We start from the raw sequence: 340,513 nt of genomic DNA, 5'->3' as shown, positions 1-340,513 counted from the left end.
CATTCCAGAGCACCGGCGCGAACACCAAGCCCACCCACGAACACGAAGCCCACTCGCGAGCACCGATGCACGCACGATCACCAGCACACGCCCCCAGCCCGGGGGCTTTTTCCATGTGTCCCATGGGGAGCCTCTCTGAGTCCTTACTCCTTCCGTTCCGGGAATGGGCATTCAACGAATGATTCCCGTTGTCGCCACATCGCATCCCGGTGACGCCTTGCGTGACGCCGCTCACCGCGGATGCAACGATGGGGCCATGAACACTTCATCGAATGACGGCCTGAGAACGCCACTGTGGACCCCCTCGGAGGACTCCATTCGTGGCTCGCGGATGTTCGACTTCGCCCGGTGGGCAGAACGCCGGCACGGGATCGAGCTCCCGGACTATCCCTCACTGCACGCGTGGTCGGTGGAGCAGATGAACGAGTTCTGGCAGGGCCTCTGGGACTACTTCGACGTCGTGGCTTCCCGGCCGGGGGAACAGGCACTGAGTACCTCCGAGAGCTCGGAGGCGCATACGGGGATGCCCGGCGCTCAGTGGTTCCCCGGTGCACGCCTCAACTACGCTGAGAACTCGCTACGGGCGGCCCGCACCCGGCCGGACGACGTCGCCATCATCGGGGAGCACGAATCACGTGCACCGGACACCTGGACCTGGGGTGAGTTAAAAGCCCGAGTGGCCTCCGTGGCGCAACAATTGCGTGATCTCGGGATCGTCCCGGGGGACCGGGTGGCCGCTGTACTTCCCAACCTTCCGGAAACTGCGATCGCCATGCTGGCCACCGCGTCTGTGGGTGCCGTGTGGTCGGTGGTGAACACCGACTTCGGGCCGTCCGGGGTCGCGGACCGCTTCGCGCAGATCGAACCGCGGGTGCTGTTCGTGGTGGACGGCTACGAGTTCGGCGGGTCGCTGCGGGATATGACGGGAAGCTACGCCGGTTTGCTCGAGGTCCTGCCCACTGTGGAGCAACTGATCGTGGTTGACCAACAACCGCGGGACAAGGTGGGCGCCCTGCCGGAGGGGTCGCTGCGCTTTTCCGAGATCAGCGGGCGCGACGTGACGCCGCGGTACGAGCAGCTCCCTTTCGACCATCCCCTGTGGATCCTCTATTCCTCGGGAACCACGGGTAAACCGAAGGGGATTGTGCATTCCCACGGCGGGGTGGTCCTGGAGTTCCTGAAGGCCTTGGGGCTGCACGCCAATCTCGGACCGGAGGACATCGCGTACTACGCCGTGGCCACCACGTGGATGGTCTGGGACATGCTCGTGGGCATCCTGCTCCCGCATCATCACCTACGACGGTTCACCCGTGTACGGGGGACCGGAGAAGTCCCTCGAGCTGGCGGCGCGAAACGGGGCCACGTTCTTCGGGACGGGAGCGGGCGTACTGGCCATGATGCAGCGCGCCGGCGTGGTCCCCAATGTGAGCATGGACCTCTCCGCGCTGAAATCGATCCTCGTGACCGGCTCACCGCTGCCCGATGCAACGTGGGACTGGGTGTACGAATCCGTGTCCGACACGGTGCGTCTCGGATCCGATTCGGGCGGCACGGACGTCACGAGCGCGTTCATCGGCACGAACCCATATCAACCCGTGTACAAGGGCGAGCTCATGGGCCCGTACCTGGGAGTGGACGCCCAGTCGTGGGACCGCGAGGGACGGCGGGTGTACGACCAGGTGGGGGAACTCGTGATCACCCGACCCATGCCGAGCATGCCCGTGTTCTTCTGGGACGATCCGGACGGCTCCCGGTATCACGCGGCCTACTTCGACATGTTCCCCGGCGTGTGGCGGCAAGGGGACTGGGTCACCCAGCTCTCGGAGGGCCCGTTCGTGGTGCACGGGCGATCCGACGCCACGATCAACCGCGGGGGGATCCGGATGGGCTCGGCCGATCTGACCCATGTGGTGGACCAGGTGGACGGCGTGGCGGCGTCCATGGTGATCGGGGCGGAGCTCGCGGACGGGGACTACTACATGCCCCTGTTCGTGGTCCCGCAACCGGGCACGCGGCTCACGCAGGAGCTTGAGGAACGCGTCGTGCGGGCCATCCGCGAGAAGATCTCCCCGCGGTACGTCCCGGACGAGATCATCGAGGCCCCGGCCGTTCCCCGCACCCGGACGGGCAAGCTGCTGGAGATCCCCGTCAAAAGGCTCTTCCAGGGCGCGGACCCGAGCAGCGTCAACCGCGCGACCGCGGAGGACGCCGAGGTCCTGGACTGGTACGCCGAAGCGGCCCGAAAGTACACCTCGGGGGCCTGACGGCGCAGGCCCCGTCCCCGGTGAACCGGGAGCGGGGCCTGCGGCATGGGTGGGTCGGATCAGGACACGATCTTGCCCGGGTTGAAGTTCGTTCCCGGATCCGCCGCATGGAACAGCCCCTTCATGAGGGCCACACCCTCGGGGGAGACGTCCTGCTCCATCCACGGCTGGTGCTCCACGCCCACGCCGTGATGGTGGGACAGGGTGGCACCCGAGTCCACGAAGGACTGCTGGATCGCGGACTTGACGATCTCGTACTCCTCGTACGGTTTCTCGTCGTCGAACACGTAGGCGAACGTGAAGTACAGGCACGCCCCCGAGTGGTACGAGTGCGACATGTGGGACATGATCCAGCCGGTCTTGCCGATCCGCTCGTAGGCGCGCTGAGCGGCGTCGTACGCGGCCTTGTGGACCGTGGTCAGGCGCGACCACGGCGCGGCGGTTTCGGAGACGTCCCCCACCGTGTTCTGCTCGAGCAGGAAGTCGCGCAGGTGCGGGGTGTCGAACTTCTTCTGGTCGTAGAGCGCGCCCGGCCCCGGCCCCAGGACGACGGCGCCCTGGGCCTTGGCGATCTTCGCGACGGCCTTCTTGCGCTCGGCGACGTCCTTGGGGGTGCCCTCGAAGCACACGTACGAAATGCACATGGCGTCCGTGTCCCACCCGCGCTTGCGCATCACGGCCCACAGGGCGTCCTGGCCCTTGGCGGCGAGCTTGCCCTTGACGGAGGTCGCGGCCTTCTGCGTGGCCAAGGAGAACGCGGTCTCGTGGGCGTCCGACACGCGGGCGAACGTGAGGGGGATCTCCGCCTCGGTATATTGGCGCACCGCGGTCAGGGCCTGTTGCCACGTGGGGAACATGTAGGCGATGACCTCGTGCTCCTGGGGCAACCGGTGCACCTGGACGGTGAGCTCGGTGATGATCCCGAGCCGGCCCTCAGAGCCGATGATCATCTCGCGCAGGCTGGGCCCGGTGGAGGTCGAGGGCAGGGAGCGCAGCACGACCGTGCCGGACGGGCGGACCATGCGCAGGCCGCGCACGATGTCCGCGATGTCCCCGTACTTGTCCGACTGCATGCCGGAGGAGCGGGTGGCTGCCCAGCCGCCGAGCGTAGAGTGGGCGAACGAGTCCGGGAAGTGGCCCAGGGTCCACCCGCGGGCGTTGAGCTGTTCCTCCATGTCCGGGCCCAGCACGCCGGCCTGGATGGTCGCGAGCCCGGAGGTCTCGTCGATCTCGAGCACCTTGTTCAACCGGCCCATGTCCACGGACACGATGCAGCGGGTCTCGTCCGCCTCGGCCTGGAGGCTGCGCGAGATGCTCGAGCCACCCCCGAAGGGGATCACCACGAGGTCGTGCTCCACGGCGGCGGTGAGGATCGCGGTGACCTCGTCCTCGGAGCCGGGGTAGACCACCGCGTCCGGGACGCGCGCGAAATCATTGCGCAGTGTCTGCATCAGTTCCAGCACGGACTTGCCGGCCCAGTGCACGATGCGCAGTTCGTCGTCCACGGACACGTGCTCCGCGCCGCTGATCCCGCGCAGGACGGTCAGCACGTCCTCGGACGCGGTGGACGCCGGGACCCGCGCCGTGGGGAAGTCCACGGTGTCCCGTTCGCGCGGCCGCAGGGACACCCCGATCGCGTTCTTGACGAACGGCGCGAAGGCCGGCTTGTTCTGGTAGTCGAAGAACACGCCTTCCTCGCCCCAGCCCCACCACTTCTGATGCTTTACGTGTGCCACTGAGGGACAACCTCTTTCCTGGGTCCGACTAGTCCTGGATTCTGTGCCGGTTCGCAGCGTACAGCGCACGCACCGCGGCCTCGATGCGCTCGTTGAAGCTGTAGGCGTTCTCGTTGCCCCGCGCTCGCAGGGGTGCACCCACGGCAACGACCACCGGCGGGCGGCCCCGGCGGGGCCAGCTCGTACCGCGCGGCATGGCCTCGTGCGCCCCGATCAGGGCCACGGGCACGACCGGCACCTGCACCGCCAGCGCCAATGACGCCGCTCCCACCTTGAACGGGGCCATCTTCCCGGTCTTCGAGCGGGTCCCCTCCGGGAAGATCAGCAGCGGGACACCCGCGGCCAGCAGCTTCTTGGACAGGCCCTTGTTCGCGCCCTCACCGCGACGATCCACGGGGAACGCGTTGAAGATCAGCTGCGTGAACAGTTTCTTGTGCCACGCGGTGAAGAAGTAGTCCGCGGCCACCCCGGTCGCGAGATCGCGGGAGATGTAGTGCGGCACGCCGCTCATCACGAGCGGGGCGTCCAGGTGGCTCGAGTGGTTCGCGACGACCACGCACGTACCCTTGACCCCGTAGGCCGCGGGATCCACCACGTTGGTGCGGGTGATCGTGCGGTTGACGATCCCCCGGAAGAAGACGGTCTGGGTGATCCGGCGCAGTATCCGGCGCACGGGCTGGGTGTAGTGGGTCGCCGTGAGATCCGCCGACTCCGCCGGGGGAGCGGGCGGATCGGGTTCCTGCCGACCGGTGTGGCCCTCGAGGGAGTCCAACACGCGAGGGTGGGGCTCCGGGGTCGACCGAGGCGTGGAGCCGGGGCGCTGGCGGGACGCGGCGCGCGGACGCCGGGCGGGAGTGCCGTCGTGCTGCGGGGAGGAATCCTGGGGTGCCATGGAATCAGGCCTGGAGCTCGCGGCGTCGGACGCTCGAGATCTGACGGGAGACCCACCGGACGGTGGGGCGCGGGAGGTGGCGCAGCGCGGTGACCATGACCTTGTAGCGCAGCGTGGGCACCGAGATCACCTTGCCGCGGGCCACGTCCGCGAGGGCCTCCTCCACGATCCGGTCCGCGTCGAGCCACATAAAGTCGGGGATCGAGGAGCCGGTGATGCCCGCGCGGCTGTGGAACTCGGTGCGGACCCACCCGGGCAGCAGGGCGGTCACGTGGACCCCCGTGCCGTGCAGCTCCACGGCGAGCGACTCGGTCATGGCGGTCGCGTAGGCCTTGATCGCGGAGTAGTCGCCCATGGTCACGCAGCCCGAGGTGGAGGTGACGTTGACGATCCACCCCGAGTGGCGGGCGGTCATGGCACGGGCCGCGGCCCCCGAGAGTCGCGCGACGGCCGCGCACATGACCTGGAAACCGGCCTCGTGCTGGGAGAAGTCCTGGGCGGTGTAGGGCACCTTGACCGAGAAGCCCGCGTTGTTCACGAGCATGTCCACGGGACGATCGGGGTCCTCGAGCCGCTCGGCCACGTGCAGCAGGTCCTCGGTCTCGGCCAGATCGGCGGTCAGTGTCTCCACGTGGATCCCGTGTGCGGCGCCGAGCTCCCGGGCGGTGCTCTCGAGCCGTTGCGTGTCCCTGGCCACCAGGACCAGGTTGAAGCCTCTGCGGGCGAGGGAACGTGCGAACGCGGCACCGATGCCTGACGTCCCACCGGTCACGAGAGCGGTAAGCATGCCACTAAGATACACTACGGTAGGCGTAGCGCAGCGTCCCCCGGCCCCGCGTGAGCGCCCCTCGGCGAGCCATGACGGAGTATCGAAGGAGCGTCCCGTGAGCCAGCAGTCCTACCTCGCCCGGCATCGCCAGGGCAGACTCTACGGGCCCGTGGAACAGCCGATCGTGCTGCGCTCGGGCTTCGACGTCAAGGACTTCACGTACCGCGCGCAGGGCAGCCTCCGACCCCAGCTGGACCTCGCCGCCTTCGACCGCGCACCCCTGGACCCGGCCGTGCTCGAGGACCTGCGCTACCTGCGGGACATGGAACGCTCCACCATGGGCCAGGTGCGTTCCGTGGTGGTCAGCTACACCAACAAGGAGTCGCGGGTCGCCGCGTTCCTGACCACGTGGGCGTACGAGCGGCACTGGATCGCGGACGCCTATCAAGCCGTCCTGGACGCCCACGGACCGCACGCCGGGGCTCCCCAGCCGCCCGAGCGCTCGTGGGTCGAGCGGGTCGAGACCGCCCTGGACAACCTCTCGCCCATGGTGGACTCCGTGTGGACCAACTTCTCCGGGGAGGCCGTGGTCGCGGGACAGACCGCGCGCGGCTGGTCCCAGGAAGCGAGCACCCGCGCGGTCCTGCGGATGCTCGTACGCCGCGCCGGGCACCCGGAACTGTCCTCGCTGCTGCGACGCGTGGCCGAGGTGAAGGCCACCCACGAACGCTTCTTCGCCGAGGAGACCACCGCGCGGGTCCGTACCGACCCGCGCGCCCAGCGCTTCGCCCGCGCCTACCTGACCTTCGCATTCCACCCGCTGCGGCCCGTGGGCCTGTCCCACGCCCACGCGCGCCGGTTCCTGCGGGACCTGGCGCCCACGGTCGCGCAGCGACGCGAGCTGTTCGCGCTCGCGGACGAGCCCTTGCAGGCCACGCCGGGCACCGCGGGCAGCGAACCCCTGCGCCGGGCCGTGGAACGCGAGTGGCGACTGAGTCGATACGCTCCCCACCAGACCCTTCCACCCGCGTCGCGGTCGGCGCGGGTGGCCACCGCGCCCACGGCGCACCCGTTCCCAAGCACCGGAGGATCCCGTTGACCCAGACCACCACGACTCGCGTCCTGCTCACGGGGGCCACGGGCTTCCTGGGCCAGGCCGTCCTCGAGCGCCTGCTCTCCGGCTCGGACGACATCCACGTGACGGCGGTGGTCCGACCCAAGGGCACGCAGTCCGGTGAGGCGCGCCTGAAGCAGCTGTTGCGCAAGCCGTCCTTCAAGACCTGGCGGGACGCCGTGGGCCCGGAACGCGCTCAGGAGATCTTCGACGCCCGCACGAGCGTGCTCGAGGGCGACCTCACGGGGCTGCGGGAGATCGCGGAACCCTTCGACGTGGTGGTGCACTCCGCGTCCACGGTCTCGTTCGACCCGCCCATCGACGAGGCGTTCCGCACGAACGTGGGTGGCGCCGTGGGGCTCTACGACGCGCTGCGCAGCACGGGTCAGGACCCTCACGTGATCCACGTGTCCACGTGCTACGTGGGCGGGATCGCCAAGGGGTTGCGCCCGGAGGCCTCGGTGGATCACGACGTGGACTGGCAGGTGGAGTACGACGCCGCCGTCCGCGCCGCGGACACCGCCCAGGTGGAGTCCCGCTCACCCGAGCGTCTCGAGTCCTTCATCCGGCGCGCCACGAGCACGCGCGGCAAGGAGGGGCCCAAGTCCGTGGCCCGCGCCGCCGAGGAAGCACGCCTGGAGTGGGTGCGCTCCCGGCTCGTGGACCACGGCCGCACGCGCGCGCAGTCCCTGGGGTGGACGGACATCTACACGTTCACCAAGGCCCTGGGCGAGCGCGTGGCGGAGCAGAAGTGGGCCGGGGCCGGGCACCGGTTGTCGATCGTGCGCCCGTCCATCATCGAGTCCGCCCTGCGTCACCCCTTCCCGGGGTGGATCGACGGCTACAAGGTCGCGGACCCGCTCATCATGGCGTACGCGAAGGGCGCGCTGCCCGAGTTCCCGGGCCTGCCGGACTCGGTGCTGGACGTGATCCCTGTGGACTTCGTGGTCAACGCGATCGTGGCCCTCGTGAGTGAGGGGCACCGGGAAGCCAATGGGGCACCCACGCTGCGGGACGCCCAGGATCCGGCAGCGCGGTACTACCAGGTGTGCTCGGGGGCCTCGAACCCCCTGCCGTTCCACCAGATGTACGAGAGCGTGCGCTCGTACTTCCGCGAGCGCCCGCTCGAGGACTCCCATGGCAATCCCATCGCGGTGCCCGAGTGGAAGTTCCCCGCGAACAACTCGATGGAACGCGGGCTCGCGGTCAAGGAGAAACTGGCCGCCGCGGGGAGCCGATTGAGCTCGGTGCTGCCGGCCACGGCGCGCACACGCGAGTGGACCAATTCCCTGCACCGGATGCAGACCGGGCTGGGCTCGCTGCGCACCTACGTGGACCTGTACCAGAACTACACGCGCACGGAGATGATCTTCGACGACACCCACACGCGGCAACTGGACCGCTCCCTGCCGCAGGGCACGCCCGAGGACCAGCACTTCGACGTGCGGGCCATCGACTGGCGGGACTACTGGCAGAGAGTGCACCTGCCCGCACTGACCGAGATGACCAGTGCGTACACCCGGGCCAAGGCGGCGTCGCGCAAGCGGGCAGTGCGCAGTCGGGGACTGAACGAGGGCACGGACGTCGTGGCCGTGTTCGACCTCGAGGGCACCGTGGCCTCGGGCAACATCATCACCCAGTACGCGCAACTGCGCCGCCGGGAGCTGAGCCCGCTGCAGTGGCCCGCGGAACTCACCGAACTGTTCGGCAACGCCCCCACCTACATCAAGGCGGAACGGCGCGATCGGGGCGAGTTCATCCGGGCGTTCCTGCGCCGCTACGCGGGCGTGCCCGTGGCGCGGGTCGAGGAACTGATGAACGGGTCGCTCGGCCGGGTCGTGGAGAACAGCATCCGCCCGGGAGCACTCGAACGGATCGAGGAACACCGGCGTGCGGGGCACCGCACGGTGCTCGTGACCGGGTCCCTGGACCTGCTCGTGAGCCCCGTCGCTGAACTGTTCGACGACGTCGTGGCCGGGCGGATGGACCAGGTGGACGGCGTGCTGACCGGGTACCTGGCGGCCCCGCCGCTCGTGGATGAGGCCCGGGCGCAGTGGCTCAAGCGCTACGCGCAGGACCACGGCCTGGACCTGAGCCGCTCGTACGGGTACGGGGACTCCGTGGCGGACGTGAGCTGGTTGTCCCTCGTGGGCCACCCGTACGCGGTGAACCCCGACCTGCCCCTGTACCGGCGTGCCAAGAAGGCGCATTGGCCCGTGGAGGACTGGAGGAAGGTCTGATTCATGGCTTTCAACATCGACAAGTTCGCGGAGACCTCGGCGCGGGTCAAGTGGTCGGACCTGGACATGGACGAGTTCCTGACCAACCCGCTGTCCGAGGACTCGCTGCGCTGCCTGCGCTACATGTGCGACGTCGAATACCACACCGTGTGCTACATGCGGGACATGCTCGTCACGCCGTCCCACCAGGACCAGGACGTCTCCACCTTCATGACCATGTGGAACCGCGAGGAGTACTGGCACGGTGAGGCACTCGCGGAGGTGCTCGGGATGCACGGGATCGTGGTGGACTACGACGAGATCAAGGCCAAGCGCATGAAGCTCGGCTGGTCCGAGTCGCTCAAGCCCCTCAAGCAGTCGCTGCTGTCCAACATGGTGGGCGTGGACTTCATCGCCACGCACATGGCGTGGGGCGCGGCCAACGAGTGGTCCGCCGTGGCGGCCTACCGGCGCATGGCGTCCCTCGAGAAGCACCCGGTGCTCGCGGTGCTGCTGCAGCGGATCGCCCACCAGGAGTCCCGCCACGTGGCCTTCTATGCGACCCAGGCTCGACGCCGCCTGGAAGCGTCCCGCAAGGCCCAGCGCCTCACGCGCTTCGCCCTGCGCAAGTTCTGGGCCCCCGTGGGCTCCGGGGTCATGGACGACCGCGAGGTGGGCCACGTGATGCGCCACCTCTTCGGTGGCGGGGGCGGGGCCCACGAGATCGACCGGTTGGACGCGAACATCGCCAGACTGCCCGGCATGGCGGGACTGCAGATCTTCCGCAGGGCCACGGCGCCGGCCCGCGAGGCGCCCGTCCGGGACACCGTCCCCGCCTGATCATGAACGCGCACCCCGCTGGCCCGCGATCCGCGTCCGCGCCCGAACGCGCCGACGCCGCTTCCGTGGACCCCCGCACAGCCCGCACCGATCGCAAGATCGTGGCGGGGGCGTTGCGCCTGCTCCGGGAGGGCGGGCCCCGGCGGGTCACGATCGAGGCGGTGTCCGCCCGCACCGGCGTGGCCAAGACCTCGATCTACCGCCGCTACGCCAACAGCACGCAACTGTTGGAGGCCGCGCTCGAGCACACGGTCACCGCGACCGCACCGCTGGCGCCGGACGCCACGTGGGAGCAGGCGCTCACCGCGGCCGTGGACATCCTCCTGCGGGACATGGGACTCGGCGTGGCCATCACCCTGCTGCAGGAACCACATTCGGCCACTGCGCAGGTGCTGCGGGCCACCGTGGTGCGCCCACGCTTGGATGCGCTGCGCAAACTGTTGCAACGGGACAAGGACCGGGGACTGATCCGGGACACCGTGGACCTGGACATGGTCGTGGATTTCATCCTGGGGGCGGCGTACGCGCACGTGGCGCGCTACGGCTCGCTGGACGAGAACTGGACCGCGCGGGTGCACCGCGCCGTCACGGACCTGATTACCACGCGACCCGCGGCGGACTAGAACACGTCCTTCTCGTCCGGGCGTTCGGTCAGGTAGGACTGCACGTAGTCCTGGACGGCGTCCTGCGTGGGGACGTCCTTGCCGGCCTTCTCCGACATGAACCAGCGGTGCTCGAGCACCTCGTGGATCATCTGCGCCGGTTCCCGTTTGCGCCGCAACCCGGCGGGAACGGCCTCCATGATGGGCACGAAGATCTCGCGCATCCACAACTGGGCGGTGAGGTCCTCGGGCAGACCGGGGTAGAGCGCGTGCCCGAACTGGTCGATGTCCGTGAGGATGCGCCGGGCCTGGTTCTCCTGGGTGTTCAACCCCGTGAGGTGCAACAACCTGCGCGCGTGGTGGCCCGGTTCCACGACCCGCGGGCGCAGGTAAACCTGACCAGACTCGTCCGCGTCCATGGAGGCCTCCTCCACGTCGAAGCCCAGGTCGTTGAGCCGTTGCACGCGCGCCTGGACCCGCCACCGGTCACCCACGGGGAAGATCTCGGTCGCTGTTAGCTCGTCCCACAGCCCGGTGTAGGTGTCCACGAGCCGTTCCGAGACCGCGAACGGGTCCACCGAGGCCGGATCCACCCCGGCCTGGGCCAGGCGCTGCTGCATGTGCTCCCCGGCCAGCAGATCCATGACCTCACCGGCCACGTTGGTCCTGGCGAGCTCGATGTCGTACTCGCGCTGACCCCGCGTGAGCTGCGGGTGCAGTTCGCCGGTCTCGGCGTCCACGAGGTAGGCGGCGAACTCCCCGGCGTCGCGTCGGAACAGCGTGTTGGACAGGGACACGTCCCCCCAGTAGAAACCGGACAGGTGCAGTTGCACGATCAGGGACGCGAGGGCGTCCACCAACCGGTCGATGGTCCCCGGTGAGGGGACCTGCTCGAAGATCGTGCGGTAGGGCAACGAGAAACTCAGGTGTTCCGTGACGAGCGCGGCGGGCAGCAACTCGCCGTCGGGGGAGTAGCGGTCCGTGACCACCGAGTCCGGGACCACGGAGGGCGTGGTCATGCGTTGGAGCTTGCGCAGCAGCCCGTACTCGCGCCGGGCATAGTACTGAGTGGTCTCCTTGACCGCCACGACCTTCTCCCCGACCCGCGCGAAGCGCACCACGTGGCGCGAGATCCCGCGCGGGTACGCCGCGAGCACCTGCTCGGGCCAGTCCTCGAGGGGTGTGTCCCACGGGAGTTCCAGCAAGCCCGGCTCCGGGAAGGCCGTGCTGATGGAGACACCGCGGTGAGCGGGCGGGGGGCTCGGCGCCGCGGGCTCGGGGGACGGGGAGGCGGTCATGTCAGTTCATGCTAGTCACCGCACGGGCCCGCTGTCGGGCGAATTCCGTGAGCAGCCGGGTCAGTTCGTCCGGATCCGCCACGCGCCACGGGGCCGCGGAGTCCTTGGTGCCCACCTTGATCCCCACGTCGTGGGGTCCCAGGATCGCCATGGCGTCCTCGTCGGTGTCGTCGTCACCGGCGAAGACCGTGACCTGCGGGTGCACGGCCCCGCGGATGGCCGTGAGACCGTCCCCCTTGGTCGCGCTGAGCACCGAGCACTCGATGACCTGCTGACCCGGGGTCAATCGCAGGCCGGGCATCGCGGCATAGGCCTCGGTCATCTCGTCCAGTGCTCGCCGGGCGGTGTCCGGGTCCTCCATGGGACGCGTGTGGAAGGCCACACCCGCGGGTTTGAGTTCCGCCCGCGAGCCCGGATAGCGCTGCACGAACCCGTACGTCGCATCGATCGCCCGGTCCAGCAACGCCAACTGGTCCTCGGTCAGTTCGATCTCGGTGCCCGCACCGAAGCCGGGCGCGGCGCCGAGGTCCAGCTCCGCGCCGTGCGAACCGGAGAGCACCATGCGGCGCCGCGGGTCCACTACGGAGCGCAGGAACTCGAGGGGCCGCCCCGAGATGATCGCGACCGTGGTGCGGGGCAGTCCGGCGAGCGCGTCGAGCGCGTCCCGCGCGGCGGGCAGCGGCCGGGAATCCGCGGGGTCCTCGGTGAACGGTGCCAGGGTGCCGTCGAAGTCCAGGGCCAGCAACATGGTGTCGGCCGTGGCCGCGGTGGCGAGGGCGTCCGCGAGCGAGTCAGTCACGATCCGCTCCGGGCGTCGTGTCGGCCGCGGCGCCGTCGTCGTGCGCGGAATCCCGCCCGGGCGCGGCGCCCTGCTCGAGCTCCGGGGCGTGCGCGGCGAGGTCGTCGAGGAAACGGTGGGACCAGTCGACGACGTCGTGCGTGAGCACCTGCCGGCGCATCGAGGACATGCGCTTGCGGGCCTCGGCGTCGGACATGTCCCGCGCGTGCAGCATGGCGGACTTGAGCCCGTCGATGTCGTGCGGGTTGACAAGCACCGCTTGCTTGAGCTGCTCGGCGGCGCCGGTGAACTCCGAGAGCACGAGTCGACCCGAGCGGTCCTGCCGGGCCGCGACGTACTCCTTGGCCACGAGGTTCATCCCGTCCCGCAGGGCCGTGACGAGCATGACGTCCGCGGCGAGATACAGGGCCACCATCTCCTCGAACGGGTAGCCGTGGTGCAGGTAGCGGACGGCGGTGTGGGAAATGGTGTCGAACTGGCCGTTGATCCGCCCCACCATGCCCTCCACGAGTTCGCGCAGTTGCCGGTAGGAGTCCACGCGCTCGCGCGACGGGCTCGCGACCTGGACGAGTACCGAGTTCTCCACGGAGATCTCCCCGTCCTCGAGCAGCTCGCCGTAGGCCTTGATGCGATGCCGGATGCCCTTGGTGTAGTCCAGGCGGTCCACTCCCAGGAACACGGTGTCCGGGTTGCCCAGCTCCTCGCGGATCTCCCGCGCCCGGGCCTGGACCTGCGGGTCCGACGCGAGTTCCTTGATGGATTCCACGTCGATCGAGATGGGGTACGAGCCCGCGTTGACGGCCCACTCGGTGCTCTCGCCGTCCGCCGTGTCCTCGGAGAACCGGGCGCTGCCCTTGGTGAACTGCACCCCCAGGTACTTGCGCACGCAGCGCTGGAAGTTCTGGGCGTCCCCGGGGCGCTGGAAGCCGATCAGGTCCGCACCCGTGAGACCCTCCAGCACGGCCTTGCGCCACGGCAACTGGGAGTAGATCTCGGTGGGCGGGAACGGGATGTGGTTGAAGAACCCAATGGTCACGTCCGGGCGCAACCGACGCAGCATGCGCGGCACCAACTGCAACTGGTAGTCCTGGACCCACACGGTCGCACCCTGGGAGGCCGTCTCCGCGGCCCGGCGCGCGAAGCGCTCGTTGACGCGACGGTAGGCGTACCACCACGTGCGGTGGAACTCGGGCGGCGCGATGACATCGTGGTACAGCGGCCACAGCGTGGCGTTCGAGAAGCCCTCGTAGTAGCGCTTGACCTCGAGCTCGGACAGGCTCACCGGCACGAGATGGAAGACGTCGTGGTCGAACGGCTCCAGCGTCTCGTCCGGGGCGCCGTGCCACCCCACCCACGCGCCGCCGCGCTGGGCCATCACGGGTGCCAGGGCGCTCACCAACCCGCCGGGGGAGCGGCGCCACGTGCTGTTGCCGTCCTCGTCCACGTCCCGGTCCACGGGAAGACGGTTGGACACCACCACGAAGTCGTAGCCGTCCTGCGGGACGGGCACCTTCTCAAGAGACTGGTCTGCGGACACGATCGCTTCCTTCCCCGGGGCGGCTGTTCACCCCCATCCTAAGTGTGCGTACCACCGGCACCGGGGGAGAAGTCGCCGCCGGGACGGGAGCACGACGTCGCGCCGGTGCGGGGCGGCCGCGACGGGGCCCGAGCGGCATCGTCCCCGGCAGCTGGGAACGGGCTGAATCGGGGCCCCGCCGGGCCCGGGTAATCTGGGGACCAAGACCGACACCCGTGTAGCACATCGGAAGGAAACCCGGGCCCCCATGGCTTCCAAGAACAACACCGCCGGTTCCTCGTCCTCGGACCAGGCCCGGGAGCGGGCACGCCAGATCGCAGACCGGCAGTCCCGCCGCTCCAACGGTAAACCCGTGGGGCTGATCGCCGCCGTCATCGCGCTGCTCGTGATCATCGCGCTGATCATCGGGGTGGTCGTGTGGCAGAACAACAGGGCCAGGATCCCCGACGCCGGCCCCGTGCCCGCGAGCGCCAACCAGTACGGAGGCATCACGGTCACGAAGGACGGGATCGTGCAGAACAGCTCGGACGTCCAGGAACGGGACCTCTCCCAGGAGCCCGAGCCCGCTGCCACCGCGGACACCTCCAAGACGCCCCCGGGGGTCGTGGACCAGGACCAGGCCGCGAGCAACGGCAAGCCCGTGCAGGTCGTGATCTTCCAGGACTTCGAGTGCGTGCACTGCGCCGACTTCGAGAAGCAGAACGCGGACGCGATCAAGCGGGCCGTGGACGCCGGTGACGTGCAGGTGGAGTACCGCAACCTCAACTTCCTGGACCGGGCCACCCGCGATCAGTACTCGTCCCGCGCCGCCAACGCGGCCTACGTGGTCGCCGAGCAGGTCGACAGCGACCAGTACATGGAGTTCGCCCAGGAGCTGTTCAGCCACCAGGGCACCGGCGGCCTGAGCAACCAGCAGATCGCGGACATCGCCAACAAGCACGGCGCGAACGTGACGGCGGGCCAGCTCGGTGAGAACACCTACCGCCCCATGGTCAACGTGATGTCCCGCGAGTCCATCAACAACGGTGTGGCCGGGACGCCCACCATCTTCATCGACGGCAAGCGCTACGAGGGAGGCAACTTCCAGGACGCACTGAAGAAGGCGGTCGACGAGAAGAAGTGACGCGGGCGATGCCCCCCGACGCGATGAGAGCCCCGGTCATCCCGACCGGGGCTCTCATCGTCTGTCACGCGGGGACGACGGCGCCGTGCCCGGGTTCGGAGCCCCCTGCCGGATTCGAACCGGCGACCCTCTGTTTACAAGACAGATGCTCTGGCCATCTGAGCTAAGGAGGCACTGCTGCCCAGTGCGATCACGGGACCGCTCCATGGTACTGGACGACGCGCCAAGGGCGGGCACCCGGCGCGCGGGAACCGGTCGGGGCGGCGGGACCCGTCATGCGGTGGCGTGCTACCTACCCATGCCGGAGAAAAACTGCTTCGATGGGGTCATGGACATCAAGGGAAGAATGGCAGAAGCGTTCAACGACCAGATCACCATGGAGCTGCAGGCGACCGTGGTCTACCGCCAGTTGTCCATTGAGATGGACGTGGCGAGTCTGCCCGGTTTCTCGCAGTGGTTCCGCGCCCAGGCGGCCGAGGAGATCACGCACGCCGAGAAGTTCATCGACCACATCGTGGACCGCGGCGGTGGTCCGCAGATCGGGGATATGGCCGGTCCGAACATCGCCGACAAATCCGTCCTGGGGTGCTTCGAGGCCGCGCTCGCGCACGAGCGCAAGGTATCCGAATCGATCCGCAACCTGTACCGGCTGGCGCAGGAAGAAGGCGACATCGATGCCATGCCCCTGCTGCACTGGTTCATCAGCGAGCAGATTGAGGAGGAGGCCACCGTGGAGGAGATCTGCGACCAGGTGCGCCTGGTCCACAACGACGGGCCCGGCCTGTTGCGCCTGGACTCCGAACTGGGTTCCCGGCCAGTCCGGGCCGACTGAGCGCACCTTGCCCGGTCCGGGCGACCCGGAAAACGCCCGAACACGGAAGAACACGGAAGAACCGGCCCCGCTTGAGCGGGGCCGGTTCTTCCTGCATGGCGGGTACTACTCCTGGGTGCTCTCCACGTCCGCCTGCTCCTCGCGGCCAAAGGCCCACAAGAGCAGCTCGGACGGTTCACCGCGCACGAGTTCCACGCGCCGGGCGGACTTCTTGCCGCCGCGCACCGCACCGAAACCGCCCGCGAGTAGCACCACGGACTCGGACTTCTTGCGCAGCAGTGCCGGGCCCATGAGCTTGAGCACGTTCCACAGGTCTTTCTGCTCGTCGTTGAGCAACTGCCGGGCGTGCCATTGAGGCTGCGCGCGGCGGACGTCCTCGTGGTGGATGAAGAACTCCCCGGTGTTCATCCGCTTGTCGATCGGGGACCAGCGACCCGGGGAGAAGAGCGGGGGGCGCTCCACGAGGTCCACGAGCTTCTCCCACGGCATCTCCCGGTAGTCGGCGTCCACCGACTTGGCGTGGCGCCCGAGCACGGGCAGCTTGGGGGAGAGCATCCCGGCGACCGCGTCCGGACGGGAATCACGGATGACCAGGTGGATCGCGAGGTCCCGGGCGTCCCAGCCTTCGCACAGGGTGGGGGCGTCCGGCCCCACACGGCGCAGCAGCGCGGCAAGATGACGACGTTCGACATTGGCGAAGTTGGTCACGTGAACATCCATTCTGTGGGGTGGACCGTCACGTCCACGGTAGACGGGCGCCGCGGTGATTGCCACCGCCGTGCGCGCTCACGAGGCGGGGTCCGCCGCGTTGAACTGCGCCCTGTAGAGGTTGGCGTAGGCCCCGTCCGCCTCGATCAGCTCGTCGTGGGAACCCTGCTCCACGATCCGCCCCGACTCCATGACGATGATCGTGTCCGCGTCCCGGATGGTGGAGAGCCGGTGGGCGATCACGAAGGACGTGCGGCGCTCCCGCAGCGCGGCCATGGCCTTCTGCACGAGCAGCTCCGTGCGGGTGTCCACCGCGGAGGTCGCCTCGTCCAGGATGAGCAGGGACGGTTGCGCCAGGAACGCCCGGGCGATCGTGATCAGCTGCTTCTCACCGGCCGAGACCGAGGAGCCGTCCTCGGAGATCACGGTGTCGTACCCGTCCGGCAGGGCGCGCGCGAAACGGTCCACGTACGTGGCGCGCGCAGCGGCCAGTACCTCCTCGTCCGTGGCGTCCTGACGGCCGTAGCGGATGTTCTCCCGGATGGTGCCGCTGAACAACCACGCGTCCTGGAGCACCATGCCCACCTGTGAACGCAGTTCGTGGCGGGAGAGGTCCCGGATGTCGATCCCGTCCAAGCTGATCCGGCCCGCGTCGATCTCGTAGAAGCGCAGGATGAGGTTCACGAGCGTGGTCTTCCCGGCGCCCGTGGGTCCGACGATCGCCACGGTGCGCCCCGGAGCCACGTGCAGGCACATGTCCTCGATCAGGGGCTCGGCACCCCGGGCCAGGGCGGCCTTGTCGTAGGAGAAGTTCACGTGGTCGAAGCGCACCTCACCGCGCAGCGTGCCCGGCAGGTGGGCGGTGGGCGTCTCCGGTTCCTGTTCGGGGGCGTCGAGCAGTTCGAAGGTGCGTTCCGCGGAGGCGATGCCGGACTGCAACTGGGTGGCCATGCCCGCGACCTGGGACAGCGGCTGGGTGAATTCCCGGGAGTACTGGATGAACGCGGTGGCGTCCCCCAGGGTCAGCTGGCCCGTGGCCACGCGCAGCCCGCCCAGCACGGCGATGCCTACGTAGGACAGGTACGAGATGAACTGCATGACCGGCATGATCGTCCCGGACATGAACTGCGCCCCGAACGCCGCCCGGTACAGTTCCTCGTTGCGCTCGTCGAACTGCTGCTGCATCTGACGCTGTCGGCCGTACGCGTGCACGAGCTCGTGACCCGAGAAGGATTCCTCGATGTGCCCGTTGAGCTGACCCGTGGCGTGCCACTGCTGTTTGAACAACCGCTGGGAGCGGGTGCCGATGATCCCCGCCGCCACGGCGGACAACGGCAAAGCCACGAGCGCGACGAGCGCCAACTGCCACGAGACGATGAACATCATGACCATGATGCCGAGCACGGTCAGCACGTTCTGCACGAGCTGCGCGAAGGTCTGTTGCAGCGCCGTCTGGATGTTGTCCACGTCGTTGGTCACGCGGGACATCACGTCCCCGCGCTGGCGCGCGTCGAAGTAGCTCAGGGGCAGGGCGTTGACCTTGCGCTCGATCTCCTCGCGCAGGTCGTACACGACCCGCATGACCACGCGGTTAAGCACGTAGCCCTGCAACCACATGAGCACCGAGGCCACGGTGTACATGCCGAGCACCACGAGGATGAGGGTGCCTAGTCGGGTGAAGTCCACGCCCTGTCCCGGGACGAGCGTCATGGCGGACATCATGTCCGCGAGCGTGTCCTGGCCCTGCGCACGCAGCCCGGCCTCGACCTGTTGCTGGCTCGCGCCCGCTGGCAGGGATCTGCCGACGACGCCGGCGAAGATCACGTCCATGGCGCGTCCCAGCACGCGCGGGGCCCACACCGTGAGCACCACGGACAGCACGACGGCCCCGACGACGACGGCGAGCGCCGCCTTGTGCGGGGCCATGAGCTTCACGAGCCGCCCGGCCGAGGCCCAGAAGCGCTGCGGCTTCCGAGCCGGTTCCTGTGTCTCGCTCACCGTTCGCCTCCCGTGGTCTGTTCGGCCGAGAGCTGTGACGTGACGATCTCCCTGTAGGTGTCGCTCGCGGCCACGAGCTCCTCGTGGGTGCCGCGCGCGATGATCCGGCCGTGCTCGAGGACCAGGATGAGGTCCGCGTCCGTGATGGTGGAGACGCGCTGGGCCACCGTGATGACGGTGGCGTGCCGGGTCACGGGGCGCAGGGCGGCGCGCAACCGGGCGTCCGTGGCGACGTCGAGTGCCGAGAACGAGTCGTCGAAGACGTAGACCCGGGGGCGGGCCACGAGGGCGCGGGCGATGCTGAGCCGCTGGCGCTGACCCCCGGACACGTTGGTCCCACCCTGGGACACGGGGGCGTCCAGACCCTCGGGCATCTCGCGGACGAAGTCGTCCGCCTGGGCCACGCGCAGGGCCTCCCACAACTCGTCGTCGGTGGCGTCCGCGCGGCCGAAGCGCAGGTTGGACGCCACGGTCCCGGAGAACAGGAACGGCCGCTGCGGGACCAGGCCCACCCGGCCCGCGAGGTCGTCCGGGGCGTAGTCGCGCAGATCCACCCCGTCCAGCAGCACACGGCCGGTCACGGGATCGAGCAAGCGGGGGATCAGGCTAATAAGTGTGCTCTTCCCGGAACCCGTGGCCCCGACCACGGCCACGGTGCGTCCCGGTCCCGCCGCGAAGTCGATCCCGGACAGCACGGGGTCCTCCGCGCCGGGGTACTGGAACGTGACGTCCTCGAACCGAACGTGGCCCACCGGCCGCGGTGCTTCGGCCGGTCGCTGCGGCGGGTGCATGGTGGGGCGGGTGTCGAGCACCTCCCCGATCCGCTCGGCGCACACGACCGCGCGCGGGACCATCATGAACATGAACGTGGCCAGCATCACGGCCATGAGGATCTGCAGCATGTACTGCAGGAAGGCGGTCAGCGCCCCGACCTGGATCTGGCCCTGGTCCACGCGGTGGCCGCCGAACCACAGCACGGCCGCGGTGGCCAGGTGCATGACCATGTTGATCACGGGGAACATCAGCACGAACAGCGCCCCGATGCGCAGGGAGATGTCCGTGAGGTCCTGGTTCGCGCTGCGAAAACGCGCGGTCTCGAACGGCTCCTTGACGAAGGCGCGGATCACCCGGATCCCGGTGATCTGTTCGCGCAGCACCCCGTTGATCCCGTCGATGCGTTCCTGCATGATCCGGAACCACGGCATCAACCGGGAGACCACGAGGCCCAGCAGCACCCCCATTACAGGGATGGACACCCACACGAGCCACGACAGCCCCGGGTCCTCCCGCAGGGCCATGACGATCCCGCCCACGCACATGATGGGCGCCATGACCATGAAGTTCAGGCCCATGAGGGTGAGCATCTGGATCTGCTGGACGTCGTTGGTGGTGCGCGTGATCAGCGACGGCGCCCCGAACTTCCCGACCTCGCGCGTGCTGAACTGCCCGACCCGGCGGTAGACGTCCCGGCGCAGGTCCCGGCCCACACCGATCGCCGTGCGGGCACCGCACCACACGGCCACGACGGCAGCGATCACCTGGGCGAACGCCACGGCGAGCATCACGGCGCCGGCGCGCCAGATGTAGTCGGTGTCCCCGCGGGCCACGCCGTTGTCGATGATCCGGGCATTGAGGCTCGGGAGGTAGAGCGTAGCGATCGTGGCCGCCAGTTGGAACACGAGAACGCCCACGATCCACGGGACGTAGGGGCGCGTGAAAGTGCGTAACAAACTCAGCAGCATGACGGTCGATCCTGACGTCGAGCACGGAGGGAGCCGAATACGCGCCCAATATACGCGCGGGCCGGGACACGCTGAACGGACCGGGGCACCCCGGGTGATCCGGGTGTCACGCGCTAAAGTTTCGGTGCGCCGAAACTTGCCGTTCCACGCGGTGCGCGGGACGGTGGACCTGAGCAGGAGGCCACCATGACGTCGGGCAATCCAGCGCCGCAGGACGCGACCGGTGCAGGGGGTACGACGGCGCGGGCGTCGTCGCACGGGACCATCGCCGCACTCGGGCCGGCGTTCGTGGCCGCGATCGCTTACGTGGACCCCGGCAACGTGGCCGCGAACGTGAGCGCGGGTGCGGGGCATGGCTACCTGCTCGTATGGGTGCTCGTGCTCGCCAACCTCATGGCCATGGTCATCCAGTACCTCTCCGCCAAGCTCGGGATCGTGACGGGGCTGTCCCTGCCGCAGGTGCTAGGCGGTTCGCTGCCGCCCGGTACCCGGGTGCTCTACTGGGCCCAGGCCCAGCTCATGGCGATCGCCACGGACGTCGCCGAGGTGATCGGCGGGGCGCTCGCATTGTGGTTGCTGTTCGGCATCCCGTTGCCCCTGGGCGGGGTGATCGTGGCCGCGCTGTCCATGCTCGTGCTCGCGCTCCAGAACCACCGCGGTCAGCGCGTGTTCGAGACCGTGATCCTGGGGATGCTCGGGATCATCACGGTGGGGTTTCTCGGGGGACTCGTGGTGGGCCCGCCCGATCCGCGGGGTGTGCTCGACGGTCTGGTACCGCGGCTGGAGGGCTTCGAGTCCCTGGTGATCGCGGCGGGGATGCTGGGTGCCACCGTGATGCCCCACGCGATCTACATCCACTCCGCACTGAGTCGGGACCGTCACGGCATGGGCCACGCCCCAGAGCGCGTCTCCCAACTCCTGCGCGCGACCCGCGTGGACGTGGTGCTGGCACTCGTGGTGGCCGGTGCGGTGAACATAGGGATGCTCCTGCTCGCGGCCAGGAACCTCTACGGCGTGGAGGGCACGGACACGATCGAGGGTGCGCAGCACGCGATCTCCGACGCGCTCGGGCCCGCCGTGGGGGTCGTCTTCTCCCTGGGGTTGCTGGCCTCCGGGCTCGCCTCCACCGCGGTGGGTGCGTACGCGGGGGACGTGGTCACGGCGGGTCTGTTGCGGTGGCGCATCCCGCTGCTCGCGCGGCGGCTGATCACGGTGATCCCCGCCGTCGTGATCCTGGCGCTCGGCGCGGAACCCACTGCAGCCTTGGTCGGGAGTCAAGTGGTGCTGAGCTTCGGGATCGCGTTCGCGCTCATCCCCTTGGTGGGCGCCACGGGCAGGGCCTCCCTCATGGGCCGCTTCCGCAATGGCCCGGTGCTCGCGGCCATCGGGTGGGTGAGCGCTGCGATCGTGGTGGTGCTGAACGTGGTCCTGCTCGTCTTGGGCGTGGGAAATGTGGGTTAGGGGCTAGCAAAACCACATAAACAGACATAAGCTCACATCACACAGGGGTTTCACCGCCGACACCCCGGTCCGTGAGGTGAAGATGTTCGCTGCAGAACGCCACGAGGAGATCACACGCACCGTGAGCCACGAGCGCCGTGTCAACGGTGCGGGACTGGCGAAGCGGTTCGGTGTGACCATGGAGACGATCCGCCGGGATCTCGCCGTGCTCGAGTCCCAGGGGAAACTGCGCCGTGTGCACGGCGGTGCCGTGTCCGTGGACCAGTCCACGAGCGGCGAACAGGGGATGGACTCCCGATCGCGCCTCGCGGCCGATGAGAAACGGGCCATCGCCCGCAAAGCCCTCGAGGTACTCGAACATGCCGAGGCCGGTGCCGTGGTCCTGGATGCCGGCACCACGGTCGAGGCGCTCGCGGACCTGTTGCTGGCCCGGGACAACCACCTGCCCGGCGGGCAGGAACAGCTGATCATCACCCACGCCCTGCACATCGCGGCGAAACTCGCGGACGCCGAGGGTGTGGGGCTCGAGCTCGTGGGTGGGCGGATCCGCAAACTCACGTGGGCGGCCACCGGCTCGCGGGCCGCCCAGCACTACGACCAGTTGCGCCCGGACCTCGCGTTCGTGGGCTGCAACGGCGCCCACGCCTCCTTCGGGCTGTCCACCCCGGACCCCATCGAGGCCGTGGTCAAGGCGACGATCGTGCAGGCCGCGCGCCGCGTCGTCGTCCTGTGCGACGCGAGCAAGCAGGACCAGGAGACCCTCACGCGCTTCTGCTCGCTCGAACAGATCGACACCTTCATCACCGACCGCGCTCCCGTGGGGGAGCTGGCCCAAGCCCTCGAAGACGCCGACGTGGAAGTGGTTCTCGCATGATCATCACCGTGACCCTCAACCCCTCCGTGGACCGCACCGTGGACCTGCCCGGCCCGCTGGCCCGCGGTCGCGTGCAGCGCGCGAGCGACACCCGCCAGGACCCCGGGGGCAAGGGTGTGAACATCTCGCGCGCGCTGGCCGCGAGCGGTGTGGACACTGTGGCCGTGGTCCCGGGGGACGGCACCGATCCGCTGTTCACCGCGCTCGACGCCGCGGGGGTGCGCTACGACAGCGTGTCCATCGGTGCGCCCGTGCGATCCAACATCACCGTGACCGAACCGGACGGGACCACGACCAAGATCAACGAGCCCGGCCCCCCGCTGGACGAGCACACCGTGGACCGGATCGTGGAACGGATCGTCTCCCGCGGCGCGGGTGCGCAGTGGCTCGTGTTCGCGGGGTCCGTGCCGCCCGGGCCCGCCCCGGACGTCTACGCCGTGCTGGCCGCCCGCGTGAGCGGGGCGCTCGGTGCGGCCGCGCCGTCGTTCGCGCTGGACACCTCCGGGGACGTGCTGCGCGCGGCTCTCGCCCCGGGTGTCGCCGTACTGCCGGACGTGATCAAACCCAACGGCCACGAACTCGCGGAGCTGCTGGGCCGCACCGACGGCGATGCGCTCGAGGCCGATCCGCGCGCCGCAGCGGACGCCGGGCGGGAGCTCGTGGCCCGCGGCGTGGGGGCCGTGCTGTGCACTCTGGGCGGCAACGGTGCCGTGCTCGTGACGCCCGAGGGCGCGTGGCACGCCGTGCACGAGCCCGTCACGGTGCGCTCGACCGTGGGCGCAGGCGACAGCGCCCTGACCGGGTACCTCGTGGCCACCCAGCGCGGGGAGGCCCCGGCCGAACGCCTGCGCCGGGCCGTGGCCCACGGCTCCGCCGCCGCCGCCCTGCCCGGGACGCAGATGCCCACGGTCGCGCAGACCACGCCTGACGCCGTGCGGGTCACGCAGCTGACGTCCGCACGGCAAAGCGCCGCGACACCGGACGTCCCGACGCCGAACCCGCCGACCCCGGCCGCGCCCCGCGAGACGCAGCCCCGGACCTGATCCACCCACCGCCCCGTAGCCAAGGAGCACCGACATGTCAGATCTGATCAATCCCGGCCTGGTCCTGTTGGACCGGGACCTGGGCGAGTCCACGGAGAGTGTGATCCGTGCACTCGCGGCCACCGTCCACCGGGAGGGCCGCGCGAGCACCGCGGATTCCCTCGCCGCGGACGCACTGGCCCGGGAGGCCAAGAACGCCACCGGGATCCCGGGCGGGATCGGCATCCCGCACTGTCGCTCCGAGGCCGTCACGCAGGCCACCCTGGTCATGGCGCGGCTCGCCCCCGCCGTGGACTTCGGGGCCAAGGACGGACCGGCGGACATCGTCTTCTTCATCGCTGCACCGGCAGGCGCGGACCAGGAGCACCTCAAGCTGCTGTCCAAGCTCGCACGTTCCCTCATGAAGAAGCCCTTCGTGGCGTCCCTGCGCGCAGCGCAGTCGCCGGAGGAGGTCGTGGACATCGTGGACACCGCCCTCGGTCTCGCTCCGCAGCCGGACGACGCCGCTGCGGCACTCACCGCGGCGACCGGGACCGCGGCCGCGGGATCCTCCGCCGCGACCGGTGCCGACGGGTCCGCTGCCGCGGGAACCGGCGGTGCCGCTGCCGGCGCAGCCGTAGCTGGTGCGAGCGGTGCGACCGCGGCGTCGAACGCCGGGACGCAGACACCCACCGGAACGCACGCGCCGCTGACTGAATCCGCGACGTCGACGGCGCCCGATGACGCGGGCGCCCGGGGTCCGCGCAGGCTCGTGGCCGTCACGGCGTGCCCCACCGGCATCGCCCACACCTACATGGCCGCGGACGCCCTGGCCAACACCGCCCAGGAAATGGGAGTGGACCTGCAGGTCGAGACCCAGGGCTCCTCGGGCGCCACGCGTCTGGACCCGGCGGTGATCGGTCAGGCGGAGGCCGTGATCTTCGCGACCGACGTGGACGTGCGGGAGCGCTCGCGGTTCGCGGGTCTGCCGTACATCGCGTCCGCGGTCAAGCGCGGGATCGACGAACCCCGCGAGATGATCCAGGAGGCCCTCGAGGCCGCGGACGATCCCCAGGCGCCCAAGGTCACGGGCGACGGCGGTGAGGTCTCCGCCGCCGTGACCGGCAGCGAGGGGTGGGGCACGCGGATCCGTAAGGCCGTGATGACGGGTGTCAGCTACATGATCCCGTTCGTGGCCGCGGGCGGTCTGCTCATGGCGATCGCGTTCATGCTGACCCAAGATCCGGTGGGCGTCGCCGAGAACGCCGACGACATTCTGACCACCGCCACCCTGGGCAACCTGGGGGACGTGTCCCTGGCCATGTACCTGGGCGCCGTGCTGTTCAAGACCGGCAACCTGGCGATCAGCCTGTTGGTCCCCGCCCTCGCGGGCTACATCGCCTACGGGCTCGCGGACCGTCCGGGCATCGCCCCCGGCTTCGCGGCCGGTCTCGTGGCCAACTTCATGGGCGCCGGGTTCATCGGCGGCATCGTGGGCGGTCTGCTGGCTGGCATCTGCGCGTACTGGCTGACGCTGCCCCGGCTGCCCCGCTGGCTCGGATCACTCATGCCCGTGGTCATCATCCCGCTGCTCGCCACGCTGTTCGCCGGCGGGTTGCTGTTCCTGCTGATCGGCGGGCCCATCGCCGCGTTCATGACGTGGCTCACGAGCCTGCTCGCCGGGATGAGTGGTGCCTCGGCCGTGGCCCTGGGTGCCGTGCTTGGTCTGATGATGTGCTCGGACCTGGGCGGTCCCATCAACAAGGTGGCCTATTCCTTCGCCGTGGCCGGACTGGGTGCCGCGACCGTGACCAACACGGCGCCGCAGGAGATCATGGCCACCGTGATCGCCGCGGGCATGGTGCCCCCGCTCGGGATGGCGCTCGCCTCCACCGTGCTGGGCCGCAAGTACTTCAGCGCCGCGGAGCGTGAGAACGGCAAGACCTCGTGGCTGCTCGGCGCGTCCTTCATCTCCGAGGGTGCCATCCCGTTCGCCGCGGCCGATCCGCTGCGCGTGATCCCCGCCTCGATGGCCGGTGGCGTCATCACCGGTGCCCTGACGATGGCGTGGGGCGTGACCTCGGCTGCCCCGCACGGTGGGATCTGGATCCTGCCGGTCGTGGACGGACGCTGGGGCTTCGTGGCCGCCATCCTGGCGGGCACCGTGGTCACCGCCGTGCTGGTCACCCTGTTCAAGCGCATCGGCAACGTGAAGAAGCACGTGGGCGAGGTCCCCGGGGTTCCGCAGACACAACAAACCGTGGAAGTGTGAGACATCATGACTGACAACGACGTGACCGGTGCCGCACAACAGCGCGTGGAACTGCGCGGTGTGGGGGTCAGCCCCGGGCGTGTGATCGCCCCCGTGGTGCACATGGCACCCGCCGTGAGCGAGCCGCCCGAGGGCGAGCCGCTCACCGGGGACGCCGAGGCCGCGATCGACCGCCTCAAGGCAGCTGCGCTCGAGGTCAAGGCCGAGCTCAAGGAAAGGGCCGCTCGGGCGCGCTCGGAATCCGCGGCGGAGGTACTCAAGGCCACGTCCCTCATGGCGGGGGACAAGGCCCTGATCAAGAACGCGGGCAAGCTCGTGACCGATCAGCAGCTCAGCCCCGAGCGGGCGCTGTGGCAGGCTGCCACCGCGTACGCGGACCAGATGCGGGCCATGGGCGGCTACATGGCCGAACGTGCCGCGGACATCGAGGACGTCCGCGCGCGCATCGTCGCCCGACTGCGCGGGGAAGACGCCCCGGGCGTGCCCCAGCGCAAGGAGCCGTTCGTGCTCGCGGCCGAGGACCTCGCACCGGCGGACACCGCGGTGCTGGATCCGGACGTCGTCGTGGCGCTGGTGACCGCCTCCGGCGGACCCCAGTCCCACACGGCGATCCTCGCGCGCAACCTCGGGCTGCCGGCCGCCGTGGCCGTCGAGGGGATCCTCGAGGTCCCCGCGGGGACGCCCGTGTTCGTGGACGGTGCCGAGGGCGCCGTCGTCGCGGCACCGGCAGAGCACGAACGCGAGGCAGTGACCGCGTGGCAGCGCGCGGCCGCGCAACTCGCGTCCTTCGACGGCCGGGGCGCGCTCGCGGACGGCACCGAGGTCCCGCTGCTCGCCAACGTGGGCACCGGCGACGACGCCCGCGCGGCCGCCGAGGCCGGCGCCGAGGGCGTGGGATTGTTGCGCACCGAGTTCTGCTTCCTGGGCCGGGACAGCGAACCCACCGTGGCCGAACAGACCCAGGCGTACGCCGAGATCTTCGCGGCGTTCGAGGGCAAGAAGGTGGTCGTGCGTACGCTCGACGCCGGGGCGGACAAGCCCCTGCCTTTCCTCACGGACACCACCGAGCCCAATCCCGCGCTCGGTGTGCGCGGCTACCGCACCGACTGGACCACCCCGGGCGTGTTGCAGCGCCAGCTCGAGGCGATCGCGGCGGCGGCCCGGGAGACCGGTGCGCACGTGTGGGTCATGGCACCCATGATCGCCACCGCGGAGGAGGCCGCCCGGTTCCACAAACTCGCGAGCGTCGAGGGGCTGCAGGTCACCGGCGTCATGGTCGAGACACCCGCCGCGGCCATCACCGCCGAGCAGATCCTCGAGCGCGTGGACTTCGTGTCGCTCGGGACCAACGACCTCACGCAGTACACGATGGCCGCGGACCGCATGCTGGGTGCACTCGCCGAGTTGAACTCCCCGTGGCAACCGGCCGTGCTGCGCATGATCGAGCGCACCGCGGCGGGTGCGCGAGCGGCGTCTGACGCGTCCGGTGAACACAAGAACGTGGGCGTGTGCGGCGAGGCCGCCGCGGACCCCGCGCTCGCCGTGGTGCTCGTGGGGCTCGGGGTGGACACCCTGTCCATGAGTGCGCGCTCGCTCTCCGCCGTCGCCGCCGTGCTCGCCCGCGTGGACACCGCCCAGGCCGAGCGGCTGGCCGCACTCGCCGTGTCCGCCACGAGCGCGCGCGAGGCCAAGGAAGCCGTGCGGGCACAGTTGCCCGTGCTGCACGAACTGGGGCTGTGACCCCGCCCGAACCAGCGTCACCCGAACCGACCCAGCAAGGAGCTGACATGTCAGAACGCATTGCCACCGTGGCCTCCCGTGTGGGGCTGCACGCCCGGCCCGCCGCGATCTTCGCGGAGGCCGCCGGCGAGTACGAGAACCTGGAGATCACCATCCGCGCCGAGGGCGAGGACGCCGAGGAGGGCATGGACGCGTCCTCGGTGCTGTCCCTGATGTCCCTGGGCGCGGCCCACGGGGACAAGGTGGTCCTCGCGGCCGACGGCGACGGCGCCGAGGAAGCCCTCGAGCACCTCGCCTCGATCATCGAGACGGACCTCGACGCCGAGTGATCCTCACCACCGCCGACGCCGGGCGCCCCTGTGTGGGCACCCGGCGTCGGCGCTTTCCCGGGGGGTGATCGTCGCATTCCGGTGACCGGGGTCGGGGCCCAGGGCGAGGAGTACGGTGAATCGCATGGTGCGGTTTCTCATTCTGACAGGTCTGGTCGTGGCCACGATTGCCACGGTTCTCGCAGCGGTCTTCGGTCCCTGGGGATGGTGGATCCTCGCAGTCATCTTCTTCCTGCTGTTGCTCGTGGGCATCCGCGATGCGACGCAGCGCAGGCATTCGATCCTGCGCAACTTCCCCGTGCTCGGGCACGCGCGGTTCTTCATGGAGAAGATCCGCCCCGAGATCCAGCAGTACTTCATCGAGCGCAACTACGACGGCAAGCCGTTCAACCGTGACCAGCGCTCGCTCGTGTACTCGCGGGCCAAGGGCTTCAAGGGCGACAAGGCGTTCGGCACCGAGCTCAACGTGAACGAACCGGGCTACGAGTACTTCGTCCAGTCCGTGGCGCCCAAGGCGACCCCGGAGAGCGAGCACCGCGTGCGCCTGGGCGGGCCCGACTGCAAGCAGCCGTACGACGCATCGCTGCTGAACATCTCCTCCATGAGCTTCGGCTCCCTGTCCAAGAACGCCGTGCTCGCCATGAACAAGGGCGCGGCCATGGGCGGGTTCGCGCAGGAGACCGGTGAGGGCGGGCTGACCAAGTACCACCTCGCCCACGACGCCGACATCATTTGGGAGTTCGGTTCCGGGTACTTCGGCACGCGTGACGAGAACGGCAACTTCGACCCGGAGGCCTTCCGCAAGAAGTCCAACCTGCCACAGGTCAAGGCCATCAACATCAAGCTCTCCCAGGGCGCCAAGCCGGGCCTGGGCGGCGTGCTGCCGGGCTCCAAGGTGACCGAGGAGATCGCGGAGGCGCGCATGGTCCCCGTGGGCCAGACCTGCATCTCCCCGGCCAGCCACTCGGCGTTCACCACGCCGCGCGGTCTGATCCAGTTCGTGGCCCACCTGCGGGAACTGTCCAACGGCAAGCCGATCGGCTTCAAGCTGTGCGTGGGCTCGCGCGTGGAGTTCCTGGCCATCTGCAAGGCCATGATCGAGGAGAAGGTCACCCCGGACTTCATCATCGTGGACGGTTCCGAGGGCGGCACCGGTGCCGCACCGCTCGAGTACCAGGACCACGTGGGCACCCCGCTCGTGGAGGGTCTGATCCTGGTGCACAACGCGCTCGTGGGTGCGGGACTGCGGGACCGGATCAAGATTGGCGCCGCCGGGAAGATCACCTCGGGCCACGACATCGTGCGCCACATCATCCAGGGTGCTGACTTCTGCATGAGCGCGCGCGCCATGATGATGGCCGTGGGCTGCATCCAGGCCCAGGCGTGCCACACCAACAAGTGCCCCGTGGGCGTGACCACGCAGAACCCCAAGCTCTACAAGGCCCTGGACATCGAGGACAAGGGTGACCGCGTGGAGCGTTACCACCGCCTGACCGTGGAGGAAGCGGGCCAGATCATCTCCACCATGGGCTGCGAGCACCCCGAGGAGCTCACGCGTCAGATGCTGCGCCGCAAGGTCACGGCCACCCAGAGCATCTCGTACGAGACCCTCTACCGCTGGCTCACGCCGGGCAAGCTGTTCGAGGGCGTCGAAGGCGGTTGGGGTGAGGACTGGGATTACGCCGATCCGGACAAGTTCACCCCGGGTCACCCGGGCAAGTACGTGTTCAAGGGCCGCAGCCCGCTGGAACCCGGCGACGTCATGCCGGCGGACGATCGCGAGCCGGCGCTGTCCGGTGCCCGCGGCGGCGAGCGCGGTACCGAGTCCGCCACGCCGCGCACGAGCGGGCCGTCCGCGGGGCAGGCCTCCGAGGCGAACCCCGGGCAGTCCACCGCGGGCACGAGCCGACGTCCCGAGGGGCAGCCTGGCAACGCGGCCGGTGCCCAGCACACGACGAGCGACCCGTCCCCGGACTCCGATCACGTGGACCCCTCCGACGACTCACGCACCCGCAACCCCGGGCTCGCCTGAGCCCGAGGGATACCATGTGAGGCGGTGCCGCGACAGCGCGGCACCGCCTCACGTCGTCAGTGCCCCCCTGTACAGGATTGAGAGAGCCTTGCGAGAATTCACGGCACGTTTTGCCACCGATCAGGAAATCGCCGAGTGGGACTCCCACGTCACGGCCAACCCCTCGGGCGGCAACCTGTTGCAGTCGGAGGCGTTCGCGCTGGTCAAGAAGGACCACGGGTGGAAGCCGCAGTACGTGGTGTACGAACCCACGGACGGTTCGCAGCCCAGTTACAACCTGGTGCTCGAGAAGTCCGTGCCCGCCCTGGGCAGGCTGTGGTACATGATCAAGGGCCCGGACGTGGCGAGCGTGGACGACATCCCCGGCATCGTGGCGGCCAACGAGCGCTTCGTGGCGGGTCCCGCGCGCGGCGTGTTCGCGATCAAGTACGAACCCGAGATCGTGGCCTCCGACTACGCCGCGGGCGTGATGGCGCGCAGCGGACTCGTGAAGTCCTTCGAGATTCAGCCCAACGACTCCACCGCCGTGCTGGACACGGACATGGACGAGAAGGCCCTGCTCAAGTCCCTGCACTCGCGGGGTCGCAACGCGGTGCGCCGTGCGACCCGCGAGGGCTGCGAGGTGGACCAGGTCCCGCTCACGGAGGAGAACATGCGCGCGATGTACGCGCTCATGGATTCCGTGGGTCAGGGTCACGCCAAGGTGACCCTGCGTTCCTACGAGTACTACCGGGCGTTCTGGAACAATTTCGCCGATCGCGGTCAGGGCCGGCTCTACTTCACCTACGAGGACGGCAAGCCCTCGGTGGGTGCCTACGTGATCTCCTACGGGCGCAAGGGCACCTACAAGGACGGCGGCTCCAAGCCGCGGCGCAAGCAGTACGGGGACTCGCACCTCGTGCAGTGGAGCGCCATCACGGACCTGAAGCAGGACCACGAGATCACCCAGTACGACTTCTGCGGGACCCCGCCCTCCGACCAGCTCAAGAACAAGGAGCACCCCTACTACGGTCTGGGGTTGTTCAAGACGAGCTTCACCAAGACTGTCGTGGATTACGTGGGCGTTTGGGATCAGCCACTCAGCCGCGCGAAATACGCTGTGTGGAACAACGTGGCGGAGAAGGTACAGCGCCAGTTGTGGGTGCGCCGCACGGGTCAGCCCTTCTACTGACAGGCGGCCGCGGCCCCTCCACCCGGCCCCCGCTCGCCCGCAGGCGAGGACGTGGGCGAGCACGGGCGCGCGAGCGGATGCGTGTGGGCCGCACCCCAGCACACAGGAGTCGAACAGTGCCTGCGGCGGCAGAGAAGGGTGATCCCACGTGAGCGTGAGCGAGCAATTGACGCGTCTGGCGCACCAGGGCTACCCGTCCTCGGGTGAGAGCACGGGCCCGCACGCGGTGGACGATGAACCGTTCGGTCCCGCCGGGGACACCGCGCTGCGCGACGCCGTGCAGCACACGAGTCCGCGGCGTCGTACGCGTTACGCACCGCGCCCCACCGAGGAACAGGCCGCCCGGGCGGAACTGCGTAGCGCGCCCGTGCACACCGACACCCGGACGACGTCGCAGCTGCGGGTCCCTGGCGTCCGTCCCCGCAGCGCCGGGCACGGTCCCGCGACCGGCACCGGAACGCCGCAGGTCTCCTCCCTGCCCGTCCTCACACCGAGCCAGATCGCCGCCGACCGCGCAGGCCAGGGGCACCGGGCGGCGGTTCCCGCGGCATTGACCGAACCCATCAGCAGCCCGTCCCGGCGTGGCACCGCCCCCGCGAGCTCACCCGTGGAGCGCCCGGAAACCGTGGCGCACGAGCCGGCGCCCGCGACCACCGCGATCTCGCGGGGCGTGTACCCGGCCACCCGGGTCAAACCGTCGCGAGCACCCAAGGCACTGTTGCGCTCCCTCGTGCAGGGGGACGCCGCGCCCACCGCGCCCATGCGTGTGGTGGACCGGCTCACCGCCACACCGTTCCAGCACCTGCGCAAGTTCGGGGACAGCACGGACCGCCAGGCCCGGCGCACCCTGAACTTCGCGCTGCGCCTGGCCGAGACCATGTTCCACTACGGCGCGGACGCGCTGGACGTGGAGAACGCGATCATCGCGGTGTGCGCCACGTACGGGGTGGAGAACCTGGACGTGGACATCACCAACCAGTCGGTGACCATCAACTACGTCGCGGAGACCACGGCCACGGGCAAACTCACCGCCGCCGGCGAGGCCCTGCGGCGGGTCACCGAGGACACCGGCTCCTCCGCCCACCCCGCGACCGCCCTGGCGGGCACACCCGGGACCACGGGGGAGCAGCGCGGGAGCTCCGCGCCGCGCACCGGCCAGGACCCGTGGGGCGATTCTTCGACCTCGAGCCACACCGTGATGCGCGTGGTGCGTTCGTGGACCGACAACTACTCGGGTCTCGCGGACTCCCATCAGCTCGTGACCCGGATCATCGAGGGCAACACGCCCCTGCGGGACGCCGAACGGGAGCTCGCCCGGATCAACGCCCGGCCCAAGCCCTACCCCAAGTGGGTCGTGTGGCTCGCCACGGTGATCGCGGCGGGGACCATCACGCTGGCGATCGGCGGCAGCCCGGCCGGTGCGCTCGTGGCCGTGGTCTCCTCCGTGGTGGTGCAGTCCGTCACGGCGAAACTGGGGGCGTGGCGGATCCCGGAGTTCTTCTCCCTCGCGGCCAACGCCCTGGTGGTCACGCTCGGTGCCCTGTTGATCTCGGCGGTGGGGGTCGAGGTGTCCCCGCCCAAGGTCATCGCCGGTGGGATCATCATGCTGTTGCCCACCACCCGCATGGTCTCCACGATGCAGGACGCGATCAACGGTTTCCCCGTGACCGCGGCCGGACGACTACTGTCCACCGCCATGGCGTTCCTGGGGATCGTGGCCGGGATCGCCCTGGGGATCACCTTGTCCGCGCACCTGGGGGTCCCACGGATTGACGTTTCCCAGTCCGGGTTCACACCCGCGGCAGCCGTGACCAACACGGTGTTCATGCTGATCTCCACCGCTCTGATCGCGATCACCATGCAGGCGAAGCCGCGTCACCTGCTGCCCGCCGTGACCGCGGCCCTCGTGGGCCTCGGTTTTTACCACGGCATCGGTAGCTTCGATCCCAGCACACGATTGGCCACGGGCGTGGGGGCTGTGGCGAGCGGTTGCGTGGCCGCGCTGCTCGCGGCGAGGGCCAAGATCCCGCAGGCGATCCTCGCGATCCCCGCGATGACCTACCTGCTGCCCGGGTTGAGCCTGTTCCGCGGAATGTACGCGATCACCGTGGAGATCGAGACCACGGGGGACGGCATCACGGGACTCGTCAACGCCATGGTGTCCATCGTGCTCCTCGCGGCGGGCGTGGTGCTCGCCAAGTACCTCATGCGCCCGTTCATCGAGCGGATGCAGTACCTCTCCCAGCGGCGCAACCGCCGCCGCTGACCGGTCAGAGAATCTTGCCCACGGGCAGCTTCTTCTCCGCCTGGAACGTCTCCTCGGCCCGCCCGGCCGCCCAGTACCCGGACAGGGATACCTGCGAACGCTCGAGCCCGCGGACGTCGAGCAGTTCCTTCCGGGCAGCCTTCATGGCCTCGCGCTCGCCGTGCACGAACGCCTGCACCCCCGCGGTGTCCTCGGGCCACGCGGCGTTCGCGAGTCCCGTCACGAGGGCGCGCTCACCGTCCTGCTGAGCGGCGCGGTGCACCCAGCGCACCCGGACGCCCTCGGGGATCGCGAGGTCGGTGAGGTCGAGTTCGTGGGAGGCGTCCTCGACCTCCAGGACGGCTTCTCCGCGCGCCGAGGCGGGCAGCGCCTCGAGGTTCGCGAGCACGGCGGGGACGGCGGCGTCGTCGCCAGCGAAGACGCTCCACGCGGCGGCCGGATCCGGGAGCCACTTGCCGCCCGGGCCGAGCGCCACGATCCGGTCGCCGGGGGACGCGGCATCCGCCCACGGCCCCGCATAGCCTTCGGTGCCGTGCAGGGCGACGTCGATCCACACGGTCTCGGTGTCGGGTTCCGTGTGGCGCAGGGTCATGTGCCGCGTGACGGGCTGGTCCTGGGGTGCGGCGTTTTCGCGCGCGGCCCAGTAGTCGGGGAACGCGCCGGGCGCGGTCGCCGCGAGCGTGGCTGCGGAGAAGAAGACGAGCTTGACGTACTTCTCCGGCGCCTCCATGTCTTGGAACTGCTCGGCGTTCTCGATCCTGCACACCACGCGCACCATGCCCGGGGAGAGCTGAATCCGGTCCGTAACCGTGAGGTTGAGCTGGGGTTTGCGGGGTCGCGCCGGAGTTTGTGTCATGCGTCCAGCGTAGGTGCTGCTACGCGGGCAGTTCCCACGAGACGGGCTGGGCGCCCTGTTGTTGCAGCAGCTCATTGGCGCGGGAGAACGGGCGGGAACCGAAGAACCCCCGGGACGCGGACAACGGGGACGGGTGCACCGATTCCACGGTGGGCGCCCCACCCAGCCAGTCCTTGGTGCCGCGGGCGTCGCGACCCCACAGGATGCCGACGAGGGGTTGCTCGCGCGCCCCGAGCGCGCGGATAGCGCACTCCGTGACCGCTTCCCAGCCCTTGCCCCGGTGGGACGCGGGGAAGCCCGCGCGCACCGTGAGGACCCTGTTGAGCAGCATGACGCCCTGCTCGGCCCACGAGGACAGGTCCCCGTGCGCGGGCGGCGTGATCCCCAGATCGGAGTGCAGTTCCTTGTAGATGTTCTGCAGGGACCGCGGGATCGGGCGCACGTCCGGGGCTACCGAGAACGAGAGGCCCATCGCATGGCCCGGGGTGGGGTAGGGGTCCTGGCCCACGATCAGCACCTTGACCGCGGACATCGGCTCGCGAAGCGCGCGGAAGATGTGGTCCCCAGCGGGCAGGGTGTGGTGGCCCTCGGCGTGTTCGGCGCGCAGGAACTCGCCCACGGCCCGGATCTGCGGCTCCACGGACTGCAAGGCACGGGCCCACTCCTCGTTCATGATCTCGTGCAACGGGGGCGGGGTGTTCACGGTGCGACCTCCAGGGCGTGCGGCCTCCGGGTACCGCCCGGAGCGTTAGGGTTGAGCCCATGTCTACCACGGGCGACGGCCTCGACGAGCTCGACCGGGCCATCCTGGACCTGGAGTCCGAGCACTGGAAGTACCGCGGCGCCAAGGAGTCCGCGATCCGCTCCCGCCTGGGGTTGAGCCCCGTGCACTACTACCAGCGGCTCAACGCCCTGATCTCCTCAGAGGCCGCCGCGCGCCACGCCCCCATGCTGATCTCCCGGTTGCGCCGCGCGCGCAATCGCTGAGCGGGTCCCCGGGTGCGCGTGGGATAGTGGGCAGCGCACCGCGGACCCCTGACCGCCGCGGGTCCGGCAGGCGGGGCGCACGCCGTCCCACGGTCCCGGCACCCGCGGGTCGGCGCCCCTGGTCCCACCGTTCGTTGAGGAGAGCCACAGCATGAGCGAGTACCCCCGTGACGAGTTCGACGACGTCCCCGAGGACGGCGCCCGGCAGGGTGCCCACCGGGGCCATAACCCGAATGCCCGAGCGGGGTCCCGGGGCAAGTTCCTGGCGATCCTCGTGGCCGGTGTGCTCGCCCTCGTCCTGGGGGCGGTGGCCTTCGTGAACGCCCCGCGCACGGCCCAGGAAGCGCTCGCCCTCTCCGCCGCAGCCGTTGCGGTGTCCCCTGACGACGACGCCGCGGCCGGTGCCTCCGGGGTCGGTGCCTCTGTGGCCGGTGCCTCCGCGGTGGGTGCCGTGGCGCTCCGGACGGCCGCGAGCGACGTCGTGCCCGGAGCCCCCGCGGCCGCCTGAGCCGCCCGTTCAGCCGGGGACGAAACCTGAGTCCACTGGACGCAGGGCGTTTGCGGTTCCGGCATGACGAGTGCCACTATGGGATTAGCACTCAGTCGCGTGGACTGCTAACCGGGTCCGGTGGTGGTCGCGCGGCGGACGAGTGACATCACGGTGAGGTGGTTGCGGCGCGGTGAGGATCGCGGCGCGGCACCGTCCGTCGCGGGCATCGTGATGACAAGTCTTGTTTGTCAACCGTCCAGGAGGGACGAAACACATGGCAAAGATGATCGCATTCGACGAAGAAGCCCGCCGCGGCCTCGAGCGGGGCCTGAACACCCTCGCCGACGCCGTCAAGGTCACCCTCGGCCCGCGCGGACGCAACGTGGTCCTCGAGAAGTCCTGGGGTGCCCCCACGATCACCAACGACGGCGTGTCCATCGCCAAGGAGATCGAGCTCGAGGAGCCGTACGAGAAGATCGGCGCCGAGCTCGTCAAGGAAGTCGCCAAGAAGACCGACGACGTCGCCGGTGACGGCACCACCACGGCCACCGTGCTGGCCCAGGCCCTCGTGAAGGAAGGCCTGCGCAACGTGGCCGCCGGTGCGGACCCGCTGTCCCTCAAGCGCGGCATCGAGAAGGCCGTGGCCGCGGTGACCGAGCAGCTGCTGTCCTCCGCCAAGGAGATCGAGACCGAGGAGGAGATCGCCGCGACCGCGTCCATCTCCGCCGCGGACCCGGAAATCGGCAAGCTCATCGCCGAGGCCATGGAGAAGGTCGGCAAGGAAGGCGTCATCACCGTCGAGGAGTCCAACACCTTCGGGCTGGACCTCGAGCTGACCGAGGGCATGCGCTTCGACAAGGGCTACCTCTCCGGTTACTTCGTGACCGACGCCGACCGTCAGGAAGCCGTCCTCGAGGACCCCTACATCCTGATCGTCAACTCCAAGATCTCCGCCGTGAAGGACCTGGTCCCCGTGCTCGAGAAGATCATGCAGGCCGGCAAGCCGCTGCTGATCATCGCCGAGGACGTGGACGGCGAAGCGCTCGCCATGCTCGTGCTGAACAAGATGCGCGGGGCCGTGAAGTCCGTGGCCGTCAAGGCCCCCGGCTTCGGTGACCGCCGCAAGGCGCAGCTCGCGGACATCGCGATCCTCACCGGCGGCCAGGTCATCACCGAAGAGGTGGGCCTGTCCCTCGAGTCCGCCACGATCGACCTGTTGGGCCAGGCCCGCAAGGTCGTGGTGACCAAGGACGAGACCACCATCGTGGACGGTGCCGGTACGCAGGAGGAGATCGAGGGCCGCGTGGCCCAGATCCGCGCGGAGATCAACAACTCCGACTCCGACTACGACCGCGAGAAGCTGCAGGAGCGCCTGGCCAAGCTGGCCGGCGGCGTGGCCGTCCTCAAGGCGGGTGCCGCCACCGAGGTCGAGCTCAAGGAGCGCAAGCACCGCATCGAGGATGCCGTGCGCAACGCCAAGGCCGCCGTGGAGGAGGGCATCGTCGCCGGTGGTGGCGTGGCCCTGATCCAGGCCGGTGCCAAGGTCTTCGAGTCCCTCGGCCTGTCCGGGGACGAGGCGACCGGTGCCAACATCGTCAAGGTCGCGATCGACGCACCGCTCAAGCAGATCGCGCTCAACGCCGGGCTCGAGCCGGGCGTCGTCGTGGACAAGGTGCGCGGGCTCGAGACCGGGTGGGGCCTCAACGCCGCGACCGGCGAGTACGAGGACCTCATGGCCGCGGGCATCAACGACCCCGTCAAGGTGACCCGTTCCGCCCTGCAGAACGCGGCGTCCATCGCCGGGCTGTTCCTGACCACCGAAGCCGTGGTCGCGGACAAGCCCGAGCCCGAGGCCGCCGGTGCGGGCGCGGGTGCCGATCCCATGGGTGGCATGGGCGGCATGATGTGATCTCGCTCTTCTGAGTGAGTTCCGCCCGGCCCACGGGTGGACATCCCGGGAACCCCGGGGACACCTGCTGTCCCCGGGGTTCTCGCATCTCCGGGAGTGCTCGCGCACCCGGGTGCTCTTCGCGCGCCCGGGTGGTGCCCCCGGGGCGGTCCGCTGAACCGCGGACCAATGCGAGACCGGGTGATCGCCTACCAGCGGCGGTGGTTCAACGTGTCGGGAGGTTTTGCGAGGATGAGCGCATGACGATCATCGCTTCCGCGGACGGCTCCGCACTCGGCAACCCCGGACCCGCGGGGTGGGCCTGGTACATCGATCCCACCTCGTGGCGCGCGGGGGGTTGGGCCCACGGGACCAACAACATGGGCGAGCTCACCGCGGTGCTCGATCTGCTCCGCTCCACCCGGCACCGCGCGGACGAACCGCTGCGGGTGCTGTGCGACAGCCAGTACGTGATCAACTCGGTCACCAAGTGGATGCCGGGCTGGAAGAAGAAGGGCTGGAAGAAGCGCGACGGCAAACCCGTGCTCAACGTGGAGATCATGAAGGCGCTGGACCGCGAGCTCTCCGGTCGGGACGTCAGCTTCGAGTGGGTCAAGGGGCACGCGGGTCACGAGCTCAACGAGGCCGCGGACGAGCGCGCCCGCGCCATGGCCACGGCCTACCAGTCCGGCACCGCGCCGGAGGACATGCCCGCGGGGCCGGGCTTCCGGGACGACGCGGGCCGCGGAATCGAGGCGGGAGACGTGGAACCGGATCTTTTCTCCGCGTGGGCCTCCCCGGAGGACCTCCCGGCGGGTCACGCTGGGTCCACGGAATCCACGGAATCCACGGACTCCAACGGCACCCCCGAGCATCTCATCTCGGACGCGGCCTCGCGTGAGGCCACGGTCCTCGGCCGCGGGAATGCTCCCGGTGGACCGGGGGAGTCCCTGCACCCCGACCTGGTGTGCGTGGACCGGCGAGGTGCCACGACAGCCCCCGAGTCCGTGCTGAGCATCGTCGAAGCGGCAGGGTGTGAGCCCCGGGAGCTGCGGGTCACGGCCCTGGGCGCGCACGCCTACCACGTGAGCTACCGGCTCGAGGAGACATCCGTCGTGACCCGGCGCAGTTCCGTGTGGGTCCGCGAGGATCAGCACCACGACATGGGCCCATGGCTACTGCGGTACCACCAGGTCACGGCGGAGGTCTGAGCCCGGGCTCACCCGGCGAACATCCGCGCGTTCGCGGCCTCGGTCTCGGCGTACTGGGTGCCCGCGGTCGCGAGCGCCTGGTTGATCTGGGCCACGGCCTGTTCCATCTGGGCCTGCGCGGAGCGCCAGGAGTGGAAGGCCTCCTGGAAGCTGGCCGAGGCGGTGCCGGTCCACGAAGCCTGGAGATCGGCGAGCGTGGCGCTCATGCCGTTGACCTCGGAGCTGAGCCGTTCGATGTGCCCGTGGGCCTGCTGGGACTTGGCGGCAATGGTGTCACTGTCCACGACGAAGTGGGCCATGGTGGTTCCTCCCTGGAGCGGATGCGGTGGCCCGGTGGATTGCCGGGCCCGATCCACGCTAAGCAGCACGTGCCGCGCAACGCCCCGGAGAGGGAGGGGATGGGGACTCAGGCGTCCTCGGAGTCCTCGTCCACAGGTTTCGTGTGGGGGATCCGCACGGTGAAGGTCGCCCCACCGCCGTCGGTCTCCTCGAGTTTCACCGCGCCGTCGTGCTGGGCGATGATCGCGGCCACGATGGACAGGCCCAGCCCCGTGCCGCCGGTTTCGCGGGTGCGGGAGGAATCCGCGCGGTAGAAGCGTTCGAAGACGCGCTCGGCGTCCTCCCGGTCGATACCGGGCCCGTGGTCGCGCACCTGCAGCACGGAGGTGAACCCGCCGTCCACGGCACTCTCCAGACCCACCGCAAGTTCGAGCGGCGATCCCGCGGGGGTGTAGCGCAGGGCGTTGGTGATCAGATTGGCCACGACTTGGCGCAGCTTGGACTCGTCCCCGTGCACCCACGCGGCCTCGGGCTGGGAGTCGTGCAGCCCCACGACCCGCACCGTGCGGTCCGGTGCCGTGGCGTGGGCGTCGGACGCGGCGTCGTACGCCAGGTGCAAGAGGTCCACTGGTCGCGTGGTGGCGACCCTGCGTTCGTCCAACCGGGCCAGGGTCAGCAGGTCCTCCACGAGCTGGGTCATCCGCTTGGACTCGGACTCGATGCGTTCCATGGCCTTGGCCACGTCCTCGGGCGTTTGCAGCGCGCCGTGGCGGTACAGCTCCGAGTACCCGCGGATCGACACCAGGGGGGTGCGCAGCTCGTGGGAGGCGTCCGCCACGAACCGCCGCAGTTTGATCTCGGAGCGGGTGCGGGCGTCGAACGCGTCCTCGATGTGGCCGAGCATTGCGTTGAGCGAGCCCGAGAGCTGTCCGATCTCGGTCTGGGGGTTGTAACCCTCCATGCGCTGAGAGAGGTCCCCCTCCGCGATCCGGGCGGCCGTGGCCTCGACCTGCCGCAACGGTTGGAACGCCCGGGTGACCATGACCCAGCCCACGGTCATGGCCGCGAGCAGGGTGGCCAGGCCGAAGCTGAACGTCAGCAACCCCACGCCGGAGATGATCGCGTTGGTGCGGTCCAGGGGTTCGGCCACGACCACGGACATGTCGAACGCCGTGAGCTTGGTGGGCACCACCCGCCACTTGCGCTCGGGAGCGCCCACGGATCCCACGGTCTCCGCCTGGCCGTCGTGGGCCATGACGTAGTCCAGGGTCATCCCGCTCAGATCTGGACTCGAGCTGCCCGGGGACGTGCCGGTACCGCTGCGAGCGCTCGCCACCACGTTGCCGTTCTGATCCAGCAGGTACCCCGAATTGGGCACCGGTGTGGTCACGTCACCCTGCAGCGCTCCCGTGAGCACCGGGGCCACGGTGTTCACGGACCCGCGCAGTTCCTGGTCCATGCTGGTCACGAGCGAGTCGCGCAGCACGGACACGGCCACGAGCGTGGTCACCGAGATGCTGATGGCCAGCAACAGCCCCGTGAGGGCCATCAGCTGGGAACGCAGGGATGCGGAGCGGAACCGGCGGGTGAGGACGTTCAATGGTTCAGTGGCGCTTGTCCGCCGAGCGCAAGAGGTAACCCACGCCGCGCTTGGTGTGGATCAGGGACGGCTGCTCGGGGTCGTTGTCGATCTTGCGGCGCAGATAGGAGATGTAGGACTCCACGATGGAGGCGTCCCCGTTGAAGTCGTACTCCCACACGTGGTCCAGGATCTGGGCCTTGGACAGCACCCGGTTGGGGTTGAGCATGAGGTAGCGCAGCAGCTTGAACTCGGTGGGGGACAGGTCGATCTCGCGCCCGCCGCGGAAGACCTCGTGGGCGTCGTCGTCCAGGACCAGGTCGTCCACGCGCAGCCGGGAGTCCTCCTCCTCGAGCGGCTGGGTGCGGCGCAACACGGCGCGGATGCGGGCGACGACCTCGTCCAGACTGAACGGCTTTGTCACGTAGTCGTCACCGCCCACGGTCAGGCCGGCGACCTTGTCGTCGGTGTCGTCCTTGGCGGTGAGGAACAGGATGGGGAAGTGGCGTCCGGCGGCGCGCAGCTTGCGGGTCACGGAGAATCCGTCGATGTCCGGGAGCATGACGTCCAGCACGGCGAGGTCAGGGTCCTCGGCCTCGGCCTTGAGCAGGGCGTCCCGGCCGTTCGCCGCGGTGACCACTTCGAAGCCCGCGAATCGCAGGGAGGTGGCCAGCAGTTCCAGGATGTTGGGTTCGTCGTCGACGACGAGCAGTTTCGCTTCGGGTGTTTTCGTGTTCACGCCCGTCAGTATCTCCGAGTTTCCTGAATGGATTCTGTTCTCCGGCCGTCCGTTATCTGGAAGGACGGCGACGCCGCTGCGCGCGCCTCAGCGGGCCGAGCGCCGCCGCGCGCCCCGCAACAGTTCCACGCACATCAGCAGGAAGGCCACGGGGAGGAAGATCGCGGGGAAGACCGTGAACCCGCCCCAGATCACGTGCCCGCCGGCGGCCGCCACGAGCACCGCCACCAGCGACAGCACGCACACGAACGCGAGGACCAGTGTGACGACGAGCAGGGGGGACATGCCCCGGCGAGGGCTCGGGGAGGTGCGGCCGGATGCGGTGGGAACGGTGGGTTCGGACATGGTCCTCACGGTAGCAAGGACCGGTTACGCGGTGGGTTGAATCCGGACCCGGGGCGATCATGAGGGGGCTAAACTATTGACTTCGCGAGCAGCCGGCGTTCCCTCCGGTGGCCGCGCAGACACGGCGACGAGAGACTGAGGTGATCCGCGTGCCCACGGGCAAGGTCAAGTGGTTCGACGCAGACAAGGGTTTCGGCTTCCTGGCCACCGACGACGGCCAGGAAGTGTTCCTGCATTCGTCCGCCCTGCCCAAGGGGGTCACCACGGTCAAGCCCGGGACCCGCATGGATTTCGGGATCGCGGACGGCAAGCGCGGTGCGCAGGCCCTGTCCGCGACCTTACTGAGCAAGCCGCAGTCCGTGGCTCGCAACACGCGCAAGCCCCCCGAGGAGATGGCCGTGCTCACCGAGGACCTCATCCGGTTGTTGGACGGGATGTCCAACGGACTGCGCCGGGGGCGCTACCCGGACCACTCGCACGGCAAGAAGATCGCGACCATCCTGCGCACCGTGGCGGATGAGATCGATGTCTGAGACCACCGCGGAGACCGCTCCGCAGCGACCCGCGGGGCGTACACGCACACCCAAGCAGGACCCGGTGCTTACGGGCGCGGTGGATCTCGCGCGGGAGGCTGTGCTGGCCCCCGTGACGGACGCGTCCTCGGTGGGGGAACACCTCGGTGTCACCGTGCACGAGGACCGGCTGCTGACCCACCTCTTCGACTGTCGCCTGGCTGGCTACCCCGGCTGGGCGTGGTACGCGACCGTGGCCCGGGCCCCGCGCAGCAAGCACGTGACCGTGTGCGAGACCGGCCTCGTGGCGGGTCCTGATTCCCTCCTGGCCCCGGATTGGGTGCCGTGGGAGGAGCGGATGCAGGCGCTCCAGGAGCAGGAGGCGCAGGACGAGCACGACTCCCCGGCGGAGGGGGACGAGCACCCGGACGACGGGCAGGACTCCGCCGACGCCGAGCACGCCGGTGACGGTGACACCGCACCCGCCGAGGAGACCTCCACCGATGGGGAGACCTCCCGCACCGAGGACGAGTACGCTGCATCGGAAGACGCCGAGGACGGCGCAGCATCGTAGGCAGCGGACCGGCCGCCGCCCCCGGGACCCCGCCGCCGGCGGTCCCGGAGTCGGGGATGTTTCGGTCCCTGCGCATCCGTAACTACCGTCTGTGGTTCACGGGTGCGCTCGTGTCCAACGTGGGTACGTGGATGCAGCGCACCGCCCAGTCATGGCTCGTGTTCGATGAACTGACCGATCACGACGCCACGGCCATGGGCGTGGTGATGGCCCTGCAGTTCGTTCCGCAATTGCTGCTCGCCCCCTACGCGGGGGTGCTCGCGGACCGCTACGACCGGCGCCGGATCCTTGTGATCACGCAGGGTGTCATGGCGCTGCTGGCCCTGGGGTTGGGCATCCTGTTGCTCCTGGACGTCGCGCAGTTGCCCACCGTGTACGCGTTCGCGCTGGGCCTGGGGATCGTCGCGACGTTCGATGCCCCCGTCCGGCAGACGTTCGTCTCGGAGATGGTCCCGGACACCCACGTGTCCAACGCAGTGGCCCTGAATTCCACATCGTTCAACTCGGCGCGGTTGATCGGTCCCGCGGTCGCCGGTGTGCTGGTCGCCGCCGTGGGCACGGGGTGGGTCTTCATGATCAACACCCTCACGTTCGCCGCGATGATCTGCGCGATCGTGCTGATCGACGCCGCCAAGTTGCGTCCCGCTCCACGCGCGCGGCGGGCACGCGGGCAGATCCGGGAGGGCATCGGCTATGTGCTCCACCGCCCGGACCTCGTGGCGGTCATGAGCACGATCTTCATGATCGGCACGTTCGGGATGAACTTCGCCGTGTTCCTCGCGGCCATGGGTGGTTCCGTGTTCGGGCGCGGCTCCGAGGAGTTCGGCGTCCTCAACTCGATCCTGGCAGTAGGCACCCTGACCGGGGCGTTGCTCTCCGCCCGCCGCGCGCGGGCGCGGTTGCGCTACATCTTCTTAGGCTGCGTGGCCTTCGCGATCACGTGCCTGGGTGCGGCCACCGCCCCCACGCTGTGGGTTTTCGCGCTGTGGCTGATCCCGTGCGGCATCGCGTCGCTCACGATCATGACCACCGCCAACGCCTATGTCCAGACGACCACCGCACCCGCGATGCGCGGGCGCGTGATGAGTCTCTACATGGCCATCTTCATGGGCGGTACGCCGATCGGCGCACCCACCGTGGGGTGGCTGACCGACACGCTCGGGGCGCGGTGGGGCATGGGTGCGGCGGTGCTCGCCGGGGTCGTGGGCGCGCTGATCGGCGCGTGCTTCGCGTGGCGACTGCGCCGGGAACGGCAGCTCGCGACGTCGTCCACGGCGGCTCCGGGGACGACGTCGCGCGGCTGAGTCCGCTCAGTCCAGGCCGTTCGCCACGGCCCAGTCGATGCACTCCAACAGGGCGCGGACGTCCTCCGACGGTACGGAGACGAACGTGGCGATCCGCAACTGGTTGCGCCCGAGCTTGCGGTACGGCTCCACGTCCACCACGCCGTTCGCGCGCAGGACGGCCGCGATCCGGGCGGCGTCCACCGCGTCGTCGAAGTCCACCGTGCACACCACGGGGGAGCGGTGCTCGGCCAGCGTGACGAACGGGGCGGCGACGTCGCTGCGTTGCGCCCAGTCGTAGACGAGCCCCGAGGTCTCCGCCGTGCGGCGGGATGCCCAGTCCAGACCGCCCTGGGCGTTGAGCCAGCCCGCCTGCTCGTTGAGCATCACGAGCCCCGCGAGTGCGGGGGTGTTGTAGGTCTGGTGCTTGCGGGAGTTCTCCACGGCCGTGGCAAGGGACAGCACGTCCGGGATCCAGCGACCGGACGCGGCGATGCGCTCGACCCGCTCGAGCGCGGCGGGGGAGAAGGCGGCGAACCAGATCCCGCCGTCACTGCCGAAGTTCTTCTGCGGGGAGAAGTAGTAGACATCGGTCTGAGAGAGGTCGACCGCCATCCCACCCGCGGCGGACGTCGCGTCGATGACCGTCAGAGCGCCGTCGTCCGCGTGAACGCGCTGTACGGGCATGGCGACGCCGGTGGAGGTCTCGTTCTGGGGCCACGCGTAGACGTCCACCCCGGGCGCCACGCGAGGCCCCTCGGGGCGCGAACCGGCCGGGGCCTCGATGACCACGGAGGGTTCGAGAAACGGTGCGCGATCCGTCACGTGCGCGAACTTGGCGCCGAACTCCCCGAAGCTGAGGTGCTCGGCGCGCCGGGACACGAGGCTGAAGGCCGCGCTGTCCCAGAAGGTGCTGGACCCACCGAGACCCAGCACGATCTCGTACCCCTCGGGCAGTGCGAAGAACTCGGCGAGGCGCTCCTGCACCTGCGCTACCAGGTTCTTGACCGGGGCCTGGCGGTGGGACGTACCCAGCAGTGTGCTGCCACCGCGTTCGAGCGCGGCCACCTGCTCGGCCCGCACCCGGGACGGGCCCGCGCCGAAACGGCCATCCGCGGGCAACAGGGACGGGGGGATCACGGGCATGCTGGTCACGAAGGCTCCTCTGGCGGGCGGTCGGGTGTGTCCCCCATTGTGCCCGCCCGGGGAGTCGATGGCGCGTTCGAGACGCCTGCCATCAGGACACCCACTGGCTATAATTATCCTGAATCATTCAGACTAGGCTGAACGGCAGCCCCCATCGGGGGTCGTTGACCCGCGCGCTGTGGTGCGCAGAAATCTGAGGACGAACCATGAGCGGCGATCTGATCGACACCACCGAAATGTACTTGCGCACGGTGCTGGAGCTGGAGGAAGAGGGGATCACCCCCATGCGAGCCCGCATCGTGGAACGCCTGCACCACTCCGGCCCCACCGTGTCTCAGACCGTCTCCCGCATGGAGCGCGACGGCCTGCTCTCGGTCGCGCCGGACCGCTCCCTGCAACTCACCGAGGCCGGGCGCACCACCGCTGTGTCCGTGATGCGCAAGCACCGGCTCGCCGAACGACTCCTCGCGGACGTGGTGGGCCTGGACATGGCGCACGTCCACGAGGAGGCCTGCCGCTGGGAACACGTGATGAGTGAGCGCGTGGAACAGCGGCTCGTGAACCTCCTGGGGGATCCCGAGAACTCCCCGTACGGCACGCCCATCCCGGGGCGGGGCGAGCACCACGGCACCGGTGCCGCGGCTGAGGTCTTCGACGGCCTCACCCTGCTCGAGGTCGCCGGAGCCCAGGACTCCACGGAGTACGTGGTCCGGCTGCTGCCGGAAGTGGTGCAGGCGGATCAGGAACTCATCGAGATGCTCAGCTCCGCGGGCATCCTCACGGGCTCCAGGGTCACGGCCGAGATCAACCCCGGGGATGAGAACCGGGTCGTGGTGACCCGGGTCGATTCGGGAGTGTCCCTGGACCTGGACTCCGCCACCGCGCGCGCCATTCGGGTGGCCGCCGCCGAAGCCTGATCGCCGCTGCGTCTCTCCGCGGTTGCTTCCGGTGACGTCGGAACGCGACGCGCCGTGATCTTCGAGAAGTTGACCGTGATCTCCCGACGGTGTGGACAATCACGGGTGATCGGCGCGGTTTCGACCTTCGCTCACTGGGTGAGCCCCGTATCACCGCAGGTCAGGGGGCTTTTCCGTGGTGTGGGCTTTCGAGCGGGCGGCGTGCTGAGGCGGCCGATTGATATCGACGGTCGTGGTAATCCACGGTGATTCATAGCGACCGATGCCCGATGCGTGACCGGCTGTAATCAAAACGTGACATTTTCGTTATCCATCCTGTACAGTCATGCCCGTGCCGATCACTGGTCGGATCGCCACTCCCGAGCGTTCGCCGAGTTCTGCCATGCGCTCCGGGACCCGTACACAGAACATCCGCATGGCAGAAGCGGGGGAACCACTTCCGGGCTCGTTGCAATCCCACGGGTCCTTGGGGTCAAGCCAGCACGGCACCTAGGTGCGTGCGGCCGGATGTCTCCCATCCGAACCCGACAGCTCACCTCGTAGGCGCAGGGAGGAACACACATGTCTTTCATGAAGCAGAACTCTGCCCGGCACCGCGCCGAGACGAAGTCGCACCTCGTGCGTAACACCACTATCGGTACGGTCGTCGCTGGTGCCGCCGTGGTCGGCCTCGCGGCCCCCGCGCAGGCCTCGAGCGGCCTCGTCGATCTGGGCTCCACGGCTTCCTACGGCTACCAGGCGTCCACCTCCTCGGTGCAGGCCTACAACGCGTCGTACACCATGCAGACCACCAACACCGGGGGCTCCGCCGCCAGCGTGAGCACCCAGTCGAACCACTCCACGGGTGGTCTGGTGGGCACCGCCTACCAGGGCATCGGCGGCGCGTACGTCTGGGGCGGCGTTGGCTTCAAGGCCTGGGACTGCTCCGGCTTCACCCAGTGGGTCTACGCCCAGAACGGCATCAACCTGCCCCGCACCACCTGGGCCCAGTTCGCCGCTGGCACCCCCACCTCCAACCCGCAGCCCGGCGATCTGGTCTCCCAGAACGGCGGCTCCCACGTGGGGATCTACATCGGCAACGGCCAGATGATCTCCGCTCTCAATCCCTTGCAGGGCACTCAGGTTCACTCCGTGAATGCCATGCAGCTGGATGGTTACTACACCTTCCGGTGACCCGGTGACACCGCGCCCGAGCATGATGCGCGGTCCACACCGAGCCACATTGCGGCCGGGTGTACTGGCCGGGTCCCCGGACCTCGGTCGGCACACCGCGCCGGAACCACCTGAAAACCGAACGTAATCTCCCGCCCAAATCCGTGCACCGCTGCTGCGTCCTGACGGATGTGCCGGTCACCGCACACCTCCGTGCCCTGGGTGGACACGAACGTGTTAGGAAACCACACGAATGTCGAACGAAACCGCTCCTCACGCCGCCAAGGGCCTCTTCGCGGGTAAGGCCCGCACCGTCGCCGCCGTCGCGGCCTTCTCAGGTCTGGCCCTCGCGACCACCGTGTCCGTGCAGGCCACGCAGAATGCCTCCGAGCAGGCCCCCGCCGCCGCTGTGTCCGAGGCTCCCGCCTCCGACAACACGGTCTCGGCGGAGCCCGCCGCCAAGGCCGACAAGGCCCAGGAGAACGCCGCCAAGGAGCAGAAGGCCGCGAAGACCGAGAAGGCGCAGCCCGCCGCTCAGCCCTCCGTGGTCCAGGCCGCTCCCGTGGCCGACGTGACCCCGCTGCAGGCTCCCGCCGTTCCGGCTGCAGCCCCCACCGTCGTGACCGCTTCCGAGAACGTCACCTCGGTCGCCGAGCAGGCTCCGGTGGCCCAGGGCCGCCATGCCGCTCCCGCCACCGCTCAGACCGTTGCCAAGGAGGCCGCCGCCGAGCAGCGCGCCGCTGTGGCTTCCCCGGTGATCCCGAACTACGCCCCCGCCCAGGGTGCCGCTGCCGCCCAGCCCGCGTCCTACAAGGCTCCGCAGGCCCCGGCCGCTCCGAAGGCGCAGGCTGCCCCCACGGCTCAGGCCGCCACCCAGGTGACCACACAGTCCAACACCCAGGCAAAGGCCGAGGCTGCTCCCGCCGCCACCCAGGTGACCACGCAGTCCAACACCCAGGCGAAGGCTCAGGCTGCTCCCGCCGCCAAGGCCTCCTCCGTGTCCGGCTCCGCGAAGGGCCAGGCCATCCTGGGCGCCGCCGAGGCTCAGCTCGGTGTGGCCCAGGACTGCACCATGCTGGTGACCAACTCCCTCAAGGCCGTGGGCATCAACCACCACGGCTGGCCGGCCAGCTACAAGTCGCTGGGCACCCAGGTCTCCGCGGACCAGGCCCGCGCCGGTGACATCGCCTACTACGCCAACGGCGGTTCCGGCATGGCTCACGTGGCCATCTACGCCGGTAACGGCCAGGCCATCCACGGCGGTTGGAACGGTAACCAGACCGTGAAGACCAGCGCCTACGTGGGCTCCGGCCCCGAGTTCATCCGCGTCGGCTGAACCGGATCGAGTTCGGCACAGCGCTGATCCGCGCGGCGCCACACCTCGTGTCGAGTCGGGACCGGTTGTGTACCCGATCCCGATGAGAACGATGGAGAACGTACGGACCCTGTTGACCGCAGGGTCCGTACGTTTTTTCGTGCCCGGAACCCGGAACCCGGACGTGGACCGGCAGCGGTGATCACTCGGCCCTCCTAACACCCGACCCCCGTCGTGCAGGCGTCGATCGCGGATCGGCCCCAGCGATCGCGCAGCCGCGGCCCGTAGAATGGACGCCATGCCCTCCGATCTCTCCACCGCCGCACGCACCCCGCAGGACCAGGAATTCACCTACTACGCCGTGGGCATGGTTGCCGGTGCCATCCCGGGGATCGTCGTGGGGTTCATAGTGGCCGCGTTCGTGGGTCACGCCGCCATGTGGTTGTCGGTTTGCGGTGGCGTGGGGATCATCATCGGCCTCGTGGTCGCCACGGTCGTCTTCCGGCGACGCCGCGCGGCCGCCCGGGCAGCCCAGCCCACCTCGCCCGTAGCGCCGGGCGACGACGTCGCCGATCACCGCAGCTGAGCCCGTCCCCCCCCCGGGGACCCGGCACGCCGCTGTCGGCCCTCGTCGCAGACCCACCCACCGGAGAGCCGGGTCGACGTCGCTGGGTATTCGTACGGGTCCGCGTGGCCGTCCAGCCCGGCCCCGAGCTCCACGCGGCGGTGAGTTCTCTCCGTCCCCCGTTACTTCCAATCGACCTCGAAGGTCGGCTCAGGCCGCGATCAGCTGCGTGATCTCCCGTTCCAGGTTCTCCCGGGCGCGGGCCTCCCACAACGTCACCGCACGAGGATCGTGGAACAACGTGTCTTTTTCCAAGAGTCCGCGCAGGATCTCGGCGCGGCCCGCCCTGAACTGCTCTTCCGGGACGTGGGCGTACTCGCGGCGCACCGTGGTCCGATACCGCTCGTACTCGTTCTCGCTGCCGCCCAGCACGGACAGGTCCGCGTCCACGAGTCGACAGGCGTCCACGTCGCTCGGATCCGGGCGGTGGTCCACGGTCACGAGCACGAGCTCCGCCACGCGGCGCCCGATGGCCGCGGGCCACTCCGGGCCTGAGAGTCGTTGCCGGGCCAGCTCGGCGGAGTCCCGTTCGTCCTGACCTGCTTGCCCGTCATGCACGGCATCGTGGAACCACGCGGCGAGCACGAGCTCCGCGCTCGGGGCGCCGTGGGTGAGCCGGTCAATGCCTTCCAGCACGTTCAGCAGATGCGAAGGACCGTGGTAGACGCGGTGCGGTTCGCTCCAGCGGGTCAGCAGCTTGGCACCCAGGTCGGGATGCTCAGGGAAGTGGTGCGCCCAGCGGCGCGTGAGGGTCACCGCGAGCTTGGCCGGGCGGCGTCGTGCGGGGACCCGCAGGCCACTGTGGATCAGGACACGGACGAGTTTCTTGCCGTCTACAGCGAGGGCACCCGCGGCCACAGCGTCAGCGTGGCGGTGCGCGGGGACGTCGTAGTGGTCGCGGTCGAAGGCACGTTCCGAGACCCCCAGGGCGCGGGCGAACTCGTGCAGCTCGGCTAGGGAGGTGTCGGAGATCAGGTGCGAGAACACCGTGCCGTGCGCGGGCCATCGGGGTGGATCGATGTAGACGGTCATGGCTCCATTGTGCGCTGTTCCAATGTGCTCTCAACTCGCGGGGGGAACGCGCCGCCGATACAGTGGTGCAGTGTTGCCCCCGTAGCTCAGGGGATAGAGCACGGCTCTCCTAAAGCCGGTGTCGTTGGTTCGAATCCAATCGGGGGCACCGAGGACGTCCCGCCCGATATCGGGCGGGACGTCGTCATTTCCGCAGCGCATTCCCACAACCGGCCGACCCGCCCAGCGAAACCCGCCCGCCCGGTGAGAATGGCCGACCCCGCACATCAACGGGGATGTATGAGTGGAGTACAAGCAGCCCGTGGCCCTGTGACCTACGTCAGCTCAGTTGAATCGCGGCGTGGGGAAGCGCGAGGGTGTATCCCCGAGCTCAGGCGCGCGGGCGCTGGCCCGGCAGCTTGCCCTCGGAGAAGTCGTCGAGTTTGCGGCGCGTCACGGATACCGCCACGATCACGGCGATCAGCACGAGCAGAGCGAACAACACCCACCGCGCGATCACGAGCCCCGAGGCGAGTGCCACGGCGGACGCGTCCGCGGGGTCGGCCACGGCGGCGTCGAGCACGGTGTTGCCCACCAGGAAGACCACCGCGTAGACCAGGATGACCGCCCAGTACACCCATTTGCGGGCGCGCTGCGGGGTGTTGAGCCCGGTGAACAGCAGCCAGCCCAGGCACATGAGAAGGGGAGTGAAGAGCCCCGTGGTCGCGTGCACGCCCTCGTACTCGGTGCGGCCGTCCGCGCCCAGGCCGCGGGCGAAGTCCGCGAGGTGGCCCTGGGAGAAACCGCCGGCCATGAGTTCGGGTGCGGTGACGCCGCCGGCAAGGTGTCCGGAGACGCCCTGCAGCACGAGCAGGTGGTAGTAGAGCCACAGCGCGGCACCCACGAAGAACGCGACGCCCACCAGGATCCCGGCCGACGACGCCTTGGTGGGTTCCGCGGCGAGCTCACCGGGGCGCATCTCGTGGACGCTCGCGGGGCGCACTCGGGGTGCACGAGCGGGCGAGGACCCCGCCTTCGCGGAGCCCGCGTTCTCCCCGTACTTCCTGGCCTTCTGCGCTCTGGTCATACCCATGGCCCCATTATCCCCCGGGTTGTACTGTGAATGACTACGGGTACCACGCTCGATGACGAGGTGGTGAACAGGTGCCCCGCGGGCACTGCGGAAGGGTGGTGATGGTCATGGAACTCTCCATCGGCCTGCCGGACGGACTGCTCATGAGCGCGGGTGACGGCACGGAACTCACCCTGTACGAGGCCGATCACACCACGGTCCGGCGCAGGATCAACTGCTCCGTCCTGGAGGGCGCGCGGATCGCGGACATCGTGTGGTCCCACAAGCTCTCCGCCGTGATCGCCGCCGTTCCGGACAAGAACCAGTTGTTCCGCTGGGACCCGTACACCGACGCCCTCCAGGAGTACGGCGGCACAGGTGAGCCCGGCCGCCGGGACGGGAAGATCGCTCAGGCCAAGTTCGCGGCCACGGTCTCGATCACCGAGGCCGGTGACGGCAAGTTGTGGCTCGTGGACAAGGATTCCTCCGCGCTGCGCTACATTGCGATCGATACGGACCGGCCCGACGGCGATCCCCACGTGGTCACGGTCATCGGCCGCCACGGTGCCGGGTACCAGGACGGCCCCGCGGCGGACGCCAAGCTCGCCCGCCCCGAGGACCTGCAGATCCTCTACGACGGTTCCGTGGTGGTCGCGGACACCGGCAACGACGCCATCCGCCATTTGGACCCCTCCGCGGGGGAGGTCTTCACCATTTACGGCGGGCCCGACCAGGACGGGGACGACCTCGACGAAGACGTCGTGCTGCAGGCCCCGGCGCGGGTCACCGTCGCGGATTCGCACCTCTGGGTCGAGGACGCCAACGGGCGCCACCTGTTGGAACCGCGCTACGTGTGATCCGGGGTTGTCCACGGGCCGGTGAGGGCGTCCCCACCGCTGGCTAAACTGGTGCCACCATGGACTTCCTCTCTGACAATCCCCTCCTGTCCGCGGCCTCGGCGCGCTCGGCGAACGCGCCCGACTCGGACGAGTTCTCCCAGCCCACCCCGGCATCCGGGGCTCAGCTCGTGGAGGGACTGAACGACCCCCAACGCGCCGCCGTGGAGCATGCGGGTTCCCCGCTGCTCATCGTGGCCGGTGCCGGTTCCGGCAAGACCAGGGTCCTCACGCACCGGATCGCCTACTTGCTGGCCACGGGCCGCGCCCGCCGGGGGGAGATCCTCGCGATCACGTTCACGAACAAGGCCGCCGCGGAGATGCGGGAGCGGATCGTGGATCTCGTGGGGGAGTCCGCGCGCTCCATGTGGATCTCCACGTTCCACTCGCTGTGCGTGCGGGTCCTACGCCGCGAGGCCAAGACCCTGGGGCTGTCCACCAACTTCTCCATCTACGACTCCGCGGACTCCCTGCGGTTGATCACCCAGGTGGCCAAGCAGCATGAGTTGGACCCCAAGCGGTTCGCGCCCAAGGCCATCCAGCACAAGATCTCCGCCCTCAAGAACGAGCTCGTGGACGACGAGACCTACCTGGCCCGCGCGAGTTCCTCGGACCCGTTCGAGTCCGCCGTGGCCCGGGTCTACCGGGGCTACACCCAGCGGTTGCGCGCGGCCAACGCCATGGACTTCGACGACCTCATCGGCGAGACCGTGCACATGTTCCGCGCGTTCCCTCAGGTGCTCGAGTACTACCGACGCCGCTTCCGGCACGTGCTCGTGGACGAGTACCAGGACACCAACCACGCCCAGTACGCGCTCGTGCGGGAACTCGTGGGAGGCGGTTCCGAGAACCACCCGGATGACTCCGGGATCCCGCCGGCCGAACTCACGGTGGTGGGGGACTCGGACCAGTCCATCTACGCGTTCCGCGGCGCGGACATCCGCAACATCACGGATTTCGAGCGGGACTTTCCCTCCGCGCGCACCATCCTGCTGGAACAGAACTACCGCTCCACGCAGAACATCCTCTCCGCGGCCAACTCCGTGATCTCCCAGAACGCGGACCGCCGGGACAAGAAACTGTGGACCGCGGAAGGCGATGGCGCCCCCATCATCGGGTACGCCGCTGAGAACGAACACGAAGAGGCCCGCTTCATCGCGGAGGAGATCGACACGCTGCAGGACGAACACGGGATCCGCCCCGGCGACGTCGCCGTGTTCTACCGCACCAACGCACAATCGCGCTCCCTCGAGGAGATCCTGATGCGCGTGGGACTGCCCTACAAGGTGGTGGGCGGGACCCGCTTCTACGAGCGCAAGGAGATCAAGGACGCCATATCCTACCTGCGCGCGATCGCGAACCCCGCGGACGACATCACCGTGCGGCGCATCATCAACGAGCCCAAGCGAGGGATCGGGGACCGCGCCCAGGGCTCGATCGCGGCGCTCGCCGACCGCGAGGACATCTCCTTCTCCGAGGCCATGCACCGCTTGGACGAGGCACCCGCCCTGGCCACTCGCTCGGCGAACGCCATCAAGAAGTTCTCCCAGCTCATGGACGATCTCGCGGAACTCGCTCAGGGCACCTCGGTGACCGCGGTTCTCGAGGCTGTACTCGAACAGTCCGGGTACCTCGAGGCCCTGCGCACGTCCACCGACCCGCAGGACGAGTCCCGTGTGGAGAACCTCGCGGAACTCGTGGCCGTGGTGCGCGAGTTCGAGAAGGACCACCCGGACGCGGGCCTCGGGGAGTTCCTGGAACACGTGGCCCTCGTGGCGGACGCGGACCAGATCCCCACCCAGCCCGAACCCGAGGGCGGCGCGAGTGCCCAGCAGATCGCGGAGCAGGTCGCGCAAGCGCGTTCCCAGGGGGTCGTGACGCTCATGACCCTGCACACCGCCAAGGGGCTCGAGTTCCCGGTCGTGTTCCTCACGGGCATGGAGCACGGGATCTTCCCGCACCAGCGCAGCTTCGCCGACGCCTCGAGCATGGAGGAGGAACGCCGCCTCGCGTACGTGGGGATCACCCGGGCGCGCAAACGGCTGTACCTCACACGCGCCGAGTCCCGCTCCATGTGGGGGCAGTCCCAATTCAATCCCGCGAGCCCGTTCCTGGACGAGATCCCTTCGCGGTTGATCGAGTGGAAGCGCGAGGGTGCCAGTGCCGCGGGCGGATGGGGTTCGCCCGTGCACGACGGATTCCAGGCCCGCGATCCGTTGCGCGGTTCCTCGTGGGGTGCGGGCGCCGGATCCGGGGCAAGTTTCCGCAGGCTCTCACCGGCCTCCGCCGGGCGCGTGCAGCCCCAGCGGGAGATTCCTTCCCTCAGCGTGGGAGACACGGTGGAGCACAAGGCGTTCGGCCGCGGTTCCGTGGTCGCCATGGAGGGCTCCGGGGACAAGACGGTCGCCAAGGTGCGCTTCGGTGCGGAGGAGAAGCGGCTCCTGTTGCGTTACGCGCCCATGACCAAGGTCTCGTAAGGGGTACGACGCCGCGGCCCCGCCGCGCGCGGTGTCGTCCGGTGTGCCGAAACGCACCGGGCGGCTCGAACCTGCCTGGCGAACCCATCTGGCGGCCCGGCGCAGCCCGGTGTGCTGAGACGCACCCGGATGCTCGAACCGTTCGGGTGGCCCGGCGGGATCGGAGCGCAACCGATCAGGGTTGCTCCTGGCATGGAGACAGTAGAGGCGGTGGATCGCTCAGACGAAGATCAACACGAGCACGGTGAACAGCGTGGTCACGCGCAGGGACTCGCCGGAGCGGACGTGGATCACGCCCAGCAGCACGCAGCTCAACAGGGCGGTCACGCCGGCCGCCTGGCCGCCGGCGAGGAAGGCCACGGCCCCCATCGTGAGGCCCGCCACGAGACCGCCCCACGGGACCCACCGGGACCCCCGGAACGTGAGGACCTCCCGGATGGCACGGTGCGAGTACGCCAGCAGGCCCGCGACCAGGAAACTGCGGCCCACCAGGTAGCAGACCCACGCGACCATCGCGAGCCACCCGAGGGGCCCGTACACGTGGAACAGTTGCAGGTAGCGGTCCAGCGGGGCCAGACCCCACGGCGCCCCGATCAGTGCGGGCAGCACGATCGCGAGCACCACGGCCAGGACGAAGCACAACAGAATCTCCCGCCAGCGGCGGTGGTCCACCCCGCCGTCGACGCCGACTCGGCCCGCGGCGGCGTCGTCGCGCCCCGCGCCCGCTTCCTCGCTCGGCAACGGATCGACCCCGCGGCGCCGGGACCAGGCCACCAGGGCGCGCGCGAGCAGCACCCACAGTGCCCCGAGACCCACCCATTCCACGACCTGCCAGCCCAGGGGATAGAAGGTGGATACCGAACCCGTGAGGGTCAGGATCGTCCCGCTGACCACCAACTCCAGCCCGAGTGCCACGAACGAGAAGGTGGCCAACGAGGCCATGAACCCCGGGTCCGCCTCGCGGGCGTCCCAGATCTCCGGCAGTCCGATGCGTCGCATGCCCCCAGTCAACCAGCCGCTGCCGTGCGGGCGGGAATCCCGGGCCCGGTCCCGCGGTGTCCGCGGGGGCCGGGTGTGACGCGAATCAAGGGCCCATGGCCTAAAATGCTCGTGAGGGCTCTGTGAGCGCAGTGCTGCGCTGCATCCCCCCACATCAGGTCGCTCCAACCGGGGGTTCCCGGTGCGGAACGACACACCTCGACGCAGAAGGACACTTATCCGTGGACCTGTTTGAGTACCAGGCACGCGACCTGTTCGAGAAGCACGGCGTTCCCGTGCTGGCCGGCATCGTCGCCACTACCCCAGAAGAAGCCAAGGCAGCAGCAGAGAAGATCGGCGGGGTCACCGTCGTCAAGGCACAGGTCAAGGTGGGCGGCCGCGGCAAGGCCGGCGGTGTGAAGGTCGCGAAGTCCGCCGATGAGGCCTACGAGTACGCCCAGCAGATTCTGGGAATGGACATCAAGGGCCACACCGTGCACCGCGTGATGATCGCGCAGGGCGCGGACATCGCCGAGGAATACTACTTCTCCGTCCTGTTGGACCGCGCCAACCGCTCCTACCTGGCCATGTGCTCGGTCGAGGGGGGCATGGAGATCGAGCAGCTCGCCGTGGAGCGCCCGGACGCCCTGGCCCGCGTGGACGTCAACCCCGCGGAGGGCATCACCGAGGCCAAGGCCCGCGAGATCGTGGAGCAGGCCAAGTTCGACGCCGAGACCGCCGAGAAGGTCGTCCCCGTGCTCGTCAAGCTCGGTGAGGTCTACACCAAGGAGGACGCCACCCTGGTGGAGGTCAACCCGCTGGTCAAGACCAGCGACGGCGAGATCCTCGCCCTGGACGGCAAGGTCTCCCTGGACGACAACGCCGAGTTCCGCCACGAGGACCACGCGGCGCTCGCGGACAAGTCCTCCGCGGACCCCCTCGAGGAGAAGGCCAAGGAGAACGACCTCAACTACGTCAAACTCGACGGCGAGGTGGGCATCATCGGCAACGGTGCCGGTCTCGTGATGTCCACCCTGGACGTCGTGGCCTACGCCGGTGAGAAGCACGGCAACGTGAAGCCCGCCAACTTCCTGGACATCGGAGGCGGCGCGTCCGCCGAGGTCATGGCCGCCGGTCTGGACGTGATCCTCAATGACCCGCAGGTCAAGTCCGTGTTCGTCAACGTCTTCGGTGGCATCACCGCGTGCGACGCCGTTGCCAACGGCATCGTGAAGGCGCTGGACATCCTCGGTGACTCCGCCACCAAGCCCATCGTGGTGCGTCTGGACGGCAACAACGTCGAGGAGGGCCGCCAGATCCTGCGCGAGGCCAACCACCCGCTGGTCACCTCCGCGGACACCATGGACTCCGGCGCCGACAAGGCGGCCGAGCTGGCCCACTCCGCCAAGTAATCGCCCACGCGAACAGCTATCAGGAAGAAGACATGTCGATCTTTTTGAACAAGGACTCCAAGGTCATCGTTCAGGGCATCACCGGCGGCGAGGGCACCAAGCACACCGCGCGCATGCTCGCTGCCGGCACGAACGTGCTCGGCGGTGTCAACGCCCGTAAGGCGGGCACCACGGTGAACCACCAGGACAAGGACGGCAACGCCGTCGAACTGCCCGTGTTCGGCAGCGTGAGCGAGGCCGTGCAGGAGACCGGGGCGAACGCGTCGATCGTGTTCGTACCGCCGGCCTTCTGTAAGGACGCCGTGATCGAGGCCATCGACGCCGAGATCCCGCTCGTGGTGGTCATCACAGAGGGCATCCCCGTGCAGGACTCCGCCGAGTTCTGGGCGCACGCCAAGGCGAACACCGGCGCGGACGGCAAGCCAAAGACCCGGATCATCGGCCCCAATTGCCCGGGCATCATCTCCCCCGAGGAGTCGCTGCTGGGGATCACCCCCGCGAACATCACGGGCAAGGGCAAGCTGGGCCTGGTCTCCAAGTCCGGCACGCTGACCTACCAGATGATGTACGAACTGCGGGACCTGGGCTTCACCACGGCCATCGGCATTGGCGGTGACCCGGTCATCGGCACCACGCACATCGACGCCCTCGAGGCCTTCGAGGCGGACCCCGAGACCGAGGCCATCGTGATGATCGGTGAGATCGGCGGCGACGCCGAGGAGCGCGCCGCGGAGTTCATCAAGGCGAACGTGACCAAGCCCGTGGTGGGCTACGTCGCGGGCTTCACCGCTCCCGAGGGCAAGACCATGGGCCACGCCGGCGCCATCGTCTCTGGTTCCTCGGGCACGGCCCAAGCCAAGAAGGAGGCCCTCGAGGCCGCCGGTGTGAAGGTGGGCAAGACCCCGTCGGAGACCGCGCAGCTCATGCGGGAGATCTTCGAGGGCAAGTAAGCCCCTCCCGGCGCTTCGCCGCCGGTGCATCCACGACGACGCCGCTCGCCCACCTCGGTGGAGGAGCGGCGTCGTTCGTCGTGGTGCCGTTCGGACGCGAGCGTCAGCCGGTGAGGGACAGCGGCGCGGTTCGTCGTGGTGCGAGTCGAGCGCCGGCCGGACGGGATGCGGGCGCGCGATGAGGACCGTGACTCGGGCCGGGACTCAGGCCAGGACGATGGTCCGATTGCCGGAGATCACCACTCGACCCTCCGCGTGCCACTTCACGGCGCGGGACAGGGCCTGGGTCTCCGCCTCGGAACCCACCGCCACGAGGTCCTCCGGGGTGTGCGCGTGATCCACCGGGATCACGCGCTGCGCGATGATCGGACCCTCGTCCAGGTCCGGGGTGACATAGTGGGCGGTGGCCCCGACCATCTTGACCCCGTGCTCGTAGGCCTGGTGGTACGGCTTGGCGCCCTTGAAGGAGGGCAGGAACGAGTGGTGGATGTTGATGCACCGACCCGCGAGCTGTTGCGTGAGCTCGTCCGAGAGGATCTGCATGTAGCGGGCCAGCACCACGAGTTCGGTGTCGTAGGACGCGGCGATCTCGAGCAGTTGCGCCTCGGCCTGCGGCTTGGTGTGCCGGGTGACGGGCACGTGGTGGAACGGCACACCGTAGAAGTCCACGAGGGGTTGCAGGTCCGTGTGATTGGACACCACACCCACGATCTCGATGGGCAGCGAGCCCACGCGCGCTCGGTGGAGCAGGTTCACGAGGCAGTGCGAGATTTTGGAGACCATGACGAGCACACGGGTCTTGTGCCGGGCGTCCACCAGACGGAAGCGCATGTCGTGCTTCTCGGCCACCGGGCGGAACCCCTCGATCAGGGACTCAGTGGTCACGGTGCCCGGTTCGCTCATGGTGTGGCAGCGGATGAAGAATTCGTCGTTGTGCCGGTCCGAGAAATGCTTGACGTCGAAGATGTCGCAACCCTGCTCCGTGAGGTTCGACGCCACGGCGCTCACGAGACCGTAGGCCTCGGGGCAGTGGACGGTCAGGACGTGTTCATCGGACGTGGGCTGCTGGGCCGACATGAGGGGATACTCCTGGGATCGCGGAACGGGGAACGGAGCGGCCCCGGAGCGCGGGATGTCATCCGTCCGGGGACCGCAGACGATCTTATCGCCCCGGGCTACACAGCGCGCGGGACGGTCCGGATCTCGGAAGGGGCGTTAACGACCGGTGGCCGCGGGAGCGGACGGTAGGAGCCCGTCCGGCGCGGGGAGAGGTGCGCCTCTGCGAGAGAACCCGCAGCCACCGGCAGGCGATAACGCCTCAACGGGATCAAGCCGTGGGCTGAGCGGCTACCGACGCACAGCATCAGCCACAGAGCACCCCCCAGTGCATGTGTGGCGATTTCCCTGTGCGAAGTCTCCCGTTGCGGTGGTTCGTAGAACCACGCCCCCAGAATATCGGAATTTCTCAGATGACTCGGAGCCGGTGAAGTTTCATGGAGTGTGGTTAGTGCCAATCGGCCCACTGATTTATGCGTATAAATCAGCCGGAAATTGATCCCTTAAAGCCGCCCTGACCTGCAATAACAGGGTTTTTCGCCTAGTGAGCGAAGGTTAACAAATGCTAATGAGCAAGTATCTCAACAATGCTCACTGCACTTGTGGGCGATAGAGGGGACAAGAAATGCCTCCTGATTGGGGACACGCACCACTTTTATGTCGTACAAATTACACTTCTGCCTACGGAGAACAGTCGCCGTTCGGTACTCACGAGACCGTCGTGTTGAATGCGAGCCCCAGAAGGTAGGTGGCGATCGCGGCCCCGTACCCGATCCCGAGCTGCCGCAGTCCCCGCCTGACCGGGGAGGCGCCGGAGAGCAGGCCCACGAAACCGCCCGTGATCAACAACGCGATGCCCACGAGCGTCATTCCCACGGCCATGGCCACTCCGCCGCCCAGGCCGAAGAGGTAGGGCAGGATCGGGATGATCGCCCCGGACGCGAAGAAGCAGAAGCTCGACGCCGCCGCCCCCAGATCGGTGCCCAGGGCCTGGTTGTCGTCCGCGGCGGGAAGCTCCTCGTCCGGTTCCGTGTTGAGCACACGACGCGCCTTCTCGTCTTGGAACGACAGCGATGGATCGCAGTCGCAGTCGAAGTGTCCGAGTCGCTCGGCCGCCCGGTGTTCTGCAGCCTTCTCACTCATGCCCCGGGCCCGGTAGATCAGTGTGAGCTCGTTGGCGTTCAGGTCCAACGCTGGCGCCACGCGCAGGGTCACCTGGGTGGGTTGGGAGGCGTCCAGCAGTTCCCGCTGGGATCGCACGGAGACGTATTCGCCCGCTCCCATGGACAGGGCACCCGCGAGCAGTCCGGCGATGCCCGAGAACAGCACCAGGGAGCTGGACGTGCCCGTGGCGCCCACGCCCATCACCAGGGCCAGGTTGGACACCAGGCCGTCGTTGGCGCCGAACACGGCGGCCCTGAAGTTGCCGGACAACCGCGTGCGGCCATCGGTTGCGAGCGCGCGGATGATCTCCTCGTGGACGGCCTCGTCCGCCGCCATGGCGTCCGTGGCATCCGGGTCCTCGCGGTACGGGGAGCGGGACTCGGCGCGCTGAAGCAGCGCCAGGACGAAAACGGATCCCACGTGCTTGGCCAAGAACATGAGCAGTTGCGCTTGCAAGGCGGGTCTCGCCGGACGATCGGCGTGGGGTCCGAGCAGACGACGCCAGTGTTCGGCGTGGCGGCCCTCCGCCTCGGCCACGCTCTGCAAGATCTCGGCATGGCGGCCCGAGCTGTGGCGGGCCAGGTGTTCGTACGTGGCGGCCTCGGCGAGTTCGTCCGCGAGGTAGTGACGCCACCTGCGGATCTGGGCGGCAGTGGGTTCCGGTGACTCGGGAAGGGTGGAGGAAGCGCTGTGGTGTTCGGGCATGTACCCGTATTTTACGCGCGGGTCACCGGCGGTGGTTTCGGGGCTCCGAAGCACCCCGCGCGCCGTCTGCCGTGGATCCCGCCTCGCGCCTGGCTCGCACCTGAACCCGCGCCGAACGCTGTTTGCGCCGCAATACGCTCTGCGCGCCATCGACCGCGGAGCCAGCCAGCCCGCGGAGCCATCCAGCCCGTGGGCCGCTCAGCGTGCCGGGACGCTAGGCGACGGCCGGAGCCACCCGCATCGCGAACGGCAACAGGACCCCCGTGAGCACCCCCGCGGTGATGGGTTGGGGTACGGCGGCCAGGAGTTTGCCGAACAGCCCGGTCGCGCCCAGCACGAGACTCACGAGGGCGGCGACCACGTAGGCGCCCACGGCGTCGGAGAACTCGTAGTTGCCGAGGGTAGCGCGAGCAGGCGGCTCGCGGTGATCTCCGGGGCGGGGAGCGACCCCACGCCCCAGTGGAACTCGTACGGGTCCCTGCAGGCCCGGTGACTGCGCATGCCGGCGAGGACGCTGCGCGCGGCCGCCCGCGGCAGGCACGGTCCGCACGTCCACGGCCGTCCGGGGGCGGTGGGATCGTCCCATCCCCACGACCTCAGCCGCTCCGCGGGACACCACGGCCCGGTGAACTCGGCGGGTCCGTGGGTGGCGGCCGCGGAACGGCCCGCAACGCGCTGCAGGGCGCACTGCACCCCGCGGGGTCCCGTGCGCACCCACGCGGCGGGAACGTCCGGGGTGCCCTCCGGTGGGTCGTACTCGACCATGAGGAAGTCGTTCCAGGGCATCCCGGCGATGGCCCCGGTGAGGACGGACTCCAGACGGGACCATGGACAGACCGGCGGATCGGGGACGGCGGAGTCGACCCGGACCAGCACCACACCGATCCCGGCGCGCCGCAGTGCCACCTCGGTACTCGGACCGTGGCCGTGCGGCGTCCTGCTGTGTGACATGCTCGAGTGCCTCCCAACACCTGATCACGCAACACCCATGGATCGGGTCAGGGGTCCGCGCACGCGGTGCGGGTGCGCCGGGGCCGGCGTGATCTGTGCTCACGCTAACCCGCTGACCGTGCCGGGTCGACAGGTCGGGGGGAGTGTGACTTCCACGGAAAGGCCCCCGCGCGGTGTTCCCGCGTGCGCCCGAGCTCGACCGTCGGCGTGATCGGGACCGTGCAGGGCACTCGACGGACCCCGGGGTTCGCTCAGACACCAACCAGCGCGCGGATGTCCTCGGCGTCGAGCGTGGCGGAGAAGAACCGTTCATCGTCGAGCACGGCCCCGAACAGGTCCGCCTTGCGGGCCTTGAGGTCCATGACCTTCTCCTCGATCGTGCCCTGCGCGACCATGCGGTAGACCATGACCTTCTTGGTCTGCCCGATCCGGTGGGTTCGGTCCACGGCCTGGTTCTCCGCCGCGGGATTCCACCACGGGTCCAGGAGGTAGCAGTAGTCGGCCTCGGTGAGGTTGATGCCGAAACCGCCGGCCTTGAGGCTCACCAGGAACACGGGAGCGCGGCCGCTGCGGAACTTCTCGAGCGCCCCCGCGCGGTCCCGCGTGCTGCCGTCGAGGTAGCTGTAGGCGATCCCGGCGTCGTCGAGGCGCTGGGCCACGATCTTGAGGAAACTCGTGAACTGGCTGAACACGAGCGGGCGGTGACCCTCCTGGACGAGCTGGGGCAGCTGGTCGAAGAGGACGTCCAACTTTGAGGATGGCGCCTTGGACTCCGGGTCCACCAGGACGGGGTCCAGCGCCAACATCCGCAGGGTGGTCAGCGACTGGAAGATGGTGAACCGGTTCTTGTCGAAGTTGCGCAGCAGGCCCAGGATCTTGGCGCGCTCACGCTGCAGCCGGCGGTCGTACGCACTGCGGTGTTCGGGGTTCAACCCCACGGGCAGGACGTGCTCGAGCTTGGGTGGCAGCTGCAGGTCCACGTCCGCCTTGGTGCGGCGCAGCATGAACGGGCGCATCCGGGCCCGCAGCCGGGCCAGGGCGTCCGAGTCCATGGCGCGTTCGATGGGACGCTGGTAGTGCTCGGTGAAACGTTTCTTGGACGGAAACAGCCCGGGGGCGGTGAGCGAGAGCAACGACCATAGTTCGGAAAGACTGTTCTCCATGGGGGTGCCGGTGATCGCGAGACACGTGCGTGCCCGCAGGTTCTTCACGGCGCGGTAGGCCTTGGTCCGGGGGTTCTTGACGAACTGGGCCTCGTCCATGATCACCCCGGTCCACTCGACCGAACGGTAGGCCTCCGCGTCCAGACGCAGCAGGGCATAGGACGTGAGCACCACATGGGAATGCGCGGCGGCGTCGGCCACGGAGTCCTTGGTGTGGGTGAGCACGGTGATGTCCAAGGAGGGCGCGAAGCGGCGCAGCTCGGCGGACCAGTTGGCCACCACGGAGGTGGGTGCGATCACCAGGTGGGGTGGCAGCTGCGGGTCCCGGTCCGTGGCACGCAGGATCGCGGCAATGGTCTGCACGGTCTTGCCCAGGCCCATGTCGTCCGCGAGGATCCCGCCCAGTCCGTGGTCCCACAGGAAGCTCAGCCACCGGAAGCCCTCGTACTGGTAGGGGCGCAGGTTGGCCTGTAGGGCCTCGGGGACCGGGGGAGAGGGGATCTCGTGCAGGTGGGTCAGTGCGCGCACGCCCTCGCGCCACTGCTCGGCCTGGCGGGTGTCCGTGGCGAGGTCCTCAAACTGCTCCCACAGGCTCGCCTGGTAGCGGTTCAACGCGAGCGGCGCGTCCTTGTCCTCCTGCAGGGTGCGGGCCTCGGCGATGAGCGTGCGCAGCCGCGTGAACTCGGGGCGGTCCAGGGAGAAGTAGGAACCGTCCGGCAGCAGCATCACGTCCTGGCCGCGGTCGAGCGCTTGAAAGATCTGGGAGAACGGGAGGTAGTGCTCACCGACCCTGATGGTGACACCCAGACCGAACCAGTCGTGGTGTTCGGTGGGCGCGGTGGACACCGTGATCTCGGTGGGTTCGGTGACCTCGCGGTAGGCGGGACTCCCGCCGGTCTCCACGATGCGCAGGTCGGGGATCTTGCGCAGCAGCGGCAACCACACCCGCAACAGGGTCAGGGCGTCCTGCGCCGCGTACGAACTGCGTTTGAAGTCCAACTCGGGGATCCGGCGGTGCACGGCCTGGACCATGGAGGACTCCCACCGGGACTCGCGGGCCACGGGCTCATCCTCGAGAGGGTCCAGGGGGCGGAAGGGCAGCCGGATCCGCTCGCGACCCTTCTGGTACTCCCACTCCCACTCCACGCGCTCGGTGAGGTCGTCGTGGTGGATGGTGAGCACGAACTGCGGATCCGCGACCTGGGGCAGCACCAGGGAGTCCTCGCCCGCGATCACGTGCATGCTCTGGTGCAACCGGGGGAAGTAGGTGTCGAAGAACTCCTCCACACCGTCCTGCGGGACCGTGAGGGATTCGGCGCGGTCCAGGAACGAGCGCTGCTGCTGATTGAGGCGGGTGCCCAGGGCGACCAGGTGCAACGGGAACTGGTTGAGGTCCTCCGCGGTGTCCAGGGCCGCGGGGGTCGCGTCCGGGTAGAACAGGCCGTGACCTGGCTGGCCGATGATCCGGGTCCAGCGCAGGGGGATCTCGTTCTCGCCCACGATGAGCTGGGGGTGCAGGGCGAGCTCGCCGTGCTCGCCGGGATCCACGCGCACCTCGAACCGGCCGTCGCGATCCACGATCACGGGTGCTCCCGTGCCCTCGGAGACGAGCGGGATCCCGAGCCCCCGGGCGCGCCCCAGGATGGGCCACAACAGGGGAGAGGTGTAGCGCTCCATGTGCAGCTGGTGCCGGTCCGCAGCGTAACTGCCGCGGTGCGACTCGGAGAGCGCTCGCAGCTCCTCGAACCAGTCCAGTTGCTCCGCGCTCAGGTGCCCGGAGCGGGCGTGGGAGGCCAGGTTGCCCCAGTCGATGCCGGTGTGCACCCACCCGTGGCGCTGTCCGCGCAGCACCGGACGGGCCGTGAGACTCAGCGGGGTCTCCCGGGGTGATTCCTGCCACGCTTTCGGGGTGCGGTTCTGCACCCGGGCCAGGTCCAGTTCGAGGGCCACGGTGGGTCCGGATTCCGGGTCCGCCACGACCCTGTCGGGACTCGTGCCGGGCACGATCCGGGAGAGTTCGCTGCGCCAGTCCGGGGCGGCACCCGGACCGCGGGCGTCCGTGAACTGCGCAGCACCATCCATGGCCCCTACCGTACCGCCCGGTGCGGACACGGCCGGGCGCCGGTGGGCGAGGGCCCGGGCAGCGGCGTCGTCGTGGTGCAAACCGGGGGCGCGGTGGGATCGGGCAGTGAACCGCCGACGGGCGGGAACTTATAATCGACAGGGATTGTCGTGTTTCGAGCGCGCCGCACGGCGCAGACGGAGGATTTGTGGCTGACGCTGCCGGTTTCCACACGGGGGACCACGCAATGGCATCCGGACCCCGGGAAGTCGATTACCTGCGCTGGAACGACGCCGTGGCGCGGGCATTCTTCGGCCCCAGGAGGGCTGGGGAACTGGTCCACCTGGACCTGGACGAGAAGATGCTCGAACAGATCGGCTCGGAATTCGGCCTGGACGGCCCGGCCACGCTGCGTGCGCTCGCCGACTCCGTGACGCCGCTGCTCGTGACGGACGGCTCCCGCCGGTCCGTGTTCGACGCGTTCAACAAGCTCACCGAGGCGTGGTACCGGACGTCCCGGCGCCAGCTCGAGGACCTCACCAGGATCGGCCCGCCGCCCATCGTGGCGCTGTTGGCCCTGTTCGCCCTGGCCGGGCGGCACATGTCCGCGCTCGCGGCGCGCACGGGCAAGAAGTCCGTGTCCACGTTCTACCTGCCGCTCGCGGTGTTGCTGCAAGCGGGCCAGGACAACGTCAAGGCGCTCGAGACCTCGGTGCGCAAGGACTCCGAGACCTACTGGGACGCGCTGCGCTATTGGCTCGAGGCCTTCGACGGTCAACTCGGGTTGCCGTCCGCGTACGCCGTGAACCACCGTCCCGTGGGCCTCGCTCTGTCCCAGACCCTGTTCGGCCCGTCCGAGCTGCGGCAACTGCACCAGATGTTCGAGGACCTCGAACTGACCACGGCGCAGGGGATGAGCGCGGCGGAGCTCGGGATCTACATCGACTTCTGGCTCGACATCGCGGACACCGATGTGTCCAAGAGCCTGCGCAGCATCTGGACCAACCCCCTCACGCGCGATCCCGCGTTGCAGGTCGCGCTCGCCCAGTTGGACGCGTGGGAGTCCGCCCCGGACGACGCCGCCGCTGCCGCCGCCCGCGGCACGCGGCACCTGGGCTCGCGCAGCCCCGGGTTGTCTCTCACGGACGGCACGGACTACGTGGGCAACCCCATCTACGAACTCGGTTTCGTGGTGCCCAAGCGGCTGGTGCCCGGTCGTGAGGTGGATCTCGCGACCACGGTCGGCCCGCGCACCATGTTCCTGTCCTACATCGGGGACGCGTTCCTGGGGATCTCCGCGTACAACGCCCGCATGACGAGTGACACGCTGCTGTCCGGGCAGCTGCAGATCACCGCGGGGGAGCTCACCCTCACGCGTAATCCGCGGCCCGTGGTGGTCTTCGCCAAGGACGCGTACTCGGACACGTTCATCTCCGTGGACCACGTCCCCGCGGCGTGGCCGTGCCGGATCATGGTGCGCAATCAACCTGAATGGGTGGATCAGATCCGCGCGATCCTGGACGACTCGGCCTCTCCCGACTACCGCGTGGTGGGCCCGGGGGAGAACGGAGTCTGCGAGGGCTGGGTGCTGTTCGACGACGTCCAGGTGCTGCGTGCCGGTGACCCCGCGCTGACCGTCAACGACAACTTCTCGGCCCTGGTACCCCGCCTGGTCCCCGCAATCACCCTGTCCGGCGGGCTGCGGATCCCCGGGGACGTGGACCGGTTCTCGGCCCTGCGGCCCCCGCAGTTGACCGTCACGTCCGACAGCGACGACCCCCTGTCCGTGGAGTGCGAGTGGCGCAACCCGCACTCGTTCAAGCTCATGAGCACCAAGCTCACCGCACCCCGGGTACCACCGTTCCAGGTGAGCCTGGGCGGTACGGAACTGGCCCGCGAGGACGGCCACCTCAAGCCCAACGACTACACGCTGGTGCTGCGTTCCGGGCGCACCGTGAAGCAGCGCCTCGAGTTCCGCGTGCGGGACAGTTCCTACTACATCACTCAACGTTCCCTGGGCTACGACGGTGAGATGGTCCACGTCGCGGAGGAACCGTTGTGGCCCGTCACCGCGGTAACGCGGGACGAGATCCCGGATGAGTACGTCCAGGGCTCGTTCGACAACATGGACCCCCACGAGGCCGCCGTGGACGAGGTCCCCGTGCCCGAGGTCGCCGGGTGGGAGTCCGCCGAGGGGCAGATGTTCCCCGAGCGCAGCAACGAGCTGCCCGAGGCCCCGGACGTGTCCTGCATGGTCACGGGCAAGCACAAAGTGATCCTGCCCCCCATGGATCCCAAGGCCAAGGCGCCGTGGGTGTTCGGGCGCTGCAAGTTCTGCGGGCTCACCAAGCGCTACCCCGGCCGGCTCACCAAGCTCTCGGCGGTGGGTCAGACGGGTTCGGTCGAGGCACTGCAGTTCATCGGCCCGGACGAGGGCGAGTACCCGGGGTCCTGGGCGCCGTTCAAGGACATCCTCACGTTCTTGGGTGGCAGCAAGCGGTCGAGCCTGTCCATCGTGGCGCGCCAGCTCGAGGACTCCGAGCGCTTCGAGGAATGGTTCGTGGGTCACCTGCAGGCCCTCGGTTTCCTGGAGGTGATCCGGGACGAGAACTGGACGGTGCGCCGCTGGCAGGTGTGCTCCCCGGCCCTGACCCAGCTCGTGGACGGCTCCATCCTGCTCACGGGCGGGTGGAAGACCGACCAAGAGGACGCCGTGACGCAGGCGGTCGGGGCCCAGGGTGGTGAGGTCGTGGTGCTGTCCCCGGAGGACCACGCGACCACCATGCTCCAGGATGTGGACCTCGACGCGCTGAGCAAGCTGCTGCCCGAGGGGCTGTGCGACGTGGTCTACGACGCCGGGCCCGTCATGCTCGACACCCTGCCCCCGTTGTCCTCGGTCGTCGCCGGGCTGCCCCTGAAGGAGATGCAGTACAACGGGGTCGCGGAACGCTTCGTGCCCGCGGACGCCACGTGGGAGGCCACGGACGACCGCAACCAGGCGGGGCTGTACCGGATCAACCACCACCACAAGACGCGCTACGCCTACCGCACCGCGGAGGACGTGGTCTCGGGTCACGCCCGTCCCGTGTCCTCGGGGCTCGGCAAGCACCTCGCGGCGCGGGACACCGGCACGGCGTTGGTCAGCTACGATCCCGAGCTGCGGTTGCTCTCCGTGCCCATCGGTGCCGCCCTGCCGGGGCTCTACGCGCGCGCCACGGTGCTGTGCTCGGGGCTGCTGCCCACGCTCGTGGACGAGGACTTCTCCCTGAACTACGGGGACGTCTCCGAGGAGTTCGCGAGCGCCCTCGTGGCCAAGCTGCTGGGCTGACAGTGCCGCCCCGGGCGAACGGGGGGGGGGTGTACTCGTGGGGCCGCGCGGCTGCATTCGGCCGCTGCGCGGCCCTCCCCTAAAGTGAGGTGGCGTGCCATGACTAACGGCTGGTAGTAAGGCGCCTCAACCCCGGGTCGTCCGACGTCCGACCCGCATCCCCGACGTGACCACACACGATTCCTCGTCCATCCGTCACCCACGCCCGGGCTCGTCGCCCGTCGCGGATCCGCCAGCCCTGTCCGGGCCCCTCGCTCTGCGCCACCCCGGTTGCCCGTCAACTGGCGGGTCTTCGTGGCCGCGGCAACCCTGCTTGTCTCGCTGTCCGCCTGGGCCACGGAGGCACCCGAGCACGCCGACGCCGTGATCGGCGGCGTGGTCGCGTGGGTCGCCTCCCGGCTGGGGTGGTTCTACATCCTCACGGCCGCTCTCGTGATCGTGTTCGTGATCCTGGTCGCGGACAGCAGGCACGGCACGATCAAGATGGGCCCGGACCACGCGAAACCCCAGTTCAACCTGTTCACGGGGTGGGCCATGTACGCCCTGATGGGCATGGCATTCGGCTACTTCGCCTACCGCTTCGGCATGCCGCTGAGCATCCGCTCCGCTCTCTACCCCTGATCGGGTGCCGGATCCACGGTGCCGCCGGCGACGCCGTGGACACCGCGGCGCTGCTGGGGACCCTCTTGGGCGTGGACAAGGGCACCCGGCGGCTTTCCGAGCTGAGCATCATCCTGGCGATCGGGCTCATGCTGTACGTGCTCATCACCGGGCGCACGGCGTTCCTGCTGGATGCGATCGTCAAGGGCGTGAGCGGATTGCGCGTGGCAGACGCCTCGGTGATGTCCGAGCTCGTGACGGTGAACCCGAAGATCACGGTCTTCATGATCGGTGAACGCGCCGCCGAGCTGATCGCCCAGGACCGGGACGCGACCGCCCGGTGAGCACGGCCGTCAAGAACCGAGCAGGCTGAGAACATGGGTGTGGCCCGGGTCCGTCCGGACCCGGGCCACACCCGATCGTGGAGTTCGCGGTCGCGGGGACCGTGCTCGCGAGGACTACGCGGGCAAGGGCTCCAGCTTGTAGAAGGACACCCCGCCGGTCACCCGGGACGCCCCGGGGACCAGGAGTCTGCTGTACTTGGCGCACCACTGGCCGCGCCCCCGTGTGTGCTGTGCGGCGAGTGCGACCTCACGGGCGTCGTCCGCGAAGTACTCGTGCTCGTGACCGTCCGATCCCGTGATGGACACCACGTGCCGGGCGGGGTCCGCCTGAACGGTGACGTCCACCCATTGTTCGCGGGTGTCGGGGTGGGATTTCTGGGTTGTCGTGTTCATGATGTCGGGCCTCTGAATTTTCCGGTCGCTTGCCGGAACCACACGTGTGGCCCCGGCCGCTTCGTCATCCAATCCACCCCTGAACCGAGGGTTGGCGTACGCCGAGTTGGAGCTCTGGGCGCGCGGTGACGTCCTTGTCGTTGCGCGGGCGCATCTCGTGAAGCTGCTTCGAGCCTATCCGTGGATTCCGGGGACCAGCCAGGCGCGGACCGAGAATGTCATCAAAACTTAATCAAGCTTCTGTTGAGTAACATCTGGCACCCGGCGGCGGTTCTCATGGGGTGCGCAGGCCGCTGCGGCGCGTGCCGCGCATCCGGGAGGTGACCGTGCGAGCGCGCTCGTAGTGGCCCAGCAACTGCTCGCACACGGCACCCCACGTGCGCTCCTGCACGCACTGGTGGGCGGTGCGCGCGAAGGCGAGGCGTTTGGCGTCGTCGCCCGCGAGGTCCCGAACGCGCTCGCGCAACCCGGCCAGGTCACCCGGGGCGTAGAGCCACCCGTTACGCGAGGAGTCCACGAGGTCCAGGGGGCCGCCGCGGCCCACGGCCACCACTGGAACCCCGGAGGCCATGGCTTCCTGGATGGTCTGGCAGAACGTCTCGTGCTCACCGGGGTGCACGAACACGTCCAGCGACGCCATGGCCGTGGCGAGTTCGGTGCCCGTGAGGAAGCCCTCGAAGTGCGCGTTGGGCAATACCGAGCGCAGCGACTCCTTCCCGGGGCCGGAACCGATGATCACGAGCCGGGTGTCCGGCAGAGCGTCGATCGCGGCGAGGTCCGCGACCTGCTTCTCGGGGGCCAACCGCCCCACGTATCCCACGAGTCGCTTGCCGCCGCCCACGCGCTCGCGCCACGCGTGATCGCGCAGCGCGGGACGGAACCGGCTCGTGTCCACTCCGCGGCGCCACATGTGCACCCGCTGGACGCCGTGCTCGTGGAGCTGGCTGATCGACGCCGTCGAGGGAGCGAGCGTGAGGGTCGAGCTGTTGTGCATCGCACGCACGTGGGACCACATGGCGGTCTCCAGCACGGACGCCCCGTAGCGTGCGGCGTAACCGGGCACGTCCGTCTGGTACACGGCCACGCACGGCAGACCCAAACCCTTGGCGGCCTGGATGGCCTGCCACCCGAGCACGAACGGGGACGCCACGTGCACCACGTCCGGCGCGAAACGGGCCAGGATGCGCTGCATGCGACTCACGGTGCAGCTCGCCACGCGGACCTCGGGATAGCCCGCGAGCGGCAGGGACGGGATGCGTTCAATCCGCACGCCGTCCACGTGGTCCACAGAGCCCAGGAACAGGGTCTTCTCATAGGAGGGGGCGATCACCATGGCCTCGTGCCCGTGATCCCGCAGGTGTTCCAGGACGCGGATCACCGAATGCGTGACACCGTTGACGTGGGGGAGGAACTGTTCGGCCACCAATGCGATTCTCACGGTTCCCACTGTGGGCCCCGCGCCTCACGGGGGAGTCACCCGGGGGTGGCCCGCAGATGAAGTCCGCGCTAACTTCGCTGCCCGTGGTGCGCGGGTGAACGTGAAAAGATGTCCGGTGATGAAACTTCCCTCACTGCCCGGCGTGGTCTCGGGCGTACGCGACCGCTTCACGTCGCACGGTTCGTCCCCCGCGCGCGCCGCCGACGTGCCCCGCCCCGAACCGGACGACTCCCCGGGACTGCCCATGCCGCTCGCGCTGCAGGGCGTGATCGAGCTGCTCGCGGTGGCCGTGGTGGGCCTGTTGCTGGGCACCGTGCTCCTGGGCGCGGTATGGGCTGCGGGGGGCTTCGCGACCCTGGGCGCGGGCGGGAGCCTGCAGCTCGCCGGACAGGTCTGGTTGCTCGCGCACTGCGTGCCCCTCACGATCCAAGCCATCCAGGGCCTGTCGCTGGACGGTGGCGGGACGGTCACGCTCGTGCCTCTAGGGCTCACGCTGATCCCGTTCGGCCTCGCGGTGATCGCGGGCCGCCGGATCGCCCGGGCGTGCTGGCGCGGTCAGTTCCTGATCCCGTTCTTCGCCGGGATGCTCGCGTACGCGCTCTTCGGGGCCCTCGTGGGCTGGTTCAGCCGCACCGAACAAGTCTCGGTGGACCTCGTGGCGGCCGCCCTGTTGCCCCTGGTCCCGGCCGGGTTGGGCACCCTCGTGGGCGGGTGGAGCGCTTCGCGCTCGCTCGCCGCGGTGCTCGGGGCCGACGTCGCGTCCTGGTTGCAGCGCACGAGCCAGCACTCACGCTGGGCCGGTTCCTACGTGTGGGCTGTGATCCGCGCCGGTTTCCTCGCCGCGGTCACCGCTGTGGCGGCCGGTGCCCTGTTGTTCGTGGTGGCGCTCGCGTGGAACTGGGACCGCGTGATCACGGTCTACCAGGACCTCGGTACCGGCGCTGCGGGGGACACCGCCCTGACGGCACTGCAGTTCGGGTACCTGCCCAACATGGTCGTGTGGGCGCTCACGTGGGCCACCGGTGCCGGCTTCTCGCTGGGCACCGGGACCCTGGTGTCGCCGTTCCAGAACACGCTGGGACCGCTGCCGCAGTTCCCGGCGTTCGCCGCGCTGCCCACCGGTGACCCGTGGCTGTACGCCCCTGCGGTCCTGGGGTTGCCCGTGCTCGCGGGTCTGCTCGCGGGGTGGTGGTTCTGCCGCGAGGGTGAGAATCACCTGGACGACTGGATGGCCATCCGCCTGCCCCTGCGCTGGATCACGTTCGTGCTCTCCACCGTGCTCACGGCGGTGTTCATGGCCGTGGTGGGGGCGGGCCTCGTGACCGCGCTCGCGTGGCTCTCCAGCGGTTCGCTGGGCATCGGCAGGCTCACGGACATCGGCCCGCACGCGTGGCACGTGTTCCTGTGGCTCGGTGCCGAACTCGCGGTGGGCGCCACCGTGGGGTGCCTGGCCGGGCCCTGGCTCGAACGCGAGGGCTACCGTTCCCGCTCCCGCGCCGAGGCGGACGAGCTCACCGAGTCGGATTCCCCGGCCCCGGAGGACGACGCCGCTGTGGCCCACCACGACGCCCTGCCCGCCGCTGGCGCCGCGCACGGTTCCCGCTGGGCTTCCGGCCCCGGCGCCGGGCAGGATGCTCGCACGGCACCCGGTGGCCGTCCTGGATCCGGGGCGGCCGTCCCGGGCGGCGAGGTCACGGCTCGGGGTGTCCGGGGTCTGTTCCGGGGCCGCGCGTCGCGCGCTGCCGCCGAGCCCGAGCGGGAGTCCCAGCCCCGCGGCGGGTCCACGGCCGTGGGACGATCGGCAGACGAACCGGGACTGTCCCGCCGTGAGGAGGCCAAGCGTCGTCGTGCGCAGCGCAGGTCCGAGAAGCGCAAGGCCGCGCGGCTGGCCGCCCTCGACGACGAGCGGGACTGAGATGACGATGAACCGCTCCTGGCGCCGACGGGCTCGGGCGTCCCAGGACGTGGGACTGGGCCGATGACGAACCGCTCCCGATAGCAATGGACTCGCTGGGAACGGGCGTCTCAGGACCCGGGACCGGCGGAGGTCGGCGAGGTCGCTCCCGGTGTAGCACTCCCCGAAGGGGCAGGGTTCGAGGCGCTCGGCGTGGGCGTGACAAGGGAGGCCTCAGGCGTGGCGGTGGCTGTCGGATCGTCCTGCGGCACACCCGTCTCGAGGGGCGCACCGGAGAAGTGCTTCCACACGTTGTCGTTGAGCTGTTGCTCGCACCGGCTGGTCGAGGACAGCGTGAGGGCCCGATCGATGCATTCCTGGTAGACCTGGGTGGCCGGCCACACGAGCAATCGGGTGCCACCGCCCAGCGCATTGATCACACCCCACACGATGGCCAACACCGCGAGCACCGTGATCGGGACCCGTGAGGACGAACCGCGGGAGCGCGCGAGCGCGATGATGCCCAGCACGATCCCGGCGATGGCGAGTACGAGCCCCGCCACGGTGGACCACACGTCACCCACCACGAGTGCGGAGGCGAGCACCGCGAGGGCCGCGGCCACCGTGGCGAACCGGAGCCGAGCGCCGTCGCCGTCGGAGGGGTCCCCGGACTGGGGGCCGCGAGGTGAGGGCTTCTCACCGCGCAGGTCGCCGGCGTGCGGGCCTCCCTGCTGCGGGCCGCCGGAGTGCGGTCCCCCTGAGTGGGAACCCCCGGAAGGGGTGCCGCCGGAGGTCGAACCCATCGAGTGCGTGGCGTGGGGCGGCGTGCTCCGGTGGCGGGAATCGTGCATACCCACCACTGTAGGCGAGCGGACGGACCGAGCAGCGTCGCGGGCGCAGCACCGCCGCGGCGCCATCGAGGCAGCCTCGCTGGATAGAGTGGGCCCATGCGTTTAGTGGTTCTGGTCTCGGGCTCCGGTACGAATTTGCAGGCGATGATCGACGCCCTGCACCAGGGGGACGTGGAGGTGGATATCGCCGCCGTGGGTGCAGACCTGGAGTGCGCCGGTCTGGACCGGGCGCGCGCCGCGGGCATCGACACCTTCGTGGTGCCGCTGTCCGAGTACCCGGACCGGGAGCAGTGGAACCGTGCGCTGCAACGACGCGTGGCGTCCTACCACCCCGACCGCGTGGTGTTCGCCGGGTTCATGCGGATCGTGGACGCGGAGTTCGTGTCCGTGTTCCCGAGCCGGATCATCAACACGCACCCGTCCTTGTTGCCGTCCTTCCCCGGTGCCCATGCCGTGCGGGACGCCCTGGCCTACGGCGTGAAGGTCACGGGCGCCACGGTGCACGAGGTCGTCGCGGACGTGGACGCCGGACCCATCCTGGCCCAGGTCGCGGTCCCCGTGGCCGAGGACGATACCGAGGCCGTGCTGCACGAGCGGATCAAATCCGCCGAGCGCACCCTGCTCGTCAACGCGCTGGCGAAACTGAGCTGGGACGTCACGAGCACCGACCCCGATCTGCCCCGGTCGTAGACTGAACCGGGCTCCGGCCCGCCTACCGTCCGTACCCTCGTCCCCACTGGAGAGCTCGTGAACACTGCCGACCTGAACCGTGTGCCGCTCAAGCGCGCACTGATCTCCGTGTACGACAAGACCGGTCTGGAGGAGCTCGCGCGAGGGCTCCACGACGCCGGCGTGAGCATCGTCTCGACCGGTTCCACCGCCGGGACCATCCGCGACGCGGGGGTCCCCGTGACCGAGGTCTCCGAGGTCACCGGGTTCCAGGAGTGCCTGGACGGGCGGGTCAAGACCCTGCACCCGCGCGTGCACTCGGGAATCCTCGCGGACCGGCGCAAGCAGGAACACATGGATCAGCTCACCGAGCTCGAGATCGAGCCGTTCGACCTGGTGATCGTGAACCTCTACCCGTTCCAGGACACCGTGCGCTCGGGTGCGGAGCAGGACGCCGTGGTGGAGCAGATCGACATCGGTGGTCCGTCCATGGTGCGCGCGGCCGCCAAGAACCACGCCGCGGTCTCCGTGGTCGTGGATCCCGCCGGTTACCCGGACGTGGTGCGCGCGGCCCAGGAGGGCGGTTACGACCTCGCGGCCCGGCAGAAGCTCGCGGCGGCGGCGTTCGCCCACACCGCGGCCTACGACACCGCCGTGGCCACGTGGACCGCCCAGCAGTTCGACCACGACCCCGAGGCGAACTTCTGGCCCCCGTACGCGGGTCTCGCGCTGCAGCGCGCGGAGTCCCTGCGCTACGGCGAGAACCCGCACCAGAAGGCCGCGCTCTACACGAACGACGCCGCGGCGCCCGGGATCGCGCAGGCCGAGCAGTTACACGGCAAGGCGATGTCCTACAACAACTACGTGGACGCGGACGCCGCCGTCCGCGCCGCATTCGACTACGACGAGCCCGCCGTGGCCGTGGTCAAGCACAACAACCCGTGCGGCGTGGCCGTGGCCACCCCCGGCGCGCAGGACCCCATTGCGGACGCCCACCTCAAGGCCCACGCGTGCGACCCGCTCTCCGCGTACGGCGGTGTCGTGGCGGCCAACCGCACGGTCACGGCGGACATGGCCCGCAACCTCAAGCCCATCTTCACCGAGGTGGTCGTGGCCCCCGAGTTCGAGCCGGAGGCGCTCGAGATCCTCGGGGCCAAGAAGAACATCCGCCTGCTCGCGCTGCCCGAGGGCTTCGGCCTCGATCCCCTGGAGTACCGCGGGGTCTCCGGCGGCGCACTGTTCCAGCAGGCCGACCGCCTCGACGCCGAGGGCGACGACCCTGCCGACTGGACCCTGGTCTCGGGTGACGCCGCGGACGAGAAGACCCTGGCGGACCTCGAGTTCGCGTGGCGTTCCCTGCGAGCCGTGAAGTCCAACGCGATCCTGCTCGCGAACGACGGCGCCTCCGTGGGCATCGGCATGGGCCAGGTCAACCGCGTGGACTCGTGCCGGCTGTCCGTGGAGCGGGCGAACACGCTCGCCGAGGATCACGCCGAACGTGCCCGCGGCGCGGTCGCGGCGTCGGACGCGTTCTTCCCGTTCGCGGACGGGTTGCAGGTGCTCCTGGACGCGGGCGTGCGCGCCGTGGTGCAGCCGGGCGGTTCCATCCGTGACGAGGAGGTCATCGAGGCGGCCCAGGCCGCGGGAGTGACCATGTACCTCACGGGGGCGCGGCACTTCTTCCACTGAGCGGCATCCACCGAGCCGCATCCACTGGGCGACACTCACCGAGCCGCTCCCGCCGGGCTACCGCGGTTTCACCCGGCGTACGACGACGCGCGGTCCCGGGCTTCCGGGGCCGCGCGTCGTCGTGTGTTGCGGTTGTCCAGGCGGGCTCAGGAGAACATGGCGCGGTGTTCCCGGGAGAGCTCGATGTAGTTCTGGGCGTTGCGACTCACGGCATGCTGCTCGTCCACGGACAGCTCCCGCCGGACCTTGCCCGGGACCCCGGCCACGAGGGAACCGGGCGGGATGCGCTCGCCCTCGAGTACCACGGTCCCGGCGGCGATCAGGCTCCCGCGGCCCACCACGGCGCCGTTGAGCACGGTGGCGTTCATCCCCACCAGGACGTCGTCCTCCAGGACGCACCCGTGGATGACCGCGTTGTGGCCCACGCTCACGCGCTCGCCGATGGTCGTGGGGTGGTCCGGGTCCGAGTGCACCGTGACGTTGTCCTGCAGGTTGGAGTTCGTCCCGATCCGCAGGGGGGAGCGGTCACCGCGCACCACGGCGCCGTAGAAGATGCCCGCCCCGGCACCCACCATCACGTCACCCACGATCGTGGCGTTGGGTGCCACGAAAGCGGAGCGAGCCACGGAGGGCCGGTGCTGACCGTAGGGCAGGATCAGGGGTTCGCGGGCGGCGTCGGCGCCCGCGGGCTCGGAGAACTGTGTCATGAGCCATAGCATAGTGCGCGCTCGCGCTCGTCACGACGCCGCCGGTAGCCGCCACGCGCCCGCCACGCGCCCGCCGCGTGGCCGGGGCTCGGCCCGGTGTGCGCCCGGTGAGCAGGCGCGCCCGAGCCGCGCAGCGTTGTCGTACGGCCACGGTTCGGGGCGGGGCTCAGCCTTCGCCGGCGTCGGAGATGAACCGGCGCCGCAGGGCGGCCATGGCCTTCTCGGGACGCCGGGACTCGCGGTGGCGCAGTGACACCGAGATCTTCTGCCCGCCCTTGAGCACGTACTCGGCGCCGTTGACGTGCACCGTGACCGGATCCGCCTTGGCCGAGCTCGCCTCGAGCTCCAGGATGTCGTGGTCCAGCGAGACCTCGATGACCTGACCGCAGTACAGGACCGTGAAGTCCACGGCGTCCAACTCGCGGGGCAGGGCGGGCTGGAACTCGAGCCACTGGCCCCGCACGCGCAGCCCGGCGTACGCGCGGGTGATCACGTCCACCGAACCGGCCATGGCACCCAGGTGGATGCCCTCACCCGTTGTGCCGCCCTGGGTGTCGTCCATGTCGATCATGAGCGCGTCCTGGAACGAACCCCACGAGCGGTCCGGGTCGAGCCACGCGAGCACCGCGGCATTGACCACGCGGGACAGGGACGAACCGTTGGAGGAGCGCGCGATGTAGTGGTCCACGGTGCGCTGGATGGCGTCCAGGTCCGTGGTGTAGCCCATGCGCGCGAGTTCCTCGATCAAACCCTCGGGACCCAGCAGGTACACGAGCATGATCGTGTCCGCCTGCTTGGACAGCTTGTAGTTGTTGGTCAGGTCGCCCTCGTTCTCGAGCAGCAGGTCCAGGCGGCCGATGTTGCGGTACTTGGTGCGGTAGAAGTCCCAGTCCAGTTCGGCGAGTTCGTCGTAGCCCTCGAACTGCGCGATCGTGCCGTCCGCGTTGAACGGGACGTACATGTTCTCGGCCATCTTGAGCCACTTCTGGACCTCCTGCGGGGAGATCTCGAAGCGGGACTCCAGGTCCTCACGCTGGTGCTCGACCATGTCGTGGAAGATGTGGGCCGAGTGACGGAACAGCCAGGACGTGAGTACGTTGGTATAGGCGTTGTCCTTGAGCCCGCCACCGTGCTGGCCCGCGGGGCCGTCGTGGTACTCGTCGGGGCCCATGACACCGCAGATGTGGTACTTGCCGTCGTGCGAGTCGTACTCCGCGAGGGACGCGAACAGGCGGGTGATTCCCACGATCAGCTCGGTCCCGTGGCCGGAGAGCCAGTCGATGTCCCCGGTGGACTCGTAGTACACCCACGCGTTGTACGCGATCGCCAGGCCCACGTGGAACTGGCGCCACGAGTTGTCCGGCAGCCAGCGCCGGGAGTGGTGGTTGTACAGCTCGGGCGGGGTCTCTTCGCGCCCGTCGGAACCGGACTGCCACGGGAAGGCCGCGCCGTAGAGACCGAAGTCCCGGGCGTGCTGTTGGGCCATAGCCAGGCGCCGCCACCGGTAGGAGAGCAGGGACCGGGTCACGTGCGGCTGACGCATGTTGATCACGGGCAGGATGAACAGCTCGTCCCAGAAGATGTGGCCGCGGTAACCCTCACCGTGCAGACCGCGGGCGGGGATGCCTGCGTCCCGCAGGGACAGGTGGGGGGCCAGGGTCTGGGCCGCGTGGAACAGGTGGGTGCGCACCGCAAGCTGGGTGGCCACGTGCTCGGGGGTGTCCTCCGCGGCCTCCAGGGTGACCTCGTAGCGGTCCCACAACCGGGCCCACTCGATCTCGTGAGAGGCCAGCAGCTTACGTACCCCGAACGGCGTGCGGTTCAGCTCGGCGAGCGCTCCCTCGCGGGGGGAACCGATCGCGGCGTCGCGGCTCGTGACCACCGCGGTCGTGCTGTCCACGAGCACGGGGTTGTGCGGGTCGATCTGCACCGTGTAGCGGCGGAACTCGATCCCGCCGGGGCGCACCTCGCGGCGCTCGCGCACGGGGGTTTCGGACTCGATGCGCGTGCGCTGGGCCATCGCGATCTCGATTTTGGACTGGGAGGTGCGCACGAGGGACAGCAGGGTCTCGTGCTCGTCCGGCAGGGTCGTGGACTCGAGTAGCGCGAGGTGGTGGGCGTTGAGTTCCCGGTACTCGGCCACGCCGCTGTTGGTCACGGCGGGGTCCACACCGGTGCGCACGTGCAACCGCCCGCTGAATCCACGCGAGACGATCCGGGTCTCCTGGGCGCCCAGGTGGCGGTAGCGCAGGGACACCAGGCGGCGCTGGGTGATCTCCAGGCTGCGCGGGGGTTGGTCCGCGCCGGGGTCCTCGTCCACTTCCGTGAGCACGAGCGTGCGGGTCAGCAGACCGCGGCGCAGGTCCAGTTCCACGCGTTCGTCGGAGGGCTTCATCCCGCCCTCGGACCACCACTGGCCCTCCGCGAAACGCAGGTCCAGGTGCAGCCAGTTGGGCACGTTGACCATGGACTCGTGTTCCACGTCCCGGCCGTTGATGTGGCTGAGCACCCGGTTGAACACGCCAGCCAGGTAGGTTCCGGGGTAGTGGACGGTGTTCGCGGCGAACTCACAGGCCGCGCCGCGCACGCCCATGTAGCCGTTGGCCAGGGTCAGCAGGGCCTCGCGGCGGGGCTCGGTGGCGGGGTCGAAACCGTCGAACACGAGCGCCCACGGGTCGTCCCGGCGCGCGCCCAGGTCCAGCTCGGCGACGTCGTTGAGCACCACGTGGGCGCCCGCGCGGTAGAGCCGTTCCCGGGCACCGTCCCGGTTGATCCCCACGACCAGGCCGAAGTCGCCGGCGGCACCGGCCTGGACGCCGGCCACGGCGTCCTCCACGACGACGCTCTCGCCGGGGGCCACGCCCAGCAGGCGTGCGCACTCGAGGAAGGTGTCCGGGGCGGGCTTGCCCGGCAGGTCGTGCGAGGCGGCCCAGTTGCCGTCCACGATGCGGTCGAACGAGTGCTGCAACCCGGCGGCCTCGAGGACCACGGCGCTGTTGCGGCTCGCGGTCACCAGCCCCACGGGCACACCGCCCTCGCGCAGCCGCTCGATCAGGGCCACGGTGCCCGTGAACACGCGCACACCGTGCTCGCGCAGCTCCTCGTGGAAGAAGCCGTCCTTCGCGGCGGCCTGGCCCTGCACGGTCCAGTCACCCGGCTGCGGGTCCTCGTGGCTCTGGGCCTCGGGGAGCATGGTCCCGCGGGCGGCGAGCAACGCGCGGACGCCGTCCTCGCGACGTCGTCCGTCCACGTACGTACGGTAGTCACCGCCCATGTCGAACGGGCGCCGGTCCACCTCGGTGGCCGGGGCTACGGGCTCGAGGCGGGGATCGGTCAGCAACCGGTCGAAGAGCTTCTGCCACGCGCGGGCGTGCACCCCGGCGGTGTCGGTCACCACACCGTCCATGTCGAAGATCACGGCGGCGTACGGGGTGCGCACCATGTCCACGGGTTCCGGCGGCGACTGGCCGTCGGTGATGCGCGGCATGGAAGCGGTGAACGGGGCGGTGGGAAGAACGTTCACGGCGCGAGAACTCCTAACACGAAGGATCAGGACGTGGGGCGGGACGATGCGAATGCTCGCGCTCGCTGAGCGAGAGCGGCAGCCCGGCTGCGCTGTGACGGCTGCCGCGCGCAGGGGGTACGCACGCGGTACGGGTACACATGCTACCCGCATTCGCTCCCCTGGCGGGAGCCGCCCGCCGAGGGCCCGGACGATCCGGAAACTCTACGAGCATCGCCGCGCTCGTGCCCCCGCCGTGCTGAGGCGCAACACCGCGGCGCGCGGATATGCTGGAGCGGACCCTCCCGCGCACAAAGAAGGTGGAGCATGACGGAATCCCTGGGACACCCTGTGACCAATCAACCGCTGTCGGAGGTGGACCCGGACGTCGCACGGGCCATCGAGGACGAACTGGGGCGCCAGCGCTCCACGCTCGAGATGATCGCGTCGGAGAACTTCGCGCCGCGCGCCGTGCTCGAGGCGCAGGGCTCGGTGCTCACGAACAAGTACGCGGAGGGCTACCCTGGCCGTCGCTACTACGGCGGTTGCGAGTACGTGGACGTCGTGGAGAACCTCGCTCGCGACCGCGCGTGCGAACTGTTCGGGGCGGATCACGCGAACGTGCAGCCGCACTCGGGCGCCCAGGCGAACACCGCCGTGATGGCCGCGCTCATGCAGCCCGGTGACACCCTCATGGGGCTGTCCCTGGCCCACGGTGGGCACCTGACCCATGGCATGAAGATCAATGTCTCGGGCAAGCTCTACAACATCGCCGCGTACGAGGTGGACCCGGACACCTACCGCATCGACATGGACAAGATGCGCGAGCAGGCACTGCAGGCCCGGCCGAACGTGATCGTGGCCGGCTGGTCCGCCTACTCGCGCCAGCTGGACTTCGAGGCGTTCCGCTCGATCGCGGACGAGGTGGGTGCCAAGCTGTGGGTGGACATGGCCCACTTCGCGGGTCTCGTGGCCGCGGGGCTGCACCCCAACCCCGTGCCCCACGCGCACGTGACCACCTCCACGGTGCACAAGACCCTCGCGGGCCCGCGCTCCGGTGTGATCCTCGCGGAAGCGGACCTCAAGAAGAAGGTCGATTCCGCGGTGTTCCCCGGCCAGCAGGGCGGGCCCCTCATGCACGCGATCGCGGCCAAGGCCGTGGCGTTCAAGATCGCCGCCACCGAGGAGTTCCGCGAGCGCCAGCAGCGCACGATCGAGGGCGCGCAGATCCTCTCCGAGCGGTTGAACTCCCCGGATCTCGCGGAGCACGGTGTGTCCGTGCTGACCGGCGGCACGGACGTGCACCTGGTCCTCGTGGACCTGCGCAACTCCGAGCTGGACGGCAAGCAGGCCGAGGACCTGCTGCACCAGGCGGGGATCACGGTCAACCGCAACGCGGTACCGTGGGACCCCCGCCCGCCCATGACCACGTCCGGGTTGCGTATCGGGACCCCGGCGCTCGCGACCCGCGGTTTCGGCGCGGGCGAGTTCGAGGAGGTCGCGGACGTGATCGCCGAGGCCCTCAAGCCCGGTGCGGACGTCTCCGCCCTGCGCTCGCGCGTGGACGCCCTGACCGAGCAGTTCCCGCTGTACCCCGGCCTCGAGGAGTGGTGAGATGACGGCCCAGGTCCTCGACGGCAAGGCGACCGCGGCCCGGATCAAGGAAGAACTGACCGAGCGCGTGACCGCACTGCGCGAGCGGGACGTGGTGCCCGGTCTCGGGACCGTGATCGTGGGCGACGATCCCGCCTCGCACTCGTACGTGGCGGGCAAGCACCGCGACTGCGAGCAGGTGGGGATCGCCTCGATCCGTAAGGAACTGCCCGCGGACGCGTCCCAGGAGGAGCTCGAGCGCGTCATCGACGAGCTCAACGACGATCCCCGGTGCACGGGGTACATCGTGCAGTTGCCCCTGCCGCCGCACATGGACACCAACGCCGTGCTCGAGCGCATCGATCCCGCGAAGGACGCCGACGGGTTGCACCCCACGAACCTGGGGCGGCTGGTGCTCAACGTCAACGAGCCCATCACGTCCCCGCTGCCGTGCACGCCGCACGGGATCGTGGAGCTGCTCACACGTCACGGGGTGGACCTCGCGGGGCGCCACGTGCTGGTGATCGGCCGCGGTGTGACCGTGGGTCGGCCCATCGGTCTGTTGCTGACCCGCCGGGAGATCAACGCGACCGTGACCCTGGCCCACACGGGCACCCGCAACCTGCCCGAGCTGCTCGCGCAAGCGGACGTCGTGGTGGCCGCGGCGGGGCGCCCGCACATGATCGGGGCGGACCAGATCAAGCAGGGTGCCGTCCTGCTCGACGTGGGTGTCTCCCGGGTCGAGGACACGGAGACCGGCAAGAAGAAGCTCACGGGGGACATCGACCCGGCCGCCGCCGAGCGCGCCTCGTGGCTGTCGCCCAACCCCGGGGGCGTGGGTCCCATGACCCGGGCCATGTTGCTCGTCAACGTGGTGGCGTCCTGCGAACGGGCCGTCGAGTCGGCCTGATCCCGTAGCCTTCCGGTCACGACGCCGCGCGGCCGTCTCGTTCGTTCGAGCCGGCCGCGCGGCGTCGTCGTCCCCGGGGTCGTGCGGCACGCGGGCGGCCGTCAAGCCCGGGAGTCCGCGGTCCGAACACGTGCCGGGAACGAGGTGCGCGGGGCTCAGCCCCGGGATGGCTCCTCGGGGGTGCGTCGGCGCATGTCCGCGATCCCGATCCCCATGGCGATCAGCACGATCACAGTGATCACCGCGAAGCTCGCCGTGAACGCGGCATCCCAGTCGGCGCGGGCGAGCACACCGAAGGCCACCGCCGTGATCAGGGCGGTGCCGATCGCGGTGCCCATACGCTGGCCGGTCTGCAGGACACCGCCGGCGGCACCCGCGAAGCGCAGGGGCACGTCCGCGAAACTCAACGTCTGGTTGGGTGCCATGACCGCGCCCTGACCCGCGCCGATGAATGCGAGCGATACGTAGAACAGGGCGATGTGCCAACCCCAGTGGGACATCCCGTACGCCACGAGCACGGACAGCACGATCCCGAGCAGTGCGAGGCTCATGCCCGCGAGCACCACGCTGCGACCCCAGCGCAGCACCGCACGCCCGGACAGCGGCGCGATCAGGGCGGAGAGGATGGAGGCTGGCAGTCCGAGCGTCCCCGCCTCGAGGGCGGTGCGGCCCAGGCCCTGCTGGGCGTAGAGGGCCACCACGATCCAGATGCTCGTGACCCCCAGGAAGTAGACCGAGATCAGCAGCGCGCCGTAACTGAAGCTCGCGGTGCGGAACAGCTCGAGGTCCACCATGGGTGCCCTCCCGGCGCGCTTGTACCGCTTCTCCCAGCGCACCCAGCCGTAGACCAGCAGCACGCCCGCGGGCAGGGAGAGCCAGATCCACGGGCCCCACTGGGATTCGACGAACGGCAACAGCAGCGCGAGCACAGTGATCCCGAACACCACCACACCCAGGGGATCCATGTCCACCTTCCCGGGCCGTCTGCTGCGGCGGGGGAGCCACATGAACGCCAGGACGATCGCAAGCGCGGCGATCGGCACGTTGAGCAGGAACGTGGAGCGCCACCCGGCGTCCGGACCCAGGACCTGGATGAGCAGACCGCCCAGGGTGGGCCCGATCGCCACGGCCACCCCCACCACGGAACCGAACAGCCCGAACGCCTTGGCGCGCTCCCGACCCTGGAAGTACTCCTGGATCATGCCCACCGTCTGGGGGTTGAGTATCCCGGATCCGAGGCCCTGGATCACCCGGTCGATGTTGAGCACCGTGGTGTTGGGCGCGAGACCGCACACCAGAGAGGCCCCGCGAAGACCGCGATCCCCGCGATGAACAGCTTCCGGCGGCCGAACACGTCCCCCGCGCGGCCGCTGGCCCCGAGCAGCACCCCGAACGCGAGCGCGTACCCGGTGAGCACCCACTGGAGTGCCGAGGAACTCGCCCCCAGCTCCTGCTGGATGGAACTCAGGGCCACGTTCACGATCGAGACGCTGATCAGGGACATGAACAGGGGAGCGAGCAGGACACACAGGATGCGGCGTCGTTCGGCGGGGTCCAGGGCGGGGGAGTCGTCCCCGGGGGAGCGCGGAGAGCCCGCGGAAGATGTGCTCACCCTCTCTTGATACCCCCTCGGGGCCCGGTTGTGCCAAGGGGCTCGGGCGACGCCGGCGGGTCGGGTCCCCGGGGACCCGCCCGATTCGGTGCGCCCCGCGCGGTTTGAGACAATGGGCTCATGCAGCCGATCGGATCAGCACACACCCGCGCCACCGACTCCCCGGACGCTCCCCGCACCGGACGCACCGCCCTGTGGGGGACGGTGATCGGGCTGGCCGTCCTGGCCGTGATCTTCGCGGTGGCCCTGATCCAGGCCGCCAACTCCAACTCCCTGCTCGGCTGGATCCTCGCGGGGATCGCCCTGGGCTGGCTCATGCTCGCGGTGTGGGCGCTGAGCATGGTACGCAAGGCCGCGGCGTACGGCCGTGAGCAGGTGCGCCAGGCGCAGGAGCAGTTCCAGGCCCAGCACGGCCGCGCTCCCGCCGCCTCGGCGTCCGCCGGCGCGGGTCAGTCCCTGCGGGACGAGAAGCTCGCCCACGGCATGCAGGTGATCCTGGTGCAGTCCAAGGTCGTGAAGGAACAGCTCTCCGGCGCCGAGCCCGATCCTGAGCAGATCCAGCGGGCCCTGGAGACCATCGACATGACCGCGGCCAACGGGCTGCGCAGCCTCAAGGACTCCTCGAAGCCCGTGAGCGGTACGGTGGTGGACTGAGAACCACCCCGTAACGAGCGAGGAGACACAGGCACATGGCGGATTCCCAGCAGACGGTGCGCATTGCCACGGTGAACGTGAACGGCATCCGAGCGGCGTACCGGCGCGGGATGGCGGACTGGCTCGCCCCGCGCGGCGTCGACCTGTTGTGCCTGCAGGAGGTGCGCGCGCCGGACAAGATCACGCGCGAGCTGCTCGACGAGGACGTGTGGGACGTGCGGCACACCGAGGCCGCCGCCAAGGGCCGCGCGGGCGTCGCGATTGCTACGCGCCGCGATGCGTTCGACGGCGCCCTGCTCCCCACCGAGTCCCGCGTGGGCATCGGGGACGAGTACTTCGACGACTCCGGGCGCTGGATCGAGAACGACGTCCGCCTGCCGGACGGCACCACACTGACCCTGGTTTCCGCGTACGTCCACTCCGGCGAGGTGGACACACCCCGCCAGGACGACAAGTACCGCTTCCTGGACGCGATGCTCACCCGCATGCCGCAACTGGCCGAGCGCGGCGATCATGCCCTCGTGGTGGGTGACCTCAACGTGGGTCACACCGAGCGGGACATCAAGAACTGGAAGGGCAACGTCAAGAACGCGGGCTTCCTGCCGCAGGAACGGGCGTACTTCGACAAGTTCTTCGGGGACGTGGGCTACGTGGACGTGGCCCGCAGCCTCGCCGGGGACGTCCCCGGGCCTTACACGTGGTGGTCCTACCGCGGCAAGGCGTTCGACACGGACGCCGGGTGGCGCATCGACTACCACATGGCCACCCCCGGGCTCGCCGCGGCCGCCCGGAGTGCCGTCGTGGACCGGGCCGCCGCGTACGACACGCGCTTCTCCGACCACGCTCCGCTCGTGGTGGACTACCGCCTCTCGTGAGGTCCCGTGCGCCGGCGGACGACGACGCCGCTGCCCGCACCGCACCTCCCCGCCTCCCATGACCGAGAACCGAAAGAAGATGTCGACCGTGACCGAACAGAACACCGCCCCGAACCCCACACCCCGCGTGGTGTCGGGCGTGCAGCCCTCCGCGGACTCCCTGCACCTGGGCAACTACGTGGGAGCGCTGCGCAACTGGGTGGACATGCAGGACGACAACGACTGCGTGTTCTTCGTGGCGGACCTGCACTCGATCACCGCGGGCCAGGACCCGGCCACGATGTCCGAGCGCACCCGGGTCACGGCCGCGCAGTACATCGCCGCGGGCATCGACCCCGAGCGCTCCACGCTGCTCATCCAGTCCCAGGTGCCGGAGCACACGCAGTTGTCATGGGTGCTCAACTGCATCACCGGTTACGGGGAGGCCGCGCGGATGACCCAGTTCAAGGACAAGTCCCTCAAGCAGGGGGCGGAGAACACCACGGTGGGGTTGTTCACCTACCCCGTGCTGATGGCCGCGGACATCCTGGTGTACCAGGCGAACCAGGTCCCGGTGGGGGAGGACCAGCGCCAGCACCTCGAGCTGACCCGCAACCTCGCGCAGCGGTTCAACTCCCGGTTCGGTGAGACGTTCGTGGTCCCGGACGCCAAGATTCTCGAGAACTCCGCGAAGGTCTACGACCTCGCGAACCCCACGGCCAAGATGTCCAAGTCCGCGCCGTCGGATGCCGGGCTCATCCGCCTCCTGGATCCCGCGAAATCCAACGCCAAGAAGATCAAGTCCGCTGTGACGGACGACGGCACCGAAGTGCGCTTCGACCGCCAGGCCAAGCCGGGGATCTCGAACCTGCTGACCATCTACTCGTCCCTCACGGGCACCCCGGTGGACACCCTCGTGGCCGAGTACGAGGGCAAGATGTACGGCCACCTCAAGGTGGACCTGGCCGAGGTGGTCACCCAGACCCTGGACCCCATCCAGAAGCGCGCCCAGGAACTGCTCGACGATCCCGCCGAGCTGGACCGGCTGCTGGCCCGGGGCGCGCACAAGGCCCGGGAGATCGCGGCCCGCACGGTCACGGACGTCTACGAGCGGATGGGCTTCCTCCCCGGCGCGTGAGCCGCCGGGCGGGGCCCCGTGCGGCACGCCGTGTGGCGCCAGGCGCCGTGGGATAGTCTGGACGGGGCCGACCTGAGGAGGATCGTGTGAGCGAGGGACATCCTTCCCCCACCGTGCGCCCGGGCCGGGTGTACGCGGGTGTGGTCATCCGGTTGCCCGAACCCATGGGCCAGGAGTTGCAGGACTGGCGTTCGTCCTTCGGGGACGCGCAAGCGGGCACGGTCCCCGCGCACATCACACTCATGATCGCCGAGCGCGTGGAGGACTGGGCGGACCTCGTGTCCCACATCCGGGAGGTTGCCGATCGCTGGCAACCGTTCCACGTGGAGATCCGCGGCACGGGGACGTTCCGACCCGTGACCCCGGTGGTCTATCTGCGCATCGAGGGCGGTCACGACCAATGCGTGCAGTTGCACTGCGATCTGAGCGAGAACCACCTGGAGTCCGCGTCCCCCTTCGACTTCCACCCCCACGTGACGCTGGCCCACGGCACCACGGAGGAGGGGCTGGACCGCGCCCAGGACGTGCTGCGCACGTACCACGCGTCCTTCCTGGTGGACCACATCGACCTCTACGAGGGGGACGAACACGGTGCGTGGCACGTGAGGGACCGCATCCCCTTCGGCGGGGCCGGCACGGACGACCGTGACGCACACTGACCCGCCCCCGGTGGTCCCCGCCCTCACGGACCGCACTGGACTGCTCGCGGAACACCGGCGCCTGCGCGAAGTACGCCGACAGCTCGCCGCCGAGGGGGCACCCCTGGGCAGGCGGGCCGGCGCCCTGGGTGCGTGGTTCTTCGCGCGGTTCATGTCGGTGTTCCCCGTGCGCGTGGTAGCGCACTACATGTTCCACGGCGGGCCGCTCATGTCCGCCGGGCTCGCGTACCAATTGCTCTTCGCGTCCTCGTCCCTGCTGGTGATCTGCTTCGCAGCACTCGCCACGTTCCTGGGAACCGACTCGCCGCTGCAGCAGACGCTCGTGGCGGGCCTGGTGCAGAACATCCCCGGACTCCTGGACGTGGGGGACGGTAACGGGGGAGTCATCCCGCTGAGCCTGCTCGAGAACACGGGGCCCTTCACCGTGGCCTCCACCGTGGCGCTCGCGGTGCTGTTGTTCACCGCGTGGCGCTGGGTGGCCGGGATCCGGCTGGCCACGCGGCGGATGTTCGAACTGCCGCCCGCCCCCGGGGTGCCCGTGGCGGCCGTACCGCGCGATCTCGCGTGGCTCGTGGTGATCGGGATCCTGCTGCTCGCCTCCGCGACCGTGAGCGTCTTCGCGTCCGGCGCCGTGGACGGGATGCTGGGGTGGCTCGGTCAGCTCGGTCTCACGCGCCTGCAGCCGTGGTTGGACGGCGGGGCCAAGTCCGCGGTCACGCTCGGCGTGGGTCTGCTCGTGGACATCCTGATGAGTCTGGCTCTGGTGAGCGGGGTCGCCCAGCTCAAACTGCATCGCAAGGCCCTGCTGGCCACCATCGTCACGGGTGCCCTGGGCTCGCAGGTGCTGCGCTACGGCGGCAGCGAAATCATCGCCCGCAGCGCGGACAACCCCTATCTGCTCTCGTTCGCGGTGCTCGTGGGTGTACTGCTGTGGTTCAACCTCTACGGGCAGGTTCTGTTGCTCGCGGCCGCCGTGGGCGCGCTCGTGCAGGCGGACATCCGAGGGGCCCGCGCCCAGCCGGAGCGCGAGGACCGGGCCGTCACGGTCGTGGCGGCGACCTCCCTGCCCGATGCCGCTCGGGGCCTCGGACACGCAACTCCCGTCCGCTTCGACAGGCCGGCGGCGGGCAGCAGCCCCGCGGCAGGTAGTGGCCCCGCGGCGTCGTCGTCGGAGAGCTGAAAGCCCGGGAAAGACCGCGGCCCCGGGATCCACGAGGGATCCCGGGGCCGCGCCGCGGTTGTGCCACGAGGGGTCACAAGGCGGAGGCGAAGACCGCCTTCTTGACCTCGGCGATGGCCTTGGTCACCTGGATGCCGCGGGGGCACGCCTCGGTGCAGTTGAAGGTGGTGCGGCAGCGCCACACGCCTTCCTTATCGTTGAGGATCTCCAGGCGCATGTCACCGGCCTGGTCACGCGAGTCGAAGATGAACCGGTGCGCGTTCACGATCGCGGCCGGGCCGAAGTACTGCCCGTCCGTCCAAAACACCGGGCACGAGGACGTGCACGCGGCGCAGAGGATGCACTTGGTGGTGTCGTCGAAGCGCGCGCGGTCCTCCTGGGACTGGAAGCGTTCTCCGGTGGGGGTGTGGTCCTCGTTCACCAGGAACGGCATGATCTCGCGGTAGGACTGGAAGAACGGTTCCATGTCCACGATCAGGTCCTTCTCGCACGGGAGGCCCTTGATGGGCTCCACGAGGATGGGCTTGGACAGGTCCAGGTCCTTGAGAAGGGTCTTGCACGCGAGCCGGTTGCGGCCGTTGATGCGCATGGCGTCCGAGCCGCACACGCCGTGCGCGCACGAGCGGCGGAAGGACAGGGAACCGTCCAGCTCCCACTTGACCTTGTGCAGGGCGTCCAGCACGCGGTCGGTGCCGTACATGGTTAGGTTCCACTCGTCCCAGTGCGCCTCGGAGCTGAACTCGGGATCATAGCGGCGGACCTTGAGCACCACGTCGTACGTGGGGATCGACTCCTCGCCCTTGTCGCCGGGCTTCTGAGCGTCCTGGGTCTGGTTCTCGGTGGCTGCAGTGGACATCAGTACTTACGCTCCATCGGCTCGTAGCGGGTCATGATCACCGGCTTGGTCTCCTGCCGGATTCCCGCGGTGGGGGACGACGGGTCCTCGTACACCATGGAGTGGACCATGAAGTTCTCATCGTCTCGGTTGGGGAAGTCCTCGCGGAAGTGACCACCGCGGGACTCCTCGCGGTGCAGGGCGGCCACGGACATCACCTTGGCCAGCTGCAGCAGGAAACCCAGCTCCACGGCCTCCAGCAGGTCCAGGTTGAACCGCTTGCCCTGGTCCTGGATGGAGATGTGGGAGTAGCGCTCCTCCAGAGCGGCGATGTCGTCCAGGGCCGTCTGGATGGTCTCGGCCGTGCGGAACACCTGCATGTTGGCGTCCATGGTGTCCTGCAGGTCCTTGCGGATGGCCGCGACCTTCTCGTCACCGTGCGGGCTGCGCGCGTTGTTGAGCAGCGCCTCGGTGCGCTCGGTGGCGTTGTCGGGGATCGGCAGGAACTCGGCGTCCCGCGCGTATTCCGCGGCGTAGATTCCGGAGCGCTTGCCGAACACGTTGATGTCGAGCAGCGAGTTGGTGCCCAGACGGTTGGAGCCGTGCACGGACACGCACGCGACCTCACCGGCGGCGTAGAGACCGGGAACCGTGTTCTCGGAGTCCTGGAAGACCTCGCCCTTGATGTCGGTGGGGATGCCACCCATGCAGTAGTGCGCGGTGGGGAACACGGGCACCGGCTCAGTGTAGGGCTCCACACCCAGGTAGGTGCGGGCGAACTCGGTGATGTCCGGGAGCTTGGCGTCGATGTGCGCCGGCTCCAGGTGGGTCAGGTCCAGCAGGACGTAGTCCTTGTTGGGGCCGCAACCGCGGCCCTCACGGACCTCGTTGGCCATGGAACGGGCCACGATGTCACGGGGGGCCAGGTCCTTGATGGTGGGGGCGTAGCGCTCCATGAAACGCTCACCCTCGGAGTTACGCAGGATGCCACCCTCACCACGGGCGGCCTCCGAGACCAGGATGCCCAGGCCCGCCAGGCCCGTGGGGTGGAACTGCACGAACTCCATGTCCTCGAGGGGCAGGCCGTTGCGGAACGCGATCGCCATGCCGTCGCCCGTGAGGGTGTGGGCATTGGACGTGGTCTTGAAGACCTTGCCCGCGCCACCGGAGGCGAAGATCACGGACTTGCACTGGAACACGTGCAGCTCGCCGGTCGCGAGATCGTAGGAGACCACACCGGCGGGGCGGCGGCCCTCCGGGGTGTCCACCATGATCAGGTCCAGGACGTAGTACTCGTTGTAGAACTCCACGTTGTGCTTGATGCACGTCTGGTAGAGGGTCTGCAGGATCATGTGACCGGTACGGTCCGCGGCATAGCATGCGCGGCGGACGGGGTTCTTACCGTGGTCGCGGGTGTGCCCACCGAAGCGACGCTGGTCGATCTTGCCCTCGGGGGTGCGGTTGAAGGGCAGTCCCATGTGCTCCAGGTCCAGTACCGCGTCGATGGCCTCCTTGGCCATGACCTCCGCGGCGTCCTGGTCCACCAGGTAGTCGCCACCCTTGACGGTGTCGAACGTGTGCCACTCCCAGTTGTCCTCCTCGACGTTGGCGAGGGCGGCGCACATGCCGCCCTGGGCCGCACCGGTGTGGGAACGCGTGGGGTAGAGCTTGGTCAGTACGGCAGTGCGGGCGCGCTGGCCGGATTCAATGGCGGCACGCATGCCGGCGCCGCCGGCGCCGACGATTACCACATCGTACTTGTGAACCTGCATACCAGATGTTCTTTCTATGTGGGTGAGTGGGAGAAGTATCGGGTCCCGGCCGCTCGGGCCGGGACGACGCACGACGGCGGAGCCGGGGGCTCCGCCGTGGCCGCGATCACGCTCCGGGGCAGAAGGACGCCAGCAGCGCGGGGTCCGCACCGGCGGGGCACGGCTCGAAGGTGAAGATCACCATGGTGCCCAGCAGGATCACGAAGCCCGAGGCCACGAAGAGCAGCACCTTGAGCCAGAAGCGGGTGGTGTTGCGATCGGCGTAGTCGTCGATGATGGTGCGGATACCGTTGGTGCCGTGGAGCATGGCCAGCCACAGCATGACCAGGTCCCAGACCTGCCAGAACGGGTTGGCCCACTTGCCGCCCACGAATCCGAAGTCGATCGCGTGCACGCCGTCTCCCACCATGAGGTTGACGTAGAGGTGACCGAACACGAGCACGAGCAGCACCACGCCCGACATGCGCATGAACAGCCATGCGATCATCTCGAAGCTGCTGCGGGACGAACCGGCGCGGTTGTACTTCACGCCGTCTACCTGAAGGTCCCGGCTGCGGGGGACGCTGATCTTGGTCTTGAGAGGAGTGCTCACGGAATTAACCCCCGAAAACGACTGAGAGGTGACGGATGAGGAACGGGATCATCACGATGACCCAGAGGGCGATGACGCCCCAGAGCAGACCCTTCTGGTTCTTGGTCCCGCCCTTCCAGAAGTCGATCAGGATGATGCGCAGGCCGTTGAAGGCGTGGTAGACGATCGCGGCCACGAGGCCGGCCTCGCCGAGACCCATCACGGGGTTCTTGTAGGTCGCCATCACTGCGTTATACGCCTCGGGGGATACACGCACGAGAGCGGTGTCGAGGACGTGGACCAGCAAGAAGAAGAAGATGGCCACGCCGGTAATACGGTGGGCGACCCAAGACCACATGCCGTACTGGCCGCGGTAAAGGGTGCCCCTGGTTGAGTTCGCCACGGAATGTCCTCCCTGTGTCGCTCGTCGTCGTGCGCACCGAAGAATGGTCGAAGAAGAAGGCAGCGTTCTCGCGCGAGTGCACGGCGATGGCGGAGCCCTGGCTGGCTCTGTCATGGATGATGCGGTAGTTCTCGTCAAAGATACCAGCCCCCCGCACATTTCCTGACAACGTGTCTGCAAGTGTGCCCCCCGGAATAGCGCGGAATTAGCGCATTGTTCTGTGTCTGAATCGGCTCCGGCCGTGCGCCGTCCGAACGCCCCGCGAGCGGCCGTCAAGCGGCCCCCAAGCGGCCCGTGATACGCGCCCGAGCGGCCCCACGACCTCCGTGCGTAGGGTCCGCCGGCGACGTCTCACGGGGCCTTCGAGGGACCCTCTCGCCCGGGTGCGGGGTCGGGCCCGCGAAGGCTCACGGGAAGTCCCCGTGGGCCGGCCGGCCGCGTCGTGCGTGGGCACACCCGGCCCGTGTGCGGCCCGTACCCCGGGATGTCACGGGTGACGCATCCAGGGCCGCCGGGGGAGGGGGCCGTACACTGACCGTCGTGACTCCGCCATTGCAACGTTTCCATCCGTTCATCCCCGCGGGCGGGGTGGGTTCACGGCTGTGGCCGCTGTCCCGTGCGGATGCCCCCAAGTTCCTGCTGGACCTCACGGGCTCCGGCTCGTCCCTGCTGCGGGCCACCTTCGACCGACTCGCGGGCCTGTCCGCCGGCCCGGTCATGGTCGTGACCGGACGCTCCCACGCCGGGGCGGTGCAGGAACAGCTGCCCGAGCTCACGGCGGACGACCTCGTGCTCGAGCCGTCCCCCAAGGACTCCGCGGCGGCGATCGGCCTCGCGTGCACGCTCATCGAGCGCCGCGACCCCACCGCGATCATCGGTTCGTTCGCGGCGGACCACGTGGTGGAGCCCGCCTCGGCGTTCCAGGAGGTCGTCAAGGAAGCGGTGCGGGCGGCGGACACCGGACGCATCGTCACGATCGGGATCACGCCGTCGTCGCCCGCCACGGGCTTCGGCTACATCAAGGCGGGGCAGTCCCTGGGACTCGATCAGGCACCCCACGCGCTCGCCGTGGAGCAGTTCGTGGAGAAGCCGGACGAGGAGACCGCGCGCGCTTACGTGGCCAGCGGGAAGTACACGTGGAACGCGGGCATGTTCGTGGCGCCCGTGGGTCTCATGCTCTCCTACCTGCGCCGCAGCGAACCCGAGCTCGCGCGGGGCCTGGACCGAATCGCGGACGCGTGGGAGACCCCCGAGCGGAACGCCGTCGTGGACGAGGTGTGGCCCACCCTGACCAAGACCGCGATCGACTACGCTGTGGCCGAACCCGCCGCCGCGGCCGGGGACGTGGCCATGGTCCCCGGGGACTTCACGTGGGAGGACGTGGGGGACTTCGCGGCGATCAACCGGCTCAACAAGGTGGACCCGCGCACGGACGCGCCAGTGTCCATCCTGGGCCAGAACAACCGTGTGCTCACGGACGAGTCCTCCGGGATCGTCGTGTCCGACACGGGGCGGTTGATCGCGCTAATCGGCGTGGCGGACATCGTGGTCGTGGACACCCCGGATGCCTTGCTGGTCACCACGGCCGAGCACGCGCAACGGGTCAAGAACGCGGTGGACTCCCTCAAGCGCAACGGCGACACGGACGTCCTGTGAGCCCCGCCGCCGCCCGCGCTGAATCACCGCGCGGGGTCACGGCGGTACTGTGACACACATGTTGGATCTGCCTCTGCCGTCCGCCGACGACATCGGACTGCCCCCGGCCATCGGCCCCCTGCTCTCGCACTACCTCCCGGACCTCGTGCGCTTCCGCCGGGACATCCACAAGCACCCGGAACTGTCCTACGAGGAGTACCGCACCACGGACCGGATCGTGCACGCCCTCGAGGCCGCCGGGTTGCACCCCGTGCGCTTCGAACGCACCGGGTGCTACGTGGACGTGGGTCGCGGACCCGTGATGGTGGGCCTGCGCGCGGACATCGACGCCCTGCCCATCCTCGAGGACACGGGCCTGGACTACGCGTCCGTCAACGAGGGCGTGATGCATGCGTGCGGTCACGACATCCACACCACGGTCATGCTCGGGGTGGCCCGCGTGCTCGCCGACGTGCACCGTTCGTCCCCGTTCGCGGGCACCGTGCGCGTGGTCTTCCAGCCGGCCGAGGAGAAACTGCCCGGCGGCGCCCTGACCATCATCAAGGAGGACGTGCTGGCCGGCGTGCCGCGGATGTTCGCCCTGCACTGCGAACCCAAGGTGGACGTGGGCCAGGTAGGCACGCGCATCGGGGCGATCACCTCGGCGTCGGACACCATCCGGATCGAGCTGTCCGGACGCGGCGGGCACACGTCCCGCCCGCACCTGACCGAGGACCTGGTCTACGCGATGAGCCAGATCGCGATCAACGTGCCCGCGGTGCTCTCCCGCCGCGTGGACGTGCGCTCCGGGGTGGCTGTGGTGTGGGGTCAGATCCACGCAGGTGTGGCACCCAACGCGATCCCCATGTCCGGTTTCATGTCCGGGACCATGCGCTGCCTGGACGCGGACGCGTGGTCGCGCGCCGGGGACATGCTGGACGAGGTCGTGGAGCAGGTGGCCGCACCGTACGGCGTGAACGTGGACCTCGAGCACATCCGGGGTGTGCCGCCGGTGGTCAACGGCGAGACCGAGACCACCCTGCTGGAGATCGCCGCGCGAGCGGAGCTGGGGGAGGAGAGCATCCTGCTGGTGGAGCAGTCCATGGGCGGGGAGGACTTCGCATGGTTCCTGCAGCACGTCCCCGGCGCCATGATGCGCCTGGGGACCCGGGCTCCCGGCGGCCGAACCTACGACCTGCACCAGTCCGACTACGCCCCTCAGGAGGAGGCGATCGGCTGCGGCGTGCAGGTCATGGCCTCCACGGCGTTGCGCGCCATCCGCTTGCGCGTGCGCGAGCTCGCGGGCGCCACGACGACGCCGCACGCCCCGCAGCCCTGACACGCCCGCGGTGAGCGTACTGCTGGGTACTTCCGGGGCTACACTGAGCTGACCTATGACCCGTCTCACTGCACGGGTCACCGCCCGGGGGCACGGGCCGGTGACCCGTGCACTGTGTTCCCGGGTCACGACCCACATCTGATCCCAGCCCGACCGGAGGACCTCATGACCACTCGACGCTTGCGCACCCTGGGGACGCTTGGCCTGGCCGGGGTCACCGGCCTGGTCCTGGCGGGTTGCGGTGCCGCCCCGGACAACGCCGGCGACAGCAGCGCCCAGGCCTCCGACTTCAAGGGCTGCATCGTCTCCGACGACGGCGGTTTCCAGGACCGTTCCTTCAACCAGAGCTCCTATGAGGGCCTCAAGGCCGCCGAGGAGCACAAGGGCATCCAGATCAGCCAGGCCGAGTCCCAGTCCGAGACGGAGTTCGAGCCCAACCTGACCTCCATGGCGCAGCAGGGCTGCAACCTCACGGTCTCCGTGGGCTTCCTGCTCGCGGACACCACCAAGAAGGTGGCCGCGGCCAACCCGGAGAAGCACTTCGCGATCGTGGACGACAACTCGATCAAGGCGGACAACGTCAAGCCCATCGTCTACAACACCGCCCAGGCGGCGTTCCTGGCCGGGTACCTCGCGGCGGGCACGTCCGAGACGGGCAAGGTCGCCACGTACGGCGGCATGGACATCCCCACCGTGACCGTGTTCATGGACGGTTTCGCGGACGGGGTGAAGTACTACAACGAGAAGAACAAGGCGGACGTGCAGGTCCTCGGGTGGAACAAGGACTCCCAGAACGGCACGTTCCTGAGCTCGTTCCAGGACTCTTCCAAGGCCAAGACCGTCACGCAGAACCTCATCGGCGAGGGTGCGGACGTGGTCCTGCCCGTCGCCGGCCAGGCGGCCCAGGGCACCGTGGACGCCGTGACCGAGGCCAACCGCAGCGGCAAGAACGTCCGGCTGATCTGGCCGGACACCGACGGCTACGAGACCCTGGACGCCGGCAAGGAGTTCCTGCTCACGTCCGTCCTCAAGGAGATGTCCACCTCGGTCGAGGACGTCGTGACGCAGGCCGCGGACGGCAACTTCGACAACACCCAGTACGTGGGCACGCTCGAGAACGGTGGTGTGGGCCTGGCCCCCTACCACGACCAGCAGGACGAGGTCAGCGAGGACCTCGACAAGCAGGTCCAGCAGCTCAAGCAGGACATCATCGACGGCAAGGTCACGGTGCAGTCCAAGAACGCCCCCACCGCCTGAGCGGGCGGGCCCGGCAGGAGCAGAACAGTGCAGTTGAAACTGACGGACGTCACCAAGAAGTTCGGTGACTTCACCGCCAACAACCGTGTGAACCTCACGGTGGAACCACATCAGATCCACTGTTTGCTCGGTGAGAACGGCGCGGGCAAGTCCACGCTCATGAACGTGCTGTACGGGCTGTACGAGCCCACGTCCGGCACGATCGAGATCGACGGCGCGCCCGTCAGTTTCTCCGGCCCCGGCGATGCCATGGCGGCCGGGATCGGCATGGTGCACCAGCACTTCATGCTGATCCCGGTCTTCACGGTCGCCGAGAACGTGGCCCTGGGTCACGAGAACACGCGCGGGATGTCCCTGGACCTGGAGACCACCCGGGCCCGGATCCGGGAGATCTCCGAACGCTACGGCTTCGCGGTGGACCCGGACGCCGTGGTCGAGGACCTGCCCGTGGGCGTCCAGCAGCGGGTCGAGATCATCAAAGCCCTCGTGCGGGACGCCAAGGTGTTGATCCTGGACGAGCCCACGGCCGTGCTGACCCCCCGGGAGACGGACGAGCTGCTCGAGATCATGCGGCAACTGCGGGACAACGGCACGTCCATCGTGTTCATCTCCCACAAGCTGCGCGAGGTCCGGGCGGTGTCGGACGTGATCACCGTGATCCGCCGCGGGGAAGTGGTCGGACAGGTGGGCCCTGAGACGTCCACGGATGAGCTCGCGGCGCTCATGGTGGGCCGTGACGTCTCCCTGACCGTGGCCAAGGACACCGCCCACACCACCGGTACCTCGCTCGAGGTGCGCGGGCTCACCGTGGTGGGGGACAACGGCGTCGTGCTGCTGGACAATGTTGACTTCGACGTCGCGCCCGGCGAGATCCTGGCCGTGGCCGGTGTGCAGGGCAACGGACAGACCGAGCTCACCCAGGCCCTCGTGGGACTCGAGGAGCAGGTGAGCGGTTCCGCGCGCCTGGACGGACAGGAACTCGTGGGGCTGCGCACCCGGGAGATCCTGGCCAGCGGTGTGGGTTTCGTGCCCGAGGACCGTTCCACGGACGGGCTCGTGGGCACCTTCACCGTGGCCGAGAACCTCGTGCTGGACCGCTACCGGGAACGGGAGTTCGCGGCGGGACCGTCCCTGCGCCTCGGTGCGATCAGTGGGCACGCCGGCTCTGAGGTGAACGAGTACGACATCCGCACCGGATCCGTGGACTCTCCGGTGGCCACGCTGTCCGGCGGCAATCAGCAGAAGGTCGTGATCGCCCGCGAGCTCGGGCGGCCCCTCAAACTGTTCGTGGCGTCCCAGCCCACGCGCGGTGTGGACGTGGGATCCATCGAGTTCATCCACAAGCGCATCGTGGCCGAGCGGGACAAGGGCACCGCGGTGCTCATCGTGTCCACCGAACTGGACGAGATCTACGCACTCGCGGACCGCATCGCGGTGTTCTTCCACGGTCGCCTCATGGGTATCGTGGGCCCGGACACCCCGCGCGAGGCCCTTGGGCGCATGATGGCCGGTGAGCCCGCGGACAGCGTGCTGCCGCCCGCGCCGTGGGATCACTCGCACGACGACGGCGGGTCCGCCGCGGCAGCCACCGACCGGTCCCCGGCGGGTGCCCCCGCGGGCGGCTCGACGGCCGCACCCGCGACCGCTCCCGCTCACGCGGGCGACGCCGCTGCCGTCACCCTGGATGGTGACGGCCTCGATCCCGGCGCCCACCCCACCGACCGAACCACCGACCGACCCGAGGGGAACCGCACGGCATGAGCGCGTCCACCGCACCGGCCACCTCCGATCAGGTCTCGGCCCCGCCACCCACCGAACTCTCCGCCGAGGACCCGCGCCGCACCCTGCTGGGCTCCACCCTGCAGTCGGTGCTCGCGGTCGTCGTGGCGCTGATCCTGGGCGGGCTGCTGATCGCAGTCACGGACGAGCGCGTCCGCCAGGCCGCCGGGTACTTCTTCGCCCGCCCCGGCGACACGTTCTCCGCGATGTGGCGAGCGGCCTCGAGCGCGTACATCGCCATGTTCTACGGCGCGGTGTACAACCCCAACGGCAGCACGCTCGCGGACCGGTTGTACCCGCTGACCGAGACCCTGACCGTGGCGACCCCCCTGATCCTCGCGGGTCTGGGCGTGGCCCTCGCGTTCCGGGCCGGGCTGTTCAACATCGGCGCCCAGGGACAGATCCTGATCGGTGCCACGCTCGCGGCGTGGGTCGGTTTCGCGTGGCAGTTGCCCGTGGGACTGCACCTGCTCGCCGTCGTCGTCGCCGGCGCCGCGGGCGGTGCCGTGTGGGGCGGGATCGTGGGACTGATCAAGGCGCGCACGGGCGCGCACGAGGTCATCCTCACGATCATGCTCAACTACGTGGCCCTGAACCTCGTGGCGTGGTTGCTCACGCTGCCGGGGTTTCAGCGCGAGGGCTCGTCCAACCCCATCAGCCCGCCCGTCGCAGACACCGCGATGTTCCCCAAGCTGCTGGGTGACCACTTCCGGTTGCACTGGGGCTTCGTGGTGGCCGTGCTGGCCACCGTGGCCGTAACGTGGCTGCTCAACCGTTCCACCGTGGGCTTCGAGCTGCGCGCCGTGGGAGCGAACCCCCGCGCCGCGCGTACCGCGGGCATCTCCGTGACCCGCGGGTTCGTCGTCGTCATGCTCCTCGCCGGCCTGTTGGCCGGGCTCGCGGGTACCGCGCAAATCGCCGGTACGGAACACTCGCTGACCTCGGGCGTGGCCGCGTCCTTCGGCTTCGACGCGATCACCGTGGCCCTGCTCGGCCGCTCGCGCCCGTGGGGGACGTTCTTCGCGGGCATCCTCTACGGGGCCTTCCGCGCCGGTGGCGTGACCATGCAGTCCATGACGGGGACCAACATCGACATCGTGCTGGTCGTGCAGTCCCTGATCGTGCTGTTCGTGGCGCTGCCCCCGCTGTTCAAGTTCGCCACCCGTCGCTCGCAGGAGGCCGCCGCGTGAGTACCGCTATCACTTCGCAGCCCTCCGGTCCTACGTCCGGATCCCCGGAGCCCGCGCCCGAAGCCTCTCTGGCCACCTCCGCCGCGAACCGCGCCGTGGGTGTGCGGACCCTGCGGCCCGCAATCGGCCTGGGTGTCCTGGCGCTCGTGTCCCTGATCGTCTTCGCGCTGAACGCCTCCGGGCAGAGCGTGGACTTCCGGTTCTCGAACGACGGCGATGCCATCCGCCTGCCCGACGTCTCCGTGCCCTCCGCCCCCTACGGTTGGGTGGTCACGATCGTGCTCGCCGCCCTCGCGGTGTACGCGGCCGTGCAGGCGCGCAAGCTGCCGCGCTGGGCGGTGATCGTGGCCGGTTTCTTCTTCGTGACCGGGTTCCTGGTGTGGATCGTGGGCACCGCCCAGACGCCCAGCATCTCCATCACGGCGTTGCTCGCCGGGTCCGTAGCACTCGCCACGCCGCTCGTGTTCGGTTCCCTGGGCGGTCTACTGTGTGAGCGCTCGGGCGTGGTGAACATCGCGATCGAGGCCCAGCTGCTCTTCGGTGCGTTCTCCGCCGCGGTCGCCGGGACCGTGGCCGGCAACCCCTGGGTGGGTCTGCTCGCGGCGATGCTGGGAGCGGTGCTGGTCTCCGCCGTGCTCGCGCTGTTCGCGATCCGCTACCGCGTGAACCAGGTGATCGTGGGCGTGGTGCTCAACGTGCTCGTCTCCGGCCTGACCGGGTTCCTCTTCGCAACCGTGCTCGAGCCCAACGCCGCGTCCTTCAACGCACCGGACCGCTTGCCGCACGTGCGCATCCCGGTCCTCGCCGAAATCCCCGTGGTGGGTCCCGTGCTGTTCGACCAGTCGGTGATCGGCTACATCATGTACCTCGCGGTGATCGTGGTGTGGTTTGCGCTGTACCGGACCCGATGGGGTCTGCGTACCCGCGCGGTGGGGGAGCACCCCAAGGCCGCGGACACCCTGGGTGTCTCGGTGAATGCGCTGCGCGTGCGCAACGTGCTGCTGGGCGGTGCGGTGGCCGGTCTGGGCGGGGCGTTCTACACGCTCGTCTCGGTGTCCGCCTTCACACGGGACATGACCGCGGGCGCCGGGTACATCGCCCTGGCCGCGCTGATCTTCGGTCGCTGGAACCCCGTGGGTGCGCTGCTCGCGTCCCTGCTGTTCGGTTTCGCGTCCAACCTGGAATCCATCCTGTCCTTCCTGGGCACCCCGGTGCCCAGCCAGTTCCTGGCCATGCTGCCGTACGTGGTCACGATCCTCGCGGTGGCGGGTCTCGTGGGCCGTTCCCGCGGCCCGGCCGCCTCGGGCGAGCCGTACACCAAGGAATGACGCGCACCGCGGTACGACGACGCCGCCGCGTGCGCCGCTCGCATGGCCACGCGGCGTCGTCGACCGGTGGTGCAAACGCGAGACCGAGCAGTTCCGGAACCGAGCAATCCTGACGTTCGAGCGACGAGGAGAGGCAACGATCATGAGTGGCACCCGCAACCCGGTGGACGAGGCCACGTGGCGCGAGCTGCAGCGTGCCGCCACGGACGCCCTGGCCCACTCCTACTCGCCGTACTCCCGATACCCGGTGGGGGCGGCCGCACTCGTGGACGACGGCCGCGTGGTCACGGGCGCGAACATCGAGAACGCGTCCTACGGGGTGACCCTGTGCGCCGAGTGCTCCATGGTGAGCGCGCTGTTCATGTCCGGCGGGGGCAAGCTCGTGGCGTTCGTGTGCGTGGACGGCCACGGGGAGGTGCTCATGCCGTGCGGGCGCTGCCGGCAGCTGCTCTACGAACACCGGGCCCCGGGGATGGAACTGCTCACGGTCAGTGGGGTGCGCAGCATGGACCAGGTGCTCCCGGACGCCTTCGGGCCGGAGAACCTGTAACCGGGGCGGAGCGACGTCGAGCCCGTCACGGACCGGCGCACGGGCCCGGTTCCCGGTATCCGTGGAGCCCACGCCACCTATACTTTGCAGGAAACCAAGCCCGGCTCTGGAAGGGAAACGAACACGTGGGTCTGAGAGATCTGTTCCGCAGCAAGAAGAACGACACCCCGACACCCCAGCCGGCTCCCGGCGCTCGCCCCGTCGACCCCGCGGCCGCTCCCCAGAGCGCGCAGGGCGCTCCCGAGGCACCGCAGCAGGCGCTGGAGAACGCGCCGCGTCGTCATGATCCGGACGCAGTCGCCCTGCCGGAGTCCGGTGCGCTGCGCAACCTCGTGGAGCTGTTGCTGTCCCGCGGCGCGGACCGTGCGCGGCTGACCCTCGTGCAGTCGGGCAACATCATGACGCACCAGACCCGCCAGGCCGTCGGGGACGCCCAGGACGAGGTCGAGAACGGCACCGTGGACCAGGGCTCGCCGCTGTTCGACGACGTCGCGGATCTCTACACCCAGGCCATGAACACCCCCGTGGGGCCGTGGCGTCAGCTGGACCTGATCGCCGCCACCCCGCACGACGGGCAGCGCGAGATCACCGTGACCTACGACTTCCCCAACGGAGAGTCCCGCACGGAGCAGTACGTGCACGGCGCCCCGGCGGAGGCGTCGCAGCATGCCCCGGTGGCCGGGGCCCCCGTCGTCGACGGCGCGCTCGCCGAGGACTCCCGGCCCGCCGCCGGGACAGTCCCGGCCGACACCACCCAGGGCGACGACGACGCCGTGCGGGTGGTGCCCGAGCACGGGCCGAGCGAACCCGTCGAGGACGGCGAGGTGCTCACGGCCAGTGACGCGGCCCCGGTCGTGCAGGACGAGTCCCTCGAGACGCCCGCGGTGGCCGATCGGGATGCCGCCGAGCTCACGGCGCAGCAGGAAGAGGCCGAGCAGCTCCAGCGGTCGGAGCCGCTCGACGAGCGGGGACAGTTCGAGCAGCGGGAGTCGGCCCTCCACGCCGAGCCCGTCGCGCAGAGCACCGAGGATCGTCCCGAGGTGATCGACGCGACCGAGGAACGGGCCACCGAGAACGAGGAGTCCAGCCCCGAGGACCTCCCGGCCCACGTGGACGAGTCCGAGTTCGGCACGGAACCCGCCGAGAACCTCGTGTCTGCCGCCTCTGTGCAGGATGCTGAGGACGACCCCGCGAGCGCACCGCAGGTCGCGCTCGCCACGGACGTGGCGCCGTCGTACCGCGGGGCCGAGCCGGAGCAGGGACTCGACCCGGACGCGTTGGCCCCGGGCAACCTCGCGCTGACCACGGGTGACGTGGTCTCCCGCTTGGCGGACGCGCAGCGGCACCTGTTCGACTCCGAGGGCACCGCGCGGGACGTCTCCACCGTGTTGATCCGCGTGCGCGCTCTGGGCACGTACTACGACGCGCTGACCCACGTGCGCCTCAACGGGTTCTGGGATCAGCGTCCGACCTTCGAGCTGGTCCCGGAGGAACTGCTCAAGGTCCAGGAGCTCAAGGACGACTCCTACGTGGAAGGCTCCGGCGCACCGCTGGCCATGATGTTCCGCTTCCGCCCGGGCGTCCCGCCCGAGGTCACGTTCGACTACTCGGACGAGGAGGCCTTCGTGCGCTATGAGCAGCGCCTGCCGGGGCAGAACTACCTCGAGGAACTGCGGATGTACCCGCGCACCGGCTCCAACATCCCCGAGCACGTCAACGACGCCCTGCAGGACTGGAACTACTGATCCATGACGTCCCGCACCATTCCCGAGGCCCCCGCCCGCACCACGGACGGGGGCTTCGGGCCACACCGCCGGATCTGTCTGCACGATCACCTGGACGGCGCGCTGCGTCCGGCCACGATCATCGACCTCGCCGCCGGGATCGGTCATGAGCTGCCCGCCACGGACCCCGCCGCACTCGGTCGCTGGTTCCGGGAGAGCGCCAACTCGGGCAGCCTGGAGCGCTACCTGGAGACCTTCGCGCACACCGTGGCCGTGACCCAGACCGCGGACGCGCTGCGCCGGGTGGCCCGCGAGTACGTCGCGGACTGCGCGGCGGACGGGATCGTGCACGCGGAAGTGCGCTGGGCCCCGGAACAGCACGTGGCCGGTGGCCTCACGCTCGACGCCGCCGTGGATGCCGTGCAGGCCGGGCTCGCCGAGGGCGTGGCCGAGGTCAAGGCCGCGGGCGGTCACCTCTCAGTCGTGCAGATCCTGTGCGCCATGCGCCACTTGGACCGCTCTCTCGAGATCGCCGAGCTCGTGGTGCGCCGCGTACGCGCCGCGGCATCCGATCACGCGGCGTCGGACACCACGACGTCGCACGGGGGCGTCCCCGGCGAACCCGCACCCGGGTCCGTGGTCGCGTTCGACCTCGCCGGACCCGAGCGTGGTTTCCCGGCGTCGGATCACCGCGCGGCCCTGGACCTGCTCGCGGAGAACTTCATCCCCGTGACACTGCATGCGGGTGAAGCGGACGGTGCGGAGTCCATGGCGGATGCGCTCACCGCCGGGCGCGCCCTGCGCCTGGGTCACGGCGTGCGGTTGCTCAACGAGGACCCCGATGCGCGGTCGCCGCTGTCCCGGTGGATCCGCGACCGCAGGATCGCGCTGGAGGTCTGCCCGTGCTCCAACCTGCAGACCGGTGCGAGCGCGGTGTGGGGGGACGGCATCGCCCATCACCCGGCCACCCGGTTTCTGCGGCACGGCTTCGCGGTCACGATCTCCCCGGATAACCGGCTCATGAGCGACACCTCCGTGGGCAACGAGCTCGAGCTGTTGCGTGAGCAGGCGGGGTGGGACGAGGCCGATCTGGTCGCGGTGCAGCGCAACGCGGCCCGCGCGGCGTTCGTGCCGCGGGCCTATCAGGAATGGCTCGAACGCCACGTGACGGGTGAGGACGCATGACGGCGCCCGAGGAACCGACACGAGAGGCGCCCGCGGGGTCTGTGACCCCGCACGATGAGTCGGCGCAGAAAGCCAGGACGGGGAACATGACCGCCCATGACCCGGCGGCGCCGGACGGAGGCTCCGCACCGGGCGCGGAGTTCGAGCGGCTGCTCGCCGTCATGGACCGCTTGCGTTCGCCGGGCGGGTGCCCGTGGGATGCCGCCCAGACCCACGAGTCGCTGCTGCGCTACCTCGTGGAGGAGAGTTACGAGGTCGTGGAGGCGGTCGAGGCGCTCGAGCCGTCCGAGCGGCGTCGTACCGAGCTCGTGGAGGAACTCGGGGACGTGCTGCTGCAGGTCGTCTTCCACTCGCGCATCGGCCAGGAACACCCCGACGGGCAGCGCTTCGACATCTCGGACGTGCTGGCCGCGGTCACGGACAAGCTCGTGCGGCGCCACCCCGCGGTGTTCCCACCGGGCGACGACGCCGCGGCGCGCCAGGCCGCGGGGACGACCGCTGCGACTGCGGGCGCCGTGAAGGCGAGCGCTGCGGACAGCACCGTTGTCGAGGGCACCACCCTGGACAGTGCCAGCCCAGGCGGCACTGGCTCGGATGTGACGGGCGCGGGCAGCGTCGTCGTCGGAAACGCGACACCGAGCGATGCGGAACTCGCCGCGCGCTGGGACGCCGTGAAACGCCGCGAGAAACCCCAGCGCACGCGGATCTTCGACGGCATCCCGCCGGCGCTGCCCGCGCTCGCGTACGCCGAGAAGGCCCTGTCCAAGGCGCGCCGGCACGGCGTGGCCGGGCTCCCGGAACCGCGCCCCGAGTCGGACGAGCAGGACCGGCAGGCGGAGGAGGATGCGCTGGGGGAGGAGTTGTTCCGCCGCGTGCAGGACAGCTCCGCGCGCGGCCTCGACGCCGAGCGCGCATTGCGGACGGTGGTGCGACGGTTCGTGCGTGACCACGACGCACCTTTATCGCCCGCACCCAGCGACGCTCGGTAGGCTAAAGACCGGGGGACCGCCCCACGGGTCGACGACCGACAAGGAGATTTTCATGGCAATGATCATTGCGCTGCAAGCCCGCCAGATTCTGGACTCCCGTGGCAACCCCACGGTCGAGGTTGAGGCACTGCTCGAGGACGGCAGCTTCGGGCGCGCGGCCGTGCCCTCCGGCGCGTCCACCGGTGAGTTCGAGGCCGTGGAGCGCCGCGACGGCGACAAGAAGGTCTTCCTGGGCAAGGGCGTGCTGGACGCCGTCCACGCCGTGGACGAGGAGATCGAGCAGGCCGTGGTGGGCCTGGACGCCTCCGACCAGCGCGCCGTGGATCAGGCCATGTTGCAACTGGACGGTACCGACAACAAGGCCAAGCTGGGCGCCAACGCGATCCTGGGCGCCTCCATGGCGATCGCCCGTGCGGCTGCGAGCTCCGCGGACCTGGAACTGTACAAGTACCTGGGCGGGCCCAACGCGCACGTGCTGCCGGTGCCCATGATGAACATCCTCAACGGCGGTTCCCACGCGGACTCCAACGTGGACATCCAGGAGTTCATGATCGCCCCGATCGGTGCTCCCACGTTCTCCGAGGCCCTGCGCTGGGGTGTGGAGGTCTACCACAGCCTCAAGTCCGTGCTCAAGGACCGCGGGCTGTCCACCGGTCTGGGTGACGAGGGCGGCTTCGCCCCGAACCTGGAGTCCAACGCCGCCGCGCTGGACCTGATCCTCGAGGCCATCGAGAAGGCCGGGTACAAGCCCGGTCAGGAGATCGCGCTGGCCCTGGACGTGGCCTCCTCCGAGTTCCACGAGAAGGGTTCCTACACCTTCGAGGGCCAGAAGCGTTCGGCCGAAGACATGTCCCGGTACTACGCCGAGCTGGTCGAGAAGTACCCGCTCGTGTCCATCGAGGACCCCCTGGACGAGAACGACTGGGAGGGCTGGGCCACGCTCACCGAGCACATCGGGGACAAGGTGCAGCTCGTGGGTGACGACCTCTTCGTGACCAACCCGGAGCGCCTGGGCCGCGGCATCGACGAGCACGTGGCCAACGCCCTGCTCGTGAAGGTCAACCAGATCGGCTCCCTCACCGAGACCTTCGACGCGATCGAGCTCGCCCAGCGCAACGGCTACCGCTGCATGATCTCCCACCGTTCCGGCGAGACCGAGGACACCACGATTGCAGACATCTCCGTGGCCGTGAACGCGGGTCAGATCAAGACCGGCGCCCCGGCGCGTTCCGAGCGCGTGGCCAAGTACAACCAGCTGCTGCGCATCGAGGAGGAGCTCGGCGATTCCGCAACGTACGCCGGCGCCTCCGCGTTCCCCCGCTTCACCGGCAAGTGAGCTGTGCGGCGGCCCCGTGCCGCCGTGGGTTCTCTGACGACGACGCCGCTCGCCCCCGTTCCCGGGGCCGGGCGGTGTCGTGCTGCGGGTAGACTGACCGAGCACGAACCACCCACGTCACCCGGGAGGCACCCATGGTCGGACCCCGCCCACGGATCCCCCGTACGGGCCCCGAACCCGCTGACGACACCCCGCGCGAACCGCGCGGCGGGCGCTCGCGGGACGCTCGGCGCAACCCTCCGCGGGACACGCAACGGTCGGCGAAACGGGACTCGCTGAGGGACACCTCCTCCCAGGACGGCGCTGGAGGCTCGTCGACGCTCGCGGCCCCCACACCCGCCCACTCGTTCAACGGGCGCCTCGTGGCCCTGATCGTGGTGGCCACGCTCATCGTGTTCCTGGCCGCGCCCACCACCAAGATCTTCTTTGACCAGCGCGCGCAGATCTCCGCGCTGCAGCAGAGCATCGCCCACGAACAAGAGCGACAACAGCAGCTCAAGCACGAGGAACAACTGTGGGGGGACGACTCCTACGTGGAGCAACAAGCGCGTGAGCGGATGTCCTACGTGATGCCGGGGGAGAACGCCTACCTGGTGCTCGGCGCGCAACCGGGCGTGCGCCAGAGCGTCGAATCCTCCGCCGAGCAGGTCGAGGCCGGCAAGCCGGCGTGGGCGGACGGGCTGTGGCAGTCCGTGGTGGACTCCGCGTACCCGCCCGAACAGATCACCCTTGAACCGCAGACCCGAGGAAGTGGCAATCAGTGACCGCAGCGGCCCATGAACACCGCCCGTCCGTGACCGATCAGGACCGCACCGTGGTGGGACACCAGCTGGGCCGGCCCCCGCGGGACGTCGTGGAGATTGCGGCGCGCTGCGTGTGCGGGAACCCGCTGGTCGTGGCCACGGCCCCCCGGTTGAGCAACGGCTCCCCGTTCCCCACGGTCTTCTACCTCACGCACCCCGTGATCACGTCCGCGGTGTCCCGGCTCGAGGCCGAGGGCACCATGTACGGCATGTCCGACCGGATCACCGAGGACCCGGAACTCGCCGAGCGGTACCGGGCCGCACACGAGCACTACCTGGAGCAGCGGCGCCGGATCGGGGAGGAAGCGGGGATCGGCGAGGTTCCCGAGATCGAGGGGATCTCCGCGGGCGGCATGCCCACGCGTGTGAAGTGCCTGCACGTGCTCGTGGGGCACAGCCTCGCGGCCGGTCCGGGGGTGAACCCCCTGGGGGACGAGACCCTCGAGCTGATCTCCGACACCTGGTCCCGGGACCACTGCGCATGCGATCCCGCGTGGCGCAGCGCGGACTGACCCTCGCACGGCGTTCGCCCCGGTGGGGTGACGTTCCCGAGGGGCGGTCCGATCATGACTGCCCCGATCACTCATGCGCGATCATGCGTGTGCCGTGACCACCGCGGGCATGGGCGGTGGCGCGTTCGCTGGTCAGAGCCCCGGGTGGGGGTCCACGGCGTGACGGGTGCGGTGCTGCAGTTCCCGCCACTGTTCGGTCGGCCCCAGTAACAGGGACAGGGTGTGCAGTTCCACGTGCGTGGGTGAGTGATCGGGCTCGTGGGCGGGTTCCCCGTCCTCGGCGATCATCCGCTGGATCATGGAGCCCGGCATGAGGATCAGGGCCACCTATCGCGCGGCTCCCGGCGGGAGTTCCAGGGGTGCGACGACCACCTGGGGATCGGCGTCCACCGTGGGTTTCACGGCGCGCAGCGCCACGTCCACACCGCCGCGCGCGGGGTCCAGCGCTCGCCCACGAGCCACGGCGCCACGATGCCCGCCGCGGCCACGAGCAACCACGAGACCAATTCGCCGTCGGGCCTGCGGCGCGGATCGCGCTCCGCCGTCCATACCAGCGATGTGAACCGCATGAGCAGCAGGGTGGAACCGGTGGCCACGAGCGGCAGGATCGAGTCCAGGCCCACTCCCAGTACGGAGATGGGTGATACGGCTTCTTTGGACACGTACGTGTCGAACGCGTCCGGGGCCAGCGGGGCGCCAGCGACGGCGGCCAGGTACGTGCCGATGTTGCCCACGAAGGACAAGAGCATGAAGGCGGTGAGCGCACCCTGGTGCCGTTCGGTGTGGCGCAGTTTGAGCTACGTCGGGGCCAGCAGGGACCCGCCGTACAGCAGCGCGGCGATCAACAACAGGGGCCGGGCCACGGCGTCCACCGAGAAGCGGGTGCCGAACAACAACCACGGGACGTCCACGGACTCGCGGTCACCGAACACCGCCAGCAGCCCGGCCGGCACCGCGGCCAGTGCGGCACATAGGGCGGCGCCGCGGCGCACGGGGGCCGCGCGCTGTGCCGGGAGCACTCCCGCGAGCACCACGACGGCGAGCACCGCGATCGGGACCAGGAACGTGAGGGCGAAGAGCATCAGCCGAGCACCCCCTCTGCGACCTGGCGGGCGATCTGCAGCGGAGCGAACTCGAGCGATGCCGCGAGACCCACGAACACGGACGCGGCCGCGGTGATCGCGGTGGGCACCAGCAGGCTGGCCGGTTCCCGCATCACGACGGTCGCGCCGGGCTGCGCGGCCGTGCTGCCGCCGGACGTCGCGGTGCTGCTGTCCGACGCCACCGGGGTGCCGTCCTCGGACGGTGTCGCCGAACTGTCCTCGGGCCCCGCGGTGCTGGTTTCGGACCCCGCAGCCGAGCCGTCCCCGGCCGTCGCAGGGGAAGCATCCTGGTCCGCCGACCCAGACCGTGCATCTGCGAGAGCTTGGTGATGCCCAGGGCCTCGGCGAACAGTCCCGCGCAGAAGAACAGGGCGATCTTCATGAGTCCCTGGTGCACCACACCGCGCGTGGTCCCCGCGAGCGTGACCAGGGAGATCCCGACCATCACGTAGCTGACGTGCGAGACCGTGGAGTACGCGAGCCGCTTCTTGAGGTCCTCCTGGCGCAGGGCCTGGTAGGAGCCGTACAGGATGGTTAAGCACGCAACGATCAGCAACGGGGTGAGCACGCCCAGTTCCGAGGCCACGTGGATCCCGTACACGTCGTCCACCACGCGCACGATCCCGGCGGTCAGCGCGATCTCCACGGTGAGCATGGCCGCGAAGGACCATTCCGGGGACCACCCCAGCCGCGCGTTACCGAGCGAGACAATCAGCGTCCCGGTCAGGATGAAACCGATCATGCCCACGATCAGCAGGGGCCGTAGCCACCGGCCGGTCAGCCGGTCCAGGGGCACCCCGGCGCTGCGCAGCAGGATGAGCGCGCCCGCCAGCACAGCCCCGGACTGGAACGCACCGCCGGAGTCCGAGCTGCCCAGCCGCAGCCACACGAGGATCATGAGCACCCTCAGACCCAGGAAGGACATGGCCTGCACGCTGCGGCGCGGGGGAGCACGGTGGCCGCGGTGGTCGCGAGTACGGCGACGCCGAGGGCCACGTCGAGGGCGGTGAGTTCGGTCACGGGGCGGGCTGCCTCGGGTCCGCGGTGCCCGGCGCGCTGGGCTCATCTGCCGTGCGGGCAGCGACGGACTCGCTCACCGTGCGAGCGGAACCCCATTTCGCCCACCGCGGGGGAGGCGCCGGGGCCGGTGATCATGCGCCGGCACCGCCTCCAAGCGGCGCGGGGCTCGTCCTCGAGCCCCGAGCGGCACCGGGGGTGCGCGCCGCGGTCAGTCGGACGACGGCCGTGAGCGAGGCCAGCCCGATCAGCACCACGGCCACGTCCGGGAATCGCGACGCCGCCGCGGGGCCCAGCAGCACGGTCAGCAGCGCCACGAGCGCGGCGCCGGTGGTACCGCTCAGCAGCAGCGACAACAGCCAACGGTCGGTGACGGGGCGGCGGGCCGTGACCACGAACGCAACCACGACATCGACCAGGAGCACCACGAAGACCGTGGTGAGCAGGATTTCGGACACATCGGCTCCTCGGATCGCGGGTCACGGGCTGCGCAGGTGATTTACGGGGGAGGGGGCGGAAGTGCCCCGCGACGCGGGTAAATTGGTGCCGGGCCGGTCAACCGGCACGCTCCCACCGAACCGAGGATCCATCACCCATGCGCGTTGCGGCCATCGACTGCGGTACGAACTCCATCCGTCTGCTCATCGCGGACGTGAAGGACAAGGACGGTCACCTCGAGCTCAAGGACAGGGTGCGCGAGATGCGCATCGTGCGCCTGGGCCAGGGTGTGGACGCCACCGGCTGGCTCGCCGAGGCCGCCCTGGAGCGGACCTTCGCCGCCGCCGAGGAGTACGCCCGACTCATCACGAAGCACAAGGTGGACGCCGTCCGGTTCGTGGCCACGTCCGCCACGCGCGACGCCGGCAACCGGCAGGTCTTCGTGGACGGGATCAGGTCCCGCCTGGGGGTGACCCCGGAGGTCGTGAGCGGTGACGAGGAAGCGGCGTTGTCATTCCGCGGCGCGCTCAATGCGGCCGCGGGTCTGACCCCGGAGGACCGCGTGCTCGTGGTGGACCTGGGCGGTGGTTCCACCGAGTGCGTCCTGGGTTCCCCGGATCACGTGATCGCCGCCCGCAGCGTGGACGTGGGGTGCGTGCGCATGACCGAACGCCACCTGGGGTCCAACCCGCCCACCGAAGAACAGCAACGTCTCGTGCTGCGGGACGTGGACGAGGCCATGGACACCGTGGCCCGCACCGTACCGCTCGAACTGACCACCCGGCTCGTTGGTGTCGCCGGGACGGTCACCACGGTCAGTGCCATGGCCATGGGTCTGAGCCGCTACGACGAGGACCGGATCAACGGCAGCGTCCTGGGCAGCGACGTCGTTATCCGGGCGTGCCGGGACCTGACCGGGATGACGCGGGAGGAACGCGCCGAGCTCGGGTTCATGCACGAGGGCCGCGTGGACGTCATCGGGGCGGGTGCGCTCGTGTGGCGCCGGATCATCGAACGTGTCTCGGACGCGACCAACGGGCGCGTCAGCACCGTCACCGCGAGCGAACACGATATTTTGGACGGAATCGCCCTGTCCCTCGCGGCCTGAGATCACGGGCCGGTCGCCGTCGCACCCCGGCACACCACCTGCGGGCGCGCGGGGGAGCGAACGCCCGCGCCGGCACCCGGTGTGGACGGGCCCGGAGCGGAAGCGAGCCGGAGTGGACGGGTCAGCGGGCGACGTCGTCGTGACGCCGGGCGGGGGCCCGGTACGTCGGCCGCCGGGAGCGGTCGAAGACGCGCGTGCAGCGCGGGAAAGCAGAGGGATCATGGGACGGCTGAGAACACGCGGCGCGCTGTCACTCGCCGCGGTGGGCCTGTTGCTCGGCGGGGCCGGTGTCGCCCCGGCGCTCGCGGTGGAACCCATGCCTGCGCCGTCGGTGCCCGTGGAGACCCCCGTGGCACCGCCCTCGAACGGCAAGATCCCCGTGGAGCCTGCGGACGTGCGCAAGGAGGAGTACTGGCTGGACGACTACGGCGTGCGGGACGCGTGGAAGTCCGCGACCGGCAAGGGCGTGAAGATCGCTGTGATCGACACCGGCGTAGACGGCTCCCACCAGGATCTACGGGGCGCGGTCGGTGAGGGAACGGACGCCTCGGGCGTGGGCCGCGCGAACGGTCAGGAGGGCCTGGGCGCGGAACCCGAACACGGGACCCTGGTGGCCTCGCTCGCCGCGGGACGCGGTCACGGACCCGAGAACCCGGACGGTCCGGGTGGCACGCGGGGCATCATCGGCGTGGCCCCGGAGGCGGAGATCCTGCCCGTGTCCCTGTGGGTGGGCAGCGAACACCCCGGCGCCCGAGACATCGACGAACAGATCCCCGACGCCGTGCGCTGGGCCGTGGACCACGGCGCGAACGTGATCAACATGTCCCTGGGCTCGAACGCCACGGGCTGGCCCCCCGCATGGGACTCGGCGTTCGCGTACGCGGAGGAGAAGGGCGTTCTCGTGGTCGCGGCGGCGGGCAACCGGGGATCGGGGCTCAACCAGGTGGGGGCGCCCGCCACGATTCCGGGGGTGCTGTCCGTGGGCGGCGTGGACCGGTCGCGCACGGCGAGTTGGGACTCGTCCTCCCAGGGCATCTCGATCGCGGTGGCCGGGCCCAGCGAGGAGATGGTGGGTGCGATCCCGGGGGACGGCTATGCCCGGTGGTCCGGGACCTCCGCCACCGTGCCCCTCGTGGCCGGGACCGCGGCGCTGATCAGGCAGAAGCACCCCGACCTCACGGCGGCTGGGATCGCCCAGCGGATCGTGGACACCGCGCACGACGCGGGAGCGCAGGGCAAGGACCCGCTCTACGGGTATGGGATCCTGGATGTGCGCGCGGCCGTAGAGGACGACGTCCGGATCTCCGACATCAATCCCCTGGGCAGCGTGCGGCAATGGATTGCGCAGAACCGCCCGCCCTCGCAGACACCCACCCCGAGCAGCTCCCCGACCCCGCCCGCGCCGGACACGCGGCAGGTGACCGGGGAGGCCACCCCACCCGTGGCGCAGGCACCCCTCAACGAGACCGGCGCGCTACCCGTGGTGATCCTCGTCAGCTTCGGGGTGATCGTCGCGGGCCTCACCGTAGCCGCGGTCCTGCACATCCGCAGGCTCTCGCGCTGATTTCACGATCAGCTCACCGGGCCGCTGACACCGCGTCGGCAAAACCGTGCCACGGTGAGTAAACTTTCGGGTATGGCTTTCAATCAACTTGCTAAGGACCGTCCGCGCCTTCTCATCGTGGGTGGCGGTTACGTCGGTTTCACACTGGCGCAGAAGCTGCAGACCCGCATTAAGGAGTCCGGCGGCGTGGTCACGGTGGTGGACCCCAACCCGTACATGACCTACCTCCCGTTCCTGCCCGAGGTCTCGGCCGGCAACATCGAGGCGCGCTCCGCCGTGATCCCGCACCGTCAGCACCTGGCCGACTGCGAGTTGATCACCGGCCGCGTGGAGAGCATCGACCACGCCAACCGTACGGTCACCGTCCACGGCATCGACGAGGGCCCCAAGTTCGAGCTCACGTACGACGAGATCGTGCTCGCCGGCGGTTCCAACACCCGCACGTTCCCCATCCCGGGGCTCGCGGACAAGGCCATCGGCATGAAGACCATCGAAGAGGCCGTGTCCGTGCGCAACTGGGTGCTCGAGCGCATCGAGGTGGCTTCCCTCACCAACGACGAGAACGAGAAGCGCAAGGCGCTCACCTTCATCGTGGTGGGCGGCGGCTACGCCGGTTCCGAGACCATCGCCGAGCTCGAGGACATGGCGCGTTCGGCCGTGCAGCGCAACGACCTCCTGAAGGTCTCGGACCTGCGCTTCGTGCTGGTCGAGGCAATGGGCCGGATCATGCCCGAGGTCTCCGAGGACCGTGCCGAGAAGGTCGTGGCCGAGATGCGCGCCCGCGGCATCGAGGTGCTGCTGAACACGTCCCTGTCCGAGGTGGACGGTGACCTGGTCAAGCTCATCAACATGCAGGACAAGTCCCCGGCCGGCGAGATGGCCACGGACACCCTGATCTGGACGGCCGGCGTGCAGGCTGCGTCCTTCGCCAAGAACAGCGACCTGCCCATCGACGACCGCGGACGCGTGCGCGTGGGCGCGGACCTGCGCGTGACCGGCGACGACGGGCCCTTCGAGGGTGCCTGGGCCGCCGGTGACATCGCCGCCGTCCCGGATCTCACGGGCGCCGGCCCCGGCGGGTTCTGCGTCCCCAACGCGCAGCACGCCGTGCGTCAGGCCGCGACCATGGCCAAGAACATCATGGCCGCGCACAAGGGCGAGCCGCTCGAGGACTACTACCACGAGAACCTCGGGTCCGTGGCGGGTCTGGGTCTGTACAAGGGTGCCGCCACCATCCGCGGCATCGACCTCGGCGGTCTGCCGGCGTGGGCCATGCACCGCCTCTACCACGGGTACGCGATCCCCACGGTGGAGCGCAAGGTGCGGGTGTTCACGGAGTGGGGCGTGAACCTACTCTTCGGCCGTGACACCACTCCGCTGCGTCACTTGCGGGACCCCCGCCGTGCCTTCCAGAAGGCCGCGGGCGCGGACGTCCCGGCCGAGAAGACGAGCCTGTAACACCCCATCGCACCGAGCCGGTGGGCCCGCGCACCCGCGCGGACTCACCGGCTCGGTCACGCCCCCATAGCCCAATCGGCAGAGGCAGCGGACTTAAAATCCGCTCAGTCTGGGTTCGAGTCCCAGTGGGGGCACCGATTCCGCACCCGCGTGGGCCCTGTTCGCTCAGCACAAACTCCCAGGTCCCTGTGACGCGTCAATGTTAGGCTGAACGAACAGCTCGCCCACGCCTCGAAAGGACGTCCCATGGCCGGCGGAAACCCACTGCTACGCGACTTCAACAAGAAGAACGGCACCGCGACCACCCCGGATATCTCCCGCGACCCCCGTTACTCACCCGAGAACCTGGAGAACCTCTACAACGCGCCCGCCGCGGGTCCGGACCGCACCGGACGCATGAGCTACGATGACGTCGTCATGCGCACCTCGCTCGTGCTCGGCTGCGTGATCGTCACGGCCGTGGTGGGTTGGGTCGCCCCGGTGCTCGCGCTGCCGGGCGCCATCGTGGGTCTCGTGCTGGGTCTGGTCAACGCGTTCAAGCGTGAGCCCAGCCCGCTGTTGATCACGCTCTACGCGCTCGCCGAGGGCCTGTTCCTGGGTGGCATCTCCCGCACGTTCGAGGGCGCCTACCCGGGCATCGTGGTCCAGGCGGTGATCGGCACCCTGGCGGTGTTCGTCTCCGTGCTGGTGCTCTACAAGGTGGGCGTGCTGCGCTCCTCCCCGCGCGTGACCAAGTTCTTCATGGTCGCACTGCTGGCCTACGCCCTGTTCGCCCTGGTGAACCTGGGCACGAGCCTGCTGGGCGGCTACAACATGCGCTACGACGCCACGATCTTCGGCATCCCGCTGGGACTGTTCGTGGGCGCGATCGCCATCCTGCTGGCCGTCTACAGCTTCGTGCTCGACTTCGAGAACATCAGCGACGGCGTCAAGCGCGGTATCCCCAAGAAGGCGGCATGGTCCGCGGCGTTCGGGCTGACCGTGACCCTGATCTGGGCCTACGTGGAGATCCTGCGCGTGCTCTCGATCATCCGCTCCATGAGCGACTGACTCCCAATCCCCGCGCGTCGCCCGGGGCCCTCAGGGCCCGGTGACGTACGCCGGAATGAGAAGCGGCGGCCCAGTGGGTCGCCGCTTCTCGCGTTGGATCGTTCACATGTAGCGGATCTCGAGCTCGCGCGGGGGCAGGTTGATCGTGCGGGCGGGGATGTTGTTGCTCGCGGCTCGTCCCACGAACAGCCAGCCCAGGATCTCCTCGTGCTCGTCCAGACCGTAGAACTCGCGCACCACGTCCCGGTCGTAGGGCTCACGATGGGACCAGGCGGTGGCCCATCCCTGCGCGTAGAACGCGGCTTCGAGGATCCCGCGGGCGGCGTACACGTCCCCGCGCTGGTCCTTCTTGGACTGCGGCAGTTCCGGGTGGTGACGGAAGATGATGGCCAGGGCCACCCCGCCCCGGGACGCCCACTGCAGGCTCCCGCGATACGCGGCCAGGACCCGGATCTTGCGACCCTTCAACCGGGGGACGGGGCCCGAGAGGGTGGGGACGGACGTGAGCCCCGCCATGGCCGCGGCCAGCAGCGACGCGGCCTGCCCGCTCGTCGCGACCACGCGCCAACCCGTGGGGCGCTCGTCGTACTTGGCGCCGGCGGCGGCCCGCAGGACGGCCTCGAGCTCCTCACGCCGCGGGGCCTCCTGTGTCAGGACGCTCGCGGGGCGGCGTTGGGACAGGACGCGCAGCAGTGTGGTGGACATGACGCCCATTTTGTCACCCTCGGCCCCGCACGCCGGTACCAGCACGCTGCGCGATGGTGTCATGATAAGGGCATGTCATCCAGTGTTACGACGTCCCACGCGGGCTCATCCCCGAACCCCGTGGTCAAACGTCCCCAGTCCGACACGTCCTCCGAACTCGTCACCCAGCACGACGGCGCGTCGCCCCCCTCCACGGGGCCCAACGCCCCTGACGCGCAGACCATGGTCACGACCCCGGTCCGGATCGCGGCCGCGTGGTCGTGGCGGATCTTGCTCATCATCGCCGGTGTGGGTGTGGTGGGGTGGCTGCTGAGCCACGTGTCCACCGTGTTCATCCCGGTGCTGTTAGCCGCGCTGCTCGCGGGGTTGCTCTCGCCGGCCGTCCGCTGGCTGCGCTCCAAGCACTTCCCGTCCGCGCTGGCCGCGATCACCGTGGAGCTCGGACTGATCGTGGGGGTCCTGGGCCTGTTGGTGCTCGCGGGTCAGCAGATGATCGTCGGTTTCGCACAACTCTCCGACAGCGCGGTGGCCGGTTTCCAGCAGTTGATCGGAATGCTGGAGGACAGCCCCCTCAACATCTCCACGGACAACATCAACCAGTGGCTCTCGGACATCGGGGCCACGCTGCAGCGCAACTCGGACGCCATCCTCTCCGGCGCGATGACCTTCGGCTCCACGGCGACCAACATCGTCACGGGCACGATCATCATGCTGTTCGTCCTGCTGTTCTTCCTCATGGACGGCGAGAACATCTGGCTGTTCCTGGTCAAACTGTTCCCCCGCCGCGCCCGCCCCGCCGTGAACGGTGCCGGGCGCAAGGGCTGGATCTCGCTCGCGCAGTACGTGCGCATCCAGGTGTTCGTGGCGTTCGTGGACGCCGTGGGTATCGGGCTTGGTGCGTTCCTGCTGGGTGTGCCGCTGGCGCTGCCGATCGGTGTGTTGGTGTTCCTGGCGTCCTTCATCCCCATCGTGGGTGCCGTGCTGACCGGTGCGGTGGCCGTCCTGGTGGCCCTCGTGGTGATCGGGCCCGGTATCGCGCTCGCCATGCTCGGTGTGGTGCTGCTCGTCCAGCAGGTCGAGTCCAACGTCCTGCAGCCGCTCGTGATGGGCAAGGCCGTGGCCCTGCACCCCGTGGCCGTGTTCCTGGCGGTGGCCGCCGGTAGCGTGCTCTTCGGGATCGCCGGTGCGCTGTTCGCCGTGCCCCTGATGGCCATGCTCAACACGATCATCCGCTACCTCGGCAGCCGCGCCTGGGAGCGGGACGAGGAGATCGCGTGGCAGCCCTTCATGTACCCGTGGGAGATCAAGAAGGCAGCCAAGAAGCAGGACCTCACGCGCGAACAGGTCATGGCCCAGCTGCAGCGTTTCCGCGGCAAGCGCCATCGTGAGCGCCAGAACGCGGAGAAGAAGCGCGAGGAGAAGCACAAGAAGGAGACCAAGCACGACGCCACGATCGAGCCCGACGAAGTGGGCTCGGGGGACTCCCGGAACGTCTAGTCCCGCGCGGCGTAATACCATGAAAGGCGGCGTCCTCACTCCGGACGCCGCCTTCCGTGTCTCCGTGCCAACCCCTGCGGTCGTGATCCACCCCGGGTTCGCGCATTTCGAACGAGCCGCAACGGCCGACTACCACGAAAGAAGTTCTCTGTGGGCCTCACTGATTTGCCCGTCTCGGTGGCCGACGTCCGCCACGCCGCGCAGCTGCTGGACGGGGTGATCGAGACGACGCCGCTCGCGCACTCCCGGGCGCTGTCCCGCATGCTCGGCTCCGAGGTCTACCTCAAGTGCGAGAACCTCCAGCGCGCCGGGTCGTTCAAGGTCCGCGGCGCGTACGTGCGCATGGCCCAGCTCTCCGACGAGGAGAAGCGACGAGGCGTCGTGGCGGCGTCGGCCGGCAACCACGCGCAGGGCGTGGCGCTCGCGGCGGCGAAACTCGGGATCGCGGCGCGGATCTACATGCCCCACGGAGCGGCCCTGCCCAAGATCGCGGCCACCCAGGACCACGGCGCCGCGGTCGTGCTGCACGGGTCCAACGTGGACCAGGCACTCGCGGAGGCCCAGCGCTACGCGGAAAAGACCGGCGCGGTCTTCGTCCACCCGTTCGACCACCCGGACATCATCGCCGGCCAGGGCACCCTGGGTCTCGAGATCCTCGACCAGCTGCCCACCGTGGACACCGTCATCGCCGGTGTGGGCGGGGGAGGGCTGCTCGCGGGAGTGTCCGTGGCGCTCAAGGCCAAGGCCGAGGAACAGGGCAAGGACATCCGGGTCATCGGGGTGCAGGCGGAGAACGCCGCGGCCTACCCGCCCTCACTCGCCGGGGACGCGATCGTCACGCTGTCCAAGGTCTCCACCATCGCGGACGGCATCGCCGTGGGCCGGCCCGGACAGTTGCCGTTCAACGTGATCCGTCACCTCGCGGACGACGTCGTCACGGTCTCCGAGGACTCGCTCGCCCAGGCGTTGATCTTCATGCTCGAGCGCAACAAGATGGTCGTGGAACCCGCGGGTGCCGTGGGTGTGGCGGCGATCCTCGAGGGCGCGCTCAAGCGTGAGTACCCGGATCTGAGGACCACTGTCGTGCTGCTCTCGGGCGGCAATATCGATCCCATGCTGATGCTCAAGGTGATCCAGCGGGGTCTCTCCGCGGCGGGGCGCTACATGACCATCAAGATGATGCTCACGGACCGCCCCGGTGAGCTCGCCCAGATCTCGCAGATCATCGCGGACATGGACGCCAATGTGACCGGGGTGAATCACACCCGGATCGGGGGCTCGTTGTCCATGGGGGACGTGTCCATCACGATTGACATGGAGACCAAGGGCCACGGGCACTGCGATCAGGTGATCGATGCCCTGGAGTCCCACGGCTACCGACCCGTGGTGGTGCACTGAGCGGGAGGTGACCCACGCGGTGCGCGTGCGTCAGCGGCGTCGTCCGCGCCGGGCCGTGAAGTACGTGACGAACGCGGCCACGAAGGTGGCGAACCACAGGATGTTGCGCAGGCCGCCGGTCGCGTTCAGTGCGGGGTCGTCCTGACCCAGGAAGTGCACGACGATCGCGGCGATCCCCAGCAGCGCGGTGAGGACGATCAGCGGGACCGTCCACGAGTTGGGGGTCCGGTTCCAGTGTGTGACCACGGGGGAAACTCCTAGCGGGGCTCGACGGGGCGTGCTTCGATCCTACGGGCCGCACCCGGGCGACTCCTGGACCGTGTCGAGCCGCGTACGACTCCTGGGCCGCATCGGGTCGCGCACGACGAAGGCCACCTCGCACGTGCGAGATGGCCTTCGTGATGAACCGGGGTCGATCAGCGGCTGAAGGGCTTGGCCTTCAGGATCTTCACCGTGATGTCCTTGCCGTTCGGGGCCTTGTAGCTCACGGTGTCACCGACCTTGTGGCCGTTGATCGCGGCACCCATGGGAGAGCGCTCGGAGAAGACCTCGAGGTCCGAACCGCCGGTGAGGTCCTCGGCGACCTCGCGGGAACCCATGAGGAAGGTCATCTCGTCGCCCGCGATCTCCGCGGTCACGACCATGCCGGCCTCGATCACGCCGTCGTCCGCGGGGGCCTCGCCCACCTGGGCGTTCTCGAGCAGCTGGGTCAACTGGGCGATCCGGCCCTCGTTCTTGCCCTGCTCCTCGCGTGCAGCGTGGTAGCCGCCGTTCTCCTTGAGGTCCCCCTCGGAACGCGCCTGTTCGATCCGGTCCACGATCTCCTGGCGGTACGGCCCGGAGATGTGGTCAAGCTCCTTCTTGAGCCGGTCGTAGGCTTCCTGGGTGAGCCAGGCTCCCTCATTAGTAGCCACGGTGCCTCCGTTCTCTGGTGTCCGTCGCCCTGACGGACACGTGTAGAAAAACCCCGCCCCGGGGCGAGCCGAGTGGCCCAGCGCGTCCGGGTCGGGGATGTGATCTCAGTCCAGTCTAGTGGAGTCCGCGCCCGCGGCCCAAAGCGCGTGCGGGGGTGCGGTGGGTCGTGCAATCCGACGTCATGGTTCCCGTCACGGATGTGGCCGGTCCGAAGCTGCGCGGATGGTCAGTCAGGAATTACCCGACCACCGCGGGAGGGTCAGCCAGCACTCTCCCAGCACGAGTCGACCCCCGCCGTGGTGGCCAGGTTCGTGGTGCGCAGGGGCACCCGGTGGGTGCTCGTGCGGCCGTTGAGTTGGTCGTCCGGCAATTGGCCGATCGTGACCTCGGTCCAACCCACCACGGCGTACTGCTCGTTGAGTGCCTCCACCGCGCACGTGACGGTCTGGTCGGGGTCCTTGGTGAGGTCGAAGTCCGCGTACACGTGCCCCGAGTCCGTGATCTGGAAGCTCACGTCCTTGAACACGGGCCGCTGGGAGTTGCCCCACACGATCCACACCACGAACAGCGCCGCCACCAGCGTGGCCGCGGCCGCGATCAGCATCCAGCCACGGGTGCTGGGCCCGCGGCGGGGGGAACGGGCGACGGCGCGGTGTCCGGTCCCGTAGCGCTGTGCGAGCGCCCGCTGGGTCGCGGAGGTGCCGGGGGCAGTGGCGCCCGTCTCCGGCCGGGAGGTAGGCCGGGGCGTCGCAGAACTCATGGCGACCACTGTACCCAGCGCGCGTGTGTGGTTTCTGGGAGGCCGGTCGCCGTGCGGTGCGCGGCAGCCGTGATGGGCACGACAGCTCCGGCAGCACGAGCGGCGTAAGATACCGGGGATTGCATTTTTCCCGCGATGACGTCTTGGAGGCATCCGTTCGGTGACGGATTATTCACAGCTTCGATTGTTGGCCATCCACGCCCACCCGGACGACGAGTCCAGCAAGGGTGCCGCGACTATGGCACATTACGCCCAGCTGGGCGCGCGCGTCATGGTGGCCACGTGCACCGGTGGCGAGCGCGGCTCGATCCTCAACGCCGAGATGGAGGGGGACGTCTGGGCCGAGCGTGACCTGCCCGGGCTGCGTCGTCACGAGATGGCCGCGGCCGCGAAGGCCCTGGGCGTGGAGCACCGGTGGATCGGGTTCACGGACTCCGGTCTGCCCGAGGGAGATCCGCTGCCTCCGCTGCCGTGGGGGTGCTTCGCCCTGCAACCGCTCGAACGCGCCGCGGCCCCCGTGGTGCAGCTGGTGCGTGAGTTCCGCCCGCACGTGATTCTGAGCTACGACGAGAACGGCGGTTACCCGCACCCGGACCACATCCAGACCCATAACGTGGCCATGGAGGCATACCAGCGCGCGGGGGACCCGCAGGCGTACCCCGAAACGGGTGAGCCGTGGACCCCGTCCAAGCTGTACTACGACCGCGCGTTCAACGTGGAGCGGTTCATCGCACTGCACGAGGCCCTCGAGGCCCGCGGACTGCAGTCCCCGTACGCCCAGCGCATCGCCGCGATCCAGGAGTCGGACCCGGAGGGCCACCGCCCGCCCATGCCGCGCCACGAGACCACCACCAAGATCGAGTGCGCGCACCAGTTCACCGTCCGGGACGCCGCCCTGAGCAGCCACCGGACCCAGGTGGACCCCAAGGGCCTGTTCTTCGCGGTCTCCGCCGAGACCCAGGCCGAAGTGTGGCCGTGGGAGGACTACACGCTCGCGGAGTCCCGCGTGGAGACCTCCCTGCCCGAGACGGATCTGTTCGCGGGCGTCACCGACGCCGCCTCGACCCCCCGGAAATGAGCCTTCCCGTGTCCACGCTGCTGACCGTCCTGACCGCCGCGACGCCGGCCCCGAGTCCGGAGAACACCCTGCGCCCGGGGTTGGACCCCAGCCAGGTCTCGCCGGGCCTCGTGGGCTTCCTCATGACGTTCCTGCTGGCCGCCGCCGTGGTCCTGCTCGTGATGGACTTCAACCGCCGTAACCGGCGACTGCGCTACCGCGCCCAGTACGCCGAGCAGCGCGCCGCGGAGGATCACGTGGGTGGCTACGCGGACGACGCCGCGGCGTCGCCGTCGCGCACGTCCCGCACCGGTGGGTCGAGCGAGGGCGATGTCGCCCGCCCGCCTCGCGCGGGTGACCGCCGGGACGGTCCGCCCCGCGACTGACTGCCACAGGCGCCCCGTCCTGCGCCTGAACCCGACGGGCGCCCCGCTCCGTGCCAGACTCCGACGGGCGCCCCGCTCCGTGCCAGACTCCGACGGGCGCCCCGCCCCTGGGAGCGACGCACCACCCGGTGGCGGGCAACCGCGACCAGAGCCGCGCCTCATGACCCTCGAGCCGTGAGCCCCCGGGCTGTCATCCCCGCTCCCGTGTGAGACCGTGGGGTATGTCCAATCGTCTGGCCCACTCCACGAGTCCCTACCTGCTGCAGCACGCGGAGAACCCCGTGGACTGGTGGGAGTTCTGCCCCGAGGCCTTCGAGGAGGCCCACGCGCGGGAGGTGCCCGTCCTGCTGTCCGTGGGCTATGCCGCGTGCCACTGGTGCCATGTGATGGCCCACGAGTCCTTCGAGGACCCGGAGGTGGGCCGCTACCTCAACGAACATTTCGTGGCGATCAAGGTGGACCGCGAGCAACGCCCGGACGTGGACTCGATCTACATGGCGGCCACCCAGCTGCTCACTGGTCAGGGCGGCTGGCCCATGACCGCGTTCCTGACCCCGCAGGGCAGGGTGTTCCATGCCGGGACCTACTACCCGCCGCGTCCCGTGCAGGGGCGGCCGTCCTTCATGCAGGTCCTGCGGGCCGTCGCCGAGGCCTGGACCGAGCGCCGTGACGAGGTGTTGCGCGGGGCCGAACAGGTCTACGATGCGCTGTCCCGCCACCCCGAACTCGTGGACCGGATGCTCGCCGACGCGGGTCCGTCGGTCGTGCGCGTGGAGGGTGGCGAGGCCGCCGAGGACGCCGCGGAACAACTCACGGGAGCCTGGCTCGACGGCCTCGAGGTCGCCCGGGACGCCGCCCACGAGGGCTTCGGAACCGGCGCCAAGTTCCCGCCCTCGCCCACCCTGGACGCCCTCACGCGCATTGCGAGCCCCGCGCACCGCGATGCCCTGGCTGGGGATCCCGCGTCGGCGAGCGCGCACGCTGCTTCCGGCCACGACGACGCCGCGGCGCAGCACGCGCGCACCGCACGTGATCTGTTGTGCGCCACGCTCGACGCGATGGTCACGGGGGCGCTGCAGGACCATGTGGGCGGCGGGTTCTTCCGGTACTCGGTGACCCCGGACTGGTCCCTGCCCCACTACGAGAAGATGCTCTACGACAACGCCCAGCTGCTCGGCGTGCTGGCGCGCACCGTGGCGCTGCTGGAACGCACCGGCACGGACGCCACTCGCGCGGCCCGTTACCGCCGGGCCGCAGAGCTGCTGGTCGAGTGGCTCGAACGGGAGATGATCACCCCCGAGGGCGCGTTCGCCGCATCCCTCGACGCGGACAGCGATCCCGCGTCCGACGAGCCGCATGCCGAACGTGAGGGCGCCTACTACACGTTCTCGGGTCACGCCGGAAGCCCCGCAGGGGGTCGCCCCGCGCCGGCCACGGCGGCCTGGGGTGAGGCGGGTGCGGTCACGGGGATCCTGGACGAGTCCGTACGGCAGGAGCTGTGGCAGCGGCGGATCACGCGCACGGCGCCCCACCTGGACGACAAGATCGTCACGGCCTGGAACGGCATGGCGCTCACGGGACTCGCGGACGCGGGTGTGCTGCTGGGGCACCCCGAGTGGGTCGAGCTGGCCGCCACGGCCGCCGGTTTCCTGTGGGAACGGCACCGGGACTCCGCCACCGGACGCATCACGCGCACGTCACGCGGCGGCGTCGTGGACCCCCACGAGGGCCAGCTCGAGGACTACGCGCGCTTCGGCGCCGGGCTGCTCGCGCTGTACCGGGCCACGGGCGAGACCGCGTGGTACGAGCGCAGCCGCGCGCTCGCCGAGGTCGCCGTGAAGCGTTTTGTGCGCGGGAGTACCGTGCTCGAGTCCGCTGAGGTGGACCCCACCCTCGCGGCGGCCGGGGCCACGGGCCGTGCGGAGCCGTTCGACGACGTCGCCGCGTCCAGTTCCGCGGTGCTCTCCCGGTGGCTCACGGAGCTGTCCCAACCGACGATCGGTGAGCGCCAGACCCGGGAGGTGGTCGACGCCGTGACCGCGCCCGCGACCGGGGTGGTCCTCAAGGCCCCCACGACGGCCGGGGGCATGGTGTCGGCCGTGCTGGCCGACGAGCACCCCCCGGCCCTGTTGCAGGTCGTGGACACGAGCGCCGAGCAGTGGCGCGAGACGCTCGACGCGGTCGGTGCGGCACGCGTGATGGATGTCCTGGTCCTGGACGGGAATGCGGCGCCGTACGGGGTTCCTGCGGCATCGGAACCCGGCTACACGGTGTGGTTGTGCCGGGACGGACGCTGCGAACTTCCCGTCCATTCCATGCCGGACGTGAGCGCACTCGTCACCCGGATCCGCGCGGAGCGGGGCTGAGCGCACCGGGGCGCTGCGTCGTCGTCGGCATCGCGTGGACGACGCAGACGTCACCGCGCCGAGCGGTCCCCGCACGCCGAGCGCCGTCGGATCTCTGACCGGGGCGTCGCAAATCGCTCACGCGGCGAACATCGCGAACATGATCGCGATGTAGTGGCAGACGAAGCCGCCGATCGTGCACGCGTGGAAGACTTCGTGGAAGCTGAACGTCGCCGGGAGCAACCGGGGGCGCCTGGTCGCATAACACACCGCGCCGGCGATGTAGAACACGCCGCCGCAGATCAGCAGGACGGTCGCGGGGACGTTCACCGCGAAGAACGCCGGGAGGTAGAGCAGGGCCAGGCACCCCATGATCACGTAGAGCGGGGTGTAGAGCCATCGCGGCGCGCTCATCCAGAACACACGGAAGATCACGAGCAGGGCACCGATCGTCCAGATCACGCCGAGCAGGATCGTGGCGCCCCGCACCGGGAGGAAACTCACGGCCAGGGGCGTGTACGTCCCGGCGATGATCAGGGCGATGTTCGAATGGTCCATCCGCCGCAGCACCGCGTTCATGCGCGCGCCCCAGTAGAAGCGGTGGTATACGGCCGAGGTACCGAACAGCATGATCGCCGTGATGGTGTAGACCAGACATGCGAGACGCAGCTCCACCGTGGGTGCCACGACGATGGCCACCACACCCAGCACCGCGGCCACCGGGCTGAAGCCCGCGTGGATCCACCCGCGCCAGGACGGTTTCTTCTCCACCGTGAGGGGACCGTTACGCGTGTGACGCACGATCGTCACCGGGCCGGGAACGGTGCGCTTCTCGGTGCGTTCGTCTGACATGGTGGACACCACTGCCTCTCATGGGTGCCCCGCGGACACGGAGCTCGGAGGTGCTACTGGATTGGGTCTGCCCTACAGGTAGTTTAGGGGTGTGAATCCGTGTGGACCGGGCCGACTCAGGGGAGGAATGACGCTGTGAAACTTCCCCGTGTCATGTATTCCTTCTACGAACACCGCTTGGCGCGCACCCTCACCGCGGACGAGTTGCCGCATCACGTGGGTGTGCTCGTGGACGGCAACCGCCGGTGGGCGCGCCAGTTCGGGGCCACCACGGAGGAGGGCCACCGGGCGGGCGCACGCAAGATCGTGGAGTTCCTGCGCTGGTGCCACGAGCTGAACATCCAGGTGGTCACCCTTTACATCCTCTCCACCGAGAACCTCAACCGTCCGCGCGAGGAACTCACGGCCCTGCTGGAGATCATTACCAACCTCATGTGCGAGCTGCAGGAGGAAGGGATCTGCCGGATCCAGCCCGTGGGTGCCCTGGGAACCCTCCCGGAGAAGCTCCAGGAGCAACTGCTGAACAGCGCACAGCGCACGGTGGACAATCCCGGCCCCCACCTGAACATCGCCGTGGGGTACGGGGGGCGGCAGGAGATCGTGGACGCGGTACGCGAGGTGCTCACCGACGCCGACGCCCGCGGTGCGTCGCTCGCGCAAATGGCGCAGGAGCTCAGCGTGGAGGACATCTCCGCACACCTCTACACGCGCGGGCAACCCGATCCCGACCTGCTGATCCGCACCTCCGGCGAACAACGCCTCTCGGGCTTCCTGATGTGGCAGTCCGCATACAGCGAGTTCTACTTCTGCGAAGCGCTGTGGCCGGACTTCCGCCGGGTCGACTTCCTGCGGGCCCTGCGCGATTACGCGCGCCGTCAGCGCCGATTCGGGGGCTGAGCCAGCCCTACCGGTCCCGCTCACGGGCCCGTGGCGGATGTTCACGCGCCGTTCACCGGTGGGGCGCGCCACCCTTGATCGACCTCCCTAGCGTGAGAGGTGCCGGACACACCGGCCAAGGACTCCGCAGTGAAAGGGCCCCATGAGCATCGACACCCCCGTAACCCCCGTCCGATCCGGCGCGCTCGAGGAGGACGGCTCCGCGGCCGGTGTGCGCACGTACGTGATCGACACGTCCGTGCTGCTCTCGGACCCGCGCGCCGTGTTCCGCTTCGCCGAGCACCGCGTGGTGCTGCCCGTGGTGGTGATCACCGAGCTCGAGGCCAAGCGCCACGACCCGGAACTGGGGTACTTCGCGCGCAAGGCGCTGCGGTTGCTGGACGACCTCCGCGTGACCCACGGCGGCCTGGACCGGCCCGTGGACCTTGCGGACGGCGGGTGCCTGCAGGTGGAACTCAACCACGTCGCGGACACGGTGCTGCCCCAGAGCTTCCGGCTGCGGGACAACGATTCACGCATCCTGAGCGTGGCCGCGAACCTCTCCGGCGAGGGCCACGACGTGTGTGTGGTGTCCAAGGACCTGCCCATGCGGCTCAAGGCCTCCGCCCTGGGACTCGCCGCGGAGGAGTACCGCGGTGAGTGGATCGGTGGTGACGACGCGTACACGGGCGTGGCCCACCTGGACGTCGCGGAAGACGTCGTCTCCGGCCTCTACGCCGAGGGCCGCACGGAAGTGCCGGGCGCCCGGGAGCTTCCCGTGAACACGGGTCTGGTCCTGCGCTCGTCCGCGGGCAGCGCTCTCGCCCGGACCGAACCGGACGGGCAGGCGCGCCTGGTCGCCGCGGACCGGGATGTGTTCGGGGTGCAGGGACGCTCGGCCGAACAGCGGTTGGCCATCGACCTGCTGACCGACCCCGCCGTGGGCATCGTCTCGCTGGGCGGTCGCGCGGGAACGGGCAAGTCCGCGCTCGCGCTGTGCGCCGGGCTCGACGCCGTTCTGGAACGCCGGGAGCACCGCCGGATCATGGTGTTCCGTCCGCTCTACGCGGTGGGTGGCCAGGACCTGGGCTACCTCCCCGGCACCGAGGAGGAGAAGATGAACCCGTGGGGTCAGGCGGTCTTCGACACGCTGTCCTCCGTGGTCTCACCCGCGGTCGTGGACGACATCGTGGCGCGCGGGATGCTCGAGGTGCTGCCCCTGACCCACATCCGCGGGCGGTCCCTGCACGACGCGTGGGTCATCGTGGACGAGGCGCAGTCGCTCGAACGCAACGTGTTGCTCACCGCCCTGTCCCGGATCGGGCAGAACTCCAAGGTGGTGCTCACCCACGACGTCGCCCAGCGGGACAACCTGCGGGTGGGACGTCACGACGGCATCATGGCCGTGGTCGAGGCGCTCAAGGGTCAGCGGTTGTTCGGGCACGTGAGCCTCACGCGCTCCGAGCGTTCACCCATCGCGGCCCTCGTGACCGACCTGCTCGAGCGCCAGGACGTGTGACCCGGCGACGCCGGGCCGGGAGGGCGGCGTCGTCCCCCGCCCGGCCTGGTCGTCCCGAGCCCGCGGCGTCGTCGTCAGGTCCGAACGGGCTGCGCGCCCTGGACACCCGAGAAGCGCGGCCCCTGGGGAATCCGCCCGGTGCGGATCACGGGCGGCGGCTCAGGCCGGGAGCACAGGCCATGGCACGTGACGGGAGACGTCCGTGAGGTTGAAGTCCTGTTGCGTGAACAGGTCGTCCAGTTGGTATTCGTCCACCGCCTCGATCACGAGTCGGTGGCCCTGACCCGCGTACGGTCCGCGCAGCACGTGGGAGTAGACGCAGACGCCGGTCGCGGTGTCCACCGCGATCCGCGTGGGACCCGGGGCGAGCGGGTGGTTCGCGGTCACGGGCCGGTAGCGCACGCTGGGCTCCACGGTCGCGCACCACACCCGGCGTTTGGCGAAGGCCCCGGCCACCACAGAGGACAACTGCGAGGGGCGCTGCTCCGGGAGGTAGGGCGGGGTGGGCGCGGGGCCCACGCATTCCACGGGGTCCAGGATCGCCTGCCAGCGCCCGCCCCCGAAGATCGGGTCCCCGTAGGCAGCCTCGGGGCGGCGGAGCACGAGGCCGTCGTCGTCGTAGACCGGTGAGACGAGCGCGGGAGGCAGCAACCAGGAGCGGGACGTGTCCGTGACGTAGAAGTCGTCCCGGGAGCGTTCGAGGGACGTACTCGCGTACAGCACGTCGCCCTGCAATGTCTCCACGCGCACATCGGAGGGCCGGCGCAGCCACACGCGCACGGGGTGGGCGGCGGTGTCCGGATCCTCGCTCACCCAGTACAGCGTGAACCGCACCGTGTCCCAACGCCACGGGGAGGACCGGCACAGCGCGGCGAAGGACTCCTCGGACACGGTTGATCGGGCGGGCCTGTTCTGCCAGGGAGCGATCATGGGCCCAGTCTACGAACCCGTGCTCCACATGGGCCGCCGTTCATGACCCGCACCACAGCGGGGTGCCTAGGATGAGTTCATGCTTCAGCCCGACACTGCGGGCATCGGCGGATTCGTGGGGGCGCACCTGCAGGAAGCCACGGTCGGCGCACAGCTGGCCGCGGTGGCCTGCGCCCTGGCCGTCATGGTGCTCGCATGCACAGGAGTGTGGCTCGCCGCCACCGACATCCGATACCACCGCCTGCCGGGGCGGGTGGTGCGCCCGCTGTATCCCGTGACCGTCCTCCTGTTGGGCGCCTCCGCCGTCCTCGCCCACGACACCGTGCGCCTGTGGTGGATGCTGTGGGGTCTGCTCATCATGAAGGGACTCTTCCTGGCCCTGCGGTTGATCAACCCCGCCGGCATGGGAATGGGGGACGTGCGGCTCGCGGGGGTCCTGGGGCTGCTCACAGGATTCTCGTCCGTGACCCATACGGTGCTCGCGCTCGCGGCCACGTTCGTGCTGGCCGGGCTGTTCTGCGCCGTACTGCTGATCCTGCGCCGCGCCCGGGCGAGCAGTCGCATCCCCCTGGGGCCGTTCATGATCGTGGGAAGCTTGGGTGTCGTGGCGTTCCTGTGAACGCCGCCCGCGCAGTCGTACCCACCCAGGAGGAGACACCCGTGCCCGTTCCCGAGTTCATCGCCCACCTGCGCCGCAAGATCGATCACGACCTGTTGTGGTTGCCCGGGTGCACCGCCGTGGTCCTGCACGAGGGCCGGGTGCTGCTGGGGCGGCGCGCGGACAACGGGAACTGGGGTCTGATCACCGGGATCGTGGAACCGGGGGAGGACCCCGGGGTCGCCGCCCGCCGCGAGTGCCTCGAGGAGACCGGCGTGGAGGTCACGGTGGACGACCTCGTGCGGGTCAAGGCCGGGGACGTCGTCGAATTCCCCAACGGGGACCGCTGCCAGTTCCTGGACCACACGTTCCTGTGCAGTTACGTCTCCGGCGAGGCGCGGGTGGCGGACGACGAGTCCCTCGCCGTGGGCTGGTACCCGGTGGATGAGCTGCCTCCCATGCCGGAGCACCAGGCCGACCGGCTACGGGCCGCACTGGAGTTCACGGGGCGCACGGGCTTCGAGTGCTGACGTCACGGCCGCGCCGAAAGAATCGGGCACGTGAGACGCCCCGGCGGTGCACCCGGGGCGAGGGGGGCGCGGAAGCAGATCACCCGCCCCTCCAGGGAGCCGTCGGGCACCGGTGGCTCAGGCCAGTTCGGCCTCCGTGGCCCGTCGTACCAGGCCGTAGCGGCGGCGGAACTCGCGCACACCGGCGTCGTCGGAGGGACGCAGCTCCCGGCTGGCGGAGCGTGACCACCGCGGGAACTCGCCCGCGGCCCACGCCTCCTGGCGGGCGGCGCCGAGCGCCACGTACTCGCCGGTCTCCAGCACCGCCACGGGCATGCCGAGGGTGTCCGGGAAGACGCTGCACAGCGCCTCGGACTTCGCCCCTCCGCCGATCAGCAGGACGTGCTGGACCACGTCCACGCCGCGCAGGATATCCAGGCAGTCCGCCAGGGAGTCCGCCACGGACAGCACCGCGGAGCGCGCTAGGTTCTCGCGGGTCATCGACGCGCGCGTCATCCCGCCCAGCCGCCCGGAGGCGCTGGAGCGGTCAGTGGTGAACTCTCCACACAGCATCAACGTCAGCCAGTCGTGGGGGAGCATGACACGCTCCACGCGGGCGGCGGCCTGCGGTTCGTTCTCCCGCAGCCACGCGAGCTTGGACAGCGTCATGGACGGGACCGGGGCCATGACCAGCTGATTCATCCATCACTGGATCCCGTGCTCTTCGATCATGCGGGTGGCCTGGGGGTCTCTGCGGATGTCGTTCCACAGTAGGGCGTCGTGGACGGGGTTCCCGTCCCCGTCCACCGCGACCATGCCGTGCTGCTGGCCCGCGACGGGGACGCCCACGACGTCGTCGTGCTCGGCCACGCCCGCCTCGCCCCACGCCCCACGCCGCACGCAGCGCGTCGCGCGGCGGGGTCCTCGTTCGTGCCGTCCGGGTGCGGCGCGCTGGCCGAGGTCACGGTCCGGCCGGTGGCCGTGTCCACGACCGGCACCTTGCAGGACTGGGGGAGTCGATGCCGACGACCGTGCTGGTCATGGTGTCCGCTCTGAGGGCGAGGAAACGGCCGGTGAACGATCGTGCCGATCGGGAGCGGACCGACAGCGGGAACGGCGGGTGCCGGTGGGAGCGCCCGGCGGTTCAGTCCTCGCGGGGCGGTGCACTGGCGCGCAGAAGCTGTTCCACCTCGTCACGCAGGGCCGTGTCGCACGCGAGGTGGCTCACCAGCCCCCCGCACCGCGGCGAGGACGGCGGGGGCCCGTTCCGCTCCCGAGGCGACCCCGATCCTGTGGTGGGCCGAGCGCACCTGCGCGACGCTTGCCGAGACGACCATCCCAGCGATTGGAGTGTCCAGCTCGTGGCCGGACTCGTCAAGGAGGAGGCTGGAGATCTCCGCCACCGCTCCAGCCCGCGCCGCCGCCCGGGCCAGGTCCTCGCTCACACGCGGCCACACGGTCGAGGTGTCCGGCGACCACCCGCCGATGGCGAGCACGGCGACGTCGAGCGAGTCCGCCCGTCTCAGCGCTACGTCGATCTCGGGAGACTTCTTCAGGGCCGCGGGCTGGTCGACCACGAGGGGCGCCCACAGGGGCCGCGCGGTGCGGCTGCGAAGCTCGGCGAACAGGCGCGGTGACTCTTTCTCCGTGGTGTCGTCCGTGCGCAGGGCACCGGCGAGCTGGACGATATCGTTGTGCGGCAGCTCGGGGAGGTGCTTCACCGCGTGCTGCAGGGCGCCGGACCAGGAGATTCCGAGGGTGTCCCCGTCCCGGGGCACCCGCGTGATCTCCCGGGGAACGGCCCGGCCCAGGGCGTCCCGGTCGGCGGGCCACCTGGAACCGGGAGAGCCCGGACCGCTTGCCCAGGGAGATTTTGGAGGCGCCCTCCACGGAGTAGCCGTGCGCCAGGTTGGCGAGCAGGTGCCGACGCCGCCCGGGGTCGGTGGGCGGCCAGGGGTCCTCGGCGGTCATGGGACACCGCCTCCAATCCTGACGGGAGCGAACAGGGTCACTGCTCCCGTGATCCTATATGGTCCGGGTCACACGCTTCCGGGGCCTCGCGGCACCCGGCAGCACCGGCGCGGTGTGGTCCGGCTACGGCAATGGGGGACCCGGTGGCAGCGTGCCATCGGGTCCCCCTCCGCGTGCGCCGTCGTGAGGACGACGGCCGCCGGTCAGCCGCGCGGGATGTTGCGCAGGTTGGAGCGGGCCATGGAGACGGCCTCACCGACGCCGCGGTTGAGCACGATGCGGGACATCGCTGTGGCGAAGCCGAAGACCTGGTCCTTCTTGATCTCCGGGGGGATGGACAGGGCGTTGGGGTCGGTGATGACCTCCACCACGGACGGGCCCTGGTGGGCGAGTGCGGTGGTGAACGCGGACTCGAGGTCCTTGGGCTTCTCCACCCGGATGCCCTGCATGCCCATGGCGGTTGCGATCTGCGCGTAGTTCGCCTGGGGCACGTCCACGCCGAAGTCCGGTAGCCCGTCCACGAGCATCTCCAGCTTGACCATGCCCAGCGTGGAGTTGTTGAACACCACCACGGTCACGGGCAGGTTGTAGGTCGCCAGCGTCAGCAGCTCGCCCATGAGCATGGAAAGCCCGCCGTCGCCCGACATCGAGATGACCTGGCGTCCCGGATGGGCCAGCTGTGCGCCGATCGCCTGCGGCAGGGCGTTGGCCATGGACCCGTGCAGGTAGGAGCCCAGGATGCGACGAGTGCCGAGCGGGTTGATGTAGCGGGCGCTCCACACGTTGCACATACCGGTGTCCGCGGTGAACACGGCGTCCTCGGCGGCCACCTGGTCCAGGATGGACGCGGCGTACTCGGGGTGGATAGGCGTGATCTTCTCGACCTTGCGGGTGTACGCACCCACGGCCTTGTTCATGAGCTTGTCGTGCTTGGCCAGGGTCTTGTCCAGGAACGAGCGGTCGGACTTGACCGTGAGCTCGGGCAGCAGCTTGAGGATCGTGGATTTCACGTCACCGTGCACGGGGATGTCCACGCCGGTCCGGCGCCCGATCACGGTGGGATCGGTGTCCACCTGGATGGTGGTGACGTCCGGGAGGAACTGGTCGTACGGGAAGTCCGTGCCGAGCATGACCATCACGTCCGCGTCGTGCAGCCCCTCCGCCGCGGCGCCGTAGCCCAGCAGCCCGGTCATGCCCACGTCGAACGGGTTGTCGTACTGGATCTGGTCCTTGCCGCGCAGCGAGTGGCCCACGGGCGCCTTCAAGGTGTCTGCGAGGGCAATCACCTCGTCGTGGGCGCCGGCCACGCCGATGCCCGCGAAGATCGCGACCTTCTTGGCCGAGTTCAGGGCCTGGGCCATGCGCTCGACCGTCTCGTCTGAGGGGACCACGGCGCTCGGTGCCGGCACGGCGAACGGGCGGGCTTCCACAGCGGCGTCCGAGTCCGCGAGATCGCCCGGCAGCGTGACCACGGAGACGCCCGGGCTGGTCACGGCGAACTGGATCGCGGAGCTCACCACGGCGGGGCACTGCTGCGGGGTGCTCACCAGCTCCGAGTACACGGAGCACTCGGTGAAGATCCGGTCCGGGTGGGTCTCCTGGAAGTACTCGGAGCCGATGTACTGCGAGGGGATGTGGGAGGCGATCGCCAGCACGGGCGCACCGGAGCGGTTGGCGTCGTAGAGCCCGTTGATCAGGTGCAGGTTGCCCGGCCCGCAGGAGCCCGCACACACGGCGAGCTTGCCAGTCAGCTGAGCCTCGGCGCTCGCTGCGAACGCACCGGCCTCCTCGTGGCGCACGTGCACCCAGTCGATCCCACCCTTGGCGGAGCCGCCGGTGCGGCGCACGGCGTCCACGATGGGGTTCAGACTGTCGCCCACCACGCCGTAGATCCGTTCCACACCTGCTTCCACTAGCTGCTGGACGATCTGCTCTGCAAGTTTCACACTGTCTCCTCGGGGGAACGGCCCGCCGCGGGAGCACCCGGGCTGGCATCACGAATGTCTCTGCCACCCAGGATAGTCCCGGATCCTTGCGGTCAAAGAGATCTGTGGGCAACGGAACACCGGTGCGTGCGGCGTCCCACGAGGGCCCCGCGGCCGCTCGGTCCCGCGCCGCCGCGCGATCGCCCCGCACATGACATGATGGAGCCCGTGAGCATTCGCACACTTACCCCGTCCGATCGTGAGCCCACCGTGTCCCATGCGGGGACCACGGCGCCGCAGTTCCACGTGCATCTGAGCGGCCGCGGGAACGCGGGAGCGCCTCGGGCTATGTCGCGCATCAGCGGGGCGGTGGGGGAACACCCGGGTGCGGGTGCTCGAACCGTGGCACGGGCGCAGCGTTCCTGCGCCGTGGCCGGCGCCACCGGGGTCTCCCGGTGCGCGGCCTCCTCACCCCGGAAGGCGTGACCTTCCGTAGGACCTCCCCGACCGCTCGGCGGTCAGGAGGTCCCCGCCGCGACGAAGAACTCGGCCACCCGGTGAACGGGTGGCCGAGTTCTGCCGTTGACGGGGTGCCGCGAGCACGCCCCTGTTTCCCGGGGCGCTCACCGGGGGCCGGTGAGCGCCCTACGGGACGAGCGGATCAGTGCTTGCCGGTCATCGTGGTGACGTCCAGGGCCTTGTCCAGCTGCTCCTCGGTGAGCTTCTCGCCGTCCACGTAGCCGAGCTCGATGGTGGCCTCGCGCACGGTGACCTTGTTGGCCACGGCGTGCTTGGCGATCTTCGCGGCGGCTTCGTAGCCGATGGCCTTGTTCAGCGGGGTCACGATCGAAGGGGAGGCCTCGGCCAGAAAGCGGCAGCGATCCTCGTTGGCCTGCAGCCCGTCCACCATCTTCTCCGCGGCCACGCGGGAGGAGTTGGCGAGCAGACGGATGGACTCGAGCAGGTTCGCGGCCATCACGGGGATGCCCACGTTCAGCTCGAACGCGCCGTTGGTGGAGGACAGCGCCACGGTGGTGTCGTTGCCGATCACCTGGGCGGCCACCTGGATGGTTGCTTCGCAGATCACGGGGTTGACCTTGCCCGGCATGATCGAGGATCCCGGCTGCAGGTCGGGGATGTGCAGCTCGCCCAGGCCCGTGTTCGGCCCGGAACCCATCCAGCGGATGTCGTTCATGATCTTCATGTACGAGTACGCGATGTTGCGCAACTGTCCTGAGGCCTCCACCAGCCCGTCGCGGTTGGCCTGCGCCTCGAAGTGGTTGCGGGCCTCCGTGAGGGGCAGACCGGTCTCCTCGGAGAGCAGCTCGATCACACGCGCGGAGAAGCCGTCCGGGGTGTTGATCCCGGTACCCACGGCCGTGCCGCCCAGCGGCACCTCGGCCACGCGCGGCAGGGACGCGTCGATGCGCTCGATGCCGTAGCGCACCTGGGCGGCCCAGCCGCCGAACTCCTGACCCAGGGTCACGGGGGTCGCGTCCATGAGGTGCGTGCGCCCGGACTTCACGACGTCCTTGAACTCCGAGGCCTTCTTCTCCAGGGAGATCGCGAGCACGTCCATGGCCGGCTTGAGGTCGTTGATCAGCGCGTTGGTCACGGCCACGTGCACCGAGGTGGGGAACACGTCGTTGGAGGACTGGGACGCGTTGACGTGGTCGTTGGGGTGGACCTCCACGCCCTCGGACTCGAGGGAGCGCGTGGCCAGGGTCGCGAGCACCTCGTTGGTGTTCATGTTGGAGGAGGTCCCCGAGCCGGTCTGGAAGACGTCGATCGGGAAGTGCTCGTCGTACTGGCCAGAGGCCACGGCGTCCGCGGCGTCGCGGATGGCCTGGGCGCGCTGGGCGTCGAGGACACCCAGTTCCTCGTTGGCCGTGGCGGCGGCCTTCTTCACCTGCGCGAGCGCCTTGATGTGCTCGCGTTCCAGGGTGGTGCCGGAGATCGGGAAGTTCTCCACGGCGCGCTGGGTCTGGGCTCGGTAGAGCGCGTTCTTGGGGACGCGGACCTCACCCATGGTGTCGTGTTCGATGCGGTACTCGGTGTTTTCTGCCATGGCCCACAGTTTAGGCCCACGGCCCCGTCGTCAGCCTTCGCGGTCGCCGTACTACCGCGATGCGGAGGACGACGACGCCGTGTGCCCGGGAGCGCGCGGCGTCGTCGTCATTCAGCAGGGCATGGGAGGTGAGATCCGGGAGGGGGACTCACGCGTCCCGGAACGCCGGGTCGTTGCTGTAGACGAGGTCCGCCTGGCCGTCCGAGAGGTGGTAGAACACGCCGACCACGGCGGCTTCGCCCCGGGAGACCGCGCCGGAGATCGCCGCGGACTGGTCGAGCATGCGCGCCGCGGTCTGCTTGGTGTGCTCCACGACCATGTCCTGTAGGTCCGTGTGGCCCTGCCTCCGGGCCTCGAGCACCGACGGCGTGATGCGCTCCACGAGGTCCCGCTGGAAACCGCGGGGCAGTTCCCCGGATTCCACGGAGGCCTTGGTCGCGGTCACGGCGCCGCACGAGTCGTGGCCGAGCACCATGATCAGCGGCGTGCCGAGGACCTCGATCGCGTACTCGAGCGTGCCCAGGACGGCGTTGTCGATCACCTGGCCCGCGGTGCGGATCACGAAGGCGTCGCCGAGCCCGAGATCGAAGATGATCTCCGCGGCCAGGCGGGAGTCGGAGCACCCGAAGATCACCGCGAACGGCTTCTGGGACTGCGCGAGGTCCTTGCGGCGCTGGGCGTCCTGGTGGGGGTGCAGGGTGTCACCTGAGATGAACCGGGCGTTGCCCTCCCGCAGTTTCCGCCAGGCCCCCAACGGGGTGCGGGGTGTGTTCTCCACGGCAGACGGCTGAGTGCTCACGCTGATCTCCAAATCTCGAAGGCACGACGGCTGGGCCGGGTCGGCTCGCTCGGGTCCTAGACTAGCCCCGGTTCCGGGACCTCGGTTCGACGACGTCGCTGCGCCCGGTCCCGCTGCCCGGCGTCACTGCCCGGACACGGCCCCCGCGACGTGCTCGAACTCGGCGCTCGGGGCCTGGCCGCTGAGCACCACCGTGGAGTCCTTGAGCTCACCGACCCACGCGGTGAACTCGTCCTGCTTGCCCGAGGCGTCACGGTGATGGATCCGCCATGTGATCCCATTGACCGTGCGCTCGTCCGTGGGCGGGATCAGCTGGGTGCGCTGCGCGAGCCACGTGGGATTGGACCGGGCGGTCTGCGCCATGTCCACCAGGTGGTAATCGGGGGAGAGGAAACCCACGTTCCACAGGGGGACGCCGTCCTGGGACTGCGCCTCCCAGCGCGCGTAGTTGGCGCTCCACCCGTCCCCCAACGCCGGGGCCGCGGGGGTGAACGGGGCCTGGTCACCCGCAAAGCGCGCCTCCTCGCTCACGTCCACGTGTGCTCGGTAGGGCTGGGCATCGGGCTTGGGCTGCAACCACAAAAACGGCAACAACAGGAGGATGAGCACGAGCATGGAGATGACCATGCCGCGGATGGGTGCGTTGATCCGCGAGGCCTGCTTGCGGGTGAGCTGCGGGACCGGCGCCTGATCCGCGTCCGGGGTGGCGGCGTCGTCGGCCGCGGCGGAGGCGGGCGCGGCGTGCGCGTCGCGGGGATCGGGGGAGGACCCGGCACCGGGACCGGAAGCGGAAGAACTCACGAACCCATTGTGCCGTGCTCCCGGGGACCGGCCCAATCCTGGGAACCCGAGGATATGCTGGACGTACGTGTCATGGTGGTGCCGCCGGGCCCGGCAGGCGGCCACCGGGGCGACCCGAAACTCGAATGTGAGGAACAACGTGGCAGAAGCGACCCAGCAGAGCAGAGCGGGCAATGTGGCGGACCGGAATTTGGCCTTGGAACTGGTGCGGGTCACGGAGGCCGCCGCGATCGCGGGTGGCCACTGGGTGGGCGCCGGTGACAAGAACAGCGCGGACGGCGCGGCCGTGGACGCCATGCGTTCGTTCCTCTCCACCGTGGACTTCAACGGCACCGTGGTGATCGGTGAGGGCGAGAAGGACGAGGCCCCCATGCTGTTCAACGGCGAACAGGTGGGCGACGGCAAGGGCCCGGCTTCGGACGTCGCCGTGGACCCCATCGACGGCACCCGGCTCACCGCTCTCGGCATGAACAACGCGCTAGCCGTGATCGCAGTGGCGGACGGCGGCTCCATGTTCGACCCCTCCGCGGTGTTCTACATGGACAAGCTCGTGGTGGGCCCCGAGGCCGCCGATCTCGTGGACCTGCGCCTGCCTGTCAAGCAGAACGTGCACCTCGTGGCCAAGGCCAAGGGTGTCAAGGCCAACCAGGTCACCGTGTGCGTCCTGGACCGCCCCCGCCACCAGGGCCTCGTGGACGAGATCCGCGCGACCGGTGCCCGCACCCGCATGATCCTCGACGGGGACGTCGCCGGGGCGATCGCCGCGTGCCGTGAGGGCACCGGCGTGGACATCATGATGGGCATCGGCGGCACGCCCGAGGGCATCGTGACCGCGTGCGCCGTCAAGGCCACCGGCGGTGTGATCCAGGGCCGGCTGGCCCCCACGGACGACGCCGAGCGGGAGAAGGCCGCCGCCGCAGGACTCGACGTGGATCGGATCCTCACCACGGACGAGCTCGTGACGTCCGACAACTGCTTCTTCGCCGCCACGGGCATCACCGACGGCGACCTGCTGCGCGGTGTGCGCTACCGCGGGCGCACCATCACCACCCAGTCCATCGTGATGCGTTCGCGTTCGGGCACGGTGCGCATGGTCGAGGCCGAGCACCTGGCCAAGAAGTGGGAGAAGTACGAGCGCAACCAGGGCTGATCCCCGACACTCTCTACACACCGCGCGCGTGTTCACCCCGGTCGGGGAGGGCACGCGCGCGGTGTGTGCCCGGCTATGCTGGAACGCGTTGTGGGCCTGAGGAGAGGAAACCCCGTGGCGCTGAGCGTGACCCCCTGCGGAAATCGGAAGACCTGGGACGCCCGGGTCCGTGTCACGGGCGGACACCCCGAATTGCTGTGGGGCATCGGTGACGCCGAGGCCCTGACCGCGCAGGACGCCAGGGTCGAACGCGTGGCCGTGGATCGGGGTCAGCAGACCGTGGGCTACAGCCAGTTGGTGATCCTGCGGGAGGACCTGCACACGGTCGTGGACGCCCGGTCCCTGCACGTCAATAATCCGCGCCACCTCACGGAGGTCCTGGCCGCGTTGCAGGACCACGCCCGCACGGCACACGAGGCCGCCGTGTTACGGGTGAGCCCGGACACCGACGCCACCCCCGAACTCACCGAGCTGCTCACCGGCGCGGGCTACCGCCGCGCGGACAAGCCCCGCAAGGGGGAGGCCGGACCGCGTCACCTCGTGGTGCGACTGGGCGAGACCGAGGGTGAGCTGTCCAAGCGGTTGTCGGACGACACGCTGCAGCGCTGCCGCGCCGGGCTGCGTGATTCCGGCGTGCGGGTGCGCCGGGTGCGCGCCTCGGACCGCGATCTGTCCAACGTGGGTCTGCGCAGTGAGTACATCCGTGAACTGTTACGCGCCGTGGGGGAGAACTCCGTGTTCCTCGTGGCCACCGAGCACCTCGAGGACGGGACGGAGACCGCCCTGGGGTACCTGTGGTTCGTGCACACCGGGGAATCCGCCATGATCTACCGGCTGGGTTTCACCGATCGTGCCCGCCAGCTGGGCGTGGACGACGCCCTCCTGCTCACGGGCCTGGTCCAACTGCAGCAGCGCCAGGTGCACAAGGTGCTCGCGGGGGACCCCGACCGGCCCTCGCAACCCATGGTGTTGCGCGAGCTCGCGACCGAGGAGCACGAGGCCCCCGGCACGTGGGAGTACCCGCTGCTCGGCGAGTTCCAGGTGGCCGGCCGTGTGGAGAAGACCCGGCGCCGGTTCCTGGGCAGACGCTCGAAGAACGCGGCCCCCGACGACCTGTTGCCGGAGCAGCCCGCGGTCCGCGACGACGCCGCACCCGAGCCGACGACGTCGGCCGCGGCCCCCCACAACGTGCCCCAGCCGGCACGCGCCGGGAACGCGACTGCCGGGTCCGCGGCTTTCGAGGACTCGCCCGTCGAGCCATCCGACAGTCTTACCGCAGCGCGTTCCCGTGAGGACGACGCCGCGCCGTCCTCCCGGACGAGCCCCGGGGTGGACGCCGATCCGGATCTGGTGCGCTCCGCGGATCAGCTCCCGGGCGGTACATCGAAGGACTCCGGGGCGACCCGTTCACCACGCTCGGCGCGGGGCGGCATGATCACGGGCATGCTTCCGGGCCCGCTGGCCCGCCGCAAGCGGACCGCGCAGTCCACCGGCACACCGGTCACCGGAACCCCGAGCACGGACGGGGACACGCAGAGCGCTTCGCGGCGTCAGAGCGCGGCCGCCGGACTGCTGCGTCGCGCCGTCGAGGAGGGCCGGGCGGCGGTCCGCGACGCCGCCCGCTGGTGAACGGGTCCTGACCTGCGGCGCACGCCGTGGACGGTGTGAACGACTCGCGCGAGCCGAGGCGCGCGGCGCGAAGAGGGCCGTGCCTGGCCGCACGGCGTGGCCGGGACGAGACTTGCCCGCCCGGGCGACGAGCCCCGCCCGCCCGGGACGAACTCTGCCGGCGCGGGGTGGGACTACTTGCGGCCCGAGACCACGTTCGCGGCGCGCGCGACCAGCGACCGCGGGAGCACGCCCGTGAGGGCATCCAGGACGTAGTACGCGCGCGGGAACACGAGCCGGGACCGCTTCTTGTCGAGTGCCGTGAGCGTCGCGGCCACGAGGTCGTCCGGATTCGCGGAACGGCCCAGCTCAATGGCCTGCGCATTGGCGACCGTGAAGAACTGGGTGTCCACGGGACCGGGGTTGACGCTCAACACGTGTACGCCGTGCTTGCGGGCCTCCACACCCACGGCGAGGCTGAAGCGGTCCACGAACGCCTTGGACGCGCTATACGTGGCCATGGACGGCAGGGGCTGGAAGCCCGCCACGGACGCGATGTTCACGATCGCGCCGTGCCCCGCGGCGGTCATGGCACCCAGGGCGGTGTGGGTCAGCGTCATGAGGGCCCGGACATTGACCGTGAGCTCCTCGATCTCGTGGTCCAGGTGCAGGTGGGCGAACTCGCCGTGACTGCCGAAGCCCGCGTTGTTGATCAGCAGGTCCACGGGGTTGCGTTCCAGCACGTCCACGATGGTGTCGATCCCCTCGGTGGTCCCGAGGTCCGCCACGACGATCTGCGCGGTGCCGCCCGTGACGGTCTGGGACAGTTCCGTGAGCTTCTCGGTGCTGCGGCCCGTGAGGATCAGACCGTAGCCGCGCTCGTGCAGGGCATGGGTGAAGGAACGTCCGATGCCACCGGTGGCACCCGTGATCAGGGCTGTGCGAGTCATGCGCCCACCCTACGCTCGCGCAGGGTGCGCAGTTTGCCCCGGGCCGCCCCGAGGGTCTCACGGCCCGCACGCACCGCACCGTAGGCGGTGTAGCCCGCGCGGGAGACCGGCAGGTCCCACGTCCCCGGGTAGGACACGGGCTCGCCGCCGAAGGACTTCTTGAAGGACGTGAAGCCGTACCACTCGTGTTCGGGCCCCGCGCCCTCGGGAGCGGTGCCGAAGAGGTCGAACCACGTGAGCCCCTTCTCCTTGGCGTCCATGATCATGGTCACCACGAGCGGGATCCCCGCCGAGAGCTTCCGGTGGGTCTGGTCCGTGGCCGCGTGCGCGTAGGTGCGGGTGTCCTCGGAGTCGTACACGAGCGAGGCCGCGATCGGCTCACCGTCCAGCTTGGCGAGGTAGAGGCTCGCGGCACCCGCGGGCATGAGCGATTCCGCGACGGCCTGCAGGTAGTCGTCATGCTGCCGATTGAAGTTGCGCCGCTTGGCGGTCGCGTCCAGGAAGGTCAGCAGGTACCGCACGTCCGCGGGATCCTCGGAGCGCTCGATGCTCACGCTCTTCTTGTGGATGTTGCGGTAGAGATTGCGGTTGGTGGACTTCATGTCCTTGAGCAGGTCCTTGGCGTCCTTGCGCAGGTCGATCAGCTGGGTGTGTCCCGGTTGCACCTGGCGCGGCGCGAGCTTCATGCCTCGCCGCTTGAGCGATGCCTCCGGGGTCTCCAGACCGTCCACCGGGTGACCGTTGATCGGCTCCACGCGCACGAACCAGCACCGGTGCGCCTCGGCCTGAGCGGTGAGGTCCGCCAGAGCGGCGTCGAACGTGTGCGGGGAGTCCGCTTCGGGGCCGTACGGGCAGTACAGGTACCGTCCGGTGCGCCCGCCCTCGACGGTCGCGAGGTACCGCCAGCCCGGCCCATTCGCCTGGATCACGCGGTGTCCGATGCTTTGCTGAAACCGTGCCCATTCGGGGGACTGCAGGATGTTCGCCACGCCCTCAACTGTACCGAGTGCGCGGGTCCGGGGTGCCGGGTCAGGGGACCGAGCACGTCCCGTTCGGCGACAACTGCTCCTGCGCCGGTACCTTGAGCGCGGCGGGCACGACCACGGCCGTCCCGACGCCCGCACCGCCGCCCAGCGCGGACACCCCGCCCGTTCGCGCCGCACCCTGGGAACCCACGGTGCCGGGCGTGTCGGCGGACGACACCGCTGCGTCGCCGCGCGCGCCCCTGGCGGCCTGGGCGTCGTCGCCGTTCGCGTTCGCCAGGACCCGGGAGACGTCGGACTGGAATTGCGCGTAGTCCGGATAGGTGGGGAAGGACTGGTCGTAGTAGGGAGGACCCGCCGCATACGCTTGCAGCTCGTGGTCCTTGGCCTTCGTGGCCACGGTGACCATGGAGCCGATCGAGGACTGCGGGATGTCCGTCTCGAGGATCTGCTGGCCAGAGCTCGCGAGCTCGTCGAACTTGGTGGCCACCGCGACCGGGTTCAGCTGCGCGAGCATCGCGGCCTGGACGCAGCGCTGCCGGGCCTGGCGGTCGTAGTCCGTGGCGCCCTCGCGGGAGCGGGCGTACCACAGGGCGTGGTAGCCGTCCATGTGCTGGGTCCCGGGCTCGATCCACCCCAGGATGGGGTTCTTCAGCCCCGTGTCCAGGTTGGTCCCGCCGCCGATCGGTACGCGGCCACCCACGTTGATGTCGATCCCGCCGAGCGCGTCCACGAGGGACGCGAAGCCGTCCATGTCGATCAGCGCGTACGCCTGGATCTTCAGGCCCGTGACGCCCTCGGCGGCCTCCTTGGTGGCCTGCGCCCCGGGATCGGCGACGTCCGGGTAGAGGTCCTTGTGGTTCTGCATCACGTCCGTGTAGACGGCGTTCATGATGCACTCGTCCCCGCAATCGAACCCCTCGGGGTAGACCGAGTTCATGGGGGAGTCCGCCGAGAACGGGACGTTCTGCAGGTTGCGGGGCAGGGAGATCGTGACCGTCTGCCCCGAGGAGGCGTCGATGCTGAGCACCGTCATGGAGTCCGGGCGGCGGCCCTCGCGGTCGTCACCGGCGTCACCGCCCATGAGCAGGATGTTATAGCGCCCGTCCTCCGGGGCGAACGGCATGCCCCCGCCGAAGATGTCCGAGACCGCGTTGCGGGCCACGGAGACCAGGTGCGCCGCGTAGCCGAGTCCCCCTCCGGTCACGAGCATCGCGAGCACGGTCACGAGCACCACGGCCCGGCGCGTCCCGTCCCCGAGCAACCCGGGTCTGATCAGGCGCAGCGTGTCGAACCACAACAGCACCCACCCGATCGCGAGCGCCACGAGGCCGTACATGAGCACCGCGGAGGTCACACTGTTGGTCAGCAACCAGATCAGCGCGCTGCGCCACACGACCCACAACAACAGGGCGGCGAGCACGAGCGCCCACACCACGGCGGTCACGCGCACGGCGATCCGCCCCAGGCCGCGTCGGCCCGCCACGAGTTGCGCGGAACCGGGCACGAGCAACGTGGTACCCAGCAGCCACCAGGCGCGCTTGGTGCGGGTGGCGGGTGCAGCGAACCGGGGACTCCTGAGGGGATCCCCCACGCGGGAACGCGATCGTCGCGGTCCGTCGCCCGGGTGGCGCTCGGCGGTGGCGCCCGCGGGCGGCTCGTCCGATGCGGTGTGGGAGCCCGACGCCACGCTCTCGTAGGCCTTGGTGGCCGTGGGATGGGGGGCGGCGTCGTCGGGCCGGTCGCTGGATCCGTTCACGTGCAACTCCGTGCTGAAGGGGAAGTCGGTGTTGCGACGGGCCATGGGTGCGGGCCCGCCGGGCCGGGATCCATCAGAGGAGAACGGATCCCGACCCGATCATTGTGCCTTGTCCGCCTGGGTCCGGGCCGACAATGCACCCCGAAGGGGGTGGCGCTCAGTCCTGGGAGGCGGTTCCGCGGCTCACGGCGTCACGCAGCGCGGAGCCCTTCCGGTGCGCCGCCTCCGAGAGCTCCTGTGCGAAGTCCCGCAGTCGTTCCCGCAGGTCCTGCCCGGACGCGTCCGACGCCGATCCCAGCACCCGGGCGGCGAGCAGACCGGCGTTGCGGGCGCCGTTGATCGACACCGCGGCCACGGGAACCCCCGCGGGCATCTGCACGATGGACAGCAGGGAATCCATGCCGTCCAGGGTCTTCAACGCCACGGGCACCCCGATCACGGGCAGCGGCGTGACGGACGCGAGCATGCCCGGCAGGTGGGCGGCACCGCCGGCCCCGGCGATGATGACCCGCAGGCCACGCTCGTGGGCGGTACGGCCGTACTCGAGCATCTCGGTGGGCATCCGGTGCGCGGAGACCACGTCCGCCTCGTACGGGACCCCGAGTTCCTCGAGGGCCTTGGCCGCGGCCCGCATGGTGGCCCAGTCCGAGTCCGAGCCCATCACGAGACCCACGCGCGGGGCCTCGTCCTGACCGGACGGGACCGCACCCCACGGTTGCCGCTCGGGAGCATCGCTCACGTCGGTGGGTCGCACCCCGCGGTCCTCGCCGTCGCGCAGGATGCTCGCCGCGTGGGTCGCGATCTCCCGCAGCCGCTGCACCTCGTGGGCGCCGCCCACCACGTTGACGTGGCCGATCTTGCGCCCCGGGCGCACGGACTTGCCGTAGTTGTGGATCTTGGCGCGGGGTTCCGCGCTCAGTGCCTGCGGATACGCGGCGAAGAGGTCCTGGTTGTCCCCGCCCAGGTAGTTCTTCATCACGGCCGCCCCGGCCACGACGTCCGTGGCGCCCAGGGGCCAGTCCAGCACGGCGCGCAGGTGCTGCTCGAACTGTCCCGTGACGGATCCGTCCATGCTCCAGTGACCCGAGTTGTGGGGGCGCATGGCGAGCTCGTTGACCGCGAAACCCGCGTCCGTCCCGGGGGTCTCAAACAGCTCCACGGCCATCACCCCGGTCACGCCCAGTTCCTCGGCCAGCCGGACCGCGGCGTCCTGTGCCGCGCGGGCCACCTGGGGATCCAGGCCGGGGGCGGGGGCAATGACCTCGTCGCACACCCCGGCCACCTGGATGGACTCCACCACGGGCCACGTCACGGTCTGCCCCGAGGGCCGGCGCGCGACCATCGCGGACAGTTCCCGCGAGAACGCGACCGCTTCCTCGGCGAGCAACCCGGCGCCGTCGTCCTGGCCGGTGGCGCGTTCGAACCACTCGGCGGCGGTGCCGGTGCCGGCGTCCTGCGGGCCGTCGACCTTGAGGACGCCCTTGCCGTCGTACCCGCCGCGCGGGGTTTTGAGGATCACGGGCCAACCCACGCGCTCGCCGAACGCCACGAGTTCCTGCGGGGAGTAGACTTCCTGCCACTGGGGATTGGGCAAGCCCAGCTCGGCGACGGCGCGGCGCATCACGAGCTTGTCCTGCGCATGCACCAGGGCGGACGGCCCCGGACGCACCGCCGCACCCTGCGCCTCGAGCGCGCGCAGATGCTCGGTGGGAACGTGTTCGTGGTCGAACGTGAGCACATCCACGTCCGCGGCGAAACGCTGCAGGGTCTCGAGATCCGTGTAGTCACCTGTGGGTGCCGTGCGCACCGCGGCCACGGCACTGACCTCCGGGCCCTCGGCCAACACGCGCAGTTCCACGCCGAGAGCGACGGCGGCGGGGGCCATCATGCGGGCCAACTGCCCGCCGCCCACCACACCAATGACAGGACCGGTAATGGGAGAATTCACGGTTTCAGGCTAGCGCCACAGCGGACGTTCAGCCATTTCGGAGTACGATGCACTCAATCTTCCTGCGGAGGCCACATCATCCGTGTCGTGGCGGGTCACGGGTGGGCGGCGGGCCACGCCGGTGCGGCCACCCATCCCTCTTCCCCGAGCGTCAGATTGGGATCGAATCTTGAACAAAATGTTTGATCGCGCACACGCGCTGTGGAATCTGTTCGTCAAAGAACTCGCGAAGTTCGGGGTCGTGGGTGCGGCTGCGTTCGCCATCAACGCGGGCCTGGTCTGGGTACTCATGCACACGCAGTACTTCGCGGAAAGCCACATCAAGGCCAAAGTGGTCGCCACGGTCGCGGCCATCATCTTCTCGTGGGTCGCCAACCGGTTGTGGACCTTCCGGGACAAGCGCCAAGAGGACAAACGCAAGGAACTCGTGCAGTTCCTGGTGGCCAACGGCATCGGCATGGGGATCGAACTCGGCTGCCTCGGGGTCAGCTACTACGTCCTGGGCCTGACCTCCGCGACCGCGTCCTTCATCTCCGGCACGATCATCGGCACCATCTTGGGCACGATCTTCCGCTACTTCGCCTACCGCTTCTGGGTGTTCAGCACCAAGCTGGACCAGGACCCGGACTTCGCGAGCAGCCCGGACCAGGAACTCGCGTTCATCACCGGGCAGATCCCCGTGATCCCGCAGCGCGAGGACACGACGCCCCGACACGACGACCCGGCATCCCACCACGGGAACCCGGCGCCGCGGCCCGAGGACACGGTGGCGAACACCCTTCCCGAGCAGGACGTGCGCCGCGCGTCCTGATCCGCGAGGACCGTCGAACAGGGCGCCTGCACCAGACAAACGCCGGCCGGACCACCGCCGGTCGCGCGGCCCGGTGCAGGCGCCACCGTGTTTCGGTGTCAACCGCGGGTTGCGCGCTCCTGGTCCAGGACAGCGGCCGTGGCGTCCTCGGGACGCGCGGTCAGCAACACCGCCCCACCGGCCGTGATGATCCCCAGGGTCCGCAGGGCCGCGTTCTCGCCCCAACCCTCGGTGAGCGGCAGGTACACGGTGCCCTCGTCGGTTCCGGCGAGCTCCAACGCTCGCGGCAGTACCTCCGCGTGGGTCACCCCGGACGGCAGGGCCACGCTGTCGGGTTCCGGGTTCTCGAGACCCCCGTACATGTCCGGTTGGGCCCGGACCTCGTCGCAGAAGTCCACCGCGCCCTTGGGCAGGGGCCCCGAGCACTCGAAGGCCAGCGCGGGTTCGGCGACCACCAGCAGGGTCTGGGCCGCGGCGTCGTCGTCAGGGTGAGACTCCGGGTACGCATGGACCACCGAATCCGGTTCGGGATGACGCGTGAAGTCCACGCGCGCACCCGCGCGTAACGCCGCGAACGTGAGCACCACGAGTCGCCAGTGCGGCGCGGGGGAAATCGTGAGGACGTCGGAGGCGCCGACGTCGAGCTCGTCCACGAGCAGCCCGGCGGCCTTCTCGACCCAGTTCACGAGGACCCGCCCGGACAGCTCGACCCGTTCGGCGCCGTCGCGCCAGATCAGAGCGGGGGTGGGGCGCTCGGCCACGGTCTGCAGGGCCTGGGTCAGGTCTGTCGGTGTGCGTCCCACGAGGAAACTCCTTAGGGTATGTGACGGAACCACGGGTTCCCGGACGGCGCGCCGGTGGACCCGGGAAGCCCAGGATACTCGGCTTGACTCAGTAGGACTTACACGCGTGTAATTAGGGGATCCACCGGGATATCGACGGTGTACGCCCCTACGTGGCGGACTCGTTTTCGGTCGGGGCAACCGGGCTGGTTGAGGACATTTGAACAGCGAACGCGTGGGACGGAAGGAGTGACATGGGAGAGGCCGCACGCCGCCAGATCGATGCTCGGGAGGACTACGAACCCGGGTCGACCGGGGGTGCAGCTCCCGTGGACTGGTTCGTGGATCCCGTGGATCAAGCCCGGGGGGACTCGGGTGTGACCACACTGGACGATCTCGCCACGGCCTTCCTGGCCGCACACCCCGAGGTCGCCGGGGACGTGCTCCTGCGTTCCGACCGCAAGAAGCCGCGTGAACCGCAACCCCCCGTGAGCACCCCCCAAGACCTGAGCACCACCGAGGTCCACGACGTCCAGAGCGTGGACGCATCCGTGTGGCAGGCCGTGGCCGGGCTGTACTCCGTGAGCGAGGGTGACGCCGAGGGCGAGCTCGCGTGGCAGACCGACGCCCTGTGTGCGCAGACCGATCCCGAGGCCTTCTTCCCCGAGAAGGGCGGATCCACCCGGGACGCCAAGCGCGTGTGCGAGGCGTGCCCCGTGAGCGGCAAGTGCCTGGACTACGCCATGGCCAACGACGAGAAGTTCGGGATCTGGGGCGGCCTGTCCGAGCGCGAGCGGCGCAGGCTGCGTCGCCGGGGACGCTGAACCCCGTGGCTGCTCCCGAGACTCCGAGGCGCACGTGCTCCAAGCAGATGTGCAACCGTGACGCGGTGTGCACCCTGACCTATGTCTATTCCGATTCCACCGCGGTGATCGGTGCCCTGTCCGCGCGGCGGGAACCGCACGCGTACGACCTGTGCCCCGTGCACGCGGACTCATTGACGGCACCCAAGGGCTGGCGCGTGGTGCGCCTGGAGTCACCGGACGGCTGGAACCACGACGACCTCGACGCCGTGGTGGAAGCCGTCCGACCGGACGAGGACCCCGCACCCCACCGCACGGCGCGCGGTACGTTCCTGGGTGCCGTGCGACCACCCGGGGCTGCGCGACCCTCGGGCCCGTCCCGGTCACGGGGTCCCGTGTTGCGCGACGTCTCCTACCAGGGCCGCGATGACGAATCCCGGGCCGACGCCGATTCCTCCGGCCCCGCGGGCGATTCCGGTTCCGCCGAAATGCCCCGTTCCGAGGGCTCCGCGGGCGCCAATGGCGCGCGCCCGGCGCGTCATGTTCCCATGGGCCGTTCCGGGGTGAATACCGGCTATTCTGTAGCGACGCGTACGATTGCGAACGCAAAGACGCAGGTGGGGCGGCGCATGGGCTCCGTCCCCCTCCCCGCAGCCCTGCGCACCCCGCACTGGCGGCGGCCGTAACCCGGTTGCCCCGTCCGGGTGGGCTGCGAGACCGTGATTCCCACGGCCGCCGTTCTCCCCCCCCCCCCCCCGATGTGAGGTGCCCATGAGACTCCCTTCCCACCACCACGATCCGCTGCCCGGGACACCGCGCGAGCCCGCGCGTCCCGCCGGGGCGAGCGCGCGGCGTCGTCGTCCGGGCATCGCGTGCCTCGCTCTCGCGGGGCTCCTGGGCCTGAGCGCGTGCGCCGGGGGGAACGACGCCGCCCCGGCGGCGCCGTCGTCCGCCGCCGCCGCTCCATCGAGCACCGCGCCCACGAAGAGTTTCGGGACCGTGCGGGTCGAGGTGAGCCCGGCCGCCGACACGAGCATGGTCAACCCCGTGGACCCCGTGGTCGTCACAGCGGACGGCGGGGAACTCACGGACGTGACCGTGAGCGCCGCGGGCTCGGGGGAGCGGGTCGAGGGCGAACTCGCGCAGGACGGCCACGAGTGGCGCTCGAAGGCGCCCCTTGCGTTCGACGAGACCTACACGGTGGACTACACCGCGCGCTCCGGGGACCGGGACAGCACGGGGCAGTCCGTGTTCAGCACGGTGGACGCCGCCCACGAGGCGGACGTGGCCCTCAACGTCAAGGACGGGCAGACCTACGGCGTGTGGCAGGTCGTGGAGTTCAACTTCTCCGAGCCCGTCATGAACAAGGACGAGGTCGAGAAGGCCGTGACCGTGGACGGGGCGCACCGCGACGGCGCGTTCCGGTGGTACTCGGACCGCAAACTGCGCTTCCGCCCGGAGCAACCGTGGGACCCGAACTCCAAGGTCACGGTCACCGTTAACATCCTGGGCAAGGATCTGGGCAACGGGATGATCGGCAACGGCAACGAGACGGTGTCGTTCAGCACCGGTGCCGAGCAGCGGGTGTTCGTGGACAACAACACCAAGACCCTCGTGGCCTACGTGAACGGCAAGGAGACCGGTCGCTGGCCCGTGACCCTGGGCAACCCGGACTGGCCGTCCACCACGGGCAAGAAGGTCATCATCGAGCAAGCGGCCTCCTACGAGTTCAAGGCGTCGTCGCTGAACCTCAAGCCCGGCGACCCCCACTACTACCCGCCGTTCGACGCGTCCAACGTGTCCCGGCTGACGTGGAGCGGCGAGTTCATCCACCAGGCGCTGCCGTCCGCGATGCCCGTGCTGGGCGTGGCCAACGTGTCCCACGGGTGCGTGGGGATGCCGCCGGAGGGTGCGGCCTACATTTTTGAGACCTTCCGCCCGGGTGACATGGTGGAGGTGGTCAACACTGACTACCCCCAGGCCGATCCCGACGATGGCTACGGGGACTGGAACATCCCGTTCGAGCACTACTCGGACGAGGACTGGCACGGAAACTGGTGATACAGCCCGGTGAGCTCCTCCATCCCACGCGGCCCCTGGCCCCGCCCCACCGCGGTGCAGCGCATCCTCCAGGGATTCCTGGCACTCACTCTGCCCGTCCTGCTCGTGGCGCTGGGGGTACGACTCGTGGCCACCCCGGTCTTCCTGTGGCTCGAGTACCACCGCCCCGGCTTCCCCGCTGACCACTGGGGGATGAGCACGCAGGAACGGATGACGTTCGGTTCCTACGGGATGGACTACATCATGAACCTGGCCCCGCCCGAGTACTTGGGCGGCCTGGTGAGCAGCGAGGGTGGCATGGCGTTCACCCCGGCGGAGGTCTCTCACATGCGGGACGTCCAGCACGTGATGTACTGGGGGCTGCTGATCGCGTTCGTCCTGCTCGTGCTGAGCGTCCTGGCGGCCTGGTACCTGCACCGGGCGACCCCGGGGACCGCCTCTTCCGCGTGGTTCGCGGGCTCGTGGCTCACCGTCATCCTGTTGCTGCTCACGGCCGTGTTCGCGGTGGCGGGGTGGCAGAGCTTCTTCGCGGCCTTCCACTCCTTGTTCTTCAGCTCCGGGACGTGGACCTTCAGCATCTCGGACACCCTGATCCGGCTCTATCCCACCCAGTTCTGGATCGACGCCGCGATCGCCGTGGCGCTCGTGGCGCTCATTGGGGCGTTCGTGGTCATGCTCGCCACGACCCGCCGGATGCGGGCGGCACGCTCTTTCAGATCCACGAGGTGAACCACATCCGCCAGCGCCAGTGCTCGTAGGGAATGGTCTGGGCGGTCCACACGGGCCAGAAGAACAGCGCGAGCACCACCACGAGCAGCAGGAACACCAGGCTCACCCTGCGCCAGCGTCGCGCCCACACCGGTGAAATCACCTGCTCGTGCACCGCGGCGGACGGCGTGCCCGCGGTGGCACCCAGGCGGGGGACCGCGAGCTTGCCTGTGAGCACCCCGATCGTCCCCGTGATCAGCAGGACCATGGCGGGGAAGTAGGACAGCGCGTAGAAGAAGAACATCGTGCGTTCCGGGTAGAGGAACCACGGGAGGTAACCGGTCGCGTACACGCCCACGAGGGCACCGAAGCGCCAGTCACGGAGCACCGCCCACAACCACAGTCCCAGCAGCACCGCCAGGATCCCCACCCACCACACGGCGGGGTTGCCCAGGTTGAGGATGGCCTGGCTGCACGAGTCCACCGTGCAGCCGTCCACGCCTCGTCCGGGGGATTCGTAGAAGTAGGACGTGGGGCGGGCCATGACCGGCCACGTGGCCGGGCCGGCCATGTACGTGTGGTGCGAGGACAGCCCCGCGTGGAACGAATAGGCCGCCACGTGGTACTCCCACAGGGAACGTAGGGCGGGCGGGAGCCACTGCGGGCCGTCGCCCGGGTTCAGCTCGGCCCAGTTGCGGTTGTAGCCCGTGCTCGTGGTGAGCCACCCGGTCCACGTGATCACGTACACCACCGCGCCCACGCCGATCATGCTCAGGAATCCCCACGGGCCGTCCTTGAGCACCGCACCGGCGAACCAGTTCTTGACCCCGGCGATCCGCCGCGCGTTCATGTCCCACAGCACCGCCAGGATCCCGAGCGCGGCGATGCTGAACAGCGCGTTCCACTTCACGGCCGCGGCTGCACCGCACGCCACGCCCGCGGCGATCCGCCACCACCGCACGCCCAACCACGGGCCCAGGACGCCGCCGGGGCCGCGGGCGAGCAGGCGGCGTCGAGCGTCGTCGCGGTCCAACAGGACGAAGACGAAAGCGAGCAACAGGAAGAACATGAGGAAGACGTCCAGCAGGGCCAGGCGGGACTCCACAAGGTGCAGCCCGTCCAGGGAGGTCAGCACACCGGCGATCGTGGCCAGGGTGACCGAGCGGAACAACAACCATCCCGCGCACCAGATCACGGCGATGGACGCCGTGCCGAACAGGGCCGCGGAGAAGCGCCACCCGAATGGGTCGTCCGCGCCGAACAACCACAGCCCGATCGCGATGAGCCACTTGCCCAGGGGCGGGTGCACCACGAAAGAGGGGTGACCCTGTGTGTCCGGGATGTTCCCGGAGACGAAACCCTCGTCCGCGCCCTCGGGCCATTGCTGCTCCGTACCGTGGAGCAGCAGCGAATAGGCGTCCTTGAGGTAGTACGTCTCGTCGAAGACCACGGCGTGCGGCCACGACAGGTGCACGAAGCGCAGCACCCCGCCCAGCAGGGTCACGAGCGCCAGGGGGACCCACCAGTACCGGGGCAACCGGGTGACCGCGGGGAGCAGGCGGTCGCGCACGGAGGGGGCCACGGGCGCGGTCGAGGCGGGAGAGAAGACAGTCGAGGGCACGGATCCCATCGTAGGGTGCACCCCTGGAGATTCAGCCCGGCCACGGTGGCGTCACCGCGTTCGACCGGCGGACCTTCGTAGAGTGGACGGGTGAGTTCACAGACATCGACGACCACCCCCGGCACCGAGGACCACCGCCCCGGTGCCGTGGTGGTCGTGGGCACCCCCATCGGCAACCTCTCGGACGCGTCCCAGCGGCTCAAGGACGTCCTGCACACCGCGGACGTGCTGGCCGTGGAGGACACCCGCACCCTGCACCGCCTGGCCTCCGGGCTCGGCGTGACCGTGACCGGGCGGGTGGTCACCCACCACGAACACAATGAGAACGCGCGCACCGGCGAACTGCTGGACGAGGTGCGCCGCGGTCGGACCGTGGCCGTGCTCTCCGACGCGGGCATGCCCACGGTCTCCGACCCCGGGTTCCCGCTCGTGCGCGCCGCGGCCGAGGCGGACCTGCCCGTGAGTGTGCTCCCCGGGCCCTCGGCGGTCCTCGCGGCGCTCGCGGTCTCCGGGCTGCCCACCGACCGGTTCACGTTCGAGGGCTTCCTGCCGCGTAAGACGGGCGAGCGCGCGGCCCACCTCGCGACCCTGCGGGACGAACCCCGCACCATGGTCTTCTACGAGTCCCCGCACCGTCTCGCGGAGATGCTCACCGCGCTGCGGGACGCCCTGGGCGCGGACCGGCGCGCGGCCGTGTGCCGAGAGCTGACCAAGCTGCATGAAGAGGTGCTGCGCGATGACCTCGCGGGTCTGGCCGAGTGGGCCGCGAACAACCAGGTGCGCGGGGAGATCGTGGTGGTCGTGCATGGTGCCCCACCGGCCGTGGCTCCCGAGCCCGAGGACCTCGTTCAGGAGGTCGAGCACCTCGTGGCCACGAGCGACGTCAAGCTCAAGGCCGCCGCGCGCGAAGTGGCCACCGAGCACGGGGTGAGCACACGCAAGCTCTACGACGCCGTGATCACCGCGCGCGGTCAGAACTGACCCGACCCGCGGTAACGGCGCGCAGATATGTAGGACGACCGTCTCGCCGACGAGTGCCCCTCGGGTCGGACTTGCCGGTCTCTGTGCAGTGATGACGGCGCGGCCCCGGCCTCCGCGCGGGCGGGATGGACCCGCCCGCGCGGCGTCGTGGTCACCCGCGCGGGCCGTTCCACAGCGACGCCGGCCACCAGTCGGCGCGCAGCCGCCCGCCGCGCGAGGCCCGCTTCCGGAACTCGTCCCGGACCAGCGTGAGGTCCTCCGGCGTGGTCCGCGGGGTCCAGCGGGAGTCCGGGACGCCGTAGCTCGCGGATTCCAGGTCCGCGACGAGGTGATCCACGGCGGTCTGCGCACCCGGTAGCCCCGCCGCGAGCCGGCGTGCCCGCACGCGAGGCGTGTCGGACGCGGGGGAGGTGACGCCGTGGTCCTCGGCGAGCGCGCGGAACTCGTCCCACGCGGCGTTGGCCCGGCGCTGCGGGGTCAGGGACGCGTCCTGCAGTGCCGCGAGTCGCGCCCGACGACGCCGCCCGCGCACCACCCGCGGCGCCGCCGCGAGGGCCAGCAGCGCGAGCAGACCGAGCACCCCGGTCACGAGCCACCACGGCACCGCAGCGGTGGTCGGCGCCGCCTCGTCCTGGGGTGATGGCTCCTGCGAGGGGTCGTCCCCCGGTTGCTCGCTGGGTTGTTCACTCGGCTGATCGGACGGCTGGTCGGAGGGTTCCTCGCTGGGCTGTTGCTCGGGCTCGTCGCTCGGCGCCGCGGTCTCCTCCGGGGTCTGCGAACCCTCCCCACCCTGGTCCTGGGCCGAATCCGGCGCGTAATCGGGGGTGCTGGGCACCCCGGGGGTGGGCTCGAAACGGACCCAGCCCACGCCCTCGAAGTACAGCTCGGGCCACGCGTGGGCATCGCCCGTGCTCACGGGGAAGGAACGGCCGCCGTCCGGGTCCTCGACTGGGGCGGTGGGCAGGTAACCCACAGCGACCCGCGCGGGGATACCCACTTCCCGGGCCATGAGGGCCATGGCCGGGGCGAAATGCCCCGAGTACCCCGTGCGGGTGCGCATGAACTCGTCGAGCGATCCCATCCCGCCGGCGTCGTAGCCCTGGGCGAGCGGCGCGGTCACGTCGTAGCGGAAGTCGTCGCGCAGGTGGTTCTGGATCGCGAGGGCGCGGTCGTAGTCCGTGTCCGCACCCTCGGTGAACGTGCGCGCGGCGTCCGCGACCGATTGCGGGCGGTTCGCGGGCAGCCGCAGGTAGTCGCCGAGCTGCGGGTCCGACGCTGCCGACGGTGCCGTCCGCAGTGCCTCCGGGGTGGCTCGTGACAGCACGGACGTGACCGTGTACTCGGCCCCGGACATTCCCGTGGACTCGCTGAAGATGGACAGGTCGCGGGGATTCCACGCCCACCCCTCGTCACCGAGTCCACTCACGGCCACCGGGGCGTAGGGTGCGGGCAGCCAGTGCTCGGAGAAGTCGTCGAACATGACCTTGGCCGAGACCTCGGTGCCGCGGGGGACCGGGTTGCGCGCGGCGTCGGCCAGACCCGACAGATCGCCGTCCAGGTTCTCGACGTCAGGGAACCACTCGTCCTGGTCGAAATCGGAAAGGGTGAGCAACCGCATGTATTGGGGCTGGTCGTCCGAGGTCGTGTAGGAGAACCGCCGGGTGTGCTCGTCCGAGCGCAGGTCCTGACCCACCGCGCGCAGCGGGCCCACCCCGGAGGCGCGCTCCGCGGTGAACGAGCTGCCCTGTGGGAAGGCCCCGTTGAAGAATCCGGGCATGACCGCGGGGATGAACAGCACCACCGCGAGTACACCGGCGATGACGAGCAGGGCGCGGGGGAGTCCTCCCGGGGTCGGGGCGATGCGCTGGGCGCGCGTGGCACCCCAGAACCGTGAACCGGCCAGCAGCGCCAGGGCGGCGAGCGCGGCCGCGGCCAGACCGAGGGCAGTGACGCTGCCCGGCAGGGTCAGCGCGGGGAGCACGAGCAGCGCCAGGACCCCCAGGCATGCGAGCCCGGCCATGCGTAGGCCCACGAGCACGGTTTCCATGAACACGGTCACCAGCCCCACCAGGGTGCACAGCACGAAGGCCAGCCCGGGGTTCGGGCCGTAGGGGGCGGCGTCGCGGGAGATGAAGTCGCCGGAGGAACGCCACAGCTCACCGGCCGCGGTGAAGGTCTCCCCGGTGGGGATGAAGCCCAGCAGGGCGTGGGAAGGCAGGTGCACCACGGTCAACGCGAGCAACAGGGCGGCCAGGCCCAGGACCGTGACGAGCGGTGAGGGCACGCGCAACCAGCGGGCCGCGCCCGTGACCACGAGCACCGTGAGCACGGTGGCCGCCACGGAGGGCAGCCACCACAGGCCGTTCAGCGCACCGGCCATGCCCACGCAGCCCAGGGCGATCGCGGTGAGCAGAAGCAGACTGAGTTCGATCACGCGGGGCCGGGGCGGACGCGCTCCCTGGAGGTGCTGACCGTGCGGAGTGCGGGAGAGGCCGGCGGAGCTCCGGCCGTCCGGAGCGGCCCGGAGGCCGGTGGCGGCGGGGGTCACCGAGCGGCCCTGAGCCGTGGGCGCCGCGCTGGCGGTCGCAGCCGCGGCGGGGGTCCCCGCGGAGGTGGCGTCGTGGTCCGCGTGGGGCGTGGGATCGGGGGCGCTCATGCGGTGGCCCTCCCTCGGGCGTGGCCCATCATCTCGTCCATGCGCAGCTGTCGGGTACCGGGGTCGGGCGGCGGCGGAGTCAGCAGGGTGGCCCCGCGGGTGGTCGCGAGCCATGCGGCGTCCACGTCCGTCCAGCGCGTCACCAACACCACGGACCACCCCGCGGACTCGAACACCGCGGCGCTGTCGGGGCGGTGCGCGGGGGCTTCGATCACCATGATGACCGAACACACCGTGCTCGCCGCCGCTGCCGTGACGTAGCGCCGCGCGGCCGCGGGGGAGAGTCGGCCCGTGAGCAGCAACAACGGGTGGGAGAGCCCTTCCCGTTCGAGGCGCTCGGTCAGGGGGTCGGTCGACGCCTCGGATTCGGGCCGGCTCACGAGGGCCGCTCGGGAGAGGCCGTGAACGACTTCCGTGGCGGTGTCGTCGGTGACGTCCGTATCCCGCAGGTCGGCCACCGGTGCCTCGCCGCGGGGCATTGCGCGGCCCTGGTCGTCGAGCGCGTGCACCACGGTCTCGCGGCGCGTGAGGTGCTCGATCACGGACGCCGCCGCGCGCACCGCCCACTCGAACTCCTCGGTGGATTCGAGCACACCGGCCCACACACGAGCGCCCGGCCAGTGTTCGGCCGCGGAGTCCAGGACCACGACGGCGCTGCGCGTGCTGCGCGGGTCCTCCTGGCGCACCATGAGCTGGCCGTGCTTGGCGGACGCCGCCCAGTGCACCCGGCGCATGGGGTCACCGTGGCGGTACTCGCGGGTCATCACGTTGTCGGGTCCCGGTTGCGGTTGGGCGCGCCGGGACGGGTCGTTGCCGGATTCACGCGCCATGGTGACCCCGTGCTCGGTGAGGTCCTCGGGTTCCGGGGCCACGTACAGCGACGTCCGCTCGGCCACGTCCAGCAGTTCGGTCACCACGCCGAACGGGTCGCCCACGCGCACCGTGGCCGGACCCAGTTCGTGGATCCCCCGACGCCGCGGGCGCACCGTGTACGTGACCGGCGCCCCGGACACCGGTACCGAGACGTCCTGGTCCCGGCCCAGCAGGGGGTCCACGGTCTCGTGCACGTCCACGGCGGCGACGGTGCTCGTGCGGCCCGAGCGGAGGGTATCCCTGCGGTCCGCGTCGGTGGTGTCCGGGCCTGCCCCGCGGCCGGGGTTCGCGGCATCCGCCGGGCCATCGCCCATGCCACCCGTCAGGCCGCCTCCCGCCGTGCCCATGTCGTGGACCGCGGGGTCCACCGGGTCGTGGGTGGAGCCTGCTCGACCGGCACCCGAGGTACGGTTGCGCGCGGAGAAGGCGGAGCGACGTCGTACGCGCAGGGCCACCTGGGCGGCGTCGCCGAGCGTGACGAGCGGCGGGTCCACCGAACGTTTGAGCAGGACGCGAGGTTTGACGAGCCACATGGCCAGGGAGGACAGCAGCGGCACCATGCCCAGGAACAGGGACAGCGCCAGGACGTCCTTGCGGCCGAGCCACGTGGCGGCGGCCAGGCACAGCACGGCTGCCGCCAGGAAACACCACCCGCGCACCGTGAACTTGGCGCGTGAATCCACCCGCGCCTCGGGAGCGGCGGCCTTCATCGGGTCTGGGGGGCGTCTTCGGTGGGGACGCGGACGTCGGAGAGGATCGTGCGCACGATGTCCTGGGCGCTGTCCGCGCCCGAGCGACGCTCGAGGAGCAGGCGGTGGGAGAGTACGGCCACCGCGACGTCCTTGACGTCGTCCGGCAGCACGTGGTCGCGTCCGGCCAGGGCGGCCTGCGCGCGGGCGGCCGCCTGCAACTGCAGGGCCGCGCGGGGGCTCGCGCCCAGGCGCAGGTGCGGGTGCGTGCGGGTGGCCTGGCACAGTGCCACCACGTAGCGGCGCACCGGGGTGGACACGTGCAGCGAGGCCACGTGGCGTACGAGGTCGCGGGCCTCCTCGATGTCCACGACCGGCCCGAGACCCGTCAACGGGGAGCCTGCGCCGTGATCGCGCAGCATGGCGACCTCGGCGTCCGCGTCCGGGTAGCCCATGGAGATCCGCGCCATGAACCGGTCTCGCTGGGCCTCCGGGAGGGGGAACGTGCCGTCCATCTCCACCGGGTTCTGGGTGGCCACGACCATGAACGGTTCGGCCAGCCGGTACGTGGTGCCGTCCGCCGTGACCTGGCCCTCCGCCATGGCCTCCAGCAGCGCGGACTGGGTCTTGGCCGAAGCGCGGTTGATCTCGTCCCCGATCACCACGTTCGCGAACACCGGGCCGGGTTTGAACTCGAACTGGTTGCGGGTCTGGTCGTACACCGACACACCCGTGATGTCCGTGGGGAGCAGGTCCGGGGTGAACTGGATCCGGTTGATCGTCCCACCCACCGCGCCGGCCAGGGTACGGGCCAGCATGGTCTTGCCCACGCCCGGGACGTCCTCGACCAACAGGTGGCCGCCGGCCAGCAGGGTCAGCAGGGCCGTGCGGGTCTCGGCGGGTTTGCCGTCGATGACCGAGTTCATGCGGTCAAGGATGGTCTTGGTGCGGGTGGCGAACTGCTCCATTATTTCCTCGTCTCACGGGCAGGGGGATCCGGGGGTGTTTGTCCCCATGTTCGCAGGTATTTGCCAGGTGCGGGTGCATTGCGAAGGGGGTCGGGGCCCTTCCTCACCGAGCGGCGCACGGATGCGGTTGCCCGGGGCCGGGCGGGAGCGCGTCATCTATCGTGGAGGGGTGATCGAGACACCCGTATCCGAATCCGTGTGGGACCACGCAGCCCGACCCGAGCCCGTGGCGGGACAGACGCCCGAGGCGTACACCGTGGAGCGGTACGCGGTCGCCGATTCCGGTGACGACGTGCCCAACGGTGAGGGCACGGAGCGTCGTGCGCACACGGATGCGCAAGGACGACGTCGCAATCTCACGTTCCCTGCGCTGCCGGAGCCGTTGCCGCACCCCGTGGTGGACAACCACACCCACCTGGACATGCAGGACGGGTTGGTACGGGTGTCCGTGGTGGATGCGATGGCCACGGCCAGGGACGCCTCCGTGTGCGGGGTGGTCCAGGCAGGGTGCGACGTGGAGTCGTCGCGATTCGCGGTGGCAGCGGCGCAGACGGTTCCGAGGGTGCTGGCAGCGGTGGCGCTGCACCCGAACGAGGCCCCCACCTTGGCCGGGTCGGGTGTCTCCGGAGACCTGGATGCACCGGCTCCGGCAGGTGACGGCTCGGCGAAGGGGTCCGGAGCGGGGCGCTTCGAGTCCGATGGGCCAGGGGGAGTTTCCGCGGCTGGGCGTTTCACGGGGGCACGCGACGCGGGCTCAACGGGCGGGCGCTCGCTGGACGAAGCGCTCGCGGTGATCGATGAATTGGCGGGGCAGCGTAGGGTGCGCTGCGTCGGCGAGACGGGAATGGATCGTGTACACACCCCGGAGTCGGGGTTGGCGGTGCAGGAGGAGTCGTTCCGGGCGCACATCGAGATCGCCAAGCGGCACGGGGTGGCCATGCAGATCCACGACCGTGAGGCCCACGAGGACGTGGTGCGCATCCTCCGTGATGCCGGGGCTCCCGAACGTACGGTGTTCCACTGCTTCTCGGGGGACGCGGAGCTCGCGCGGTTGTGCAACGAGAACGGGTGGTACATGTCGTTCGCGGGAACCGTGACGTTCAAGAACGCGGCACCGCTCAAGGCAGCGCTGCGGGAAGCGGATCCGGGGCTCGTGCTGTGCGAGACGGATGCGCCGTTCCTCACGCCGCACCCGTTCAGAGGCCGGCCCAATGCGCCGTACATGGTCAACTACACGGTGCGGGGGATGGCGGAGATCCTGGACACGGACCTCGAGGAGCTGTGCCGGCGGATCTGGGAGAACTCGGAGCGGGTGTACGGGCAGTTCTGAATTCGGAACGGGTGTGCGGGCAGTTCTGAGGGGCTCCCACCCCGCCCCGCGCCCCATCCACCATGCCCACCCACACCCTGCGCCCACTTGGCTTCTCATGCGTGCTCCCACAACCAGCCCACCCACCTCCCCACCGCGGCAACCGGGCTGCACCACACCTGTGCCCCGAAAAAGCAAGGAGCGAGGCGGATCCAGTGTCGTTTCGGGGCACAGATGTTTGCGAGATCGGGGGCGTGAGGTCATCCGCACTCCCCATCCAGTCCAGGCCCTCCGATTTTTAGGTCGTCCGTTCCTAGATTCCTGGCATGGACTCACGAATCACTGCCACTTACCGAGGCCCACGACCTCTCGTGGCCACTACCGGTGAACTGGGTCGGCGGAAACACCAGCTGACCCGTGATCCTTCGATGCATCAACTGGCCCACGGGCTGTGGTGCCGCGCCGCTTCGCCCCCGGATCACGTGCAACGGGCCATGTTGCTGCAACGTCATCTCAACAGCCCTGGATCGCCCGTCCGCATCACGGGGATCACCGCGCTACAAGTCCTTGGGATTCCGATCGGGTCCCACTATCGATGGGCGGATCGGGCGCTGTGTCATCCCGCGCCGCCGCGGGGTAACGACCTGGACGAACATCTTCACCGCGTTCTCCACCTCTCATGGCATGGTGAGCGGTGTAAAACTCGTGATCCCAGTGTTCTTATGACCAAGTCCTACGGCTTGGGGTCCTATGCCGGACCGTGGGGATCCACGCTGGTTCATCCGGTGGAGGCACTCGTCGTGGCCGCGCCCATGATGTCCCGCTGGGCACTCACCGCCGCACTGGATGCGTTGCTGGTGCATCGTGATCTGAGGCCGGTGGACTCGACACCCGCGTGGACGTCTCAATCCTGTGGGGAGCCGCTCTCGCTGGCGGACATCTACTCGGCATTGGAGACGCTGCCTCCCACATCCCGTGCGGTCATGGCGGTGCGCACGGCATTGAAGAGCACGCAATTTCCCACGCTTTCTCCCATGGAGACCTTGACGCGGTTGATGCTGTTGGCGTGTGGCCTGCCGTGTCCCGAAAAGGCATCCATATCCCGTGATCGGTGTCGTTCTGGGGCACACGTGTTGTGCAGTGGGATTGCCGCGGGGCCCAATGAGGGTGGGAGGGAAGGTTCGGGTATGGGGGAGTGAGCGGGGCGGGGGCGCGGGCATAGGTGCGGGTGCGGATCGCGCAGGCACGCCACGTAGGATTGACCGGTGACCGAGCCCAGTACCGACGGCCCTCTCCTAGGCCCCGCCGAGATTCGAGAACTCGCCGAGCAAGCGGGGATCCGCCCCACCAAGACGCTCGGTCAGAACTTCGTGATCGATCCCAACACCATCCGCCGGATCGTAGCCGCCGCCCACCTGGGGCAGGACGAACACGTCCTGGAGGTGGGGCCCGGCCTGGGGTCGTTGACGCTGGGGCTGTTGGCGGCGTCGTCGTCGGTCACGGCCGTGGAGATCGACCCGCCCCTCGCGCGGCAGCTGCCCCAGACCGTGGAACGGTTCTTCCCGAGCGCTGCGGACCGGTTGTCCGTGGTGGAGGCCGACGCCGCCCGCGTGCGTGAGCTGCCCGGCGAGCCGACCGCGCTCGTCGCGAACCTGCCCTACAACGTGGCCGTGCCGGTGCTGCTGCACATCCTGGAGACCTTCCCGACCGTGCGCCACGGGCTCGTGATGGTCCAGGACGAGGTCGCTGACCGATTGGCGGCCGGGCCCGGGTCGCGCGTGTACGGCGTGCCGTCCGTGAAGGCCAACTGGCACGCGCATGTGAGCAAGGCCGGGGTGATCGGCAAGAACGTGTTCTGGCCCGCCCCGAAGATCGCATCCGGGCTCGTGCGCTTCGAGCGCCGCGAGCCCCCGGTCGGCGAGTCGCTGCGCCGGGACACGTTCGCGGTGGTAGACGCCGCATTCGCCCAGCGTCGCAAGACCTTACGGGCGGCGCTGAGCGGCTGGGCGGGGTCCGGTGCCCGCGCCGAGGAGATCCTGCGCGCCGCCGGTGTGGACCCCGCCGCGCGCGGTGAGCGGCTCGACGTCGCCGACTTCGCCCGGATCGCGGCAGCCGCCGGGACCGTAAGTTCAGAGGGGACGGAGGAAGTGGCCGGAGCCGATAGCCGACCCGGAGAAGTTCCGGGGAACCTCACGACTACACGAACCGCGTCTGCCACTGGGACGGCGCCGGACGAGCACCCCGCGGAAGCCGTTGGGACCGCGCCCCGAGACGGGTCCGGAGCGAACGACGTACCTGCCACCGACCCGGGGGAGCACCCATGAGCCCCACACCGACCCGGGTCAGCGCGAGCGCCCCGGCCAAGACGAACCTCGTGCTGCACGTGGGCAGCCCCACCCCGGACGGTTACCACCCCCTGGAGACCCTCTTCGTGGCCGTGGACCTGCGGGAAACCGTGACGGCCTCCGTGAATCCCGCGCTCGCCCGTCGTGGGGTGGGGATCCGCATCACCGTGGAGGCCGAGCGCGGTAGCGAGTACGCCCGCATGGTGAGCGAGGGAACCGCCCGCCTCTCCGATGTCCCCCTGGACGGGACGAACCTGGCCGTGAAGGCCGCGCTCGCGGTGTGTGAGGCGCTGGACGTCCCCGTGCCCGGACTCGAGCTGCATGTCCGCAAGGCCGTGCCGGTCGCCGGCGGCATGGGCGGGGGATCCGCGGACGCCGCCGCCGCGCTCGTGGCGGTCAACGACCTTGTGGCCCGCCACGCGGGCGTCGCCTCAATGGATACGGACGAACTCCTCCGACTGGGCGCCGGCCTGGGCGCCGACGTGCCGTTCATGCTCCTGGGAGGCGCCGCGATCGGCCGCGGCACGGGAACCGAGGTGGAGTCGGTGGCCGCGGAGGAGCAATTGCATTTCGTGTTCGTCCCCCAGGACCAGGGCCTGTCCACACCGGCCGTGTACCGCCAGTGGGATGCCAATCACACGGTGACGAACGCGTCGACGAGGAGTGCCCCGCGCACCGGCATCGCCCCCGACCCCGTCCCCACCGCGGTGCTCACGGCCTTGGCCGACGCGGACCCCGATGCCCTCGCCGCCCGGATCCGCAACGACCTCCAGGGCCCCGCGATCCAGTTGCTACCCGAACTCGAGGGGCTGCTCAACCACGGCGTGGAACTGGGTGCGCTCGCCGGATGGGTCTCCGGGTCGGGCCCCACGGTATGTTTCCTGGTGCGATCGCGGGATGCCGCGCGCCGCCTCGTGCTCGACTTCGTGCGGGAACACCGCCACGCCCTCGCCGTGGCCGGCCCCGTGCCCGGCGCGCGGGTCGAATCGCGCGAATGAACCCGCCCGCCGGGGTGTCCCGGGGCAGAATCGGGTCAACGTAGGCGCGTCACCACGGTTTCGAGGTCTGGGCCGGCCCGGGCGGTGCACTCCCCGAGCCCCCGGGTGAGGAGTCAGTCTTGGCCATCCGTCCGCAGCAGGCCCATCCCGTTCCCGAGCCACTCGTGCGCGCACTCGAGGCCCTGCGTCACGAGCTCAACATCCCCGACGACTTCCCACCGGCCGTGCACGACGCCGCCGTGGCCGCTGCCGCCGCACCGCGCCTACCGTCTCTGGACCGCACGGACCTCGAGCTCGTCACGATCGACCCGGAGGGCTCCCGGGACCTGGACCAAGCGGTGCTCATCGACACCGCGGATACGGGTTTCACCGTGTGGTACGCGATCGCCGACGTCGCCGCGTTCGTGCACCCGGGCGATCCGATCGATGTCGAGGCCCACCGCCGCGGCCAGACCCTCTACGCCCCGCACCAGCGCACGCCGTTGCACCCTCCCGAACTCTCGGAGGACGCCGCGAGTCTGCTGCCGCACACCGTGCGCCCCGCCGTGCTGTGGGAACTGGGGCTGGACGAACAGGGCGCACTCCGCAGCACATCGGTGCGGCGGGCCCTCGTGCGTAGCCGCGCCCAGCTGACCTATCGAGAAGTACAGGATCGGCTGGACGCGGGGACCGCGGGCCCGTCCCTCACACTGTTGCGCACCGTGGGGCAATTACGGGAACGGATCGAACGGGAACGCGGCGGGGTGAGCCTGCGCATCCCCGAGCAGGAAGTGGTGATCGATCACGAGCAGTGGCGCGTGGTCCACCGCAGTGCGCTGCCCGTGGAGGGGTGGAACGCCCAGATCTCGCTGCTCACGGGCATCGCCGCCGCGCAGTTGATGCTCGACGCCGGCACGGGCCTGTTGCGCATCTTGCCCCGCGCGGCCGACTCCGCGATCCGCAAACTGCGGGCCACGGCGGCCGCCCTGCGCATCCCGTGGCCCGAGGACGTCAGCTACCCGGAATTCGTGCGCGCACTCGATCCGCAGCTCGGGACCCACGCGGCCATGCTGCACGCGTGCACCCTGTTGTTTCGGGGGGCCGGTTACGAGGCGTTCCACGGCGCGGCCCCGGAGCATCGCGAACACTCGGCCCTCGCGACGTCGTACGCGCACGTGACCGCGCCGCTGCGCCGACTCGTGGACCGCTACGGGAGCGAGGTGTGCCTCGCGATCAGCGCCGGGAACCCCGTTCCCGACTGGGTGCTCGAGGCGCTGCCGCAGCTGCCGGCCGAGATGGAGGCGTCCGCGCGCAAGGCCTCGGCGTACGAGCGCGGGATCGTGAACATGGTCGAGACGCTGGCGCTGTCCGCGCACGTGGGCGAGGAATTCACGGCCACCGTGGTGGAGGTCAAGGACGACGGCGCTCGCGGCACCATCGTCATCCGCGAACCTGCCGTTGAGGTCATCCTCAAGGCCCCCGATTTGCCGCTCGGCAAAGAGGTCCGGGTGCGTCTCGTGCGGGCCGACGTCGCGGAGGGCCGCGCCGAGTTCGAACTCGTGTCCGACGTCGCCGGGTGACGCCGCCTGGTCCGGTACCTCGTCGCAGTGACCGGTCAGGCGGTGTCGTTAGCCTGGGAGAGAAGTGATGACGAACGATAGGAGGCAGTCATGTCCGTGGTGAAGATCAATGCCATCGAGGTCCCCGAGGGTGCCGGCGCCGAGCTCGAGGCCCGGTTCGCGGCGCGCAAGCACGCGGTGGACGGTGAGCCCGGTTTCGAGGGGTTCCAGCTGTTGCGCCCGGTCGCGGGGGAGAACCGCTACTTCGTGGTGACCACGTGGGCCACCCAGGAGGACTTCGAGGCGTGGCGGGACGGTAATGCCAAGGCCGCCCACGCCGGGGGTCAGCGCAAACCGGTGGCCACGGGTGCGTCGCTGCTCGAGTTCGAGGTCGTGGACCTGTAAGGCTCCCGGACTGGATCGGTCGGGAAGCGGCCGCGGTAGTAGCTGGGCGTGACGCCGAAGTGCCGCACGAACGCGCGGCGCAGGGTTTCGTCCGTGCCGAAGCCGGACAGTCGCGCGGTGTCCATGACGCCGTGCCCGCGGTCCAGCAGAGACTTGGCGGTTTCGACCCTGACCTGTTCCACGAATTTCCCCGGCGATACGCCCAGCTCCGCGGTGAACAGCCGGCTCAGATGGCGCACGCTCATGTGCGCGCGCCGGGCCAGCTCCGCCACCGGGGGTGCGGCCGCGGGGTCGCTCACGATATCGGCGCACAGCTCGCGCAGGGGAGCGGACGACGGCGCGGGCCAGTCCAGCGCAGCCGAGAACTGGGACTGCCCTCCCGCGCGCTGCATGTAGACCACGAGTTCCCGGGCCACGCCGTGGGCCAAGTTCCGCCCGTAGTCCACGGCCACGAGTGACAGGGCGAGGTCGATCCCGGACGAGATGCCCGCGCTCGTGAACACGGCTCCGTCCCGCACGTACAGCTCGTCGGGGTGTACGGTCACTACCGGGTAGCGGCGGGCCAGCTCGGCGGCGTGACGCCAGTGGGTCGTGGCCCGGCGTCCGTCGAGCAGGCCCGCCTCGGCCAGCGCGAACGCCCCGGTGCACACGCTCGCCACGCGGTCGCTATGGTCGGCGACGGCGCGCACTGCCGTGACGACGCCGTCCGGCACCGGGCGCGTGGCGAGGGATTCTCCACCGGCCACCAGCAGCGTGCCGATCCGGGGTGCGCCCTCCAGATCCGCGAGTGATTCGGTCGCGATCCGCGCGCCCACCGACGTCTCGACGTCTCCGCCGGACGGCGAGACGAAGCGCACCGCGTAGTCGGCACCCGCGGAGTTGGCCGCGGCGAAAACCTCAGCGGGTCCGGAGACGTCCAGCAGGGTGACCCCGGGGAACAGCAGAACGACGACGTGACGGCGGGCTGTCATGTGTTCAGTATGTCCGAATCCGAGGGGTTCCTGTCACTGTGGACCTGGCGGACGGGTGTGCAGCGAGCCCACAATGGAGAGGTGGGGCAGCGCGGCTCCTCAGCTGCAGCGGCCCCTGCCCGCCCATGCACGGCCCGCCCAGAACAGGACTCAGCTCATGACCGACACCATTTCCGGCATCTCCGTCCCTGACAGCAAACTCGCCCGGGAGATCACCGAGTACATCCGGGACAACGAGGACGACCTGCTCTACCACCACTCCCGCCGCGTGTTCTTCTTCGGCGCGCTCGTGGGGCAGGCCCACGACCTGAGCGTGGACCACGAGCTGCTGTATGCGGCGGCCATGTTCCACGATCGCGGCCTCACGGATACTTACTCCGACTCCATGCTGCGTTTCGAGGTGGACGGCGCGAACGAGGTCCGCGAGTTCCTCCTGGAACGCGGTGCGTCGCAGGAGCGGGCGCACAACGCGTGGCTCGGGATCGCGCTGCACACGACCCCCGGGGTGCCCGAGTTCATGGCCCCGGAGATCGCGCTCGTGAGCGCGGGTGTGGAGACGGACGTGCTGGGCATGCACTTCGACGAGCTCACGGACGCCCAACGGCAGGCCGTGGTGGAGGTCCATCCCCGCCCGGACTTCAAGAAACGGATCCTCAAGGCGTTCAACGACGCCAACGTGCACCGCCCGCACTCCACGTTCGGGAACATGAACGCGGACGTGCTGGAGCACTTCGACCCGGAATTCAAGCGCGACAACTTCGTGGAGATCATCAAGGCGAATCCCTGGAGCGAGTGAGCTCCGGCTCGCTCGTCTACTCCAGCGCCTCGCCCAGCTCGAGCCATCGCAGCTCGAGTTCGTCCAGCTGCTCCTGCAGTTCGGACTTCTGCGCCGCCAGCTCGCCGAGCCCTTCGAAGTCCGAGGGGTCCGCGGCGGCCATGGTCCCGTCCAATGCCTCGATCTGCTCGCCGAGTTTCTGCATCTTGCGTTCGACGGCGCCCAGTTCCTTCTGCGCGGCCCGCGCCTGCGCGCCAGACAGCCGCGGCTCGGAGGGGGCGGCGCCGTCGGAGGCAGGGGCAGTGCCAGAGGAGGAAGAGGACGCCGCAAGCGGGTTGGACGCCCCGGAGGAACCGGCTGCGGTGCCGGACGCCGCGGTCGCCGAGAGGTTGAGGTACTCCTCGACCCCGCCGGGCAGGTGCCGGAACCGGCCGTTGATTACCGCGTACTGCTGATCGGTCACCCGCTCCAGGAGATAGCGGTCGTGGGAGACCACCAGCAGGGTCCCGGGCCACGTGTCCAGGAGATCCTCCATGGCGGCGAGCATGTCCGTGTCCAGGTCGTTGGAGGGCTCGTCCAGGATCAACACGTTGGGCTCGTCCAGCAGGATGAGCAGCAACTGCAGGCGCCGCTTCTGTCCACCCGAGAGGTCCTTGACCGGGGTCTTCAGCTGCGCGGAGGAGAACCCCAGCCGCTCCAGGAGCTGGGTGGGGGTCATCTCCTTGCCCTCGGTCACGTAGGAGGTCTTCTTCCGGGCGACGACGTCCGAGACCCGGTCGTTCGCGACGTCCTCGAGCTCGGCGAGCTGCTGGGTCAAGGTCGCGATCTTGACGGTCTTCCCGCGCTTGACCCGCCCCGTGGTGGGCTCCACGGCACCCGTGACGAGCCCCAGGAGCGTGGACTTGCCCGCGCCGTTGACGCCCAGGATGCCCGTGCGCTCCCCGGGGGCGATCAACCACGTGACGTCCTGCAGCACGCGTGTCCGCCCGGAGGCGCCAGGCGAAGAGGCGCCTGACGAAGCGGCAGTCGCGGCGCCGTCGTCGTCCGCGGAAGGACCGGACGGGCCGGACGAACCCGCGGAACCGGAAACGGCGGGGGAGGGGAACTCCACCGACACGTCCTCGATGTCCACCACGTCCTTGCCCAACCGGGACACCGCCATGCGGGACAGCGACACGGAATCGCGCGGCGGCGGGACGTCGGAGATCAACTGGTTGGCGGCGTCGATGCGGAACTTGGGTTTGGACGTGCGCGCGGGTGCCCCGCGGCGCAGCCATGCGAGCTCCTTGCGCATGAGGTTCTGCCGCTTCTGCTCCACCACGGCGGCCTGCCGGTCGCGCTCCACGCGCTGCAGCACGTACGCCGCGTACCCGCCCTCGAAGGGTTCCACGATCCGGTCGTGGACCTCCCACGTGTCGGTGCACACGGCGTCCAGGAACCAGCGGTCGTGGGTCACGACCACGAGCGCGCCGGCGTTCCTGGACCAGCGGTTGTTGAGGTGTTTCGCGAGCCACGTGATGCCGTCCACGTCCAGGTGGTTGGTGGGCTCGTCCAGGAAGATCACGTCCCAGTCGCCGGTCAGCAGGCTCGCGAGCGCGACCCGGCGGCGCTGCCCGCCCGAGAGCTGCCCCACGGGGGTGTCCCAGTCCACGTCCGAGACGAGCCCGGAGATCACGTCCCGCACCTTGGGATCCGCGGCCCACACGTAGTCGGGCACGTCCCCCACCACGGTGTGGCCCACTGTTTGGTCCGGGTCCAGCGTGTCGGCCTGGTCGAGCATGCCCACGGTCGTCCCGCTGCGCACGGTCACCCGCCCGGAGTCCGGTGCGATGCGCCCCGCGAGCAGTCGCATGAGAGTGGACTTGCCGTCCCCGTTGCGACCCACGATCCCGATCCGGTCGCCCTCGTCGATCCCCACGGTGACCGAGTCGAACACGGTCTTGGTGGGGTACTCGAGATGTAAGTTTTCTCCGCCGATCAGATGAGCCACCCGGCAAGGATACAAGCGCGCACCGACGGGCCGCGGCGTCGTCCCCCCGTCCCACGGGCGTGCGAGACTGTGTGCCATGCACGACGCAACAGGACGCGGGGAGACGCCCGCGGGAACCGTCCTGGACGACCCCCAGGGCCTCGCCGCGGCGGTGGCCCGGATCCGTGAGTTCCCGGGGCCGGTGGAGATCACGATCGGCGGGGGCCACCCCGTGGGGCCGCACATGGGTTCGCTCGTGCGCCGCCAGACCGCTCTACGCCTGCGCGAGGCCGGCGCGGAACCCCTATTGTTGCGCGCGCCCGTGGCCGTGGACGACGACATCCCCGACGAGGGCGTGCTCGCGGCCGTGGACGACGCCCTGGAGCTGTGCCGCGGTGTGGGCGCCGGGTGGCTCGTGCTCGCCCTGGGCGGGGTGGCGCACCGGGGGCGGCAGCGGCGGCGGCTGTACTCGATGCTCGCCGCGCTCGCGGAAGCAGCGTCCCACCGCCAGGTCAAGCTCATGGTGCAGAACAGCACGGTCGTGGAGGAAGTGGGCATGCTCATGGCCCTGCTGGACCGCGAGTACGACAACGGCACGCTGGACGTCACCGCCCCGGACGTCACCTCCATGGCGTGGGACGTCTCGCGTTCCCGGGCCGCCGGACAGGCCGACAACGCCGCGTGGGAGTACGTGCGCCGCGCCGCCGCACGCGCCCCCGTGCTCGTGCGCGGGATCACCGTGGAGGATGCCGAGACCCTGTCCCGGGGGCTCCCCGGATTCGAGGAGAACCGTGCAGCGGGGCGGGTTCTGCTCGTGCTGACGCGATGAACGCAGATGATAAAGTGACGTCTCGTGCGTCCTCCGGGCGCACGCACATGTTGGCGCCCGCGGGTGACAACGCTCCGCCATGGTGTAATTGGCAGCACACCGGCCTTTGGAGCCGTGAGTCTAGGTTCGAGTCCTAGTGGCGGAACGCACGACACATCGAGGCGTAGATGGCCCCCACCGCCTCACGAGCAACCAGAGGAGTCTGCTCCGTGAGCACCATTGACACCGCGAGCACCGGGCAGAACCCCGCCGCCGTCATCGTCCTGGCCGCGGGTAAGGGCACCCGCATGAAGTCCAAGACCCCCAAGATCCTGCATGAGATCGGGGGTCGTTCCATGCTCGGCCACGCCTTGAAGGTGGCCCGCGAGCTCGCGCCGCAGCGCATCGTGGCCGTGATCCGTCACCAGCGCGATCTCGTGGCCGAGCACATCGCGGCCGTGGATCCCGAGGTCCTGACCGCGGACCAGTCGGACGTCCCCGGTACCGGTTCCGCCGTGGACGCGGGCCTCGAGGTCCTCGACGCCGAGACCCCCGTGAGCGGCACTGTGCTGGTGACCTACGGGGACGTCCCCCTGCTCATGGTGGACACGCTGCGCGAGTTCGTGGCGCACCACGACTCCCACGGCAACGCCGTGACGGTGCTGACCGCCGATCACCCCGAGCCCGGCAAGTACGGCCGGATCCTGCGGGACGAGCGCGGCGAGTTCGCCGAGATCAAGGAGTTCAAGGACGCCACGGACGCCGAGCGTGCCGTGAGCGAGGTCAACTCCGGGATCTTCGCGTTCGACGCCGCGGTGCTGCGGGATGCGCTCTCCCGCGTGGACACCGACAACGCCCAGGCGGAGAAGTACCTCACGGACGTCCCGCGTCTCGCGCGCGAGGCCGGCCACCGCGTGGACGCACTCAAGATGACGGATTACATGGAGCTCGAGGGCGCCAACGACCGCGTCCAGCTCGCGGCACTGGGGCGCTACCTCAACCAGCGCACCCTGGAAATGCACATGCGCAACGGGGTGTCCATCGTGGACCCCGCGACCACGTGGATCGACGACACCGTGGAGCTCGAGGCGGACAGCACCGTGCTACCCGGGACCCAACTGCACGGGCGTACGCGGGTCGCGGAGGACGCCGTCGTGGGCCCCGACACCACCCTGACCGACGTGATCGTGGGCCGCGGAGCGCACGTCACGCGCACCCACGGCAGCGATTCCGAGCTGCGCGCGGGCGCCACGGTGGGCCCCTTCGCGTACCTGCGCCCCGGCACGGTCCTGGGCGAGGACGGCAAGATCGGCACGTTCGTGGAGACCAAGAAGGCCACGATCGGACGCGGCTCCAAGGTCCCGCACCTGTCCTACGTGGGGGACGCCACGATCGGGGAGAACTCCAACATCGGCGCGGCCTCGGTCTTCGTGAACTACGACGGCGTGGCCAAGCACCACACCACGATCGGCAACGACGTCCGCATGGGTTCGGACAACATGTACGTGGCCCCCGTGACCGTGGGCGACGGCGCCTACTCGGGTGCCGGGACCACCGTGCGCAAGGACGTCCCCGCCGGGGCCCTGGTGCTCACGGAGGGCAAGCAGGTCATCGTGGAAGGATGGGTGCAGGAGCACCGTCCCGGAACCGCGGCGGCACGCGCGGCCCAGGCCGCTCAAGACTCTGACCGCGACGACCACGCCTGAGTCCGGGCGCACGGCACGCGAGCAGTGATCCACAGGAATTCAAGGAAAGCGAGTTCACATGACCGGCATCACCAACACGGGTTCGAACCGCATGGTTCTGCTCTCGGGTCGGGCCCATCCCGAACTCGCCAACAACATCGCCCGTGAGCTGGGCACCGAACTGGTCCCCACGGACGCGTACGACTTCGCGAACGGCGAGACCTACGTGCGCTTCGGTGAGTCTGTGCGCGGCGCGGACGCGTTCCTGATTCAGTCCCACCCCGCTCCCATCAACCAGTGGTTGATGGAGCAGCTCATCATGCTGGACTCCCTCAAACGGGCGTCCGCCAAGTCCATCACCGTGGTCAGCCCGTTCTACCCGTACGCGCGCCAGGACAAGAAGCACCGCGGCCGCGAGCCCATCTCCGCTCGCTTGATCGCGGACCTCTACAAGACCGCGGGTGCGGACCGGCTGATGTCCGTGGACCTGCACACCGCGCAGATCCAGGGTTTCTTCGACGGACCCGTGGACCACCTCATGGCCATCCCGTTGCTGAGCGACTACGTGCGCTCCGTGGTGGATGTGGACAACGTGACCGTGGTGTCCCCGGACACCGGCCGTGTGCGCGTGGCCGAGCAGTGGGCCGAGCGCCTGGGCGGTGCCCCGCTCGCGTTCGTGCACAAGACCCGGGACATCACCGTGCCCAACCAGGCGGTGTCCAAGGAGGTCGTGGGCAACATCAAGGGCCGCACGTGCGTGCTGATCGACGACATGATCGACACCGGCGGAACGATCACCGGCGCCGTGAAGGTGCTCAAGGACCAGGGCGCGAAGAACGTGATCATCGCGGCCACGCACGCCGTGTTCTCCGGTCCCGCCGTGGGGCGGTTGTCCTCGTGCGGCGCGGACAAGGTGGCCGTGACCGACACCCTGCCCGTGCCCCCGGAGCACCAGTTCGAGAACCTCGAGGTGCTCTCGATCGCCCCGCTGATCGCCCGTGCCATCCAGGAGGTCTTCGAGGACGGATCGGTCACCAGCCTGTTCAACGGCCGCTCCTGACAACCGCCGGTGACCGCTACGACGCGGTTTCCGGTACGACGAAGGCCGGGGCGGCACACGCCACCCCGGCCTTCGTCGTACTCGGGAGTCGTGGTGTCCGGGGCGCATCACCCCGGACACCACGGCATCACAACCGGCTGATCCGGGTCCCGCCGTAGACGGTGTTGTACCCGATCACGTATCCGTTGGAGAACTGCTGACGGATCTCGTAGCCCGCGCGGTACTCGTCGGTCGTGGGATAGCCCAGGCCGCGCTCCATACCGGACTTCGCCCAGCGCTGACCGATCGCGCCGTACTCCTTGATCGCGCGCGAACCCGTGCGCGGCGACCACATGAGCTTGGTGGACTTACCGGACGGGGTACGGAAGACCTGGTAGGCCCCGCCCGCCAGCGAGCGCTCCTCGGTGATCGGGAAGCCGTAACCGCGTTCCCGTCCGGCGCCGATGAACTTCCCGCCGATGCTGCTCGTGTTGCGCACCATGTGCCCGCCCGTGGTGCGGTGCCAGTACGCGGTGGACTTCACGCCGTTGCGCACGAACTCTTGGTACCGGCCGCCGTTCGCGGCGTTGGCCTCGGGGCCCACCGGGGTGCCCCACTTCGCGGCGCCGCCCGTGGCGCGGTAGATCGCGCCGATGCCGCCGGTCACGGAGTAGCCGGTCGCGCGCCCGCCCAGCGGCTTGTAGTTCGACGACGACGCCAGGGCCTGCAGCTGCGCCCACGAACCGCCGTACACGTTCGAATCACCCGAGAAGGGCCCGCTGTCCGTGTACTGCCAGATGTCGTAGCGCGACCAGCCGTTGGGGTACCACTGGGGTGCCATGACGCCGTAGGACGCGAGGTGCAGGGGGTGGTCGTTGAACTGCGCCGTGTTGCCCGTGCAGGTCTGCCACCAGTCCGCGGTCGTGTAGATCGCGGGCAGTCGACCAGTGCGCTGCTTGTAGCGGTCCGAGAAGGACTTGATCCACGCGGTCATCTGCGGCTGGGACATGTTGTAGCACGTGCCACCCAGGGAGGCGTACGGGTTGTACTCGATGTCCAGCAGGCCGGGCAGGGTCTTGCCGTCCGAGGACCAGCCGCCGCCGTTGTTGATGAAGAAGTCCGCCTGGGCGGCACCCGAGGACTGTGAGGGCAGCGCGAAGTGGTACGCGCCGCGGAACATGCCCACCTCGTACGAGCCCATGTACTGGTCGTCGAAGGCCTCGGAGTGATAACCGGTCCCCTCGGTGGCCTTGACGTAGGCGAAGCGTGCGCCAGCGGCGTATTCCGCGCTCCAGTTCACGGCAGGCTGCCACCCGGAGACGTCCATGCCCTGGATCCCGGCCGGGATCCAGTTGTTCTCCCGGATCACAAGGGACATGGAACCGGCCGGGCCGATGCCCGTGGTGCCCGCGGCCTGCGCGGCGGCACTCGCGGTGGCCTTCGGGTTCGCGCTCGCGGACGGCGTGGCGGGGGTCTTGGGCGACGGCGCCGCGGTCGACGGCGCGGCGGAGGGTTTCGCCGCCTCGGGGCCCAGGACGTTCTCGGCCACCTTGTCGAGTTCCTTCTCGGACGCCTCCGAGAGGTTGGTCGTGGTCGCCATGGACTTCATCTTCTGGCCCATGGTCGCGCCGGGATTCTTGTCACCGGTCTTGGGCGGGGCCGTGGGCAGCTGGGGGTCCTTGACAACCGTCTCGAGTTCGTGGGTTTCCACGGAGACCACTTTCCCCTTCTCGGGATTGAGGTTCTCCGCGGGATCGTTGGCCGCCGTGGCGGGCATGAAGGTGGTCAGTACCAGGACCGCGGCGGTCACGGCAGCGGGCAGCACTGATTTTCGGGGGGAGATCATACGCGTAGCCTTTACTGCGTGTGGGGGGAGCCACTCGTTGGGGGGAAGGCGAGCGGCCAGGGGGACGCACTAGAAAGTGTAAGTGGTCACCCAGGAATTCGATGTATCTCACACGCAACGGGCATCACGATTGCATTTCGAGAAGAAATACTTCTGATTTCGACCTCAGTAGGCGCCTTCGGATGCGAAGACCGCACGCACGGTCCGCAGCATGATGATCAAGTCCTGCACCGGCGACCAGTTCTCCACGTAGTACAGGTCCAGGCGCACGGTCTGGTTCCAGTCGAGGTCCGAGCGACCGGAGACCTGCCACAGGCCAGTGATCCCGGGGCGCACACGCAAGCGGCGGTAGACGTGCTGCTCGTACTTGTCCACCTCGCTGGCCAGCGGCGGGCGGGGCCCCACGAGGGACATGCTGCCGTTGAGCACGTTGATGAACTGCGGCAGCTCGTCCAGGCTGAACCGGCGCATCCACTTGCCGGGTGCGGTCACGCGGGGATCATCCTTCATCTTGAAGAGCACGTCCCCCTGAGACTCATTGGCGGCCATCAGGGCGGCCTTGCGTTCCTCGGCGTCCGTGTACATGGAACGGAACTTGAGCATCCGGAACCGGGTGCCGTCAATCCCCACGCGCTCCTGCGCGAAGAACGCGGGACCGCCGTCGTGCGCCTTGATCAGGATGCCCAGCACGAGCATCACGGGGAAGAGGATGATCAGCGCGGCCAGAGAACCGGTGACGTCGATGATGCGCTTGACGATCTTCTTGGACCGGGTGAAACGCGGGGTGGCCACGTGGATCAGCGGCAGACCCACGAGCTGCTGGGTGTGGATCCGGGGGCCGGCCACGTCCGTGAGCCCGGTGTTCATGACCAGTCGGATCCGCTCGTCCGCGAGCGCCCAGCCCAGGTGGCGGATCTCAGTGGTGTTCAGGGGTACGGCGGCGGCCATCACGAGCGTCTCGATGTCGTGCTCGCGGCACGCCTGCATGATCCCCTGGACGCTCGGGCGTTCCTCCGGCGCGAGTGCGTTGACGGGTACCCGCACGGAGTGCAGGGACCGCGGCAGTTGGTGGTGCGAGGTGGGCATATAGACCGCCACGGGGTTGAACCCGGCGTCCGGGCGACTCTGCAGCTCTCCAACAAGTTCCACCGCCCCCGGGAAGCGACCCACCACCATGGTGCGGGACATGTTGAGCCCGTTCTTGCGCCGCTGCATGAGTTGACGCCGCGCCCACATGCGTCCTGCGAAAAGGGCCAGTGTGCCGAGAGGCAGCGCGATCAGGATGTACCCGCGCGCCGTGGGCACGTTGAAGGCGTAGGAGGCGATGGCGATCGCGGCGAACAACGTGAGCGAGGTCGTGACGAGCTGCTTTGCCTCCTCCGCGCCGTTACCGATCAGCCGCACACCGCGGGTGCCGCGCAGCTCGAGCCACAGCCACCACCCCACGGCCAGCAGCAGCCCCACGAGCCAGTAGGGCACGGGCAGCACGTCCACCTGCAGCAACCCCTGCAGCCAGCCGAACCGCAGGGCCTGGGCCGCGGCGAGCGCGAGCACCAGGGACAAAGCGTCGTAGATCCTCAGTTCCGTCTGGTAGCTCTCGCGCCACGACAGGTGCTTGTGCTTCTGGCTTGCATGTTGGAACACGGTCGACGAACCTTCCCCCAAAACCGTTCGACGGCGAGACGCCCCACGCGCTCGCTCCGATGCGTGGACCGTTCCCAACGAGTCCCCGCACCGCGGTGTTCATCTCCCCCGAGATTTACGCCCGCTAATCAGTCAACATACTCTCTCACCTGCTCGAATATCCCCTGAGTTCATGAATCGGTACAGAATTGTGGACATGTGACGTCCTTGACGGGGCCGCGTCGTCGCCCGCTTGGGGGTCAAACCCGGAGGCGGCGCCGGGGGTGGGGCACGTGCTATCGTGGGCCCGTTGCCAAGGCGAGGGGGCGGTCGTCCCGCCCCGTTATCGACGACGGCTTGTGGATCCTTACGATCCACCGCGACCGGTGAGTGCATCCCGAGCGGTGGGCGAGTGGGGTACCGCACCACGTCGGTCGTAACAACGTTCGGGACGCACGGTGCGAGCACCTCCACCGTGACTCGGACGGTCTGACGGTAACCAACCAGACCCACGATCGAAGGAGAACCGCCATGGTGGACGTCATCACCATTCCCGCGACCCTGCGCACCGAGTTCGGCAAGGGCTACTCCCGCCGCGTGCGCGCCAACGACCAGATCCCCGCCGTGATCTACGGCCACGGTGCCGAGCCGCTGCACGTGATCCTGCCGGGCCACGAAATGATGCTTGCGTCCCGTAACTCCAACGCCGTGCTCGAGATCGACGTGGACGGCGAGGGCCACCTCGCGATGATCAAGGACGTCCAGCGCCACCCCGTGCGCCCCGAGATCCTGCACATCGACCTGCTGACCGTGCGCCGCGGTGAGCGTGTCGAGGTCGAGATCCCCGTGACCGTCGAGGGCGAGGTCGCCGCGACCGCCGTGCACAACGTGGAGGAGAACGTCCTGCTCGTCGAGGCCGACGCGCTGAAGGTTCCTGAGAACGTCGTCGTGGACATCGAGGGCCGCGAGGCCGGCGAGCACGTCTACGCCGCGGACGTGACCCTGCCCTCCGGTGTCACGCTCGTGTCCGACCCCGAGCTGCTGGTCATCAACGTGTCCGAGCCCGTGGAGCAGGACCTGGGTGAGGAGCCGGAGACCGAGGACGCCGAGGTCGAGACCGCGCAGGAGTCGGCCGAGGAGTCCTCGGACGACGAGTGATCCGAGTGATCGCCCGTCCGTAACGGGTTGAGGCGATGTGATGAGCGGCGGCAAGCACCACGTGTGCCTGCCGCCGCCGTCGTCTCCGGGTCCGGACACGGGGACGGCAACGAACAATCCGACACTCGATACGGTGCGGGACGAACGAGCGGGGCCCCCGCCCGGAAGAAGGGACACGAGATGACGCAGCGGACGCTGGTCGTGGGACTGGGCAACCCGGGGGACCGCTACGCGGGGACCCGGCACAACATCGGTGCCATGGTCGTGGCCGAACTCGCGCAGCGCGCCGGCGTGAAACTCTCCGCCCACAAGGCGCGCGCCGCCGTGGCGGAGACCCGGATACGTCCGGGGGCGCCGCGACTCGTGGTGGCCCAGCCCTTGAGCTACATGAACGTCTCCGGGGGGCCTGTGAGCGCGCTGGCCAAGTACTACTCCCTGGGAGCGGACGAGCTCGTGGTGGTCCACGACGACGTTGACCTGCCCTTCGGTGCCGTCAAGCTCAAGCGCGGTGGTGGGGAGGGCGGTCACAACGGGCTGCGGGACATCACCAAGGCTCTGGGGACCAGGGATTACATCCGGGTTCGCGTGGGCGTGGGTCGACCCCCGGGACGCATGGATACCGCCGATTATGTGCTCAAGCGATTTTCCGGCGCGCAGGCCAAAGAACTGCCGCTGCTCGTCTCCGACGCCGCCGACGCCGTGGAAATGCTCAGCGAGCGGGGACTCACCGACACGCAACAGTACTTCCACGCCAGATTGTCCTGACACCGGGCCGGGTTCTCGCGTCCGGCCCGCGCCGGCCGGTGACACCGCGGACCCAGCCCATAGTGACGGTGGGCTCAACACTGCGTAATCACCATTCGTCACCGTGCTCGCACCGGACTACGGTCGAAATGCCCGCAGCGTTCGTCAAGGAGCGGAAGCTCGTAAGAAGGAGTCATGCCCACAACCCCCTTGGACAACGAGCAGGTCTTGAGGCTGAAGCAGGATTTCCCGCTGCTCACCGAATCGCAGGTGGCGGGTCATCCGCTGGTGTACCTAGACACCGGTGCCACCTCCCAGGTGCCCCTGGCGGTCGCTGACGCGGAACGCGACTTCACTCTGCATCATCGTGCAGCAGTCCACCGCGGCGCCCACACGCTGGCCGTCGAGGCCACGGATCTCTTCGAGGACGCACGGGCCACGATCGCGCACTTCGTGGGTGCGGACCCTTATTCACTGGTCTGGACCTCCAACGCCACCGAGGGGCTGAACCTGCTCAGTTACGCGATGTCCAACGCGACCGCAGGTTCCAATGGTTCCGAGAACGCGGAGCGGTTTCGAGTGGGGCCCGATGATGAGATCGTCACGACCCAGGCGGAGCACCACGCGAATTTGATCCCGTGGCAGGAACTGGCAGCCCGCACGGGTGCGAGCCTGCGCGTGGTTCCCGTGGACGCGCGCGGTCTGATCACGCCCCAGGCGGTTGCCGACACAGTCTCGGAGCGCACCAAGCTCGTCGCGTTCACTCACGTGTCCAACGTGACCGGTGCGATCACGGATGTGCAGGCCATCGTGGGGGAGGCCCAAAAGATCGGCGCGCTCACGGTTCTCGATGCGTGCCAATCCGTGCCGCACATGCCCATAGATTTTCCCGCGCTCGGCGTGGACTTCGCCGTGTTCTCCGCGCACAAAATGCTGGGTCCCACGGGCATCGGCGCGCTCTACGGTCGCCACGAGTTGCTCAATGCGCTGCCCACGTTCCTCACCGGCGGCTCCATGATCACCGAGGTCACCACCGAGCATGCTCGCTATCTGGACTCGCCCGTCCGCTTCGATGCCGGTACCCAGCGCATCAGCCAGGCCGTCGCCTGGGCTGAGGCCGTGCGATACCTGCAGGCGATCGGCATGGACCGGATTGAGGCGTGGGAGGCCGAACTCGGCCGCCAGTTGGCACGAGGTGTCACCGAGATCGACGGCGTTCGTCTCCTCGGTCCCGAACCCGGGATGGAGCGCGTGGGCCTGGTCAGCATTGACGTGGCCGGGGTGCACGCGCACGATGTGGGTCAGCTCTTGGATGCCGCGGGAATTGCCGTGCGCGTTGGTCACCACTGCGCCCAGCCGCTCCACCGCGAATTGGGCCTCACGGCCAGCACACGCGCAAGCACGTATTTGTACAACACCACCGACGACGTCGATCGCTTCCTCGACGAGCTTTCGCGTGTTCGCGGCTACTTCCGGGCGGAGGGCGCATGAGCGCTGAATTGGACCAGCTGTACCAGACCATCATTTTGGAGCACTCGCACAAGCGCAGTGGGGAGGCGGGCCAGGACGTTTCATCCGCTGGTGAGCGCAGCGGAGTGTCGCATCAGTACAACCCCACGTGCGGTGATGAAATCACCGTGCGGGTGACGGTGACAGGCGGGGAGACCCCCACGGTGGAGGCCGTGGAGTGGAACGGCGAGGGCTGCTCGATTTCCATGGCGGCGGCGTCGGTGTTAGCGGAAACGGCACCGGGAATGAGCCTGCCCGAGCTGGACACGTTGATGGAGCACTTCCGTGACATGCTGCGGTCGCGTGGCCAGGTGACTCCGGATGAAGAGATCCTGGGCGACGCCGCTGCTTTCGCGGGGGTGTCCAAGTTCGTGGCGCGCGTGAAGTGCGCGATGCTCAGCTGGGTGGCCGTCGAGGACGCCGTGAAGCACGCGGCGTCCAAGACCGTCTAAACGGTATCTAGTGACCCGTCTGTCGCGGAGGGGTTGCGGGCCGGGGCCTCCCTCACAGAGATTCCTGGGTTACCGGACATGCCCGGCCTGTCCAACAGTTGTGGGAGGCCCCGGTGTTTACAGAGCGTACGAGCGTAGGGCTGGATGTGCACGCCCGATCGGTAGGGGCAGCAGCCATCGACGGGGTGACCGATGAACTACTCCAGGCCCGGCTGACTTCAGATCACGATCACATTCGGTCCTGGATACGCCAGCTGCCCGGGCCGGTGGCGGTGACCTACGAGGCCGCCCCATCGGTTTCGGGTCATCTCGGGTGTTGAACGCAGACGGGATCCGGTGTGTGGTGGCGGCCCCTCGAAGCTGCAACGGACTTTTGGGGACCGGGCGAAAACTGATGCGAAGGACGCGGTGCACCTGGCCTGGTTGCTGCGTTTGGAGGAGGTCACTGGCGTGGTGGTGCCGTCGGTGGAACAAGAAGTCGCCCAGGATCTGGTACGGGCCCGGGAGGGCTGCCGTTCAGATCTGATGCGCGCCCGCCACCGGGTCTCGAAGCTGCTGCTACATCATGGGATCGTCCATGAAGGTGGGGCAGGCTTGGACCGGGGCCCATCACGCGTGGCTGGCCCGCCAGTACTTGGGATCCCCGGCCACGCGGATGGCTTTTGATGCCGAGCACGAGACGGTTCTGGCCACTGCGGGCCGCCGTGACCGACTGGATCAAGTGATTACCCAGATGGCCGCCGAGTCCCAATTCGCCGAGGTCGTCCACCGGCTGGGGTGCTTGCGCGGGATCTCCACACTGGCCGGCTTCGGACTGGCCGTGGAGATCGGGGACTGGCACCGCTTCACCGGTAACACCATCGGGGCCTTCGTCGGGCTGGTGCCCTGCGAGCACTCCTCCGGAGCCAGCAGAGCACGAGGACCGATCACCAAGACCGGTAACACCCATGCCTGGCGGCTGCTGGTCGACGCAGCCTGGCACCACCGCCGGGCATACTGCATCGGCAAGATCATGCGGGACCGCTGGGACCTGGCCCCGGCTGCAGCTCGGGCCCGCGGCGATGCCAGCAACCGCAGATTGCGCAACCGCTGGGTTCGGATGCTTGAACGGAAGAGGCGCTCCACGATCGCTAACGCGGCTATCGCACGGGAGCTGGCCGGGTGGTGCTGGTCCTTGGCCGTGATGGATGAGCAGATGGGCGGGGCCGCCACCGGATAGGTCTCCCGCCCCTACAAGCCGTCCCGCCGGTGGTCCCGGGAGGTAGCGCGTGGAGCGACCCGCGATACAACTATGAGCAGCAGCACGACGTTCCTGTTGCGGTGCCACGTCAGTTGTCGTAGACGCCCGGATCCACGCCGTGGGTCCGGATTTTCTTGTACGTGGCGTTGCGGGTCAGCAGCATGATGCCACCCATGACGGCGGCCAACATGGAGCCGAACAGAATTCCCGCCTTGGCGTGGTCTTTGTGGGGGCTGCCGGTGCCGAAGCTCAGCTCGGCCACGAGCAGGGACACCGTGAAGCCGATACCGGCCACGACCGACATGCCGAACATGTCGGTCCAGGTGTAGTCGTTGTCCTTGACCGCTGGGCTGAACCGGTCCATGAGCCATGGATGCGCCGAAGATCCCCACGGGTTTACCGATCAGCAGACCGGCCACGATACCCAGCGCCACGGGATCAGTGGCTGCGGACTTGATGCCCTCGATGCCGTCCACGGCGACGCCGGCGGATAAGAACGCGAAAATGGGGATGACCAGGCCGTTGGATAGCGGGCGGAAACGATGCTCGAGGGCCGGGGCCAGGCCCATCTCGGGGTCCTCGTGACGGATGACTCGGGGAGTGGTCTTCATGACGGGCACCATGAACCCCAGCAAAACACCGGCAATGGTGGGTAGGCAGGGCCGAGCCCACGACCACCAGGACGGCCACAGTGCCGAGTGATGAGCGGCGGCAAGCACCACGTGTGCCTGCCGCCGTCGTCGTCCCCGGGTCCGGACACGGGGGCGGCAACGAACAATCCGACACTCGATACGGTGCGGGACGAACGAGCGGGGCCCCCGCCCGGAAGAAGGGACACGAGATGACGCAGCGGACGCTGGTCGTGGGACTGGGCAACCCGGGGGACCGCTACGCGGGGACCCGGCACAACATCGGTGCCATGGTCGTGGCCGAACTCGCGCAGCGCGCCGGCGTGAAACTCTCCGCCCACAAGGCGCGCGCCGCCGTGGCGGAGACCCGGATACGTCCGGGGGCGCCGCGACTCGTGGTGGCCCAGCCCTTGAGCTACATGAACGTCTCCGGGGGGCCTGTGAGCGCGCTGGCCAAGTACTACTCCCTGGGAGCGGACGAGCTCGTGGTGGTCCACGACGACGTTGACCTGCCCTTCGGTGCCGTCAAGCTCAAGCGCGGTGGTGGGGAGGGCGGTCACAACGGGCTGCGGGACATCACCAAGGCTCTGGGGACCAGGGATTACATCCGGGTTCGCGTGGGCGTGGGTCGACCCCCGGGACGCATGGATACCGCCGATTATGTGCTCAAGCGATTTTCCGGCGCGCAGGCCAAAGAACTGCCGCTGCTCGTCTCCGACGCCGCCGACGCCGTGGAAATGCTCAGCGAGCGGGGACTCACCGACACGCAACAGCATTTCCATCCGAGCAACCCGGCCTGACCGCCCGTCACGAGTAACGCGCCCGCTCCCCGGATCGGGGGAGCGGGCGCGTCTCCTGTGCAGCGGTGTGTGGGCGTCAGTCCAGGGTGTCCGGGTCGTGGCCGGCCGCGCGCATCGCCTTGTACTTCTTGTTGCGCGTGGCCACGAGAGTGCCACCGATCAGCGCGGCGAGCAGGGAACCGCACAGGATGCCCACCTTGGCGTGGTCGCCGTGGGGGCTGCCCTCTCCGAAGCTCAGTTCGCCCACGAGCAGGGACACCGTGAACCCGATGCCCGCGACGATCGTCATGCCGAACATGTCGAACCACGTGTAGTCCCGGTCCTTCTCCGCGGACGTGAAACGGTCCATGAGCCACGCGGCACCGAAGATGCCGATGGGCTTGCCGAGCAGTAGACCGGCCACGATGCCCAGGGCCACCGGGTCCGTGGCGGCGGAGGTCACACCGTCCCAGCCGCCCACGGCCACACCCGCCGAGAAGAACGCGAAGACGGGGATCACGAAGCCGTTGGACAGCGGACGGAAGCGGTGTTCGAGCGCGGGCGCCAACCCCATCCGCGGGTCCTCCTGACGGATGATGCGCGGCTTCTGCTTGAGCACGGGGACCATGAAGCCCAGCAGCACGCCCGCGATCGTGGCGTGGATCCCGGACTCGTAGACCAGCCACCACGTCACCACACCGATGGGCAGCAGGATGACCCACGCGGCCCAGTGCCGGGCCATGAACCACCCCATGAACTTGTGGGTGAGGAACCAGTACAGTGCCAGCAGCACCGCGGCCCCACCCAGGAACGGGAAGTTCACGCTCTCGGTGTAGACGAACGCGATGATCGCGATCGCGATGAGGTCGTCCACGACCGCCAGGGTCAACAGGAACGTGCGCATGGCCACGGGAAGGGACGAACCCACGACCGCGAGCACCGACACCGCGAAGGCGATGTCCGTGGCGGTGGGGATCGCCCAGCCGTGCATCGCGGTGCGCTCCGAACCGGCGGCCAGGTTGACCCCCAGGAAGATCAACGCGGGAACGAGTACGCCGCCGCACGCGGCCACGACCGGCAGGATCGCCTTACGGATGTTGTGCAGTTCCCCGTCCACGAACTCGGCCTTCAACTCCAACCCCGTGAGGAAGAAGAAGATCGCGAGCAGCCCATCCGAGGCCCAGTGCCCCACGGTGTGCTGCAGCCCGGCCACACTCGGGCCCACCTCGGTGTCACGCAGCCCGAAGTAGACCTCCCCCCACGGGGAATTGGCGATCACGAGGGCCAACACCATGGCGATCAGAAGGAAGAGACCGCCGGTGGTGTCCCGGCGCAGGAAATTCGTGAAGGATCCACCGGAACCGGAGGACGTCTGCGTGTCTGTGCTCAAGACAAGGAACTCCCGTCACGTGGTTCACGGGTGAACCGCGGTTGTCGAATAGGACGAAGGATGGCCGGGCGGGCACCGATGGTGCCCGCCCGGCCATCCTAGACCCGCGAGGCGCTCAGTTCTTGATGATCCACGCCTCGGCCTGGCGGGCCTGCAGGGTCAGGGCCTTGCCGATGTAGGGCTCGGCGGCCGCGGCGATCTTCTTGCCCACGAGCGGGATGTTGGCCTGCACCTCACCGGTGACGTCCACCGAGGTCTCGTTCTCACCCAGGGGCTTGATGGTCTGGTGCGCGGTGGCTCCCACGGGCAGACCGGCCACTTTGATCTCGGTGCCCACGGTACGGGTACCGTCCGCGGCGGGGGCGCCGTACGTGTCCACCTGGGTGAGCTTCACCCCGCCCTTGACGAACTTCTGCGCCACGTCCGGCAGCTTGTCCGAGCCCATGCTGCGCACGGTGGTCGCCGTGAACGCCGTGGAGGTGTCCCCGTTGACCTCGAAGGACTCGAACTGCGTTCCGGCCAAGGCGCTCACGTGACGGACGAAGGCCTCGTCCACGAACGTGGCCAGGACGGTGTCCACGGGGGCCTTGATGGTGGTGGAAGCGTTGACGGACATGGTGCTCCTCAGGGTCGTCGCCGAATCGTCGGTTTCCGCGCGCCATGGGACACGGTGCGCGGGCTGCCCTCATCCTAGTCATCGGTCCCGCGACCGCGGCCTCCCGGATGCGCCGCGCAAGCCGGGAAACCGGCACAATGGACTGTGTGAACCCGCATCCCGCCTCCGCTCCCGTCCTGCTCGCGTGCGCCCACGGGACCCGCGACGAGCGGGGACAACGCGCCGTCGCCGCCCTGGTCGAGCAGGTGCGTGCGGCCCTTCCCGAGGTGGACGTGGTGGACACGTGGGTGGACGTCCAGGAACCCGACCTGGTGGCGCGCACCCGGGAACACGCCGAGCACCCCGCGGTGGTCGTGCCGCTGTTGCTCTCCGCCGGGTACCACGTGTTCGTGGACATGGCCCGGGCCGTCCAGTCCTCACCACAGCACGTCGTGGCCGCGGCACTGGGCCCCGACCGGCGCCTGGCGGGCGTGATGGCCCGGCGGCTCACCGAGGCGCTCGACGCCGCGGGCGCACCCGGTCTCGCACCGGCCGATCGCGTGCTCATGGTCGCGGCGGGATCCTCCGATCCCCGTTCGCGGGACGATTGCGAGCTCATGGCCCGATACCTCGGCGATGCACTGGGCACGCCCGTGACGGCCGCCTACCTCTCAGCGGCGCGGCCCTCGGTTCCCGATGCCGTGGCCGCCGCGCGCGCGGAGCTCGGTCAACACTCCGAACGGCCCGGCTCCCACGGTCGAGCATCGCGCCCGTACGCAGCGCAGAACTCGGAAACCACGTCAGCCGATGCCGGGCGCGTGCTGCTCGTCCCGTACCTCCTGGCGCCGGGCTTCTTCCACGGTCGCGTCCTCACGGCCGGCGGCGACGTCGTGGCCGAGCCGCTACTCGTCCACCCCGGATCGGTGCCCCCGGAACTCATGGAGCTCACTGTGGAGCACTACCGCGAGGCGGCCTCCCGCGCGTGATCGCACACGGCCTTGACCATGGCCCCCAGGCGGAACCGCTCGGGCACCACGGCGTTCGTGATGCCCGCTTCCTCGAGCGGTTGTACACACACCGGCCCGATCGCCACCGCGGTGCACCGGCCCTCGCGTAATGCGCCCACCAACTCGTCGTACGCGCCCACCGAGCGAGCGGCGTCGAACAGCGCGTCCACGGCGGGCGCGGCGGTGAACGTGACGTAGTCGATCTCCCCGGCCACGACGTCGCGCACGAGCCCGGCCAGTCGGGAACCCTCGTCCGCGGACTCCCACTGATAGGGCGCCACCACGCGCACCGCGATCCCACCCGCGCGCAACCGCTCGAGCTGCTCCTCGTCCGTGGTGCCGTGCACCTGCACGGTCACGGTCGCGGGGCGCTGCGCCGCGGGATCCCCCGCGAGCACGCGGCCCACGAGTTCCGCGGTGCGCCCGGACGCACCCGTGTACGCGCACGTCACGCCCTTGGCCTGCAACTGCCCCCGGGCCTTCGCTCCGCGTGCCATGACGACGACGCCGCGCAGCGTCTTCAGCAGCTCGTCACCCAGCCCTTCCTGCTCGGCCACGCGCAGCCACCGGTCGAAGCCGTAGCCCGTCGTGACGAGCACGGCGTCCGGGGGAGTCGCGATCGTCTCGCGCACGGTGGCCAACACGGCGTCGTCCTCGTCCACCGGGGCGAGCTTGAGCGCGGGCGCGTGGAGCACACGTGCCCCGTGGCGTTCGAACGCCCCGCCCTGCTCGGCGGCGCGGCGATGCGCGGTCACGGCCACGGTCAGTCCGGTCAGGGCGGGGTGCTCAGCTGTTGTCATATCTCCAGGGTACGAGCGGGCCGCCCGGTGCGAGTCCGGCCGTGGGAACGGGTGTCGGGTCCGCGCGCTCGCGTACGGGGCTGACCTCGCGTGAGTCCGGCCGACCCGGTGCACTTCTTGCGAGGGCATGTTCCGGACGGGGCGCTCGCGGGGGATCGTGTCCGACGTCCCGAGTAGGCTGTAGCGCGTTCCGTCGCGCCCGTCATGGGCGCGGGGCCACAGGTCCCGATCACCGCACCCACCAGGAGTCAGCCACCCATGTCCCTGACCGGTCTGCTCACCGCGCTCTCCGAGGACCGCAGCTTCGCGAACATCCGCGCGCAGGCCGCCCGGCCGCTCACGGAACGCTCCGCCGAGACGATCATCAGCGCGACCGACGGCTTGCGCGCGCCGGTGCTCGCGCAGATCGCGCGGGGGCTCGCGGACGGGGCCGGGGCAGCGTCGTCGTCCGACGGGGCCAAGGGCGGTTCCTCGGGGTCCACCCCGATCCTGCTTGCCGTGACCGCCACGGGACGTGAGGCCGAGGAACTGCAGTCGGGGCTCGAGTCCTACGTGCCCGCCGAGCAGATCGCGAATTTCCCGTCCTGGGAGACCCTGCCGCACGAACGACTCTCGCCGCGCTCGGACACCGTGGGTCAGCGATTGAGCGTGCTGCGGCGCCTGGACCATGTGCAGGACGGGGAACAGCCGCTGCGCGTGGTCGTGGCGCCGGTGCGTTCGGTGCTGCAGCCCGTGGTCGCCGGGCTGGGTGCCATGAAACCGGTGACGCTGCGCACGGGCCAGGAGTACGACTTCCAGCAGCTCGTGGCACGTCTTGCCGGGGCAGCGTATTCGCGCGTGGACATGGTGACCCGCCGTGGTGAGTTCGCGGTGCGCGGTGGGATCATCGACGTCTTCCCGCCCACCGAGGACCACCCGGTGCGCGCGGAGTTCTTCGGGGACGAGCTCGACGAGATGCGGTGGTTCGCGGTCGCGGACCAGCGCACGCTGACCGATGCCGAACACCCGTCCGTGATCGTGGCGCCGCCGTGCCGCGAACTGCTCATCACCCCGTCGGTGCAGTCGCGCGCCGCCAAGCTCAAGGAACAGCTGCCGGGCGGGCGCGAGATCCTGGAGCGTATTGCTGGCGGGCAGTACGTGGAGGGCATGGAATCGCTCGCGCCACTGCTCGCGGACGAGATGGTCCAGCTCATGTCCCTGCTGCCCGAAGGCTCCATGACCGTGGTGCTCGAACCCGAGAAGGTCCGGGCCCGCGCGCACGACCTCGTGGCCACCAACCAGGAGTTCCTCACGGCCGCGTGGGAGTCCGCCTCGGGCGGCAACGACGCCCCGCTGGACCTGCACGCCGCGCTCGACGCCGACGACGGCGCGTCCCGCACGCCCGCCGCCGGGTCCTTCCACACCGTGGGGGAGGTCCGGGAACTCGCGCTCGACCGGTCGGTGGGGTGGTGGTCCGTCACGGGGCTCAACGTCAACGCCGTGACGACCTCCCAGATCGACGCCGACACCGCGGACGAGGAGGTCCGGCTCGCGGACACCGACGCCGACACCCTGACCGTCACGGCGCGCGAACCCACCCGGTTCTCGGGGGACGTGGAGGCCATGCTGCGCTTCCTGGGGGAGCGCATGCACGACGACTGGCGGGTCGTGCTCGTCACGGACGGCCCCGGACCGCTGCAGCGGCTGAGCGAGCTGCTGCACGGGGCGGAGATCCCCGCCGCCCGGTGCGACAGCCTCACGGAGGTGCCCCGGGCCGGTCTCGTGGAACTGACCACGGCCCGCGCCGGACGCGGGTTCGTCATCGAGTCCACGCGCACCGCCCTGCTGACCGAGGCGGACGTGCTCGGGCGTTCCACCGCCTACGACAACCGGGCGCAGCGCAAACTGCCGCAGCGGCGCAAGCGCAACCAGGTGGACCCCCTGGCCCTGCAGAAGGGCGACTACGTGGTGCACGAGCAGCACGGGATCGGGCAGTTCATCGAACTCGTGCAGCGACCGATCGCCGGGGCCATGACCGCCCCGGGTCAACCCAAGCCCGTGCGCGAGTACCTCGTGCTCGAGTACGCGCCGTCCAAGCGCAACGGTCCCCGGGACCGGTTGTTCGTGCCCACGGAGCAGCTCGACCAGGTGAGCACGTACGTGGGCGGGGAAGCGCCGTCGTTGTCCAAGATGGGTGGCGCGGACTGGAACAAGACCAAGCGCAGCGCCAAGAAGGCCGTCAAGGAGATCGCCAACGAACTGATCCGGCTGTACTCGGCGCGCATGGCGTCCAAGGGCTACGCGTTCGGCCCGGACACCCCGTGGCAGCGCGAACTCGAACAGGCCTTCCCGTACGTGGAGACCCCGGATCAGCTCACCACGATCGACGAGGTCAAGGCGGACATGGAACGGCCCATCCCCATGGACCGGTTGATCTCCGGGGACGTGGGCTACGGCAAGACCGAGGTCGCGGTGCGCGCGGCGTTCAAGGCCGTGCAGGACGGCAAACAGGTGGCCGTGCTCGTGCCCACCACGTTGCTCGCCCAGCAGCACACCGAGACCTTCGCCGAACGCTTCTCGGGCTTCCCGGTGCGCCTGGCCACGCTGTCCCGGTTCCAGAGCGCCAAGGAGTCCAAGGCCACGCTCGAGGGACTGCGCTCCGGCGCGATCGACGTCGTCGTCGGGACCCACCGACTGCTCTCCAAGGAGACCCAGTTCAAGAACCTGGGCCTGGTGATCATCGACGAGGAACAGCGTTTCGGCGTGGAGCACAAGGAGAAGCTCAAGGCCATGCGCACGGACGTGGACGTCCTGGCCATGTCCGCGACCCCCATCCCGCGCACGCTGGAGATGTCCATGACGGGCATCCGTGAGACCTCCACGCTCGCGACCCCGCCCGAGGAACGCCACCCCGTGCTCACGTACGCGGGGCCCTACACGGACAAGCAGGTCTCCGCGGCCATCCGGCGTGAGCTCATGCGCGAGGGCCAGGTGTTTTTCATCCACAACCGTGTGTCCTCGATCGAGGCGCAGGCCAAAGCGCTCGCCGAACTCGTCCCCGAGGCGCGGATCGCGGTGGCCCACGGGCAGATGAGCGAGTCGCGCCTGGAGCAGATCATCGTGGACTTCTGGGAGAAGAAGTTCGACGTCCTGGTGTGCACCACCATCGTGGAAACGGGCCTGGACATCGCCAACGCCAACACGCTGATCGTGGACCATGCGGACCGCTACGGGCTGTCGCAGCTGCACCAGTTGCGCGGTCGCGTGGGCCGTGGGCGTGAACGTGCCTACGCCTATTTCCTGTACCCCACGGAGAAACCGCTCAGCGAGACGGCACTGGAACGGCTCAAGGCCGTGGCCGCCCACAACGAGCTCGGCTCGGGCTTGCAATTGGCCATGAAGGACCTCGAGATCCGCGGCGCGGGCAACCTGCTGGGCGGGGAACAGTCCGGACACATCGCGGGCGTGGGCTTCGACATGTACCTGCGGCTCGTGGGGGAGGCGGTGGCCGAGTACCGCGGCGACCAGGACACGGGTCCCGCCGAGATGAAGATCGAGCTGCCCGTCAACGCCCACCTCCCGCACGACTACGTGCCCGGTGAGCGCTTGCGGCTCGAGGCGTACCGCACGATCGCGAACGCCGCCACGGAAGAAGCCGTCGCGGAGGCCGGCGAGGAACTCAAGGACCGTTACGGCCCGCTACCCACCCCGGTGGAGAACCTGCTCGACGTCGCCCGGTTGCGGATCCGGGCGCGCGCCGCGGGTCTCACGGACGTGGCCACCCAGGGCACCATGATCCGGTTCTCGCCGGCCGAGCTCACCGAGTCCCGCGAGATGCGCCTGACTCGGATGTACCCGGGCGCGCAGGTGAAGTCCGTCCCGGGGGCGGACACCCGCATGGCGCTGATCCCCAAACCCAAGACCGCGCGGATCGGGGGCAAGGACCTCGTGGACGGGGAGATCCTCACATGGGCACGGGACGTGCTGGACGCGATCTTCCCTCCGGTACAGGCACCTACGGAGGAGGTCTCGCAGTAGGGATAGCGCGGCCCCGTCCGGGCGCCGCCTCGCTCGGGTACTGACTCACCCCGGGTACCTTGGCGCGGCGTCGTCGCAGGTCCCCACATGGAAACAGCCCCGCTCATCCGGGTGGACGAGTGGGGCTGTCGTGGATGTGATGCGTCAGTGGCTCACGTTGTCCTGGCGCTGACTCGCTCCAATGGGCTGGCGGGCCATCTCGGAGGCGTCGCGCGGGAGGTCCAGGGTGACTTCCTTGCCACCCGTGGAGTGCTTGGCGGTGCTGCCGTTGAGGATCGTGGTGGGGACCATGAGGGCCAGACCGTAGGCCAGGATTCCGAGCAGGAACAGCAACCAGCTGTCCGGGTAGGACGCGAAGAGGTAAAGGCTCACCAGGATGGTGATGAAACCGCCGCCGAAGAGGATGGCGTTCTTCACGACGTCATCCTGGCCAGAGTACTGCGGCTTGCGGCGGGACGCGGAATCGTGGTCGGAGCGGGCGGCCCGGTTGTCCTCGGTCACCGCGTGGCTGCCATCCTCCACCGTGCGCCCAGCGGAGTACTGATCGCTCGTGTGTGTTTCGGCTCTTCTGACCATGAGTTCACCCTTTCAGACCGCCGCGGCGGGCCCATTACGTTCCTGCGCCCAGTCTAGTGCCTGGGACCGGAACTTGCCGACATTCCGTCGATATCGAGCACCCGAACCGGCGCGCGTTCTCACAACTTCGCGACGACGTCCGCGAGCAGCCGGGAGATCCGGGGACCGGCGGCCTGGCCGGCCTCGAGCACTTCCTCGTGGGACAGGGGCTCGTCGCTGATCCCCGCCGCGAGATTGGTCACGAGAGACATCCCCAGCACCTCGAGGCCGGCGTGGCGCGCGGCAATGGCCTCGAGCGCCGTGGACATGCCCACGAGGTCCGCCCCGAGCACCTTGGCCATCCGAACCTCCGCCGGTGTCTCGTAGTGCGGTCCGGTGAACTGGGCGTAAACGCCCTCGTCGAGTCCGGGGTCCACCTGGTGGGCGATGTCCCGCATCCGCCGAGAATAAAGGTCGGTGAGGTCCACGAAGGTGGCGCCCTCGAGCGGGGAATGGGCGGTGAGGTTGATGTGATCGCGGATCAACACGGGGGTCCCGGGCGCCCATGCGGGGTTCAGTCCGCCGCATCCGTTCGTCAGGATCATGATCTCGGCTCCGGCCGCGGCGGCCGTGCGCACGCCGTGGGCCACGGCCCGCACACCCTTCCCCTCGTAGAAGTGGGTGCGCGCCCCGATCACCAGGGCGTGATCCCCGTTCGTGAGCCGGATGGAACGCAGGGTGCCGCCGTGGCCCTGCAGGGCGGGGGCGGAGAAGCCGGGGATCTCGGTCGCGGGGATCTCGTGTTCGGTCTCACCGATGAGGTCCGCGGCACCGCCCCACCCGGAGCCCAGGGTCAGGGCGATCCGGTGCCTCTGCACGCCGGTGCGCTCACGCAGGACGTCCGCGGCGCGGCGGGCGAGGTCGAAGGGATCCGTGCAAGCCGTTGCGTTCTCAGTCACGGGCACCACTCTAAGCCGCGATCCACCGCTCGGACGTGAAAGGCCCGGGCAAGGGTCCTGCCGGCAAGGGGTCGTCCTCAACGATCGGCGGGAGGTACACCCCGCATCACGTGGCTATTGAGCGGAGGGGCCGGATCGGACGCGCGCGGGCGCTGCCGGCGGACTGAGGCCGTGAGAACCACCCCGACGACCAGGACGACGACGGGGACGACGAAAAGGACGAAGCCCAGAACGACAACGAGAGCGACGGTGGACATGTCTCCTCCTACGACGTGTGTTCGCTGACTCGGCCACTCGTAACCGGCTCGCGGAAGACCCGGATCACCATCATGGGCGGTAGCACCCGTGGTAAATGCTGCAACAATAGGGACCGTGAGTGTGCAGACTGAATTTGCGAATCCGAAGCTCGTGATCATCGGCGGCGGCCCCGGTGGTTACGAGGCCGCACTGGTCGCCGCGTCCCTCGGTGCGGAGGTCACCGTGATCGAGGAGCAGGGCATGGGCGGTTCCGCCGTGCTCACGGACGTGGTCCCCTCCAAGACCCTGATCGCGTCCGCGGACACCATGAACCGGTTCGCGGACGCCAAGGACCTGGGCGTGCACGTGGGGGACGGTCAGGACGCGAGCGAGGAGTTGAACAACCTCCGCGTGGACCTGGACACCGTCAACGTGCGCCTGCTGCGCCTCGCCGCCACGCAATCCCGTGACATCAAGCGCGGCCTGGAGCGCGTGGGCGTGCGCGTGGTGCAGGGCCGCGGCCGTCTGGCCGATCAGCACACCGTGGTGGTCAGCCCCTCCGACGACGACGCCGAGTACGAACTCCACGCGAACGTCGTCCTGCTCGCCGTGGGCTCGCACCCCCGGGAGATGGACACCGCCAAGCCGGACGGCGAGCGGATCTTCAACTGGAAGCAGATCTACCAGCTCACCGAGATCCCCGAGAAGCTGATCGTGGTGGGTTCGGGTGTCACCGGCGCCGAGTTCGCCTCCGCGTACAACGGCCTGGGCTCGGAGGTCACCCTGATCTCGTCCCGCGAGCAGGTGCTGCCCGGTTCGGACACCGATGCCGCTCAGGTGCTCGAGAACGTCTTCGAGCGCCGCGGTCTGCGCGTGCTGTCCCGCTCCCGCGCCGACTCCGTGGAGAACACCGGGGACGGCGTGCGCGTGACGCTCTCTGACGGGCGCAAGGTGCGCGGTTCGCACTGCCTGCTGGCCGTGGGCTCAATCCCGAACACCGCGGACATGGGTCTTGAGGAGGCCGGGGTCGCCATGGACGAGCGCGGTCACATCAAGGTGGACTCGGTCTCCCGCACGTCGGTCAGCGGGATCTACGCCGCCGGTGACTGCACGGGCGTGCTGCCCCTGGCCTCCGTGGCCGCGATGCAGGGCCGGATCGCCGTGGCCCACATCCTGGGTGACACCGTGCATCCGCTGCACACGGACGAGGTCGCGTCCAACATCTTCACGTCCCCGGAGATCGCTTCCGTGGGCATTTCCCAGTCGGACGTCGAAGCGGATCCCGCGATGTTCACCGGCATGACCATGAAGCTGTCCACCAACCCGCGCGCCAAGATGATGGCCGTGGACGACGGTTTCGTGAAGATCTTCGCCCGCCGCGGCAGCGGGACGGTCATGGGCGGCGTGGTCGTGGGACCGCGCGCCTCCGAGCTGATCTTCCCGATCGCGCTCGCGGTGACCCACCGCCTGGGCGTGGACGACCTCTCCGACACGTTCGCGGTCTACCCGTCCCTGTCCGGCACGATCGCGGAGGCCGCGCGCCGCTTGCATGTCCACCGCTGACTGCCCCGCTCGGGCGAGCACCGCTCGTTCCGGCCGGGCACGGTTCGCACCCCGGGTACGACGACGCCGCGGTGACCTTCCGTACGGAAGGTCACCGCGGCGTCGTCGTCCGTGGAAGCGGAAGGCCTACTTGGCGGCCTTGGTGCGCACGGTGTACATGTTCACGTGCCGGGTCTCGGGGGAGAACCACAGCGCGATGAGCGTGATGACGGCGGCGAAGGACAGGTACAGGCCCACCGCGCCCACGCCGAAGCGCGCGTTGAGCAGCACCGCGATGTAGGGGGTGATCGCCGCACCCAGGATGGACGCGACGTTGTACGCAATGCCCGAACCGGTGTAGCGCACGTTCGTGGGGAACAGTTCGGGCAGGATCGCGGACATGGAACCGAACGTCAGGCCCATGAGGGTCATGCCGATCGTGAGGAAGACCAGCACGCGCAGCAGGGACGCATCCGCGCCCGTGCCCACGAGGTCGGGGTTCATGATCAGGGCGAAGCTCAGGCCGAACAGCAGGATGAGGCTCGTGATCACGAGCTGCGAGGAGCGGCGGCCGTAGCGGTCCGCGAGCCAGCCCGAGACGGGGACCATGGCGGCGAACAGCAGCACGGCGAGCAACTGCAGGATCAGGAACGTGCGGTACTCGATGCCCAGGCCACCGGTCTCCGGCTTGCCGATCCCGTAGGACAGCACCCACGCGGTCATCAGGTAGAACAGAACGTACGTGGCGAGCATGATGAACGTGCCCTGGATGATCTGCACCCACGACGTCTTGAAGACCTCGGCCACGGGGGCCTTGACCTTCTCACCCTGCTGTTCCGCGCGCTGGAACACCGGGGTCTCCTCGAGCTTGATCCGCACCCACAGGCCCAGCAGGACCATGACCACGGACGCGAGGAACGGGATCCGCCAGCCCCACACCAGGAACGGGTGGCCCGTGCCCAGGTGGTGACCCGCCGTGCCGAACTGCATGACCACGGTCAGCAGCAGGAAGAAGCCGTTGGCCAGGATGAACCCGAACGGCGCGCCGAGTTGCGGCCACATCGCGGCGCGGGCCCGTTTGCCCTCCTCCGCGTACTCGGTCGCGAGCAGGGAGGCACCGGACCATTCGCCGCCCAGTCCCAGGCCCTGACAGAAGCGCAGGATCGTGAGGATCAGGGGAGCCCAGATGCCGATCTGGTAGAACGTGGGCAGCAGGCCGATCAGGAATGTGGCGATACCCATGGTCAGCAGTGCGCCGATCAGGGTGGCCTTACGCCCGATCCGGTCCCCGTAATGACCGAAGATCACGGAGCCGATGGGCCGGCCGAAGAACGCGGCGGCGAACGTGGCCATGGAGGCCAGCAGCTTGGCGGTGTCGTTCTCGCCCGTGAAGAACAGGGCGGGGAACACGGCCACCGCAGCGGTCGCGTATACGTAAAAGTCGTAGAACTCGATCGTGGTTCCCGCGAGGGACGCCAGGATCACGCGGCTGCGGGGCACACGTGATTGCTCCGCGGGGGATCCCGGATCCACGGTGGACACGGTGGAAGACATGAAGAACCTCACAGGGACTCAGGGGCGAAATGCCTTCAAGATAAGACCGGCCATACCGCATGGTGAATTCTGGCGTCCACATTCCGAGATGGAACCTCGACGTCGCTCAGTTCGTGTGCTGGGCCGGTCTCGTCGTCGAGCGGGTGCGTAGCGGCCCCGGTCCTGTTCCGAACCGGGGCCGCTGCGACGGATTGGCGGGGGCTCCGGAGCGATGCCCCGGCCCCGTAAGGCGATGCGCCGGGACGTCAGCCCGTGATGGAGGCCAGCACGGTGCCGGCGGAGACGGTGTCCCCCTCGGACACGTCCAGGTCCTTGATCACACCGGACTTGTGGGCGGTGAGCGGCTGCTCCATCTTCATGGCTTCGAGCACCACGATCAGGTCCCCCTCGGAGACCTCGTCCCCGTTGGCCACGGCGATCTTCACGATCGTGCCCTGCATGGGTGAGGAGAGGGAATCCCCCGAGGCTCCGCGGGCCGCCGTGCCGCGTCCGCTGCGCTGCTTGCGTGCCTTGGGCTGGGCTGCGGCCGGGCGGGCCGCACCTCCCAGCTGCGGCATGGTCACCTCGAGGCGCTTACCGCCCACCTCCACGACGACACTCTGCCGTTCGGGTTCGTCCGCCGAGGGTTCGGGTGCCACGGTGAAGGGTTCGATCCGGTTGTCGAACTCCGTCTCGATCCACCGGGTGTGCACGGTGAAGGGGGTGTCGTCCGGGGTTGCGAACGCGGGATCGCTCACCACGGCCCGGTGAAACGGGACGACAGTGGGCATGCCCTCGATCGTCAGTTCCTGCAGGGCCCGGCGGGACCGTTCGAGGGCCTGCGTGCGGGTCGCACCGGTCACCACGAGCTTGGCGAGCATCGAGTCGAAGTTCCCGCCCACGGTCTCGCCGGCCTCCACGCCGGAGTCCACGCGCACGCCCGGCCCGGAGGGCACGGTGAACGTGGTGAGCGTGCCGGGGGAGGGCATGAAGTTGCGGCCGGCGTCCTCGCCGTTGATCCGGAACTCGAAGCTGTGTCCGCGGATCTCGGGGTCGTCGTAGCCGAGGGCCTCACCGCGGGCGATGCGGAACTGCTCCCGCACCAGGTCCAGTCCCGAGACCTCCTCCGACACGGGGTGCTCCACTTGTAGGCGCGTATTGACCTCCAGGAAGGAGATCGTCCCGTCCTGGCCCACGAGGAACTCGCACGTCCCCGCGCCCTGGTACTGGGCTTCCTTGAGGATGGCCTTGGAGGACTCGTAGAGCCGCTCGATCTGCTCGTCCGACAGGAACGGCGCGGGTGCCTCCTCCACGAGCTTCTGATTGCGCCGCTGCAGCGAGCAGTCGCGCGTGGACACCACGACGACGCTGCCGAACTGGTCCGCGAGGCACTGGGTCTCCACGTGGCGGGGTGCGTCCAGGAACCGTTCCACGAAGCACTCACCGCGGCCGAAGGCGGCGGTAGCCTCGCGCACGGCCGATTCGTAGAGCTCGGGGATCGCGTCGCGCTCACGCACCACCTTGATGCCGCGGCCGCCACCACCGAAGGCGGCCTTGATCGCGATCGGCAGGCCGTGTTCGTCCGCGAAGTCCAGGACCTCCTGGGCCGAGGACACCGGGTCGGCGGTGCCGGGGACCTGCGGCGCCTCGACCTTCTCCGCGATGTGGCGGGCCGCGACCTTGTCACCGAGCTGGGCTATCGCCGCCGGGGGAGGGCCGATCCATGTGAGTCCCGCCGCGATCACCGCGGAGGCGAATTCCGCGTTCTCGGACAGGAACCCGTAACCGGGGTGGACGGAGTCCGCACCGGCGCGTCGAGCGGCGTCGAGGATCTTGTCGATCCGCAGGTAGGAGTCCGCGGCGGTCGTCCCGCCCAGTGAGTACGCCTCGTCCGCCATGCGCACGTGCAGCGCATCCCGGTCCGGGTCCGCGTAGACGGCCACGGAGGCGATGCCCTCGTCGCGCGCGGCGCGGATCACGCGCACCGCGATCTCCCCTCGGTTGGCCACGAGGACCTTGGTGACGGGGCGGGTTGCGGTGGCGGCCTCTTGCTGCCGCGAGGTGGTTGTCACGTGATAGCTCCTTGTCGACTCTCTGCCGAAAGGTTAGTGCCCCGCGCCGGGGAACGCCTAAGCGCGGGGGCACCGCGGTGCGGTAACTGTGGAAGATCTACAAATCATTGCGCCCCGCCCTGTGCTGCGGCACCCCACCACGAGGACGCCCGGATCCCTACCCCGGCGAGCAGGGTGCGCAGGGTGGACAGGCTCAGCCCGATCACGGCGTTCGGATCCCCGTTCACCCGTTCGATGAACTGGGATCCCCGCCCGTCCAGGGTGAAGGAGCCTGCGACCTGGAGGGGCTCACCCGTGGCCACGTAGTCCTCGATCTCCGCGCGTGTCATGGTGGCGAAGTGCACGTCCGCGGAACAGACCAGGCCGTTGCCGGAAGCCTCGCCCGTGCGCGCATCCACGAGCCAGTGGCCCGTGTGCAGCGTGCCCGTGCGCCCGCTCATGGCGCTGATGCGCTCGATCGCGACGTCCGGCTCGTACGGCTTGCCGTAGGGGACGCCGTCGAGCTCGAACACGGAGTCGCAACCCAGCACGAGCCGCCCCTCCGCTTCCGGAAGCGCTGCGACGGCCTCCGCCTTGGCCCGTGCCAGTAGCAATGCGGTCTCTGCGGGGGTCTCGGGAGCTTCCGCGGCCACGAGGGCGTCCTCGTCCACGTGGGGGACGACGGCGCGGTACGGGATGTGCGCGCGCTCCAACAGGGATGCGCGCGCCGGTGATTGCGAGGCCAGGACGAGAGCGGGGTGCACGCCCCTCACTCTACGGCGGATCGGGTGAGGGGACGCCGGTCCGGTGAGGAGGGGTGTGCTCGCGGGAGGGCCGCGATCATACAAATAGGGACAACCTCAAGCATCTGGATGTACCCTGTTACGTCGGCCGCGCGCGGAGAGGGAGGTGGCCCGGATGGTCGAGATCGTGCGTCGTGGTGCGCGCATCCCACGGGACCTCCCCGGCGTCACCGGGTCCCGACCAGCGACAGCGTCCCAGGCCTCGAATGGGCCCGTGCTGTCCCTCGGGGCCGGGCTGGCGAACGGGCCGTCCATAGGAGCCGGGCTCCCGCACGGGCCGTGGCTCTCGGACGGCATCGGCCTTACGAACGCCACCGGGACACCACCGGCGCGGCCTTCGCGATGGCTGTCCCGCCCCCTGACGTCGATACTGCTGGACGCCCTGGCCGTGACCCTGGCCCTGATCCTTGCCAACCAGGTGGTGGCTCGAGGCGCGGTGATCGCCCTGCCGGGCGACGCCGGACTCACGTACCCGCAACTGTCTGTTCCACTGGGAACGGGGTGGCTCGCGGCGCTCGCCACATGCCGACGGGTCGTGCGGCTGCCCCGTGGTTATTGGCGCACCGAGTGCCGCTGCATCGCTCGTGCCGCGTTCATCGTGCTCGGTGCGGTGTGCATGGCGGCCGTGGTCCTACCGCTCGACATCGACCGCCCGTTCACGGCCGTGACGTTCGCCGCGGGGCTGCTCCTGCAGCTCGTGAGCCGGTGGCTCATCCGGCGCGCCGCCCTCCGCCGACGGGACGACCGCGCGCGAACGGCGGGTCCGCACCTGGGATCCGAGGCACGGAGCGCCGCCGTTCACGAGTGACGCGGGCCCGATGAAGGTGCTTCCTAGGTGTTGTGGGGGATGGGGTTGTTGGCACGGGTGTGGTGGTGAGATGAGGAGCGGGCTGCTCGTCGCGGGATGGAAGTTCCTACACCACCCACCCGTACGAGAGAGCCCGTTCATGACCCACGCTAATGCACCCCTGACCCCGACCGGCCCTCTGCGGATGGTGCACCGTCATCTTTACGATGGTGTGCCCCAGGCTCACGTGGCTGCAAAGTTCCGGGTTTCCCGGCCGGCCTACACCGAGGCCCTCGAGGATGAGAAAGCAGCCACCGGCAACGGTGCCAACTACGCAGGCGTTGAGCTTCACCCGCACCGTGGAAGTACTGGCCAGCAGGCACTGGCGGATCCGCCCCTACACGCCACGGCACAACTGTAAAGCCGAACGCTATAACCGGTTACTGGTCGATGAGGTGCTTTACGCCCGCCCCTACGCCAGCGGGCAGGCCCGCCGGGAGGCGATCGGGGTGGGGGTGAACCACTTCAACTACCATCGGCCCCACACCGCCTGCGCCAACCAGCCCCCGGCCTCACGCACCCCCGGATGCAGAATCACTAACTTTCATATCAGTACCTTACTGCGACGTGCGTACCCTCTTTTCGGAAGTAATCGAAAGGTGGGGCGGTTATACCTTCCGTCGAGGACCCCATGGAAGGACATCATGAGCATCGTTATCACCGGAGCTACCGGCCAGCTTGGCCGCCAGGTCGTGGAAACACTGCTGGAGCGCAACGTTCCGCCGCAGGAGATTGTGGCCGTAGGGCGTGCAGTTGACAAGATCGCGGATCTGGCACAGCGCGGTGTCCACGTGAGGAAGCTGGACTACACCGACGCGGCCTCCGTAGGAAAGGCCTTGAAGGGGGCCAGCAAAGTCCTCCTGATCTCAGGTTCCGAGGTGGGCCAGCGGGTGGAGCAGCACCGTACCGTGATCGAGGCCGCTCAGCGCGAGGGTATCCAGCTGGTCGCCTACACGAGCATCGCCAACGCAGACGGCAGTGAGATGAAGCTGGCCGTCGAGCACCAAGCCACCGAGACCCTCCTGGAGCAGTCCGGCGTTCCTTTCGTCCTGTTGCGCAACAGCTGGTATCTGGAGAACTACACCGACCAATTGCCGGGCGTGCTCGCTCAGGGTGCCCTCGTCGGCAGTGCCGGCAATGGTCGGGTGAGCGCCGCCTCCCGCGCAGACTATGCCCAGGCGGCCGCCGCGGTGCTGCTGGCCGACGACCAGGCCGGCAGGATCTATGAGCTCGGCGGTGACAAGCCGTTCACCATGGCCGAGCTTGCGGCAGAGATCAGCGCCGCGGCCGGCCAGCACATCTCCTACCAGGACCTGCCGCCGCGCGAATACGCCGCAATGCTCGTCAGGGTCGGAGTGCCCGAGGGGGGCGCGGAAATCCTCGCAGATTCTGATCTGGGAATAGCCCGCGGAGATCTCCTAGTGAACTCTGGAGACCTGAGCAGGCTTATCGGACGCCCGGCCACGTCCATGGCTGAGGCTGTTCGTTCGGCTGTCGCCGCAATCTAACCTCTCGGTAGAACCTGCCTGAGTGGGTAGTTCTGTTTGTCCACCCTTCCAACCGGACAACCAGAACTACCCGCCGACCCCGCCCCTGCCGGCAAACCCCACACTGACGTCCGATGGTGACGTCTGCCGAGGGGTGTCCAGATTCTTCTATGTCGGTCAAGAGCCATTCACCCTCGGGGTCGTAGCGTTGAGGGTTCGATAGACGTGACGGGCTAGGTAGTGCTTGATGCAGCGGCGGATCTCCCGGTCGTTCCTTCCTTCCGCTCGGCGCTTGGTGACGTATAGCCACGTCTGGGCGTCGTAGGTCATCTTGGTGGTCGAGACCGGGCGTGGGGAACGAGTAGGTGGTGACTGATCGTTAGCGTTGAGAGGCGCTGGCGGGGAGGATGTCATCATGCCCGGTCCTCATCCCAGAGAGTTCCGGGAGGACGTTATCTCGGTCGCTCGCCGTCGTGAGAGCGGAGTCACCATCACGTAGATTGCTACCGACTTCGGTATTAGCGAAGCGACCCTGCAGAACTGGCTCCGTCAGGTCGATTGTGATGAAGGAAATCGGCCTGGTCAGACTGCGTCGGACGCGGCGGATGCTCGGGAGCTGAAGAAGTGGATCCGCCTCCTGGAGCAGGACAACGAGGTGCTCAGCAGGGCTGCGGCGTATTTGTCGCAAGCGAATCTGCGCCTCGGCGGCTGCCCACACTGACATACCCGCTCGTTGCCGAGCTCGCCAGCGCGGGAAGGGGAAGACAACGGGCCCGCCGGTGTTCGAGGACCACCTCCAGCGGGTCTTCCGCGCCGATGAGCCGAACCGGCTCTGGCTGAGGGGTATCACGGGGGATTGGACGAGGGAGGGCACGCTCTACTGGTGCGCGATCAAAGACGTGTTCTCCAACCGCGTCGTCGGATACTCGATCTCGAAGCGGATGACCGCGAAACTCGCCGTTGACGCGGTCCGCAACGCACTCGCCCGCCGAGGCGACGTGGCCGGGTGCATCCTGCACGCCGACACAGGGAGCCAATTCCGTGGTCGCGCGATGGCCCGGCAGCTGCGCCTGGCCATCGTGGTCTGGATCGAGCGGAAGTATCACCGTCAACGAGCCCAGGACAGACTCGGCGGGTTGACGCCCATCGAGTTCGAAGCCAAACTAACCAAGCCGCTCACACTCGCGGCCTAAACCGAAACCGTCACCGGCTCGTTCCCCACTCCCAACGACACGCTCTCTTACACCTGGTACAAGAAGGCATCGAGTACCACCCGGCGCCACCCACGTGGCCAACGCCCGCAAACCACTGACACATCCGCTCCCAGGTCAAGGAGCCATCACGTGACCCGAACCCGTAACCCCATCCCACCGTTCACCGCCGAAACCGCCGCTCGCAAGGTACAGGCCGCCGAAGACGCCTGGAATACTCGCGACCCCGAGACGGTCGCCCAGGCCTACAGCGTCGATACCGTGTGGCGAAACCGTGACCAGACGATCACCGGCCGGGACCAGGTGATAGCCTTCCTCACCGCCAAGTGGGATCGGGAACTCGACTATCAACTCCGCAAGAACCTGTGGGCGTTCACCGACGATCAGATCGCCGTGCGATTCCAGTACGAGTGGCACGACCATGACGGCCGGTGGTGGCGCTCCTACGGCAATGAGCTGTGGCGTTTCGACGCACAGGGCTACATGACCCATCGCGAGGCCAGCATCAACGACCGTCCCATCGGTCAGGATGAGCGACGCGTCACCCCAGGTCACGGCGAACTTCCCACTTGGTGAGCCTGTCGCCCAGCGATTGAATGCCCCGCCGAGATCCACGACGACGACATTGCCCTCACCGCCACTGCCGTCCTCGTCCGGGCCGTCGAGTGGTTCAACCAGCGTGGTGTCACCGTCGAGAGGTGCTGTCCGACAACGGCGGCGCCTACCGCTCACACTTGTGGCGACACACCTGCATCGACCTCGGCATCCGGCACAAGCGCACGAGGCCGTATCGGCCACAGACCAACGGGAAGATCGAGCGGTTCCACCTCACCCTGGCCGACGGCTGGGGCTACGCCCGCTGCTATACGAGCGAGGCCGAGCGCCGCGGGAAACTCGAGGGCTGGCTGCACTACGACAACCACCACCGCCCCCACGCAGCCTGCGGGAACCAGCCACCCTTCTCACGATTGACCAACGTCTCCGATCAGTACACCTCGATCCCACACAGTTCGCTGCGAGTGAGGAAGCGCCGGCCCGTGGGGGCCTCGAGGGAGAAGCCCCCACCGCGGCCGGGAACGGCGTCGATTACTAACCGCGTGTGCCGCCAGTACTCGAACTGTTCGGCGGAGATCCAGAACTCCAGGCCCCCGAGATCCTCGCCGGTCGGGGACGGCAACCGGGCTGTCCCCAGCAGGACATCGGCCCCGCCCGTGCGGAACTCCCCGGCGGGGAAGCACATGGGCGAGGAACCGTCACAGCATCCCCCGGACTGGTGGAACATGAGGGGTCCATGTTGCTCCCACAGTTCCTGCAACAGGGCCACCGCGGGCCCGGTGAAACCGACCCGTGAGGTGGTCTCACCGGGTACCGCCGCGATGGTCTCGAGCACCACGGGGTGTTCGGGATCCGCGGTGCCCGTCGGGGGCGGTTCTGCCGGTGATGAAGGGGTGCTCATGACGGTTCCTCGCCTTCCGGTCACGGTCTAGAAGAAGCCCTGCGCGTTCTCGGTGTAGCTCACGAGCATGTTCTTGGTCTGCTGGTAGTGGTCGAGCATCATGAGGTGGTTCTCCCTGCCGATGCCCGAGGACTTGTAGCCGCCGAACGCGGAGTGCGCGGGGTAGCTGTGGTACTGGTTCACCCACACGCGGCCGGACTGGATGGCCCTGCCGGCGCGGTAGGCGGTGTTACCGCTACGAGCCCACACACCGGCGCCCAGACCATAGAGGGTGTCGTTGGCGATCGAGATAGCGTCGTCGTACGAGCCGAACTTCGCCACCGAGAGCACCGGACCGAAGATCTCCTCCTGGAAGATGCGCATGTCGTTGGTGCCCTCGAACACGGTGGGCTGCACGTAGTAGCCGCCAGCGAGGTCGCCCTCGAGCTCCGCGCGCTCGCCGCCGATGAGAACCTTCGCTCCCTCCTTCTTGCCGATGTCCAGGTAAGACAGGATCTTCTCGAGCTGGTCCGTGGAGGCCTGCGCGCCGATCATGGTGTCGGTGTCGAGCGGGTTGCCGGCGGTGATGCGAGAGACGCGGTCGACCCCGTCCGCGAGGAACTGGTCGTACATCGATTCCTGGATCAGCGCGCGCGACGGGCACGTGCAGATCTCACCCTGGTTCAGAGCGAAGAACGCGAAGCCTTCCAGGGCCTTGTCGTAGAAGCCGTCCTTCTGCTGGGCGACGTCCTCGAAGAAGATGTTGGGCGACTTGCCCCCGAGTTCCAGGGTCACCGGGATGATGTTCTCGGACGCGTACTGCATGATGAGTCGGCCCGTGGTGGTCTCACCGGTGAACGCGATCTTGCGAATGCGCTTGTTGGACGCGAGCGGCTTGCCGCACTCCACGCCGAAGCCGTTGACGATGTTGACCACGCCGTCCGGGATCAGGTCTTGGATCAGCTCCATGAGCACCAGGATGGACGCCGGGGTCTGCTCGGCGGGCTTGAGCACCACGCAGTTGCCGGCGGCGAGCGCCGGGGCGAGCTTCCACACGGCCATGAGGATGGGGAAGTTCCAGGGGATGATCTGGCCGACGACGCCGAGGGGCTCGTGGAAGTGGTACGCCACGGTGTCCTCGTCCAGCTGGGACAGCCGCCCTTCCTGCGCGCGGATCGCACCGGCGAAGTAGCGGAAGTGGTCGATGGCCAGGGGGATATCCGCGTTGAGCGTCTCGCGCACGGGCTTGCCGTTGTCCCAGGTTTCTGCGACCGCGATCACCTCGAGGTTCTCCTCCATGCGGTCCGCGATCCTGTTGAGCATGAGCGCTCGCTGCGCGGGCGTGGAGGCGTTCCACGACGGCGCTGCGGCCCACGCGGCGTCGAGTGCGGCCTCGATGTCTTCGGCCGTTCCCCGGCCGACCTCGGTGAACGCCTTGCCCGTGACGGGGGTGACGTCCTCGAAGTACTGCCCCTTGACCGGGGGCACCCACGCGCCGCCGATGAAGTGTTCGTAACGGGATTTGAAGCTGACGACGGATCCGTCCGTGCCGGGCTGCGTGTACACGCTCATGGCGACCATCCTGTTGTCCGAAAGTGAGGTGTACCACACTATAGCCAGGCCCCCGACATCACGACAGGCACTCGCATGCCCCCTTATGCGTACGCAATGTGCACACGCAACGGGGCGGCCCGGGAGAACCCGGACTGCCCCGTTCACAGAAAGCGTCGGTGGTCGGTGGCGCCTACTCGGTGCGTTGCCCGTCCGACGGCGCGGCGGGAGCGTACGCGTGCGAACCCTGCTCACCGGAGTGGGCGGGCTGCTCCGTGAGGGCGGCGTCGTCGTCCTTGAACGGCTCACCCGAACGCGGGGCGTCGTAGAGCCGGGTGTCCAGGATGCCTTCGCGCTTGGAGACGATCGTGGCCACGAGGGCCTGACCGGTGACGTTCAGGGCGGTGCGGCCCATGTCCAGGATCGGGTCCACGGCGAGCAGCAGGCCCACGCCGTCGAGCGGCAAGCCCAGCGTGGACAGCGTCAGGGTCAGCATGACCGTGGCACCGGTGGTGCCGGCGGTCGCGGCGGAACCCAGGACGGAGACCAGCGCGATCAGCACGAAGTGCATGGGGGTCAGGGGCACGCCGTAGAACTGCGCGACGAAGATGGCGGCGATCGCCGGGTAGACCGCGGCGCAACCGTCCATCTTGGTGGTCGCACCCAGCGGGATCGCGAAGGACGCGTAGTGCCCTGGGACACCCAGGTTGCGCTCGCTCACGCGCTGCGTCATGGGCATGGTGCCCAGGGACGAACGGGAGACGAAGCCCAGCTGCATGGCGGGCCACACGCCTGAGAAGAACTGCTTGACGGACAGCCCGTTGAGCTTGATCAACAGGGGGTAGACCACGAAGGCCACGAGCAGCAGGCCCACGTAAACCGTGATCACGAACTTCACGAGCGAACCCATGGAGGTCCAGCCGTACTCGAACACGGCGCGGCCGATGAGCCCCAGGGTGCCCAGGGGAGCCAGGCGGATGATCCACCACACGACCTTCTGCATGATGGCCAGCGCGGACTGCATGAAGGTCAGGAACGGCTCGGCGGCCTTGCCGACCTTCAGCGCCGCGATGCCGATCACGAGCGAGACCACCAGGATCTGCAGGATGTTGAAGTTCACGGCGGTGGTCACGGTCTCCGGATCCACGACCTTGGAGCTGGTCTCCAGACCCAGGAAGTTCACGGGGATCAGGCCCTTGAGGAACCCGAGCCACGAGCCCTCGCTGCCGGAATACGTGCCGGGCTGTTCCTGGCCGGTGCCCACACCGGGCTGCGCGATGACACCGAGCAGCATGCCGATCACCACCGCGATCAACGCGGTGATGGCGAACCACAACAGGGTCTTCCATGCGAGGCGCGCGGCGTTGGAGACGTCACGCAGGTTGGCGATGGAGGAGATCACGGCCGTGACCACGAGCGGGACCACGGCGGCCTTGAGGATGGTGACGTAGCTCGTGCCGATCGTGTCCAACGTGGTCATGAGCCAGTTGGGGTTCTCCTCGGGGTCGCCACCCATGGCAGCGGCCAGCGATCCGAGGAGAAGACCCAAAATCAGAGCGATCAGGATCTGCCACCCGAACGACGTCATCCACCGCGGGAGACGGCGAGTACTTTCTGCGGAATTCATGCGCCCAGGATAGGCCCGGGTATCTTAAACGACACGGGTCACATGACGAAATATGACAGCGCGACACGGGAATAAAATCCCGCACCCTGGAGAATCCCTGAGAATCCGCCGCCTAGAGGGCCAAGGCGTACGAGAGTGTGTCCAATCCCACGGAGCCCAGGCGCAGTGCGCGGGCATGAAACTGCTTGAGGTCGAAGTCCGCTCCCTCGCGCGCCATGGCCTGCTGCCGGGCGTCGAGCCACATCTGCTGGCCGATTCGGTAGGACGGCGCCTGACCCGGCCATCCCATGTAGCGCAACCATTCGAAGCGCAGCACGGAATCGGCCATCGCTACGTTGTGGCGCAGGAACGCCCAACCGTCGTCGGAGGTCCAGGTCTCACCCGCGCGCGCGCCGCCCAGCAGGTCCCCGAGCACCTCCGGGATCTCGAAGCCGCAGTGGAATCCCACGTCGAAGATCACGCGCACCGTCCGCAGGCGCTGCGAGTCGAGCATGCCCATCCGATCCCCGGGGTCGTCCAAGAAGCCCAGCTCGGCCATGAGTCGCTCGGCGTACAAAGCCCAGCCCTCGCCGTGACCGGAGACCCAGATGCCCATCCGGCGCCACCTGTTGAGCTCACCCGCGTTCGCCAGGGCTGTGGCGATCTGCAGGTGATGACCGGGGACACCCTCGTGGTAAACCGTGGTGGTCTCCTCCCACGTGGCGTGCTGGGAGACGTTCTCGGGGACGGACCACCACATGCGCCCGGGCCGGGTGAAATCACCGCTCGGGGGCGTGTAGTAGATGACGCCGTCGTGCGTGGGGGCGATCCGGCACTCGAGTTCGCGCATGGGCTCGGTGATCTCGAAGTGAGTGTCCGCGAGGGTGTCCAGTGCGGCGTCCGATAGCCGCTGCATCCAGGCCTGCAGCTCCTCGGGGGAGTGCAGTTGCCGTGCGGGGTCCGCGGTGAGGGCGGCCATGGCCTCGGGGATGCTCGCTCCCGGCTGGATCTGCTCCGCGATCCGGCGCTGTTCGGCATCCAGCTCGAGCAGTTGCTGCACCGCCCAGTCGTAGACCTCGCGCGGGTCCAGCCGGGCGCCCAGGAACGAGGCGAGGTGCAACCGGTAGTCGTCAATCCCGCACGCGTCCGATTCCCGCGCACCGGGGGCGAACTCCTCGCGCAGTGCCCGGGCGACGCCGCGGTACGCCTCGCGCGCAGCGTCCGCGGCGCGGCGCAGCTCCTCGCGAACGCCCTCCGGCGCGGCGGGGTCGTTCGTGAGCATCGCGAAGGAGCCCTCGTTCGACGCGTACTGCTCCGCCTGCTGGGAGGCCTCCACGATCTGCGGGGCGGACGGCGGGCGGTCCAGTTCCACGGCCTCGCGCAGGCCCTCGAGGTACTGCCCCAGGGCCGCGGGGATATTGGCCATCCGGCCGGCGATGTGCTTCCACTCCTGTTCCGTGTCCCGCGGCATGGCGTCCAGGATCTGCCGGATCTCCTGCACCGGGGACGCGATGTTGCTGACCACGGACACGTCCAGGTTCGCCTCGTGGCGGTCCAGCTGCAGGCGCAGCTCGTCGCGCAGCGCGTGCAGCGTCACGCGGTCCACGTCGTCCTGGGGCTCCGCCCGCTCGACGAGCTCGAGCGTGGTGCGGGCCAGTTCCGCGGCGGACGCGCGGCCCGCGGGCCCGTAGTCCGGGTAGTCGGTCTCGTGGCCGGGAATGCCGTTGAACGTGGCGGCGCTGGGATCCAGGGCCATGCAATGGTCGAAGTAGGTTTCTGCGAGGGTGTCCACGGCGGTCGCGGAGCGGTGCGTGGTGCCCAGGGGTGCCAGGGGTTCGCGGCTCTGCAGGGTGGAGTCGATGTGCGTCACAGAGTGTCACCCTAGTCACGCTCCGGCCGGCGGCAAGCACCCTGGCGAGTCCGACACGCCCGGGCGGTGTGCGCTCGCACGTCGGCGCTGTCGCAATTCGGCGCGGCGACGGCGCGGTTCCCTCGGCACCGGGGAGCGCGCCGGTGTACTCACCGGTGTGGCCGCCGCGAAGCACCGGGGCCGCGAGTTCAGCCCGCGAATCGTTCCTCGAGTTCCGCGAGCAGCTCGAGCACTGCGTCCGTACCCGCGACCGGGCCGCCGGCGAGCAGCCCATCCGCACCGAGCACGACGACCCACGGGGTACCGGGGTGCTCGAACATGGCGCTCACCTCGTGCTCGCGGTCCACCAAACACGCTGCACGCAGGCTAGGAGGGAGCAGATCTCGGTCCTCCTCGCGGGCCACCACGGCGTGCACCGCGACCGGCCCCAGGTGGTCGGGCATCCCCGCCGCACGGTCGATCGCGGGGGCGCATGCCCCGCACGAAGGACTCACGTGGACCAGTGCGCGCGCCACGGTGGCGGCCAGGCCACGCAGGGTCAACGGGTTACCGACGGCGTCCGTGAGCCCCGCGTAGGGAATGGGCAAACGCACGTAGACGTCGGGTTCTTCGGGGGCTTTGGAAGTGCCGGCCGGTCGATGGGCTGCGGAGCCTCCCGCGGGTCGAGGCGCGACGGCGCCGGGGACCGCACCCGCCGGTGGGCCCGCCTGCGCGGGGACCGGAGTACCCGCCGTGGGCGCGTAGGCGGGCACAGCGGCGTCGTCGTGCGAGGAACCCGGCAGCGGCGGAATCCCGGCGAGCGCGTGCGGGTCACCGGCGCGGGACGGACCCGGGCGTTCGCTCCACAGGCTCACGAGCATGAGTCCCACGGGGATCGCGACCGCCACGACGACCCACCACGGGACGTCCAGGACCGGCCCGTCGTAACCGCCCACGGTGACGAGCAGCAGGGCCAGGACGGCCACGATAGTGAAGGCGAGGTTGCGCACCACGGTCCGCCTGGACATCGGGGCACGGGACAGAGAGCCGAAGCACCCGCACGAGGCGGGATCCGACTGCCGGGTGCCGCGGAACACCGCGGCCGTGAACACCGAAAACAGCACCGTGGCGGCGGAGGCCGCGGCCCACAGCACCACCCCGGAGGCCAGCAGGAGCGCGATCGCCAGGACCAGTTCGAGCCACGGCAGGACACCCTGTAGCCAACGCGCCGTGAGGGGCGCGGGCAGGGACGTCAGCAGGGACGGGCCGGTGGAGGGGGAGACGAGCTTGGCCACCCCGCTGATCAGCAGCACGAGGGCGAGTGAACCCAGGGAGGACGAGGAGATGACAGCCACGGAAACATTATCCATTTCGATGCATCCTCCTCGTATGCGCTGACAAGCCGACAAGGGGGCGGCGGACTGGGCTCAGCGATCGGGCAGGGTGCGCCGCCACGCACCGCGCCCCGGTCGCAACCGCAGGCCCAGGCGCAGTCGCCGGGTCTGGGACCGCGGAGGCTTGGGTGCGCGGGAGGGCTGGGCGTCCTGCGCCGCGGCCTGCGCGGAGAACACCACAGTGAGCGCGGCCAGCTCCTCCGGGGTCGGGTTGCCGTGGGTGACCGTGAACAGGGGGTCCTGGCGACTCGTGGTCTCGGGCAGCGAAGCGACCGCCGCGGTCCCCGGATCATGGGCGGGACGGGACAGGTCACCGGCCGCCCGTGAGGCCGGTGAGTTGTTCTCGGCCGTGCTCACAGCGGGATGTTCCCATGCTTCTTGGCGGGGGTGGACGCGCGCTTGTCCGCGAGCCCGCGCAGGGCCCGGATAATCTGCTCGCGGGTCTCGGACGGGCAGATCACCGCGTCCACATACCCAAGTTCGGCGGCCTGGTAGGGGTTGAGCAGGTCCTCCTCGAACTTCTGCGCGAGTTCGGCGCGCAGCTGCTGGTCCTCACCGGTTTCCTGGGCGGCCTTGAGGTCCCGGCGGTAGAGGATCTCCACCGCACCCTGGGAGCCCATGACACCGATCTGGGCGGTGGGCCACGCGAGGTTGATGTCCGCGCCCAGCTTCTTGGACCCCATCACGATGTACGCGCCGCCGTAGGCCTTGCGGGTGATGAGCGTGACCAGGGGGACCGTGGCCTCCGCGTACGCGTAGAGCAGCTTGGCCCCGCGGCGGATGATCCCGTTGAACTCCTGGTCCGTGCCGGGCAGGAACCCGGGGACGTCCACGAATGTGAGGATCGGGATGTTAAACGCGTCGCAGTGACGCACGAACCGCGCGGCCTTCTCGGAGGCCGCGATGTCCAGGGTCCCGGCGAACTGCATGGGCTGGTTTGCCACGATCCCCACGGTGTGACCCTCAACGCGGGCGTAGCCCACCATCACGTTGGGGGCGTAGAGTTCCTGGATCTGCATGAAGTGCCCGTCGTCCACGACCGTCTCGATCACGGTGCGCATGTCGTACGGCTGGTTCGCGGAGTCCGGTATCAAGGTGTCCAGGGCGAGGTCCTCGTCCGTGACCTCTTCGACCTGGTCGTGGTCGAGCACCGGGCTGTCCTGCAAGTTGTTGCCGGGCAGGTACTCGAGCAGCTCGTGGACGAAGTCGAAGGCGTCCTGCTCGTCCGAGGCCAGGTACGCGGCGGTGCCCGTGCGCTCGTTGTGGGAGCGGGCCCCACCCAGGGTCTCCATGTCCACGGTCTCACCCGTGACGGTCTTGATGACGTCTGGGCCCGTGATGAACATGTGGGAGGTCTTGTCCACCATGACCACGAAGTCGGTCAGTGCGGGGGAGTAGGCGGCGCCACCGGCGCACGGGCCCATGATGAGCGAGATCTGCGGGACCACCCCGGAGGAGCGCACGTTCATGCGGAAGATGTCCGCGAACATCGCCAGGGAGGCCACGCCCTCCTGGATGCGCGCGCCGCCGCCGTCGTTGATCCCGATCACGGGGCAGCCGTTGCGCAGCGCGAACTTCTGGACCTTGACGATCTTCTCGCCGTTGACCTGGGACAGGGAACCCCCGAACACGCCGAAGTCCTGGGAGTAGACGGCCACGAGGCGCCCGTCCACGGTGCCGAAACCGCTCACCACGCCGTCACCCAGCGGCTTCTTCTTCTCCATGCCGAACATGGTGCTGTGGTGCACGGCCAGGGCGTCGAACTCCACGAACGAGTCGGGATCCAGCAACATCTCGATGCGTTCCCGGGCGGTGTTCTTCCCGCGCGCGTGCTGCTTGTCCACGGCCGCCTGTCCGGACGGTACGGCGGCCTCCTCGCGGCGCTGCCGGAAGTCGGCGATCTTGCCTGCTGTGGTGGACAGGTCGTGGCTCATAACACCTCGCGTCATCGTGATCGGTACTGGTTGGGCGTACCGCGAGCCCTGGGAACGCCCCCCAGTGTAGTTGCAGGGCCCGCACGCGCCTTTGTAGAAGTCCCACAACGCAGGCCGGTGCTCTTTCGACGGGCGCGAGCGTCCCGGGTCCCTCAGGCGGAGGTGTCGGACCCCACCGAGCCGATCGTCACGGTCCATTCCCGGATCGTGTGCTCCGTGACCACACCGTGGACCACCAGGGGGTCCTCGGCGATGATCCGTTCGATCTCCTCGGCGCTGTCCGCGCGCAGGACGATCAATGCGGCGTCACCTTCCAAGGGCCCCGAGACGATCACGACGCCGCGCTCGTGCAGTTCGCGCAGGAACGCGCGGTGGGCGGGGCGGTGCTCGGTCAGGATGTCCTGCGGGCCGCCGTAGACGTAGTTCAAGGCGTAGACGCTCATACCGGGTCCTCTCGTGGTGGCGCTGGCTGGTCCCAGCATATGCCCGGCTCACGACGCTAGACATAAACTTGCCGTACCGCCCCGTCGTCGACATGCGTCGTCGGCACAGTCATGTGAGGAGTACCCATGGAAGCCACCGAGGACCGGCCCGCCGCGGATTACCGCGCCGCGGAGCTGGACGGGGCGCTGCGCGGCCACGGGTGCCGCCTCACGATCCTGGACAGCGTCCCGTCCACCAACGAGTGGCTCGTCGAACAGCTCTCGCGGGACGCGGCGCACGACGCCGCCGGGGCACCGCTGCGAGCGGTCGTCGCGGGATTCCAGAGCCGCGGCAAGGGGCGCCTGGACCGCAGCTGGTTCACCCCCGCGGGCACCGCCGTGACGTTCTCGGTGGCCCTCACGCCGCGGGAGCGCTCGGGCCGCGCGTGGCCGCAGGACCTCCTGCCGTGGCTCACGCTGATGCTCGCGCACAGTGTCACGGCCACCGTGCGCGAGCTGACCGGCGTCCCCGCGGCGGTGAAGTGGCCCAACGACGTCCTGATCCGCGAACGCAAGGTCTGCGGCATCCTCGCGTCCCTCGTACCCTCGCCCCCCGGTGCCGCACACCAAGGACCCACCGTGGTGCTCGGCGCGGGCATCAACGTCCAGCAGTGCCACCTCCCGGTCCCCGGCGCCACGTCCCTGCGCCTCGAGACCGGGAACGACGCCGCTGTCCCCACGCGCAGCGCGGTGCTCACCGGGGTGCTCGCCCACTTCTCCCGCGCCCTCGACCGCGCGAGCGTGGACCCCGCCGCGCAACTCGGGCCGGGTGGGGAACTGCGACGGGAGCTCGAATCCGCTCTCGACACCCTGGGACGCCGCGTGCTCGTGCACCTGCCCGGGCGCAACGCACCATTGCCCGCCACCGCCGTGGGGCTGGGAGCGTCCGGTCAGCTGCGCGTGCGCGACGACGACGGCCGCGAGCACGAGTACGGCGCGGGCGACGTCGTCCACGTGCGACCCGGCCCCCGCGCCCCGGAGGACGCGGGACACGAGAACGAGAGGCCCCGATGACACGCTCGCGCCGCGCCCTGGACCTGGCACCGGGGGAGGACACGGTCGTGGCCACCCGCGCCCACCCCTTGAAACTCGTGGCCCCGGCGCTCGCCGCGTGGGCGATTGTGTTCGGTTATTCGGCCCTGCGCCGCGTCCTGGACCTCACGTGGCGGCCCACAGCCACCCCATGGACCACGCTGCACGCGTTCGTGGGGTGGCTGCTGCTCATCGCGGCATTGCTGCTCGCGTGGCGGTTCGTGCTCTCGCCCGCGTGGCGCTGGCTGCGCACGCGCTTCGTGCTGACCACCGCGCGGCTTGCCCTCGTGGGGCCCCCGGCACGGGACGGCGCGGTGTTCCTGCCCCTGAACGAACTGCGCTCGGTGCGCGTCACGCGCGGGGCCACCCGGCCCGGCGAGGCCCGCGAGCGCCTGGACCGCGGCACCGTGCTCGCGGACTTCGGGGGTCTGGGCGGGCTCAAACTCGCCAGCTGCCCGCAACCGGCCCGCTTCGCCGCGTTGGTCCGCGAGTCCGCGGCGGACGCGGGCAACTACAGTGGTGGAGGCAACACGGCCGGACCGGGGTATCCCGGAACCCATATCGCCCAGCAAGGAGGACCGCGTGGCTGACGACCCCTCGGAGCACACGGACGGATACGTCACCGGGCCGCAGACCGAACAGCTCAACCTGAACGTGCACAATCCGGTGCAGTCCAACCTGTACGGGTCGGAGGAGTCCAAGGCGGCGGCGCGCCACCTCGACTCCCTGTTGTTGGGTTCGCAGCGTCACCTGCGGCGCCGGGAGGCCGCGCGCGAAGCGGGGCTGTCCACGGCGTCCGCCCGGAAGATCTGGCGTGCCCTGGGCTTCCCGAACCTCAGCGACGACGACGTCTACTTCACGGGCGAGGACGTCCGGGCCCTGCGGGTGGTCTCCAACCTCGTGCAGGAGGAGAAGCTCAGCGAGGAGGCCGCGCTGTCCCTGGCCCGCTCCGTGGCGCAACTGACCGACCGCATGGTCGTGTGGCAGATCGAGGCGCTCGTCGAGGACATGGTGGCCCACCGGGACATGACGGACGCCCAGGCACGGCGCGAACTGCTGCGCATGCTCCCGGAGGTTCTCGAACCGCTCGAGAACCTGCTCGACTACGCGTGGCGCCGTCAGCTCTCCGCAGCCGTGCAACGACTGGCCATGCGCGGTGAACGCGCGGACGGGTCCACGGTGAGCCTCGGGATGGCGGACCCGGACGTGGGCTCCTCGTCCCTGCCGCTCGCGCGCGGCGTGGGGTTCGCGGACCTCGTCTCCTACACGTCCCTGTCCCGGCAGATGAACGAGCGCACCCTGGCCAACCTCGTGCAGCGCTTCGAGAAGCGGTGCGCGGAGGTGATCTCGATCGGCGGTGGCCGCGTGATCAAGACCATCGGCGACGAAGTGATGTTCCTGTCCGAGACCCCCGAGGGCGGGGCGCAGATCTCGCTCGCCCTCGCCCGCGTGATCAAGAACGACCCCCTGTTGCCGCAGGCCCGCGTCGCGTTCGTGTGGGGGCGCGTGCTACCGCGACTCGGTGATCTCTACGGGCCCACCGTGAACCTCGCGTCCCGGCTCGTGGCCCTCACGGAACCCGGGGGTGTCATGGTGGACGCCTCCACCGCCCGTGTGCTCGGCGGCGACGACCGGTTCGTGCTGACCCCGCAACCCACCCGCAACGTGCGCGGCTTCGGGGACGTGCGCCCCGTGTCGATCACCCAGGGCCACGGGCCCTTTCTGGAAGACGAGGTCGAATGACCGTTCCCCTGACCATCCGATCGGGCGGTGTCACCGATCGGGGACTGCGTCGTGAGACGAACGAGGACGCACTGATCGTCACGGACACCATGTGTGCCGTCGCGGACGGGATGGGCGGTCACGAGGCCGGTGAGGTGGCCAGCGCGCTGTGCGTGTCCACGCTGGGTGGCTCGGACCTGTTCTCGCTCGACGACTTCCGCGACTACGTGATCGTGGAGCCGGCACCCGGATCGGACGTCGCCCGGTTCCGCGCGACGATCGACCGCCAGCTCAAGCTCGACCCGGACGTGCCCAATGAGGCGCTGGAGGCCGTGCACCGGGTGCGCTCGGTGCTGTGGGAATCGGACCAGGCCATCCAGGCCCAGTGCGGCACGCGCGCCGGGACCACGGTCACGGGTGCGTGGCTCGTGGAGATCGCCGGTAGCTGGCTGTGGCTCGTGTTCAACGTGGGGGATTCGCGCACCTACCAGCTCGTGGGCCCGCCCGTGGGGGAGCCGCCCACGACCGAGACCGGACCCGTGGGCGTGACCCAGCTGACCGTGGACCACTCCGAGGTGCAGTACCTCGTCTCGATCGGCCAGCTCACCCCGGCCCAGGCGCTCGTGCACCCGCGGCGCAACGTCATCACGCGCGCCCTTGGCACGGGCCAGATCTGGGAACCGGACGTGATCGTGGTGCCCGCGGTGCCGGGGCAGCGGTTGCTCATGTGCTCCGACGGTCTCACGGGGGAACTCTCGCCCGCGCACATCGCCCGCGTCCTGCACTCGGTCCCGCACCCCAAGGAGGCCGCAGACGTCCTGGTCCAGGCCGCGCTGCGCACTGGTGGCCGAGACAATGTCACGCTCGTGGTCGCGGACGTGCTGCGCGCGGACGACCCCCGCGCCAACACCACGTCCATCCCCAGGATCCGCTGAGTTCACGTCCCGGGCATCGCGCGGCCGGTGCCTGGGCACGCTCGCGTGCGCGCCTCAACCCGAGCGTTTCGTTCGCAATGAAACGCTCGGGGCGCGGCTCACGCGGACGCGGAACCCCCGCGCGAGCCGGCCGGGTCAGGCGTGGTGGCCGCGGGTCTGGGCGCCCGGGTCCTTGGCGGGCTTGGGCTCCTTGACGGGGGCCTTGCCGCTCGCGCGCAACCGGCGGTAGTAGTCCGCGGCCTCCTCCTGGCGCTCGGCCTCCACCGTGCCACCGATCTCAGCGCGCAGCAGCTCGGGCGAGAGCCCGAACGCGTCCACCAGCTCCAGGGAGTAGGGGCGCAGGCGCTCAATGAGGCGGTTGATGTAGGACTCCAGAGCGCGGCCGCGGCGCATCGAGAGCCGACCGTAGGAGAGGTACCACGCGAGGTCCTGCTCGATCAGGTGCAGGCCGAAGAGGTCCCGCAGCCACGTGAGCACGCGCTTGGTGTCCGGGTCCTCGATCTTCTCGAGACCAGCGGTGAACGCCTCCCACTGCAGCAGCTGGGCGTGGGAGCGGGCAGCCTCGAGCAGCCGGTTCTGGTTGTCGTTGAACGCCTTTGCCTGCTCGGTGCGGGACTTGCGGGACACGGCCCGCAGCTCGTCCGCGATGTCGCCGATCATGGTCTGCACCCGGTCGGTGAGCAGCGCGCGCTGGGCCGCGGGATCGCGCAGGGCGTTGACGGACTTGCGGGAGTCCCCGGTGTCCGAGAACGCCTGGGTCAGCTTGCGCAACCCGGAACGGTTGAAGCCGGCCTCGGTGGCGCGGTCCGCCACGTAGCGGGCCATCACGCCCACGTCCGCGTTCTTGAACTCCGCCGAGTAATCGTTGAGCAGGCGCTTGGCCACGAGCTGCAGCAACACGGTGTTGTCGCCCTCGAACGTGACGTAGACGTCCAGGTCCGCGCGCAGTTCCACGAGCCGGTTCTTGGCCAAGAAGCCCGCGCCACCGCACGCCTCGCGGCACTCCTGCAGCGTGTCTAGGGCGCTCCACGTGGACATCGGCTTGAACGCCGCGGCCAGGGTCTCGAGCTCCTGGCGGTTGCCGTCGGACTCATCCTCGCCGGAGAACACCTCGTGGAACTTGTCGAGCAGCTGTTGGTGCGCGAAGGTCATCGCGTAGGTCTCGGCGATCCGCGGGATCAGCCGGCGCTGGTGGCGCTGGTAATCCAGCAGCGTCTGCTCCTGGATGTCCGAGTCCGTGGTGAACTGCCGACGCTGCTCGGCGTAGCGCACCGCGATGCTCAGCGCGGCCTGGTTCGCGACCGTCGCGGCGCCGTCGAGGGACACGCGGCCCTGCACCAGCGTGCCGATCATGGTGAAGAAGCGCCGGCCCGGGGACGGGATGGGGGAGGAGTAGACGCCGTTCTCGTCCACGTCCCCGTACTTGTTGAGCAGGTTGGTGCGGGGCACGCGCACGTGGTCGAAGTGCAGTCGGCCGTTGTCGATGCCGTTGAGCCCACCCTTGCGGCCGTCGTCCTCGCCGCCCACGCCCGGCAGGAACTCGCCGTTCTCGTCCCGCAGGGGCACGTAGAGGCAGTGCACACCGTGATTGGTACCGTTGACGATGAGCTGCGCGAACACGGTGGCCGCGCGGCCGTGCACCGCGGCGTTGCCGAGGTAGTCCTTCCACGCGGCCTTGAACGGCGTGTGGATCTCGAACTCGTCCGTCTCCGGGATGTACGTGGCGGTGGTGCCGATCGAGGCAACGTCAGAACCGTGGCCGATCTCCGTCATGGCGAACGCACCGGGCATGCTGAGGTCCAGGATGGAGGGCAGCCACTTCTTGTGGTGCTCCTCGGTGCCCAGGTTCAGCACGGCGGAACCGAACAGGCCCCACTGCACACCGGACTTGATCTGCAGGGACGGGTCCGCGAGCACGAGCTCCTCGAACGCGGAGAGGTTGGCGCCGGGGCTCATGGCCCCGCCCACGCTCTCGGGCATGCCCAGGTACTGGGGCCCGGCATCCGCGAGCAGCTTGAGCTGCTCGAACGTGACGTTGCGCTGGTCCGCGAAGGACTGGTCGTACTGGGACTGGAAGCGGGGATCCTTCGCTCGCTCGCGTGCCGCCTTGCGTGCTTCGGGCCAGCGGCCCAGCAGGATGGCGCCGAGCTCGGCGGTGTCGATCCCGGACGGGGTGGTGGCACCGTCCTCGGGCAGGTCTTCGATACGGTCGGTATTGGGAACTGTTCCGCTGACCGAGGTAATGGACATCATGACTCCTGACGGTTCTCTGGGACGGGTGGTTTACCCGTCGTCCTGATGGGGGAAGTTGGTGGTGCGGATTCACTGCCGGTCACGGGGCGCAGGCCCTCCACGGCCCACGTGGTGATGATCCGACTCATGGTGTGGCGATCCGGTTTCGCGGTATCGCCGCCGAGTTCGAGCCAGGCCTCACCCGCACCGCGGACCATGCCCACGGTGGAAGCGGCCCAGCACTTCAGGACCCCCTCGGGCGTGGCCCGGCTGCCGTGGTGGCGCATGTGCTGCTCCATGAGCAGGTCCCTTACGGAATCCACGAAGCGTTCGATCGAGGAACCCCGTTCCGTGGGTGCGGTCACCACGAAGCGGTAGACCTCACCGGAGGCCGCCACGGACTTGAGGTACTCGGAGACGAGGGCGTGGATCATGGCGGCGAACGTGTCCGCTTCGCTGGCCGCGGCCACCATGCGTCGACGCATCCGGGTCACGAAGTACTCACCCACCGCGGCCTGCACACCGGCCTTGTCCTTGAAGTAGCGGTAGAAGACGGATTTGGAGGTCCCGCACGCCGTGGCGATCTCCTCCATGGACAGCGCAGCACCGTTCGCGGCCACGGCGTCGCGCGCGGCCGTGATCAGTTCGATCCGCCGCACGGCGCGGTGCCGCTGCCAACGCGAGCTCCTGCCGTCCACGGGGTGCGTGACCTGTTTCACGATACCGAGAGTATCAGCTATTCTGGATCCCGAGTGATCCAGATCGCATAAATTCCCCGAAAGGAACTACGCATGAGCGAGAACACGCAGAACACGGCACCGTCCACCCCGGCCACCGGAACCGGTTCCGAACCCGCCAAGCGAGTTGCGGCCCCGGCCGCCTCCTCCGCGCCGCAGGGCGGAGCGACGGGAGCCCGCGCCGTCGTCGTGGCGGGCAACCGCATCCCCTTCTCCCGCGCGGGCGGGCCGTACGCGAACGCGTCCAACCAGGACATGCTGACCGCCGCGATCGACGGGCTCGTGGCCCGGACCGGGATCGCGGGCGAACGCCTGGGCGCCGTGGCGGCTGGTGCCGTGATCAAGCACTCCCGGGACTTCAACCTCACGCGCGAGTCCGTGCTGGGCTCCGCGCTGGACCCCGCGACCCCGGCCTACGACGTCCAGATGGCGTGCGCCACGGGCATGGAGACCGTGAGCTCGATCGCCAACAAGATCCGGCTGGGCCAGATCCAGGCCGGGATCGCCGGTGGTGTGGACTCGTCCTCGGACGCTCCCATCGCCGTGAGCGAGGGGCTGCGCCGCGCGCTGCTCAAGCTGCAGCGCGCCAAGACCACCGCTCAGAAGCTCAAGGCGTTCAAGGACCTGCGCCCGGGCGACCTCGCGCCGTCGGTGCCCTCGTCCGGTGAGCCGCGCACGGGCCTGAGCATGGGTGAGCACCAGGCGCTGACCACCCAGAAGTGGGGCATCACACGCGAGGCCCAGGACGAGCTGGCCGCGGCCTCCCACCAGCACCTGGCCGCCGCGTACGAGCGGGGCTTCTTCGACGACCTCGTGACCCCGTTCAAGGGTCTGACCAAGGACAACAACATGCGCCCGGACTCCACCGTGGAGAAGCTGGGCGGGCTGAACCCGGTGTTCGGCAAGAAGCTCTCCGGTGAGGCCACCATGACGGCCGGCAATTCCACGCCGCTCACGGACGGTGCCTCCACGGTGCTCATCTCGTCCGAGGAGTGGGCCGGTGAGCACCACCTGACCCCACTCGCCGAGGTCGTGGACAGCGAGGCCGCCGCGGTGGACTTCGTGACCGGCAACGAGGGCCTGCTCATGGCCCCGGCCTACGCCGTGCCGCGTCTGCTGGCCCGCCACGGCCTCACGCTGCAGGAGCTGGACCTCGTGGAGATCCACGAGGCGTTCGCCTCCACCGTGCTGTCGATCCTCGCCGCATGGGAGTCCCCGGAGTTCTGCAAGGACCGCCTGGGCCTGGACGCGCCCCTGGGTTCGGTGGACCGCGCCAAGCTCAACGTCAACGGGTCCTCACTCGCCACTGGGCACCCCTTCGCCGCCACGGGTGGTCGCATCGTTGCCTCCACCGCCAAGGAACTGGCCGCACGTGCCAAGGAGACGGGCAAGCCGCAGACAGCGCTGATCTCGGTGTGCGCCGCCGGTGGTCAGGGTGTGGCCATGCTGCTGCGCTCGGTCTAAGCGAGTTCACGGCCACGGCGAGACACCACGATTTCTGGGAGAGGACACAAGTGACGGACACATATCTGGACATGGTCAATTCGGGGCTGGGCAAGCAGCTCGCCGGCAAACTGGGCCTCCCGCGCCCGGTCACGCTGCGCCGGTTCACCGCGGACGGGGACTTCCCGAGCGGCTCCGTGCTCGTGCTCGGCCGGGGTGCGGCGGGCGACGCCGCGTCGTCGGCCCTGCTCGGCTGGGACCTGGACGTGCGCCGGCACGCTCAGGACGTGGACCGGGTGGGTGCGGTGGTGATCGACTACACGGAGGTCGACAGCCCCGCCGATCTCGCGGACGCCGCCCTCGAGCTGGCCTCGGCCGTGCGCAAGCTGCGCCCGGGCGGGCGGGTCATCACGCTGTCACGACCGGCGCCCGGGATCGGGACCGGAGCGGCGTCGGGCACGCTGCCCGGCGCGCGGCAGTTGACCCCGTCGCAGGCCGCGGCGCGCCAGGGTGTCGTGGGCATGCTGCGCTCGATCGCCCAGGAGATGCGCGGCGGCGTGACCGCCAACGGCATCCTGCTCGCGGACGGCGTCGCTGCGGACGCTCCCGGTGTCACGGGCGCCCTGCGCTTCTTCCTCTCGGGCCGCAGCGCGTACGTGGACGGGCAGTTCCTGACTGTGGGTGACGACCGCGGGGACGCGGACGTGGACTGGGTGCACCCCGTCGCGGGCAAGGTCGCAGTGGTCACGGGTGCCGCACGCGGGATCGGCGCGCAGGTCACGCGTACGCTCTCGGCCTCGGGTGCCACGGTCATCCCCGTGGACGTGCCCGCCGCCGGTGACGCGCTGAGCAAGCTCGCCAACGAACTGCGCGTGCCCGCGTTGCAGCTGGACGTCACGGACCCGCAGGCCGGACAGAAGATCCTGGACCTCGCGGTGTCCCGGTACGGCCGGCTGGACCTCGTGGTGCACAACGCGGGCATCACGCGGGACAAGATGCTCGCCAACATGGACCAGGCCAAGTGGGATTCCGTGATCGCGGTCAACATCGAATCGCAGTTGCGGATCACCGAGACCCTGCTCGCCTCCGATCAGCTGGGCCCGGCGCCGCGCATCGTGTGCCTCGCGTCCACGAGCGGCGTGGCGGGCAACCGCGGTCAGACCAACTACGCCGCCTCCAAGGCCGGGGTGATCGGTGCGGTGGCCGCCACGGCACCGCTGATCGCGGAGAAGGGCGGGACCATCAACGCCGTGGCTCCCGGGTTCATCGAGTCGGACATGACGGCCAAGATCCCGGCGGCCCGCCGCCAGATCTCCCGCCGATTGAACTCCCTGCAGCAGGGCGGCACGCCGGAGGACGTGGCACAGGCCATCACGTTCCTGCTCTCGGACGCCGCCGGTGGGATCAACGGTCAGACGTTGCGCGTGTGCGGCCAGAGCCTCGTGGGAGCATGATCGTATGAGCACTCCTGACCCGGTCCTGCCCACCGTTCCCTCCGACTACGAACTCGTCCAGCCGGCGGGTTCGGTGAAGCTGCCCGCGCTGTACGCGTCCGCGGGGGCGCGCGCGGCGTCGGCGGCGGCTTCCGACGCCGCCGCAGCGGCCACGCACAAGGTGCTCCCGGCCCTGCGCGACTCGCCCGTGGGGCGCGTGCTGCCCGGTGCGCTGCGTAAGCCCCGCACGGAACGCGTGGGGGCTGCCCTGCAGGTGCCGCGCGTGGCCCACGTCGTGGAGGACGTTAGCGCGGAACCCGAGTGGCATGAGAAGTTCTGCCGCGTGGTGCACGCAAGCACGCATCCCGTGGCCCCGGGGTCGCAGCACACCACGGTGTTCTCGGGTGCGCTGCACGCGCTCGCGTTCCCCGTGGCCATGTCGGTGCTCACGCGCAAGGACTTCCCCCTGCCCGTGCTGGGCATGGTGCACCTGAGCAACACCATCCGCCACGTCACGGACGTGGCCGTGGGGGAGCGGCTCACTGCCACGGCGTGGACCGAGAATTTGGGCACCCACCGGTCCGGGACCACGGTGGACGCCGTGGTGACACTGTCCCGCGAGGGCGGGTCCGTGGTCTGGGCCGGGCGCTCCACGTACCTGGCCAAGGGCGTGCACACCGCGATCGCGGACGACGGCGCGCGCGTTCCCGAGGAGTCCTCCCACGAGCGCGCACCGTTCGATCCGCCGCAGCAGACCGCGCAGTGGGTCCTGGGCGCCGGGACCGGGCGGGACTACGCGGCGGTCAGCGGCGACTACAACCCCATCCACCTCTCCGACCCGTCCGCCAAGGCGCTCGGGATGAAAGGGGCGATTGCGCACGGGATGTACACGGCCTCGCGCGCGCTGGCGCTGACCGGCGTGCCCGCGGAGGTCCCCTTTGCGTGGTCCGTGGACTTCGCCGTCCCGGTGCAGCTGCCAACTACGGTGGCGGTCTCGGTGAACGACGACGGTCGGGGCGCCCACTGGCGCGGTTCCCGCGTCCTCGTGTGGGACCCCAAGCGGCAACGTCCACACGCGGAGGTCACGGTCACGGCCCTGTGACCGCTCGCTGATCCGCCTGACGAACACCCCCGGGACCGAGGTTCCGGGGGTGTTCGTGTCTGTCGGTGGGGTGGGACACAATGGGGGCGTGAGCACAGACAACGCGCGGCGGGCCACGGACGCCACGGGCCAGAGCCTCAATCCGGACGAGCCCAGCGAGGCACTGCGGGAGGAGTACGCCGATCTCGCGGACCGCGTCCGCGAAGCACGCACGGCGTACTACGTCCACGACCAACCCGTCATGTCGGACGCCGAGTACGACCGGTTGTACCGCTCCCTCGAGGGGTTCGAGGCCCTGCATCCCGAACTCAAGGCGAACGATTCCCCCACGCAGGAGGTGGGCGGTGACGTCTCCGCGGCGTTCAGCCCCGTGAAGCACCTCGAGAAGATGTACTCGCTCGAGGACGTCTTCTCCACGGACGAGCTCGTCGCGTGGTTGACCCGCGCCCAGCAGCAGGTCGAGCAGTTGCCGGGTGCGCCCACCGTGGCGTGGCTGAGCGAGGTCAAGATCGACGGCCTGGCCGTGAACCTGCTGTACCGCAACGGCGTACTCGTGCGGGCCGCAACGCGTGGTGACGGCACCACGGGTGAGGACATCACCCACAACGTGGCCACCATCAAGACCATCCCGCAGCGACTGACCGGGGAGGACTTCCCGGAGGAGGTCGAGATCCGCGGCGAGGTGTTCATCTCCTCCAAGGATTTCCGCGCGCTCAACGAGGCCATCGTGGAGGAGGGGCGTGCGCCGTTCGCGAACCCCCGCAACGCCGCGGCGGGTTCGCTGCGTCAGAAGGACCCGCAGGTCACCGCACGGCGACCGCTGTCCATGTTCGTGCACGGCATCGGGTTCTCCCGCGGTTTCGAGCTGGAGACGCAGTCGCAGGCGTACGACATCCTGCGGGACTGGGGACTGCCCGTGAGTCCGTACTCCCGGGTCCTGGACTCGATGGAGAAGGTGCTCGAGTTCATCGCCGAATACGGCGAGAAGCGGCACAGCCTGCTGCACGAGATCGACGGCATCGTGATCAAGGTGGACGACCGCCGCACGCAGTTCCGGCTCGGCTACACCTCCCGCGTCCCCCGGTGGGCCGTGGCGTACAAGTACCCGCCGGAGGAGGTCAACACGAAACTCGTGGACATCCTGGTCAACGTGGGTCGTACCGGTCGCGTCACGCCCTTCGGGCTCATGGACCCGGTGCGCGTGGCGGGTTCCACCGTGGAGATGGCCACCCTGCACAACCAGGACGTGGTCAAGGCCAAGGGCGTGCTCATCGGGGACACCGTGGTGCTGCGCAAGGCCGGTGACGTCATCCCGGAGATCGTGGGGCCCGTCGTCGCACTGCGGGACGGCACGGAGCGGGAATTCGTGATGCCCACCGAGTGCCCGTCGTGCGGCACGCCCCTGCGTCCCGCCAAGGAGGGGGACGTGGACATCCGCTGCCCCAATGCGGAGACGTGCCCGTCCCAGCTCAAGGAACGCGTCAACCACGCGGCGGGTCGCGGGGCCTTCGACATCGAGGCCCTGGGCGAGGAAGCGGCCAAGGCCCTAACTCAACCCGTTCCCCAGGAGGCACCGGACGGCACCGAGTTCTCCGTGCCCCCGCTGCGCAACGAGGCCGGGTTGTTCGATCTCACGCCGGAGGACCTCAAGGAGGTAAAGGTGTGGCGGGACTCCCGGCGCACCGTCACGGACAAGGAGACGGGGGAGAAGACCCAGCGGGTCACCCCCGAACTCGTCCCGTACTTCTGGACCAAGCCCACCAAGAACAAGCCGAGCGTGCCCTCCAAGACCACGGAGATCATGTTCCAGCAGATGGAACAGGCCAAGGACACCGACCTGTGGCGGGTCCTCGTGGCGCTGTCCATCCGCCACGTGGGTCCCACGGCCGCGCGCTCGCTGGCCACGTCCCTGCGCAGCATGGACGCGATCCGCTCGGCGGACCTGGACACGCTCGCGGGCACGGACGGGGTGGGCCCCATCATCGCGCAGGCCGTCATCGAGTTCTTCGAGGAGCCGTGGCGGTGTGAGGTCGTGGACCGCTGGGCCGCCGCGGGTGTGCGCATGGAGGAAGAGGTGGACGAGTCCACCCCCCGCACACTTGAGGGAGTCACCGTGGTGGTCACGGGATCGCTCGAGGCTTACAGCCGGGACTCCGCGAAGGAGGCCATCCTGAAACGCGGCGGCAAGGCGTCCGGGTCGGTGTCCAGGAAGACGGCGTTCCTGGTGGCCGGCGAGAACGCGGGTTCCAAGCTCGACAAGGCGGAGTCCCTCGGGGTTCCCGTGCTGGACGAAGCCGGTTTCGAGCGCTTGCTCGCGCAGGGCCCGTCGGCGTTCGACGACGCCGCTGCATCCCACGACAACGCGGGGAAGTGAGACGCGAGATGGCGGATGCACTGGAAGGGCTGGGTCCGGGGTCGGACGAACTGCAGGAGCTGTTGGAGGTCGCGCTGCGCGCCGCACAGGCCGGGGCCGACGTCCTGAGCGGTCGTGACAGCGCCGAGTTCCACGCACAGACCAAGTCCTCGGACGGCGACTGGGTGACGTCTTTCGACGTCGCCGCGGAGGAGGCTGTGAGCGCCGTCCTGCGCCGTGAACGGCCCCGGGACGCCATCACGGGGGAGGAATCGGGAACGTACGTGCCCGAGCACCGCAGCCCCGTGCGGTGGTCGGTGGACCCGCTGGACGGGACCACCAACTTCATCCGGGACATCGTGTACTACGCCACCTCCGTGGCCGCGTGCGACGAGCACGGGAACTGGCTCGTGGGGGTCGTGAACGCCCCCGCTCTCGGGCGGATCTATTACGGCGTCGCAGGCTTGGGCGCGTGGGTCCGGCGTGACGGACGGGACACGAGGCTCACGGGTCCGGTCCCCGCCCGCCGGGGCGCGCTCTACGGCACGGGTTTCTCGTACGACCCCGCCGTGCGGCGTGAGCAATTCGGTTCTTTCCTGGACACTATGGAGAACTTCTCGGACATGCGGCGCCTGGGAGCGGCCTCCCTGGATCTCTGCATGGTGGCCGACGGCACCCTGGACGGTTACTCCGAACGTGGACTGCACGAGCACGACTGGGCGGCCGGCGCATTGATCGCCCACGAGGCCGGGGCGGTGGTGCAGCGCCCCGATCTGCCCGTTCCACCGGCGCTGAGTGGGCAAGAACACTCAGCGGACAGTGCGATCGCGAACACATACGAAAAGGCCCGCGTGACCAGCGTGATCGCGGCCTGGGCCCCGCGCTGAGTAGTGGTAATCACACCGTTATCGGTTGGCAATCACACCGTTATGCGAGTCGGGAACCCGGGTCGGGTTGACCCGTTCGTCGCGGGTGGCCTAGCGTGGCCGGAGTTGATCGGCCGTGGTGGCCGTGATACATGTCCGCGACTGGGGGTGTCCCCGGAAACGGGATAACGAAAAAGTAACTTTCTGCTTGGCAACGCCCGGAACGTTACGTTATCGTTATTATCAACTTCCTCAGCGGACTTTCGTGAACGGAAGTTCGCTTCCGGGCCCACTCGATCCGTGGCTCGGCTTGTGCTGGATGTTGCCGCAACACCGTACGTCGTCTGTATGGCAGCATTCCGTAGTTTCTACCCCTAACACCAACTGTCAAGGGTGGACGACGGCGCGAAGACACCCAGGGATGGGAACGAGCGTAGGTGGCCTTACGGAGCATAATGAAGACTTCAACCGCTATTCGCCGTGGTGCCGCTGCTGTCCTGATGGGCGGCGTGGCCGTGGGCGCCTTCGCCGTTCCCGCCAACGCCGTTCCCGTCTCCACGTGGGACGCCCTGGCTCAGTGCGAGTCCGGTGGCAACTGGGGCACCAACACCGGTAACGGTTTCTCCGGCGGTCTGCAGTTCACCCCGAGCACCTGGGCTGCCTTCGGCGGCACCGGTTCCGCTCAGGGTGCTTCCAAGGCGGAGCAGATCCGCGTGGCCGAGAACGTCCTGCAGGGTCAGGGCTGGGGCGCATGGCCCGCTTGCTCCGCCAAGCTCGGCCTGTCCGGCAACGGTGGGGGCGTCGCCTCCGCCGCCTCGGTGAGCACCCAGGCGTCCTCCGTGAAGCAGGCTGCCCCGGTGCAGCAGGCTGCTGCCGCTCCGGTGCAGCAGGCCGCGCCCGTGAAGCAGGCTGCCCCCGTGGCCCAGGCCGCTCCGGTGCAGCAGGCTGCCCCCGTGGCCCAGGCCCCGGCCGTGACCTACTCCGCTCCCGCGGCTCCCGTGCAGCAGGCCGTTCCCGCCGTCGGCACCTACACCGTGCAGGCCGGGGACACCCTGGGCGCCATCGCCAACAAGCTGGGCGTCAACGGTGGCTGGCAGGCCCTGTTCGCCGCCAACTCCGGCACCGTGGCGGACGCCAACCTGATCTTCCCGGGCCAGGTTCTGAACATCCCCGCCTGATCCAGGCACACATCGCTCGCGATGACCGGGTGATGCGGTGGACCGAGGTCCGCCGCTGACCCCTCGAAGCCCCGCCCCGCACCGATCCCGGTGTGGGGCGGGGCTTCGTCGTACCCGGAACCGGTCCGGATCCCATGGTGTGGGCTGTCACGCCACGACATCCTGCGGGGCCCCGATTGCCGAGCCGGAGGATTCCTCTCCGGCTTCCGGGATGCGACCTGTGGGGTGCCACAATGAGGTCATGACGACTGAGATCGCGATCATCGGAGCAGGCATCGCCGGATTGTCCGCGGCCTCGGAGCTGGCGGAACACCGGGGGACTGGTGAGGGAATCCTCGTGTTGGAGGCGGAACGGGACGCGGCAATGCATACGTCATCCCGGTCCGCGCAGCAACTGATCCCGAGCTACGGTCCGGAACCGGTGCTCGAGCTCACCCGCTGGAGCATTGCCCGGTTGCTCGAAGCTGGCAACTATCTGGCGGCTCCGCTCGCGTGGCCCAGCTCGTTCGTCGTCGCCGGCTCGCCCGAGGACGTGGCCGCCATGACCGTTCCCGGGCTGCGTACCCTTGAGGGCGCCGAACTGTTCGAGCTGTGCCCCGAACTGCGGGTAAACCCGCAGCGCTTCCGGACCGCAGCCGTGGACGAGTCCGCCGTGCGCACGGATGCCACCGCCCTCGTGGCATGGCATCGCGAGCGAGCGCTGGCGGCCGGCGTCGAGATCCGGACGAACAGCCGGGTGACCGATGCCAGGCGGGCCGGGGACCTGTGGGAGCTGACCCTCGACGCCGCCCCGCCGAAGACCGGGCGTGCCGCCACGGTCGTCAATGCCGCGGGTGCGTGGGCGGACGAGGTGGGAGCGCTGTTCGGCGCGGCGCCCCAGGGTTTACGGCCTCTGCGGCGCACGGCGGCCCTCGTGACCTTGGCCGAGCCCATGCCGCCGGAACACCCCATGGTCGACGATGCCGCCGAGGACTGGTACTACCGCCCCGACGCCGCGGGCGCCATGATCTCGCTCGGGGAGGCCGAACCCAGCGAACCGTGCGACGCCCAACCGCACGAGGGCGCCGTCGCCGGGCTGATCGCCACGATCGAGCGGGAGACCAGCCTGCGGATCACGGGCGTGGTCAAGGCGTGGACCGGACTGCGCACGGAGCGTCCGAGCGACGTCCCCGTGTGCGGCTGGGACCCGGTGGCACCGGGTATGTTCTGGCTCGCGGGGCAGGGCGGGTACGGGTTCCAGACGAGTTCGGCACTCGCCAGGGCCGCCGCGGAACTGGTGCTGCGCGGTGAGGTGGGGGACTGGCTCAGCCCCGCCACCCGCGATGCCCTGGCCCCGGACGGCTCCCCCGATCAGTCCGCGACCCCCAGGTAGCGGGCGAGCCACGCGTACTCCCAGGCGGTGTCCCTCCACTGCGAGTAGCGTCCGGACGCGCCACCGTGGCCGCCCGCCATCTCACAGCGCAGCACCACGGTCTCCGGGTGCCGGGCACGAGTGCGCAGGGCGGCGACCCACTTGGCCGGTTCCACGTACAGCACGCGGGTGTCGTTGAGGCTCGTGACCGCCAGGACGGGCGGGTAGTCCGCGTCCCGGAGGTTCTCGTAGGGGGAGTACGAACGCATGTATTCGTAGACCTCGGCCGAGTCCACGGGGTTGCCCCACTCCTCCCACTCGAGGGCGGTGAGCGGCAGCTCGGGCATGAGCATGGACGTCAGCGGGTCCACGAACGGGACCGCCGCGAGCGCCGCACAGTACAGCTCGGGCGCGAGGTTGAGCACGGCTCCCACGAGCAGGCCGCCGGCCGAGCCACCCATCACGGCGATCCGCTGGGCGTCCACGTCCGGGCGGGTGGCGAGGTGGCGGGTGACGGCCACGTAGTCGGTGAACGTATTGGTCTTGGTGTCCTTCTTACCGTTCTCGTACCACCCGCGGCCGAGTTCGCCACCGCCGCGCACGTGCGCGACCGCCCAGATCACGCCCCGGTCCAGCAGCGACAACCGGGACACGGAGAAGCCGGGGTCCGTGCTGATCTCGTAGGACCCGTAGGCGTACAGGAGCACGGGTGCGGGGCGGGTGGGGTCCAGGTCCGCGCGGCGCACGATGCTCACGGGGATCCGGGTCCCGTCCTCGGTCACGGCCCAGTCCCGTTCCACGGTGTAGTCCTGGCTGCGGTACCCGCCCAGCACGGTGGCCTCGCGCCGCAGGACGGGCTCGCCCACGCCGTACTCGTTCGTCCCGGACTCGCCGGGTTCGGCCGTGGGGATGTCGTAGACGCGCGGCGGCGTCACGAAGGACGTGTAGGACACCCGCACCACGGGGTTCTCGTACTCCGCGGAGAGCACGCCACTCGTGTAGAGCTCCTCGTCGAACGCGGCCTCGGCCCCGTCCAGCCGCGACGGCGACGCCGCACCGGCCGCCGCGCTCGACGCCGCGGCGTCGTCCGAGTCCGCAAGGCGGCCTGAGCCCGTGTCCGATGTCGAGGGCACGGCCTCGCGTGGGCCCGCAACGATCTCGTCCACCGCGCGGCGCGGGATCAGGCGGACCCGGGGCGTGGTGTCCGCGCGCAGGGCCACGACCAGGTGGGTGGCGGTGGGAACACAGGACTCGATCCGCACGTCCTCCGACGCCGGGATGACGTCCGTGAGCTCGAGGTCCGCGAGGGCACGGCCCGCGTGCCCGAGCGGCATGAGGCTCACCCGGCCGTTGGGGGCGTGCGCGTCGTGGGTCAGGAGCACGTAGTCCTGGCCGGCCACCGTGAGGGGTTCCACCTCGTAGAGCACCCGGTCCTCGCGTGAGATCATGACGCGCCAGGGCAGGGAAGCCGGCCCAGCGGCGTCGTCGGACGCATCGGCGACCGGCTCATCCGTGGGGGAGCCGGTCAGCTCGGTCAACGGCAGGATCCGGTACTCGCTGTACTCGGAGCAGGACGAGGACAGCATGAGCCACCGCTTGTCCGCGGAGAGCTCGGCCCCGAGCCACAGACCGGGGTCGTCCTCCTGGAACAGCAGCTCGTCGGAGGAGGCATCCCGGCCGATGACGTGCCGGTACACGCGCCACGGCCGCCAGGACTCGTCCACGACGATGTAGATCAGCTGGGAGGCGTCCGGTGTGAGGAACGCGCCGTACGAGGTCTGCCCGATCCGGTCCGCGAGCAGTTGTCCCGTGGCGAGATCCTTGACCTGGATCGTGAACCGTTCGTCACCTGCGGTGTCCTCGGACCAGGCCAACCTGGAGCCGTCCTCCGACACGCTGAAGGCGCCCAGCGCGTAGAAGTCGTGCTCCTGGGATGCGGCGTTAGCGTCCAGGAGGGTCTGTTCGCCGTCCAGTGCGGTGCCCGGTTCCACGGTGGGCGGTGTCCACTGCGCGGGGTCGGTGACCGGGACGCGGCAGAAGATCTGGTGGGCGCCGCCCTCGACCGTGCGCGTGAAGTACCACCAGTCCCCGCGACGCGACGGCACGGACAGGTCCGTCTCGAGCGTGCGGTCCTTGATCTCCCCGTAGATCCGCTCGCGCAGGGGCGCCAGATCCTCGGTCGTGGCCTCCGCGTAGGCGTTCTCGGCGGCCAGGTGCGAGCGCACCTCGGGGGAGTCCTTGTCCCGGAGCCACTCGTAGGGATCGGCGAAGGTGTGCCTGTGGAACGTGCGTTCCACCGGGCGGCTCGGGGCCACGGGATAGCACGGCTGCTCGGAAGTCATGCCCACAGTCTAGGGGCGGGTGGGGACGCGCAGACGTGGTCCCGCTCGCGAACGGCCACAATGGTCCCGTGCAGACTCCCACCCCTTCGCAGTGCGCTATGTCGCGCACCGACACGTGGCTTCAGATCGTCCTGGTGCTCGGCGTGTCCCTCGGGGCGTCCGCGGTTTACGCCGTGCTGGATCTGGCCGAGGTGCTCATGCGGTCCTCGCTGGCCGACACCACGACGACGCTCAACCGGCCCCTGAGCAGCGTCCCCCTGATCGACGCGTTGCGTCAGCTCACGGGCATCGGCTTCGCGCTCGTCCCCGTGCTGCTGGCCCTGTACCTCATGGCCGGGGTGGCGCGGGGGATCCCCGGCGTGCTGTGCAGGATCGGGGTGGATGGGCGCAGACCCGCGTGGGACACGCTGTGGGGAATGGGCCTGTTCGCGGTGATGGGCGGCGGCACCCTGGTGCTCTATCAGGTGGGCCGGTCCCTGGGGATCACCGCGCAGATCACCACATCCACCATGGAGCAGACCTGGTGGGCGGTTTCTTTGCTCGTGCTCTCCGCGCTGCGCCACTCGATCGTGGAAGAGATGATCGTGGTGGCGTTCCTGTGCGAGCGCTTGCGATCCCTCGGATGGTCGTGGTGGCTCGTGGCGGTGGCCTCCGCGGTGGTGCGGGCCAGCTATCACCTGTACCAGGGGTTCGGACCCACGCTCGGGAACCTGGTCATGGGACTCGTGTTCGTGTGGCTCTACCGCCGCGGCGGTCGACTCATGCCGCTGCTGATCGCCCACGCCCTCCTGGACACCGTGGGCTTCCTGGCCCCGCAACTGCTCGCGGGCTGATGCCGGAGACCGGGCGGAGCGGCGTCGTCGGCCGCACCGAAGGGAACCAGATCAAATGGTGACGGTGCCGTCCGGGGTGTCGAACGAGACGGCCATGACCCCGGGGGTGCCGTTGGGGGCGCACCAGGTGACGTCCAGCGAGCCCAGGACGTCCTCCACGGGACCGCCGAGCCACTCCGTGACGCGGTCGGGGGAGCCGGCGATCTCCATCCCGCTCAACCGGACGTCCGTGATCCGCGCCTGGGACGGGTGCATCTCGTCCTCGGAATCGAAGTGCACCATGAACGGCAACTGCGGGTCGGAGATCAAACCCTTCACGCCGATCTGATGCCATTCGAGCTGCCGACCGTCGGGGAACAACCGGCCACCGGGCACGGAGGGGCGGCCCAGCTTGGCCTCGAAGGGCGCGAGGTCGGGGACCTCTACGACCCAGCCGAGCCAGCCGCCGCCGGCGTCGGAACGGGCACGGACGGCCTGACCGAACGGCGCCTTCTCCGCGGCGGGGTGCTCGAGCACCGTGACGACCTCCACGTACTGGTGGTCGGTGAGCGGCAGGATCATGTTCCGGGTGCCGAAACGGGGGTGCACACCGCCCTTGACCGGTTCGATCCCCAACCGGTTCGCGATGCGTTCGGTGGTGGCCTCGAGGCCGTCGGGCTGAGCCGCGAAGGAAACGTGATCCAAGTTCATGACGCCATGGTGACACCGGCCACACGGGCCACCAAATCGAGCGCGAGCCCGGCGAGTGTGTGACCTGCGCCGCCCGCTCCGGTGGGCAGGGCTGGCTCTCCGCACCTCCCGAGACCTGGCATCGGGACGGCTGATTCGGGCGGGGACTGTGTGGGTCCAGGTCAACGAGACGCGCGTCTCAGAGGCTGGAGTTCGCAGCATCAGCCGGGGAGTCTCCGACCGAACCCTCGCTATATGACCTGAGACCGATATCGATCCCGATCACTACGAGGTGGTTCCCGTGTCCGCAAATGCCGTCGGTTTCACACTCCTGATCCTCCGAGTCGCCCTGTTCCTGGGGAAGTTCGTGCGCGTCAAGGTGGGTTGGGTCCAGAGCCTGTTCCGCAGCGACGAGTACTACCCCGCCGGCACCATGACCAGCCGCCCGTCCTCCGTGGAACCGTTCTCCCGGCACATGTCCATCGCGGCCGTGGTTGGCGGCGTTCACCATCCTGGCGGTGGTCGGCATCGCGTTCAACGTGGCCATTTTCCTGTGGTTGGCACCCCGCATCATCGGTCGCTATTGGTTCGGGCGCGGTATCGGTGACTTCCACCCGTCCATGGGTGTGACCGCCACCGGGCTGATCCTCATGCGCGTGGTGGACCCGGAGGCCAAGACCCGGTGTTCGAGGCGTTCGGTGACAAGCAGCTGGTGTTCGAACCGTTCTTCGGGGGCGGGTTGGTCACGGCGCTGGCCATCCCCGTCATCTACCTGACCGGCGTGAGGCCGTTGTTCTTCGTGATGCTCGCGGTGTTCGTGATCGCGGTGCTCACGGGTCTGTTCTACTTCCATCCACGTGAGACGAAGGACCGGGAACTGCACACCCGGGAGATGGAACAGCAGGAACGAGCGGCCACTGACCCCGAGCCCGCTCGCAGCGTCCCCGGCTTGACTCCCGCCCCGCCGGGTTCGGACAATGAGGTAATAGGTCACGAGAGTCAGCGCGAAGCCCCAGCTAGCTGACCGGCAACCCTCCCATCCGCGGTGGGGTGCCCTGGGTGAGGACCTGGCCGTGGCGTCGACCGACGTCATGCGGCAAGCGCGGGTCATTGGTGCCCGGTCACAGCACGGGCACCGTGCGGATCGCCACCGGACCCCTGATCCTTCCGAGAAGGAGTACGGCCATGAGCACCGCTCCCACCCCCGACAATCCCCAGGGCTGGTCGTTCGAAACCCGACAGATCCACGCGGGCCAGAACCCCGACCCTGTGACCGGGTCGCGCGCCCTGCCGATCCACCAGACCACGTCCTTCGTGTTCCCGGACGCCCGCACGGCGGCGGCCCGGTTCGCGCTCGAGGAGATGGGGCCCATCTACTCGCGCCTGACCAACCCCACCACGGAGGTCGTGGAGAACCGGGTCGCGTCCCTCGAGGGCGGCGTGGGGGCCCTGATGGTCTCCTCCGGGCAGGCCGCGGCCACGCTCGCGATCCTCAACCTGGGCGGCGCCGGGACCCACGTGGTGGCCAGCCCGTCCCTGTACGGCGGGTCGTACAACCTGCTCAAGCACACGCTGCCGCGCATGGGCGTGGAGACCACGTTCGTCTCGGACCCGGACAATCCCGCGCAGTGGCGGGACGCGGTGCGCGAGAACACCGTGGCGTTCTTCGGTGAATCCATCCCGAACCCCCGCAACGACGTGTTCGACATCGAGACGATCGCCGGGATCGCCCACGAGGCGGGTGTCCCGCTCATCGTGGACAACACGATCGCCACGCCCTACCTGGTGCGGCCCATCGAGTGGGGCGCGGACATCGTGCTGCACTCGGCCACCAAGTTCCTGGGCGGCCACGGCACGGCGATCGGCGGGTTCATCGTGGACACCGGAGCGTTCGACTACTCGCGGGACCCCGAGCGCTTCCCCGGTTTCAACCAACCGGACGAGACGTACAACGGACTCGTCTACGCCCGCGATCTCGGTGCGGACGGTGCCTTCGGCGTCAACCTCTCATACGTCCTCAAGGCGCGCGTGCAGTTGCTGCGCGATCTGGGGACCTCGATCTCTCCGTTCAACGCGTTCTTGATCGAGCAGGGCATCGAGACGCTGTCGTTGCGCATGGAACGTCACGTGGCCAACGCGCAGAAGGTCGCCGAGTGGCTCGAGGCCCGCCCCGAGGTGCGCTCGGTGTCCTACGCAGGTCTCGAGTCCTCGCGCTGGCACGACCGCGCCCTGAAGTACGCGCCCAACGGCGCCGGGTCGGTGCTCGGCTTCGTGCTCGACGGCGGCCGGGACGCCGGTGTCGCGTTCGTGGACGCCCTGAGCCTGCACTCCAACGTGGCGAACATCGGTGACGTGCGCTCGCTCGTGATCCACCCCGCCTCCACGACGCACGCCCAGCTCAAGGACGAGGAGCAGCTCGCCGCGGGCGTCGAGCCGGGCTTCGTGCGACTGTCCGTGGGACTCGAGGGCATCGACGACATCCTCGCGGACCTCGAGGCCGGATTCGCCGCGGTGGCCGCGGGCGGCGGTGCTGTCGGCGACGCGGCGTCGTCGCCGGAGGACACGGGGAACTGACCATGACGGTCGTGGGCAACGGGCCGCGCACGCGCTGCGACGGCGTCGTACGGAGGGCCGAGCTCGGTGAGCTCGTGCTCGAGTCCGGGTTCCGGCTGCCGCACGTGCACCTCGCGTACGAGACGTGGGGCGAGCTCGCGGCGGACGGTTCCAACGCGGTGCTGATCGAGCACGCGCTCACGGGTGACACGCACGCGGCGCGCGGTGGCGCGGGACACGTGGACGCCGCGAGCGCTCCCGAGGGCGCGGCCGCCGTTGCGGACGGTTGGTGGGACGGGCTCGTGGGCCCGGGCGCCGCGATCGACACGGACCGCTATTTCGTGGTGTGCGCCAACATCCTGGGCGGGTGCTACGGCAGCACGGGGCCCTCGAGTCCCGCACCGGACGGCACCCCGTGGGGCTCGCGCTTCCCGCGCGTGACGGTGCGGGACTCGGTGGCCGCGGAGGCGCTGCTCGCGCGGGCGCTCGGGATCTCCCGGTGGCGGCTCGTGATCGGCGGGTCCATGGGCGGGGCGCGGGCCCTCGAGTGGGCCGTGACCCACCCGTACCGGGTGGCCGCGTGCGCCGTGATCGCGGCTAACGCCCGGGTGGGTGCCGAGCAGCTCGCGTGGGGCCAGGCCCAGGCGCTCGCGATCCGCCAGGACCCGAACTTCCGGGGCGGGGACTACTACGCGGGCGAGTACCCGGAGGCCGGTCTGGGGCTCGCGCGGCGGATCGCGCACATCACGTACCGCAGTGCGCACGAGCTCGAGACGCGCTTCGGGCGCGAACCCCAGCCCCGCGAGGACCCGCATGCGACCCACGTTGCGGACCGCGGTCGGTACCAGGTGGAGAGCTACCTGGACCACCAGGCGTCCAAACTTGCGGGCCGCTTCGACGCGAACTCGTACCTGAGTGTCAACGAGACCTTGATGTCGCACGACGTCGCTCGTGGCCGCGGCGAGCTACGGGACGTCCTAGCCCGCACGCGGTGCGAGTGGCTCGTGGCCGCGGTGGACTCCGACCGGTTGTTCTTCCCCGCGGAATCCGCCGAACTCGTGGCCGCGCTGCCGGGGGAGCAGGAGCTGCACACGATCACGTCCCCGAGCGGGCACGACGGGTTCCTCATCGAGACCCCGCAGGTGGGCATGTTGTTGCGGGAGACCGTGCTGCGAGACTGAGCAGGGAGCCCTGATGGGCCGGCCTGGCCGGGGAGACCCAGTGGGCCCGGGCCGGCTCAGCCCTCCCGGTCCTCGCCGGGAATGCCCTCGCCCGCACCGGGGATCGTGGTGCGCCCGAACGAAGGGCGCTTGGCGGTGATGTTGTCCCCGGAGCTGCGACGCCGGATCCGGCGGCCGACCCACGGGACCAGGTACTTCCCGGCCCACACGAGGTCCTCGCGACGCGCCTCGCGCCACGTGCGCACGGGACGGTCCCCGAGCTCGCCGGGAACCAGGTCGTGCTCGACCCCCAGGGAGTCCAGGACCTCGCACGCGATGAGCTGGTGGCCCAGGGGCGAGAAGTGCAACCGGTCCGGTGCCCACATGGCAGGTTCCCCCAGTTGCTGCAGTCCCCAGAGGTCCACCATCACGGCGTCGTGCCGGGCGGCCACCACGCGCAGGTTCTCGTTGAAGATCGCCACGCGCCCGCGGATGCTGCGCAGCACGGGGGTGTTGCCGATGTCCGGGCCGTCGAACATCGTGACCGTGGCACCCGTGGCGGCGAGTTTCTCGATCACGGCGTCGAGCCGCACCGCGATGTCGTCCGGATCCGCACCGGGTCGCAGCATGTCGTTGCCGCCCGCGCTGATGGTCACGAGGTCTGGGCGCAGTTCGATGGCCGGTTCCAGCTGTTCGTCCACGATGCCCTGGAAGAGCCGACCGCGGATCGCGAGGTTGGCGTACGCGAAGTCGTCGGTGTGGCGCGCGAGCTCCTCGGCCACGCGATCGGCCCAACCGCGCACACCGCCGGGGACGGCGTCGTCGGGATCGCCGACGCCCTCCGTGAAAGAATCGCCGATCGAGACCATGCGGTGCCAAGGGTGCTTCGGGTCGGAGGGGGCTCGGGAGTGAGTGCTCTTATCCATACCCGGTTTCTAACACACCCGCCTGAACGACTCAGGCCCGCGGGCAGTGCCGGGTGGGCATGTCAGGATGGAACCATGCAGCAAGCTCCCCATGTGATCTGGAACAACGAACCGCAGGACCGCGCCGGAACACCCTTGGTGGTCATGTTCCACGGCTACGGTTCGTACGAGGAAGACCTCATGGCCCTGAGCTTCGCGCTACCGCAGGGCTACACGTACGCGTCCGTGCGCGCACCGCAGCGTGCGGGCATGGGGTTCCAGTGGTTCCCGCTGGCCGCAGATCTCGCGTTCACCACGGACGCCGTGGTCGCCGCAGCCGAGGCCGTGATCGAGTGGTTGCGCGAAGAGTCCCAGCAGCACACGCACGTCTTCCTACTGGGGTTCTCCCAGGGCATGGCCATGGCCACGACCGTGGCGCGTCACGTCCCCGAGCTCGTGGACGCCGTCGTGGGGATGTCCGGGTTCGTGATCCCCGTGGCGCCCGACGACGCCCAAGCTGATTTCTTCCGGGACGACCGGCTGCGCGCCGAGCCGCTGCGCATGTTCTGGGGCCGGGACCCGGAGGACCCCGTGATCACCTCGGTGCTCGTAGACGGCACCGCCGAGTGGGCCAACGATCACACCGAGCTGACCAAGATCCAGTACCGGGGCATCGGTCACGGGGTCTGCCCGGAGGAACTCGCGCACATTAAGGAGTATCTCCAGGCCGCCGTGGACGCGACCTCGTAGGGCGTCAGCCCGTCACGATGCGCACGGGCGGCAGCTCCGCCCCGACCACCGCGATCACGTCTCCGGCGTGCAGTTGCGCGCCGCGGCGCAGTTCCACCGCGCCGTTGACCGTGACCTGCCCCTCGGACACCAAGTGCTTGGCGTGTTGGCCGTCCTCCGCGAGGTTCGCGAGCTTGAGCGCTTGGCCCAATCGGATCATCTCGTCACGGATCGGGAGTTCTTCGTAGTCGTCGTGATGCATGGGTCCATCCTCGCAGGCTCGGGAGTAGTCTACATCGGTGACTTCTCCCACCCCCGTCCGCCGTCCCGCCCCCACTCCACACGCGCACGCCCGGAGCCCACTCGTCCTGCTCACGGGGGTCGTGCTGAGTATCCTGGCGGGCTCGTGCCTGGCCGTCCAGTCGCGGTTCAACGGCGCGCTGGGCCACGCCATGGGGGACCCGTACCTCGCCGCGCTCGTGAGCTTCGGGATCGGGTGCGCAGTGTTGCTCGTGGGCTCCGTCCTACTGCCTGCGGGCCGGCGCGGCGCGGCGCGGTTGCCGGGCGTGCTGCGTACGCGGCGGATCCGCTGGTGGTACTTCCTGGCCGGGGTCTTCGGCGCGTACCTCGTGATCGCGCAGACGCTCACGACGGCGCTGCTGGGCGTGTCCATGTTCATCCTGGGTCTCGTGGTGGGTCAGTCCCTGGGCGGGATGCTCGTGGACCGGTGGGGGATCGGCCCCGGCGGGATGCAACCGCTGAGCCGCTACAGGGTGCTCGGCACCGTCCTGATCCTGGCCGCCGTGGCCGTGGCCATGGCGCCGCGGTTCTCGGCGGGTTCCCTGCACATGTCCACCCCGGCGTTCGTGGGCGCGGTGGCGTTGCCGGTTCTGGCGGGTGTGCTCAACACGGTGCAGACGGCGTGGAACGCTCACATTGCCGCGGCCACCGGGACGCCCCTCACATCCACGCTCACGAACTTCGCGGCCGGGACCGTGGCACTCGTGGTCGTGGCCGGTGTGGCCCGCTGGCTCACGCACCCCGGCCCCGTGCAGTGGCCCCACGAGTGGTGGCTCTATACGGGCGGGATCCTGGGCATCGTGTTCGTGGCCGCCGGGGCGGTGCTGGCCCGGCACGTGGGTGTGCTGCAGACCAGCCTGGGGCTCGTGACGGGCATGCTGCTGGGGGCCCTCGTGCTCGACGTCGCCGTGCCCACCGCGGCCACCGTGGTCACCCCCGTCACGGTCGCGGGTACGCTGGCCACCCTCGTAGGCCTCGTGGTCGTCACACTCCCGTGGGGTTCACGCCGCCGTTCCTGAGGCGCGATTCTGCATGGTGTGGTCGGGAATCCGTCGCCCCACGATTGATTGCACGTGTAATGGTTTGTCGTTAGATTTTTCGTGAGACGCACGTCACAGTGGAGCGCCGCGAGGAGACGACCGTGACCCAGATCCCACATTTCATCGCAGGCACACGCGTCCCGGGGGAGTCCGGGCGATTCGGGGACGTCTACAACCCCGTGCAGGGCGCGGTCGCGGCGCAGGTGCCCCTGGCCACCGCGGACGAGGTCGAGCGCGCCGTCACCTCGGCCCAGGAGGCGTTCCCCGTATGGTCCGCGCTCAACCCCCAACGCCGGGGGCGGCTGTTGCTCAAATGGGTGGACCGGATTAACGAGAACGCGGACGAGTTGGCCGAGCTGCTGTCCAACGAACACGGCAAGACGCTGGAGGACGCGCGCGGGGACATTCAGCGCGGCGTCGAGGTCGTGGAATTCGCCGCCGGGGCACCCCACCTGCTCAAGGGGGAGTTCTCCGCGAACGCCGGCACGGGGATCGACGTCCACTCGGTCCGCCAGCCCCTCGGCGTGGTCGCGGGGATCACACCGTTCAACTTCCCGGCCATGATCCCGCTGTGGAAGACCGGCATCGCGCTCGCAGCGGGCAACACGTTCGTGCTCAAGCCCTCGGAACGCGACCCGTCCGTGCCCGTGCGGCTCGCGGAACTCGCCGTCGAGGCCGGGATGCCCGAGGGCGTGCTGAACGTGGTCCACGGGGACAAGACCGCCGTGGACGCGCTGATCGAGGACCCGCGCGTCCAGGCCGTGGGATTCGTGGGTTCGAGTCCGATCGCCCAGTCCATCTACGTGGCTGCCGCACAGCACAACAAGCGCGCCCAGTGCTTTGGGGGCGCCAAGAACCACATGGTCATCATGCCGGACGCGGACCTCGAGCAGGCCGCGGACGCCCTCATGGGCGCCGCCTACGGCTCCGCGGGGGAGCGCTGTATGGCGGTGTCTGTGGCGGTGCCCGTGGGGGAGGCCACCGCAGACCGGTTGGTCGACCTGCTGCGCGAGCGCATTGACCAACTCACCCTGGGCCCGTCCCTCGACCCGGCTTCGGACGTCGGCCCGGTCGTGGGCCCGGACGCCAAGGAACGCATCGAGCGCTACATCGGCATCGGTGAGCAGGAGGGCGCCACGCTGCTCGTAGACGGGCGCGGCGCGGAGGTCGCGGGTCACCCCGACGGCTTCTGGGTCGGGGCCACCCTGTTCGACCACGTCACACCGGACATGCAGATCTACAAGGACGAGATCTTCGGCCCCGTGCTGTGTGTTGTGCGTGCCGAGGACTACGAGGAGGCCCTGCGTCTGCCCTCCGAGCACGAGTACGGCAACGGCGTGGCCATCTTCACGCGCGACGGGGACACCGCGCGCGACTTCACGTCCCGGGTGGACGTGGGGATGGTGGGCGTGAACGTCCCGATCCCCGTGCCCATCGCATACTACACCTTCGGCGGGTGGAAGGCCTCCGGTTTCGGCGACCTCAACCAGCACGGCACGGACGGGTTGAAGTTCTACACGAAGACCAAGACCGTGACCACGCGCTGGCCCTCCGGGGCCAAGGAGGGCTCGAGCTTCGTGATGCCCGCCGGCAGCTGAGCGGGCCCGCGGGCGCCCGCGGGTTCCCTTCCACGGGGCCCGGCCCGTGGTCCCCGCCCCATAGGTCCCGCGCCTCGCGACCCGCACTTCGCGACCCGAGCCGAACGCCCGAACCGAACGTCCCGAACCCCCGGGTTCCGAACTGTCAGGGAGCACCATGAACACCTCCGGCACAACAGATCTCCGGGTGGCCTTCCTGGGCCTGGGCCATATGGGCGGGCCCATGGCCGCCAACTTGGTGGCCGCGGGCGTCCCGGTCCTGGGGTTCGACGTGGTCCCCGCCGCGATGGACGCCGCCCGCGCGGCCGGGGTCACGGTGGTGGACTCGCCCGCGGCCGCGGTCCGTGAGGCGCAGGTCGTCATCACCATGTTCCCCTCGGGTCGGCACGTCCGGCAGGCCTACACGGGCGACGACGCCGCGCCCGGTCTGCTCGCGGCGGCACCCGCCGGGACCACGTTCCTCGACTGCTCCACGATCGACATCTCCGACGCGCAGGACGCCGCCGAACTCGCCGTGGCGGCGGGCCACCGGGCGGCGGACGCACCGGTCTCGGGCGGCGTCGTCGGGGCGGAGGCGGGAACGCTCGCGTTCATGGTGGGCGCCCCGAAGGACGTATACCGGGAGGTGCTCCCGCTGCTCGAGATCATGGGCGGGCGGATCGTGCACTGCGGGGGCAACGGCATGGGGCAGGCCGCGAAGATCTGCAACAACATGATCCTGGGCGTGTCCATGATCGCGGTGAGCGAGGCGTTCGTGCTCGCCGAGAAACTGGGGCTCACGCACGACGCGATGTACGACGTCGTCTCGCAGGCCTCGGGACAGTGCTGGTCCCTGACCACGAACTGCCCGGTGCCCGGGCCCGTTCCCGCGAGTCCCGCCAACCGCGATTTCCGGCCGGGCTTCGCCGGAGCCCTGATGGCCAAGGACCTGAACCTGGCCGTCTCCGCACTGACCGATACCGGGGTCGCGGCCCACATGGGCCCGCTCGCCGCGCAGCTGTACCGCGAGTTCGCGGCCGGCGACGGCGCCCACCGGGACTTCTCGGGGATCATCGAGACCATCCGCGCCGAGAGCGAGCGCGGGGCCTGAGTGGCATGGCCTGACCAGCAAGGATTGAGCGGGGAGCGTGTGCGGCGGGGCTTAAATGGCGGGGCCTGGCGTCGCAGGGGCGTCAGCCCTCGATCGCGAAGTCCCCGGCGTGTGCGCGGAAGCGCCGCAGGATCGTGATGAGCGAGTCCACCTCGTCCGGCGCGAACCCCGTGTCGCGGAACAGGTCACGGTTGAGCGCCTCGGTGGCTTCGGCGGCTACGGCCGTCCCCCGATCCGTGAGCACGATGGTGATGGCCCGCCGGTCATTGGGCAGCGGTTCGCGGCGCACCAGGCCCGCGTCCTCGAGGCGGTCCACCGCGTTGGTCACGGAGGCCGGGTGGACCTGCAACAGGGCACTGGCCTTCTTCATGAGCATCTGGTGCTCGCGCGAGAAACTCAGCAGCGCGATCAGCTCGTAGCGCGCGAATGTGAGCCCGAACGGTTTGAGGACGGCCTCGGCCCGGGACAGCAGGATCTGTTGCACGCGCATGATGGCCGTGACCGCCGCCATGGGCGCAGCGGTGTCCTCCCACCCGTGCCGCATCCAGTTGCGTTGGGCCTCGGCAATGGGGTCCCTGGGGAGCCCGGGGGTGATCGACACAGGGAACCCGCCTTCCTCATCGGATGCCGTCGGTGCCCTCCCGCGGCCCGGTCAGGGTACCAAGGGCCTGTCATCGAACGTCCGTCACCGGACGGCCGGTACCGGGCGACCGTCCTCGGGCGACCGTCACGGGAGGGCCGTCACCGGGCGGCCATTACTGGTCCAGGGACAGATCCTCCTCGCGGTACTCCGTCCCGTGCCCCTCCGGCGCTCGGCCGGATTTGGAGCGACGCGTCTCCACCGAGCGCAGTTCCACGCGACGGATCTTGCCCGAGATGGTCTTAGGCAGTTCGAGGAACTCGATTTGACGGATCCGCTTGTAGGGTGCCACCTTGGTGCGGCAGTAGGCCAGGCTCCCCGTAGTAACCGCGCATGAGTCCCCCGGGCCGCGGGTCCAGACGTAGGCACAGTTCGCCCTCGCTTGACTCCTCGTCGGTCACGGGGTCCACGACGGCGACCTCGAACCCGGGCAGTGGTACGCCCATGGAACCGATCCGGATCCGGGGCCCGGGTGTGTTTGCGACCTGCAGCGTGGTTTCCGTCTGGCCGAAGCCGTCCTCCTCCAGGATGATCAACGCGTCCTGGTCCCGGCGCTCGGGAGATGCGGCGAGTTGGTCGAACCAGTCCAGGCCGAAGTTGACGTGATCGACGCGCGGCCACACGAACTCCTCCCGGGCCCGTTCCCACTCCAGCTGGAGTGACACCAGGTGGTAGCGTGCGGCGCGAAACTCGTCCGTGACGGTCATGACCGGCCCCCCTCGAATTCATGTGATCTGTGACACAGATATTTACTTGGACGGTCTATAGTTGAAAAGATCACCATTGGATTACCGAGCACCCGAGGGCCAGGATGACCACCACCATCACCTCCTCTCGTCCCCGTGCCGCGTCCGAGCTCCCCGGAGTGGACCTGCTGAAGATCCAGCAGCTGCTCTGCGATGACGAACGCACCCGTTTGGCGGGGATCGAGAAGCACCTGCAGGACAACGTCCGCCGTCAGTCGATCGACCCGTGGAACCGGGAGCACCTGCCCCTGGAGATGCTGCCCCCGCTCGCCGAGCTCGGCCTGGGCAACCTGTTCCGGGACGGCTCGTCCCGGTTGTTCCAGGGACTCGTGCATGCGCAGCTCGCCCGGGCGGACGTGTCACTGTCCGCGCTGATCGGGATCCACAACGAGTTGATCGTGGGGACCCTCGTGGAACTGGGGTCGCAGCAGCAACAGGACACGTGGCTCCCCGGACTCTCGGACCTCTCCACGATCGGGGCGTTCTGCCTCACTGAACCCGAGCACGGCTCGGACATCGCCGGCGGCCTGGCCACTACGGTCACCCGCGAGGGTGACGAGTGGGCCATCAACGGTCGAAAACGTTGGATCGGCGCCGGAACCGTGGCCCAACTGGCCCTCGTTTGGGCGCGGGACACGGCCGACGGTCAGGTCAAGTGTTTCGCCGTGCCCACCAGGACACCCGGGTACGCCGCGACCAAGATCGGCAACAAGATGGGTCTGCGCATCATGCAGAACGCGGACGTGACGTTCACGGACCTGCGTGTCCCCGCGGACGCCCTGCTCCCCGGGGCCGTGAGTTTCGACGCCGCCAACATGCTGCTCAAGGACTCGCGCGCATGGGTCGGGTGGCAAGCGGTGGGCGCCCAACAGGCCATCCTGGACGTCCTGCGCGAGTACACCCTGCGGCGGGAACAGTTCGGCAAGCCTCTCGCGAGCTTCCAGATGGTCCAGCAGGCCATGGCGGAGATCGCGGGCAACCTTGCGGCGAGCTCCGCGCTCATGGTGCAAGTCACCCGCCTGCAAACGTGCGACGAGATGGACATGATGCACGCGGCCCTCGCCAAGTCCACCGCGACCCGGCTCGGCCGGCGCTCGGCCTCACTGGCGCGTGACGCCCTGGGCGGCAACGGCCTGCTGAGCGACTACGAGATCGCCAAGGTCCTGGGGGACCTCGAGGCCATCTACACGTACGAGGGCAGCTACCACATCAACTCGCTCATCGTCTCCCGGGCGCTCACGGGGGTTTCCGCGTTCGTCTGAGTGGCCGGGAGCTGACGACCAGAAGTGGGAAGCCGTGCCCGCAGGACCGCGCCCGGGGTCGTGACCGACCGGGCGCGGTCCCTCATGAGCGAGGGCCGCGCGGTTAGGCGGGGATTCGGCATCCTCGTTACCCTGGTGACAGCGCCTTCGCGCGCCGTCGGGCGTTCTCGTCCCCACCGCACCCGCACCCTTCGGTGCCGGTCCCGCGTGGGCGGCCCAGCGGCGTCGTCGGCGCCGTGAACGACCCACCCAGTACTCCACGCGCGGCCGCAGCCAGCGGTCGGGCGAGAAACGGACGTGAGACCGCATGGCTGCCAAATCCACCCTGGACAATGTCATCTCCCTGGCCAAGCGCCGGGGCTTCGTGTTCCAGGCGGGTGAGATCTACGGCGGTTCGCGCTCCGCGTGGGACTACGGGCCCCTGGGTGCGGAACTGAAGGAGAACATCAAGCGCGAGTGGTGGCAGACCTTCGTGCGCGGCCGCGCGGACATGGTGGGCCTGGACTCCTCGATCATCCTGCCCTCCGCGGTGTGGGAGGCTTCGGGCCACGTGGAGACCTTCACGGACCCGCTCGTGGAGTCGCTGCACACCCACAAGCGCTACCGCGCGGACCACCTGCTCGAAGCGTACGAGGCCAAGCACGGGCACCCGCCGGTCAACGGGCTCGCGGACGTCAAGGACCCCGAGACGGGCCAGGACGGCAAGTGGACCGACCCCCAGCAGTTCTCGGGGCTCATGAAGACCTTCTTGGGTCCCGTGGACAACGAGGAGGGCAAGCACTACCTGCGCCCGGAGACCGCTCAGGGCATCTTCGTGAACTTCCTCAACGTGGTCACCGCGGCGCGCAAGAAGCCCCCGTTCGGGATCGGGCAGATCGGCAAGGCGTTCCGCAACGAGATCACCCCGGGCAACTTCATCTTCCGCACGCGGGAGTTCGAGCAGATGGAGATCGAGTATTTCATCCACCCGGACGAGGCCAAGCAGTACTTCGACGAGTGGGTCGAGGCGTGCTGGAACTGGTTCGTGGACCTGGGTGTGAACCCCGACAACATGCGCCGCTACGACGTCCCCGAGGGCGACCGCGCGCACTACTCGGACGGCACGATCGACATCGAGTACCGTTTCGGTTTCCAGGGCTCCGAGTGGGGCGAGCTGATGGGCGTGGCCAACCGCACGGACTTCGACCTGAGCAACCACACCGAACACTCAGGCACCAAGATGCAGTACTTCGACCAGGCCTCGGGAGAGCGTTATACCCCGTACGTGATCGAGCCGTCATTCGGGCTGACCCGTTCCATGATGGCGTTCCTCGTGGACGCGTACGTGGAGGATGAGGCCCCCAACACCAAGGGCGGCGTGGACAAGCGCACCGTGCTGCGCCTGGACCCGCGCCTCGCTCCGGTCAAGGCCGCCGTGCTGCCGCTGTCCAAGAAGGAGGACCTGCGCCCCGCCGCGCAGAACCTAAACGTCGAGCTGCGCAAGCGCTGGAACATCGACTACGACGACGCCGGGGCCATCGGCCGCCGCTACCGCCGCCAGGACGAGATCGGCACGCCGTTCTGCATCACCGTGGACTTCGACACCCTCGAGGACCAGGCCGTGACCGTGCGCTCACGCGACGAGATGACCCAGGAGCGCGTGGGTCTGGACCGCGTCCAGCAGTACCTCGCCGACCACCTCGAGAAGTAGGCACCGCATGAGCATCGAGTACCGTCCGTGGCGCGAGGACGACGACCTGCGTCTGCTCGAGGTCTGGCCGGACGCGCCGTCGGCACCCGCGCAGGCCTTCCGTGCGCGACTGGGTGCCGACGACGACGCCGCGTTCTCCCGCACGCTCGTGGCCACCGACGCCGGTGTGCCCGTCGCGGCCGGGGTGGTCTACGAGTCCCCGTGGCACCCGCGCCGGTTGTGGGCGTACGTGGAGGTGGCTCCGGACCGGCAGCACGAAGGCATCGGCCGGGAGCTCCTGGCACGCTTGCGGAAAGTGGCCGCGGACGCGCCGTCGAGCGTCACGGCGCTGCGCTCCCGCGTGACCCCCGGCTCCGCGGGGGAGAGCTTCGCGAAGGCGGAGGGCCTGACCCCGGCCATGCGCTCGCGCGTGGTGCGCGTGGCCGCGGGTGCCCTGCCCGAACCCGCGCTCGGACAGACCGCGGACGGCTCGTGGGTGCGCTCCGTGGAAGATCTCGCGACCGGTTCCGTGGAACTAACACGCGCCGTGTGGGAGTTCTACCGCTCGGTCCACGACTGGGACCCGGTCGCGGAGATCGGGATCGGTGCGGTGAACCGGCAGTTGCTCTCGGACACCGCCGGAGCGTTCGGAGCCCTGGTGCTGCGCGCGGGCGCTCCGGGGAGTGACGGTCCCGCACCGATCACCGCGTTCGCCGTGAGCTACCGCCCGTTCGATCCGCAGGATCCCGAGGACCGGGCCACCCGGTTCGAGGCCGCTGACGTGTTGCTGGGCTACGTGCCGGGCGCCTCTTCCGATGACGGTTCCGCGCGTGAGGCGGGTGCGGCCGTGGAGACGCTGCTGGCCCTGCTGGTCCGGGACTACCCCGTGGAGCTCGAGGTGGACGACTCCATGACCCCGCTCGTGGCCGTGGTGGACAACCTGTTGGAGGCCGGGGTCGCGCACGTGGTCACGGAAACGGTCACGCTGGTGGACGACCGAGTGTAAGGCCACCGGTACAGGCCGGTGCGGGGGGGGGGGGGTGCTTCTCTGGTTTTGGTCAAGCGGCCAGGGCCACCGTCGGTGGGGTGTGTGGCCAGGGCGATGCCGGCGTAGGAGGCCAGGTGGGCGGCGTCTTTGAAGCTCTTACCCACGAGACCGGTGAGGATCCGTGCTGCTGTCCTGACCCCTGCCCCGGGCATGGAGGTCAGGACCCGAGTGAGAGGGTGAGCATCGACCACCGTGAGGATCTCGGCCTCGATCTCCGCCCGTTGGGTACCGAGCTGGGCTAGCTGCTCGGCCAGGCGCCTGATGATCTTCTCCGCCGCAGTGGTGCCTGTAACGGTCACGGTCTGCTCGCCCAGGGCGGTGAAGATCTCCTCGGTGAGCCGCTCGGCCAACCGGGGTGCGGAACGCCGAACTGGTCCTGGGCTTGCTCGAACCCGTCACGGCACTCGCCGCGCAGCTCAGGCGGCGGGACGTGCCGCCGTACGCGGGCGCACCCCTGATGACGATCGCGTGCTGGCTCGTGGAATGGATCCGACGAGCGGATCCCGATCGCAGACGCGCGCTCGTCCGCCGGTTCTCGGCGGTGGATCTGATCCTCACGCTGAGCCGGAACCAGATCGACATCCTCGTGGATGCAGGGTTCCGGGCCGATCAGGTGGCCGCTTTCCCGTTCGGCTGCGCACCGGAACTGTTCACCGACGACGGGACGCAGCGGGCCGTCGACGTCTTCGCCGCCTGGCCGAGCGGGAGGCGCTCGCGGAGGCGGGCAGGGCCGTGGTCACCGAGCGGTTCACGTATGACAGGATGTGGCGCGCGTTGCGGGACGAGCTCCACGATCACGGGATCCGTTCGGGCCGCGGTGCGAACTGACCGCCGCCGTCCGGTCTCGGTCTACGAGGCCTCCGCGTGCTGCTCGTGCCGGGACAGCACGGCCGTCACGAACCACGCGGCCACGCTCGCGAGCGCCACGGCGGTGGAGCCCGCGGCCAGGATCGCGGGCACCGAGGACTGACCTGAAGACAGGACGTCGAGCGGGTCGGCGCCGAGCAGCCTCGCGGGCCCCGCAATGCGTCGTTCGTGGTAAGACGTTCACGGAGGAAAGGAGTCCCATGTTCGAGACCCAGGCGAGTCCGTCGCGCACGGAGCCACCGCGACGCCAGGAGATGAACGGCCGGTTGCGGCTGATCGCCACGGTGGCCACGTTCGGCGGATTGCTGTTCGGTTACGACACCGGGGTGATCAACGGAGCGCTGCCGTCCATCGTGGCGGATCTGCGGTTGACGCCGTTCCTGGAGGGTCTCGTGGCCTCGATCCTGCCGTTCGGCGGCGCGTGGGGCGCGGCGTTCGGCGGCAAGCTCGCCGACCGCTACGGCCGCCGCCGGGTGCTGATGATACTGGCTGTGGTCTTCGTGGTCGCCACGATCGGGTGTTCGATCGCACCCACCGTCGCGGTGCTCGTGACGTTCCGCTGTCTGCTGGGGCTGGCCGTGGGCGCGTGTTCCGTGATCGTGCCCGTGTTCCTCGCCGAACTCGCCCCCTCGCACCTGCGCGGTCGCGTGGTCGCTCAGAACGAGCTGATGATCGTGGGCGGCCAGGCGCTCGCCTTCGTGTTCAACGCGGTGTTGGCGACGGCGTTCGGGCACCTCCCGCACGTGTGGCGCGTCATGCTCGTGCTCGCGACCGCCCCCGCGCTCGTGCTGTGGATCGGGATGCTCGTGGTGCCGGAGTCCCCCCGCTGGCTGGCCCGCCATGGAGCGGTGGAGAAGATGTTCCAGGTGTTGCGCCGCATCCGCGAGGACTCCTACGACCGGCGCGAGGGTGAGACCGTCCTGGAACTCGCCCACGAGGACGAGCACCGCCCCGCGGCCCGGATCACGGATCTGGTCCGCGTCCCGTGGATCAGGCGAATCTTCGTGCTGGGCGCGTCCATGGCCGTGATCAATCAGATCTCGGGGATCAACGCGATCCAGTACTACGGCGTCACGGTGCTGCAGGACGTGGGCTTCGGGGGCAACGGGGCGTTCTACGCCAACATCATCCCCGGGATCATGGGGGTCGTGGCTGTGGCCCTGGCCATGTACCTGCTCAAGCACGTGGGCCGCCGGACACTGTTGCTGACCGGGTTGGTGGGGACGGCAACGTCGTTGACGGGCTTCGCGGTGTCCTACCTGACGATCCCCGAGGGCAGTCCGGCGCGCGCGTGGGTGATCCTCGCGTGCATCGTGGTGTTCGTGGGGTTCATGCAGTGCTGCATCGGCACCGTGACGTGGTTGTACATGTCCGAGATCTTCCCGCTCAACGTGCGCGGCGTGGGCATGGGTGCGTGCGCATGGATCCTGTGGATGATGACGTTCCTGGTGGGGCTCACGTTCCCCGTGCTCACGGACGCGCTGGGCGTGGGGTACACGATCATGATCTTCGTGGTGCTCCAGCTCGTAGCGATCGTGTGGGTGTACTGCGTGGCCCCGGAGACCAAGGACAAGTCCCTCGAGGAGCTGGAGCGCTACTTCCGCGCCGGGTAGGGGACAATGGTTCGTCAGTCGTCCTACGACGCCCCGTCCACACCATGTGAGGAACCGTCCGTGTCCTGTGAGCTCAGCGAAACCACCGCCCCGGAAGACTTCGCGCGCCCGCGCTGGGTCGCGCAACCGGACGTGCGTGAGCGGGCGCAGCGGTTGAGCACGAAGTTCGAGGAGGTCTACGCCCGCCCGCCCGCAGGGGTGTGGGCCGCGCCCGGCCGCGCGAATCTCATGGGCGAGTACATCGACTACTCGGGCGGGATGTGCCTGCCCTTCGCCCACCAGTACGTGACGTTGACCGCCGCAGCACCCCGCACGGACGGGCTGCTGCACGCGCAGTCCCTCCAGGACACGGACGCCTCCGTCGCGGACCGTGAACTGCGCGCGGCCCGGGTGAGTGACGTCCAACCCGGAGCCATCCATGGCTGGTTCGGCTACGCCGCGGGCGTGGCGTGGGGGATGAACCGCGTGGCCGCGGGGCACTCCGAGCACGAGGCCGTGCCCGGACTCGCGCTCGGTGCGGACTTCGGCGCGGACCTGCTCGTGGACTCGACCGTGCCCATCGGCGCGGGGCTCGCCTCCTCCGCGGCGCTCGAGTGCTCGGTCGCGCTCGCCCTGTTCTCGCTGCGCACGGGCGACGACCACCCGGACGACACCCTGCGCCGCGCCCTGGCCCGAGCCTGCATGGACGCGGAGAACTACATCGTGGGCGCCAACACCGGCGGCCTGGACCAGACGGCGTCCCTGCGCTCGCACGCCGGGCAGTTGCTCGCGCTGGACTGCCGCGATTTCGACGTCGCCCGTCTGCCCGCCGATCCCGCGCTCGCGGGTCTCACGTGGCTCGCCGTGGACACGTCCGCCCCGCACAAACTGGCCGACGGTCAGTACAGTTCCCGCCGCGCCGAGTGCGAGGCCGCTGCCGCGGTGCTCGGGGTCTCCCGCTTGCGCGACGCGCTGCCCGAGGATCCGGGGTTCGACGACGCCGCGGCGGTCCTCGAGCGCTTCGACCACCTGCTCGGGGCGGGCGCCCCGTTGACCGAGGACCCCCGAGGGACCCGGTTGCGCCTGCGTCATTCCGTGACCGAGATGGTGCGCTCGGAGAAGATCGCCCGACTCCTGCGCGAGGCGGACCCGGACTGGGCGGCCGTGGGTCAGCTGCTCGTGGCGGGCCACGAGTCCATGCGGGACGACTGCCAGGTCACGGTCCCGGAACTGGATACGGCGGTCGAGGGCTGCCTGGCCGCCGGGGCCTTGGGTGCCAAGGTCGTGGGCGGCGGTTTCGGGGGCTCGGTGATCGCCTTGGTTCCCGAGACCCACGTGGAGCGACTCGCGAGCGCGGTGCAGCACCGGTTCGCGGAGAACGGGTTCCTCGATCCGCTGTTCCTCACGCTCACCCCGTCCGACGCCGCCCGCAGGGTCCTCTGACCCCGCGCCCCTGCGGCATCGGTTGCACGGGGCAATGATCGGGGCTGGAAGAATCACGCGGTAGGAGCACAGGAGGAGGGCGCATGTTCGCACGGGCCAGGGTGGCGCGCAGGCTGCAACGGGGCCGGGCGGCGTCGTCGTCCGGGGACACCGCCACGGCACGCGATCACTTCGAGGCGGCCCTGCGCGCGGCGCGACTCGGGGAGGCGTGGCTGGAAGCGGGCCAGGCGGCGTCGTGGTTGGGGAATCTCGCGCGGGACGCCGGCGACTGGGCGGACGCGGAACACCACTACCGACTGGCCGCGACGCAGTACAAGCGCGCGCCACGGTCGGCGCGATCCCTGGGAGCGCGGGTGCAGTGCCTCGAGAACCTCGGGGATGTGTTGCTGCTGGCCGGGCGCCCGTGGGACGCATACCGCGAGTTCCAGGAGGGGGCCGCGGCGGCGGGGGTGGATCCGGCGCGACCCGCCGGGGACGGTGCCGGCTTCGTCACGCGGGAGGACCTGCGCTGGGTGTCCCACCTGGCCACCGCCGCGCAAGCGGCCGGGCGGCGCAAACTCGCGGCCGAGCACTACGAGACCGTGCTCGCGGGCTGCGAAGCGCGCGGGGACGTGGCCGGGCAGATCATGTGCTGGAAAGGGCTCGCGGCGCTCGCCGAGGGGATGATGGCCTGGAACGACGTTGCCCACGCCCTCCACACCGCAAGCAACCTCTACCCCGCGCTGCCCGAGCCGGAGGCCCACACCCGCGAGTGGGTGCAGTGCCTGCGGGACCTGGGCGCGGTGTACAAGACCCTGGGTCGCAGGGACAAGCAGGTGCGCGCGTTCAAGCTCGCGATGCGACTCGAGCAGGTGGACGCATCCGCGCGCACCGACCGCGACGCCGGGCAGCGGACGAATGAGACAATGGCCCACGATGAGCACCGAGACGACTGAGACCGCGGACCGTGAACCGGCCGTGTTGAACTTGAAACCCCTACAGCTGGGCCCGCTGACCGTGGACGTACCCGTGGTCCTGGCGCCGATGGCCGGGGTCACGAACAAGTCCTTCCGCACCCTGTGTCGGGAATACGGCGGGGGACTATACGTGACCGAGATGGTCACGGCGCGAGCACTCGTGGAACGCCGCCCCGAGTCCCTGCGGATCATCGACCACGACCCCCACGAGACCCCGAGATCCATCCAGATCTACGGTGTGGACGCCGTGAACGTGGGCAAGGCCGTGCGGATGGTCGCGCAGGAGGATCGCGCGGACCACATCGACCTCAACTTCGGGTGCCCCGTGCCCAAGGTCACCAAGCGCGGGGGTGGTTCCGCCCTGCCGTGGAAGACCGACCTGTTCCGCGCGATCATCCGCACGGCGGTGCGCGAGGCCGGGGAGATCCCCGTGACCGTCAAGATGCGCATCGGCATCGACGGCGAACACCAGACCTTCCTGGATGCCGGGCGCATGGCCCGCGATGAGGGGATCGCCGCGGTGGCCCTGCACGGGCGCACCCTCGAACAACACTATTCGGGCCACGCCGACTGGGATGCGATCGCGCGGCTGCGCGAGGCCCTCCCGGACATCCCCGTGCTGGGCAACGGGGACATCTTCTCCGCGGAGGACGCGGTGCGCATGGTCGAGCACACGGGCGTGGACGGCGTCGTCGTGGGTCGGGGCTGTCAGGGCCGGCCGTGGCTGTTCGGGGACCTGCAGGCAGCCTTCGAGGGCAGCCCGCGCCGCTACCGGCCGGGTGTGCGCAAGGTCGCGGAGACCGTGTACCGCCACGCCGAGCTGCTCACCCAGGAGTTCGGGGACGAACTCAAGGGCTGCCGCGAGATCCGCAAGCACGTGTCCTGGTACTTCAAGGGGTACCCGGTGGGCGGGCAGTTACGCGCCCGCATGGCGCAGGTGCCCACACTCGCCGCGCTGCGCGAACTGCTCGACGAACTCGACCTGGATTCCCCCTACCCGGGCGCGGACGTCGAAGGGCCTCGGGGCCGGGCGGGCTCGCCTAAGAAGCCCCACCTGCCGGACGGCTGGCTCGACTCCCGCATCCTGGGCGACGCCGAACGGCTGGGTCTCGCGGCCGCCGAGCTCGACGTCTCGGGAGGCTGATCCCACTGCACACCCCCGACCGTCTGGCCATCCTGCCCCCGGGCTACGAGCCCACCGACACCGAGCGGTTCGTCGCCGAGAACCACCACAACCGCCATCGCAGTCACTTCGAGCGGGACCGCGCGCGCGTGCTGCACAGTTCCGCGCTGCGAAGGCTCGCGGCCAAGACCCAGGTGGTCTCGCCGCAGTCGGACGACTTCGTGCGCAACCGGCTCACCCATTCGCTCGAGGTCGCCCAGATCGGGCGCGAGCTGGGCAAGGCGCTCGGGTGCGATCCGGACGTCGTGGACGCCGCGTGCCTGTCCCACGACCTCGGTCACCCGCCGTTCGGGCACAACGGTGAGACGGCGCTCGCGCAGCTGACCCGCGGGATCGGCGGCTTCGAGGGCAATGCCCAGACCCTGCGCCTGCTCGTGCGGCTCGAGCCCAAGATCATCGCGCCGTCGGGGGAGCCCGCGGGGTTGAACCTCACCCGCGCGACACTCGACGCCACGTGCAAGTACCCGTGGAGCGCGGCGGACGCCCCGCCCCGGCCGGACGGGCGCCCCAACCGCAAGTTCGGAGCCTACGAGGACGACCTGCCTGTGTTCGAGTGGTTCCGCGCGGGCGCGGTGCCCGGACGCAAGTGCATCGAGGCCCAGGTCATGGATCTCGCGGACGACATCTCCTACAGCGTCCACGACGTCGAGGACGCGGTCGCGGCCCACGCACTGCAGCTCGAGAACCTCACGCAACCCGCGCACCGCCACCGGGTCATCGAGTGCACCCGCGGCTGGTACCTGCCCGCGGCCACGGAGGACGAGCTCGACGCCGCGCTGTCCCGGCTCGAGTCCTCACCCGTGTGGATTCCCCGTCTGCACGGGACACGCGCGGATCTGGCACGACTGAAGAACATGACGAGCCAGTTGATCGGCCGGTTCGCGATGTCCGCGGTCGCGGCCACCCGGGACGTGGCCGGGGACGACCGGCTCACCCGGTACCGGGCGTCCCTCGTGGTCCCGCGCGAGACGGAGCTGGAGATCGGGGTGCTCAAGGGCATCGCGACCGCGTTCGTGATGACCGTGCGGGACGCCCTGCCCCTCTACGACAACCAGCACGAGATCCTCACGATCCTCGTGGACGCCCTGATGCAGACGGACGGGCGGTTCCTGGCCCCCGAGTTCGCCGCGGACTGGCGTGCCCTGGGGGACGGTCCCGGCAGTGAAGCCGCCCGGTTGCGGCTCGTGGTCGATCAGATCGCGTGCCTCACGGACCGCTCCGCGGTCGCGCTGCACGACCGGATCCGGGGCACCAACTGGCGCACGGGGGACAAGCCGCTCTGGTGAGGTCCGGCGGCATCGGTTCTGCGCCCCACATCTCGTCCCGTTGATCGGGAAAATCGGGTGCGTCACGTCCGTGTGAGACTAAGATCACCGTGTTCCCTCCCCACGACCGGAAGTGATCCCGTGAGTTCCGAAACTGCTGCCCCCTCGCGTGGTCTCGTCCTGAAATCCGCCACCTGGGTGGCCCCGCTGTGTTGGATCGCGGTGCTGCTGGACGGTTTCGACGCCGTGGTGCTCGGCGCCGTGATGCCCGCCCTGCTCGCGGACCAGGCGTGGGGGATGACCACCGGCGAGGCCACCGCGGTCGCGACCGCCGGCCTGTTCGGCATGATGGTCGGCGCCCTGGGCATGGGCTACCTCACGGACCGCTGGGGTCGGCGCAAGATGCTCATCGGCGCCGTGATCGTGTTCTCGGTGCTCACGTTCGCCGCCGCGTTCGCCCCGACCGTCCTGTGGTTCGGGATCCTGCGTTTCCTCGCGGGCCTGGGTCTGGGCGGTTGCCTGCCCACCGGCATCTCCATGGTCACGGAGTTCTCCCGCCCCGGCCGCGGCTCCCACGCCACCACGGTCATGATGACCGGCTACCACGTGGGTGCCGTGCTCACCGCCGCGCTCGCGATCTGGGTGCTGTCCCACTTCACGTGGCACACCATGTTCATCGCGGGCGCGCTGCCCGCCCTGATCCTCGTACCGCTCATGTTCGTGTTCCTGCCCGAGTCCCCGTCCTACCTCGCGTCCAAGGGCCGCCTCGAGGATGCCCGCCGGGTGGCCACGCACTACAACGTGCCCTTGGAGATCGGCGACGCCGCCCCCGCGGCCTCGGGCGCGCGCGGTGCCGCAGCGCCGTCGACCCAGGTGGTGGCCGAGAAGAAGGGCGCGGCCCTGTTGCTGAGCGGCACGTACGCGCGCAACTCCGTGGTGATCTGGATCGCGTCCTTCATGGGTCTGCTGCTCGTGTACGGGCTCAACACGTGGTTGCCGCAGATCATGCGCGCCGCGGACTACGACCTCGGCAACGCGCTGGGCTTCCTGCTCATCCTCAACGTGGGCGCCGTGGTGGGGCTGTGGATCGGTGGCCGCGTGGCGGACCGGATTACCCCCCGCATCGCGAGCATCATGTGGTTCGCGGCCTCGGCCGTGCTGCTCGCGGCCCTCGCGATCCGGCTGCCCGTGGCCGGGATCTACGTCATGGTGTTCCTGACCGGGTGCTTCGTGTTCTCTTCCCAGGTGCTCGTGTACGCGTTCACCGCGACCAACCACCCGCCGCGCGTGCGCGCGACCGCCCTGGGCATGTCCGCCGGGGTGGGGCGTCTCGGCGCGATCAGCGGTCCCATCGTGGGCGGCACGCTGCTGGGTGCCGGGCTCGCGTACCCGTGGGGCTTCTTCGCGTTCGCCGCGGTCGGTGCCCTGGGCAGCGTGGCCATGGTCGGGTCCAAGACCGTGGGTGCCCCGGACCGCCGCATGGTGGTCGGCGGGAACGACGACGCCCCGGCGGCTCGCTGACCCCGCGCCCTGTTCGTCGCGGGACCGTTCGGTGACGCCGTTGCCGGAGTCATCGCGTGTCCTCGCGGGCCCGTTAACCGGTCGTTCCGGTCCGCTGCACATCCGTGACGCGTGCGCGATCCGGTTTGACGGGGTGCCTAAACTGGCCGAGTGGCCGGACTGATCAAGCGTGAAGACATCGACGAGGTCCGTGCGCGCACGGACCTCCGCGAGGTCGTGGAACAGTACGTGACCCTCAAGCCCGCGGGCATCGGTTCGTACAAGGGACTCTGCCCCTTCCACGACGAACGCACGCCGTCCTTCCACGTGCGCCCCCAACTGGGCACGTACCACTGCTTCGGGTGCGACGAGTCCGGGGACGTCATCTCCTTCCTCATGGAAATGGACCACACGCCGTTCTCGGAGACCGTGGAACGGTTGGCCGCCCGGATTGGGTACGAGCTGCACTACGAGCAGGGTTCCGCACCCAACCGGGAGGAAGTAGGGCGTCGACAGCGGTTGCTCGACGCACACAAGGTGGCCGCGGAGTTCTTCCAACGCAACCTCTACACCCGGCAGGCCGCCGCGGCCCAGCGGTTCCTGGGGGAGCGCGGTTTCGATCACGACGCCGCTCGCACCTACGGGATCGGCTACGCACCGCAGGGGTGGTCCCACCTGTTGCAGCACCTGCGCAATCACGGGTTCACGGACCAGGAACTCAAGCTCACCGGCATGGTCTCGGAGGGCAACCGCGGGCTCTACGACCGGTTCCGGGGGCGGCTGATCTGGCCCATCCGCGCGGTCGCGGGGGAGGTCATCGGGTTCGGGGCACGCAAGCTCTACGACGACGATCCCGGCCCCAAGTACCTCAACACCCCCGAGACCCAGCTCTACAAGAAGTCCCAGGTGCTCTACGGCATTGACCTGGCCAAACGGCCGATCGCCAAGACCAAACAGGTCGTGGTCGTGGAGGGGTACACGGACGTCATGGCGTGCCACCTGGCCGGGATCACCACGGCGGTGGCCACGTGCGGCACCGCGTTCGGCGCTGACCACATCAAGATCGTGCGCCGGTTCCTCTCGGACGACTCCGCCGGGGGAGAGGTCGTGTTCACGTTCGACGGCGACGCCGCCGGACAGAAGGCCGCGCTGCGCGCCTTTCAGGAGGACCAGCGGTTCGTGGCCCAGACCTACGTGGCGGTCGAGCCCCACGGGATGGATCCGTGTGACCTGCGCCTGACCCGCGGGGACGTGGCCGTGCGTGATCTCGTGGAGTCCCGCACCCCGCTGTTCGAGTTCGCCTTGAAAGCCACGATCCGCGAGTACGACGTCAACAGCCTCGAGGGTCGGCTCCGCGCCATGCGGGCGTGCGCCCCGATCGTGGCCGGGATCCGTGACCCCGCCCTGCGCCCCGCGTACGCGCGGGAGCTGTCCGGGTGGCTGGGGATCGAGACGGACGAGGTGCTGCGCGCCGTCGACGCCGCCTCCCGCAGTGAGAACGGCCGGGGAGAACCGGGGCGGGGGCGCGGTCAGGGGTCGACCCCGGACCGTCCGGATGCTCGTGGCCACCGCGGTGACTCGGCCGGATCGAGGCATGGCTCGGGGCCTGTCTCCGGGCCTGGCTCGGCCCCCGGTGAGAACCACCGGCCCGAGGCACCCGAGCTGCCGGATCCGCGCGAACCCGTGTCCCGGATGGAACGGGAGGCGCTCGAAGTGGTGCTCCAGCTCCCGGACCTCGTGCCGGACGGCTACTGGGAGCATTTCGATTCCGCCGGCATGACGTACCGGGTGCACCAGGTCTTGCACGATGCCGTGGTGGCCGCCCGCGCGGACGAGGACTATCACGGTGAGGGCGGTCGCGCGTGGCTCGAACACGTGCGCGCCCACCTGCCCGAACCGCTGCACGGCTACCTCGCACAACTGTCCGTCACGCCGCTACCCGCGGCCACCGAGCAACAAATGCGCAACTACGCGGTGGGCGTGCTCACCTCGCTCGTGGAGATGCACATCAACCGGGCGAAGTCGGACAAGCTGGCCCACCTCAACCGGTTGAACGCGCAACGGGAACCCGAGCTGTACCAACAGCTCAACCGCGAACTGCTGGACCTCGAACTGCAGCGGCGCAGCCTCACCGGGGCGTGACCCCGACTCAGAGGGGTGTGGCGCTTGCGGGTGGTGGCGGGGATTCGATTTGAGGAAGCCGCGACGGGGCGGTAAAGTATCGTCTCGTTGCGCAGCAGTGCGTACATTCCCCCGTAGCTCAATTGGCAGAGCATTCGACTGTTAATCGAAGGGTTACTGGTTCGAGTCCAGTCGGGGGAGCCACCACGGAGGCCCTCTTCCAGTACGGAAGGGGGCCTCCGTCGTATCCAGGGCGGCACCCGCCTCCAGGAACCGCCGCGGCCTAGTAGACTCGGCGGCTGTTCCGTATGTGCGGCCCACGACTCAGGCGGGTGACCCGGTTCCGTGACTCTGGCTTCTCGCCGATTGTGCGCCGCAGCGGCGCTGTTGTACTCGGTGTGGGTCCTCTATCCGCTCGTGAACAGGGAACTGCACCCGTGGACGTCCTTCGTGTTCGAGTACGTCGTCGCGGACCCCCCCGGGGGCCACCGTACTGCGAACCGTGGACGCAGAGGTCGGGGTGGCGCTCGCCGGGGTGACGGCGTTCTCCTCTGCGCGGCTGCGGACCCTGTGGCGCGCTCTCCCGAACGGTACGCGAGGGACGGACGGGCCCGCGAAGTGATGTCCTCTCGCAATCGCGGTGTGGCTCATCGCCGCGGCCGGTGTGCCCGTCGCCCAGCGGTTGCGCTCACGGGAACTCGCAACGAAAAGGACAACGGTTCCGCGCCGTCGGGCATCGGGGATCATGTCAGCACCCGCGAAGTTATGGGCGGCCCCGTACGGATCCTCGATGCGGGCTCCGGGCCGGTCATCGTGTGCTGCTCCGGCGTGGCGTCGACCCTGTGGGACTGGCTTCCCGTGGTCGAACGGCTACGCCGGGACCACCGTGTGATCGTGTACGACCGCCCCGGATACGCCCAGGGAGACCGGGTGTCCAAACAACTCCCCGATCTCGATGAGGAGGCGCATCGGTTCGCCGCCGTGCTCACCGTGTGCGGCGTTCGGGAACCCGTCACGGCCGTGGGACATTCCTTCGGTGGCGCGGTGGTCGAAGTGGTGGCCCGGGTGCATCCGGGGCGGATCCGTCACCTCGTGTTGCTGGACGCGTCCGTGCCCTCGGCCGAGGGCGCGGACCCCGCCCACGACGAGGCCGCGACAACCCGCCGGTTCCGCCGGTTCACGCTGCCTCTGGCGCGGTCCCGCGTGGCGGGTGCCGTGTGGCGTGTGGTGGGCCCCGTCGTGGCCGGGCGACTCGTGCCCGGACGCGGACGCCTCATGCGTTCGTGGCCGCAGCTGCGCGTAGATCTGACATCCCCGAACTTCCTCATGGGGTCCCTGCGGGAACTCGCGGGCTACGTGGCGTGCATGAACCGGTTGCAGGAACTGGCCGCCCATACGCCCCTGGACCCGGAGCTGGACGTCCTGGTGGTGGCCGCGAACGGACGGCTGCCGCGGATCGGGACCACCCGGTGGGTGCGCCATGTGCTCGCCCGGGCCACCTACCTGTCCCGGGAAGCGCCCGTGCACACGATCGTGTTGCGACGCAGCGGTCACTTCGTCATGGTGGATCACCCCGAGCGGATCGCCGCGGTGATCGCATCCGTCAGATCAGGTGTTCTTCCCGCGCACGGTTGACCGCCGCCGTCCGGTTGTCCACCCCGAGCTTGTCGTAGATGTGTACAAGGTGCGTCTTCACGGTAGCTTCCGAGATGAACAATTCCTTGGCCAGGGCCCTGTTGGACGCGCCCGTGGCGAGCCCGCGCAGGATCTCGATCTCCCGCGCGCTCAGCGACGTGCCGGGGGAACGCACCCGCTGCATGAGCCGCGCCGTGACGGAGGGGGACAACACGGGGCGGCCCGCGGCGGCGTCGTGCACGGCGGCACCGATGGTCTCGGGCTGCGAGTCCTTGAGGAGGTAACCGGTCGCGCCGGCCTCGAGCGCGGCGACAATGTCCGCCTGGGTGTCGTAGGTCGTGAGGATCAGCACCGGGGGCCCGCCCGCCGCGACAATGCGCCGGGTCGCGTCCAGCCCGCCCATCCCGGAACCCATCTGCAGGTCCATGACCACCACGTCCACGGAGCCGCCCGCGCGGGACAGCATCTCGAGCGCCACGCGTCCGTCCGGCGCCTCGGCGCCGACCACGATGTCACCCACCGATTCGAGCACCGCGCGCAGCCCGGCGCGCACCACGGGATGATCGTCCACGAGCAATACGCGGGTGGTCATGACGAATCTCCATTCGGCAGGGGGCGGGTGGCTTCGGGCGCGGGCAGGGGCAACCGCAGGTTCACAGCCGTTCCGGCGCCGGGTTCGGACTCCACGGTCAGGACGGCCCCGAGCTCGTGCGCGCGGCGTCGCAGGTGGGCCAGTCCGAAGCTGTCGTTGCGTGCGTCGTCGGCGGCGGAACGCGGTCTGAAGCCCGCGCCGTCGTCCACGACGTCCAGCGTCACGGCGTCGTCCCAGCCCGCGAGGGTCACGACGGCGCGTGACGCCCGCGCGTGCGAGGTCACGTTCGCGAGGGTGGACTGCGCTGCCCTCACGAACAGGGTGCGCTGCGGGGCGGGCAGGTCGGGGACGGCACCTTCCACCGTGAACTCGCACGTGAGCGGCGCGCCCACGGCGCGGGCCGCCTCCCGGGTGCGGTGACACACCTCCGCGAGGACGGCGGGCAGGGAGTCACCCGGTGCCGGTGCGGCGAGGTCCCGTACGAACCGACGCGCCTCCGCGAGGTCGGCCGCGGCCGTGTCCTCGATCGTGGCCAGTTGCGCGCGGGTCGCGTCGAGCTCCGCGCGCTCCAGCGAGCGCTGTGCGGCCCGTGAGACTAGCACGATCGAGGTCAGGCCCTGGGCCAGGGTGTCGTGGATTTCGCGGGACAACCGGTCGCGCTCGGCCATGGTCCCCGCGTCCCGTTCCTGGCGCGCCAGCTCAGCTCGCGTGGATTCGAGATCGCGGATCGCGCGCACGTGGCGGCGGGTGTCCTCGTACAGTGCGCGGTACCCGAAGCTCACGAGCAGCGCGACAATCGCACCGATCGCGGGTCCGAGCGCCATTCCCGCCGCGAACGCTCCCGGGGCGGCATGTAGGTACTGGGAGAGCACCACGACGCCGGTGAGCACCACGATCGCGACCAGCGCCGCCGCGGTGGGCAGTACCACGGGGCACAGGAAGAACAGGGGGAACGCGACCCACGAGAAGTCCGGGCTCAGCAGGGCCAGCGCGGCCCACAGCGCCGCGATGAGACCGAGCCACCCGGGACCCCACCGCAGGGATTCCCGGCTCGCACGACCCCGCGCCACACGGTTCTCCACCAGGGTCCCCGCGAGGTAGACCGCCGCGAGCAGCACGCTCAGTCCCAGGACGACGGCGATCATCGCCCCGCCGCCAGGGGCCCGGCTCAGGTGCAGCACCGCGCGCACGGCGGCGAGCACCAACAGCGCCGCGAAGCTCACGTGCAACGTGACCCGCAGGGCGCTCAGCACTGCGGGGGTGGAGAGGTCCTCGCGCACTCGGGGGCTCCTTTCCAGGTCGTGCGGTGGACTGGTTGGTCGGAGCGGTGTGCCGGGGACGGCGTCGTCGTCCTGCCCGGGTCCCGGGCGCGGTCGCACGAGTGCGGTGCCCCGACCAAGACGCGGCGTCCCGATCGCCGCGCGGCGATCGGGCGGATGCCGCCATCGGCGAGCAGCGCGCACGGCACGGCCGGGTCTCCCGCCATGCTACGCATGTGACGCGAGTGGCGGATCAACCGATTGGTTGAGCGCGGCATCCCCCGAGGGGCTGGACGGTCTCCACCCGCGGGGCGATCCACCGGCGGCCGCGTCCCGCGAGGCTTGAGGGGAACAGTTTCTCGACCCATCGGAGATCACCATGTACCTGTCCCTACGGGACATCACGTTCGCCAAGGGGCGGTTCGCGTTGCTCGCGACCGTCGCGGCCCTGATCACGCTGTTGCTCGTACTGCTCACCGGGTTGACCAACGGGCTAGGCCACCAGAACACCTCGGCCCTGGAACGGTTGCAGGCGCAGCGGTTCGTGCTCAGCGCCCCGGCGGGGGACGCGTCCGACCCGTCCTTCACGACGTCCCGGATCACCGCGGACGAAACGCGCGCGTGGCGTGACACCGTGGGGGCGCACCACGTGGAGCGGCTCGGCCTCGTGCAGACCACCGCGCGGGCCGGGGACGGGGCGAACTCCTCCGCAGACGCTGCGTCGGCCACCTCCGTGGCCGGTGTCGCGCTCGAACCGGGCTCGCGGCTCGCGCCCGGGCTGAGCGCCGTCAACGGGGTCACCCACCCACAGGACGGCACCGCCGTGCTCAGTGAGACGCTGGCTCGCGAGATGAACGTGGGCGTGGGGGACGCGGTGACCCTGGCCGGCACGTCCCTGAAGGTCACCGGGGTCGTGGCGGACGAGTACTACAGCCACGTGCCGGTCGTGTGGCTCAGCATGGAGGACTTTCCCGCCGTGGCCCACACCGACGACCCCGAGCAGGCCACCGCCCTGGCCCTCACCACGGACACCGTGCCCGAGGGGGTCACGGAGCGCACCGCAACCGTAGCCATGGACACCGGGGACGCCTTCGCGGCGCTGCCCGCCTACGAGTCGGAGCAGGGCTCGCTGCGCATGATGCAGGGCTTCCTCTACGGCATCAGCGCCCTGGTGGTGATCTCCTTCCTGACCGTGTGGACCATCCAGCGCACCCGGGACATTGCGGTGCTGCGCGCTCTCGGCGCGAGCCGTGGTTACGTGGTGCGGGATTCGCTGCTCCAGGCCGTCGTGGTGCTTACGATCGGCGTGCTCGTGGGCGGCGGCCTGGGAATCGCCGGCGGTGCGCTCGCCGGGTCCGCGGTCCCGTTCGTGCTGAGCGCTGCGACCATGGCGCTGCCCGTGGCCGGTGTCCTGGCGCTGGGACTGATCGGGTCCGTGCTCGCCGTACGCCGCGTGTCCACCGTGGATCCGATGATCGCCCTGGGAGGTAACTGAGCATGCATTCCGATCGTCACCCCCGTCACCGCGCAGGAGACCCCATGGACAACCACACCGCAGCGGCACGCCTGGACGGGCCGCATGAGTACTCGACCGACGATCCCGCCCTACGGGTGACCGACCTCTGCCTGGAGTACCCGGACGGCACGGACGAGCAGGGCGAACCCCGCACGGTGCGAGCTCTGGACCGTGTGTCCCTCGAGCTGGCCGCGGGCACCATGACGGCGCTCGTGGGCCCGTCCGGGTCCGGCAAGTCCTCGCTGCTCGCCGTGGCCGCCGGGTTGGTCCGCCCGAGTTCCGGCTCGGTGTCCGTGGCGGGCCGTCGGCTCGAGGAGCTCCCCGAACGCGAACTCGCCGGGGCCTGCCGGGAGCACACGGGCATTGTGTTCCAGCAGCCCAATCTCCTGGCCTCGCTGACCGCCCGCGAACAACTCGTACTCGCCGCGCACGTGGCCGGGGCCAGGGGCAAGGAGCTTGCGCGGGCCCGCGCTCGGGCGGACGAACTGCTCGCACAGGTGGGGCTCGAGAACTGCGCGGACCGCCGCCCCCATCAGCTCTCGGGTGGGCAGCGCCAGCGCGTCAACATCGCCCGGGCGCTCATGAACAGGCCGCACCTGCTGCTCGTGGACGAGCCCACCGCGGCGCTGGACCACGCGCGGTCCCGCAGCGTCATGGAACTGCTCGCGGATCTGACCCACACCTTCGGCCTGGCGTCCCTCGTGGTCACGCACGACACCGAGTTCGTCCCCCTCGCGGACGCATGCGTGAGCATGCAGGACGGTCACCTGGACACGGAACAGGCCACGACGGCGAGCGGTCGCGCCGCTGCCACCGTGGCCTGACGGGTCCTCTCCCGGCGGGAGTCGGGCCGGCCCGTGGTGCCCGCGGCCGCGTCCACGCCCGCGTGGGGTTCGCCCGGGGGTGTCGTGGCGTCTGCATCGGGCCCCGCCGCGCGCGGGCCCTGCGGATCGAGCGGGGTGCGGGGTTCCCGGAGCAGGAACGGAGCGAGACCACCAAGCAGGAGCAGTGCACCCGGTACCACGAACGCGGTCGTGTACCCCCCCCCGCGTCCACGACGGCGCCGATCACGGACATGATCAGCATGAACACCTTCTCGTTGTTCTCGAACCACTTCTTGACTACGCCGGGCCCGGTGGAGGTGGCGATCCACAACGAGAGCCCGTAACCGAGCATCACGACCATGTACTGCCACCCGGTAGGGGTGATCCAGAACTGTTGCGAGTACACCGTGGCGAGCCAGGTCAGCAGCCCCACGCCCACCAGGTTGTTGAGCAGCAGGCACAGCCCCAGCACCAGGGAGTTGCGATTCTTCCAGGCGTCGAGGATCGAGACGTCCTTCTTCGCACTCGAGTTGGCACCCTCCTCGGTGCTTGCAGCGGCAGAGGACGACGCCGCGCCGTCGCCCGGCAGCTCCGGCGCCGCCGGCACGAGCGTGACGAAGATGCCTTTCTGGGTGCTCGTGAGATTCATGGTCGGGTGTCCGTCGTACGCGGGAGTGGAACGTGGATCATTCAGGGCCATCTGCACCTCCGTGCGCACGCCGGCCTCGAGGGCCTCTTCCCTGATGCCGAACTTGGGGTGGTGGTTCATGTAGGGCAGCCGGTCCTCGGCCGTGCCACCCCCCAGGAACACGAAGCACGCGGGGACCTCCCGCGCGAAGTACGCGAAGTCGTCGGAGGCGGACGTGCCCGGGCCCCAGGAGACTTTGTCCTCGCCCAGGGCCTACACCGCGGCGTCGTAGCCGATCTGCGCGACGTCGTCGTCGTTGACGATCACGGGGTAGCCGTCCGCCCATTCGAACGTGGCCGTGGCACCGTAGGCGGCGCACGTGTCCTCCACGATGTCGGTCGCGCGGTACCCGAGGACCTCCCAGTCCTCGCCCGCGACCGTACGAACGGACACGCCGATCCGGGCGGTGTCCGGGATGACGTCGGGGGCCCCGCCCGCCCGGATCATGCCCACGTTGACCACGTTCATGTGGTCGAGGGCCACGCTGCGGGAGACGATCGTGTTCAGCGCGACCGTGATCTGCGCGGCGACCAGCACCGGGTCCGCACAGTTCTGCGGCATGGAAGCGTGGGAACCCTGGCCCTGGATCAGTACCGTCACCGAGGTCTCGGTGGGGCGCTCGGGGGAGAGGCCAAAGCTCGGGAGTGTCTCCACCACGAAGTCGGATGTCGCGTGCTCCTTGTAGGACAGCTCCGGGTGGGCGTGGATGCGGCGGCGCCAGTCGATGACGTCGGACGCGGGAGCCTCGATCTGCGGGGGCCGTGAACCCTCTCGAAGAAATCACCCAACAATAAGATCTTTTGTGAATCATGCGTGATTCTGAATAGAATACAATGTTGACTTATGTGGAGGAATCTGCTTTCAATGAACGCCTTCAGTTTTCCACAGCCCCCGGTGGTTGACAAGGTCCGAGCCTCGTCACGCCCGAGGTGTCGCGCCCGTCCCTGCCCGCTGGGCGCGCGGCCGAATGGTATTTTGAAATCAGATCAACCGTTCAGCACCACCACGTACTCATCGGAGGCGGCATGAGCCATGCAGTGGACCCCAACAGCGGTCACTCGTCCGGCAGCACCGGGCATTCATCCGGCCACACAGGACACACGTCCGGGGCAAGAACTCGCACCACCACGAAGCCGGGTGCCGCGTCCATCACGGACGTCGTCAAGGTCTTCACCCGATTGCTCCCCAAGCAGCTCAAAGATGAGGCCCAGCTCGCGTTCCTGGAGCTCAAGGAGAAGGGCATCAAGGTGGGCGTGGGCGCCGCGCTCGCGGTGGTCGGTCTCGTGTTCCTGGGCCTCGCCGTCATCGCCTTGATCGGTGCCGCCATCGCGGGCCTGTCCCACGTGATGCCGGCGTGGTTGGCCGCGCTGCTGCTCGCCCTGCTGTTCCTCATCCTCCTGGCCGTGCTCGCGCTGATCGGGATCGCCAAGATCAAGAGTGCGTTGCCGCTCATGCCCAAGAAGGCCATCTTCGGGCTGCGCTACGACCTCGGTGTGGTCAAGGAGGGCTCCGCGTACAATGAGGGCCGTGTCCAGCGTGAGATGAACGAGACCGAGCAGAAGAAGCAGCGGGAGAAGGAAGAGGCGGCCAACGACCCCAACCAGGTCAAGCCCGTCAAGCCCACCGAGGAGCAGTTGCGCCACCGCCTCAAGCTGCGCCGCGAACACCTCAAGAGCCTGCGCGACGACGCCCAGAACCGCGCCGATTCCGTCCAGGCCGCCACGCAGGGCTTCGTGGACCGCACCCAGCGCACGTTCACCCAGACCCAGGAGTCGGTCAAGCAGACCTTTGCGTCCAAGGGGGGCTCCCAGGGGGTTCGTCCCGCCGGTTCCACGTCCGCCCAGGACGTCCTGAGCGAGCGCTGGCAGCCCCTCGCGGTCGCCGTGGCCGCCGGGTCCGCGTTCCTGGTGTTCCTGCGCAAGCTGCTCAAGAAGTAATCGGGTGCGCGGCTCGCGTGAGTCGCCAGCCGTGCCGGAGGCCGGGTCGTCATCGTCGCGACCCGGCCTCCACCGTGTCCCGGGGCGTACTCGGGTACGCGACTCCTCGGGCTCCGGTGCGTCTCATCCGGCGGTATGGGATCCCTCGTGCCCCGGTGCGAACATGCGGTGAACTCCCAGGCCCGCCGCGCCCCCGAGCTCTACGATGAGACCGTGACGGAGGACGTGATGAATCGGTGATGCAGTGGATCGCGGTGGCTCTAGCACTGAGCTCGGCGGTGTGCCTCGCGCTCGGTACGCAGACGCAATCCGTGGCGGTCACCGGGCACACCGAGGGACCGTTGACGCCGCGGGGGCTGTGGCCCCTCGTGCGCAATCTACGCTGGCTCAGCGGACTCGCGCTGCTGGGCCTCGGAACGGTGCTGAACGTCGCGGCGCTCTCGCTTGCGACCGTGACCGTGGTGCAGCCCATCGGGGTGATCGCACTCGTCATCACCACGCTGTTGCACGCCCGGCACCGCCACCTGATCATCAACCGTGGCACGTGGCTCGCCGTAGCCCTGTGCAGCGTGGGTGGAGCCACGTTCGTGGTGTGCGCCGTGATCGGGACGGATCCCACCCACGTACCCGGAACGCGTGCCGAGAACACGGTGGTCGCCCTGCTTGTGGGCCTCGTGGTGCTCATCGGTGTGTGCGAGCTATTCGTGCGCCGGCACCGGATCAGCATGTTCTACGTCTTGGGAGCGGGGCTCCTCTACGGCTTCGTGGCCGTGCTCGTCCGGTTGACCGCCACCACCATCACGTCCAGCGGGTTCGCGGACATCCGGTGGACCAGCGTGCTCATGATCGTGGTCGCCGCCGCGCTGGGCGGGTGGATGGTGCAGTGCGCGTACTCGTGCGGACCACCGGATCTCGTGATCGCCGGGCTCACCGTGGTGGACCCCATGGTGGGTGTGGCCCTGGGTCTCGTGGTCCTGGGAGAGGCCGGTGACTCCTTCACCGGGGCACTCGGCACGGCCATGGGGCTCGCGGGTCTCGTTGCTATAGTCGGCGTGGTCGTGCTCTCGCGACACCACCCCGAGGTCCTGCAACGCCGGGCGGCCGCACGCGCCCAGCAGGACGCGGTGACCAGCGGGGCGGTTGCGGACACGGCGACACCCCGACGAACCGAACGCGCCACCGATCGCTGATCCCCCTACGGAACACAAGGCCTTGAGAATACTGATCACCGCTGAGACCTATCCGCCCGACATCAACGGTTCCGCGCAGTTCGCCCGCCGCCTCGCGCGCGGCATGCTGGAACGGGGTCACGAGGTCCACGTCGCAGCACCCATGCCCACGAGCGGCCCGTCCCGGATCATGGACGACGCCGGGGTGACCGAGCACCGGTTCCGTTCCCACCACGCGTTCACCCACCCCTACTTCCGGTTGTGCTTCCCGTGGGAGATCGTGCGAGAGGTCGCGCGGTTGTTCGACGACGTCCGCCCGGACGTGGTCCACGTCCAGTGCCACTACATCCTGGGCCGGCTCGTGGTCCGTGAGGCCGTGCGCCGTGGTGTCCGGGTCGTGGGGACCAATCACTTCGTCCCCGAGAACATCGAGCCATTCCTGCCGTTCCCGCAGTGGTTCGTGCGCGGCTACCGCAAGGTCTCGTGGTGGGACATCGCCCGCGTGTACGGCCGCTGCGACGTCATCACCGCGCCCACGCCGCTCGCGGTGCGCACCATGGTCGACAACGGTGTCCCCGATCGGGCGATCGCGGTGTCCAACGGGATCCAGGCCGGTGACTACGAAGCCGCCGCGGGGGAGCAGATCGAGCACCCGGACCACCCGATCGTACTGTTCTGCGGACGCCTGGCCGTGGAGAAGAATGTGGACGAACTCATTGAGGCCGTGGCCCTGATCCCGCGGGAGAAGAACGTTCACGCCGAGATCGTGGGGGAGGGGGAACAGCTGGACCGGCTCGTGAAACTCGCACACGAACACGGTGTCGCGGACCGGGTCCACTTCCTGGGGTTCCTCACGGACGAGCAGCTACGCACGGCCTACCTCCGCGCGGACGTGTTCTGCCAGCCCGGGACAGCGGAACTGCAGTCCCTCGTGACGCTGGAGGCCATGAGCGCCTCGACCCCCGTGGTGCTCGCCAACGCCCGCGCGCTGCCCCACCTCGCGGACGAGGGGCGCAACGGGTACCTCTTCTCCCCGGGCAATTCCGGGGACCTCGCGACCAAGCTGCAACTGGTCCTCGATGCCCCGCCCGAACAGCGGCGGGCCATGGGCGAGCGCAGCCGGGACATGGTGTCCCGCCACTCCTTCGCCAAGACACTGGATACGTTCGAGCGGCTCTACACCGGCGCGCAGTCGTGACGGGCCCTGCGGCGCCGCGCATGCGGTAGCGTAGGGCGGCGACCTCGACATCCGTTCGCGGTCGCACAGGGGGCGGTAGCTCAGCTGGTCAGAGCAGAGGACTCATAATCCTTTGGTCGTGGGTTCAAGCCCCACCCGCCCTACAAGACATGCCACGCCGGCTCACTGTGGTCTCACTCACCGGGGACCGGCAACAACACCGACGGCCGCAGGTCCGCCACGAATTGCAACGGGTTCACGTACTCCCCGTTCTCCCGCACACCCCAGTGCACCGCATCCCCGCCCGGGCCGTGGCCGGGAGTGGCCACGTTGGCGATCACCTGCCCCCGGGTCACCCGGTCACCCACTCGCACGGACGAGGACACCGGCTCGAATGAGGACTTGTGCCCCTCGCCATGGTCCACCGTGAGGACCTCCCGGTCCACGACGACACCCACGAAACTCACGACCCCGTCCTGCGGTGCACGTATGGGTGTGCCCGGGGGAGCGTGTAGATCCACACCCCGGTGGCCGGGCAGCCACTTCTGTGCGGGAGCCTCGAAATGCCGGCTCACCGACGGGCGCGGGGACACGGGCCAGGCCCAGTCGGGAGAGGCCCACGCCGCGGGGTGGGCCAGCAGCGAGCCAAGCGCGAGGACCGCGGCCATCACAGCGCAGTACACGGCGTGGTGCGGGGACCGTCCGGGTGGGCGTGCGGGAATCGGCGGGTGCGCGGGAATGGGTGGGACCGTTGGAACGGGTGGGCGAGGAGGAATGGGCGGGGCGGCGTCGTCGTGACCGGAGGAACACATGACGACAGCGTGCGGCAGCCCGGTCCGAAGGGGCGGGGAGGCGCTCCGATGTGGAGCGAGGACGCCGCGCGATGCTGTATCCTACAGGGTGCAGTCACTCTGCCATTGGTCCACCGTGCCCGCTCGCGGGTGCGCGCCGATGCGGGATGGCTGACTTCGCGCGCGAGGGAACCCACGGCGGACATGGTCCGCCCGGGTGCGTGGTCCTCGGTCCGAGGCCCCGGTTACCGGGTGGTCGCGGTATGGAACCACGGGAGCCTGCTCCACGAGTAGGACTCACGAATCGCGCCAGGGACCGGCACGGCCGGTCGACAACCGTAAACACCGAGACGGCCCGCGGGCCGTCCATTATTCATGAGGAGACGACATGCCTGTCGTTACCATGCGCCAGATGCTCGACAACGGCGTCCACTTCGGCCACCAGACCCGTCGGTGGAACCCGAAGATGAAGCGCTTCATCTTCACCGAGCGCAACGGCATCTACATCATCGACCTGCAGCAGTCGCTGGGCTTCATCGACAAGGCCTACGAGGCCGTCAAGTCGACCGTGGCCCACGGCGGCACCATCCTCTTCGTCGGCACCAAGAAGCAGGCGCAGGAAGCGATCGCCGAGCAGGCGACCCGCGTGGGCATGCCCTACGTGAACCACCGTTGGCTCGGTGGCATGCTCACCAACTTCCAGACGGTCTCCAAGCGGATCGACCGCATGAAGGAACTGGAAGAGGTCGACTTCGACGACGTCGCCGGCTCGCAGTACACCAAGAAGGAATTGCTGCTGCTGCGTCGCGAGAAGGAGAAGCTGGAGCGCACGCTCGGCGGCATCCGCAACCTCACCAAGACCCCGTCCCTGGTCTGGATCGTGGACACCAAGAAGGAACACCTCGCGGTGGACGAGGCGCAGAAGCTCGGCGTGCCGATCGTCGCGATCCTCGACACCAACTGCGATCCGGACGAGGTCGCGTTCCCGATCCCGGGTAACGACGACTCCATCCGCTCCGTCTCACTGCTCACCCGCGTGATCGCCGACGCCGTGGCCGAGGGCCTCATGGAGCGCAACAACGGCAAGTCCAACGCCGCCGAGGAGCCCATGGCCGAGTGGGAGCGCGAGCTGCTGGAACAGCACAAGGAGCAGACCGCCGAGCAGGCGGCCCCGGCCGAGCAGGCCGCGCCCGCCGCCGAGCAGCCCGCCGAGACCGAGCAGAAGGACGCTCCCGCCGCCGAGTAAGGCCGGTGAGCGAGTTCACCTTCCATTCTTCCCGGTGACCCATCGTGGTGACCGGAACCGTGCCGGGCGTCCTGAGGCGTCCGGCACGGACGAACCGACAACAGAGGAGTTCACATGGCGAACTACACCGCTGCCGACATCAAGGCCCTGCGCGAGCGCACGGGTGCCGGGATGCTGGACGTCAAGAAGGCCCTGGACGAGGCCGACGGTGACGCCCAGAAGGCCCAGGAGATCATCCGCGTCAAGGGCCTCAAGGGTGTGACCAAGCGCGAGGGTCGCTCGACCGCCGAGGGCATCATTGTGGCCCGCACCGAGAACAACGTGGGTTACATGGTCGAGGTCAACTCCGAGACCGACTTCGTGGCCAAGTCCGCCCCGTTCGTGGAGTTCGGCAACAAGGTGCTCGACGCCGCCGTGGCCTCCGACGCCGCGGACCTCGAGTCCCTGCTGGCCGCCCAGGTGGACGGCAAGACCATCTCCGATCTCGTGACCGAGACCGGTGCGCTGTTGGGCGAGAAGGTCGTCGTGCGTCGTGTGGCCCGTGTCGCCGGTGACCACGTGGCCGTGTACCTGCACAAGACCTCCAAGGACCTGCCCGCCCAGGTGGGTGTCCTGCTGGCCGTGTCCGGTGCTGACGCCGAGACCGCCGCGCACGACGTTGCCGTGCACATCGCCGCGATGTCCCCGTCCTTCCTCTCCGAGGAGGACGTCCCTGCGGAGACCGTGGAGAACGAGAAGCGCGTCGCGGAGGAAACCGCTCGCAACGAGGGCAAGCCCGAGAAGATCATCCCGAACATCGTCCAGGGTCGCCTGAAGGGCTACTACAAGGACGTCGTGCTCGTGGACCAGGACTTCGCCAAGGACGCCAAGAAGTCCGTGGGCCAGGTGCTGTCCGAGGCCGGCGCCACCGCCACCGCGTTCGCGCGGTTCCGCGTGGGGGCCTGAGCACCCGTTCGCGGGGTCCCGCGTGCGCCGAGCACGTGAGGCCCACAGCGACGTCTCGACGGGAGACCGTCGCGCGTCCCGCACTGAAGCGGCGGGGCACCACTGGGGGACCGGGGGTGCCCCGCCGCTTCTGTATGCTGGAGGGCGGTCTGCCACGGGCGGGCCGCCTCATGACCACGAATCGGCCCCCGGGAGGATCCATGCCCAGCATCATCGAATCGGAACCCCAGGACGAGGCCCTCGGCGGGGACCGGCAGCTGCGGCGCACCGAACCGGCGCGTCGCAGGGTCCTGCTCAAGCTCTCGGGCGAGGTCTTCGGTGGCGGCAGCGTGGGCGTGGACACCTCGGTGGTGCGTGAGATCGCCGAGCAGATCGCCGCGACCGTGGGCCGCGTGGAGACCTCCGTGGTGGTCGGCGGCGGCAACTTCTTCCGCGGCGCGGAGCTCTCCCAGGCCGGGATGGACCGTTCGCGCGCCGATTACATGGGCATGCTGGGCACCGTGATGAACTGCCTGGCGCTGCAGGACTTCCTGGAGCAGTGCGGCGTGGACACGCGCGTGCAGTCCGCCATCAAGATGGAGCAGGTAGCGGAGACCTACATCCCCCGCCGCGCGATCCGCCACATGGAGAAGGACCGCGTGGTGATCTTCGGTGCGGGTGCGGGCCTGCCCTACTTTTCCACGGACACCGTGGCCGCGCAGCGCGCCCTGGAGGTGCACGCGAGCGAGGTCCTCATGGCCAAGAACGGTGTGGACGGGGTCTACACCGCGGACCCGCGTAAGGACCCGGACGCGCAGCGTCTCGCGAGCCTCACATACGACCAGGCAATCGCGCGCGACATCCGCGTGATGGACCAGACCGCGTTCGCGCTGTGCCGCGACAACAACGTGACCATGCGCGTGTTCGGCATGGAGGGAGCGGGCAACGTGACCCGCGCGGTGCTGGGCGAGGAGATCGGGACCCTGGTCACCCCGTAAGGTCTCGCGGGCCGTCGCATCGCGCGACCAGCCGCCCCCTGCCCGTTAGAGTGGGGAGAACGAACCGTCGCCACCGGCGTCAGTACCGCCGGCCGGCCAGCTCATAAGGAGAAACACCCGTGATTTCAGATGTCCTCTCGGATGCCACGACCAAGATGGGTAAGGCGGTGGACGCCGCCAAGACGGACTTCTCCACGGTTCGTACCGGCCGGGCCAACCCGGCGCTGTTCTCGAGCCTGCTCGTGGAATACTACGGCACGCCCACCCCGCTGCAGCAGCTCGCGTCGTTCCAGACCCCCGAGGCCCGCACCCTGCTGATCACCCCCTACGACCGCAGCGCTCTCAACGACATCGAGAAGGCCCTGCGGGACTCGGACATCGGCGCGAACCCCGCCAACGACGGCAACGTGATTCGCGTGGTCATGCCCGAGCTCACCGAGGAGCGCCGCAAGGAGTACGTGAAGATCGTCTCGAACAAGGCGGAAGAGGGCCGGGTGTCCGTGCGCAACGTGCGCCGCCACGCTAAGGAGGCCATCGAGAAGCTCGTCAAGGACGGCGAGGTCGGCGAGGACGACGGCAAGCGCGGCGAGAAGGACCTGGACGCTGCGACCAAGAAGCACATCGACCAGATCGACGATCTGCTGAAGAACAAGGAAGCCGAACTGCTCGGCGCCTGATGGCATCGGCTGATTCCCCCGGCTCCCCGCACCGCGACACCCGCCCGCCGTCTCCCGCCCCGGCGGGGGAGCAGGGGCGGGCGCACGACCCCCTGGTCACCACGGGCTCGCTGCGGCAGGTCCTCACCCGCCCCTTACAGCGCAGCACCGAGCACAAGGCCCCCTCGCGGGCGGGCCGTAACCTCCCGGCCGCCGTGGCCGTGGCCGTCGTGCTCATCGGCGCGCTCGTCACGGGACTGTTCTTCGTCCCGCTCGTACTGGCCCTGCTGGCCGGGACCGCGGCGGGTATCGGGGTGTGGGAGATCGCGCGGTCACTGACCTACAAGGGCGTGCAGATCCCGCAGGTCCCCGCGGTGATCGCGGCGGTGCTCATGCCGCTCGCGGCGTTCTTCGGCGGGGCGGAGGCGCTGTCCATGGCGCTCGTGCTCGCCGTGACGCTCGTGGTGGTGTGGCGGGCCTTCGGGCCCAAGCAGGGGATGATGCTGTCCATCATGGGCTCGGTGTTCGCGCTCGTGTGGGCCTCGTTCCTGCTGAGTACGGCGGTGCTGCTCTACCATTCCCCGGACGGACCCCACAAGGTCCTCACGATCATCCTGCTGGCCGTCAGCTCCGATACCTTTGGCTACGCGGTGGGGGTCGTATGGGGCAAACACCCCATGGCCCCCAAGATCTCTCCCAAGAAGTCGTGGGAGGGTTTCGCCGGATCCGTGGGCGGTGCCGTGGTCGTGGGCGTGCTATGCGCGCTCTTCCTCGTGAAGATGCCGTGGTGGCAGGGCGCGGTCCTGGCGGTCGCGATCGTCGTCGTGGCCACCGTGGGCGACTTCTCCGAGTCCATGATCAAGCGGGAGATCGGGATCAAGGACATGGGGACGCTGCTGCCTGGTCACGGCGGAGTGATGGATCGCATCGACTCCATCGTATTCGCCGTGATCACCGGCTACGTGATCTTCGAACTGTTCACCGTCCTGGGGTGACGCGGTCGCGGGCCGACCGCCCGCGCGCCCGGGACGCACGGACGCCGCCCCTCGCGGGTCGCGTCCCGGCCGTGGAAGGGCGGGTATGAGTACTCAGCAACGTTTCGATCGCCTCGGCGAGCGGGCCTGGGGTTACGACCCCGCCCAGGTGGACGACTTCCTGGACCGCCTCGCCGCGGTCATGCATACGACGACGCCGCCCGCCCCCGGTGGCCACGCGGACCCGGTCGCGGGCCCCGGGACGGTCGCTGAGCCGGTCGTTGACCCGGCCGATGTCACGGACCCCGTCACCGCCGAGGACTCTGCTGCATCCGCGGACACCGCCGGGGCGACCGACGCGGACCGTGAACCCGAGAGCGTGGAGGCGGCGCAGCGGCGTCGTCGGCTGGGCAGCCGGCAGGTGCGCGAGCGCGTGTTCGACCGCGTCGAGGGCGGTTACGACCCCGGAGCGGTGGACGCCCACCTGGACGCCGTGGAGGACGAGCTGTTCGCGCGCGAGAAGGCCGCGTTCGTGGCCGAGCACGGCGCCCGGCACTGGGAGGAGCACCTGGAGCTGTTGGCCGGGCTGTTGCTGGGGCGGCTCAACCGCCCGCACGGTGAACGCTTCCGCCGGCCGAGTTCGCACCGCACGCTGGGCTACGCGGCGGCGGACGTGGACGTGCTGTGCGACCGGCTCATGGACGCGTTGCGCGGTGAACCCGAGGTGGACCCGCGGCTCGTGAGGACGGCGGTCTTTCGATCCGCCCAGGGTCAGCGCAGCTACGAGGAACAACAGGTGGACGCGTTCCTGGACCGGGCCGTGGAGTTCGTTCTGGCCATGCGGCCGTAGCGGCGCGCCATGACGCTGAATGTATACACAGATCGATCAAAATTGTAAAGTGGGCTAACCAAACCGCGGATTTCAGGGGTTTTTCGACGTTGTGACGGATATGTCTTGTGTCATTGGATACACAGTGCGTACTGTGGTGAGCATCACACAAGGAGGCACACATGGCGTCCACGCCCCCTGTCGACCCCAACGGTTCCACGGCAACCCAGGGCATCGACTTCCCCGCGGTCCAACGTTCGCACGAGTTCCAACGGCTGCGCTCGACCCACCGATCCTTCGTCTTCCCCCTGGCCATCGCGTTCCTGGTCTGGTACCTGCTCTACGTGGTCCTCGCCATCTATGCGCCGGGCTTCATGTCCACGCGGGTCGTGGGCAACGTCAACCTGGGTCTGATCCTGGGTCTGCTGCAGTTCGTCACCACATTCGGGATCACCGCCGCGTACGTGAGTTTCGCCAACCGCAAGCTCGATCCGCAGGCCACCGCGTTGCGTGAGGACCTCGAATCCACTTCCGGCCACCGGGCCGACGACCACCAGGAGGCCCGGCCATGATCGCCGTCCCCGCCCTCTCGACACCCGCGGTGCACCTGGCGGAGACCGCCACGTCCACCGTGGGCAACCCCGCGATCAATATCTCGATCTTCCTGGCGTTCGTGCTCGTGACGCTCGTGGTCGTGATCCGGGCGTCCAAGTCCACCGCCACGGCCGCGGACTACTACGCGGGTGGGCGCTCGTTCTCCGGGACCCAGAACGGTCTGGCCATCGCGGGTGACTACCTCTCCGCGGCGTCGTTCCTGGGCATCGTGGGCGCGATCGCCCTGCAGGGCTACGACGGGTTCCTGTACTCGATCGGCTTCTTCGTCGCGTGGCTCGTGGCCCTGCTACTGATCGCCGAGCCGCTGCGCAACACCGGCAAGTTCACCATGGCGGACGTGCTCTCGTTCCGATTGCGGCAGAGGCCCGTGCGGGTCGCGGCGTCCATCTCCACCCTGGCCGTGACGTTCTTCTACCTCCTGGCGCAAATGGCCGGGGCGGGGGCCCTGGTGTCCCTGCTGCTGGGGATCGGCTCCCGGGCCGGGCAGTCCCTGGTGATCGTGATCGTGGGCGTCATCATGATCGTCTACGTGCTCGTGGGCGGCATGAAGGGCACCACATGGGTGCAAATCATCAAGGCGTGCCTGCTCGTATCCGGCGTCGCCGTGATGACCGTGTGGATCCTGGTCTTGTTCGGGTTCAATTTCTCGACCATGCTCGGCGCGGCCGTGGAGACGAACAACAACCCCGCGATGCTTGATCCCGGACTGAAGTACGGCGTGAGCGAGATCTCCAAGCTGGACTTCATCTCGCTGGGTCTGGCCCTCGTCCTGGGCGCCGCCGGCCTGCCGCACGTGCTCATGCGCTTCTATACGGTGCCCACCGCCAAGGAGGCCCGCAAGTCCGTGGTTTGGGCGATCACTCTGATCGGCTTGTTCTACCTCTTCACCCTGGTGCTCGGGTTCGGTGCGGCCGCGCTGATCGGTGCGGACCGGATCAAGGGCGCGCCTGGTGGTGTGAACTCGGCGGCTCCGTTGCTCGCGTACGAACTCGGCGGGTCCATCCTCATGGGTCTGATTGCGGCGGTCGCGTTCGCCACGATCCTCGCCGTGGTCGCCGGTCTGGCCATTACGGCCTCCGCGTCCTTCGCACACGACATCTACACGTCCGTGATCAAGAAGGGCACCTCGGACCCGCGTCAGGAACTGCGGGTGGCCAAGACCACCGTGGTGGTCATCGGCCTGATCTCGGTCGCCGGCGGCATTGGCGCGCAGGGTCAAAACGTGGCGTTCCTCGTGGCCCTCGCCTTCGCGGTGGCGGCCTCCGCCAATCTGCCCACCATCCTCTACTCACTCTACTGGAAGCGCTTCACCACGCGCGGCGCGGTATTGTCCATGTACGGCGGGCTGATCATCTCCGTGGTGCTCATTATCTTCTCCCCGGTGATGTCCGGATCGGAGACCTCCATGATCCCCGGCGCGGACTTCGCGTTCTACCCGCTGTCCAACCCCGGCATCATCTCGATCCCGGCGTCCTTCCTGCTCGGTTTCCTGGGCTCGCTCAGCGAGCGCCGGCCGGAGGACCCGCGCAAGCAGTCCGAGATGGAAGTGCGTTCCCTCACGGGAGTGGGAGCGGAGAAGGCCGTCTCGCACTGACCTGGTTCACCGCCCCTTGACACGGCCGCCGTGTCCGGTTTCATCCGGACGCGGCGGCCCGTGTAGCGTTGGTGTCTGGTACTACACTGTGAACCAGTTCGCTGACCACATGCGGTTGCGGAACACCGCAAACGCGCACAACGAGAACCAGAGGTGGAGAAATGGGCATCATTAGCTGGATCATCCTCGGTCTGATCGCCGGCGCGCTCGCCAAGCTGATCCTTCCGGGCAAGCAGGGTGGCGGGATCATCGTCACCATCATCCTCGGCATCGTGGGGGCCTTCCTGGGCGGCTGGCTGGGTAGCTTCATCCCCGGCCTGAGCGACGGGATCAACAGCTTCAGCATCGGCACGATCATCACGTCCGTGATCGGCGCGATCATCGTGCTGCTCATCTACGGCGCCGTCGTCGGCCGCCGTCGCTGAATCATCTGCGGGTCCTGAACGGGCCTTCCACACAAGGGCGTCACCTCCGGGTGGCGCCCTTGTCGTATCTCCCGTGTCGTGCGTCCGGAGTCGTGTGCTCGGTGTCGTGCGTGCGGGGTGCGGCGCTCACGCGATACTGGGGTCATGACTTCCTCCACCGGCATGACCCCCGATCTCGACTCCGCCACCCGGCAGGCCCCCCGGCGCCTCGTGATCCTGGGGTCCACGGGATCCATCGGGACGCAGGCGCTCGACGTCGTGTCCGAGGCCGCGGGGCTGCGCCGGCCCGTCTGGGATGCCACCCACGAGCCCTTCGAGGTCGTGGCGCTCGCCGCGGGCGCGGGTCACCTCGAGCTGCTCGCTCAGCAGGCCGTGACGTTCGGTGTCCGTGCGGTGGGCACGAGCGGTACGGCGGACGACGCCGCCCGGTTGCGTGAGCTGATCGCGGACCGGTCACGCGCGGCGTCATCGGCGGCACCCGAGGTCCTGTATGGGCCGGACGCTGCAACCCGGATCGCGCAGTGGGAGGATTCGGACCTCGTGCTGAACGGGATCACCGGGAGCATCGGGCTCGCACCCACCCTGGCGGCGCTGGGAGCGGGTCGGCGGGTGGCGCTCGCGAACAAGGAGTCCCTGATCGCGGGCGGTCCGCTCGTGTTGCGCGCCGCGGTGGACACGGGCCTCCAGGACGCGCTGATCCCCGTGGACTCCGAACACTCGGCGATCGCCCAGGCCCTGCGCTCCGGGACGGCCTCCGAGGTGCGCCGGCTCGTGCTCACGGCGTCCGGCGGACCGTTCCGCGGCATGACGCGCGAGCAGCTCACGCGGGTGACACCCGAACAGGCCCTGCAGCACCCCACGTGGGACATGGGGGTCATGGTCACCACGAACTCCGCGACCATGGTCAACAAGGCACTGGAGGTGCTCGAGGCGAGCCTACTGTTCGACGTCCCCCTGGACCGGATCGACGTCACCGTGCATCCGCAATCGGTCGTGCACTCCATGGTGGAGTTCGTGGACGGATCCACCCTGGCGCAGGCGTCCCCGCCGGACATGCGCCTGCCCATCGCGCTCGGAATCGGCTGGCCCCACCGCGTGACCGGCGCCGCCGCGGGGTGCGACTGGACCCGGGCCGCACAGTGGACGTTCGAACCGCTCGATTCGCAGGCGTTCCCCGCCGTGGAGCTCATGAAGCACGCGGGTTCGCGCGGCGGGACGTGGCCCGCGGTGTTCAACGCCGCCAACGAGCAGGCCGTGCACGCGTTCCACCGCGGGGCGCTCGGCTTCACGCAGATCGTGGACATGGTCGAGCGTGTGCTGGAGGATCACGACGGCGTCACGCGGCCCACCCTCGAGGACGTCCTGGGGGCGGAGGAGTGGGCCCGGGCCCGCGCGGACGAACGTATCGCCGGGATGGCATAGGGCCCTTCCTGCGGTCGTCGGCCCATGGCAGGGCCGTGCTAGAATTCCGGGTGGATGACGAGATCCGGCGCGTAGCTCTGGCTGGCCGGACGGCAACCCTCTCCCGTAGCGGGGTGCCCCAGATGACCATCCGGTCGCGGTTGCAACAGATCACGGCAAGTGCGGTTCCCCGGAAATCAGCACGTGCCCGTCCCGTGAGCCCTCATCCAGGGGGGACTGTTCGCCCCGCGAGTCCCCGTCACAGAACCCTGGAAAGGCATGATCATGCGAACCAAGCGTTTGATTCCCGTCGTGTTGGCCACCACCCTGGGCCTCACCCTCACCGCGTGCGGCGGCGGCTCCGACAACTCGGACCCGGCCGCGGACGGCAAGATCACCGTCGGGATCGTGGGCTCGACCCCCGTGCAAGACGCGTTGAAGCAGGTCGCCGCGGACAACGACATCACGGTCGAGTACGTGGACTTCAGTGACTACAGCCAGCCGAACCCCGCTCTGAAGAGCGGTGACATCGACATGAACTGGTTCCAGCACATCGCGTACCTCGCCGATTACAACAACAACTCCGGGGACACCATCACTCCCGTGGGCTCCACGTCCATCTTCCCGCTGGGGCTGTACTCCAAGAGCGTGAAATCCGTGGGCGACTTCAAGCAGGGTGACGAGATCGCCGTGCCGAACGACTCGATCAACCTGTCCCGCGCCTTGAACCTCTTGCACCAGCAGGGTCTCGTGGAGTTCACCAAGGACACGATCGCCCCCACCGAGCAGGACATCGACACCGCCAAGTCCAAGGTCACGGTCCGCCCGGTCTCCGCCGAGCAGACCGTGCTGTCCATGGACTCCGTGGCCGCCTCCGTGGTCAACAACGACTTCCTGGACCGCGCGAACATCGATCCCAAGTCCGCGCTGGCTCAGGACGATCCCACCGCGGACAGTGCCAAGGTGTACGACAACCTCTTCGCCGCGACCGAGGCGAACGCGGACAACGAGACCCTGAAGAAGGTCGCGAGCTTCTACTACGACGACAAGGTCCAGGACGCGGAGAAGACCGAGACCAAGGGCACCGCAGTGCCCACCAAGGTGGATCAGCAGGAGCTCAAGGACTTGCTGGCCCGCTACTCGCAGGACCTCAAGGAGCAGACCAAGTGAGCCCGTCCGCCACGGCGGACACCCTGGTCAGTTTCCGGGACGTGAGCAAGGTCTTCGTCACGGGGTCCAAACGCCGCCCGCACACCGTGACCGCGGTGGACTCCGTGGACCTGGACATCCGCCGCGGTGAGATCTTCGCGGTGATCGGCTACTCGGGGGCGGGCAAGTCCACCCTCGTGCGGCTGATCAACGGCCTGGAACCGATCTCGTCCGGGACGCTCGAGGTCGCCGGTAGCCGTGTGGACGGGCGCAGCGAGTCCCAGCTGGCGCCCATCCGCCGCAAGATCGGGATGATCTTCCAGCAGTTCAACCTGTTCACGTCACGCACCGTGGCGGGCAACATCGAGTACCCGCTCAAGCGTGCCGGGTGGAAGCCCGAGGAACGCAAGGCGCGGGTCGCGGAACTGTTGGAGTTCGTGGGCTTGACCGAGCGCGCCGGGAACTACCCCGAGCAGCTCTCGGGTGGTCAGAAGCAGCGCGTGGGGATCGCCCGCGCGCTCGCGAGCAATCCCGAACTGCTGCTCGCGGACGAGTCCACCTCGGCGTTGGACCCGGAGACCACCCAGGAGGTACTGGGTCTGCTCAAGCGCGTCAACCGTGAGCTGGGGATCACCATCGTGTTGATCACCCACGAGATGGACGTGGTGCGGGCCACCGCGGACCGCGTGGCCGTGATGGACAGCGGTCGTGTGGTGGAGACCGGGACCACCGCGGAGGTCTTCGCCCACCCGCGGGCGCAGACCACGCGCAAGTTCGTCTCCTCGGTCACGCGCACCGTGCCGCGCGCGGACGAGATCGAGAAGCTGCGCCGGGAACACCCCGGGCGGCTCGTGCTGGTGGACGTCACCGACCAGAACCAGATCGGGGACGTGCTCTCGGACGCCGCCCGTGACGGTGTCAGCTTCAACATCGCCTTCGGGGGGATCTCCATCCTGCAGTCACAGTCCTTCGGAACGCTCACGCTGTCCCTGACCGGTTCGGACGAGTCCGTGGACCGCGCCGTCGAGAGTCTGCGCGCCGTCACCACGGTGCGGGAGGTGAGTGAGTGATGGAGTGGTCTGCTCTGGGCCCGCAGTTGCTGGACGCAACCGGGCAGACGCTGTATATGGTCTCCGTGACCCTCGTGCTGGCCGGGCTCATCGGCCTGGCCGTGGGCATGGGGCTCTACGTGACCCGGCGGGGCAGCATCCTGGAGAACGGTCCACTGTTCACCGCGCTGAACCTCCTGGTGAACTTCGTGCGTCCCATCCCGTTCATCATCCTGCTGGCCGCCCTGGGTCAGGTCACGGAATCGGTCGTGGGCACGCGCCTGGGCCCCAACGCCGCGATCTTCACCATGACCATCGGCGCTACGTTCGCGGTGGCCCGCATCGTGGAGCAGAACCTCATGACGGTGGATCCCGGGGTGATCGAGGCCGCGCGGTCCATGGGGGTCTCGCGCTGGAAGATCATCACCACGGTGATCCTGCCGGAGGCGCTCGGCCCGCTCGTGCTGGGGTACACGTTCCTGGTCATCGGCATCACGGACATGTCCGCGATGGCCGGTGCGATCGGTGCCGGCGGTCTGGGTGACTTCGCGTTGCGCCTGGGCTACCAACGCTTCAACGACCAGGTCACGTGGGCCGCAGTGATCGTGATCATCATCCTGGTCCAGCTCGTGCAGTTCTTCGGCAACTGGCTCGCGCGCAGGATCATGCGCCGCTGACGCTCACGCGCCCCATACCATGGCGACGCCGCCCCCGGAACATTCCGGGGGCGGCGTCGTGTTCGGCGCATCACGTGCGGCTGTAGCACGTGGGAGGAGTGGGGCACAATGGACAGTGCAACATCGCGGGGCGCGCGTCACGGGCCCCGGACGCCACTTCCTTGGGAGGCAATTCGTGACCTCGGTCAATCTCGGTATGCCCGCCGCGCCCCAGCCGGTGCTCTCGCCCCGGCGCAAGACCCGCCAGATCCAGGTGGGTTCGGTGGGTGTGGGGTCGGAGCACCCGATCAGCGTCCAGTCGATGACCACGACCCCCACCACGGACATCAACGCCACGCTGCAGCAGATCGCCGAGCTCAACGCCGCCGGTTGCGACATCGTGCGCGTGGCGTGCCCGTCCCAGGACGACGCCGACGCCCTGCCCATCATCGCCATGAAGTCCCCGATCCCGGTGATCGCGGACATCCACTTCCAGCCCAAGTACGTCTACGCCGCGATCGACGCCGGGTGCGCCGGTGTGCGCGTGAACCCGGGCAACATCCGCAAGTTCGACGACCAGATCGAGGGCATCTCCCGTGCGGCGGAGGCCGCGGGCGTGTCCATCCGGATCGGCGTGAACGCGGGCTCCCTGGACAAGCGCCTGCTGCAGAAGTACGGCAAGGCCACCCCGGAGGCGCTCGTGGAGTCCGCCGTGTGGGAAGCCTCGCTGTTCGAGGAGCACGACTTCCACGACTTCAAGATCTCCGTCAAGCACAACGACCCCGTGACCATGGTGCGCGCCTACCAGTTGCTCGCCGAGCGCGGGGACTGGCCGCTGCACCTGGGTGTCACGGAGGCCGGCCCGGCACTGCAGGGCACCGTCAAGTCCGCGACCGCCTTCGGCATCCTGCTCGGTCAGGGCATCGGGGACACCATCCGCGTGTCCCTGTCCGCGCCTCCGGTCGAAGAGGTCAAGGTGGGCAATCAGATCCTGCAGTCGCTTGGGCTGCGCCCGCGCAAGCTCGAGATCGTCTCGTGCCCCTCGTGCGGGCGCGCGCAGGTGGACGTCTACAAGCTCGCCGAGGAGGTCAACGAGGGCCTGGCCCACCTGACCGTGCCGCTGCGCGTGGCCGTGATGGGCTGCGTCGTCAACGGCCCGGGGGAAGCCCGCGAAGCGGACCTGGGCGTGGCCTCGGGCAACGGTAAGGGCCAGATCTTCGTGCGCGGTGAGGTCATCAAGACCGTTCCCGAGGACCAGATCGTGGAGACCCTGCTCGCCCAGGCCAATGAGATGGCCGAGAGCATGGAATTGGACGAGAACGGCCAGCCGGTCGAGGGTGCGCCGGTTGTGACCGCCGGGTGATCCTGCGCCGCGCCCCGCGGGTGCTCTCACCCGCCGCCGTGAACCAGTCGGCACTGGACCGCCTGCTGGCGCGGCACGCGGTGTCCGGGGTGTTCGTCGCGGCGCACGTGGCCCGGATCCGGGCCGCCCGCGGTCGGCGGCAGCCGCCCGTGATCGGTGTGGTGGACTCCTCCGGCGAGCTCGTGGGCGCGTGCTGGGCGGGAACCAACGTGGTACCCGTGGTGCTCGACGAGACCGGGACGGACCTCGTCGCGGACGTCCTGGCCCGCGGCGGCCCCCGCTTCGCCTCGTTCTTCGGTCCCGCCGATCCCGTGCTCGGACTGTGGGAAAGATTGCGGGACACGTGGCCCGAACCCTTCGACGTCCGTCCCGTGCAACCGCTGCTCGTGATGGACCGTGATCCCGCACCCGGGTTGTTCACGGGGCCCGCCCGCGATGTGCGATGGGCGCAGGACGAGGACTTCCCTCGCGTGCTGCCCGCGGCCGCGGCCATGTTCACCGAGGAAGTGGGGTACTCCCCCTTCACCACCGGGGCGGAGGGTTACCGCCAGCGAGTGCGCTCCCTCGTGCGCGATCGCAGGACCGCGGTGCTCACCGACGAGCACGGCACCGTGATCTTCAAGGCGGACATCGGGTCGCTGCACGGGTCCGTGTGTCAGATCCAGGGTGTGTGGGTGGACCCCGAGCACCGGGGGAGGGGACTGGCCGTGCCGTGTATGGCCGCGACCGTGGCGCTCGCCCGGCAGTATGTCCCGACCGTGAGCCTCTACGTGAACTCGTTCAACGCACCCGCCCTGGCCACATACCGCCGAGTGGGTTTCCGGCGGCACGGGGATTTCGCCACGGTCCTCCTGTGAGCCCCCGGGCCCGGCGTGCGCCGGTGCCGCGCAGCGATAGACTCGCGGGGATACCCGCCGCTTCGATCGATCCCTTCACGGGTGGATAGGATCCCTTCATGCCCCTTCGCCTGAGTTCCTTGTTCCTGCGCACGCTGCGCGAAGACCCCGTGGACGCAGACGTGGACAGCCACAAGCTCCTGGTGCGCGCCGGGTACATCCGCCGCGCGGCGCCCGGGATCTACACGTGGTTGCCCCTGGGGCTGAACGTCCTGGGGAAGGTCGAGCGGATCGTGCGCGAGGAGATGAACGCGATCGGCGCCCAGGAGGTGCACTTCCCGGCGCTGTTGCCGCGCGAACCCTACGAGGCCACCAACCGCTGGACCGAGTACGGTGAGAACCTCTTCCGGCTGCAGGACCGCAAGGGCGCGGACTACCTGCTCGCGCCCACGCACGAGGAGATGTTCACGCTGCTCGTGAAGGATCTCTACTCGTCCTACAAGGACCTCCCGGTCTCGCTGTACCAGATCCAGACCAAGTACCGGGACGAAGCCCGCCCCCGCGCGGGTCTGCTGCGCGGGCGGGAGTTCATCATGAAGGACTCCTACTCGTTCGACATCGACGACGCGGGGTTGGACGAGTCCTACGCCAAGCACCGCGCGGCGTACGTGCGGATCTTCGAACGCCTCGGCCTGCCGGTCGTAGCCGTGTCCGCGACCTCGGGGGCCATGGGCGGATCCCGGTCCGAGGAGTTCATGCACCCCTCGTCCGTGGGTGAGGACACCTTCGTGCGCTCGGCTGGAGGCTACGCCGCGAACGTGGAGGCCGTGACGACGGTGGTCCCGGAGCCAATCGACTACGCGGACGCTCCCGCGGCCCAAGTGCACCGTACCCCCGCGAGCCCCACGATCGAGACGCTTGTGGAGCGCTCCAACGAGTTGCACCCCCGCGAAGGCGAGCCGTGGACCGCCGCGGACACGCTCAAGAACGTCGTGCTGTCCGTCTCGTTGCCCGGTGGTAAGCGTCAGCTCGTGGCCGTGGGCGTTCCCGGGGACCGCGACGTGGACCTCAAGCGCGTGGAAGCCGGGATCGGTGAGGCCCTCGGACAGGGCGGTGAACTCGAGGTCGCCGCCGCGACCGAGGACGAGCTGCGTGCCGTGCCCGAACTCGTCAAGGGCTACATCGGTCCGGGTCTGAGCCGCGACGACGCCCTGCTCGGTTCCGAGTCCCGCACGGGCATCCCGTACTTCGTGGACCCCCGCGTGGTGCCGGGCACCTCGTGGATCACCGGCGCGAACGTGGCCGAGACCCACGTCTACCACCTGGTCGCCGAGCGCGACTTCTCGTGGGACGGCACCCTCGAGGCCTGCACCGTGCGTGACGGGGACCCCGCACCGGACGGTTCCGGGCCCCTCGAGATCGCGCGTGGCATGGAGATGGGCCACGTCTTCCAGCTCGGGCGCAAGTACGCCGATGCCCTCGGGCTCAGGGTGCTGGACAGCAACGGCAAGCTCGTGACCGTGACCATGGGCTCCTACGGTGTGGGCGTGACCCGCGCGCTCGCGGCCGTGGCGGAGTTCTACCACGACGACAAGGGCCTGTTGTGGCCGCGCGACCTCAGCCCCGCGGACGTCCACGTGGTCGCCACGGGCAAGGGCACGGAAGTGCTCGAGGCCGCGGAGGAGATCGTCGCGCACCTCGAGGACGCCGGGATCAGCGTCCTGTTCGACGACCGTCCCAAGGTCTCCCCGGGTGTGAAGTTCGGCGACGCCGAGCTGCTGGGCGTACCCACCGTGCTCGTGGTGGGCCGCGGGCTCAAGGACGGGATGCTCGAGCTCAAGGACCGCCGCAGCGGGCAGTCCCGGGACATCGCGCGCGAGGACGTGGTTGTCGAACTCACCGCCGAACTGCGCGGATCGGACACCCCCGCGGACGACACCCTGTAGTCCCGGCCCGGGTGTTCCGTCATGGACCTGTCATCCCTCGCGGGCTCCGGTCTGGACTCCGCCGCCTCCGGCTTCGTCGTGCTGCTGGTGCTCACCGGTTTCGCCGCGGGGTTCATCGACGCCGTGGTGGGCGGTGGAGGGTTGCTCCAACTGCCCGTGATGCTGCTGATACCGGGCATCACCCCGGTCCAGGCGCTCGCGACGAACAAGATGGGCTCGGTGTTCGGCACGACCACGTCCGCGGTGACGTTCTACCGTCGCGTCCACCCGGACCTGCGCACCGCGCTGCCCATGGCCGTCGTGGCCCTCGTCGCGTCGGGGGCGGGTGCGGCCGTGGCCGCCGCACTCCCGGCCGCGGTGTTCAAGCCGATCATCGTGCTCGCGCTGATCGCCGTGCTCGTGTTCACGGTGGCCAAGCCGTCCATGGGTCAGCTGACCGCGCTGCGACACACCGGCGCGCGGCACTACGGACTGGCTGTCGCGCTGGGCGCCCTGATCGGTTTCTACGACGGCGTCATGGGCCCGGGAACGGGGTCGTTCCTGATCATCGGGCTCGTATCGTTACTGGGCTACAGCTTCCTCGCGGCGAGCGCGAAGGCCAAGATCGTCAACCTGGCCACGAACATCGGCGCCATCGCGGTCTTCGCCGCGCACGGTTCCGTCCTGTGGGGGCTGGGTCTCGTGCTCGGGCTCAGTAACATGGCCGGTGGTTACATCGGCGCACGCACCGCGGTGGCCCGGGGCAGCGCGTTCATCCGCGTGGTCTTCTTCACGGTGGTCACGGTGTTAATCGCCAAGCTCGGGTGGGACGTCCTCACGGGTCGCTGACCGGCGCGTGCGCCGCGCGTCAGTTCCTCCCCGGCAGGGCGGGCACCGGGTGTTCGGGGTCCAGGTGCTGCGCTGCGACGGCCGTCTCCAGCAGCCCCGTGAGCAGCCAGTCCCGGTCCTCGGGCGACGACGACCCCACGGCGGACACGAGCGCGGCGCTCGCCTCGCGCAGTGTCCCGCCCACCGCTCGGGTGGGGTCCTCCGCGAAGCCGGCGGGCAGGACGTGACCGCCCGCGACGGGTGCGGGATCGCACGACAACATCGGAGTCACCGCCGGCTCACGCAGCGTGGCATCGAGCGTGTCCGTGACCGCGTCCATGGTGCCCCTCTGTGCGGCGTCGGCCGGGATCCGCGCAGCGGCCGCCTCGGCGGTGAACCGCGCACGGTCCAGGGCCGTGACCGCGGCGAGCTGCGCAGGTTCGCACGACGACGCCGCGTCGTCGTCGGTGTCCCCGCCGTCCCCTTCCTCGGTGGGTACTTTCGATGCCGCTCCGCTGACAGGGCCGTCACCGTCCCGTTCCCCTGCGGATCCGTCCGACGTTGCGGGGGAACCCGGCCCCGAACCCGCCTCGCTCTCTTCTGTTCGGCGTGCGGTGGGGTCCGCGCCAGCCGGCAGTGGCTCCGCCGCCCACCACGACGCCGCGACGCTCGCGGCGGTGGCCGCCAGCTCCCCGTTCGGCGAGGTCCTGGCGACGTCCTCGAGCCGGGCTGCGGCGTCGGCCAGTGAACTCGGCGGGACCCCGGTACCGCGTGCCTCGAGGTGGCGGGCCTGGGAGGGAGTTGCCGCCGGACCGAACGCGGCCTCCTGATCCGCCAGGACGGCGTCGGGAAGGACCGAGGGATCGGGGTGCAGGTCTGTGCGCACGGAGGCGACGGTCGCGCGCGCGCCGAGGCGTGCGTCGTCGTCGTCGGACAACGAACGCCAACGAGCCCACGAACCCGCGGCGAGCACGAGCACCAGGATTAGGGTGAGCGCCACGGCCAGGACGCGCCAGGCGCTGGCGGGGGGTGCGGGCGGGCGAGAACTCACGAATTCCTCCGGGGGACGGGTCTGTTCCATGATAGGGAGCAGCACGCAGGACGAACGCGGCGCGGTGACCCCGCGAGCCGCACGAGGAGGACGGACATGACGACAGTGGACGAGGCGCGCATCCGCGCGAGCGTGGAACCGGTGGTCGAGGCCGCCGGGCTCTTCCTGGAGCAGTGCGAGTTCACGGGCCAGGGCGGGAACCGGACGCTACGCGTGCTCGTGGACCTGCCGGACGGTACGGACTCGCTGAGCCTGGACCGCGTGGCGGAGGTGGCGCGGCAGGTCTCCGACGCCCTGGACCGTGACGACCCCGTGCCCGGCCCGCCCTACGAACTCGAGGTCTCCTCGCCGGGGGCCACGCGCGACCTGGAGACGCCGCGGCACTGGCGGCGCAGCGTGGGCCACCTCGTGCGGATCCGGCCCGCGGAGGGGGAGCGCTACTCGGCGCGGCTGCTCGAGGCGCACGAGGACCACGCCGTGGTCCAGCGCTGGCACCAACCCAAGAAGGGAATGCCGGTGAAGTACCTGGACCCCGAGCGCGTGGCCTACGCGGACGTGCGCGGTGCCAAGGTGGAGGTGGAGATCTGACGTCCCCGCGGGGATGTACGATAGCCGGAAGAACACGAGACAGACCCATGCAGCAGCGCTCCGCACCCCGCGTGCGGCGCGCTGTTTGGTTCCCGGCCCCGAATACGGTGCGGAACCCCCGCGTGGTGCGAAGGAAGGCCGGACACATGGACATCGACATGAGCACCCTGCGCTTGCTGGAACGCGAGCGCGACATCCCCGTGGACGTGCTGATCCCCACGATCGAACAGGCCCTGCTGCTCGCGTACATGCGCTCGCCCGGGGCCATCAACGGCGCCCGTGCCGAGGTCGATCGTCGCAGTGGACACGTGACCATCTGGGCTCCCGAGCTGGATGAGAACGACGAGCGGGTGGGCGAGTTCGACGACACCCCGTCCGGTTTCGGTCGTATCGCCGCCGCGACCGCGCGCCAGGTCATCTTGCAGAAGCTGCGCGACGTCGAGGACGACAACGTCCTGGGTCACTTCAAGGGCCGTGAGGGGGAACTCGTCTCCGGTCAGATCCAGCAGGGCAATAACCCCAAGATGGTCCAGGTGAACCTGGGCACCGTGGAGGGACTGCTGCCGCCGCACGAGCAGGTCCCCGGGGAGCGCTACGAGCACGGTCAGCGGATCCGCGCGTTCGTTGTGGAGGCCAAGCGCGGGTTCAAGGGCCCGTCCATCACGCTGTCCCGCTCCCACCCGGATCTGGTGCGCCGACTGTTCGAGATGGAGGTCCCCGAGATCGCGGACGGTTCCGTGGAGATCGTGACCCTGGCGCGCGAGGCCGGGCACCGCACCAAGATGGCCGTGGCCGCCAAGCGCCCCGGGGCCAACGCCAAGGGCGCGTGCATCGGTGACATGGGTTCGCGCGTGCGCGCGGTGATGAACGAGCTCGGAGACGAGAAGATCGACATCATCGACTACTCGGACGATCCCGCCCGGTTCATTGGCAACGCCCTGTCCCCGGCACGGGTGTCCCGGGTGAACGTGCTGGACGAGGGTGCCCGTTCCGCGCGCGCCGTCGTCCCGGACGCCCAGCTGTCCCTCGCGATCGGCAAGGAGGGGCAGAACGCCCGCCTGGCCGCGCGGCTCACGGGGTGGCGCATCGACATCGTCCCCGAATCCCGCGCGACGGATCGCTGAACATCCCCAGGATTCGGGGGAATCCCGCGCGGCGCGCTAGACTTTGCTCTGATCAGGTCGACCATCGTCCTTCCGCGCGGTTCCGTGCCGCCTGAAAACCGGACGACGGGTCATGAGGAGCGGGGATGAGCGTCAACAGTCTTCGTACCTGTGTGGGGTGCCGAGAGGTGAGCCCCCCTGATCAACTCGTCCGCGTGACGATGGAGGACACACCGCAGGGCCCCCGGGTCGTGGCGGATCTTCACCGCCAAGCGGGAGGCCGAGGAGCCTGGGTGCACGCCACCCGGCAGTGCGTTGCCACCGCGGTGCGCAAACGGGCGTTCCATCGCTCGTTCCGTACCGCCGTGACCACGGACGACCTCGAGCAACAGCTGCGCGTCCTCCTGCCGGTGCAGGAGGACGAACACCAGGAAAGCGAGTCAGAAGCCCATGGAAAACCAATGAGTGCCGGCCGATGAGTGCCTTCGAGTACTCAACCCGCGGCCACGCGGGACGCACGTGTGCGTCCGGTGGCCACGTCAACGGAAAATAAGCGGTTCGTACCTGTTTCGGTGCGGACCGAGACAGGAGAACAGTGGCCAAGCCCCGTGTCCACGAGCTCGCCAAAGAGCTCGGAATCACGTCCAAGGAAGCTATTTCCAAACTTCAGGAACTCGGCGAATTCGTTCGCGGAGCGTCCTCCACGGTGGAACCGCCCGTGGCCAAGAAACTGCGTTCGGCGTACCCCGCCGGCGGCGATTCCGCCGCCCAGTCCAAGAATGCCGCCGGGGGCAACTCCGGCAAGCCCGCGCAGCAGGGCGCCAGGAAGCCCGCGGAGAAGTCCTCCGCGCCCAAGCCCGGGGGCAGGGTCCAGTCCAAGCCCGCCGGTTCCGACGCCGCGGCCAAGCCCGCTGCCGGATCCGCCGCGCTGACCCCGGGTGCCCCCAAGGCCCCCGCGAAGCCGGTGTCCGAGCACCAAGCCTCCGAGACCCCGGTCGCGAAGCCCGCTGCCTTCAAGCCCGCCGCCTCCGACTCGGCCACGCCGCGCAGTGCGGCGACCCCGGGCCCCCGTGCCAACGCCCCCAAGCCCGGTAGTGTCAAGCCGGGTCAGTCCGCACCGCGTCCGGGGAACAACCCGTTCGCGTCCCAACAGGGCATGGGCCGCGGTTCCGACGGTGGTCAGCGTGCGCCGCGCCCCGGCCAGCAGCGCTCGGCCAAGCCCGGAGCACCGCGTCCGGGGAACAACCCGTTCGCGTCCCAGCAGGGGATGCGTTCGAGCAATGCCGGTCAGGGCGGACCCCGTCCCGGCGGTCCCCGTCCGGGTGGCCCTCGTCCCGCTCAGGCGGGCCAGGGTGGCCCGCGTCCCGGTGCGCCCCGTACGGGTGCACCGCGAACGGGTCAGGGCGGCCCCCGTCCCGGTGGGCCCCGCCCCTCGCCGAACATGATGCCCGGTCACACCACGGGTGTGGCCCCGATCGGTAGCCGCCCGGCACCCGGTGGGGGACCCCGCCGCGGTGGTGGCGCCGGCGGTGGTGGTACCGGTGGCGGCGGTGGTTTCCGCGGCCGCGGTGGCCGCGGTGGCACGCAAGGTGCCTTCGGTCGCGGTGGTGCCCGCGGCAAGCACCGCAAGTCGAAGCGGGCGAAGCGCCAGGAGCTCGAGCAGATGAGCGCACCCGCCGTCGGCGGCGTGTCGGTTCCCCACGGCGACGGCAGCACTGTGGTGCGGCTGCGCCGCGGTGCCTCGCTCATGGACTTCGCGGAGAAGATCAACGCGAACCCGGCGTCGCTCGTGACCGTGCTCATCCACCTGGGTGAGATGGCCACGCAGACCCAGTCCCTGGACGAGGACACCTTCCAGCTGCTGGGTGCCGAGCTCGGCTACCAGATCCAGGTGGTCTCCCCGGAGGACGAGGAGCGCGAGCTGCTCGAGTCCTTCGACATCGACCTCGAGGCGGAACTGGAGGCTGAGGGCGAGGACGTCCTGGCACCGCGCCCGCCGGTGGTCACTGTCATGGGTCACGTGGACCACGGTAAGACCCGCCTGCTGGACGCGATCCGTAACACCAAGGTGATCGAGGGTGAGGCCGGCGGCATCACCCAGCACATCGGTGCGTACCAGATCTCCACCGAGGTGGACGGTCAGGAACGGCCCATCACGTTCATCGACACCCCGGGTCACGAGGCGTTCACCGCGATGCGTGCCCGTGGTGCGCAGGTCACGGACATCGCCGTGCTCGTGGTCGCCGCGGACGACGGCGTGATGCCGCAGACCGTCGAGGCACTCAACCACGCCCAGGCGGCGAACGTGCCGATCGTGGTGGCCGTGAACAAGGTCGACAAGCCGGACGCCAACCCGGAGAAGATCCGCGGTCAGCTCACCGAGTACGGCCTGGTGCCCGAGGAGTACGGCGGCGACACCATGTTCGTGGACGTCTCCGCCCGCGAGAACCTGCACATCGACGACTTGCTGGACGCCATCGTGCTCACGGCGGACGGCGCTCTGGAACTGCAGGCGAACCCGGACAAGAACGCCCGCGGCGTCGCCATCGAAGCCAACCTGGACAAGGGCCGCGGCGCGGTGTGCACCGTGCTGGTCCAGTCCGGCACCCTCACCGTGGGCGATTCGATCGTGGCCGGTGCCGCGTACGGTCGCGTGCGTGCCATGTTCGACGAGATGGGCCGCACCGTGGAGGCGGCGCTGCCGTCCCGCCCTGTGCAGGTGCTGGGTCTGTCCTCCGTGCCGCGCGCGGGTGACACGTTCCTGGCCACCCAGGAGGAGCGCACCGCGCGTCAGATCGCTGAGAAGCGTGAGGCCGCGGACCGCAATGCCCAACTCGCCAAGCGCCGCAAGCGGATCACGCTCGAGTCCTTCGACGAGGCCGTGGCCGAGGGCAAGATCGATACCCTCAACCTCATCATCAAGGGTGACGTGTCCGGTGCCGTGGAGGCGCTCGAGGACTCGCTGCTCAAGATCGACGTGGGCGAAGAGGTCCAGCTACGGGTCATCCACCGCGGCGTGGGCGCGATCACCCAGAACGACGTCAACCTGGCCACGGTGGACAACGCCGTGATCATCGGCTTCAACGTCCGTCCCGCCGAGCGCGTGACGGACCTGGCCGAGCGCGAGGGCGTGGAGATGAAGTTCTACTCCGTGATCTACAACGCGATCGACGACGTCGAGAGCGCGCTCAAGGGCATGCTCAAGCCGGAGTACGAGGAGGTGGAGCTCGGTACCGCCGAGATCCGCGAGGTCTTCCGCTCGTCCAAGTGGGGCAACATCGCCGGTGCGTACATCACCAAGGGTGTGGTGCGCCGCAACGGCAAGGCCCGCCTGGTGCGCGACGGCAACGTGGTGCAGGACAACCTCACCATCGATTCGCTGCGCCGGTTCAAGGACGACGCCACCGAGGTGCGCGAGGGTTACGAGTGCGGTATCGGACTCGGTTCCTTCAACGACATCCGCGAGGGTGACCTCATCGAGACCTGGGAGATGCGCGAGAAGCCGCGCGACTGACGGGTCCCCGCGGCCGGTGCCCTCACGCGAGCGCACCGGCCGCGACCACGTGACAGCGGGTCCGGGTGCCCGTGTGATTCCCACGAGATCACGCGGGCACTCCGCCCGCACCGCGATCCGTTCCGTGATGGGCGGATCGCACCGGGTGGCGCGTCACGGCGCACCACCCCCGCACAGTGCAACGCCCCGGTGTTGCCCGGACACGAGGAGTACCACCATGGCCGACGCCGCCCGCGCCGCTCGACTGGCCGATCGCATCAAGGTGATCGTGGCCCAGGCGCTCGAACGCAGGATCAAGGACCCCCGGGTGGGTTTCGTGACCGTCACGGACGCGCGGGTCACCAACGACCTGCAGCATGCGACCGTGTACTACACCGTCTACGGGGACGAGACGCAGCGTCAGGAGACCGCGCGGGCCCTGGAGTCCGCCAAGGGCATCCTGCGCTCCGAGGTGGGTAGGAACATCACCGCGCGCCTGACCCCCACGCTCACCTTCGTCGCGGACGAGATCCCCGCGGACGCCGCACGTCTCGAGTCGCTGCTGCGCACCGCGCGTGAGAAGGACGCCCAGGTGGCTGAACAGGCCCAGAGCGCTCAGTACGCCGCGGGGGAGGACGCCTACCGCACGTCCGACGCGGATGACGAAGCCCCCGAGAGCCGGTCGCAGGACTGAACGGTGACCGAACGCCAGGAAATCCCGAGCCCGGCACCCTCGCTCCCGAGGGTGACCGGGCTCGTCGTCGTGGACAAACCGCTCGGCTGGACCTCGCACGACGTCGTCTCACGCATGCGCCGCCTCGCGGGGACCCGCAAGGTGGGTCACGCGGGCACTCTGGACCCCGCGGCGTCGGGCGTGCTGGTCGTGGGGGTCGAGAAGGCCACCAAGCTGCTGACCTACGTCACGGGCACGGACAAGACGTACCGGGCGAGCATCCGCCTGGGTGCCGCGACCGTGACCGACGACGCCGAGGGGGACGTCACGAGCACGGCCGCGCCCGAGCGGCTCGCCGCGCTCACCGATGACGCCGTCCTGGCCGCGGTCGCCGAGCTGACCGGTGAGATCCAGCAGGTCCCGTCCGCGGTCAGCGCGATCAAGGTGGACGGGCAGCGCTCGTACGCCCGCGTGCGCAAGGGCGAGGACGTGGAGCTGCCCGCGCGACCGGTCACCGTCCACGAGTTCACGGTGCACGGGATCTCCCGCGAGCCGACCGACGCTGAGCCCACCGCGGTGGATGTCGATGCGACCGTGACGTGCTCCTCCGGGACGTACATCCGCGCCCTCGCACGCGACCTCGGGGAGGCCCTGGGCGTGGGCGGGCACCTCACGGCGCTGCGGCGCACGCGCGTGGGGTCGTTCACGCTCGAGCAGTCGCACACGCTCGACGAGCTCACGGAGCAGGTGCGCGCCGGCGGCACGGTCTCGACGCTGCCGATCGACGACGCCGCCCGCGGACTGTTTCCCGTGCGCGAGCTCACCGCCCGGGAGGCCACGGACCTGTCGCACGGGCGCAGGATCGCCGCGAAGCAGGTTCATCCTGGCGGCGCGTCGCAGGTCGACGGCGCCGCGTCTCGTTCCGGGGCAGGCGCCGGCGACAATGCATCCGCCGGCGACGCCGCGGCGTCGGGATCCGAGCCGGCCGGGGGATTCCGGGCGGGGCTGCCCGTCGCATGCTTCGCACCGGACGGGACACTCGTGGCCCTCGCCGAGGACCGCGGCCCCGCCTACCGCCGATACACGACGTCGGTGCTCGGGATCGCGGCGGGGGTGACGTTCACGGCTGCCGCGGCGCCGGATGATACAGGCGTGGAAAAACCCGGGGCGGGTGACCCCGGAGCGGGACAGGACGGAACCAAGCGAACGGAACGGACGCACGACTGATGCTGTGGGGTTATGACGGGTGGTTCTGGGCATCGGTGGTCCTGGGTGTGCTCTCGTGCGTGATCTGCCTCGTGCAGGCCGCGCGCGGCCGTGCGCCGGACGACTTCTCCCAGGGTTCCGTGCTCGTGCTCGAGGCGTTCCTGCTGGTCTACGCGGTGGGCTCGGTGTTCCTGCCCGTGCTGGGTCCGGATCCCTCCGGGAGCCTGCTCGAGTACTGGGGCTACTTGCTCACGGCGCTGCTGATCCCCGCGGGGACGTTCGTGTGGTCCCTCGTGGAACGCTCGCGGTGGTCCACCCTTATCCTGGCCGCCGCCGGTCCCGTGGTGGCCGTGATGGTCTACCGCATGAACTTCATCTACTACTACCAGTGACGCCGCAGCGGCCGGGACGGGCCGCCGGGGGAAGGACGAGCATGGCTGAGCCCTCACGCACCACGCTGCAGAACCGTTTCGGGCGGTCAGGGCCCCGCGCGGGATCCGACCGGAAGAACTCGGGGTTCGGGCGGCTGCTGATCGTGGTGTACGCCGTCTTCTCGCTCTCCGCGGGGGTGCGCTCGCTCTACCAGCTCGCCACCGAGTTCTCCGCGGCCCCGCTCGCGATCATCCTGTCCACGATCTCCGCCGCGATCTACGTCCTGGCGACGATCGCCTTGGCCAAGTCCGGTCCGAGCTGGCACAGGGTCGCCACGGTGGCCGTGGTCGTGGAGCTCGCGGGTGTGCTGGGCGTGGGCCTGCTCAGTGTCCTGGAACCGCAGTTGTTCCCCAAGGCGAGCGTGTGGTCCCACTTCGGTGCCGGCTACGGCTACGTGCCGCTCGTGCTCCCGATCGTGGGGCTCGTGTGGTTGTGGCTGACACGGCCCTCCCGGCGGAGCGGTAGGCTCTAGACGTCGCCCGCACACACCCTGACCACGCAGAAGACATCGAGGAGAACAGTGATTCGCTGGAGAAGCCTGGACGAGGTCACCCCGGGATTCGGTCCCTCCGTGGTGAGCATCGGCAACTTCGACGGTGTCCACCGCGGTCATCAACACGTGTTCGCGCGGCTGCTCGAGACCTCCCGGCGTCTCGAGGCCCGCTCCGTGGTCGTGACCTTCGATCCGCACCCGGCTCTCGTGCACCGGCCCGAATCTCACCCCGGACTCATCATGGGTCTCGAGGACAAGCTCGACGCCCTTGAGGCCACAGGCGTGGACGCCGTCCTCGTGCTGCCGTACAGCCTCGAGTTCTCCGAGCTGAGCCCCGAGGAGTTCGTGGTCGACTACCTCGTGAAACCGCTGGGCGCGGTGTGTCTCGTGATCGGGTCGGACGTCCGGCTCGGGCGTGACAACACGGGGGACCTGCCGGTGATCAGGGAGCTCGGCCGTGAACACGGCTTCGAGGTCGAGGTCGTGGACGACGTCGCGGGTCTGGTCCCCGAGGACACGGATGCACTCAACGGTCTGGTGGGCTGGAGCGACGACCGTCGCTGCTCGTCCACGTGGGTGCGCTCGTGCCTCGAGGCGGGGGACATCCGCGGTGCTGCCAAACTGCTCGGCCGGCACCACCGCATGCGCGGGGAAGTGGTGCACGGGGCCGCACGCGGGCGTGAACTGGGCTTCCCCACGGCCAACCTGGCACCCGAGGCCACGGGGTTCATCCCGGCGGACGGGGTCTACGCGGGCTGGCTCGTGGACCAGGACGGCACCCGCTGGCCCACGGCGATCTCCGTGGGGTCGAATCCCACGTTCGACGGTGTGAACCGCCAGGTCGAGGCCCACGTGATCGACCGCCCGGACGAGGCCGTGGAGGACTTCGACCTCTACGGGCAGACCGTGGTGGTCGAATTCGTGGAACGCCTGCGCGGGATGGTGGCCTACCGGGGGATCGACGCGCTCGTGTCTCAGATGCGCGACGACGTGAATCGGTCCCGCGACATCCTGCGGGAACAGGCGCGCGGGACCGACTGAGCTCACCCGGTGGGGCTGATCACATCTCCTCGTGCACGGAGGGGTCGAACCCCGAACCGCTGATGCCGGTGTGCAGCATGCGCACCCGTTCCATCTGCTCGTCCGTGAGTTCCCACTCGAACACGTCGATGTTCTCCGCCATGCGCTCGGTGTTCGAGGACTTGGGGATCGCCACGATGCTCGACTGCACGTGCCAGCGCAGCGCCACCTGGGCCGGGGTGCGTCCCACCTTGCGTGCGATCTCCAGGAGCCACGGGTCCCGCAGGAGGTCCGTCTTGCGCCCCAGCGGGGACCACGCCTCGGTGAGGATCTTGTGCTCCTCGTGGAACGCCCGCAGGGTCTCTTGCTGGTACTGCGGGTGCAGCTCCACTTGGTTGACCACGGGCATCTCCCCGGTCTCCCGCTCCAGGCGCAGGAGGTGTTCGGGCAGGAAGTTGGAGACACCGATCGAGCGGATGAGGCCCTCGTCGCGCGCGGCCATCATGGCGCGCCACGTGTCCACGTACCGGTCCACGCTGGGGTTGGGCCAATGGATCAGGTAGAGGTCCAGGTAGTCCGTGCCGAGCCGTTCGAGCGTGCCCTCGAGCGACCGCCGCACGCTGTCCGTACCGTGATCCCGGCCCGGGAGCTTGGACGTGAGGAACAGGTCCGAGCGGGGGATGTCGCAATAGCGCACACCGAGGCCCACGCCGCGTTCGTTGCCGTAGTTCACCGCGGTGTCGATGAGCCGGTAGCCGCGCCACACGGCCTCGGGGATCAGGGCCTCGGCCTCGGCGTCGTCCATGGGGTACGTGCCGAACCCCAGCTGGGGGATCTCGTGACCGTCGCGCAGCACGTGCTTGGCGACGTCCGGGGCGGCGTCCTTCAGGTCCTTGGTCTTGTCGTCACTCATGCGTTCCTCGTTCTCCTCGACGTGTGGGTGGCTGGACGGGCGGGAGCCCGCCGAGCAGTTCGGTCACGGCCTGGGCACTGATCCGGGCCACGATGTCCAGTTCCATGTGGAACTGCTGGTCCGCGGCGGGACCGCACAGGTCCGAGATCGCGCGCACGGCCAGGAAGGGCACGCCACGGTCGTGGCACACGTGCGCGAGCGCCGTGGTCTCCATGTCCGTGCTCAGGGCCTCGGGGAACACCTCGCGGGTCGCCCCCACGTTGCGCGCCGTGACGAACGCGCCGCCCGAGAGCATCGTTCCGCGCCACGCGGCGTAGCCCTCTGCGGCCGCGAGGCTGCTCGCGGCCGTCACGAGCTCCGACGACGCCGCGAAGGCCGGGGGCATCCCGGGCACCTGTCCCGGTTCGTACCCGAAGGCGGTCGCGTCCGCGTCCGCGTAGCGGAACTCGGTGCCGATCACCAGGTCACCCACGTTGACGTCCGCGCGCAGGCCCCCGGCGGAACCGGCGGAGATCACGGCGCTCGGTTCGAACCGCTCCAGCATCGCGCTCAGGGTCGACGCGGCATTGACCAATCCGATCCCGGTACGCACCACGAGCACGGGGCGCCCCGCGGCCTCGACGGCGTACAGCTCGGCACCGCCGATCACGTGGGGGTTCTCGCAGCGGGAGTCGGCGTCCGCGAGGAACGGTTCGGCCTCCTCCGCCATGGCGACCACGACGGCCGGTGCGCCCACGCACGCGGCGAACCGTGCGGCGTCGTCCGTCACCGCGTGACCTCGTCCCAGTGCTCGCGCTCGGCCAGGAATCCGCGCACCGCGTCCTGGGCGGCCTCGAGACTGTGGTTGGCGCCCCAGCCGCACTGCACCTCGTTCGCGGCCGGGACTTCGTCCGCCTCGAGGATGTCCCGGAAGGTGCGCTCGAGCAGGCGCTCGAACTCCTCGGTCTCCACTCCCAGCATGAGCGCGTAGAAACCGGTCTGGCAGCCCATGGGGGAGAAGTCGATCAGGGCGTCCGTGTGATTGCGCATGTGCTCCGCGGTGAGGTGCTCGATCGAGTGTACCGCCGGCATCTCCAGGTGCGCCTGGTTGGGCTGGGTGAAGCGGACGTCGTACTTCACGAGGGTGTCACCACCCGGCAGTTCCTTCCGATCCGCGATCCGCACGTAGGGGGCGGCCACGCTGCGGTGGTCCAGGTTGAATGATTCGACGTTCATCTTCTGCATGCCCCCATTGTTCCAGGTCGGTCCCGCTTCGCACGTCCGGGGCGCTCCCGCGGGGCGGCGACGTCGCTCCCGTTGGACGGCGCTGGCCCTCCCGCGGGATTGCGACGGCGCTGCCGCACCGTGTGGGTGCGGGGCCCTGCAGCGGTGCGCCGCGCCGTCGTCCGCCGAGTGGTGACGGTCCTTACGGTGCCCCGGCGGAGGATCGGTTAGGATGGACGCTGGTCTGACTGCGGTCCGTGGCGGTTCGACCCCGGGAGCTCGCTCCCGGACCCCGGGCGAGAATCTCACGCACCGGGCGGTCACGGTACTGACTCGAGGAGTTACACATGGCCCTGGATGCCACGATCAAGAACCAGATCATCACCGAGTACGCGACGCACGAGGGTGATACCGGTTCGCCCGAGGTGCAGATCGCGGTGCTGTCCCGTCGGATCTCCGATCTGACCGAGCACCTGAAGATGCACAAGCACGACCACCACACCCGCCGTGGCCTCATGGCCCTGGTGGGACGGCGTCGTCGCATGCTGGACTACCTGCGTCGCACCGACATCGCCCGCTACCGTGCGCTCATCGAGCGCCTCGGCCTGCGCAAGTGATGTGACCGGTTCCCCGTGCCCCTGTCGGAGCGCGGGGAACCGCCGCAACCGGCGCTGTTCGTGACGAACACCGCCACCCGGACCGCGTGTCCGGACAATCCAACGAGAAATCACGTCATAGCGTGACCGCGCTGCATGTCGCGGTCCTCGACAGTGGCCTTCGCAACGCTCACGCGCTGCGAGCGCCTCGATCGAAGACCGGTGTGTCGCGCGGATCGCGCACCACGAAGAAACGGAGGTGACCCTTGGAGGGTCCCGAAATCCAGAGTGCAGAAGCCGTTATCGACAACGGTTCGTACGGCAAGCGCGTCGTGCGCTTCGAAACCGGCCGACTCGCCCGCCAGGCCGCGGGTTCGGCCATGGTCTACATCGACGAAGAGACCTCCATGCTCTCGGCCACGGCCGTGGGCAAGCACCCGCGGGAGGGCTTCGACTTCTTCCCGCTCACGGTGGACGTCGAGGAGCGGATGTACGCCGCGGGTCGCATCCCCGGTTCGTTCTTCCGCCGTGAGGGTCGCCCGTCCACGGACGCGATCCTCACGTGCCGTCTGATCGACCGCCCGCTGCGCCCCGCGTTCGGCAAGGGCCTGCGCAACGAGGTGCAGGTGGTCGTGACCGTCACGTCCATCGCCCCGGACGAGATCTACAACACCGTGGCGATCAACGCCGCGTCCATGTCCACGACCCTGTCCGGGCTGCCCTTCCAGGGCCCCGTGGGCGGCGTGCGCATGGCGCTCATGGCCCAGGAGAACGGTTCCCATCAGTGGATCGCGTTCCCCAAGCACTCGCAGCTGGAGAACGCCGTGTTCGACATGGCCGTGGCCGGCCGCGTGGTGAGCACCAAGGACGGCGGCTCGGACGTCGCGATCATGATGGTCGAGGCCGAGGCCACCGACAACGCCTGGGAGCTCATCAAGGGCCAGGGCGCGGTCGCACCGACCGAGGAGCTCGTGGCCGAGGGCCTCGAGGCCTCCAAGCCGTTCATCAAGGCCCTGTGCGACGCCCAGGCGGATCTCGCCTCCCGCACCGCCAAGCCCGAGCTGGACCTGCCTCGCTTCGGCGGGTACGAGGACGACGCCGCCGAGGCCGTCAAGGACTTCGTGGGCGAGCGCATGGCGGAGGTCTACTCGATCGCCGGCAAGCAGGAGCGCGAGGCCGCGACCGACGAACTGCACCAGTCCACGCTGGCCGAGCTCACGGGCGAGGGCAAGGCCTTCGAGGGCCGCGCGGACGAGGTCAACGGTGCCTACCAGGCCCTGACCAAGCAGACCGTGCGCCAGCGCATCCTCAAGGACAAGGTGCGCATCGACGGCCGCGGTCTCACGGACATTCGTCAGCTCAGCGCCGAGGTGGACGTGCTCCCGCGCGTGCACGGTTCCGCGCTGTTCGAGCGCGGCGAGACCCAGATCATGGGTGTCACCACGCTGAACATGCTCAAGCTGGAGCAGCAGATCGACTCGCTGTCCCCGGTCAAGCACAAGCGTTACATCCACCACTACAACTTCCCTCCGTACTCCACGGGTGAGACCGGCCGCGTGGGTTCGCCCAAGCGCCGCGAGATCGGTCACGGCGCGCTCGCCGAGCGTGCGATCACGCCCGTGCTGCCCTCCCGGGAGGAGTTTCCGTACGCGATCCGTCAGGTCTCCGAGGCGCTGGGCTCCAACGGCTCCACGTCCATGGGTTCCGTGTGCGCGTCCACGCTGTCGCTGTACAACGCCGGTGTGCCGCTGCGCGCTCCCGTGGCCGGTATCGCCATGGGCCTGGTCTCCGACACCGTCAACGGCGAGGTCCAGTACGCGGCCCTGACCGACATCCTCGGTGCGGAGGACGCGCTGGGTGATATGGACTTCAAGGTCGCCGGCACGTCCGAGTTCGTGACCGCGATCCAGCTGGACACCAAGCTGGACGGTATCCCCGCCTCGGTCCTGGCCTCGGCCCTGACCCAGGCCCGCGAGGCCCGGCTCTACATCCTGGACGTGCTGACCTCCGCGATCGACGCCCCGGACGAGATGAGCGAGTTCGCGCCGCGCGTGATCTCGGTGAACGTGCCCGTGTCCAAGATTGGTGAGGTGATCGGCCCCAAGGGCAAGATGATCAACCAGATCCAGGAGGACACCGGCACCGACATCTCCATCGAGGACGACGGCACCGTGTACATCGGCGCCACGGACGGCCCCTCCGCGGAGGCCGCGCGCTCGGCGATCAACGCGATCGCCAACCCGCAGGTCCCCGAGGTGGGCGAGCGCTACCTGGGCACCGTGGTCAAGACCACCACGTTCGGTGCGTTCGTGTCCCTGACCCCGGGCAAGGATGGTCTGCTCCACATCTCCGAGATGCGCAAGCTCAACGACAACAAGCGCGTCAACGAGGTCGACGACGTCGTGTCCGTGGGCCAGAAGGTCCAGGTGGAGATCACCAAGGTGGACGACCGCGGCAAGCTGTCCCTCGCGCCCGTCGTGGCCGAGTCCGAGGCCCCGGCCGAGTCCTCCGACGACGAGAACTGAGCAGAGGGTGTTCGTTACTAGATGACAGTTGTTCACCTTCCCCTGAGGGCGGGCGATCCCGCGGAGCACGTCTCCGGCGGGGCCGCCCGCCTTCGGGCCTATTCGGCCACGGCGCATGCGCCGGGCTTCACCCACGTGGTGCACGACGACGCCGAGGGCGCCGTGATCATGCGCACCGTCCTGCCGTGCGGGACCAGGGTGCTCACCGAGAAGATGCCCGGGCAGCGTTCGGTGTCCGTGGGGTTCTGGGTGAGCCTGGGCTCGCGTGACGAGGCCCCGGGCATGCTCGGTTCCACGCACTTCCTGGAGCACCTGCTGTTCAAGGGCACGTCCCGGCGCAGTTCGCTCGAGATCGCGGAGGCCTTCGACCGCGTGGGCGGGGAGTCCAACGCGTTCACGGCCCACGAACACACGTGCTACCACGCACGGGTGCTCTCCGAGCAGTTGCCCATGGCGGTGGACGTGCTCGCGGACATGTTCACCGGTGCCGTCCTGGACCCCGAGGAGTTCGACCGCGAACGCGGCGTGATCCTCGAGGAGATCGCCATGGACCGGGACGATCCCACGGACTTCGCGTTCGAACAGTTCAACGCCGAGGTGCTCCACGGATCCGCGCTCGCGCGGCCCATCGCGGGCACCCCCGAGGAGATCCGCTCCGTGACCCGTGACGCGGTGTGGCAGCACTACCGCGGCTCCTACCGCCCCGAGAACCTCGTGGTCACGGTGGCCGGGGGTCTCGACCACGACCGCGTCGTCGAACTCGTGCGCGAGTCCTTGGCCCGCGCGGGCTGGGACCCGGACGCGACCGGTCACGCCGGTGCCCGGCGGGACTCCTCGCCGGCGCAGCTGACGCCCCTGGTGGGGACCCACACGTTCGAGCGCCCGGTCGAGCAGGCCCACGTGGTGCTGGGCGGCGCCGGACTGCAGTCGGGGGACGAGCGTCGCTTCGCCATGACCGTGCTCAACGCCGCCCTGGGTGGCGGGATGTCCTCGCGGTTGTTCCACACCATCCGGGAGCAGAAGGGGCTCGCGTACTCCACGTTCTCCTTCTCGGGCTCCTACTCGGACGCCGGGTTCTTCGGGATGTACGCGGGGTGCACGGGCGAGCGCGTGGACCAGGTCAGCGAGCTCATGCGCGCCGAGCTGGACCGGCTCGCCCAGGACGGGATGGATGCGGCAGAACTCGCGAAGGTCGAGGGCCAACTCAGCGGTGCCACGGTCCTCGCCCTCGAGGACACAGGGTCACGGATGTCCCGGCTGGGGTCCGCGGAACTGAAGACGGGCATCTTCATGGACGTGGACGAGTCCCTGCGGCGCATCCGCGCCGTGACGTCCGAGGACGTGCAGACACTGGCCGCGCAATTGTCCGCGGATGCCACGGTGCGCACCGTGGTGGGGCCGCACGTCGAGCAGAACCAGGAATGAGGCGGGATCACATGAACGAGCAGATCAAGGTGGCCGTACTGGGCCGCAACGGACGCATGGGCTCCGAGGCAGTGAAGGCCATCACGGACGCCTCGGACATGGAACTCGTCGCGGCCCTCGGTCGCGGTGACGACCTGCAGGAGATCGTGAGCTCCGGCGCCCAGGTGGTCGTGGACCTAACGGTCCCGAGCGCCACGCGGGAGAACGTGCGCTTCGCCGTGGAACACGGTATCCACGCGGTCGTGGGGACCACGGGCTGGGACGACGCCACTCTGGCCGAGCTCGAGTCGTGGCTCGCCGATTCCCCGGACACGGGTGTGCTGATCGCCCCCAATTTCGCGGTGGGTGCGGTGCTCGCCATGAAGTTCTCCGAGATGGCCGCGGCGTTCTTCGAGTCCGTGGAGATCGTGGAGCTGCACCACCCCCAGAAGCTCGACGCCCCGTCCGGTACCGCGGCGCGAACCGCTGCGCTCGTGGCCGCCGCGCGCGAACGGGCCGGTGTGGCGCCGTCGCCGGATGCCACGGAATCCGATCCGCACGGCGCACGCGGTGCGGACCTGGACGGTGTGCACGTGCACTCGGTGCGGTTGCGCGGGCTCGTGGCCCACCAGGAGACCCTGCTGGGCAACACGGGGGAGCAGCTGACCGTGCGCCACGATTCCTTCGACCGCGTGTCCTTCATGACGGGTGTGCTGTTGGGCGTGCGCTCGGTCGCGAAGCACCCGGGGCTGACCCACGGCTTGGACGGCTACATGGACCTGGGGCTGTGAGCCGCGCCCGTTCCTTCTCCGGTCTGCGCTGGTGGGCCACGGCCGTGATCGTGCTGCTCGTGATCACGGTGCTTATCCTGCCGATCTCCGTGGGCTCCAAGATCTGGCTCGTCGCCATGCTCGCGTTCGCCGCGGTGTTCACCGTGCTCGAGGTGGGTGCGAAGGGTCGTATCCTGGCCGAGCTCATGATCGGGCTGCTGGCCCTGTACCTCGCCTTGGCCTTCCACCGGGCGGTCCTGTTGCTCGGCACGGGGGGCTGGCTGCCCACCTTGCTGGGCGTGGCCATGCTCGTGATCCCCGCGGTGGGCACGTGGGCCATGGTGCGCGAGATCGTCTTCGGCGCCCGCACCGAACGCCTCGGCCGGGAACTCGCCGCGCGCGGTGAGCTTCCCGCGGACGATCTGCCGAGGACCCCGTCCGGACGGTACGTGCGGGCTGCCGCGGACGAGCACTTCGACGTCGTGCGCCGCGAGGTCGAGGCGTTCCCCGCAGACTGGGGCGGGTGGTACCGACTGAGCCTCGCGTACTCCGCGAGCGGCGACGGCCGGCGGGCACGCAGGTCCATGCGCACCGCCATAGCCCTACATCGGGGGACGGATCCGGAAACGGTGCTCGCCCGCTCTGGGCGGTAACCTGTGGATATGACACACGACAGCGCACCTGCGCGGACGCAGCGGTCCGCGCCCATGTTCGGGTCCCTGCTCACTGCCATGGTCACGGTCTTCCACGACGACGGCTCGGTGGACCTCGAGGCCACGGGTCACCTCGCCGAGCAACTCGTGGACGACGGTTGTGACGGTCTGGTGGTGTGCGGCACCACCGGTGAGTACTCCACCATGACCGACCAGGAAAACCTTTCGGTCTTCCGCGCCGTCAAGGACGCCGTGGGCGGGCGCGTGCCGCTGCTCGCGGGGACCGGTTCGAACGACACCGAGCACTCTCGCTTCCTGTGCCTCGAGGCGCAGAAGATCGGGATGGACGGCCTGCTGATCGTCACCCCGTACTACAACAAACCCACCCAGGCGGGGGTCGAGGCGCACTTCCGTTCGCTCGCGGACTCCGTGGACACGCCCGTCATGGTGTACGACATCCCCGGGCGCTCGGGGATCCCGATCGAGCCCGAGACCATGATCTCCCTGGCCTCCCACCCGAACATCGTGGCCGTCAAGGACGCCAAGGCGGACTTCATGGCCGCCGCCCGGGTCATGGCCGAGACGGACCTGCTCTTCTACTCCGGCGACGACGGTCTCACCCTCCCGTGGATCGCGCTCGGCGCGTCCGGTCTCGTGGGTGTGACCACCCACATCGACACCCCGCGCTACCGCCAACTCGTGGACGCCTCCCTGGCGGGGGACCTCGAGACCGCGCAGCGGCTCAACGAGGAGTTGTTGCCGCTCGTGCGTGCCACCATGACCCGGATCCCCGGGGCCGTGGCCGCGAAGACCATTCTTCATTGGCAGGGCCGCCTGCCGAACAACACGGTGCGCTTGCCGCACGTGACACCCACACAGGCCGAGCTGGAGCAGATCCGCTCGGACCTGAGCACGTCGGTCATCGCCGACACGCTGACCACCTGAGATGAAAGGGGTCTCATGACCCATTGGAACACCACCGACCTCTCCGAACCGTCGGCACTCGCGAAGGACACCCTGCGAGTCATCCCCCTGGGCGGTCTGGGCGAGGTCGGTCGGAACATGACCGTGTTCGAGATCAACGGGCAGCTGCTCGTGGTCGACTGCGGTGTCCTGTTCCCCGAGGAAACCCAGCCCGGCGTGGACCTGATCCTGCCGGACATCAACCACATCCGTGAGCGCCTCGACGACATCGTCGCGATCGTGCTCACCCACGGGCACGAGGACCACATCGGCGCGGTCCCGTACCTGCTCAAGCGCCGCCCGGACATCCCCATCCTGGGCTCGCAGCTCACGCTCGCATTGATCGAGGCCAAGCTGCAGGAGCACCGGATCAAGCCCTTCACCATGGCCGTGCGCGAGGGCCAGGTGGAGCGCCTCGGTGAGTTCGAGTGCGAATTCGTGGCCGTGAACCACTCCATCCCGGACGCCCTGGCAGTGTTCCTGCGCACCAAGGCCGGGACCGTGCTGCACACCGGTGACTTCAAGATGGACCAGCTGCCCCTGGACGGGCGGATCACGGACCTGCGTCACTTCGCCCGCCTGGGCGAGGAGGGTGTGGACCTGTTCCTCACGGACTCCACCAACGCCGAGGTTCCCGGGTTCATCGCGTCCGAGAAGGCCATCGGCCCCGTGCTCGCAGACGTGGTCGCCCGCGCCAAGCAGCGCGTGATCGTGGCGTCGTTCTCCTCCCACGTCCACCGCGTGCAGCAGGTGCTCGACGCCGCTGTGGCCAGTGGTCGCAAGGTCGCCCTGATGGGCCGATCCATGATCCGCAACATGGCGATCGCCGAGAAGCTCGGCTACCTGGACGTGCCGCCCAACGTGCTCGTGGACCAGAAGAAGGTGGGCGACTACCGGGACGACCAGATCGTCATCATGTGCACCGGTTCCCAGGGTGAGCCCATGGCCGCGCTGTCCCGCATGGCCAACGGGGACCACAAGGTCCAGGTCAACGCAGGGGACACCGTGATCCTGGCGTCCTCCCTGATCCCGGGCAACGAGAACTCCGTGTTCCGCGTGATCAACGGGCTCATGCGCCTGGGCGCGGACGTGGTGCACAAGGGCAACGCCAAGGTCCACGTCTCGGGTCACGCCGGGGCGGGCGAGTTGCTGTACTGCTACAACATCGTGGAACCCGAGTACGTCATGCCGGTCCACGGCGAGATCCGGCACCTGATCGCCAACGGCAACCTGGCCCAGGAAACCGGCGTCCCCGCGGACCACGTGCTGCTCGCGGAGAACGGCACCGTGGTGGACATGCATTCCGGCGCGGCCAAGATCACCGGGCAGGTGGAGTGCGGGTTCATCTACGTGGACGGCTCCTCCGTGGGTGAGATCACGGACGCGGACCTCAAGGACCGCATGACCCTCGGCGAGGAGGGCTTCATCTCCGTAGTCACCGTGGTCAACCGGGACACCGGCAAGATCGTCTCCGGCCCGGACATCCACGCGCGCGGCGTGGCCGAGGAGGACACCGTGTTCAACGAGATCCGCCCCCGGATCTCCGCGGCCCTCGAGGACGCGCTCGGCGAGAGCGGCAAGAACCACACGACCCACCAGTTGCAGCAGATCGTGCGGCGCACCGTGGGCTCGTGGGTCTCCCGCAAGCTGCGGCGCAAGCCCATGATCGTGCCCGTGGTCGTCGAGGCCTGACGCCCCGAACCACCGCACTGCGCAGCGGCCCGCCCGGATCCGACTCCGGGCGGGCCGCTGCGCAGTGCGGGTACCCTGGGGGCATGGCGTCTCGAACTTCCCCCGCGCGCTCCTCGAAGGCCTCCGGCAGGTCCTCGAGTTCCGCGCGTTCCCCTAAGAACGGCAAGAAGGCCCCCGCACGGTCCACGTCCGCACGCTCCGGATCCACGGGGCCCTCGGCCGGTTCCACCGCCTTGCACGGGGTGGTCAACGCGTGGTCCGGCGCCGGACACGTGGTGGGGGCCGCGGTGCGCCGCGTGGGGACCGTGCGCACGGACATGGCTCCCGAACAGCGCCGCGACGGCGGTGCGCTCGTGTGGCTCGTGCTCGCCGTCGTGATCGCCGCGGTCGAGTGGTGGAACCTGCGCGGCGTGGACCTCGCGCTCGTGGCGATCCCCGCGTCCTGGGTGCACGCGGTCGTGGGCGGGACCTTCGGGTTCATGGCCCTCGTGCTGCCCATCTTCTGCTTCTTCTTCGCGATCCGCGTCTTCCGTCACCCCGAGGCCACGCAGGCCAACAACCGCATCGCGATCGGTCTGCTCGCGCTGTCCGTCGCCGGCGCGGGCACCGCGCACCTGCTGGGCGGCGCGCCCGGTCTGGGTGACGGGTTCGACGCCGTGTGGCGCGCGGGTGGTTTCGTGGGCTTCCTGGCCGCGGACCCGTTGGCGTCCCTGATCACCCGGTGGGGCGCGCTCGCGGTGTTCGTGCTGCTCGCGGCGTTGGCCGTGCTCGTCATGACCGCCACGCCCGTGGGGGAGATCGGGCCGCGCTTGCGCGAGCTCTACCGCCGTCTCACGGGCCAGTACGAGCCCCGCGCGATCGACGTCACCGATCCCGCGCACGACCGCTCCTACCTCGATCCCACCCGGCCCACACGCGAGAAGCGCTCACGGCGCTCCGAGCGACGCAAGCAGCGCCACGAGCTGGAACGCTACGACGGTGACGAGGCGTTCGAGCGCGCTGTCGTGGGCGAGGCCAACCGCCGCGAGGCACGGGATGCGGGATCGACGAGCGTGTTCGACGTCGGCTCGCACGCGGAGCGCTCCGCGCGCGGGGGTTCTGCCGGTGGGTCCTCCTCCGTGCGCGACGCCGCGCAGGCGGCGGGCGCCACCGCGGCGTCCGAGGTCCAGGACACCGACGCGATCCCGAACCCGGGGGCCGCCTTGCGCCCCGGCGAGAAGCGCCCCACCAAGTCCCAGCGCGCCGCCCAGAAATTACGCGAGGAGCAGGGGATCGCGCCCGCGGCGGACACCGCGGCGGCGTCGGACGCGCCCGCCCTCAAGGTGGACGATGACGCCCAGCCCCGCACCCACACGCCCGCGACCCCCATCCCGGCCCGCTCCGAGCAGCTCAAGCTGCAGGGCGACGTAGCCTACAGCCTCCCGCCCGTGGCGGACCTCGTGCAGGGCCCGCCCGCCAAGGAACGCTCCGAGGCCAACGACCAGGTGGTCCGGGCGCTCACGAGCGTACTCGAACAGTTCAAGGTGGACGCCGAGGTCACCGGCTTCTCGCGCGGGCCCACGGTCACGCGCTACGAGATCGAACTGGGCTCCGGGACCAAGGTGGAGCGCGTCACGGCGCTGTCCAAGAACATCGCGTACGCGGTGGCGTCCGCGGACGTGCGGATCCTCTCGCCCATCCCGGGCAAGTCCGCGATCGGCATCGAGATCCCCAACACGGATCGTGAGACCGTGGCGCTGGGGGACGTGCTGCGCTCGCAGAAGGCCCGGGCGTCCGAACACCCCATGATCATGGGCGTGGGCAAGGACGTGGAGGGCGGCTTCGTGCTCGCGAACCTCGCCAAGATGCCGCACATGCTCGTGGCCGGTGCTACCGGTGCGGGTAAGTCCTCGTTCGTGAACTCCATGATCGTCTCGATCCTCATGCGCTCCACCCCGGACGAGGTGCGCCTGGTCATGGTGGACCCCAAGCGTGTGGAACTCACCGCGTACGAGGGCGTGCCGCACCTGATCACCCCGATCATCACCAACCCCAAGAAGGCCGCCGAGGCCCTGCAGTGGGTCGTGCGGGAGATGGACGCGCGCTACGACGACCTCTCCCACTTCGGGTACAAGCACATCGACGACTTCAACAAGGCCGTGCGCAACGGGAAGGTGCAACCCGAACCCGGGTCCAAGCGCACCATCCGCCCCTACCCGTACCTGCTCGTGATCGTGGACGAGCTCGCGGACCTCATGATGGTGGCCCCGCGGGACGTCGAGGACGCGATCGTGCGGATCACCCAGCTCGCGCGTGCCGCAGGCATCCACCTCGTGCTCGCCACGCAGCGGCCCTCGGTGGACGTCGTGACCGGTCTGATCAAGGCCAACGTCCCGTCCCGGATGGCGTTCGCGACGTCCTCGGTCACCGACTCCCGCGTGGTGCTGGACCAGCCCGGTGCGGAGAAGCTGATCGGCCAGGGTGACGCCCTGTTCCTGCCCATGGGCGCGTCCAAGCCCATGCGTGTGCAGGGCGCGTGGGTCTCCGAGTCGGAGATCCACAAGGTCGTGGAGCACGTGAAGTCGCAGATGAGCACGCACTACCGCGACGACGTCGTGCAGGAAGCGCCCAAGAAGACGATCGACGAGGACATCGGGGACGACCTCGACGTCCTGCTGCAGGCCGCCGAGCTGATCATCACCACGCAGTTCGGGTCCACGTCCATGCTCCAGCGCAAGCTGCGCGTGGGTTTCGCGAAGGCTGGGCGGCTCATGGACCTGCTCGAGTCACGCGGCGTAGTCGGGGCGTCCGAGGGGTCCAAGGCACGTGACGTCCTCGTCAAGCCGGACGACCTCGCCGCGACCCTCGCCCTGATCCGCGGCGAGGAGCCCCCGGCTCCCGCCGCACCCGCCACGGGGTCCGTGGACTACGGCGAGGACCCGGTGGAGGCGTCGCTGGCCGACGTCGCCCACGACTACCACGACGGATCCGAGACAGCCGAGGACGCATGGGAGCTGACAGGACGATGAGCGCACACGAGAACACCCCGCCTGCGGAGCCGGCACCCAACAGCTCCAACTGGAACCTGCCCAACGCCCTGACGGCCCTGCGGATCGTCATGGTCCCGTTCTTCGTCTGGTTCCTGTGGGCCGGGGGGACCCACGGCCAGGACTCCATGGGCATGCGCTGGGCCGCCGTGGTCACGTTCGGGCTCGCGATGCTCACGGACAAGCTCGACGGGGACATCGCCCGGGCGCGCAACCTCATCACGAGTTTCGGCAAGATCGCCGATCCCATCGCGGACAAACTGCTCACGGGTGCCGCGTTCGTGGTGCTGTCCATGCTCGGGGAACTGTGGTGGTGGGTCACGATCGTGATCCTGGTGCGCGAGTGGGGCATCACGCTCATGCGATTCGTGGTGATCCGCTACGGCGTGATGGCCGCGTCGAAGGGCGGCAAGACCAAGACCGTCCTGCAGACCGCGGCGCTGATCGCTCTGCTGTTGCCGCTCACCCCCTTCGTGGGGCAGTGGTGGCTGTGGTTCGCGTGGGTGCTCACCGCGCTCGCGTTGCTCGCCACCGTGATCACGGGCATCGACTACGTGATCAAGGCCGTGCAGTTGCGCAACCGGGCCGTGCGCGGGGATGCGGCGTGACAGAGAACCGGCCGGGGTACGACGCCGCGGAGCTCGTGCGCCGCGCCATCGCCCGCGGGGTCACGGTGGGCACGGCCGAATCCCTCACCGGGGGCGCGCTCGCATCCGCGATCGTGACCGTGGCGGGTGCCTCGGCGTGTTTCGAGGGAGCGGTCGTGAGCTACTCGCACGCCGTCAAGGAACGCGTGCTGGGTGTGTCCCAGGAGCTGCTCGAGGAACGCGGGGCGGTGAACCCGCAGGTCGCGGTGGCCATGGCCCGCGGCGCGCGCGAGCGCCTGGGCGTGGACTGGGCCGTGTCCACCACCGGGGTCGCCGGGCCGGAACCGCACGACGGACACCCCGTGGGAACCGTCTTCGTGGGGATCGCGGGTCCGGGTGTGGAGCGGGTGGAGCGTTTGGATCTCAGCGGTGACCGGGCCGAAATCCGGCAAGCCACCGTGGGCCGCGCGCTTGACGCATTGACGACTCAAATCTCATTCTCAGCCAACGCCTAGTGTTTTTAGGCCGCCGAGCGGGAACAATCGAACACGTAAGCCCGTTATGGATATCAGAGGTTGAGCCCGATGGGCTCAAGAGGCCTCGACCACTGCGTCGTCAGCGATGCAGAAGGCCCCGTCAATTCGTACGAGGAGAAGCAATTCACATGACGAAGCAACCCGTGTCTGTCAATGGTGTTGTCCGTTGGAAGGACGTGGGTGTGTCCGATGAAGCTCACGGGAAAACCAATGATGTCAAGGTCGGTGTCCTGCGTCAGGAGATAGGCGAGGTGCTGCGCAACGTCCGCCAGCGTCAGGGCCGGACCCTGCGCGAGGTCTCGCACAGTGCCCGCGTCTCGCTGGGGTACCTGAGCGAGGTGGAGCGAGGACAGAAGGAAGCCTCCTCCGAATTGCTCGCGTCCATCTGTGCGGCACTGGACATCCCGATGTCCCAGATGCTGCGCGAGGTCGCGGACCGTCTCGCCTACGCCGAGGGCACGTTCATCCCTGACACCGTGCCGTCCGAGCTCACGGAGGAGTTCACGCGGGAGATGCGTCAGCTGCGCGGTGGCACCGCCGCCGGCGCGCACTGAGTCAGACCCCGCTCGCTGCGGCCGAACCGGCCGCGGTGCACCAGACCAACGAACGGACCCGCCCTGTGGGCGGGTCCGTTGCTCATCGCATCACCGTGGGGTCCGCACAGCGTGGAGAATTAGCGGATCTATGCAGCGTCGATACCGAGGAGAAGTCGTTCATGCGAGTCAGTGCGTTCTGGGACCTGATGTCCCACGAATTCGGGGCGGTGTACAGCCGGGTTCTCGCTCGGGATCTGGTTTTGACCGAGTTGGGTGAGCGCACGGCCGCGGAGGCCCTCGAGTCCGGGACGGACCCCAAGACGGTGTGGTTCGCGGTGTGCCGCGCCCAGGATATCCCCGAGTCCCGGTGGTGGGGTCCGGATCAACCGCCCCGGCGCTGAGTTCGCCGTGGACGGCGTGCGCCACGCCGTCTTCGAAGGTATATTCGAATCAGCTCACGCGCGCTCCACAACCCGTCCGGTCTCTTATGGCTGTCGGACCCCCTTTGTACCGTGGAACGCGAAGACATCGACAGGGCCGCCCCGGCCCCCGAGAACCGAGGTGAAACATGGCAGCCAAGTCCAAGGGCGCACCGGCACCCTCTCAGGTGGCCGGATCCGATCGTCAGAAGGCGCTGGACACCGTCCTGTCCCAGATCGACAAGAACTACGGCAAGGGATCGGTCATGCGGCTGGGGGATCGCCCCGCCAACAAGATCGAGACCATCCCCACCGGTTCCATCGCGCTGGACGTCGCACTGGGTATCGGCGGGTTCCCCCGCGGCCGTGTCGTGGAGATCTACGGCCCGGAATCTTCGGGTAAGACCACCGTGGCCCTGCACGCCGTGGCCAGCGTCCAGAAGGCCGGCGGGATCGCCGCCTTCATCGACGCCGAGCACGCGCTGGACCCGGTCTACGCCGAGAAGCTCGGTGTGGACACGGATAACTTGCTGGTGTCCCAGCCGGACACCGGTGAGCAGGCGCTCGAGATCATGGACATGCTCGTGGGTTCGGGCTCCATCGACATCATCGTGATCGACTCCGTGGCGGCCCTCGTGCCCAAGGCGGAGATCGAGGGCGAAATGGGCGACAGCCACGTGGGTCTGCAAGCCCGGTTGATGTCCCAGGCCCTGCGTAAGATCACGGGTCGGTTGTCCCACACCAACACCACCGCGATCTTCATCAACCAGCTGCGCGAGAAGATCGGCGTGTTCTTCGGCTCCCCGGAGACCACCACGGGTGGTAAGGCGCTGAAGTTCTACGCCTCCGTCCGCGTGGACGTCCGCCGGATCGAGACCCTCAAGGACGGTGCGAACCCCGTGGGTAACCGCACCCGCGCCAAGATCGTCAAGAACAAGATGGCCCCGCCCTTCAAGCAGGCCGAGTTCGACATCCTCTACGGTCAGGGCATCTCCATCGAGGGCGGCCTGATCGACATGGGCGTGGAACACGGCATCGTGAAGAAGTCCGGTGCGTGGTTCACCTACGAGGGGGACCAGCTCGGCCAGGGCAAGGAGAACTCGCGCCGCTTCCTCAAGGACAACCCGGAACTCGCCCAGGAGATCGAACGCAAGATCCTGGTCAAGCTCGGGATCAGCGAGGACCCGGACCAGGCCTCCCAGGACACGGAGGGGTTCGGCGACGATCCCCAGGACCTGGACCCGGATGCCCCGTTCGCACCGGCCAAGGACGAGACCGAACTTCCGGCATTCTGAGCTGACGCCGTCCCTTCATGACTGAATCTAAGCGCTATGGTTCCCGGCGCCGCCGGGCCTCCGATTCCCATTGGAGCCCGGCGGCGCCGCCCGCGTCCGCGGAGTCATCGGGTGAAGCGGAAGCCGATCCCCGCGACGTCGCCCGCGCCATCGTCCTGCGACAGCTGAGCGCATCGGCCAAGTCGCGGCACCAGCTCGAGGACAAACTCGCGGACCGCAACGTCCCCGAGGACGTCGCTCGGGAGGTGCTCGACCGGTTCGAGGAAGTGAACCTCGTGGACGACCGGGCCTACGCGGGGATGTTCGTCAGGTCGCGCGCCGAGACCCGCCGGTTGTCCCGCTCGGCTCTGCGCCGAGAACTCGCGCAGCGCGGGATCACGGGTGAGATCGCGGACGAGGCCCTCGAACAGCGCTCCGACCACGACGAACTGCGGGACGCCCACGTCCTCGTGCGCAAGAAGTTGCCCGCCTCCGTGGACCCGTCGGACCGCAAGGAACGCGACCGGCTGACCCGCAGGCTCGTGAGCATGCTCGGACGCAAGGGGTACCCGCCGGGACTCGCGTTCGCCGTGGTCAAGGAGGAGCTGGGCGCGCTGGAGGCCTCGGCGGAGGAGTTCGAATCGGAGGAGTCCGCGGGTGACGAGTTCGCCGGTGACGAGTTCTCCGCAGACGGGTTCCCGGGAGACGGGTTCTCGGGAGATGAGTACGCCGCGGGCGGGTCCACAATGGGCGGGCGCGATCGGCCGGATCCGGACGGCGCCCACGTGTGGGACACGCCCTGATCGGTGCCCCTTTGGCCGTGGACGGCCGAGATCCGGCGATTTGACCCCGTCCCTAAAATGGTGAGGTGACTCAGATGCCCCATGCCGTGCAGGAACCCGTGATCGCCACCGATGCACCCGCCTACGAGGTGCGCACTCTCGGATGCCAGATGAACGCCCACGACTCCGAGCGCATCACGGGACTGCTCGAGAGCGCCGGATACGTTCCCGCGGTGAACCGTGATCCGGACCTGGTCGTGTTCAACACGTGTGCCGTCCGGGAGAACGCGGACAACAAGCTGTACGGCCAGCTGGGTCAGCTGGCCCCCGTCAAGCGGCGCAACGAACGGTTGCAGATCGCGGTGGGCGGCTGCCTCGCCCAGAAGGACCGCGCCACCATCGTCGATAAGGCCCCGTGGGTGGACGTGGTCTTCGGGACCCACAACATCGGGTCCCTGCCGGTCCTGCTGGAACGCGCCCGGCACAACGAGCAGGCCCAGGTGGAAATCCTGGAAGCCCTCGAGACGTTCCCGTCGGCACTGCCGACCAAGCGGGAACAGGCATATGCGGGGTGGGTGTCCATCTCGGTGGGGTGCAACAACACGTGCACGTTCTGCATCGTCCCCCAGCTGCGCGGCAAGGAGAAGGACCGCCGTCCCGGGGACATCCTCGCCGAGGTCCAGGCGCTCGTGGACTCCGGTGCGGTGGAAGTGACCCTGCTGGGGCAGAACGTGAACTCGTACGGCGTGGAGTTCGGTGACCGCGGTGCGTTCGCCAAACTGCTGCGCGCCTGCGGGGACATCCAGGGGTTGGAGCGGGTGCGCTTCACGAGTCCGCACCCCGCGGCCTTCACGGACGACGTGATCGATGCCATGGCGGAAACCCCCAACGTGATGCCTCAGTTGCACATGCCGCTGCAGTCCGGTTCGGACCGGATCCTCAAGGACATGCGGCGCTCGTACCGTTCCAAGAAGTTCCTGGGCATCCTGGACCGGGTGCGTGAGCGGATCCCGCACGCCGCGATCACCACCGACATCATCGTGGGCTTCCCAGGGGAGACCGAGCAGGACTTCCAGGACACCCTGGACGTCGTGGAGGCCTCCCGGTTCTCCTCCGCGTTCACCTTCCAGTATTCGGTGCGCCCGGGCACTCCCGCCGGGGAGATGGCGAACCAGGTCCCCGCCCCCGTGGTGCAGGAACGCTTCGAACGGTTGACCGCCCTGCAGGACCGGATCAGCGCGGAGTTGAACCGCGAGCTCGTGGGCACGCGCACGGAGGTGCTCGTGAGCGCCCAATCGGGGCGGAAGTCCGAAGCCACGCACCGACTGAGCGGGCGGGGCCCGGATCAGCGGCTCGTGCACTTCAGTGTCCCGGACGGAGCCGCACAACCGCGCCCGGGTGATTTCGTCACGGTTCCGGTGACCGGGGCCGCCACGTACCACCTGCTCGCGGACCCGCGGGACGCGAACGAGTACAGCGTGCGGCGCTCCCGCGGCGGGGACGCGTGGGAGGCCGCTCAGGCGGAATCGTGTGGTGCGCCGTCGTCCTCGGGCAAACCCGCCGCCGTGGGGCTGGGCATGCCGTCGCTGCGGAAGCCCTGAGCGCGGTATGACCCGGGGGACGCAACGCCCGGTCGTGGCGGTCGTGGGGCCCACGGGGACCGGGAAGTCGGACCTCGGGATCGCGATCGCCCAGCGCGTGGGCGGGGAGATCGTCAACGCGGACGCCCTGCAGTTCTACCGGGGCATGGACATCGGGACCGCCAAGCTGCCCCCGGAGGAACGCGGGGGAGTGCCGCACCACCTGCTCGACATCTTGGACCTGCACGAGGAAGCGTCGGTCGCCGCGTTCCAGACTCGCGCTCGCACCGTCATCGCCGAGATCGAGGAACGCGGCAACGTGCCCGTCCTCGTGGGCGGCTCGGGACTGTACGTGCGCGCGGTGCTCGACCACATCGAATTCCCCGGAACCGATCCGCAGCTGCGAGCGCGGGTCGAAGCCGAGCTGCACGAGCACGGGCATCCCCACATGCTGCAGCGGCTCGCGGACGTGGATCCCGAATCGGCGGCCACGGTCAAGGACGACCGCAGACTGGTCCGGGCGATCGAGGTGCATCGGCTGACCGGACGGCCCTTCACATCGTTCATGCCCGAGCGCCGGTACGTGCGGCCCACGGTGCAGATCGGTCTCGCCATGGAGCGGGACGTGCTCAACGAGCGGGTGGCCCGCCGCGTGGACACCATGCTCGAGCGGGGGTGGCTGGACGAAGTACGAGCGCTCGCGGCCCGGGGGCTGCGCGAGAGCCCCACCGCCGGGAAGGCCCTGGGGTACCCCCAGTTGCTCGCGGTGCTCGACGGCACGAGTACGCTCGAGCGCGCCCGGGACGAGACCGTGACCGCCACCCGCAGGTTCGTGAAGCGCCAGCGCACGTGGTTCCGGGCGGATCCTCGCGTGCACTGGTTGCGGGCGGACGATCCCGCGGGACCGTCCGCGCTGCCGGAACGGGCAATGGACGTCGTCCGGGCTCAGTATGATGGCGGCGATGACTGACACGACCGAGGGGACGGTAGGCAGCGTGAACTGGCAGGAACTGGCGGGCGTGCGCGTGACCAAGGCGCACGGCACGGGAAACGACTTCGTGGTCTTCACGGACCGGGACGGCACCCTGGACGTCTCACCGGACACGGTCGCGGCGGTGTGCGACCGACACCTCGGGCTGGGCGGTGACGGCCTGATCCGCGCCGTGCGCACCGAGCACGTGGCCGATGCCGGCGAGCTCGCCGAAGCGCACCCGGACGTCGAGTGGTTCATGGACTACCGCAACGGGGACGGTTCCGTGGCGCAGATGTGCGGTAACGGGGTGCGGGTGTTCGTGGACCACCTCGTGCGCGAGGGGCTCGTGAGCCTTCCGCGCGGTTCCCAACTGCGCATCGGCACGCGCGCGGGGATGCGCACCGTGGCGCGTACGTCCGACGGCTACGCCGTGGACATGGGTCCGTGGAGCTTCGAGGATGGGGACGCCGCGCGCGAGCGCGGTTCGGATTGCCTCGTGAATGCGGAGGGCCTCACGGTCCCGCGCCCGGGGGTGTCCATCAGCATGGGCAATCCCCACACGGTCGTGGCCCTGTCCGAGGGCGAGAAGTTGGACGGGCTGGACCTACACACCGCGCCCGTCGTGGAACCCACCCCTCCCGAGGGGACCAACGTGGAGTTCGTGGTGCCCTCGGACGATGGCGATTCCGAGTTCGGTCGCCTCGAGATGCGCGTGCATGAACGGGGTGTCGGCGAGACGTACTCGTGCGGCACGGGCGCGTGCGCGGCCGCGGCGGCCACCCGTTTCTGGGGCGGTCCCGACTCCCCGGACCGCTGGTTCGTGCGTGTCCCCGGGGGCGTGCTGTCCGTGACGTTCGTGCCCGCCCCGGACGGCACCGAGCATGTCGTCCTCGCGGGTCCGGTGCGCGTGGTGGCCACCGCCGAGCTCGTCTGAGTCGGTCGCGTTCGTGCCGCGGTGGGCTGAGTCGGGAGGGCCTCGCCGCGCGGCCCTGTTGCATGCATCGTCCGACGACGACGCTGCGCGCCGGCTCCCGGAGCGGCACCCCTGGCTCCTGTTTCCGACCCAACGCCCGGGGGTATAGGTTCCAACGCCGTACACGCGACCCCGGTTCCCGCCCCGGCATGCGTGCCTCCGCGCGCCTCAGGCGCGCTGGACGGTGATGACGCGGAAGCCCTTGTCGGTTGCGGCCCGGTCCACGCAATACCCCTCACCCAGGGTGGCCGCGAGCCAGCGCTGCAGTGAGTCCCCACCCAGGTTCTTCTGTACCACGAGCCACGCCGTACCACCGGGCGCGAGGCGGGGGAGCCACATCATGAGGATGTCGTGCAGTTCCTGCTTCCCCACGCGGATCGGCGGGTTGGACCACATGGTGTCGAACGTACGATCCGAGGGTACGTCCTCGGGTAGATGGGTCTCCACGCCCGTGAGACCCAGCTCCCGCGCGTTCGCCGCAGTCAGCCGCAGGCTGCGTTCGTTGACGTCCACCGCGGTGACCGTGGCACTCGGTGCAGCGAGCGCGAGGGCCAGGGTGATCGGCCCCCACCCGCACCCGATGTCGAGCAGGTTCCGCCCGTGCGGATCGGGCACGTTGCGCAGCAGCGCGGCGGTTCCCTTGTCCAGGTCCGAGGGGGAGAAGACCCCCGCGGCCGTCCCCACGTCCACGGTGCGGCCCCGCAGCTCCACGGTGATCCGCCGCGGTTTCTCCGCGACGGACGGGTCGGACACGAAGTAATGCTGCGCGGGATTCTCGGGGGCCATGGCTCCACATGCTAGTGCCCCCGCCCGTCATGTCAGTGCCCGGCGCTAGACTTGGTCAACCGTCTCCAGCCATAGATCAAGGAAATATGACGCAATCTCACCAGCACCAGAATCCCGCTCCGAAGCAGCCCGGACACTCCGCGGAACTGACCGGACCGGAACTGGAGGACGTCGTCTCGCGTGTCCTGGCCCGTGCGCGCGCACGCTCCGAACCCACCCACGTACACGACGCCGGTCAGGACGTCTTCGACGATGAACGGGGCGTCCACGGCGCCCGCGACCACGCCGCCTCGTACGCAGCGGGCGGCGGACACGATCACCTGGGCCGCGCCCGTGAGCTCGCGGACGAGGACCACGTCCACGTCGAATCCGACGGCGATCAGCAGGACCTCGCCGAACGTCACGCGCTGCGCCGTGTCGCCGGACTGTCCACCGAGCTCGAGGACGTCACCGAGGTCGAGTACCGGCAGCTGCGGCTCGAGCGCGTCGTCCTGGCGGGTCTGTTCTCGAGCGGGACCCTGGCCGATGCGGAGAACTCGCTGCGTGAGCTCGCGGCGCTCGCTGAGACCGCCGGTTCCGAGGTCATGGACGGTCTGCTGCAGCGGCGCGCGACCCCGGACCCCGGCACGTACCTCGGCTCGGGCAAGGCCCTGGAACTCAAGGACGTGGTGGCCGCGACCGGTGCGGACACCGTCATCGTGGATGCCGAGCTCGCGCCGTCGCAGCGTCGTGCTCTCGAGGACGTCGTGAAGGTCAAGGTCATCGACCGCACGGGCCTCATCCTGGACATCTTCGCCCAGCACGCCAAGTCCAAGGAGGGCAAGGCGCAGGTGGAGCTGGCGCAGCTCGAGTACATGCTCCCGCGTCTGCGTGGTTGGGGTGAGTCGCTGTCCCGGCAGGCCGGTGGCCGTGCGGCCTCCGGTGAGGGTATCGGTAGCCGTGGTCCCGGTGAGACCAAGATCGAACTGGACCGGCGCCGGATCCGCCAGCGCATGGCCAAGTTGCGTCGGGAGATCGCGGCCATGAAGCCGGCGCGTGAGACCAAGCGACTCAACCGCAAGCGTCATTCCGTGCCCTCGGTAGCGATCGCGGGGTACACCAACGCGGGTAAGTCGTCCCTGCTCAACCGGTTGACGGATGCCGGGGTCCTCGTGGAGAACGCGCTGTTCGCCACGCTGGATCCCACGGTGCGCAAGGCCGAGACCCCGGACGGGATCGGCTACACGCTCGCGGACACCGTGGGCTTCGTGCGCTCGCTGCCCACCCAGTTGGTCGAGGCGTTCCGCTCCACCCTGGAAGAGGTCGCGGACGCAGACGTCATCGTGCACGTGGTGGATGCCTCCCACCCGGATCCGGAGGGTCAGCTCAAGGCCGTGCGGGACGTCCTCACGGACGTGGGCGCCAATGACATCCCGGAGATCGTGGCCCTGAACAAGGCCGACATCGCGGATCCCGTGGTGCTGGGTCGTTTGCGCAATCACGAGCACCCGTCGGTGGCCGTGTCGGCGCGCACCGGAGAGGGCATCGAGGAATTGCAGCGGTTGATCTCCTCCGCCATTCCGCGCCCAGACCACGACATGGAACTGCTCGTGCCCTACATTCACGGCGAGGTGGTCTCCCGGCTGCACGCCCAGGACGCCGAGATCCTGCGCACGGAACACACTCCCGAGGGTACGCGGTTGCGTGTGCGCGTTCGCGAGGAACTCGTGGGTGAACTCGAGCCCTACCGCGTGGCGGAGCCTGGGAGCCCGGCTGCCGCGCCCACCGCGGGGGATCCCGCCGGAGCATGAGCGCATCGTTCGTCGACGAAGCGGGGCACGACCTTTCGGACGTCCGCCCCGAAACGCTGCCCGGCGCGGTGGACACGCTCGAGCTCCTCGACTCCGCCGTGACCGCGTTGGGCGGGCAGCGCCGGGAGGGACAGCGGTTCATGGCGGCCAAGGTCGCCGAGGCCCTCGAGACCGGCCGGCATCTGTTGGTTCAGGCCGGGACAGGAACGGGTAAGTCACTCGCGTACCTCGTCCCGGCCCTGCGCCACGCCCGCACCGCGGACAAGCCCGTGGTCGTGGCCACGGCCACGCTGGCCCTGCAGTCCCAGATCACGGGCCGGGACGTCCCCCGCTTGCTCGACGCGCTCGAGGACGAACTGGACGACCGCCCCGTCGTCGCGCTGCTCAAGGGCCGCTCCAACTACGCGTGCCTGCACAAGGTCGAGGGCGGCTACCCGGACGACGACGGCGCCCTGTTCGACGTCCCCGGTTCGGGACCCGCCGCAGGGGGCGCGGATCGCCCCCTCGGTGGCTTGGCCCAGCAGGTGCTGCGGTTGCGGGAATGGGTCGAGACCACCGAGACCGGGGCCCGGGACGACGTCCAGCCGGGTGTCACGGACGCCGCGTGGCGGCAGGTCTCCGTGACCGCCAAGGAGTGCCTGGGGCGCAAGTGCCCCCTCGTGGAGGAGTGCTTCGCCGAGCGCGCCCGGGCCGAGGCCGGCGAGGCGGACGTGGTGATCACCAACCACGCGCTGCTCGCGATCAACGCGTTCGAGGGGCTTGCGGTCCTGCCCGAGCACGACGTCGTGATCGTTGACGAGGCCCATGAGCTGCGGGACCGGGTCACGGGTGCCGTGACCGCGTCGCTGTCCGCCGCCGCGGTACGAGCGGCGGCCACGGCCGTGCGCAAGCACACCGCGGCGTCGAGCGATGCACTCGAGAAGGCCGCGCAGGCCTTCGATCTCGCCTTCGACCCCGACCCGTCCGGACTGTTGCCACGAGGCTTCACCGAGGAGCAGGTCTACGCGGTCGGTGGCGTTCAGGACGCCGCGCGCACGGGGCTCAGTGACACCAAGGGCGATTCCAAGGGCGAGGACGCGGCACGTCACGCGGCCCGCTCACGATTGTCCGAGCTGCTGGACACCGCCGAGCGCATGCTGTCGGCGGACACCGCCCATGACGTCCTGTGGATCTCCCGCGTGGGTCGCTGGTCGCCCACCGAGGGATACGTGGGAGCGTCCGAAGGCGAACCGGCGACCCTGAACATCGCGCCGCTCAGCGTCGCGGGGCCCCTGCGGGAGGGGTTGTTCGACGGGCGCACGGTCGTGCTGACCTCGGCGACCCTGGCCGTGGGGTCATCGTTCTCGTCCACGGCCGGGGCTCTCGGCCTGCAGGGCCCGGGGTCCCCCGCGTGGCGGGGCGTGGACGTGGGCAGCCCCTTCGACTACCGCCGCCAGGGCATCCTCTACGTGGCCAAGCACCTCGCGAAACCCGGCCGTGGCGTCTCGGAGGAGCAACTCGAGGAACTGCTCGGGCTGCTCGAGGCCTCGGGCGGCGGCGCGCTCGGTCTGTTCTCGTCCCGCCGGGCCGCGGAGGACGCGGCGGAGGCGCTGCGCGATCGTACAGAGCTGCCCATCCTGTGCCAGGGGGACGCCTCCCTGCCGTCCCTGGTCAAAGAGTTCACCGACGATCCCTCAGCGAGCCTGTTCGGAACCATGAGCCTGTGGCAGGGAGTGGACGTGCCGGGGCAATCGTGCCGACTGGTCGTGATCGACCGGATCCCGTTCCCGCGCCCGGACGATCCCCTGGGCACCGCGCGCACACGCGCGGCCGAACGGGCAGGCGGCAACGGGTTCATGTCGGTCTCGGCCACCCACGCCGCGGTGCGCCTGGCGCAGGGCGCCGGCCGACTGATCCGTGCGAGCGGGGACAAGGGCGTCGTCGCCGTGCTGGACTCGCGGCTCGCCACGGCGCGCTACGGGCCCTTCCTGGCCCAGTCCCTCCCGCCGCTGTGGCCCACCACGGACCGCTCGACCGTTCTCGGGGCGTTAGAGCGATTGGCGCGCTCCTGAGCGTTCGACCTCGCTGTGCTCACGTCCGTGGTGCCGTCCCGCGTGACGCGACGCGCGGTTCCCGGAACCGTTCGGAGGGCGAGCTACAGGGAGCGGAAGACCGAGACGACCTTTCCCATCACGGTCGCGTGATCACCCAGGATGGGTTCGTAGCGGGTGTTCTGGGGCAGCAGCCACGTGTGGCCGTCGCGCTGGCGGAAGGTCTTGACGGTCGCTTCGTCGTCCAGCAGGGCAGCCACGACGTCCCCGTTCTGCGCGGAGTTCTGTTGGCGCACCACGACCCAGTCGCCGTCGCAGATGGCAGCGTCGATCATGGAGTCCCCGGAGACCTTGAGCATGAACAACTGGCCGTGACCCACGAACTGCCGTGGCAGGGAGTAGACCTCCTCGACCGATTGTTCGGCGGTGATGGGGCCACCGGCGGCGATGCGCCCCACGAGCGGTACGGGGACCATGGCGTCGTCGTCGTCCGCGGCGGGCAGGTCGCCCATGGTGTGCACCGCGGGGGACCCGGCGCCCGATGCGCGGGTCGCCAAGGACTCCACGGAACCCGCGGGCTCGTCGGCCGGCCCCAGGTGGCGGTCGAGTTCCTCCGCGCTCAACGGGCGCAGGACCTCCATGGCGCGGGGTCGGCGCGGATCCCGGCGCAGGTAGCCCCACTTCTCGAGCTGGCCGAGCTGATGGGTCACGCTGGACAGGGACGCCAGACCCACGGTGTCACCGATCTCACGCATGGACGGCGGGTAGCCGCGCGTGGTGATGCAGCGCTGCACGGCACCGAGGATCCGTGCTTGTCGAGGGGTGAGCGTGCGCGAGCGTCGGTCGGACGCCTGCTGATTCGGGGAAGAAGTGCTCACGTGCGGGGTCCTTTCACCGTCCACGCTGTGCACACCCTGCGGTGGGCCGCGGAGGCCGCTTATGCGTGTCGGAGACGCGGGGTCAACTAACTCCTGTGTGACCTCGAGCTTAACCCGCGCGCGTCCCCGGGTTCAAATATGTGTTCGAAAAGGTCCTCGACAGCATTCGTACACCCGTGCTAGAACTGTTGGTAGAGATTCGAAAATGTGTTCTAAATACGCTCCGCGTTCGAACACCGCCACCTTCGGGTGGATCCGGTCAGATCACCAGGAGGTAGCCATGACCGCTCTCACCTTGTCGCGATCCGTTCGTTCCGCCACGGCTGCGTCCTCCGCCGCCGTGCGCGCTCGTACGTCGGCCCGCGCCGCGTCCGTCCAGGCCGCCCCGCGCGCCGCTCGCTCGCCGCTGCAGCTCACCCGCCGCGGCCGGTTCTTCCTGATCGGACTGCCCTTCGTCACGGGAGCGGCGGCCCTGTTGGTGGTCGCCGCCGTCTTCCTGCTGCCGCCCACGGTCAAGGCATCCACGGAACCGGCGGGGGCGCCCGTGACCCACGGAGTCACGGTGCAGGCGGACCAGACCCTGTGGGAGATCGCCGCCGTGGCGGACCCGCAGCGGGACACCCGCGAGGTCATGAACGACATCGCCGAGCTCAACGGTCTGACGTCCTCCACCCTGCACACGGGTCAGGTCCTGGAGGTCCCGTCCCGCTGACGGTGACCCGTCGGTGACGTGATCCGTCGGTGCCAAGTGAGCGACTCCTGGTGCGCCGACAAGCTCCGGGCGGTGTCACGACTGGTCCGGGAATCGACACACCGTGAGACGTCGTGTGACCGGATATGCGCCGAGTCCATAGACTGGTCTGGTGAATTCTCGTGATGATTCCCTCGAAGCCCTTCCGCTGCGCGACGACCTGCGGGGCTTGTCTCCCTACGGTGCTCCCCAGCTGGAAGTCCGTGTCGCACTGAACACCAACGAGAACACCCATCCGGTTCCCGAGCCCGTGGTTCGGGCCATCACGCGGCGCGCCACCGATGCCGCGGCGTCCCTGAACCGCTACCCGGACCGGGACTTCACCAATCTGCGGACCGCCCTAGCGTCCTATCTGGGTCACGAGCTGACCGAGGACAATCTGTGGGCCGCCAACGGGTCCAACGAGATCCTGCAGCAGATCCTGCAGGCCTTCGGTGGGCCGGAGCGCTCCGTGTTGAGCTTCGTCCCCACGTACTCGATGTACCCGTTGCTCGCCCTCGGGACCGGAACGCGGTTCATCGCGGGGGAGCGCGCTGCGGACTTCTCCCTGTCCGCGGAGTCGGCGGCACGCCAGGTGGGCGAGCACGCCCCGAACATCGTGTTCCTGTGCTCGCCCAACAACCCCACCGGGACCGCGCTCGAACTGGATGTCGTCGAGGCCGTGTACGAGGCGGGGGAGGACCGCAACACCATCGTCGTCGTGGACGAGGCCTACGCCGAGTTCGCGCGCTTCGGAACCCCCTCGGCGCTAACCCTGCTTCCCGGCCGTCCCCGGCTCATCGTCACGCGCACCATGAGCAAGGCGTTCGCGTTAGCGGGTGCACGGCTCGGGTACTTCGCCGCGGACCGCTCCGTCGCGGACGCTATCCGCCTCGTGCGCTTGCCGTACCACCTGTCCTCGGTGACCCAGGCGACCGCACTGGCCGCACTCGAACACCACGAGACACTGCTCGGCACGGTCGAGGACATCAAACTGCAGCGCGACCGGATCGTGGACGAGCTCAAGCGACTGGGCCTGACCCCCGCCGAATCCGATTCCAACTTCGTGTTCTTCGAGTGCGGCGGGGACGCCCACGCCATGTGGCAGGGTCTGCTCGACCAGGGCGTCCTCGTGCGGGACGTGGGGATCCCCGGCCACCTACGGGTCACCGCCGGGACGGAAGCGGAGACCACCGCGTTCCTCGAGGCCGTGGAGTCCTACCTCGCCCGGTCCTGAGCCGGACCGTCCGGGCCAAGATTCTGAGCCGGCCCGGCTCGTCTCGAACCGTGGGACCGGTCTAGCCGCGGCCCCATGGTCCCACCCCAGCCATCTAGACTGGACCCGCCCGCCGAGCCGTCGCCGGGCGCCGTCCCCGAGGAGATGTCGTCTTTCATGAGCGCAGTCGAGAACCACCGCACCGCCACGGTGGAACGCGTGACCAGTGAATCCACCGTGCGCGTGAGCCTGGACCTGGACGGGACGGGTACGTCCTCGATCGAGACCACGGTGCCGTTCTACAACCACATGCTCACGGCACTGTCCAAGCACTCCCTGATCGACCTGGACATCCAGGCCCACGGGGACACGGACATCGACGTCCACCACACGGTCGAGGACACAGCGATCGTCCTGGGTGATGCGCTGCGCCAAGGACTCGGGGACAAGCGGGGGATCCGCCGTTTCGGGCAGGCCACCGTGCCGCTCGACGAGGCACTCGCGTCCGCCGTGGTGGACGTGTCCGGGCGGCCCTACGTGGTGCACACGGGTGAACCGGAGGGCCAGCAATACCACTTGATCGGTGGTCACTTCACCGGGTCGATGACCCGCCACGTCTTCGAGTCCCTGGCCTACCACGCCCAGTTGTGCCTGCACGTGGAGGTGATCCGCGGCCGCGATCCGCACCACATTGCCGAGGCCCAGTTCAAGGCGCTTGCGCGGGCGTTGCGCGAAGCCGTGGAGCCCGACGCCCGCATGGCCGGCGTGGTCCCGTCCACCAAGGGCGCCCTGTGAGCGGGGCGGAGCAGAACATGACGGAGGCGCCGAGCGTTGTCGTCCTGGACTACGGCGCGGGCAATGTGCGATCTGCCGTGCGCGCCCTCGAGGAGGCCGGCGCGCGGGTGGTGCTGAGCGCCGATCCGCGCGACGTCATGGACGCGGACGGTCTCGTGGTCCCGGGCGTGGGAGCCTTCGCGGCCGTCATGGAGGGATTGCGCGCGGTGGACGCCCCGCGGCTCATCGATCGCCGGTTGAGCGGTGGCCGTCCGGTGCTGGGGATCTGCGTGGGCCTACAGGTCATGTTCGACCGCGGCGTGGAACACGGTCACGAGTCCGAGGGACTGGCACAGTGGCCCGGGACCGTGGAACGCCTCGACGCTCCGGTGGTCCCGCACATGGGCTGGAATGAAGTGCGCCCGCCGGAGGGCTCGGTACTGTTCCGCGGCATTGAGGACGAGCGGTTCTACTTTGTGCACTCCTACGGGGTGCGGGAGTGGGAATTCGACCAGAGCATCGAGCACATGGTGCCCCCGGGCGTCACCTGGTCCGAGCACGGGGCGCCCTTCGTTGCCGCCGTGGAGAACGGTCCGTTGAGCGCCACGCAGTTCCACCCCGAGAAGTCCTCCGCGGCGGGGATCGCCCTGCTGCGCAACTGGCTGTCCACGCTGCCGCGCACCGGACGCATGGCCGGGCGCATCCCCGCACCGGGTTCGGGGGTCCCGGCATGACCGCATCGGTGCTGCTGCTCGTGGCGGGGGCGTTCTTCGTGGGCGGGGCGATCTCCTTCCATCAGCAGCGCAAGCCGCTGTGGAGCGTGGTGTTGCTCGCGTTTGTGGCCCTCGTGTTGATCGGCTACGGGGGCTACTCGTGGTTCACGAGCGTGTGAACCGGGCGTAGTGCCGTCGTCAACGGGTACGGGGCGCGCGCCACACCGCGACAATCCAATCAACCACCGGACCACCACGGCGCCCGCAGGCGCCACGTGAGGAGAGACATGACCGAGACCACCGAACGCCGTTTGGAACTGCTGCCCGCGGTGGACGTGCAAGGCGGACAGGCCGTGCGCCTGGTCCAGGGGGAGGCCGGCTCCGAGACCGGCTACGGCGATCCGCTCGAGGCCGCCCTCGCGTGGCAGGAAGCGGGCGCCGAATGGTTGCACCTCGTGGACCTCGACGCCGCTTTCGGTCGCGGTGACAACATCGAGGTCCTGCGCCGCGTGGCCGCGAACCTCGACCTCAGGATCGAGATGTCCGGCGGGATCCGGGACGACGAATCCCTCGAGCGCGTCCTGACCCTGGACCCCGCGCGCATTAACCTGGGCACAGCGGCGCTCGAGAACCCCGAGTGGACGCATCGCGTGATCGCCGAGCACGGGGACAGGATCGCCGTGGGTCTGGACGTGCGCGGCACCACGCTCGCCGCGCGCGGCTGGACCAAGGACGGCGGCGACCTGTGGGAGGTGCTGGAGCGCCTCGAGGCCGACGGCTGCGCGCGGTACGTGGTCACCGACGTGACCAAGGACGGCACGCTGCGCGGGCCCAACACCGAGCTGCTGGCCGAGGTCGCCCGCCGCACGGACAAGCCCGTGGTGGCCTCGGGCGGAATTTCGTCTCTCGAGGACCTCGCCGCGCTGCGCGAGCTCGTCCCCGCCGGCATCGAGGGCGCGATCGTGGGCAAGGCGCTCTACGCCGGCAAGTTCACGCTTGCGCAGGCCCTGGACGTCGCCGGTCGCCCGAGTGCCTGAGCACCGCGCGGATCGCGGGCCCGGACGCGAAGCGCACCCGCCCTCCGGGCGCGGTGACCACGACGTTTCCGGACCCAGCGCACGCGTTTCCGGGGCCGACGGCGCTCGCGCCCTTCCCGCGCACATCGCCGCCCAGCTGCGCTCGGCCGGTGGCCCCACAGACACCGGCGGTCAGTCGTGGGAGGGTCGCAATTTGGGGGAGGGTACGAGCCACACCCACCAGTTTCCCGACGACCCCGGCACCGCGGATCCGAATGTCGCCTGCGCACTTGACGCATGGCGCGCGGGGACAGTGGGCGAGGAGGAGGTCGTGGCCGCGCTCGCCGGGATCCGGGTGTTCGTGCCCATCGTGGCGCAGGTGTCCCAGTCTCACATCACCGAGGACGGCCTGGTCTCCGACAAGGAAGCGGACATGGCCCTCGTGAGCTTGCAGGCCGCCGACGGCCGCAAGGCCCTGCCGGTGTTCACGTCCACCAGTGCACTGACCGCATGGAACGCCCGGGCCCGACCGGTCGCCGCGGACATCCGCCGCGCCGCGCTGTCCGCGGTGCAAGACGGCTCCGCGCTGCTTGTCGTGGATCCGGGGGCGGATCCGGCCTTCGTGGTCCGGCGCCCCGCCCTGTGGGCCGTGGCGCAGGGACATGAGTGGACGCCGTCGTACCGGGACGTCGCGGTGGACGACGCCGTCACGCGCGCGGCACTCGGGCGCTCGGAGATCGTGGCGGCGCTCGCCGGCCCGGGTCGCGGTGTGAATGCCGCGCGGTCCGACGGCGCCGCGTTACGCGGTGGGGGCGAGGGCCCGGAGCTCACGGTCACCCTGCAGCTGCGGGTGGGGCTGTCCGCCGACGAGGTACAGGCAGTAGTGGGGCATTACCAACAGCAGCTCGCGGCCCAGCCCGTCATGGCGGAGGCGGTGGATTCGATCGAGGTCCGGCTCACTGCGTGAGGTCACTGCATGAGATCACAGCGTGACGTCGCCGTCTGACGTCACCAAGAGGAACGCGGCGCACGACCACCGGTTGCGCGTCGCGTTCCTTAAAAGGGCTTCAACGGGACTGACGCTCAGCCGTAGACCGGGCCCGTGAACTTCTCGCCGGGTCCCGCGCCGGGGGCGTCGGGGAACGGGGAGGCCTCGCGGAACGCGAGCTGGAGGGACTTGAGGCCGTCGCGCAACGGGCCGGCGTGCTGGGAGCCGATTTCGGGGGCGGCAGCGGTGATCAGACCCGCGAGAGCGATGATGAGCTTGCGCGCCTCGTCCAGGTCCTTGAGTTCCTCGGCGTTCTCCTCCGCGGCCAGGCCGCACTTCACGGCGGCGGCGCTCATTAGATGGACCGCGGCGGTCGTGATGACCTCGACCGCGGGGACCTCGGCGATGTCACGCATCTGGTTGTTCACCTCGGCGAGGGTCTCGTCGGGCAGTGCACCGGGATCGGAGGCGCCGTGGTCGTGGGCGGCGTCGTGAGCGTGAGCGGGACCCTGGGACGATGCGGTGTCGGTGAATTCGAAGCGCTCGGAGCGCGGCTGCTCGGACATGGGACCACTGTAGAACAGCGACCTCGCCCGGCGTGGGGCCGTCCCTCGACTGGCCCCGACGCCCCCGCATGCGTTATATTGGTGGACAGTGTGCAAGCGGAGATGACTCCCACCCGCCGCCGCCCGCCGAGTGACGCGATCACTCGGCACCAGGTGCCCGGGTTCGTGACCGAACGACCACGCCGTTTTCATGACGGTCGTGTCGTCTTGGTCTCTGTGTGGTTCTCACCTCCGCTCGCGCGTGCCGCAGCGGAGGTTTTTCGTTGTGGTCCAGGACCCAACCACGGGGAAACCCACGAACTCAGGAGCTTGGCATTAGCGATCCACGTATCAATGACAGAATCCGTGTCCCGGAAGTCCGCTTGGTCGGACCTGGCGGCGAGCAGGTCGGCATCGTTCGCGTGCAGGACGCGCTGCGGCTGGCCCGAGAATCGGATCTCGATCTGGTCGAGGTCGCACCCAACGCCAAGCCCCCCGTGGCCAAGCTCATGGACTTCGGCAAGTACAAGTACGAAGCTGCGGTCAAGGCTCGTGAGGCGCGCAAGAACCAGGCCAACACGGTGCTCAAGGAAGTGCGTTTCCGGTTGAAGATCGACACGCACGACTACGAGACCAAGGTGGGTCACGCCAAGCGTTTCCTCTCCGCGGGGGACAAGGTCAAGGCCATGATCCAGTTCCGCGGTCGTGAGCAGCAGCGCCCCGCGATGGGTGTGCGCCTGCTCGAGCGGCTCGCGGAAGACGTCGCCGAGGTCGGTGTCGTGGAGACCGCGCCCCGCGTGGACGGTCGCAACATGGTCATGGTCATCGGTCCGCTCAAGAACAAGGCGGAGGCTCGCGCTGAGGCCCGCAAGCAGAAGCAGCGGGAGACGTCGCAGTCCGAGAACCAGCGCAAGCAGCGGGTGGACACCTCTAATGCCGAGTCCGTGACCCAGTCCATCGGGGATGCGTTCCCGGCGGAACTGCGTCAGGCGGCCACCGTGCAGGCGGAGAGCTCGCAGAGCGCTCCCATCGCGGCGGAGGACAAGGTCCAGGAGACCGTGGCGCCGGCGTCCGGTACCGAAGCCACTCAGGCTCCGGCGCAGCCCGAGGCTTCTGCACAGCAGGCCACCGCGGACGCCAAGGTCGCAGCGGCCAAGCCGGCGGCGGCGCAGGCGGGTACCGCATCGGCGTCGTCTCCCAAGCCCGCAGCGAGCCCCAAGCCCGCTGGAAGCGCGAAGCCGGGTGCGAAGCCCGCACCCGCGAAGCCGAGCGCGGCGGCCAAGCCCGCGGCACCGAAACCCGGGGCGTTCAAGCCCGGGCCCGCCAAGAAGTAACCGCGGCACAGGAATTGACAGCGTTGGGCGTGTGATCGCCCGACACCAGCGTGGTCGCGGCCGTGTGTCGCGACCCACCGGTGTGCCCCACCGGTCGATGTAAAAGGAGACGGCCACCATGCCGAAGATGAAGACCCACAGCGGTGCCAAGAAGCGTTTCAAGCTCACCGGTTCGGGCAAGGTCAAGCGCCAGCAGGCCAACCGCCGCCACTACCTGGAACACAAGTCCTCGCGTCTGACCCGCCGTCTCGCGGGCGACCAGATCGTCTCCACCCCGGGTGAGGCCAAGGCCATCAAGCGGATGCTGGCCAAGTAGGCCCTTCCTCTTCCATTTCGTCAGCGCCGCGTTTGCGCGGCGGGTAGTCATGTTCCGGCAGGGGTCGGAACCGAATCGTTAGGAGTACGCACGTGGCACGTGTGAAGCGGGCGGTCAATGCCCACAAGAAGCGTCGTGAAGTTCTGGAGAAGGCCTCGGGCTACCGCGGTCAGCGGTCCCGGTTGTACCGCAAGGCCAAGGAGCAGATGCTCCACTCGTACACCTACTCCTACAACGACCGTCGCAAGAAGAAGGGCGACTTCCGTCGGCTGTGGATCCAGCGCATCAACGCCGCCGCCCGCGCGAACGGTCTGACCTACAACCGCTTCATCCAGGGCCTGAAGGCCGCTGAGGTCGAGGTGGACCGTCGCATGCTGGCCGAGCTGGCCGTGAGCGACGAGAACGCGTTCGCGACCCTGGTCCGCGTGGCCAAGGACGCCCTGCCGGAGGACACCTCCGCGCCCCGCACCGCCGCCTGAGTGCCGCTGTGACGTTCGTCGAGCGCCTGGAGGACCGGTTGCTGTCCAACCCCCGAGCCGATCGGGTCAAGGACGTGGCCGCGTTGACCAGGCGCTCGATGCGTTCCAAGCACGGATTGTTCCGCGCCGAGGGCCCGCAGAACGTGCGCGAGGCGGTCCGTCTCGCGCTCGCGGATTCTCCCGCTCCCGGGCTGCCGCGGCTCGATGCCGTGTACGTGACCCTGCAGGAGCTCGACCGGCATCCGGGGATCGCCTCGGACCTCACGGCGGTCGCCGACCGCGGTGACGCGTTCGTCCGGGCGGTTACCCCGGAGGTACTCGCGGCCATGACCGATGCGGTCACGCCGCAGGGGATGCTGGCGGTGTGCCGCTTCCCTTCCTCTGCTTTGGACGCGTCTGAGGCGTCGGGCTCCTCTGACGACGCCGCTCGCGCCCTCGGTGCCGCACGCCTGGTGGGCATGCTGGTCCGGGTGCAGGACCCGGGTAACGCCGGCACCGTGATCCGTACCGCGGACGCCGCCGGCGCAGATGCCGTGCTGTGCACTCCCGGCACCGTGGACCCGTTCAACCCGAAATCCGTGCGTTCCTCTGCGGGGTCGCTGTTCCACGTCCCGGTGTTCACGGGCATGGAACTCGCCGAGGTCGTCGCGGCGGCTCGTGAGCACGGCATGGGCGTGCTCGCCGCGGATGGTTATGCCTCCATGACGGTCTCCGAGCTGGCCGACGCCGCGGTGCTGCGCGCCGCGGGCATTTCTTCGGGGGACGTGGCGTATTCCCTCGAGCAGCCCACCGCGTGGCTGTTCGGTAATGAGGCGCAGGGACTGTCGGAAGCGGAGGTCGCGGCCGCGGATCTGTCTGTGGCGGTGCCGCTGTACGGGGCCGCCGAATCGCTCAACGTGGCCACCGCTGCGACCGTGTGTCTGTATGCATCGGCGCAAGCCCAGCGCCGGATTTTCGATCGCTGACGCTTCTCTCTCCGCGCTGTCCGAATTGTCGATGACACACTGAACACCATGACTTCCGATCTCCCCGCGCGCTTCCGGACCCAGGTGGTCGGGGTGGCCCTGCTCGACGACGCACATCACCCCACCGCGTTCCTGGCCGCCCAGCGCGCCTACCCCGAGACGTTGCGCGGGCTGTGGGAGTTCCCGGGCGGCAAGCAGGAACCGGGGGAGAGCGCCGAGGACGCACTCGTGCGCGAATGCGCGGAGGAGCTGTCGGTGCGGGTGGAGCTTCTGGCTGAAATCTCAGGCCCTCATGCTCAGGGATGGCCACTGTCCGAGATGGCCGCGATGCGCGTGTGGACCGGAACCACTGTGGATACACCCGTGGTGGGCACCGATCACCTGGCCGTGCGGTGGGTTCCGTCGAGCGACCCCGACGCCGTACTGGCCTTGCCGTGGATCCCGGCGGACCTTCCGATCGTGCGGGCATTGCTGGGACAGCTCGCCCCATGACCCCGCCGGGTCAGCGGACGCCATGGGTCCTCCACTAGACTGACCCTGCCCGCACCGGCCACGCTGCGGGCATTTGCACGAAAAGCGGCTCACCCACCGGGGGAGCGAGCTCGTGAGAACACCGTCCGCCAGTAGGAACGCGAGAAACCATGTCCGAGACCACACCGTCCGCCGCGGTGGACCCCACCGACGAGGCCGGGGTGACGGCCGCCCTCGAGCACGCACTGCGTGAGATCGAGGCCGCCGCCGACCTCTCCGAGCTGAAGACCGTTCGCCTGGCCCACACGGGGGAGAAATCCCCGCTGGCGCTGGCCAACCGTGCGATCGGTGGGCTGGACAAGGCCGCCAAGGCCACCGCGGGCAAGCTGGTGGGGCAGGCCCGCGGACGCGTGAACAAGGCGCTCGCGGCACGCGCCACCGTGCTCGAGGAGGAGAGGGATGCCCGCATCCTCGTGGAGGAAGCGGTGGACGTCACGGCGGCCACGCGGCGTCGTCGGCTGGGCGGACGGCACCCCCTGACCAACCTGATGGACCACATCGGGGACATCTTCGTGGGCATGGGCTGGGAGGTCGCGGAGGGACCGGAGCTCGAGCACGAGTGGTTCAACTTCGACTCGCTGAATTTCAAGCCGGACCATCCGGCGCGGCAGATGCAGGACACGTTCTTCGTGGACCCGCCGTCGTCACACCTGGTGCTGCGCACCCACACCTCGCCGGTGCAGATGCGCTCGCTGCTGGAGCGCGAGCTGCCGGTGTATGTGGTGTGCCCGGGCAAGACCTACCGCACGGATGAACTGGACGCGACCCACACCCCCGTGTTCCACCAGGTGGAGGGCATCGCCGTGGACGAAGGGCTGTCCATGGCGGACCTCAAGGGCACCCTCACCCACTTCGCGCGCACCATGTTCGGCCCGGAGGCCGCTATCCGGTTGCGGCCCAACTACTTCCCCTTTACCGAACCCTCCGCGGAGCTGGACGTGTGGCACCCCACCGCCAAGGGCGGACCGCGGTGGATTGAGTGGGGTGGCTGCGGCATGATGCACCCCAACGTGCTGCGGGCCGCGGGGATCGACCCCGAGCGCTACTCGGGGTTCGCGTTCGGCATGGGCATCGAGCGGACCCTGATGTTCCGCAACAACGTCCCGGACATGCACGACATGGTCGAGGGCGACGTCCGTTTCAGCGAACACTTCGGGATGGAGATCTAGAGCAATGCGAGTTCCTTTGTCATGGCTGCGCGAGTACGCGCCCGTTCCCGAGGACGCCACTGCGGAGGACGTCCTGGCCACCCTCGTGAAGGTGGGTCTTGAGGAGGAGGACGTCCACCGCCCCTCCGACTCCCTCTCCGGTCCGATCGTGGTGGGCCAGGTGCTCTCCATGGAGCCCGAGACCCACTCCAACGGCAAGACCGTGAACTGGTGCTCCGTGCGCGTGGTGCCGGAGGGCCATGAGCAGACGCTGACGGGCAAGGGCATCGACCCCTCGGGCGTCCAGGGAATCATTTGCGGTGCCCACAACTTCTCGGTGGGTGACAAGGTGGTCGTCGCCCTTCCGGGTGCGGTGCTGCCGGGTGACTTCCGGATCTCCGCGCGCAAGACCTACGGCCACATCTCGGCAGGCATGATCGCCTCCGTGCGCGAGCTCGGCATTGGCGACGACCACGACGGCATCCTGGTGCTGTCTCGGATCGGGCTGGACCCCGCGATCGGCTCCGACGCCCTGGAGCTGCTGGGTCTCTACGACTCGGCGGCGGAGGTCAACGTGACCCCGGACCGCGGGTACGCGTTCTCGATCCGCGGGATCGCCCGCGAGTACTGCCACGCGGTGCGCGCACCGTTCACGGATCCCGTGGCGGAGCTCGCGCCGCGGGTGCCCGCGTCCACCGAGGACGGGTTCCCCGTGACCGTGTCCGACGACGCCCCGATCCACGGCCGCGCCGGGTGCAACCGCTTCGCGGTGCGCATCGTGGAGAACGTGGATCCATCCATCCCGTCCCCGCAGTGGCTCGTGTCGCGGTTGCGCCTGGCCGGGATCCGCTCCCTGAGCCTGCCCGTGGACATCTCCAACTCCGTGATGCTCGAGTACGGCCAGCCGATCCATAACTACGACGCGGACACCCTGCAGGGCGGGATTACCGTGCGCCGTGCGCTGGCCGGCGAGAAGCTGACCACGCTGGACGACAAGTCCCGTGAGTTGAACACCGAGGACCTCGTGATCGCGGACGAGTCCGGTCCCGTGGGCCTCGCCGGCGTCATGGGCGGTGCCGCGACCGAGGTCGGGGAGAACACCACGCGCGTGCTCGTGGAGGCCGCTCGCTTCGACGAGGTCTCGATCGCCCGCACCGCCCGCCGACACAAGCTTCCCTCGGAGGCGTCCAAGCGATACGAGCGCGGCGTGGACCCGCAGCTCGCGCCGGTTGCTGCGCAGCGCGTCGTCGAACTCCTCGTGGAGCTGGCCGGCGGCACGGACTCCGGGCGGGTCACGGACGTGGACCACACGGACCGCCCCGCCGCGATCGAGCTGCCCGCGGGCTACCCTGCGGCGCGCGTTGGAGTGGACTACTCTCCAGAGGTCGTCGAGCGCAGCCTCGTGGCCATCGGCGCCGAGGTCACGGAGACCGCGGACGGCTGGACCGTGGTCCCGCCGTCGTGGCGCCCGGATCTGCTCGAGAAGGAGGACCTCGTCGAGGAGGTCGCGCGTCTGGACGGCTACGACAAGATCCCCGATCGCCTCCCCGTGGCGCCTCCCGGGCGCGGCTTCACGCGCTCGCAGGCCGCACGACGCCGCGTGGCCAACACGCTCGCGGCCGCCGGGCTCACCGAGGTGCTCAGCTACCCGTTCGTGTCCCAGACGGACAACGACCTGTGGGGCAGCGCGGACGGTGAGCACGTGGCGTCGATCAAGCTCGCGAACCCCATCAGCGAGGCCCAGTCCCTGCTGCGGGTGAGCATCCTGCCCGGGCTGCTCGGGGTGCTCAAGCGCAACCACTCGCGCGGACTGCGGGACCTGGCCCTCTACGAGATGGGCCACGTGTTCCTCGCGGACGGCTACACCCCGGACACCCAGCCCATCCCGCCGCTCGGCGTGCGCCCGGCCGCTCCGGAGCTCGAACGGCTCGACGCCGCCGTCCCCGACCAGCCGCGCAGGCTCGCCGCGGTGCTCACGGGGCACGACGCCGCTGCAGGCCCGTGGGTTGCGCCGCGCACCCTGGACTGGCAGGACGCGCTCGACGTCGCCGTGCTCGCCGCACGCAGCGTGGGCGTGGAGCTGAGGGTCACCCAGGGCTCGCATCACGCGTTCCACCCCGGGCGCACCGCGCAGCTGAACACTCAGGACGGCGCCGTGATCGGTATGGCGGGAGAGCTGCACCCCAAGCTCGTCGCGGCCCAGGGGTTGCCCGAGCGCACGTGCGCCGTGGAACTCGACCTGTCCGCGCTGCTCGATCGTGAGGCCTCGGCGGTCACCGCCCAGGTGATCTCGGGCTACCCCGCGGCCACCCAGGATGTCGCACTCGTGGTGGACGCGAGCGTCCCCGCGGCGGACCTGCTGACCACGGTGCGTCGGGGAGCGGGCGAGTTGCTCGAAGCCGCCGAGGTCTTCGACGTGTATGCGGGCAAGGGCATCCCCGAGGGCAAGAAGTCCGTGGCGATCGCCCTGCGGTTCCGGGCCGCGGACCGTACCCTCACCGCGGACGAGGCCTCCCAGGCCCGTGAGAACGCGGTGGATGCGGCCCACAGGGAGCACGGCGCTGAGATCCGAAGCTGATCACCCCCCACCAGCCAGGAGAAGTCATACCGTGAGCCACGACACCCAGGAACTCATCGATTTCGACGAGCACGACCAGGAGACACGACCCGGTGGTGCCCGAGGATGGTGGATCGTCCTCATCGTGCTGCTGGGGGCAGTCGTGACCCTGGCGCTGGGGTTGGCCTCGGCGTTGTCCTTCGACAAGGCCTCCCGGCTGGAGGAGTGGGCGGGGGAGTCGATGGTCGTCTCCGGGACGTACCAGACGCTCACCAAGGACCTCGTGACCCAGGACTACAACGGGATCTACGCGGGCATCATGCCCAAGAACGAGCTGACCGAACGCTACCCGTTCGACAACCGGCTCGACGATCCCGTCAAGAAGACCGAGGGGAACCAGATCACGTTCCGCGGCACCCAGACGGGTGTCCAGGACTCCGACTTCCCGCGGGAGGTGGACGCCCTGCTCGCGGAGCAGAACGGTCACCTGACGGTCGTGGAGACGGGCGAGCCCGGCTCCTACGGGGACAGCGGGGTGACGGACTCGATGGTCACCGGCCAGCGGGTCCGCGCCGCGGCACTCGGGATGGGCGCGCTGTTCTGCATCGGCCTCACGGCCTGGGGTGCGCGCCGCGTGCACGGCGGGGTGCGGGCAGGTACCTAGAGCAGGGTCGGCTCACCAGCGCTTCCGAGGGCGTCATCCTCTCCATCGCTGAAGCACTGCAGCTGAGCCCGGCGGAGACCCAGTATCTGCGCGACCTGCTGCGCCCGCAGCGACGACGCTCCGTCACGCCCACTCCCCGTCAGCAGGTACGTCCTGAGTTGTTGCGCCCGCTTGAGGGACCGCACGACCAGCCCTCCTTCGTGTTGGGCCGCCGCGATGAGGTGTTGGCCTCCAATGCCTTGCTGGACGGGTTGCTGACCCGGTTCGATCACCCCCTTGCCGGGCGCCTGGACATCACCTACGAAGCCCTCACTCTGCCCGGAGATCCCGACCAAGTCCTGTTCGTCTACGCCGGCAGGACCGACACCGACCTGGAAAAGCCGCGCATCCTCGCCAGTTGGAGCTCCGAGCACAGCGATCCGTCAGTGACCAACGCTGCAGCCAATCAGCCGCCCACCGCGACCCCGTAGCACGGACCTTGACCCCGGATCGTGGACACGGTGTCATTTCGGTTATGCCGCTTCCGTGAGCGTAGCGCAGGCGGCGGTTTCGTAGACGTTCGGGGTGATGTTCCCGATCGCACAATGCCGTCGGCACCTGTTGTAGCGGTTCGCCCACCGGAACACGACCCGGTAAGCCGTGGCCTGGTCAGGCAACGCCGCCCGGCCTTCGAGCGCTTCGCGCTTGAGCGCGGCGTTGAACGACTCGGCCAGGGCGTTGTCCGCACTGGAGCCGATCGCGCCCATCGACTGCCTGACCCCGAACTGCTGGCACAGCGCGGCGTAGGCCTTCGAGGTGTAGACACCGGGTTCAACCGGTGGTTGCAATACCGGCTTGTGGGGTTGATTGTAGGTACTCGTTGAAGGCTTCAGCAGGGGTTCTCCAGCCGAGGGTCTTGCGGGGCCTGCTGTTGAGGGCGTGGGCGACGGCGTTGATGTCTTCTGCCGTCCAGCGGGACAGGTCGGTGCCCTTGGGGAAGTACTGGCGCAGTAGTGCGTTGGTGTTCTCGTTCGTGCCGCGTTGCCAGGGTGAGACGGGATCGGCGAAGTAGACCGGGATCCCTGCCTCGACCGTGAACAGGGCGTGGGCCGACATCTCCTTGCCGCGGTCCCAGGTCACCGAGCGTGCCAACTGTTTCGGCAGCGTCGACATCGTGTCCGCGGGTGCGTTCTTCATGGTGATCGCGCCGTGGCCTGCTAGTGCCGGGCCGTTCTTGATCGATGCCCTGAACTGGTAGCCCTCCTCGCGGGGCAGGTGGACCAGCATCGTGAACCGGGTCGTGCGTTCCACCACGGTCCCGATGGCAGAGCGCTCGAGCCCGATGAGCAGCTCGCCCTCCCAATGTCCCGGGGCGGCGCGGTCGTCGGCTTCGGCGGGGCGGTCGCTGATCAACGTTGCCTCGGTGAGGTGGGCCCGGGTCTTGCGACGGGATCGTTCTCGAGGGACCCGCAGCGCCCGGCCCGTGCGCAGACACCAGAGGAGTTCCTTTTTCAAAGCGCCTCTGGCTTCGATGAACAGTGACTGGTAGATCGCCTCGTGACTGATGCGCATGGATTCATCATCGGGGAAGTCGAGCCTCAACCGGTTGCTGATCTGCTGCGGGCTCCAGCCCAGCACCCAGTCCCTGTCCTTGCGATGGGGCTTGTTGCGGCCCGTGAACCGCGGCGGCTGCGGTCCAGCGACCACGGTGCCGTCCGGGCGAGAGGCCTTGCCCGACAGGCGCTGCTTGACATACTCACGCAGCCGCGGGTTGGTGACGAGCTTCGCCTGTGTGGGACGCTTGGCGGCCATGTTGGCCTTCCATTGCGCCACCGATGCCCGGTACTCCCGCGTCCCGCCCCGAGGCGCGGCGTTGCGGCTGATCGTGCCCGGG

Annotated in this window: 300 protein-coding genes, 6 tRNA genes, 11 pseudogenes and 4 riboswitches; of the genes and pseudogenes, 207 read left to right on the top strand and 110 right to left on the bottom strand. The window is 69.3% G+C overall.

Translation table 11 applies throughout. The features are described 5' to 3' along the window. Positions 1-163: 163 nt before the first annotated feature. A pseudogene (locus tag Q9R22_RS01585) lies at positions 164-1,228 on the top strand (AMP-binding protein); the annotation flags it as partial. A gap of 82 nt (positions 1,229-1,310) precedes the next feature. Next, positions 1,311-2,264 (top strand): AMP-binding enzyme, encoded by a 954-nt coding sequence (locus Q9R22_RS01580; protein ID WP_276401446.1) that lies wholly within the window; start codon positions 1,311-1,313, stop codon positions 2,262-2,264. Positions 2,265-2,323: 59 nt separating this feature from the next. On the opposite strand, the gene Q9R22_RS01575 is transcribed toward Q9R22_RS01580, so the two are convergent. From Q9R22_RS01575 to Q9R22_RS01565, 3 genes are read right to left on the bottom strand one after another with little or no spacing between them, the layout of a single operon-like run. Next, positions 2,324-4,000: an FAD-binding oxidoreductase gene (locus Q9R22_RS01575; RefSeq protein ID WP_131333365.1), complete on the bottom strand. Its 1,677-nt coding sequence runs from the start codon at positions 3,998-4,000 to the stop codon at positions 2,324-2,326. Positions 4,001-4,028: 28 nt separating this feature from the next. After that, positions 4,029-4,892 carry a 1-acyl-sn-glycerol-3-phosphate acyltransferase gene (locus Q9R22_RS01570; protein WP_239318871.1) on the bottom strand — a complete coding sequence of 288 codons (864 nt, stop codon included), beginning with the start codon at positions 4,890-4,892 and terminating at the stop codon, positions 4,029-4,031. A 4-nt stretch (positions 4,893-4,896) separates the two neighbouring features. After that, positions 4,897-5,679, bottom strand: coding sequence for an SDR family oxidoreductase (locus tag Q9R22_RS01565; protein ID WP_131333364.1), 783 nt, complete (start codon positions 5,677-5,679; stop codon positions 4,897-4,899). 97 nt (positions 5,680-5,776) lie between these two features. Between Q9R22_RS01565 and Q9R22_RS01560 the strand changes: the two genes are divergently transcribed. From Q9R22_RS01560 to Q9R22_RS01545, 4 genes are read left to right on the top strand one after another with little or no spacing between them, the layout of a single operon-like run. Beyond that, a complete protein-coding gene (locus tag Q9R22_RS01560; protein WP_131333363.1) occupies positions 5,777-6,760 on the top strand; it encodes a hypothetical protein in 984 nt (327 codons plus the stop codon). After that, positions 6,757-9,015, top strand: a complete 2,259-nt coding sequence (locus Q9R22_RS01555; protein ID WP_131333362.1) for an HAD-IB family hydrolase — start codon at positions 6,757-6,759, stop codon at positions 9,013-9,015. Before Q9R22_RS01560 ends, Q9R22_RS01555 begins: the two co-directional genes overlap by 4 nt. Before the next feature lie 3 nt (positions 9,016-9,018). Then, positions 9,019-9,834 (top strand): hypothetical protein, encoded by an 816-nt coding sequence (locus tag Q9R22_RS01550; protein WP_064846613.1) that lies wholly within the window; start codon positions 9,019-9,021, stop codon positions 9,832-9,834. Positions 9,835-9,836: 2 nt separating this feature from the next. Then, entirely contained in the window at positions 9,837-10,457 is a 621-nt protein-coding gene (locus tag Q9R22_RS01545; protein WP_131333361.1) for a TetR/AcrR family transcriptional regulator, read from the top strand. Here the strand turns inward: Q9R22_RS01545 and Q9R22_RS01540 are convergent. The 3 genes from Q9R22_RS01540 to Q9R22_RS01530 are packed head-to-tail and all read right to left on the bottom strand — an operon-like array spanning position 10,454 to position 14,070. After that, positions 10,454-11,734 (bottom strand): DUF4032 domain-containing protein, encoded by a 1,281-nt coding sequence (locus Q9R22_RS01540; RefSeq protein ID WP_131333360.1) that lies wholly within the window; start codon positions 11,732-11,734, stop codon positions 10,454-10,456. The two genes, Q9R22_RS01545 and Q9R22_RS01540, sit on opposite strands and share 4 nt — an antisense overlap. A gap of 1 nt (position 11,735) precedes the next feature. Continuing rightward, positions 11,736-12,533 carry a trehalose-phosphatase gene (otsB, locus tag Q9R22_RS01535; protein WP_239318879.1) on the bottom strand — a complete coding sequence of 266 codons (798 nt, stop codon included), beginning with the start codon at positions 12,531-12,533 and terminating at the stop codon, positions 11,736-11,738. Continuing rightward, positions 12,526-14,070, bottom strand: coding sequence for a trehalose-6-phosphate synthase (locus Q9R22_RS01530; protein ID WP_131333359.1), 1,545 nt, complete (start codon positions 14,068-14,070; stop codon positions 12,526-12,528). The genes otsB and Q9R22_RS01530 overlap by 8 nt, the downstream gene beginning before the upstream one ends. Before the next feature lie 247 nt (positions 14,071-14,317). Here Q9R22_RS01530 and Q9R22_RS01525 point away from each other — a divergent pair, with 247 nt between their 5' ends. After that, positions 14,318-15,193, top strand: coding sequence for a thioredoxin domain-containing protein (locus Q9R22_RS01525; protein WP_131333358.1), 876 nt, complete (start codon positions 14,318-14,320; stop codon positions 15,191-15,193). A gap of 99 nt (positions 15,194-15,292) precedes the next feature. On the opposite strand, the gene Q9R22_RS01520 is transcribed toward Q9R22_RS01525, so the two are convergent. Then, positions 15,293-15,366, bottom strand: a tRNA-Thr gene (locus Q9R22_RS01520). A gap of 173 nt (positions 15,367-15,539) precedes the next feature. On the opposite strand from Q9R22_RS01520, the gene Q9R22_RS01515 reads away from it, so the two are divergent. Then, complete coding sequence (locus Q9R22_RS01515; RefSeq protein WP_165489810.1) at positions 15,540-16,025, top strand: ferritin; 486 nt, start codon at positions 15,540-15,542, stop codon at positions 16,023-16,025. 105 nt (positions 16,026-16,130) lie between these two features. Here the strand turns inward: Q9R22_RS01515 and Q9R22_RS01510 are convergent, their stop codons facing one another. The 3 genes from Q9R22_RS01510 to Q9R22_RS01500 form a co-directional block, all read right to left on the bottom strand. Further along, entirely contained in the window at positions 16,131-16,733 is a 603-nt protein-coding gene (locus Q9R22_RS01510) for a TIGR03085 family metal-binding protein (RefSeq protein ID WP_231885636.1), read from the bottom strand. Between the two features lie 78 nt (positions 16,734-16,811). Then, positions 16,812-18,731 (bottom strand): ABC transporter ATP-binding protein, encoded by a 1,920-nt coding sequence (locus tag Q9R22_RS01505; protein WP_131333356.1) that lies wholly within the window; start codon positions 18,729-18,731, stop codon positions 16,812-16,814. Continuing rightward, complete coding sequence (locus Q9R22_RS01500; protein WP_131333355.1) at positions 18,728-20,473, bottom strand: ABC transporter ATP-binding protein; 1,746 nt, start codon at positions 20,471-20,473, stop codon at positions 18,728-18,730. Before Q9R22_RS01500 ends, Q9R22_RS01505 begins: the two co-directional genes overlap by 4 nt. 186 nt (positions 20,474-20,659) lie before the next feature. On the opposite strand from Q9R22_RS01500, the gene Q9R22_RS01495 reads away from it, so the two are divergent. The 9 genes from Q9R22_RS01495 to Q9R22_RS01455 all read left to right on the top strand — a co-directional run bounded on the left by Q9R22_RS01495 (position 20,660) and on the right by Q9R22_RS01455 (position 33,640). Then, positions 20,660-21,934: an Nramp family divalent metal transporter gene (locus Q9R22_RS01495; RefSeq protein WP_131333354.1), complete on the top strand. Its 1,275-nt coding sequence runs from the start codon at positions 20,660-20,662 to the stop codon at positions 21,932-21,934. Positions 21,935-22,016: 82 nt separating this feature from the next. Continuing rightward, positions 22,017-22,808, top strand: a complete 792-nt coding sequence (locus Q9R22_RS01490) for a DeoR/GlpR family DNA-binding transcription regulator (protein WP_131333353.1) — start codon at positions 22,017-22,019, stop codon at positions 22,806-22,808. After that, positions 22,805-23,851, top strand: a complete 1,047-nt coding sequence (locus Q9R22_RS01485; protein WP_131333352.1) for a 1-phosphofructokinase family hexose kinase — start codon at positions 22,805-22,807, stop codon at positions 23,849-23,851. The genes Q9R22_RS01490 and Q9R22_RS01485 overlap by 4 nt, the downstream gene beginning before the upstream one ends. Positions 23,852-23,885: 34 nt before the next feature. Continuing rightward, complete coding sequence (locus Q9R22_RS01480; RefSeq protein WP_131333351.1) at positions 23,886-26,102, top strand: fructose-specific PTS transporter subunit EIIC; 2,217 nt, start codon at positions 23,886-23,888, stop codon at positions 26,100-26,102. A gap of 6 nt (positions 26,103-26,108) precedes the next feature. Then, positions 26,109-27,842 (top strand): phosphoenolpyruvate--protein phosphotransferase, encoded by a 1,734-nt coding sequence (gene ptsP / locus Q9R22_RS01475; protein WP_131333350.1) that lies wholly within the window; start codon positions 26,109-26,111, stop codon positions 27,840-27,842. 47 nt (positions 27,843-27,889) lie between these two features. Beyond that, on the top strand, positions 27,890-28,171 hold the full coding sequence (locus Q9R22_RS01470; RefSeq protein ID WP_035963817.1) for an HPr family phosphocarrier protein: 282 nt from the start codon (positions 27,890-27,892) through the stop codon (positions 28,169-28,171). 124 nt (positions 28,172-28,295) lie between these two features. Next, a complete protein-coding gene (locus tag Q9R22_RS01465; RefSeq protein ID WP_131333349.1) occupies positions 28,296-30,203 on the top strand; it encodes an FMN-binding glutamate synthase family protein in 1,908 nt (635 codons plus the stop codon). Between the two features lie 88 nt (positions 30,204-30,291). Next, on the top strand, positions 30,292-31,374 hold the full coding sequence (locus tag Q9R22_RS01460) for a peptidoglycan bridge formation glycyltransferase FemA/FemB family protein (protein ID WP_035963815.1): 1,083 nt from the start codon (positions 30,292-30,294) through the stop codon (positions 31,372-31,374). Between the two features lie 148 nt (positions 31,375-31,522). Then, positions 31,523-33,640 (top strand): threonine/serine exporter ThrE family protein, encoded by a 2,118-nt coding sequence (locus tag Q9R22_RS01455; protein ID WP_131333348.1) that lies wholly within the window; start codon positions 31,523-31,525, stop codon positions 33,638-33,640. 4 nt (positions 33,641-33,644) lie between these two features. Here Q9R22_RS01455 and Q9R22_RS01450 read toward each other — a convergent pair whose 3' ends face one another. Then, entirely contained in the window at positions 33,645-34,496 is an 852-nt protein-coding gene (locus Q9R22_RS01450) for a siderophore-interacting protein (RefSeq protein ID WP_131333347.1), read from the bottom strand. 19 nt (positions 34,497-34,515) lie between these two features. Beyond that, positions 34,516-35,199, bottom strand: coding sequence for a uracil-DNA glycosylase (locus Q9R22_RS01445; RefSeq protein WP_207387843.1), 684 nt, complete (start codon positions 35,197-35,199; stop codon positions 34,516-34,518). A gap of 59 nt (positions 35,200-35,258) precedes the next feature. On the opposite strand from Q9R22_RS01445, the gene Q9R22_RS01440 reads away from it, so the two are divergent. From Q9R22_RS01440 to Q9R22_RS01425, 4 genes are all read left to right on the top strand, one after another. Then, positions 35,259-35,483 (top strand): DUF3263 domain-containing protein, encoded by a 225-nt coding sequence (locus tag Q9R22_RS01440; protein ID WP_035963809.1) that lies wholly within the window; start codon positions 35,259-35,261, stop codon positions 35,481-35,483. Positions 35,484-35,634: 151 nt separating this feature from the next. Beyond that, on the top strand, positions 35,635-35,991 hold the full coding sequence (locus Q9R22_RS01435; protein WP_242670472.1) for a hypothetical protein: 357 nt from the start codon (positions 35,635-35,637) through the stop codon (positions 35,989-35,991). A 256-nt stretch (positions 35,992-36,247) separates the two neighbouring features. Further along, complete coding sequence (gene groL / locus Q9R22_RS01430; RefSeq protein WP_064847215.1) at positions 36,248-37,882, top strand: chaperonin GroEL; 1,635 nt, start codon at positions 36,248-36,250, stop codon at positions 37,880-37,882. A 239-nt stretch (positions 37,883-38,121) separates the two neighbouring features. Next, entirely contained in the window at positions 38,122-39,072 is a 951-nt protein-coding gene (locus Q9R22_RS01425; protein ID WP_131333346.1) for an RNase H family protein, read from the top strand. An 8-nt stretch (positions 39,073-39,080) separates the two neighbouring features. Here the strand turns inward: Q9R22_RS01425 and Q9R22_RS01420 are convergent, their stop codons facing one another. From Q9R22_RS01420 to Q9R22_RS01405, 4 genes are all read right to left on the bottom strand, one after another. Beyond that, positions 39,081-39,371, bottom strand: a complete 291-nt coding sequence (locus Q9R22_RS01420) for a WXG100 family type VII secretion target (RefSeq protein WP_064847213.1) — start codon at positions 39,369-39,371, stop codon at positions 39,081-39,083. A gap of 107 nt (positions 39,372-39,478) precedes the next feature. Then, positions 39,479-40,951 carry a cell wall metabolism sensor histidine kinase WalK gene (locus Q9R22_RS01415; protein ID WP_207387842.1) on the bottom strand — a complete coding sequence of 491 codons (1,473 nt, stop codon included), beginning with the start codon at positions 40,949-40,951 and terminating at the stop codon, positions 39,479-39,481. A gap of 4 nt (positions 40,952-40,955) precedes the next feature. Next, entirely contained in the window at positions 40,956-41,669 is a 714-nt protein-coding gene (locus Q9R22_RS01410; RefSeq protein WP_035963961.1) for a response regulator transcription factor, read from the bottom strand. An 87-nt stretch (positions 41,670-41,756) separates the two neighbouring features. Then, positions 41,757-42,014, bottom strand: a complete 258-nt coding sequence (locus tag Q9R22_RS01405; protein WP_131333345.1) for a hypothetical protein — start codon at positions 42,012-42,014, stop codon at positions 41,757-41,759. A 149-nt stretch (positions 42,015-42,163) separates the two neighbouring features. Here Q9R22_RS01405 and Q9R22_RS01400 point away from each other — a divergent pair, with 149 nt between their 5' ends. Genes Q9R22_RS01400 through Q9R22_RS01390 form a run of 3 tightly spaced genes read left to right on the top strand, consistent with a single transcriptional unit; the run spans position 42,164 to position 44,404 of the window. Continuing rightward, positions 42,164-42,547 carry a cold-shock protein gene (locus tag Q9R22_RS01400; RefSeq protein ID WP_131333344.1) on the top strand — a complete coding sequence of 128 codons (384 nt, stop codon included), beginning with the start codon at positions 42,164-42,166 and terminating at the stop codon, positions 42,545-42,547. Beyond that, the gene (locus Q9R22_RS01395) at positions 42,540-43,100 is read left to right on the top strand and encodes a DUF3027 domain-containing protein (RefSeq protein ID WP_239318923.1); all 561 of its coding nucleotides are present in this window, start codon (positions 42,540-42,542) and stop codon (positions 43,098-43,100) included. The genes Q9R22_RS01400 and Q9R22_RS01395 overlap by 8 nt, the downstream gene beginning before the upstream one ends. Positions 43,101-43,156: 56 nt before the next feature. Next, the gene (locus tag Q9R22_RS01390) at positions 43,157-44,404 is read left to right on the top strand and encodes an MFS transporter (RefSeq protein WP_085107044.1); all 1,248 of its coding nucleotides are present in this window, start codon (positions 43,157-43,159) and stop codon (positions 44,402-44,404) included. 6 nt (positions 44,405-44,410) lie between these two features. On the opposite strand, the gene serC is transcribed toward Q9R22_RS01390, so the two are convergent. Beyond that, complete coding sequence (gene serC / locus Q9R22_RS01385; RefSeq protein WP_131333983.1) at positions 44,411-45,529, bottom strand: phosphoserine transaminase; 1,119 nt, start codon at positions 45,527-45,529, stop codon at positions 44,411-44,413. Between the two features lie 206 nt (positions 45,530-45,735). On the opposite strand from serC, the gene Q9R22_RS01380 reads away from it, so the two are divergent. The 4 genes from Q9R22_RS01380 (at position 45,736) to Q9R22_RS01365 (ending at position 49,499) form a co-directional block, all read left to right on the top strand. Then, positions 45,736-46,446: a metal-dependent transcriptional regulator gene (locus Q9R22_RS01380; RefSeq protein ID WP_064847209.1), complete on the top strand. Its 711-nt coding sequence runs from the start codon at positions 45,736-45,738 to the stop codon at positions 46,444-46,446. A 358-nt stretch (positions 46,447-46,804) separates the two neighbouring features. Further along, a riboswitch (cyclic di-AMP (ydaO/yuaA leader) is annotated at positions 46,805-47,004 on the top strand. Positions 47,005-47,007: 3 nt separating this feature from the next. Then, complete coding sequence (locus Q9R22_RS01375; protein ID WP_131333342.1) at positions 47,008-47,619, top strand: C40 family peptidase; 612 nt, start codon at positions 47,008-47,010, stop codon at positions 47,617-47,619. Between the two features lie 232 nt (positions 47,620-47,851). After that, the gene (locus Q9R22_RS01370) at positions 47,852-48,934 is read left to right on the top strand and encodes an NlpC/P60 family protein (protein ID WP_131333341.1); all 1,083 of its coding nucleotides are present in this window, start codon (positions 47,852-47,854) and stop codon (positions 48,932-48,934) included. 277 nt (positions 48,935-49,211) lie between these two features. Further along, positions 49,212-49,499, top strand: coding sequence for a hypothetical protein (locus tag Q9R22_RS01365; protein WP_165489809.1), 288 nt, complete (start codon positions 49,212-49,214; stop codon positions 49,497-49,499). Between the two features lie 189 nt (positions 49,500-49,688). On the opposite strand, the gene Q9R22_RS01360 is transcribed toward Q9R22_RS01365, so the two are convergent. Continuing rightward, a complete protein-coding gene (locus Q9R22_RS01360) occupies positions 49,689-50,570 on the bottom strand; it encodes a DUF4031 domain-containing protein (RefSeq protein WP_131333339.1) in 882 nt (293 codons plus the stop codon). Positions 50,571-50,645: 75 nt separating this feature from the next. Here Q9R22_RS01360 and Q9R22_RS01355 point away from each other — a divergent pair. Beyond that, positions 50,646-50,718 (top strand) — tRNA-Arg (locus tag Q9R22_RS01355). A gap of 222 nt (positions 50,719-50,940) precedes the next feature. On the opposite strand, the gene Q9R22_RS01350 is transcribed toward Q9R22_RS01355, so the two are convergent. Then, a complete protein-coding gene (locus tag Q9R22_RS01350) occupies positions 50,941-51,642 on the bottom strand; it encodes a hypothetical protein (RefSeq protein ID WP_131333338.1) in 702 nt (233 codons plus the stop codon). 107 nt (positions 51,643-51,749) lie between these two features. Here Q9R22_RS01350 and Q9R22_RS01345 point away from each other — a divergent pair, with 107 nt between their 5' ends. Together Q9R22_RS01345 and pcrA are read left to right on the top strand one after the other, a co-directional pair. Further along, positions 51,750-52,478, top strand: coding sequence for an integrase (locus Q9R22_RS01345; RefSeq protein ID WP_231885634.1), 729 nt, complete (start codon positions 51,750-51,752; stop codon positions 52,476-52,478). A gap of 59 nt (positions 52,479-52,537) precedes the next feature. Continuing rightward, a complete protein-coding gene (gene pcrA / locus Q9R22_RS01340; RefSeq protein WP_131333337.1) occupies positions 52,538-54,994 on the top strand; it encodes a DNA helicase PcrA in 2,457 nt (818 codons plus the stop codon). A gap of 219 nt (positions 54,995-55,213) precedes the next feature. Here pcrA and Q9R22_RS01335 read toward each other — a convergent pair whose 3' ends face one another. Continuing rightward, positions 55,214-55,993, bottom strand: a complete 780-nt coding sequence (locus tag Q9R22_RS01335) for a hypothetical protein (protein ID WP_131333336.1) — start codon at positions 55,991-55,993, stop codon at positions 55,214-55,216. Between the two features lie 221 nt (positions 55,994-56,214). On the opposite strand from Q9R22_RS01335, the gene sucC reads away from it, so the two are divergent. Next, the gene (gene sucC / locus Q9R22_RS01330) at positions 56,215-57,384 is read left to right on the top strand and encodes an ADP-forming succinate--CoA ligase subunit beta (protein ID WP_131333335.1); all 1,170 of its coding nucleotides are present in this window, start codon (positions 56,215-56,217) and stop codon (positions 57,382-57,384) included. 32 nt (positions 57,385-57,416) lie between these two features. Continuing rightward, a complete protein-coding gene (sucD, locus tag Q9R22_RS01325; protein ID WP_064847200.1) occupies positions 57,417-58,334 on the top strand; it encodes a succinate--CoA ligase subunit alpha in 918 nt (305 codons plus the stop codon). 204 nt (positions 58,335-58,538) lie between these two features. Here the strand turns inward: sucD and purU are convergent, their stop codons facing one another. From purU to Q9R22_RS01300, 5 genes are all read right to left on the bottom strand, one after another. Beyond that, entirely contained in the window at positions 58,539-59,411 is an 873-nt protein-coding gene (purU, locus tag Q9R22_RS01320; protein ID WP_311253950.1) for a formyltetrahydrofolate deformylase, read from the bottom strand. Positions 59,412-60,098: 687 nt separating this feature from the next. Then, positions 60,099-61,259: a VIT1/CCC1 transporter family protein gene (locus Q9R22_RS01315; RefSeq protein WP_131333333.1), complete on the bottom strand. Its 1,161-nt coding sequence runs from the start codon at positions 61,257-61,259 to the stop codon at positions 60,099-60,101. A gap of 214 nt (positions 61,260-61,473) precedes the next feature. Further along, a complete protein-coding gene (locus Q9R22_RS01310) occupies positions 61,474-61,632 on the bottom strand; it encodes a benzoate/H(+) symporter BenE family transporter (protein WP_242670471.1) in 159 nt (52 codons plus the stop codon). Then, the gene (locus tag Q9R22_RS01305; protein ID WP_242670469.1) at positions 61,602-62,210 is read right to left on the bottom strand and encodes a TY-Chap domain-containing protein; all 609 of its coding nucleotides are present in this window, start codon (positions 62,208-62,210) and stop codon (positions 61,602-61,604) included. The genes Q9R22_RS01310 and Q9R22_RS01305 overlap by 31 nt, the downstream gene beginning before the upstream one ends. A gap of 251 nt (positions 62,211-62,461) precedes the next feature. Then, positions 62,462-65,455 (bottom strand): DEAD/DEAH box helicase, encoded by a 2,994-nt coding sequence (locus Q9R22_RS01300; RefSeq protein ID WP_131333331.1) that lies wholly within the window; start codon positions 65,453-65,455, stop codon positions 62,462-62,464. A gap of 227 nt (positions 65,456-65,682) precedes the next feature. Here Q9R22_RS01300 and Q9R22_RS01295 point away from each other — a divergent pair, with 227 nt between their 5' ends. The 4 genes and pseudogenes from Q9R22_RS01295 to Q9R22_RS01280 form a co-directional block, all read left to right on the top strand. Further along, positions 65,683-68,763, top strand: a complete 3,081-nt coding sequence (locus tag Q9R22_RS01295; RefSeq protein WP_242670468.1) for a hypothetical protein — start codon at positions 65,683-65,685, stop codon at positions 68,761-68,763. A gap of 270 nt (positions 68,764-69,033) precedes the next feature. Then, positions 69,034-69,384, top strand: a complete 351-nt coding sequence (locus Q9R22_RS01290) for a BCCT family transporter (RefSeq protein ID WP_311253949.1) — start codon at positions 69,034-69,036, stop codon at positions 69,382-69,384. Continuing rightward, positions 69,291-69,518: pseudogene (locus Q9R22_RS01285) on the top strand (hypothetical protein); the annotation flags it as partial. The gene Q9R22_RS01290 and the pseudogene Q9R22_RS01285, both read left to right, overlap by 94 nt. Positions 69,519-69,563: 45 nt before the next feature. Further along, positions 69,564-69,707 (top strand): annotated as a pseudogene (locus tag Q9R22_RS01280) (GMC oxidoreductase); the annotation flags it as partial. A 114-nt stretch (positions 69,708-69,821) separates the two neighbouring features. Here Q9R22_RS01280 and Q9R22_RS01275 read toward each other — a convergent pair. Both Q9R22_RS01275 and Q9R22_RS01270 read right to left on the bottom strand, forming a co-directional pair. Beyond that, positions 69,822-70,100, bottom strand: coding sequence for a hypothetical protein (locus tag Q9R22_RS01275; protein WP_035963768.1), 279 nt, complete (start codon positions 70,098-70,100; stop codon positions 69,822-69,824). 20 nt (positions 70,101-70,120) lie between these two features. Then, positions 70,121-70,263, bottom strand: a riboswitch (SAM riboswitch). Between the two features lie 111 nt (positions 70,264-70,374). After that, on the bottom strand, positions 70,375-71,538 hold the full coding sequence (locus Q9R22_RS01270; protein WP_131333329.1) for a glycosyltransferase family 1 protein: 1,164 nt from the start codon (positions 71,536-71,538) through the stop codon (positions 70,375-70,377). A 118-nt stretch (positions 71,539-71,656) separates the two neighbouring features. On the opposite strand from Q9R22_RS01270, the gene Q9R22_RS01265 reads away from it, so the two are divergent. Next, complete coding sequence (locus tag Q9R22_RS01265; RefSeq protein WP_242670467.1) at positions 71,657-73,453, top strand: DUF6350 family protein; 1,797 nt, start codon at positions 71,657-71,659, stop codon at positions 73,451-73,453. Between the two features lie 110 nt (positions 73,454-73,563). On the opposite strand, the gene Q9R22_RS01260 is transcribed toward Q9R22_RS01265, so the two are convergent. After that, on the bottom strand, positions 73,564-74,283 hold the full coding sequence (locus Q9R22_RS01260; protein WP_207387914.1) for a DUF308 domain-containing protein: 720 nt from the start codon (positions 74,281-74,283) through the stop codon (positions 73,564-73,566). Positions 74,284-74,379: 96 nt separating this feature from the next. Between Q9R22_RS01260 and purN the strand changes: the two genes are divergently transcribed. Continuing rightward, entirely contained in the window at positions 74,380-74,973 is a 594-nt protein-coding gene (purN, locus tag Q9R22_RS01255; RefSeq protein WP_098054927.1) for a phosphoribosylglycinamide formyltransferase, read from the top strand. Positions 74,974-75,030: 57 nt separating this feature from the next. After that, complete coding sequence (gene purH, locus Q9R22_RS01250; protein ID WP_131333328.1) at positions 75,031-76,641, top strand: bifunctional phosphoribosylaminoimidazolecarboxamide formyltransferase/IMP cyclohydrolase; 1,611 nt, start codon at positions 75,031-75,033, stop codon at positions 76,639-76,641. A 146-nt stretch (positions 76,642-76,787) separates the two neighbouring features. On the opposite strand, the gene Q9R22_RS01245 is transcribed toward purH, so the two are convergent. Together Q9R22_RS01245 and Q9R22_RS01240 are read right to left on the bottom strand one after the other, a co-directional pair. Further along, positions 76,788-77,348: a gamma carbonic anhydrase family protein gene (locus tag Q9R22_RS01245; protein WP_131333327.1), complete on the bottom strand. Its 561-nt coding sequence runs from the start codon at positions 77,346-77,348 to the stop codon at positions 76,788-76,790. Between the two features lie 166 nt (positions 77,349-77,514). Next, a complete protein-coding gene (locus tag Q9R22_RS01240; protein WP_131333326.1) occupies positions 77,515-80,871 on the bottom strand; it encodes a beta-phosphoglucomutase family hydrolase in 3,357 nt (1,118 codons plus the stop codon). A gap of 306 nt (positions 80,872-81,177) precedes the next feature. On the opposite strand from Q9R22_RS01240, the gene glyA reads away from it, so the two are divergent. Both glyA and Q9R22_RS01230 read left to right on the top strand, forming a co-directional pair. Beyond that, the gene (gene glyA, locus Q9R22_RS01235; RefSeq protein WP_131333325.1) at positions 81,178-82,464 is read left to right on the top strand and encodes a serine hydroxymethyltransferase; all 1,287 of its coding nucleotides are present in this window, start codon (positions 81,178-81,180) and stop codon (positions 82,462-82,464) included. Position 82,465: 1 nt separating this feature from the next. Then, the gene (locus Q9R22_RS01230) at positions 82,466-83,353 is read left to right on the top strand and encodes a bifunctional methylenetetrahydrofolate dehydrogenase/methenyltetrahydrofolate cyclohydrolase (RefSeq protein WP_131333324.1); all 888 of its coding nucleotides are present in this window, start codon (positions 82,466-82,468) and stop codon (positions 83,351-83,353) included. Positions 83,354-83,508: 155 nt separating this feature from the next. On the opposite strand, the gene Q9R22_RS01225 is transcribed toward Q9R22_RS01230, so the two are convergent. Next, complete coding sequence (locus Q9R22_RS01225) at positions 83,509-84,621, bottom strand: MFS transporter (RefSeq protein ID WP_311253948.1); 1,113 nt, start codon at positions 84,619-84,621, stop codon at positions 83,509-83,511. Beyond that, complete coding sequence (locus Q9R22_RS01220; protein WP_311253947.1) at positions 84,600-84,965, bottom strand: MFS transporter; 366 nt, start codon at positions 84,963-84,965, stop codon at positions 84,600-84,602. The genes Q9R22_RS01225 and Q9R22_RS01220 overlap by 22 nt, the downstream gene beginning before the upstream one ends. A gap of 120 nt (positions 84,966-85,085) precedes the next feature. Between Q9R22_RS01220 and Q9R22_RS01215 the strand changes: the two genes are divergently transcribed. The 5 genes from Q9R22_RS01215 to Q9R22_RS01195 all read left to right on the top strand — a co-directional run bounded on the left by Q9R22_RS01215 (position 85,086) and on the right by Q9R22_RS01195 (position 89,450). Beyond that, entirely contained in the window at positions 85,086-85,619 is a 534-nt protein-coding gene (locus Q9R22_RS01215; RefSeq protein ID WP_131333323.1) for a hypothetical protein, read from the top strand. 35 nt (positions 85,620-85,654) lie between these two features. Further along, positions 85,655-86,494, top strand: a complete 840-nt coding sequence (locus Q9R22_RS01210) for an exodeoxyribonuclease III (RefSeq protein WP_064847184.1) — start codon at positions 85,655-85,657, stop codon at positions 86,492-86,494. Between the two features lie 79 nt (positions 86,495-86,573). Continuing rightward, entirely contained in the window at positions 86,574-87,611 is a 1,038-nt protein-coding gene (gene trpS, locus Q9R22_RS01205; RefSeq protein WP_231885637.1) for a tryptophan--tRNA ligase, read from the top strand. A gap of 86 nt (positions 87,612-87,697) precedes the next feature. After that, a complete protein-coding gene (locus Q9R22_RS01200) occupies positions 87,698-88,270 on the top strand; it encodes a 2'-5' RNA ligase family protein (RefSeq protein ID WP_242670466.1) in 573 nt (190 codons plus the stop codon). Continuing rightward, positions 88,257-89,450: a YihY/virulence factor BrkB family protein gene (locus tag Q9R22_RS01195; protein ID WP_131333322.1), complete on the top strand. Its 1,194-nt coding sequence runs from the start codon at positions 88,257-88,259 to the stop codon at positions 89,448-89,450. The genes Q9R22_RS01200 and Q9R22_RS01195 overlap by 14 nt, the downstream gene beginning before the upstream one ends. 73 nt (positions 89,451-89,523) lie before the next feature. On the opposite strand, the gene Q9R22_RS01190 is transcribed toward Q9R22_RS01195, so the two are convergent. The 4 genes from Q9R22_RS01190 to sdhC form a co-directional block, all read right to left on the bottom strand. Then, complete coding sequence (locus tag Q9R22_RS01190; RefSeq protein ID WP_064847181.1) at positions 89,524-90,306, bottom strand: succinate dehydrogenase iron-sulfur subunit; 783 nt, start codon at positions 90,304-90,306, stop codon at positions 89,524-89,526. Continuing rightward, positions 90,306-92,057 carry a succinate dehydrogenase flavoprotein subunit gene (sdhA, locus tag Q9R22_RS01185; RefSeq protein ID WP_064847180.1) on the bottom strand — a complete coding sequence of 584 codons (1,752 nt, stop codon included), beginning with the start codon at positions 92,055-92,057 and terminating at the stop codon, positions 90,306-90,308. The genes Q9R22_RS01190 and sdhA overlap by 1 nt, the downstream gene beginning before the upstream one ends. 106 nt (positions 92,058-92,163) lie before the next feature. Next, entirely contained in the window at positions 92,164-92,649 is a 486-nt protein-coding gene (locus Q9R22_RS01180) for a succinate dehydrogenase hydrophobic membrane anchor subunit (protein WP_035963740.1), read from the bottom strand. A gap of 4 nt (positions 92,650-92,653) precedes the next feature. Further along, entirely contained in the window at positions 92,654-93,031 is a 378-nt protein-coding gene (gene sdhC, locus Q9R22_RS01175; RefSeq protein WP_082943437.1) for a succinate dehydrogenase, cytochrome b556 subunit, read from the bottom strand. A gap of 540 nt (positions 93,032-93,571) precedes the next feature. On the opposite strand from sdhC, the gene Q9R22_RS01170 reads away from it, so the two are divergent. The 13 genes from Q9R22_RS01170 (at position 93,572) to Q9R22_RS01110 (ending at position 108,658) form a co-directional block, all read left to right on the top strand. Beyond that, entirely contained in the window at positions 93,572-94,687 is a 1,116-nt protein-coding gene (locus Q9R22_RS01170; protein ID WP_131333321.1) for a mannose-1-phosphate guanylyltransferase, read from the top strand. A 58-nt stretch (positions 94,688-94,745) separates the two neighbouring features. Beyond that, complete coding sequence (locus Q9R22_RS01165; RefSeq protein ID WP_165489808.1) at positions 94,746-96,005, top strand: amidohydrolase; 1,260 nt, start codon at positions 94,746-94,748, stop codon at positions 96,003-96,005. Between the two features lie 165 nt (positions 96,006-96,170). Further along, complete coding sequence (locus tag Q9R22_RS01160) at positions 96,171-97,262, top strand: BMP family protein (RefSeq protein ID WP_098054913.1); 1,092 nt, start codon at positions 96,171-96,173, stop codon at positions 97,260-97,262. A 27-nt stretch (positions 97,263-97,289) separates the two neighbouring features. Next, a complete protein-coding gene (locus Q9R22_RS01155) occupies positions 97,290-99,023 on the top strand; it encodes an ABC transporter ATP-binding protein (RefSeq protein WP_131333320.1) in 1,734 nt (577 codons plus the stop codon). Next, positions 99,020-100,231 carry an ABC transporter permease gene (locus Q9R22_RS01150; protein ID WP_131333319.1) on the top strand — a complete coding sequence of 404 codons (1,212 nt, stop codon included), beginning with the start codon at positions 99,020-99,022 and terminating at the stop codon, positions 100,229-100,231. Before Q9R22_RS01155 ends, Q9R22_RS01150 begins: the two co-directional genes overlap by 4 nt. Further along, positions 100,228-101,559, top strand: coding sequence for an ABC transporter permease (locus Q9R22_RS01145; RefSeq protein WP_131333318.1), 1,332 nt, complete (start codon positions 100,228-100,230; stop codon positions 101,557-101,559). The genes Q9R22_RS01150 and Q9R22_RS01145 overlap by 4 nt, the downstream gene beginning before the upstream one ends. Positions 101,560-101,701: 142 nt before the next feature. Next, the gene (locus Q9R22_RS01140; protein WP_064847174.1) at positions 101,702-102,109 is read left to right on the top strand and encodes a cytidine deaminase; all 408 of its coding nucleotides are present in this window, start codon (positions 101,702-101,704) and stop codon (positions 102,107-102,109) included. A 125-nt stretch (positions 102,110-102,234) separates the two neighbouring features. Then, positions 102,235-103,854, top strand: a complete 1,620-nt coding sequence (locus Q9R22_RS01135) for a hypothetical protein (protein WP_131333317.1) — start codon at positions 102,235-102,237, stop codon at positions 103,852-103,854. A 3-nt stretch (positions 103,855-103,857) separates the two neighbouring features. Next, positions 103,858-105,018 (top strand): adenosine deaminase, encoded by a 1,161-nt coding sequence (locus Q9R22_RS01130; protein WP_131333316.1) that lies wholly within the window; start codon positions 103,858-103,860, stop codon positions 105,016-105,018. A gap of 86 nt (positions 105,019-105,104) precedes the next feature. Next, on the top strand, positions 105,105-106,007 hold the full coding sequence (locus Q9R22_RS01125) for a MazG nucleotide pyrophosphohydrolase domain-containing protein (protein ID WP_131333315.1): 903 nt from the start codon (positions 105,105-105,107) through the stop codon (positions 106,005-106,007). A gap of 52 nt (positions 106,008-106,059) precedes the next feature. Further along, positions 106,060-107,343, top strand: a complete 1,284-nt coding sequence (gene eno, locus Q9R22_RS01120) for a phosphopyruvate hydratase (protein WP_131333314.1) — start codon at positions 106,060-106,062, stop codon at positions 107,341-107,343. Between the two features lie 134 nt (positions 107,344-107,477). Further along, positions 107,478-108,107, top strand: coding sequence for a septum formation initiator family protein (locus Q9R22_RS01115; RefSeq protein WP_131333313.1), 630 nt, complete (start codon positions 107,478-107,480; stop codon positions 108,105-108,107). Then, positions 108,104-108,658, top strand: coding sequence for a DUF501 domain-containing protein (locus Q9R22_RS01110; RefSeq protein ID WP_131333312.1), 555 nt, complete (start codon positions 108,104-108,106; stop codon positions 108,656-108,658). The genes Q9R22_RS01115 and Q9R22_RS01110 overlap by 4 nt, the downstream gene beginning before the upstream one ends. A 132-nt stretch (positions 108,659-108,790) precedes the next feature. Here the strand turns inward: Q9R22_RS01110 and Q9R22_RS01105 are convergent, their stop codons facing one another. The 6 genes from Q9R22_RS01105 to Q9R22_RS01080 form a co-directional block, all read right to left on the bottom strand. Beyond that, positions 108,791-108,985: a hypothetical protein gene (locus tag Q9R22_RS01105; protein WP_131333311.1), complete on the bottom strand. Its 195-nt coding sequence runs from the start codon at positions 108,983-108,985 to the stop codon at positions 108,791-108,793. A 71-nt stretch (positions 108,986-109,056) separates the two neighbouring features. Then, on the bottom strand, positions 109,057-109,407 hold the full coding sequence (locus Q9R22_RS01100) for a hypothetical protein (RefSeq protein WP_131333310.1): 351 nt from the start codon (positions 109,405-109,407) through the stop codon (positions 109,057-109,059). A gap of 48 nt (positions 109,408-109,455) precedes the next feature. Then, a complete protein-coding gene (locus tag Q9R22_RS01095) occupies positions 109,456-109,740 on the bottom strand; it encodes a hypothetical protein (RefSeq protein WP_131333309.1) in 285 nt (94 codons plus the stop codon). Continuing rightward, positions 109,740-109,877, bottom strand: a complete 138-nt coding sequence (locus tag Q9R22_RS01090; protein WP_165489807.1) for a hypothetical protein — start codon at positions 109,875-109,877, stop codon at positions 109,740-109,742. The genes Q9R22_RS01095 and Q9R22_RS01090 overlap by 1 nt, the downstream gene beginning before the upstream one ends. Then, on the bottom strand, positions 109,874-110,686 hold the full coding sequence (locus Q9R22_RS01085; protein ID WP_242670465.1) for a proton-conducting transporter membrane subunit: 813 nt from the start codon (positions 110,684-110,686) through the stop codon (positions 109,874-109,876). Before Q9R22_RS01085 ends, Q9R22_RS01090 begins: the two co-directional genes overlap by 4 nt. A 226-nt stretch (positions 110,687-110,912) precedes the next feature. Further along, positions 110,913-111,236 (bottom strand): hypothetical protein, encoded by a 324-nt coding sequence (locus tag Q9R22_RS01080; protein ID WP_131333307.1) that lies wholly within the window; start codon positions 111,234-111,236, stop codon positions 110,913-110,915. Positions 111,237-111,373: 137 nt separating this feature from the next. Between Q9R22_RS01080 and Q9R22_RS01075 the strand changes: the two genes are divergently transcribed. The 5 genes from Q9R22_RS01075 to Q9R22_RS01055 all read left to right on the top strand — a co-directional run bounded on the left by Q9R22_RS01075 (position 111,374) and on the right by Q9R22_RS01055 (position 116,396). Next, positions 111,374-112,324, top strand: coding sequence for a Ppx/GppA phosphatase family protein (locus tag Q9R22_RS01075; RefSeq protein ID WP_131333306.1), 951 nt, complete (start codon positions 111,374-111,376; stop codon positions 112,322-112,324). 220 nt (positions 112,325-112,544) lie between these two features. Then, positions 112,545-113,888 carry a S8 family serine peptidase gene (locus Q9R22_RS01070; RefSeq protein ID WP_311253946.1) on the top strand — a complete coding sequence of 448 codons (1,344 nt, stop codon included), beginning with the start codon at positions 112,545-112,547 and terminating at the stop codon, positions 113,886-113,888. A 72-nt stretch (positions 113,889-113,960) separates the two neighbouring features. After that, a complete protein-coding gene (locus Q9R22_RS01065; protein ID WP_131333304.1) occupies positions 113,961-115,346 on the top strand; it encodes an NAD(P)/FAD-dependent oxidoreductase in 1,386 nt (461 codons plus the stop codon). 60 nt (positions 115,347-115,406) lie between these two features. Further along, a tRNA-Leu gene (locus Q9R22_RS01060) sits at positions 115,407-115,480 on the top strand. A 112-nt stretch (positions 115,481-115,592) separates the two neighbouring features. Continuing rightward, entirely contained in the window at positions 115,593-116,396 is an 804-nt protein-coding gene (locus tag Q9R22_RS01055; RefSeq protein WP_131333303.1) for a Bax inhibitor-1/YccA family protein, read from the top strand. Between the two features lie 102 nt (positions 116,397-116,498). Here the strand turns inward: Q9R22_RS01055 and Q9R22_RS01050 are convergent, their stop codons facing one another. Continuing rightward, complete coding sequence (locus Q9R22_RS01050) at positions 116,499-117,101, bottom strand: hypothetical protein (RefSeq protein WP_242670464.1); 603 nt, start codon at positions 117,099-117,101, stop codon at positions 116,499-116,501. Positions 117,102-117,173: 72 nt separating this feature from the next. Here Q9R22_RS01050 and Q9R22_RS01045 point away from each other — a divergent pair, with 72 nt between their 5' ends. Together Q9R22_RS01045 and ilvA are read left to right on the top strand one after the other, a co-directional pair. Beyond that, the gene (locus tag Q9R22_RS01045) at positions 117,174-118,598 is read left to right on the top strand and encodes an AI-2E family transporter (RefSeq protein ID WP_311253945.1); all 1,425 of its coding nucleotides are present in this window, start codon (positions 117,174-117,176) and stop codon (positions 118,596-118,598) included. Between the two features lie 150 nt (positions 118,599-118,748). Next, positions 118,749-119,996 (top strand): threonine ammonia-lyase, encoded by a 1,248-nt coding sequence (ilvA, locus tag Q9R22_RS01040; protein WP_311253944.1) that lies wholly within the window; start codon positions 118,749-118,751, stop codon positions 119,994-119,996. A gap of 30 nt (positions 119,997-120,026) precedes the next feature. Here ilvA and Q9R22_RS01035 read toward each other — a convergent pair whose 3' ends face one another. The 3 genes from Q9R22_RS01035 to Q9R22_RS01025 all read right to left on the bottom strand — a co-directional run bounded on the left by Q9R22_RS01035 (position 120,027) and on the right by Q9R22_RS01025 (position 121,671). Beyond that, a complete protein-coding gene (locus Q9R22_RS01035) occupies positions 120,027-120,242 on the bottom strand; it encodes a hypothetical protein (protein ID WP_131333300.1) in 216 nt (71 codons plus the stop codon). Positions 120,243-120,412: 170 nt separating this feature from the next. Further along, on the bottom strand, positions 120,413-120,910 hold the full coding sequence (gene greA / locus Q9R22_RS01030; RefSeq protein WP_085106982.1) for a transcription elongation factor GreA: 498 nt from the start codon (positions 120,908-120,910) through the stop codon (positions 120,413-120,415). 260 nt (positions 120,911-121,170) lie between these two features. Beyond that, positions 121,171-121,671 (bottom strand): DUF4307 domain-containing protein, encoded by a 501-nt coding sequence (locus tag Q9R22_RS01025; protein ID WP_064846195.1) that lies wholly within the window; start codon positions 121,669-121,671, stop codon positions 121,171-121,173. 160 nt (positions 121,672-121,831) lie between these two features. On the opposite strand from Q9R22_RS01025, the gene mca reads away from it, so the two are divergent. The 3 genes from mca to Q9R22_RS01010 all read left to right on the top strand — a co-directional run bounded on the left by mca (position 121,832) and on the right by Q9R22_RS01010 (position 125,480). Continuing rightward, positions 121,832-122,749, top strand: coding sequence for a mycothiol conjugate amidase Mca (gene mca, locus Q9R22_RS01020; RefSeq protein WP_094067098.1), 918 nt, complete (start codon positions 121,832-121,834; stop codon positions 122,747-122,749). Next, positions 122,746-123,114 (top strand): hypothetical protein, encoded by a 369-nt coding sequence (locus tag Q9R22_RS01015; RefSeq protein WP_241247069.1) that lies wholly within the window; start codon positions 122,746-122,748, stop codon positions 123,112-123,114. The genes mca and Q9R22_RS01015 overlap by 4 nt, the downstream gene beginning before the upstream one ends. A 221-nt stretch (positions 123,115-123,335) precedes the next feature. Further along, the gene (locus Q9R22_RS01010) at positions 123,336-125,480 is read left to right on the top strand and encodes a thioredoxin domain-containing protein (protein ID WP_131333299.1); all 2,145 of its coding nucleotides are present in this window, start codon (positions 123,336-123,338) and stop codon (positions 125,478-125,480) included. 117 nt (positions 125,481-125,597) lie between these two features. Here the strand turns inward: Q9R22_RS01010 and Q9R22_RS01005 are convergent, their stop codons facing one another. After that, positions 125,598-126,311, bottom strand: coding sequence for a hemolysin III family protein (locus Q9R22_RS01005; protein ID WP_064846196.1), 714 nt, complete (start codon positions 126,309-126,311; stop codon positions 125,598-125,600). A gap of 135 nt (positions 126,312-126,446) precedes the next feature. Here Q9R22_RS01005 and Q9R22_RS01000 point away from each other — a divergent pair, with 135 nt between their 5' ends. Together Q9R22_RS01000 and Q9R22_RS00995 are read left to right on the top strand one after the other, a co-directional pair. Beyond that, a complete protein-coding gene (locus Q9R22_RS01000) occupies positions 126,447-127,208 on the top strand; it encodes an isoprenyl transferase (RefSeq protein ID WP_085106979.1) in 762 nt (253 codons plus the stop codon). Between the two features lie 142 nt (positions 127,209-127,350). Further along, positions 127,351-128,706: a PhoH family protein gene (locus Q9R22_RS00995; RefSeq protein ID WP_131333298.1), complete on the top strand. Its 1,356-nt coding sequence runs from the start codon at positions 127,351-127,353 to the stop codon at positions 128,704-128,706. Between the two features lie 159 nt (positions 128,707-128,865). On the opposite strand, the gene Q9R22_RS00990 is transcribed toward Q9R22_RS00995, so the two are convergent. Beyond that, positions 128,866-129,636 carry a hypothetical protein gene (locus tag Q9R22_RS00990; RefSeq protein WP_131333297.1) on the bottom strand — a complete coding sequence of 257 codons (771 nt, stop codon included), beginning with the start codon at positions 129,634-129,636 and terminating at the stop codon, positions 128,866-128,868. A 79-nt stretch (positions 129,637-129,715) separates the two neighbouring features. Here Q9R22_RS00990 and Q9R22_RS00985 point away from each other — a divergent pair, with 79 nt between their 5' ends. Together Q9R22_RS00985 and Q9R22_RS00980 are read left to right on the top strand one after the other, a co-directional pair. Beyond that, on the top strand, positions 129,716-130,255 hold the full coding sequence (locus Q9R22_RS00985) for an A24 family peptidase (RefSeq protein ID WP_131333296.1): 540 nt from the start codon (positions 129,716-129,718) through the stop codon (positions 130,253-130,255). A gap of 41 nt (positions 130,256-130,296) precedes the next feature. Then, positions 130,297-130,764, top strand: a complete 468-nt coding sequence (locus Q9R22_RS00980) for an NUDIX domain-containing protein (protein ID WP_131333295.1) — start codon at positions 130,297-130,299, stop codon at positions 130,762-130,764. 117 nt (positions 130,765-130,881) lie between these two features. Here the strand turns inward: Q9R22_RS00980 and Q9R22_RS00975 are convergent, their stop codons facing one another. The 7 genes from Q9R22_RS00975 to Q9R22_RS00945 form a co-directional block, all read right to left on the bottom strand. Continuing rightward, positions 130,882-131,445, bottom strand: a complete 564-nt coding sequence (locus tag Q9R22_RS00975) for an FGGY-family carbohydrate kinase (RefSeq protein WP_242670462.1) — start codon at positions 131,443-131,445, stop codon at positions 130,882-130,884. A 3-nt stretch (positions 131,446-131,448) separates the two neighbouring features. After that, a complete protein-coding gene (locus Q9R22_RS00970; protein ID WP_242670460.1) occupies positions 131,449-131,613 on the bottom strand; it encodes a hypothetical protein in 165 nt (54 codons plus the stop codon). A gap of 323 nt (positions 131,614-131,936) precedes the next feature. Then, the gene (locus Q9R22_RS00965; protein ID WP_131333294.1) at positions 131,937-132,554 is read right to left on the bottom strand and encodes a sugar-binding domain-containing protein; all 618 of its coding nucleotides are present in this window, start codon (positions 132,552-132,554) and stop codon (positions 131,937-131,939) included. A 363-nt stretch (positions 132,555-132,917) separates the two neighbouring features. Then, complete coding sequence (locus tag Q9R22_RS00960; protein WP_131333293.1) at positions 132,918-134,660, bottom strand: pyruvate dehydrogenase; 1,743 nt, start codon at positions 134,658-134,660, stop codon at positions 132,918-132,920. A gap of 640 nt (positions 134,661-135,300) precedes the next feature. Then, complete coding sequence (locus Q9R22_RS00955; RefSeq protein WP_064846178.1) at positions 135,301-136,707, bottom strand: class II fumarate hydratase; 1,407 nt, start codon at positions 136,705-136,707, stop codon at positions 135,301-135,303. A 148-nt stretch (positions 136,708-136,855) separates the two neighbouring features. Further along, positions 136,856-137,506, bottom strand: coding sequence for a carbonic anhydrase (locus Q9R22_RS00950; protein ID WP_082943280.1), 651 nt, complete (start codon positions 137,504-137,506; stop codon positions 136,856-136,858). A gap of 123 nt (positions 137,507-137,629) precedes the next feature. Next, the gene (locus Q9R22_RS00945; protein ID WP_242670458.1) at positions 137,630-138,307 is read right to left on the bottom strand and encodes a DUF4245 domain-containing protein; all 678 of its coding nucleotides are present in this window, start codon (positions 138,305-138,307) and stop codon (positions 137,630-137,632) included. Positions 138,308-138,446: 139 nt separating this feature from the next. Here Q9R22_RS00945 and glpX point away from each other — a divergent pair, with 139 nt between their 5' ends. Both glpX and Q9R22_RS00935 read left to right on the top strand, forming a co-directional pair. Continuing rightward, a complete protein-coding gene (gene glpX, locus Q9R22_RS00940) occupies positions 138,447-139,457 on the top strand; it encodes a class II fructose-bisphosphatase (protein ID WP_064846181.1) in 1,011 nt (336 codons plus the stop codon). A gap of 75 nt (positions 139,458-139,532) precedes the next feature. Next, entirely contained in the window at positions 139,533-141,086 is a 1,554-nt protein-coding gene (locus Q9R22_RS00935) for a hypothetical protein (protein WP_311253942.1), read from the top strand. A gap of 173 nt (positions 141,087-141,259) precedes the next feature. Here Q9R22_RS00935 and Q9R22_RS00930 read toward each other — a convergent pair whose 3' ends face one another. The 5 genes and pseudogenes from Q9R22_RS00930 to Q9R22_RS00910 form a co-directional block, all read right to left on the bottom strand. Then, complete coding sequence (locus tag Q9R22_RS00930; RefSeq protein WP_131333291.1) at positions 141,260-142,015, bottom strand: SDR family oxidoreductase; 756 nt, start codon at positions 142,013-142,015, stop codon at positions 141,260-141,262. Continuing rightward, entirely contained in the window at positions 142,012-143,004 is a 993-nt protein-coding gene (locus Q9R22_RS00925; protein ID WP_311253941.1) for a peptidoglycan bridge formation glycyltransferase FemA/FemB family protein, read from the bottom strand. The genes Q9R22_RS00930 and Q9R22_RS00925 overlap by 4 nt, the downstream gene beginning before the upstream one ends. Positions 143,005-143,044: 40 nt before the next feature. Continuing rightward, positions 143,045-144,757: an LCP family protein gene (locus tag Q9R22_RS00920; RefSeq protein WP_131333289.1), complete on the bottom strand. Its 1,713-nt coding sequence runs from the start codon at positions 144,755-144,757 to the stop codon at positions 143,045-143,047. A 157-nt stretch (positions 144,758-144,914) separates the two neighbouring features. Further along, a complete protein-coding gene (purE, locus tag Q9R22_RS00915) occupies positions 144,915-145,421 on the bottom strand; it encodes a 5-(carboxyamino)imidazole ribonucleotide mutase (RefSeq protein ID WP_311253951.1) in 507 nt (168 codons plus the stop codon). 102 nt (positions 145,422-145,523) lie between these two features. After that, positions 145,524-146,645: pseudogene (locus tag Q9R22_RS00910) on the bottom strand (5-(carboxyamino)imidazole ribonucleotide synthase); the annotation flags it as partial. 238 nt (positions 146,646-146,883) lie between these two features. Here Q9R22_RS00910 and Q9R22_RS00905 point away from each other — a divergent pair. Beyond that, positions 146,884-147,516, top strand: a complete 633-nt coding sequence (locus Q9R22_RS00905) for a GtrA family protein (RefSeq protein ID WP_311253940.1) — start codon at positions 146,884-146,886, stop codon at positions 147,514-147,516. Positions 147,517-147,614: 98 nt separating this feature from the next. On the opposite strand, the gene Q9R22_RS00900 is transcribed toward Q9R22_RS00905, so the two are convergent. Next, positions 147,615-148,319 carry a TIGR03089 family protein gene (locus Q9R22_RS00900; protein ID WP_131333286.1) on the bottom strand — a complete coding sequence of 235 codons (705 nt, stop codon included), beginning with the start codon at positions 148,317-148,319 and terminating at the stop codon, positions 147,615-147,617. A gap of 233 nt (positions 148,320-148,552) precedes the next feature. Here Q9R22_RS00900 and Q9R22_RS00895 point away from each other — a divergent pair, with 233 nt between their 5' ends. From Q9R22_RS00895 to Q9R22_RS00880, 4 genes are all read left to right on the top strand, one after another. Further along, on the top strand, positions 148,553-149,122 hold the full coding sequence (locus Q9R22_RS00895) for a WhiB family transcriptional regulator (protein WP_064846188.1): 570 nt from the start codon (positions 148,553-148,555) through the stop codon (positions 149,120-149,122). A gap of 5 nt (positions 149,123-149,127) precedes the next feature. Further along, positions 149,128-149,787, top strand: a complete 660-nt coding sequence (locus Q9R22_RS00890) for a DUF3499 family protein (protein ID WP_242670457.1) — start codon at positions 149,128-149,130, stop codon at positions 149,785-149,787. 85 nt (positions 149,788-149,872) lie between these two features. Beyond that, positions 149,873-151,162 (top strand): Ig-like domain-containing protein, encoded by a 1,290-nt coding sequence (locus Q9R22_RS00885; RefSeq protein ID WP_131333285.1) that lies wholly within the window; start codon positions 149,873-149,875, stop codon positions 151,160-151,162. 9 nt (positions 151,163-151,171) lie between these two features. Then, positions 151,172-151,891 (top strand): TIGR01906 family membrane protein, encoded by a 720-nt coding sequence (locus Q9R22_RS00880; protein WP_131333284.1) that lies wholly within the window; start codon positions 151,172-151,174, stop codon positions 151,889-151,891. Here the strand turns inward: Q9R22_RS00880 and Q9R22_RS00875 are convergent. After that, the gene (locus Q9R22_RS00875) at positions 151,875-153,500 is read right to left on the bottom strand and encodes a phospholipid carrier-dependent glycosyltransferase (protein ID WP_311253939.1); all 1,626 of its coding nucleotides are present in this window, start codon (positions 153,498-153,500) and stop codon (positions 151,875-151,877) included. The genes Q9R22_RS00880 and Q9R22_RS00875 overlap by 17 nt on opposite strands. An 81-nt stretch (positions 153,501-153,581) precedes the next feature. Between Q9R22_RS00875 and rsmI the strand changes: the two genes are divergently transcribed. Continuing rightward, entirely contained in the window at positions 153,582-154,472 is an 891-nt protein-coding gene (rsmI, locus tag Q9R22_RS00870) for a 16S rRNA (cytidine(1402)-2'-O)-methyltransferase (RefSeq protein ID WP_131333282.1), read from the top strand. A 151-nt stretch (positions 154,473-154,623) separates the two neighbouring features. Here rsmI and Q9R22_RS00865 read toward each other — a convergent pair whose 3' ends face one another. The 3 genes from Q9R22_RS00865 to Q9R22_RS00855 are packed head-to-tail and all read right to left on the bottom strand — an operon-like array spanning position 154,624 to position 159,658. Then, a complete protein-coding gene (locus Q9R22_RS00865) occupies positions 154,624-157,128 on the bottom strand; it encodes a transglutaminaseTgpA domain-containing protein (protein WP_242670455.1) in 2,505 nt (834 codons plus the stop codon). Continuing rightward, on the bottom strand, positions 157,125-158,711 hold the full coding sequence (locus Q9R22_RS00860) for a DUF58 domain-containing protein (RefSeq protein ID WP_242670454.1): 1,587 nt from the start codon (positions 158,709-158,711) through the stop codon (positions 157,125-157,127). The genes Q9R22_RS00865 and Q9R22_RS00860 overlap by 4 nt, the downstream gene beginning before the upstream one ends. Next, positions 158,708-159,658 carry a MoxR family ATPase gene (locus tag Q9R22_RS00855; RefSeq protein ID WP_131333281.1) on the bottom strand — a complete coding sequence of 317 codons (951 nt, stop codon included), beginning with the start codon at positions 159,656-159,658 and terminating at the stop codon, positions 158,708-158,710. The genes Q9R22_RS00860 and Q9R22_RS00855 overlap by 4 nt, the downstream gene beginning before the upstream one ends. Before the next feature lie 169 nt (positions 159,659-159,827). Between Q9R22_RS00855 and Q9R22_RS00850 the strand changes: the two genes are divergently transcribed. The 5 genes from Q9R22_RS00850 to Q9R22_RS00830 all read left to right on the top strand — a co-directional run bounded on the left by Q9R22_RS00850 (position 159,828) and on the right by Q9R22_RS00830 (position 166,253). Beyond that, positions 159,828-160,988 carry a TatD family hydrolase gene (locus Q9R22_RS00850; protein ID WP_131333280.1) on the top strand — a complete coding sequence of 387 codons (1,161 nt, stop codon included), beginning with the start codon at positions 159,828-159,830 and terminating at the stop codon, positions 160,986-160,988. A 1,244-nt stretch (positions 160,989-162,232) separates the two neighbouring features. Further along, the gene (gene rsmA / locus Q9R22_RS00845; protein ID WP_131333279.1) at positions 162,233-163,291 is read left to right on the top strand and encodes a 16S rRNA (adenine(1518)-N(6)/adenine(1519)-N(6))-dimethyltransferase RsmA; all 1,059 of its coding nucleotides are present in this window, start codon (positions 162,233-162,235) and stop codon (positions 163,289-163,291) included. After that, positions 163,288-164,310 (top strand): 4-(cytidine 5'-diphospho)-2-C-methyl-D-erythritol kinase, encoded by a 1,023-nt coding sequence (locus Q9R22_RS00840; protein WP_131333278.1) that lies wholly within the window; start codon positions 163,288-163,290, stop codon positions 164,308-164,310. The genes rsmA and Q9R22_RS00840 overlap by 4 nt, the downstream gene beginning before the upstream one ends. A gap of 119 nt (positions 164,311-164,429) precedes the next feature. Then, positions 164,430-165,869 (top strand): RNB domain-containing ribonuclease, encoded by a 1,440-nt coding sequence (locus Q9R22_RS00835; protein ID WP_131333277.1) that lies wholly within the window; start codon positions 164,430-164,432, stop codon positions 165,867-165,869. 90 nt (positions 165,870-165,959) lie between these two features. After that, complete coding sequence (locus Q9R22_RS00830) at positions 165,960-166,253, top strand: antibiotic biosynthesis monooxygenase (RefSeq protein WP_085106956.1); 294 nt, start codon at positions 165,960-165,962, stop codon at positions 166,251-166,253. Here Q9R22_RS00830 and Q9R22_RS00825 read toward each other — a convergent pair. Further along, a complete protein-coding gene (locus Q9R22_RS00825; RefSeq protein ID WP_131333276.1) occupies positions 166,193-167,224 on the bottom strand; it encodes a GlxA family transcriptional regulator in 1,032 nt (343 codons plus the stop codon). The two genes, Q9R22_RS00830 and Q9R22_RS00825, sit on opposite strands and share 61 nt — an antisense overlap. 157 nt (positions 167,225-167,381) lie before the next feature. On the opposite strand from Q9R22_RS00825, the gene Q9R22_RS00820 reads away from it, so the two are divergent. Beyond that, the gene (locus Q9R22_RS00820) at positions 167,382-168,020 is read left to right on the top strand and encodes an HD domain-containing protein (protein WP_131333275.1); all 639 of its coding nucleotides are present in this window, start codon (positions 167,382-167,384) and stop codon (positions 168,018-168,020) included. A 16-nt stretch (positions 168,021-168,036) separates the two neighbouring features. Here Q9R22_RS00820 and Q9R22_RS00815 read toward each other — a convergent pair whose 3' ends face one another. Beyond that, positions 168,037-169,989, bottom strand: a complete 1,953-nt coding sequence (locus tag Q9R22_RS00815; protein ID WP_131333274.1) for an ABC-F family ATP-binding cassette domain-containing protein — start codon at positions 169,987-169,989, stop codon at positions 168,037-168,039. A gap of 76 nt (positions 169,990-170,065) precedes the next feature. Between Q9R22_RS00815 and Q9R22_RS00810 the strand changes: the two genes are divergently transcribed. The 4 genes from Q9R22_RS00810 to Q9R22_RS00795 all read left to right on the top strand — a co-directional run bounded on the left by Q9R22_RS00810 (position 170,066) and on the right by Q9R22_RS00795 (position 173,521). After that, positions 170,066-170,797, top strand: a complete 732-nt coding sequence (locus Q9R22_RS00810) for a hypothetical protein (protein WP_131333273.1) — start codon at positions 170,066-170,068, stop codon at positions 170,795-170,797. A 73-nt stretch (positions 170,798-170,870) separates the two neighbouring features. Further along, positions 170,871-170,942, top strand: a tRNA-Gln gene (locus tag Q9R22_RS00805). 64 nt (positions 170,943-171,006) lie between these two features. Continuing rightward, entirely contained in the window at positions 171,007-172,482 is a 1,476-nt protein-coding gene (gene glmU, locus Q9R22_RS00800; protein WP_396415654.1) for a bifunctional UDP-N-acetylglucosamine diphosphorylase/glucosamine-1-phosphate N-acetyltransferase GlmU, read from the top strand. A gap of 58 nt (positions 172,483-172,540) precedes the next feature. Continuing rightward, complete coding sequence (locus tag Q9R22_RS00795; RefSeq protein ID WP_131333272.1) at positions 172,541-173,521, top strand: ribose-phosphate diphosphokinase; 981 nt, start codon at positions 172,541-172,543, stop codon at positions 173,519-173,521. Between the two features lie 127 nt (positions 173,522-173,648). On the opposite strand, the gene Q9R22_RS00790 is transcribed toward Q9R22_RS00795, so the two are convergent. Continuing rightward, positions 173,649-175,346, bottom strand: a complete 1,698-nt coding sequence (locus Q9R22_RS00790; RefSeq protein ID WP_131333271.1) for a GH25 family lysozyme — start codon at positions 175,344-175,346, stop codon at positions 173,649-173,651. Positions 175,347-175,511: 165 nt separating this feature from the next. Continuing rightward, entirely contained in the window at positions 175,512-176,990 is a 1,479-nt protein-coding gene (locus Q9R22_RS00785; RefSeq protein ID WP_131333270.1) for a sugar transferase, read from the bottom strand. A gap of 510 nt (positions 176,991-177,500) precedes the next feature. Between Q9R22_RS00785 and Q9R22_RS00780 the strand changes: the two genes are divergently transcribed. The 5 genes from Q9R22_RS00780 (at position 177,501) to Q9R22_RS00760 (ending at position 182,051) form a co-directional block, all read left to right on the top strand. Continuing rightward, positions 177,501-178,127, top strand: coding sequence for a 50S ribosomal protein L25/general stress protein Ctc (locus Q9R22_RS00780; protein WP_311253938.1), 627 nt, complete (start codon positions 177,501-177,503; stop codon positions 178,125-178,127). Between the two features lie 180 nt (positions 178,128-178,307). Further along, on the top strand, positions 178,308-178,892 hold the full coding sequence (gene pth, locus Q9R22_RS00775) for an aminoacyl-tRNA hydrolase (protein WP_311253937.1): 585 nt from the start codon (positions 178,308-178,310) through the stop codon (positions 178,890-178,892). A gap of 174 nt (positions 178,893-179,066) precedes the next feature. After that, the gene (locus Q9R22_RS00770; RefSeq protein WP_311253936.1) at positions 179,067-180,362 is read left to right on the top strand and encodes a SufS family cysteine desulfurase; all 1,296 of its coding nucleotides are present in this window, start codon (positions 179,067-179,069) and stop codon (positions 180,360-180,362) included. Further along, on the top strand, positions 180,359-180,832 hold the full coding sequence (gene sufU / locus Q9R22_RS00765; protein ID WP_311253935.1) for a Fe-S cluster assembly sulfur transfer protein SufU: 474 nt from the start codon (positions 180,359-180,361) through the stop codon (positions 180,830-180,832). Before Q9R22_RS00770 ends, sufU begins: the two co-directional genes overlap by 4 nt. A 577-nt stretch (positions 180,833-181,409) precedes the next feature. Then, the gene (locus Q9R22_RS00760) at positions 181,410-182,051 is read left to right on the top strand and encodes a transposase (protein ID WP_311253934.1); all 642 of its coding nucleotides are present in this window, start codon (positions 181,410-181,412) and stop codon (positions 182,049-182,051) included. A gap of 109 nt (positions 182,052-182,160) precedes the next feature. Here the strand turns inward: Q9R22_RS00760 and Q9R22_RS00755 are convergent, their stop codons facing one another. Together Q9R22_RS00755 and Q9R22_RS00750 are read right to left on the bottom strand one after the other, a co-directional pair. Then, on the bottom strand, positions 182,161-182,436 hold the full coding sequence (locus Q9R22_RS00755; RefSeq protein WP_311253933.1) for a Na+/H+ antiporter NhaA: 276 nt from the start codon (positions 182,434-182,436) through the stop codon (positions 182,161-182,163). Between the two features lie 79 nt (positions 182,437-182,515). Beyond that, a pseudogene (locus Q9R22_RS00750) lies at positions 182,516-182,683 on the bottom strand (Na+/H+ antiporter NhaA); the annotation flags it as partial. Between the two features lie 230 nt (positions 182,684-182,913). Between Q9R22_RS00750 and pth (Q9R22_RS00745) the strand changes: the two are divergent. Continuing rightward, a complete protein-coding gene (gene pth / locus Q9R22_RS00745) occupies positions 182,914-183,501 on the top strand; it encodes an aminoacyl-tRNA hydrolase (RefSeq protein WP_131333268.1) in 588 nt (195 codons plus the stop codon). A gap of 76 nt (positions 183,502-183,577) precedes the next feature. Here pth (Q9R22_RS00745) and nhaA read toward each other — a convergent pair whose 3' ends face one another. Both nhaA and Q9R22_RS00735 read right to left on the bottom strand, forming a co-directional pair. Beyond that, on the bottom strand, positions 183,578-184,870 hold the full coding sequence (nhaA, locus tag Q9R22_RS00740) for a Na+/H+ antiporter NhaA (RefSeq protein ID WP_311253932.1): 1,293 nt from the start codon (positions 184,868-184,870) through the stop codon (positions 183,578-183,580). 115 nt (positions 184,871-184,985) lie between these two features. Next, a complete protein-coding gene (locus Q9R22_RS00735) occupies positions 184,986-185,486 on the bottom strand; it encodes a DUF2505 domain-containing protein (protein ID WP_131333267.1) in 501 nt (166 codons plus the stop codon). Between the two features lie 146 nt (positions 185,487-185,632). Between Q9R22_RS00735 and Q9R22_RS00730 the strand changes: the two genes are divergently transcribed. Beyond that, on the top strand, positions 185,633-186,451 hold the full coding sequence (locus Q9R22_RS00730; protein ID WP_396415653.1) for a sirohydrochlorin chelatase: 819 nt from the start codon (positions 185,633-185,635) through the stop codon (positions 186,449-186,451). Here Q9R22_RS00730 and Q9R22_RS00725 read toward each other — a convergent pair. Further along, positions 186,424-187,272 (bottom strand): uroporphyrinogen-III synthase, encoded by an 849-nt coding sequence (locus Q9R22_RS00725; RefSeq protein ID WP_131333265.1) that lies wholly within the window; start codon positions 187,270-187,272, stop codon positions 186,424-186,426. The genes Q9R22_RS00730 and Q9R22_RS00725 overlap by 28 nt on opposite strands. A 258-nt stretch (positions 187,273-187,530) precedes the next feature. Here Q9R22_RS00725 and mfd point away from each other — a divergent pair, with 258 nt between their 5' ends. After that, complete coding sequence (gene mfd, locus Q9R22_RS00720) at positions 187,531-191,289, top strand: transcription-repair coupling factor (protein ID WP_131333264.1); 3,759 nt, start codon at positions 187,531-187,533, stop codon at positions 191,287-191,289. Between the two features lie 144 nt (positions 191,290-191,433). Here mfd and Q9R22_RS00715 read toward each other — a convergent pair whose 3' ends face one another. Together Q9R22_RS00715 and Q9R22_RS00710 are read right to left on the bottom strand one after the other, a co-directional pair. Beyond that, complete coding sequence (locus Q9R22_RS00715) at positions 191,434-191,790, bottom strand: hypothetical protein (RefSeq protein WP_242670451.1); 357 nt, start codon at positions 191,788-191,790, stop codon at positions 191,434-191,436. A gap of 194 nt (positions 191,791-191,984) precedes the next feature. Further along, the gene (locus Q9R22_RS00710; protein WP_085106998.1) at positions 191,985-192,803 is read right to left on the bottom strand and encodes a purine-nucleoside phosphorylase; all 819 of its coding nucleotides are present in this window, start codon (positions 192,801-192,803) and stop codon (positions 191,985-191,987) included. A gap of 372 nt (positions 192,804-193,175) precedes the next feature. Here Q9R22_RS00710 and Q9R22_RS00705 point away from each other — a divergent pair, with 372 nt between their 5' ends. Continuing rightward, a complete protein-coding gene (locus tag Q9R22_RS00705) occupies positions 193,176-194,603 on the top strand; it encodes an NAD(P)H-quinone dehydrogenase (protein ID WP_064846927.1) in 1,428 nt (475 codons plus the stop codon). A gap of 126 nt (positions 194,604-194,729) precedes the next feature. Here the strand turns inward: Q9R22_RS00705 and Q9R22_RS00700 are convergent, their stop codons facing one another. From Q9R22_RS00700 to Q9R22_RS00690, 3 genes are all read right to left on the bottom strand, one after another. Beyond that, a complete protein-coding gene (locus Q9R22_RS00700) occupies positions 194,730-196,136 on the bottom strand; it encodes an MFS transporter (RefSeq protein WP_131333262.1) in 1,407 nt (468 codons plus the stop codon). 245 nt (positions 196,137-196,381) lie between these two features. Continuing rightward, entirely contained in the window at positions 196,382-198,187 is a 1,806-nt protein-coding gene (locus Q9R22_RS00695) for a biotin carboxylase N-terminal domain-containing protein (protein ID WP_131333261.1), read from the bottom strand. Positions 198,188-198,291: 104 nt separating this feature from the next. Next, positions 198,292-198,930: a nucleoside triphosphate pyrophosphatase gene (locus Q9R22_RS00690; protein ID WP_131333260.1), complete on the bottom strand. Its 639-nt coding sequence runs from the start codon at positions 198,928-198,930 to the stop codon at positions 198,292-198,294. A 154-nt stretch (positions 198,931-199,084) separates the two neighbouring features. Here Q9R22_RS00690 and Q9R22_RS00685 point away from each other — a divergent pair, with 154 nt between their 5' ends. The 6 genes and pseudogenes from Q9R22_RS00685 to Q9R22_RS00660 form a co-directional block, all read left to right on the top strand. After that, positions 199,085-199,777 (top strand): hypothetical protein, encoded by a 693-nt coding sequence (locus Q9R22_RS00685; protein WP_131333259.1) that lies wholly within the window; start codon positions 199,085-199,087, stop codon positions 199,775-199,777. Positions 199,778-200,024: 247 nt separating this feature from the next. Further along, positions 200,025-200,358, top strand: a pseudogene (locus Q9R22_RS00680) (integrase core domain-containing protein); the annotation flags it as partial. Positions 200,359-200,460: 102 nt separating this feature from the next. Beyond that, complete coding sequence (locus Q9R22_RS00675; RefSeq protein ID WP_131333974.1) at positions 200,461-201,324, top strand: SDR family oxidoreductase; 864 nt, start codon at positions 200,461-200,463, stop codon at positions 201,322-201,324. 394 nt (positions 201,325-201,718) lie between these two features. Then, positions 201,719-202,496 (top strand): annotated as a pseudogene (locus Q9R22_RS00670) (DDE-type integrase/transposase/recombinase). 150 nt (positions 202,497-202,646) lie between these two features. After that, the gene (locus Q9R22_RS00665; RefSeq protein ID WP_131333258.1) at positions 202,647-203,090 is read left to right on the top strand and encodes a nuclear transport factor 2 family protein; all 444 of its coding nucleotides are present in this window, start codon (positions 202,647-202,649) and stop codon (positions 203,088-203,090) included. A gap of 27 nt (positions 203,091-203,117) precedes the next feature. Then, positions 203,118-203,506: pseudogene (locus Q9R22_RS00660) on the top strand (integrase core domain-containing protein); the annotation flags it as partial. Here the strand turns inward: Q9R22_RS00660 and Q9R22_RS00655 are convergent. The 8 genes from Q9R22_RS00655 to Q9R22_RS00620 all read right to left on the bottom strand — a co-directional run bounded on the left by Q9R22_RS00655 (position 203,500) and on the right by Q9R22_RS00620 (position 212,726). Next, positions 203,500-203,970, bottom strand: a complete 471-nt coding sequence (locus Q9R22_RS00655) for a DUF779 domain-containing protein (RefSeq protein WP_082943398.1) — start codon at positions 203,968-203,970, stop codon at positions 203,500-203,502. The pseudogene Q9R22_RS00660 and the gene Q9R22_RS00655 sit on opposite strands and share 7 nt — an antisense overlap. Before the next feature lie 27 nt (positions 203,971-203,997). Further along, on the bottom strand, positions 203,998-205,521 hold the full coding sequence (locus tag Q9R22_RS00650; RefSeq protein WP_131333257.1) for an aldehyde dehydrogenase family protein: 1,524 nt from the start codon (positions 205,519-205,521) through the stop codon (positions 203,998-204,000). A gap of 172 nt (positions 205,522-205,693) precedes the next feature. Continuing rightward, the gene (locus Q9R22_RS00645) at positions 205,694-207,127 is read right to left on the bottom strand and encodes a dicarboxylate/amino acid:cation symporter (RefSeq protein ID WP_131333256.1); all 1,434 of its coding nucleotides are present in this window, start codon (positions 207,125-207,127) and stop codon (positions 205,694-205,696) included. A gap of 112 nt (positions 207,128-207,239) precedes the next feature. After that, complete coding sequence (locus Q9R22_RS00640; RefSeq protein WP_396415655.1) at positions 207,240-208,967, bottom strand: DUF885 domain-containing protein; 1,728 nt, start codon at positions 208,965-208,967, stop codon at positions 207,240-207,242. Between the two features lie 197 nt (positions 208,968-209,164). After that, on the bottom strand, positions 209,165-210,310 hold the full coding sequence (locus tag Q9R22_RS00635; RefSeq protein WP_131333255.1) for a MauE/DoxX family redox-associated membrane protein: 1,146 nt from the start codon (positions 210,308-210,310) through the stop codon (positions 209,165-209,167). 72 nt (positions 210,311-210,382) lie between these two features. Beyond that, a complete protein-coding gene (locus Q9R22_RS00630; protein ID WP_242670450.1) occupies positions 210,383-210,706 on the bottom strand; it encodes an acyl-CoA carboxylase subunit epsilon in 324 nt (107 codons plus the stop codon). After that, complete coding sequence (locus tag Q9R22_RS00625) at positions 210,703-212,283, bottom strand: acyl-CoA carboxylase subunit beta (RefSeq protein WP_064846904.1); 1,581 nt, start codon at positions 212,281-212,283, stop codon at positions 210,703-210,705. The genes Q9R22_RS00630 and Q9R22_RS00625 overlap by 4 nt, the downstream gene beginning before the upstream one ends. Before the next feature lie 152 nt (positions 212,284-212,435). Continuing rightward, positions 212,436-212,726: a YciI family protein gene (locus tag Q9R22_RS00620; RefSeq protein WP_064846905.1), complete on the bottom strand. Its 291-nt coding sequence runs from the start codon at positions 212,724-212,726 to the stop codon at positions 212,436-212,438. Between the two features lie 126 nt (positions 212,727-212,852). Here Q9R22_RS00620 and Q9R22_RS00615 point away from each other — a divergent pair, with 126 nt between their 5' ends. The 4 genes from Q9R22_RS00615 to Q9R22_RS00600 are packed head-to-tail and all read left to right on the top strand — an operon-like array spanning position 212,853 to position 216,454. Further along, on the top strand, positions 212,853-213,779 hold the full coding sequence (locus tag Q9R22_RS00615) for a biotin--[acetyl-CoA-carboxylase] ligase (protein WP_206399366.1): 927 nt from the start codon (positions 212,853-212,855) through the stop codon (positions 213,777-213,779). After that, entirely contained in the window at positions 213,776-214,387 is a 612-nt protein-coding gene (locus Q9R22_RS00610) for a hypothetical protein (protein WP_131333254.1), read from the top strand. Before Q9R22_RS00615 ends, Q9R22_RS00610 begins: the two co-directional genes overlap by 4 nt. After that, on the top strand, positions 214,380-215,540 hold the full coding sequence (locus Q9R22_RS00605) for an adenylate/guanylate cyclase domain-containing protein (protein ID WP_064846908.1): 1,161 nt from the start codon (positions 214,380-214,382) through the stop codon (positions 215,538-215,540). Before Q9R22_RS00610 ends, Q9R22_RS00605 begins: the two co-directional genes overlap by 8 nt. Next, the gene (locus tag Q9R22_RS00600) at positions 215,537-216,454 is read left to right on the top strand and encodes a PP2C family serine/threonine-protein phosphatase (RefSeq protein ID WP_064846909.1); all 918 of its coding nucleotides are present in this window, start codon (positions 215,537-215,539) and stop codon (positions 216,452-216,454) included. Before Q9R22_RS00605 ends, Q9R22_RS00600 begins: the two co-directional genes overlap by 4 nt. Positions 216,455-216,589: 135 nt before the next feature. Here the strand turns inward: Q9R22_RS00600 and Q9R22_RS00595 are convergent, their stop codons facing one another. After that, positions 216,590-218,704, bottom strand: coding sequence for an acyl-CoA dehydrogenase (locus tag Q9R22_RS00595; RefSeq protein WP_131333972.1), 2,115 nt, complete (start codon positions 218,702-218,704; stop codon positions 216,590-216,592). After that, positions 218,704-219,405 (bottom strand): TetR/AcrR family transcriptional regulator, encoded by a 702-nt coding sequence (locus Q9R22_RS00590; RefSeq protein ID WP_242670448.1) that lies wholly within the window; start codon positions 219,403-219,405, stop codon positions 218,704-218,706. Before Q9R22_RS00590 ends, Q9R22_RS00595 begins: the two co-directional genes overlap by 1 nt. 72 nt (positions 219,406-219,477) lie before the next feature. Here Q9R22_RS00590 and Q9R22_RS00585 point away from each other — a divergent pair, with 72 nt between their 5' ends. From Q9R22_RS00585 to Q9R22_RS00555, 7 genes are all read left to right on the top strand, one after another. Further along, positions 219,478-220,887 (top strand): acetyl-CoA C-acetyltransferase, encoded by a 1,410-nt coding sequence (locus Q9R22_RS00585; protein ID WP_131333253.1) that lies wholly within the window; start codon positions 219,478-219,480, stop codon positions 220,885-220,887. A gap of 50 nt (positions 220,888-220,937) precedes the next feature. Next, positions 220,938-222,320: a 3-oxoacyl-ACP reductase gene (locus Q9R22_RS00580; RefSeq protein WP_131333252.1), complete on the top strand. Its 1,383-nt coding sequence runs from the start codon at positions 220,938-220,940 to the stop codon at positions 222,318-222,320. Between the two features lie 4 nt (positions 222,321-222,324). Then, positions 222,325-223,401 (top strand): MaoC/PaaZ C-terminal domain-containing protein, encoded by a 1,077-nt coding sequence (locus Q9R22_RS00575; RefSeq protein WP_131333251.1) that lies wholly within the window; start codon positions 222,325-222,327, stop codon positions 223,399-223,401. A gap of 88 nt (positions 223,402-223,489) precedes the next feature. Beyond that, positions 223,490-225,775 (top strand): NAD-dependent DNA ligase LigA, encoded by a 2,286-nt coding sequence (gene ligA, locus Q9R22_RS00570; protein WP_131333250.1) that lies wholly within the window; start codon positions 223,490-223,492, stop codon positions 225,773-225,775. A gap of 8 nt (positions 225,776-225,783) precedes the next feature. Beyond that, positions 225,784-226,641, top strand: a complete 858-nt coding sequence (locus Q9R22_RS00565; protein WP_131333249.1) for an inositol monophosphatase family protein — start codon at positions 225,784-225,786, stop codon at positions 226,639-226,641. Positions 226,642-227,075: 434 nt separating this feature from the next. Continuing rightward, entirely contained in the window at positions 227,076-227,798 is a 723-nt protein-coding gene (locus Q9R22_RS00560; RefSeq protein ID WP_131333248.1) for a transglycosylase family protein, read from the top strand. Between the two features lie 241 nt (positions 227,799-228,039). Beyond that, positions 228,040-229,170: an FAD-binding oxidoreductase gene (locus Q9R22_RS00555; RefSeq protein WP_131333247.1), complete on the top strand. Its 1,131-nt coding sequence runs from the start codon at positions 228,040-228,042 to the stop codon at positions 229,168-229,170. On the opposite strand, the gene Q9R22_RS00550 is transcribed toward Q9R22_RS00555, so the two are convergent. Then, on the bottom strand, positions 229,149-231,491 hold the full coding sequence (locus Q9R22_RS00550) for a S9 family peptidase (RefSeq protein ID WP_131333246.1): 2,343 nt from the start codon (positions 231,489-231,491) through the stop codon (positions 229,149-229,151). The two genes, Q9R22_RS00555 and Q9R22_RS00550, sit on opposite strands and share 22 nt — an antisense overlap. 68 nt (positions 231,492-231,559) lie before the next feature. On the opposite strand from Q9R22_RS00550, the gene Q9R22_RS00545 reads away from it, so the two are divergent. Beyond that, on the top strand, positions 231,560-232,324 hold the full coding sequence (locus tag Q9R22_RS00545; RefSeq protein WP_311253930.1) for a CPBP family intramembrane glutamic endopeptidase: 765 nt from the start codon (positions 231,560-231,562) through the stop codon (positions 232,322-232,324). A gap of 51 nt (positions 232,325-232,375) precedes the next feature. Here the strand turns inward: Q9R22_RS00545 and Q9R22_RS00540 are convergent, their stop codons facing one another. Further along, on the bottom strand, positions 232,376-233,014 hold the full coding sequence (locus Q9R22_RS00540) for a VOC family protein (RefSeq protein WP_064846920.1): 639 nt from the start codon (positions 233,012-233,014) through the stop codon (positions 232,376-232,378). Between the two features lie 280 nt (positions 233,015-233,294). Here Q9R22_RS00540 and Q9R22_RS00535 point away from each other — a divergent pair, with 280 nt between their 5' ends. From Q9R22_RS00535 to Q9R22_RS00520, 4 genes are all read left to right on the top strand, one after another. After that, a complete protein-coding gene (locus Q9R22_RS00535; RefSeq protein WP_206479746.1) occupies positions 233,295-233,600 on the top strand; it encodes a hypothetical protein in 306 nt (101 codons plus the stop codon). A 75-nt stretch (positions 233,601-233,675) separates the two neighbouring features. After that, positions 233,676-234,017, top strand: coding sequence for a hypothetical protein (locus tag Q9R22_RS00530; RefSeq protein ID WP_207387840.1), 342 nt, complete (start codon positions 233,676-233,678; stop codon positions 234,015-234,017). Beyond that, a riboswitch (SAM riboswitch) is annotated at positions 233,982-234,102 on the top strand. (Overlaps the previous gene by 36 nt.) A gap of 76 nt (positions 234,103-234,178) precedes the next feature. Beyond that, complete coding sequence (locus Q9R22_RS00525) at positions 234,179-235,567, top strand: bifunctional o-acetylhomoserine/o-acetylserine sulfhydrylase (RefSeq protein ID WP_131333245.1); 1,389 nt, start codon at positions 234,179-234,181, stop codon at positions 235,565-235,567. 2 nt (positions 235,568-235,569) lie between these two features. Continuing rightward, on the top strand, positions 235,570-236,727 hold the full coding sequence (locus Q9R22_RS00520; RefSeq protein ID WP_131333244.1) for a homoserine O-acetyltransferase: 1,158 nt from the start codon (positions 235,570-235,572) through the stop codon (positions 236,725-236,727). Between the two features lie 56 nt (positions 236,728-236,783). Here the strand turns inward: Q9R22_RS00520 and Q9R22_RS00515 are convergent, their stop codons facing one another. Further along, the gene (locus Q9R22_RS00515) at positions 236,784-237,632 is read right to left on the bottom strand and encodes an SGNH/GDSL hydrolase family protein (RefSeq protein ID WP_131333243.1); all 849 of its coding nucleotides are present in this window, start codon (positions 237,630-237,632) and stop codon (positions 236,784-236,786) included. Positions 237,633-237,707: 75 nt separating this feature from the next. On the opposite strand from Q9R22_RS00515, the gene Q9R22_RS00510 reads away from it, so the two are divergent. After that, complete coding sequence (locus Q9R22_RS00510) at positions 237,708-238,361, top strand: alpha/beta hydrolase (RefSeq protein WP_064846924.1); 654 nt, start codon at positions 237,708-237,710, stop codon at positions 238,359-238,361. Positions 238,362-238,365: 4 nt separating this feature from the next. Here the strand turns inward: Q9R22_RS00510 and Q9R22_RS00505 are convergent, their stop codons facing one another. Continuing rightward, complete coding sequence (locus tag Q9R22_RS00505) at positions 238,366-238,602, bottom strand: RNA-binding S4 domain-containing protein (protein WP_064846925.1); 237 nt, start codon at positions 238,600-238,602, stop codon at positions 238,366-238,368. Positions 238,603-238,639: 37 nt separating this feature from the next. On the opposite strand from Q9R22_RS00505, the gene Q9R22_RS00500 reads away from it, so the two are divergent. From Q9R22_RS00500 to mmsB, 3 genes are all read left to right on the top strand, one after another. Beyond that, positions 238,640-239,659 (top strand): DMT family transporter, encoded by a 1,020-nt coding sequence (locus Q9R22_RS00500; RefSeq protein WP_311253929.1) that lies wholly within the window; start codon positions 238,640-238,642, stop codon positions 239,657-239,659. Positions 239,660-239,781: 122 nt separating this feature from the next. Next, the gene (locus Q9R22_RS00495; protein WP_207387839.1) at positions 239,782-241,278 is read left to right on the top strand and encodes a CoA-acylating methylmalonate-semialdehyde dehydrogenase; all 1,497 of its coding nucleotides are present in this window, start codon (positions 239,782-239,784) and stop codon (positions 241,276-241,278) included. A gap of 157 nt (positions 241,279-241,435) precedes the next feature. After that, a complete protein-coding gene (mmsB, locus tag Q9R22_RS00490) occupies positions 241,436-242,368 on the top strand; it encodes a 3-hydroxyisobutyrate dehydrogenase (RefSeq protein ID WP_131333240.1) in 933 nt (310 codons plus the stop codon). Between the two features lie 82 nt (positions 242,369-242,450). On the opposite strand, the gene Q9R22_RS00485 is transcribed toward mmsB, so the two are convergent. Further along, positions 242,451-242,912 carry a MarR family transcriptional regulator gene (locus Q9R22_RS00485; RefSeq protein WP_207387906.1) on the bottom strand — a complete coding sequence of 154 codons (462 nt, stop codon included), beginning with the start codon at positions 242,910-242,912 and terminating at the stop codon, positions 242,451-242,453. 211 nt (positions 242,913-243,123) lie between these two features. Beyond that, a pseudogene (locus Q9R22_RS00480) lies at positions 243,124-243,526 on the bottom strand (AMP-binding protein); the annotation flags it as partial. A gap of 293 nt (positions 243,527-243,819) precedes the next feature. Here Q9R22_RS00480 and Q9R22_RS00475 point away from each other — a divergent pair. From Q9R22_RS00475 to Q9R22_RS00465, 3 genes are all read left to right on the top strand, one after another. Next, on the top strand, positions 243,820-245,016 hold the full coding sequence (locus Q9R22_RS00475; protein WP_131333239.1) for an acyl-CoA dehydrogenase family protein: 1,197 nt from the start codon (positions 243,820-243,822) through the stop codon (positions 245,014-245,016). Positions 245,017-245,323: 307 nt separating this feature from the next. Beyond that, positions 245,324-246,706 carry a glycine--tRNA ligase gene (locus Q9R22_RS00470; protein WP_131333238.1) on the top strand — a complete coding sequence of 461 codons (1,383 nt, stop codon included), beginning with the start codon at positions 245,324-245,326 and terminating at the stop codon, positions 246,704-246,706. 7 nt (positions 246,707-246,713) lie between these two features. Next, positions 246,714-247,691, top strand: a complete 978-nt coding sequence (locus Q9R22_RS00465) for a GNAT family N-acetyltransferase (RefSeq protein ID WP_131333237.1) — start codon at positions 246,714-246,716, stop codon at positions 247,689-247,691. Positions 247,692-247,762: 71 nt separating this feature from the next. Here the strand turns inward: Q9R22_RS00465 and Q9R22_RS00460 are convergent. Beyond that, a pseudogene (locus Q9R22_RS00460) lies at positions 247,763-247,924 on the bottom strand (transposase); the annotation flags it as partial. 164 nt (positions 247,925-248,088) lie between these two features. Between Q9R22_RS00460 and Q9R22_RS00455 the strand changes: the two are divergent. The 10 genes from Q9R22_RS00455 (at position 248,089) to Q9R22_RS00410 (ending at position 260,295) form a co-directional block, all read left to right on the top strand. Next, a complete protein-coding gene (locus Q9R22_RS00455) occupies positions 248,089-248,703 on the top strand; it encodes a hypothetical protein (protein WP_131333235.1) in 615 nt (204 codons plus the stop codon). Positions 248,704-248,800: 97 nt separating this feature from the next. Further along, entirely contained in the window at positions 248,801-250,213 is a 1,413-nt protein-coding gene (locus Q9R22_RS00450) for a sugar porter family MFS transporter (protein ID WP_242670447.1), read from the top strand. Between the two features lie 60 nt (positions 250,214-250,273). Continuing rightward, positions 250,274-251,635 carry a galactokinase family protein gene (locus Q9R22_RS00445; protein WP_311253928.1) on the top strand — a complete coding sequence of 454 codons (1,362 nt, stop codon included), beginning with the start codon at positions 250,274-250,276 and terminating at the stop codon, positions 251,633-251,635. A gap of 83 nt (positions 251,636-251,718) precedes the next feature. Continuing rightward, a complete protein-coding gene (locus tag Q9R22_RS00440) occupies positions 251,719-252,570 on the top strand; it encodes a hypothetical protein (protein ID WP_242670446.1) in 852 nt (283 codons plus the stop codon). After that, complete coding sequence (gene dusB / locus Q9R22_RS00435; protein WP_131333233.1) at positions 252,551-253,735, top strand: tRNA dihydrouridine synthase DusB; 1,185 nt, start codon at positions 252,551-252,553, stop codon at positions 253,733-253,735. Before Q9R22_RS00440 ends, dusB begins: the two co-directional genes overlap by 20 nt. A 5-nt stretch (positions 253,736-253,740) precedes the next feature. Beyond that, positions 253,741-255,060 carry a deoxyguanosinetriphosphate triphosphohydrolase gene (locus Q9R22_RS00430; RefSeq protein ID WP_131333232.1) on the top strand — a complete coding sequence of 440 codons (1,320 nt, stop codon included), beginning with the start codon at positions 253,741-253,743 and terminating at the stop codon, positions 255,058-255,060. Positions 255,061-255,180: 120 nt separating this feature from the next. Continuing rightward, positions 255,181-256,560, top strand: coding sequence for an aromatic acid/H+ symport family MFS transporter (locus tag Q9R22_RS00425; protein WP_131333231.1), 1,380 nt, complete (start codon positions 255,181-255,183; stop codon positions 256,558-256,560). Between the two features lie 150 nt (positions 256,561-256,710). Beyond that, entirely contained in the window at positions 256,711-258,681 is a 1,971-nt protein-coding gene (dnaG, locus tag Q9R22_RS00420; RefSeq protein WP_131333230.1) for a DNA primase, read from the top strand. A 107-nt stretch (positions 258,682-258,788) separates the two neighbouring features. After that, positions 258,789-258,864: transfer RNA gene (locus Q9R22_RS00415), tRNA-Asn, on the top strand. A 561-nt stretch (positions 258,865-259,425) separates the two neighbouring features. Further along, positions 259,426-260,295, top strand: a complete 870-nt coding sequence (locus Q9R22_RS00410) for an alpha/beta fold hydrolase (RefSeq protein WP_242670445.1) — start codon at positions 259,426-259,428, stop codon at positions 260,293-260,295. Here the strand turns inward: Q9R22_RS00410 and Q9R22_RS00405 are convergent. Further along, the gene (locus Q9R22_RS00405; protein WP_085106647.1) at positions 260,264-260,887 is read right to left on the bottom strand and encodes a response regulator transcription factor; all 624 of its coding nucleotides are present in this window, start codon (positions 260,885-260,887) and stop codon (positions 260,264-260,266) included. The genes Q9R22_RS00410 and Q9R22_RS00405 overlap by 32 nt on opposite strands. Beyond that, a complete protein-coding gene (locus Q9R22_RS00400; RefSeq protein WP_131333227.1) occupies positions 260,884-262,167 on the bottom strand; it encodes a sensor histidine kinase in 1,284 nt (427 codons plus the stop codon). The genes Q9R22_RS00405 and Q9R22_RS00400 overlap by 4 nt, the downstream gene beginning before the upstream one ends. Before the next feature lie 358 nt (positions 262,168-262,525). On the opposite strand from Q9R22_RS00400, the gene Q9R22_RS00395 reads away from it, so the two are divergent. Both Q9R22_RS00395 and Q9R22_RS00390 read left to right on the top strand, forming a co-directional pair. Then, entirely contained in the window at positions 262,526-263,641 is a 1,116-nt protein-coding gene (locus Q9R22_RS00395; protein WP_131333226.1) for an ABC transporter permease, read from the top strand. Between the two features lie 44 nt (positions 263,642-263,685). After that, entirely contained in the window at positions 263,686-264,486 is an 801-nt protein-coding gene (locus tag Q9R22_RS00390) for an ABC transporter ATP-binding protein (protein WP_131333225.1), read from the top strand. Here Q9R22_RS00390 and Q9R22_RS00385 read toward each other — a convergent pair. Continuing rightward, on the bottom strand, positions 264,368-265,297 hold the full coding sequence (locus tag Q9R22_RS00385) for a hypothetical protein (RefSeq protein ID WP_131333224.1): 930 nt from the start codon (positions 265,295-265,297) through the stop codon (positions 264,368-264,370). The two genes, Q9R22_RS00390 and Q9R22_RS00385, sit on opposite strands and share 119 nt — an antisense overlap. A gap of 90 nt (positions 265,298-265,387) precedes the next feature. Then, entirely contained in the window at positions 265,388-265,831 is a 444-nt protein-coding gene (locus Q9R22_RS00380) for a peptidase dimerization domain-containing protein (RefSeq protein ID WP_131333223.1), read from the bottom strand. Positions 265,832-266,199: 368 nt separating this feature from the next. On the opposite strand from Q9R22_RS00380, the gene Q9R22_RS00375 reads away from it, so the two are divergent. The 4 genes from Q9R22_RS00375 (at position 266,200) to Q9R22_RS00360 (ending at position 269,621) form a co-directional block, all read left to right on the top strand. Beyond that, complete coding sequence (locus tag Q9R22_RS00375; protein WP_131333222.1) at positions 266,200-267,111, top strand: phage holin family protein; 912 nt, start codon at positions 266,200-266,202, stop codon at positions 267,109-267,111. Positions 267,112-267,350: 239 nt separating this feature from the next. After that, on the top strand, positions 267,351-268,301 hold the full coding sequence (locus tag Q9R22_RS00370; protein WP_131333221.1) for a DMT family transporter: 951 nt from the start codon (positions 267,351-267,353) through the stop codon (positions 268,299-268,301). Between the two features lie 22 nt (positions 268,302-268,323). Then, positions 268,324-269,478 carry a glycosyltransferase gene (locus Q9R22_RS00365; protein ID WP_131333220.1) on the top strand — a complete coding sequence of 385 codons (1,155 nt, stop codon included), beginning with the start codon at positions 268,324-268,326 and terminating at the stop codon, positions 269,476-269,478. Between the two features lie 69 nt (positions 269,479-269,547). Continuing rightward, a tRNA-Ile gene (locus tag Q9R22_RS00360) sits at positions 269,548-269,621 on the top strand. A gap of 30 nt (positions 269,622-269,651) precedes the next feature. On the opposite strand, the gene Q9R22_RS00355 is transcribed toward Q9R22_RS00360, so the two are convergent. After that, the gene (locus Q9R22_RS00355; RefSeq protein ID WP_085106656.1) at positions 269,652-270,125 is read right to left on the bottom strand and encodes a M23 family metallopeptidase; all 474 of its coding nucleotides are present in this window, start codon (positions 270,123-270,125) and stop codon (positions 269,652-269,654) included. A 511-nt stretch (positions 270,126-270,636) separates the two neighbouring features. Here Q9R22_RS00355 and rpsB point away from each other — a divergent pair. The 17 genes from rpsB to Q9R22_RS00270 all read left to right on the top strand — a co-directional run bounded on the left by rpsB (position 270,637) and on the right by Q9R22_RS00270 (position 287,737). Beyond that, complete coding sequence (gene rpsB, locus Q9R22_RS00350) at positions 270,637-271,494, top strand: 30S ribosomal protein S2 (RefSeq protein ID WP_085106657.1); 858 nt, start codon at positions 270,637-270,639, stop codon at positions 271,492-271,494. A 114-nt stretch (positions 271,495-271,608) separates the two neighbouring features. Next, positions 271,609-272,439 carry a translation elongation factor Ts gene (gene tsf / locus Q9R22_RS00345; RefSeq protein WP_085106658.1) on the top strand — a complete coding sequence of 277 codons (831 nt, stop codon included), beginning with the start codon at positions 271,609-271,611 and terminating at the stop codon, positions 272,437-272,439. A 200-nt stretch (positions 272,440-272,639) separates the two neighbouring features. Further along, on the top strand, positions 272,640-273,416 hold the full coding sequence (gene pyrH, locus Q9R22_RS00340) for a UMP kinase (protein ID WP_064845980.1): 777 nt from the start codon (positions 272,640-272,642) through the stop codon (positions 273,414-273,416). 119 nt (positions 273,417-273,535) lie between these two features. Continuing rightward, positions 273,536-274,093: a ribosome recycling factor gene (frr, locus tag Q9R22_RS00335; protein WP_035963538.1), complete on the top strand. Its 558-nt coding sequence runs from the start codon at positions 273,536-273,538 to the stop codon at positions 274,091-274,093. Beyond that, entirely contained in the window at positions 274,093-275,067 is a 975-nt protein-coding gene (locus Q9R22_RS00330) for a phosphatidate cytidylyltransferase (protein ID WP_098053311.1), read from the top strand. The genes frr and Q9R22_RS00330 overlap by 1 nt, the downstream gene beginning before the upstream one ends. A gap of 85 nt (positions 275,068-275,152) precedes the next feature. Beyond that, positions 275,153-275,896 carry a DivIVA domain-containing protein gene (locus Q9R22_RS00325; RefSeq protein WP_131333219.1) on the top strand — a complete coding sequence of 248 codons (744 nt, stop codon included), beginning with the start codon at positions 275,153-275,155 and terminating at the stop codon, positions 275,894-275,896. 161 nt (positions 275,897-276,057) lie between these two features. Next, positions 276,058-276,447, top strand: a complete 390-nt coding sequence (locus tag Q9R22_RS00320; RefSeq protein ID WP_085106661.1) for a DUF485 domain-containing protein — start codon at positions 276,058-276,060, stop codon at positions 276,445-276,447. Next, on the top strand, positions 276,444-278,084 hold the full coding sequence (locus tag Q9R22_RS00315) for a cation acetate symporter (RefSeq protein ID WP_064845976.1): 1,641 nt from the start codon (positions 276,444-276,446) through the stop codon (positions 278,082-278,084). Before Q9R22_RS00320 ends, Q9R22_RS00315 begins: the two co-directional genes overlap by 4 nt. A 161-nt stretch (positions 278,085-278,245) precedes the next feature. Then, positions 278,246-278,509, top strand: a complete 264-nt coding sequence (locus tag Q9R22_RS00310) for a GlsB/YeaQ/YmgE family stress response membrane protein (protein ID WP_035963529.1) — start codon at positions 278,246-278,248, stop codon at positions 278,507-278,509. A 162-nt stretch (positions 278,510-278,671) separates the two neighbouring features. Next, positions 278,672-279,931: a 1-deoxy-D-xylulose-5-phosphate reductoisomerase gene (dxr, locus tag Q9R22_RS00305; protein WP_165489853.1), complete on the top strand. Its 1,260-nt coding sequence runs from the start codon at positions 278,672-278,674 to the stop codon at positions 279,929-279,931. A gap of 53 nt (positions 279,932-279,984) precedes the next feature. Next, a riboswitch (SAM riboswitch) is annotated at positions 279,985-280,099 on the top strand. 96 nt (positions 280,100-280,195) lie between these two features. After that, positions 280,196-281,080, top strand: coding sequence for a MetQ/NlpA family ABC transporter substrate-binding protein (locus Q9R22_RS00300; RefSeq protein WP_064845993.1), 885 nt, complete (start codon positions 280,196-280,198; stop codon positions 281,078-281,080). After that, entirely contained in the window at positions 281,077-282,129 is a 1,053-nt protein-coding gene (locus Q9R22_RS00295) for a methionine ABC transporter ATP-binding protein (RefSeq protein ID WP_311253927.1), read from the top strand. The genes Q9R22_RS00300 and Q9R22_RS00295 overlap by 4 nt, the downstream gene beginning before the upstream one ends. Next, positions 282,129-282,785 carry a methionine ABC transporter permease gene (locus tag Q9R22_RS00290; protein WP_035963525.1) on the top strand — a complete coding sequence of 219 codons (657 nt, stop codon included), beginning with the start codon at positions 282,129-282,131 and terminating at the stop codon, positions 282,783-282,785. Before Q9R22_RS00295 ends, Q9R22_RS00290 begins: the two co-directional genes overlap by 1 nt. A 175-nt stretch (positions 282,786-282,960) precedes the next feature. After that, complete coding sequence (gene ispG / locus Q9R22_RS00285) at positions 282,961-284,127, top strand: flavodoxin-dependent (E)-4-hydroxy-3-methylbut-2-enyl-diphosphate synthase (protein ID WP_035963522.1); 1,167 nt, start codon at positions 282,961-282,963, stop codon at positions 284,125-284,127. Continuing rightward, entirely contained in the window at positions 284,124-284,984 is an 861-nt protein-coding gene (locus Q9R22_RS00280; RefSeq protein ID WP_131333217.1) for a DUF4081 domain-containing GNAT family N-acetyltransferase, read from the top strand. The genes ispG and Q9R22_RS00280 overlap by 4 nt, the downstream gene beginning before the upstream one ends. A gap of 98 nt (positions 284,985-285,082) precedes the next feature. Next, the gene (locus Q9R22_RS00275) at positions 285,083-286,909 is read left to right on the top strand and encodes a proline--tRNA ligase (RefSeq protein WP_131333216.1); all 1,827 of its coding nucleotides are present in this window, start codon (positions 285,083-285,085) and stop codon (positions 286,907-286,909) included. Between the two features lie 21 nt (positions 286,910-286,930). Further along, positions 286,931-287,737, top strand: a complete 807-nt coding sequence (locus tag Q9R22_RS00270) for a TSUP family transporter (RefSeq protein WP_131333215.1) — start codon at positions 286,931-286,933, stop codon at positions 287,735-287,737. Between the two features lie 19 nt (positions 287,738-287,756). Here Q9R22_RS00270 and Q9R22_RS00265 read toward each other — a convergent pair whose 3' ends face one another. Next, positions 287,757-288,767 (bottom strand): hypothetical protein, encoded by a 1,011-nt coding sequence (locus Q9R22_RS00265; RefSeq protein ID WP_131333214.1) that lies wholly within the window; start codon positions 288,765-288,767, stop codon positions 287,757-287,759. 96 nt (positions 288,768-288,863) lie between these two features. Between Q9R22_RS00265 and rimP the strand changes: the two genes are divergently transcribed. The 9 genes from rimP (at position 288,864) to Q9R22_RS00220 (ending at position 297,796) form a co-directional block, all read left to right on the top strand. Further along, positions 288,864-289,355 (top strand): ribosome maturation factor RimP, encoded by a 492-nt coding sequence (rimP, locus tag Q9R22_RS00260; protein ID WP_131333213.1) that lies wholly within the window; start codon positions 288,864-288,866, stop codon positions 289,353-289,355. A gap of 146 nt (positions 289,356-289,501) precedes the next feature. Continuing rightward, positions 289,502-290,479 (top strand): transcription termination factor NusA, encoded by a 978-nt coding sequence (gene nusA, locus Q9R22_RS00255; protein ID WP_064845967.1) that lies wholly within the window; start codon positions 289,502-289,504, stop codon positions 290,477-290,479. A gap of 125 nt (positions 290,480-290,604) precedes the next feature. Beyond that, complete coding sequence (locus Q9R22_RS00250) at positions 290,605-290,937, top strand: YlxR family protein (protein ID WP_131333212.1); 333 nt, start codon at positions 290,605-290,607, stop codon at positions 290,935-290,937. A 116-nt stretch (positions 290,938-291,053) separates the two neighbouring features. Further along, on the top strand, positions 291,054-293,972 hold the full coding sequence (gene infB / locus Q9R22_RS00245; RefSeq protein ID WP_131333211.1) for a translation initiation factor IF-2: 2,919 nt from the start codon (positions 291,054-291,056) through the stop codon (positions 293,970-293,972). 217 nt (positions 293,973-294,189) lie between these two features. Beyond that, positions 294,190-294,645, top strand: coding sequence for a 30S ribosome-binding factor RbfA (gene rbfA, locus Q9R22_RS00240; protein WP_131333210.1), 456 nt, complete (start codon positions 294,190-294,192; stop codon positions 294,643-294,645). Positions 294,646-294,648: 3 nt separating this feature from the next. After that, the gene (truB, locus tag Q9R22_RS00235) at positions 294,649-295,851 is read left to right on the top strand and encodes a tRNA pseudouridine(55) synthase TruB (protein ID WP_131333209.1); all 1,203 of its coding nucleotides are present in this window, start codon (positions 294,649-294,651) and stop codon (positions 295,849-295,851) included. Next, positions 295,851-296,222, top strand: coding sequence for a hypothetical protein (locus tag Q9R22_RS00230; protein WP_131333208.1), 372 nt, complete (start codon positions 295,851-295,853; stop codon positions 296,220-296,222). Before truB ends, Q9R22_RS00230 begins: the two co-directional genes overlap by 1 nt. 41 nt (positions 296,223-296,263) lie before the next feature. Next, entirely contained in the window at positions 296,264-296,734 is a 471-nt protein-coding gene (locus Q9R22_RS00225; protein ID WP_207387838.1) for a hypothetical protein, read from the top strand. 48 nt (positions 296,735-296,782) lie between these two features. Then, a complete protein-coding gene (locus Q9R22_RS00220) occupies positions 296,783-297,796 on the top strand; it encodes a bifunctional riboflavin kinase/FAD synthetase (RefSeq protein WP_131333207.1) in 1,014 nt (337 codons plus the stop codon). Positions 297,797-297,815: 19 nt separating this feature from the next. Here the strand turns inward: Q9R22_RS00220 and Q9R22_RS00215 are convergent, their stop codons facing one another. From Q9R22_RS00215 to Q9R22_RS00205, 3 genes are read right to left on the bottom strand one after another with little or no spacing between them, the layout of a single operon-like run. Next, positions 297,816-298,688, bottom strand: coding sequence for an aldo/keto reductase (locus Q9R22_RS00215; RefSeq protein WP_131333206.1), 873 nt, complete (start codon positions 298,686-298,688; stop codon positions 297,816-297,818). Continuing rightward, positions 298,681-299,457, bottom strand: a complete 777-nt coding sequence (locus Q9R22_RS00210; RefSeq protein ID WP_242670444.1) for a 5'-methylthioadenosine/adenosylhomocysteine nucleosidase — start codon at positions 299,455-299,457, stop codon at positions 298,681-298,683. The genes Q9R22_RS00215 and Q9R22_RS00210 overlap by 8 nt, the downstream gene beginning before the upstream one ends. Further along, positions 299,454-299,912 (bottom strand): S-ribosylhomocysteine lyase, encoded by a 459-nt coding sequence (locus tag Q9R22_RS00205; RefSeq protein ID WP_035963447.1) that lies wholly within the window; start codon positions 299,910-299,912, stop codon positions 299,454-299,456. The genes Q9R22_RS00210 and Q9R22_RS00205 overlap by 4 nt, the downstream gene beginning before the upstream one ends. A 326-nt stretch (positions 299,913-300,238) precedes the next feature. Between Q9R22_RS00205 and rpsO the strand changes: the two genes are divergently transcribed. The 17 genes from rpsO (at position 300,239) to dapF (ending at position 319,141) form a co-directional block, all read left to right on the top strand. Then, positions 300,239-300,508: a 30S ribosomal protein S15 gene (gene rpsO, locus Q9R22_RS00200; protein WP_035963435.1), complete on the top strand. Its 270-nt coding sequence runs from the start codon at positions 300,239-300,241 to the stop codon at positions 300,506-300,508. A gap of 245 nt (positions 300,509-300,753) precedes the next feature. Next, positions 300,754-303,012 (top strand): polyribonucleotide nucleotidyltransferase, encoded by a 2,259-nt coding sequence (locus Q9R22_RS00195; protein WP_131333205.1) that lies wholly within the window; start codon positions 300,754-300,756, stop codon positions 303,010-303,012. 21 nt (positions 303,013-303,033) lie between these two features. Further along, positions 303,034-304,437 (top strand): pitrilysin family protein, encoded by a 1,404-nt coding sequence (locus tag Q9R22_RS00190; RefSeq protein WP_131333204.1) that lies wholly within the window; start codon positions 303,034-303,036, stop codon positions 304,435-304,437. Between the two features lie 11 nt (positions 304,438-304,448). Next, positions 304,449-305,207: a 4-hydroxy-tetrahydrodipicolinate reductase gene (dapB, locus tag Q9R22_RS00185; protein ID WP_064845960.1), complete on the top strand. Its 759-nt coding sequence runs from the start codon at positions 304,449-304,451 to the stop codon at positions 305,205-305,207. Further along, positions 305,204-305,839, top strand: a complete 636-nt coding sequence (locus tag Q9R22_RS00180; RefSeq protein ID WP_131333203.1) for a hypothetical protein — start codon at positions 305,204-305,206, stop codon at positions 305,837-305,839. The genes dapB and Q9R22_RS00180 overlap by 4 nt, the downstream gene beginning before the upstream one ends. 9 nt (positions 305,840-305,848) lie before the next feature. Next, a complete protein-coding gene (gene dapA / locus Q9R22_RS00175; RefSeq protein WP_131333202.1) occupies positions 305,849-306,784 on the top strand; it encodes a 4-hydroxy-tetrahydrodipicolinate synthase in 936 nt (311 codons plus the stop codon). Positions 306,785-306,799: 15 nt separating this feature from the next. Then, a complete protein-coding gene (locus Q9R22_RS00170; RefSeq protein ID WP_131333201.1) occupies positions 306,800-308,494 on the top strand; it encodes a ribonuclease J in 1,695 nt (564 codons plus the stop codon). An 83-nt stretch (positions 308,495-308,577) separates the two neighbouring features. Continuing rightward, positions 308,578-311,502, top strand: coding sequence for a DNA translocase FtsK (locus Q9R22_RS00165; RefSeq protein WP_131333200.1), 2,925 nt, complete (start codon positions 308,578-308,580; stop codon positions 311,500-311,502). Then, on the top strand, positions 311,499-312,128 hold the full coding sequence (gene pgsA, locus Q9R22_RS00160; RefSeq protein WP_131333965.1) for a CDP-diacylglycerol--glycerol-3-phosphate 3-phosphatidyltransferase: 630 nt from the start codon (positions 311,499-311,501) through the stop codon (positions 312,126-312,128). The genes Q9R22_RS00165 and pgsA overlap by 4 nt, the downstream gene beginning before the upstream one ends. Further along, positions 312,125-312,622 carry a CinA family protein gene (locus tag Q9R22_RS00155; protein WP_131333199.1) on the top strand — a complete coding sequence of 166 codons (498 nt, stop codon included), beginning with the start codon at positions 312,125-312,127 and terminating at the stop codon, positions 312,620-312,622. Before pgsA ends, Q9R22_RS00155 begins: the two co-directional genes overlap by 4 nt. Positions 312,623-312,771: 149 nt before the next feature. After that, complete coding sequence (locus Q9R22_RS00150) at positions 312,772-313,197, top strand: helix-turn-helix domain-containing protein (RefSeq protein ID WP_064845953.1); 426 nt, start codon at positions 312,772-312,774, stop codon at positions 313,195-313,197. Positions 313,198-313,358: 161 nt separating this feature from the next. Further along, positions 313,359-313,580, top strand: a complete 222-nt coding sequence (locus Q9R22_RS00145; RefSeq protein ID WP_131333198.1) for a DUF3046 domain-containing protein — start codon at positions 313,359-313,361, stop codon at positions 313,578-313,580. 167 nt (positions 313,581-313,747) lie between these two features. Continuing rightward, positions 313,748-314,893 carry a recombinase RecA gene (gene recA, locus Q9R22_RS00140; protein WP_085106687.1) on the top strand — a complete coding sequence of 382 codons (1,146 nt, stop codon included), beginning with the start codon at positions 313,748-313,750 and terminating at the stop codon, positions 314,891-314,893. 17 nt (positions 314,894-314,910) lie between these two features. After that, on the top strand, positions 314,911-315,675 hold the full coding sequence (locus tag Q9R22_RS00135; protein ID WP_131333197.1) for a regulatory protein RecX: 765 nt from the start codon (positions 314,911-314,913) through the stop codon (positions 315,673-315,675). Positions 315,676-315,749: 74 nt separating this feature from the next. Continuing rightward, the gene (gene miaB / locus Q9R22_RS00130) at positions 315,750-317,255 is read left to right on the top strand and encodes a tRNA (N6-isopentenyl adenosine(37)-C2)-methylthiotransferase MiaB (protein WP_131333964.1); all 1,506 of its coding nucleotides are present in this window, start codon (positions 315,750-315,752) and stop codon (positions 317,253-317,255) included. A gap of 7 nt (positions 317,256-317,262) precedes the next feature. Further along, on the top strand, positions 317,263-318,204 hold the full coding sequence (gene miaA, locus Q9R22_RS00125) for a tRNA (adenosine(37)-N6)-dimethylallyltransferase MiaA (protein WP_131333196.1): 942 nt from the start codon (positions 317,263-317,265) through the stop codon (positions 318,202-318,204). Continuing rightward, a complete protein-coding gene (gene dapF, locus Q9R22_RS00120; RefSeq protein ID WP_242670443.1) occupies positions 318,197-319,141 on the top strand; it encodes a diaminopimelate epimerase in 945 nt (314 codons plus the stop codon). Before miaA ends, dapF begins: the two co-directional genes overlap by 8 nt. A gap of 207 nt (positions 319,142-319,348) precedes the next feature. Here dapF and Q9R22_RS00115 read toward each other — a convergent pair whose 3' ends face one another. Continuing rightward, positions 319,349-319,966, bottom strand: a complete 618-nt coding sequence (locus Q9R22_RS00115; RefSeq protein ID WP_131333194.1) for a class I SAM-dependent methyltransferase — start codon at positions 319,964-319,966, stop codon at positions 319,349-319,351. 86 nt (positions 319,967-320,052) lie between these two features. Here Q9R22_RS00115 and hflX point away from each other — a divergent pair, with 86 nt between their 5' ends. Together hflX and Q9R22_RS00105 are read left to right on the top strand one after the other, a co-directional pair. Continuing rightward, positions 320,053-321,756 (top strand): GTPase HflX, encoded by a 1,704-nt coding sequence (gene hflX, locus Q9R22_RS00110; RefSeq protein ID WP_131333193.1) that lies wholly within the window; start codon positions 320,053-320,055, stop codon positions 321,754-321,756. Further along, complete coding sequence (locus Q9R22_RS00105; protein ID WP_165489805.1) at positions 321,753-323,807, top strand: ATP-dependent DNA helicase; 2,055 nt, start codon at positions 321,753-321,755, stop codon at positions 323,805-323,807. The genes hflX and Q9R22_RS00105 overlap by 4 nt, the downstream gene beginning before the upstream one ends. Before the next feature lie 83 nt (positions 323,808-323,890). On the opposite strand, the gene lexA is transcribed toward Q9R22_RS00105, so the two are convergent. After that, on the bottom strand, positions 323,891-324,664 hold the full coding sequence (gene lexA, locus Q9R22_RS00100; protein ID WP_131333192.1) for a transcriptional repressor LexA: 774 nt from the start codon (positions 324,662-324,664) through the stop codon (positions 323,891-323,893). A gap of 280 nt (positions 324,665-324,944) precedes the next feature. Here lexA and Q9R22_RS00095 point away from each other — a divergent pair, with 280 nt between their 5' ends. The 7 genes from Q9R22_RS00095 (at position 324,945) to Q9R22_RS00065 (ending at position 330,080) form a co-directional block, all read left to right on the top strand. Then, positions 324,945-325,376, top strand: coding sequence for a LysM peptidoglycan-binding domain-containing protein (locus tag Q9R22_RS00095; RefSeq protein WP_131333191.1), 432 nt, complete (start codon positions 324,945-324,947; stop codon positions 325,374-325,376). Positions 325,377-325,527: 151 nt separating this feature from the next. Next, on the top strand, positions 325,528-326,631 hold the full coding sequence (locus Q9R22_RS00090; RefSeq protein WP_131333190.1) for a histidinol-phosphate transaminase: 1,104 nt from the start codon (positions 325,528-325,530) through the stop codon (positions 326,629-326,631). 156 nt (positions 326,632-326,787) lie between these two features. Beyond that, positions 326,788-327,405 (top strand): imidazoleglycerol-phosphate dehydratase HisB, encoded by a 618-nt coding sequence (gene hisB / locus Q9R22_RS00085; RefSeq protein ID WP_144932642.1) that lies wholly within the window; start codon positions 326,788-326,790, stop codon positions 327,403-327,405. Between the two features lie 17 nt (positions 327,406-327,422). Continuing rightward, positions 327,423-328,118 (top strand): imidazole glycerol phosphate synthase subunit HisH, encoded by a 696-nt coding sequence (gene hisH, locus Q9R22_RS00080; RefSeq protein ID WP_085106727.1) that lies wholly within the window; start codon positions 327,423-327,425, stop codon positions 328,116-328,118. Then, a complete protein-coding gene (locus tag Q9R22_RS00075; RefSeq protein ID WP_165489804.1) occupies positions 328,115-328,276 on the top strand; it encodes a hypothetical protein in 162 nt (53 codons plus the stop codon). The genes hisH and Q9R22_RS00075 overlap by 4 nt, the downstream gene beginning before the upstream one ends. Positions 328,277-328,384: 108 nt before the next feature. Next, positions 328,385-329,134: a bifunctional 1-(5-phosphoribosyl)-5-((5-phosphoribosylamino)methylideneamino)imidazole-4-carboxamide isomerase/phosphoribosylanthranilate isomerase PriA gene (gene priA, locus Q9R22_RS00070; RefSeq protein ID WP_131333188.1), complete on the top strand. Its 750-nt coding sequence runs from the start codon at positions 328,385-328,387 to the stop codon at positions 329,132-329,134. Positions 329,135-329,258: 124 nt separating this feature from the next. Further along, positions 329,259-330,080 carry an SseB family protein gene (locus Q9R22_RS00065; RefSeq protein WP_131333962.1) on the top strand — a complete coding sequence of 274 codons (822 nt, stop codon included), beginning with the start codon at positions 329,259-329,261 and terminating at the stop codon, positions 330,078-330,080. A gap of 116 nt (positions 330,081-330,196) precedes the next feature. Here the strand turns inward: Q9R22_RS00065 and Q9R22_RS00060 are convergent, their stop codons facing one another. Continuing rightward, positions 330,197-330,667 carry a DUF1844 domain-containing protein gene (locus Q9R22_RS00060; RefSeq protein WP_131333187.1) on the bottom strand — a complete coding sequence of 157 codons (471 nt, stop codon included), beginning with the start codon at positions 330,665-330,667 and terminating at the stop codon, positions 330,197-330,199. A gap of 362 nt (positions 330,668-331,029) precedes the next feature. Between Q9R22_RS00060 and infC the strand changes: the two genes are divergently transcribed. The 9 genes from infC to Q9R22_RS00015 all read left to right on the top strand — a co-directional run bounded on the left by infC (position 331,030) and on the right by Q9R22_RS00015 (position 339,110). Then, complete coding sequence (infC, locus tag Q9R22_RS00055) at positions 331,030-331,980, top strand: translation initiation factor IF-3 (protein ID WP_242670442.1); 951 nt, start codon at positions 331,030-331,032, stop codon at positions 331,978-331,980. A gap of 118 nt (positions 331,981-332,098) precedes the next feature. Beyond that, positions 332,099-332,296 carry a 50S ribosomal protein L35 gene (gene rpmI, locus Q9R22_RS00050; RefSeq protein WP_035963278.1) on the top strand — a complete coding sequence of 66 codons (198 nt, stop codon included), beginning with the start codon at positions 332,099-332,101 and terminating at the stop codon, positions 332,294-332,296. Positions 332,297-332,388: 92 nt separating this feature from the next. Next, the gene (gene rplT / locus Q9R22_RS00045) at positions 332,389-332,775 is read left to right on the top strand and encodes a 50S ribosomal protein L20 (RefSeq protein ID WP_035963276.1); all 387 of its coding nucleotides are present in this window, start codon (positions 332,389-332,391) and stop codon (positions 332,773-332,775) included. Between the two features lie 8 nt (positions 332,776-332,783). Further along, a complete protein-coding gene (locus Q9R22_RS00040; protein ID WP_242670441.1) occupies positions 332,784-333,740 on the top strand; it encodes an RNA methyltransferase in 957 nt (318 codons plus the stop codon). A gap of 48 nt (positions 333,741-333,788) precedes the next feature. Beyond that, a complete protein-coding gene (locus Q9R22_RS00035) occupies positions 333,789-334,232 on the top strand; it encodes a (deoxy)nucleoside triphosphate pyrophosphohydrolase (RefSeq protein ID WP_131333186.1) in 444 nt (147 codons plus the stop codon). A 149-nt stretch (positions 334,233-334,381) separates the two neighbouring features. Beyond that, positions 334,382-335,440 carry a phenylalanine--tRNA ligase subunit alpha gene (gene pheS, locus Q9R22_RS00030; protein WP_064845938.1) on the top strand — a complete coding sequence of 353 codons (1,059 nt, stop codon included), beginning with the start codon at positions 334,382-334,384 and terminating at the stop codon, positions 335,438-335,440. Positions 335,441-335,444: 4 nt separating this feature from the next. Next, positions 335,445-337,997 carry a phenylalanine--tRNA ligase subunit beta gene (gene pheT / locus Q9R22_RS00025; protein ID WP_311253925.1) on the top strand — a complete coding sequence of 851 codons (2,553 nt, stop codon included), beginning with the start codon at positions 335,445-335,447 and terminating at the stop codon, positions 337,995-337,997. Between the two features lie 31 nt (positions 337,998-338,028). Then, on the top strand, positions 338,029-338,640 hold the full coding sequence (locus Q9R22_RS00020) for a hypothetical protein (protein WP_131333184.1): 612 nt from the start codon (positions 338,029-338,031) through the stop codon (positions 338,638-338,640). A gap of 224 nt (positions 338,641-338,864) precedes the next feature. Next, a complete protein-coding gene (locus tag Q9R22_RS00015; RefSeq protein WP_131333183.1) occupies positions 338,865-339,110 on the top strand; it encodes a hypothetical protein in 246 nt (81 codons plus the stop codon). Positions 339,111-339,152: 42 nt separating this feature from the next. Here the strand turns inward: Q9R22_RS00015 and Q9R22_RS00010 are convergent. Together Q9R22_RS00010 and Q9R22_RS00005 are read right to left on the bottom strand one after the other, a co-directional pair. Beyond that, positions 339,153-339,443, bottom strand: a pseudogene (locus tag Q9R22_RS00010) (integrase core domain-containing protein); the annotation flags it as partial. 7 nt (positions 339,444-339,450) lie between these two features. Then, positions 339,451-340,513: IS30 family transposase (locus tag Q9R22_RS00005; RefSeq protein ID WP_311253924.1), on the bottom strand; the 1,063-nt coding region annotated here is incomplete at its 5' end.

It is taken from the genome of Kocuria sp. PD6, assembly GCF_031844145.1.
In the GTDB taxonomy this organism is placed as follows: Bacteria; Actinomycetota; Actinomycetes; order Actinomycetales; family Micrococcaceae; genus Kocuria; species Kocuria marina.
This window is presented reverse-complemented; position numbering and strand designations above follow the sequence as displayed.

Coding starts and splice junctions, on each gene's coding strand:
- Q9R22_RS01570 (WP_239318871.1), bottom strand. CDS start 4,892: ATGGCACCCCAGGATTCCTCCCCGCAGCACGACGGCACTCCCGCCCGG.
- Q9R22_RS01565 (WP_131333364.1), bottom strand. CDS start 5,679: ATGCTTACCGCTCTCGTGACCGGTGGGACGTCAGGCATCGGTGCCGCG.
- Q9R22_RS01550 (WP_064846613.1), top strand. CDS start 9,019: ATGGCTTTCAACATCGACAAGTTCGCGGAGACCTCGGCGCGGGTCAAG.
- Q9R22_RS01545 (WP_131333361.1), top strand. CDS start 9,837: ATGAACGCGCACCCCGCTGGCCCGCGATCCGCGTCCGCGCCCGAACGC.
- Q9R22_RS01540 (WP_131333360.1), bottom strand. CDS start 11,734: ATGACCGCCTCCCCGTCCCCCGAGCCCGCGGCGCCGAGCCCCCCGCCC.
- Q9R22_RS01525 (WP_131333358.1), top strand. CDS start 14,318: ATGGCTTCCAAGAACAACACCGCCGGTTCCTCGTCCTCGGACCAGGCC.
- Q9R22_RS01515 (WP_165489810.1), top strand. CDS start 15,540: ATGGCAGAAGCGTTCAACGACCAGATCACCATGGAGCTGCAGGCGACC.
- Q9R22_RS01500 (WP_131333355.1), bottom strand. CDS start 20,473: ATGCTGCTGAGTTTGTTACGCACTTTCACGCGCCCCTACGTCCCGTGG.
- Q9R22_RS01495 (WP_131333354.1), top strand. CDS start 20,660: ATGACGTCGGGCAATCCAGCGCCGCAGGACGCGACCGGTGCAGGGGGT.
- Q9R22_RS01490 (WP_131333353.1), top strand. CDS start 22,017: ATGTTCGCTGCAGAACGCCACGAGGAGATCACACGCACCGTGAGCCAC.
- Q9R22_RS01485 (WP_131333352.1), top strand. CDS start 22,805: ATGATCATCACCGTGACCCTCAACCCCTCCGTGGACCGCACCGTGGAC.
- Q9R22_RS01480 (WP_131333351.1), top strand. CDS start 23,886: ATGTCAGATCTGATCAATCCCGGCCTGGTCCTGTTGGACCGGGACCTG.
- ptsP (WP_131333350.1), top strand. CDS start 26,109: ATGACTGACAACGACGTGACCGGTGCCGCACAACAGCGCGTGGAACTG.
- Q9R22_RS01470 (WP_035963817.1), top strand. CDS start 27,890: ATGTCAGAACGCATTGCCACCGTGGCCTCCCGTGTGGGGCTGCACGCC.
- Q9R22_RS01465 (WP_131333349.1), top strand. CDS start 28,296: ATGGTGCGGTTTCTCATTCTGACAGGTCTGGTCGTGGCCACGATTGCC.
- Q9R22_RS01450 (WP_131333347.1), bottom strand. CDS start 34,496: ATGACACAAACTCCGGCGCGACCCCGCAAACCCCAGCTCAACCTCACG.
- Q9R22_RS01440 (WP_035963809.1), top strand. CDS start 35,259: ATGTCTACCACGGGCGACGGCCTCGACGAGCTCGACCGGGCCATCCTG.
- Q9R22_RS01435 (WP_242670472.1), top strand. CDS start 35,635: ATGAGCGAGTACCCCCGTGACGAGTTCGACGACGTCCCCGAGGACGGC.
- groL (WP_064847215.1), top strand. CDS start 36,248: ATGGCAAAGATGATCGCATTCGACGAAGAAGCCCGCCGCGGCCTCGAG.
- Q9R22_RS01425 (WP_131333346.1), top strand. CDS start 38,122: ATGACGATCATCGCTTCCGCGGACGGCTCCGCACTCGGCAACCCCGGA.
- Q9R22_RS01420 (WP_064847213.1), bottom strand. CDS start 39,371: ATGGCCCACTTCGTCGTGGACAGTGACACCATTGCCGCCAAGTCCCAG.
- Q9R22_RS01405 (WP_131333345.1), bottom strand. CDS start 42,014: ATGTCCGAACCCACCGTTCCCACCGCATCCGGCCGCACCTCCCCGAGC.
- Q9R22_RS01395 (WP_239318923.1), top strand. CDS start 42,540: ATGTCTGAGACCACCGCGGAGACCGCTCCGCAGCGACCCGCGGGGCGT.
- Q9R22_RS01390 (WP_085107044.1), top strand. CDS start 43,157: ATGTTTCGGTCCCTGCGCATCCGTAACTACCGTCTGTGGTTCACGGGT.
- serC (WP_131333983.1), bottom strand. CDS start 45,529: ATGCCCGTGATCCCCCCGTCCCTGTTGCCCGCGGATGGCCGTTTCGGC.
- Q9R22_RS01380 (WP_064847209.1), top strand. CDS start 45,736: ATGAGCGGCGATCTGATCGACACCACCGAAATGTACTTGCGCACGGTG.
- Q9R22_RS01375 (WP_131333342.1), top strand. CDS start 47,008: ATGTCTTTCATGAAGCAGAACTCTGCCCGGCACCGCGCCGAGACGAAG.
- Q9R22_RS01370 (WP_131333341.1), top strand. CDS start 47,852: ATGTCGAACGAAACCGCTCCTCACGCCGCCAAGGGCCTCTTCGCGGGT.
- Q9R22_RS01365 (WP_165489809.1), top strand. CDS start 49,212: ATGCCCTCCGATCTCTCCACCGCCGCACGCACCCCGCAGGACCAGGAA.
- Q9R22_RS01360 (WP_131333339.1), bottom strand. CDS start 50,570: ATGACCGTCTACATCGATCCACCCCGATGGCCCGCGCACGGCACGGTG.
- Q9R22_RS01350 (WP_131333338.1), bottom strand. CDS start 51,642: ATGGGTATGACCAGAGCGCAGAAGGCCAGGAAGTACGGGGAGAACGCG.
- Q9R22_RS01345 (WP_231885634.1), top strand. CDS start 51,750: ATGGAACTCTCCATCGGCCTGCCGGACGGACTGCTCATGAGCGCGGGT.
- pcrA (WP_131333337.1), top strand. CDS start 52,538: ATGGACTTCCTCTCTGACAATCCCCTCCTGTCCGCGGCCTCGGCGCGC.
- Q9R22_RS01335 (WP_131333336.1), bottom strand. CDS start 55,993: ATGCGACGCATCGGACTGCCGGAGATCTGGGACGCCCGCGAGGCGGAC.
- sucD (WP_064847200.1), top strand. CDS start 57,417: ATGTCGATCTTTTTGAACAAGGACTCCAAGGTCATCGTTCAGGGCATC.
- purU (WP_311253950.1), bottom strand. CDS start 59,411: ATGTCGGCCCAGCAGCCCACGTCCGATGAACACGTCCTGACCGTCCAC.
- Q9R22_RS01315 (WP_131333333.1), bottom strand. CDS start 61,259: ATGCCCGAACACCACAGCGCTTCCTCCACCCTTCCCGAGTCACCGGAA.
- Q9R22_RS01305 (WP_242670469.1), bottom strand. CDS start 62,210: ATGTCACACAGCAGGACGCCGCACGGCCACGGTCCGAGTACCGAGGTG.
- Q9R22_RS01300 (WP_131333331.1), bottom strand. CDS start 65,455: ATGGATGGTGCTGCGCAGTTCACGGACGCCCGCGGTCCGGGTGCCGCC.
- Q9R22_RS01295 (WP_242670468.1), top strand. CDS start 65,683: ATGGCATCCGGACCCCGGGAAGTCGATTACCTGCGCTGGAACGACGCC.
- Q9R22_RS01275 (WP_035963768.1), bottom strand. CDS start 70,100: ATGAACACGACAACCCAGAAATCCCACCCCGACACCCGCGAACAATGG.
- Q9R22_RS01265 (WP_242670467.1), top strand. CDS start 71,657: ATGAAACTTCCCTCACTGCCCGGCGTGGTCTCGGGCGTACGCGACCGC.
- Q9R22_RS01260 (WP_207387914.1), bottom strand. CDS start 74,283: ATGCACGATTCCCGCCACCGGAGCACGCCGCCCCACGCCACGCACTCG.
- purN (WP_098054927.1), top strand. CDS start 74,380: ATGCGTTTAGTGGTTCTGGTCTCGGGCTCCGGTACGAATTTGCAGGCG.
- Q9R22_RS01245 (WP_131333327.1), bottom strand. CDS start 77,348: ATGACACAGTTCTCCGAGCCCGCGGGCGCCGACGCCGCCCGCGAACCC.
- glyA (WP_131333325.1), top strand. CDS start 81,178: ATGACGGAATCCCTGGGACACCCTGTGACCAATCAACCGCTGTCGGAG.
- Q9R22_RS01230 (WP_131333324.1), top strand. CDS start 82,466: ATGACGGCCCAGGTCCTCGACGGCAAGGCGACCGCGGCCCGGATCAAG.
- Q9R22_RS01215 (WP_131333323.1), top strand. CDS start 85,086: ATGCAGCCGATCGGATCAGCACACACCCGCGCCACCGACTCCCCGGAC.
- Q9R22_RS01210 (WP_064847184.1), top strand. CDS start 85,655: ATGGCGGATTCCCAGCAGACGGTGCGCATTGCCACGGTGAACGTGAAC.
- trpS (WP_231885637.1), top strand. CDS start 86,574: ATGTCGACCGTGACCGAACAGAACACCGCCCCGAACCCCACACCCCGC.
- Q9R22_RS01190 (WP_064847181.1), bottom strand. CDS start 90,306: ATGTCCACTGCAGCCACCGAGAACCAGACCCAGGACGCTCAGAAGCCC.
- sdhA (WP_064847180.1), bottom strand. CDS start 92,057: ATGCAGGTTCACAAGTACGATGTGGTAATCGTCGGCGCCGGCGGCGCC.
- Q9R22_RS01165 (WP_165489808.1), top strand. CDS start 94,746: ATGTTGGATCTGCCTCTGCCGTCCGCCGACGACATCGGACTGCCCCCG.
- Q9R22_RS01160 (WP_098054913.1), top strand. CDS start 96,171: ATGACCACTCGACGCTTGCGCACCCTGGGGACGCTTGGCCTGGCCGGG.
- Q9R22_RS01150 (WP_131333319.1), top strand. CDS start 99,020: ATGAGCGCGTCCACCGCACCGGCCACCTCCGATCAGGTCTCGGCCCCG.
- Q9R22_RS01140 (WP_064847174.1), top strand. CDS start 101,702: ATGAGTGGCACCCGCAACCCGGTGGACGAGGCCACGTGGCGCGAGCTG.
- Q9R22_RS01130 (WP_131333316.1), top strand. CDS start 103,858: ATGACGTCCCGCACCATTCCCGAGGCCCCCGCCCGCACCACGGACGGG.
- Q9R22_RS01125 (WP_131333315.1), top strand. CDS start 105,105: ATGACCGCCCATGACCCGGCGGCGCCGGACGGAGGCTCCGCACCGGGC.
- eno (WP_131333314.1), top strand. CDS start 106,060: ATGGCAATGATCATTGCGCTGCAAGCCCGCCAGATTCTGGACTCCCGT.
- Q9R22_RS01115 (WP_131333313.1), top strand. CDS start 107,478: ATGGTCGGACCCCGCCCACGGATCCCCCGTACGGGCCCCGAACCCGCT.
- Q9R22_RS01100 (WP_131333310.1), bottom strand. CDS start 109,407: ATGCTCTTGTCCTTCGTGGGCAACATCGGCACGTACCTGGCCGCCGTC.
- Q9R22_RS01095 (WP_131333309.1), bottom strand. CDS start 109,740: ATGCTCTTCGCCCTCACGTTCCTGGTCCCGATCGCGGTGCTCGCCGTC.
- Q9R22_RS01085 (WP_242670465.1), bottom strand. CDS start 110,686: ATGTCCTTCCTGGGTCTGAGGGTGCTCATGATCCTCGTGTGGCTGCGG.
- Q9R22_RS01075 (WP_131333306.1), top strand. CDS start 111,374: ATGCGCGTTGCGGCCATCGACTGCGGTACGAACTCCATCCGTCTGCTC.
- Q9R22_RS01070 (WP_311253946.1), top strand. CDS start 112,545: ATGGGACGGCTGAGAACACGCGGCGCGCTGTCACTCGCCGCGGTGGGC.
- Q9R22_RS01065 (WP_131333304.1), top strand. CDS start 113,961: ATGGCTTTCAATCAACTTGCTAAGGACCGTCCGCGCCTTCTCATCGTG.
- Q9R22_RS01055 (WP_131333303.1), top strand. CDS start 115,593: ATGGCCGGCGGAAACCCACTGCTACGCGACTTCAACAAGAAGAACGGC.
- Q9R22_RS01050 (WP_242670464.1), bottom strand. CDS start 117,101: ATGTCCACCACACTGCTGCGCGTCCTGTCCCAACGCCGCCCCGCGAGC.
- Q9R22_RS01045 (WP_311253945.1), top strand. CDS start 117,174: ATGTCATCCAGTGTTACGACGTCCCACGCGGGCTCATCCCCGAACCCC.
- Q9R22_RS01025 (WP_064846195.1), bottom strand. CDS start 121,671: ATGAGTTCTGCGACGCCCCGGCCTACCTCCCGGCCGGAGACGGGCGCC.
- Q9R22_RS01015 (WP_241247069.1), top strand. CDS start 122,746: ATGAGCCTTCCCGTGTCCACGCTGCTGACCGTCCTGACCGCCGCGACG.
- Q9R22_RS01010 (WP_131333299.1), top strand. CDS start 123,336: ATGTCCAATCGTCTGGCCCACTCCACGAGTCCCTACCTGCTGCAGCAC.
- Q9R22_RS01005 (WP_064846196.1), bottom strand. CDS start 126,311: ATGTCAGACGAACGCACCGAGAAGCGCACCGTTCCCGGCCCGGTGACG.
- Q9R22_RS00995 (WP_131333298.1), top strand. CDS start 127,351: ATGAGCATCGACACCCCCGTAACCCCCGTCCGATCCGGCGCGCTCGAG.
- Q9R22_RS00990 (WP_131333297.1), bottom strand. CDS start 129,636: ATGATCGCTCCCTGGCAGAACAGGCCCGCCCGATCAACCGTGTCCGAG.
- Q9R22_RS00985 (WP_131333296.1), top strand. CDS start 129,716: ATGCTTCAGCCCGACACTGCGGGCATCGGCGGATTCGTGGGGGCGCAC.
- Q9R22_RS00975 (WP_242670462.1), bottom strand. CDS start 131,445: ATGAATCAGCTGGTCATGGCCCCGGTCCCGTCCATGACGCTGTCCAAG.
- Q9R22_RS00955 (WP_064846178.1), bottom strand. CDS start 136,707: ATGGCAGAAAACACCGAGTACCGCATCGAACACGACACCATGGGTGAG.
- Q9R22_RS00935 (WP_311253942.1), top strand. CDS start 139,533: ATGCTGGAACGCGTTGTGGGCCTGAGGAGAGGAAACCCCGTGGCGCTG.
- Q9R22_RS00930 (WP_131333291.1), bottom strand. CDS start 142,015: ATGACTCGCACAGCCCTGATCACGGGTGCCACCGGTGGCATCGGACGT.
- Q9R22_RS00905 (WP_311253940.1), top strand. CDS start 146,884: ATGTTTGATCGCGCACACGCGCTGTGGAATCTGTTCGTCAAAGAACTC.
- Q9R22_RS00895 (WP_064846188.1), top strand. CDS start 148,553: ATGGGAGAGGCCGCACGCCGCCAGATCGATGCTCGGGAGGACTACGAA.
- Q9R22_RS00885 (WP_131333285.1), top strand. CDS start 149,873: ATGAGACTCCCTTCCCACCACCACGATCCGCTGCCCGGGACACCGCGC.
- Q9R22_RS00875 (WP_311253939.1), bottom strand. CDS start 153,500: ATGGGATCCGTGCCCTCGACTGTCTTCTCTCCCGCCTCGACCGCGCCC.
- Q9R22_RS00865 (WP_242670455.1), bottom strand. CDS start 157,128: ATGAGCGCCCCCGATCCCACGCCCCACGCGGACCACGACGCCACCTCC.
- Q9R22_RS00860 (WP_242670454.1), bottom strand. CDS start 158,711: ATGAAGGCCGCCGCTCCCGAGGCGCGGGTGGATTCACGCGCCAAGTTC.
- Q9R22_RS00855 (WP_131333281.1), bottom strand. CDS start 159,658: ATGGAGCAGTTCGCCACCCGCACCAAGACCATCCTTGACCGCATGAAC.
- Q9R22_RS00840 (WP_131333278.1), top strand. CDS start 163,288: ATGAGCCCCACACCGACCCGGGTCAGCGCGAGCGCCCCGGCCAAGACG.
- Q9R22_RS00830 (WP_085106956.1), top strand. CDS start 165,960: ATGTCCGTGGTGAAGATCAATGCCATCGAGGTCCCCGAGGGTGCCGGC.
- Q9R22_RS00825 (WP_131333276.1), bottom strand. CDS start 167,224: ATGACAGCCCGCCGTCACGTCGTCGTTCTGCTGTTCCCCGGGGTCACC.
- Q9R22_RS00820 (WP_131333275.1), top strand. CDS start 167,382: ATGACCGACACCATTTCCGGCATCTCCGTCCCTGACAGCAAACTCGCC.
- Q9R22_RS00810 (WP_131333273.1), top strand. CDS start 170,066: ATGCACGACGCAACAGGACGCGGGGAGACGCCCGCGGGAACCGTCCTG.
- Q9R22_RS00795 (WP_131333272.1), top strand. CDS start 172,541: ATGACCGGCATCACCAACACGGGTTCGAACCGCATGGTTCTGCTCTCG.
- Q9R22_RS00790 (WP_131333271.1), bottom strand. CDS start 175,346: ATGATCTCCCCCCGAAAATCAGTGCTGCCCGCTGCCGTGACCGCCGCG.
- Q9R22_RS00780 (WP_311253938.1), top strand. CDS start 177,501: ATGGTGGACGTCATCACCATTCCCGCGACCCTGCGCACCGAGTTCGGC.
- pth (WP_311253937.1), top strand. CDS start 178,308: ATGACGCAGCGGACGCTGGTCGTGGGACTGGGCAACCCGGGGGACCGC.
- Q9R22_RS00770 (WP_311253936.1), top strand. CDS start 179,067: ATGCCCACAACCCCCTTGGACAACGAGCAGGTCTTGAGGCTGAAGCAG.
- sufU (WP_311253935.1), top strand. CDS start 180,359: ATGAGCGCTGAATTGGACCAGCTGTACCAGACCATCATTTTGGAGCAC.
- Q9R22_RS00760 (WP_311253934.1), top strand. CDS start 181,410: ATGAAGGTGGGGCAGGCTTGGACCGGGGCCCATCACGCGTGGCTGGCC.
- Q9R22_RS00755 (WP_311253933.1), bottom strand. CDS start 182,436: ATGGACCGGTTCAGCCCAGCGGTCAAGGACAACGACTACACCTGGACC.
- pth (WP_131333268.1), top strand. CDS start 182,914: ATGACGCAGCGGACGCTGGTCGTGGGACTGGGCAACCCGGGGGACCGC.
- Q9R22_RS00735 (WP_131333267.1), bottom strand. CDS start 185,486: ATGTCCGTCAACGCTTCCACCACCATCAAGGCCCCCGTGGACACCGTC.
- Q9R22_RS00725 (WP_131333265.1), bottom strand. CDS start 187,272: ATGACAACAGCTGAGCACCCCGCCCTGACCGGACTGACCGTGGCCGTG.
- mfd (WP_131333264.1), top strand. CDS start 187,531: ATGTCCCTGACCGGTCTGCTCACCGCGCTCTCCGAGGACCGCAGCTTC.
- Q9R22_RS00700 (WP_131333262.1), bottom strand. CDS start 196,136: ATGTCTTCCACCGTGTCCACCGTGGATCCGGGATCCCCCGCGGAGCAA.
- Q9R22_RS00685 (WP_131333259.1), top strand. CDS start 199,085: ATGGTCGAGATCGTGCGTCGTGGTGCGCGCATCCCACGGGACCTCCCC.
- Q9R22_RS00675 (WP_131333974.1), top strand. CDS start 200,461: ATGAGCATCGTTATCACCGGAGCTACCGGCCAGCTTGGCCGCCAGGTC.
- Q9R22_RS00655 (WP_082943398.1), bottom strand. CDS start 203,970: ATGAGCACCCCTTCATCACCGGCAGAACCGCCCCCGACGGGCACCGCG.
- Q9R22_RS00650 (WP_131333257.1), bottom strand. CDS start 205,521: ATGAGCGTGTACACGCAGCCCGGCACGGACGGATCCGTCGTCAGCTTC.
- Q9R22_RS00645 (WP_131333256.1), bottom strand. CDS start 207,127: ATGAATTCCGCAGAAAGTACTCGCCGTCTCCCGCGGTGGATGACGTCG.
- Q9R22_RS00625 (WP_064846904.1), bottom strand. CDS start 212,283: ATGAGCCACGACCTGTCCACCACAGCAGGCAAGATCGCCGACTTCCGG.
- Q9R22_RS00620 (WP_064846905.1), bottom strand. CDS start 212,726: ATGAGCGTCTACGCCTTGAACTACGTCTACGGCGGCCCGCAGGACATC.
- Q9R22_RS00615 (WP_206399366.1), top strand. CDS start 212,853: ATGGAAGCCACCGAGGACCGGCCCGCCGCGGATTACCGCGCCGCGGAG.
- Q9R22_RS00610 (WP_131333254.1), top strand. CDS start 213,776: ATGACACGCTCGCGCCGCGCCCTGGACCTGGCACCGGGGGAGGACACG.
- Q9R22_RS00600 (WP_064846909.1), top strand. CDS start 215,537: ATGACCGTTCCCCTGACCATCCGATCGGGCGGTGTCACCGATCGGGGA.
- Q9R22_RS00595 (WP_131333972.1), bottom strand. CDS start 218,704: ATGTCCATTACCTCGGTCAGCGGAACAGTTCCCAATACCGACCGTATC.
- Q9R22_RS00585 (WP_131333253.1), top strand. CDS start 219,478: ATGAGCGAGAACACGCAGAACACGGCACCGTCCACCCCGGCCACCGGA.
- Q9R22_RS00575 (WP_131333251.1), top strand. CDS start 222,325: ATGAGCACTCCTGACCCGGTCCTGCCCACCGTTCCCTCCGACTACGAA.
- Q9R22_RS00565 (WP_131333249.1), top strand. CDS start 225,784: ATGGCGGATGCACTGGAAGGGCTGGGTCCGGGGTCGGACGAACTGCAG.
- Q9R22_RS00560 (WP_131333248.1), top strand. CDS start 227,076: ATGAAGACTTCAACCGCTATTCGCCGTGGTGCCGCTGCTGTCCTGATG.
- Q9R22_RS00555 (WP_131333247.1), top strand. CDS start 228,040: ATGACGACTGAGATCGCGATCATCGGAGCAGGCATCGCCGGATTGTCC.
- Q9R22_RS00550 (WP_131333246.1), bottom strand. CDS start 231,491: ATGACTTCCGAGCAGCCGTGCTATCCCGTGGCCCCGAGCCGCCCGGTG.
- Q9R22_RS00540 (WP_064846920.1), bottom strand. CDS start 233,014: ATGAACTTGGATCACGTTTCCTTCGCGGCTCAGCCCGACGGCCTCGAG.
- Q9R22_RS00525 (WP_131333245.1), top strand. CDS start 234,179: ATGAGCACCGCTCCCACCCCCGACAATCCCCAGGGCTGGTCGTTCGAA.
- Q9R22_RS00520 (WP_131333244.1), top strand. CDS start 235,570: ATGACGGTCGTGGGCAACGGGCCGCGCACGCGCTGCGACGGCGTCGTA.
- Q9R22_RS00515 (WP_131333243.1), bottom strand. CDS start 237,632: ATGGATAAGAGCACTCACTCCCGAGCCCCCTCCGACCCGAAGCACCCT.
- Q9R22_RS00510 (WP_064846924.1), top strand. CDS start 237,708: ATGCAGCAAGCTCCCCATGTGATCTGGAACAACGAACCGCAGGACCGC.
- Q9R22_RS00505 (WP_064846925.1), bottom strand. CDS start 238,602: ATGCATCACGACGACTACGAAGAACTCCCGATCCGTGACGAGATGATC.
- mmsB (WP_131333240.1), top strand. CDS start 241,436: ATGAACACCTCCGGCACAACAGATCTCCGGGTGGCCTTCCTGGGCCTG.
- Q9R22_RS00485 (WP_207387906.1), bottom strand. CDS start 242,912: ATGCGGCACGGGTGGGAGGACACCGCTGCGCCCATGGCGGCGGTCACG.
- Q9R22_RS00475 (WP_131333239.1), top strand. CDS start 243,820: ATGACCACCACCATCACCTCCTCTCGTCCCCGTGCCGCGTCCGAGCTC.
- Q9R22_RS00470 (WP_131333238.1), top strand. CDS start 245,324: ATGGCTGCCAAATCCACCCTGGACAATGTCATCTCCCTGGCCAAGCGC.
- Q9R22_RS00465 (WP_131333237.1), top strand. CDS start 246,714: ATGAGCATCGAGTACCGTCCGTGGCGCGAGGACGACGACCTGCGTCTG.
- Q9R22_RS00450 (WP_242670447.1), top strand. CDS start 248,801: ATGTTCGAGACCCAGGCGAGTCCGTCGCGCACGGAGCCACCGCGACGC.
- Q9R22_RS00440 (WP_242670446.1), top strand. CDS start 251,719: ATGTTCGCACGGGCCAGGGTGGCGCGCAGGCTGCAACGGGGCCGGGCG.
- dusB (WP_131333233.1), top strand. CDS start 252,551: ATGAGCACCGAGACGACTGAGACCGCGGACCGTGAACCGGCCGTGTTG.
- Q9R22_RS00410 (WP_242670445.1), top strand. CDS start 259,426: ATGGGCGGCCCCGTACGGATCCTCGATGCGGGCTCCGGGCCGGTCATC.
- Q9R22_RS00405 (WP_085106647.1), bottom strand. CDS start 260,887: ATGACCACCCGCGTATTGCTCGTGGACGATCATCCCGTGGTGCGCGCC.
- Q9R22_RS00395 (WP_131333226.1), top strand. CDS start 262,526: ATGTACCTGTCCCTACGGGACATCACGTTCGCCAAGGGGCGGTTCGCG.
- Q9R22_RS00390 (WP_131333225.1), top strand. CDS start 263,686: ATGGACAACCACACCGCAGCGGCACGCCTGGACGGGCCGCATGAGTAC.
- Q9R22_RS00375 (WP_131333222.1), top strand. CDS start 266,200: ATGAGCCATGCAGTGGACCCCAACAGCGGTCACTCGTCCGGCAGCACC.
- Q9R22_RS00370 (WP_131333221.1), top strand. CDS start 267,351: ATGCAGTGGATCGCGGTGGCTCTAGCACTGAGCTCGGCGGTGTGCCTC.
- Q9R22_RS00355 (WP_085106656.1), bottom strand. CDS start 270,125: ATGGCCGCGGTCCTCGCGCTTGGCTCGCTGCTGGCCCACCCCGCGGCG.
- rpsB (WP_085106657.1), top strand. CDS start 270,637: ATGCCTGTCGTTACCATGCGCCAGATGCTCGACAACGGCGTCCACTTC.
- tsf (WP_085106658.1), top strand. CDS start 271,609: ATGGCGAACTACACCGCTGCCGACATCAAGGCCCTGCGCGAGCGCACG.
- pyrH (WP_064845980.1), top strand. CDS start 272,640: ATGCCCAGCATCATCGAATCGGAACCCCAGGACGAGGCCCTCGGCGGG.
- Q9R22_RS00330 (WP_098053311.1), top strand. CDS start 274,093: ATGGCATCGGCTGATTCCCCCGGCTCCCCGCACCGCGACACCCGCCCG.
- Q9R22_RS00325 (WP_131333219.1), top strand. CDS start 275,153: ATGAGTACTCAGCAACGTTTCGATCGCCTCGGCGAGCGGGCCTGGGGT.
- Q9R22_RS00320 (WP_085106661.1), top strand. CDS start 276,058: ATGGCGTCCACGCCCCCTGTCGACCCCAACGGTTCCACGGCAACCCAG.
- Q9R22_RS00315 (WP_064845976.1), top strand. CDS start 276,444: ATGATCGCCGTCCCCGCCCTCTCGACACCCGCGGTGCACCTGGCGGAG.
- Q9R22_RS00310 (WP_035963529.1), top strand. CDS start 278,246: ATGGGCATCATTAGCTGGATCATCCTCGGTCTGATCGCCGGCGCGCTC.
- dxr (WP_165489853.1), top strand. CDS start 278,672: ATGACCCCCGATCTCGACTCCGCCACCCGGCAGGCCCCCCGGCGCCTC.
- Q9R22_RS00300 (WP_064845993.1), top strand. CDS start 280,196: ATGCGAACCAAGCGTTTGATTCCCGTCGTGTTGGCCACCACCCTGGGC.
- Q9R22_RS00290 (WP_035963525.1), top strand. CDS start 282,129: ATGGAGTGGTCTGCTCTGGGCCCGCAGTTGCTGGACGCAACCGGGCAG.
- Q9R22_RS00275 (WP_131333216.1), top strand. CDS start 285,083: ATGCCCCTTCGCCTGAGTTCCTTGTTCCTGCGCACGCTGCGCGAAGAC.
- Q9R22_RS00270 (WP_131333215.1), top strand. CDS start 286,931: ATGGACCTGTCATCCCTCGCGGGCTCCGGTCTGGACTCCGCCGCCTCC.
- rimP (WP_131333213.1), top strand. CDS start 288,864: ATGACGACAGTGGACGAGGCGCGCATCCGCGCGAGCGTGGAACCGGTG.
- nusA (WP_064845967.1), top strand. CDS start 289,502: ATGGACATCGACATGAGCACCCTGCGCTTGCTGGAACGCGAGCGCGAC.
- Q9R22_RS00250 (WP_131333212.1), top strand. CDS start 290,605: ATGAGCGTCAACAGTCTTCGTACCTGTGTGGGGTGCCGAGAGGTGAGC.
- rbfA (WP_131333210.1), top strand. CDS start 294,190: ATGGCCGACGCCGCCCGCGCCGCTCGACTGGCCGATCGCATCAAGGTG.
- Q9R22_RS00230 (WP_131333208.1), top strand. CDS start 295,851: ATGCTGTGGGGTTATGACGGGTGGTTCTGGGCATCGGTGGTCCTGGGT.
- Q9R22_RS00225 (WP_207387838.1), top strand. CDS start 296,264: ATGGCTGAGCCCTCACGCACCACGCTGCAGAACCGTTTCGGGCGGTCA.
- Q9R22_RS00215 (WP_131333206.1), bottom strand. CDS start 298,688: ATGAGTGACGACAAGACCAAGGACCTGAAGGACGCCGCCCCGGACGTC.
- Q9R22_RS00205 (WP_035963447.1), bottom strand. CDS start 299,912: ATGCAGAAGATGAACGTCGAATCATTCAACCTGGACCACCGCAGCGTG.
- rpsO (WP_035963435.1), top strand. CDS start 300,239: ATGGCCCTGGATGCCACGATCAAGAACCAGATCATCACCGAGTACGCG.
- Q9R22_RS00190 (WP_131333204.1), top strand. CDS start 303,034: ATGACAGTTGTTCACCTTCCCCTGAGGGCGGGCGATCCCGCGGAGCAC.
- dapB (WP_064845960.1), top strand. CDS start 304,449: ATGAACGAGCAGATCAAGGTGGCCGTACTGGGCCGCAACGGACGCATG.
- dapA (WP_131333202.1), top strand. CDS start 305,849: ATGACACACGACAGCGCACCTGCGCGGACGCAGCGGTCCGCGCCCATG.
- Q9R22_RS00170 (WP_131333201.1), top strand. CDS start 306,800: ATGACCCATTGGAACACCACCGACCTCTCCGAACCGTCGGCACTCGCG.
- Q9R22_RS00165 (WP_131333200.1), top strand. CDS start 308,578: ATGGCGTCTCGAACTTCCCCCGCGCGCTCCTCGAAGGCCTCCGGCAGG.
- pgsA (WP_131333965.1), top strand. CDS start 311,499: ATGAGCGCACACGAGAACACCCCGCCTGCGGAGCCGGCACCCAACAGC.
- Q9R22_RS00150 (WP_064845953.1), top strand. CDS start 312,772: ATGACGAAGCAACCCGTGTCTGTCAATGGTGTTGTCCGTTGGAAGGAC.
- Q9R22_RS00145 (WP_131333198.1), top strand. CDS start 313,359: ATGCGAGTCAGTGCGTTCTGGGACCTGATGTCCCACGAATTCGGGGCG.
- recA (WP_085106687.1), top strand. CDS start 313,748: ATGGCAGCCAAGTCCAAGGGCGCACCGGCACCCTCTCAGGTGGCCGGA.
- Q9R22_RS00135 (WP_131333197.1), top strand. CDS start 314,911: ATGACTGAATCTAAGCGCTATGGTTCCCGGCGCCGCCGGGCCTCCGAT.
- miaB (WP_131333964.1), top strand. CDS start 315,750: ATGCCCCATGCCGTGCAGGAACCCGTGATCGCCACCGATGCACCCGCC.
- miaA (WP_131333196.1), top strand. CDS start 317,263: ATGACCCGGGGGACGCAACGCCCGGTCGTGGCGGTCGTGGGGCCCACG.
- dapF (WP_242670443.1), top strand. CDS start 318,197: ATGACTGACACGACCGAGGGGACGGTAGGCAGCGTGAACTGGCAGGAA.
- Q9R22_RS00115 (WP_131333194.1), bottom strand. CDS start 319,966: ATGGCCCCCGAGAATCCCGCGCAGCATTACTTCGTGTCCGACCCGTCC.
- hflX (WP_131333193.1), top strand. CDS start 320,053: ATGACGCAATCTCACCAGCACCAGAATCCCGCTCCGAAGCAGCCCGGA.
- Q9R22_RS00105 (WP_165489805.1), top strand. CDS start 321,753: ATGAGCGCATCGTTCGTCGACGAAGCGGGGCACGACCTTTCGGACGTC.
- Q9R22_RS00095 (WP_131333191.1), top strand. CDS start 324,945: ATGACCGCTCTCACCTTGTCGCGATCCGTTCGTTCCGCCACGGCTGCG.
- hisB (WP_144932642.1), top strand. CDS start 326,788: ATGAGCGCAGTCGAGAACCACCGCACCGCCACGGTGGAACGCGTGACC.
- hisH (WP_085106727.1), top strand. CDS start 327,423: ATGACGGAGGCGCCGAGCGTTGTCGTCCTGGACTACGGCGCGGGCAAT.
- Q9R22_RS00075 (WP_165489804.1), top strand. CDS start 328,115: ATGACCGCATCGGTGCTGCTGCTCGTGGCGGGGGCGTTCTTCGTGGGC.
- priA (WP_131333188.1), top strand. CDS start 328,385: ATGACCGAGACCACCGAACGCCGTTTGGAACTGCTGCCCGCGGTGGAC.
- Q9R22_RS00060 (WP_131333187.1), bottom strand. CDS start 330,667: ATGTCCGAGCAGCCGCGCTCCGAGCGCTTCGAATTCACCGACACCGCA.
- rpmI (WP_035963278.1), top strand. CDS start 332,099: ATGCCGAAGATGAAGACCCACAGCGGTGCCAAGAAGCGTTTCAAGCTC.
- Q9R22_RS00035 (WP_131333186.1), top strand. CDS start 333,789: ATGACTTCCGATCTCCCCGCGCGCTTCCGGACCCAGGTGGTCGGGGTG.
- pheS (WP_064845938.1), top strand. CDS start 334,382: ATGTCCGAGACCACACCGTCCGCCGCGGTGGACCCCACCGACGAGGCC.
- pheT (WP_311253925.1), top strand. CDS start 335,445: ATGCGAGTTCCTTTGTCATGGCTGCGCGAGTACGCGCCCGTTCCCGAG.